Genomic DNA, 454685 nt, shown 5'->3' on the forward strand with positions numbered 1-454685 from the left:
CACGCGGGGGACATGCTCGACGAGTACCGCCGCACGGCCCGCCGGGCACGGACGGTGGTGGAGGAGCTGTTCTACGCGTGACGGCTGCCGCTTCGCCCGCGCGCCCGCGTCACCGCTGCTGGGGCTGAGGCTGGGGCTTCGGGTCGCGCGGTCCGGCGCTGGCCGGGTGCCTCCTCCAGTGCCTGAACGGCCCCGGCGCCCACCCGCGTCGCCCCGGCGGCACGACTGCCCGCAGCTGGGAGGGCAGTGCGTACGGCGACTTCCCGTACCAGACGCAGGCCACCCCGTATCCGAACGCCAGGCATGCCACGCCCCCCACCGCGTCCAGCCAGAAATGGTTCGCCGTCGCCACGATCACCACCAGCGTCAGCGCCGGGTACACCAGCCCCAGCACCCGCACCCACGGCACCGACGCCAGCGCGAAGATCGTCAGGCCGCACCACACCGACCACCCGATGTGCATCGACGGCATCGCGGCGTACTGGTTGGACATGTTCTTCAGGTCCCCGGACGCCATCGACCCCCACGTCTCGTGCACCATCACCGTGTCGATGAACTGCCCGCCGTTCATCAGCCGGGGCGGGGCGAGCGGATACAGGTAGTAGCCGACCAGGGCGACGCCCGTCGTCGCGAAGAGCACCAGACGGGTCGCCGCGTAGCGGCCCGGGTGACTGCGGTAGAGCCACACCAGGACACCCAGGGTCACCACGAAGTGCAGCGTGGCGTAGTAGTAGTTCATGCCGACGACGAGCCAAGTCACCGAGTTCACGGCGTGGTTGACGGTCTCCTCGACGGCGATGCCGAGCTGTTGCTCGACGCGCCAGATCCAGTCGGCGTTGCGCAGCGCCGCCGTCCGCTGTTCCGGCACCGCGTTGCGGACCAGGGAGTACGTCCAGTAACTGAGCGCGATCAGCAGGATCTCGAACCAGAGGCGGGGCCGGCGCGGGGCGCGGAGCCGGCGCAGGAGGCCCCTCCCCGTCGTCTCGGTGACGGGGTGCGGAACGCCGTCCTCAAGGCGTTCCCCAGTCCTCACGATCACGTCACCCATAGGCATGAAGTCTGCCAGAAAAGCCTTCCCCCACCGATCATCCCCCAGGCCGGTCCGGCCCGCATCCGGCACCCCCGGGCCGGTGGCCGGGGATCAGGGCCGGCCGCGCTCGCCCGGCGCCGACGCCGTCGAGCCGCGTACCACCAGCTCCGGCATGAACACGAACTCGCTGTGCGGCGCGGGCGTCCCGCCGATCTCCTCCAGCAGGGTGCGCACCGCCGCCTGCCCCATCGCGGGGACCGGTTTGCGGACCGTCGTCAGCGGCGGGTCGGTGAAGGCGATCAGCGGCGAGTCGTCGAAGCCGACGACCGAGACGTCCTTGGGCACGTCCAGGCCCAGCTGGCGGGCCGCCCGTATCGCACCCAGCGCCATCATGTCGCTGGCGCACACCACCGCCGTGCACTCCCGCCCGATGAGCGCGGAGGCCGCCGCCTGGCCGCCCTCCAGGGTGTACAGCGAGTGCTGGACCAGCTCCTTCTCCACCGTCTCCGCGTCCAGGCCCAACTGCTCCTGGACGGTGCGCACGAACCCCTCGATCTTGCGCTGCACCGGCACGAACCGCTTCGGCCCGAGGGCCAGTCCGATCCGGGTGTGGCCGAGCGAGACGAGATGCGTGACCGCGAGGCTCATCGCGGCCCGGTCGTCGGGGGAGATGAACGGCGCCTGCACCTGCGACGAGAAGCCGTCGACGAGGACGAACGGCACGCCCTGGGCGCGCAGCCGCTCGTAGCGCTGCATGTCGGCCGTGGTGTCGGCGTGGAGTCCGGAGACGTAGATGATGCCGGCGACCCCGCGGTCGACCAGCATCTCGGTCAGCTCGTCCTCCGTGGAACCGCCCGGCGTCTGGGTGGCGAGGACCGGGGTGTAGCCCTGGCGGGTCAGCGCCTGGCCGATGACCTGGGCCAGCGCCGGGAATATCGGGTTCTCCAACTCCGGGGTGATCAGGCCGACCAGGCCCTCGCTGCGCTGCCGCAGCCGCACGGGCCGCTCGTACCCCAGCACGTCGAGGGCGGCGAGCACGGACTGGCGGGTGGTGGCGGCGACGCCGGGCTTCCCGTTGAGGACGCGGCTGACGGTCGCTTCGCTCACTCCCGCCTGGGCGGCGATGTCGGCAAGCCGTGTGGTCACAGGGGTGGACTGTACCTGTCGGCCGCCTCCTTGCACACCGATCGGGCGCCGTGGACGGCCTGTTGGGCGGCCCGTCGGACGGCCCGGCGCGGGCTGCTGCGTCATCGCGCTCCCTCGTGAAAGTGGTGGCAAGAGCTTGCAGAGTCTTGCACAACCGGCCCGATACCGCTCGGGCCCCGTAAACAAGCGTCTCATGACGGTCGCCGAGAGGTCACGCCCGGATAACTTCGGAGATCTCTTGCACATTTTTGCTGCAAGACCTTTCGCCGGGCTTTCAACGCTGTTACGTTCACGTCGCCCGACGGCGGCAAGGACGCGGTCGGTGTCGGCAGGAGCGGCGGACGGGCCCGCACCCTGCACCACACGGGCTTTCACCCTCAAGGAGAACTCATGCGGCGTGGCATAGCGGCCACCGCTCTGGTGGCGTCCCTCGCCCTCGCGGCGACGGCGTGCGGCGGGGACGGCGACAGCGACAGCGAGTCCGGCGGACCGGTCACCATCACTTACTGGGACACGTCCAACGCGACCAACGAGGCGCCGACCTACAAGGCCCTGGTCAAGGAGTTCGAGGCCGCCAACAAGGGCATCAAGGTCAACTTCGTCAACGTCCCCTTCGACCAGGCGCAGAACAAGTTCGACACCGCCGCCGGCTCCAAGGGTGCCCCCGACGTGCTGCGCTCCGAGGTCGGCTGGACGCCCGCCTTCGCCAAGAAGGGCTTCTTCCTGCCGCTGGACGGCACCGAGGCCCTCGCCGAGCAGGACAAGTTCCAGCCCAACCTGATCGAGCAGGCCAAGTACGAGGGCAAGACCTACGGCGTCCCGCTCGTCACCGACACCCTCGCCTTCGTCTACAACAAGGAACTGTTCCAGAAGGCCGGCGTCGAGGTCCCCAAGACCTGGGACGACCTGAAGAAGGCCGCCGCCACCATCAAGGACAAGACCGGCGTCGACGGCTACTGGGCCTCCACGGCCGGTTACTACGCGCAGCCGTTCCTCTACGGCGAGGGCACCGACACGGTCGACGCCGACGCCAAGAAGGTCACGGTCAACTCGCCCGAGGCCAAGAAGGCCTACGGCACCTGGCTGAGCCTCTTCGACGGCAAGGGCCTGCACAAGGCCGACACCACCGCGGACGCCTACGCCCACATCCAGGAGGCGTTCGTCAGCGGCAAGGTCGCCTCGATCATCCAGGGCCCGTGGGAGATCACCAACTTCTACAAGGGCTCCGCCTTCAAGGACAAGAACAACCTCGGCATCGCCACCGTCCCGGCCGGCTCCACCGGCAAGGCGGGCGCCCCGACCGGCGGCCACAACCTCTCGGTCTACGCGGGCTCGGACAAGGCCCACCAGGAGGCGGCGCTGAAGCTCGTGAAGTTCATGACCTCGGCGAAGTCCCAGGAGACCGTCGCCCTGAAGAACTCCACGCTGCCGACCCGCGACGACGCCTACACCGCCAAGGTCAAGGCCGACCCGGGCATCGCCGGCTTCCAGACGGTCCTGCCCGCCGCCCAGCCGCGCCCGGCGCTGCCCGAGTACAGCTCCCTGTGGACGCCGCTCGACGACGAGCTGCCCCAGATCGCGGGTGGCAAGAAGTCCCTGGACGAGGGTCTGGGCGACGCCGAGACCGCGATCGCCAAGCTGGTGCCGGACTTCAGCAAGTGAGTCCGCGTGGCCGCCGGGCCCCCACCGTCACGGAGGGGCCCGGCGGCCACCGGCCTGCGCCGCACCCCTGATCCTCCGATCCTCCCGATGATCGCTCCCGAAGGTGTCGAACCATGACAGTCACCATCGACCGCGCGACCGGCAAGCGCCGCGGTGACCGCGCCCCGCGGCCCGGCCTCGGCCGGCGTCTGAAAGACGGCTACCAGAAGCACTGGTACGCCTACGCCATGATCGCGCCGGTGGCCGTCGTGATCGGCGTCCTCGTGCTGTATCCGCTGGGGTACGGCCTCTACCTCACCCTCACCGACGCGAACAGCCTCAACAGCGCGCGCACCATCGGCGTCAACGAGATCGAGGCCACCTACAAGTTCGTCGGCCTGGACAACTACGCCGACATCCTGTGGGGCCCGACGGCCTACGACCGCTTCTGGTCCCACTTCATCTGGACCATCGTGTGGACGGCCGTCTGCGTCGGCCTGCACTTCTTCATCGGCCTCGGGCTCGCCCTGCTGCTCAACCAGAAGCTGCGCGGCCGCACCCTCTACCGGCTGATCCTGGTCCTGCCCTGGGCCGTGCCCACCTTCGTCACCGTCTTCGGCTGGCGCTTCATGCTCGCCGACGCCGGCATCGTCAACTCCGCCCTGGACTGGCTGCACCTGCCGACCCCCGCGTGGCTGGAGGACACCTTCTGGCAGCGGTTCTCCGCGATCATGGTCAACACCTGGTGCGGTGTGCCGTTCATGATGGTCTCGCTCCTCGGCGGCCTGCAGTCCATCGACAGCAGCCTCTACGAGGCCTCGGAGATGGACGGCGCCAACGCCTGGCAGCGCTTCCGCTACGTCACCCTGCCCGGCCTCAGGTCCGTCAGCTCCACCGTCGTGCTGCTCGGCATCATCTGGACCTTCAACCAGTTCGCCGTGATCTTCCTGCTGTTCGGCAACACCGCCCCCGACGCGCAGATCCTCGTCACCTGGGCGTACCAGCTCGGCTTCGGCCAGCAGCCGCGCGACTTCGCGCAGTCCGCGGCCTACGGCATCCTGCTGCTGGCCATCCTGATCGTCTTCACCTCCTTCTACCGCCGCTGGCTGAACCGCAATGAGCAGCAGCTCGCGAACTGAGGCAGGAGCCGCCATGAGTACAAGCACCGCACCCGCCAAGGCGCCCGCCGAGCAGGTCACCGCGTCCACCGTGCCGCCGCGCAAGGTGCGCCGCCGCGGCGAACGCAGCCGCGCCGCGTCCCTCGCCTCCCACGGCGTGCTGACCCTCGCGAGCCTCATCGCGCTCTTCCCGGTCGCCTGGCTGGTCTACCTCTCCCTCGGCCCGGACAAGAACGACTACCTGCACCCCGGGCGCATCTGGTCGAAGATGACCTTCGACAACTACGCGTTCGTCCTCCAGGACACCAACTTCTTCCACTGGCTGAAGAGCTCGCTGCTCGTCTCGCTGGGCACCACCGTCATCGGTGTGCTGGTCGCCGCGACGACCGGCTACGCGGTCTCGCGCATGCGCTTCCCCGGCTACAAGAAGCTGATGTGGGTCCTGCTGGTCACCCAGATGTTCCCCATCGCGGTCCTGATCGTGCCGATGTACCAGCTCCTGTCCGAGCTCCAGCTCATCGACAGTTACCTCGGCCTGATCCTCGTCTACTGCTCCACGGCGGTGCCGTACTGCGCCTGGCTGCTCAAGGGCTACTTCGACACCATCCCGTTCGAGATCGACGAGGCCGGACGCGTGGACGGGCTGACCCCGTTCGGCACCTTCTTCCGGCTGATCCTGCCGCTGGCCCGGCCGGGCCTCGCGGTCGCCGGCTTCTACAGCTTCATCACGGCCTTCGGCGAGGTCGCCTTCGCCTCGACGTTCATGCTCAGCGACACGAAGTACACCTTCGCCGTCGGCCTGCAGAGCTTCATCAGTGAGCACGACGCGCAGCGCAACCTGATGGCGGCCACCGCCGTGCTCGTCGCGATACCCGTCTCCGCGTTCTTCTACCTCGTGCAGAAGAACCTGGTGACCGGCCTCACCGCGGGCGGCACGAAGGGCTGATCGCCGCCCGGCCCGGAAACGTCCGGCCGCGGTGCCCATCCGACCCCGCTGCACCGCGGCCGGCCGCCTCTTCCGCCACCGACGCCTCCACTCCGTTCCGCTCCGTTCCGCTACGTACCAAGGACGACATGAGCCAGCAGCACTCCGCCGCACCGGCCCCCACCTCCGCCGTCGCCACCGTCTCCGAGCGCCACGACTGGTGGCGGGACGCGGTCATCTACCAGGTGTACCCGCGCAGCTTCGCCGACAGCAACGGCGACGGCATGGGCGACCTGGAGGGTGTCCGCACCCGCCTGCCGTACCTGCGCGACCTGGGCGTGGACGCCGTGTGGCTCAGCCCCTTCTACGCCTCCCCGCAGGCCGACGCCGGCTACGACGTCGCCGACTACCGGGCCGTCGACCCCATGTTCGGCACCCTCCTGGACGCCGACGCACTGATCCGCGACGCCCACGCGCTGGGCCTGCGCATCATCGTCGACCTGGTGCCCAACCACTCCTCCGACCAGTACGACTGGTTCAAGCGCGCCCTGGCGGAGGGGCCCGGCTCCCCGCTGCGCGACCGCTACCACTTCCGCCCCGGCAAGGGGAAGAACGGCGAACTGCCGCCCAACGACTGGGAGTCCATCTTCGGCGGCCCCGCCTGGACCCGGGTCACCGAGCCCGACGGCACGCCGGGGGAGTGGTACCTGCACCTGTTCGCCCCCGAGCAGCCCGACTTCAACTGGGAGCACCCGGCCGTCGGCGACGAGTTCCGCTCCATCCTGCGGTTCTGGCTGGACATGGGCGTGGACGGCTTCCGCATCGACGTCGCCCACGGCATGGTGAAGGCCGAAGGGCTGCCCGACCTGGGATCCCACGAGCAGTTGAAGCTGCTGGGCAACGATGTCATGCCGTTCTTCGACCAGGACGGCGTGCACGCCATCTACCGGCAGTGGCGCCGCATCCTCGACGAGTACTCCGGCGAGCGCATCTTCGTCGCGGAGGCGTGGACCCCGACCGTCGAGCGCACCGCCAACTACGTCCGCCCCGACGAGCTGCACCAGGCGTTCAACTTCCAGTACCTGGGCACCCACTGGGACGCCGAGGAACTGCGCGCGGTCATCGACCGCACCCTGGACGCCATGCGCCCGGTCGGCGCCCCCGCCACCTGGGTGCTGTCCAACCACGACGTCACCCGGCACGCCACCCGCTTCGCCAACCCGGCGGGCCTCGGCACCCAGATCCGCCTGGCCGGCGACCGCGCCCTGGGCCTGCGCCGGGCCCGCGCCGCGACCCTCCTCATGCTGGCCCTGCCGGGCTCGGCCTACGTCTACCAGGGTGAGGAGCTGGGCCTCCCGGACGTCGTCGACCTGCCGGACGAGGTGCGCCAGGACCCGGCGTACTTCCGCGGTGCCGGCCAGGACGGCTTCCGCGACGGCTGCCGGGTGCCGATCCCCTGGACCCGTGAGGGGTCGTCGTACGGCTTCGGCGACGGCGGCAGCTGGCTGCCGCAGCCGGCCGGCTGGGGCGAGCTGAGCGTCGAGGCGCAGACCGGCGAGCCCGGCTCGACCCTGGAGCTGTACCGCGCGGCCCTGGCCGTCCGCCGCTCCACCGCCGACCTCGGCGCGGGCGACGCGGTGGAGTGGCTGCGCGCCCCCGAGGGCGTCGTCGCCTTCCGGCGCGGGGACTTCGTGTGCGTCGCCAACACCACCGGCGAGTCGGTGGCGATGCCCGCGTACGGCCGCGTCCTGCTGGCCAGCGGCGAGATCACCGAGGCGGCCGGCGAGGCCAAGGTGCCCGCGGACACGACCGTGTGGTGGACCCGGGCCTGACCCCCGGTGCCACGAGGCCCGCCGCCTCCCCTCCCAGGGAAGCGGCGGGCCTCGCCGTACCGCCGTCACACGTCGGTGCGGATCACCACGTCCAGGGTCCGCGGGCCGTGCACGCCCTCGACCCGTTCCAGTTCGATGTCGGAGGTGGCCGACGGACCGCTGATCAGCGTCGTCGGCCGCTCCGGCACCAGCCGGGCCACCGCCTCCGGCACGCCGACCGTCACCGAGGACAGGTCGACGACGCACACGTGCAGGTCGGGGACGAGGGACAGCGCCCGGCGGCCCTGGCCCGGCGAGCCGTCCAGGAAGATCGTGCCGGTCTCCGCGCAGCTGACGGCGGAGGCGGTCACCACCGCGTCCAGCGCGTCGAGCGCGGGCGCCGGGACGTCCGCGGAGTCCTCCCGGACCTCGCCGTCGTAGGCGCCCAGCCAGGCGGGGTCGAGTCCGGCCGGCACCCCGACCCTCCGGGCCCCGCGCTCGCGCAGCACCCCGGCGACGACCGCCGCGGTACGGTCGGCCGTGCACGGGTGCACCCGCGCCCTGTAGTCGACCAGCCGGTCCACGAACAGGGCGAGCCGCTCCTCGTCGGGCAGGGTGCGGCCGGTGCGGTAGGCGCGGGGCACGCTCACCTCGGGGGTGCCGGAGAGGGCGAGGGCGTCCCTGACCCGGCCGAGCACCGTCTCTCGTGCGTTCACCGCTGCTCCTCGGGGTCGTGGGGACCGGCGGCGCCGGTGGGACCGGGGGCGGGCACGCCCTCCTCGGCCGCCGCCCGCAGGGTGGCCGCGCCCTCGGCGGAGGCCAGCCAGGAGCGGAAGGTCTGCTTGGGCGGCGCCGGCGTGTCCCGGCTGTCGCTCCAGCTGTCGAACGGCGGCGGCAGGTGCGAGAACGTCCCGTCCCGTCCGGCCAGGACGCGGCCCGCCCCGGCCGCCTTCTGCGCGGCGGTGAACAGCTTCGGCCGCTTCATCACCGCGGCCGCCGTCCGCATCGCCAGCTTCTCCGCCGTCACCCCGGACCGCTCCGTGTGCTGGTGGCGCAGCTCGACGAGCAGCGACGGGATGTCGATCTTCACCGGGCAGGCGTCGAAGCAGGCCCCGCAGAGGCTGGAGGCGTACGGCAGCGAACTGTTGGGGTCGCCCTTGGCCTCGTGCATCCCGGCCAGCTGCGGGGTCAGTACCGCGCCGATCGGCCCCGGGTAGGTCGAACCGTAGGCGTGGCCGCCGGCCCGCTCGTAGACGGGGCAGACGTTGAGACAGGCCGAGCAGCGGATGCAGTTGAGGGCCTCGCGCCCGATCCGGTCCGCGAGCGCCGCCGTACGCCCGTTGTCGAGCAGCACGAGATGGAACTCCTGCGGCCCGTCGCCCGGCGTCACCCCGGTCCACATCGAGGTGTACGGGTTCATCCGCTCGCCGGTCGAGGAGCGCGGCAGCAACTGCAGGAAGACCTCCAGGTCCCGGTACCGGGGGAGCACCTTCTCGATGCCCATGACGGTGATCAGCGTCCGGGGCATCGTCAGGCACATGCGGCCGTTGCCCTCGGACTCGACCACCGACAGGGTGCCGGTCTCGGCGATGCCGAAGTTGGCGCCGGAGACGGCGACCGGGGTCGTCATGAACTTCTCGCGCAGATAGGCGCGGGCCGCCGCCGCCAGGTGGGCGGGGACGGAGTCGAGGTCCGGATCGACGCCCGGGATCTCCCGGCGGAAGATGTCGCGGACCTCGTCGCGGTTGCGGTGGATCGCCGGGACCAGGATGTGCGACGGCTTGTCGTGGGCGAGCTGCACGATCAGCTCGGCCAGGTCGGTCTCGTACGCGGTGACGCCCTGCGTATCGAGGTGCTCGTTGAGCCCGATCTCCTGGGTCGCCATCGACTTGACCTTGATGACCTCGTCGCTGCCGGTCTCCTTGACCAGCCGGGTGACGATCTCGTTGGCCTCGACGCCGTCGCGCGCCCAGTGGACGGTGCCGCCGTGCTCGGTGACCTTCCGCTCCAGTTGCTCCAGCAGCTCGGGCAGCCGGTTCATGGTCTCCGTCTTGATCGCCGAACCGGCGTCGCGCAGCCGCTCCCAGTCCGGCAGTTCACCGGTGACCGCGAGCCGCTTGGCGCGGATGGAGCGGGTGGCCTTGCCGAGGTTGCGGCGCAGCTGCTCGTTGCGCAGTTCGCCGCTCGCGGCCTTGGGGAACTTCCGGTCGCCGCGCAGGTTGCCGGTCCCGTAGGGGGAGCGGGGCGGGGCGGCCGGCATGCCGAGGAAGGTGCTGCTCATCGGGCGGCCTCCGTCAGGGCGTACGGCGCGGTGCGGGTCGAGGCGAGGATCTGTGCCAGGTGCAGGGTGCGGGTGCCGGCCTTGATGCGGGACAGGCCGCCGCCGATGTGCATCAGGCAGGAGGCGTCACCGGCCGTGCACACGTCGGCCCCGGTGCCGGTGACGTGGCGCATCTTGTCCTGGAGCATGGCGGAGGACGTCTCGCCGTTCTTGACCGCGAAGGTGCCGCCGAAGCCGCAGCAGGCGTCGGCCTCGGGCAGCTCCACCAGGTCGATGCCCTCGACCGCGCGCAGCAGCCGCAGCGGCTTGTCGCCGACCCGCAGCATCCGCAGCGAGTGGCAGGTGGGGTGGTACGTCACCCGGTGCGGGAAGTACGCGCCGACCCGGGTCACGTCCAGGACGTCGACGAGGAACTCCGACAACTCGTACGTCTTGGCCTTCACGGCGGCGACCCCGGACCGCAGCGCCGCGTCGCCGTACCGCTCGGCGACGATCTCGTGCTGGTGGCGGACCGAGCCGGCGCACGAGCCGGACGGCATCACCACCGCCTCGATCGACGGATCGCCGAACTGCTCGGCGAAGCCCCGCACCAGAGGGACCGGTTCACGCTGGTAGCCGGTGTTGACGTGCATCTGGCCGCAGCAGGTCTGCTCCGGCGGGAACACCACGTCGTGCCCCAGGCGGGCCAGCAGTACCGCGGTGGATTTCACCGCCTCGGGGAAGAGCGTGTCTCCCAGACAGGTGGCGAAGAGTCCGATGCGCATGGGGCCTCCTCGGTGGTTCTTATGGTCGGACCATACTAGCCTCGGTCCGCAAAAGGAAGGGAACTTCTTTGGTCGGACCTTATTGACATGCGACATCTTCAGTGACCTACTGAGAGACCGTTCGTCAGCGACAGGGCGCCCAGGCCGCTCGGGGCTCGGGGCACCCGGCGTCGGCATGGCGCGCAGACCTCAGGAGGAGCACTTCCGTGACCACCGCGCCACCGGCCGTCCTCGCGGCCTTCACCCCCGACGTGGCCGCCGTCGGGGACAGCCTCACCGCCACCGCCCTCCTGGGCCTGGTCCCCCTCGCGGCCTTCTTCCTGCTGCTGATGGCGGCCAGGCGCCCGGCCCTGGAGTCCGCGCTGGGCGCGCTGCTCGTCGCCCTGCTCGTGGCGGTGTTCGGGTACGGGATGCCGGTGAGGCTCGGCGTCCTCTCCGCCACCCAGGGCGCGGTCTTCGGCCTCTTCCCGGTGATGCTGATCGTCGTCGCCGCGATCTGGTTCTACGAACTCACCGTGATCAGCAAACGCTTCGAGGACCTGCGCCGCTCCTTCAGTGCCGTCGGCCGCGGCGACCTGCGCGTCCAGGCCATGCTCATCGCCTTCTGCTTCGGCGGCCTGCTGGAGGCCCTGGCCGGCTTCGGCGCCCCCGTCGCGATCACCGCCGCGATGCTGATGGCGCTCGGACTGCCGAAGATCAGGTCGGCCGTCACCGTCCTGCTCGCCAACACCGCGCCGGTCGCCTTCGGCGCCATGGCCATCCCCATCACCACCGCAGGCAACCTCACCGGCATCCCGGCCGAGGACGTCGCCGCGGTGATCGGCCGGCAGAGCCCGCTGCTCGCCCTCTTCGTGCCGCTGCTGCTGCTCTTCGTCGTCGACGGGCGGCGCGGTGTCCGGCAACTGTGGCCCATCGCCCTGGTCACCGGGTTCGTCTTCGCCCTCGCCCAGTTCTGGTGCGCGTCCCACTTCGCCTACGAACTCACCGACGTCGTCGCCTCACTCGCCGGCTTCGCCGCCGCGGTGCTCATGCTGCGCTTCTGGGCCCCGAAGACCCCCGACGACCAGCGCTCCCGGGTCGAGCCGGAGCCGCTGACTCCGCGCCGGGTCACCCTGGCCGTGCTGCCGTACGTCCTGGTCATCGCGATCTTCGGGCTCGCCAAGCTGAACGTCGGCGGACTGGACGTGCCCGGGCTGCTCGGCAAGGCCACCCTCGAGCTGGAATGGCCCGGCCTGTACGGCCACCTCCTCGCCCCCGACGGCTCCCCGTCCGGCAGCGCGGTCTACAGGCTGGAGGTCCTGGGCAACCCCGGCACCCTGCTGATCGTCTCCGGGCTCCTCGTGATGCTCGCGTACGGCCTGGCGGGCGACACCGACCGCTACCCGATGACCGCCCGCATGGGCCTGGCCGCCGCGGCGCGCACCCTGAGGAACATGCGCACCGCCATCGCCACGGTCGCCACCGTGCTGGCGCTCGGCTACGTCATGAACCAGTCCGGCCAGACGGTCGCGATCGGCACCTGGCTCGCCGCCGTCGGCGGACTCTTCGCCCTGCTCTCCCCGGTACTCGGCTGGCTCGGCACCGCCGTCACCGGCTCCGACACCTCGGCCAACGCCCTGTTCGCGACCCTGCAGCAGACCGCCGGGCAGGGCGCGGGGATCGACCCGACCCTGCTGGTCGCCGCCAACACCTCCGGCGGCGTCGTCGGCAAGATGGTCAGCCCGCAGAACCTGACCATCGCCGCCACCGCGGTCGAACGGCCGGGCTCCGAAGGCGTCCTGCTGGGCAGGGTCGCCGGATACAGCGTCGGGATGCTGGTGATCCTGTGCGTCCTGGTCTACCTGCAGTCCCTGCCGGTGCTGTCCTGGATGCTGCCGTAACCCGACGGGACGGGCGTCAGCCGTTGACCAGCGTGCCGTGGAAGCCGCGGATGTGCTTCTCGGCGAGGTCGGCGGCCCGCCCGCCCTCGCCCGCGCGCACCAGCCGCAGCAGTTCGGTGTGCTCGGCGTTCAGCGCCGCGGCCGTGGCGGGCCAGTCCTCGGTCGCCTCCAGGGCCCGCAGGATCAGCGGGCGCACCGACTCGCGCACGGCCGAGGTGAGGGTGGAGGTGAGCTGGTTGCCGGAGCTGCGGGCGATCTGGACGTGGAAGCGGGTGTCGAGGTCGTTGAACTCGGGCACGTCCACGCCCGGTTCGCCCATGGCCGCGACGAGCGCCGCCGCCTCGTCGAGGTCCTCCGCCGAGGCGTGCCGCGCCGCCGCCTCGAAACTGGAGCGCTCCAGCACCACCCGGGCCTCCAGCACGTCCTCCAGGCCGTAGCTGCCGAGGGCGAAGTGCAGCCGCAGCAGCCGGCCGAGTGCGTCGTCGGGGTTGCGCACGATCCGCGCGCCGGCGTCCGGGCCCCGGCCCGCCTGGGCGACCAGCACCCCGATCGTCTCCAGCACCCGCAGTGCCTCGCGCAGCGCCGACCGGCTCACCCCGAGGACGGGTGCCAGCTCGCGCTCCGGGGGCAGCCGGTCCCCGGCCTTCAGCTCCCCGGCCAGCACGCGCTCCTCGATGCTCTGGAGCACGAGTTCGTGTGTGCGCGACTGCCGCACGGGCTGCCACTCGACGGGCATCCGCCACTCCCTCGCTCGGCCGGACGTTCCTGGTCCCAACTATGTCACACAGGGCATGTGGTCGGACCAAATCGCCCGAACCTCCCGGCGGGCGACGGTCGTGAAAGTTCTTGCCGTTACTTTCATGTGTCTTGCCGCAACTCTTGCGGCAGCGCTACGGTCTCGCCGGGGTCGGACCCGAACGAGCCGCAGTCGCAAGGAGTTCACGCCTGTGATACCGAGATGGCCGGTGCCTGTCGCGCGCCGTACCGCACGAGTGAGACGGGTCGCGGCCGTCACCGTGACCGTGCTCGCCGCCGCCCTGCTCCCCCCGCTCGCCGCGCGCGCCGACGCCCCGCCCGCGCCCCCGTCCGACGCGAAGCTGGCGAAGACCGCCGCGCGCCACGACCTGACCCGCGAGCAGTTCTACTTCGTCCTGCCGGACCGCTTCGCCAACGGGGACGCCGAGAACGACCGCGGCGGCCTGACCGGCACCCGGCTCACCACCGGCTACGACCCCACCGACAAGGGCTTCTACCAGGGCGGCGACCTCAAGGGCCTGACCCGGAAGCTCGACTACATCAAGGGCCTGGGCACCACCGCCATCTGGATGGCGCCCCTCTTCAAGAACCAGCCCGTGCAGGGCACCGGCAAGGACGCCTCCGCCGGTTACCACGGTTACTGGATCACCGACTTCACCCAGGTCGACCCGCACTTCGGCACCAACCAGGACCTGAAGAACCTCGTCTCCAAGGCCCACGCCAAGGGCATGAAGGTCTTCTTCGACGTCATCACCAACCACACCGCCGACGTCGTCGACTACGAGGAGAAGTCCTACGACTACCTCTCCAAGGGCGCCTTCCCCTACCTGACCCGGGACGGAAAGCCCTTCGACGACGCCGACTACGCGGACGGCGAGCGCCGCTTCCCCCGCGTCGGCTCCGGCTCCTTCCCGCGCACCCCGACGGTCCCGGCCGCCAAGAAGAACCTCAAGGTCCCCTCCTGGCTCAACGACCCGGCGATGTACCACAACCGGGGCGACTCCACCTGGGCCGGCGAGTCCGCCACCTACGGCGACTTCAACGGCCTCGACGACCTGTGGACCGAGCGTCCCGAGGTCGTCAGCGGCATGGAGAAGATCTACCAGCGGTGGGTGAAGGACTTCGCCATCGACGGCTTCCGGATCGACACCGTGAAGCACGTCAACATGGAGTTCTGGACCCAGTGGGCGACCGCGCTGGACGCCTACGCCGCCAAGAAGGGCCGCGACGACTTCTTCATGTTCGGCGAGGTCTACTCCGCCGACACCTCCGTCACCGCCCCCTACGTCACCCGGGGCCGCCTGGACTCCACCCTGGACTTCCCCTTCCAGGACGCGGCCCGCGCCTACGCGTCCCAGGGCGGCAGCGCCAAGAAGCTCGCCTCGGTCTTCGGCGACGACTACAAGTACACGACCGACAAGGCCAACGCGTACGAGCAGGTCACCTTCCTCGGCAACCACGACATGGGCCGCATCGGGACCTTCCTCAAGCAGGACGACCCCGAGGCCACCGACGCCGAACTCCTGCAGAAGGACCGGCTCGCCAACGAGCTGATGTTCCTCAGCCGCGGCAACCCGGTGGTTTACTACGGCGACGAGCAGGGCTTCACCGGCGCCGGCGGCGACAAGGACGCCCGCCAGCCGATGTTCGCCTCCCGCACCGCCGACTACCTCGACGACGACCAGCTCGGCACCGACCGCACCCACGCCGAGGCCGCCTACGACACGAGCGCCCCGCTCTACCGGCAGATCAGCGCCCTCGCCGAGCTCCGCAAGGCCAACCCGGCCCTCGCCGACGGCGTCCAGACCGAGCGCTACGCGGCCGACGGCCCCGGCGTCTACGCCTTCTCCCGCACCGACGCGAAGACCGGCACCGAGTACGTCGTCGCCTTCAACAACGCCGAAGCCCCGAAGAGCGCCACCTTCGCCACCGGCTCGGCCGGCATGGCCTTCCGCGGCATCCACGGCACCGACGCCACCGTGAAGTCGGGCGCCGACAAGAAGGTCACCGTCACCGTCCCGGCCCGGTCGGCCGTCGTCCTCAAGGCCGCGGGACCGCTCGCCCAGCCCGCCGCCAAGCCGACGATCACCCTGCACGCCCCGGACCCCGGCGCCACCGGCACCGTCGAGCTGAACGCCGACGTCGCGGGCGGCCAGCTCAACCGCGTCGTCTTCGCCGCCCAAACCGGGAACGGCGAGTGGCGCACCCTCGGCACCGCCGACCACGCGCCCTACAAGGTCACCCAGGCCATCGACGCGGACACCCCGCCCGGCACCGCCCTGCGCTACAAGGCGGTCGTCGTGGACTCGGCGGGCCGCACCGCGAGCGCCACGGCCGCCTCCACCACCGGCACCCCGCCCGCCGAGGAGGTGCCCACCGCCGCCTCCCGCGACTACGCGGTCGTGCACTACAAGCGCGCCGACGGGAACTACGACGACTGGGGCCTGTACGCCTGGGGCGACCTCGCCGACGGTGAGGCGACCACCTGGCCCGAGACCCACCCCTTCACCGGCCGGGACGCCTACGGCGCCTTCGCCTACGTCAAGCTCAAGCCCGGCGCGTCGAACGTCGGCTTCCTCGTCATCGACAAGGACGGCAACAAGGACGTCGCCGCCGACCGCACCATCGACGTCACCGAGACCGGCGAGGTGTGGATCGAGCAGGGCAAGGAACAGGTCGCCACGGAGCGGCCCGAGTACCCGGCCCAGGACACCACCAAGGCCGTACTGCACTACCAGCGCGCCGACGGGAACTACGACGGCTGGGGCCTGCACGTCTGGGGCGACGCCGCGAACCCCACCGACTGGGCCAAGCCGCTCCAGCCGGTCCGGACCGACCCCTACGGCGCGGTCTTCGAGGTGCCCCTCACCGAGGGCGCGAGCAGCCTCAGTTACATCGTGCACAAGGGCGACGAGAAGGACCTGCCCACCGACCAGGCCCTCGACCTCAAGGCCGACGGCCACGAGGTGTGGCTGCTGAGCGGCCGGGAGGAGTACCTGCTGCCGCAGCCCGCGGGCTCGGCCGCGGCCGTCGACCTCACCACCTCCAAGGCCGTCTGGATCGACCGGAACACCGTCGCCTGGAACGGCTCCGAGGGCGCCGCCTCCACCCAGCTGCTCGCCTCCCGCACCGGATCCGTCACCGCCGAAGACGGCAGGCTCACCGGCGCCGACCAGCAGTGGCTCCGCCTGACGAAGAGCGCCCTCACCGACGCCCAGAAGGCCAAGTTCCCGCACCTGAAGGAGTACACCGCCTGGTCGGTCGACCCGCGCGACCGCGACCGGGTCCGCGAGGCCCTGCGCGGCCAGGTCGTCGCCGCCCAGCGCACCGCCACCGGCGCCCTGCTCGCCGCGACCGGCGTACAGACCGCCGGCGTCCTGGACGACCTGTACGCGGACCGGGCTGCCGGGGCCGACCTCGGTCCGGTCTTCCGGCACGGCCGCCCCACCCTCTCCGTGTGGGCGCCGACCGCGCAGGACGTGCAGCTCGAGATCGGCGACCGCACCGTGCGGATGCGCCGCGACGACGCCACCGGCGTCTGGTCCGCCACCGGCCCGAAGTCCTGGAAGGGCAAGCCCTACCGGTACGCCGTCAAGGTCTGGGCGCCCTCCGCGGGCGAGGTCGTCACCAACAAGGTCACCGACCCGTACTCCCTCGCCCTGACCACCGACTCCGAGCGCAGTCTCGTCGTCGACCTGGACGACCGCAGGCTCGCCCCGCGCGGCTGGGAGCACTACCGCAAGCCCGAGGCGGTGCCGCTCAGGGACGCCCAGATCCAGGAACTGCACATCCGCGACTTCTCCGTCGCCGACCCGACGGCGGACGCGGACAACCGGGGCACCTACCTCGCCTTCACCGACGAGAAGAGCGACGGCTCCAAGCACCTGCGCGAGCTGGCCGAGGCCGGCACGTCCTACGTGCACCTGCTGCCCGCCTTCGACATCGCCACCATCCCCGAGAGGAAGTCCGAGCAGACGGCGCCCGACTGCGACCTCGCCGCCCTCCCCGCCGACTCCGGGAAGCAGCAGGAGTGCGTGACGAAGGCCGCCGCCAAGGACGCCTTCAACTGGGGCTACGACCCGTACCACTACACGGTCCCCGAGGGCTCCTACGCCACCGACCCGGACGGCACCGAGCGCACCGTCGAGTTCCGCAAGATGGTCAAGGCCCTCAACGACGACGGCCTGCGCGTCGTCATGGACGTCGTCTACAACCACACGGCCGCGAGCGGACAGGCGAAGACCAGCGTCCTCGACCGGATCGTGCCCGGCTACTACCAGCGGCTGCTCGCCGACGGCACGGTCGCGAGCAGCACCTGCTGCGCCAACACCGCCACCGAGAACGCCATGATGGGCAAGCTCGTCGTCGACTCGGTCGTCACCTGGGCCAAGGAGTACAAGGTCGACGGCTTCCGCTTCGACCTCATGGGCCACCACCCCAAGGCCAACATCCTCGCGGTCCGCAAGGCGCTGGACGAACTGACCCTCGCCAAGGACGGCGTCGACGGCAAGAAGGTCATCCTGTACGGCGAGGGCTGGAACTTCGGCGAGGTCGCCGACGACGCCCGCTTCGTCCAGGCCACCCAGAAGAACATGGCCGGCACCGGCATCGCCACCTTCTCCGACCGGGCCCGCGACGCCGTGCGCGGCGGCGGCCCGTTCGACGAGGACCCCGGCGTGCAGGGCTTCGCCTCCGGCCTCTACACCGACCCCAACTCCTCGGAGGCCAACGGCACCGAGGCCGAGCAGAAGGCCCGCCTCCTGCACTACCAGGACCTGATCAAGGTCGGCCTGACCGGCAACCTCGCCGGCTACACCTTCACCGACACCCACGGCAAGGAGGTCAAGGGCTCCGAGGTCGACTACAACGGCGCCCCCGCCGGATACGCGGCGGCACCCGGCGACGCCCTCGCCTACGCCGACGCGCACGACAACGAGTCCCTCTTCGACGCGCTCGCCTTCAAGCTGCCGAAGGACACGTCCGCCGACGACCGGGCCCGCATGCAGGTCCTCGCCATGGCGACCGCCACCCTCTCGCAGGGCCCGGCGCTCTCCCAGGCGGGCACCGACCTGCTGCGCTCCAAGTCGCTGGACCGCAACTCCTACGACAGCGGCGACTGGTTCAACGCCCTGCACTGGAACTGCGCCGACGGCAACGGCTTCGGCCGCGGCCTGCCACCGGCCGCCGACAACCAGGACAAGTGGCCCTACGCCAAGCCCCTGCTCGGCACGGTGCGGGTCGGCTGCCCGCAGATCGACGGCGCCTCGGCGGCCTACCGGGACCTGCTGAGGATCCGCAGCGGCGAGAAGGACTTCTCCCTCGCCACGGCCGCGCGGGTGCAGTCCCGGCTCTCCTTCCCGCTCTCCGGCAAGGACGAGACACCCGGGGTGATCACCATGAGCCTCGGCGACCTCGTCGTCGTCTTCAACGCCACGCCCGAGCGCCGGGAACAGCGCGTCGGCGCGGCGGCCGGGACCGGCTACCGGCTGCACCCGGTGCAGGCGGCGGGCGCGGACGCGGTGGTGAAGGAGTCGGCATACGCGGCGAAGACCGGCACCTTCACCGTGCCGGCCCGCACCGTCGCGGTCTTCGAGCGCACCGGCTGAGGGCGGGGGACCTGCGGTTAGGGTGAGCCCTGCCGGTGTCGTGCTGAACGCAAACGGGAGGGCTCATGCCGCAGATCACCGTCGACTACTCCGGTCGGCTCGCGGACGGCTTCGACCGGCCCGCCTTCGCGCGGGCCCTGCACGAGGCCGTCGTCGAGATCGCGTCCGCCAGGCCGCCGGCGTGCATGACGCAGTTCCGCCGCGCCGAGGACACCGTGGTCGGCCCCGACACCGAGGGGCACGCCGTCGTGCACGTCACGCTCGGGCTGCTCGCGGGCCGCACCGACGAGACCAAGGTGCGGCTGACCGAGGCCGTCCTGGAACTGCTGCGGCAGTACGCCAAGCCGGGCGACGGCCTCGTCCTGCACGCCTCCGCCGAGGTCCGCGACCTGGACCCGTCGTACCGCACGTTCGAGACCGAGTAGCCGCACGGGCCCCGGGCCTCACGGCAGGCCCCGGCGGCCCAGCCAGGCCGGCCGCACCGGCACCCGTCCGCGTCCGGCTCGGGCTCCCGCGCGGCGGCGGGGGCGGGCGGTTCCGCCCCGGCCTCCGGGTCCGCCCCGGCCTCCGGTTCCGGCTCGGGTGGCTGCGGTGCCGTGGAGTCCGTCAGTAGCTCCGCCACCGTGGACCGGGTGACGAACGACTGCCGGGCCCCGTCCACGACGAGCAGGAACCCGTCGCCGACCCGCAGCAGGCGACGCCGCCGGGGGCTGAGGGGTGGGCGGAGGATCAACTCCGCGCCCGCCGCTCCAACTCGGCGAGCGCCTCCTCGCGGGACCCGGTGACGTGCGCCACGGCCTGGGCCTCCGTGTGCTTGCGCTCCCCGGTCCCCAGGGTCGTCTCCACGACCAGCCCCCACGTCGGCACGGTGCTCATCGGGCCGTCAGGGCGAGAAGCCGCTCCACCAGGTCCCCGAAGGGGCCGTCGTCCGGCTCGTCGGCGAGGACCCGGCGGACGAGCGCGCCCATCTCCTCGTCCTGGGCGGCGCTCACCGCGAGCAGTGCGGCGAAGTCGTGCACGAGCTGGACCTCCAGCTCGGCGCGCGGAATGCGGCGGCCGTCCAGCCAGATCAGCGCCGTCGACTCGGCGAGCGAGATCCAGGAGCGGACGACCAGGTCCAGTCGCGCGGGCGGCTCGGCGACGTCCAGGTGCGAAAGGATCTGGACATACGCGGCCTGCCGTACGGAGTCCACCAGCGCGTTGGTCGTCGACGAGCCCACGGCCGGGCCGCCGCGCATCAGGGCGGAGAAACCCGGGCCGTGCTCGTCCACGAAGTCGAAGTACCGGCCCATCACGCGCAGCAGCCTCGCGCCCAGCGGGCCCTGGCGCGGCTCCGCGAACCGGGCCGCCAGATCGTCCGAGGCGCGCTGCAACGCGGCCTCGTACAGGCTGAGTTTGCCGGGGAAGTAGTGGTAGACCAGCGGGCGCGAGATGCCCGCGGCCAACGCTATCTCGTCGATGGAGACCTCGTCGGGCGAGCGGCGGCTGAACAGTTCGAGCGCGACGCCGATCAACTGCCGCCGCCGCTCCTCGACGCCCATCCTGCGGCGTACCCCGGTAGTCATACGAACACCTTACCGATCGAATCCGGCCCCGAACGGGCCGGACCGGGCATCGGTGTTCACATGTCGAGCACGAGCCGCGTACCCCGGCACCGGGACACGCAGATGAGCATCGAGTCGCCGCGCTCCGAGTCGGTCAGCAGGTCGTCCCGGTGATCGATCTCGCCCTCCAGCACCGTCTGCTGGCAGGTCCCGCACCAGCCCTGCTCGCACGAGTACGGGGTGTTGGGCAGCTCGGCGCGTACGGCGGCCAGCACCGAGGAGTCGCCGGGCACGGTCAGCGTGCGCCCGCTGCGGTGCAGTTCGACCTCGAACTCCCCGTCGCCGTCGGCCGTCGTACGGGGCGCGAACCGCTCCAGGTGCAGCGCGGCGCCCTCGGGGAGGCGCTCCTCCACGGCCGCCATCAGGCCCTCCGGGCCACAGCAGTACACGGCCGTGTCCTCGGGGAGGTCCGCCAGGAAGGAGTCGAGATCGGGCCGCCCGTCCTCGTCCTCGGGGACGACGGTGACGCGACCGCCCTCCGGGTCCAGCTTCCCGACCTCCTCCAGGAACGGCATCGACGCGCGCGTCCGCCCGCCGTACAGCAGCCGCCACTCGGCGCCCTCGGGCAACGCCCGCAGCATGGGCAGCACGGGTGTGATGCCGATGCCCCCGGCGACGAACGCGTGGGCGGGGGCGTCGACGAGGGGGAAGCGGTTGCGCGGGCCGCGCACCTCCAGCTCCGTGCCCTCCTGCACCTGTTCGTGCACCTCGCGCGAACCGCCCCGTCCGTCCTCGACCAGCCGTGCGGCCACCGTGTACGACGAGGTGTCCTCCGGATCGCCGCACAGCGAGTACTGCCTCACCAGGCCCGACGGCAGGACCAGGTCCAGGTGGGCGCCAGGCTCCCAGCGGGGCAGGTCGGTCCCCTCCAGACGCAGCAGCACCACCCCGTCGGCCACCCGCTCGTGCGCGGTCACCAGCAGCGTCAGCGCGCGGGGGCGCGGCGGCCCGGAGGCCGACGGACGCGGGACGGCACTCGTCCGGGGCGGCGAGCCCGGCGCCCGGCGCCGTACCGCCGCGCCCACGACGAGCGCGGCGCCGGCCGCGAAGAGCAGGGGCGTCGGCTTCCGCAGCCGCGCCATGAACGGAACAGGCTTGTTAGACATGGCGTCAATGTACTGAGCGGTAAGTCGGCGGGGAACCCTTCTGCCGACACTTGTTGACGTCGCTGTCAGCAAGGGTGGGCCGGTGGCGATGAACGGTGGCTAGCGCAGTCCGCCGATCGTCCGCCCGTTCTCCAGCGTGCCCTTCAGCTCGGCCCGCGCACCCTGCTCGGCCTTCGCCGTCAGCAGGTTCCCCTCGGCGGAGTCGCTGACACCGCCGGTGGCCTCGATCGACGTCGTGCCGCGACCGGCCGCGGCGAGCAGGTACCAGTGCCCGCCCTGCGACTTCCACAGCACCCCGGCCAGCACGTGCGGATCGCGCTCACCACAGGCCGGCACGTCCTGCGCCCTCGCCGCCACCGCGCCCTGCGCCCCGCCCGGCGTACGGAACTGCGCCAGCACCCGGGCCCCTTCGCCCCGCCAGGTCTCGGCGCGGGTGCACACCCAGTCGCCCGCCCCGGTCCCGTCGGGCAGCGGCTGCGACGCGAACTCCCAGGCGTTCACCGACCGGACCCCCTGTCCCCGCACCGCGCCCAGCGAGCAGGCGTACGGCGCCCAGGCGTCCAGCGCCTTCGCACCCGAGGCGTCCTTCGCGGCACCGGGGCGCCCGGTGGTGAGGCGGGCCGGCACCAGCTCGCCCAGGTCGGTCACCACGCGGGTGTCCGCACTGTCGGTCAGCTCCAGCGCGTTCCACGACGTACAGGCGCCGGACCGCTGCTGCACGGGGCTGGCCAGCGGGGACGTCACACCGTCGGTGAGCGTCAGCTCCTTGGGGCCGGAGTCGGGCTCGACCAGATCACGGGCGGCCACCTCCGTCACCCAGGGGGCCGTCAGATAGCGGACGTTCCCGTCGGCCCGGCCCAGCACCACCGCGGTCGCCGTGGCCCGGCCGGCCCCGTCGGTCCGCGCGAAGTCCAGGGCGGCTCCGGCGGAACCGTTCTTCGGCTCGGCGTACCGGACCAGGCGCAGACCGTCGTGCAGGATCACCACCCGCGCGTTGTCCACGTTCCCGGCGTACAGCAGCTGCGGCGGACCGGCCGGAGCGCCGGTCTGGGTCCCCGGCGTCGCCGACACCCCCACGCTCTCGCCGGGCCGGGCCCAGACGGCCAGGGCGCGGCGCAGCAGCTCCTCGTCGCCGGTGAGGTCACCGCGCGCCGGCCACACCGAGAAGTCCGTGCGCGCGGACGTCTCCCAGGCGGCGGGCGCGACCCGGGTGAGCCTGCCGGGGTCGAGCGCGGCCTCGGCCGCCGGGTTCCTCGCGTACGGCGGGGCGGCGGCACCGTCCGGTCCCCAGCCGTCCCCGGGCAGGCCGAGCAGGGCCCCGCACACCACCAGCGCCGCCCCGGCGACCAGCGCGGCCTTCGTGTGCTGGCGCCGGCGCAGCAGATCGGTCGGGCGGGCCTGCAGCGAGCACGGGTCGAACTCGGGGGAGCCCAGCAGCCCGTACTGCCCCGGCACCCCGTCGGCCTCCCGCAGCGCGGCGTCCGCGTCGGCCACGCCGGCGGCGGTCAGCACCTGCCGTACCCCGTCGTCGGGGAGCCGCTCCAGACCGCGCAGCACGTACGCCGCCCGGCCCGCACCGGAGAGCGCGGACAGCCGCTGGTCCAGGTCGAGTTCGTCGGCGCCGCCCGAGCGCGGGAAGAGCTTGAGGCCCCGCACGTGGGGCAGCAGCGGCGGCAGCTGGGACCGCCTCGGCCACGCCCGCCGCCGCAGCGGCAGCCCCGCCTCCAGCGCCGTACGCACCACCCGCAGCCGGACCAGCGCGTACCCGGGGTCGACCTCGCGGCCGGTGGACTGGGCCGGGATCACCGCGGTCGTCGTCCGGTTCCGGGGCAGCGCGCGCTGCGTGAGGGCGTGCGCGGTCAGGACGCGGCGGCCCCGGCCGAGGCCCGGCGGCAGCACCAGATAGGCCAACCGGGCCAGGCGCGGATAGTGCTCGACGAGCGCGGCCTCGGCCTGCTCGACGTCGACGACCGGGTCGGACGAGGAGGCGGAGGACGGTGCGGGGCGCGGGGCGACATCCTGTGGCTGCACGTTCAGCAGAACGAGCGAACCGGGGGATGGTCACCGTGAGGCGGCCCGGGCGAGGCGGGCTACTCCGCTTCGGGCTCAGCCTCCACCAGCTGCCGCGCGTAGTTGGCCATCGACCTCTGGTACCGGGGGAGATGGGGTGCCAGCGCGCCGAGCACCAGGGACAGGCCCTCGCGGTCGCGGCCCATGCTCGACAGGCAGAGGGCGAGCACGGCCCGCACGGCGTCGTCCAACTCGTCGGACGGAGCGACCAGTTCCGGCGAGAGCAGCTTCACGCCCTCCTCCGGGTGCCCGGTGTTCCGCAGCGAGCTGGAGAGCTGGATCTTCGCCCGGCGCCCCTTGTACGCGCTGACCTCACCGAGCCCGCGTTCCAGCGCCTCGCGGTACAGCGGCACGGCCCGGTCGGAGTGACCCGTGGAGTCCCAGGCGCAGGCCCGCTCGAACAGGCCGAGCGGACTGTCCGCGGGCAGCTCGTCGGCGAGGGCGTCGATCACCGCCCGGAAGTCGGCGGCGTCCTCCTCGGCGTAGTCGTCGAATGCCGCCCAGGCGGCCGTCACGCGCTCTTCCCAGTCCTGGTCCACCCCGCCACTCTCGCACGGTCCCGGCACAAGAGCACGCGGGTTCCTGAGTACTTCGCGCGCCACGCCCGTATCGATGGCGAGAGCCCCACGCAGGGGCTCCGTGCGGCATGTCGCACCGGCGGACCGGAGGAACACATGAGGCTGACCCGACCGATGCTCGCGCCGGCCGCCCTGGCGGCGGTCCTGGCACTGACGGGCTGCGGCGCCGACGGGGACGGCGAGGCCGCCGTGCCCCAGACGGCGACCGGCAGCCTGGAACACCTGGCCGCCGAGGCGAAGTGCGCGCCGGACATGCAGACCGACGCCGACACCATCCGCCAGGCCCTGTGCGGCAAGGGCGACGAGAAGTACGTCCTCGCCACCTTCGCCACCGACCGGGGCCAGCGCGAATGGATCAACACCGCCAAGGACTACGGCGGTTACTACCTCGTCGGCCGCAAATGGGTCGCCGTCGGCCACGAGGACGTGGTGGCGGACCTGCGCGGCCGGCTCGGGGGAAACCTGGAACAGGGCGTCCAGCACGGCGGCGGCGGGCACGACGCCGGGCACTCGGCCGGGCACGGCGAACACGCCGCGCACGGCGGCTGACCGAAGGCACGGGAACACGCAGAGGGCCGGCGGCGGATCCCCGCCACCGGCCCTCTTCCGACCGAGGGTCCCCGCGCCGCTACTGGCAGTCCTCGCCGCGGTTGATGCAGTCGACCACCTTGTTCATCAGGTTCTCGTCCATGACGTTGATGAAGTCGTTGTGGTCGGTGATCGGCTTGTGCAGCTGCTCCGGGAAGCTGTCCACGGCGTACGGATTCCGCACCTGGCCGTTCTCGACGGTCGGGGTGGGGATGTCGTACGCGAGGCGGATCTGCAGCTGGGGGACGGCCTGGAAGCCGTTCGGGCAGCTGCCGTCCTCCTGGACGAAGGCCATGTGGTCCCGGTGGTTGGCGCTGTCGATGTTCTGACCGTCCCAGCAGCTCTGGAAGTTGGTGGTCCGCAGCACCTGGCTGCCCTCGGGGCACAGCGGGTACTTGTCCGTCACCTGCCGGTCCTCGAAGCCCGAGCAGCTCCACGAGGTGTTGGCGTTCGCGTCGCCGTTGGTGAAGGACTTGGCGTCACCGGTGATGATGCGCAGGAACTTCGGCATCGCGACCACGTCGCCCTGCCGGCTGCCGACGAACTGGATCCGGGCCTCGGCGGGCTTGAGGATCTTGCCGACGTTGCCCTCGGCGCCGCCGCCCTGGTCGTTCGCGTCGAACTCCTGGGTACCGTCCTGGAGGCGCAGCACCGGCCAGTAGTACGTGGACTTGTCGCCCTGGTTCTGGCAGGAGGTGTCCGCGTTCGCCAGGTCCTCGTCGCTGGAGAAGGCGTCGTTGTCCTGGTTGCCGACGTAGTCGTGCGTGTGGTGCGCGCCGTTGTCGACGCCGGGGGCGGCGATCAGGTTGTCGCTGTTGAACAGGTTGTTCTCGTTGACGCCGCAGTCGGTGGTGAAGGTACCGGTGGAGCCGCCGTCGCCGTTCGCGGCCAGGCCGTTGCGGCTGTCGCGGGAGTTCGGCTGTACGTCGTTGATGTCGACGAAGTCGTCGGCGACCGGGCCCGCGACACCGTTCCCGTTGTCGTCGTCGCCCCCGTTGCCGCCCTGGTTCTGGCCGTCGTCCATCTGGCCGTCGCCGTCCTGGCCGTCACCGTTCTGACCGCCGCCGTTCTGCGGCTGGTCCGCGGGGCGGCCCTGGCACTCGGCCAGCTGGTCCAGGTTGTCGTCGGCCTTGCCGCCGGCCCGGTTGATCTCCAGCTGGATCCGGTCGATGATCGCCTTCCGCCGGTCCTTGAGCGGGCCGAGGATGGCGTTCCGGACGAACTGCGCGTCACCCGCCTGTGCCCGCCGTGTGGTGGCCAGGCGCTGGTAGGCGTCGGTGATCTGGCTGTCCATCGTGGCCAGTTCGCCGTCCACCTCCCCGCGCGCCCGGTCCGGCACGTCCCGGATCTTCTGACCGACGTCGGGACAGTCGATCGTCGCCACCTGCGCGGCGGCCGACCTGGTCCGGTTGTGGCCGGAATGCTCCTCGTGCGCCGAAGCGTAGAAGTTGGCCCAGACCAGCCCGCCCCCGCCGACCGCCAGGGCCGCCGCCCCGGCAACGATCTTGGTGGCCAGCGGCGTACGGCGTTTTCTCGTGTTGCGTCCCATGGAACTCCTCAAACTTCCTTGCGGAGGCATCGCTTGCGGGGCGTCGAGGGCGCCCGACAGGGGTGAAGCGGCTCCCATCCATACGGAAGCCGCTGCGGAGGTGTTCACCCGTGGGAGGAATTGGCGGGTCCCGTGGGACGCGTGGGACGCGCGAAAGGGTCAGCGGCCGCGGTCCAGATAGGCCAGAACCGCCAGGACACGGCGGTTGTCGTCGTCCGAGACCTCCAGGCTGAGCTTCGCGAAGATGTTCGCCGTGTGTTTGGCGATCGCCCGCTCCGTGACGACGAGCTTCCCGGCGATCGCCGCGTTGGTCCGGCCCTGCGCCATCAGCTCCAGCACCTCCAGCTCGCGGGGGGTGAGCCGCTCCAGCGGCCGGTCCTCCGCCGCCCGCCGGCTGAGCAGCTGCTGGATGACCTGCGGGTCCATCGCCGTACCGCCCGCCGCCACCCGCCGCACGGCGTCCACGAACTGCTCCGCGTCGAACACCCGGTCCTTGAGCAGGTACCCCACCCCGCCGCTCCCGTCGGCCAGCAACTCGCGGGCGTACAACTGCTCCACGTGCTGGGAGAGGACCAGCACCGGCAGTCCGGGCCGGTTGCGGCGGGCCTCCAGCGCGCACTGCAGGCCCTCGTCGGTGAGCGTGGGCGGCAGCCGGACGTCGACCACGGCGACGTCCGGCTCCAGCTCGGCCAGGGCCCGGGACAGCTCGGGGCCCGTCTCGACGGCGGCGGCGATCTCGAAGTTGTGGGCTTCCAGGAGCCGGACCAGCCCGTCGCGCAGCAGGAACAGGTCTTCGGCTAGGACAACGCGCAAGGGATCTCCATGGTGACCATGGTGGGGCCGCCCGCGGGCGAGCTGACGGCCAGGACGCCGTCGAATGTACCGAGTCGCCGCTCCACCCCGGCCAGGCCCGAGCCCGCTCCGATCGCGGCGCCGCCCTTCCCGTTGTCCGTGACACAGACGCGCAGCAGGCCCTCGCCGTGGTGGACGTCGATCCAGATCCGGTCGGCGCCGGAGTGCTTCACGGCGTTGGTGAGCACCTCGCTGACCGCGAAGTACGCGGCCGACTCCACGGGGGCGTCGGCCCGGCCGGGCAGGTCCACGTCGACCTCGACGGTGACGGGCAGCCGCAGCGCCAGCGCGCGCACCGCGTCGCCCAGGCCGCGCTCGGCGAGCACCGGCGGGTGGATGCCGCGCACGAGTTCGCGCAGCTCGGTCAGGGCGTCGGCGGAGGAGCGGCGGGCCTGGGCGAGCAGCTCCCTGGCCTTCGCCGGGTCCTTTTCCAGCAGTGCCTCGATGGTGCCCAGGTCCATGCCCATGGCGACCAGCCGGGCCTGCGCCCCGTCGTGCAGGTCGCGCTCGATGCGGCGCAGCTCGGCTGCGGAGGTGTCGACGGCGTCGCGCCGCGTCTCGGTCAGGACCCGTACCCGCTCGGCGAGTTCGGTCTGGCCCGAGCCGAGGATCGCTCCGGTGAGCCGGAAATGCGCCTTCAGCAGCAGCGGGGTGAGCCAGAGGGAGGCGACGAGGAGCACGGCGCCCAGGGCGGCGGCGAAGAGGGCGGAGGTCTGGCCGGTGACCTTGACGAAGCCGTACCAGTACCCGTCGGGCAGCACCCGCCACAGCCCGGCCGCGATGACGAAGCCCTCCAGCGGGTAGAGGGCCAGCACGAAGGCGAGCAGTGCGGTGACGGCGCCCGCCGTCATGTCGACGGGCAGCCACAGGACGTCCCGCCAGGTCGCAGGGTCGCGGAGCATTCCGAAGGTGCGGGCCCACGGGTTGGCGTCCGCGGGCAGCGGCCGGTAGGCCCGCCGGATGCGCACCCCGCCCCATTCGGCGGCGAGCAGCCGCCGCCAGTCCGCGAACTTCCGGACGCCGGTCAGCACCCACGGGGTGGTGACGATGCCGATTCCGATCGGGACGAGGGCGATGGACACGAGGCTCAGGCAGAGGCAGACCACCGCGCCGGGCAGGGCGATGAACGTCAGTGCCAGTCCCCGCACGGCCGCCAGCGCGACATCCCGTGTCCGGGTTTGTGCCGGGGTCCGTGTCCGCCGTGTGCCGCTCTTCGTCTCGATGCTCATGGCATCAGTCTCGCCGAGGCGGCGGGGCGGGGCACTGGGCCGGGCACCCCGGTCAGGGGGTGGTGCCAGGTACACCTCCGCCCTCCGGGAGGCCGTCGGCGGAGGCGAGGGCCTTCGCCTCCGTTTCCGGGTCCAGGCCGACCGGGGGCCGGTCCGGTCGCCGGGGTGCGGTGCCGCCGATGTCCCGCAGCCAGGCCCAGGTGTCGGCCACCGTGTCCTCGACGGGCCGGCAGGCGAGGCCCGTCGCCCGGGCCCGGGTGACGTCCGCCGTGTGCAGGGCGTCGTACAGGTCGCTGCCCGGGGGCGTCCACACCGGCAGGTGCACCCACGGCTCGATGCCGGCGGCGAGGACGGTCGCGGGCTCGGTCCAGCGCAGGTCGGCCGCGCCGCCCGTGACCCTGGCGCAGGCGTCGAGCAGGCGGCCCATGGTGGTGTGCCCCGGCGGGGAGACCAGGTTGTACGGTCCGCTCAGCTCCCGCTCCACCGCGCCGAGCGTCCAGTCGGCGAGATCGCGGACGTCGATGTACTGCAGGGGCAGGTCGCGCGGGCCCGGCGCGAGGACGGGCCCGCCGCGGGCGACGCGGTTCAGCCACCACGGCAGCCGGCCGATGTTCTCGTACGGGCCGAGGATCAGCCCGGCCCGTACGAGCACGGAGCGGTCCGCGCCGAAGACGTCCGTGGCCGCCAGCTCCCCGCCCCGCTTGTCCCGGGCGTAGTCGCTCTGTCCGGCGTCCGCCGAGGCGCCCTCGACGAGCGGGGCGTCCTCGGCGCACCCGGCGGGCGGGGGCCACGCGTACACCGAGCGGCTCGACACGTACACGTACCGTCCGGCGCGGCCCCGCAGCAGCCGCGCCGCGTCCCCGACCGCGCGGGGCGCCGCCGACCAGGTGTCGACGACGGCGTCCCACGCGGCCCCGGCCTCCGCCAGCGCGGCGAGCCCGTCGGGTGCGGTGCGGTCTCCGTGCAGCGCCCGCGCTCCGGCCGGCGGGGCGTGCCGTCCGCGGTGCAGGACGGTCACCTCCCAGCCCCGGCCGAGCGCGGCCTCGACCACGGCCCGCCCCACGAACTCCGTACCGCCCAGCACCAGTAGTCTCATACCGGTCACTGTGCCGGGTACGGCGGCCGAAGGGTACGGGCCTCTGCCGTCAGCAGAGGGGCGCCATGCGGCCGACGCCCGCGGTTGCCCGGATCAGCGGCTCAGCGGCCGGCGGGCGGGGTGTACCTGTAGCCGACGCGTCGCACCGTCTGGATCGTCTGCCGGTGCTCCGTGCCGAGCTTGCGGCGCAGCCGGGCCACGTGCACGTCGACGGTGCGGCCGTCGCCCACGTGCCCGTAGCCCCACACCGTGGTGACCAGCTGGTCGCGGGTGTGCACCCGGTTGGGATGGCTGACGAGATGGGCGAGCAGCTCGAACTCCAGGTACGTCAGGTCGAGTTCGCGCCCGTCCACGGCGGCGGTGCGCCGCGCCTGGTCGATCCGGACGAGCGGGTTCTCCGCCCGGCCCGGACCCGGGCCCTGGGGCCGGGCCTGCCCGGGGGTCCGGAACGGCGGCTGCCGGTCGGCCGGGACGAGTACGAGGTAGCCGACCATTGGCGGGTGCCCCGGCAGCGTCGGCAGGGTGTGCTCGGGTGCGGGCAGCCAGGTGGCGCCCGGTGGCAGCAGGTCCACGACGTCCGCCACCTCGTCCGGGGCGACGGCGCGCAACCGGTGCCGGGGACCGCCGGAGTCGGGGAGGACGGTGGGGGAGTCGAGGGTGACGGTGGACAGGGAGCGGGTGGTCGCCATGAGACGTCAGCTCTTTCGCGCGAGAGGTTCGTCGGGAGGGGGCGACGGGCGCGCGTGCGTGGTCGCGGGCGCGTCGCGGGACGTACGTCGTGCGCACCGGCGGCAGGCGCTGGAGGCCTGTGAGGTACGGCTTCTAGCGGGCCGGCGCGATCGTCGCGCGGCAACACACCCGGTCGAAGTCGTCGTGCTGACGGGAAGGCCAGAAGGGCTCGAGGTCATGGCGACCCGTCGCTGCGTACTTCCGGAAGCTGGCCATGGGCCCATTGAAGCAGACGGCGGCGGGGGAGAGGAGACTCCTCTCAGTGTGTGGACGCCGACTGGCCGGAACCGGCCGCCGGACCGGTCAGCCCTCCAGCCGTTTGCGCCAGTTCAGCGGGGAGACCTCGATCGCTCTGCCCGGGTCGCCGTTCCACTCCGTGGACAGTCCGGACCCCGCGAACGCCGCCACGACCTCGTGCCCGACGGCCGTGGTCGTCTCCTCCGAGCCGTCGAAACCGCCGTAGTGCAGCATGAGCCCGTATCCCTCGGCGGCGGCCTCGGTGCTCTGCCGGTGGAAGAAGACGAAGCCGCGGGCCCCCTCGCGCTCCGCGCCTATCTCCGCGGTGCCGCAGCCGCGGCAGCAGGCGAAGTTCTCCCGGGCGGTGACGCCGGACGCGTCCAGGGTTCGGAAGACCCGGGTGAGGCGGTCCGGGTCGGTGGTCTCCTCGCCCCAGGTCTCCTGTTCGGCCAGCCGCTCCAGCCAGAGCCGGTCCACCAACTGCCAGGCCTGGGCCCGGGAGACCGGCCGCTCGTCGTCGGCGTCGGGGTCCCGGTACTCCTCCGCGATCCCGACCAGCGTCTTGCGGCTGTCGTATCCGCAGCGCAGCCGCTCCCGGATCAGCCGCTCGACCTGCTGCCGGACCCCGTCCGGCAGCTCCGGAACGTCCTTGTCGGGCCCCAGGTCGATCGGCTCCCAGGCCACGCCCGCGTCCCAGCCGGGCTCCTGGCGTGCCCAGCCGGTCAGGAGGTCGGCCACGCGGTGGGGGTCGCCCAGGTCGGTACCGAAGAACGCGTCCGCGGCGGCCCGGTACTCCAGCCGGTACTCCCCGCCCTCCTCGTGCCACACCTGCGCGAACACGTCGGGGATGTCCGGTATCCGCTGCACCACCAGGAAGCGGTCGCCGGCGCGGCCGATGCGCGCCACCAGCTCCCGCAGCTCTGCCGCCCGGATCCGGGCGTGCGTCTGCTGGTTCTCCGTCTCGACCCTGATGGCGAGGTCCCCGTCGATCTCCATGACCCCACCCTCGCACGCGCCACTGACAACTCGGGCCCGGACCGAAGCGGCCCGGGCCCGAGCCGGCCGGTCTCAGACCTGACCGGCCTTCTCCAGCGCCGTGCAGCAGGTGTCGACGAGCAGACGCGTCACGACGTACGGGTCGACGTTGGCGTTGGGACGGCGGTCCTCGATGTAGCCCTTGCCGTCCTTCTCGACCTGCCACGGGATGCGCACCGAGGCGCCGCGGTCGGAGACGCCGTAGGAGTACTCGTTCCACGGGGCGGTCTCGTGCAGGCCGGTGAGGCGGTCGTCGATGCCGGCGCCGTAGTTCTTGACGTGGTCCATCGGCTTGGAGCCCTCGCCGAGGGACTCGGCGGCGGTGATGATCGCGTCGTAGCCCTCGCGCATCGCCCTGGTGGAGAAGTTGGTGTGCGCTCCGGCGCCGTTCCAGTCGCCCTTGACCGGCTTGGGGTCGAGGGTGGCGGAGACCTCGAAGTCCTCGGCGGTGCGGTAGAGCAGCCAGCGGGCCACCCACAGCTGGTCGGAGACCTCCAGCGGGGACAGCGGGCCGACCTGGAACTCCCACTGGCCCGGCATGACCTCGGCGTTGATGCCGGAGATGCCGAGACCGGCCTTCAGGCAGTTGTCCAGGTGCGCCTCGACGACGTCGCGGCCGAAGATCTCGTCCGAGCCGACACCGCAGTAGTAGCCGCCCTGCGCGGCCGGGAAACCGCCCTCGGGGAAGCCGAGCGGACGGGAGCCCTTGAAGAAGGTGTACTCCTGCTCGATGCCGAAGACCGGCTCCTGCGCGGCGAAGCGCCCGGCCACCTCGGCCAGTTCGGCGCGGGTGTTGCTCGGGTGCGGCGTCAGGTCCGTGTCGAGGACCTCGCACAGCACCAGGACGTCGTCGCCGCCGCGGATCGGGTCGGGGCAGGAGAAGACCGGCCGGAGCACGCAGTCCGAGGAGTTGCCCTCGGCCTGGTTGGTCGAGGACCCGTCGAAACCCCACAGCGGCAGGGCGTCCAGGCCGGCGGGGGCGTCCGTGATGATCTTCGTCTTGGAACGGAGCTTGGCCGTCGGCTCGGTGCCGTCGATCCAGATGTACTCGGCCTTGAAGGTCACGGGGGCCACATCCTTCGGGGTGGGTCTCGCCGCACTCGCGGGTACCGCGGCGCTGGGGCGGCAGGGGCGCCGCGTCTACTGCCGTGCAGCGTGCCAACGGGCGATTTCCCGGCCGTTGCCCGTATGTGAACCCCGTGTTACCCGGGGCCGTTGTGGCGCGGCTCACGCCCGTCGTCCCCGGCCGCCTCCCGTACGCCGGTCAGGAAGCCCCTGATCGCCGCCAGTTCCCGCTCGTCGTACCCGCGCAGCAGCTCCACCGCCCGCCCGATCAACGGTCCGAAGTGGGCCCGGCCCAGGGCGACGGCCCGCTCGTCCACCTCCACGGTGACCCTGCGCCGGTCCCGTTCGTCGCGTACCCGCCGCACGTGTCCGGCCTGCTCCAGCCGGTCGACCAGTGCCGTCGTCCCCGCGGAGTTCAGCCCGAGCGCGGCACCCAGGCGCCCCGCGGTCATCGCCTCGTCCGCGCGTGCGGCGTCCATGAGCGCGATGAGCGCGCGGACGTCGGTGGGGTGCATGCCGTTGCGCTGCGCGAACCGCGCGCTGTGCGCGCCCAGTTCGACGGTGACCGCGCGCAGCAGATGGACGACCTCCATCTCCGGTCCCTGATCGGCCATGCCGCTCCTCTCGTATTTCCTCGCTCGACAAGTATCTCGTCAAGCGAGATACTACCGGGTGACGCACGAGAAGCGGGAACAGGGAACAAGCGAAACAGGGGGCACCACTCATGAGCGCTCGCGGCCCGTACGACGCCGGCCGATTCCACGACGCCTACGACAAGGTCATGGCCAAGTGGCCCGGGGGGACCGGGTCCGTGACCGTGCCCACCCCCTTCGGCGAGACGCACGTCAACGTGACCGGCCCGGCCGGCGCCCGCCCCCTCGTCCTGCTGCCGGGCGGCGGTGCGGCGACCTCCGCGTCCTGGTACGCCCAGGCCGCCGAGTTGTCCCGGACCCACCGGGTCCACGCCGTCGACCTGGTCGGCGCCCCAGGCCGCAGCACGCCGGCCGGTGACCGACACCCCCGTACGGTCGCCGACCTCACCGACTGGCTGGACGCCCTTCTCGACGGCCTCGGCATCGCGGAGACCGACCTCGGCGGGCACTCCTACGGCGCCTGGATCGCCCTGCACCACGCCCTGCGCGCGCCCGGGCGGGTACGCCGCCTGTTCCTCCTGGACCCGACCCAGTGCTTCGCCGGGTTCAAGGCGGCCTACCTGCTGCGCGCGCTGCCGATGCTGCTGCGGCCCACGCCCCGCCGCGTCCGCGCCTTCCTGGACTGGGAGACCGGCGCGACCCCGCTCGACGCCGACTGGCTCGCCCTCCAGGAGGCCGCCGTCGGCTTCCCGGAGCGCAGGCCGGTCACCGGACCGCGTCCGGCCCCCGAGGCGCTGCGCGCCCTGGACGTGCCGGTCCTGCTGCTCCTGGCCGGGAACAGCAGGACGCACGACCCGGCCGGGGTGGCGGCCCGGGCGCGGACCCTGCTGCCGCACGTGGAGACGGCCGTGCTGCCGGACGTCTCCCACCACGCGCTGCCGCAGTCCGCACCGCCCGGGCTGGGCCGCCGCCTCGCCGACTTCCTCGCGGCGCCGGACCGGCCCTAGCCCCGGTCGGCCCTCTCGGTCAGCCGACCTTCTCGATCAGCGCCCGCCGGATCAGGAACTTGCCCTCCTCCCGGACCTGTTCGAACGCCGCGTTGTTCAGCAGCGCGCAGCTGCCCGAGACGGAGTTGACCTCGACGGTCGTGGACTTGCCGTTGTCGAGGTTGGTCACCTTCAGCTTGGTGCCCACGGGGAACTGGTTGCTGGAGGCGGCGGGTGCCCCGCCCTCGCCGGAGAGGGTGACGGTGGAGCCGGCGCAGACCTGTTCGCCGGCCTGCGCGGCATCCCCGGCCCGGTCGCCCGCCTGGTCCCCGGCTTGGCCCCCGGCCTGTTCTCCGACGCCCTGCCCGGTGTCCTGCCCTGCGGCCTGTCCGGCCTCCTGCGCGGCCTGGGAGTCCTGAGCCGACTCCCCCACCGTGCAGCCGGACGCCGCCTGCTTGCGCTCGATCTCCGCGACGACCGCCTCGCGGTTCTCGATCCGGGCCGCGGACTGCGCGTCCGGATTGGCCCGCTGGTCCTCGATGAACCGCCGGTTGTTGCCGAGCGCGGTGGCCAGGCCCTGGCATACCCCCGAGTCCTGGGCGGCCTTCGTGCGTGCCTGCTGGGTGGGCTGCGCGGCGTTCGACGCGTTCGCCATGACGAAGGCGCCGCCGCCCGCCACGGTCGCGGCGCCCACCAGCAGCGCGATCTTCTTCTTCGTACCGAGAGTTCTCCTGCGCGACATGCGCGCCTCCTGAAGAGGTAGGGGAGCGTACGCCGCTATGTACGAGATACCGAACGGAGTTACTCAGCGGTCACGTCGACGTGTGCACGTAACCTGCGTCACACACCGGTCCCGGCTCGTCCGTCCTCAGCCCTCCTCGTACGCCACCACGTTGTCGTTGACGTACTGGAGCAGGCCCTCGGTCTGCCGGGCGAGGTCCGCCTCCCCCGTCTCCGAACCGTCGCCCCACTGGCCGTTCGCGAACACCACCGACCGTACGGTCATCAGCCGCCGGAACACGCCGGCCGACCCGGGCGGCACCGTCGGCAGCCCCGCCCCGGGCGGGGGATCGAGCGACACCGTCTGGTACGTCACCGGGTCCATGGAGGCCATGCCGAACACCGTCCCGGCGTCCTCCGCGCGCACGAAGCTCGCCACCGTCACGGACACCTGCGAGCGCCGCCCGGCGTCCGTGAACAGGGCCGTGGTGAGCCGCGAGCAGCCCTCGCCCTGATCGGCCAGGGCCGCCAGCTCCTGCGACATGCCCCGGGCGCAGTCGGTGGTCGTGGCGAGGTCGACGCGCTCGTACCGGGAACCGTCGGCCAGGCGCACGTCCGACTCCGGGAAGGCCTGCTCGGGGCGTACGACCGGCCGCGCGAGCAGTGACGCCAGGGCGGAGGGAGCGTCGGAGGGCAGGCTCCCGGTCACCGAGGGGGCGGCGGCGGGCGTCACGGTCGCCGAGGCACCCGGCGCGGCGGGCGAGGCGGCGGGGGCGTCGTCGCCACCCGTGTACATCACAGCGCCGCCGGCGACGGCCGCGACGAGCACGACGCCCGTCGCCGTCAGCACCGCCGGCCGGATGCGGCGGCCGCGTCCGCGGTGCTGCTCGGCGGGCCAGGGGGCGGGCGCGTACGGACCGTACTGCTCCGGCCGCTGCCCGTACGGCTGCGGCTGTCCGTACGGCGGCTGCGGTCCCCGCGGTATGTGCCGACCGTGGGACGGACCTTGATCATCGTGGGTCATGGCCGCGCAGGGTAACAGCGAGGGCCACCCCGAGTCGCGGCGCGCGACAAGCCCCGATCTACCGGGACAGAGCGTCCCGAACCGCCTCATCGGTGCGGCCCACCACGGCCGTTCCGTCGTCCGCCGTGATGATCGGGCGCTGGATCAGCTTGGGGTGTTCGGCGAGCGCGGTGACCCAGCGCTCGCGTGACGCCTCGTCACGTGGCCAGTCCTTCAGGCCCAGTTCCTTGGCGGCCGCCTCCTGGGTGCGGGTGATGTCCCACGGTTCGAGTCCGAGCCGGGTGAGTACCTCGCGGATCTCCTCCGCGCTCGGTACGTCCTCCAGATAGCGGCGGACGGTGTAGTCGGCCCCCTCCGCGTCGAGCAGGCTGATCGCGCTGCGGCACTTCGAGCAGGCCGGGTTGATCCAGATCTCCATGCCGCACACGGTATCCGGAGCGTGCGGAAACTCGTTCACCACGCGCGTCACAGCGGTCCCGAAAGGCCTTGTGGCCAGGGGCTTTTGTCAGTGGTGGGCAGTAAAATAGAAGCAGTGTTCGAGGGTGTCGCCGGGAAGTCCGGACGGCGCCCCGACCGCGACAGGAGGATGCCCGTGCCCGCTGCCGCACTGAAGCCGAAGCCGTTGCCCACCCAGTCCACCGCCAAGCGGCCCGTCCTGCTCGACCTGCCGTACGAACCCGTGGAGAAGCGTCCGCTGCCGGCGGGCCGCCCCCGCGAGTGGTACATCACGCACAACCGCCGGCTCAAGGCGATGCGGCTCGCCATCGCCCTGCTGGACTCCGGCGTCTACCTGCCCGACCAGGCGCGCAACGAGAGGATACGGAGCGCTGCGCTGACCATCGGGGTCCACCCGCCGTCGGACACGACGTGCCACATGGTGCGGGCGTTGATGCGGTACTCGCGATGAGCTGAGCGCCGGGTGCCGTGTCCCTTCGCGGTGCCCGGCGTCCACGTCGCCCCGGAACTGCCGACCCGGCGCTGCGACCGGGCGCCGAGTCCGCCCCCCTACGCCGACAACTCCCGTTCCAGCGGTGTCCGGAACCGAGGCGTGATCCGGGTCGTGCCCACCCAGGAAGCCAGGCGTTCCGCCTCCGTTCCGATCGCGGTCTCCGCGTCGCGGCCGACGCCCTCGGCGTCCAGGAGCCGCCAGACGATCTCGCCGTCCGGCCGCTGGGCCCAGCCGCCGATCACGCGGCCGTTCCACCACACCGTCGGGCCGACGTTGCCGCTGCGGTCGAACAGCATCGGCCGCAGCTCGGGGGCGAGGTACCAGTCCCGCTGCTGCCAGCCCATCGCCGTCGGGTCCAGGGCGGGCAGCAGCGCCGCCCACGGCTCGGCCGGCCCGGCGACGGGGCCCGCGTCCCCGGCGACCACGTACCCCGTGCCCTCGTCCAGCGAGACCGCCTCCGCGTCGATCGCGGCCAGCGCCCTGCGCACCTCCGTCACGCGCCACCCGGTCCACCACTTCAGGTCGTCCTCGGTCGCCGGTCCGCACGTCCCCAGCCAGCGCCGCAGCAGCTCCGCCTGCGCCTCGCCCGGATCCAGCTCGGGATGCTCGGGCGCCGGTGCCCAGCGGAACTGGCTCGACGTCCACGAACCCAGCGGCCGGCCCCGCACCACCTTGCCCTCCACCCCCAGCACCCTCAACAGGCGGGTGGAGACGGTGTGCACCCCCTCGTAGCTCTTCCCGGCCGCGTAGGCGAACTGCTCCTTCAGGCGGGGTTCGTCGCGGGCCAGTTCGGCCGCCGTGGCCTGGCCGCGCCGGGCCAGCGCGGCCAGTGCCGACTCCTCGACCTCAGTCAGCCAGGCGGCGTCCGGCGCGCCCGCCTCCGCCATGTTCTTCAGCAGCCTGGCCCGCTCCCGGGCGGCGACGGCGCGGCCGGTGGAGGCGTGGACGACCGCCGTCAGCTCCGTCGGGAACACGAACACGGTGTTCCGCATGCCGTGCATCCGCACCAGCGCCCCGTCGTCGTACAGCGCCCGCTCCGTCTCGCCCACGGTCTTCGCCGCGTCCGCCAGCCGCGCGCCGACGGCCAGGTGGACCGTCGCCGGGTCCGTGCCGTGCAGGGCGACCAGGGAACCGGCGACCTCCTCAGGGCTCTCCGCCCGCGAGGCCGCCGCCAGCCGGTGCCGCAGGGCCAGCCGGTCCCGTCGCTCGGTCGCGTTGATGTGCCGTCGTGCGCCGTCACCCATACAGGCCCTCCGCCCGTCCGTGCGTCCGCGGCGTCCTCGGTCCGGCCGTGCGTCCTCGGTACGCCTCCTCGGTACGGACATCGTGCCCGACACCACTGACAGACGGGGGCCCACGGCGGTCACAGGCCGGGCGCGCCCCAGACGGGGAACCAGCGGCCCAGGTCGCCCTCCACCGGCAGCTCGTCGGCGAGCGCCGCGCGTATCCGCAGCTCCAGGGCGTTGTCCCGCTGCCGCCGTTCACCGGGCAGGGGAGCGAAGGGGTAGAACGTGCCCCGCTTGTAGAGGTAGACGAGGGCGAGCCGCCGCCCGTCGTCCTGCGCGAAGCCGGCCAGGGAGCACAGCAGCCGCGGGCCGAAGCCGCCCGCCTCCAGGGTGCTGTTCACCGCGTGCAGGTCGTTCACCAGAAGCGGCAGCTCACCCGGAGAGCGGTGCGAGACGAGCCAGGAGTATCCGTAGGAGTCGTGGGTCAGATCCACCGGGGTCCGGCCGGCGTCCGCGTCCAGCAGGGCGCGGATCTCGCGGTGCGTGCGCTCGAAGGCGGCGCCCTCGACCGTCGCGAAGCACACCGCCCCCTGCCCGGTCGGCCGGAAGCCGGCCGCGGCCTCCAGGCCCACCGCCGCCGAGGGCAGTGCGAAGAGCCGGTCGAGGTCGGGTCCCACCGCCCTGGACCGGCCGAGCAGGATGTCCAGCAGTCCCATGCCCTGGTGTCCGTCCTTCCCGCGGCCGCCCGCGTCTCATGCCGTGCCGGGGGCCGTCGCCTCGCCCAGCTCGGTGGAGATCCGGCCCAGCTGGTCGAGCCGCTGCTCCAGGCTGGGGTGGGTGGCGAAGATCCGGCTCAGGCCGGGCTCGGCACCGAAGGCCGGAGTGAAGTAGAAGGCGTTGAAGGCCTGAGCCGTGCGCAGGTCCCTGGCCGGGATGCGTGCGATGTCGCCGGTGACCTTGGTGAGGGCCGCCGCCAGGGCCGAGGGACGGCCGGTGAGCAGCGCCGCGGCCCGGTCCGCCGCCAGCTCCCGGTACCGGGACAGGGCCCTGATCAGCAGGAAGCTGAGCGCGTACACGGCGGCCGAGACACCCATCACCACGGCCAGGACGGCCATCGTGTTCTGGTCCCGGCGCCCGCCGAAGAGCTGGGAGTAGAAGGCGAACCGCACGATCAGCCCGGCGATCACGCCGAGGAACGACGCCACCGTGATCACCGCGACGTCCTTGTGCGCCACGTGCGACAGCTCGTGCGCGAGCACGCCCTCCAGCTCCGCGGGCTCCAGCCGCCGCAGCAGCCCGGTGGTGACGCACACCACCGCGTTGTCCGGATTGCGGCCGGTCGCGAACGCGTTCGGCATCTCCATCTCCGACACCGCGACCACCGGCTTCGGCATGTCGGCCATCGCCGCCAGCCGGTCCACCACCCCGTGCAGCTCCGGATACTCGTCCCGTTCCACGACCCGGCCGCGCATCGCGAACAGCGCGATCCGGTCGGAGAACCAGTACTGCGCCCCGAAGACCAGCGCGACGATCACCACGACCAGCACCCAGGACTTCAGCAGGGCGATCAGCGCGGCGACGAAGCCGACGTACAGCACACCGAGCAGGAAGAGGGTGACCCCCATGCGCACGGTCAGCCGCCGGTCACTCCGGAAGCGGCTCTGCATCTGCACCACCTCGCAGTCGGGCACTCGTCCCGATGTCCAGTGTGCACCCGCGGGCCGACGCTAGTCGGTGCCGGCCGACAGCCGCCGGGTGATCCGGTCGAACAGTTCCTTCAGCGGCTCGCCCACGTCCCGGCCGAACCCGGTCAGTCCGTAGGTGACCCGGGGCGGGGTCGTCGGTTCGACCTCCCGCCAGACCAGTCCGTCCTCGACCAGCACACGCAGGGTCTGGGCGAGCATCTTCTCGCTGATGCCCCGGATGCTGTCGCGCAGCTCGAAGAACCGCAGGTCGTTGCGGCGCAGGGAGATCAGCACCCAGACACCCCACCTGCTGGTCACATGGTCGACCGTGTCGCGCGCCAGGCAGTCGGTGTGAAACACGTCATAGCGCTCACCGGACTCGACACGTCTGTGCTGCAGGCCTTCCGTCATGTCATGAGCTTACCCAGAGGTATGCCCTTACCAAAAGTGAGCCGGTGCTCCTAGCGTGCGGACGCACACAGGACGACGTCCGACAAGGAGCTGACCATGATCGTGGTGACCGGAGCGACCGGGAACATCGGCCGACCGCTGACGAGGGCGCTGGCGGAGGCGGGCGAGCAGGTGACGGCGGTGTCACGGCACCCGGCTCAGGTGCCGCACGGGGCCCGCCACGTGGTGGGCGACCTCGCCGAGCCGGCCGGCCTGCGGCCCGTGCTGGCCGGGGCGAAGTCGCTGTTCCTGCTGCTCTCCGGCGACCTGCACGCCACCGGGGCCAACCCCGCCGACCTCGTCGGCGAGGCCGTGGAGAGCGGGGTCCGCCGCATCGTCCTGCTGTCCACGCTCGGCGTGGTGACCAGGCCGTTCGGAACGACGCGGATCGCGATGCGCGCCCTGGAGGACAGGGTGCGGGAATCGGGCCTGGAGTGGACCGTCCTGCGGCCGGGCGGGTTCGCGTCCAACGCCCTGTGGTGGGCCGGGTCCGTCCGCACGCGGCGGGTCGTCGCCGCACCCTTCGGCGACGTCGGCGTGCCGGTGATCGACCCGGCGGACATCGCGGCGGTGGCGGCGGCCTGCCTGCTGGAGGACCGGCACGACGGCGCCGCGTACGAACTGACCGGGCCCGAGGTGATCACTCCGCGGGGGCAGACGGAGGCCATCGCCGCCGCACTGGGCACACCCGTGGCGTTCCGGGAGCAGACCCGGGAGGAGGCCAGGGCCGCGATGGCCCGCAGCATGCCGGCGGAGCTCGCCGACGACACCCTGGACATCCTGGGCTCCCCGAGCCCGGCCGAGCTGCGCGTCAGCCCGGACGTCGAGCGCGTCCTCGGCCGCGCCCCGCGCCCCTTCGCCCACTGGGCCGCCCGCAACGTCGCCGCGTTCCGCTGACGAGGGGGACTGGGCGGCCCTGAGGGGGCCGTGCCCGAGGCGGGTGCTAGTAGGGCGCCCGGAAGTTGACGTAACCGAGCAGCACGATCACCGCGGCCACACAGCCGAGCACCACGGCGGTGGAGACCCACGACGACCGGCGCCCGGAGCCCACGTGGTCGGGGTCGGCACGGAAGGGGACCGGTCCGGGAGGGTTGTCCTTCCAGCGCGCGGCGAGCATCCGGGCCCGCGCCGAGGGCTCCTTGTACTCGGCGCCGTCCGCCCACCTCAGGTCGTACTCGCGCTCCTCGTCGTCCCGATCCGGCATCTCCGGCACGCTCCCCGTCCCCCTGAGTCGAACAACCGTCTTAGAGACATGATCCCGGCACGCCCGCACCCTGTGAAGTGTTTTCGGCCACGCACGACGGCGCCCCCGCCCTCCGGGAAGGTCCGGAAGAAGGGGGCGGGGGCGCCGGACGGATCGGGCACGGGCCCGGTCGGTCACACGTCGAAGTACATCTCGAACTCGTGCGGGTGCGGCCGCAGCTGCAGCGGCGCGATCTCGTTGGCGCGCTTGAAGTCGATCCACGTCTCGATCAGGTCCGGCGTGAACACGTCGCCCTGGAGCAGGAACTCGTGGTCGGCCTCCAGGCGGTCGAGGACCGCGCCCAGCGAGGTCGGGACCTGCGCCACGTTCGCGTGCTCCTCGGGAGCCAGCTCGTAGAGGTCCTTGTCGATCGGCTCGGCCGGCTCGATCTTGTTCTTGATGCCGTCCAGGCCCGCCAGCAGCAGGGCGGAGAAGGCCAGGTACGGGTTTCCGGAGGCGTCCGGGGCGCGGAACTCGACGCGCTTGGCCTTCGGGTTCGAGCCCGTGATCGGGATGCGCATCGCGGCCGAGCGGTTGCGCTGCGAGTACACCAGGTTCACCGGCGCCTCGAAGCCCGGCACCAGGCGGTGGTAGGAGTTCACCGTCGGGTTGGTGAAGGCCAGCAGGGACGGGGCGTGCTTGAGGATGCCGCCGATGTAGTAGCGGGCGGTGTCCGACAGGCCGGCGTAGCCCTGCTCGTCGTAGAAGAGCGGCTCGCCGCCGGTCCACAGCGACTGGTGGACGTGCATGCCCGAGCCGTTGTCGCCGAAGATCGGCTTCGGCATGAAGGTCGCCGTCTTGCCGTTGCGCCAGGCCACGTTCTTGACGATGTACTTGAACAGCATCAGGTCGTCGGCGGCGGCGAGCAGCGTGTTGAACTTGTAGTTGATCTCGGCCTGGCCGGCGGTGCCCACCTCGTGGTGCAGGCGCTCCAGCTGGAGACCGGACCGCTGCAGCTCCAGGGACATCTCGGCGCGCAGGTCGGCGAAGTGGTCGACCGGCGGGACCGGGAAGTAGCCGCCCTTGTAGCGGACCTTGTAACCGCGGTTGTCCTCCAGCGCACCGGTGTTCCAGGCGCCGGCCTCGGAGTCGATGTGGTAGAAGGACTCGTTCTCGGCGGTCTTGAAGCGCACCGAGTCGAAGACGTAGAACTCCGCCTCCGGGCCGAAGTACGCGGTGTCGGCGATGCCCGTGGAGGCCAGGTAGGCCTCGGCCTTCTTCGCCACGTTCCGCGGGTCGCGGGAGTACTGCTCGCCCGTGATCGGGTCGTGGATGAAGAAGTTGATGTTGAGCGTCTTGTCCCGGCGGAACGGGTCGACGCGCGCGGTGGACAGGTCGGGGCGCAGGGACATGTCCGACTCGTGGATGGCCTGGAAGCCGCGGATCGAGGATCCGTCGAAGGCCTGCTCGTCGTCGGGGTCGAACGCCTCGGCGGGCAACGTGAAGTGCTGCATGACGCCCGGCAGGTCGCAGAACCGGACATCGACGAACTTGACGTCCTCGTCCGCGATGAACTTCTTGACGTCGTCGGCGTTCTGGAACATCCAGCTCCTCCTACTCCCGACCGTCCCGCCGGGTTGGTAGATCGTTCGTGCGGCCAGTGCGGGTGGCACACGCTTCCTCGACCCTAGGGACGGGTGATTTCTCGGGCGTGACCCATTTGTTTCGCAGAAGTTAACCGGCTCCCCGTCCAGCCTAGGCCGGATCGGTGGCCCTCACACCCCACCGTCCCCGGTCCGTATACGCGCGCAGTACCGTGGTCGGGTGGACAACAGGCAAGCAATCGGCTCGTGGCTCTCCGGCCCCCGCGCGGCCGTCGAAGAGGCCGGCGCCGATCTCGGATACCGCGGCGAGCAGCTCGGTCTGCCCGAGGAGGGACCGGGCTCGATCGCCCGTCCCGGCAGGCGGCTCGGCGCGCTGGCCGTCGACTGGGCCCTGTGCTCCCTGATCGCATACGGCCTGATCACGGGCAGCTACGGGCAGACGGCGAGCAACTGGGCCCTGCTGATCTTCTTCGTGCTGAGCGTGCTGACCGTCGGCACGATCGGCTCCACCCCCGGCAAGCGCCTCTTCGGCCTGCGGGTCGTGGACGTCGCCACGGGCCGACCCAGCCCGCTGCGCGCCCTGCTGCGTTCGGTCCTGCTCTGCCTCGCCCTCCCGGCGCTGATCTGGGACCGCGACGGCCGGGGCCTGCACGACCGGCTGGCGCGCACCGTGGAAATCCGCGTCTGACTCGCACGCACACGACGACGCCGGTACGGCGAGGGGGGCGGCCCGGGTGGATCGGGCCGCCCCCCTCGCCGTACCGGCGTTCCGGAGTCCTGCGGGTCAGCGCTGCCTGGGGTTGCCGCCCCGGGGCATGCGCATGCCCTTCGGCATCGGGCCCTTGGGCAGCGGCATGTTGCTCATGAGGTCGCCCAGGGCACGCAGCCGGTCGTTGGTCACGGTGACCTGCGGGCCGCTCAGGACGCGGGGCAGCTTGAGCATGGTCGTGCGCAGCTTCTTCAGCTCGACCTGGCCCTCGCCGGTGCCCACGATCAGGTCGTGCACCGGGACGTCGGCGACGATGCGGTTCATCTTCTTCTTCTCCGCCGCGAGCAGGGACTTCACCCGGTTCGGGTTGCCCTCCGCGACCAGCACGATGCCGGCCTTGCCGACCGCGCGGTGCACCACGTCCTGGTTGCGGTTCATCGCCACCGCCGGGGTCGTGGTCCAGCCCCGGCCGATGTTGTCCAGTACGGCCGCCGCCGCGCCCGGCTGTCCCTCCATCTGGCCGAAGGCCGCCCGCTCGGCCCGGCGCCCGAAGACGATCGCCGTCGCGAGGAAGGCGAGCAGCACGCCCAGGATGCCGAGATAGATGGGGTGACCGATCAAGAAGCCGATCCCGAGGAGGACACCGAAGACGACGATGCCGACACCCGCGAGCACAAGACCGATCTTCTTGTCGGCCTTGCGGGTCATCTTGTAGGTCAGAGCGATCTGCTTCAGTCGCCCGGGGTTCGCAGCGTCCGCTGCGGGTTCCTTCCTCGCCATGGCACGAAGTCTACGTGCCCCCGAAAGCGCCGACGACGGCAGTGCCCGGCGGCGGGAGGGCGGGAGGGCCCGGAGCCGGGCTCAGGGGCGGCCGGCGACGGACTGCCGCAGCGCGCGCTCCGTCTCGATGCGGTCCTTGGCGCGGCGGCGGTCCTCGAGGACGGAGTTCCACGCGTTGCGCCGGGCGGTGCGCTGGCCGCCGCTCATCAGCAGCGACTCGACGGCCCGCAGGGCGGTGGCGAACGACGGGATGGCGGTGGCGCGGACGGTGGTGGCACGGACGGCGGTGGCGCGGACGGGCGCGGCCTGCATCGTGAAGGTCCCCCCTCGGTACGGCTCCGGGTACGGAGACGGGTGTACGCGGTGGTGTAGGTGATCGTGCACGTGCTGTGATTCCAGGGTCACTGATTGGTGTTACCAGGGCGTGACCCGCCGGTCAAACGCACATGAAGCCGCGTCGCCGGGCCGTGGAACGGGCGCGCGGCCCCGACCGGTGCCCTCATCAGCGAGGACGGTCGGGGCCGCGGCATCTCGGCCATTACTGGCGAGTAGTAACTTGTGCGGGAATTCACACGGTGGCGGACCGGCGCTGCTCCATGGCCATCCCGTAGAGCCGTCCCGCCCGGTACGAGGAGCGCACCAGCGGTCCCGACATCACGCCGGAGAAGCCGATCTGCTCGGCCTCCTCCTTGAGCTCCACGAACTCCTGCGGCTTGACCCAGCGCTCCACGGGGTGGTGGCGCACGGACGGGCGCAGGTACTGCGTGATGGTGATCAGCTCGCAGCCGGCCTCGTGCAGTTCCTTCAGCGCCTCGCTGATCTCCTCACGGGTCTCGCCCATGCCGAGGATCAGGTTCGACTTGGTGACCAGGCCGTAGTCGCGGGCGTCCGTGATGACCTTCAGGGAGCGCTCGTAGCGGAAGCCGGGGCGGATGCGCTTGAAGATCCGCGGGACCGTCTCGACGTTGTGCGCGAAGACCTCGGGGCGGGAGTCGAAGACCTCCCGGAGCAGCTCCGGGACCGCGTTGAAGTCGGGGGCCAGCAGCTCGACCTTGGTGCGGCCGTCGGCGCGCTGCGCGGTCTGCTGGTGGATCTGGCGCACCGTCTCCGCGTACAGCCAGGCGCCGCCGTCGGGGAGGTCGTCGCGGGCGACGCCGGTGATGGTGGCGTAGTTCAGGTCCATCGTGACCACGGACTCGCCGACGCGGCGCGGCTCGTCGCGGTCCAGCGCCTCGGGCTTGCCCGTGTCGATCTGGCAGAAGTCGCAGCGCCGGGTGCACTGGTCGCCGCCGATGAGGAAGGTCGCCTCGCGGTCCTCCCAGCACTCGTAGATGTTGGGACAGCCGGCTTCCTGGCAGACCGTGTGCAGGCCCTCGCCCTTCACGAGGTTCTGCATCCTGGTGTACTCGGGGCCCATTTTCGCCCGGGTCTTGATCCACTCGGGCTTGCGCTCGATGGGGGTCTGGCTGTTGCGGACCTCCAGGCGCAGCATCTTGCGTCCGTCGGGTGCGACTGCGGACACGACCGGCTCCCTAGCGATTGATTCTTCGGCGTTCTTAAGCGTACGCCCGTTGATTTGAATGCCCGGCGAGGGTGCTGGCCTCTGGGGGCTGCCGCCCCCAGGCCCCCGCATCGGCCCTGAACGGGCCGCGTCATCAAACGCCGGACGGGCTGGATTTATGCCCCCGGCGCCGGATTCATGCCGCCGGGGTCTTCTCGATCTCCCTCGGCTTCAGTTCCGCGTTCTCCAGGACGTCCCGCAGGTGGCGCTCCACCACCGGGAGGACCTCCTCGACGGTGATGTCACGGCCGAGCTCGTTCGCCAGGGAGGCCACCCCCGCGTCGCGGATGCCGCAGGGGATGATCTTGTCGAACCACTTGTTGTCGGGGTTCACGTTGAACGAGAAGCCGTGCATCGTGACGCCCTTGGCGACCCGGATACCGATGGCGGCGATCTTGCGGTCCTCGCGGCGCTGGCCCGCGTTGGACGGGGCGTACTCGGGGCCGTTGAGACGGGGGTCGAACTCCTCGTCCGTCAGGCGCGGGTCGAAGTCCAGGGACAGGCCGCCGAGCTTCGGGCGCTGCTCGAGCGGGTCGCCGAGGACCCAGACGCCGCTGCGGCCCTCGACCCGGGTGGTCTCCAGGCCGAACTCGGCGCAGGTGCGGATCAGGGCCTCCTCCAGGCGCCGGACGTGGGCCACCACGTCGACGGGGCGCGGCAGCTTCTGGATCGGGTAGCCCACCAGCTGGCCCGGTCCGTGCCAGGTGATCTTGCCGCCGCGGTCCACGTCGACGACCGGGGTGCCGTCGAGCGGCCGCTCGCTGTCCTCGGTGCGCCGGCCGGCGGTGTAGACCGGCGGGTGTTCGAGGAGCAGCACGGTGTCGGGAACCTCGTCGGCGAACCGCGCGGCGTGCACCCGGCGCTGTTCGTCCCACGCCTCCTGGTAGTCGACGCGTTCGGCACCGAACCCCATCCGGACGAAGCGCAGCTCACTCACGGCACGTGCCTCCCTGCAAGGTCGTAAGGCACGAAGCGTGCCCACGCCACTGTACGACCGTCCGTGCGTCGTCAGCCGGGCGGGCAATCCTCACACGATCGGATGAATGCCGGGTGAATTGTGCGATCGGGTGCTTACTCTCCGCTACATTCACGCCTTCACGAGGCCATAAGGGCTGCTCACAGGCGCTCCGGGCACTTCGAACGCCCGGAAGGCAGGAGACCGCACCGCACCATGACGGAACGACCCGCGCAGCGCACCGCCAACCGCCAGCTCGCCGCGCTCATCGCCGAAGCGGGGTTCTCGAACGCGGGTCTCGCGCGTCGCGTCGACCAGCTCGGGCTCGAACACGGCCTGGACCTTAGATATGACAAGACGTCCGTCACCCGGTGGCTGCGCGGCCAGCAGCCCCGCGGCACCACCCCGGCCCTGATCGCCGAGGTCTTCACCCGGCGCCTGGGCCGCCGCCTGACCGCCCAGGACCTCGGCCTGGACGCCTGCGCGCCCGTCTACGCGGGCCTGGAGTTCGCCGGGAGCCCGGAAGAGGCGGTCGACATCGTCGGCGGGCTGTGGCGCAAGGACTCCGGCAGCCATGCCGAGCTGCGGAAGATCGCCTTCACCCCGGCCGGGCTCGTCGTGCCCAGCCGGGACTGGCTGATCGGCCGCGCCGACGAGAAGGTGGCCCGCACCGAGGTGCCCGTCCGCATCCCCGCGCAGGGCCGCCCCGCGCCCCCGAGGCTCGCCGTCCCGCTCGACCCGTCCAGGCGCCGGACCCCGGCCGAACGCGGCCCGGGGCAGAAGGTCAGCGGCGGCGACCTCGCCGCCCTGCGCTCGGTCGGCGAGCTGTTCCGCAGCCTCGACGACCGGTACGGCGGCGGACACGCCCGCCAGGCCCTCGTGCGCTACCTGGAGCACGAGCTGGAGCCGATGCTGCGCGGCACCTACGGCGAGCAGACCGGCCGGCGCCTCTTCGCCGCCGCCGCCGACCTGACCCGGCTCGCCGGCTGGACGTCGTACGACATCGCCGCCCACGGACTCGCCCAGCGCTACTTCGTGCAGGCCCTGCGGCTGTCACAGGCGGCGGCGGACCGGGCGTACGGCTCGTACGTGCTGGTCACTATGAGCCGGCAGGCCGTCTACCTGGGACACGGGCGGGAGGCCGTGCAGCTCACGCGGGTGGCGCAGCAGGGGGTCGGCAGCTCGGCGCCGCCGGTCGTGCAGACGCTGCTGCACGCCGCCGAGGCACGGGCGCACGCCGTCCTCGGGGAGGTGCGGGCCTGCACCGCGGCCCTGGTGCGCGCCGAGCGGGCGCTGGAGGCCGCCCGGCCGGGCGACGAGGTGCCCCACTGGGCGCGCTTCTTCGACGAGGCGCAGCTCGCCGACGAGTTCGGGCACTGCCACCGCGACCTGCAGCAGTTCCGCGCCGCCGCCCAGCACGCGGAGCGCTCGCTGCAACTGCGCGCCCCCGTCTACGCCCGCAGCCGGCTGTTCAGCCGGGTCGTCCTCGCCACCGCACGTCTCGGCCTCGGCGAACTCGACCAGGCCTGCCAGCTGGCCGCGGAGGCGGCGGGGCAGGCGGCCGAGATGCGCTCGGTGCGCGCCACGGAGTACGTCCGCGACTTCGAACGCCGTCTGGAGCCGTACCGGGACGCGGCCCCCGTCCGGGGGTACCGGGACAAGGTGGCGGCCCTCGGGTAGACGAGAGGCCGACGCGTGCCGCCCCGGCGGCGACGGCCCGGGACGGCGCCGGCCCACCGAGGCCCCACCGCCGGTTCGAGCACCGCGCACCTGCGGGCGGTGGACCCGGGCCCCGTGCCGGTCGGGATGGCGTGGCCTTCCGGGGTCCGTCCGGACCGGTGTCACGCCGCCCGGGCCGGGCCCACGGACTCCGCCGAGTGCATCGGGCGGTCCAGGCCCAGGTCCGACAGGATCGCCGCCGAGGCGCGGTGGCCCGAGTGGAGCGCGCCCTGGACGGTGCTGGTGTCGCGGTGGTCGCCGCACACGTACAGCCCGGCCAGCAGCCGTACCGGCCTGCGCGGGTCGTGCGGCGGGCGCATCGCGGGCACCGCCTCGGGCGTGTGGTGCACGGCGAGGGTCTCCCAGCGGTCGGTCGGGGTGCCGTAGAGGCGGGAGAGATGGATGCGTACGGCGGTGTCGAGGTCGGGCGGGGGAGGGCCGAGGACCGTCGACGAGACCAGGGTGCGGCCGGCGGGCGCGCGGGACGGGTCCACTCGGCTGATCTGCGCCGTGTGGGCGACCGGGCCGCCGCGGTCGGCGTCGAGCAGCAGGGACGCACCGGTCGTCGGCGGTTCGTCGGTGGTGTGGTGGACCACCGTCACCGGGTGGAAGTCCGGCACCCGCAGGCCCGGCAGCAGATCGGCCGCCGCACGGGCGTCGGTCGCCACCAGGACGGCCCGGCAGCGGATGACGCCGTGCTCCGCGGTGGTCACGGCGTTGGTCGCCACCGAGGTGACGCGCACCCCGGTGTGCACGGTGCCCGGCGGCAGCGACCGCGCCATGTGCTCCGGCAGGGCCTCCGCGCCGCCCTCCGGCAGCGCCAGCCGCCCGCCGGCGAAGGCGCGCAGCGCGAGGTCCGCGCACCGGCTGGAGGTCGTGAGGTCCGGGTCGTACAGCAGGGCGGCGAGCAGCGGACGCAGGAAACCGTCGATCGTGCGGGCCGGCAGTCCGCGGGCGGCCAGCGCCCGGGCGGCGGGCAGTTCCGGGCGGGTCAGCAGCCGCTCGGCCGGGGTGTGCGCCAGCCGGGCCAGCGCGGCACCGAGCCGGGCCTGGTCCACCGCGGTGCCGAGCGGGGCGCCGGCGCGGGTGCGGGGCGCCGTGGCGGGACTGCCGGGTGCGGCCCCGGCTGTGTGGATCGTGCGCCGGGGCACGGAGATCGAGCGGGGGGCGCTCGCGAGGGCGCGTACCGCATGGAGTGCGCCCCGCGCGCTCCGTACGCCCGCCGGGGCGCCCGCGCGGTGGTGCCGGCCCTCGCTGTGCAGCAGGACGCCGGGGGCGAAGGGCAGCAGCGCGAGGCCGTCGAGCCCGGGGGTGCGGCGCAGTTCGGGATACGCCGTGGACAGCAGCTGTCCGATTCTGTCGAGCCGGAAACCGTCGACCTTCTCGGTGCTCATCCGGCCGCCCACCGTATGGGCGGCCTCCAGGACCGTGGTCGTCACTCCTGCGCTGGTCAGCCGTTCCGCCGCGGCGAGTCCGGCGATCCCGGCCCCCACGACGACGACGTCCGCCTGGTACGCGGGCTCAAGCACGTGCCCCTCCTCGAGGTTGCGCGGCCGCTGGGAACGTCATGCCCCCAACAGGCTTGAGGAATACCCGAGTTCGAGACGAGGTTAGGGTCAGGAACGGTCAGGGGGAGTCGCACGGAGGCGGTACACGGTCGCACACCGGTCGCATGCGGGGCCGATACGGCCGCCGTTCGGTCGGCACTCGGTTGCCAATCGGTCGGCGACCGGTCGCCGTTCGGCCGTCGTCCAGGCGCCAGGGGCGGTGTACGACACGCGTACGCCTACAGCGCCGCCCGGATCGCCCCGTCGATCTCCGGGAACGCGAAGCGGAAGCCCGAGTCCAGCAGGCGCGCGGGAAGGACCCTGGCGCTGCCGAGCACGTCGCCCGCCATCTCGCCGAGCGCCGCCCGCAGTACCGGCGCCGGCACCGCGAACGGCGCCGGGCGGTGCAGCACCCGCCCCATGGCCACCGTCACCTCACGGTTCGTCACCGGCTGAGGGGCGGTCAGGTTGAACGGGCCGGACAGGTCGTCCCGGTCCATCAGGTGCCGGATCGCCGCCACCTCGTCGTGCAGCGCCACGAAGGACCAGTACTGCGACCCGTCGCCCAGCCGCCCGCCGAGCCCCGCCCGGAAGAGCGGGAACAGCCGCCCCCAGGCGCCGCCCCCGCGCGCCACGACCAGCCCGGTCCGGGTGAACACCGTCCGCACGCCCGCCTCCCGCGCCGGGGCCGCCGCGGCCTCCCACTCCACGCACAGGCCCGGCAGGAAGCCCTCCCCGGCGGGCGCGTCCTCGTCCACGGGCCGGTCGCCCGTCTCGCCGTAGAAGCCGATCGCGCTGCCGTTCACGAAGACGCGCGGCCGCCGCTCCAGCGAGGCGACGGCCTCCGCGAGCGCCGTCGTGCCGTGCACCCTGCTGCTGCGGATGCGCGTCTTGTACGCGTCGGTCCAGCGGCGGTCGCCCACCCCGGCCCCGGCCAGATTGACCACCGCGTCGCAGCCCTCCAGCCCGGCCGCGTCCACCCGCCCGTTCTCCGGGTCCCAGCGGACCTCGTCCGGGCCCCCGGGCGCGCGCCGCACCAGGCGCACCACCTCGTGCCCGTCCGCGGTCAGGGACCGCGCCAGCGCGCCGCCGATGAGACCGGAGGCGCCGGCCACCGCGATGCGGGAACGTCCCGTGCCCAGGCGTCCGTCGTTCACGCGTCCGTCGTTCATGGCCCCATCCTGCCGGGCGGCCCGGAGAAAACCACGGAACGCTCCCCCTCACCGCGTCGTACAGTGACCGTCATGCCAGCCCCGCACATACGCAACGCCAGGTCCGAGGACGAGCAGCCGCTGCGCCGGATCGACCTCGAGACCTGGTCCTACCTGCACGCCGTCTCGCCCCCGCCGGGACCGGACGACCCCTTCTTCCGCGACACCTGCGGGCCCGAGGCCCACCTGGTCGCCGAACTCGACGGCGCCGTCGTCGGCTACGTCCGCCTCGGCCTCCCCACCCCGCTGGCCTCCAACGCCCACGTCCGCCAGATCCGCGGCCTCGCCGTCGCCGACGCGGCCCGCGGCCACGGCGTGGGGCGGGCCCTGGTCCGGGCCGCCGTCGAAGAGGCCCGGCAGGGGGGCTTCCGCCGGATCACCCTGCGGGTCCTCGGCCACAACACGGCCGCCCGGAAGCTCTACGAGTCGGAGGGCTTCGTCGTCGAGGGCGTGCAGCCCGAGGAGTTCCACCTCGACGGCCGGTACGTCGACGACGTCCTGATGGGACAGATGCTCACCGGCCGGCACGGCCAGGGCGGCCCGGGCGGGGCTGCGCTCACGACGTGACCGGCTCGCCCGTGTCCACCGCCCGCGTGGCGTTCGCCGCGTCGCGCGCCTCCGGCGCCACCTCGGCCGCCGTCAGCACGTAGCCGGTCTCGGCGTCGGAGGTGGAACGGGCGAACACCACGCCGTACACCCGGCCGTCGGTGGTCAGCAGGGGGCCGCCCGAGTTGCCCGGGCGGACCGTGGAACGGACCGAGTAGATCTCCCGGGTGACGCTCTCGTCGTTGTAGATGTTCTGACCGGTGGCGCGGATCCGGTTCGCCACCGTCGCCGCCCGCAGGTCCAGCGCGCCGTCCTGCGGATAGCCCGCGACCACCGCCGCGTCGCCCCGCGCGGCGTCCTCGTCGAACCGCAGCACCGGCGCCCTCAGGCCGGGGACGTACAGCACGGCCACGTCCTTGTCCGGGTCGAACAGCACCACCCGCGCCTCGTGCGCCGGGCCCACCCCGCCGACCCGCACGGTCGGGTCGTCGATGCCGGCCACCACGTGGGCGTTGGTCATCACGTGCTCCGGCGCGTACACGAAGCCGCTGCCCTCCCGGCCCTGGGTGCCGGCCACGCCCTCCACCTTCACCGTGCTGAGCTTGGCCGCCCGGGTGGCCGCGGGCGTGACGCTGTCGCCGGACGGCTCGGCGACCTCGGCGGCCGAGTCGTTCTCGAACGGGTTGAAGACCTGTGGGAACCCGGCGTCCGACAGCGCCGACGTCGCCCGCGAGAACCAGGCCGGTGTGGTGTCCGGCATCACCCGCTGGACCCCGCCCAGCACACTCGATTCCCGGATCGCCGAGGTGAGCAGCGAGGACGAGGAGGCCGCCAGCACGCTCGCCGCCACCCACGCCACGATCAGCGCCGCCGCCGCGTTCGCCACCGCCCCGCCGATCCCGTCGGCCACCCGGAGCGGACCGGCGTCCAGCTCCCGGCGCAGCCGCAGCGCGAGACGCCCCGCCAGTTCGTGGCCCACCATCGCCGGCAGCAGCACCGTCACCACCGCGACCACCGTCGCCGCCGTCGAGCCCCGCGCCACCAGGTCCATCACCCACGGCAGGATCCACACGCCGATCACCGCACCGCCCACGAAGCCGGCCAGCGACACACAGCCGGCCACCAGCCCGCGCCGGTACCCGGACGCCGCGTAGGCCAGCACCACCAGCAGCAGCACAATGTCGAGCAGGTCCACGCGAACCGCCTTTCTGCCGGACCCGGGACCCTCAGTACGTGCCGTACCGGGCCGATGATCAGCCTGAGGCGCACGGCTGTCCGAAAACGGCTACCCCGTGCGAGCGAACGTGTGCGGTCAACCGTGGAACGCCGTGCACCGGGACGATGGTTCCACCGGGTGGCACACCACACATCGCGGACAGAGCGGATCCGCCGGACAGTAGGACCATGCGAGTCTTCCGAGGACCGCGCCGGGCCCGGGAGCGCCGTACCTCCGGCATACCCGGCGCCGCCCGCACGCCGGTCGCGGCGCGGGCGCTGCTCGGCGCACTGCCCGGCCTGGCCGCCGTCGCCGCGCTCTTCCTGTGCGCGAACGGAGTGGAACGGGCGGCCGACGAACAGACCGCCCGCGCCGCCCCGGCCGCCGCCGACCGGTATGCCGCGCCCCGGCCCGACATCGTGCCCCGGTCGGTCTGGCTGGGCGACGCCGCCCGCGCCCAGCCCGCCCCGCGCTACGACGACAAGGTCGTCGCCGTCTTCATCCACCACACGGACACGCCGAACGGCTACGACTGCGCCGACGTGCCGGCCATCCTGCGCGGGGTGTACCAGGGGCAGACGGGCGCCCGGGACTGGGACGACATCGGCTACAACTTCGTCGTCGACCGCTGCGGCACCGTCTACGAGGGGCGGGCCGGCGGGATCGACCGTCCCGTCACCGGCGCCCACACCCAGGGCTTCAACCACCGCACCACCGGCATCGCCGCCCTCGGCACCTACACCGAGGGCGTGCCCGTCCCCGATGCGCTGACCGACGCGATCGCCGCCGTGGCCGCCTGGAAACTGGGCGAGAGCGGCACCGACCCGCGGGGGAAGGTCGCCCTCGTCTCCAGCAACGGCCTCAGCCGGTTCGCCGCGGGCGCCACCGCCACGCTGCCCGCCGTCGCGGGCCACGACGACGGCTACGCGACCAGCTGCCCGGGCGCGGCCCTCACCGCACGCCTCGGCGACATCAGGGACACGGCGGCCCGTCTCCAGGGCCGCGCCTGACCGCTCCCGTCGTCTCAGCCCGGGCCGAACCTCGCCCACAGGCGGGGCAGGCGCTCGGCGAGGGCGCGGTCGTTCTCCAGGTCGATCGGCGCACCCAGCGGCTCGGCGGGCGCGGGCGCGATGCCCAGGTCGGGAGCGACGGAGCCGGTGAGCTGCTCGTAGGCCTCGTCGGCCGCGTATCCCAGCTCCTCGCCGTCGCCGTCGAGCTCGTCGTCGAAGTCGTCCAGCAGCTCGGCGAGCGAGTCGGGATCGTGCACGGCGCCCTCGTAGACCTCGCGGCCCTGGCCGATCAGCCAGCAGCGGAAGAAGTCGAACGCGTCGTCGCTCGCCCCGCCGAGGAGCACCCACGCGGCGGCCCACAGGTCCCAGGCGCAGGCGCGGTTGTAGCGGGCCTCGAAGTGGCGGGCGAAGTCGAGCACCAGGTCCGGGTCCATGCCGAGCAGCCGCTCCACGAGCAGGTCGGCCTGGTCCTCGGGATCACCGTCAGCGCGCCGGCGCGCGTCGTCGATCAGCTCCCAGAACTCCGTCTCGTCCATCACGGGTCCAGCATCTGCCTTGAGCGCGAGCGGCGCACGCGGAGTACGGCGGATCGTTATGCGCGGGTGCCTCCGGCGGTGGGGCGGGGTGCCTGCGGCGCGTTTGCTTCCGGCGGTGGCGCGGGCTGCCTGCGGCGCCTGTGCGGGTGCCTTCGGCGGTGGGGGTGCGGGGTGCCTGCGGCGCCTGTGCGGGTTCGGTGGGGGTGCGGGTAGCGCTTTGGGTGCGTTGTGGGTCGGGGTCGGGCCGGGGGGTGTCCGTCCTCGGAACGGCGCGGAATCGGTCACTTACAGAGGCGCGGGGCGTTGACGCGCCAACCGCTGCGGGCGGACACCCCCCGACCCGCCCCCTCCTCGCCGTACGCGGCTGCCGGCCGCCGTCGTCGTAGCTGCGGGCAGTCGTGCCGCTGGGGCGGCACGGGTGGGCGCAGCGGCACCCCGCAACGCCGGGCCGCGTCACCCACCCCGGCCCGCACCCACGCCGGGCACCCCGCAACGCCGGGCCGCGTCACCCACCCCCGCACCCGCGCCGGGCACCCCGCGGGCGCCGGGCCGCGCGACCGGCCCCGCGCCACACCCACGCCGGGTGACCGGGCAACCCCGGGGCCGGTGGGCCCACCCCGCACCCACGCCGGGTGCCACGCCCACGCCGGGCCGCAGCACCCCGTCGGCTCACCTCCCGTACAACTCCGCCAACCGCCCCGCATCCCGAGCGAAGCGCCCCCGCAGGGACGCCGGTGCCAGCACCTCCACCTCCGGCCCCAGCCCGCGGAGCTGCTCGTGCGCGACCTCCTCCGACTCCACCGGCAGCGTCACCGTCACCCAGCCGTCCGCGTCCGGCGCCCCCGCGGCCTCCAGCGCCACCCGCGCGGACAGCGCCTCGACGGCGTACGGCAGCCTGCGTACGCCGTCGGCGGACAGCCGCACCACGACCTCCGCCCGCAGGATCGACCGCGCGAACTGCTCGGCCCGCTCCGCCCAGAACGCGGGCAGGTCGAAGTCCCCGTCCCGGTCGAAGCGCTCCTCGCCCGCCTCCACCGCCGTGAAGCGGTCGATGCGGTACACGCGGAACGCACCGTCACCCGCCGCCCGCGCGACCCTCGCGCACAGGTACCAGACCCCGGCCTTCAGCACGAGGCCGTACGGCTCCAGCTCCCGGACGACCTCCTCCTCCCCGCGCCGGTAACGCGCCGCGACGCGCCGGTCGTCCCAGACCGCGTCCGCCACCGCGGGCAGCAGCTCGGGCGTCTCGGGCTCGCGGAACCAGTTCGGCGCGTCCAGATGGAACCGCTGCGCCGCCGTACGGGAGGCGTCCCGCAGGGAGGGGAGCAGGGCCGCCGACACCTTCAGGCGGGCCGCCGAGGCCGCGTCCTCCAGGCCCATCTCGCGCAGCGCCCCGGGGACCCCGGACAGGAACAGCGCCTCCGCCTCGCCCCGCGCCAGACCGGTCAGGCGGGTGCGGTAGCCGCCGATCAGGCGGTATCCGCCGGCCCGGCCGCGCTCCGCGTACACCGGCACGCCCGCCTCCGACAGGGCCTGCGCGTCCCGCGTGACGGTTCGCTCCGACACCTCCAGCTCCCGGGCCAGCTCGGCGGCGGTCATGGCCGGGCGGGACTGGAGGAGCAGCACCATCTTGATCAGTCGGGCAGCGCGCATCCCCACATGATGCCGGAGGGCGCGGAAGGCCCCCGCCTCGGTGGCGGGGGCCTCCTCTCACTGCCCGTGGTTTACAGGCCGTAGCGCTCGCGCGCCTCCTTCACGGCCGTCGCCTTGACCTCGCCGCGCTTGGCGAGCTGGGCCAGGGCCGCGACCACGATGGACTCGGCGTCCACCCCGAAGTGCCGGCGGGCGGCGTCGCGGGTGTCCGACAGGCCGAAGCCGTCGGCACCGAGCGACGAGTAGTCCTGCTCCACCCACTGCGCGATCTGGTCCGGGACCTGGCGCATGTAGTCGGAGACCGCGAGGACCGGGCCCTCGGCGCCCTGGAGCGCCCGGCGGACGTACGGCACCCGCTCCTCGCCGCGCAGCAGCGCCGCGTCGGCGTCCATGGCGTCCCGGCGCAGCTGGGTCCAGGAGGTCGCGGACCACACGTCGGCGGCCACGCCCCACTCCTCGGCGAGCAGCCGCTGTGCCTTGAGCGTCCAGTGGATCGCCGTGCCGGAGCCCAGCAGCTGGATGCGCGGGGCGTTCGCGGCCGGGGTCAGGCCCGCCGTCTCCGCCGTGTTGAAGCGGTACAGGCCCTTGACGATGCCCTCGTCGACGCCGGGCGCGGACGGCTTGGCCGGCTGCGGCATCGGCTCGTTATAGACCGTCAGGTAGTAGAAGACGTTCGGGTCCTCGCCCGGGGCCGCCTCGCCGTACATGCGGCGCAGACCGTCCTTGACGATCGTGGCGACCTCGTACGCGAACGCCGGGTCGTAGGAGAGGGCGGCCGGGTTGGTCGCCGCGATGGCGGGGGAGTGGCCGTCCGCGTGCTGGAGGCCCTCACCGGTGAGGGTGGTGCGGCCGGCGGTGGCACCGACCAGGAAGCCGCGGCCGAGCTGGTCGCCGAGCTGCCACATCTGGTCGGCCGTGCGCTGCCAGCCGAACATCGAGTAGAAGATGTAGAACGGGATCATCGCCTCGCCGTGCGTCGCGTACGCGGTGGACGCGGCGATGAAGTCGGCCATCGAGCCGGCCTCGGTGATGCCCTCGTTGAGGATCTGGCCGTTCTTGGCTTCCTTGTAGTACATCAGCTGGTCGCGGTCGACCGGCTCGTACGTCTGGCCCTTGGGCGAGTAGATGCCCAGGGACGGGAAGAGGCTCTCCATGCCGAAGGTGCGCGCCTCGTCGGGGACGATCGGCACCCAGCGCTTGCCGGTCTCCTTGTCCCGGACCAGGTCCTTGACCAGGCGGACGAAGGCCATGGTGGTGGCCACGCTCTGCGAGCCGGAGCCCTTGTCGAAGGCGGCGAACGCCTTGTCGGCGGGGGCGGGCAGCGGCGCGAGCGGGTGCACGCGGCGCGCCGGGGCCGGACCGCCGAGGGCGGCGCGGCGCTCCTGGAGGTAGCGCACCTCGGGGGAGTCGGCGCCCGGGTGGCCGTAGGGGACCACGCCGTCGACGAAGGCGCTGTCCGCGATGGGCAGGCCGAGCAGGTCGCGCATCTCCTTGAACTCGTCCACCGAGAGCTTCTTCATCTGGTGGTTGGCGTTCTTGGACGCGAAGCCGCGGCCGAGGGTGTGGCCCTTGACCGTCTGGGCCAGGATCACGGTCGGCGCACCCTTGTGGGCGAGCGCCGCCTTGTACGCGGCGTACACCTTGCGGGACTCGTGGCCGCCGCGCGAGTAGTGGAAGCACTCGAGGATCTTGTCGTCGGACAGGAGCTTCGCCATCTCGGCGAGCTGCGGGTCCTTGCCGAAGAAGTCCTCGCGGATGTAGGCGGCGTCGCGCGTCTGGTACGTCTGGACCTGGGCGTCCGGTACCTCGCGCAGGCGGCGCAGCAGGGCGCCGGTGGTGTCCAGCTGGAACAGCTCGTCCCACGCCGTGCCCCACAGCGACTTGATCACGTTCCAGCCGGAGCCGCGGAACAGGGCCTCGAGCTCCTGCACGATCTTGAAGTTGGCACGGACCGGACCGTCGAGGCGCTGCAGGTTGCAGTTGATGACGAAGGTCAGGTTGTCCAGGCCCTCGCGGGCGGCGAGGGTGAGCGCGGTGGTGGACTCCGGCTCGTCCATCTCGCCGTCGCCGAGGAACGCCCACACGTGGGAGTCGGTCAGGTCCTTGATGCCGCGGCTGGTCAGGTAGCGGTTGAACCGCGCCTGGTAGATCGCGGAGATCGGGCCGAGGCCCATCGAGACGGTGGGGAACTCCCACAGCCAGGGCAGGCGGCGCGGGTGCGGGTAGGACGGCAGGCCGTTGCCGCCGGCCTCGCGGCGGAAGTTGTCCAGCTGCTCCTCGCTGAGGCGGCCGTCGAGGAAGGCGCGGGCGTAGATGCCGGGGGAGGCGTGGCCCTGGACGTACAGCTGGTCGCCGGAGCCGTCACCCTCCTTGCCCTTGAAGAAGTGGTTGAAGCCGGTCTCGTAGAGCCAGGCCGCGGAGGCGAAGGTGGCGATGTGGCCGCCGACGCCGTGCTTGCTGCCGCGGGTCACCATCGCCGCCGCGTTCCAGCGGTTCCAGGCGGTGATCCGCTGCTCCATGGCCTCGTCGCCGTCCACGGCAGGCTCGGCGGAGGTGGGGATGGTGTTGACGTAGTCGGTCTCGAGGAGCTTCGGCAGCGCGAGGCCGGCGCCCTCGGCGCGCTCCAGCGTGCGGCGCATCAGGTACGCGGCACGGTGCGGCCCGGCCGCCTTGGTGACGGCGTCCAGGGAGGCCTGCCACTCGGCGGTCTCCTCGGGGTCGCGGTCCGGGAGCTGGTCGAGCTCGCTCGGCTGGATGGCTTTCGGGTCGGTCGTCATGTCGCCGCCTTCCTCAGTCGAAGGGGGTTCCCTCATCGGCAAGGGTTCGGGGGTGCCCTAGGTCTTTGGCAGGACAGGGCTGGGCTCCGGTGGGAGTCCAAGCGTGACTGTAACTCCCTGATCGATGATCGATCAAAGGGTTGAGGGGCAAAACCTCTTGATCACAAGAAAGTCGGCACGGGGTGCCTTCGGCGGTGGCACGGGGTGACCTTGAAGGTGGGAGTTTGTGCAGGTGAGAGGGGACGGGCGCGGATGAGCTCGGGGGGTTCGGCCGAGTGGCGTCCGCGGGCGGGCAGTGGCCGATCGCGCGGTTCCCCGCGCCCCTCGAAGGGGCGGCGGGGGCGGAGGAACCCGTCAGGCGCGAGGCGCGCAGCCCAGGACGTGGGACTTGACGATCTCCGGGATGCGCGGGTCCCGGCGGCGGAAGGCGGCGACCAGCTCCTCGTGCTCCTCGGCGTACGACTGCTGCACCGTCCCCAGCCACCGTATCGACAGCGCCGTGAACACCTCGATCCCCAGCCCCTCCCACGTGTGCAGCAGCACCGAGTTGCCCGCCGCCCGCACCAGCTCCCGGTGGAAACCCACCGTGTGCCGCACCTGGCCCGTGCCGTCGGAGACCCGGTCGGCCTCGTACAGCGCGGCGACGTGCGGTTCCAGGGCCGAGCAGTCCACGGCGAGCCGGTCCGCCGCCAGCTCGGCCGCGATGGCCTCCAGGCCGGCCCGGACCGGGTAGCTCTCCTCCAGGTCGGCGGCGGTCAGGTTTCGCACCCGTACGCCCTTGTTCGGCGCCGACTCGATCAGCCGCAGTGACTCCAGCTCCCGCAAGGCCTCCCGGACCGGCGTCTGGCTGACCTCCAGCTCGGTCGCGATCCGGCGCTCCACGATCCGCTCGCCCGGCTGCCAGCGTCCGCTGATGATCCCTTCCAGGATGTGCTCGCGGATCTGTTCGCGCAGCGAGTGGACGACGGGCGCGGTCATGGGAGCTCCTTCGGGAGGGTCCCCTTCGGACCCCTGGGGCGGCTGACGTTTAGACAATACGGCCGTCACGGCGGGCGGGAAGGGCGCATGGGGGCGCTTTTACGCAGGTGAGACGAGACTTACACAGCGTGCCCGGCCGGAACACGGCGATGCCCCCGCCCGGGGAGTTCCGGGCGGGGGCACCGTACGGGCCCGCTGGCGAGGGGGAGGCTACAGGCCGAGCTCGACCTCGAACTCGCCCGCCTCCAGGATCGCCTTGACCGCCGTCAGGTAACGGGCGGCGTCGGCGCCGTCCACCAGACGGTGGTCGTAGGACAGGGTCAGGTACGTCATGTCGCGGACGCCGATGACCGGCCCGTCCTCCGTCTCGATGACGGCCGGACGCTTGACCGTGGCACCGATGCCGAGGATGGCGACCTGGCCCGGCGGCACGATGATCGTGTCGAACAGCGCGCCGCGCGAACCGGTGTTGCTGATGGTGAAGGTCGCGCCCGCCAGCTCGTCCGGGCTGATCTTGCTGGCCCGCACCTTGCCCGCCAGGTCGGCGGTCGCCTTGGCGATGCCGGCCAGGTTGAGGTCACCGGCGTTCTTGATGACCGGGGTCATCAGGCCCTTCTCGGAGTCCACCGCGATACCGATGTTCTCGGTGTCGAAGTAGGTGATGGTCCCCTCGGCCTCGTTGATCTTGGCGTTGATCGGCGCGTGCGCCTTCAGCGCCTGGGCCGCCGCCTTGACGAAGAACGGCATCGGCGAGAGCTTGACGCCCTCACGCGCCGCGAACGCGTCCTTGGCACGGGCGCGCAGCTTCATCAGACGGGTGACGTCGACCTCGACGACCGACGACAGCTGGGCCTGCTCGTGCAGCGCCTTGACCATGTTGTCGCCGATGACCTTGCGGATGCGCGGCATCTTGACGGTCTGGCCACGCAGCGGGGAGGCCTCCAGGACGGGGGCCTTCTTCGCGGCCGGAGCGGCGGGAGCGGCGGCGGCCGGAGCCGGCGCGGCCTTCGCGGCCTCGGCGGCGGCGACGACGTCCTGCTTGCGGATACGGCCGCCGACGCCGGTGCCCTTGACGGTGGACAGGTCGACGCCGTTCTCGGCGGCGAGCTTGCGCACCAGCGGGGTGACGTAGGCACCGTCGTCCACCGGCTGGGCGGCGGCCGGGGCAGCCGGAGCGGCGGCCGGGGCCGGCGCGGGCGCCGGGGCGGAGGGCTGCGGGGCGGGAGCCTGCGGGGCCGGAGCCTGCGGCGCCTGCGGGGCGGGAGCCGGGGCGGCCGGAGCCGGAGCGGCCTGCGCGGGAGCCGGGGCCGGAGCCGCCGGAGCCGGGGTGGGCTCGGGCTGGGCGGGGGCTGCCGGAGCCTCCTGGGCCGGGGCCGGGGCGGCACCCGCCGCACCGATGACGGCGAGCTTGGCGCCGACCTCCGCGGTCTCGTCCTCGCCGACCACGATCTCCAGCAGGGTGCCGGAGGCGGGCGCCGGGATCTCGGTGTCGACCTTGTCGGTCGAGACCTCGAGCAGCGGCTCGTCGGCCTCGACGCTGTCACCGACCGACTTCAGCCAGCGGGTGACGGTGCCCTCGGTGACGGACTCGCCGAGCGCGGGCAGGACGACGTCCGTGCCCTCGGCGGAGCCACCGGCGGCGGCGTCGGCGGTGGGAGCGGGCGCCGGGGCGGCCTGCTCGGTGGAGGGGGCGGCCGGGGCGGGCTCGGGAGCCGGCTCGGCGACCGGCTCGGCCTGCGGGGCCGCCGCGGCGGCGGGGGCGCCGCTGCCGTCGTCGATCAGCGCCAGCTCGGCGCCGACCTCGACGGTCTCGTCCTCGGCGACCTTGATGGAGGACAGCACGCCGGAGGCGGGCGCCGGGATCTCGGTGTCGACCTTGTCGGTCGAGACCTCGAGCAACGGCTCGTCGGCCTCGACACGCTCACCCTCGGCCTTCAGCCAGCGGGTGACGGTGCCCTCGGTGACGCTCTCGCCGAGCGCCGGCAGGGTTACGGAAACCGCCATGGTTTCGGTTGCTCCTTACGAAAGTGCGGAAGTCTGTGTCGTCGCGCCCGAAGACCTGAGCGGTCAGTCGTGCATGTGGAGCGGCTTGCCGGCCAGCGCCAGGTGGGCCTCGCCGAGCGCCTCGTTCTGCGTCGGGTGGGCGTGGATGAGCTGGGCCACCTCGGCGGGCAGCGCCTCCCAGTTGTAGATCAGCTGCGCCTCTCCGACCTGCTCGCCCATGCGGTCGCCGACCATGTGGACGCCGACCACGGCACCGTCCTTGACCTGGACGAGCTTGATCTCGCCCGCGGTCTTCAGGATGCGGCTCTTGCCGTTGCCGCCCAGCGGGAACTTGATCGAGACGACCTTGTCCGCGCCGTAGACCTCCTTGGCCTTGGCCTCCGTGAGGCCGACGGAGGCGACCTCCGGGTGGCAGTACGTCACCCGCGGCACGCCGTCGTAGTCGACCGGGACGGTCTTCAGGCCTGCGAGCCGCTCCGCCACCAGGATGCCCTCGGCGAAGCCGACGTGCGCGAGCTGGAGGGTGGGAACGAGGTCACCGACGGCGGAGATGGTCGGGACGTTGGTCCGCATGTACTCGTCCACGAGGACGAAGCCGCGGTCCATGGCGACGCCGTTCTCCTCGTAGCCCAGGCCCTGCGAGACCGGGCCGCGGCCGATGGCGACGAGCAGGATCTCGGCCTCGAACTCCTTGCCGTCGGCGAGGGTGACCTTGACGCCGTCCTGGGTGTACTCGGCCTTCTGGAAGAAGGTGCCCAGGTTGAACTTGATGCCCCGCTTGCGGAAGGCGCGCTCCAGCAGCTTGGAGCTGTTCTCGTCCTCGACCGGGACCAGGTGCTTGAGGCCCTCGATGACCGTGACCTCGGAACCGAAGGACTTCCACGCGGAGGCGAACTCCACGCCGATGACGCCACCGCCCAGGACGATCGCGGACTTCGGCACGCGGTCCAGCGTCAGGGCGTGGTCCGAGGAGATGATCCGGTTGCCGTCGATCTCCAGGCCCGGCAGCGTCTTCGGCACGGAGCCGGTCGCGAGCAGGACGTGGCGGCCCTCGACGCGCTGACCGTTGACGTCGACGGAGGTGGGGGAGGAGAGCCGGCCCTCACCCTCGATGTAGGTGATCTTGCGGGAAGCGACCAGACCCTGCAGGCCCTTGTACAGGCCGGCGATCACCTCGTCCTTGTACTTGTGCACGCCCGCCATGTCGACGCCCTCGAAGGACGTCTTCACGCCGAACTGCTCGCTCTCGCGGGACTGGTCGGCGACCTCGCCCGCGTGCAGCAGGGCCTTGGTGGGAATGCAACCGTTGTGCAGGCAGGTGCCGCCGAGCTTGTTCTTCTCGATCAGGGCGACGTCCAGGCCCAGCTGCGCCCCGCGCAGGGCCGCGGCGTAACCACCGCTGCCACCGCCGAGGATCACTAGGTCGAAAACGGTGCTGGCGTCGTTCGCCACGTCACGTCCTCCATGCATGTGCGCCACGCCGGTCTCCAGTGACCGGTCGGCGGCTGGTGTCCGGCCGCTCTTTGTTCTCGGCCCTTGGGTGGGCCCTGTCCTGCCGGGCTCCATCTTCGCACTTGTGAGAGACGAACGAGACGTGGGGCCGGGGTGTGAGACACCCCACGTTCACATGAGCGGGGTTCTTCCGTGGCCGGCACCGGGACAGCCGGCCGAGGGGCGCGGGTCTGTGCCGTTCTGCGGCTCCGCCGCGTGGGCGCGACGGCTCGCGGTTCTTCCGTGGCCGACGCCGGGGACACCCGGCCGAGGGGCGCGGGGAACTGCGCCACCAGCCACGGCGGACCGCGGCCGCGCAATCACCCGCACCCCGGCTCACTGGGCGCCCTTAGCCCAGCTCACCCGCGGCCGCCAGCTCGGCGACCCGCACCAGCGTCCGCACCGCCGTCCCCGTACCGCCCTTGGGCGTGTACCCGAACGGCCCGCCCTCGTTGAAGGCCGGACCCGCGATGTCCAGGTGCGCCCAGGTGATGCCCTCGCCGACGAACTCGCGCAGGAACAGACCGGCCACCAGGCCGCCGCCCATCCGCTCGCCGATGTTCGCGATGTCCGCGGTCGGCGAGTCCATGCCCTTGCGCAGGTGCTCCGGCATCGGCATCGGCCAGGCCGGCTCGCCGGACTCCTCGGCCGCCTCGTGCACCGCGGAGCGGAACGCGTCGTCGTTCGCCATGATCCCGTACGTCCGGCTGCCCAGCGCCACCATCATCGCGCCGGTCAGGGTCGCCACGTCGATGATCGCGTCCGGCTTCTCCAGCGAGGCCGCCCACAGCGCGTCGGCGAGCACGAGCCGGCCCTCGGCGTCGGTGTTGAGCACCTCCACCGTCTTGCCGCTGTACATGCGCAGCACGTCACCCGGGCGGGTGGCGGAGCCCGACGGCATGTTCTCGGCCAGCGCCAGCCAGCCGGTCACGTTGACCTCCAGGCCCAGCCGCGCGGCGGCGACGACCGCGGCGAACACGGCGGCGGCGCCCGCCATGTCGCACTTCATCGTCTCGTTGTGCCCGGCCGGCTTCAGCGAGATGCCGCCCGAGTCGTAGGTGATGCCCTTGCCGACGAAGGCGAGGGACTTCTTCGCCCTGGGCGAGGTGTACGACAGCTTCACCAGCCGCGGACCCGACGCCGAACCGGCGCCGACGCCCAGGATGCCGCCGTAGCCGCCCTTGGTGAGCGCCTTCTCGTCGAGCACCTGCACCTTGATGCCGTGCTCCTTCGCGGCGGCCTGCGCCACCGCCGCGAACGCCTCCGGGTTGAGGTCGTTCGGCGGGGTGTTGACCAGGTCGCGGGCGCGGTTCAGCTCCTCGGCGACGGCCGCCGCACGCTCGATGGCGGCCTTGTACGCCTTGTCGCGGGGCTTGCCGCCCAGCAGCGCGGCCTCCGCCAGCGGGGCCTTGCCGTTGCCCTTGGCGGCCTTGGCCTCCTTCGCGGACTCCTTGTACGCGTCGAAGGAGTACGCACCGAGCAGCACGCCCTCGGCGACGACACCGGCGTCGGCGGCCTCCGTGAGCGGCAGGGCGAAGGCGGCCTTCTTGGCGCCGGCCAGGGCACGGGCGGCCGCTCCGGCGGCCCTGCGCAGCGTCTCCGCGTCGAAGCCGGAGTCCTTCTCGGGCTCGGCACCGAGGCCCACCGCCACGACGACGGGTGCCTTGAAGCCGGACGGCGCGGGCAGCTTCGTCACCTCGCCCTCGGCACCGGAGGCGCCGAGGGTCTCCAGGACGCCGGCGAGCCGACCGTCGTACGCCTTGTCCACGGCTTCCGCGCCCGGTGCGACGGACGGGCCGTTCGCGCCCTTGGCGACACCGATCACGATCGCGTCGGCCCGGAGGCCGGGCGCCGCGGCGGTGGAGAGAGTGAGAGCAGTCACGGTGGTGAAATCTCGCTTCCGTATGAAGTCTGGTGTGGCCGAATGCGGGTGGGTCGACCGGGCCCGACATCCGACCCTAGATCCCTCCTGCGATGCGGTCCTCGCCTGGGCAGGCGAACACTCGGCACGAGCCTACGCTCGCCCCCGGCCGCACTCCCTCCTGCGGGGCCGCGGTTTCCGCGCCGAGCCGTGGATGGGAGATCATTCCGGGAGTACGCCGCCATCCCAACCGCACTCTGGAGCAACCCCCGTGAGACGCCCGGTCCTGTCGACAGCCCTCCTCCTGCCGCTGCTCGCGGGCTGCACGTCGGCCCCCGGCGACGGCGGTGCCGGGGGCGGTGACGCCGGCCACTGGCGGCCGGCGCCGGGCACCGCCTGGCAGTGGCAGCTCAGCGGGAAACTGGACACGTCCGTGGACGTACCGGTCTACGACATCGACGGCTTCGACCACGACAGGGCCACGGTCGCGGGTCTGCACGAGGACGGACGCAAGGTCATCTGCTACGTCTCCACCGGCGCCTGGGAGGACTTCCGGCCCGACGCCGACGCGTTCCCGGCTGAGGTGCTGGGCAAGGGCAACGGCTGGGAGGGCGAGCGATGGCTGGACATCCGCGCCACGGACGTCCTGGAGCCGCTGATGGCCGAGCGCCTCGACATGTGCCGCGACAAGGGCTTCGACGCCGTGGAGCCGGACAACATGGACGGCTACAAGAACGAGACCGGCTTCCCGCTCACCGGCGACGACCAGCTCCGCTACAACCGGCTGATCGCCAAGCTCGCCCACGACCGCGGGATGGCCGTCGGCCTGAAGAACGACCTGGACCAGATCCCGGAACTCGTCGACGACTTCGACTTCGCCGTCAACGAGCAGTGCGCGCAGTACGGCGAGTGCGCCGACAACCAGCCGTTCATCGACGCGGACAAGGCGGTCTTCCACGTCGAGTACGAGCTGCCGACGGAACGCTTCTGCGCCGACTCCCGCGAGCTGCGGCTCAGTTCGATGCTGAAGAAGTACGAACTGGACGCCTGGCGCGAGGCCTGCTGACCCCCCGGGGGGGGCGCACCGGTCAGCCCAGGACCAGCACCACCAGCGCGGTCGTGGCCGCCGTCTCCGCCACCCCGCCGAAGACGTCGCCCGTGACGCCGCCGAAGCGGCGGACGCAGTGCCGCAGCAGCAGTTCGGCGAGGACGACCGCGCACACCACGGCGAGCGCCGTGCGCAGGGCGTCGTACGGGCCCAGGCACGCAGCCGCCGCCGCGGCGGCCAGGGCGGCGACCGTCGCCGCCGTGGTCAGCGCCCTGCCGGCCGGGACGACTCCGGCGACCGCCGCGCCCAGTCCCTCCGGGCGGGCGGCGGGCACCCCGGCCCGGGCCGCCGTCGTCAGCGCCAGCCGGGCGGCGGTCGCCGACACCACGGCGGCGAGCGCACCGCGCGCCCACGAGCCGTCGTAGGCCTGGGCGAGGGCGGCCACCTGGGCGAGGAGCGTGAAGAGGAGGGTGAGCACGCCGAACGGCCCGATGTCCGACTGCTTCATGATCCGCAGGGCGTCCTCGGCGGGTTTGCCGCTGCCCAGACCGTCGGCGGTGTCGGCCAGCCCGTCCAGATGCAGTCCGCGGGTGAGTACGGCGGGGACGGCGACCGTGGCGACCGCGGCGAGCAGGGTCCCCGCGCCCAGTGCGAGCAGCAGCAGCCCGGTGCCCGCGGCGAGGACGCCCACGGCCAGCCCGGCCAGCGGCGCGCACAGCATGCCGCCGCGGGCGGCGTCGCGGTCCCAGCGGGTCACCTTGACCGGGAGCACGGTGAGAGTGCCGAAGGCGAAACGGAGGCCGTCGGCGGAGGGGGTCCTGAGCACCGGCGCAGACTACCCGGCGGCCGGCGGGGCGCTTGAGGGCCCGGGGGATAAAGTGCGCATATGGGAGATTGGTGGCAGCGCAACATCATGGAACCGGGCAAGCTGCCGCTGCTCCTCGCGCTGACGGCGTTCGTGCTGACGTTCGTGGTCACGCGGGTCATCACCCGTCTGATCCGGGCGGGCAAGGGGCCCTTCGGCAACGTCAAGGCGGGCGGGGTGCACATCCACCACGTGGTCCCCGGGGTCGTCCTCACCGTCGTCGGAGGCTTCGGTGCGGTAGCGGGAGGGCGGCACGGGTTCGGGTCCGCGTTCGCCGCGGTGGTCTTCGGCATCGGGGCGGGTCTCGTGCTGGACGAGTTCGCGCTCATCCTGCACCTGGACGACGTCTACTGGACGGAGGCGGGGCGCAAGAGCGTGGAGGTCGTGGTGCTCACCGCGGCCCTGGTCGGGCTGGTCCTGGCGGGCTTCACGCCCTTCGGCGTCGACGGGGTGAGCCAGGACGAGTTGCAGGACCGCGCGAACGTCATCGCGACGGTTGCCGGGAACTTCCTCTTCTCCCTCCTCGCCCTGGCCAAGGGCAAGGCGCGACTCGCGATCTTCGGGGTCATCGTGCCCGTGATCGCGCTGGTCGGCGCGGTCCGGCTGGCCCGCCCCGGCTCCCCGTGGGCCCGCCGCTTCTACGCCCGCCGCCCGCGCGCCCGCGCGAAGGCCCGCCTCCGCGCCTACCATCACGACCGCCGCTGGTCCGGCCCCCGCCGCGCCGTCCAGGACTGGATCGGCGGCCGCCCGGACCCGCGGTGACGATGCGTTTGCCTCCGGCGGTGGCGCGGGATGCCTGCGGCGCGGGTGCCTCCGGCGGTGGCGCGGGATGCCTGCGGCGCGGGTGCCTCCGGCGGTGGCGCGGGCTGCCTGCGGCGCCTGTGCGGGTGCCTCCGGCGGTGGCGCGGGGTGCCTGCGGCGCCTGTGCGGGTTCGGTGGGGGTGCGGGTAGCGCCTTGGGGTGCGTTGTGGGTCGGGGTCGGGCCGGGGGGTGTCCGTCCTCGGAACGGCGCGGAATCGGTCACTTACAGAGGCGCGGGGCGTTGACGCGCCAACCGCTGCGGGCGGACACCCCCCGACCCGCCCCCTCCTCGCCGTACGCGGCTGCCGGCCGCCCCACGCCGGTGCCCGGTCCCCGCCGTACGCGGCTCCCCGCCGCCGTCGCCGCCCCAGCTGCGGACCGTCGCCGTGACGCCGCCCCCGCTGCGGGCAGTCGTGCCGCTGGGGCGGCACGGGTGGGCGCAGCGGCACCCCGTCGGCGCCGGGCCGCGCTCCCCACCCCGCACCCACGCCGGGCACCCCGCAACGCCGGGCCGCGTCACCCACCCCCCGCCCGCACCCACGCCGGGTGACCGGGCAACGCCGGGCCGCGTGACCCACCCCCGCACCCGCGCCGGGCACCCCGCGGGCGCCGGGCCGCGCGACCAGCCCCGCGCCACACCCACGCCGGGTGAACAGGCAACCCCCGCCCCCCCCCCGAACCGCGTTCACTCCCCGTCGTTCACGGCCTCACCGTCGGAGACCTCCGGCAGCTCCGCCGCCAAGGACGCCGCCGCCTGCACCAGGGGCAGCGCGAGCAGTCCGCCCACCCCCTCGCCCACCTTCACGCCCTGGGACAGCAGCGGCTCCAGGGCCATCCGGTCCAGCGCCTTCGCCTGCCCCGGCTCCCCGCTGTCGTGCGCGGCCAGCCACCAGTCCGGCGCCCGGAAGGCGACCCGCTGCCCCACCAGCGCGCACGCGGCCGTGACGACGCCGTCCAGGATCACCGGCATCTTCCGCACCGCGCTCTGCAGCAGGAAGCCCGTCATGGCGGCGAGGTCCGCGCCGCCGACCGTGGCGAGGAGCTGCAACTGGTCGCCGAGGACGGGCCGCGCCCGGCGCAACGCGTCGCGGATCGCGGCGCACTTGCGCATCCAGGTCAGGTCGTCGATCGGCAGCCCGCCCCGGCCGGTGACGACCGACGCGTCCGTGCCGCACAGTGCCGCGACCAGGACGCCCGCCGCCGTCGTACCGCCCACGCTCACGTCGCCGAGCACCACCAGGTCCGTGCCCGAGTCGGCCTCCTCGTCGGCCACCGCCATCCCGGCCCGGAACGCGGCCTCCGCCTCGTCCAGGGTCAGCGCGTCCTCGACGTCGATGCGTCCGCCGCCGCGCCGCACCCGGTGTCCCGCCACCTCGGCCGGCAGCGTCTCGGGGTCGCAGTCCAGGGCCATGTCGACGACGCGCACGGGCACGTCCAGACGCCGGGCGAGCACCGACACCGGCCGGGTTCCCTCCAGCACCTCGCGCACCAGCTCGCCGGCGCCGCCCGCGGGCCGCGCCGAGACGTCCAGCTCGGCGACCTTGTGGTCACCGGCGAAGAGCACCAACCGGGGCCGTACGACGGGCCGTACCGGTACGGCGGACTGCGCGGCCGCCAGCCACTCGCCCAGGTCATCGAGGCGGCCCAGGGAGCCGGGCGGGACGACCTGACGCTCCCGGCGCGCCTCCGCGTCGCGGCGGACTCCGCCGTCGGGGCGCTCGATCAGGTCGGTGAAGTCGTCGAGATTCAGCGAGCTCATTCGCCGAACAGTACCGGCCCCGGTCGAACACGGCGGAAGGCCCGTGGGCGGCAGACCCGGGCTGCGTCGTTGCGCCCCGGAGCGCGATCACCTACGTAACGTTTTGCCTGGATTGTCGTAGGTCCCTCGTGTACGTCCCCTCGTACGCGCTCGTCTCGTGTCGGGAGCCGCCCGTGTCCGGACCCTCCGCCCCCTCGGTGCCTCCCGTTCCTCCGTACGGGCCGTACCGCCAGGACTGCCCCTGGTGCGGTTCGCGGCGGCTGCGGGCCCGGCTGCGCGGCGAGGGGCCGCGGCAGGGCGCACCCCACCGGTCGCCGATCGAGCGGTGTGCCGACTGCCGGCACGTCTTCCGGAACCCGCCGCTCGCGCACGGCACCGAACACCCCCTGGTCCGGGCCGGTGTGCGGGTGCGGCACGGCCTGGCCGCGCGTGCGATGGCCCGCCACTGCCCCGAGCCCGAGAGCTGGCTGGACGTCGGCACCGGGGACGCCGACTTCCCGCTGACCGCCCGTGCGCACTTCCCGTACACCTCGTTCGACGGCCTCGATCCCACCCATCGCGTGCTGCGGGCCCGCGCGGTGGAGCGGGTGGAGGAGGCGTTCGTCGGGCGGCTGACCGATCATCACATCGCGGTCCGGCTGCGGGAGCGCTACGACGTCGTCAGCCTCTTCCAGTACCTGGAGCGCGTCGCCGACCCGCGCGCCGAACTGCGGGGCGCGCTGCGGGTGCTGCGGCCCGGCGGGCACCTGCTCGTCGACGTGGCCGACCCGCGCCGGCTGTTCCCCGTCCACGCCGTCGGGCTGAACGCCGAACTCGTGGCCCAGGGCTGCACCGTCCTCACCGGCGCCCGTGCCCACCGCGTCATCGCGCGCAAGGACGCCCCGGCCTCAGCCGCGTAGCACCAGCGCCTGGCCCGCCACCACGAGCAGCACCTGCTCGCACTCGGCGGCGAACGCCGCGTTCAGACGGCCGAGTTCGTCGCGGTAGCGGCGGCCGGAGGCGGTGGCCGGGACGATGCCCGAGCCGACCTCGTTCGACACCGCCACCAGCGTGCGACGGGTGGCGCGGACCGCCTCCGTCAGCTCCCGGACCCGGTCCCGGAGCGCCCGTTCACCGCCGTCGGCCCACTCCGCGTCGTCCCACGCGCCGACCGCGTCCATCGCGTCCGTCAGCCACAGGGACAGGCAGTCGACGAGGAGGGGCGGGCCCTCGTCCTTCAGGAGGGGGACCAGGTCGCACGTCTCGGCGGTCCGCCACGAACCGGGGCGGCGTTCCCGGTGCGCGCTCACCCGGGCCGCCCATTCGGTGTCGCCGTTCCGGGAGCCGCCGGTGGCGACGTAGAGGACGTCGGGAAAGGACTCCAGCCGGCGTTCCGCCTCCACCGACTTGCCCGACCGGGCGCCGCCCAGCACGAGGGTGCGCCGCGGTACGTCGGGCACGTCCTCGTACGAGCCCACCGCCAGCGTCGTGCCGTCCGGCACCGCCCGCGCGCCGGCCGCCGCGAGCCGTCGTCTCAGCTCCCGGCCCGGCGGCACGTCGTGGTCCAGGTGGACGGCGACGACGTCCGTCGTCGGGCCCGCCGCACCCACCGCCCGCAGTCTCGCCAGCGCGTCCGGCCGCCCCACGACGTCCGCGAGGACCAGGTCGTACGGCTCGGACGGCGCCTCGAGACCCGCCGGGGCGCCGCCGGGCGGCACGTACAGGAGCCGCCCGCCGTCCGGTCCCGTCACCGCGTACCCGGTACCCGGCGCGTCCAGCGCCACCGCCCGCACCCGGTGCCCGGTCAGCAGCGCCAGCTCCCGCCCGTCCGGCACCCGGCCCGGCTGCGGCAGCCCGGCCGGCACCTCCACGGCGGGACCGTCGTGCGGGTGGGAGAGCAGCACCTGCCGTACGCCGGCCAGGGAGCGCCCCGCCCGGGCCGCGGCGAACGCGGCGCCCGGCGTCAGGTCGAGCAGCAGCGCACCGTCCACCAGCAGCGCGGTCGCCGCACGCGCGTCCTCGCCCTGCGCCGCGGCACAGGCCGCGCAGGGACAGTCGGGGCGGGGCAGTCCCGCGGGGGCACCGGTGCCGAGCAGAGTCACGTCCACGCACCGATTTTCCCCGGTCGCCCGGCGACGTGCGCGCCCGAGTCCCCCGAGGGACGTGCGACGCCTTCTACGGTGCGCCCGCGTCAGCGCATAGGCTGCGGGCGGGGGCCGGACCATGATCCGGCTTCCGCTCTGCATGTGCTCACATCTGGGAGGCGTACATGGCGGCATGGACGTGGCGGTTCGAAACGGCCGGCGGGACGGAGGTCCAGCCCGCGGTGGAGCCGGAGGAGTTCACCACCCAAGGGGACGCCGAGTCCTGGATCGGGGAGCACTGGAAGGACCTCCAGGAGGGCGGCGCCGACCAGGTGCGGCTCTTCGAGGACTCCACGGAGATCTACGGCCCGATGAGCCTGCACGCCGAGGAGGCGGAGGCCGAGGCGGGGTCCGAGGCCTGAGGGCCGGGGTCCGGGGCTCCTGGGCGGGCGGGGGCGGGTTGCCCCCGTCACTGCTCGCCCAGCGTCACCTCGGCGGTGTGTTCGTCGCCGTCCCGGGTGTACGTCACCTTCGTCCGGTCGCCCGGCCGCATCGACGCCAGCGCCTCGGACAGCGAGGTGATGGTGGTGATGCCGGTGTTCCCGAGCTTCACGATGACGTCCCCGGGCCGCAGCCCCGCCTCGTCGGCGGCCCCGCCGTCGCTCACCTCGACGACGGCCACACCGGCCGGCCGGTAGCCGTCGTCGACGACCGTCCGGGCGGTGATGCCCAGCGCGGCCCGGCCCGAGTCGGTGACCTTGCCGTCCTTGACGATCTGACCGGCCACCGTCGTCACCATCGACGCCGGGATCGCGAACCCGATGCCGGGTGCCGCGCTGTCGCCGAGACCCGGGTCGGTCGCCGCCAGCGTCGGGATGCCGATCACCTGCCCGTCCAGGTTCACCAGGGCGCCCCCGCTGTTGCCGGGATTGATGGCCGCCGACGTCTGCACCATGTTGCCGATGGTCGCACCCGTGCCGCCCCCGCTGCTGCCCTCGGTGACCGTCCGCCCCGTCGCCGACACGATGCCCTGCGTCACGCTGGAGGACAGGCCGAGCGGCGAACCCATCGCCAGCACGATCTGCCCGACCTCGACCTTCGAGGAGTCCCCGAAACGGGCCGCCTTCATGCCGTCGGGCACCCGGTCCAGCTTGATCACGGCCAGGTCCTGCTCCGGGTAGGAGGAGACGAGCTTCGCACCCAGGGCGCCCTCGTTGCGGGCCGTCGTCACCCGGAAGGACTTGCCGTCCCCGACGACGTGCGCGTTGGTCACGACGTGCCCCTTGTCGTCGTACACGATCCCGGAACCCAGCGAGTCGCCCGCCTGGATCTGCACCACCGACGGCAGTACGTCCTTGATCACCCGTTCGTAGTCGGCCTGCAGATCGCCGGCCGCGCGCTGCGCCGCCGCCTGTGCCGTGTCGCCCTCCCGTGCGTTCCCCGAGCCCCGCCCGGTCCCCGAACCGGCGTCGGAACAGCCGCCCAACAGCAGCACGGAGCAGGCCAGGACGGCGATCGGAGCGAGCAGCCGGGACAGACGGGCGCGGGAAGTGTCCATGGCCCGAGTCTCACCGCGCCCCGGGCACCCGGCCCCCGGTGAACACCCGAACGGGCGAAGCCCGGGCGGTGGCCCTAGCCCCGCACCCCGCACAGGTGGAGCAGCGCCGCGACCGAGCGGTACGGGTCGGTCCGGCCGGCCCGCTCCTCGGCGGCCAGCAGGGCCTCGAGGTCGTCGGGCGGCGTGGCCGTGTCGGGTGCCGTGTCCGTGAAGACCCGTACGCCGTACCAGGTGTGCAGCGGGGCGCCGATGCCCGCGAGCTTCGCCGTCAGCGTCGCCAGCCGGTCCGCGCGGACGTCGAGGCCCAGGCGGTCGCGGTAGCTGACGGTGTCGAAGGCGGCCAGCGCCCCCGCCCAGTCGCCGTGCAGGCCGGGGCGCAGCGCGAGCGCGTCGCCGTTGCGCACCACCAGTGACAGCAGGCCGCCGGGCGCCAGCATCCGGGCCAGGCCCGCGAGCAGCGGATCGGGCTCCTCGACGTACATGAGCACGCCGTGGCACAGCACCACGTCGAAGCTGCCGGGCAGGAAGTGCACACCGGTGTCCCGGCCGTCGCCCTCCACGATCCGCATCCGCTCCCGGATGCCCTCCGGCTGCCCCGCCAGCGCCTCCCGCGCGGCCGCGATCATCGTCGCGTCCCGCTCCACGCCGGTCACCTGGTGCCCGGCCCGGGCCAGCCGCAGCGCCTGGGCGCCCCGGCCCATCCCGACGTCGAGCACGCGCAGCCGCCTGCCCACGGCGAAGCGCCCGGCTATCTGCTCGTCCAGCTGCCGGGCCACCAGCTCCTGCCGTACGACGCCTCGAAGCCCGGACAGCCCCGCTGTCCAGGCTTCGGCCGCGCCCCCGGCGAACGGCGTCGTGCTCAGGGCCGCTCCCCGCGCTTGACCTGCGGCTTGGGCAGCCGGAGCCGACGCATCTGGAGGGAACGCATCAGGGCGTAGGCGACCGCGCCGCGCCTGCGCTCGTCCGGGAAGCGCTCGGCGAGCCGCTTCTTGAGCCGGAAGCCGGTGACGATCGAGTCCAGCACGATCAGCACGATCACGACCAGCCAGAGCAGCAGCGCGATGTTCTGCAGCGAGGCCACCCGGATCATGCTCAGCACGAGGATGATCACGGCCATCGGCAGGAAGTACTCCGCGATGTTGAACCGCGAGTCGATGAAGTCGCGCGCGAACCTGCGGACCGGGCCCTTGTCACGGGCCGGGAGGTACCGCTCGTCGCCCTTGGCCAGCGCCTCGCGCTGCCGCGCCATCGCGGTCCGCCGCTCCTCGCGCTGCCGCTTGGCGGCGTCCTTGCGCGTCATCGGCGTGTTGGCGACGCTGCGGCGCTGGGACTGGGCCGCACTGCGCTTGGGCGTGGGCCTTCCCTTGGGGGCCTGCGGGTCACGGGGCTGCTTGGAGTCGGTCACCGGCGCACTGACGGCGCTCTGGGCCTTCTCATCCTTGGCACGGCTACGGAACACAAAACCCAAGGGTACGGGGTGCCGGGGTGTGGACCCCAGCCCGGTGGGGAACGATCCGGCAACGCCGGACGTCTGTAAGGGGACAGAGCGGAAGTACGGAGCGGATGGTGCGTACGGCCCCGGACACCCGGACTTTCCGGACAACCCTGGGAAGCACCTACTCCCTGCGCCGGACGGGGAACGTACGCAGTCGTCCTTGGGGATGAGCGCATCCGTCCCCGAACAGTGCGGTAATGGATGCAGGGCCCGTACTGTGGGTTCTGTTGCAGTCGCTGGAGCTGGAGTCGGTCAGAAGGGGGCGCGCGAAGCCCATGAGCGGTGTCATGAAGCGTATGGGGATGATCTTCCGCGCGAAGGCCAACAAGGCCCTTGACCGGGCCGAGGACCCGCGCGAGACCCTCGATTACTCGTACCAGAAACAGCTGGAGCTGCTGCAGAAGGTGCGCCGCGGCGTCGCCGACGTGGCCACCAGCCGCAAGCGCCTGGAGCTGCAGCTCAACCAGCTCCAGTCCCAGTCGGGCAAGCTGGAGGACCAGGGCCGCAAGGCGCTCGCGCTGGGCCGCGAGGACCTGGCCCGCGAGGCGCTCTCCCGCCGCGCCGCGCTCCAGCAGCAGGTCACCGACCTGGAGACGCAGCACGCCACGCTGCAGGGCGAGGAGGAGAAGCTCACCCTCGCGGCCCAACGCCTCCAGGCCAAGGTGGACGCCTTCCGTACGAAGAAGGAGACCATCAAGGCCACCTACACGGCGGCCCAGGCGCAGACCCGCATCGGCGAGGCGTTCTCCGGCATCTCCGAGGAGATGGGCGACGTCGGCCTGGCCATCCAGCGGGCCGAGGACAAGACCGCCCAGCTCCAGGCCCGGGCCGGTGCCATCGACGAGCTGCTCGCCTCCGGCGCCCTCGACGACCAGTCCGGCATGCACAAGGACGACATCCAGGCCGAGCTGGACCGGCTCTCCGGTGGTACGGATGTAGAGCTGGAACTGCAGCGCATGAAGGCCGAGCTGGCCGGGGGCTCCACCTCCGACCGCCAGGCCATCGAGGGCGGCCAGGGTCAGGGGCAGACCTCGTCGCAGTCCCAGCAGCAGCCGCAGGACACCCCGCGCTTCGACAAGCAGTAGTGCACGCCTAGGAGGGCCGACATGATCGTACGGATCATGGGGGAGGGACAGCTGAAGCTGGCCGACGGCCGGCTCACCCAGCTGAACGAGCTGGACGACGAACTCCTCGCCGAGATGGAGAACGGCGACGGCCCCGGCTTCCGCGCGACCCTCCAGGCCCTCCTGGCCAAGGTCCGCGAACTGGGCGACCCGCTCCCCGACGACGCCCTGGAGCCCTCCGACCTCATCCTCCCGTCCCCGGACGCCACCTTGGAGGAGGTCCGGGAGCTCCTGAGCGACGACGGGCTCATTCCGGGCGGGGCCTGAGGCCGGACGGTGCCTCGCTGACGCCGGTCGGAACATCCAGCCCGTCCGGCGTTCGAGGACGAGGCCCGTCCAGGGCCGAAGCGGGGGTCCGGGGGGCGCAGCCCCCGGCAGGACGCCCACTGCATGCGGGCCCCTCATGAGACACGCCCACTCCAGCTACCGTAAAAAACCGTGAGCACCCTCGCCCGCGCCCGCTGCACCATCGGCGCCCACCCCTCCGCCCTGGACGCCACCCTCGCCGCGGCCGTCCTGGTCTGCATGGTCGCCGGCTCCTTCGTGGACCCGCACGGCCCGGAAGGCGTCAGCTGGGGCCTGCGCACCCCCGACGCGCTCAGTCTCGCCCTCATGACCGTCGGCGCCGCCGCGCTCGCCTTCCGCCGCCGGGCGCCGATGGCGGTGCTCGCCGTCACCGGCTGCGTCTCCGTCGTCGAGAGCGTCACCGGCGACCCGCGCGCCCCCGTCGTCATGTCCGCCGTGGTCGCCCTCTACACCGTCGCCGCCTCCACCGACCGGCCCACCACCTGGCGGGTCGGCCTGCTCACGATGACGGTGCTCACCGGCGCCGCCATGCTGGCCGGTCCTCTGCCCTGGTACGCGCAGGAGAACCTCGCCGTCTTCGCCTGGACGGGCATCGGCGCCACCGCCGGGGACGCCGTCCGCAGTCGCCGGGCCTTCGTGCAGGCCATCCGCGACCGGGCGGAGAAGGCCGAGCGCACCCGGGAGGAGGAGGCGCGCCGCCGCGTCGCCGAGGAGCGGCTGCGCATCGCCCGCGACCTCCACGACGTCGTCGCCCACCACATCGCCCTGGTCAACGTGCAGGCCGGGGTCGCCTCGCACGTCATGGACCGGCGGCCCGACCAGGCCAAGGAGGCGCTCGCCCACGTACGGGAGGCCAGCCGCTCCGCGCTGGACGAGCTGCGCGCCACCGTCGGCCTGCTCCGCCAGTCCGGAGACCCGGAGGCACCGACCGAGCCCGCCCCGGGCCTGGCCCGCCTCGACGAACTCGTCGGCACCTTCCACCACGCCGGGCTGCGGGTCGAGGTGGCCCGCACCGACCAGGGCACCGAGCTGCCCGCCGCCGTCGACCTGGCCGCGTACCGGATCATCCAGGAGGCGCTGACCAACGTGCAGAAGCACGCGGGGCGGCAGGCGAAGGCCGAGGTCAGCGTCGTCCGGGTCGGCCCGAACATCGAGGTGACCGTGCTCGACGACGGAGCGGGCGAGGGCGAGGCCCCGGACACCCCCGTGGAGGGCGGCGGGCACGGGCTGCTCGGCATGCGCGAGCGCGTCACCGCCGTGCGCGGCACCCTCACCACCGGTCCCCGCTACGGAGGCGGTTTCCGTGTGCATGCGATCCTTCCGGTCAAGAGCCGCACCGATGCCGCCACCTAAGCCACCCAAGCCACCGAAGCCACGGGGGACCCCGTATGACGATCCGTGTCCTGCTCGCCGACGACCAGGCGCTGCTGCGCAGCGCCTTCCGGGTGCTGGTCGACTCCGAGCCCGACATGGAGGTGGTGGGGGAGGCGTCCGACGGCGCGGAGGCGGCCCGGCTGGCCGCCGAACGGCGGGCCGACGTGGTGCTGATGGACATCCGGATGCCGGGCACCGACGGCCTCGCCGCCACCCGCATGATCAGCGCCGACCCGGCCCTCGCCCATGTCCGCGTGGTCATACTGACCACCTTCGAGGTCGACGACTACGTGGTGCAGTCGCTGCGGGCCGGCGCCTCCGGGTTTCTCGGCAAGGGCTCGGAGCCCGACGAGCTGCTCAGCGCGATCCGCGTCGCGGCCGGCGGCGAGGCGCTGCTGTCGCCGGCCGCCACCAAGGGGCTGATCGCCCGCTTCCTCGCCCAGCAGGGCACGGACGACGAGGAACGCGACCCGGCCCGCGCCGAGCGCCTCGAGTCGCTGACCGTGCGCGAGCGAGAGGTGCTGGTCCAGGTGGCCGGCGGGCACTCCAACGACGAGATCGCCGAGCGTCTCGAGGTCAGCCCGCTCACCGTGAAGACCCACGTGAACCGGGCCATGGCCAAGCTGGGCGCCCGCGACCGCGCCCAACTGGTCGTCATCGCGTACGAATCCGGGCTGGTACGTCCAAGGGTGGAGTGAGTGCCGCCCGCGTGTACTGCGGAGGGAGTAGGCGCGGGATAAGGAAATGGACCTGGGGCCTAGGGATGCGGGGCCCCGCATGGCTCAGGGTGTTGGGGTGGGCGCTCACGTGTGTCGCCCGCGCCCGGCGCTGCCATGTGCCCCGTCCCCCGCTCGGCCACAGAAGAGAGACCCTGATCCATGTCCTGGCTGTCGAGATTCAGCCTCGCGCAACGGGCCCTGATAGGGCTGATGTCGATCGTCGCGCTCGTCTTCGGCGCGATCGCCATCCCCCAGCTCAAGCAGCAGCTGCTGCCCACCATCGAACTGCCCATGGTGTCGGTGCTGGCCCCGTACCAGGGTGCCTCGCCGGACGTGGTCGAGAAGCAGGTCGTCGAGCCGATCGAGGACAGCCTCGAGGCCGTCGACGGGATCTCGGGCGTCACCTCCACGGCCAGTGAGGGCAACGCCGTCATCATGGCGTCCTTCGACTACGGCCCCAACACCCAGCAGCTCGTCGCCGACGTCCAGCAGGCCGTGAACCGGGCCCGCGCCCAGCTCCCGGACGACGTGGACCCGCAGGTCATCTCCGGCTCGACCGACGACATCCCGACCGTCGTCCTCGCCGTCACCTCGGACAAGGATCAGCAGGCGCTGGCCGACCAGCTCGACAAGACGGTCGTCTCCGAGCTGAAGGACATCGACGGTGTCGCCCAGGTCGTGGTGGACGGCGTCCGCGACGTCCAGGTCACGGTCACGCCGGACCCGGCGAAGCTGGCCGCGGCCAAGGTGAGCCCGCAGGTGCTCGCCCAGTCCCTCCAGGCGGGCGGCGCGACCGTCCCCGCCGGCTCCTTCGACGAGGCGGGCGCCAACCGCACCGTCCAGGTCGGCGGCGGCTTCACCTCGGTCGAGCAGATCCGGGACCTCATGGTCACCGGCGAGGGCGTCGACGAGCCGGTCCGCCTCGGCGACGTCGCCACCGTCAAGGAGGAGGAGGCCAAGGCCGACTCCCTCACCCGCACCAACGGCAAGCCGTCCCTCGCGGTCGCCGTGACGATGGACCACGACGGCAGCGCGGTCTCCATCTCGAACGCCGTCGAGGACAAGCTCCCCGACCTGCGCGAGCAGCTCGGCTCCGGCGCGACCCTCACCGTCGTCAGCGACCAGGGCCCGGCGGTCTCCAAGGCGATCTCCGGCCTGACCACCGAGGGCGGGCTCGGCCTCCTCTTCGCCGTGCTGGTCATCCTGGTCTTCCTGGCGTCGATCCGCTCCACCCTGGTCACCGCGGTCTCCATCCCGCTGTCCGTGGTGCTGGCGCTGATCGTCCTGTGGACGCGCGACCTGTCGCTCAACATGCTGACGCTGGGCGCGCTGACCATCGCCATCGGCCGCGTCGTCGACGACTCGATCGTGGTCCTGGAGAACATCAAGCGGCACCTCGGCTACGGCGAGGAGCGCAAGGACGCCATCCTGAGCGCCGTCCGCGAGGTCGCCGGGGCGGTCACCTCGTCCACGCTCACCACGGTCGCCGTGTTCCTGCCGATCGGTCTGGTCGGCGGCATGGTCGGCGAGCTGTTCGGTTCCTTCAGCCTCACCGTCACCGCGGCGCTGCTCGCGTCCCTGCTGGTGTCCCTGACGGTCGTCCCGGTCCTCTCGTACTGGTTCCTGCGGCCCCCCAAGGGCACGCCGGAGGACGCGGCCGAGGCCCGCAGGCTGGCCGAGGAGAAGGAGGCCAAGAGCCGCCTGCAGCGCTTCTACGTCCCCGTCCTGCGCTTCGCCACCCGCCGCCGGCTGATCAGCGTGGCCATCGCGGTCGTCGTACTGCTCGGCACGTTCGGCATGGCGCCGCTGCTGAAGACCAACTTCTTCGACCAGGGCGAGCAGAAGGTCCTCAGCGTCAAGCAGGAGCTGAAGCCCGGCACCAGCCTCGGCGCGACCGACGAGCAGGCCGAGAAGGTCGAGAAGCTGCTCGGCGAGACGGAGGGCGTCAAGGACTACCAGGTCACCATCGGCTCGTCCGGCTTCATGGCCGCCTTCGGCGGCGGCACGGACACCAACCAGGCCTCGTACCAGGTCATGCTGGAGGACTCGGCGTCCTACGAGGACGTCCAGGACCACATCGAGGAAGGACTGGCGAAGCTCGGCGACGGCATCGGCACGACCACCATCGCCGCCGGTGACGGCTTCGGCAGCCAGGACCTGAGCGTCGTCGTCAAGGCGGCCGACGCGCAGGTGCTCCGCGAGGCCTCCGAGCAGGTCCGCAAGACCGTCGCCGGCCTCGACGACGTCACCGACGTCACCAGCGACCTGGCGCAGAGCGTCCCGCGCATCTCGGTCAAGGCCAACGCGAAGGCCGCCGAGGCCGGCTTCACCGACCAGACCCTCGGCGCGGCCGTCGCCCAGGCGGTGCGCGGCACCCCGGCGGCCAAGGCGACCCTGGACGACACCGAGCGCGACGTCGTCATCAAGTCGGCCCAGCCGGCCACCACGACGGCCGAGCTGAAGGCGCTGAACCTCGGCGCGGTGAAGCTCGGTGACATCGCCACCGTGCGGCTGGTGGACGGCCCGGTCTCGATGACCCGCATCGACGGTCAGCGCGCGGCCACCATCACGGCCAAGCCGACCGGCGACAACACCGGCGCGGTCAGCGCGGACCTCCAGTCCGAGATCAACGGCCTGGACCTGCCGGCCGGCGCCACCGCCGAGATCGGCGGCGTCACGGCCGACCAGGACGAGGCCTTCGTCAACCTGGGCCTCGCCATGCTCGCGGCGATCGCCATCGTCTTCATGCTGCTGGTCGGCACCTTCCGGTCGCTGGCCCAGCCGCTGATCCTGCTGGTGTCCATCCCGTTCGCGGCGACCGGCGCGATCGGCCTGCTGGTCGCCACGGGCACCCCGATGGGCGTCCCCGCGATGATCGGCATGCTGATGCTGATCGGCATCGTGGTCACCAACGCCATCGTGCTGATCGACCTGATCAACCAGTACCGCAAGCAGGGCTACGGCGTCGTCGAGGCCGTCGTCGAGGGCGGCCGTCACCGCCTGCGCCCCATCCTCATGACGGCCCTGGCGACGATCTTCGCCCTCCTGCCGATGGCGCTGGGCGTCACCGGCGAGGGCGGCTTCATCGCCCAGCCGCTGGCCGTGGTCGTCATCGGCGGCCTGATCACCTCGACCCTGCTGACCCTCCTCCTGGTCCCGACCCTCTACGCGATGCTGGAGCTCCGCAAGGAGCGCCGCGCGAAGAAGCGGGCCGCGAAGAAGGGCGGCGGCGGGGTGCCGCCGCAGGCGGCAGCGTCGGACGAGCCGGAGCCGGCTCAGGTCTAGCGAGCCGCAGAGGGCCCCATGGGTGCTCCCGCCGAGCCGCGGGAGCACCCGGCAACCGAACGGCCCGTCCCGGGAAGCACCCTGGGACGGGCCGTTCGCCGTTCACCACCGGTGGTGGACGCTTGGACGCTTCACCTTGGAAAAGGTTGTAGTGGGAGCTGGGAGAAGTCGTATGGGATTACGCACACCCTGAAGCCGTGACGGCCGCGGAGCCGCATTCGCTTGGTGGTGTGGAGGAGGGGAGGGCCTCCGCCACGGCATCGAGTGGAGGGGGTTGAACCCATGGCCGACGTGGGTGAACGCACGCCAAGTGCTCAGGAGATGCGGATGAGGGCAGCGGCCTTCGTCCGGCGCGTCGGCAAGCGCGGCAGGCTTCCGCTCGACTACTCCGTGGCCAGTCTCCGGGTCGCCGACTTCCTGCTCGACGGACTGCGCAGGAGCGGTGCGGAAGAGGCGCGGGGCGGTGAGGTGCTGCTCGATCTGGGAGCGTACGTGGGCGAGGTGCTCGTACGTCGGGCGGGCGCGACGTGGATCGACTTCGATGCGGACCAGCAGGCGTACTTCGGGCAGTCGGTCGGCGTGCGGATGCCGGACGGGCGGGTGTGGAACCCCCTGGGCAAGGTCCGCAACTGCTTCGCGGCGGGCAGCGCCCAGGAGTCGTTGCGCACCTTCTACCTGACGTTGCACGGCAGGGCGCGCGGCCGTCGGCCTGCCGCCTGACGGGGCGCCCCGCCCGGCACCGCGGTGGCGGGCCGGGCGGGGCGTACACGCGCAGGGCACGGTTACGGCAGCGCCAGCATCCGTTCCAGGGCCAGCTTCGCGAAGGCCTCCGTCTCCTTGTCGACCTCGATCCGGTTGACCAGAGTGCCCTCGGCCAGCGACTCCAGCGCCCAGACCAGGTGCGGGAGGTCGATGCGGTTCATGGTCGAGCAGAAGCAGACCGTCTTGTCGAGGAAGACGATCTCCTTGTCCTCGGCGGCGAAACGGTTCGCCAGCCGGCGGACCAGGTTCAGCTCGGTGCCGATGGCCCACTTGGAACCGGCCGGGGCCGCCTCCAGGGCCTTGATGATGTACTCGGTCGAGCCGACGTAGTCCGCCGCCGCGACGACCTCGTGCTTGCACTCGGGGTGCACCAGGACGTTCACACCCGGAATGCGCTCGCGCACGTCGTTGACCGAGTCGAGGCTGAAGCGGCCGTGCACCGAGCAGTGGCCCCGCCACAGGATCATCTTCGCGGCGCGCAGCTCCTCGGCCGTCAGCCCGCCGTTCGGCCGGTGCGGGTTGTAGACGACGCAGTCCTCCAGGGACATGCCCAGGTCCCGCACCGCGGTGTTGCGGCCGAGGTGCTGGTCGGGCAGGAAGAGAACCTTCTCGCCCTGCTCGAAGGCCCAGTTCAGGGCCCGCTCGGCGTTGGAGGAGGTGCAGATGGTGCCGCCGTGCTTGCCGGTGAACGCCTTGATGTCCGCCGACGAGTTCATGTACGACACCGGCACGACCTGCTCGGCGATCCCGGCCTCGGTCAGCACGTCCCAGCACTCGGCGACCTGCTCGGCGGTGGCCATGTCCGCCATGGAACAGCCGGCCGCCAGGTCGGGCAGGACCACCTTCTGGTCGTCCGAGGTCAGGATGTCGGCCGACTCCGCCATGAAGTGCACACCGCAGAAGACGATGTACTCCGCCTCCGGACGCGCCGCCGCGTCCCGGGCCAGCTTGAAGGAGTCGCCCGTGACGTCGGCGAACTGGATGACCTCGTCGCGCTGGTAGTGGTGACCGAGCACGAAGACCTTGTCGCCGAGCTTCTCCTTGGCCGCACGGGCCCGCGCGACCAGGTCCGGGTCGGAGGGCGAGGGCAGGTCGCCGGGGCACTCCACACCGCGCTCGCTCCTCGGGTCGGCCTCGCGGCCGAGCAGCAGGAGGGCGAGGGGCGTCGGCTGAACGTCGAGCTCCTGGGGTTGGGCGGTGGTCACGACACGCACCCTTTCTACGTTTCGGTCGACCCTTTTCGTCGATTTGACGTTATCTATCATAACCGGTTCACGTCACTTTGACGATGCCCATAGTGTCGGTGTGACGTGAATCCCGGGCGTCCGAGCCGCCGTCCCCGCGCCGTTGGCAGCCGCCGTCCACAGCCGCTGACCGTCGGCGGGGGCGTGTGCGAGCATGAAGGGGACGCCGAGGCAAAGACTCGGCCGTGCCCGGAATGAATCCGCGGCTCCGTCGGTTGACACCGTCGGCAAGCAGTCTCCGTACAACCCGGGAGAGATGTAGATGTCCGTATCGGACGAGACCACCACCGTCACCGACGGCATCATCCTGACCGACGCCGCCGCGGCCAAGGTCAAGGCCCTGCTCGACCAGGAAGGCCGTGACGACCTGGCGCTGCGCGTCGCCGTCCAGCCCGGCGGCTGCTCCGGCCTGCGTTACCAGCTCTTCTTCGACGAGCGTTCGCTCGACGGTGACGTGGTGAAGGACTTCGGCGGCGTCAAGGTCACCACCGACCGCATGAGCGCCCCCTACCTCGGCGGCGCCACCATCGACTTCGTGGACACGATCGAGAAGCAGGGCTTCACGATCGACAACCCGAACGCGACCGGCTCCTGCGCCTGCGGCGACTCCTTCAGCTGACAGCCGACGGCCGACGGCCGATTCGCGCGGCGCCGAAGTGCGAGAAGGGCGGCGGCCCGGGATTCGTCCCGGGCCGCCGCCCTTCCGTCACGCCCGTGCTCCGTGTGGGCGTCACCGGCCCCCGGACGGAGCGGGCAGTCGCGCGCCCGGCTTGTGCACCGGGACGTCCTTGCCGTCCGAGCCCACCACCGTCCGGTCACCGAGCGGCTCGTCGAGCCGCACCGTCCGCTCGTACTCCTTCGCGATCAGGATGCAGACCTTGTCCGGATGCGGGGTCTCGGTCACCGTGACGGTCACCTTCCCGTCGCTCTCCTTCGCCTTCGCGTCGTAGTCGGAGCACACCCCGCCGGTGAAGTGCACGGTCAGTTCGCCGTCGGCGGCCGTGTAGCCGCTCACCCGCACGTCCCGGGGCTCCCCGGGCTTCGAGTCCGGCCCGTCGGACGGGACGGGGGAGGCGGGCGAGGCCGGGGAGGCCGTCGTCAGGTACCGCGGGTCGACCGCCGGGTACGTGACCGTGACGGCGTCGTCCGCGCCCGGTGCCCGCACCTCGAACAGCCAGGACGGCACCAGCGTCTGCCGCCCCCGCACCGGATGCGCGGCCAGCCCGAACACCGCGTCCTCGACGGTGGCGACCTGCTTCCCGCCCGCCCCGGGCTTCTCCGGCGTGCCGGTCGGCAGCGCGCAGGGCAGGTCCGCCCCGTCCTGATGCGGTACGGGAGTCGCACAGCCGCCGATGCCCCCGGCCCCGGTGCCGGCACCCGGCGCGTTCAGCAGCGCCAGTGTCTCCTCGGCGTCCAGGACGGGATACGTGTCCCCCTTGACCGGTGCCTTCATCTGACCGCTGCCGCCGACCACCTCGCCCAGCGCGCCGACGACCACCCCGGTCGTCCAGCCGTACGTGGGCAGCCCGCCCACCTCCGGTGCCGCGTTCACGGCCCGCCGGGCGCCCATCACCTGGCTCGCGTCCAGCTTGGCGTCGTCCTGGCCCAGCGCCTTCAGCACCGGTGCCGCCGCCTTCTTCGCGGCAGCCTCGCCCACCGGGTTCCCGTCGGCCGACGGGGCCTTGCACTCGGCGCCCTTCTTGCAGTTGTCCGTGCGGGGCGTGTACCGGTGGAAGGCCCAGGTGCCCGGCGCCTGCCGGTCCACCGTGAGCAGCGGGCCCGAACCGTCCTTCGCGTTGCCGACCTTCCACGCACCGCCCTGGACCCGGGGCGCGCCCTCCAGCCCCAGCGCCTCGGCCAGCCGTGCCACCTCGGTCTCGGTGACGTCGCCCTTCGCCCGGTACACGGGCGCCGAACCGGGGCCCTCGGGGAGCGGCCCGTCGGCGCGGTAGGTGACGCCGTACGGGTCGGGTTCGCCGGGCGCGATGCCGTTCGAGCCGCCCTCGGGGGACGCCGCGTCGTAGTCGTCGAGGGGGAGCGGCGGGGGAGTGCCGTCGCCCGGAGCCGGGTCCGCGCCGGACGACGTACCGCCGTCCGTGTCGTCCCCGGCGGCGGACGTGGCCAGGTAGGCGCCGCCGCCCCCCATGATCAGCACGGCGGCGGCGACCGACGCGACCGCGACCGACCGGGGTCGCCGCCGCGCGGGACGCCCGGTGCCCGCCTCCTCGTCGGCGGCGGCGTCGTCGTTGTCGGGTCGCTCGGTGTTCACCGCATCGCTCCTTCGGCTGCTGCTGGGGACAGCGATGGGACGCGGTGGACCGGGATCCGGTTCCCGGTGACGGCACACGTCGCCCGGACGGCCCCCGCAGAGTCACTCGAACGGCCGCCGTGCCACCCGCACGGCCCCGTGCCGCGCCCGACTGGCCTCGTGCCGCCCGACCGGCCTAGTGCCACCCGGAACGCGCCGGAGCCGCCCCCCGGCGCTCAGTCGCCGTAGTCCGACATCGCCTTCAGCAGCCGGGCCGACGCCGGCGGCACCCGCACGCCGTGGATGAGGGCGAGCGGCACCGGCCGGACGGAGGCGTCGGCAGGCGCCGACCAGCGCGGAGTCATCCGGGCGCAGTCACCGCGCAGCGACGCCAGGTCGCCGTCCAGGTCGGCCGGGGCGGGGTCGGCGGTCCTCAGGTTCGTCATGACAGAACCGTAGGCACGTCCCGTCCCGCGGAGAAAGTCGTACTACCGGGTAGTTTCGCCTGCTTCAGCCTGGCCGCGCCGCCGGGTAGCGTGAACCGTCAACCCGCCTCCCCTCAGGAGAGAGTCCACGCCGTGCGCATCGCAGTCACCGGCTCCATCGCCACCGACCACCTCATGACCTTCCCCGGCCGCTTCTCCGACCAGCTCGTGGCGGACCAGTTGCACACGGTCTCGCTCTCCTTCCTGGTCGACCAGCTGGACGTACGCCGGGGCGGCGTCGCCGCGAACATCGCCTTCGGCATGGGCCAGCTCGGCACCCGGCCGATCCTGGTCGGCGCGGCCGGCGCGGACTTCGACGAGTACCGGGCCTGGCTGGACCGGCACGGCGTCGACACCGGCTCGGTCCGCATCTCCGAGACCCTGCACACCGCCCGCTTCGTCTGCACCACCGACGCCGACCACAACCAGATCGGCTCCTTCTACACGGGGGCGATGAGCGAGGCCCGCCTCATCGAGCTCAAGACCGTCGCCGACCGCGTGGGCGGCCTGGACCTGGTCTCCATCGGCGCCGACGACCCGGAGGCGATGCTCCGGCACACCGAGGAGTGCCGCACCCGGTCGATCCCCTTCGCCGCGGACTTCTCCCAGCAGATCGCCCGGATGAACGGCGACGAGATCCGGATACTGCTGGACGGGGCGACCTACCTCTTCTCCAACGAGTACGAGAAGGGGCTCATCGAGACCAAGACCGGCTGGACGGACGAGGAGATCCTCGGGCGCGTCGGCCACCGCGTCACCACCCTCGGCGCGCGGGGCGTGCGCATCGAGCGGGCGGGCGAGGAGACCATCGAGGTCGGCGTCCCCGACGAGGAGCGCAAGGCCGACCCCACCGGTGTCGGCGACGCCTTCCGGGCGGGGTTCCTGTCGGGGCTGGCCTGGGGCGTCTCCCTGGAGCGGGCGGCGCAGGTCGGCTGCATGCTGGCGACGCTCGTCATCGAGACGGTGGGGACGCAGGAGTACCAGTTGCGGCGCGGGCACTTCATGGAGCGGTTCACGAAGGCGTACGGGGACGAGGCGGCGGGGGAGGTCCAGGCGCACCTGGGCTGAAACCGAGGTTGCGCCTGCTCGACTGCCCTGCGGCGGGCGCGTTGTCGCGTGCGGGTGCGTGGGGGCTGGTCGCGCCCACGCGGCGGAGCCGCACATCGACACAGCCCCGCGCCTCCGGGTGGCCTACCTGATCCGGCGGACCAGGTAGGCCGTTCCTCTCTCGGCCTCCTCCTCGCCCGCGTACTCCTGGCCCCGCATCTCGCACCACGCCGGGATGTCCAGGCGGGCCGCCTCGTCGTCGGAGAGGACGCGGACGGTGCCGCCGACGGGGACGTCGCCGATGACCTTGGCCAGTTCGATCACCGGAACGGGGCAGCGCCGGCCCAGCGCGTCCACGACGAGGTCGGGGCCGGCCGCACGGACGGTCTCCGTCGCGGCCGGCGCCCCCAGCTTCTCGCGCACCGCGGCCACCGTGCCCGGCAGCACCTCCAGGAACCGTTCGACGTCCTCGGCCGAGGCCCCCGGCGGCAACGACACCCGGACGTTGCCCTCGCTGAGTACCCCCATCGCCTTCAGGACGTGGCTCGGCGTCAGCGTGCTGCTCGTGCAGGACGATCCGGACGAGACCGAGAAACCGGCACGGTCCAGCTCGTGCAGCAAGGTCTCTCCATCGACATAGAGACACGAGAAGGTGACGACGCCGGGCAGCCGGCGCGCCGGATCGCCGACCACCTCCACGTCCGGCACCAGGGCCGGCACCCGGGCCCGGATCCGCTCCGTCAGCTCCCGCAGCCGGGCCGCCTCCGCCGCCGCCTCGGCCCGCACCGCCCGCAGCGACGCCGCCGCGGCCACGATCGCCGGCAGGTTCTCGAAACCGGGCGCCCGCCCCGACTCCCGCTCGTCCCCGGGCCCTTGCGGTGCGAACCGGACACCCTTGCGTACGGCGAGCAGCCCCACCCCCGAGGGCCCGCCCCACTTGTGCGCGCTGCCGGTGAGCAACGACCAGTCGCCCCCGACCCGCCCCCAGCCCAGCGACTGGGCCGCGTCCACCAGCAGCGGCACGCCTGCCGCCTGGCAGGCCCCCGCCACCTCCGTCACCGGCTGTTCCGTGCCCACCTCGTGGTTGGCCGACTGGAGACAGGCCAGCGCCGTGTCCTCGCGCAGGGCCGCCGCGTACGCCGCGGGATCCACCGCGCCCGTGCGGTCCACACCCACCTGCGTGAGACTCCCGCCGCCGGCCTCGTGCGCCTCGGCCGCGTGCAATACGGAGGAGTGTTCGACCGCTGACACGATCAGGTGCCTTCCGACGCGCCGCCGCCCGGCCAGCGCACCCGCCACCCCTGAATGCACCGCCCGCGTCCCCGAAGGGGTGAACACCAACTCGTCCGCCCGGCACCCCACGCACTCGGCCGCCGCCTCCCGGGCGGCGTCCAGCAGCAACCGCGCCCGACGCCCTTCCCGGTACAGCCGAGCGGGATCGGCCCACCCCTCGTCGAGAGACGCCAACAGCGCCTGCCGGGCAACGGGATGGAGGGGAGCAGCGGAAGCAGCATCGAAGTAGGCCACACAGCAACGCTAGAACGTCCGGTGCGGGAGCGCCCCAAAGGGGCGCGGGGCTGTGACACGTGCGGCTCCGCCGCGCGGGCGCGACAAGCCGCGACGCACCGTCAGCCGCCGAACAACCCCCGCTCCCGTCCCCGTAGGCGCCCCCATCCCACCCTTAAGGAGTGACCCCCGGCGCGTATGCCACCCTCCCCGCGACCCCCCGGAGGGCGTCGGCTAGGGTTTGGTCCGCATAAACATCAAACCCCTGCCCGACGCAGGGCGGCGACCGACCAGCGAGAAGGCAGGCCGCAGCCAACCGCGCGGGCGAGACTCTCGGGAAGGCGCTACGTGAGTCCCAACGGCTCCGACCGCTCGCCGCGGCGCCCGATGCGGCGGAAGCTGCTGCAGGCACTGACCGCGGGCCTGGTCCTGGCGACCGCCACCGGTTGCACATACGAGGACTTCCCCCGCCTCGGCATGCCCACCCCAACCACGGAAGAGGCTCCGCGGATCCTCTCCCTGTGGCAGGGCTCCTGGGCTGCCGCGCTGGCCACCGGCGTGCTGGTGTGGGGCCTGATCCTGTGGAGTGTCTTCTTCCACCGGCGCAGCCGCACCAAGGTCGAGGTCCCTCCGCAGACCAGGTACAACCTGCCCATCGAGGCGCTGTACACCATGGTTCCGCTCGTCATCGTCTCGGTGTTGTTCTACTTCACCGCTCGTGACGAGTCCGATCTCATGAGCCTCAACAAGAAGCCCGACCTCACGGTCAACGTGGTCGGCTTCCAGTGGAGCTGGTGCTTCAACCACATCGAGGACGTCCCGGGCTCCACCGGCGACGCCAAGACCTCCAAGGAACTGGCCGGCATCCCGGACCGGTTCGTCGAGGACTTCCCGGCCAACGCCGGCGGTGTCTACGACTGCGGTACCCCCGGCACGCGGAACCCGCAGACCAACAACCCGGGCCCGACCCTCTGGCTCCCCAAGGGCAAGACGGTCCGCTTCGTCCTGACCTCGCGTGACGTCATCCACTCCTTCTGGGTGGTGCCGTTCCTCATGAAGCAGGACGTGATTCCGGGCCACACCAACGCCTTCGAGGTGACCCCCAACAAGGAGGGGACCTTCCTGGGCAAGTGCGCCGAGCTGTGCGGCGTGGACCACTCCCGGATGCTGTTCAACGTCAAGGTCGTCTCCCCGGAGCGCTACGAGCAGCACCTCCAGGACCTCGCGAAGAAGGGGCAGACCGGTTACGTTCCCGCGGGCATCGCTCAGACGAGCCACGAGAAGAACCGGGAGACGAACAACCTGTGAGCATCCTCAACGAACCCCAGGGTGCCTCGGCAGCGGAGGACTCGTACGAGAACGAGCTGCCGGTACGGCGCAAGCAGCCCGGCAACGTCGTGGTGAAGTGGTTGACGACCACCGACCACAAGACGATCGGCACGTTGTATCTGGTGACGTCGTTCGCGTTCTTCGTGATCGGCGGCGTGATGGCGCTGTTCATGCGTGCAGAGCTGGCCCGGCCCGGTCTGCAGATCATGTCGAACGAGCAGTTCAACCAGGCGTTCACGATGCACGGCACGATCATGCTGCTGATGTTCGCGACGCCGCTGTTCGCGGGCTTCGCGAACTGGATCATGCCGCTGCAGATCGGCGCGCCGGACGTCGCCTTCCCCCGGCTGAACATGTTCGCCTACTGGCTGTACCTGTTCGGCTCGCTCATCGCGGTGGGCGGGTTCCTGACCCCGCAGGGCGCGGCCGACTTCGGCTGGTTCGCCTACTCGCCGCTGTCGGACGCGGTGCACTCGCCGGGCATCGGGGGTGACCTGTGGATCATGGGTCTGGCCTTCTCCGGCTTCGGCACCATCCTCGGCTCGGTCAACTTCATCACCACGATCATCTGCATGCGCGCGCCGGGCATGACCATGTTCCGCATGCCGATCTTCACCTGGAACGTCCTGCTGACCGGTGTGCTGGTCCTGCTGGCCTTCCCGGTGCTGGCCGCGGCCCTGTTCGCGCTGGAGGCCGACCGCAAGTTCGGTGCCCACATCTTCGACTCGTCCAACGGCGGCGCGTTGCTGTGGCAGCACCTGTTCTGGTTCTTCGGGCATCCAGAGGTGTACATCATCGCGCTGCCGTTCTTCGGCATCGTCAGTGAGATCATCCCGGTCTTCTCCCGCAAGCCGATCTTCGGCTACATGGGTCTGATCGGCGCGACGATCGCGATCGCGGGCCTGTCGGTGACGGTGTGGGCCCACCACATGTACGTCACGGGCGGCGTGCTCTTGCCGTTCTTCTCCTTCATGACCTTCCTGATCGCGGTCCCGACCGGTGTGAAGTTCTTCAACTGGATCGGCACCATGTGGAAGGGATCACTCAGCTTCGAGACGCCGATGCTGTGGTCCACCGGCTTCCTGATCACCTTCCTCTTCGGTGGTCTGACCGGTGTCATCCTCGCTTCGCCGCCGCTGGACTTCCACGTGTCCGACTCGTACTTCGTGGTGGCGCACTTCCACTACGTGGTGTTCGGCACCGTGGTGTTCGCGATGTTCGCCGGCTTCCACTTCTGGTGGCCCAAGTTCACCGGCAAGATGCTCGACGAGCGCCTCGGCAAGATCACGTTCTGGACGCTGTTCGTCGGCTTCCACGGCACCTTCCTCGTCCAGCACTGGCTGGGCGCCGAGGGCATGCCCCGCCGCTACGCCGACTACCTGGCCGCAGACGGCTTCACCGCCCTGAACACGATCTCGACGATCAGCTCGTTCCTGCTCGGCATGTCGCTGCTGCCGTTCTTCTACAACATCTGGAAGACGGCCAAGTACGGCAAGAAGATCGAGGTGGACGACCCCTGGGGCTACGGCCGTTCGCTGGAGTGGGCGACCTCCTGCCCGCCGCCGCGGCACAACTTCCTCACGCTGCCGCGCATCCGCAGTGAATCCCCCGCTTTCGACCTGCACCACCCCGAGATCTCCGCGCTGGACCAGCTGGAGAACGTCGGTCACGGTGAGAAGGCCCTCGCCGACGGCAAGGAGGCCGGGAAGTGAAGATCCAGGGCAAGATGTTCATCTGGTTGAGCGTCTTCATCCTCGCCGTGGCGATCGTCTACGGCTACTGGTCCAAGGAGCCGGCCGGTACCACGGCCCTCTTCCTGGCCTTCGGCCTGGCCATCATGATCGGCTTCTACCTCGCCTTCACGGCGCGGCGGGTCGACGTGGGCGCGCAGGACAACACGGAGGCGGACGTCGCGGACGACGCCGGCGAGGTCGGGTTCTTCAGCCCGCACAGCTGGCAGCCGCTGGCGCTCGCCATCGGCGGTGCCTTCGCCTTCATGGGCATCGCCCTCGGCTGGTGGCTGATGTACTTCTCGGCACCGATCCTGCTGATCGGTCTGTTCGGCTGGGTCTTCGAGTACTACCGCGGTGAGAACCGCACCCAGTAGCACGCGCCGTGCCCGAAGGGGCCCGGACACTCCGTCAGGGGTGTCCGGGCCCCTTCGTCTGTCGTACCGCCGCTCACTCGTCCGGCTTATCCACCGTGCCGCCGTTGACGTCTCTCCTTAGCGTGAGCTCATGAGCAACACGGTTCACTTCCAGGCGCGGGGGCGTACGGTCGTCGGCTGCACCCTGCTGGTGATCGCCCTCGGCGCGAGCGTCACCGCCTGCAGCGGCGACGCCGACCACCCGCTGTCCGCCACCCCCTACGACGCGGCCGGCCAGATCTCCTTCAACGGCCCCACGGACGCCGGGAAGAAGGCCGATCCGGACAAACCCCTGGAGGTGGTCGCCGAGGGCGCGGACGGCCGCATCACGGACGTCACAGCCGTGGACGCGACCGGACGCTACGTCGCGGGCGAGCTGTCCGCCGACGGCGCCCGCTGGCACAGCACCTCACCCCTGGCCGCCAACGCCAGCTACACGGTGCGCGTCAGCACCGAGGACGGCGACGGGGCGCCCGGCCGCAAGGTGCTCACCTTCGAGACCGGCAAGCCCGGCGCCAAGAAGGCCCTGGACGTCGTCTTCGGGCCCAAGGCGGGCGCGTACGGCGTCGGCCAGCCCGTCACGGCGGAACTCAGCCAGCCGGTCAAGGACCCGGCCCAGCGGGCCATAGTGGAGCGCGCCCTGAAGGTGGACTCCACGCCCGCGGTGAAGGGCGCCTGGTACTGGGTGGACGACAAGAAGCTCCACTACCGGCCCGAGGACTACTGGCCCGCCCACGCCACCATCCAGGTCCACAGCACCCTCGACGGGATCAAGATCGGCGACCGGATGTGGGGCGGCAAGGCCAAACCCCTGAAGATCACCACGGACGACCGCGTCGTCGCCGTCACCGACGCCGCCGCGCACACGCTGACCGTCTACCAGGACGGCGAGGCGATCCGGGAGATCCCGGTCACCACCGGCAAACCCGGCTTCGAGACCCGCAACGGCGTCAAGGTCGTCCTCGGCAAGGAATCCTTCGTACGCATGCGCAGCAGCACCGTCGGCATCGCCGAGGGCTCCTCGGAGTCGTACGACCTGCCGGTCTACTGGGCCACCCGCGTGACCTGGAGCGGCGAGTACGTGCACGCCGCCCCCTGGTCCGTCGGCTCCCAGGGCATCGCCAACGTCAGCCACGGCTGCGTCGGCATGAGCACCGACGAGGCGGAGTGGTTCTTCAACACCGTCCAGGAGGGCGACCTCGTCGAGGTCGTCAACTCCGGCGGCGAAACGATGGAACCCTTCGGCAACGGCTTCGGCGACTGGAACATGGACTGGACCAAGTGGCGCACCGGCAGCGCCCTGACGGGCACCGGCAACGCGTCGAACAACCAGGACACGGCAAGGCTGCGGCCGACGGCGGTGTAGCGCCCCGAAAGGGGCGCGGGGCTGTGTCGACATGCGGCTCCGCCGCGTGGGCGCGATCAACCCCCACCGGCCGGCAGCCGCCGAACAACCTCGAGAACCGAGCTTTCAGGCGCTCTGCAGCCTCTTCTCCCGCAGCAGCGAAGCCAGCGCACCCGCGAACTCCACCGGCTCCACCGGCGCCGTCACCGCCGCCTCCGCCCGGCTCCAGGTCGCCAGCCACGCGTCCTGCGGCCGTGCGATGAGCAGCAGCACCGGCGGGCACTGGAAGACCTCGTCCTTGATCTGGCGGCACATGCCCATGCCGCCCATGGGCACGGCCTCGCCGTCCAGGACGCAGACGTCGATCCCGCCCTTGTCCAGCTCCTTGAGCACGGCGGCCGGGGTCGCGCACTCCACGAACTCGACCACGGGCACGTCCGGAGCCGGCCGGCGGCCGGTCGCGAGCCGCACCTGTTCGCGGGTGTTGGAGTCGTCGCTGTAGACCAGCACGGTGGCGGTCGCCTGCATGCTTCCTCCGATACGCGGTGAGACCGGTGAAGGCTGTCGTAGCCCGTTGGGGCGGATGCTACTCCCTCGAACGCCCCGTCAGCACTGCTTCGGACAGGGCTTCGACGGGCCGTTCGATGGGCCATCCGGGCCGTACAAGCAGGGGGAACACACCGAACGGCACCCCCCGGGGTGAGGGCGGGATAAGCGACCGACATAATGTCGGTCGTGGCGACAGCAACGACAGTAGAAACCGGGCACGCGCACCCGTCGGTCAACCGGCCGAACCTCACCAGCGTCGGAACCATCATCTGGTTGAGTTCCGAGCTGATGTTCTTCGCGGCCCTCTTCGCGATGTACTTCACCCTGCGATCGGTGACCGGCCCGGACTTCTGGTCCGAGAAGGCCGACGCGCTGAACATCCCGTTCTCCGCGACGAACACCACGATCCTGGTGCTCTCCTCCCTCACCTGCCAGCTCGGCGTGTTCGCGGCCGAGCGCGGGGACGTGAAGAAGCTCCGGATGTGGTTCATCGTCACCTTCGTGATGGGTGCGATCTTCATCGGCGGTCAGGTGTTCGAGTACACCGAGCTGGTCAAGCACGAGGGCATCTCGCTCTCGTCGGACCCGTACGGCTCGGCGTTCTACCTGACCACCGGCTTCCACGGACTGCACGTGACGGGCGGACTGATCGCCTTCCTGCTGGTCCTCGGCCGCACCTACGCGGCCCGGAGGTTCACCCACGAGCAGGCGACCGCCGCCATCGTCGTGTCCTACTACTGGCACTTCGTCGATGTGGTCTGGATCGGCCTGTTCGCCACGATCTACCTGATCAAGTAGTCGCGGCACGCACCCGCGCAATACCAGAAGCATCGACGCAGAAGATCCTGACACCGGGGTAATCCGTGAAAAAGCTCTCCGCACGACGACGCCATCCGCTGGCGGCACTCGTCGTCCTACTCCTCGCGCTGGCATGCACAGGGGGGCTGTACGCCGCGTTCGCACCCGCGAGCAAGGCGCAGGCCGATGAAACCGCCCAGTCCCTCGCCATCGACGAGGGCAAGAAGCTCTACGCCGTCGGCTGTGCCAGTTGCCACGGCACCGGAGGGCAGGGCACCACCGACGGTCCGAGCCTGGTCGGCGTCGGCGCCGCGGCCGTCGACTTCCAGGTGGGCACCGGCCGCATGCCGGCCCAGCAGCCGGGCGCGCAGGTCCCGAAGAAGAAGGTCATCTACTCCCAGGCGGAGATCGACCAGCTCGCGGCCTACATCGCCTCGCTGGGTGCCGGTCCGGCCATCCCCTCGGAGGAGAAGTACGGCCCCGAGGGCGCGGACATCGCCAAGGGCGGTGAGCTGTTCCGCACCAACTGCGCGCAGTGCCACAACTTCACCGGCAAGGGTGGCGCCCTGACGCACGGCAAGTACGCGCCGAGCCTCGAGGGTGTCGACCCGAAGCACATCTACGAGGCCATGCAGACCGGCCCGCAGAACATGCCCTCCTTCCCCGACACCACGCTGTCGGAGCAGAACAAGAAGGACATCATCGCCTACCTGGACGCGGTCAACAGTGACGACACCGTGGACCCGGGCGGTCTGTCGCTCGGCGGCCTCGGGCCGGTCAGCGAGGGCCTGTTCGGCTGGATCTTCGGCCTGGGAGCCTGCATCGCCGTCGCCGTGTGGGTCGCCGCTCGGACCGCAAAGGCCAAGAAGTCATGAGTAGCCAAGACATTCCAGAAGAGAACCTGCCGGCTGAGCAGGGCGGCACGCACGTGCCGAAGCCCGCGGACGACAAGAACCCGTTCGCGGACCCGGGGCTGCCGCCCCACGAGCACCGGATCCAGGACATCGACGAGCGGGCCGCCAAGCGGTCCGAGCGCACGGTCGCCCTGCTGTTCACGGTGTCCATGCTGGCCACCATCGGCTTCATCGCCTCGTTCGTCGCGATCCCGCAGGACAAGTCGATCTACGTCTTCCCGATCGGGCACATCAGCGCGATGAACTTCGCGCTGGGCCTGACGCTGGGCGTGGCGCTGTTCACCATCGGCGCGGGCGCCGTCCACTGGGCGCGCACCCTGATGTCCGACGAGGAGGTCGCCGACGAGCGCCACCCGATCGAGGCGGACCCCGAGACCCGTGCGAAGGTCCACGCGGACTTCAAGCAGGGCGCCAAGGAGTCGGTGATCGGCCGGCGCAAGCTGATCCGCAACACGATGCTGGGCGCGCTCACGCTGGTGCCGCTCTCCGGCGTCGTCCTGCTGCGCGACCTCGGCCCGCTGCCCGGGACGAAGCTCCGCCACACGCTGTGGTCCAAGGGCAAGCTGCTCGTCAACATGAACACGAACGAGCCGATGCGCCCGTCGGACATCGGGGTCGGTTCCCTCACCTTCGCCAAGCCCGAGGGTCTGGAGGAGCACGACCACGACTTCCAGAACGAGATCGCCAAGGCGGCCCTGATGATCATCCGGCTGGAGCCGGACTCCATCAAGGACAAGCGCGAGCTCGAGTGGTCGCACGAGGGCATCGTGGCGTACTCGAAGATCTGCACCCACGTCGGTTGCCCGATCTCCCTGTACGAGCAGCAGACGCACCACGCGCTCTGCCCCTGCCACCAGTCCACCTTCGACCTTTCCGACGGCGCCCGGGTCATCTTCGGTCCCGCCGGTCACCCGCTGCCGCAGCTGCGCATCGGTGTGAACGACGAGGGGTATCTCGAGGCGCTCAGCGACTTCGAGGAGCCCGTCGGTCCTGCATTCTGGGAGCGCGGATGAGTACTGCAGCCAACGACGCACCCCGCTCTCGCGGGAAGGCACCGGCCGGCGAACGCGTCGCCGACTGGGCCGACGGCCGGCTGGGGATCTACTCCCTGGCCAAGGCCAACATGCGCAAGATCTTCCCCGACCACTGGTCGTTCATGCTGGGTGAGGTCTGCCTCTACAGCTTCATCATCATCATCCTCACGGGTGTGTACCTGACGCTGTTCTTCCACCCGTCGATGAACGAGGTCACGTACCACGGCTCGTACGTCCCCATGCAGGGACAGCTGATGAGTGAGGCGTACAAGTCGACGCTCGACATCAGCTTCGACGTGCGCGGCGGTCTGCTGATCCGGCAGATCCACCACTGGGCGGCGATCATCTTCCTCGCCGGCATGTTCGTGCACATGATGCGCGTCTTCTTCACCGGCGCGTTCCGCAAGCCGCGTGAGATCAACTGGCTGTTCGGCTTCCTGCTGTTCGTCCTCGGCATGTTCACCGGTTTCACCGGCTACTCGCTCCCGGACGACCTGCTCTCCGGCACCGGTGTCCGCTTCACCCAGGGCGCGATCCTGTCGATGCCGATCGTCGGCACGTACATCTCGATGTTCCTGTTCGGCGGGGAGTTCCCCGGGACCGACTTCGTCGCCCGGTTCTACTCGATCCACATCCTGCTGCTGCCGGGCATCATGCTCGGGCTCGTGGTCGGCCACCTGATCCTGGTCTTCTACCACAAGCACACCCAGTTCGCGGGCCCCGGCAAGACCAACAAGAACGTCGTCGGCATGCCGCTGCTGCCGGTGTACATGGCGAAGGCGGGAGGCTTCTTCTTCCTGGTCTTCGGTGTCATCGCGATCGTCGCCGGCATCGCCTCGGTCAACCCGATCTGGGCCATCGGCCCCTACCGTCCGGACCAGGTGTCGACCGGCGCCCAGCCCGACTGGTACATGGGCTTCGCCGAGGGTCTGGTCCGCGCCATGCCGGGCTGGGAGATCAACTTCTGGGGTCACACGCTGGTCCTCGGCGTGTTCGTCCCGCTGGTGATCTTCGGTATCTTCCTGGCGGTCCTCGCCCTCTACCCGTTCATCGAGTCGTGGGTGACCGGGGACAAGCGCGAGCACCACATCCTGGACCGGCCGCGCAACGCCCCGACCCGTACGGCCTTCGGCGTCGCCTGGGTCACCGCGTACATGATCATGCTGATCGGTGGTGGCAACGACATCGTCGCCACGCACTTCCACCTGTCGATCAACGCGGTCACCTGGTTCGTGCGGATCGGGTTCTTCGTCGGACCGGTCATCGCGTTCGTCGTCACCAAGCGGATCTGCCTCGGCCTCCAGCGCCGGGACAAGGACAAGGTGCTGCACGGCCGCGAGTCGGGCATCATCAAGCGCCTGCCGCACGGTGAGTTCATCGAGGTCCACGAGCCGCTCAGCCAGGAGCAGCTGCACACGCTCACGGCGCACGAGCAGTACAAGCCGGCCGAGATCGGCCCCACGGTCGACGAGAACGGCGTCGAGCGCAAGGTGAAGGGCACCGAGAAGCTCCGCGCCAAGCTCAGCGAGGCCTACTACGGCGAGGAGTCGCAGATTCCGAAGCCGACCGTCGAGGAGTACAAGGAGATCACGAGCGGCCACGGCCACCACTGACCCTCCAGCGTCGCCACACCACGGTCGAAGGGCCCCGTCCGTTCCGCGGACGGGGCCCTTCGACCGTGTCCGGGCTGGATAGGGTGGAAGCGCGATCCCCCGTCCACGACTTTCCACGACACACACGATCAGGAGCGGCTCATGAGCGCTGTGACCCCCGCTGGAGGCGACATCGCGGCGGGCCGCTCCTGGCCCGCCCTGCTGAACGGACTGCTGGACGGCCGCGACCTGTCCGCGGACGACACCGCCTGGGCGCTGGACGTGATCATGCGCGGCGAGGCGACCGACGCGCAGATCGCCGCCTTCGCGGTCGGCCTGCGGTACAAGGGTGAGACCGTCGAGGAGATCTCCGGCCTGGTCCGCACCATGTACGAGCACGCCAACGTGATCGAGGTGCCGGGCGAGACCGTCGACATCGTCGGCACCGGCGGCGACGGCGCCAAGACGGTCAACATCTCCACCATGTCCGCGATCGTCGTGGCCGGCACGGGTGCGAAGGTCGTCAAGCACGGCAACCGGGCCGCCTCCTCCGCGTCCGGCGCCTCCGACGTCCTGGAGAAGCTCGGGGTCAACCTGGAGCTGACGCCGAAGCGGGTGGCCGAGGTCGCCGAGGAGGCCGGCATCACCTTCTGCTTCGCGGTGAAGTTCCACCCGGCGCTGCGCCATGTGGCGGCGGCCCGCGGCCAGCTCGGCATCCGGACGGTGTTCAACTTCCTGGGCCCGCTGACCAATCCGGCCCGGGTGAAGGCCCAGGCGATCGGCGTCGCCCACGCCCGGATGGCACCGATCATCGCCGGCGTCTTCGCCGAGCGCGGCAACTCCTCCCTGGTCTTCCGCGGCGACGACGGCCTCGACGAGCTGACCACGACCGCCACCTCCCGGGTCTGGATCGTGCGCGACGGCCAGGTGACCGAGGAAACCTTCGACCCGCGCGACGTCGGCATCGACCTGGTGCCGGTCGAGGCGCTGCGCGGGGCCGACGCCTCCTACAACGCCGACGTCGCCCGTCGGCTGCTGGCCGGGGAGACGGGCCCCGTACGGGACGCGGTGCTGCTGAACTCGGCGGCGGCCCTGGTGGCCCTGGAGCCGGGCGCGGGGCCGCTGGCCGAACAGATCCGGGCCGGGATGGACCGGGCCGCGGAGTCGATCGACTCGGGCGCGGCCCGGCGCGTCCTGGAGCGCTGGGTGGCGGCCACCCACGCGTAGCCGTCCGCTCTCCTCGTGTGACGTGCGTCCCGCGATCCGGACCCCGGGTTGCGGGACGCCGATCACTTCCCCTAGGTTTTTCGACAGGTCATGAGTGACAGTCATGAGGCCCCGGCCGACTGTCCGGCAACCCTCCGTCCGTGGCGGGGTGCCCCGGGTGAAGACCAGGTCGTGGACAGCAAGGTCCACGGCAAGCGCGGACCCCTCGCGGAACCAGGGGTCCTGGGTCGTCCGAGGGAGTCTCCCGTGAACCAGCGAATGCGATAGGGCCGCGAGCCCCGCCTCCGCTCACTCTTCTCCTCTTCTCTTTCACGGCGCACATCTCCGCGCCGGTCCTCACGGGAGTCCGTCATGTCCGCACCCGCCCCCGCCTCCGTCACCGCTGCCCCCGCCGTCGCCGCCCCGCTGCCCGTCCTCGGCCGGGACGTCACCGTCCCGCTCGTCACCGGCGGGGAGGTCACGTACGCCGCGCTCGACTACGCCGCCAGCGCGCCCGCGCTCCAGCGGGTCTGGGACGACGTCGCCGCCTACGCCCCGTACTACGGCAGCGTCCACCGGGGCGCCGGGTACCTGTCGCAGCTGTCGACCGACCTGTTCGAGAACGCCCGCCGGACCGTGGCCGAGTTCCTCGGCTGCCGGGACGACGACCAGGTGGTGTTCACCCGGTCCACCACCGACTCCCTCAACCTGCTGGCCGCCGCGCTGCCCGCCGGGAGCCGGGTCTTCGTCTTCGAGACCGAGCACCACGCCTCGCTGCTGCCCTGGCGCGCGGCCGACGTGACCTACCTGGACGCCCCGCGCACCCCCGCGCAGGCCGTCGAGACCCTGGAGCGGGCCCTGGCCGCCCGCGAGCCGTACGGGCCGGCCCTGGTCTGCGTGACGGGTGCCTCCAACGTCACCGGCGAGCTGTGGCCGGTGCGCGAACTGGCCGCCGCCGCGCACGCGCACGGCGCCCGGATCGTGCTGGACGCCGCCCAGCTCGCCCCGCACCACCCGGTCTCGGTGACCGACCTGGACGTCGACTGGGTCGCCTTCTCCGGGCACAAGCTGTACGCCCCCTTCGGCTCCGGTGTGCTGGCCGGGCGGGCCGACTGGCTGCGCGAGGCCGAGCCGTACCTCGCCGGCGGCGGCGCCAGCCGCAGGGTGAGCCGGCGTGCCGACGGCGGTGTGGACGTCCAGTGGCACGAGAGCGCCGCCCGGCACGAGGCCGGGTCGCCCAACGTCATCGGCGCGTACGCCGTCGCCTCCGCCTGCAAGGCGCTCACGGAGGCCGGCTTCGACTCGCTGGTGGCCCGCGAGGAGTACCTGATCCGCAAGGTGCGCGAGGGCCTCGCCGACGTCCCGGAGGTGCGGATCCTCTCGCTCTTCGGCGACGACGCGCCGCGCGTCGGGGTGCTCTCCTTCGTCGTCGAGGGCTGGAACAGCTCGCACTTCGCCGCGGCCCTCTCCGCCGAGTACGGCATCGGCGTGCGCGACGGTCTCTTCTGCGCCCACCCGCTGCTGCGCACCCTGCTCGGCAGCGACCCGCAGGCGCAGGGCGAGTGCGGCGCCCCCGAGGCGGCACCCGGGGAGAAGTCCCTCAACGCCGTCCGCGTGAGCTTCGGCGCAGGCACTCCGGACGAGCACGTCGAGCGGTTCGTGCACGCCGTCAGGGAACTGGTGAGCGACGGTGCCCGGTGGAACTACCGCACCGAGGACGGCCGTTGCGTGCCCGACACCGCCTCGGCCGCCGACACCGCCTCGGCCACCGACGCCACTTCGGCCGCCGGCGCCTGAGCGGGCGGACCCGCCAGGACCGCTCGGTCCGTCCGGCCGGGCAGCCGCGATCCCAGCAGGATCATCCGCAACGCCCGTTCCGTGGCGTCCGTCAGGAGCTCCGAGGCCCGCAGCAGCGCGTCCGCGAGGGCCATCGGCGCCGGCAGGATGCCGTGGCAGGCGTCCACTCCCGGCACGTCGTGCGCACCCTCGCCGAGGGTGCCGGCCAGGGCGAGGACGGGCCGGCCGTGGAGCTTGGCGCGGCGGGCCACCTCGGCCGGGACCTTGCCGCGCGGCGTCTGGCGGTCCAGGGCGCCCTCCGCGGTGAGGACCAGGTCGGCGCGGGCGAGCCGGGCGTCCAGGCCGAGGTGGTCGAGCAGCACGTCGAAGCGGGGCAGCAGCCGGGCCCCGACCGCGGCGAGCCCCGCGCCGAGACCGCCGGAGGCGCCGGTGCCGGGGCCGGTGCGCAGGTCGGTGCCGACGACGCCGAGGTCGCGGACGAGGACGCGCGCCCAGTTCTCCAGGCCGGCCGACAACTCCTCGACCTGCGCGGGCGTCGCCCCCTTCTGCGGGCCGAACACCCGGGCCACGCCGCGCTCTCCGCACAGCACGTTGAACGGGTTGCAGGCGACGAGCAGTTCGGTGTCCTTCAGCCGGGCGTCCAGGCCGGACGGGTCGATGCGGGCGAGACGGGCCAGCTCCCCGCCGCCGTGGGGGAGTTCGAGGCCGTCCGCGTCGAGGAGCCGGGCCCCGAGCGCCTGGAGCGCGCCGGCGCCCCCGTCCGACGTACCGGAGTCGCCGCAGCCGACGAGGACGCGCCGGACCCCGGTGTCGAGGGCGGCGCGGATCAGTTCGCCGACGCCCCACGTGGTCGTGGCCCCCGGGTCGCGCAGGGCGCGCGGGACCAGGGAGAGCCCGGCCACGGCCGCCATCTCCACCACCGCCGTGTCCCCGGCGCCGAGCAGCGCGAAGTGGGTGCCGACCGGTTCGCCGACCGGGCCGGTGGCGGGCAGCGCGACCAGTCGCCCGCCGGTCGCCGAGGCCAGCGCGACGGCCGTGCCCTCGCCGCCGTCCACCAGCGGGATCCGGTCGATCTCGGCATCGGGCAGGACCCGGCGGACGCCCGCCGCGATGGCGTCGGCGGCGGCCTGCGCGGACAGGGACTCCTTGAAGCCGCTGGGGGCCACGACGACACGGTTCAGCACGGAGTACGCAGAGGGCACGGAGGGCATGGAGGGCTCCTTCAGCGGGTCACTTCAGCGGGTCACGGGTACGCCGAGCAGCGGCCAGACGGCGGCGGCGAAGAACAGCACGAGCGCGGCGGTCAGCGGTGCCAGGACGGCGGACAGCCGGAGCAGGTCGCGCGGGGTGTAGGTGGGGACGCCGGGGACGTCGGCGAAGAGCGTGACCGGCTTGGCGGAGGCCGGCAGCGTGTGGCAGAAACCGGCCGCCGCCGTGGACGCGAGCGCGGCGGCGACCGGATTGACCCCGGCGCCCACGGCCGCGGCGACGACCAGCGGCACCAGGACCGAGGAGCGGGCCGAGCGGGACTGGAGCACCAGGTGGGCCGCCGTGCTCACCGCCACCACGACGCCGAGGAAGACGCCCGGTCCGACGTGCGCGGGCAGCCCCGACACCAGCCACTTGGCCGCGCCGGAGTCGGCGAGCGCGACCCCCATCGCCATGGTCGCCGCCATGAACAACAGCAGCGACCAGGGCACGGTCTTCAGGGCGTCCTTGAGCCCCACGGTGCCGAGTGCGGGGGAGGAGGCGACGACCGCGCCGATCAGCGCCACGACGGCGGGGGAGACCTGGTGCAGGGGCTCGCTGCACCACAGGGCCACCACCGTGGCCAGGAGCAGCGCGCAGCGCTTCTCGGCCTGCGTCCAGGGGCCGGTGACCGGGCCGGCGCTGTGCCGCTGTATCTCCTCGGCGGTGATGCGGACGGGGCCCTGGCGGTCCGCCCGCCGGGTGGTCGTCAGCAGGACCGTCTCGGCGGCGAGATGGGAGGAGGCGACGGCCAGCGGCAGGCCGAGCAGCAGCCACTGGGTGAAGCCGATCCGGTCCCCGGTGGCCTCCCACAGCACCGACACCGTGATCAGATGCGCGCCGGCGCCGATCAGGGTCGCCACCGCCGACAGCAGGATCACGGTCGGGAAGAGCAGCGCCAGCATCACGACCAGGCGCCTGCGGTCCGCCAGGGCCTTGGCGAGGGCGAGGAACACGGGCAGCGCGAGCGCCGCCCGGCCCGAGGTGGCCGGCACCGCGAAGGCCGTGACGACCAGGGCGGCCGTCGTCAGGTGCGTCAACTGCCGTACGGTGCGCGCCCCGCCGACCAGGAAGGCCGCCGCCCGCCCCGCGAGCCCGGTCCGGGCCACCGCCGCCGCGAGCACGAAGGCGCAGATCAGCAGCCACACCGTGGCGTCACCGAGGGTGCCGAAGAGGGTGTCGCTGCTGATCACGCCGGTCGCGGTCAGCGCCAGTCCGGCACCCAGCGCGATGTACGTGTCGTCGACCGGCGTACCGACCCAGGCGCAGGTGGCCAGCGCGAACACGGCGAGGGTGAGGCGCGCGTCGCCGCCGAGGGCGGGGAAGTTGGCGGGGACCGCCAGCAGAGCGCACAGGGACAGCGCCACGCACAAGGCCGCCGCCAGACGGAGGTTCAACGTCACGCCCTCGAGGGTTCTCCCGGGCGGTGAGTCCTCAATGAGCCCGGCATGAAGGAAACTTCACCGGAAAGCCGGTCATCCCGGCAGCCGGTACCCCATGCCCCGCACCGTCTCCACCCGCTGTGCCCCCAGCTTCTTGCGCAGCGCCCGCACGTAGACGTCCACGATGTTGGAGCCGGGGTCGAAGTCGTAGCCCCACACGTGGGACAGGATCTGCTCCCGCGACAGGACCTGCCCCGGATGCCGCAGGAACAGTTCCAGCAACACGAACTCACGGGCCGTCAGGTCCACCGTCCGCTCCCCGGTACGGGCCCGGCGGGTGCGCAGGTCCAGGGAGAGGTCGCCGGACCGCAGCACCGTCACCTCGGGCGCCCTGGCCGCCGTACGCAGCCGCAGCCGTACCCGGGCGAGCAGCTCCTCGAAGCGGAACGGTTTGGTCATCCAGTCGTCGGCGCCGCCCTCCAGGCCGGCCACCGTGTCCCGTACGGAGTCCCGCGCGGTGAGCACGATCACCGGGGTCGTCACCCGGGACTCGCGCAGCTCGCGCAGGACCGTGAAGCCGTCCCGGCCGGGCAGCCCGATGTCCAGGACGACCAGGTCGAAACCGCCGGTGAGGGCGTACTCGCGGGCGGCGTCGCCGTCGGCGACCGCGGTGGTGGTGAAGCCGTTGGCGCGCAGGCCCTTCTCGACGAAGGAGGCGATGCGCTCCTCGTCCTCGACGATGAGGATGCGGTTCATGGTCGTGCCTCTTCCAGAGTGAGTACGAAGGTGGCGCCGCCGCCCTCGGTGGCGCGCAGCTCGGCCCGGCCGCCGTGGCCCTCGGCGATGGCCCGCACGATCGACAGCCCGAGCCCGGCGCCCGTGCCGCGCACCCCGCGCCGGGCCGTGCCGCGCCGGAACCGCTCGAAGATCACCTCGGCGTCCTGCGGCTGGACGCCGGGTCCCGAGTCGGCGACGTACAGCTCGATGCGCGGGCCGTCGGCGCGGGAGCCTATGCGGACCCGCTGGCCCGCCGTGGTGTGCTGCACGGCGTTCTGCGCGAGCTGCACCATTGCCTGGGTGATGCGCTGGGGGTCGAGCTGGACCTCCCGGTCGGCGACCTGGTCCAGCACCCACTCCCGGTCGCCGAGGGTGCGGGCCTTGACGAAGACGTCGGCGGTGAGTTCGGCGAGCTGCACCGGCTCGGGGGTGACGAAGTCGGGGCGTTCGGCCTTGGCCAGCAGCAGCAGGTCCTCGACGATGCGGCTCATCCGGTCCAGCTCGTCGGTGACGAGGCGGACCGTCTCCTCCCGCTCGGCCGGATCGTCGCCCATCAGTTCCAGGTGACCGCGGACGATGGTGATCGGGGTGCGCAGCTCGTGCCCGGCGTCGTCGACGAACCGGCGCTGGGTGGCGAAGGCGCGCTCCAGGCGGTCCAGCATCGCGTTGAACGTCTCCGCGAGGGCCGCCACGTCGTCGTGGCCGTGCACCGGGATGCGCCGGGTCAGGTCCTGCTCGGTGAGCTGTGCGGCGGTCGTGCGCACCAGCCGCACCGGTTTCAGGATGCGGCCCGCGACCACCCAGGCGATGCCCGTCGTCATCAGCAGGGCGACACCGGAGATGGCGAGCAGGACGCGGAACACCTCGTCCGCGCGCGCCTGTTCGCGTCCCGGGTGGAAGGCGACCACGAACGCGGCCGCCGGTTCGCCGCCGTAGCGGGCCACGGTGACCTTGGCCCAGCGGATCTCGCCCTCGGGCCGGTCCAGGGTGCCGCTGGAGTCGGGGGAGGCGTAGATGCGGCGCCGGGCGTCGGCGTCCTCGTGCAGGGGCCGGTCGACCGGGATCTCCCGCTGCTGGATGATCTGCGTGGGCCTGCTGCCGCCGGCCTCGCCGACCAGGCCGACCAGTTCCTCGTCGAGGTCGGCGTACTGCCGCTCCAGGAAGACCCGCAGCAGCCGCCCCGGGTCGGTGAACGGGCGGCCGGTCTCCGGGTCGAAGCCCTGCTCCTCGAAGTTGGCGAACTCGCCTGCTTCCTGGGCGAGCAGGCCGCTGATCCGCTGGTCGGTGTCGCGCAGCAGGATCGAACGGGTGGTCGCCGCGACCGAGGCCAGCGCGACGGCCATCACGAGCAGCAGCCACAGCAGGATGCGGACCCGGGCCGAGACCCGGCGGCGCTCGCGCTCACCCGTCGCCGGATCCGTCGCCGGATCCGTCGCCGGGTCCGTCGCCGGGTCCGTCGTCGGCGTCGCCGCCCCGGTCGTCGTCATCGTCGTCATCCGAAGGGCCGTCGGTGACCGGCGGCCGCGTCACCACCTGGTCGCTGGGCGTCGGCTCGGGCGAGGAGGCCGGTTTCGGGCCGGGGGAGCCGCTCTCCAGCTCCACCTTGGCCGGGACCCTGGGCTCCTGAGGGCTGTCGGTCAGGGCGAAACTGGTCGCGGCGATGCCGAGGGGGATCAGGACGACGGCCGCGAGGGCCGCCATGCGGCGGGAGAAGACCATGCGGTGGATTCTGCGCGAGGTGTCCGGCGGGCCGGATGAATCCCGGATGAAGGACCCTTCATGTCCGGCTGCGGATTGCTGCGGGTTCGCTGTGGCTGGTCGCGCAGTTCCCCGCGCCCCTTGGGGCGCGCCCCCTTCCGGGGCGCTTCCCACTCGCCGGCGTCTCAGTTGTCCAGGCCGATGGCGAACGCCGCTTCCAGGTCGTGCTGGGAGTAGGTGCGGAAGGCCACGTGGGTGTCCGTGCCCTCCACGCCCGGGATCTTGCTGATGCGGCCGGGGATGACCTCGGCCAGGTCCTCGTGCCGGCTGACCCGCACCATGGCGATCAGGTCGTAGGTGCCGGTGACGGAGAAGACCTCGCTGACGCTCTCCAGCGCGGCGATCTGCTCCGCGATCTCGGGAATGCGGTCCACGCTGGTCTTGATGAGGACGATCGCGCTGATCACGGCTGGTTCTCTCCCTCGGGCGCCGCCACTGGAACGCTCTTCACTCTAGCCGCAGGCCCGAACCGCACCCAGGCGAAGGCGAAGCCGAGACCGAAGCCCACCAGGTGCGCGAGGTAGGCCACCCCCGGACCGTCACCGGCCCGCCCCGCCGCCATCCACTGCAGGGTCACCCAGAACGGCAGCACGACCCAGGCCGGGAAGCGCAGCGGCAGGAAGAAGAGGAAGGGCAGGAGGCTGGTCACGCGGGCCCGCGGAAAGAGGAAGAGGAACGCGCCGAGGACCGCGGAGATCGCCCCCGAGGCGCCGACCAGGGACTCCTGGGAGTGTGCGTTGGCGCCCGCGTAGCCCAGCAGGGCCAGGTAGCCGCAGCCGAGGTAGAACAGGGCGAACTGGAGCCGTCCCATCCGTTCCTCGGTCATCGCGCCGAAGACGTAGAGGAAGAGCATGTTGCCCAGCAGGTGCACCCAGCTGCCGTGGACGAACAGCGCCGTGGCCGGGGTGAGCGCCGACCCGGGGGAGTCCTCGAACAGTTCTGCGGGGATCACGCCCCAGCGCCGGAAGTAGGCGCGTTGCGCCGCCAGCAGCTCCTCCCCGGTGCCGTACACCGGATTGAGGCCGGCCGCCGGGCTGATCATGAACAGCAGGCAGCACAGGGTGATCAGCGTGTACGTCACCGGCGCCGCCCGGCGCCGCGACGAGCGGCCCCCGACGAGGGCTCCGGCCGCGGTGACCGTTCTGCGGGCCGCCGTGCTCCAGTTGCGGATCATGAACACAGAGCATGACGTAACGGGCGCAACGGGTCATAGCGCCTCGCCGCCGTGGACACGCGGGCGTCCGGTACCCGCCAGGCCGTAGGGTTACGAGCCACACGCACCGGGGGAGTCCGGCGCGTCACCGACACTGGAAGAGAGCGAACAGCCACGATGACGGTTCCCCTGCCGACCGACACGACGCGATGGCGCTGCACCCTCTGCGGCAACCTCACCCGCTTCGACGTGACCCGGGCCTCGAAGGTCGTGGAGTACGTGCACCTCGATCTGGCCGGCGAGCCGACGGTGGAGGAGCGCGAGGTGCTCAGTGAGACCATCGAGTCGGTGCGGTGCCGCTGGTGCAACGCCGTGGACCAGGTGGAACTCGTGGACAGGCCGGATGCCGCCTCCTGAGCGGAGCGGCCCCGCACAAGGCGATTCCGGCCCGGGATCGCCCTGAGACATTGGGGTGACGGATGGTGGAGACACACGGCGGGGGGCCGGGCGACGGCGCCGCTGAGGTGCTCGACCGCCCGCTGCCCGACGGCGTGCGCCGCCGGGTCGTGCAGATCGTGTCCGACGGCTTCGGCTCGCTCACCCTCGGCGAGCTGCCCGCACAGCTGAGGCAGTACGCCAGGTTCGCGCCGAACCGCCGGGCCAAGTTCGCCGGCAACGCCATGGCCGCCGCCGTGGAGACCGACGCGCTCTTCCGGCAGCGCATCGGCGAGAAGCTCCGCGACGCCCAGCCCGAGCTGGCCGGCGCCCTGGACGCCGGATCCGCGCTCCCGGCCGCCGACCCCCTCGACGTGGCCGCCGCCGCCTACGTACTGCGCCCGCACGGCTGGGTGAAGCTGGTGACCGCGGCCGGCGAGGAGGCGCAGCGCGCGGACGCCGAGCGCGCCGACGAGGAGAGCCGCGCGGAGCTGGAACGGCTGCGCGAGGAGCTGTCCCGGGCCCGGGAGCACACCAAGGGCGAGACCGAGCGGCTGCGGGCCGAGCTGGACGCGGCGAAACGGGAGACCGAGTCGCTGCACCGCAAGCTGCGCTCCGCCCTCAGCGACGTCAAGCGCGGCGAGGCGGCCCTGCGCAAGCTCCGGGCCGAGACGGACGCCGTGCGCGCCGAGGCGCACACCCAGGTCTCCGCCGCCGAGAGCGAGACCCGGCGGCTCAAGGCCCGCCTCGCGGAGGCGGAGGCCGCCCTGGAGGCCACCCGCAAGGCCGCCCGTGAGGGGCGCAGCGTCGAGGACATGCGCGTACGGCTGCTGCTCGACACCCTCCTCGACGCCACCCAGGGGCTGCGCCGCGAGCTGGCGCTGCCCCCGGTGTCCGTGCGGCCCGCCGAGACCGTGGACGCGGTCGAGCCCGGCCGGATGACGCCGAAGGACATCGCCAACCGCGCCCTGTCCGAGAACGACCCGGCGATCCTGAACCAGTTGCTGGCGCTGCCCCAGGCCCATCTGGTCGTCGACGGCTACAACGTCACCAAGACCGGCTATCCGCAGATGCCGTTGGAGAAGCAGCGGCTGCGGCTGCTCGGCCAGCTCTCCCAGCTCGCCGCGCAGACCGGCGCCGAGATGACCTGTGTCTTCGACGGGGCCGAACTGGTGGCGCCCGTGCTGCTCGCGCCGCCGCGCGGGGTGCGGGTGCTGTTCTCCAAGCCCGGTGTCACCGCCGACGAGCTGATCCGCCAGCTGGTGCGGGCCGAACCGCCGGGCCGGCCGGTCATCGTCGTCTCCACCGACCGCGAGGTCGCCGACGGTGTCGCGCGCGCGGGCGCACGTCCGGTGGCGTCCGCGGTGCTCCTCAAGCGGCTTTCCTGACGGCTCGTTCGTTTCCCGTCGGCTTCCGGCCACTTCTCTTCACTTCCGCATCAACCGTAACGTAGGCACCCTATGCCCGAATTGACGGAACCGTCACGCAACGTAGCGTCAGATGAGCGTTACTGCAGGTGAGTTGCGGCAAATAACGCGGTGCGTAACCGTGATTTTTCGGCGGAGGATTTGAACTGATCACGAGTGGGTCACTAGGGTCACCCTTCGAACCCTCGAACGGGTGATCCCTCTCAAGAAGGAGCTCGTCTCCGTGGCGTCCCACCGTCGTCCCAAGCAGCCGAGCCGCACGCGTGTGACCGTGCTCACCACCGCTGCCGCCGCCGCTGTCGCTCTCAGCTCCCAGGCCGCCAACGCCGCCCCGAGCGAGAAGCCGAGCAAGGACGAGGTCAAGGCCAAGGTCGACAAGCTCTACGAGGAGGCCGAGCAGGCCACCGAGAAGTACAACGGCGCCAAGGAGAAGCAGGAGAAGCTCCAGAAGGAGATCTCCACCCTCCAGGACAACGTCGCCCGCGGCCAGGAGGAGCTCAACGAGCTGCGCGACGGCCTCGGTTCGATGGCCAGCGCCCAGTACCGCTCCGGCGGCATCGACCCCTCCCTCCAGCTCTTCCTGTCCGCCGACCCGGACAACTACCTGGACAAGGCCTCCACCCTCGACCAGCTGAGCGGTCAGCAGGTCGAGGCGCTGAAGAAGATCCAGGAGAAGCAGCGCGACCTCGCCCAGCAGCGTTCCGAGGCCTCCGAGAAGCTCAAGGACCTCTCCGCCACCCGCACCGAACTGGGCAACAAGAAGAAGGAAGTCCAGGGCAAGCTCTCCTCCGCGCAGAAGCTGCTCAACACGCTCACCGCGCAGGAGAAGGCCGCCCTCCAGCAGGAGGAGCAGCGCGCCAACCGCACCAGCGAGCGCCAGGTGCTCTCCGGCAAGTCCACCCCCGCCTCCGGCCGCGCGGGCGCCGCCTTCGCCGCCGCGCAGAGCAAGATAGGCACGCCGTACGTCTACGGCGCCACCGGCCCGTCCTCGTTCGACTGCTCGGGCCTGACCTCCTGGGCGTACGCGCAGGCCGGCGTCGGCATCCCGCGGACCTCCCAGGCGCAGGCCAACTACGGCACGCGGATCTCCTCGATGAGCCAGCTGCAGGTCGGCGACCTGGTCTTCTTCTTCAACGACCTGCACCACGTCGGCCTCTACGCCGGCAACGGCCAGGTCCTGCACGCGCCGCGCACCGGCACGAACGTCCGCTACGAGTCGATGAGCACCATCGGCGGCCCGTTCATGTTCGGCGTACGCGTCTGACCGAAGGCCCGAGGCCCGAGACACCCGAGGGCCCTCGCCACCCGAAGTCACCCCCGCCGTACCGCCCGTTCGGGCGAATCGCGTCCGGGCCCTGTGACCCCCCGCCCCGCCGGTGACCTGCGTCAGCGGCGGGGCGTCGCGCTGCGCGGCCCCGGAGGTCGTTGGCCGGTGCCCCGTCGCGGGGTTACTGTCTGCCGCGTTTCCCCGTCCGCCAGCGGAAGGAGTGCGGCTTCCCGTGGGGTCCCATCGCCGCCTTGCACCATCCGGGTTCGACCGCGGCTCCACCGCCGCCGTCGGCCTCCTCTCCGTCGCCGCCGCACTCCTGGGCGCCGTGCCGGCCACGGCCGCCCCCCACGACGACCGGCGGGCGGAGGTGGACCGGCTCCACGCCGAGGCGGAGCGGGCGACCGAGGCCTACAACAAGGCCGACGCGCGCACCGACAGGCTGCGCGAGGAGGTCACGACGGCCCAGGACTCCATCGCCCGGCAGCAGCAGCACGTCAACACCCTGCGGGACGACCTCGGATCGCTGGCCGGTGCCCAGTACCGCTCCGGCGGCGTCGACCCGTCGCTGGCACTGCTGCTCTCGGCCGAGCCGGACGACTACCTCGACCGGGCCTCGGTGCTGGACCGGATCACCACCCGCCAGGCCGGCGAACTCAGAGAACTCCAGCAGGCGATGCGCGACCTCGCCCAGGACCGTGCGGAGGCGGCCGCCAAACTGACCGAGCTGGAGAAGGGCCGCAAGGCCGTCGCCGCCCACAAGAGGACCGTCGAGCGCAAGCTCGCCAAGGCCCGCGCCCTGCTCGCCGCCCTGCCGGACGACGAGCGCGCCGACCACCTGCGCGGCTCCCGCTCCGGCCGCGAGGACCTGACCGCCCTCGCCGGTGCCGCCGCACCCGCCTCCGGGCGGGCCGCCGCGGCCTTCGCCGCCGCCCGCTCCGCCCTCGGCAAGCCGTACGTCTGGGGAGCCAACGGCCCCTCCGGCTTCGACTGCTCGGGCCTGACCCAGTGGGCGTACGCGCAGGCCGGCGTCGGCATCCCGCGCACCTCGCAGGCGCAGACCGGCGCCGGGCGGCACGTGTCCCTGGCCGAGGCACGCCCCGGCGACCTGGTCGCCTACCGCGACGACGCCAGCCACATCGCCATGTACGCCGGCAACGGCCAGGTGATCCACGCCCCCTACCCCGGCGCACCGGTGCGCTACGACCCGGTCGGCATGATGCCGGTCTCCTCGGTCACCCGGGTGTGACCGGCGCGGGCCCGCGGGCCGCCCGCTGAGGCCTCCCGCAAGCCCGTGCCGCCCCTCCGGGCCTCCGGCGACGGGCGGGGCCTCTCGCGGCGTCTTCGCCTCCGCCGCCGGTGCGGTTCCACCGCGGCCCGGGCGGCGGCCCCCGGCGGCCCGCACGGACCGCCCGGGTGCCTGCTCCGCACGCCCGCCACATCCCGCGGCCCCCACGCACCCTCGCCCGCTGCCTTCCGCCGCCCCCGCCCGTACGATCGGGAAGGTGGCTGGTCGCAGACGGGTGTCGGGGTCCTCGGTGGTGGTGCTGTGCCTGCTGCTGGCCGGGCTCGTGGGCTGCGGCGGCCGGAGCGCGACCGACTCCGACCGGGCCGACGTCCAGCGGGTGCTGGACCGGCGCGCGGCGGCCGTCCTCGCCCACGACGCGACCGCCTACGCGCGCACCGGCACCGGTACCGGCTTCGGCAACCTGAGCGCGATCCCGCTGGCCGCCTGGTCCTACCGGGTGCGGGACGTGGACCGCACCGGCGACCGCGCCACCGCCGACGTCGAGCTGCGCTACCGCGTCGAGGGCTACGACCGGGGCGCCGTCGCCACCGGCCGCACGGTCCGGCTGAGCCGGGACGGCGGCGGCGGGCGGTGGTCCGTCGACTCCGACCGGCCCGCGAAGAAGTCCGGCCAGCAGCCCTGGGACCAGGGCGCGGTCCGGGTCGTGCGCGGGACGCACAGCCTCGTCCTCGGCGTCGGGCAGCCCACCGGCACCCTGCGCCGCTTCGCGGGCCTGGCCGACCGGGCGGTGCCCGCCGTCTCGGACGCCTGGGACGGCGACTGGGCCCGCCGGGTCGTCGTGGTCGTCCCCCGTTCCCTGGAGGGAATGGCGGGCCTGCTCGGCTCCCCCGCCTCCTCCTACCGGGGCATCGCCGCCGTCACCACCGGGGAGACGGGCGGCCGGGAGCGTGCCCCCGCGGACCGGATCATCGTCAACCCCGACGCGTACGGGCTCCTCGGCGACCTCGGCAAGCAGGTGGTGCTCACCCACGAGACCACCCACGTCGCCACCCGCGCCGACACCACCTCCGCCACCCCGCTGTGGCTCTCCGAGGGCTACGCCGACTGGGTCGGTTACCGCGACAGTGGACGCACCCCCGCCCAGGCCGCCCCCGAACTGGCCGGCGCGGTCGCCGGGGGCGAGCTGCCCGCGCGGCTGCCGACCGACGAGGACTTCGGGTTCACCGCCGACGCCGAGGAACTGGCCCGGGCGTACGAGGGCGGCTGGCTGGCCTGCCGGATGATCGCCGAACAGTGGGGCGAGGACCGGCTCGACGCCTTCTACCGCTCCGTGGGCGCCCACGACGAGCGCGCCGGCGCCGTGGAGGACGCGATGCGGAAGGTGCTCGGGACGACCCCGGACGACTTCACGGCGCGCTGGCGGGAGTATCTGCGGACGCGGCTCGCCTGAGGGGCCCGGGCTCCCCGGCCCCGCCCGAGGTTCCGCGCCGACGCACCGTGTCCCGCCACAGGACACGGGCGCCGATCACGGAGGCGGCCACCAGCAGGCCGTTGCGGACGGCCAGCAGCGCGATGCCGAGCGGGGTGCTCGTCACGACGTCGCCGAACAGGAGCGGGAACTCCAGCACCGTCACCAGGCTCGCCACCAGCACCAGGGTGACCGGCACCCGCATCCGGCTCGCCCGGAAGCACCAGCAGACCGCACCGAGGCCGATCAGCCACACCAGGTACTGCGGGCTGATCACCCGGCTGGTCACCGTGAACATCAGCACCGCCACGAAGGCCGCGTCCGCCGCCGTGTGCGCCGCGAACCGCGGGGCCGCCGGCCGCCGGGCGGCCGCCAGCCGCCACAGCAGCAGCCAGCCGAACGCCACCGCGCTCAGCCCCAGCGAGAACGTGCCCACCGTGTCCACGTGCGGTCCCAGGAACTCCATCGAGCCGTAGTTCAGCAGCACCCCGCCCTCCCAGCCGAAGTGCCGGACGACGTGGAAGACCAGCGAGCCCAGCGACTCCACCTCGATGCCGCGCTCACGCTGGAACGTCAGGAACGCGAACCCGCCGGGCATCGACACGGCGAACAGCGCGGCGAGCCCCACGCCGCCCAGCACGGCGGCGACCCACGGCGCCCGCCCCCGCATCCCGAGCAGCACCAGCGCCGGCCACACCTTCAGCAGCGCCCCCAACGCCGCCAGGCCGCCCGCCACGCGCGGATGCCGGGCGGCGGCGAGCAGCGCGGCCACCGCGACGGCGGTGACCATCACGTCGTAGCGGGCGTACACCGTCGGACCGAGCAGGGGCACGCCCACCACCCACACCCACGCACCGCGCCGCGAGCGCCCCGTCCCGCGCCCCGCGTGCCACAGCAGCGCGAGGACGGCGGCGTCCGTGACGCAGACGAGGACGAAGAACGCCGTCGCGTACGACAGGAAGGGCAGCAGGGCGGGGGAGAGGATCGCCAGGGCCGCGGCCGGCGGGTACTGCCAGGTGACGTCGTCCAGCGGAAACGTTCCGGTGCGCAGGACGTCGTACCAGCCGCGGTAGATGACGGACACGTCGCTCGTGACGTCCGGGCCGGGAAAGACCAGCACCTTCAGCACGAACAGCAGCAGCACCAGCCGCGAGGCGCCCCAGGTCGACAGCAGCCACACCGGTGACCGCCTCGCGTCCTTCGTCTCCACGTGCTCCCTGCCCGTCCGTGCCCGCCGGTCCATGCCGCCTTCTGGTGCGGACATGATGACCCGGACACCTGTGCGTGTGCCACAGGAGACGGCCCCGCCCGGCACCCGGCACCCGGCGGCCGGTTCGGTAGGGTCGGCGGCGTGCGCAAGACCTTGATCGTAACGAACGACTTTCCGCCCCGCCCGGGCGGCATCCAGGCCTTCCTGCACAACATGGCGCTGCGCCTGGACCCCGAGCGGCTCGTCGTCTACGCCTCCACCTGGAAGCGGAGCCGCGAGGGCGTCGAGGCCACCGCCGCCTTCGACGCCGAGCAGCCCTTCACCGTCGTACGGGACCGTACGACCATGCTGCTGCCGACGCCGGGCGCCACCCGGCGGGCGGTGGGCCTGCTGCGCGAGCACGGCTGCACCTCGGTGTGGTTCGGGGCGGCCGCGCCCCTCGGCCTCATGGCCCCGGCCCTGCGCAGAGCGGGCGCCGAGCGCCTGGTCGCCACCACCCACGGCCACGAGGCGGGCTGGGCCCAGCTGCCCGCGGCCCGCCGGCTGCTGCGCCGGATCGGGGAGTCGACGGACACGATCACCTACCTCGGCGAGTACACCCGCTCCCGCATCGCGGGCGCGCTCACGCCCGAGGCCGCCGCCCGGATGGTGCAACTGCCGCCCGGCGTCGACGAGAAGACCTTCCATCCGGCCAGCGGCGGCGACGAAGTACGCGCCCGCCTGGGCCTGACCGACCGCCCCGTCGTGGTCTGCGTCTCCCGCCTGGTCCCGCGCAAGGGCCAGGACACCCTGATCCGCGCCATGCCCCGCATCCTCGCCGCCGAGCCGGACGCCGTCCTGCTGATCGTCGGCGGCGGCCCCTACGAGAAGGACCTGCGCCGCCTCGCCGCCGAGACCGGCGTGGCCGCCTCCGTCCACTTCACCGGCCCCGTGCCCTGGTCGGAGCTGCCCGCCCACTACGGCGCCGGCGACGTCTTCGCCATGCCCTGCCGCACCCGCCGCGGCGGCCTCGACGTGGAGGGCCTCGGCATCGTCTACCTGGAGGCCTCGGCGACCGGCCTCCCCGTCGTCGCCGGCGACTCGGGCGGTGCCCCCGACGCGGTACTCGACGGCGAGACCGGCTGGGTGGTCGGCGGCAACGACCCGAACGCGTCGGCCGACCGCATCACCACTCTCCTCGCCGACCCGGAACTCCGCCGCAGGATGGGCGAGCGGGGCAGGGCGTGGGTGGAGGAGAAATGGCGCTGGGACCTGCTGGCGGAGCACTTGAAGGCGTTGCTGTAGCGCGGGTGCCCGGCCGGCGAGGGGGACCGGACCCACCCGGGGGCGCGGGGGACTGCCCGCCCAGCCACAATGAACGAACCCGCGCCCGCCCACGGCGCCCCCGAGGCACCCCCGTGGGCGCCCCTACTTGGAATAGATCGCTTCGATCTCGTCCGCGTAGTCCTTGGCGACGACATTCCGCTTCAGCTTCAGCGACGGCGTCAGATGCCCCGAGTCCTCGGTGAACTGCGCCCCCAGCACACGGAACTTCCGCACCGACTCCGCCTTCGACACCGCGGCGTTCCCGTCGTCGATCGCGTCCTGGATCGCCGCGAGCAGTTCCGGGTCATCCCGCAACGACACCGCACTCGAGCCGGCCGGCTTCCCGTGCTCCGCGCACCAGCGGCCCAGGAACTCCTCGTCGAGGGTGACCAGCGCGCCCACGAAGGGCCGCCCGTCGCCGACCACCATGCACTCCGCGACCAGCGCGTGCGCGCGGATGCGGTCCTCTATGACGGCCGGGGCGACGTTCTTGCCGCCGGCGGTGACGATGATCTCCTTCTTGCGGCCGGTGATCCGCAGGTAGCCGTCCTCGTCGAGGGTGCCGATGTCGCCGGTGTGGAACCAGCCGTCGGCGAGCGCCTCGGCGGTCGCGCCCGGGTTGTTCCAGTACTCCTTGAACAGGTGCTCGCCGTGCAGCAGCACCTCGCCGTCGTCCGCGATGCGCACCACGGAGCCGGGCAGCGGCTGGCCGACCGTGCCGATCTTCTGCCGGTCCCACGGATTGAAGGCGGTGGCCGCGCAGGACTCGGTCAGGCCGTAGCCCTCCAGGACCGTGAAGCCGATGCCGCGGAAGAAGTGGCCGAGCCGCTCGCCGAGCGGCGCGCCGCCGGAGATGGCGTACTCGCCGCGACCGCCGAGGACCGTACGGAGCTTGCTGTAGACCAGCTTGTCGAAGACCTTGTGCTTGATCTTCAGGCCGACGGACGGACCCGACGGGGTGTCCAGGGCCTTGCTGTACGCGATCGCGGTGTCCGCGGCCCTGTCGAAGATCTTGCCCTTGCCGTCCGCCTGCGCCTTGGCACGCGCCGAGTTGTACACCTTCTCGAAGACGCGCGGCACCCCGAGGATCAGCGTGGGCCGGAAGGCGGCCAGCTCGTCGGTGAGGTTCTTGATGTCGGGGACGTTGCCCAGCTTGATCGGCGCGATCATCGGCGCGACCTGCACCAGGCGTCCGAAGACGTGCGCGAGCGGCAGGAAGAGGAGGACCGAGCACTCACCGGTGCGGAACAGCGGACGCAGCCGTTCCACCACGTTCCCGCACTCGGCGAAGAAGCTGCGGTGGGTGAGGACACAGCCCTTGGGGCGGCCCGTGGTGCCGGAGGTGTAGACGATGGTCGCGGGGTCGTCGGCCTTCGCGATCGAGCCCCGCTCCTCGACGGTCCGGTCCGTGACGTCCTGGCCCAGGCGCCCCAGCTCCTCCACCCCGCCCGCGTCGATCTGCCAGACGTTCTTGAGGGCGGGCAGCTGCTCGCGCACCGACTCGACGGCGGCGGCGTGCCCGGCCGACTCGACGACGCACGCGGTGGCGCCCGAGTCGCCGAGGATCCACTGCACCTGCTCCGGCGAGCTGGTCTCGTACACCGGCACGGTGATCGCACCCGCGCTCCAGATCGCGAAGTCCAGCAGGGTCCACTCGTACCGCGTGCGGGACATCAGGCCCACCCGGTCGCCCGGCTGGACACCGGAGGCGATCAGGCCCTTGGCGGCGGAGTGCACCTCGGCGAGGAAGGCGCGCGCGGTCACGTCCTGCCAGGCGCCGCCCGCCTTCCGGGCGATGACGGCGACGTCGGGATGCTGCGCGGCGTTTCTGCGGACGATGTCGGTCAGGTTTCCGTCCGCGGGGACCTCGTACAAGGCCGGAAGGCTGAACTCGCGCAAGACTGCTGCTCCTCATAGGGCGCCGGCGCCACGACACTGTGTGATGCGACGGTGCGGTCCAAGGCTCGGGCAAGTGCTCGGGAAACTCATGCGGGATTCACATGTTGAAACCCAGAGCACGACTGGACTGCCCGGACGTTACCCGCCGGTATGCGTTCTCCGACAGGGGGTCCCCGCGAGATGTTCGCTGCGTCACACGGATGGGGTTTGCTTTGCGCACAGTAGTCGACGGATCAACCGACCAGCCAGTAACCGCAGGTCCGACCGCCACTGTTCACATCAGGCACGCGCTGCTTACGCTTGATCGCCATGGCACCCACACCGCCCCGTAACACGAGTACGCGCGTCCACGTGGTCAGCGACGTCCATGGCAACGCCCGCGACCTGGCCAGGGCCGGCGAGGGCGCCGACGCCCTGATCTGCCTCGGGGACCTGGTCCTCTTCCTCGACTACGCCGACCACTCGCGCGGCATCTTCCCCGACCTGTTCGGCGTCGCCAACGCCGACCGCCTCGTCGCGCTGCGCACCGCCCGCCGATTCGACGAGGCCCGGGACTTCGGGCGGCGGCTGTGGGCGCAGACGGACGGAGAGCCGCGCGAGCTGATCGAGCGGGCGGTGCGCAAGCAGTACGCCGAGCTGTTCGCCGCCTTCCCCACCCCGACGTACGCCACCTACGGCAACGTGGACGTGCCGCCGCTGTGGTCCGAGTACGCGGGTCCCGGCACCACCGTGCTCGACGGGCAGCGGGTGGAGATCGGCGGCCGCGTCTTCGGCTTCGTCGGCGGCGGGCTGCGCACCGCGATGAACACGCCGTACGAGATCAGCGACGAGGCCTACGCCGCGAAGATCGAGGCCGTCGGCGAGGTGGACGTGCTGTGCACGCACATCCCGCCCCAGGTGCCGGAACTGGTCTACGACACGGTGGCCCGGCGCTTCGAGCGGGGCAGTGTGGCGCTCCTCGACGCGATCCGCCGCACCCGCCCCCGGTACGCCCTGTTCGGGCACGTCCACCAGCCGCTGGCCCGGCGCATGCGCATCGGAGCGACCGAGTGCGTGAACGTCGGCCACTTCGCGTCGACGGGACGGCCGTGGGCGCTGGAGTGGTGAACGTGCGCGGCGAACCCGCGCAGGTGGGTGGTGGCATCCGCCGTCCCCGTGCGCGATAGCCTTCACGCGGCACACACGTGCGCGTCATGGGCGCACGACGACCTCAGTAGCGGCCCGCATCCGGAGGAGCCACGGCGATGGCGGAACACACCAGCTCGAGCATCACCATCGAGGCGGCACCGGCCGACGTCATGGCGGTGATCGCCGACTTCGCGCGATACCCGGACTGGACGGGCGAGGTGAAGGAGGCCGAGGTCCTCGCGACCGACGCGCAGGGGCGTGCCGAGCAGGTCCGGCTCGTCATGGACGCCGGTGCGATCAAGGACGACCAGACGCTGGGCTACACCTGGACCGGTGAGCACGAGGTCTCCTGGACGCTGGTGAAGTCCCAGATGCTGCGCTCCCTCGACGGTTCCTACCTCCTCCGCCCCGCGGGCACCGGCACGGAGGTCACCTACCGCCTCACGGTGGACGTCAAGATCCCCATGCTCGGCATGATCAAGCGCAAGGCGGAAAAGGTCATCATCGACCGAGCCCTGGCAGGCCTGAAGAAGCGCGTGGAGTCGGGAAAGTAGCGTAGCCGCGGGCAGTCGTGCCTCCCCCGGCCCGAACCGCCTGGGGGGGGCGCCCCCGGGGCGGCACGGGCGGGCGGTGGGCACCTCCCGCCCGAGCGAAGCCGAGAGCGGGGGAGGCACCCCGCGACGCGGGCCTGCGAACTCCCCGGCGGGCCGCCGCCCGCCGGTCACCAGCCCAACCGGCGGAGCCCCGGGTACCGTTCACCCCCATGCGCACCCTCCTGCTCACGGGCCCCGGCGGCACCGGCCGTACCACCGTCGCCGCCGCCACCGCGCTCAAGGCCGCCCGCCGGGGCACCCGCACCCTCCTCCTCGGCGCCGACCGCGACGACACCCTCGGCGCCGCCCTCGGCGTGCCCACCGGCCCCGCGCCCACCCCCGTCGAACCCGGCCTCACCGCATGGCGTCCCGACGCCGCCCAGGGCTTCCGGGAGGCCCTCGCCGCCCTCCAGGACCGCGCCGCCTCCGCGCTCGACCTGCTGGGCGCCTCCCGCCTGGACCCCGAAGAGCTGACCCCGCTCCCCGGCGCCGACGACCTCGCCCTGCTGCGCGCCCTGCGCGAGGCCGCCCTCGCCGAGGCGCACGACCTCCTCGTCGTGGACCTCCCGCCCGCGCTCCGCGCCCTCGCCCTGCTCGCCGCGCCCGAGGAACTGCGCCGGAGCCTGCGCCGCCTGCTCCCGCCCGAGCGGCAGGCCGCCCGGGCCCTGCGCCCCGTCCTCGGCCGGCTCGCGGGCGTCCCCATGCCCGCCGAGGCGCTGTACGAGGCGACCGCCCGCTGGGACCTGGAACTGGCCGCCGCGGAGGCCGTCCTGGCCGACCGGAACACCACCGTCCGGCTGGTCGCCGAACCGGGGCCGGCCGGAGCCGACGCCGTCCGCGCCACGGCCCTCGGTCTCGCCCTGCGCGGCCTGCGCACCGACCTGCTGGTCGCCAACCGCGTCCTGCCCGAGGACGTCCCGGCGGACAGCTGGCTCGGCGGCCCGCTCGCCCAGCAGCGCAAGACGCTGGAGGAGTGGCGCGGGACGTACGACGTCCACGCCGTCGCCCACCTCGGCCGCGACCCGCGCGGCACGGACGACCTCGCCGCCCTCGACGTGCCCGGCGTCAACCCGGCCGCCTCCCCGGTCGAGTGGCCCGTCACCGACCGGCTGGCCGAGGACGGCGTCCTGGTCTGGCACATCCCGCTGCCCGGCGCCGTACGCGAGGAGCTCGACCTGGTCCGCCGCGGGGACGAACTGGTCGTCGCGGCGGGTCCGTTCCGCCGCATCGTTCCGCTGCCCTCCGCGCTGCGCCGCTGCACCGTGGAGGGGGCCGGGCTGCGGGAGGACACCCTCGCCGTCCGGTTCACGCCGGACCCGGGGCTGTGGCCGCGGGGACGATGACCCGACGGGGGCCGGGGCCGTTCGGGTAACGTCGTAAGGACGAACCGTAGTCAGGAGTCCGTCATGAGCGAAGAGCTCCCCCCGTCCGAGGCCCCCCGCCCCGACGAGGCCGACACGGTCGACGAGACGCGTGCGACCGACGAGACGCGTGCGACCGGTGGGAAAGCGACCGCCGAGGCGCATGCCACCGACGCCGACGCCTGGGCCACGGCGTGCGCCGAGGACCTGGAGGCGGAGAAGGCCCGCCGCCGTGCCGCGTACGGGCCGCCGCCCGGCTCCGCCGCCGAGGAACTGCGCCGGCTCGTCGACACCGTCGCCGACAAGCTGGCCGGCCTCCAGTCCCCGCTGCTCGGCCAGGTCGCCGGGCCCGCCGCCCAGCAGGTGGTCCGGCAGGTCGTCCAGCAGGCGAAGGCCGCCGTCGAACCGGTCATCGAGCGCAACCCGGACGTGTTCGACCACCTCGCCGCCGCCGGTGGCGAACTCCTCGCCGCCTACCGCTCCGCCGTCCAGAACCAGGAACGCCGCTGGACCACCGGCGACACCGCCGCCAAGGACCCGAGCGACCCCCGCGACCAGGGCGAACGCGGCACCGACGGCCGGGACGAGGACGACGGTGGCACCGGTCCGGGCCAGCGCATCGACCTGGACTGAGCCCCGCCTCGGGTACGGTTGCCCTTAGCGGGGCTCGACCGAACTGAGGGATTCATGGGACTCACCATCGGCGTCGACATCGGCGGCACGAAGATCGCGGCCGGCGTGGTCGACGAGGAAGGCAACATCCTCTCGACCCACAAGGTGCCGACCCCCACCACACCCGAGGCCATCGTGGACGCCATCGCCTCCGCGGTGGAGGGCGCGCGCGTGGGGCACGAGATCGTCGGCGTCGGCATCGGTGCCGCCGGATACGTCAACCGCCAGCGCTCCACGGTCTACTTCGCGCCCAACATCGACTGGCGCCAGGAGCCGCTCAAGGAGAAGGTCGAGGCGCGCGTCGGCCTCCCCGTCGTCGTGGAGAACGACGCCAACGCCGCGGCCTGGGGCGAGTACAAGTTCGGCGGCGGCAAGGGCCACCGCAACGTCATCTGCATCACCCTGGGCACCGGCCTCGGCGGCGGCATCATCATCGGCAACAAGCTGCGCCGCGGTCACTTCGGCGTGGCCGCCGAGTTCGGCCACATCCGCATGGTGCCCGACGGCCTGCTGTGCGGCTGCGGCTCGCAGGGCTGCTGGGAGCAGTACGCGTCGGGGCGGGCGCTGGTCAGGTACGCCAAGCAGCGCGCCAACGCCACCCCCGAGCGCGCCGAGGTGCTGCTCGCGCTCGGCGACGGCACCCCCGACGGCATCGAGGGCAAGCACATCTCGGTCGCCGCCCGCCAGGGCTGCCCGGTCGCCGTCGACTCCTACCGGGAACTGGCCCGCTGGGCCGGCGCCGGTCTCGCCGACCTGGCCTCGCTCTTCGACCCGTCCGCCTTCATCGTCGGCGGCGGCCTCTCGGACGAGGGCGACCTGGTCCTCGACCCGATCCGCAAGTCGTACAAGCGCTGGCTGGTCGGCGGCAACTGGCGCCCGGTCGCCGACGTGATCGCCGCCCAACTCGGCAACAAGGCCGGCCTCGTCGGCGCAGCCGACCTGGCCCGGGAGCCCGACCCGATCATGTGACGATCGCTGTTTGATCGACGGGACCCGTCCCACCCCGAGGGGCGCGGGGAACTGCGCGACCAGCCACGACGAACCGGCAGTCGCCCACGATCCCCGCGCCCGCCCCATAAGGCGCCCGATCACGCGGTCCCGTAAATTGACCGCATGGCAACGTCCCTCCCCGCGCTCCCCAACTCCCGGACAGAACCCGACGGTTCCGCAGTCATCCGCGTCCTGAGCTACAACATCCGCTCGATGCGCGACGACACCGACGCCCTCGCCCGCGTCATCACGGCCTGCGCACCCGACCTCGTCCTCCTCCAGGAGGCCCCCCGCTTCTTCCGCTGGCGCAAGAAGATCACCCGGCTCGCCGCCGCCAGCGACCTGGTCCTGCTCTCCGGCGGCGCAACCGCCGCCGGCCCCGCGCTGCTCTGCTCCCTGCGGGCCACCGTGGAGCGCACCGAGGACGTGCTGCTTCCGCTCACGCCCGGTCAGCACCGCAGGGGCCTGGCCAGCGCCGTGGTCCGGATCGGCGGGGCCCGTCTCGGCGTCCTCAGCACCCACCTGTCGCTGCGGCCGGACGAGCGCCACGAGCAGGCCGGCCTGCTCCTCGACCACCTGGCCGGTCTCGGCGTGACGCACGCCGTGGCGGGCGGCGACCTGAACGAGCGCCCCGGCGGCCGCACCTTCCGGCGGCTCGGCGACGGACTGCGCGACTGCTGGACCGCCGCGCCCTGGGGCGGGGAGTACACCTTCCCCGCCACCGCCCCGGACCGCCGTATCGACGCGGTCTTCGTCACCGAGGGCGTCGAGGTGCTGGGCTGCGGGGTGCCGTCGGGACTGCCCGGGGTGGCGGAGGACGACCTGAGGGCGGCCACGGACCACCTCCCGGTCCTGACCGCCCTCCGCGTACCCGCGACGCCCGCCTGACGCCCGGCCGACTACACCACCGCGCCCCGCCCCGGGTCGTCGTCGTCCTCGTCGCCCGTCCGCATCCGCACGACCAGGGTGGCGAAGCCGCCGAGGAAGCCGCCGATGCTCAGGGTCGTCAGCCACCAGGTCATGTCCCAGCCGAGCAGCACCGCCAGCAGGAGCAGCACCGGGCCGCCGATCACGCCCAGCCAGGCGAACTTCGCGGTGGGGTCGGCATCGGGCAGGGGCGGCGGCTCGGGCGGCACGAAGTGGCCCTCGTCGTCCGCGTCGAAGTCGTCGTCGGACGGCTCGGCGGGGGTGTGGTCGCGGGGACCGACACCGGGCGCGAACGCGACGGAGCCGCCCAGCGGCCGGTCCGAGGAAGGCCGGTCCGCCGACGGCTTCTCGTCGTTCACCTCCGGCTCCAGCAGCGCCAGGTCCTCGACCGACTTGAACGGCTTCGCGCCCGCCGGATCCGGGGGCTCCTCCCCGTATCCGGCGACGATCGCGTCCCAGGCGGCGTCCTCGTCGAAGGGCATGCCCTGCGCCCCGGGACCGCCGTCCGCGGCTCGCTCCCGCCCCTCGCGGTGCTCCCGCTCCAGGTCCCGCTCCTCGCGGTCCTCGCGGTCGGAGTCGTGCTCAGCCACCTGCGGCCGTCCCTTCCTTGCCGAGACCGGGCTCCGGTTCCCCGACGGAACCGGGCGCGAGCCGGCCGATGAACGCGACGCTCTCCGCGAAGATCCGGTCCGCATCGTGGTCCAACGTCGCCACGTGGTAGCTCTGTTCCAGCAGGATCTCCGTCACGTCCGTCGACGACACCCGGCCCAGGATCCGCGCCGAGTCGGCGGGCGGCACCACGTGGTCCTGCGGGCTGCGCAGCAACAGCAGCGGCTGGGTCACCTGGGGCAGGTCGCCGTCGGCCAGCCGGAAGAAGGCGCGCAGCGAGTGCGCCGCGTGCAGCGGCACCCTGTCGTACCCCAGCTCCGCGCCGAGCGGCTTGGCGATGTCGCTGGCGATGCCCTTCGTGGCCGGTACCAGGTGGCGCAGGACCGGCAGGGCGTGCTGGGCGACGCCGTGCATGCGGTTCGCCGGGTTCACGACGATGACGCCCTCCACCGCGTCCCCGTGCTTCGCGGCCAGCCGCAGCGCCAGCGCGCCGCCCATGGACAGGCCGGCCACGAAGACCCGGGCGCAGCGCTCGCGCAGGGCGCGCAGCTCGCGGTCCACCTCCGCGTACCAGTCCTGCCAGCCCGTGACCTGCATGTCCTGCCAGCGGGTGCCGTGCCCGGGCAGCAGCGGCAGCGTCACCGTCAGGCCGCGCTCGGCCAGATACCGGGCCCAGGGACGCAGCGACTGCGGGGAACCCGTGAAACCGTGGCAGAGGAGGACGCCGACCTCCCCGCCCTCGTGGCGGAACGGCTCGGCTCCGGGCAGCACCGGCACGTCTCGGTCTCCTGTCGTCAGGGGGGACTCGCGGGTCTTTCACCGTACGCGACCGTACTGACACCGACCAGGGCCGTCGGGGCCATTGACGGCGTCCCGGGATAAGGTCTGACCCACGGACACGGGAGGCACTGGGTTGTTGTACGGCACGATGAAGCTCACCATCGGAGGGTCGCTGAAGCTTGCCTTCCGGCCCTGGGTGGAGGGCCTGGAGCACATCCCGGCCGACGGCCCCGCCATTCTGGCGAGCAACCACCTGTCGTTCTCCGACTCGTTCTTCCTGCCCGCCGTCCTCGACCGCAAGGTGACCTTCATCGCCAAGGCCGAGTACTTCAACACGCCCGGGGTCAAGGGCAGGCTGACCGCCGCCTTCTTCAAGGGCGTGGGCCAGCTCCCGGTGGACCGCTCCGGCGCGCGCGGCGCGGGGGAGGCCGCCATCAAGAGCGGCATAGAGGTCCTGGAGCGCGGCGAGCTGTTCGGCATCTACCCCGAGGGCACCCGCTCCCCGGACGGCCGCCTCTACCGCGGCAAGCCGGGCGGCCTCGCGCGCGTGGCCCTCGCCACCGGTGCGCCCGTGATCCCGGTCGCCATGATCGACACCGAGAAGATCCAGCCGCCCGGTCAGGTGATGCCGAAGCTGATGCGCCCCGGCATCCGCATCGGCAAGCCGCTGGACTTCTCCCGCTACCAGGGCATGGAGCACGACCGCTTCGTGCTCCGCGCGGTGACCGACGAGGTCATGTACGAGATCATGAAGCTCTCCGGCCAGGAGTACGTCGACATGTACGCGACCGCCATGAAGCGGCAGATCGCGGAGGCGGCGAAGGCCGAGAAGGAAGCGGGCAAGGCGGCGAAGGCCGGGAAGGACCGGGCCGCGACGTAGCCCGGAAAGGCCCGGGAGGGGGGACATGGCCAGGCGCGAGAGAGTCATGAGGATGTCGGTCGAGCTGCCGCTGTGGCGCGCGCTCGCCGGCTACCGCGTGCTCACCATGCTGTACGCGATCGGTTTCTTCGCCACCGCCCACTCCGGCTTCGCCCGCCCCTGGCTCGCCGTCGCCTACTACGCCGTCCTCTTCGTCTGGACCCTGGCCACCCTCCCCAGGGTCACGAACGCCGCCAACTGCACCAAGCGGTTCCTCGCCGCCGACCTCACCGTCGCGCTCACCGGCATCCTGCTCACGCCCTTCGCCGACGCCCACGAGCGCGTCATGGACGGCGGTCCGACCCTGCCGTCGATATGGACCGCCGGTTCCGTGCTGGCCTTCGCCATCAAGGGCGGCTGGCGCTGGGCCGCCGTCGCCTCCACCCTCGTCGCCGTGGCCAACCTGGTCGAACGCGGCACCCCGGCCCGCGACACCGTCCACAACGTCGTCCTCGTCTGGGTCGCCTCCATCGCCATCGGCTACGTCGTCGAGGTCGCCCGCGCCTCCGAGCGCACTCTCGCGCGCGCCCTGGAGATCGAGGCGGCGACCAGGGAGCGCGAGCGGCTCGCCCGGGACATCCACGACAGCGTCCTCCAGGTGCTGGCGATGGTGCAGCGCCGGGGCGCCGTCATCGGCGGCGAGGCGGCCGAACTGGGCCGGCTGGCCGGTGAGCAGGAGGTGGCTCTGCGCACCCTGGTCTCCGGCGGCCTGGTGCCCGTCTCCAGGGTGTCGGAGGACGCCGCCGAGGGCGCCGTCGTACGGATGGTCGAGGAACCGGAGGGAACTGCCCCGGACGGCCCCGTCGACCTGCGCGCCCTGCTCGCCCCGTACGCCGGCTCGCTGGTGAACCTCGCCGAGCCGGGCGCGCCGGTTCTCCTCGCCCCGCGTGCCGCACGGGAGCTGGCGGCCGCCGTGGGCGCCGCCCTGGACAATGTCCGCGAGCACGTCGGCGAGCAGGCGCGCGCGTGGATCCTGGTCGAGGACGAACCGGACGAGGTGATCGTCACCGTCCGCGACGAGGGGCCCGGCATCCCGGACGGACGGCTGGCCGAGGCCGAGGGCGAGGGCCGGCTCGGCGTGGCCCTGTCGATCCGCGGCCGGCTGCGCGACCTCGGCGGCACGGCCGAACTGATCTCGGTGCCCGGCCAGGGCACCGAAGTCGAACTGAAGGCACCGAAGAAGACCACCGGTACCCGCGGTACCGGCGCACGGGGGAAGGCAGCGGACCATGAGTGAACGGCAGGACCCGGTACGGCGCGACCCGGAACGGCAGGACCCGGGGCGGCAGGATCCCGAACGGCGGGGCCCGATCAGGGTCATGGTGGTCGACGACCACCCGATGTGGCGCGACGCCGTGGCCCGGGACCTGGCCGAGTCCGGCTTCGACGTGGTCGCCACCGCCGGCGACGGCGACCAGGCGGTGCGCCGGGCCGCCGCGGCCGCGCCCGACGTCCTCGTGCTCGACCTCAACCTGCCCGGCAAGCCCGGCGTCCAGGTCTGCAAGGAGGTCGTCGGCACCGACCCGAAGCTGCGCGTCCTCGTGCTCTCGGCGAGCGGGGAGCACGCCGACGTGCTGGAGGCGGTCAAGTCCGGCGCGACCGGATACCTGCTGAAGTCGGCCTCCACCGAGGAGCTGCGGGACGCGGTGCGCCGTACGGCCGCCGGCGACCCGGTCTTCACCCCGGGACTCGCCGGACTCGTCCTCGGCGAGTACCGCCGCCTCGCCTCCGAGCCCGCGCCCGCCGCGGGCACCGACGACCCCGGCGCGCCCCGGCTCACCGACCGGGAGACCGAGGTGCTGCGCCTGGTCGCCAAGGGGCTGAGCTACAAGCAGATCGCCGAACGCCTCGTCATCTCCCACCGCACCGTGCAGAACCACGTCCAGAACACCCTCGGCAAGCTCCAGTTGCACAACCGCGTGGAGCTGGTGCGGTACGCGATAGAACGGGGTCTGGACGACGCGTGACCCGCGCGGGACAGTGGACTGGCCTCAACCACCCACTGTGGCAAGGGGATCACGCGATGAAGGTCGGAGTACTGACCGGCGGCGGCGACTGCCCCGGGCTCAACGCCGTCATCCGGGCCGTCGTCCGCAAGGGCGTCCAGGAGTACGGCTACGACTTCACCGGCTTCCGGGACGGCTGGCGCGGCCCCCTGGAGGGCGACACCGTCCCGCTCGACATCCCGGCCGTCCGCGGCATCCTGCCCCGCGGCGGCACCGTCCTCGGCTCCTCGCGCACCAACCCGCTCAAGCAGCGGGACGGCATCCGGCGCATCAAGGAGAACCTCTCCGCACTCGGCGTCGACGCGCTCATCACCATCGGCGGCGAGGACACCCTCGGCGTCGCCACCCGCCTCGCGGACGAGTACGGCGTGCCCTGCGTCGGCGTCCCCAAGACCATCGACAACGACCTGTCCGCCACCGACTACACCTTCGGCTTCGACACCGCCGTCGGCATCGCCACCGAGGCCATCGACCGGCTGCACACCACCGCCGAGTCCCACATGCGCGTCCTGGTCGTCGAGGTCATGGGCCGGCACGCCGGCTGGATCGCCCTCCACTCCGGCCTGGCCGGCGGCGCCAACGTCATCCTCATCCCCGAGCAGCGCTTCGACGTCGAGCAGGTGTGCGCCTGGGTGACCTCCCGCTTCCGGGCCTCCTACGCCCCGATCGTGGTCGTCGCCGAGGGCGCGATGCCGCGCGACGGCGACATGGTGCTCAAGGACGAGTCGCTGGACTCCTACGGGCACGTCCGGCTGTCCGGGGTCGGCGAATGGCTGGCCAAGCAGATCGAGAAACGCACCGGCAACGAGGCCCGCACCACCGTCCTCGGCCACGTTCAGCGCGGCGGCACGCCCAGCGCCTTCGACCGCTGGCTCGCCACCCGCTTCGGCCTGCACGCCATCGACTGCGTGCACGACGGGGACTTCGGCAAGATGGTCGCCCTGCGCGGCACGGACATCGTCCGCGTCCCGATCGCCGAGGCCACCGCGCGGCTGAAGACGGTCGACCCGGCGCTGTACGAGGAGGTCGGCGTCTTCTTCGGCTGACCGCCGGGGGACCTGCCGCTGACCGGCGAGGGTGGGCCGGGGGCCGTATATTCGGCCCGGAGCCCACCACCACGGGAGCGGTCATGGAGATCCTTGCCTTCGGCGTCCAGGCCGACGAGAAGCCCCTGATCGAACGGGCCTTCCGCGACCACGAGGACGTCCGCTGCCTGGACGTCTTCCTCAACGAGGACACCGCCCCCATCGCGGCCGGTCACGAGATCGTCTCCACGTCCGTCAACGCCGACCTCGGCGCGGACGTCCTGGAGATCCTCGCGGCCGGCGGCACCCGGATGGTGGCCCAGCGCTCCACCGGCTTCAACAACGTCGACCTGGCCACCGCCGAGCGGCTCGGCATCACCGTGGCCCGGGTGTCGTACTACTCGCCGTACTCGGTCGCCGAGTTCGCCTGGGCCCTCGCCACGGCCGTCAACCGGCGGATCGTGCGCGCCTCCATCCGCACCCGCGACTTCGACTTCCGCCTCGACGGCCTGATGGGCCGCGACCTGCACGGCCGCACCGCCGGCGTCCTCGGCACCGGCAAGATCGGCGAGGCCTTCGCCCGGATCGCCCACGGCTTCGGCATGCGGCTGCTCGGCTGGGACGTCGCCGAGAACCCGGCCTGCGTGGAGCTGGGCATGCGCTACGTCCCCAAGGACGAGCTGCTCGCCCGCTCCGACCTGATCACCCTGCACGTCCCGCTGATGGCCGAGACCCGGCACCTGATCGACGCCGCCGCCCTGAAGGCGATGCGCGACGACGCCATCCTCGTCAACTCCAGCCGCGGCGGACTGATCGACACCGCGGCCCTCGTAGGCGAGCTGCGCGCGGGCCGGTTCTCGGGCGTGGGCCTGGACGTGTACGAGGCGGAGGCGGGCCTGTTCTTCCTCGACAAGTCCCTGGAGGCCGTCGAGGACGACACCCTGGCCCGCCTCGTCACCTTCCCGAACGTGCTGGTCACCTCGCACCAGGCCTACTACACCGAGGACGCCGTCGGCCAGATCGTCGACACGACCGTGCGCAACGTCCTCGACTACCGTCAGGGCCGCCGCTCGGAGAACGTGCTGGTCCCGCGCAGCTGACCGGCCAGCTCCCGCACGATCGCGGTGCCGTTCAGCGTCAGCACCGACTCCGGGTGGAACTGCACCCCGGCGAAGCCGTCGCCCCGCAGCGCGTGCACCTCGCCGCCCGCCGAGCGGCTCACCTCGACGCCGTGGGCGGCCAGCTCCAGAGCGGCCTCGTCGTCGCAGCGCGCCGTGAAGCTGTTGTAGAAGCCGACCGTCTCCCGCCGCCCGAACAGGTCGATCTCCGTCTGCGCCCCCTGGTACGGCACCTCCTTGCGGACGATGCCGAGGCCCAGCTCGGCCGCGATCAGCTCGTGCCCGAGGCAGACGCCGAGGACGCCGTGCCGGTGCGTCCCGAGCACCTCGGCGGTCAGGGAGCGCAGGAAACGCATCTTCGGGTCGGCCGGATCCGAGGGATCACCGGGCCCCGGCCCCAGCACCACCGGGCCACCCTCGTGCCCCAGCACCGCCTCGCGCAGCCCCGGCTCGTCGTACCGCCGTACGCTCACCGTGAGCCCCGAGGAGCGCAGCACGTGCGCGAGCATCGCCGTGAAGGTGTCCTCCGCGTCGACGACGAGCGCGTGCCCGCTCAGGGCGGCCGACGGCTCCTGCATCCGCAGCCAGAACGGCGCCAGCGAGGCCCGGCGCCCGTCCAGCGCGGCCCGCACCCGGGGATCGTCGGCCAGCTTCGGACGCTCGGCCTCCGCCCGCGGCCGGGACGGACGTACGCCCAGCGCCGCCAGTACGCCGGCCGCCTTGGCGTGGGTCTCCGCCACCTCGCCCGCCGGGTCCGAGCCGCGCACCAGGGTGGCGCCGACCGGCACCCGCAGCCGCCCGTCGGCGTCGATGTCGGCGGTGCGGATCAGGATGGGCGAGTCGAGCGTCTGGGGGCCGGCCGCCCCGCCGGGGCCGTCCCCCGGGCCCCGCCCGAGCAGGGCCAGCGCGCCCGCGTAGTAGCCCCGCCCGCCGCTCTCGTGCCGCTCGATCACCCGGCAGGCGTTCTGCACCGGCGAGCCGGTGACCGTGGCCGCGAACATCGTCTCCCGCAGCACCTCCCGGGCGTCCAGGGAGGACTTGCCGCGCAGCTCGTACTCGGTGTGCGCGAGGTGCGCCATCTCCTTCAGCCGCGGGCCGACGACCACGCCGCCCATGTCGCCGACGGTGCACATCATCTTCAGTTCCTCGTCGACGACCATCGACAGCTCCTCGATCTCCTTGCCGTCGGCGAGGAAGCCGAGCAGGTGCTCGGGGGTCGGGCCCTCGGCGGGGTAGCGGTACGTGCCGCTGATCGGGTTCATGACGACCGTGCCCCCGGACATCCGCACGTGCACCTCCGGGCTGGCCCCGACCAGCGTGCGGTCCCCGGTGTGCACGACGAACGTCCAGTACGCGCCCCGCTCGCCCTCCAGGAGCCGCCGGAACAGGGCCAGCGCGTCGGCCCGCCCGAACCCGGGGATCCGCCCCTCGTACGTCCGCCGGATCACGAAGTTGGCGCCCTCGCCGCGCCCGATCTCCTCGTCCAGGACCCGGCCGACGGTCCGCGCGTACTCCTCGTCGCCGACGTCGAAGCCCCCGCCCTCCACCCGCACCTCGTGCGCGGGCAACTGCGCCAGCGCCTCGGCGAGCGGGATGCCGTACCGCTCCTCGGGGGTGAGCATCAGCAGCGGTGTGCCGTCGTCGCGGACGTCGAAGCCGCGCTCGCGGATCTGCCGGAAGGGGACGAGCGCCAGGCCTTCGTCGGGCAGGTCGGCGAGCGCGCCGTGCTCCGTGACCGGGCCGAGCAGCAGTTCCACGAGATCGTGGTCGTGGCCCGGGGCGCGGCGGCGCAGCAGGGCGAAGGGGCGGGGGTCGGTCAGGAGGCTGTCGAGCGGTGTCATGGATCCGTGTCCTTCTCGGTTCGGCGGAGAGTTCGTCGGAGAGGAGGAACGGACCCGGGCTCGAAAACGCCGAAGGCCGCCCCTCGGGCGGCCTTCGCGGAGTCTTGCTGTCGCGCGCAGTCAGTGGGCCGCCGGATGAGCGGTCCACCACCAGTTCTGGGTCGAGTGCGCGAACATGCCGTCGACCCTAGCGCATCCGCGCGCGGCGCCGCGGCACGTCCCGCGATACGGGACGGCCGCGGCGCACCGCATCAGATGATCATGCCGTACGTGTTCCAGCCGCCGCCGATGCTGGTGCGGCCCTTGAACGGCGCCGAGGCGCTGCCGGTGCCCTGGTAGAACCAGAGCACGCCGTCCTTGTCGCGGGCGATCAGGTCCGGCACTCCGTCGCGGTTCAGGTCGCTCGGCCCGTTCAGCACGTCGTACACGTTCCAGCCGCCGCCGACCCGGGTGCGGGCCTCGAACACGGCCGACGCGTCGCCCGTGCCCTTGTACAGCCACAGGACGCCGCTCTTGTCGCGGGCGACGAGGTCCGGCCTGCCGTCGCCGGTGAGGTCGCCGGTGTCGGTCAGCATGTTGTAGACGGACCAGCCGCCGCCGATCCTGGACTTGGTCTCGAAGGGAGCGGCGGTGTTGCCGGTGCCCTTGTAGAGCCAGAGCACGCCGCTCTTGTCGCGGGCGATCAGGTCCGGCCTGCCGTCACCCGTGAGGTCGCGGGCGCCGGTGATCGTGTCGTAGACGGACCAGCCGCCGCCGACCCGGGTGCGGGCCTCGAACGGCTCCGTCATGTCGCCGCTGCCCTTGTAGTACCAGAGCACACCGCTCTTGTCGCGGGCCACCGCGTCGCCGGTGCCGTCGGCGCGCAGCGCCGTCAGCGTCGTCACCGTGTTGTAGGTGTTCCAGCCGCCGCCGATGCGGAAGCGGCCGAAGAACGGCGAGGAGGCGCTGCCGGTGCCCTGGTACTGCCACAGCACGCCCGAGGAGTCCCGGCCGAGGATGTCGTACCGGTCGGTGCCCGGGTCGGGCGCGGTGCCCTTGGCCAGCTGGACGTCGGCCGTGCGGACGTAACCGATGCGGTGGTTGAAGCGGATCGGGTAGTACGTGGTGTCGCCCACGACCACCGTGCGCGAGCCCTCGCCCGAGCCGTCGATGTTGCCGCTGTTGTAGTACGAGCCCTTCATGGCGCCGCCGGCCAGGGCGTACTTCTGTCCGGAGAGGACGCCGTACTTGCTCAGCGACTCGTTGTTCTTGCTCTGGACCGGCACTCCGGTGCCCGTGTACGCGCTGTCCTCGGGGTAGGCGCGCCCGTACACCGGTATGGAGCTCGCCCCGGCCTTGGCCGTGACCACGTCCGGCGTGCCGACGGCGGCGGCGAACTGGCCGCCCCGGTTGTAGAACCAGGCCTTCTTGCCGCCGTACCAGATGGCCGTCCAGTCCTGCCGGGCCTCGGCGACCACGAACTCGCCGCCGGCCAGGACCTTGTTGCCCCAGTTCCAGCCCTCGGACCAGGACTGGCTGCCCAGGTACGGGTCGGTGAGCATGGCCGAGGAGGTGGACGGCGAGGAGTAGAGGTAGACGAAGTTCGCCGGCTGCTTGGGGACCGAGGAGCCGCCGTTGGTGATCTTCGGCTGGTTCGCCGTGGTGAACGGCGGGACCACGCGGATCACCTGGCCGGGCTTGTACGGGCCGCCCGGGCCCTCGGCGCCGGTCGGGGCGCCCAGCAGGTCCATGTAGTGGTTCCAGTCCCAGAACGGACCCGGGTCCCAGTGCTGGGACTTCACGTTGCCGTCCAGGACGCCCGGGACCTCGTCGTGGCCGAGGACGTGCTCACGGTCCAGCGGGATGTCGTACTTGCCGGCCAGGTACTTCACCAGCGCGGCCGAGGACTCGTACTGCGGCTCGGTGTACCAGCTGCCGTCCTTGATCGCGTAACCCTCGTGCTCGATGCCGATCGAGTGCATGTTGAGGGTCTTGTTGGCCGCGTGCCAGGCCTCGTTCTTCGTCTCGACCATCTGGGTGACCAGACCGTCGGAGGCGCGGATCAGGTAGTGGGCGCTGGCGTACGAGTACGAGTTCTGGAAGACGCCCAGGGCGCTGCTGTAGCTGCCCTCGGTGTCGTGGATCACGATCGAGGTGATCTCGTGGCCGGCCGTGGGGCGGCTCGCGACGTTGTAGTTGCCCCAGTCGTCGATGCCGCCGTTCTGCTTGTAGGCGGCGGGACGGAAGTCGCAGTTCAGACCGGACGGGCACTCGGGGGCGGGGGCGGCGGACGCCGCGGCCAGCTCCAGGTCCGTCGTCTTCTTCGGCTCGACCGCCGGGTCGGCCGGCAGCGTCAGGGACTGGCCGTCGGCGGTGACGCGCTTCTCACCGGTCCTGATCGACTCGAACACGCGCTGCGCGAAGAGCTGCGCGCCCTTGTGGTCCGGGGCCTGGCTGGCCCGGGCCACGGCCGGGTACCAGGCGCCGGGGTCCTCGGGCAGCGAACCGGTGGCGTCCTTCTGGTACTTGGCCAGCAGCGCGGCGCCCGCGCGGATGCTCTCGCCGGTGTCGCTCTGCACCTCCTCGGCCGACGCGTCGATGAGGCCGGCCGCCTCGTCCAGGGTGTGCAGCCGCGGGTCCTCGGTGTCGACGGGCTTCTCGTCGAGGCTCTCGAGGGCCTTGTCGGCGTCGAAGTGCTTCTCGACGACGGGGTCGCCGCTGCGGTTCATGTGCTCGAGCCGGTGCTCGCGCTCCTCGGCGGCGCCGCCGTTCTCGAGGCTGTCCGCGTCGACGTCCGTGAGGCCCATGACGTTGTACGCGCCGGTGGTGCTCGGCAGGCCGTCGTGGTCCTCCCAGCGCGTCTGCCGGTACGAGACCGCCATCAGCACGCTCTGCGGAACGTCGAACTCCGCGGCGGCCTGCTCGAACTCGCTCTGCAGCCGGGCCCCCGGGGCCACGGCGGCCTGCGCCGGGTCCGAGCCGAGCAGGCCGGGCGAGGCCAGGGCCAGTCCGCCGGCGGTGGCGGCGACGGCCACCGCCGAGGCGACGCCGTAGACGAGCATTCTCTTCTTCTTGCGGTCTCTTCGATGGTCCGCGCTCAAAACCCCACCCCGGTATGCCCTCGATATGAATATGTGTGCGAGTCCGCTGTGATCCGAACTTCAGAGGCGCGTGAGGCTACCAACCCGTGCGCGGGGGCCCGCAGGGGGGTCCCGTCTCACCTGTCGGGCCAGGGGAAGACCGCGTCGCGTGACCCCGTAGTGTTAAGGGGTGACCGTGAACGCTAAGACCAGCCCGAGCGCTGGCAACACCTGGCGAGACCTGCCCGCGGCGCAGCAGCCCGAGTACCCCGACACCGAGGCTCTGCGCGCAGTGATCGCGGACCTCGAGTCGTATCCGCCGCTCGTCTTCGCGGGCGAGTGCGACCAGCTGCGCGCCCGGATGGCGGCCGTCGCCAAGGGAGAGGCGTTCCTCCTCCAGGGCGGCGACTGCGCCGAGGCCTTCGACGCGGTGTCCGCGGACCACATCCGCAACAAGCTCAAGACCCTCCTCCAGATGGGCGCCGTCCTCACCTACGCCGCGTCCGTGCCCGTGGTGAAGGTCGGGCGGATCGCCGGCCAGTACTCCAAGCCGCGCTCCAAGCCGACCGAGACCCGCGACGGCGTGACGCTGCCGACCTACCGCGGCGACTCCGTCAACGGCTTCGACTTCACCGAGGCGGCCCGGGTCCCCGACCCCGAGCGGCTCAAGCGCATGTACCACGCCTCGGCGTCCACGCTGAACCTGGTGCGCGCCTTCACCACCGGCGGCTACGCCGACCTCAGGCAGGTGCACGCCTGGAACCAGGACTTCGTGAAGTCCTCCCCCTCCGGCCAGCGCTACGAGCAGCTCGCCCGGGAGATCGACAACGCGCTGAACTTCATGCGGGCCTGCGGCACGGACCCGGCCGAGTTCCAGACCGTCGAGTTCTTCTCCTCGCACGAGGCGCTGCTGCTCGACTACGAGTCGGCCCTCACCCGCGTCGACTCGCGCACCGGCCAGCTGTACGACGTCTCCGCGCACATGGTGTGGATCGGTGAGCGCACCCGGCAGCTCGACCACGCGCACATCGAGTTCGCCTCGCGGATCCGCAACCCGATCGGCATCAAGCTCGGCCCGACGACCACGGCCGAGGAGGCGCTGCAGTACATCGAGCGGCTGGACCCGGAGCGCGAGCCCGGGCGGCTGACCTTCATCGTCCGGATGGGCGCGGACAAGATCCGCGACAAGCTCCCGGAGCTGGTGGAGAAGGTCACCGCGTCCGGGGCGACCGTCGCCTGGATCACCGACCCGATGCACGGCAACACCTACGAGGCGGCCTCCGGTCACAAGACCCGCCGCTTCGACGACGTGCTCGACGAGGTCAAGGGCTTCTTCGAGGTGCACAAGTCGCTCGGCACCCACCCGGGCGGCATCCACGTCGAGCTGACCGGTGACGACGTCACCGAGTGCGTGGGCGGCGGCGACGAGATCTTCGTCGACGACCTGCACCAGCGCTACGAGACGGCCTGCGACCCGCGGCTCAACCGCAGCCAGTCGCTCGACCTGGCGTTCCTGGTGGCGGAGATGTACCGGGACCAGTGACGGTCCGCCCGCGGCGGGCGGGTGAAATGGGGCGCGGGTCACACGGGATCCGCGCCCCTCGCACTTTTGCGGGCCTGGCGCGATGGGTAAGGTTAGGTTTGCCTCACCGATCAGTCGGGCCCTCCGGTCGTCGGTACGGCACGACCTTGTACCCCGCCCGGGAGGTGAACCGCGTGTTCGTCTGCAGCTGCTTCGGTGTCACCGAGGAACAGGTGAGGAGTCACGCGGAGGCCGGCGCGTGCACGCCCCGGCAGATCGCCTCCGCCTGCAAGGCGGGCACCGACTGCGGCGGCTGCGTACGGCGCATCCAGGCCCTGCTCGGGCGCGGCGCCTGCCCCCGCCGGCAGCTGGCCGACCAGGGTGCCCCGGTCCTGGCGGAGCTTCCCGAGGCGGCCTAGCCCCGTACTTCCGGCTCTAGAGGGAGCCGGGTCCCGACGGGTCCGGCTGGGTCTGCTCGATGACCGTCGACAGGTACAGCGACTCGCCCAGCTTCTCGACCAGGTCGAGCTGGGTCTCCAGGTAGTCGATGTGGTGCTCCTCGTCGGCGAGGATCGCCTCGAAGACGTTGGCCGACGTGATGTCGTGCTTGGCCCGCATCACCTCGATGCCCCGGCGCAGCCGGTCGATCGCCTCCAGCTCGATCTCCCGGTCGGCCTGGAGCATCTCCGTCACGCTCTGGCCGACCCGCACGTGGAAGAGGCGCTGGTAGTTCGGCAGGCCGTCCAGGAGCAGGATGCGGTCGGTGAGCACCTCGGCGTGGCGCATCTCGTCGAAGGACTCCGCGCGCGTGTACTTCGCGAGCTTGTGCCAGCCCTTGTGGTCCTGCAGCTTCGCGTGCAGGAAGTACTGGTTGATGGCCGTGAGCTCGGCGGTCAGCTGCTCATTGAGGAACTCGATGACTTCCGGGTCGCCCTGCATCGCTTGACGCTCCTTCGAACGGGAACAGGCGTGTTGCGCGGCATGATTGCACCGGCGTCGAAGATCGTCCAGTAAGTGTTGACTTAGTAAGTAAGTACGTGCTTAGTCGTCTTGGTGGTGATTAAGGATGGTTTGCCCGAATGTAAGTGGGGCGGGTCGGGGGCATCGGTCCGGGTCTGTCAGGATGGAGGCATGGGTCAGCCGGTGGAACACGGATCGGGAGAAGACGGTTCGCAAGGAGCGTCGCGGTTCGAGCTCCCGCCCGGGCAGCGACTGCAGCGCGGCTGGCCCGTCACCCACTACGGACCGGTCCCGAAGTTCCGGCCGGAGCGCTGGGAGTTCCGGGTCTTCGGCGCCACCACCGACGACGAGAAGCGCGGCTGGACCCACGACGAGTTCACCGCCCTGCCGTACACCACGGTCGTCGCCGACCTGCACTGCGTCACGAAGTTCAGCATGCTCGGCTCCGAGTGGGGCGGCGTCCCGGCCACCACGATCCTGGAGCTCGTCCCGCCCGCGCCCGCCGTCACCCACGTGATGGTCTGGGCCGAGTACGGCTTCAGCTCCAACCTCAGGCTGTCCGACTTCGCCGCCGAGCGCACCCTCTTCGCCACCCACAAGGACGGCGAGCTGCTCACCGCCGAGCACGGCTTCCCGCTGCGGCTGATCGTCCCGCACCTGTACGCCTGGAAGGGCCCGAAGTGGGTCCGCGGCATCGAGTACATGACCGCCGACCGGCGCGGCTTCTGGGAGGAGCGCGGCTACCACAACATCGGCGACCCGTGGCGCGAGCAGCGTTACTCCTACCAGGAGGAGCCCGGGGACGGCCCCGAGCTGTGACCCGGCGCGGCCCCCTCGGGGCCCCGGGGGTCAGCCGTCGCGCAGCTTCTTCAGCCGTTCCACGTCCGCCGCGTGCCCCTCCTTGCCGCCGGGTGTCTCGATGACCAGCGGCACCCCCTCGGTCGCGGGGTGGGTCATCAGCGCGCGGAAGGGGTCCTCGCCGATGTGACCGGCACCGATGTTCTCGTGCCGGTCCTTGTGCGCTCCCGCCACGTCCTTGGAGTCGTTGGCGTGGATCAGCTTCAGCCGGCCCTCGCCGACCGTGTCCACCAGCAGGTCGAGGGTCTGGTGCATGCCGGAAGGGCCGGTCAGGTCGTGGCCCGCCGCGAAGATGTGGCACGTGTCCAGGCACACCCCGAGCTTCGGATGGGCGTCCAGCGCCTCGAAGTACGGCCCGAAGTCCCAGGTCCGCGAACACAGGGACGCGCCCTGCCCGGCGGTCGACTCGAGGAGCAGGTACGGGTCGTCGTCGTGGGTCAGCTCGTCGAGCAGCGGAAGCATGTGCTCCCGCACCTGCTTCAGCGCCACCGCCCGGTCCCGTCCGCCGGTCGCGCTCCCGGTGTGCACGACGACGCCGAGCGCCCCGATGGCCCGCCCGCGCCGCAGCGAGTGCCGCAGGGACTCCACCGACCGCTCCACCGTCGCCTCGGTGTGCGAACCGAAGTTGATCAGGTACGGCGCGTGCACGTACGCCGGGACCGACTCGGCCGCACAGGCCTGGCGGAAGGCCTCGTCCTGCTTCGGGTTGCCGGCCGGGGTGGCCCAGCCGCGCGGGTTGGCTACGAAGACCTGCACGGTCTCCGCCTTCAGCTCACGGGCGTAGGACAGCCCCACGGAGTGCAGCCCGCCGGCCACCGGGACGTGGCCGCCGACGGGGTTGCGGGGGAGGGCGGCGGGTGAGGGGGCCGTGGAGGAGGGGGCGGACTGTTGACTCTTCACCCGTCCAGGGTGTCATGCGTCCGGCGCTGCCCCGTCACCTGATGGTGATCTTGATGGTGGACCCCTCGGGAGCCGTGTCCCCGCCGTCCACCGACTGCTTCTCGACGGTGTCGCCGAACAGTCCGAGCAGGCCGCGGTCCTCGTCCACGTCGAAGCCCGCGTCCTGGAGCTCGCGCTTGGCGTCGTCCACGCTGTCGCCGACCACGTCCGGGACCTCGATCATCCGGGGGCCCTTGGACAGCGTGAGCGTCACCGTGTCGCCCTCGGCCGCACGGCCGCCCGCGTCCGGCGTCTGCCGGGCCACCTGGCCGCTGTCGTACTCCGAGTTCACCCGCTCGTCGGCGACCTTCACCTTCAGACCGGCCTCCGCCAGCTCGGCCTTCGCGTCCTCCAGGTCGTCGCCGGTGACGTCCGGGACGTCGATCGGGCTGCCCTTGCTGACCACCAGGGCGACGGCGGAGCCCGCGCGCACCGTGGTGCCCGGCCGGGGCTTGGAGGAGATCACGAAGCCCTTGGCCACCTCGCCGCTGAACGCCTCGGTCACCATGCCGGGCTCCAGGCCATCGTCCTCCAGCAGCTTGCGCGCCCGGTCCAGCCTGTAGCCGGACACGTCCGGCAGCTTCACGGTGTCGGGGCCGTCGGAGACGGTGAGCGACACGGAGTCGTTCTTCCGGATGCGGTCGCCCACCCCGGGATCGGTGCTGATGACCTTGCCGCGCTCCACGGTGTCGCTGTAGGCGTGCTTCACCTTGCCGACGTCGAGACCGGCCTCGTCCAGCCGGTCCCGGGCCTGCGCCTCGGTCTTGGACAGCAGCGGCGGCACCTTGGTGAACTGGCCGGAGTTGATGTACCAGACGCCGGTGCCGACCCCGAGCACCAGCAGGACGGCCACGACGACCGCCAGCGGACCGCGTCGCGGCCGGGGCAGGCGGGCCCGGGGCGGGGCCGGCGGGGGAGCGGACAGCCTGCTGGTGCGGTCGACCCCGTCCGCGCCGGACGCGCCGTCGCCCTCGTCCTCGTTGACGGGCAGCGGGCGGGGCATCGTCAGCGCGCGCGGGATGACGCTCGTACGGTCCTCGGCGTTGTCGTGCTCCGCGGCGAGGGCCTGCGGCGGCACCGCGTCCAGCTGGTCCGCGCTCAGCGCCGCACGTGCCTCGCGGGTCCGCGCGAGCAGCGCCACCGCGTCGTGGGGCCGGATCTCCGGGTTGCGCGCCGTCGCCGCGGCGACCAGCTCGTCCAGCTCGAACGCCATCTCCGGTACGGCGGCCGACGGCGGCGGCACGTCCTCGTGGAGGTGCTTGTAGAGCACCGCCGCGGGGGAGTCCCCGTCGTGCGGCTTGGCGCCGGTCAGCATTTCGTACAGCACGACACCGCACGCGTACACGTCGACCCTGGGATCGGCCGTGCCGTGCTCGATCTGCTCGGGCGCCAGGTAGGAGACGGTGCCGAGGACGGCGCCGGTGGTGCTGGTGACGGTGTTCACGGCGCGGACCAGGCCGAAGTCGGCGACCTTGACCCGGCCGTCGTCCCCTATGAGCACGTTCTCCGGCTTCATGTCCCGGTGCACGAAGCCCGCCCGGTGCGCGGCACCGAGCGCGGCGAGGACCGGCTCCAGGATGTCCAGTGCGGCCCGCGGCCTGAGCGCTCCGCGTTCGCGCAGCACGTCCCGCAGGGTGCAGCCCGCGATGTACTCCATCGCGAGGTAGACGTACGCCCCCTCGGCCCCCTGGTCGAAGACCTGGACGACGTTGGGGTGGTCGAGCCGTGCCACCGACTTGGCCTCGCGGATGAACCGCTCGACGAAGGTGGCGTCGGTCGCGAGCGTCGGGTGCATCACCTTCAGCGCGAGCACGCGGTCCAGGCGGGTGTCCACGGCCCGGTAGACCGTGGCCATTCCGCCGACCGCGATCCGCGCCTCGACGCGGTACCGGCCGTCGAGCACCTGCCCGACGAGAGGGTCCTGAAGGGTCGTGTCCACGCAGGTGAGTCTACGAGCCGACACCGACACCCCGTGTCGTCGAGCGGAATCGGGCCGGTACTGCAGCGCATCTGTGACGCTTCCCACGCACCGTGCGCCGCCGACGGCGGCGCGCCACCCGTTTCCGGTCGGGCCACCTCTTGCCCGCCTGGAAACGGGTGGTGCGCGGGTGGGAGAACAGACCCCGGGGACAGCGCGGGCTCACTGAAAAGCGGGCCGCTCCGGGTCCAGCACCGCCAAGCCCTCCGCGGGAGACGACGCCTCGGCGAAATGCCGCCGCGGAATCCGCCCCGCCCGCCGGGCCAGCCGCCCCGCCTCCACGGCGTACCGCATCCCCTCCGCCATGAGGACCGGCTCCTGCGCCCGCGTCACGGCCGAGGCCAGCATCACGCCCGCACACCCCAGCTCCATCGCCAGCGCCACGTCCGACGCCGTACCGGCCCCCGCGTCCAGAATCACCGGCACGCGCGCTTGCTCCACGATCAGCTGGAAGTTGTGCGGGTTGCGGATCCCGAGCCCGGAGCCGATCGGCGAGCCCAGCGGCATGATCGCCGCGCACCCCACGTCCTCCAGCTTCCGCGCGAGCACCGGGTCGTCGTTCGTGTACGGCAGCACCGTGAACCCGTCGTCGACCAGCGTCTCCGCCGCGTCCAGGAGTTCGACCGGGTCCGGCAGCAGGGTGCGCTCGTCGGCGATGACCTCCAGCTTGACCAGGTCCGTGCCGAGCGCCTCGCGCGCCAGCCGCGCGGTCAGCACCGCCTCCCCGGCCGTGAAGCAGCCGGCCGTGTTCGGCAGCACCCGGATGCCGAGCCGCTCCAGTACGGACAGCACCGACCCGTGCACCGAGGCGTTCACCCGCCGCATCGCGACCGTGGTCAGCTCCGTCCCGGAGGCGACCAGCGCGCGCTCCAGCACGTCCAGGCTGGGCGCCCCGCCCGTGCCCATGATCAGGCGGGACCCGTACGACGTGCCGCCGAGGACAAAGGGATCGTCAGCCATGGTCAGCCTCCTTGGACGGCGGTGAGGACCTCGACGCGGTCGCCGTCGGCCAGGGCGGTGGCGGACCACTGCGCGCGCGGGACGACGGTTTCGTTCAGGGCGGCGGCCACTCCGGACGGTGCCGCGGTGAGCGTGCCCACCAGCGCGTCCAGGGCCGTGCCGGGAGCCACCTCGCGCGGCTCGCCGTTGACGGAGATGTTCATGCGGACTGCTCCGAGAGATGCGGGAGTGGGGGAAGCGCGGGGACGGCGTCGAAGCGGCGGGGCGTGAAGGGGCGCCCCTCCTCCGGCAGCCTCCCGGTGGTCAGGACGTGCGCCATGACGTCGCCGGTGACGGGGGTGAGCAGAACACCGTTGCGGTAGTGGCCGGTGGCCAGCAGCAGGCCGTCCAGGGCGGTCGGGCCGAGCAGCGGGGCGTTGTCCGGGGAACCGGGGCGCAACCCCGCGCGGGTCTCCGTCAGGGGCAGCTCCGTGATGCCGGGGACCAGCTCGTGGGCGTCGCGCAGCAACTCGTAGACGCCGCCCGCGGTGACCGTCGTGTCCCAGCCCAGCTCCTCACTGGTGGCGCCGACGACCAGCTCGCCGCTCTCCCGGGGCACCAGGTAGACGTGGTTGCCGCGCACCACGGCGCGCACGGTCCGGTTCAGCAATGGTCCGTGCGTCTTCGGCATCGTCAGCCGCAGCACCTGCCCCTTCACGGGCCGCACCGGCGGCACAACGGCCTCCGGCACGCCCGCGAGACGCCCGCTGAGGCTGCCCCCGGCCAGCACCACCTGCCCCGCCTCCAGTGCCGTGCCGTCGGCGGTGACGACACCCGTGGCCCGGTCCCCGCGCCCGACGGTGAGCCGCTCGGCCCACACCCGGTGGAAGACCACGCCCGCCCGTTCGCAGGCGGTCACCAGCGCGTGGGCGAGGCGGCGGGGGTCGATCTGGTGGTCGCCGTCCACCCGGAGCCCCCCGCGCACGCCCGGCGCGAGCATCGGCTCCAGGCGCCGGCACTCGCGCCCCGACAGCCACTCCGACTCCAGGCCGGACCGCTGCTGGAGCGCGTGCAGCTCACGCAGGTGGGCGCGGTCGTCGGCGTCCAGCGCGACGGCGAGCGTGCCGCAGCGGCGGTACCCGAGGTCCTGTCCGGTCGCCTCGGACAGCTCGGCCGCGAACTCCGGATAGCGGCGGGCCGAGGCGAGGTTCAGCGCGAGCAGCCTCTCCTCGCCGTAGTGCAGCTCCGTGACGGCGGCCAGCATCCCGGCCGCCACCTGGGCCGCGCCGCCGCCCGGCTCGGGGTCCACCAGGGCCGTGACCAGCCCGCGCTGCGCGGCCCGCCAGGCCGTGACCAGCCCGACGATCCCGCCGCCGACGACGAGCACGTCGGGTGTACGGGGCGTACGAGGTGTGTGTGGAGGCGTGTGTGGTGGAGACGACATGGGCGTCCAGCCCCTCCCTTCGCCGGCATGACCCGGATCAGGTTCGTACGGTCGGAGGCCGCCAGCCTCCCTCTCAGCCCGGTGCGTCCGGGCTCCCGCGAGTGCCTTGCGTCCGCCACCCTAGCCCGCGGCGCGTCGCCCCGGTAAGGGAGCCTCCCCGGCGGAGCAGGTCCCCGCGGGCCGCTGGGCCGCACGGCTTCCGGCTCATCCGGCACGCGCACTGACCGGCGAAACGCCGGGTGTCTATGGTGATCAGGTGAGTGAGCAGACGCGGGAACGGGGACAGGGACCGGCGGCGGACGCGGAGCGCCGGGTGGTCGTGGTGGGCGCCGGGATGGCGGGTGTGCAGACCGCGGTCGCCCTGCGGGAACAGGGCTTCACCGGCCCGGTGACCCTCGTCGGCGCCGAGCCGCACCAACCGTACGACCGGCCCCCGCTGTCCAAGGCCGTCCTGCTGGGCACCGCCGAGGGCTCCGCCTTCGACGTCGACTTCGAGGCGCTCGGCATCACCCTGCGGCTGGGGTGCGAGGCCCTGGGCGTCCGCCCCGGCGAACACGTCCTGGACACCTCCGAGGGGCCCGTGCCCTATGACTCCCTCGTCCTCGCGACCGGCGCCGAACCGGTCCGGCTCCCCGGCGCCGAGGGCGTGCCCGGCGTGCACCTGCTGCGCACCCTGGACGACGCCGAACGGCTGCGCCCGGTGCTCGCGCGCCGGCACGACGTCGTGGTCGTCGGCGCGGGCTGGATCGGCGCCGAGTTCGCCACCGCCGCGCGCGAGGCGGGCTGCGCGGTGACCGTCGTGGAGGCCGCGGACCGGCCGCTGGCCGACGCGCTGCCCGCCGAGGTCGCCGCGCCGATGACCGCCTGGTACGCCGAGGCGGGCGCCGACCTGCGCACCCGCGCGCGCGTGGAGCGCGTCGAGCCCGGCGGCCCCGGCGAGCCCGCCCGCGTCGTCCTCGACGACGGCACCCGGCTGCCGGCCGGCGCGGTCGTCGTCGGCATCGGTGCGCGCCCGGCCACCGGCTGGCTGGCGGGCTCCGGCATCGCGCTCGGCGCGCACGGCGAGGTCCTGGCCGACGACCGCCTGCGCACGTCCGCGCCGGACGTCCACGCGGTCGGCGACTGCGCCTCCTTCCCCTCGGCCCGCTACGGTGATCGGCTCCTGGTGCACCACTGGGACAACGCCCTCCAGGGCCCGCGCACGGTGGCCGCCGACATCGTCGGCGCCCCGGCGGGCGAGGCCGCGGCGGTCTACGACCCGGTGCCGTACTTCTGGTCCGAGCAGTTCGGCCGCTTCGTCCAGTACGCCGGTCACCACACGGGCGCCGACACCACCGTGTGGCGCGGCGACCCGGCGAGCCCGGCGTGGACGGTCTGCTGGCTGCGCGAGGGCCGTCTGGTCGCCCTGCTGGCGGTGGGGCGCCCCCGCGACCTGGCGCAGGGCAGACGACTGATCCAGGCGGGCACGACGATGGACCCGGACCTGCTGGCCGACCCGGCCAAGCCGCTGAAGGCGACGACGGCCGCGCCGGCGTAGCGCGGCGCAGTCCGGTTTCCGACTGTCAGTGCCAGGTGGCAGGCTGGGGGCGTGACCGAGATTGACGCAAAGACCGATGCTCTCGTGCCTGCCTGGCTCACCGTCCCCGACATCGCCGAGAAGCTCGGCGTCGAGGTGACCCGGGTACGCCAGCTGATCAAGGAAGGCCAGCTCATCGCCGTCCGCCGCGGTGAGAACCGCGCGCTGCACGTCCCGGCGGCCTTCATCGACGAGGACAAGGTCGTCAAGGGCCTGGTCGGGACCCTGACGCTGCTGCGGGACGACGGCTTCACGGCCGAGGAGATGCTGGAGTGGCTCTTCACGCCCGATCCGAGCCTGCCCGGCACCCCCGCCCAGGCCCTGGCCGAGAACCGCGGTACGGAGGTGAAGCGCCGCGCCCAGGCGCTCGCCGTCTGACGGCCACGTCGTCGGCCTGTCACGTACGCAATCGCGGCTGATCCGCGACGTCGCCGATCCGCCGCACGGCTGATCCGCCACACGCCCGGCGTACGAGCCGCGGACCGCGGCCCGGGAGAGGCCCGGCCCGCGGCCGTATGCCAGAATCGCGCGGCCCGGTCCCGGGCCCGCGCCACCGAACCGGGGGGACACCCGCATGCCCGACACCGCCCCGACCGCCACCCGCGCCCGGCTCGCCGACGCCCGGCTCTACCTGTGCACGGACGCCCGCCGGAGCCAGGGCGACCTGCCCGAGTTCCTGGACGCCGTGCTCGCCGCCGGGGTCGACATCGTCCAGTTGCGGGACAAGGGGATGGAGGCGGCCGAGGAACTGGAGCACCTGAAGGTGTTCGCCGACGCCTGCGCCCGCCACGGCAGACTCCTCGCGGTCAACGACCGCGCGGACGTCGCGCACGCCGCCCGCGCCGACGTGCTGCACCTCGGCCAGGGCGACCTTCCGGTGCCCGCCGCCCGCGCGATCCTGGGCGACGACGTCCTGATCGGCCGCTCCACGCACGCCGAGTCCGAGGCCGCCGCTGCCGCCGTCCAGGACGGCGTGGACTACTTCTGCACCGGTCCGTGCTGGCCGACGCCCACCAAGCCCGGCCGCCACGCACCCGGCCTCGACCTGGTCAGGTACACGGCGGCGCTGGGCACCGACCGCCCCTGGTTCGCGATCGGCGGCATCGACCTCGGCAACCTCGACGAGGTGCTGGAGGCGGGCGCCCGGCGCGTGGTCGTCGTCCGCGCGATCACCGCCGCCGACGACCCGGGCGCGGCGGCGGCCGAGTTCGCGAAGCGGCTGCGGCAGGCCCCGGCAGGGGAGTAGCCCCGCGGAGCCGTGAGCGGGCCGGGTGTCCAAAAGATGGACAACAACTCGACAATATGGACAAATATCCCCCATCCGGTTGGGGGACCGCCCCGCCCTGGCTAACCTGCCGGTATGGCCCTCGGAACCGCAAGCACGAGGACTGATCGCGCCCGCACGGTGCGTGACATCCTCGCCACCGGCAAGACGACGTACTCGTTCGAGTTCTCGGCGCCGAAGACGCCCAAGGGCGAGAAGAACCTGTGGAGCGCGCTGCGGCGGGTCGAGGCCGTGGCCCCGGACTTCGTCTCCGTGACCTACGGCGCCGGCGGCTCCACGCGCGCCGGCACGGTCCGGGAGACCGAGCAGATCGTCGCCGACACCACCCTGACCCCGGTCGCCCACCTCACCGCCGTCGACCACTCCGTCGCCGAACTGCGCAACATCATCGGCCAGTACGCCGACGCCGGGATCCGCAACATGCTCGCCGTGCGCGGCGACCCGCCCGGCGACCCGACCGCCGACTGGATCGCGCACCCCGAGGGCCTGACGTACGCCGCCGAACTGGTCCGGCTCATCAAGGAGTCGGGCGACTTCTGCGTCGGGGTCGCCGCCTTCCCCGAGATGCACCCGCGCTCCGCCGACTGGGACACGGACGTGGCGCACTTCGTCGACAAGTGCCGGGCCGGCGCCGACTACGCGATCACCCAGATGTTCTTCCAGCCCGAGTCCTACCTCCGGCTGCGCGACCGGGTCGCCGCGGCCGGCTGCCGGACCCCGGTCATCCCCGAGGTCATGCCGGTGACCAGTGTGAAGATGCTGGAGAGGTTGCCGAAGCTCAGCAACGCCTCGTTCCCCGCGGAGCTGAAAGAGCGGATCCTCGCGGTCAAGGACGATCCCGCGGCGGTACGCTCGATCGGGATCGAGTTCGCCACGGAGTTCTGCGCGCGGCTGCTGGCCGAGGGTGTGCCCGGACTGCACTTCATCACGCTCAACAACTCCACGGCTACGCTGGAAATCTACGAGAATCTGGGCCTGCACCACCCACCGCGGGCCTAGACCGGCCGCACGTATTTGCGACACACTGCGTAACGGCCACTGGGAGAGGGGCGTACATGGGCTGGACGGTCCTCTACATCGCGTTCGGCGTCGTCGCGCTGTGGCTGCTCGGCGAGGTGCTGCTGCAGTACAAGGCGCGGCTGCGCTGGCGGCTGCTCGCCTTCGGCGGCTTCGTCGGCGTCGTGGCCGGTGTGCTGATGTCGAACGTGCTCGTCATCGGTGTCGGCGCGGCCGCCTTCGCGGTCGGCCAGACCTACGTCACCCTGTCGTTCCGCCGCGGCTTCGAGGCGGGCTGGGCGGTCAACGCCCCGGCGAGCCTCGTCGGCAAGCGCGCACGTCCCGAACGGGGCCGCCGCGACCCGGCGTTCGAGACCTCGGGACCCGAACCCGCCGAGCGCGACCGGGACCACCACGACGGCTACGACGAGCGCGCCCAGGGACCCGCCGCGGGCCAGGACGGTTCGCCCTACGGGCCTGACGACTACGACCGCGACGACGTCTTCACCCCCGCCCGCCCCGCCGCCGATCCCACGGCCGCGGAGACCACCGCCGTCTACGAACCGCAGCCCATGCCGGACGACACCGGCTCGTACGGCGTGTACGCCGACTCCGGCTACGGCACCGGCCAGCAGCAGCAGGCGGCGGCCGCGCCGGGCGCCGACCAGGCCTACGCCTACGACTACTCCGGCTACGGGCAGCAGCAGGGCTACGGCTACGACACCGGCGCGCAGCAGCAGTACGCCGCCTACTCCGACCCGTACATCGGCACCCACTCCTACGGCGGCGGGGCGTACGACACCGGCGGCTACGACACGACCGGTGGGCAGCAGCAGTACGGCCAGCAGGGTTACGGGCAGGACCCGTACGCCACCGGCGGCACCGGTGCTCCGGGCGGCTACGGCGGCGAGACCCCGGCCGGCGGGGTGTGGGTGCCGCAGCAGCGCAGCACCGACGACCCCTACGGCGGCGAACTCCCGGCCGAGCAGCCGTATCCCTACCAGGGCAACGACCAGACGCAGGGCTCGAGCCAGGGCTACGACGAGCAGTACCGCTTCTGAGCCCCCCGGCCGGCTTCCGCAGGCCGGCCCGGCGGCGGCTCACTGGGAGCCGCGGAACTCCGGTCCCTCCACCACGAGTCCGGCGACCAGCGCGCCCGACATGCCCGCGTGCGGGAGGCCCCCGCCGGGGTGCGACCAGCCGCCGACCGTGAACAGGCCGTCCGTGCGCGTCGAGTTCGCCGCGTGCAGCAGGCGTCCGGCGGCCGCCGCCAGCGCCGGCACCGGAATCGCGCCGTCCGGCACACCGGTGTCCGCCGCGACCTCGGCCGGCGTGCGCACCTCGTGCCACAGGACGCGATCGCGCAGGCCGGGAACCGCCCGCTCGGCGGCATCGATCAACTGCTCGGCCCAGCGGGCGTACACCTCGGTCGTGGGCTTGTCGGACGCGTCGCCCAGGGCGGGTACCACCGCCGAGAGGGTGACCGCCTCATGCTCAGCGTCCGGGACCAGCGCGGGGTCGTCGGGCCGCAGGACCGTGACGGTGGGCCGCGCCGCCATCCCGGGAGCGGCGCCGAACAGGCGGTCCAACTCGGCCGCACGGTCCGCCGCGTGCACCACCGTCCGGTGCGCCGTGCCCCCGGGACGCCCGCCCCGCAGCGCCAGCAGCACCGTCAGCCGGCTCGTCCCGCCGCGCTGTGCCGGCACCTCGTCGTCGGTCCGCACCGGCGATCCGCCGCGGAGGCGGTCCAGCACCCCCGGCGCCACGCCGGAGACCACGAACTCGGCTTCCTCCAGGGCACCTTCTGCCAGCTCCACGCCCGCCACCCGGCCGTCCTTCTCGACGATCCCGGTGACCTCCGCCTCGAAGCGGAACTCCACCCGGCGGGCCAGGCACCGCTCGTACACCGCCCGCGCCAGCTCCCGCAGCCCGCCGCCGCGCACGTACCACACGCCGAACGCGTACTCCATGTACGGCAGTACGGCCGCGTTCGCCGGGGCGGTGCGGGGGTCCAGGCCGTACGCGAGGGCGTGGCTCTCCAGCAGGGCCGCGAGCCGGGGGTCGCGCAGCTCCCAGGCGGCGACCTCGGCGAGCGTGCCGGCCCGGCGGGTGCGCAGCAGCCGTTTGCGCGGGACCGCCGGATAGGGCTCGCGCTCGGCCAGCACCCGCCAGTTCGGCCAGAGCGGCTCCTCCAGGAGGGGGCGGCGGGTCCGGTCCCAGGTCTCCCGGGCCCGCACCAGGAAGTCGCCCCATCGCTCCCCGGCGCCCGCACCGAGCGCGGAGTCCAGGGCGGCGACGACACCCGCCCGCGAGGCGTTCGGCAGCGAGACCTCCGTGCCGTCCGCGAAGACGTGCCGGGACGACGGGTCGACCTGGACCAGCTCGACGCACGACTCCAGCGGCTCCTTGCCGGTCTTCACGAACAGATCGCGCCAGACGGCGGGCAGAGGGAGCAGACCGGGGCCCGTGTCGAAGGAGAACCCGTCCCGCTCGAAGCGGCCCAGGGCTCCGCCGTAGGTCCTGGTCCGCTCGTACACCACCACCCGGTGGCCCGCGACGGCCAGCCGGGCGGCCGCCGCCATGGCGCCCGTCCCGGCGCCGATCACCGCAATCCGTGCCATGCCAGGGACTTTATCCGCCCTCGCCGGCACTCCCGTGCGAGGGCTGAGCACCGCGACGGACGTCCGGGTGACCGGTCGGCGGGGCCGCGCCGTGGGGCGGGGTGCGCACAGCTGAGTAGGTGTACTCAGTCCGGCAGATGAGTACGTGCGCGGATGGGCTGCGACCTGCGTGAACGAGAGAGTGGAGACACGGAGAGGGGCACGGCTCCGGCACCGGCGGCACGGGGCGCCGGAACGGAGCCGGGCCCGCGATCCGCTCCTTCCGCCGGCCGCGGTCGGCGGGAGCGAGACGGGGGAGCCCGGAGGGACGATCGGCGACGGGAGTTCCGACGGGGGGACGTACGGGGGAGCAGGAGAAGGCGCCGGTCCGACGGCGGCCCGCGGGGGACGCGGCCACCACGGACCGGCGCTCTTCGTGCGCGGCCGACCGGTCGACGGTCCGCCGCGGTCGCCCAGCCCGTACGGTCACCCGGTCCGCTCAGCCCCGTCCGCTCACACGGCCCTGGAGCAACCGCGACAGCGCGGCGTGCACGTCGTCCAGGGAACGCTCCGGCTGGAACGCCTTCCAGTCCAGCGCGGCCACCAGGACCATGCCGACGAGCGCGGCGGCGGTCAGCGGCACGTCGATCTCCGCACTGAACTCACCACCGGCCACGCCCTCGCGCAGCACGCCCTCCACCACCGCGACGGCCTCCTGCCTGACCACCAGCAGCGTGGACTGCCAGGCCCGGTTGGTGCGCCACAGCTCGGCCACGTACAGCTGGGTGAAGGCCGGGTACCGGTCGATGAAGACCAGCCCCGCGCGGATCATCGCGTCCAGGGCGTCGACGCGGCCGAGGCCCTCCCGGGCCGTTCGTTCCGCGGCCTGGCGCAGCGAGGCGGTCAGGAGGCCGACACCGTGCCGCAGCAGCTCCTCGAAGAGGACGGACTTGCTGGCGAAGTTGTAGTAGACCGTGCCCTTCGCTACCCCGGCCCGCTCGGCGATCTCGTCCACGGTGGTGGCGGAGAACCCCTGCTCGGCGATGAGGGTGACCGCCGCCTCGTACAGCTTCTGCCGGGTGGCCTCGCGACGACTGCCGCTCTGCGAGGCGGTGCTGCTGCTTTCCATGGTCCCGATTCTCACAGCACCCCGCCCGCGACCGTCACCGCAGCCCGGGCCAGCGCCGCACCGACTGCTTCACCGAACGGTTGATCGAAACAAAAGTCCAGGTCAGAACGGATTGTCAGTGGCATACCTCACGATGGGCACATACGGCACCTCCTGCCAGGAGCGTGCCGTCACGGAGACGACAGGAGGATCGTCATGGCCCACTCGTCCGCAGCCGCCGCCCGGCGGCGCCGCGCAGCCGGCCCTGCACCCTCACTGACCGGACCGGCGAGCGACGTGCATCCCGTGCTCCGCCGGACAACGGCCCCGCCCGCCGCCCTCGACCTGCTCGCCCAGGCCCGGGCCGGACTGGAGGAGGCCGCCGTCCTCGAAACGCCGAACGAGCGGTACGCGACGGCCCATCTCGCCGCCCTGCGCACCGCCGCCGCGGTGCTCGCCGCGCGTGGCCGCCCGGAGACCAGCCCACGGGCCAGGGCCCGCATCCGCAGCGCCTGGGAGGTGCTGCCCGAGATCGCGCCCGAGCTGTCCGACTGGAGCGCGCTGTTCGCCTCCGGCGCGAGCCGCCGCGCGCGGGCCGAGGCGGGCATCCAGGGCGCCGCGGGCACCCGGGACGCCGACGACCTGATACGCGACGTGGCGATGTTCCTGCGCCTGGTGGAGCGGATGCTGGTCCTCCAGCCGGTGCTGCCCCAGCCGCGCCCCGACACGGACCCGCCGGGCCCGGAGCACCCAGACCGCCCCGACGCGGGTCACCCGGGCCGGGACCTGCCGGACGCGGGCTGACCGGGGCGGGCACGGGTGACCGGGTCGTGAACGGGTGACCGGCGGGCGCGGCGGAGGCAATAGGGTGGGAGACGCCTGAAGCCTCCCCCTCCCCGAGCCGGGAGGGGGCGGCAGCCCGTTTCGCTCCGCCCGTGTCCGAGGCGGTGCCGCGCCGAGGAGTCAACAGCCGTGCCGGACCCGATGCGCCCGCCCGCCTCCCACCCCGGACCGCAGACGGCGGCGTCGCCGCGCTCCGAGCCCTCCCGTTCCCGGTCGGCCCTTCGTACCGCCGTGGTCTGGGACGTCCTGCAGGACGCCCTGGACCGCCGGGTCAAGGCCACGGGCCGGCAGACGCTGGACGTCCTCGACACCGGCGGCGGCAGCGGCAACTTCGCGGTGCCCGTGGCCGGCCTCGGCCACCGTGTCACCGTCGTGGACCCGAGCCCCAACGCCCTGTTCGCCCTGGAGCGCCGCGCCGCCGAGGCCGGCGTCGCCGAGCGCGTGCGGGGCGTCCAGGGAGACGCCCGCGGCCTCTTCGACGTGGTCGAGCGGGGCGGCTACGACGCGGTGCTGTGCCACGGCGTCCTGGAGTACGTGGACGATCCCGCGGAGGGCGTCCGCAACGCGGTGGCGGCCCTGCGTGCCGACGGCGTCCTCAGCCTGCTCGCCGCCGGTCTGGGCGGTGCCGTGCTCGCGCGTGCCCTCGCCGGCCACTTCACGGAGGCCCGGCAGGCCCTGGCCGACCCGGACGGCCGCTGGGGCACGGGTGACCCGGTGCCGCGCCGGTTCACCGCCGAACAGCTCACCGGTCTGGTCGAGGCCGCCGGGCTCCGGATCGGCGCCGTGCACGGGGTCCGGGTCTTCGCCGACCTCGTCCCCGGCGTGCTGGTGGACACCGAGCCGGGCGCCGTGGACGCGCTGCTGAAGCTGGAGGCCGCGGCGGCCGAACTCGCCGCGTTCCACTCCGTGGCCACTCAGCTCCATGTGCTCGGTGAGACACGAGGTGCCGACGAGTCCTGAGCGTCCGCCGGGGTAAGCCGCTGATCAGGGACGCGACTGCAGATGGAGTACGCCACAGGCCCCCCGAACGGGGGGCAGTCGCCGTATGATCGAGGGAGACGGCCCGGCATGACGGGTCGGCCGCCGGGGAATGGGAACCTCAGCGAGCCGGCACGGCCATGACGGAGTCCGGTTGGTCAATTGGCGCAGAGGGGCGGGTTTCACGGGGGCGATTCCCTGCCTATCCTGAAGGGACCCCCCGGGTCGCCCCGGCGACTGCACGATGAGGAGGACTCCGTGCCGCTCTCGGAGCACGAGCAGCGCATGCTCGAGCAGATGGAGCGAGCGCTGTACGCCGAAGATCCCAAGTTCGCGACAGCGCTCGAGGGAAGCGGGCTGCGTACGTACACCCGGCGACGGGTCTACCAGGCGGTCGCGGGCTTCCTCGTAGGTATTGCGCTCCTCATGGCCGGAATGGTCGCCCAGCAGGTGTGGCTCAGTGTGGTGGGCTTCCTGGTCATGCTGGGCTGCGCGGTTCTCGCCGTGACCGGCTGGCGCAAGGCCCCCAAACCGGGCGAGCAGCAGGCGGCCGGTGCCGGTCCGCAGGCAGCACGCCGCCAGGGACGACAGAAACGCTCGATGATGGACCGCATCGACGAGCGCTGGCAGCGTCGCAGAGACGAGCAGCAGGGCGGCCAGTAGCGCCGCGCCGACCGCTCACCAGGACATCCGCGTGAGGGGGTGACCACCGTTCGGGTGGTCACCCCCTCACGCGTACCGGCGAGCGCCCGCGGGCGGCCAGAAGGCCCCGGCTCCGGCGGCCGCCGAACCGCGGACCTGAGAGCGGCCCGCGGGCGGGCGCCGGGGATCCTGAAAGCGGCCCGCGGGCGGGCGTCAGGGATCCCATGAGTGCCCAGGCGGCCCAGGGTGACCCGGGTTGTCCGAGTCGCCCGAGGGGGACTGTGGGCGCCGCCCCGGCGGGGCGGCGCCCCATTCGGCTCAGCCCCGCTGGTCCGACGTCCTACGCCACACCGGGCGGGCCGTCGCGGCCCGCCGTTTCAAGGCCGTCCACCGGGCCGACAGCGCCCAGGCCACCCGTACGGCCGAACGCGGGGCGAGCCGTGCGCGCCACCGCTTGGCGCGGCCTGCCGTGGCCCGCAGGCCGGCGGTGGCCAGCCGGACGTCCTCCGTCAGCCCCGCCGTCAGACGCGGGCGGGGCGCGTAGAGAACCTGCTCCACGGCGTCCGCCACCCGGTGCACCGCCGCCGCGGCCGCCGCGTCGAGCCGGCCCAGCCGGACGACGCGGGCCGCCGCCTTGCGGGTGGTCTGCGACTCCTCCGGCAGGATCCCGAGGTCCCACGCCGTGTCCATGAGCTCCTGCCAGACCGCGAGCGTGTGCGGACCGGCGTCCGCCTCACCGCGGCCGTGCGCCCCGAGCCGCACCGCCCTGACGCGCAGCCGCCACAGCATCGGCGCGAGCGGGATCAGCAGCACGACGAGCCCGGCCAGGGCCCAGCCCAGCAGCGCGTACCACTTCGGTCCGTCGCCGCCGGTGACGGGCGCGGCCGCCGCCGACTCGGTGGCGCAGGCGTCCAGCTTCTTGTCCTGCGGGGAGCAGGTGTCGCTCTCCGAGGGCGCCGCCGACGGCTCCGTCCGGGCGTCCCGCGAGGGCAGCGCGGGGTCCGGCACTGTACTGCCGGGCCGGTCCGTGATGGTGTACGCCGGGGTCGAGCCACGCGTCGGCGTCGGCTCGAAACGGGTCCAGCCCACGCCCTCGAAGTACACCTCGGGCCACGCGTGCGCGTCCCGCAGCCCCACCGAGACCGAGCCGTTCGCCTGCGGGGAGCCCGGCGCGAAGCCCACCGCGACCCTGGCCGGGATGCCCAGGGAGCGGGCCATCGCCGCCATGGCGAAGGAGAAGTGGACGCAGAAGCCCTCCTTCTCCTTCAGGAACCGGGCGATCGCCTCCGAGCCGCTGCCGATGTCGACCTGCGTGTCGTACTCGAAGCCGCCGTTGACCGCGAAGTACTCCTGGAGCTTGACGGCCTGCTCGTACGGGTTCGCGGCGCCCGCGGTGACCTCGCGGGCGGTCCGGGCGACCACCTCGGGCAGCGAGTCCGGCAGCTCCGTGTACTCGCGCCTGAGCGCCGCCGACGCCTGCGGAGCCGCGGCGAGCTGCTGCGCCGTCGGCTGCAGGCTCAGGCTCCGCACCTCGTACGTCAGCCCGCGGGTGTTCTGACCGTGGTCGCCGACCAGGGTCATGCCGACGGGCTCGTAGCGCCAGTTGCCCGCGACGCGCACGCCGCTGGGCGGATAGGGCATCGGCAGCCAGTCCTGGGCGAAGTCGTCCGCGGCCGAGATCAGGGTCCGGATCTCCGTGCGCCGGATGTCGGGGCCGAGGCCGGCCGGGGTGGGGAACGTGCCGTCCGGCACGGCGGTGATGTGCCGCTTGGACGGCTTCCAGGTCGTGCCGTCGAAGTCGTCCAGGGAGACGATGCGCAGATACAGGTCGGACAGGCTCTCGGAGTCGGTCCGCAGGGTGAGGACCTCGCGGTCCTCGTTCACGTTGAGACTGTCCCGCAGGGAGACCAGCGGGTTCACCGCGGAGATCGTGCCACCGCCTCCGGTCCCCGAACCCACGCCGCCGCGGGCGCCGTCCAGCAGCCCGCCGTCCATCGCGGGCAGGGCGAGCGGCACCACCAGGGCGATGCCCAGCGCGAACGCGCCGATGCGGCGTCCGGCGCGGACCGGGGCGAGTGCGCGCCCCTGGTCCGCGCCCGGAGAACGCGGGGAGCCGCCGAAGACCCGGCCCCACTGCGAGAGCCGGTCTCGCCCCTCGGCCAGAAGCAGCATCAGATAGCCGGCCGCCGCGACCAGGAACCACAGCCAGTCGGCGCCGCCCTCCGACAGCCCGGCGGCCACCGAGTAGAGCGCGAGCAGCGGCAGGCCGGCCGGGGCGGCGCTGCGGAAGGAGACCGCGAGGGTGTCCACCAGCAGCCCGATCACCAGGACGCCGCCGACCAGCATCAGCCGGATGCCGTCCGACTCCAGCGGCGCCGGGATCGCGTACCGGGCTATGTCGTCGCCGCCCTGCTGCAGCAGATCGGCGAAGTGCTGGAAGGCCCGCGGGCCGGGGACCAGACCGGCGATCGCCTGCTCCCGGGCGAAGACCAGGGTCAGCAGCAACAGCGTGACCAGGGCCTGGGCGGCGATGGTCAGCGGTCGCGCCAACGGCACCCGCCGCGCCACGGCGCCCACCCCGGACTGCACCGCCAGCAGCACCGCCGCCTGCAGAATCCACGTGGCCGGGTCGACCAACGGCAACAACGCGCACGCCGCCATCAAGGTGGCCGCCCACGCACACAACGCCAACCGCGCCCGCCCGCTCATCGCGCCGCCTTTCCGCCGGTCGGGGTCGTGAGGGTGGTGCGTTCGTGATCGGCCGTGCGCCACAGCTCCTCCACCGTTGCGCCCCGGGGGACGGACACGGCGGTCCAGCCGGACTCGCGGAGCATGCGCAGCCGTTCCACGCTCCTGTCCAACGGGCCGGCGACGTCGGCCGGTTCCCGGGACCAGGTCTCACTGTCCAGGAGGAAGGCGAGGGCGCCGCCGCTGCGCTGCCGCATCTTCGCGGCCACCGCGGCCTGCTCCTCGTCCAGGTCGCCGAAGAAGGCGACCAGCAGCCCCTCGTTCCCGCCGCGCAGCGTGTCGTACGCCGGGGACAGGTCCGTGCCGTCGGAGTGGTCGATCACCGCGAGGGTGTCCAGCATCAGGCCCGCCGCGTCGGCCGTGCCCTGGCTCGCGCCCGCGAAGCCGTCGGCGCCTTCGCCCGGCACCGAGTCGCCGGTGTCGGTGAGCAGCCGGACCGAGAAACCCCGCTCCAGCATGTGCACCAGCACGGACGCCGCGCCCGACACCGCCCACTCGAAGGCCGAGTCGGGGCCCGCGCCCTCGTAGGCCACGACCCGGGTGTCCAGGAGCACCGTGCAGCGGGCCCGCTGAGGCTGTTCCTCGCGGCGCACCATCAGCTCGCCGTACCGTGCGGTGGAGCGCCAGTGCACGCGGCGCAGATCGTCGCCGTACCGGTACCCGCGCGGGATCACGTCGTCGTCGCCGGCCAGGGCGAGCGAGCGCTGCCGGCCCTCGCCGTACCCCTTCGCCTCCCCGCTCAGCCGCACCGGCGGCAGTGCCTCCACCCGCGGGATCACGGTCAGCGTGTCGTACGTCGAGAAGGAGCGGGTCAGCTCGCACAGGCCGAACGGGTCGGTCAGGCGCAACTGCAGCGGCCCCAGCGGATAGCGGCCGCGCAGGTCCGAGCGGACCCGGTAGGACACCTCGCGGCGGCCGCCCGGCTCGACCCGGTCGAGGACGAAGCGGGGCCGCGGGCCGAGCACGTAGGGCACCCGGTCCTGGAGCATCAGCAGGCCGGTGGGCAGCCGGGAGACGTTGTCGACGCGCAGATGGACCCGCGCCTCGCTGCCGGCGGGCACCCGCCCGGGGGAGAGCCGGCGACTGCCCGCGACCCGGTAGCGCGTGCGGTAGAGCACGGCCGCGCAGAGCAGGGGCAGCACGCCCAGGAGCAGCCCGACGCGCAGCAGATCGCTCTGTCCGAGGACGTAGGCGCAGACCGCGGCCGCGATGCCGGCGGCCAGGAAGGAGCGCCCGCGGGTGGTCAGCCCGGACAGCGCGGTGCGGATGCCGCCGCCCTCGCCCCGGTCCTCCCCGGCCCCGGCCGTCCCCCCGGCGTCCATCACAGCCTCCGCGGCGGCTGCTGACCGTACCCCGGCGCACCGCGGCCCACACCGAGGCCCGTCTGCTGCCGGGGTTCCGCCGGCACCGGGGTGTGCTGCAGGATCTCCTGGACCACCTGCTCGGAGGTGCGGCGGTTGAGCTGGGCCTGAGCGGTCGGCAGCAGCCGGTGGGCCAGGACGGCGACCGCGAGGGCCTGCACGTCGTCCGGCAGCGCGTAGTCCCGGCCGCTCAGGGCGGCGGACGCCTTCGCCGCGCGCAGCAGATGCAGCGTGGCACGCGGTGAGGCGCCGAGTCTGAGGTCCGGGTGGGTGCGGGTCGCCGCGACCAGGTCCACCGCGTACCGCCGGATCGGATCCGCCACGTGGACGCCGCGGACCGCCTCGATCAGCTTCAGGATCTCGTGCGCGTGCGCCACCGGCTGCAGATCGTCCAGCGGGCTGACCCCGCCGTGCACGTCGAGCATCTGCAACTCGGCCTCCGGACTCGGATAGCCGATGGAGACCCGGGCCATGAAACGGTCCCGCTGGGCCTCCGGCAGCGGGTAGGTGCCCTCCATCTCGACCGGGTTCTGCGTCGCCACCACCATGAAGGGGCTGGGCAGTTCGTAGGTCTGGCCGTCGATGGTGACCTGGCGCTCCTCCATCGACTCGAGCAGCGCCGACTGCGTCTTCGGCGACGCGCGGTTGATCTCGTCCCCGATCACCACCTGCGCGAAGATCGCGCCCGGTTTGAACTCGAAGTCCCGGCGCTGCTGGTCCCAGATGGACACGCCGGTGATGTCCGAGGGCAGCAGGTCCGGCGTGAACTGGATCCGGCGGACCGAACAGTCGATGGACCGCGCCAGCGCCTTGGCCAGCATGGTCTTGCCGACCCCGGGGACGTCCTCGATCAGCAGGTGTCCCTCGGCCAGCAGCACGGTCAGCGAGAGCCGTACGACCTCGGGCTTGCCCTCGATCACGTCCTCCACCGAACCGCGGACCCGATCGACCACGGCGGTCAGATCTTCCCCCACGCTCCCGTACGCTCGCGCGGCGGCGCCCCCACGGCTCGCCTGATCGTCATAGGTCGTCACCCGGCCCTCCTCGGCCTTGCCCCGCACTCCTGAGAAATGGGGGTACCCCAACTTGCCGGGCCGGCCCGTCTCCACGGACCGGCCCACCCCGAATCACGGACGCCGCCCGGAAAAAGTTCCGGTGCGACACCACTTCCCGCATTCTTGCCGCCGTTACCGATTCGTGTCACTGCCTGTGGACAACTGGCCGCGACATGTCGGCGCTCGGGGGCCGCACAACCCCTGCAGGCCGCACGGCTCCACGGCTCAACGGCCCCTACGGCTCGTGCTGCCCGAGCGGCACGTGCCCGGCGGGAGCGTCGGGGCGGGCCGGCACCGGATCAGGCGGGGTCGACCTCGCGCAGCCGGCCCGTCTTCACGTCGAAGACGAAACCGCGCACGTCGTCGGTGTGCAGCAGGAACGGTGAGGTGCGCACCCGCTCGATCGACTGCCGCACGTCCTGGTCGGCGTCCCGGAAGGCCTCCACCGCCCACGCGGGACGCTGGCCGACCTCCAGCTCCAGGTCGTGCCGGAAGTCCTCGGTGATGGACTCCATGCCGCAGTTGGTGTGGTGGATGAGGGCCACGCTGCGGGTGCCGAGCGCCCGCTGGCTGATGGTCAGGGAACGGATCACGTCGTCGGTGACGACGCCGCCCGCGTTGCGGATCGTGTGACAGTCGCCGAGCTTCAGACCGAGCGCGGCGTGCAGGTCGATGCGTGCGTCCATGCACGCCACGACCGCGACGCGCTGGACGGGACGGGCGTCCATTCCGGGGTCGCTGAACGCCGCGGCGTAGCGTTCGTTCGCTTCGACGAGCCGGTCGGTGACGGTGTGGTCGGCCGTGGCGGAGTCGGAGCCTGCGGGTACCGATGCAGAAGTCGTCATATCCATGACGTTACTGGCCGTCCCGGCCGGTGGTCCGCTGCGAAGCGGGACAAAGAATGGCATCGAGCCCCGTTGTGAGCCAATCCACAGGGTGGTGCGAAGGCGGCCGTACGGGTGAAAAGCCCCTCGGTGCCGGTTTGCGGGCGCCGTCGGCCGCGACGCGCAGGCCGGTTGATTGACCGGGCGACACGGTGGACTAAAGTGACGCGAAGCGGGAGACGAGGATCTCCCTGCTGGACTGAATTCCCCGGAGACCTGGGCGACGCCCCGCCAGATCTCCCCACGTGCGCGGCGCGTACGTACGGCTCGGCCTCCTCCCGCTCCCGGCCGGCCGACGCTTTTGGCGCCGGCAGGCCTCCCCTTCAGATGCGAGCGGGAGGGGACCCGGCGGTGCGTGACGCCGTGCCGGACCTGAGAGGCCGCCCCACTTGAGCCAGAGTCGACACGTCCCGGTGATGCTCCAGCGGTGTCTGGACCTGCTGGCGCCCGCCCTCCAGGAGCCGGGAGCCGTGGTCGTCGACTGCACGCTGGGACTCGGCGGGCACAGCGAGGCGCTCCTCGAACGCTTCCCCGGGGCCCGGCTCGTGGCGCTCGACCGCGACAAGGAGGCCCTGCGCCTGTCCGGCGAGCGGCTCGCCCCCTACGGTGAGCGCGCCACCCTCGTGCACGCGGTCTACGACGAGCTGCCCGACGTACTCGCCCGGCTCGGCGTCCCGCGCGTCCAGGGCGTGCTGTTCGACCTCGGCGTCTCCTCCATGCAGCTCGACGAGGCCGGCCGCGGCTTCGCCTACGCCCAGGACGCCCCGCTCGACATGCGGATGGACCAGAGCACCGGCATGAGCGCGGCGGAGGTCCTCAACACCTATCCGCCCGGCGAACTCGTCCGCATCCTGCGGGCGTACGGCGAGGAGAAGCAGGCCAAGCGGATCGTGTCCGCGATCGTGCGCGAGCGCGAGAAGGAGCCGTTCAGCAACAGCGCCCGCCTCGTCGAGCTGATCCGCGCCGCGCTGCCGCAGGCCGCCAAGCGCACCGGCGGCAACCCCGCCAAGCGCACCTTCCAGGCCCTGCGCATCGAGGTCAACGGCGAGCTGTCCGTGCTCGAGCGGGCGATCCCGGCGGCCGTCGAGTCGATCGCGGTCGGTGGGCGGATCGCCGTACTGTCGTACCACTCGCTGGAGGACCGGCTGGTCAAGCAGGTGTTCGCGGCCGGCGCCGCCAACACCGCGCCGCCCGGTCTGCCCGTCGTCCCCGAACGCTACGCACCGCGCCTCAAGCTGCTGACGCGCGGTGCCGAACTTCCCACCGAGGAGGAGATCGCCGAGAACCGGCGGGCGGCACCGGCACGGCTGCGCGGCGCCGAGCGCATCAGGGAGTCCCTCGGGTGATGGGAGTCCCTCGGATGGACCGAGCGAGGCAGGCCGGGAACGGGCGGGTGCGGACGGCCCCACCGGGCCGAGGGGAGGGCGAGTGAGCAGGAAACCCGAACTGAGGGGCAGGGCGGCCCGCCTCGCGCGGCTGCTCCCGACGGGCGGCACCCGCGGCCAGGCGGCGCGGGCACCCTTCGTCCTCCTGGTCGTCGTCCTCCTCGGCGGCGGCCTCATCGGACTCCTGGTGCTCAACTCCGCCCTGAGCGAGGGCTCCTTCCAGCTGGACGACCTCAAGCAGCGGACCAAGGAACTCACCGACGAGGAACAGGCGCTCCAGCGGGACATCGACGCCTACTCCGCCCCCCGGGCCCTCCAGCGCCGCGCCAGCGAACTGGGCATGGTCCCCGGGGGCGACCCCGCCTTCCTCGACCCCGACGGAAGCGTCAAGGGCTCGCCCAGCCCCGCGCCCGCCGCGGCCACCCCCCTCGTGCTCGCCCCCGAGGCGCTGACCGCGACCTCCGGCAGCCCGTCCGCGCCCACCCCCTCCGCCTACGCGGAACCGTCCGCGCCGGCCCCCACGTCCCCCACCGCGGGCACGTCCGCCACCCCCGCCCCGGCGGCGACGCCCACCCCGACCCCGACTCCCGGCAGGTGACGGAAGTGTCCGACAGGGAACCGCCGCGCCGCCGCGTGCCCGGACCCGCCAGGCCCGTCCGCCCCGGCGGCGGGCGCCGCCCGGGACCCGGCGCCCGGCCGGCCCGCAGGCCCGCACCGCCCCGGCCGGCGCCCCGCGCCTTCCGGCTCGGCAGCCCGCGCCCCCGCCTGCGCATGATCGGCCTCGCGCTGACCCTGGTGCTGGCCGCCTTCGTCGTACGGCTCCTGCAGGTACAGGCCGTCGACGCCGGCACGTACTCGGCGAAGGCCGAACAGAACCGCTACGTCGTGCACACCCTGCCCGCCGAGCGCGGCGGGATCACCGACCGCAACGGCGTCGCCCTCGCGACCACCGTGGACTCCTACGACATCACCGCCGACCCCACGATGTTCACCCGCGAACAGCTCAAGGTCGACGACGGGCCCGAACAGGCGGCGGCGCTGCTCGCGCCCATCCTCGGCCAGGACCAGGAACACCTGGCCGACGTGCTCCGCCCGAAGAACAAGAAGCTGCGCTACGTCCGCCTCGCGCGTCGGCAGACGCCCCAGGTCTGGAACCAGATCAAGGACCTGAAGACCGCGCTCACCACCAAGGCGGAGACCGACGAGTCCGCCGTCAACGTGCTCGCCGGCGTCTTCGCCGACCCCAGCAGCAAGCGCGTGTACCCGGGCGGCGACCTAGCCGCCGGCATCCTCGGCTGGGTCGGCGCCGACGGCAAGGGCGGCGGCGGCCTGGAACGGAAGCTGGACAAGAAGCTGGCCGGCGAGGACGGCAAGATCCGCTACGCCCAGTCCGGCGGGCGCCAGGTGCCCACCGCCGGCTCCACCGAGACGCCCGCCGTGCCCGGCAGCGACGTCGAGCTGACCATCGACCGCGACATTCAGTGGGCCGCGCAGCACGCCATCAGCGAGCAGGTGAAGAAGTCCAAGGCCGACGGCGGCTACGTCATCGTCCAGGACACGCAGACCGGCGAGATCCTCGCCATGGCCAACGCGCCGAGCTTCGATCCCGGCGACCTCGCCCACGCCGACCCGGACGCGCTCGGCAACGCCGCCCTCCAGGACGCCTTCGAACCCGGCTCCACCGCCAAGGTGCTGTCGATGGCGGCCGTGCTCGAGGAGAACGTCGCCACCCCCGGCACCCACATCACCGTCCCCAACCGCCTCAAGCGCGGCGACCGGCTCTTCAAGGACGACATCGACCACCCGACCTGGTACCTCACGCTCAACGGCGTGCTCGCCAAGTCCAGCAACATCGGCACCATCATGGCCACCGGCGAACTGGGCAAGACCCAGGCCGAGGCCAACAAGGTGCTCTACTCCTACCTGCGCAAGTTCGGCCTCGGCGACTACAGCGGGCTCGGCTTCCCCGGCGAGACCAAGGGCATCCTCGCGCCGCCCGACCAGTGGTCGACCTCCCAGCAGTACACGATTCCTTTCGGCCAGGGCGTCTCCGTGAACGCGCTCCAGGCGGCCTCCATCTACTCGACCATCGCCAACGGCGGCGTCCGGATCGAACCCACGCTCGTGCGCGGCACCAAGGGCGCCGACGGCCGCTTCACCCCCGCCCCCGAGCCCAAGAAGACCCGCGTGACCAGCGAGAAGACCGCGAAGACCCTCGCGCGGATGCTGGAGTCCGTCGTCGACGACGAGGAGGGCACCGGCACCAAGGCCCGCATCCCCGGCTACCGGGTGGCGGGCAAGACGGGCACGGCCAACCGCGTGGATCCGGCCACCGGCAAGTACCACGGCTACACCTCGTCCTTCGCCGGCTTCGCCCCCGCCGACAAGCCTCGCGTCACCGTCTACTGCGCCATCCAGAACGCCACCGAGGGCAGCTACTTCGGCGGCCAGATCTGCGGCCCCATCTACAAGCAGGTCATGGAGTTCGCCCTGAAGACCCTCCAGGTGCCGCCGACCGGCGCCGACCCCGCGAACCTCCCGGTCACCTTCAAGCCCTGAGCCGCACCGCCCCCGCAACCACCGAGCCCGTACCGAGCCAGCGCCGTTTCAGTACCGAGCCACCAGGAACCACCCGTGACAACGATCACCCCCGATCCCGGGAACCAGAACGCCTCCCGCACCTCGCTTCGCCCGCAGGCGGGTACTCCCGGTACGCTCACCGCCGTGCCACACCCTGATCAGTCCCAAACCACCCAGAAGGGCCACCCCGTGACCTACCCGGGACCGCCCCGGCCGGTGCGGATCTCCGCCACACCCCTCGCGGAACTCGCCGATCAGCTGGGTGTCACCGCTCCGGACGGCTCCGCCGAGGTCACGGGCATCACCCACGACTCGCGCGCGGTCCGCCCCGGTGACCTGTACGCCGCCCTGCCCGGAGCCCGCGCCCACGGCGCCGACTTCGTCACCCAGGCCGCCGGCCTCGGCGCCGCCGCCGTGCTGACCGACCCGGCCGGCGCGGAGCGCGTCGCCGCCGCCGGACTGCCGGCGCTCGTGGTCGACGACCCGCGCGCGCGGATGGGCGAACTGGCCGCGACGATCTACGGCCACCCCGGCCGCGACCTCCTCCAGATCGGCATCACCGGCACCTCCGGCAAGACCACCACCGCCTACCTGGTCGAGGGCGGCCTGCGCACGGCGAAGTCCACCGGGCTGATCGGCACCGTCGAGATGCGCATCGGCGACGAGCGCATCAAGTCCGAGCGGACCACCCCCGAGGCCACCGACCTCCAGGCCCTGTTCGCGGTGATGCGCGAGCGCGGCACCGAGGCGGTCGCCATGGAGGTCTCCAGCCACGCCCTGGTGCTCGGCCGCGTCGACGCCTGCGTCTTCGACATCGCGGTCTTCACCAACCTCAGCCCGGAGCACATGGAGTTCCACTCCGGCATGGAGGACTACTTCCAGGCCAAGGCGCAGCTCTTCACGCCGAAACGCAGCAAACTCGGCGTGGTCAACGTCGACGACGAGTACGGGCGGCGCCTGGCCAACGAGGCCACCGTCCCGGTCGTCACCTACTCCGCCGAGGGCCACCCGGACGCCGACTGGCGCGCCGACGGGGTCGAGGTCGGCCCGCTGGACTCCACGTTCACCGTGCTCGGGCCGAAGGGCGAGCGGATCGCCGCCAAGTCGCCCCTGGCCGGACCCTTCAACGTGGCGAACACCCTCGCCGCGATCGTGTCCCTCGCCGCCGCCGGGCTCGACCCGCAGGCCGCCGCCGACGGCGTCGCCGCCGTACCGGGCGTGCCGGGCCGCCTGGAGCGCGTGGACGAGGGCCAGCCCTTCTTCGCGGTGGTCGACTACGCCCACAAGACCGACGCCGTCGAGTCCGTCCTGCGGGCGCTGCGCAAGGTCACCGAGGGCAAACTGCACGCCGTGCTCGGCTGCGGCGGCGACCGGGACACCACCAAGCGGGAGCCGATGGGCGCCGCCGTGGCCCGGTTCGCCGACACCGCCGTACTCACCTCCGACAACCCCCGCTCCGAGGACCCCCTCGCCATTCTCGCCACCATGCTCCAGGGCGCGGCGTCCGTGCCCGCGCACGAGCGCGGCGAGGTGCAGGTCTTCGAGGACCGGGCCGCCGCCATCGCCGCCGCCGTCGCCCGGGCCGAGCCCGGCGACACCGTGCTGGTGGCCGGCAAGGGACACGAGCAGGGCCAGGACATCGCCGGGGTCGTCCGCCCCTTCGACGACCGCCAGGTGCTGCGCGAAGCCATCAAGAAGACCCAGGGATGAGATCCCGAATGGTCCAGCCGATCCTGATCCTGATCCAGGGGACGAACTTGTGATCACCCTCTCACTCGCCGAGATCGCGGAAGTCGTCGGCGGGCGGATGCACGACATACCGGACGCGTCCGCCGAGGTCACCGGGCCGGTCGTCCGGGACTCCCGGGAAGCCGGACCCGGCAGCCTCTTCGTCGCCTTCGTCGGCGAACGGGTGGACGGCCACGACTTCGCCGCGCAGGTCGTCGAAGCGGGAGCGGTGGCCGTCCTCGGCTCCCGCCCCGTCGGCGTGCCCGCGATCGTCGTGGACGACGTCCAGGCCGCCCTCGGCGCCCTCGCCCGGCACGTCGTACACCGCCTCGGCACCACCCTCGTGGCCCTCACCGGGTCGGCCGGCAAGACCAGCACCAAGGACCTGATCGCCCAGGTCTTGCGCCGCAAGGCGCCCACGGTCTTCACGCCCGGTTCCATGAACAACGAGGTCGGGCTGCCGCTCACCGCGCTCACCGCCACCGGCGAGACGAAGTTCCTCGTCCTGGAGATGGGCGCCCGCGGCATCGGCCACATCCGGTACCTGTGCGAGCTGACCCCGCCGCGGATCGGCCTCGTCCTCAACGTCGGCTCCGCGCACATCGGCGAGTTCGGCGGCCGGGAGCAGATCGCCCAGGCCAAGGGCGAACTCGTCGAGGCGCTGCCGCCGGCCGAGGAGGGCGGCACCGCGGTCCTCAACGCGGACGACCCCCTCGTAAGGGCCATGGCTTCCCGAACGAAGGCGAAGGTGCTCCTTTTCGGAGAGTCCGACGAAGCGGACGTTCGCGCCGAGAACGTGCGACTCACGGACACCGGACAGCCTTCCTTCAGCCTTCACACACCCTCCGGTGCAAGCGATGTGACCATGCGCCTGTACGGTGAGCACCACGTGTCGAACGCGCTCGCCGCGGCCGCCGTCGCCCACGAGTTGGGCATGTCCGCAGACGAGATCGCCACCGCGCTCTCCGAGGCGGGCTCCCTCTCCCGCTGGCGGATGGAGGTCACCGAGCGCCCGGACGGCGTGACGGTCGTCAACGACGCCTACAACGCGAACCCCGAGTCCATGAAGGCCGCGCTGCGTGCGCTGGTTGCCATCGGCGAAGCCTCACGGGCAAGGGGGGGCCGCACGTGGGCGGTGCTCGGCAAGATGGCCGAGCTCGGGGACGAGGCGCTCGCCGAGCACGACGCGGTCGGACGGCTCGCCGTCCGGCTCAACGTCAGCAAGCTCGTCGCGGTCGGGGGCAGGGAAGCCCGATGGCTGCAACTGGGCGCATATAACGAGGGTTCGTGGGGTGAGGAGTCGGTGCACGTGTCCGACGCACAGGCGGCGGTCGACCTGTTGCGCAGCGAGTTGCGCCCGGGGGACGTCGTGCTCGTGAAGGCGTCCCGTTCGGTGGGTCTGGAGAGCGTCGCCTCGGCGCTGCTCGAGAATGGCGCCGAGGGTGAGGTTGCCGCCCGATGATGAAGCAGATCCTGTTCGCAGGAGTCATTGGCCTCTTCCTGACGCTGGTCGGCACCCCGCTGCTGATCAAGCTCCTGGCCCGCAAGGGCTACGGCCAGTACATCCGTGACGACGGACCGCGCGAGCACGCCAGCAAGCGCGGTACGCCGACCATGGGTGGTATCGCCTTCATCCTGGCGACGGTCGCCGCGTACTTCCTCGCCAAGGGCATCACCAGCTATCTGGACCCGGACATCGACGCCGGGCCGACGTTCTCCGGTCTGCTGGTGCTCGGCCTGATGGTCGGCATGGGCCTGGTCGGCTTCCTGGACGACTACATCAAGATCGTCAAGCGTCGTTCGCTGGGCCTGCGGGCCAAGGCGAAGATGGCCGGCCAGCTCATCGTCGGCATCGGCTTCGCCGTGCTCTCGCTGCAGTTCGCGGACAACCGGGGCAACACTCCGGCCTCCACCAAGCTGTCGTTCATCACCGACTTCGGGTGGACCATCGGCCCGGTGCTGTTCGTCGTCTGGGCGCTGTTCATGATCCTCGCGATGTCGAACGGCGTGAACCTCACCGACGGTCTGGACGGCCTGGCCACCGGCGCCTCCGTCCTGGTCTTCGGCGCCTACACCTTCATCGGCGTGTGGCAGTTCCAGGAGTCCTGCGCCAACGCGCTGACCCTGACCAACCCGGGCGCCTGCTACGAGGTGAGGGACCCGCTCGACCTCGCGGTGGTCGCGTCCGCGCTGATGGGCGCCTGCCTCGGCTTCCTGTGGTGGAACACCTCGCCGGCCAAGATCTTCATGGGCGACACCGGTTCGCTCGCGCTCGGCGGTGTGCTCGCGGGTCTGGCGATCTGCTCGCGCACCGAACTGCTGATGGCCATCCTCGGCGGCCTGTTCGTCCTGATCACCATGTCGGTGGTCATCCAGGTCGGCTCCTTCCGCCTCACCGGCAAGCGGGTCTTCCGGATGGCGCCACTCCAGCACCACTTCGAACTCAAAGGCTGGTCCGAGGTCCTCGTCGTGGTCCGTTTCTGGATCATTCAAGGCATCTGTGTGATCGTCGGACTCGGCCTCTTCTACGCGGGATGGGCAGCGGACAAGTGACCTCCTCGGTGCCTTCGGAATTCACCGGCAAGCACGTCACCGTCGCCGGGCTCGGCGTCTCGGGCGTCCCGGCGGCCAGGGTCCTGCACGGACTCGGCGCGCACGTCACCGTCGTCAACGACGGCGCCGACGAGCGGGCCCGGACGCAGGCGGCGGAGCTGGAGGCGCTCGGCGTCACCGTCCGCCTGGGCGACGGCGACACGCTCCCCGAGGGCACCGAGCTGATCGTCACCGCCCCCGGCTGGAAGCCCACCAAGCCCCTGTTCACGGCGGCCGCCGAGGCCGGCGTCCCGGTATGGGGCGACGTCGAACTGGCCTGGCGGATGCGCGGCCTGGACGGCAGGGAGCCCGCTCCCTGGCTGGCGGTCACCGGCACCAACGGCAAGACCACCACCGTCCAGATGCTCGCGTCGATCCTGAAGGCGGCCGGTCTGCGCACCGCCGCCGTCGGCAACATCGGCGTCTCCCTGCTGGACGCGGTCACCGGCGAGGTGGAGTACGACGTCCTCGCCGTGGAGCTGTCCAGCTACCAGCTCCACTGGGCGCCCTCCCTGCGCGCCCACTCCGCCGCCGTGCTCAACCTCGCCCCGGACCACCTCGACTGGCACGGCTCGATGGAGGCCTACGCCGCCGACAAGGGCCGTATCTACGAGGGCAATCGGGTCGCCTGCGTCTACAACGTCGCCGACAAGGCGACCGAGGACCTGGTCCGCGCCGCCGACGTCGAGGAGGGCTGCCGGGCGGTCGGCTTCACGCTCGGCACCCCCGGCCCGTCCCAACTCGGCGTCGTGGAGGGCCTCCTGGTCGACCGCGCCTTCGTCGAGGACCGGCAGAAGAACGCCCAGGAACTGGCCGAGGTCTCGGACGTCAACCCGCCGGCCCCGCACAACATCGCCAACGCCCTCGCCGCCGCCGGGCTCGCCCGCGCCTTCGGCGTCTCCGCCGCCGCCGTACGGGACGGGCTGCGCGCCTTCACGCCGGACGCCCACCGCATCGCGCACGTCGCCGACGTGGACGGGGTGGCGTACGTGGACGACTCCAAGGCCACCAACACCCACGCCACCGAAGCCTCCTTGGCGGCCTACGAGTCGATCGTGTGGATCGCCGGCGGACTGGCCAAGGGCGCGACCTTCGACGAGCTGGTCGCGGGCGCGGCGAAGCGGCTGCGCGGCGCGGTCCTCATCGGCGCCGACCGCGCCCTGATCCGCGAAGCCCTGGCGCGACACGCCCCGGAAGTACCCGTGGTCGACCTCGACCGGACCGACACTGGTGCGATGCTCCAGGCCGTCCAGGAGGCACGGCGGCTCGCCCGGCCGGGCGACACGGTGCTGCTGGCCCCGGCCTGTGCCTCCATGGACATGTTCACCAACTACAACCAGCGCGGTGACGCGTTCGCGCAGGCCGTTCGCGAACTCGGCGCCTGACCCGGCCGCGCTCCCGCGCCGGGTGAACTCGGGAGGACGCGTGGGACGGTCCATGCCGACGTACAGCGGAGGCAGCGATGCCCGGTAGTCCCCAGAGCCGCACCGGGCGTCCGCCCGTCCAGCGGGCCGTCAAGCGGCCCGCCGCGCCGCGGCCGCCGCGCGAGAACCCGGTGCTGGGCCTGTACCTGCGCCTGCGCCGCGCCTGGGACCGGCCGCTGACCGCCTACTATCTGATCTGCGGCGGCAGCGCGCTGATCACCGTGCTCGGCCTGGTGATGGTCTACTCGGCCTCCCAGATCACCGCGCTCCAGCTGTCGCTGCCCGGCTCGTACTTCTTCCGCAAGCAGGCCCTCGCGGCGCTGATCGGCGCCGGGCTCCTGGCCGCCGCGATGAGGATGCCGGTCAAGCTGCACCGCGCCCTCGCCTACCCCATCCTCGCCGGGGCCGTCTTCCTGATGATCCTGGTCCAGGTGCCGGGGATAGGAGTCGCGGTCAACGGCAACCAGAACTGGATCGCGCTCGGCGGCTCCTTCCAGATCCAGCCCAGCGAGTTCGGCAAGCTGGCCCTGGTGCTGTGGGGCGCCGACCTGCTCGCCCGCAAGCACGACAAGAAGCTGCTGACCCAGTGGAAGCACATGCTGGTGCCGCTGGTGCCGGCCGCGTTCATGCTGCTCGGGCTCATCATGATCGGCGGCGACATGGGGACCGCGATCATCCTGACGGCGATCCTTTTCGGCCTGCTGTGGCTGGCCGGTGCGCCCACCCGGCTGTTCGCCGGCGTGCTGTCCATCGCGGTGCTGCTCGGCTTCATCCTCATCAAGAGCAGCCCCAACCGCATGGCCCGCCTCAACTGCCTGGGCGCCACCGACCCCGGCCCGGGCGACGCCTGCTGGCAGGCCGTGCACGGCATCTACGCCCTCGCCTCGGGCGGACTGTTCGGTTCCGGGCTCGGCGCCAGCGTGGAGAAATGGGGTCAACTCCCCGAAGCGCACACCGACTTCATCTTCGCCGTCACCGGTGAGGAACTGGGCCTGGCGGGGACGCTGTCGGTACTCGCCCTGTTCGCGGCTCTAGGCTATGCGGGTATCCGCGTGGCCGGACGCACGGAGGACCCCTTCGTGAGGTATGCCGCGGGAGGCGTGACCACCTGGATCACGGCCCAGGCCGTGATCAACATCGGTGCGGTCCTCGGGCTGCTGCCGATCGCAGGCGTCCCGCTCCCGCTGTTCTCCTACGGGGGTTCCGCCCTGCTGCCGACCATGTTCGCCGTCGGTCTGCTGATCGCCTTCGCGCGTGACGAACCCGGTGCGCGGGCGGCGCTTGCGCTGCGGCAACCTCGCTTTGGTAGAAAGCGGGGAGCCAGGGGACCCGCGGCCAAGCGGAGCCCTGGGAGTTGGAACACGATGCGACGGCGCGCCTCGGCGGCGCGCTCGTCCGGAGAGCGGTGAATTTCGGTGCATGTCGTACTCGCCGGCGGAGGAACCGCGGGCCACATCGAGCCCGCGCTCGCCCTCGCGGACGCCCTGCGCAGGCAGGATCCGACCGTGGGGATCACGGCCCTGGGCACGGAACGCGGCCTGGAGACCCGCCTGGTGCCCGAGCGCGGATACGAGCTGGCGCTGATCCCGGCCGTACCGCTGCCCCGCAAGCCCACCCCCGAGCTGATCACCGTCCCGGGCCGGCTGCGCGGCACCATCAAGGCCACCGAGCAGATCCTGGAGCGCACCAAGGCGGACGCGGTCGTCGGCTTCGGCGGCTACGTCGCGCTGCCCGGCTACCTCGCGGCCAAGCGGCTCGGCGTGCCGATCATCGTTCACGAGGCCAACGCCCGCCCCGGACTGGCCAACAAGATCGGCTCGCGCTACGCCGCGCAGGTCGCCGTCTCCACTCCCGACAGCAAGCTGCGCAACTCCCGCTACATCGGCATCCCGCTGCGCCGCTCCATCGCCACCCTCGACCGGGCCGCCGCCCGGCCCGAGGCCCGCGCCATGTTCGGGCTCGACCCCAACCTGCCGACGCTGCTGGTCACCGGCGGCTCGCAGGGCGCCCGCCGCCTCAACGAGGTGATCCAGCAGGTCGCGCCGTGGCTCCAGCAGGCCGGGATCCAGATCCTGCACGCGGTCGGTCCCAAGAACGAACTGCCGCAGGTCCACCAGATGCCGGGGATGCCCCCGTACATCCCGGTAAGTTATCTGGACCGGATGGACCTCGCGTACGCCGCCGCCGACATGATGCTCTGCCGCGCGGGCGCGATGACCGTCGCCGAACTCTCCGCCGTCGGGCTCCCGGCCGCCTACGTCCCGCTGCCCATCGGCAACGGCGAACAGCGGCTCAACGCCCAGCCGGTGGTCAAGGCCGGCGGCGGACTGCTGGTCGACGACGCGGACCTCACGCCCGAGTGGCTCCAGCAGAACGTCCTGCCCGTGCTGGCCGACCCGCACCGGCTGTACGAGATGTCCCGCGCCGCCGCCGAGTTCGGCCGCCGGGACGCCGACGACCTCCTCGTCGGCATGGTGTACGAGGCGATCGCCGCCCGTGCGCACCGCTAGACACTGACGGAAGGCAGGGGAGCGTGGCCGGACCGACCACCGCCGAGCGGGGTGCACGCCAGCAGGAGTCGTCCGGCCCGCCCCGCGCGCGCCGCTTCCGCCCGCCCCGCCTTCGTACGATCATCATCCTCGCCGTGGCGCTCGTGCTCGTCGCCGGCGGCACCGTCTGGGTGCTCTACGGCTCCAACTGGACGCGCCTGGAAGACGTGTCGGTCGAGGGGACCCGGGTCCTGACCCCCGCGCAGGTCCGGGAGGCGGCCGACGTCCCGGTCGGGGACCCGCTGGTCTCGGTCGACACGGAAGCGGTCGAGGCCCGACTGCGCCGGAAATTGCCGCGCATTGACGAGGTCGAGGTGGAGCGTTCCTGGCCGCACGGAATCGGGCTGAAAGTGACGGAGCGTACTCCGGTCCTGATTGTGCAAAAGGGCGAAAAGTTCGTGGAAGTGGACGATGAAGGCGTCCGTTTCGCCACGGTTTCCCGTGCTCCGAAAGGCGTGCCCGAGCTGGAATTGGAGCCCGTCCGCTCCGGTTCCGCAGCGGCGAGCCTGCGCCGCTTCGGCGACGACCGCCTGGTGCGCGAGGCGGTACGGGTGGCCGGCCGGCTCCCGGACCGGGTCGCCCGGGACACACGGGTCGTCAAGGTCCGTTCCTACGACGACATCTCGCTGGAGCTGAGCGGGGAGCGGACCGTGTCGTGGGGGAGTGGTGAGCAGGGTGTGCGCAAGGCGCGCGCGCTCACCGCGCTCATGAAAGCGACGCCCGACGCGCGGCACTTCGACGTCAGTGTTCCCACCGCCCCGGCGTCATCCGGGAGTTGACGGGTATACGCGCAGGCCAGCACCCTGGTTGGGCGGCGCTACGGCTGATCACATAGGGTGAAAAGAAAAACGGGAGGTTCGGCGTGTTCGTTGAACGTGCGCCACTTGTCGACTTAGTGTCCTGTTCGGAAGAGTCCAAGGAACAGACACACTGGTAACCCTAAACTTCAGCGTTAGGGTTCGGGTCGGCGCTACGGACCGTCCCAATCGGCATCAGTCGTCGGGTCGCGGGGGCATCAGTGCTTCGGCGGTCGGGCGACACGTAACTCGAGGCGAGAGGCCTTCGACGTGGCAGCACCGCAGAACTACCTCGCAGTCATCAAAGTCATCGGTGTCGGCGGCGGTGGTGTCAATGCCATCAACCGGATGATCGAGGTCGGTCTCAAGGGCGTCGAGTTCATCGCCATCAACACGGACGCGCAGGCGCTGTTGATGAGCGACGCCGACGTCAAGCTCGACGTCGGCCGCGAACTCACCCGCGGACTCGGCGCCGGAGCCAACCCGGCCGTCGGCCGCAAGGCCGCCGAGGACCACCGCGAGGAGATCGAGGAGGTCCTCAAGGGGGCCGACATGGTCTTCGTGACAGCCGGTGAAGGCGGCGGCACCGGCACCGGCGGCGCGCCCGTCGTGGCCAACATCGCCCGCTCGCTGGGCGCCCTCACCATCGGCGTGGTCACCCGCCCGTTCACCTTCGAGGGACGGCGCCGGGCCAACCAGGCCGAGGACGGCATCGCGGAACTCCGCGAAGAGGTCGACACCCTCATCGTCATTCCCAACGACCGGCTGCTGTCCATCTCGGACCGCCAGGTCAGCGTGCTCGACGCGTTCAAGTCCGCCGACCAGGTGCTGCTCTCCGGTGTGCAGGGCATCACCGACCTCATCACCACCCCCGGCCTGATCAACCTGGACTTCGCCGACGTGAAGTCGGTCATGTCCGAGGCCGGTTCGGCCCTCATGGGCATCGGCTCGGCCCGCGGCGACGACCGCGCGGTGGCCGCGGCCGAGATGGCGATCTCCTCCCCGCTGCTCGAGGCGTCCATCGACGGCGCCCGGGGCGTCCTGCTCTCCATCTCCGGCGGCTCCGACCTCGGCCTGTTCGAGATCAACGAGGCCGCCCAGCTGGTCAGCGAGGCCGCCCACCCCGAGGCCAACATCATCTTCGGCGCGGTCATCGACGACGCCCTCGGCGACGAGGTGCGGGTCACCGTGATCGCGGCGGGCTTCGACGGGGGCCAGCCGCCCTCCAAGCAGCGGGACAACGTCCTCGGCGCCTCCTCCCAGGCCAAGCGCGAGGAGCCCGCCCCGGCCCGGCAGCCCGAGAGCCGCCCGTCCTTCGGCTCGCTCGGCAGCGTTAAGCCGAAGGAGGAGCCCGAGCCGGCACCCGCGCCGGAGCCGGTGAGTGACCTGCCGCCGGTCTCCCCGCCGCCGGTCCCGCCGTCCCGCACCTACTCGGACAGCGCGGCCGAGGAACTGGACGTGCCGGACTTCCTGAAGTGATAGGACAGCGCGACACCGTGAACGGCGCGCACTTCGGCTTCACCGACCGGTGGGGCGGAGTGAGCGCCGTTCCGTACGAGGAGCTCAACCTCGGCGGCGCGGTCGGCGACGACCCCGCCGCCGTCACGGCCAACCGGGAGCTGGCGGCCAAGGCGCTGGGCGCCGACCCGGCCCGGGTGGTCTGGATGAACCAGGTGCACGGCGCCGACGTCGCCGTGGTCGACGCACCCTGGGGGGACCGGCCGGTGCCACGGGTCGACGCCGTCGTCACCGCCGAGCGCGGTCTCGCCCTCGCCGTCCTCACCGCCGACTGCGTGCCCGTCCTGCTCGCCGACCCGGTCGCCGGCATCGCCGCCGCGGCCCACGCGGGCCGGCCCGGACTGGTCGCCGGGGTGGTCCCCGCCGCCGTACGGGCCATGACCGAACTCGGCGCGGACCCCGCCCGGATCGTCGCCCGCACCGGACCCGCGGTGTGCGGCCGGTGCTACGAGGTGCCCGAGCAGATGCGCGCCGAGGTGGCCGCCGTCGAGCCGGCCGCGCACGCCGACACGAGTTGGGGCACACCGGCCGTCGACGTGAGCGCCGGAGTGCACGCGCAGCTCGAGCGCCTGGGGGTGCGCGACCGGGCGCAGTCGCCGGTGTGCACCCGGGAGTCGAAGGACCACTTCTCGTACCGACGCGACCGCACCACCGGGCGGCTCGCGGGCTACGTCTGGCTGGACTGATGGGGCATGACGGACCGTAAGCAGGAACTCGCCGCGAACCTGGCGAAAGTGGAAGAGCGCATCGCCGCCGCATGTGAGGCTGCGAACCGCCCGCGCGAAGACGTGACCCTCATCGTGGTCACCAAGACCTACCCGGCGGACGATGTGCGCATTCTCTCCGAACTGGGGGTGCGTCACGTCGCGGAGAACCGCGACCAGGACGCCGCTCCCAAGGCCGCAGCTTGCTCGGATCTGCCGCTTTCATGGCATTTCGTCGGCCAGTTGCAGACCAACAAGGTGCGTTCCGTGGTCGGTTACGCGGACGTCGTGCAGTCCGTGGACCGGGCCAGGCTCGTCACGGCCCTGTCCAAGGAGGCCGTACGGGCCGGCCGCGAGGTGGGCTGCCTCCTCCAGGTCGCGCTCGACGCGGGGGAGAGCGGACGCGGGGAGCGCGGCGGCGTCTCGCCCGAAGGAATCGAAGAGTTGGCCGACCTGGTCGCCGGATCGGACGGGCTGAGGTTCGACGGGCTGATGACCGTGGCCCCGCTCACCGGCGAGTACGCCGGACGCCAACAGGCGGCGTTCGAGCACCTCATGGATTTGTCGACCCGCGTGCGCCGAACCCATCCGGCTGCGAACATGGTCTCCGCAGGAATGAGTGCGGACCTCGAACAGGCCGTGGCCGCCGGAGCGACACATGTACGCGTCGGCACTGCGGTACTCGGAGTCCGACCCGTGCTCGGGTAACGTCGCCAAGAAGTCGGACCACAGCAGAAAATATGGTCATTACCGCCGAAAGGCGGAGGCAACGACCTCGTGGATCGCAGGCACTTGGAGTCGTCGGCAGATCCACCACAGAGCGGAGGACTCAGAGAATGGCCGGCGCGATGCGCAAGATGGCGGTCTACCTCGGCCTCGTGGAGGACGATGGGTACGACGGCCGGGGCTTCGACCCCGACGACGACTTCGAACCCGAGCTGGACCCGGAACCCGAGCGGGATCACCGGCGCCATGAACCGGCGCACCAGTCACATGGTTCACATCAGCCCCAAAGGGACGAAGAGGTACGAGTCGTCCAACCGCCCGCGCAGCGCGAGCCCATGCCCCGTTCCGCTTCGCTCGCGGCGGAATCGAGTCGTCCGGCGCGCATCGCGCCCGTGGCGTCCATCACACAAGAACGCGCAAGCCTGGAAAAGAGCGCACCGGTCATCATGCCCAAGGTCGTGTCCGAACGAGAGCCCTACCGGATCACCACGCTTCACCCCCGGACCTACAACGAGGCCCGTACCATCGGGGAACACTTCCGTGAGGGCACTCCGGTGATCATGAATCTCACTGAGATGGATGACACAGATGCGAAGCGACTTGTCGACTTTGCGGCCGGTTTGGTGTTTGGTCTTCACGGCAGTATCGAGCGGGTGACGCAGAAGGTGTTCCTGCTGTCTCCTGCTAACGTCGATGTCACGGCGGAGGACAAGGCCCGCATCGCAGAGGGCGGGTTCTTCAACCAGAGCTGAGACGCACCACCGGCAGTGAGCAAGACACACGGATCCGACAACGGGTCCGAGAGATGGTTCAGGGGAGAGGGAAGCAAGGGTCATGAGCGTGGTCCTGGATGTCGTCTACATCGCGCTGATGTGCTTCCTCATCGTGCTCATCTTCCGGTTGGTCATGGACTACGTCTTCCAGTTCGCCCGCTCGTGGCAACCCGGCAAGGCGATGGTGGTCGTTCTGGAGGCCACCTACACTGTCACCGATCCACCGCTGAAGCTTCTGCGGCGGTTCATCCCGCCGCTGCGTCTCGGGGGCGTGGCGCTCGACCTGTCCTTCTTCGTACTGATGATCATCGTCTACATCCTGATCTCGATCGTGAGCCGGCTGTGATCGATGAGAGAGATACGGGCTTGCCGAATGCCGACGACAACGTTGAGGTGAAGAGATGCCGTTGACCCCCGAGGACGTGCGGAACAAGCAGTTCACGACCGTCCGCCTCCGAGAAGGCTATGACGAGGACGAGGTCGATGCCTTCCTCGACGAGGTCGAAGCCGAACTGACCCGACTGCTCCGCGAGAACGAGGACCTGCGCGCCAAGCTGGCCGCGGCGACGCGCGCGGCCGCGCAGAACCAGCAGAACATGCGCAAGCCTCCGGAACCGCCGCAGGATCAGCAGCAGCACCAGCAGCAGGGGCCGCCGCAGCAGGGCGGTATGCCGCAGCAGGGCATGCGAGGTCCCGGCGCTCCGGTGCCCGCCGGCATATCGGGCCCGCCGCAGCAGCAGATGGGTGGCCCCATGGGTGGCCCGCCCCAGCTGCCGAGCGGTGCCCCGCAGCTGCCCGCCGGCCCCGGCGGACAGGGTGGCCCGCAGGGCCCCGGCCCGATGGGTCAGGGTCCGGGGCCGATGGGCCAGGGCCCGGGTCCGATGCAGGGCCAGATGGGTCCCGGTCCGATGGGCGGCCCCATGGGCGGCCCGCAGGGTCCCGGTGGTCCCGGCATGCCCGGCCAGGGCGGTCCGGGTGGCGACAGCGCCGCCCGCGTGCTCTCGCTGGCCCAGCAGACCGCCGACCAGGCGATCGCCGAGGCCCGTTCCGAGGCCAACAAGATCGTCGGCGAGGCGCGTTCGCGTGCCGAGGGTCTGGAGCGGGACGCCCGCGCCAAGGCCGACGCCCTGGAGCGGGACGCGCAGGAGAAGCACCGCGTCGCGATGGGCTCCCTGGAGTCCGCCCGCGCCACGCTGGAGCGCAAGGTCGAGGACCTGCGCGGCTTCGAGCGCGAGTACCGCACGCGGCTGAAGTCCTACCTGGAGTCGCAGCTGCGCCAGCTGGAGACGCAGGCGGACGACTCGCTCGCCCCGCCGCGTACGCCCGCGACGGCGTCTCTGCCGCCGTCCCCGGCGCCCTCGATGGCACCGGCCGGTGCGAGCGCCCCGTCCTACGGCGGCAACCAGTCGATGGGCAGCGGCCCGAGCCAGTCGGGTCCGTCCTACGGCGGTCAGCAGCAGATGTCGCCGGCGATGACCCAGCCGATGGCGCCGGTGCGGCCGCAGGGGCCGTCGCCGATGGGGCAGGCGCCTTCGCCGATGCGCGGGTTCCTGATCGACGAGGACGACAACTGAGCTGTGTCGGACTGACGTCCGGTAGGTAGTACGGCGTCGCCGTCGGCAGCGTTCAGGGCGGGCCCCGGGTTTTCCGACCCGGGGCCCGCCCTTTGGCGTGCGAGGTTCCAGGTGCGGGGCGTTGCTGTGGGGACGGGTGCGCTGCCCGGCGGTGCGGGGTGCCTCCCCCAGTGCCTGAACGGCCTGGGAGGTGTCCTGCCGCCCACCCGTGCCGTCCCGCGGCACGACTGCCCGCAGCTACGCGGAGGGCCCGCATGCCGTAGATGCGGGCCCTCGTTGCCTTCCCTCGGCTACTGCTTGCGCAGGCGGAACACCAGGGACAGGCCCTCGTCCGTGAACGGGGCGCCGTAGGTGTCGTCCGCCTCGCCCTGCGCGAAGTCCGTCGCCAGGACCTCGTCGGCGATCAGGCCCGCGTGGTCGGTCAGGGCCGCGATCGTCGCCGGGTCCGTGGCCGTCCAGCGCAGGGCGATCCGGTCCGCCACGTCGAGGCCGCTGTTCTTGCGGGCCTCCTGGATCAGGCGGATCGCGTCCCGGGCGAGGCCCGCCCGGCGCAGCTCCTCCGTCAGCTCCAGGTCGAGCGCCACCGTCGCGCCCGAGTCGGAGGCGACGGACCAGCCCTCGCGCGGCGTCTCCGTGATGATCACCTCGTCCGGAGCGAGGGTGATCGTCTCGCCGTCGACCTCCACGGAGGCCGTGCCCTCGCGCAGGGCGAGGGACAGCGCGGCGGCGTCCGCGGCCGCGACGGCCTTCGCGACGTCCTGCACCCGCTTGCCGAACCGCTTGCCCAGCGCCCGGAAGTTGGCCTTCGCCGTCGTGTCGACCAGGGAACCGCCGACCTCGCTGAGCGAGGCGAGGGACTCGACGTTCAGCTCCTCCGTGATCTGCGCGTGCAGCTCGGGGGAGAGTGCGTCGAAGCCCGCCACCGCGATCAGGGCGCGGCTGAGCGGCTGCCGGGTCTTGACACCCGACTCCGCTCGCGTGGCACGGCCGAGCTCGACCAGGCGGCGGACCAGAACCATCTGCTTCGACAGCTCCGGGTCGATCGCCGTGAGGTCGGCCTCCGGCCACGAGGACAGGTGGACCGACTCCGGCGCGCCCGGGGTGACCGGCACCACCAGGTCCTGCCAGACCCGCTCGGTGATGAACGGGGTGAGCGGCGCCATCAGCTTGGTGACCGTCTCGACGACCTCGTGCAGGGTGCGCAGCGCGGCCTTGTCGCCCTGCCAGAAGCGGCGGCGGGAGCGGCGCACGTACCAGTTGGACAGGTCGTCCACGAACGCGGACAGCAGCTTGCCGGCCCGCTGGGTGTCGTAGGCGTCCAGTGCCTGGGTGACCTGGTCGGTGAGCGCGTGCAGCTCGGAGAGCAGCCAGCGGTCCAGCACCGGGCGGTCGGCCGGGGCCGGGTCCGCCTCGCTCGGCGCCCAGCCCGAGGTGCGGGCGTACAGGGCCTGGAAGGCGACCGTGTTCCAGTACGTGAGGAGCGTCTTGCGGACGACCTCCTGGATGGTGCCGTGGCCCACCCGGCGGGCCGCCCAGGGCGAGCCGCCGGCCGCCATGAACCAGCGCACCGCGTCGGCGCCGTGCTGGTCCATGAGCGGGATGGGCTGCAGGATGTTGCCCAGGTGCTTGGACATCTTGCGGCCGTCCTCGGCGAGGATGTGGCCGAGGCAGACCACGTTCTCGTAGGACGACTTGTCGAAGACCAGGGTGCCGACCGCCATCAGCGTGTAGAACCAGCCGCGGGTCTGGTCGATGGCCTCGGAGATGAACTGCGCCGGGTAGCGGCTCTCGAACAGCTCCTTGTTCTTGTACGGGTAGCCCCACTGCGCGAACGGCATCGAACCCGAGTCGTACCAGGCGTCGATGACCTCCGGCACGCGCGTGGCCGTCTTCCCGCAGCCGTCCTGCGGGCAGGCGAAGGTGACCTCGTCGATGAACGGCCGGTGCGGGTCCAGGGCCGACTGGTCGGTGCCGGACAGCTCGGTCAGCTCCGCGCGGGAGCCGACGACCGTGAGGTGGTCCTCCTCGCAGCGCCAGATCGGCAGCGGGGTGCCCCAGTAGCGGTTGCGGGACAGGGCCCAGTCGATGTTGTTGTTCAGCCAGTCGCCGTACCGGCCGTGCTTGACCGCCTCCGGGAACCAGTTGGTCTTCTCGTTCTCCTGGAGGAGCCGGTCCTTGATCGCGGTGGTGCGGATGTACCAGGACGGCTGCGCGTAGTAGAGCAGGGCCGTGTGGCAGCGCCAGCAGTGCGGGTAGCTGTGCTCGTACGGGATGTGCTTGAAGAGCAGGCCCCGGGCGTCCAGGTCCTCGGTCAGCTTCTCGTCGGCCTTCTTGAAGAAGACGCCGCCGACCAGCGGGACGTCCTCCTCGAAGGTGCCGTCCGGGCGGACCGGGTTGACCACCGGCAGGCCGTACGCGCGGCAGACCTTGAGGTCGTCCTCACCGAAGGCGGGGGACTGGTGGACGAGGCCGGTGCCGTCCTCGGTGGTGACGTAGTCGGCGTTCACCACGTAGTGCGCGGGTTCCGGGAACTCGACCAGCTCGAAGGGGCGCCGGTACGTCCAGCGCTCCATCTCGGCGCCGGTGAAGGACTGCCCGGTGGTCTCCCAGCCCTCGCCGAGGGCCTTCTCCAGCAGCGGCTCGGCGACGACGAGCTTCTCCTCGCCGTCGGTCGCGACGACGTAGGTGACCTCGGGGTGCGCGGCGACCGCGGTGTTGGACACCAGGGTCCACGGGGTCGTGGTCCAGACGACCAGCGCGGCCTCGCCGGCCAGCGGGCCCGAGGTCAGCGGGAAGCGGACGTAGACGGACGGGTCGACGACCGTCTCGTAGCCCTGGGCCAGCTCGTGGTCGGACAGGCCGGTGCCGCAGCGGGGGCACCAGGGGGCGACCCGGTGGTCCTGGACCAGCAGGCCCTTGTTGAAGATCTCCTTCAGCGACCACCAGACGGACTCGATGTACTCCGGGTCCATCGTGCGGTACGGGTCCTGGAGGTCGGCCCAGTAGCCCATGCGGGTCGTGAGCTCCTCGAAGGCGTCGGTGTGACGGGTCACCGACTCGCGGCACTTCGCGTTGAACTCGGCGATGCCGTACGCCTCGATGTCCTGCTTGCCGGAGAAGCCCAGCTCCTTCTCCACCGCCAGCTCCACGGGCAGGCCGTGGCAGTCCCAGCCGGCCTTGCGGCCCACGTGGTAGCCGCGCATCGTGCGGAAGCGGGGGAAGACGTCCTTGAAGACGCGCGCCTCGATGTGGTGGGCGCCGGGCATGCCGTTGGCGGTGGGCGGGCCCTCGTAGAACACCCACTCGGGGCGGCCCTCGGACTGCTCCAGGCTCTTGGCGAAGATCTTCTGCTCGCGCCAGAAGTCGAGCACCGCGTGTTCGAGCGCGGGCAGGTCGACCTGGGCGGGCACCTGGCGGTACTGCGGCTGCGTATTCAACGAGCTTCCTCCGGCGGACGTGCTGCCTTCCGTCGGAGGGACGAGAGCCGTGCTCCCGCGGTACCACCCTCCTTGGCCCGGCCGGTGCGTCGTGTGCTCCGGTGAGCCCCCTCATTGGGGTCGCGAGCCGGTTCTACTCGCCGCGACTGTCCTGCCACGGCTTTCTTCCGGCGGCTCCGGGGTGATCTTCACGTCGCGCTCGCCCCCGGGCTCACACCGTCCCCGGGTCGCTCTGGGCTGCTGACGCCGCTACTCGTCCCCATCCACGCTTTTCGCTGCGCCCAGTGTACGGCGCCGCGCGGACAGCGGCCGACCGGTTTCGGGGTGACCCGAATGCCGCCGTCCGGGGGCCGTCCCCCGGCCGGGCCGGCCGGGGGAGGTTCCGGCGGATTACCGGGCGGGGAGCTGGGCACAACGCATGCATGCTCGCCGCGCGGCGCACGGTGGGCGGGCGAGTCGGGCGGCGTGCCCCGTTGCCGCGGGACCGGAGTCGATTTATCGTCCCAGCACGATTCGCGCGCAAGATCACAATATGTGAAGGGGCCGCGGCCATGGTGGCGAAGAAGAAGACGACGGCCGCGAAGCAGGGCGCCGGCGAGGAGAGCGCCGCGGAGCAGGACCCGGAGAAGAAGGCGGCGAAGAAGACCGCGGCGAAGAAGACCGCGGCGAGGAAGAGCCCGGCGAAGGAGACCGCGGCGAAGACGGCCCCGGCGAAGAAGTCCGCGGCGAGCGGGAGCACGGCCGGGAAGAGCACGGCGAAGAAGAGCACGGCGAAGAAGAGCACGGCCAAGAAAGTGGGCGCGGCCGAGGCCGCGGAGCAGACGGGAGCCACGACGGTGGTTGCGAAGAAGACTCCTGGCACGGCCACGGCGGCCAAGACCGCTGTCCCCAAGGCCCGCGGCACCGCCGCGGACCCCGGCGAACTCGCGGTACGCCCCGGCGAGGAACCCTGGACCCCGGAAGAGGTCGAGGAAGCGCGAGGCGAGCTGCAGTCCGAGGCCGACCGGCTGCGCACCGAGATCGACTCCTCCGAACGGTCGCTGCAGGGCATGATGCGGGACTCCGGCGACGGCGCGGGCGACGACGAGGCCGACACCGGCAGCAAGAACATCACGCGCGAGCACGAGCTGGCGCTGGCCGCCACCGCGCGCGAGGTGCTCACCCAGACCGAGCGCGCCCTGGAACGCCTGGACGCGGGCACCTACGGCCTGTGCGAGAACTGCGGCAACCCGATCGGCAAGGCGCGGATGCAGGCCTTCCCCAGGGCCACCCTGTGCGTCGAGTGCAAGCAGAAGCAGGAGCGGCGGTACTGAGCCGGTACTGGCCAGCAGCCGGGACGGGTGGCGTGCCGTACCCTCGTCCTCAGTCAAGGACCTAGGCTGAGGGACTCACGTGGCAGAGGCGGAGCGCATCATCGGTACTCCGGACACCCCGGACGCGGCGGGGGACGGGCAGGAGCGGCCCGACGCCGAGCAGGAGCAGACGCGGGAGCCGGCTCCGGAAAGCCCTCGGGGCAAGCGCCGGGTCGCCGTGCTGTTCGCGGTCGCGGTGTTCGCGTACCTGCTCGACCTGGTCAGCAAGATGATCGTGGTCGCGAAGCTGGAGCACCACGAGCCGATCGAGATCATCGGTGACTGGCTGCGGCTCGCGGCGATCCGCAACGCGGGCGCCGCCTTCGGCTTCGGCGAGGCCTTCACGATCATCTTCACGGTGATCGCGGCGGCCGTGATCGTCGTGATCGCCCGCCTCGCGCGCAAGCTGCGCAGCCTGCCCTGGGCGATCGCGCTCGGCCTGCTGCTCGGCGGTGCCCTGGGCAACCTCACCGACCGGATCTTCCGCGCGCCCGGCGTCTTCGAGGGCGCGGTCGTGGACTTCATCGCGCCCAAGCACTTCGCCGTGTTCAACCTCGCCGACTCGGCGATCGTCTGCGGCGGCATCCTGATCGTGATCCTCTCCTTCCGGGGCCTGGACCCGGACGGGACCGTCCACAAGGACTGACCGAGGACTGACCCGCACGGGGAGCCGGGTTGTCCACAGGGGTGCGATCGTCCACAGGGACTGAGCGCGCGTTCGGGCGGGTCCGGGCCGTCCGGCATACTCGACGGGTGAGCACGATTCCCGAGATCCGTACCCTGCCCGTGCCCGACGGCCTGGAGGGCGAGCGCGTCGACGCCGCCATCTCCCGCATGTTCGGCTTCTCCCGCACCAAGGCCGCCGAGCTGGCGGCGGCGGGGAAGGTGCAGGTCGACGGATCGGTGGTCGGCAAGTCCGAGCGGGTCCACGGCGGCGCCTGGCTCGAGGTCGAGATGCCGCAGGCGGCCGCGCCGGTGCAGGTGGTCGCCGAGCCCGTCGAGGGCATGGAGATCGTGCACGACGACGAGGACGTCGTCGTGATCGTCAAGCCGGTCGGCGTCGCCGCCCACCCGTCCCCGGGCTGGAACGGCCCGACCGTCATCGGCGGACTGGCCGCCGCCGGGTTCCGCGTCTCCACCTCCGGCGCCGCCGAGCGCCAGGGCATCGTGCACCGCCTCGACGTCGGCACCTCCGGCCTGATGGCGGTGGCCAAGTCCGAGCGCGCCTACACCTCGCTCAAGCGCCAGTTCAAGGAGCGCACGGTCGACAAGCGCTACCACACGCTGGTGCAGGGCCACCCCGACCCGACCAGCGGCACCATCGACGCCCCCATCGGCCGCCACCCCCAGCACGACTACAAGTGGGCCGTCACCGCCGAGGGCAAGCCCTCCGTCACGCACTACGACCTCATCGAGGCCTTCCGCGCCGCCTCCCTGCTCGACGTGAAGCTGGAGACCGGCCGCACCCACCAGATCCGCGTCCACATGGCCGCCCACCGCCATCCCTGCGTCGGCGACCTGACCTACGGCGCGGACCCCACCCTCGCCAAGCGGCTGCGGCTGACCCGCCAGTGGCTGCACGCCGTACGCCTCGGCTTCGAGCACCCCGGCACCGGCGACTGGGTCGAGTACGCCAGCGACTACCCCGAGGACCTCCAGCAGGCCCTCGACCAGGTCCGCGAGGAGACCTACGGATGAGCGCCCCGAGTCCGGCCCCGGCCTACGAGATACGCGTCGCCGAGGACCCCGCCGACCGCGAGGCCTGCTTCGCGGTGCGCAAGGAGGTCTTCGTCGCCGAGCAGAAGGTCCCCGAGGACATCGAGTACGACGCCTACGACGCCGGAGCCGTGCACGTCCTGGCCGTCCGCGCGGACGGCGTTCCGCTCGGCACCGGCCGCCTGCTGCACGGCGCGGCAGCCGCCGCGAAGAACGGCGACGGCGACCCGGCCGTCGGCTCCCTGGGCCGGCTCGCGGTGACCGCGGCGGCCCGCGGTCTCGGCGTCGGGGCCGCGCTGGTGCGGGCCGTGGAGGACGCCGCACGCGCGCGCGGACTCACGGCGGTGGACCTGCACGCGCAGACCCACGCCCTGGGATTTTACGAACGGTTGGGGTACCAGGCGTACGGGCCCGAGTTCCCCGACGCCGGGATCCCCCACCGCGCGATGCGCCGCTTTCTGTAGCCAGGGCGCCGAACCGGCTGGTGGGGCCGGTGACGTGGCAGGCTTGGGGCCGCCGGGTGAACGCCCAGACCACAGCCCCTAGACCCCACCGGAGCGGTGACCGTGGATCAGCTGGCCCTGTTGTTCATGCTGTTGCTCGGGGCCCTGCTGAGCGTCCCGATCGGTGCCCGGCTCGGACTGCCGGCGCCGGTGCTGATGACCGTCCTCGGGATCGTCCTGGCCCTGCTCGACTTCGTGCCCAACGTCGACATCCCGCCCGAACTGATCCTGCCCGGGCTGCTGCCGCCGCTGCTGTACGCCGCCGTGCGGCGCACGTCCTGGCGGCAGTTCGCGGCCAACAAGCGCCCGATCTTCCTGCTGGCCGTCGCGCTGGTCTTCGTCACCATGGTCTGCGTGGCCTCCGTGGTTCACGCGATCGTGCCGGGCCTGCCGCTCGCCGCCGCCTTCGCGCTGGGCGCTCTGGTGGCGCCGCCCGACCCGGTCGCCGCGACCGCCGTCGCCGGGCAGCTGGGGCTGCCGCGCCGCCTGGTCTCCATCCTGGAGGGCGAGGGGCTCTTCAACGACGTGACGGCCATCGTGCTGTACCACGTGGCCATCGCCGCCGCGGTCGGCGGTTCCTTCTCGCCGTGGGAGGCCGGGCTCGACCTGGTGCTGTCCGCCGTCGTCGCCGTCGCGGTCGGGCTGGCCCTGGGCTGGGGCTCCAACAAGCTCATGGGCGTGCTGGGCGACCCGACCCTCCAGATCGGGCTGACGCTGCTGGTGCCGTTCGTGAGCTACGTCGCCGCCGACGAACTGCACGGCTCGGGCGTCCTCGCCGTGCTGACCACCGCCATGTTCCTCGCCGAGTACGCCTCGGACGCCGACGACGTGATGACCCGGCTCGGCGGCCACACCGTCTGGGACGTGGTCGACACCCTGGTCACCGGGGTGGCCTTCGGGCTGATCGGGCTCGAACTGCACAACGCCGTCCGCACCGCCTCCGGCCGCTGGACCCAGATGCTGGGCTGGGCGGCGGCGATCCTGGCCGTCGTCGTCCTGGTCCGGCTGCTGTGGCTGCTGCCGGCCACCTGGCTGACCCAGCGGCTGCACGCCCGGCGCGACCAGGACGAGGACATCCCGACCAGCTGGCGGGAGACGGTGGTCATGTGGTGGGCGGGGATGCGAGGCGTGGCCTCCGTCGCGCTCGCCCTGGCGATCCCCCTGGAGACCGACGACGGGGCGCCCTTCCCGCACCGGGACGAGATCGTCTTCATCGCGTTCGGGGTGATCATGGGCACGCTGCTGCTGCAGGGCCTCACGCTGCCCTGGCTGGTGGGCCGGCTCGGGGTGCGGGCCGACACCGAGCGGGAGCAGGAGTTCGAGCGGGGCCTGGCCCTGCGGGCGGCCAAGGCGGCCAAGCAGCGGCTCAAGGAGATCGAAGCGGTCGAGGACCTGCCGGAGGAGCTGTCCGAGCAGATGCTGCGGCGCGCCTTCGACATCGGCATACGGATCAGCCCGGACCTCGGGGACGAGGAGCGCCGGGAGGCGCAGGAACAGCGGGCCCGGCGGATCAAACGGGTGCGGCGCATCCAGGGCGAGATGCTGAGCGCCGCCCGGCACGAGGTGCTGGCCGCCCGCAGCGAGCCCGGCGCCGACCCGGAGATCGTCGACCGGGTCCTGCGCCACCTCGACGTGCGCAGCCTGCGCTGACCCCCGGGCGCGGACCCGCGCCGGTCACCGGCTCCCGCGGCGCCGGCCCGCGCCGGTCACCGGCTCCTGCTCTTCGTCGGCCGCTGCGTGAGGTGGCGGGAGCCCGTGTCCGAGGGGCGGTGGTGGTCCGCGTCCGGGGAGCGGTGGGAGTCCGCGTCCGGGGCGGTCGGGCGGGAGTCGGCGTCGGGGGAGCGGCGGGCGTGCGGGAAGCCGTCGTGGAGCGGGCGCGGCGCCGCCTGAGCCGTGTTGATCCGCGGCAGCGCGTACGGGTGCTCGTCGGCCAGCCAGCGGATCATCCCCTCGCGGACCGTGACCCGTACCGTCCAGATGTCGTCCGCGTCCTTCGCCGTCACCAGGGCCCGCACCTCCATGGTGTTCGGGGTGGTGTCCGTGACCGTCAGGTTGTAGCTGCGCCCGTCCCAGGCCGGGCACTGGCGCAGCAGGTCGCGCAGCCGCTCCCGCATCGCCTCCAGCGGCGCCGTGTGGTCGAGGTGCCAGTAGACGGTCCCGGTCATCTGCGGGGTGCCGCGCGACCAGTTCTCGAACGGCTTCGAGGTGAAGTACGACACCGGCATCGTGATCCGGCGCTCGTCCCAGGTGCGCACCGTCAGGTACGTCAGCGTGATCTCCTCGACGGTGCCCCACTCGCCGTCCACCACGACCGTGTCGCCCATGCGCACCATGTCGCCGAAGGCGATCTGGAACCCGGCGAACAGGTTGCCCAGCGTGGACTGGGCCGCCACACCGGCGACGATGCCGATGATCCCGGCCGAGGCCAGCAGCGAGGCGCCGGCCGCGCGCATCGCCGGGAACGTCAGCAGCATCGACGCCACGGCGACCACGCCGACGATCGCCGTCACCACCCGCATGATCAGCGACACCTGGGTCCGCACGCGCCGCACCCGGGCCGGGTCCCGCTCGGCGTGGGCGTGCGCGTACCGGGAGTAGGACGTCTCGACGACCGCCGAGGCCATCCGGACCACCAGCCAGGCCGCCGAACCGATCAGCGCCAGCGTCAGCGTCCGGCCGACCGCGGTCCCGTGCTCGGGGAACACCCCGGCCTCGACGTACGACCCTCTCAGCAGCGCCGAGCAGAGCACGATCTGGTACGGGACGCGGGCACGGCGCAGCAGCCCCCACAGCGGTGTCTCGGGGTGGCGTCCGTCGGCCTTGCGCAGCAACAGGTCGGTGGCCCAGCCGATGACCAGGGTCAGCAGAACCGAGCCGCCGACCACGATCAGCGGGCGGAGTATCGTCTCCATCCCTCGAACGTAACCGGCCGCGCGGGCTGTGAACCTGTGACTTGTCTCCCGGCGGGGGCACCGCCGCGCGCCGCGTCGTCACACCCGGCTGGCACCATGGCCTCATGAACATCGTGCTCTTTCACTCGACCCTCGGCCCGAGGCCCGCGGTGCGGCAGGCCGCCGACCGGCTGCGCGAGGCCGGGCACCAGGTGTGGACCCCGGACCTCTTCGAGGGCCGTACCTTCGAGTCGGTCGAGGAGGGCATGGCCCACCAGGACGGGATCGGCCGGGAGGAGCTGCTGAAGCGGGCGGTGCTGGCCGCCGCGCCCTACTCGGAGCGCGGGCTGGTGTACGCCGGGTTCTCGCTCGGCGCCTCCATCGCCCAGACCCTCGCCCTCGGCGACCACCGGGCGCGCGGGCTGCTGCTCCTGCACGGCACCTCGGACCTCGCGCCCAACGCCTCGGTCGACGAGCTGCCGGTCCAGCTGCACGTGGCCGAGCCGGACCCCTTCGAGACGGACGACTGGCTCAGCGCCTGGTATCTGCAGATGGGCCGGATCGGCGCCGACGTAGAGGTGCACAGGTACCCGGGGGCCGGTCACCTCTACACGGACCCGGAGCTGCCCGACTACGACGCGGAGGCGGCCGAGGCCACCTGGCGGGTGGCGCTCGGCTTCCTCGAAAGCCTCCAGGAGGCTCAGACCGGGGCGTAGACGCGCTCGACGCGCTGCGTGCCGCTGCGGGTGCGGTAGGACCGGGCCCAGGCGGCGGTGGCGTCCGCGTCGGCGCGGTCGGAGACGACGTAGTAGTCCATCTGCGCCCGGTCCGCGGTGACGTCCAGCACGCCGTAGCCGTGCCGGTCGGTGTCGACCCAGTGCACGTGCCGGTTCGCGGCCCGGATCACCGGCGCGGCGATCGCCGAGACCGTGCCCTCGTGGACCTTCACGATGTCGTCGAGGTTGTCGGAGGTCACCGACGTGACGACGAACTCCGTGGCCGCCGAGGCGGACAGCGGATAGGTCCCGGCGTTGTGCGGCACGTCGTTGGCCCACGCCATGTGGATGTCGCCGGTGAGGAACACGGTGTTGCGGATCGCGTGCGTGCGCAGGTGGGCCAGCAGCTCGCGGCGGTCGTCGGTGTAGCCGTCCCACTGGTCGGTGTTGAGGGCGATGCCCTCCTTCGGCAGCCCGAGCAGCTCGGCGAGCGGCCCGAGCAGCGAGGCGGGCAGCGAGCCGATGGCGAACGGCGAGATCATCACCGGGTTGCCGACCAGCCGCCAGGTGGCGTCGGAGGACGCCAGCCCCGCCTTGAGCCAGTCGAGCTGGGCGCGGCCGGTGAGGGTGCGGTCCGGGTCGTCGACCTCTCCGTTGCCGAGCGCCGCCTGCTGCGAGCGGAAGGAACGCAGATCGAGCAGCGACAGGTCGACGAGCTTGCCGAAGCGCAGCCGCCGGTAGGTGGTGCCGGCGATCGCCGGACGCACCGGCATCCACTCGAAGTAGGCCCGCTTGGCGGCGCTCTGCCGCGCCGCCCAGGTCCCCTCGGCGCCCTCCGTGTGGTTCTCGGCGCCGCCCGACCAGGTGTCGTTGGCGATCTCGTGGTCGTCCCAGATGGCCACCACCGGTGCGGCGGCGTGCAGGGCCTGGAGGTCGGGGTCGGTCTTGTAACGGCCGTGCCGCATCCGGTAGTCGGCGAGGGTGAGGATCTCGTGGGCCGGGGCGTGCGGGCGCACGACGGTGTCACGGTTGGCGTACTCGCCGGTGCCGTACTCGTAGATGTAGTCGCCCAGGTGCAGCCAGGCGTCCAGGTCGCCGCGCGCCGCGAGATGGCGGTACGGGGAGAAGTACCCGGCCTCCCAGTTGGCGCAGGAGACCACGCCGAAGCGCAGACCGGCGACGGCCGCGTCGTGCGCGGGGGCGGTGCGGGTGCGGGCGACGGGGGAGTCGGTGGGGCCCGCGGAGAAGCGGAACCAGTAGTCCGTGGCGGGCGCGAGGCCGCGGACGTCCGCCTTGACGGTGTGGTCGGAGGCGGCCGTCGCGGTGACGGAGCCCTTGGCGACGACGTTCGTGAGGGCCTTGTCCGTCGCGACGACCCAGCTCACGTCGGTGTCCGGGCCGGTACCGGACCCGGGTATGGCCTCGGGCACCGGGGTCACCCGGGTCCACAGCAGCACGCCGTCGGGCAGCGGATCGCCGGAGGCGACGCCGTGCAGGAAGGCGGGGGCCGCGTCGGCGGCGCCGGCGGGAAGGGCCGCGGCGAGCGGGGCGGCCAGAACGGCACCGGCCGCCGCGGCCTTGACGACCGTACGGCGGCTCGGGGTCCGGGAGTTCGCGGATGTCTCGGTGTCTTGGGGGGCTCTGTGTCGACTGGTCACGGCCGATCAGGTTACTGATCGGTACGCCCGCGAGTGGGCGAACTCGCGAAAGTTCGCCCACTCGTCAGCCGACGATCACCGGAATCACCGGAATCACCGGAATCACCGGGTCACTTGGTGACGCCCGCGTCCTTCAGCGCCTTCTGCCACGCGTCGGGCGTGCTCGGGGTCTCGATCACCTTGTCGTTGATCTTGATGGTCGGGGTCGACTGGACGCCGTCGGACTCGTCGAAGGACTTGCTCATCCGCATCGCCCAGGCGTCGTAGGTGCCCTTCTCGACGGCGTCCTGGAACTTCTTGTTGTTCTTCAGGGCGTCGACCGAGTTCGCCACCTTGATCAGGTAGTCGTCCTTCGCGAACTCGTCGGTCGACTCCTCGGGGTGGTACTCCGTGGAGTAGAGCGCCGTCTTGTAGTCGACGAACGCCTCCGGGCTGACGTTCAGCGCCGCACCGAGGGCGCTCAGCGCGTTCTTCGAGCCTTCGCCGCCCAGGTTGCCGTCGAGGAAGGTGCCGACGGTGAAGGAGAGCTTGTAGTCGCCGTCCTCCATGCCCTTGTTGACGGTCTCGCCGATGCTCTGCTCCATGGCGGCGCAGCCCGGGCAGCGCGGGTCCTCGTAGAGGTGGACGACGTTGTCGGACTTGGACTCGCCGATGACGATCGTGGTGCCGTCCTTGCCGGAGGTGTTGGCCGGCGCCACGACCTTCGCCTCGGCGGCCTTCTCCCAGCCGGTGGGCTTGTTGCCCTGCACGACGGCGTAGCTGATGCCGCCGGCCGCCGCCAGTACACCGACGATGGAGGCGGCCACGACGACCTGCCGCTTGACCTTGTCGCGCTTGGCCTGGCGCTCGCGCTCCTGGCGCAGGCGCTCACGGGCCGCCGTCTTCGCCGCCTGGCTGTTCCGCTTGCTCATGATGATGATCTCTCCGGGGACGCGCACACGAGGGTGTGCGGAAGTACGTATGGGGGACTGCCGTGCTCGGTGGTGCTCGTGCGACTGCCGCGGCTCGGGTGCCGGGTCACACGAGGGCGGTCACCGGGCGCGGCGGTCCGCGACGTCCCAGGGAGTGCGTGAGGATCCGCTCACGGGCGCCGGCGGTGCGGCGGACCGGGGGCACCGGGCGCCGCGCCGCCGGGGTCCGGCGTACGCTCACGGCCGCGACGGCGAGCAGCAGCGGCCGGAAGGTGGTCGCGGCCACCGCGCCGAGCAGCTGGGCCAGGGCCCGCTCACCGCGCCGCAGCCAGGCCGCCGCCAGCAGCCCCACGCCGACGTGCGCGCCCAGCAGCAGCCAGGCGGTGCCGGGGTCGGCCTGGGCCAGCACGGACGCCATCCGGTCGGTCTCGGCCCCGGTGACCCGGGTCAGCGGGGCCGTCACCCCGGCGTGCACGCCGGTCCCGTCGCCGCAGAGCACGTCGAAGCCGACCGAGCGCAGGGGGCCCGCGACGGGGCCGCCCGCCCTGCCGTAACAGACGTGCTGGCCGGTGGTGAAGACGGTGTCGGCGGCCAGCTCCAGCGGGATCAGCAGGGCGGCGATCCGCCCGAAGCCGCGCTCGCGCCGCCCGGCCAGGGCGTAGGCGATCAGGAACACGGCGGCGGCGACCGCGGCCACCGTGGGCAGCGGCAGCGGAACCCCGGACAGCAGCACGTGCGACGCGGTGCTGAGCGTCACGGCGAGGGCCGTGAACAGCGCCGCGCGTACGGCTCTGAGCGGGGTTCCGGATATGTCCATAGCAGTAGAAGAGTGTGTCACGGGGTCCGGTAAGGGACCCCTAAAAGGTTCCTGTGAGACGGCCGACGGTTACCGAACCGGAATGGTCACAGGCCCGGGATCCGGCCGTTGCGGAACAGGTCGACGAAGGTCTGGTGGTCGGCACGCGCGCGTGCCCCGTACCGGTGTGCGAAGTCGACCAGCAGGGGCGCGAAGCCCTCCTCGTCGGCCGCGATCGCCGCGTCGATGGCGCGCTCCGTGGAGAACGGCACCAGGGACTCCCCGGACTGGTCGTCGGCCGCCGCGTGCATGGTCGCGGTCGCCCGGCCCAGGTCCGCGACGACCTCGGCGATCTCCTCCGGGTCGTCGATGTCGCCCCAGTCCAGGTCGACGGCGTACGGCGAGACCTCCGCGACCAGCTGCCCGGCGCCGTCCAGCTCGGTCCAGCCCAGCCACGGGTCGGCGTGCGCCTGCAGGGCGCGCTGGGAGATCACCGTGCGGTGGCCCTCGTGCTGGAAGTAGTCCCGGATGGCCTGGTCGGTGATGTGCCGGGAGACGGCCGGGGTCTGGGCCTGCTTGATGTAGATCACGACGTCGTTCTCCAGGGCGTCGCTGTTGCCCTCCAGCAGGATGTTGTAGGAGGGCAGGCCGGCCGAGCCGATGCCGATGCCCCGGCGGCCGACGACGTCCTTCACGCGGTAGGAGTCCGGGCGGGCCAGGGAGGACTCGGGGAGCGTCTCCAGGTAGCCGTCGAAGGCCGCGAGCACCTTGTAGCGCGTGGCGGCGTCCAGCTCGATGGAGCCGCCGCCGGGGGCGAAGCGGCGCTCGAAGTCGCGGATCTCCGTCATCGAGTCCAGCAGCCCGAAGCGGGTCAGCGAGCGGGCCATCCGCAGCGCTCCCAGCAGTGGCCCCTCCGCGGTGTCCAGCGTGAAGGGCGGCACCTCGTCGCTCTTGGCGCCGGTGGCCAGGGCGTGGATCCGCTCGCGGTACGCGACGGCGTACACCCGCACCAGCTCGCTGATCTGCTCGTCGCTGAGGGCCTTCGCGTACCCGATCAGGGCGACGGAGGCGGCGAAGCGCTTGAGGTCCCAGGTGAAGGGGCCGACGTAGGCCTCGTCGAAGTCGTTGACGTTGAAGATCAGCCGGCCCGTGGAGTCCATGTACGTGCCGAAGTTCTCGGCGTGGAGGTCGCCGTGGATCCACACCCGGGAGGTCCGCTCGTCCAGGTAGGCACCGCCGGGCTGGTCACCGAACTCCGGGTCCTCGGTCAAATCGTGGTAAAAGAGGCCGGCGGTGCCGCGGTAGAACGCGAAGGCCGAGGCCGCCATCTTCCGGAACTTCACCCGGAACGCCGCGGGATCCGCGGCCAGCAGCCGGCCGAAGGCGGTGTCGAAGACGGCGAGGATCTCCTCGCCGCGCCTCTCCTCGTTGAGCTGCGGGACCGACATGCCTGGTGCCTCCTGGTGCGGGTGGTGCCTGACGAGTGGAGCGGATCTCCACTCGGGCCAACGTTCGAACGGGTGCGGGAGTGCCCGTCCCCGAAGGTACGCGTGGGGATCCCCGGAGTGTCAGTCCCGAGGCATAGACTTCGACGCTGACCCCCCGGAGCGACCGCTGCCCGTCGCCCGTCCGTCGCCCGTAGTTCCCTGAGGAGGCCGAACGTGTCCAAGCCGCCGTTCACGCACCTGCACGTCCACACCCAGTACTCGCTGCTGGACGGTGCCGCGCGGCTCAAGGACATGTTCAACGCGTGCAACGAGATGGGCATGACGCACATCGCCATGTCCGACCACGGCAACCTGCACGGGGCGTACGACTTCTTCCACTCGGCGCAGAAGGCGGGGGTCACCCCGATCATCGGGATCGAGGCCTACGTCGCCCCCGAGTCCCGGCGCAACAAGCGCAAGATCCAGTGGGGCCAGCCGCACCAGAAGCGGGACGACGTGTCCGGTTCGGGCGGTTACACCCACAAGACGATGTGGGCGACCAACAAGACGGGGCTGCACAACCTCTTCCGCCTCTCCTCCGACGCGTACGCCGAGGGCTGGCTGCAGAAGTGGCCCCGGATGGACAAGGAGACCATCAGCCAGTGGTCCGAGGGCATCGTGGCCTCCACCGGCTGCCCCTCCGGCGAGGTGCAGACCCGGCTGCGCCTCGGCCACTTCGACGAGGCGCTGAAGGCGGCCGCCGACTACCAGGACATCTTCGGCAAGGACCGCTACTTCCTGGAGCTGATGGACCACGGCATCGAGATCGAGCACCGGGTCCGCGACGGGCTGCTCGAGATCGGCAAGAAGCTCGGCATCCCGCCGCTGGTCACCAACGACTCGCACTACACCTACGCGCACGAGGCGACCGCCCACGACGCGCTGCTGTGCATCCAGACCGGCAAGAACCTCTCCGACCCGGACCGCTTCCGCTTCGACGGCACCGGCTACTACCTGAAGTCCACGGACGAGATGTACGCCATCGACTCCTCGGACGCCTGGCAGGAAGGCTGCGCCAACACGCGTCTGGTCGCCGAGATGATCGACACGACCGGCATGTTCGAGAAGCGCGACCTGATGCCGAAGTTCGACATCCCCGAGGGCTTCACCGAGGTCACCTGGTTCCAGGAGGAGGTCCGCCGCGGCATGGCGCGCCGCTTCCCGGGCGGCGTCCCCGAGGACCGCCAGAAGCAGGCCGAGTACGAGATGGACGTCATCATCCAGATGGGGTTCCCGGGCTACTTCCTCGTGGTCGCCGACTTCATCATGTGGGCCAAGAAGCAGGGCATCGCGGTCGGCCCCGGCCGAGGCTCCGCGGCCGGCTCGATCGTGGCGTACGCGATGGGCATCACCGACCTCGACCCCATCCCGCACGGCCTGATCTTCGAGCGGTTCCTCAACCCCGAGCGCGTCTCCATGCCCGACGTCGACATCGACTTCGACGAGCGCAGGCGCGTCGAGGTGATCAGGTACGTGACCGAGAAGTACGGCGCCGACAAGGTCGCCATGATCGGCACCTACGGCAAGATCAAGGCGAAGAACGCCATCAAGGACTCCGCGCGCGTGCTGGGCTACCCGTACGCGATGGGCGACCGGCTCACCAAGGCCATGCCCGCCGACGTCCTCGGCAAGGGCATCGACCTCAACGGCATCACGGACCCGACCCACCCGCGCTACAGCGAGGCCGGCGAGATCCGCTCGATGTACGAGAACGAGCCGGACGTGAAGAAGGTCATCGACACCGCCAAGGGTGTCGAGGGCCTGGTCCGGCAGATGGGCGTGCACGCCGCCGGCGTGATCATGTCCAGCGAGCCCATCGTCGACCACGCCCCGATCTGGGTGCGGCACACGGACGGCGTCACCATCACGCAGTGGGACTACCCGCAGTGCGAGTCGCTCGGCCTGCTGAAGATGGACTTCCTCGGCCTGCGCAACCTCACGATCATGGACGACGCCGTCAAGATGGTGAAGTCCAACAAGGGCATCGACCTGGACCTGCTGTCGCTGCCGCTGGACGACCCGAAGACCTTCGAACTGCTGCAGCGCGGCGACACGCTCGGCGTCTTCCAGTTCGACGGCGGCCCGATGCGCTCCCTGCTGCGGCTGATGAAGCCCGACAACTTCGAAGACATCTCCGCCGTGTCGGCCCTGTACCGCCCCGGCCCGATGGGCATGGACTCGCACACCAACTACGCGTTGCGCAAGAACGGCCTCCAGGAGATCACCCCGATCCACAAGGAGCTGGAGGAGCCCCTCCAGGAGGTCCTCGCGGTCACCTACGGCCTGATCGTCTACCAGGAGCAGGTGCAGAAGGCCGCCCAGATCATCGCGGGCTACTCGCTCGGCGAGGCCGACATCCTGCGCCGCGTGATGGGCAAGAAGAAGCCCGACGAACTGGCGAAGAACTTCGTTCTCTTCCAGGCCGGAGCCCGGAAGAACGGCTACAGCGACGAGGCCATCCAGGCCCTGTGGGACGTCCTGGTCCCCTTCGCCGGCTACGCCTTCAACAAGGCGCACTCGGCCGCGTACGGCCTGGTCTCGTACTGGACCGGCTACCTGAAGGCCAACTACCCGGCCGAGTACATGGCCGCCCTGCTCACCTCGGTCAAGGACGACAAGGACAAGTCGGCCGTCTACCTCAACGAGTGCCGGCGCATGGGCATCAAGGTGCTGCCGCCCAACGTCAACGAGTCCATGTCGAACTTCGCCGCCCAGGGCGACGACGTGATCCTCTTCGGCCTCTCCGCCGTGCGCAACGTCGGCACCAACGTGGTCGAGTCGATCATCCGGTGCCGCAAGGCCAAGGGGAAGTACACGTCGTTCCCCGACTACCTGGACAAGGTCGAGGCGGTCGTCTGCAACAAGCGGACGACGGAGTCGCTGATCAAGGCCGGCGCCTTCGACGAGATGGGCCACACCCGCAAGGGCCTCACCGCGCAGTACGAACCGATGATCGACAACGTGGTCGCGGTCAAGCGCAAGGAGGCCGAGGGCCAGTTCGACCTCTTCGGCGGCATGGGCGACGAGCAGAACGACGAGCCGGGCTTCGGACTCGACGTCGTCTTCAGCGAGGAGGAGTGGGACAAGACCTACCTCCTCGCCCAGGAGCGGGAGATGCTCGGTCTCTACGTCTCCGACCACCCGCTCTTCGGCCTGGAGCACGTGCTGTCCGACAAGGCCGACGCGGGCATCTCCCAGCTCACCGGCGGTGACTTCGGCGACGGCGCGGTCGTCACCATCGGCGGCATCATCTCGGGCCTCCAGCGCAAGATGACCAAACAGGGCAACGCCTGGGCCATCGCCACCGTCGAGGACCTCGCCGGCTCACTGGAGTGCATGTTCTTCCCGGCGACCTACCAACTGGTGTCCACGCAACTCGTCGAGGACGCCGTGGTGTTCGTCAAGGGACGCCTCGACAAGCGGGAGGACGTGCCCCGGCTGGTCGCGATGGAGCTGATGATCCCCGACCTGTCCAACGCCGGTGCCAACGCGCCCGTCGTGCTCACCATCCCCGCCACCCGCGTCACCCCGCCGATGGTCAGCAGGCTCGGTGAGATCCTCACCCACCACCGGGGCGACAGCGAGGTGCGGATCAAGCTCCAGGGGCCCACGAAGACGACGGTGCTGCGCCTGGACCGGCACCGGGTGAAGCCCGATCCGGCGCTGTTCGGCGACCTGAAGGTGCTGCTCGGGCCGTCCTGTCTGGCGGGCTGAGCGGAGAAACGAGCAAGGGGCGCCCCCGGTTGCCGGGTGCGCCCCTCGTCGTGGACGTCAGTTGTGGCCGAAGCGCTTGCTCCGCTTGCGGGAGGCCGCGTCGCCGGGCGTCGTCAGCTGCGGGGAGTGCTGCTCCTCGCGGTCCAGCACGGCCGACTCGGCCGCCTGCGGGGAGCGCTCGGACCGGGGCTGCTTACGATCACGGTTGTTCTTGTTCTTGGCCATGGTGATCTACCTCCTGAGGGGGATCTAGGGGCCAGGGCCGGAACCAGATTCACACAGCCCAACAAAGAACGCATATCGGGCAATTACCGTCCGTGACGCGGTCCGTCGGGGTGCGGGGTGCCGAAACGCCACGCCGAAGATCGAGTTCGGGCCGTTAACCTCCGCGTGGTCGGGCAGACTCGAAGGAAGCCCGAAGCAAACCTCCCGGAAAGAGGGTGGATCGCGTGGACCGCTGCATCGTCCTGGTGGACGCCGGGTATCTGCTGGGGGCCGCCGCGAGTCTCCTGGCAGGAGAGCCCTCGCGCTCGCGGATCACCGTCGATCACGCCGCCCTCATCCAGGGCTTGCGCGACCGTGCCGAGTCCGACACGCAGCAGCCCCTGCTGCGCATCTACTGGTTCGACGGCGCCCCCGACCGCGTCCCGCAGCCGGAACACCGGCGGTTGCGGGTGATGCCCCGGGTCACCGTTCGGCTCGGCGCCCTCACGCGCAGTGACGGACGCTGGGCGCAGAAGGGCGTGGACGCCGCCATGCACGCCGAACTGACCGAACTGGCCCGCAACCGCGCCTGCTCCGACGTCGTCCTGGTCACCGGCGACGGCGACCTGTTGCCGGGCATGATGGCCGCCAAGGAGCACGGAGTCGCCGTCCACCTGTGGGCCGTACAGGCCGCCGACGGCGACTACAACCAGTCCGAGGACCTGGTCGCCGAGGCCGACGAACGCCGCGTCCTCGACCGTACGTGGATCACCAGAGCCGTCCGCGCCAAGGAGGTCGGCGGCATCTGCGCGCCGCCGCCCGTGCCCCGCCCCGAGATCGCCGCCATCCTCTCCGCGCCGCTGCCCGAGTCCGCCCTCTCCGCCGCCGGCCGACGGCCCGCCGAGGCGCCCGAGCACCCCACCGCGGCGACCGCCGCGCCGGGCGGCACCGACGAGCGGGCGGCGCCCGCCAAGGGCGTCCCCACCCCCAAGGACCTGGCCGCCCTGCGCGCCCCCGGCGCCCACCCCGCTCCCCAGCCGGCCAACGCCACCCTGCGCTGGTCCTCCGACAAGGGCTGGGTCGACCGGCCCGCCGCCGAGCCGTCCGAGGCCGCCTCGCTGCCGACGCTGGCCCAGCTCACCACGGCCGAGCAGCGCTGGGCCGACCGCGAGGAGGACATCACCACGGTCGGCGGCGACCCGTACGAGGTCGGCCAGGTCTTCGCCCGCCGCTGGCTCGAACGCCTCGGCGACCACGCCCACCTGCAGAAACTCTCCGGAATGTACCCGCGCATCCCGCACCGCGTCGACGGCGAGCTGCTGCGCTACGCGGCCCGCTTCGGGCTGCTCGCGCACAAGGACGACCAGATCGACGAACACGACCGGTACGCGATCCGGGCGGGCTTCTGGCGGGAGGTCGACGTGCGGACGGCGACCGAACGCACCCCCGCGGCGGAGTGAGGCGGTCCCGCCCGGCCCCGGCACCACCGTGGCGCAACCTCCGGCACACCTCCGCCGCACCCGGCTGAATCGACACTTATGGGCGGACCCGGGGGCGGGCCGGAGGGACCGACCCCGTAGTCTCGTCCCTTGTGAGTACGCGCGCGGCACAGGCACCTCGACCCGGTGGCGATGCCGTGTGCGTGGTGCGCGAACTGACCAAGACCTACCCGGCCGTGCGCGGCAGGCGCGGCGCCCCGGCCACCCCCGAGGTACGGGCCACCGACGACGTCACCCTGGACATCCGCCGCGGTGAGATCTTCGGACTGCTCGGACCCAACGGCGCCGGCAAGTCCACCCTCGTACGCCAGCTCACCGGCCTGATGCGGCCCGACGGCGGCAGCGTGGAGATCCTCGGGCACGACATCGTGCGCCACCCGGAGCGGGCCGCGCGGATCCTCGCCTACCTGGGACAGGAGTCCAGCGCCCTGGACGAGCTGACCGTGTCGCTCGCCGCCGAGACCACCGGACGGCTGCGTGGCCTCGAGGTGCGCCGGGCCCGCGCCGAGCGGGACGCCGTGCTCGAGGAGCTGGGCCTGACCGGGCTGGCCGCCCGCCCGATCAAGAAGCTCTCCGGCGGCCAGCGCCGCCTGGCCTGTTTCGCCGCCGCCCTGGTCGGGGAGCGCCCGCTGCTCGTGCTGGACGAGCCGACGACCGGCATGGACCCGGTGGCCCGGCGCGCGGTGTGGTCGGCGGTCGACCGGCGGCGCGCCGAACACGGCGCCACCGTGCTGCTCGTCACCCACAACGTCATCGAGGCCGAGACAGTCCTCGACCGGGTCGCCGTCCTCGACCGGGGCCGGGTGATCGCCTGCGACACGCCGTCCGGGCTCAAGGAGAAGGTCGCCGGAGAGGTCCGTGTCGACCTGGTGTGGCGCGAGAGCGCGCCGCTCAACGTCCCGGAGGTCGCCGCCCTGCGCGACCGCGTCGTCGAGTCGGGGCGCCGCTGGACGCTCCGGCTCGCCCCCGAGGAGGCCCGTGCGGTCGTCGCCACCGTCACCGGCGGCGCCGCCTTCGCCGCCCTGGACGACTTCACCCTGGCCACGCCCAGCCTGGAGGACGTGTACCTGGCGCTGGGCGGCGCCGCGCGGCAGGGGCTGGTGAGGGCGTGAGCACGCGAGCGGTGAGCACACCGGCCGCAGCATCCGTACCCGTCGGGGCGAGCACACCCGTTCGGGTGACCGCTGCGGACGGCCTTGGGAACGCCCCGAGAAACGACCCGAAGAACGACCCGGATCACGACCCGAGCGAAGGGGAGCAGCGCGACGTGAGTGTCGTACCCGCCGATGCCCTGCAGGGCGCTGCCCCGGCAGCCGAGGGGCGGCACACGGCCGGCCCGGCCGAGCTGGGGCCCAGGGCGCGGCTGTGGCCGTCCCTGGTGGCCGTGTACCGGGCGCAGCTCTCCCGGGCGCGGGTCGCGCGCATCCCGCTGCTGTTCGTGGCGACCTTCCAGTCGATCGGCATCATGATCCTGATGCGGGGCGTCGTGGACGGCGGGGGCGAGGCGCGGGCCGTGGTCGCCGGGTCGGCGGTGCTCGTCGTGGCCTTCGTCGCGCTGAACCTCCTCGCCCAGTACTTCGGCCAGCTGCGCTCCAGCGGCGGCCTCGACCACTACGCGACGCTGCCGGTGCCGCCCGCCGCGGTGGTGCTGGGCGCGGCGGGCGCGTACGCGTCCTTCACCGTGCCCGGGACCGTGGTCACGGCGGTCTTCGGATGCCTGCTGTTCGGGCTGCCGATGACCCACCTGTGGGTGCTGGCGGCCGTGATCCCGCTGGCGGGTGCCGCACTCGCCGGGCTGGGCGCCGCGCTGGGGCTGCTCGCCCCCCGGCCGGAGTTCGCCACGCTGCTGGGCCAGCTCGGCATGTCGGCGGCTCTGCTGCTCGGCGTGCTGCCGCCCGAACGGATGCCGCAGGTGGTGCGCCTCGCCCGGGACCTGCTGCCCTCCACGTACGGTGTGGAGGCCTTCGCCCGCACCTTCGGCGAACGGCCCGACTGGGGCTTCGTCCTCGGCGACCTCGCCGTGTGCGCCGCGGTCGGGGTGATCTCGCTGGCCGTGGCCACCTGGGCGTACCGCCGGGCCGCCGTCCGGTGACGCGCCGCACAGGCGGGTTTGGCACGATGGCACGGTGACCGCACCCTTGACTCCGCCACCGCCGCCGAACGAACGCCCGTCGTACCAGGGCGGGCCGGTGCCACCGCCCGTCGGCGCGCACGCGCTGGGCGCCGACGCGGTGGGTGCCGCGTCCGGCGGCTCGTACGACCCCCACGGTGATCCTCATGGCGAACAGGACGGCCCCGGGATGTTGAAGGAAGTGCGGCAGGCCGCCGTGACCGTGGTGGCGGTCGCGCTCTTCGGTGCGCTGCTGGGCGTGCTGTGGTGGAAGCTGGCGCCGAGCGTGCCGCTGGTGGGCGACGTGGTCGGCGACAGCTGGGTGGTCTACCTCAAGGACTCCGAGGGCGAGCAGGCGATCGGCGTCGACGGAACGTTCACGCTGCTCGCGCTGGCGTTCGGGGCGCTCAGCGCGGTGGTGGTCTTCCTGCTGAAGCGGCGCGGTGGTGTGCCGCTGGTGGTGGCGCTCGGCGTCGGCGGGCTGCTCGGGTCGCTGCTGGCGTGGCGGCTCGGGGTGTGGCTCGGGCCGGCCCAGGACGTGATCGCCCACGCGAAGGAGGCGGGCAAGGGGGTCACGTTCTCCGCGCCGCTGAAGCTGGGGGCGAAGGGGGTGCTGCTGGCGTGGTCCTTCGCGGCGCTCGTGGTGCATCTGGGGCTGACGGGGCTGTTCGGGCCCAGGGATCCGGAGCCGGACCCCTGGCCGGGGGCTGGGCGGTATGCGGCGGGGCCGTACGGGGACGGGGGCAAGTAGGACTGCGTCCGGCTCGCCCGGGGCGGGGTGCGCGACCCGGCGTCGCGGAGTGCCGCTGTGCCCGCCCGTGCCGCCCTGGGCGTACCTCCCGGGCCCTTTCAGGCACTGGGGGAGGGGCGATCGCCCACAGCCGGGCGCGGTGGGTCAGGGGCGGGCGATCGGGGCCAGGGTCGCGTCGGTGAGGGCGGCCAGGTCGGCGGGGGAGAGTTCGACCTCCAGGCCGCGGCGGCCCGCCGAGACGCAGATCGTGGCATGGGCCGAGGCCGAGTCGTCCAGAACGGTCGTGAGGTGCTTGCGCTGGCCCAGGGGGGAAATGCCGCCCCGCACATAGCCCGTGGTGCGCTCGGCCAGGGCCGGGTCGGCCATCGCCGCGCGCTTGCCGCCCACCGCGGCCGCCAGCGCCTTGAGGTCGAGCCGGCCCGCCACCGGCACGACCGCGACCGTCAGCGCCCCGTCGACGTCCGCCACCAGCGTCTTGAACACCCGGTCCGGGGAGACGCCCATCGCCTCGGCCGCCTCCTCGCCGTAGGACGGGTGGGCCGGGTCGTGCTCGTAGGCGTGGACCGTGTACGTCACTCCGGCCGCCGTGAGCGCCACCGTCGCGGGCGTGCCGCCGGACTGCTGCTTCTTGTTCGCCTTGCTCGGCTTCTTCCCCATGCGGGCCATTACCTCAGTTGAGACTCGTCGGGCCGCGCGTCAGATCCGACGCCGGCAGGGACGGCAGCGTACGGATGATGGACGTCTCGGAGCGAAGGAGTTTCAGCTCGTCCCGCAGCCGTGAGGCGGTGTCCGGAGCCTGGAGCAGACGCTGCTTCGTCGGCGTGTCCAGCATCATCGCGGCGGCGACCAGGTAGGAGACCACGCCCGGTTCGTCCGGCAGGTCGGAGCCGGTCGCCAGCGAGCGTTCCCGGGCCCCCGCCAGCCGCTTCTGGTACTGCCGGAAGGACCGCAGCACGCCCTCGGCCAGCGCACCCGCCTCGTCGCCCGGCTCCTCGGGCAGGGGCTCCAGCTCGGCGGTCAGGAACGGGCCCGAGGCGTCCACGGAGGCCAGACGCACCCGGGTGGTGCCGGTGGCGAGCACCTCGAAGGTGCCGTCGGCCCGCTCGCGGATGGTCGCCGCGTCCGCGATGCAGCCCACCTTGTGGAACGCCTTGAGCGGGTCGGCCCCGAACCCGGCCGTCGGCCCGTGCTCCACGGTGGCCGTCGGGTCGGGCAGGCCGGGGGCGCTGCGGGCCACCTCGTGCCCGTCGCGGATCGCCACGACGGCGAACCGGCGTGGTTCGTCCTCCGGGGTCTTCAGCAACTCGCGCATCATGGCGCGATAGCGCTCCTCGAACACGTTGAGCGGAAGCACCAGCCCCGGGAACAGGACGGAGTTCAGGGGGAAGAGGGGGAGCCGGACGGTGGTCACGTCGCAGAAGCCTAATGGGCGCCCGTCTCCAGGTGCGCGCGGACGTCCGCGCGCACCTGGAGGAAGCGGCCCAGCGGGTCGGGGTCGTCGGTGTCCCGGTCCCACGGGAAGGACGTGACGTACGGGCCGGTCAGCCGCAACTGCTCCGCGGCGTCCCGGTGGCGTCCCAGGCGTACCAGGACGTAGACGAGCAGGTTCCGCAGCTCCGCCGCCCACGGGTCGGCCGCCGGGTGGGCCGCCGAGAGGGCGGCGGCCCGGTCGGCGGCGGCGTCGAGGCGGGGGCGGTGCGTGCGGAGGGTGGCGGCGGTGGCGCCCGGCGCGGAGGTACCGGTGCCCGTGCCCGTCGCCGTGAGGCAGGTGAAGGCCGCGCGCAGGGGCAGGGCCCGTACGAGCGCGTCCTCGGGGGCGTCCTGGGCGGCCGTCTCCGCGAAGTCCAGGCACTCGCCGTGGGCGCCGGGTGATGCGTCGGCCAGGTACTCCAGGGCGGCGACGTGACTGCCGTAGTGGTGCGGGGAGCGGCGGACCGCCTGTTCCCACAGCCGCTCGAACTCGGTGTGCGGGGCGCGGGCGCCCCGTGCCGCGTCCAGCGCCGTCCGCCACGGCACCGGGTCGACGGGACCGGCGGCCTCGGCGGCCGCGACGACCGAGGGGATCACCTCGCGCAGGAGTTCGGCACGGGCCGGTGAGTCCCAGTGACGGTGGACCGTCAGCCGGGCCGCCACCAGGAGGGCGTCGGGGTCGTCCGGAGCCGTGGCCCGCCAGGCGTCGAGCCACTCGGCACGGGAGCGGGCGAAGGCGGCGAGCCGGGTCGCGTAGCGGTCGCGGTGGTCCCATTCGGCGTTCGCACGGGTACCGGCGAGGAGAGCGGCCGCGGCGCCGTGCTCGCCACGGGCCGCGGCGACGAGGGCGGGGGCGAGGCGTTCGTCGGGGGCGTCGAGGAGCACGTCGTCGTCCGGGGCGGGCCGTGACGGCCGGGAACGCGCCCGGGCAGCGGCGGTCCGCAGAAACGCGCGCAACATGGCCAGTACGACGGTCGAGGGTTCGGGATGGTTGTGCGCCCCCGGCTCCTCCTTCCTCCAGCCGGGTTCTCCTGCCCGCGCCACTCGGTTCCCGCGCCCGCGCCGGAGGCGGTCCCGCCCGAGTCGGCCGGAGTCTGCCGTCTGCGTCGGGGGTGGTCCGGCCCGAGTCGGCCGGAGCCTGCCGCCTGCGTCGGAGGTGGTCCGGCCCGAGTCGGCCGGAGCCTGCCGCCTGCGTCGGAGGTGGTCCGGCCCGAGTCGGCCGGAGCCTGCCGCCTGCGTCGGGGGTGGTCCGGCCCGAGTCGGCCGGAGCCTGCCGCCTGCGTCGGGGGTGGTCCGGCCCGAGTCGGCCGGAGCCTGCCGCCTGCGTCGGGGGTGGTCCGGCCCGAGTCGGCCGGAGCCTGCCGCCTGCGTCGGGGGTGGTCCGGCCCGAGTCGGCCGGAGCCTGCCGCCTGCGTCGGGGGTGGTCCGGCCCGAGTCGGCCGGAGCCTGCCGCCCGCGCCGGAGGTGGTCCGGCCCGAGTCGGCCGGCCCCCTCCACCCGCGTCGGAGGTGGTCCGGCCCGAGTCGGCCGGCCCCCTCCACCCGCGCCGGAGGTGGTCCCGCCCGAGTCGGCCGGACCCTCCCACTCGCCGCCGACCGTCGCCACACCGCATCGCACGCGCGGCCCGCGCCGCCGGGTGGGGGCGGCCACGCAGGGGTACGGGCGGCGGCCCGTGGGCCGCGGGCGGCCCGGTGGGGCGGGGGGCCGGGGGGCGGGGCGCTCGGGCGACGGTCAGTTTCTGCGGAGCAGGCGGGTCGCGCCCGCTGCCACCGTCGTCGCCAGGACCCAGCCCAGCAATACCAGGGCCGTCGACAGCCACTGCCAGCCGTCGTGCAGCTGCCAGAAGCCCACCTGGCCCAGGTCGATCACCGGGAGGAGGAGGTCGAGGGCGTAGAGGGCGGGATTCCAGTCCGGGTGTTCGCCGCTCTTCAGCGGGGGCGGTTCCGCGCGGGCGAAGGCGAGCGAGCCGGCCGCCCACAGCACCGCCATCCACACCGCCGCCCGGCCCGGCCGGTAGCCGTAGGCGACCGTCCAGTCCTGTGCGTAGCCCACCAGCTTCGCGGCGAGCGGCAGGCTCTCGCGGCGCCTGCGGTGCTTGGCGAGCAGCACCTCGCGGGCGTCCTCGTCCTCGCCCCCGGCCCGCAGCACGGCGGCGAGCCGCTCGTACGGCTCCGGGTGGTACTCGGCGGTCGCGGCGCCCACCCAGCGCAACCGCTTCGCCAGCGGGAACGGCCCGCGCGGCACCAGGTTCTCGTAGGCGAAGCCGCCCATGTGCAGCCGCCCGGGGCCCGGCCAGCTGTCCGCCCGGTCCATCAGGTTGACCACTCGCGCCCCCGACAGCACCACCCGCCCGCGCGCCGGACGCTCGCCCAGGAAGCGCAGCTCGGGCGTCTGCACCCGGCGCAGGGACAGCTCCTGGTCGTCGGTGAAGGTGAACCGCGCGTGCTCCAGGTCCAGCGCGTCGCCGAACCGCCCGTCGTCGAGCCGCACCCCGCCCTCGCACTCGAAGCGCTGGATGCGGGTGCCCTGCGCGGGCGTGGTGCCGCGCAGCAGAGGGCTGCCCAGGCCCGCCGGGGTCAGGTACAGCGTGCGCTCCACCGTCAGCTGCGGGGCGTTCAGGGCGTGCCGTGTGTACGGGTTGAGGAGCCGGGCGCCGCGCAGGCTCAGCGACACGCCGACCTGGGCGCTGCGCAGGCTCACCTCGCCGTGCGACTCCAGCATCTCGGCCTGGAGGTCCTGCCCGACCGTCATGCCGTCCGCCGCTATCGAGCGCCCGCTGCGGTCCCGGTGCACGATCGCCTGGTTGAGCAGCAGGTCGGTGCCTATCTGCGCGTCCGTGAGCCGGATGCCGCCCGGGAAGCGGGAGCGCGGCAGGTGCAGGTCGCCCTCGGTGTGCAGCCGGGCCGCCTCCAGGCGCGGCACCGCGCAGTCCACCAGCCGCACCGTCGTGAACCGGGTCTCCGGCAGCAGCACCTCCCGGTCGAAGCGGCAGCGCCGCAGCTCCACGTACGGCACCACCGTGCCGCCCGCCAGATCCATCGTGTCGCTGATCCGCACGCCCACCAGTTGCAGCGAGGACACCCGGCCCGCGAGCGCCGGCGGACCGTCCAGAAGCAGCCAGCACACGATGCGGGCCCGCACCGTCCGCTCCGGCCCCCACGGACGCCCGCCGTGCGGGTCGTCGACGAGCGCGTCGCCGCTGCTCAGGTCGTACACACTGCCGTTGCGGAAGGCCTGCCACATGCCTGCCTCGGCGGTGGTCAGGTCGTCCGGCAGCTCTCCGTCACGATGGCCGGCCCCCTGCGTCACAGTGCTTCACTCCCTCCCCGCCTACTCGTCGGTCGCTCACCCTTCGTACAACCGTTCATGCCCACTGAGTGACCTGCCGAACACTCAAAGTGAGCATGGATCGCGTGAGTTCACCGTGGGGCGTGAGGTCCGTCGCGTTCCGTATCAGCCACTGATACGCGCGGACCGTGCCGGACGCGGGTCTGAGAGAATTGGTTCCGTGATCTCCCGAATCGATCTGCGCGGCGACGCCCTCCCCGAGGGCCCCGCCCTGCGCGACCTGCTGCCCCGAGCCGACTTCGACGTCTCGGTCGCCCTGGAGAAGGTGCGTCCGATCTGCGAGGCCGTGCATCATCGCGGGGACGCGGCGCTGATCGACTTCACCGAGCAGTTCGACGGCGTCCGGCTGGAACGGGTGCGCGTCCCGGCCGAGGAGCTGACCCGCGCGCTGGACGGCCTCGACCCGGACGTGCGCGCCGCGCTCGAGGAGTCCATCCGCCGCGCCCGTCTCGTCCACCGCGAGCAGCGCCGCACCACGCACACCACGCAGGTGGTGCCCGGCGGGTCGGTCACCGAGAAGTGGGTGCCGGTCGAGCGGGTCGGGCTCTACGTGCCCGGCGGCCGGTCGGTCTACCCCTCGTCGGTGGTCATGAACGTGGTGCCCGCGCAGGAGGCCGGCGTCGGCTCGATCGCGCTCGCCTCCCCCGCCCAGGCCGAGTTCGGCGGCATCCCGCACCCCACCATCCTGGCCGCCTGCGCCCTGCTCGGCGTCGACGAGGTGTACGCGGCCGGCGGCGCCACCGCCGTCGCCATGTTCGCGTACGGCACCGAGTCCTGCCCGCCCGCCAACATGGTCACCGGCCCCGGCAACATCTGGGTCGCCGCCGCCAAGCGCTTCTTCACCGGGAAGATCGGCATCGACGCCGAGGCCGGACCGACCGAGATCGCCGTCCTGGCGGACTCCACCGCCGACCCGGTGCACGTCGCCTCCGACCTGATCAGCCAGGCCGAGCACGACCCGCTGGCCGCCGCCGTCCTCGTCACCGACTCCGTGGAGCTCGCGGACGCGGTGGAGAAGGAACTGCAGCCGCAGGTCGAGGCCACCAAGCACGTAGAGGACCGGATCCGCCCCGCCCTCGCGGGCCGCCAGTCCGCGATCGTCCTGGTCGACGGCCTGGACGAGGGGCTGCGGGTCGTGGACGCCTACGGCGCCGAGCACCTGGAGATCCAGACCGCCGACGCCGCCGCCGTCGCCGACCGGGTCAGGAACGCCGGCGCGATCTTCGTCGGCCCCTGGGCGCCGGTCTCCCTCGGCGACTACGCGGCCGGGTCCAACCACGTCCTGCCCACCGGCGGCTGCGCCTGCCACTCCTCCGGCCTGTCCGTGCAGTCCTTCCTGCGCGGCATCCACATCGTCGACTACACGCGCGACGCGCTCGCCGAGGTCGCACGGCACGTGGTGACGCTGGCGGAGGCGGAGGACCTGCCCGCGCACGGCGCTGCCATCAAGGCGAGGTTCGAGTGGAAGGTCCCCGAGAGCAAGTGACGTTCGGCATCGACGATCTCCCCGTACGGGACGAGCTGCGCGGCAAGTCCCCATACGGCGCACCCCAACTGGACGTGCCGGTACGGCTGAACACCAACGAGAACCCCTACCCGCTGCCCGAGGCGCTGGTCGAACGGATCGCCGAGCGCGTCCGCGAGGCCGCCCGCGACCTCAACCGCTACCCCGACCGGGACGCGGTCGAGCTGCGCACGAGGCTCGCCGAGTACCTGACGAACACCTCCGGGCACCCCCTCGACGTGAGCAACGTCTGGGCGGCCAACGGCTCCAACGAGGTCATCCAGCAGCTGCTGCAGACCTTCGGCGGACCCGGCCGCACCGCGATCGGCTTCGAGCCCTCGTACTCGATGCACGGCCTCATCGCGCGCGGCACCAACACCGGCTGGATCTCCGGGCCGCGTCGCGAGGACTTCACCATCGACGTGTCCGCCGCCGAGCGGGCCATCGCCGAGCACCGCCCGGACGTCGTCTTCGTCACCACCCCCAACAACCCGACCGGCAACGCGGTCCCCGCCGAGACGGTCCTCGCACTCCACGACGCGGCCCAGGCGGCGAAGCCGTCCATGGTCGTGGTCGACGAGGCGTACATCGAGTTCAGCCACGGAGCCTCCCTGCTGCCGCTGCTGGACGGCCGGCCGAACCTCGTCATCTCCCGCACCATGTCGAAGGCGTTCGGCGCGGCGGGCCTGCGCCTCGGCTATCTCGCCGCGCACCCGGCCGTCGTCGACGCCGTCCAGCTCGTACGGCTGCCGTACCACCTCTCGGCCGTGACCCAGGCGACGGCGCTGGCCGCCCTGGAACACACGGACACGCTGCTGAAGTACGTCGACCAGCTGAAGACCGAGCGGGACCGGCTGGTCGCCGAACTGCGGGCCATCGGCTTCGAGGTGACCGAGTCCGACGCCAACTTCGTCCAGTTCGGACGGTTCGCGGACTCCCACGCCGCCTGGCAAAAGATCCTCGACCGGGGCGTCCTGGTCCGGGACAACGGCGTGCCGGGCCGGCTGCGGGTCAGCGCCGGCACCCCGGAGGAGAACGACGCGTTCCTCGACGCGGTACGTGAAGTCAAGAAGGAGCAGAACACATGAGCCGCGTGGGACGCGTGGAGCGCACGACCAAGGAGACCTCGGTCCTCGTCGAGATCGATCTCGACGGCACCGGCAAGACCGACATCGCGACCGGCGTCGGCTTCTACGACCACATGCTCGACCAGCTCGGCCGGCACGGTCTGTTCGACCTGACCGTGAAGACCGACGGCGACCTGCACATCGACTCCCACCACACCATCGAGGACACCGCCCTCGCGCTGGGCGCCGCCTTCAGGCAGGCCCTCGGCGACAAGGTGGGCATCTACCGCTTCGGCAACTGCACGGTCCCGCTGGACGAGTCCCTCGCCCAGGTCACCGTCGACCTCTCCGGCCGCCCCTACCTCGTGCACACCGAGCCCGAGAACATGGCGCCGATGATCGGCGAGTACGACGTGACGATGACCCGGCACATCCTGGAGTCCTTCGTCGCCCAGGCCCAGGTGGCCCTGCACGTGCACGTGCCCTACGGGCGCAACGCGCACCACATCGTGGAGTGCCAGTTCAAGGCGCTGGCCCGGGCCCTGCGCTACGCCTCCGAGCGCGACCCGCGCGCCGCCGGCATCCTGCCTTCCACGAAGGGCGCGCTGTAACCCATGAACGGTACGTCCACCGCACTGATCGTCGTCGGCCTCTTCCTGGCCGGCGGCATCTACTCCTTCGCCAAGCAGCAGATGCCCAAGGGCCTGATCGTGCTGCTCTCCATCGGCGCCGGCATGTGTCTGCTCGCGGGCGTCCTGAGGCTGGAGGTGTGGAGTTGACCGCCGCCCCGGCCAAGAAGGTCGTCGTCTTCGACTACGGCTTCGGCAACGTGCGCTCCGCCGAGCGCGCCCTCGCGCGCGCGGGCGCCGACGTCGAGATCACCCGCGACTACGACAAGGCCATGAACGCCGACGGGCTGCTCGTCCCCGGCGTCGGCGCCTTCGCCGCCTGCATGGACGGCCTCAAGGCCGCCCGCGGCGACTGGATCGTCGACCGCCGGCTGTCGGGCGGACGCCCCGTCATGGGCATCTGCGTCGGCATGCAGATCCTCTTCTCGCGCGGCATCGAGCACGACGTGGAGGCCGAGGGCCTGGACGAGTGGCCCGGCACGGTCGGACCGCTGCAGGCCGACGTCGTGCCCCACATGGGCTGGAACACGGTCGAGGCACCGGCCGACTCACAGCTCTTCGCCGGCCTGGACGCCGACGCCCGCTTCTACTTCGTGCACTCCTACGCCGTCCACGAGTGGACCCAGGAGACGCACAACCCGCTGATCGCCGCGCCCAGGGTCACCTGGTCCACGCACGGCAAGCCCTTCGTGGCCGCCGTGGAGAACGGCGCGCTGTGGGCCACTCAGTTCCACCCCGAGAAGTCCGGCGACGCCGGAGCGCAGCTCCTGACCAACTGGATCGAGACCCTGTAGAGATGAGCCCGGTAGAGATGAGCAAGCTCGAACTCCTCCCCGCCGTCGACGTCCGCGACGGCCAGGCCGTCCGCCTCGTGCACGGCGAGTCGGGCACCGAGACCTCCTACGGCTCCCCGCTGGAGGCCGCCCTCGCCTGGCAGCGCTCCGGCGCCGAGTGGCTGCACCTGGTCGACCTGGACGCGGCCTTCGGCACCGGGGACAACCGCGCGCTGATCGCCGAGGTCGCGAAGGCCATGGACATCAAGGTCGAGCTGTCCGGCGGCATCCGCGACGACGACACCCTCGCCGCCGCCCTCGCCACCGGCTGCACCCGCGTGAACCTGGGCACCGCAGCCCTGGAGACCCCCGAGTGGGTCGCCAAGGTCATCGCCGAGCACGGCGACAAGATCGCGGTCGGCCTGGACGTACGGGGCACCACGCTCAGGGGCCGCGGCTGGACCCGCGACGGCGGAGACCTCTACGAGACGCTGGACCGCCTGAACAAGGAGGGCTGCGCCCGGTACGTCGTCACCGACATCGCCAAGGACGGCACCCTCCAGGGCCCCAACCTGGAGCTCCTGAAGAACGTCTGCGCGGCCACCGACCGCCCGGTCGTCGCCTCGGGCGGCGTGTCGTCCCTGGACGACCTGCGCGCCATCTCCGGACTCGTCCCGGCCGGTGTCGAGGGGGCCATCGTCGGGAAGGCCCTCTACGCGAAGGCGTTCACGCTGGAAGAGGCCCTGGAGGCTGTGTCGACATGACGTCCGAAACCGTACGGCGCGTGCAGAGCGGCAGTCCCTGGGAAGAGTCCTTCGGTTTCGCACGCGCCGTGGCGGCGGGCGACCGGGTCGTCGTTGCGGGCACCACCGCCTTCAAGGGCGACGTGCTGTACGGCGAGGGCGACCCGTACGAGCAGACCAAGGTGGCCTTCGCCACCGCCCTCGAGGCGATCGGCGAGTTCGGTCTCGGCATCGAGGCCGTGATCCGGACCCGTGTGTACCTGGCACATTCGCGCGACGTCGACGAGGTGGGCCGCGCCCACAAGGAGCTGTTCGACTCCGTACGCCCGGCCACGACCCTGCTGGTCGTGGAGGGCTTCATCGACTCGCGGGTCCTGGTGTCAGTCGAAGTGGAAGCGTATAGAGGAGCCGTGGATTCATGACCCTGGCGGTCCGAGTCATCCCCTGCCTGGACGTGGACAACGGCCGGGTCGTCAAGGGCGTCAACTTCCAGAACCTGCGCGACGCGGGCGACCCCGTCGAGATGGCCAAGGTGTACGACGCCGAGGGCGCCGACGAGCTGACGTTCCTGGACATCACCGCCTCGTCGGGCAACCGCGAGACGACCTACGACGTGGTGCGCCGCACCGCCGAGCAGGTGTTCATCCCGCTGACCGTCGGCGGCGGGGTGCGCACCGCCGAGGACGTCGACAAGCTGCTGCGGGCCGGCGCGGACAAGGTGGGCGTGAACACGGCCGCCATCGCCCGCCCGGACCTGATCCGCGAGATCGCCGAGCGGTTCGGCCGCCAGGTCCTCGTGCTGTCGGTCGACGCCCGCCGCACCGAGGCGGGCACCTTCGAGGTGACCACCCACGGCGGCCGCCGCGGCACCGGCATCGACGCGGTGGAGTGGGCGCACCGTGCCGCAGAGCTGGGCGCGGGGGAGATCCTGCTCAACTCGATGGACGCGGACGGCACCAAGGACGGCTACGACCTGGAGATGCTGGCGGCGGTACGCAAGCACGTGAGCGTCCCCGTGATCGCCTCGGGCGGCGCGGGCAGCCTCGCCCACTTCGCCCCGGCGGTCGAGGCGGGCGCGGACGCGGTCCTGGCGGCCTCCGTCTTCCACTTCGGCGACCTGCGGATCGGCGAGGTGAAGAACAGCCTGCGCGAGGCGGGCCACCCCGTCCGGTAGGCAGTCCGGAGCACCGTCCGTCGGCGCCGGCCCGCTGCCACCGCGGGCGGGGCCCGAGGTGCGCAGACCGGGGTGGCGCAGACGGCCCGAGCGGGATCACGAGTGGGGAAGGGGAGGTCGGTGGGCGTGTCCGAGGCGACGTCCGTGACGGACGTACCGATACCCGCCGCCTCCCTTCCCGCCCACCGCGACCCCAACGTCCTGCGCTGGGTCGGTGCCTACACCGCGTCCATGGTCGGCGACACGGTGTTCTTCCTCGCGCTGTCCTGGGCCGCCGTGCAGAACGGCACCCCCGCGCAGGCCGGCCTCGTCACCGCCGTCAGCGCGGTGCCCCGGGCGCTGCTCATGCTCGGCGGGGGAGTGGTCGCCGACCGGCTGGGGCCGCGCCGGGTCGTCATCGGCAGCGACACCGTACGGTGCCTCACCGTCCTCGCGGTCGCCGCCGTGCTCTTCGCGGCCGACCCCGGGCTGTGGCTCCTGGCGCTGCTCGCCGTCGTCTTCGGCACCGTCGACGCCGTGTTCATGCCCGCGGTCGGAGCGCTTCCGGCGCGGATCACCGGCAAGGACCAGCTCGCCCGCGTCCAGGGCATGCGCGGCCTCGCCATCCGCTTCGCCGCCGTCGTGGGCGCACCGCTCGGCGGGCTCGGCGTGGCGGTCGGCGGCGCGGCGGCGGCCTTCGCCTTCGCCGGGCTGCTGATCGCCGTGTCGGTGCCGCTGCTGGTCTCCGTGCGGATGCGCGACCTGCCCGCCGACGACGCGAGCGACGTACGGCAGACCACCGCCTGGCGGGACCTGGTGGGCGGGCTGCGCTACGTCCGCCGGCACCGTGTGCTCGGCCCGCTGATGATCGCCATCGCCCTCGGCGACCTCGGCTTCGTCGGCCCCCTCAACGTGGGCCTCACCCTGCTCGCGGACGAACGGGGCTGGGGAGCGTCCGGGATGGGCTGGGTGCTCGCGGGCTTCGGCACGGGCGCCGGAGTCGCCGCCCTGCTGCTCACCGTACGCGGGCGCCTGCCGCGCGCCGGGTGTGTCGCCGCCGGTGCCATCATCCCCGGCGCGGGCGCGATCGCCGCCCTGGCCCAGGCGCCCGGCCTCCCCGTGGCCGTCGGCACGGCGGTGCTCGTCGGCCTGCTCACGGGGCTCAGCGGCGCCATGTGCGGCGCCCTGCTGCAGACCCAGTCCGACCCCGCCTACCTGGGGCGCGTCACCGCCGTCGGCGGCATCGTCAGCCTCGGGATCGCGCCGCTGAGCATGCCCCTGTCCGCGGCCGCCATCGGTGTCTGGGGCACCGGCCCGGTCTTCGCCGTCAGCGCCGCCGTCTGCGGCCTCGGTGGGGTCGTCGCCCTGTGCGCGCCCGGCGTGCGGCGGGCCGAGCTGCCGAAGTGAGCGAACCGGCGATCAGATCCCGAGCTGCTTCGTCTCCCGCAGCCTGGCGATCGCCGCCTTCTCGCCCTCCAGCTCCACCTTCGCGGCGTCCTGCCGGCCGTACGCGAACAGCAGCAGCTCGGACGGCTCGCCGGTGGCCGTCACCACCGGCGTGCCCCGGTGGGCGACCGTCGTCTGGCCGTTCGGGCGGCGCAGCACCAGGCCGGTCGGGATGCCCCGGCCCATCAGCCGGGCGGCGCGCTCCAGGCGGGACCACAGGGCGTCCTGGAAGACCGGGTCCAGCTCGCGCGGCGACCAGTCGGGCTGGGCCCGGCGGACGTCCTCGGTGTGGACGTAGAACTCGACCGTGTTCGCCGCCTCGTCGACCTGCTTGAGCTGGAAGGGGGAGAAGCGCGGCGGGCCCGTGCGGATCAGCTGGAGCAGCTCCTCGTACGGCTTCGCGCCGTACTCCTCCATCACCCGGTCGAGGCGGGACGCCAGCTGCTTGATCATGCTGCCCCCGGCGGCGTCCGGCCGGCGCTCGCGCACCACCACGTGCGCGGCCAGGTCACGGGTCCGCCAGCCCTCGCACAGAGTCGGCGCGTCCGGACCCGCCGTCTCCAACAGGTCCGCGAGCAGAAGCCGTTCACGCTTGGCGAAAGTCGACATGCGGTCAGCCTACGGCGCCCGGCCGGGTCCGCCCAATGGACATCTCCCGGGCGTGTCCGTCCCGCGCGGCACAATGGGCGCATGACCAGCAGCTCCCCCACCGGCGGCGGCCCCGGGCGGCCCAGCCCCCTCGCCCCGGAGATCGCCGACCGCCTCAAGCGCAGCGCCGACGGCCTCGTGCCCGCCATCGCCCAGCAGTACGACACCGGGGAGGTGCTGATGCTCGGCTGGATGGACGACGAGGCGCTGCACCGCACGCTGACGACCGGACGCTGCACCTACTGGTCCCGCAGCCGCCGCGAGTACTGGGTCAAGGGCGACACCTCCGGCCACTTCCAGTGGGTGAAGTCCGTGGCGCTGGACTGCGACGCCGACACCGTGCTCGTCAAGGTCGACCAGGTGGGCGCCGCCTGCCACACCGGCGCCCGCACCTGCTTCGACGCCGACGTGCTGCTCGCCGAGGACGCCGCGGGCACGGACGCGCCCGGCGCGGATCAGTAGGGTCTGCCGCCATGGACGTCACGCATGACATGGACCTCGACACCTTCCGCAAGCTGGCCGCCGACCGCCGGGTGATCCCGGTGAGCCGCAAGCTCCTCGCCGACGGCGACACCCCCGTGGCGCTGTACCGGAAGCTCGCCGCCAAGCGCCCCGGAACCTTCCTGCTGGAGTCCGCGGAGAACGGACGCTCCTGGTCCAGGTACTCCTTCGTCGGCGTCCGCAGCGCCGCCACCCTCACCGAGAAGGACGGGCAGGCCCACTGGCAGGGCACCCCGCCCGTCGGCGTCCCCACCGACGGCGACCCGCTCGCCGCCCTGCGCGCCACCGTGGAGGCCCTGCACACCCCGCGCGACCTCGCCCACGACCTGGGCCTGCCGCCCTTCACCGGCGGCATGGTCGGCTACCTCGGCTACGACATCGTGCGCCGCCTGGAGAAGGTCGGCCCCGGCGAGCGCGACGACCTCGAGCTCCCCGAGCTGACCATGCTGCTCACCAGCGACCTCGCCGTCATGGACCACTGGGAGGGCTCGGTCCTGCTGATCGCCAACGCGATCAACCACAACGACCTGGAGACCGGCGTCGACGAGGCGTACGCCGACGCGATCGCCCGCCTGGACGCCATGGAATCCGACCTCACCCTCGCGGTCGCCCAGCCACCGGCCGCGCTGCCGCCCTCCGAGCTGCCCGAGTACACCGCGCGGTGGGGCGGCCCCGACTTCCAGGACGCCGTCGAGGACATCAAGGAGCGCATCCGCGCGGGCGAGGCCTTCCAGGTCGTCCCCTCCCAGCGCTTCGAGACGCCCTGCACGGCGAGCGCCCTCGACGTGTACCGGGTGCTGCGGGCCACCAACCCCTCCCCGTACATGTACCTGCTCCGCCTCGACGGCTTCGACGTCGTCGGCTCGTCCCCCGAGGCGCTGGTCAAGGTCGAGGACGGGCGCGCCCTGGTGCACCCCATCGCCGGCACCCGCCCGCGCGGCGCCACCCCGCAGGAGGACCAGGCCCTCGCCGACGAACTGCTCGCCGACCCCAAGGAGCGCGCCGAGCACCTGATGCTCGTCGACCTCGGCCGCAACGACCTCGGCCGCGTCTGCGAACCCGGCTCCGTCGAGGTCGTCGACTTCATGTCCGTCGAGCGGTACTCGCACGTCATGCACATCGTCTCGACGGTCACCGGCCGGGTCGCCCCGGACCGCACCGCCTTCGACGTCCTCACCGCCTGCTTCCCGGCCGGCACCCTCTCCGGCGCGCCCAAGCCGCGCGCCCTGCAGATCATCGACGAACTCGAACCCTCCCGGCGCGGTCTGTACGGCGGCTGCGTCGGCTACCTCGACTTCGCGGGCGACTCCGACACCGCCATCGCCATCCGCACGGCGCTGCTGCGCGACGGCACGGCGTACGTCCAGGCGGGCGCCGGCGTGGTCGCCGACTCCGACCCGGTCGCCGAGGACACCGAGTGCCGCAACAAGGCGGCGGCGGTGCTGCGGGCCGTGCACACGGCCAACCGGCTGACGCGACAGGCCCGAGCGGCGGCAGCGGTGGGGTGATTCTCACGTCGGAGATTCGGAACCCCGGGTGACGGTTCGCCCGGGGTTCGGGTGATAGTGGAGTACGTGACAGCCGTTCCTCACCCCCGCACCCCAGCCGCAGGACCCGCCCGGGCCGGCCGCCGGAGCCTCGCCGTCGCCCTGCTGTGCGGCGCGCTCGGCGCCGCCGTCGCCCTGCTCGCCACCCGGCAGGAGTGGGCGGAGGGCACCGCGACCGTGGCCGGCGGCGCCTTCCCGCTGACCGCCAAGGGCAGCGACGTCACGGGCGTGCCCGCGGCGCTCGCCATAGTCGGCCTCGCCGCGCTCGTCGCCGTCTTCGCCGTCCGCCGCGCCGGCCGCTTCGCAGTCGCCGCCGTCCTCGCGCTCAGTGGCGCGGGCACCGTGGCCGCCGCCCTGGTCGGTGCCTCCGACGGCTCCGCCCTGGACGACCAGGCGGCCAAGGCGGCCGGCGACACCTCGGCCACCGTCGAGGCGCTCTCCCACACGGCCTGGCCGTACGTGGCGGCCGTGGGCGGAGCCCTGCTCCTGCTGGCCGGTCTGCTCGCGCTGCGCTACGGCCGGCTGTGGCCCGCGATGTCCGGCCGCTACGAGCGCGACGGCACCCCGCGCCCGCGCCGCAGGCCGCAGACCGTCGACCCGGACCGCCCCGAGGACCTGTGGAAGGCCATCGACCGCGGCGAGGACCCCACCAGCGCCTGACCCGTGCCGGCACCCGGGTTCACCCGCTGGCGCACCCCCGCTCACGGCCCGTGCGCCCGTGCGGGACAATGGGTGCGAGCGTCCTGCTCAGACATGGCACACAGCAACGAGGAGCAAGCAATGGCGGGCAGCAGCCACGGTCACACCCCGGCCGCCTGGACCGGTGTCATCATCGCCTTCATCGGTTTCTGCATCGCGGGCATGTTCATGGTGGCGGCCCAGCCGTGGGGCTTCTGGGCCGGCATGGCGGTCGTGCTCCTCGGTGGTGTCGTCGGCTACATCATGAAGATGATGGGCCTCGGCCAGCCGAAGCAGAACCACTCCGTGCACCAGGTCTCCGGCGAGCACGCGCAGGCCGGCGCCAAGGGCTGACCACACGGCGGTCACGGACCTCCCTGAGGGGCGGATCGGCACCCGGGTGCCGGGACCGCCCCTCACGTGCGCGCGGAGGCCGCCGGGGGCAGAATGCGGGGCGTGGACGTCGAGAGCGGGAAACCCGGCCGGACCAGCACCCCCCAGTTCCGCGGCACGGCCCTCCGCCTGGCCGTTCCCGCCGGGGTGCTCGCGGCCGTCGCCGGGGCCTTCGCCTACGTCGGCAGCGTGGACCCGTACGAGCCCGGCCACTACCCCGTCTGCCCCCTGCTGCGCTTCACGGGCGTCTACTGCCCCGGCTGCGGCGGCCTGCGCAGCGCCCACGCCTTCGTCCACGGGGACCTGACGGCCGCGCTGCACGCCAACGCGCCCGCCGTCCTCGCCTACCTGGGGTTCGCCGTCCTGTGGACCGTCTGGGTGGTCCGCGTGGCCCGGGGCCGTCCGGTGCGGGTAGACCTCGGACCGGTCCACTTGTGGACGCTGGGGACGGTGCTGGTGGTTTTCACCGTTGTCCGGAACCTGCCGTTCGGTGGCTGGCTGATCCCTTGATCATCCATGGAGTGTCCAGGTAGTGGGATCGCGATCAGGCGGATGCGAGACCGGTGCCCGGCTCCGGATACCATCACAGTGACCACACGTTTTGCCGTCTGAAAGGGGGCCGCTCGCGTGAGTGTGCTCGACGAGATCATCGACGGAGTCCGTGCCGACCTCGCGGAGCGGCAGGCGCGCGTCAGCCTCGACGAGCTCAAGGAGCGCGCGGCCAAGGCACGCCCCGCCCAGGACGGCGTGTCCGCGTTGCGCGGCGACGGCGTCAAGGTGATCTGCGAGGTCAAGCGGTCCAGCCCCTCCAAGGGCGCGCTCGCGGCCATCGCCGACCCGGCCGGACTCGCCGCCGACTACGAGGCGGGCGGCGCCGCCGTCATCTCCGTCCTCACCGAGCAGCGCCGCTTCGGCGGCTCGCTCGCCGACCTGGACTCGGTCCGCGCGCGCGTGGACATCCCCGTGCTGCGCAAGGACTTCATCGTCACCTCGTACCAGCTGTGGGAGGCCCGTGCGCACGGCGCCGACCTCGCGCTGCTGATCGTCGCGGCCCTCGAGCAGCCGGCCCTGGAGTCGCTGATCGAGCGCGCCGAGTCCATCGGACTCACCCCGCTCGTCGAGGTGCACGACGAGGACGAGGTCGAGCGCGCGGTGGACGCGGGAGCCAAGGTCATCGGCGTCAACGCGCGCAACCTGAAGACGCTCGAGGTCGACCGCGGCACCTTCGAACGGGTCGCCCCGGAGATCCCCGCGCACATCGTCAAGGTCGCCGAGTCCGGCGTCCGCGGCCCGCACGACCTCATCGCCTACGCCAACGAGGGCGCCGACGCCGTCCTGGTCGGCGAGTCCCTGGTCACCGGCCGCGACCCCAAGACGGCGGTCTCCGACCTGGTGGCGGCCGGCGAGCACCCGGCACTCCGCCACGGCCGGGGCTGACACGCCGGTAGGCTGACCCCGATGACCCCCGTACTCACTCCGGCCCCCCGGGACCCGTACGCCCGCCTCGCGCGCGGCTGCCGGCCCCGAGGCTGCCGCGCGCCCGCACGCAGGGTGCACGGCCGCCGGGTGCGGTACGTCATCGGCGACGAGCCGGGGCAGGTAAACGGCATGCGATGGCTCAAGCGCCCCACAAGGGGCGCGGGGCCTCGTTGAATCTGTGACTCCGGCGCGTGGACGCGACCAGCCACGGCCGGTCCGCAGCCGGCACACAGTCCCCGCCCCCACGGCGAACAGTCACCACCAGACACTCACCGTGAGGTTCACGCATGCCCAGTAACTTCTTCATCCCCGACCCGGAGGGCCAAGTCCCCTCCGCCGACGGCTACTTCGGCGCCTACGGAGGCAAGTTCATCCCCGAGGCCCTCGTCGCCGCCGTCGACGAGGTCGCCGTCGAGTACGACAAGGCGAAGTCCGACCCGGAGTTCGCCCGCGAACTGGACGACCTGCTCGTCCACTACACGGGCCGCCCGTCCTCCCTCACCGAGGTGCCCCGCTTCGCGGAGCACGCGGGCGGAGCCAGGATCTTCCTCAAGCGCGAGGACCTGAACCACACCGGCTCGCACAAGATCAACAACGTGCTCGGCCAGGCCCTGCTCACCAAGCGCATGGGCAAGACCCGCGTCATCGCCGAGACCGGCGCCGGCCAGCACGGCGTGGCGACGGCGACGGCCTGCGCCCTGTTCGGCCTCGACTGCACCATCTACATGGGCGAGATCGACACCCGTCGCCAGGCCCTCAACGTGGCCCGGATGCGGATGCTCGGCGCCGAGGTCATCGCCGTGAAGTCCGGCAGCCGCACGCTGAAGGACGCGATCAACGAGGCGTTCCGCGACTGGGTCGCCAACGTCGACCGCACCCACTACCTGTTCGGCACCGTCGCAGGTCCCCACCCCTTCCCGGCGATGGTCCGCGACTTCCACCGCGTCATCGGCGTCGAGGCCCGCCGCCAGCTGCTGGAGCAGGCCGGACGCCTGCCCGACGCCGCGATCGCCTGCGTGGGCGGCGGCTCCAACGCCATCGGCCTCTTCCACGCCTTCATCCCGGACGCCGGCGTCCGCCTCATCGGCTGCGAGCCCGCCGGGCACGGCGTCGAGACCGGCGAGCACGCGGCCACCCTGACCGCGGGCGAGCCCGGCATCCTGCACGGCTCCCGGTCCTACGTCCTCCAGGACGACGAGGGCCAGATCACCGAGCCGTACTCGATCTCGGCCGGCCTGGACTACCCGGGCATCGGCCCGGAGCACGCCCACCTCAAGGACTCCGGCCGCGGCGAGTACCGGGCGGTCACCGACGACGCCGCCATGCAGGCCCTGCGCCTGCTGTCGCGCACCGAGGGCATCATCCCGGCCATCGAGAGCGCCCACGCGCTGGCCGGCGCCCTGGAGGTCGGCAAGGAGCTGGGCAAGGACGGGCTGATCGTGGTCAACCTGTCCGGCCGCGGCGACAAGGACATGGACACCGCCGCCCGCTACTTCGGGCTGTACGACACCGACGCCGAGGTCGCCGCCGACGAGACCGGCGCCGCGGAGATCGAGGGGGACGCCAAGTGAGCGGGAACGTACAACTGCTGAACGACACCCTCGCGGCCGCCAAGTCCGAGGGCCGCGCCGCCCTGATCGCCTACCTCCCGGCCGGCTTCCCGACCGTGGACGGCGGCATCGAGGCGGTCAAGGCCGCCCTCGACGGCGGCGCCGACGTCGTCGAGGTGGGCCTGCCGCACAGCGACCCGGTGCTCGACGGCCCGGTGATCCAGACCGCCGACGACATCGCCCTGCGCGGCGGCGTGAAGATCGCCGACGTGATGCGCACGGTCCGCGAGGCGCACGAGGCCACCGGCAGGCCGATCCTCGTCATGACGTACTGGAACCCGATCGACCGCTACGGCGTGGAGCGCTTCACCGCCGAGCTGGCCGAGGCGGGCGGCGCCGGGTGCATCCTGCCCGACCTGCCGGTCCAGGAGTCGGCGCTGTGGCGGGAGCACGCGGACAAGCACGGGCTCGCCACGGTCTTCGTGGTGGCGCCCAGCAGCAAGGACGCGCGACTCGCCGAGATCACCGCGGCCGGCAGCGGCTTCGTCTACGCCGCCTCCCTGATGGGCGTCACCGGCACCCGCGAGTCGGTCGGGGCGCAGGCCGAGGACCTGGTGCGGCGCACCCGCGCCACCACCGACACCCCCGTCTGCGTCGGCCTCGGCGTCTCCAACGCCGCCCAGGCCGCCGAGGTCGCCCGGTTCGCCGACGGCGTGATCGTCGGCTCGGCCTTCGTCAAGCGCATGCTGGACGCGCCCGACGACGCGGCCGGTGTCGAGGGCGTCCGGGCGCTCGCCGCCGACCTGGCGAAGGGCGTGCGCGGACAGGCGTGAGAGCCCGCATCTGCCGGACGGGCACATGACAGGGGTCCCTCGTACGAGTGGACCTGGGGCCGGGGAGGCGCGCTGCGCCTCCCCGGTTCGTTCTGCGGGGTGTGAGCGAGAAGAACCGACAGGGAAAGCGCAGCGCCCGCGAGAAGCTGGCGGCCGAGCGCGCGAAGCAGAAGTCCAGGGACAAGCGCCGCCGTGCGCTGATCGTCGGCGCGAGCGTGGTCTGCGTCCTGGGACTCGCGGCGGTGATCGGCGTGATCGCGGCGAACGCGGGCAAGGACGACGGCACCGAGTCGACCGGCCCGGTCGTGGTGCCCTCGGGCGCGCAGGGCAAGGACGGCCTCGCGATCCCCGTCGGCGAGGAGAGCGCCAAGTCGAAGCTCACCGTCTGGGAGGACTTCCGCTGCCCGGCCTGCAAGGCCTTCGAGCTGGCGTACCGCGACACCGTCCACGAGCTGACCGACGCGGGGAAGCTCAAGGTGGAATACCACCTGGCCACGATCATCGACGGCAACATGGGCGGCACCGGCTCCCGCAAGGCGGCCAACGCCGCGGCCTGCGCCCAGGACGCCGGGAAGTTCCCCGCGTACCACGACGTGCTGTACGACAACCAGCCGCCGGAGACCGACGACGCGTTCGCCGACGAGGACAAGCTGCTCGACCTGGCCGGCAAGGTCGACGGCCTCGACACCACCCTCTTCCAGGAGTGCGTGAGGAACGGCAGGCACAACAGCTGGGTGGAGAAGTCCAACAAGGCCTTCCAGGACGGCGGCTTCAGCGGCACCCCCACGGTGCTCCTGGACGGCAAGAACATCTATCAGGACCGCTCCATGACCCCGGCCAAGCTGAAGCAGATGGTGGAGGAGGCCAACAAGTAGCGCGCTTGCTCGTTACGGACCCGTAGCCGGGCTGCCCGCCGCGCTCCCCGTCCGACACGGTAGCGTCGACCCTGCCATGGAACTTGCCTTCATTCCCAGCCCGTCGCGCGGGGTGCTGTACCTCGGTCCCATCCCGCTGCGCGGCTACGCGTTCTGCATCATCATCGGCGTCTTCGTTGCCGTCTGGCTCGGCAACAAGCGCTGGATCGCCCGGGGCGGGCGGCCGGGCACGGTGGCCGACATCGCGGTCTGGGCCGTTCCCTTCGGCCTGGTCGGCGGACGCCTCTACCACGTGATCACGGACTACCAGCTGTACTTCAGCGAGGGCCGTGACTGGGTCGACGCCTTCAAGGTCTGGGAGGGCGGACTCGGCATCTGGGGCGCGATCGCGTTCGGCGCGGTGGGCGCCTGGATCGGAGCCCGGCGCCGGGGCGTCCCGATGCCCGCGTACGCCGACGCCGTCGCCCCCGGCATCGTCCTCGCGCAGGCCATCGGCCGCTGGGGCAACTGGTTCAACCAGGAGCTGTACGGCAAGGCGACCGACCTGCCGTGGGCCGTGGAGATCACCTCGACGGCCGACGGGCGGGTGCCGGGCACCTACCACCCGACCTTCCTGTACGAGTCGCTGTGGTGCATCGGCGTCGCGCTGCTCGTCATCTGGGCCGACCGCCGCTTCCGGCTGGGCCACGGGCGGGCCTTCGCCCTGTACGTCGCGGCGTACTGCGCGGGCCGGTTCTGGATCGAGTACATGCGCGTCGACGACGCCCACCACATCCTCGGCCTGCGTCTGAACAACTGGACCGCGCTCCTCGTGTTCCTGCTCGCCGTGCTGTACATCGTGCTCTCGGCGCGGATGCGGCCGGGCCGGGAGGCCGTGGTGGAGCCGGGCGCGGAGACCGCCGACGGGAAGGCCGGGCCCGACGGGGAGAAGGACGCGGGGGCGGCGGCCTCCGCGGACGCCGGTGGCGACGCCCCGGACACCGCGGAGAAGGACACGGACCCCGCACGCGGGACCGAGGCCGCGAAGGCCCCCGAGGACCCGGACGACACGGCGGACGCCGAGGAGGCGAAGGACGCCGAGGGTGTGACGAACGGCGCCGACTCCGCCAAGAAGGGCTGACCCCGCCCGACGTACGTGCCGCCGAGGGCGCCCGGGACTTCCCGGGCGCCCTCGGCGTGTGTGCGGGCGGGAGCTCAGGACAGCGTGGGCCGCCGGGCCAGCGACAGGGTGCGCCGGGCCGTCGCCACCACCGCCGCGTCGATGAACCGGCCGTCCGGCAGCGCCTGGGCGCCCGGCTGCGCCGTGGCCGCCTTCACGATCGTCTCCGCCTCCTCCAGCTCCCGCTCGGTCGGCAGATACGCCCGCTCGATGATCGGCAGCTGGCGGGGGTGGATCGCGGCCCGCCCCAGGAAACCCAGGGCACGCCCGTGGGCGCAGGACGCCGCCAGGCCCTCCAGGTCCCGGGTGTCCGGATGCACCGTCTGGGAGGGCGGCGCCAGGCCCGCCGCCCGCGCGGCCACGACCACCCGCGAGCGCGACCAGTCCAGGCCGGCGTCCCCGCGCACGCCCAGGTCGGCCCGCAGGTCCGCCTCACCGAGGGCGATGCCGCGCAGCGCCGGGTGGGCGGCGGCGATACGGTACGCCCGCTCCACCCCCAGGGCCGTCTCCAGCAGGGCGTACAGCGGCGGCCCGCCGGTGCCCTCGGCGACCGCGGTGACCTGCTCCGGCGCCGTCACCTTGGGCAGCCGCAGCCCGGACAGCCCCGGCAGCGCGGCCAGTGCCGCCAGGTCCGCGGCGGCGAGCGGACCGTCCAGGGCGTTGACGCGGACGTGCACCGGCACCGGCTGCGGCTCGGCGAGCAGCTCGGCCGTGGCGTCGCGGGCGTACTCCTTGCGGTCGGCGGCGACCGCGTCCTCCAGGTCGACCACCACCACGTCGGCGCCGGCGGCCAGCGCCTTGGCCACCACCCGGGGCCGGTCCCCGGGGGCGTACAACCAGGTCAGCGGGGGTGCGGCCGGGGATGCGGCCGGGGGTGCGGTCATACGACGCCCTCCTCGCGCAGCTCCTTCACGTCCGCCGGGGTGAGCCCCAGCCCGGCCAGCACCTCCTCGGTGTCGGCGCCGTGCGGGCGGCCCGCCCAGCGGATCGCGCCCGGGGTGGCGGAGAGCCGGAAGAGGACGTTCTGCATCCGCAGCGGGCCCAGCTCGGGATCGTCGACGGTGGTGACGGTGTCCAGGGCCCCGTACTGCGGGTCGGCCATCACGTCCCGCACGTCCTGGACCGGCGCCACGGCCGCCTCGGCCTTCTCGAACGCGGCGAGCACGTCGGCGCGGGAGTGCCGGGCGATCCAGTCGCCCACCGCCGCGTCCAGCACGTCCGCGTGCCGGGCCCGCTCGGCACCCGTCGCGAACCAGGGTTCGTCGATCAGCTCCGGGCGGCCCACCAGCCGCATCACCCGCTCGGCGACCGACTGGGCCGAGGTGGACACGGCGACCCAGGTGCCGTCGGCGGTGCGGTAGGTGTTGCGCGGGGCGTTGTTCTGCGAGCGGTTGCCGGTGCGCGGCTGGACGTGGCCGAGCTGGTCGTACCAGAGGGGCTGCGGGCCCAGCACGGTCAGGATCGGCTCGATGATCGCCATGTCGACGACCTGGCCCTCGCCGGTGCGCTCCCGGGCGGCCAGCGCGGTCATCACCGCGTACGCCGTCGCCAGCGCCGCGATGGAGTCGGCGAGGCCGAACGGCGGCAGCACCGGCGGCGCGTCCGGCTCGCCGGTCATCGCGGCGAACCCGCTCATGGCCTCGGCGAGGGTGCCGAAGCCGGGGCGGCGCGCGTAGGGGCCGAACTGGCCGAAGCCGGTGACCCGGGTCAGGACCAGGCGCGGATTGACGGCGGACAGCTCGTCCCAGCCCAGGTCCCACCTCTCCAGGGTGCCCGGCCGGAAGTTCTCGACGACGACGTCGGCGGTGGCGGCGAGCCGGAGGAAGGTGGCGCGCCCGGCGGGTTTCGACAGGTCCAGGGTGATCGTGTGCTTGTTGCGGCCCAGCAGCTTCCACCACAGCCCGACCCCGTCCTTCGACGGGCCGTGCCCCCGGGAGGGATCGGGCCGGGTGGGGTGCTCGACCTTGATCACCTCGGCGCCGAAGTCACCGAGCATGGTGGCGGCGAGCGGCCCCGCGAAGAGGGTGGCGAGGTCGAGGACGCGCAGTCCGGTCAGCGGGGCCGGGGAAGCGGCGGGGGCGGCGGTCGCGGAGGTCACGTCGGGCTCGGGCATGGGCGGGTGGCCTCCCGGTGGGTGAGGTGGGCGAGGGTGTCGAAGCCGGTGCCGTCGAAGTCGCCGACGGAGGTGGCCAGGCGGTTCTTCAGCGGGGCCGTCCAGTGCTCGGGCAGCGCGGCGGGGGAACCGGCGAGCAGCCCGGCGACGCCGCCGACGGTGGCGCCGTTGGAGTCGGTGTCCCAGCCGCCGGAGACCACGCGGGAGACCGAGCCGGTGAAGTCGCCGTCCGCGTGCGTGAGCGCGGCGGCGATCAGGGCGGTGTTGGGAACGGCGTGCACCCAGTGGTGCGCGGGGGAGTGCACGGCGTGCAGCTCGTCCACGACCGTGTCGAAGTCGTCGTGCGCGCCCGCGAGCCGTACGGCGTGCCGGACGGCCCCGGCAAGACGTGAGCCGGGCGGTACGACCGCGAGGCCCGCGCGCAGACAGGCGTGGACGTCGGGCGCGTCGTCGGGGGCGGCGGTGGCGATGACGGCCGCCGCGAACATCGCCGCGTAGACCCCGTTGGCCGTGTGGCTGAGGATCGCGTCGCGGTGCGCCTGTCCGGCCGCGGCGGCCGGGTCGCCGGGGTTGGTCCAGCCGTGCACGTCGGCGCGGATCAGGGCGCCGATCCACTCGCGGAAGGGGTTGCGGTGCCGGGCGGTGTCCGGGGGTTCGAGGCCGGTGAGGAGGTTGCGGTGGGCGATGCGCTCGGCGGTGAAGGTGCGGCCGGGCGGGAGTTCGTCGAGCCAGAGGCGGGCCACGTCGTCGGTGGTGAAGGCCCTGCCGTGGCGCTGGAGGAGCAGCAGGTTCAGGAGCGGGTAGTTGAGGTCGTCGTCCTCCGGCATGCCGTCGATGTTCTCGGCGAGGGAGGTGGGCGCGGACCGGCGGTTCCAGGGGTAGGCGGCGAGCAGGTCGCGGGGGACGCCGCGGGCCGTGAAGTACGAGGTGGGGGGCCAGTTGCCGGCGGCCCGCCCGAGGCGGCGGATGCCGGTCAGGGGCAGCTTCTCGACGGGCTTGCCCAGCAGGCAGCCGGCGGCGCGGCCGAGCCAGGCGGCCTCCAGCCGGGCGCGGGACACGGCGCCGGCGGGGCGCGGGGACGGCCAGTCGGGGCACAGCGCCCCGATCCGGCCGATGTCCGTCGGCTCGTCGTCCGCCGACGGGCACGGCAGGCGGGCCAGTTCGTCCAGGAGGTCTTCCGCGAGACGGCGCAGGCGGGGGGAGACCGGACGGGCCGAGGCACCCGCCCGGGGTGGCGCCTCGCCGCCGCCCGCCGCCCGCCAGCGGGCCGCGACCGCCCCCGCGTCGCGGCCGTCCAGCCGCGCCTGGCGCAGCTCGTGTCCGACCAGGTCCTCGGGCTGCACCCAGGTCAGCCGGAGCATCCCGCACCCCCGATCGCGGCGAACGCCTCCTCGTGCGCGCGCCGTCCGCGCACGTCCCGCTCGAAGACCTCCCGTGCGACCTCGGTGAGCGTCACCGCCGGTGCCCACAGGTCCAGGCGGCTCGCCTCCGCGACGGTCTTGGCCCAGTCCTCGGGCACCGGCGATCCCAGGGCTCCGGCGAGCGCGCCCGCCATCGTGGCGATGGAGTCGCAGTCGCGGCCGTAGTTGACCGCGCCGAGCACCGCGTGCCGGAAGTCGCCGCCGGAGACGAGCAGCATGCCGAGGGCGACGGGAAGTTCCTCGATCGCGTGCAGGCGCGAGGGGCGGCGGGCGCCGAGCGAGGGGGCGCGGTAGTCGGGGCCCACGGTGTCGTACGGGGCCACCGCCGCCCGCAGCGGTGCCAGCGCCGACTCGAAGTCCGAGTGGCGGGCGGCCACGTCGCACACGGCACCGATCGCCGCCCGGGTGCCGTCCTTGGCCAGGGCCAGGCAGGCGGCCACCACGGAGTCCGGAGTCGCCTCCGGCTCGCACGCCGCGGCCACCGCGGCCGCGAAGACGCCGGCCGCCTCACGGCCGTACGACGACTGGTGGGCGCCCGCGACGTCCAGGGCCTCGGCGTAGGCCGCCGCGGGGTTCGCCGCGTTGACCAGGCCGACCGGGGCCATGTACATCGCGGCACCGCAGTTGACGATGTTGCCGGTGCCGGCCTCGCGCGGGTCCACGTGGCCGTAGTGGATGCGCGCGACCAGCCATTTCTCGGCGAGGAAGATCCGCTGGAGCGGGAGCGCCTCGGCCTCCAGTTCCGGGATCCAGCGCGGGTTCGTGATCAGGTCGGGGACCAGGTGCTCGGCGACCGCGTACGCGTCGAGGTGGTCGCGGACCGTGCCGTAGACGCGGACCAGCGCGTGGGTCATCAGGGTGTCGTCGGTGACGTGGCCGTCGCCCTTGTGGTACGGCGCGAGGGGGCGGGCGGTGCGCCAGGCGTCGCCGCTCCAGGGGCCGACGACGCCGTGGACGCGGCCGCCGTGGCGTTCGAGGATCTGCTCGGGGGAGTAGCCCTCGACGGGGCCGCCGAGCGCGTCGCCGACGGCGGCGCCGACGAGGGCGCCGGTGACACGCTCGTCGAGGGGCGTGGGGGTGCCGTGCTCGGGCGGCGTGGAGGTCGTGGAGGTCATGGCGCGGTGCCTCGTCCTTCCGGTCGGGACGCTTGAGTGGCGTGCAGGAGAGCGGCGAGTTCGGCCAGGTCGGTCCCGGTGAGCCGGGGCAGCACGCAGCCGGGCAGGGTGCGGCAGGCGTCCCGCCAGGACGCGGGGAGCGACGTGCCGCCGCCGAGCGCGCCGGTGAGGGCGCCGGCCAGCGCGGGGGCGGAGTCCGCGACCCGGGACAGACAGGCCGCCGCCGGCACCGCCTCCGCGATGCGGCCCCGGGCGGCGTGGGCCAGGGCGAGGGCGACCGGGACGGTCTCGGCGGCGGCGATGCCGTAGCTGTAGACGTGGTCGACGATGCGGTGCTCGAGGAGCGGGACCAGGGCGAAGGTGCTCTCGGCGTCCGCCGCGAGGGCCAGGGCCTGGCGGGCGTTGCGGCCGATCTCCGTCGCCTCGGGCAGCTCGGCGACCGCGGCCGCGGTGCAGACGTCCACACCGGCGCCGTCGAGGGCGCACGCCAGCGCCGCCGCCATGGCCCGGGCGCCGTGCACGCCGTCGCCGTCCTGGGTGTAGCGGGCGTCGAACTCGGCGAGGTCGGCGGCGGGGCGCGGGGCGCCCGGGTGGGCGACGGCGAGGACGCAGGCCCGTACGCAGGCGGCGTCGTCGAAGTAGTGCGGGTTGTCGTGGCCGGTGGCGGGCGGGCGCAGACCGGTGGCGAGGTTGCCGAGCCCGGCGCGCACCGAGATGCGGGCGCGCAGGGGCAGGACCGCCGACTCGACCTCGGGGGCGCGGTCGGCCGCCGCGGAGACCTCGCTGGCGACGGCGTTCCAGGTCAGGTCGATCGCGGCGCGCATCCGGCGGTCGCGGCTCAGGTCCCCGAGCAGGCTGTCGTCACCCGCCCGCAGTACCGCCTCCGCCGCGAACGCCGCCCACTCGGCGTCGTCCGAGGGGCCGAGGCGCAGCGGTTCCGGCGGCTGGTTCAGGGCGATGGGGACGGGGAGGGTGGTGGTCGCGTTCTGCTCGGCGAAGGTGTCCAGCTCGCGGGTGAGCCGGCGCGTCCACTCCGGCATCCGGGCGGCCCGGTGCCGGGCGGCGGGCCAGCCGGCGGCGTCTCCGGCGGCGAGGCCGAGCAGCAGCCCCTCGATGCGGTCGGCGAGCGACACCGCCGCGCCGGACGCCACGGCCGAGTCCGGCTCCGCTCCCGGCCGGTGCCCGCTCCCCGCGAACCCGCTGGCCTCCGGCGCACCGGGTCCTTCGACGTACGCCGTGACGCCCGTGGCCCGGACCTCACCGCGTGCCCTGCTCACGTCCTCACCTCCGTCGCCTCGTCGGCGCCCCGGACGGGCGGACCCGCGGCGGAGGCGGTGCCCACGGGGCCCGCGTCCGCGGTGCCGGGGGCCCGCCGAGTGAGGCCGGGTGCGTGCCCCGCGCCCGGCGGCGCCTCCCGCGTCAGCAGGTCCGCCACCTCCAGGACGTGGTGGCCGGCCATCGTCGGCAGGCAGCTGCCGCGGGCCGGGCCGATGGCGGCGGCCCAGTCGGGCGGGATGGCGTGGACGCCCCGGGTCGCGCCCGCCAGGGCGCCGGCCACCGCGGCCGTGGTGTCGGCGTCGCGGCCCATGTTGACGGCCGTCAGCACCGCGTCCGTGAAGTCGCCGTCCGCCGCCGCGTACGCGCCGAAGGCGAGGGCGACGGCCTCGGGGGCCAGGTCGGTCCACGGGTAGCCGCCGATGACGACCGCGGAGCGCACCGCGCGTTCGCCACGGTGGGCCGCCGTCATCGCGCGCCGCAGACAGCGCGCCGTCCAGGAGTCGTCCGGGACGACGGCCAGCGCGGAGGCCACCACCGCGACGGTCGACGCCCCGGCCATCGCCGCCGCGACGCCCGCCGCCACCGCCTGGCCGCCGTAGATGCCCTCGCCCTCGTGGCTGACCGAGCCGTCGACGGCCGCCAGCCGGGCCGCCTCCGCCGGGCGCCCGGCGGCGAACACACCGTGCGGCGCGGCCCGCATCGCCAGCCCGTCGCTCCAGGCGTGCCGGTGCTGGGCGGAGATCGGGGCGGCCAGGCCCCGGCGCAGGTTCTCCAGGGTGCCGCGTTCGCTGAAGCCCGCGCCCCGGAACGGTCCCTCCTCCCGGTCCGCGATCCACTCGTGCCAGGCCGTCTCCACATGGGCCTGGGTGAGCGCGGCGCCGTGCCGGGCCAGCAGCAGGCCCGAGAAGATCGCGTACTCCGTGTCGTCGGTGCCGGCGGGCCGGTCGGCCACGTATCCCGTGATGCGGCCCCAGCGGGCGCGGATCTCCGAGGGCTTCATGTTCTCGGCCGGCGCCCCGAGGGCGTCCCCGACGGCCAGCCCGAGCAGCGCGCCCCGGGCCCGGTCGCGGAGCCCGACGGCGCCCTGGGGCGCGGGGACCGGGGGAATGCAGGCGGTGGATGCCATGCGGCCTCTCCTCTCCCTCGGCACATCTGTCCCCGGTGCGGTGCGCACCGCAGCCGAACCGGGCGCAGCGTCACCCGGTCGACATGTGAGCAAGCATGATCACGAATGAGTGTAGAGAGGTAAAGCCGCAGGTAAGCCCAGCCTTTCCTTGCTGGCGAGGCGGAAATGATCGGCGTAGATTGGGTGTTGTTAAAAAGTGGAATGAGTCCAAACTAGCTTCCGGGGGATCCCTCATGGCCATCATCGAGACCGAGGCGGCGCTGCACGAGGCGCACCGCGACAACCACACCCACCGCGACGTGAACGGCGGCTGGCTGCGCCCCGCCGTCTTCGGCGCCATGGACGGACTGGTCTCCAACCTCGCCCTGATGACCGGTGTCGCGGGCGGTACGGCGAGCCAGCAGACCGTGGTCATCAGCGGGCTCGCCGGTCTGGCCGCCGGCGCCTTCTCCATGGCCGCCGGCGAGTACACCTCCGTCGCCTCCCAGCGTGAGCTGGTCGAGGCCGAGCTGGACGTGGAGCGCCGCGAGCTGCGCAAGCACCCGGCGGACGAGGAGGCCGAGCTGGCCGCGCTCTACGAGGCGCGCGGCGTCGAGCCGGAGCTGGCCCGCGAGGTCGCCCGCCAGCTGTCCAGCGACCCCGAGCAGGCGCTGGAGATACACGCCCGCGAGGAGCTGGGCATCGACCCCTCCGACCTGCCCTCGCCCACCGTCGCGGCCGTCTCCTCCTTCGGCTCCTTCGCGCTGGGCGCCCTGCTCCCCGTCCTGCCGTTCCTGCTCGGCGCCAGTGCGCTGTGGCCCGCCGTACTGCTCGCGCTGGCCGGACTGTTCCTGTGCGGTGCGGTGGTCGCCAAGGTCACGGCCCGCAGCTGGTGGTACAGCGGCCTGCGGCAGCTCGCGCTGGGCGGCGCGGCGGCCGGTGTGACGTATCTCCTGGGCAGCCTGTTCGGAACGGCCGTAGGATAGCCCGGCTCGAACCTATGCGGCTCTCCGCATAAGTAGTCGCCACTCGCAGCCGTTACTCGCTGGTTTCGAGTGCGTAATCTCCGGGCATGAGCCGTAAGCGCTGTGGGCAATGAGGCCTGCCGCGCATCCGCGGAGTGGGCGACGACGCTCCCTCCGCCCCCTCGGGCCGACGGACATCGATCTGTTCGCCTCGGTCCCCACAGCCTCCACCACGGGTACGGAACCCCTGCCGCACCCCGTCGGTGTCCGCATGTTGGAACGGATTGTCCCGTTTACCGAGAACCAATCCATCATGTAGCCTGCACCAAATTTTTCAGCGACTGCTGCACCACCGCAGAGGGCCAACGTCGTCCCTCGGCACTTGCCACATGCCAGATGACGACGACGGGAGAGCCGATGCGTACGCCGCGCCAGCCGTCCCAGCACTCCGCGAATGGCCAGAACTGGTCCTTCATGGATGCTCGCCCTGCCGCGCAGGGTATGTACGACCCCCGCAACGAACACGACGCGTGCGGCGTCGGTTTCGTCGCCACCCTCACCGGCGAGGCGTCCCACACCCTGGTCGACCAGGCACTCACCGTGCTGCGCAACCTGGAGCACCGCGGCGCCACCGGCTCCGAGCCCGACTCGGGCGACGGCGCGGGCATCCTCTCCCAGGTGCCGGACGCCTTCTTCCGTGAGGTGGCCGGATTCGAACTGCCCGAGGCCGGGTCGTACGCCGTCGGTATCGCCTTCCTGCCGGTCGACGGCACCGACGACGCCGTCTCCCGCATCGAGACCATCGCCGCCGAGGAGGGCCTCACCGTCCTCGGCTGGCGCGAGGTACCGGTCGCCCCGCAGATGCTCGGCGCCACCGCCCGCTCGACCATGCCGGTCTTCCGCCAGATCTTCGTGACCGACGGCACCTCGCAGGGCATCGCCCTGGACCGCCACGCCTTCGCGCTGCGCAAGCGCGCCGAGCGCGAGGTCGGCGTCTACTTCCCGTCGCTGTCCGCGCGGACCATCGTCTACAAGGGCATGCTCACCACGGGCCAGCTCGAGCCGTTCTTCCCGGACCTGTCCGACCGCCGCTTCGCCTCCGCGATCGCGCTGGTGCACTCCCGGTTCTCCACCAACACCTTCCCGAGCTGGCCGCTCGCCCACCCGTACCGCTTCGTCGCCCACAACGGCGAGATCAACACGGTCAAGGGCAACCGCAACTGGATGCGCGCCCGCGAGTCCCAGCTCGCCTCGGACCTGTTCGGCTCGTCCGCGGACCTGGAGCGGATCTTCCCGATCTGCACGCCGGACGCCTCGGACTCCGCGTCCTTCGACGAAGTCCTGGAACTGCTCCACCTGGGCGGGCGTTCGCTGCCGCACTCCGTGCTGATGATGATCCCGGAGGCGTGGGAGAACCATGACTCCATGGACCCGGCCCGGCGCGCCTTCTACCAGTTCCACTCCACGATGATGGAGCCCTGGGACGGCCCCGCCTGCGTCACCTTCACCGACGGCACCCAGGTCGGCGCCGTCCTCGACCGCAACGGTCTGCGCCCCGGCCGCTACTGGGTCACCGACGACGGTCTCGTCGTCCTCGGCTCCGAGGTCGGCGTCCTCGACATCGACCCCGCCAAGGTCGTCCGCAAGGGCCGCCTGCAGCCCGGCCGCATGTTCCTCGTGGACACCGCGGAGCACCGCATCATCGAGGACGACGAGATCAAGGCCCAGCTCGCCGCCGAGCAGCCGTACGCCGAATGGATGGAAGCCGGCGAGATCGAGCTGTCCGACCTGCCCGAGCGCGAGCACATCGTCCACACCCACGCCTCGGTCACCCGCCGCCAGCAGACCTTCGGGTACACCGAGGAGGAGCTGCGGGTCATCGTCGCGCCGATGGCCAAGGCCGGCGCCGAGCCCATCGGCTCCATGGGCACCGACTCGCCGATCGCCGCGCTCTCCGAGCGCCCCCGGCTGCTCTTCGACTACTTCACCCAGCTCTTCGCCCAGGTCACCAACCCGCCGCTGGACGCCATCCGCGAGGAACTGGTCACCTCCCTGCGCTCCTCGCTGGGCCCCCAGGGCAACCTGCTGGACCCGACGGCCGCCTCGTGCCGCAGCGTCCTGCTGCCCTTCCCGGTGATCGACAACGACGAGCTGGCCAAGCTCATCCACATCAACGCCGACGGCGACATGCCCGGCTTCAAGGCCGCGACCCTCTCCGGCCTCTACCGGGTGCACGGCGGCGGTGACGCGCTGGCCGCGCGCATCGAGGAGATCTGCGCCGAGGCCGACGCCGCCATCGAGAACGGCGCCCGGCTGATCGTCCTGTCCGACCGCCACTCGGACGCCGAGCACGCGCCGATCCCCTCGCTGCTGCTCACCTCCGCCGTCCACCACCACCTCATCCGCACCAAGCAGCGCACCCAGGTGGGCCTGCTGGTCGAGGCCGGCGACGTCCGCGAGGTCCACCACGTCGCCCTGCTCATCGGCTTCGGCGCCGCCGCGGTCAACCCGTACCTCGCGATGGAGTCCGTCGAGGACCTGGTCCGCGCGGGCACCTTCCTGCCCGGCATCGAGACCGAGCAGGCCATCCGCAACCTGATCTACGCCCTCGGCAAGGGCGTCCTCAAGGTCATGTCCAAGATGGGCATCTCCACCGTCGCCTCCTACCGGGGCGCCCAGGTCTTCGAGGCCGTCGGCCTGGACGAGGCCTTCGTCGCCAAGTACTTCAACGGCACCGCCACCAAGATCGGCGGCGTCGGCATCGACGTCGTCGCCAAGGAGGTCGCCGCCCGCCACGCCAAGGCGTACCCGGCCAGCGGCATCGCGCCGGCCCACCGCGCGCTGGAGATCGGCGGCGAGTACCAGTGGCGCCGCGAGGGCGAGCCGCACCTGTTCGACCCGGAGACGGTCTTCCGCCTCCAGCACTCCACGCGCTCCGGCACGTACGACATCTTCAAGAAGTACACCGAGCGGGTGAACGAGCAGTCCGAGCGGCTGATGACGCTGCGCGGCCTGTTCGGCTTCAAGTCGGACCGGCAGCCGATCCCCCTGGACGAGGTCGAGCCCGTCTCCGAGATCGTCAAGCGCTTCTCCACCGGCGCCATGTCGTACGGCTCCATCTCCCAGGAGGCGCACGAGACCCTCGCCATCGCCATGAACCAGCTGGGCGGCAAGTCCAACACCGGTGAGGGCGGCGAGGACCCGGAGCGCCTGTACGACCCGGCGCGCCGGTCCAGCATCAAGCAGGTCGCCTCCGGCCGCTTCGGCGTCACCAGCGAGTACCTGGTCAACGCCGACGACATCCAGATCAAGATGGCCCAGGGCGCCAAGCCCGGCGAGGGCGGCCAGCTCCCCGGCCACAAGGTGTACCCCTGGGTCGCCAAGACCCGGCACAGCACCCCCGGTGTCGGCCTGATCTCCCCGCCGCCGCACCACGACATCTACTCCATCGAGGACCTGGCCCAGCTGATCCACGACCTGAAGAACGCGAATCCGCAGGCGCGGATCCACGTCAAGCTGGTCTCCGAGGTCGGCGTCGGCACGGTCGCGGCGGGCGTGTCCAAGGCGCACGCGGACGTCGTGCTCATCTCCGGCCACGACGGCGGCACCGGCGCCTCCCCGCTCACCTCGCTCAAGCACGCGGGCGGTCCCTGGGAGCTGGGCCTCGCCGAGACCCAGCAGACCCTGCTGCTCAACGGCCTGCGCGACCGGATCGTCGTCCAGACCGACGGCCAGCTCAAGACCGGCCGCGACGTCGTCATCGCCGCGCTGCTCGGCGCCGAGGAGTTCGGTTTCGCGACCGCGCCGCTCGTCGTATCCGGCTGCGTCATGATGCGCGTCTGCCACCTGGACACCTGCCCGGTCGGCATCGCCACCCAGAACCCGGTTCTCAGGGAGCGGTTCTCCGGCAAGGCCGAGTACATCGTGAACTTCTTCAAGTTCATCGCCGAAGAGGTCCGCGAGATCCTCGCCGAACTGGGCTTCCGTTCCATCGAGGAGGCCGTCGGGCACGCCGAGACCCTCGACGTGACCCGGGCCGTCGACCACTGGAAGGCGCAGGGCCTCGACCTGGCCCCGCTGTTCCACGTGCCCGCACTGGCCGAGGGCGCGGTGCGCCACCAGGCCGTCGCCCAGGACCACGGCTTGGAGAAGGCGCTCGACAACCAGCTGATCAAGCTGGCCGCCGACGCGCTGGCCGCCCCGGATGCCACCCAGGCCGCCCCGGTGCGCGCCCAGGTCGCCATCCGCAACATCAACCGCACGGTCGGCACCATGCTCGGCCACGAGGTGACGAAGAAGTTCGGCGGCGCCGGTCTGCCCGACGACACCGTCGACATCACCTTCACCGGCTCCGCCGGCCAGTCCTTCGGCGCCTTCGTCCCGCGCGGCATCACCCTGCGCCTGGAGGGCGACGCCAACGACTACGTCGGCAAGGGCCTGTCCGGCGGCCGGATCGTGGTCCGCCCCGACCGGGGCGCCGACCACCTCGCCGAGTACTCCACCATCGCCGGCAACACCATCGGCTACGGCGCCACCGGCGGCGAGATGTTCCTGCGCGGCAAGGTCGGCGAGCGCTTCTGCGTCCGCAACTCCGGCGCGCTGGTCGTCTCCGAGGGCGTCGGCGACCACGGCTGCGAATACATGACCGGCGGCCACGCGGTCGTCCTCGGCGAGACGGGGCGCAACTTCGCGGCCGGCATGTCCGGCGGCATCGCCTACGTCGTCGACCTCGACCGCGACAACGTCAACGCCGGCAACGTCGACGCGATCCACGCCCTGGACGACGCCGACAAGGACTGGCTGCACGACGTGGTGCGCCGCCACGCCGAGGAGACCGGGTCCACCGTCGCCGAGAAGCTGCTCGCCGACTGGCCCGCCGCCGTGGAGCGCTTCAGCAAGCTCATCCCCAGCACGTACCAGGCAGTGCTCGCCGCCAAGGACGCCGCCGAGCGAGCCGGTCTCTCCGAGACCGAGACCACCGAGAAGATGATGGAGGCGGCGACCAATGGCTGATCCCAAGGGCTTTCTGAACCACGGACGCGAGGTCGCCAGGACCCGCCCCGTCGAGGAGCGCGTCAAGGACTGGAACGAGGTCTACGTCCCCGGCTCCCTGCTGCCGATCATCAGCAAGCAGGCCAGCCGCTGCATGGACTGCGGCATCCCGTTCTGCCACAACGGCTGCCCCCTCGGGAACCTGATCCCCGAGTGGAACGACTACGCCTACCGCGAGGACTGGTCGGCCGCGTCCGAGCGCCTGCACGCCACCAACAACTTCCCGGAGTTCACCGGCCGGCTGTGCCCGGCCCCGTGCGAGTCGGCGTGCGTGCTCGGCATCAACCAGCCGCCGGTCACCATCAAGAACGTCGAGGTCTCGATCATCGACAAGGCGTGGGAGACCGGGGACGTCGCCCCGCGCATCCCCGAGCGCCTGTCCGGCAAGACCGTCGCCGTGATCGGCTCGGGTCCGGCCGGTCTGGCCGCCGCCCAGCAGCTCACCCGGGCCGGCCACACCGTCGCCGTCTACGAGCGCGCGGACCGCATCGGAGGCCTCCTCCGCTACGGCATCCCCGAGTTCAAGATGGAGAAGCGGCACATCAACCGCCGCATAGAGCAGATGCGCGCGGAGGGCACCCGCTTCCGCACCGGCGTCGAGATCGGCCGCGACCTCAAGGCGACCGACCTGAAGAAGCGCTACGACGCCGTCGTCATCGCCGCCGGCTCCACCACCGCCCGCGACCTGCCGGTCCCCGGCCGCGAGCTGAACGGCATCCACCAGGCGATGGAGTACCTGCCGCTGGCCAACAAGGTCCAGGAGGGCGACTACGTGGCGCCCCCGATCACGGCCGAGGGCAAGCACGTCGTCGTCATCGGCGGCGGCGACACCGGCGCCGACTGCGTGGGCACCGCCCACCGCCAGGGCGCCGCCTCCGTCACCCAGCTGGAGATCATGCCCCGCCCCGGCGAGGAGCGGAACCCGGTCACCCAGCCCTGGCCGACCTTCCCGATGCTGTACAAGGTCACCAGCGCCCACGAGGAGGGCGGCGAGCGCGTCTACGCCGTCTCCACCACCCACTTCGAGGGCGACGAGGACGGCAACGTCCAGTGGCTGCACATGAGCGAGGTCGAGTTCATCGACGGCAAGCTCACCCCGAAGCCGGGCACCGAGCGCAAGATCCCGGCCCAGCTGGTCACCCTCGCCATGGGCTTCACCGGCACCGACAAGGAGAACGGTCTCGTCGACCAGTTCGGCCTGGAGCTCGACGAACGGGGTAACATCGCCCGGGACGCCGACTTCCAGACCAATGTGCCGGGTGTGTTCGTCGCCGGTGACGCCGGCCGCGGCCAGTCGCTCATCGTGTGGGCCATCGCCGAGGGCCGCTCGGCCGCGCGCGGCGCCGACCGCTTCCTGACCGGGGCCAGCGACCTGCCGGCCCCGATCCGCCCGACCGACCGCGCCCTCGCGGTCTGACGGACGGAACAACCGAAGAACGTCCCGCACAAAGGCGTGCGGAACACTGATGGCGCCTGCCCCGTCCCCGACCGGACCAAGGGCAGGCGCCGTCGCATGCTCAGGGCACCCGGTAGGTGTCCCCGTACATCTCCCACACCAGCGGCGTCTCCAGCTCCATGTTCCCGGCCGCGAGGAACCGGCGCTGGGCCGTGTCGACGCGGGAGGTGTCGATGCCCGGGCGCTTGGCCTGCATGGCCTGCTTCCGGACGTCCAGGAAGGTCTCCAGGTAGGCCTTCTCGGAGCCCCCCTGGCCCGGCGTCTTCGCCTCGGCCATGGCCCGCTCGCGCAGCCCGTAGAAGCCCTCGGCGTCCGTGTCGGGGCCGTGGAAGACCATCGCGTCGTAGTAGACGAACTGGCCCAGCGTGCCCAGGCCGTCCAGCTTGGCCAGCCGCACCGCCGGTTCGAAGTAGACCCGGTCGCGCTCCGCCTCCTGCGCCTCCCGGAACGCCGGGACCTCGGCCTCCGCCCGCCAGGCCGCCGTGAAGCCCGGGTCCAGGCCCTCGTGGGAGTCGCTGCCGTCCACCTTGCGCAGGGCGGGCAGGTACTTCGCGAGGCCGTTGTCCGGGTGGGCCTCGGAGTAGCGCTCGACCAGCATGAGCAGGTCGTGGGTGCCGGTGCAGAAGCCGATGATGCCCGCCGTGTACCCGTCGCCGTCGCCGACGTCCTCGATGCTGCCGTAGGCGGTGCGCCACTTCGTGGTCGAGTTCTCTGCGCTGGACACGAGCTGCTGGGCCAGCTCCTTCTTCGCCGGCGCGGCCAGCCCCGGCGGCAGGTCGGCGATGAGCGCGTCGTCCGCCTCGCGTTCCTCCTCGGCCCGGTCCTTGGCGTCGTCGCGGGCCGACCTGGCGGTGGCCGGGGACGACGAGGACGCGGAGGACGCGGTGTCCGCCGAGCCGGCCGAATCGTCCGGCACGGCGAGGTACACGCCCGCGGCGATCACGGGAAGGGCCCCGAGGAACAGCACTCCGACACGTTTCACAGGGGGACACCTCTCATAGGGGAACACTTCCGCCGGTCAGTTCCGACACCTTCACCGCCGCCGTCACCACCAGCAGCACCACCAGCCCGGCCCCCGTCCCGGCCTGCACCGCCACCCGGCGTCCGTCCCGGGGCGCGTAAGCGTAGGCCAGGGCCAGCGCACCGCCCACCAGCAGGCCCCCGAGATGACCCTGCCACGAGGTGAACCAGGCGGACACCACCAGCCACAGCAGCAGCCCGGCCGCGAAACGGCCGGCCCGCCCCCTTACGGCGCCCAGCCTGCGGTGCAGCACGTAGTACGCGGCCCCCACCCCGAAGACCGCACCGGACGCGCCGACCGAGACCTGTCCGGGATCGGCGAGGACCAGCTCCAGGACGGAACCGCCGAGCGCCGACAGCAGATACAGGACGGCGAACCGCACCCGGCCGAGCATCAGCTCCACCACCCGCCCCAACTGCCACAGCACGACCATGTTCAGCGTGATGTGCACCAGCCCGAACGTGTCCTCGAAGGGCGACCGGTGCAGGAAAGCGCCGGTCAGCAGCCGCTCCCACTCGCCCCCGGCGACACCTTCCCACCGCAGCGGCCCGGGGCTCAGGAAGACGCCGCCGCCGGCCAGAGGGGTGCCGTCGGGACCGATCAGCCGCGAACCCACCATGGCGAACCGGTCGACGAGCCCCGGCCGCACCAGCACCGCCAGGTACGCCAGCACGTTCAGCGCGAACAGCACGTACGTCACCACGGGCGTCGTCGAGATCCGGCCCCCGACGAGGGTCCGGGCCTGCCGCACCGGCCGCGTCCCCTCCCTCACGCACTCCGGACACCGGTGGCCGACGGGCGCCTCGCGCATGCAGTCGGGGCAGACGTACCGCTCGCAGCGGGTGCAGCGGACGTGACATTCCACCGCGGGATGGCGGTAGCAGGTGGTGGCGGTGGACTCGGAATCCACGGAGGCCGGCTCCTCGGGACGAGCGGACGGTGAGCCGGTGGGGACGGCGGCGAACAAAATAGCGAATGCCGGTGGACCGGCCGGGAGGCGGGGTGCGCCGTGCCGTACCCTCGGCACCCGGATGCCGCAGAGCAACAGTGACGGGGGAGTCCGCATGGCCGCGATCAGTCTCACCAAGGTGCGGGAGAGCGCGCCCGCGCTGGTCGATCTGTACAAGACCGCCGGGGTGTCGCTCACCAAACACGGCATGGACGGGACCCGGGCGGCCGTCTACCTCGTCGTCGACTACCCCGGCTCGATGAAGCCCTACTACAAGGACGGCAGCGTACAGGCGCTCGCCGACCGCGTGCTGAGCCTGTCCGCCCACCTCGACGACGACGGCACCGTGCCCGTGGTGTTCTTCTCCACCGACGTCGACGCCGTCACCGAGATCGCGCTCACCGACCACCAGGGGCGGATCGAGCAGATCGTGTCCGGCCTCGGCCACATGGGCAAGACCAGCTACCACCTGGCCATGGACGCCGTCATCGACCACTACCTCGACAGCGGCTCCCGCCACCCGGCCCTGGTCGTCTTCCAGACCGACGGCGGCCCGATCAACCGGCTCGCCGCCGAGCGGTACCTGTGCAAGGCGGCGCCACTGCCGCTGTTCTGGCAGTTCGTCGGCTTCGGCGACCCGGACAGCCGCCAGTTCGACTACCTGCGCAAGCTCGACGAACTCGCGGTGCCCGGCAAGCGCGTCGTCGACAACGCCGGCTTCTTCCACGCCGGCCGCGACCCCCGCGAGGTCACCGACGCCGACCTCTACGACCGGCTGGTGGGCGAGTTCCCCCAGTGGCTGGCGGCCGCACGCGCCCAGGGCATCGTGCGGCCCGCCTGAGAACGTCCGGACGCGGAGGTCAGTGCGTCAGGGAGAAACCCAGCACCACACCCGCCGACACCTGCACGGCCCCCGGCGCCAGGTCACCGGCCGCACCGGCGTCCGCCCGGCCGTGACCCCGGTACTGGACGAAGTTCTCCGCGTCCACGTCCTGGATGTGCACCACCGGGCCCAGCCGCACGCCCGCCGCCTCCGTGTACACCTCGGCCTTGCGCCGGGCGGCGGCCACCGCCCTGCGACGGGCCTCGTCCCGCAGCTCCGACTTGTCCCGCACGTCGAACTCGACGTGGTCGATCCGGTGCGCCCCCGCGTCGACCGCGTCCACGATCAGCTGCTGGAGGTCGTCCAGCGCCTCCGTCTCCACGGAGTACGAGGCCGAGCAGCGATACCCGAGGAACTTCTGCTCGGGTCCATAACCGTCGTACTGGGAAGTGAGCCTGAGCCGGGAGCCCGAGACCGAGGTGTCCGGTATCCCGTGCCGCCGCAGCGCCTCACGCAGCCGTGACACCGCCGCCCCCGCCTGCTGGAAGGCCCGGTCCGGCGACGGCTCCAGCATGTCCACGCCCAGCTTCACCCGTACCAACTGCGGCGCCATCCGCACGCTGCCCGCACCGAACACACTGAGCCCCCAGGGCTCGCTGATCGTCTCCGTCATGTGCGGTATTGAAGCAGCACCCCCGTGCCGCGGCCCCGATCACGTGTCGCACTCCAGCACCGTCCGGCACAGCCCGCACCGCGCCCGCACCCGACCCCGCACCGGCACCCTGATCCGCTGGTGACACGTCGGACACGGGAACGACACCCGCAGCTGCCCCGGAGCCTGAGCCGTGAACGCGTACGCGTCGCCGTCCGCCGCCGGACCGGCCGCGTGCGGGTCCTGCGCGTGGCGGCGGTCCCGGGCGTAGCGGCGGCGGCCCGCCCAGCCGGCCGCCGTCAGCGGCGGCTGCCGCTCGTCCCGCCGCGCCCGCTCCAGCCCCCTGCCGTACGCCGTGTACGCCTGCGGACTGGTGAACCACACCGACGGATCCTCCCCGAACACCAGCGCCCGCTTGGCCAGCACGTAGCCGAACTCCTCCGGCGTCAGATACCCCAGCTTCTGCGAGGACGCCCCGTCCTCCCGGTAGGCGTCCAGGAGCAGCCAGCCCGCGCCCAGGTACGTCGCCGCCGTGTCGGTCAGGATCTCGTTGGCCCGGGTGCCCGGGAAGGACAGGTCCAGACGGTGCAGGTAGACGTGCATCACCTCGTGCGCGAGCGCCGCCCCGATGTCCCGGCGATGCGTGCGGAAGCGGTCGTTCAGCTCGATGAAGTACTCCGGTCCCGCCGTCAGTTCCACGTTCGCCGCGTGCGTCATCTCGCGGAAGGAGACGATCATGCGGGCGTCCGGCAGCCGGTAGTGCCGCACCAGCTCACGGGCCACCCGCTGCGCACCCAGATACAGGTCGTCCGTGTCGCAGAACGCCACGTCCACCGGGGCCACACTGGCCGAGAACGTCCGCACGGTGTCGTACGACAGCCGCCGGTACAGCGCCGTGACCGCCTCCCGCACCGTCTCCAGGTGCGGGAACCCGTGCTCGACCGGTCCGCCGTTCGCCACGCCCTACCCCCAAGACGCCTGAACCCTGCTCCCTGAGTCCTGCTCGTCCCACTGTAGGACCGCACGGGAGCCGCGCGGCGTTCAGCGCCTGAGACGGTCTGCGACAGCCCGGCCGGCGCCCGTAGGGTGTGCGCCCATGACCACCAGCAACACCGGTACCGGTGCCGTCGAACCCGCCGTCCGCGAGGAGCTGGCCCGGCTGCGGGACAGCATCGACAACATCGACGCGGCCGTCGTCCACATGCTCGCCGAGCGCTTCAAGTGCACCCAGCAGGTCGGCCACCTCAAGGCCCGCCACCGGCTGCCGCCCGCCGACCCGGCCCGCGAGGCCCGGCAGATCGCCCGGCTGCGCGCCCTCGCCGAGAGCGCCAAACTCGACCCCGCGTTCGCCGAGAAGTTCCTGAACTTCATCGTCGCCGAGGTGATCCACCACCACGAGCGCATCGCCGAGAGCGACGGCACCGCCGCCGCACCGGCCACCGACTGAGACGGCCGCGCCCCCGCCCGCGGGGGCGCACGCCGGCAGAGCACGACGGCCGGCGCGGCGGAGCGGACATACCGCGCGTACCGAACCGCCTCTGTGCCCTGCCCACCGCATCAGGCAGCATGTCGTGCATGTCCGTACTGACGCGCGACGAAGCGCAGACCCGTTCCCGGCTCCTCGACGTCCACCACTACGCGATCGACCTCGATCTCACCCGTGGGGACGAGACCTTCGACTCCCGCACCGTCATCCGGTTCACCGTCCGCGGCGACACCGACAGCACGGACACCTTCGTCGAGGTCAAGCCCGCGGAGCTGCGCACCGTCACCCTGGACGGACACCCCCTCGACCCGGCCGCGCTCGACGAGAACCGGCTGGCCCTGAAGAACCTCGCCCCCGGCGAGCACGAACTGCGCGTCGACGCCGCCATGCGCTACTCCCGCACCGGCGAGGGCATGCACCGCTTCACCGACCCCACCGACGGCGAGACCTACGTCTACACCCAGCTCTTCCTCGACGACGTCCAGCGCGTCTACGCCGCCTTCGACCAGCCCGACCTCAAGGCCGTCTTCGACCTCACCGTCACCGCCCCCGAGGGCTGGACCGTCCTTGCCAACGGCATCACCGAGCACACCGGTGACGGCCGCTGGAAGGCCGCCACCACCCCGCTGATCTCCACCTACCTCGTCGCCGTCGCCGCCGGCCCCTGGCACTCGGTACGCACCGAGCACCGCGGCCTGCCCTTCGGCATCCACTGCCGCCGCTCCCTCGCCCCGCACCTGGACGCCGACGCCGACGAACTCCTCGACGTCACCCGCGCCTGCTTCGACCGCTACCACGAGAAGTTCACCGAGCCCTACCCGTTCGACTCCTACGACCAGGCGTTCGTCCCCGAGTTCAACGCCGGCGCCATGGAGAACCCCGGCCTCGTCACCTTCCGCGACGAGTTCGTCTTCCGCTCCGCCGTCACCGAGACCCAGCGCCAGACCCGCGCCATGGTCATCGCCCACGAGATGGCCCACATGTGGTTCGGCGACCTCGTCACCCTGCGCTGGTGGGACGACATCTGGCTGAACGAGTCCTTCGCCGAGTACATGGGCTACCAGACCACCGCCGAGGCCACCCGCTTCACGGACACCTGGACCGACTTCGGCGTCACCCGCAAGGCCTGGGGCTACGACGCCGACCAGCGCCCCTCCACCCACCCCGTCGCCCCCGAGGACGTCCAGGACACCGCCTCCGCCCTCCTCAACTTCGACGGCATCTCCTACGCCAAGGGTGCCTCCGCCCTGCGCCAGCTCGTCGCCTGGCTCGGCGAGAAGGACTTCCTGGCCGGCATCAACACCCACTTCGAACGGCACAAGTTCGCCAACGCCTCCCTCGCCGACTTCATCGACTCCCTCGCCGCCGCCACCGACCGCGACGTCCACGCCTGGGCCGACGCCTGGCTGCGCACCACCGGCGTCGACACCCTCACCCCGAGCATCACCGGCGACAACGGCAGCCGCGCCCTCACCGTCCACCGCACCGGCGAACGCCCCCACCGCATCGCCGTCGGCCTCTACGACCAGGACCCGGGCGAGGAGGGCCGCCTCACCCCGCGCGAACGCCTCGACATCGACGTCCCCCAGGACGGACCCCGGCCCATCGGCAAGCTCCCGGCCCTCGTCGTCCTCAACGACGGCGACCTGAGCTACGCCAAGATCCGCTTCGACGCCGGCTCCTTCCACGCCGTCCGCGAGAGCCTGTCCGGCCTGCCCGACCCGCTCACCCGGGCCGTCGTCTGGAACGCCCTCAGGGACGCCGTCCGCGACGGCGAACTCCCCGCCGCCACCTACCTCGACATCGCCCGCACCCACCTCCCGCACGAGACCGACCTCGCCCTCGTCGACGGCGTCCTCGCCTTCGCCGCCGGCCAGGTCGCCGACCGCTACGTCACCCCCCGGCAGCGGCCCGCCGCCCTCAACACCCTCGCCGAGCTGTGCCGCGACCTCATCCGCCGCACCGAGGACGGCGACCACCCCGGCCTGCGCCTGATCGCCGTACGCCACCGCATCTCCACCGCCGCCCACCCCGACACCATCGCCGCCTGGCTCGCCGACGGCACCGTCCCCGGCGGACCCGAACTCGACCCCGAGCTGCGCTGGCGCATCCTCACCCGGCTCGCCGTCCTCGGCGCCACCGACGAGGCCGCCATCGCCGCCGAGCTGGCGAACGACCCGAGCGCCACCGGCCAGGAAGGCGCCGCCCGCTGCCGCGCCGCGCTGCCCGACGCCGAGGCCAAGGCCCGCGCCTGGGACGCCATGTTCGCCTCCGACGACCTCTCCAACTACCTGTTCACCGCCACCGCGCAGGGCTTCTGGCAGCCCGAACAGGCCGACCTCGTGGCCGGCTACGTACCGCGCTACTACACCGAGGCCGTCGCCCTCGCCGCCCGCCGCGGGCCCGCCATCGCCGACGCCGCCGGGCGCTGGGCCTTCCCGGCCCACGCCGTCGACGCCGACACCCTCCGCCTCGGCCAGGAGTGCCTCGCCGGCGCCGACCCCATCCCCGCCCTGCGCCGCAAGCTCACCGACCAACTCGACGACCTGGCCCGCGCCCTGCGGGTACGGGAGGCGAACACCGACTGAGCGCGGACGCGGCCGGCCCCCTCTCCGGCGGGGCGGGGGAGCGGACCGGCCGCGAGGCCCGGTGACGGGCCGCCGGGATACCCCTTTCGGGTTGGATCACTGAGCTGTCCGGGCGCACACGCATCCATGCGTACAAGCTGGAACCCCAGTCCCCGTGCCCCAAGGACCGCTCATGGGCCTGCCGCCCCTCGCCTCGGGCCCGCACGGCACCGACGCCCTGCGACCCCTGCTCGACACCGTGCTCGACGCCCTGCGCACCGGCACGGCCGCACGCGGCGGCCCGCTCCCCGCGGGCGGCCCCGACGCCGTCGCCGCCCGGGTGGCCGACGCGGCCGGCGACATCCTGCCCGACCGCGGCGACCCCGACGCGCTCCGCACCCTGGTCACCGCGCTCGCCGAAGGCGCCGCCGACCCCGCCCACCCCCTGTGCGCCGCCCACCTGCACGCCCCGCCACTCGCCGTCGCGGCCGCCGCCGACCTCGCCGCGAGCGTCCTCAACCCCTCCCTCGACTCCTGGGACCAGGCACCCGCCGCCTCCGCCCTGGAAGCCCTCGTCACCCGCGCCCTCGCCCGCGAGGCCGGCGCCGCCGACGCCCTCGTCACCACCGGCGGCACCGAGTCCAACCAACTCGCCGTCCTGCTCGCCCGCGAGAGGCGCGGCGCCCACCTGCGGCTGGTCCACGGCGAGAACGCCCACCACTCCCTGCCCCGCGCCGCCCGGCTCCTCGGCCTGCCCGACCCCGTCGTCGTCCCCGCCCCCGCCGGCACCCTCGACCCCGCCGCCCTCGACGAGGCACTCACCCAGGTCCCCGGACCCCACCTCGTCGCCGCCACCGCCGGCACCACCGACACCGGGCTCATCGACCCGCTCCCCGACATCGCCGACCGCTGCGCCGCCCACGCCGCCCGCCTCCACGTCGACGCCGCCTACGGCGCGGGCCTCCTCTTCAGCGAACGGCACCGCCCACGACTCGCGGGACTGGAGGCCGCCGACACCGTCGCCCTCGACCTGCACAAACTCGGCTGGCAGCCGATCCCCGCCGGCCTCCTCACCCTCACCGACACCGACGACCTCGCCGCCCTCCACCACCGCGCCGACTACCTCAACGCCGACGACGACACCGACGCCGGACTCCCCGACCTCCTCGCACGCTCCCCGCGCACCAGCCGCCGCCCCGACATCCTCAAAGCCGCCGTCACCCTCAAAACCCTGGGCCGCACCGGACTCGGCGCCCTCGTCGACACCGTCTGCGCCCTCGCCCACGACTTCGCCGGCCTGGTCGAAGAACACCCCGGGTTCCTGCTGCACACCCCACCCGCCATCAGCACGGTCCTGTTCCGGCCCGCGGGCGCCACCGACGACACCGTCGCCGCCGTACGCCGCACCCTGCTCACCACCGGCCGCGCCGTCCTCGGCCGCGCCCGCGCCGACGGCCGGCTCTGGCTCAAGGCGACCCTCCTCAACCCCCACACCCGACCGGAGGACCTCGCCGCCCTCCTGACCCTCGTGGAAGGACACACCCCCCGATGAACACCACCCCGCACCCCGCCCACGACACCCCCCGCGACCTCGTCGGCATCGGCATCGGCCCCTTCAACCTCTCCCTCGCCGCCCTCGCCGATCCCCTCACCGGCCTCGACACCGTCTTCTACGAACAGCGACCCGACTTCCGCTGGCACCCCGGTCTGCTCATCGACGGCGCACGCGTCCAAGTGCCCTTCCTCGCCGACCTCGTCACCCTCGTCGACCCCACCAGCCCCTGGAGCTTCCTCAACCACCTCCGCGCCAGAGAACGCCTCTTCCCCTTCTACTTCGCCGAACGCTTCCACATCGAACGCGCCGAATACGACGCCTACTGCCGCTGGGTCGCCGACAACCTGCCCGCCCTCCGCTTCCACCACCAGGTCGACGCCGTCCGCTGGAACCCCGAACGCGACCTCTTCGAGGTCGACTACACTCAACTCGACGCCGACGGAGAGGCCGAGGCCCTCGGCCGCACCCACACCCGCAACGTCGTCCTCGGCGTCGGCACCGAACCCCACGTCCCCGACCCGCTCAGACCCCTCGTCGACGACCCGGCCGTCCCCGTCGTCCACGCCGCCGACTACCTCCGCCACCGCGACACCCTCCAGGCCGCCGGACACGTCACCGTCATCGGCACCGGCCAGTCCGGCGCCGAGATCTTCCTCGACCTGCTCCGCCGGCGCCCCACCGGCCGCGAACGCCTGCACTGGCTCGGCCGCACCGAAGCACTCGCCCCCATGGAGTACTCCAAGCTCGGCCTGGAACACTTCACCCCCGACTACACCCGCTACTTCCACAACCTGGCCGAACCCGTCCGCGACCGCCTCGTCGCCGCCCAGTGGCAGCTCCACAAGGGCATCGACGCCGACACCACCGCCGCCATCCACGACGAGCTCTACCACCGCACCCTCGACGGCGGCTGGCCCGACACCACCCTCACCCCCGGCGTCCACGTCCGCACCGCCGGCCGCATCGGCGCCACCCAGATCGAACTCCACCTCGAACACGAACAGCAGAAAACCCGCTCCCGCCTCACCACCGACGCCGTCGTCCTCGCCACCGGCCACCGCGAACGCCCCCTCGGCCGCCTCCTCGCCGGCCTCGACCCCTACATGCGGCGCGACAACCGCGAACGCCCCCGCGTCGACGACCGCCACCGCCTCGTCCTCGACCCCTGCGTCACCGGTCACGTCTACGTCCAGAACGCCGAGACGCACACCCACGGCGTCGGCACCCCCGACCTCGGCCTCGCCGCCTGGCGCAGCGCCACCATCCTCAACGACCTCACCGGACAAGAGCCCTATCCGCTGCCCGGCCGCACCGCCTTCACCACCTTCGGCCTGGAAGACGGCCGGCCCCAGATCCCGTCCGCACGCCACCACCGGGAACTCACCCCACTGGCGGACGGAATCTGAGGCCGCCTCACATGCTCCGCACACCGCAGGTCAGAACACGGGCACGCCGTCCCGCGTCAGCACCCAGTCCACGGACGCGAAGTCCTTCGGGTCCAGCACACCCTTCTCCGTGGCCCACTCCGCGATCCGCGTACGGATCTCCGTCGACTCCGACCACAGCTCCTTCGCCGACGCCACGTGCGGAAACGCGCCGCCCCCATTGGCCCGGTAGTTGTTCACCGCCAGCACGAACTGCTGCGCGTCGTCCAGCGGAGCACCGCCGTACGTGAGGTTCTTGATCCGCGAACCGGCCGCCTGCGCCACGTCGATCTCGTACTTCAGCCCCGACACGTAGTCGTAGTTGTAATCCGGGCGGCCGTTGGCGTTGGTCAGCTTCTCCACGTCCACCGGCGCACCGGCCGCCGTCCGCACGTAGTACTCCGCCGAGTACTCCAGGTACGCCCGCACCTGCGCACCCGTCAGCAGCTTCGCGACCAGCGTGTTGTCGTACACGTACAGACTCGACAGATCCCGGATCGTCACGTCGCCCGCCGGGATCTGCGAGGTCCGCGAGAACGGCGACGCCTGCGCCAGGACCGGCAGCGCGGCGTACTCCGTGCCCGCCAGCGCCGCCTTGACCACGTCCTCCTGCACCTTCGTGATCAGGTCGATGATCGGGGCGTCCTTGTACCGCGCCTCCACCGTCGTCAGCGTCTCGGTGGCGGTGCCGACGACCTGGTTGACGTACGCCACGACCTTCGCGTGCTCGTCCGCCAGCAGCTTCGTGATCCGCGGATCGTCCTCGACCGTGTTGGAGTCGCGCAGCGACGCCTTCACCGACTCCACGTGCCAGCGGCCCCGCTCGAAGACCAGCTCGAAGTCGAACAGGGTCAGCCGCTCGGCGTAACACAGCGGCTCCGACAGCACGACCGTCTTCCCGGTCTCCTCGTTGACGACCTTCAGCTCCGCGATCTCCTCGTGCGCGTGCCCCACCAGGATCGCGTCGATGCCCGGCACCTGCCGCGCCACGTTGGCCGCCGCGTTCTCGACGTACGGCACCTGGTCGCCGTAGGAGGACGTGCCCGACGAGCCCGAGTGCGCCGAGACGACCACCACGTCCGCGCCCATCGAACGCAGCTTCGGCACCCACTTGGCCGCCTGCTCCTCCAGACCCGGGAAGGCCAGCTTCCCCTGCACGTACGCCTTGTCCCAGATCGCGATCCCCGGGTTGGTCAGCCCCAGCACCGCCACCTTCACCGGCGGCGCGCCCTTCACCCGGAACGTCTTCATGAAGTACGGCGGGAAAGCCGGCTTCAGCGTCTTCGCGTCCACCGCGTTCGCGCCGAGCAGGGGGAAGTCGCACTGCTCCTCGAACCGGCGCAGCGTCTCGATCCCGTAGTTGAACTCGTGGTTGCCGAGGGCCACGGCGTCGTAGCCGATGGCATTCATCGCCTGCGCCATCGGATGCACCGGGCCGCCCTCGGCGGTGATCGGGTCCACCTTCGCGTAGTAGTACGTCAGCGGGGTGCCCTGGATGGTGTCGCCCGCGTCCACCAGCATCGTGTTGTGGCGGCCCCTCTCCTCACGCACCCGGTTCACCAGGGTGGAGATCCGGCCGAGGCCCTGCGCGTTGCCCGCCGCGTCCGTGTACTCGGCGTCCTTGAAGTAGTCCCAGTTGAAGACGTGCCCGTGCAGGTCGGTGGTGCCGAGCACGGTCAGCGCATACCGCTTGGGCTTCCCGCCCTTGCGCCCCTGGTACGCGGGGGCCGCCGCCTCGGCCGCCGGAGCCGCCGCCGCGCCGGCCAGCGCGACACCCGCCCCCGTCACAGCGGACCTGCTCAGGAATGTACGGCGGTTCAACGGCATGACTGACTCTCCTCGGAGACCCGTGCAAACAGTGGCAACGCGCGTAGATTCTGTCCTGAACATGTCTCCTGTCAAGAGGTGCGGCCCCACCCGAATGCTCATCAGAGCACCCCGCCGCACAATTCAACACTTGTCAATACCCCTTCACTCAAAGGATGTTGAGTGGTCACGCGCAACCAATTCGCTACCCGGCAGTAAGTCATAGGCTCGACCCATGCGCCGAGCAAAGATCGTCTGCACCCTTGGGCCCGCCACCGACTCGTACGACCAGATCAAAGACCTGGTCGACGCCGGAATGGACATCGCCCGCTTCAACTTCAGCCACGGCACCCACGCCGAACACGAAGAGCGCTACCACCGGGTCCGCAAGGCGTCCGACGAAACCGGACGCAGCGTCGGCGCCCTCGCCGACCTTCAGGGTCCGAAGATCCGCCTCGGCCATTTCGGTGAAGGACCCGTACTCCTCGAACGCGGCGACACCTTCACCATCACCGTCGAAGAAGGCGTCGAAGGCGACCGCCACACCTGCGGCACCACCTACGCCGGCCTCGCCGAAGACGTCACCCCCGGCGAACGCGTCCTCGTCGACGACGGCAAAGTCTGCCTCGAGGTCACCGACGTCGACGGACCCCGCGTACGCACCAAGGTGATCGAAGGCGGCATGGTCTCCGACCACAAGGGCCTCAACCTCCCCGGCGTCGCGGTGTCCGTGCCCGCCCTGTCGAAGAAGGACGAGGACGACCTCCGCTGGGCGCTGCGGACCGGCTTCGACGTCATCGCCCTCTCCTTCGTCCGCAGCGGACGCGACATCCTCGACGTCCACCGCATCATGGACGAAGAGGGCCGCCGCCTCCCCGTCATCGCCAAGGTCGAGAAACCGCAGGCCGTCGAGAACATCGAGGACATCGTCGCCGCCTTCGACGGCATCATGGTCGCCCGCGGCGACCTCGGCGTCGAAATGCCCCTCGAACAGGTCCCGATCGTCCAGAAGCGCGCCGTCAAACTCGCCAAGCGCAACGCCAAGCCGGTCATCGTCGCCACCCAGATGCTCGACTCGATGATCGACAACGCCCGCCCCACCCGCGCCGAGGCCTCCGACGTCGCCAACGCCGTCATCGACGGCACCGACGCCGTCATGCTCTCCGGCGAGACCAGCGTCGGCAAGCACCCCACCGACACGGTCCGCACCATGGCCCGCATCGTCGAAGCGGCCGAAGAGGACATCCTCGCCAAGGGGCTCCCCCCGCTGACCGAACGCAACAAGCCCCGCACCCAGGGCGGCGCCGTCGCCCGCGCCGCCGCCGAGATCGGCGACTTCCTCGGCGCCAGGTTCCTGGTCGCCTTCACCCAGTCGGGCGACACCGTCCGCCGCCTCTCCCGCTACCGCTCGCCCATCCCCCTGCTCGCCTTCACCCCCGAACCGGCGACCCGCTCCCAGCTCAGCCTGACCTGGGGCGTGGAGACCTTCCTCGGCCCGCACGTGGACTCCACGGACGCGATGGTCGACCAGGTGGACGAGCTGCTCACCCGCTACGGACGCTGCGAGAAGGGCGACGTCGTGGTCATCACGGCGGGCTCGCCGCCGGGGGTGTCGGGCACGACCAACCTGGTGCGGGTGCACCACATCGGGGAGGACGACGGGCCCAGGTAGTCAGTACTCGGGGCCGACGTGCGCGTCCATGAGGGCTACGGAGGCTTTGCGGGCTACGGAGAAAGATCGACAGGTGGTGCTGACTGGTCTTCGAGACGATGTGGCCGTCGCCGAGGTGCAGGCCCGGCAGGTAGGCATACGCCACTTTGCCGAACTGGCGCCCCGTACACCGTGGGCAATCGGTTGGGTGCCGGTACATCTCGCCGCGCGCTTTGCGGTCCTCACATCGCCACCAGCCCACGGTCCCGCGCGGGACATTGGGCTGGGCGGCAACTACACGGTGGGGACCCCCTGATTCATGAGAGCGACAGCGTGTGCGCCGACCGAAGGACTGTGCTATTCCATGGCAACACACTGAGTTAATCGCGGTCACTCAGGGAATGAAAAAGCGGAAGATCACGCGAGTGTGATCCTCCGCTTTTGGTGTCTGTGCCGGGTACGGGACTCGAACCCGTATGTCCTTTCGAACAGATGTGTTTGAGACATCCGCGTATGCCAGTTCCGCCAACCCGGCCGGTCAGCCTTGAGGAGTGTACCGGTTCACCGCAGCCAGCCGCAGCTAGGTAGGCTCTCAGAAGCAGTACCGCCTGCCCCGGAACAAGGAGCGCCCACGTGACCGCCCCCGAGTCGCCCCAGCCCGCCGACGTGACCGACGACGACCAGTCGCACGTTCCTCCGCTGACGACCCGTGTCGTCATCGCCGAGGACGAGGCGCTCATCCGGCTGGATCTCAAAGAGATGCTGGAGGAGGAGGGGTACTCCGTCGTCGGCGAGGCCGGTGACGGTGAGCAGGCCGTCGAGCTGGCCCGGGAGCACAAGCCCGACCTGGTCATCCTGGACGTGAAGATGCCCAAGCTGGACGGCATCTCCGCGGCCGAGAAGATCGCCGAGGAGAGCATCGCGCCGGTGTTGATGCTGACCGCGTTCTCGCAGCGCGACCTGGTGGAGCGGGCCCGGGACGCCGGGGCGATGGCGTATCTGGTGAAGCCGTTCAGCAAGAGCGACGTCGTGCCGGCGATCGAGATGGCCGTCTCGCGGTTCACCGAGCTGAAGGCGCTGGAGAAGGAGGTCGCCGACCTCAGCCAGCGGCTGGAGACCCGCAAGCTGGTGGACCGTGCCAAGTCGGTGCTGCAGACGGAGTACGGTCTGACCGAGCCGGCCGCCTTCCGGTGGATCCAGAAGACCTCGATGGACCGGCGGATGTCGATGCAGCAGGTGGCCGAGGCGGTCATCCAGGACGCCGAGGAGAAGAAGGCGTCCAAGGGCTGAGACCTTGAAATGCGCGTGAGGCCCGCGTCCCCGTAGGGGGCGCGGGCCTCAGTCGTGGGGCGGTCCCGTCGGAGGCGTCAGTCCTCGCCGAGGTAGGCCTTGCGGACCGACTCGTCGTGGAGGAGGTCCTGGCCGCTGCCGGACAGGACGATGTTGCCGACCTCCATGACGTGGCCGTGGTCGGCCAGGGAGAGGGCGGCCTGGGCGTTCTGCTCGACGAGCAGGATGGTGGTGCCCTGGGACTTCAGCTCGGCGATGGTCGCCATGATCTTCTGCATCATGATCGGCGAGAGGCCCATGGAGGGTTCGTCGAGCATGAGCAGTTTGGGCTGGGACATCAGGGCGCGGCCCATGGCGAGCATCTGCTGCTCGCCGCCTGAGAGGGTGCCGGCGGCCTGCTTGCGGCGTTCCCCGAGGATGGGGAAGAGGTCGTAGGCGCGCTGGATGTCCTTCTCGATGCCGGCCCGGTCGCTGCGCAGGAAGGCGCCGAGGCGGAGGTTGTCCTCGATGGTCATGCGCGGGAAGATGTGCCGGCCTTCGGGCGAGTGGGCGAGCCCGAGGGAGACGATCTGGTGGGCGGGGACCTTCTTGAGGGACTTGCCGCCGAACCTGATCTGGCCGCCGACCGGCTTGAGCAGGCCGGACAGGGTGCGCAGGGTGGTGGTCTTGCCGGCGCCGTTGGTGCCGATGAGGGTGACGACCTCGCCGGCGTCGACCTTGAAGGAGATGCCTTTGACGGCTTCGATCTTGCCGTAGGCGACGCGGAGGTCCTCGACCTCGAGGAGTGCGGTCATCGGTCGTTCTCCTTGCCGGCCGCGGTGTCCGTGGTGGTGTCGGCCTCGGAGCTCTCGGGGGTGTCCGGGGCACTGGAGGCCTGGGCGGCTTCGGCGGCTTCCACCTCGGCGGCTTCGGCGGCGCCGGGGTCGTCGGCGAGGGGTTCGCCGAGGTAGGCGGCGACGACGCGTTCGTCGCCCTGCACGGTGGCGCTGTCGCCCTCGACGAGTTTCTCGCCCTGGACGAGGACGGCGACGCGGTCGCAGAGGTTGAAGATGAACCGCATGTCGTGCTCGATGACGAGGACGGCGATGCCCTTGTCGCGGATGGCGAAGACCAGTTCTTCGGTGGCCCGGGTCTCCTGCGGGTTCATGCCGGCGGTCGGTTCGTCCAGGAGCAGCAGTCCCGGTTCGCTGGCGAGTGCGCGGGCGATCTCGAGTTTGCGCTGTTCGCCGTAGGGGAGGTTGCGGGCGAGGTGGTCGGCTTTGGCGGACAGGCCGACGAACTCCAGGAGCTCGGTGGCGCGTTCGCGGGAGGCGGCCTCGGCGCGGTGGAAGCCGGGGCCGCGCAGGACGGCTGACCAGAAGCCTTCCTTGGTCCGGGTGTGCCGGCCGACGAGGACGTTTTCCAGGACGGTCATGTTGCCGAAGAGGCGGATGTTCTGGAAGGTGCGGGCGATGCCGGCGGCGGTCACCTTGAAGGACTTGGCGGGCAGGACCCGGCCCTTGTAGCGGACTTCGCCCTCGGTGGGGATGTAGAGGCCGGTGAGGCAGTTGAAGAAGGTGGTCTTGCCGGCGCCGTTGGGGCCGATGAGTCCGACGATCTCGCCGCTGTTGACGGTGAGGTCGACGCCGTTGACGGCGGTCAGTCCGCCGAAGCGCATGGTGACACCGCGGGCGTCGAGGATGGTGGTGCCGGGGGCCGGGGCGCCCGGTGCGGTGTCCTTGGTGGTGGTGTCGGTGGTCATGGTGGTCAGGCCCCTGTCTTGCTCAGGACTGCGGGCGCGTCGGCCTCTTCGTGGAACTCCAGCTTGCGGCGCCGGTTGGCGACGAGGCCCTCCGGGCGGAAGCGCATCAGCAGGACGAGTGCGAGTCCGAAGGCGAAGAGCTGGTAGTCGTCGAGGAATTGGAGCTTGTTGGGGATGAGGAACAGCAGTGCCGCGCCGATGAGCGGGCCGGCGATGGTGCCCATGCCGCCGAGGACGACGGCCGCGAGCAGGAAGGCCGAGTTGGGCGGTGTGGTGCCGGCGAAGAGGTACTGCTCGGGGGTGACGGTGTAGGTGACGTGGGCCTGGACGGTGCCGGCGAGTCCGGCGAGCGAGGCGCCGACGGCGAAGGCGATGAGTTTCACGCGGAAGCCGTTGATGCCCATGGCGAGCGCGGCGGTCTCGTCCTCGCGGATGGCGACCCAGGCGCGGCCGATGCGGGAGTCGCCGCTGCGTCGGAAGACGAGGACGACGACGGCTGTGATGATGAGCATCAGCAGGAAGTAGTTGGCGAATCGGCCGAGGGTGAAGCCGCCGATGTCGTGGGAGATCCCGAGGTCGAAGCCGAGGATTTTGAGGTCGGGGATGGACGAGATGCCGTTGGAGCCGTTGGTGACGTCGGGTCCCGAGGTGCCGTCCAGGTTGTTGGCGGTGATTCGGAAGATCTCACCGAAGCCGAGCGTCACGATGGCGAGGTAGTCGCCGCGCAGTCGCAGTGTGGGTGCGCCGATGAGGACGCCGAAGATCAGCGAGGCGGCGGCGCCGACGAGGACGGCGGCCCAGAAGGGCAGGTGCAGGTCGAAGGGCGAGCTGGGGGAGCCGGAGACCATGGAGGCGGCGTAGGCGCCGACGCCGAGGAAGGCGACGTAGCCGAGGTCGAGCAGGCCGGCGAGGCCGACGACGATGTTGAGTCCGAGGGCGACGGTGGCGAAGATCAGGATGTAGACGCCGAGGGTGGCGTACTGGTCGTCGGACTGGGTGAAGGGGAAGCAGGCCGCTGCGATGAAGGCGCCGCAGATGGTGATGTTCTGGTGCCGTGCGGTGATCTCGGTGGCGTGGCTGATCAGTCCGGAGCGGTGGAGTGCGGTGAAGCCGAAGCCGGAGACGATGAGGAAGCCGACGAAGAGTTCGTCGTACTCGGTGCCGATGCCGTAGGTGAAGACGAGCAGGGCCAGTGCGAGGACGGCGACGATGATGAGGATTTCGATGGAGGAGGGCAGGGCGCGTACGGGCCGGGGCTCTTTGGAGGCGAAGGCCGCGCGGATGGTCTGCCAGTTGTGCGAGCTGGTGTGCTTGAACTGGTCCCAGCCGGTGTCGTCGGGGTCGAACGGGTCGGGTTCGGGGCGTTCGAAGGGGAGGGCGAGTGCGCCGAGGAACGCGATGAGGGTGACGGCTGCGGCGATGTAGCCGCCGGGTTCGAGGTTGACGACGCCGCCGAGTTGGGCGCTGATCGCGATGATCGTGTACCAGGTGGTGGCGAAGGCGGCGAGTGCGGCGAACTTGAGTGCCGCGTCGGCGCCGGCGGGTGCGAGCCAGCCCAGTCCCTTGATGCCGTAGGAGGCGAGGCCGAAGAGGGTGGTGACGGCGCCGGCGATGAGTACCAGGACCTGGAGGCCGCCCGGGTAGCCGTAGACGGTGAGGTCGCCGGGGAACTCGGCGGTCCAGGTCCAGGCGAGGAAGGTGGAGACGACGGTGAGGATGCCGCCGCCGGTGGCGAGGGCGCGGCCGAGGTTCGCGGGTATGCCGATGAGGCCGGAGGTGTCGCCCTGGGCGGGGGCGCCGGTGTTCTTGGGTGCGGTGGTCTGTGTGGTCATCGGTGTCACGCCCTGTCCGCAACGCGTTCGCCGAGCAGGCCCTGTGGCCTGAACAACAGCACGAGGATGAGGAGGATGAAGGCCCAGACGTCGGACCAGGACTGGCTGCCGAACTTGTCGAGGCCGGGGATGTCGGCGATGTAGGCGGTGGCCAGGGTTTCGGCGACGCCGAGGACGACGCCGCCGATCATGGCTCCGTAGATGTTGCCGATGCCGCCGAGGACGGCTGCGGTGAAGGCCTTGAGGCCGAGGATGAAGCCCATCTTGAAGTCGATCTGGCCGTACTTGAGTCCGTTGGCCACGGCTCCGACGGCGGCGAAGACGGCGCCGAGGGCGAAGGCGACGACGATGATGCGGTCGGTGTTGACGCCCATCAGCTTGGCGGTGTCGGGGTCCTGTGCGGTGGCCTGCATGCCTCGTCCGGTGCGGGTGCGCATCACGAAGAAGCCGAGGATGGCCATGCTCACCGGGGCGGCGACGAACAGGAAGATGTCGCCGGTCTGGAGGGTGACGCTGCCGATGTGGAAGGGGCCGCCGTCGATCTGGGGGAAGGTCCTGGCCGATTTGGCTTCGGGGTACCAGGCCCATACCGCCTGCTGGAGGGCGAGGGAGAGGCCGATGGCGGTGATGAGGGGGGCGAGGCGGGGGGCGCCGCGCAGGGGGCGGTAGGCGAACCGTTCCGCCCCGACGGCGACGGCGACGGAGACGACCATGGCGCCGAGGAGCATCAGGGGCAGGGCGATCAGCATGGAGGTGCCGTCGGGCAGGATGTAGACGTAGACCGTGAGCGCGCCGAAGGCGCCGGTCATGAAGATCTCGCCGTGGGCGAAGTTGATGAGCTGGACAATGCCGTAGACCATTGTGTAGCCGATGGCGATCAGCCCGTACATGGATCCCAGTAGCAGGCCGTTGACCAGCTGCTGCGGCAGTTCGTTCACCGCATGTCCTCCGAGACTTTCGGATAATCGACGGATGTGGCCGGATGCGAGTCCGCGCGGGGCGCCTGTGGAACAGCGCCCCGCGCGGCTCGTGGGCTGTGGTGCGGGTGTCCGGGGTCAGCCGGTGAAGGTGCCGGACTTCACGGAGCCCCACGCACCGTTCTCGACGGCGTACACGGTGAGCTGCTTGTTGGTGGCGTCACCGAATTCGTCGAAGGAGACCTTGCCGGTCACACCGTCGAAGGAGACGTTCTGCATGGCGTCGACGACCTTGGCCCGTGCGTCGCTGGGGAGCTTCCCGTCGTTGGCCTCGACGACCTTCTTGACGGCCTCGATGATCGCCCAGGCGGAGTCGTAGGAGTAGCCGCCGTACGCCTCGTAGGCCTCCTTGTATCCCGCGGCCTTGTAGTTGGCGACGAATTCCTTGGCGGAGGGGAGTTCCTCGACCGGGGCGCCGACGGAGGTCGCGAGGTCGCCGTTGCCGCTGGCACCGGCGAGCTTGATGAAGTCGGCGCTGTAGATGCCGTCGCCGCCGACCAGCGGAATCTTGGCGCCGGCGGCCTTGATCTGCTTGCTGAGCGGTCCGGCCTGCGGGTATTCGCCGCCGTAGTAGACGACGTCGGCGCCGGAGTTCTTGACCTTGGTGGCGACCGCGTTGAAGTCCTTGGTGTCGGGGTTGATGTGCTCGGTGCCGACCACCTTGCCGCCGAGCTTCTTGAACTCTTCGGTGAAGGTGGCGGCGAGGCCGGCGCCGTAGGTCTTCTTGTCGTCGATGACGAAGACCTTGCGCTTCTTGGAGTCGTTGTAGACGTACTGTGCGGCGAACGGTCCCTGGATGGCGTCCGTGGTCGCGGTACGGAAGTACGACTTGTACGGCCGGACCTTCTTGGTCTGCCAGTCCACGCCCTGGGTGAGGGCGGGGTTGGTGTTGGCCGGGGAGACCTCGACGAGTTTGGCCGTGTCGAAGACCTTCTGCATGGACTCGCCGACGGAGGAGTTCAGCGGGCCGACGACGCCGAGGACCTTGTCGTTGGCGACGAACTTAGTGGCGTTCTGCTGGCCGACGGAGGGCTGGCCCTGGTCGTCGAGGGCTTCGACCTTGAAGGTGATGCCTTCGACGGTCTTCTCCTTGTTGGCGGTCTTGGCCGCGAGGTCCGCCGAGTTCTTGATGCCGAGGCCGAGCGCGGACAGGTCGCCGGTCAGCGGGGCGTCGACGCCGATGACGACGGTGGTGCCACCGCCGCCGTTGCCGGAGTCCGAGCCGCCGCCGTCGTCGTCGCGCGAGCCGCAGGCGGTGAGGGTGAGCGCTCCCGCCGCCAGAGCGGCGGTGATGGCGATGAGCGAACGTTGACGCACGATCAGTCCTTTCCCTGGCACGGCCGCTTCCCCGTGGAGGCGGTCGAGTCGAGCGCGGGGCCGAAATGACAATCCGACGGCGCGGTGACTGGCCGTGACTCTAAGCGTGTGTAGGGAAGGTGGAGGAGGGTCTGACTCAGGCTGTGACTCTCTTGTTATGACACCGGGTATTGCAGAGCGGTACTGGCTGGGAAGAAGGGCTGAATTCAGGCCGATTCGCCCTGTCCGCATGGTGAGAACCCGCAGGACCGACGGGGCGCGTTCAGGTGTCTGGGGCGTTTTGGTGATTACCCGGAATCGTTGCTGCAGGCGACCTCGAGGGTCCGGGAGAGGTCCTGCGCATAGCGCGTCCCCAGGATGAAACTGTGGGACTCTATTGCGCGCGCATTACGCAGCGTTACATCCAGGAAGGGAGTCCGGGATTCCGGGGTGCTTTTTCACATTCCGTCACCCGGAGCGTGACAATGATCTTGCGGGCCGAATGCGATTTTGTCTGGAAAGGTGCCGCGGGGGAGGAGGCCACCGACAGGCCGTCGTAGGGCTGGGTCAGCCGCGTCACGGTCACGGGCGGTCCCGACCGCACGCTGAGCAGCACCGTGAAGCTGAAGCCGCCGGCCGCGGTTGCCGGGGAGCCGGTCACGGGGGCCACGTATACGAGATCGATCGCCTGGGACGGGTACGGCGGCGGGGGAGCGGGGCGCGGCTGCGGCCGGCTCGCGCAGAGGTAGCCGCCGCCCGCCAGGACGGCGAGGGCGGCGGCGGAGGCGAGGACGGCCCGGCGGTGGCGCGCGTAGATCAGCGCGAGCCGTCCCCGCGGCCGGGGCGGCGGCGCCTCCTGGACGTGGGTGTCCTCGCCCGGTTCGACGGGGCCGATGCCGCTCATGACCGCCACGGGCCGCGGCTCGGGCCGCCGTCGCGGTATCCGTCGGTGCACGCCTGCCGTACCCGGCGCTCGGTCAACTCCCCAACTGCCCGGGCGCCTTGGTCCCGCTTCGCGGTCCGCGCCGCGTCCACGACCTCCCGCAGGATGTCGTACTGCCGGTTGGACAGTCCCATCGACTGATAGTCGCCGTAGGGCTCGCCGCCGTCCAGCATCTCGCGCGCCCAGTACCCGACGGCGCTCACGCACAACTCCGCGCCGGACATGGGCGGAGGGGTTCGCGGGAGCCCGGGCGAGGCGGAGGTGCCGGGCGTGCCACGGGCGGAACCGTCGCCTGAGTCACCGCAGTTGCCGCAGCCGGCGACCGCGACGGCCATGAGCAGCGTCAGTGCCGCCCGTCCCGGCCGGAGTGGTCCTCCCCGTCCCATGTTCCGACGCTATGGCGCGGGACGAGCGGGGGCAACGGCCCGGGCGCGGGTGCCCCGGGGCCCGGGCACCCGGGCGCCGACGTCTGTGCGGGTGCCTGCCGGTGGGCGGACGGCCGCCTCCGGATGTCCGGCCACGACCGGCACCGGTGCGCCGCCCGGCGCACCACACGCCGCCCGGCGCCACCGCCGCCGCACCGCAGGTGCGGCGCACACCACGGCCTGGGCGCCCGGCGTGGCGTTCAGCCCGCGGTGCCCGCCCCGGCCCCGCCGCCGGGGTTCGCGTCCCGCAGCAGACAGGTGAGCCGGGCGGTGCACACCCGGCGGTCCTGCTCGTCGCTGATCACGACCTCGTACGTCGCCGTCGAACGGCCCCGGTGCACCGGCGTGGCCACCCCGGTGACCAGGCCGGAGCGGACCCCGCGGTGGTGGGTGCAGTTCAGGTCGACCCCGACGGCGATCTTGGAGGCACCGCCGTGCAGCATCGAGCCGACCGAACCGAGCGTCTCGGCCAGCACGGCCGAGGCGCCGCCGTGCAGCAGTCCGTACGGCTGGGTGTTGCCCTCCACCGGCATGGTGCCGACGACCCGGTCCGCCGACGCCTCGACGATCTGGACGCCCATGCGTGTCCCCAGGTGCCCGGCGGAGAACAGCGCGGGCAGGTCGACGCCGAGCGCGGCGTACTCGTCGATGACCTCCTGCGGGAACTGCACCTGCTGCCGCTCGCCCATGGCCGGCTCCGTTTCGTCGATCCGTCTGTGTGCCGGCCGGCCGGTCGCGGTGACCGGCCGGCCGCTTGGTCAGGCTTGGCCTCGCTGAGCGAACGCTCAGTCGGTCGCCGATTGTTCCAGACGGACGACCACGGACTTGCTGGCCGGGGTGTTGCTGGTGTCCGCGGTGGCGTCCAGCGGCACCAGGACGTTGGTCTCCGGGTAGTACGCCGCCGCGCAGCCCCGGGCCGTGGGATAGTGCACGACGCGGAAGCCGGGCGCCCGCCGCTCCACCCCGTCCCGCCACTCGCTCACCAGGTCGACGTACGAGCCGTCCGCGACGTCCAGCTTCCGGGCGTCCTCCGGACTGACCAGCACGACGCGGCGGCCGTTCCTGATGCCCCGGTAGCGGTCGTCCAGGCCGTAGATCGTGGTGTTGTACTGGTCGTGCGAGCGCAGCGTCTGCAGCAGCAGCCGCCCCTCGGGCAGCTCGGGGAACTCGACCGGCGCGGCGGTGAAGTTGGCCTTCCCCGTGGCCGTCGGGAAGCGGCGCTCGTCGCGCGGGGCGTGCGGCAGGGCGAACCCGCCGGGACGCGCCACGCGCGCGTTGAAGTCCTCGAAGCCCGGCACGACCCGCCCGATGCGGTCGCGGATCGTCGCGTAGTCCTTCTCGAACTCCTCCCACGGCGTGCGGCTCTTCTCGCCCAGCACCCGGCGCGCCAGCCGGCACACGATCGCGGGCTCGGACAGCAACTGCGCGCTCGCGGGCTCCAGCCGCCCGCGCGAGGCGTGCACCATGCCCATGGAGTCCTCGACCGTCACGAACTGCTCGCCGCCCCCCTGGACGTCGCGCTCGGTGCGGCCCAGCGTCGGCAGGATCAGCGCCCGCGCACCCGTGACCGCGTGCGAGCGGTTGAGCTTCGTCGACACGTGCACGGTGAGCCGCGCGCGGCGCATGGCCGCCTCGGTGACCTCCGTGTCGGGGGAGGCGGAGACGAAGTTGCCGCCCATGGCGAAGAACACCTTCGCCTCGCCGTCGCGCAGCGCACGGATGGCCCGTACGACGTCGTAACCGTGCTCGCGCGGCGGTGCGAAGCCGAACTCCTTCTCGAGGGCGTCCAGGAACGCGGGCGCGGGCCGCTCGAAGATGCCCATCGTGCGGTCGCCCTGCACGTTCGAGTGGCCGCGCACCGGGCACACGCCCGCGCCGGGCCGGCCGATGTTGCCGCGCAGCAGCAGGAAGTTGACGACTTCGCGGATGGTGGGCACCGAGTGCTTGTGCTGCGTCAGGCCCATCGCCCAGCACACGATGGTGCGCTCGGAGGCGAGCACCATGCGCAGCGCTTCCTCGATCTCCGCGCGCGTGAGACCGGTCGCCGCGAGCGTCTCGTCCCAGTCGGCGGCGCGGGCGGCCGCGGCGAACTCCTCGTAGCCGTGCGTGTGTTCCGCGACGAACGCCTCGTCGACCGCGCCCTCGGTCTGGAGGATCAGCTTGTTGAGGAGCCGGAACAGGGCCTGGTCGCCGCCGAGGCGGATCTGCAGGAACAGGTCGGTGAGGGAGGCGCCCGCGGTGAGCCCCTTGGGGGTCTGCGGGTTCTTGAAGCGCTCGAGTCCGGCCTCGGGCAGCGGATTGACGCTGATGATCTTCGCGCCGTTCGCCTTGGCCTTCTCCAGGGCGGAGAGCATCCGCGGGTGGTTGGTGCCCGGGTTCTGGCCCGCCACGATGATCAGGTCGGACTTGTAGAGGTCCTCCAGCAGGACGCTGCCCTTGCCGACGCCGATGGTCTCGGACAGGGCCGAGCCGGACGACTCGTGGCACATGTTGGAGCAGTCCGGCAGGTTGTTGGTGCCCAGCTCGCGCGCGAAGAGCTGGTAGAGGAACGCCGCCTCGTTGCTGGTGCGTCCCGAGGTGTAGAAGACGGCCTCGTCCGGCGAGTCCAGCGCGGCGATCTCCTCCGCGACGATGCCGAAGGCACGCTCCCAGGTGACCGGCTCGTAGTGCTCGCCGCCCTCCGGCAGGTACACCGGGTGCGTGAGCCGGCCCTGCTGGCCCAGCCAGTAGCCGCTGCGGGTGGCGAGGTCGGCGACGGGGTGCGCGGCGAAGAACTCCGGGGTGACCCGGCGCAGGGTGGCCTCCTCGGCCACGGCCTTCGCGCCGTTCTCGCAGAACTCCGCCTTGTGCCGGTGGTCGCCCTCCGGCCAGGCACAGCCCGGGCAGTCGAAGCCGTCCTTCTGATTGACGCGCAGGAGCGTCAGCGCCGTCCGCTTCACACCCATCTGCCGCTGCGCCACCCGCAAGGTGTGGCCGATCGCCGGGATGCCCGCCGCCGCGTGCTGGGGCTCCGTAACCTGCGGCGCGTCCTGAACCGGATCACCCTTGGGCGGCTTGGTCGCCATCGCGCGCTCCTTCGCTTACGCGTTGTGAACTAGGTCTCCGATCCTCGCACGCGCCGACGGCAGCGAGGTCGTTCGGGTCGGTGCGGGGCCGGCACGCAGTGGTCGCCGACGGAACGATGGCGGGCTACTGCCGCCGGGCGGAGGAGGCCCCGAAGGGGCGCGGGGCTCCGTTCGGTGTGCGGCTCCGCCGCGTGGGCGCGACCAGGCGCAACGCACCCGCAGACGGACCGCCGCGCCAGGCCGCAGGCGATCCCGGCGCCGACTGTCAGTGGCGCATGGCAGGATCGGAGGCGTGGCGAAGACAGCATCGAAGAAGACCGACAGCACCTCCGGTGGCCGACCGCGGCTCATGCTCATGGACGGGCACTCGCTGGCGTACCGCGCGTTCTTCGCGCTGCCCGCGGAGAACTTCACGACCGCGACGGGCCAGCCGACCAACGCGATCTACGGCTTCGCGTCGATGCTGGCCAACACCCTGCGTGACGAGGCGCCCACCCACTTCGCGGTGGCGTTCGACGTCTCCCGCAAGACCTGGCGGTCCGAGGAGTTCACCGAGTACAAGGCGAACCGCTCCAAGACCCCGGACGAGTTCAAGGGGCAGGTGGAGCTGATCGGCGAGCTGCTCGACTCCATGCACGTCCCCCGCTTCGCCGTCGAGGGCTTCGAGGCGGACGACGTCATCGCCACCCTCGCCACCCAGGCCGAGGCCGAGGGCTTCGACGTGCTGATCGTCACCGGCGACCGGGACTCCTTCCAGCTGGTCAGCGAGCACACCACGGTCCTGTACCCGACCAAGGGCGTCTCCGAGCTGACCCGCTTCACGCCGGAGAAGGTCTTCGAGAAGTACGGACTGACCCCCGCCCAGTACCCCGACTTCGCGGCGCTGCGCGGCGACCCGTCCGACAACCTGCCCGGCATCCCGGGCGTCGGCGAGAAGACGGCCGCGAAGTGGATCAACCAGTTCGGGTCCTTCGCGGAGCTGGTCGAGCGCGTCGACGAGGTCAAGGGCAAGGCCGGGCAGAATCTGCGCGACCACCTGGAGTCCGTCAAGCTCAACCGCCGGCTCACCGAGCTGGAGCGGCGCGTCGAGCTGCCGAAGACCGTCGCCGACCTGGAGCGGACGGCGTACGACCGCAAGGGCGTCGCGGTGATCCTGGACACCCTGGAGATCCGCAACCCCTCCCTGCGCGAGCGGCTCTACGCAGTCGACCCGGGCGCCGAGGAGGCCGAGGCCGCCCCGGTGGTCGCGGACGGCGTGGAGCTGGACGGCACCGTCCTGGGCACCGGCGAGCTGGCCGGCTGGCTCGCCGAGCACGGAGACCAGCCGCTCGGCGTCGCCACGGTCGACACCTGGGCCCTGGGGACCGGCTCGGTCACCGAGGTGGCACTGGCCGCGGCCGACGGGAAGGCCGCCTGGTTCGACCCGACCGAGACCGACGAGGCCGACGAGACGGCGTTCCGGACCTGGCTCGCCGACCCGGACCGGCCGAAGGTCCTGCACAACGCCAAGGGCGCGATGCGCGTCTTCGCCGAGCACGGCTGGAGCGTCGCCGGCGTGGGCATGGACACCGCGCTGGCCGCCTACCTGGTCAAGCCGGGCCGCCGCTCCTTCGACCTGGACGCGCTGTCCCTGGAGTACCTGCACCGCGAGCTGGCCCCCGCCGCCGCGGCCGACGGGCAGCTCGCCTTCGGCGCGGACGAGGGCGCCGAGGCCGAGGCGCTGATGGTGCAGGCCCGCGCCGTCCTCGACCTCGGCGAGGCCTTCGAGGGCCGCCTGGCGGACGTCGGCGCCGCCGACCTGCTGCGCGACATGGAGCTGCCCACGTCCGCGCTGCTCGCCCGCATGGAGCGGCATGGCATCGCGGCCGACCGGGAGCACCTCCGGGCCATGGAGCAGATGTTCGCGGGCGCGGTCCAGCAGGCGGTGAAGGAGGCGCACGCGGCGGCCGGACGAGAATTCAACCTGGGCTCGCCCAAGCAGCTCCAGGAGGTTCTCTTCGGCGAGCTGAACCTGCCGAAGACCAAGAAGACCAAGACCGGCTACACCACCGACGCCGACGCCCTGGCCTGGCTCGCCGCCCAGACGGACAACGAGCTGCCGGTGATCATGCTCCGCCACCGCGAGCAGGCCAAGCTGCGCGTCACGGTGGAGGGCCTGATCAAGACGATCGCCGCGGACGGCCGCATCCACACCACGTTCAACCAGACGGTCGCCGCGACCGGCCGCCTCTCCTCCACGGACCCGAACCTGCAGAACATCCCCGTCCGCACCGACGAGGGCCGCGCGATTCGCCGCGGGTTCGTGGTCGGCGAGGGCTTCGAGTCCCTGATGACGGCCGACTACAGCCAGATCGAGCTGCGGGTGATGGCCCACCTGTCCGAGGACGCGGGCCTGATCGAGGCGTTCACCTCCGGCGAGGACCTGCACACCACCGCGGCGGCCCAGGTCTTCTCCGTCGAGCAGTCGGCCGTGGACGCGGAGATGCGCCGCAAGATCAAGGCCATGTCCTACGGGCTGGCGTACGGCCTGTCCGCCTTCGGCCTGTCCCAGCAGCTCAACATCGAGGCGGCCGAGGCCCGCGGCCTGATGGACGCCTACTTCGAACGCTTCGGCGGCGTACGCGACTACCTGCGCCGGGTCGTCGACGAGGCACGGGCCACCGGCTACACGGCCACCCTCTTCGGCCGTCGCCGCTATCTGCCCGACCTCAACAGCGACAACCGCCAGCGCCGCGAGGCGGCCGAGCGCATGGCTCTGAACGCGCCGATCCAGGGCACGGCGGCCGACATCGTCAAGATCGCCATGCTGAACGTGGACAAGGCTCTGACCGAGGCCGGCCTCGCCTCTCGCATGCTCCTCCAGGTCCACGACGAAATCGTCCTGGAGATCGCCCCCGGCGAGCGCGCGCAGGCGGAGGAACTGGTCCGCCGCGAAATGGCCAACGCGGTGCGGCTCAGGGTCCCCCTGGGCGTCTCGGTGGGCGCGGGCGGCGACTGGGAATCGGCAGCGCACTGACCCCGGCCTGCCGCCGCAGCCCCGGCTGCGGGCAGTCGCTGTGCCGCCCCAGCTGCGAGCAGTCGTGCCGCTGGGGCGGCCGGGTGGGCGGTGGGAGGTACCGCCCAGGCCGTTCAGGCACGGGGGAAGACACCCCGCAACGCCGGGCTGCGCACCCACCCCGCCCCATGCCGGCCACTCCATAGCACCGGGTTGGGCTCCGGCCCCGCCCGGGCCGGCCACGCAGGCGCCCCGGAGCGCGCGCACCCCGTCTCCGCACCCCGCAGCCCGCGCCGGGCGGGGGCGGGGAACACCCCCGTTCCACCCGCCCGCCCGCCCCCGTCACTCCGGTGGCCCCCGAGGAAACGCCGCGACCCCGCTCTCCCCCCAGGATGCGGGCATGGGTATACGCATGCTCCACCACCGGACGACACCGGCACGGGCACGCACCGACGGACCCGCCCGCGTGCCACTTCTCCCGGTCCCGGTCTTCGCGCCGGGCGCAAGTACCGGCCGCACCCCCGCCACCCTCAGGACGGTCCTGCACCGCACCTCGAAGGACCTCCGCCGCAGACTCACCCCCCGGGCCCCGGGGGCCGCAGTCCCGCACCGGACACCTGCCTGGCGCCTGTGGGCCGACCTGGCCCGCGGATACCTGGCGCTGGCCCTCACCCTGCTGCCCCGGCCCCGCCCCGCCCGCACCGTCACCGTGTTCGTCGCGAGCACCGACCCCCTGGGCGCGCGCCCCGGAGGCCCGGCTCCGTACTGACACCCCCGGCACCGCGGCGGCCGTGTGGCGGAGGGCGGGCGCCACCACAATTCCTCATATGGGCAAGTGGTGAATATCGGGCACGAACGGGTGCCCGCGCAAAGCAAGTTGTCGTAGTGTCGCCTGCGGCCCCGTACGGGTCGGACGGACAAGGACGCGTGGGCGTTCAGGGGAGGGGTTCACTCTATGGCGGCGCATTTCGACAGGAGGCTCCGCAAGGCGGCGGTCACCACCACCGTCGCGGCGGTCGCGGTCGCGGCCCTGTCCGCGTCCCAGGCTCCCGACGTGACGGCCGACGGCAACGGCAGACAGACCACCTCCGACAACGTGCCGACGTCCGACACGCCCGCCGCGGACAGCGCCACCGGCAACTCGCCCTACTACACCGACCTGCCGCCGCTCAACAGCCCCAGCCCGGCCCCGACCACGGGCACTCCCACGTCCCCGGGCTCGTCCGAGGCAGGCATTCCCGCGACCGTCCTCGACGCCTACAAGAAGGCCGAGTCGGAGCTGCGCCGTGCCAAGCCCGGCTGCAACCTGCCCTGGCAACTGCTCGCCGCCATCGGCAAGGTGGAGTCCGGTCAGGCCCGCGGTGGCCGCGTCGACGCCAACGGCACCACGATCGGCAGGATCATCGGCCCGCAGCTCGACGGCAACGGCTTCGCGCTCATCAAGGACACCGACGACGGCGTCTACGACGGCAACAGCCAGTACGACAACGCCGTCGGCCCGATGCAGTTCATCCCGTCCACCTGGGCGTGGGCGGGCCGCGACGGCAACGGCGACGGCAAGGAAGACCCCAACAACGTCTACGACGCCGCGCTCGCCGCCGGCCACTACCTGTGCCGCTACGACTGGGACCTGTCGGACCAGGCCGACCTCAACCGCGCCATCCTCAGCTACAACAACTCGCAGGACTACCTGAACACGGTCCTGTCGTGGCTGGAGCACTACCGCAAGGGCACCCACGAGATCCCGGACGGCACCGGCAGCCTTCCGGTCGGCCGCAGCGACGACACCGACGCGGGCGCCAGTCCCTCGCCGGGCCGCACGGGCGCGAACACCGGATCCCCGGCTCCGAGCACCCCGAGCCCGGGCAAGCCGCCGGCCTCGGAGAAGCCCGCCAAGCCGGGAAGCCCGAGCACCAAGCCCCCGACGGAGCCGGCGCCGCCGACCGAGACCCCCGCCCCCACACCCACGCCGACGCCCACCGACACCGTTCACCATCTGGAGAACGCCGGCACCACGGGCCTCACCGCGACCGCGGGCGACACCTTCGCCAAGAAGATCAGCACCCGCGCCGAGACCAAGGCCGGAGACGCCGTCGCCAAGGTGCGCATCCGCTTCACCGTCCTGGGCGACACGGATGCCACCTTCGCCGGGGGCGAGAAGGTCGCCGCGGTCACCACCACCGCCTCCGGCGTGGCCGTCGCGCCCGCGCTGGTGGCGGGCGAGCAGACCGGCGCGTTCACCGTCCGCGCCACCGTGGTCGGCCGTACGGTCCCGGGCCTCGACTACAGGGCCACCGTCACCGAGCGCGTCGCCGACACCCTCACCAGCACCGGCCCGAAGGAGCTGACGTGCACGCCGGGCGGCGAGTTCGCCGACCAGGTCGAGGTGAAGGCCACGCTCAAGGGCGCCGTCGCGGACAAGGTGGCCGTCACCGCCACCCTCATCAAGTCGGACGCCGACCCGGCCGAGAACGACAAGGGCCCCTACTTCAAGGACGCCGACGGCAAGGCCGTCCGCACCCTGACCGGCCGGCAGACCGACGCCGAGGGTCTGCTGCGGCTGCCGAAGCTGTACGCCGACGACACCGAGGGCACCTACATCCTCCGGCTCACCACGCCGGGCGGCGCCACCCTCGACATCACCCTGAAGGTGGCCGAGCCGGCCGAACCGACGCCGGACCCGTCGACCGGCCCGTCGGCCTCCCCCTCCGCCCAGCCGTCGACCGCACCGACGGCGTAGGAGCCGTCCCGCCCGCATCCGGCGGGGCGCTCGCCGCCCCGCCGGACGGCGGTCACTTCCCGAGCCGGGCCTTCGTGTACCGCGTCGGCTCCGCCGTGGCCGGGTCCTCGGGCCACGGATGCTTCGGGTACCGGCCGCGCAACTCCGCCCGTACGCTCCGGTATCCGTCCTTCCAGAAGGAGGCCAGGTCCGCGGTGACCGCGGCGGGGCGGCCGGCGGGGGAGAGGAGATGCACCAGGAGCGGCACCCCGGCGACCTCCGGTGACCGCTGCAGCCCGAACATCTCCTGCAACTTCACCGCGAGGACCGGCTGTTCGGGGTTGGTGTAGTCGATCCGGATTCTGGACCCACTGGGGACGACGATCCGTTCGGGGGCCAGCTCGTCGAGCCGCGCCGCCTCCCCGGAGGCCCAGGGCAGCAGCCGTGCCAGCGCCTGCCCGGCATCGATCCGCCCCAGGTCGGCCCGCCGCCGGGCCCGGCCCAGCTCGGGCTCCAGCCACTCGTCCACGCGCGCGAGGAGCGCGTCGTCGGACACGTCCGGCCAGGGCTCGCCGAGATGCCGCCGCAGGAACGCGAGCCGCTCGCGCAGCAGGTCGCCGTCGGCCGACCGGCGCAGCAGCCCGAACCCTTCCTTCCGCAGCCCCTCCAGCAGGGCGCCCCGTACGAGACCGGGGTCGGCCCGGGCGAGGGGCCGTACCGCGAGCTCCACCGCCCCGAGCCGCTCGACACGCCGGGCCACCACGTCCCCGTCGGCCCAGTGCACCTCGTCCCGTCGCGTCAGCAGCGCCCCTGCCGCCAGCCGCGCGGTGTCCTCGTCGACGACCGCGCCGAGCTGCACGCGCGCGTGCCCCTTGCCCACGGGCCGGTCGGCCACGGCGACGGCGATCCACGGCGCCCCACGCAGCGCGGACGTCTCGGACAGCTCCGCCCGCGTCCCGGACACCATCAGGTACGAACCGCCGTCCTTCCGGGCCACCCGCTCCGGAAACGCCAGAGCGGCCACCAGCCCGGCCAGCACGTCCTCCCGGACCCGCTGCCCGCGCTCACCGCCCGCGCCCTCGACAGCGCCCCGCAGCCGCCGCACCTCGGCCCGCCACCGCGCCCCGTACGCGTCGCCGCCCCGGCGAGCGGCCCGCAGCACGGCCGCCAGGTCGTCCCCGTACTCGCGCGGCGGCTCCTCGCTCAGCAGCCCCACCACCTCGGCGACCACCTCGCCCCCACGGCCCCCGTCCCCGCCGGTGCGGTCCCCGCCCGCCGCAGGATCGCCCGCCCCGGAGGCAGCCGCTCCGGATCTGCCGGTCCCGGCACCACCCGACCCGGCGGAGCCCGTCCCGGAACCGCCGGCACCACCGGGCCTCGCCCCGGCTGTCCCGGAGCCCGCGGTCCCCGGGCTCCCGGCCCGGGAGGCGGCCGGTCGTGCGCCGTCGCCGCCGGCGTGTCGTGGCTCCGGCGCTTTCGCCGGCGAGGACACCGGGCCCGGGGACCGCGCGCCGGAGCGGCCGGGAGACGCCGCCGCTTCGGAGGCGGGCCGGCGGGAAACGTCCGCGCTCAGCTCCTCCGCGTCCAGGAGGGCCCGGCCCAGCCGGGGGTGCAGTCCGAGGCGGGCCAGTCGTGTGCCCCGTGTCGTCGCCCGCCCGGCCGCGTCCACCGCGCCGACCGCCTCCAGCACCGACCGGGCGGCCGTCATCGCCCCGCCCGGCGGCGGATCGAGCAGCGCCAGCCCGGACGCGTCCGGATCGCCCCAGCATGCTGCCTGCAACGCGAACGCCGTCAGGTCGGCCACCTTGATCTCCGGCGCCGGGAACCGCGGCAGCCGGGCGTCCTCCGCCTCCGCCCAGCAGCGGTACACCACCCCCGGTGCCTCACGGCCGGCCCGGCCCGCCCGCTGCCGCGCCGCCGCCCGCGAGGCCCGTACCGTCGTCAGCGCGCTCAGCCCGCGCGCGTGGTCCACCCGCGGCTCCCGCGCGAGGCCCGCGTCCACGACCGCCCGCACGCCCGGAACCGTCAGCGACGACTCGGCCACCGCGGTCGCCAGCACCACCCTGCGCCGCGCCCCCGGCGCCAGCACCGCGTCCTGCACTGCGGCGGGCGCCCGGCCGTGCACCTGGAGCACGTCGACGTCCCCGAGCGACCCCAGCCGCCCGGCGACACGGGAGATCTCGCCGACCCCCGGCAGGAAACACAGCACGTCCCCGTCCCGCTCGGCCAGCGCCCGCCGCACCACCGACGCCACGTGCGTGAGCAGTGCCGGGTCCACCCGCATCCCGTGCGGCGGCCGTACCGGTCGCGCCGGTGGCGCCCAGACGACCTCGACGGGGTAGGACACGCCCGGCGCCTCGACGACCGGCGCGTCGCCCAGCAGGCGGGACCAGCCCTCCGCGTCGGTCGTGGCGGACGCGGCCACCAGCCGCAACTCAGGACGCAGGGTCTGCCGCACGTCCCACAGGAACGCCGCCGTCGTGTCCGCGTCCAGATGCCGCTCGTGGCACTCGTCCAGCACCACGACGTCGACGCCCGTCAGCTCCTGGTCCCGCTGGAGCCGCTGCAGCAGCACACCGGTCGTGACGACCTCCACGCGCGCGTGGCGCCCGACCACCCGTTCACCGCGCACCGTGTACCCGACGCGCTCGCCCGGCTTCTCGCCCAGCAGCCACGCCATCCGCCGCGCCGCCGCCCGCGCCGCGATCCGCCGCGGCTCGGCCACGACCACGCGCCGCGCGGGAGCGTCCTCCCCGCCCAGCAGCCCGGCCAGCGCCAGCGGCACCAGCGTGGTCTTCCCGGTGCCGGGCGGCGCGACCAGCACCGCCGTGCCGTGCCCCTCCAGGGCGTCGTGCAGCGCGGGCAGGGCACCGCGCACGGGCAGCGCGTCCAGGGCGTCGTAACGGATCACGCCCCCAGTGTCGTACGTCCGCGAAACCGTCCTCCGCGCGCGTGGCGGCGACGCTCCCGTACGGCTCAGTCGCGCTCGCAGACGAAGATCGCCGTCCCCGGGATCAGATGCCCGCGCAGCGGGGACCAGCCGCCCCACTCCGAGGTGTTCCAGTCGGGCCACTCCGGCTCCACGAGGTCCACCAGGCGGAACCCGGACGTCACCACGTCCCGCACCCGGTCCCCGAGCGTCCTGTGGTGCTCGACGTACACCGCGAGGCCCTGGTCGTCCTGCTCCACGTAGGGGGTGCGGTCGAAGTACGACGCGGACACCGACAGGCCCTCGGGACCCGGCTCGTCCGGGAACGCCCAGCGCAGCGGATGCGTGACCGAGAAGACGAAGCGGCCGCCGGGCCGCAGCACCCGGCGCACCTCCCGCAGCACCAGCCGCGGGTCGGCGACGAACGGCAGCGCCCCGTACGCCGAGCACGCCAGGTCGAACGAGCCGTCCGCGAAGGGCAGCACCGCCGCGTCGGCGCACACCAGGGGGAACGAACCGCCGATGCGCAGGGCGTGCTGGAGCTGGCGGTGGGAGAGGTCCAGGGCCACCGGACGCGCGCCCTGGGCGGTCAGCCAGCGCGAGCACTGGGCGGCGCCGGCGCCGATCTCCAGGACGTCCTTGCCCTTCAGCTCCTCCGGCGGGCCGAGCAGCTCGGCCTCCACCTCGTCCAGGCCCTCGGGACACCACACGAAACGGCCGTCGCCGAGGAAGGTGCCGTGCTCGGCCTGGTACTCGTCCGCGTTCCGGTCCCACCAGCCGCGGTTGGCCCGGGAACTCTCCGTGACACCGGCGGCACGCCGGGTCGCCTCGGGCTCGTGTTCTTCGGCTCCGTCGGCCCCGAATGCGGCCTCGGACGTTACGGGCTCTTGGATGACCGGCTCCCTCGTACTAGTCTGCGGGCTCTTCCGTGCCGCCCGCCCCGTGTGTCACGCAAGGGGCATCCAGGGGTCCGTGTGGCCTCGGGAGACGGCTTTTGTGCCGGGTATGCGAGGATCCGCCCCGGGTGTGCGGCTTCGTGCATTGACCCTGCCCGGCTGCCCCCGTATGCTACAAGTTGCGCTGCGGGCCTGCGCACCTCAGACGTAGCAGGTCGCGCTCGCATCTGTTGTATGTCCCCTCGGTTCTCGAGGCGTCACCAGTGGGTTTCGGTGAGGCTTCCTTGGCTGTCCGGCTTCTGCAGAGCGAAACGGGCTCCCGGCGTAAGCAGTACCTACGACTTCAATGTCCGTACCGGAGCCCTTTCCCACATGACGAGCAGCACCGAGACCACCGCCACCACCCCGCAGGTTGCGGTCAACGACATCGGTAACGAGGAAGCCTTCCTCGCCGCGATCGACGAGACGATCAAGTACTTCAACGACGGCGACATCGTCGACGGCGTCATCGTGAAGGTCGACCGGGACGAGGTCCTGCTCGACATCGGTTACAAGACCGAAGGTGTCATCCCGAGCCGCGAGCTCTCGATCAAGCACGACGTCGACCCCAACGAGGTCGTCGCCGTCGGTGACGAGATCGAGGCCCTGGTCCTCCAGAAGGAGGACAAGGAAGGCCGCCTGATCCTCTCGAAGAAGCGCGCCCAGTACGAGCGTGCCTGGGGCACCATCGAGAAGATCAAGGAAGAGGACGGCATCGTCACCGGTACCGTCATCGAGGTCGTCAAGGGTGGTCTCATCCTCGACATCGGCCTCCGCGGCTTCCTCCCGGCCTCCCTGGTCGAGATGCGCCGTGTCCGCGACCTCCAGCCCTACGTGGGCAAGGAGCTCGAGGCGAAGATCATCGAGCTGGACAAGAACCGCAACAACGTGGTCCTGTCCCGCCGTGCCTGGCTGGAGCAGACCCAGTCCGAGGTCCGCCAGACGTTCCTCACCACCCTCCAGAAGGGTCAGGTCCGTTCCGGCGTCGTCTCCTCGATCGTCAACTTCGGTGCCTTCGTGGACCTGGGTGGCGTCGACGGTCTGGTCCACGTCTCCGAGCTGTCCTGGAAGCACATCGACCACCCGTCCGAGGTCGTCGAGGTCGGCCAGGAGGTCACCGTCGAGGTCCTCGACGTCGACATGGACCGCGAGCGTGTCTCCCTGTCGCTGAAGGCGACCCAGGAAGACCCGTGGCAGCAGTTCGCCCGCACCCACCAGATCGGCCAGGTCGTGCCCGGCAAGGTCACGAAGCTGGTGCCGTTCGGTGCGTTCGTCCGCGTGGACGAGGGCATCGAGGGTCTGGTCCACATCTCCGAGCTGGCCGAGCGCCACGTGGAGATCCCGGAGCAGGTCGTCCAGGTCAACGACGAGATCTTCGTCAAGGTCATCGACATCGACCTCGAGCGCCGCCGCATCAGCCTCTCGCTGAAGCAGGCCAACGAGGCCTTCGGTGCCGACCCGTCCGCGGTCGAGTTCGACCCGACCCTGTACGGCATGGCCGCGTCCTACGACGACCAGGGCAACTACATCTACCCCGAGGGCTTCGACCCCGAGACCAACGACTGGCTCGAGGGCTACGAGACCCAGCGCGAGGCCTGGGAGACGCAGTACGCCGAGGCCCAGCAGCGCTTCGAGCAGCACCAGGCGCAGGTCATCAAGTCCCGCGAGGCGGACGAGAAGGCCGCTGCCGAGGGTGTCGACACCGCGGGTGCGGCCCAGGCCGCGTCCGGCAGCGGTGGCGGCGGCTCGTACTCCTCCGAGGGCGGCGACAACTCCGGCGCCCTCGCGTCGGACGAGGCGCTGGCCGCGCTGCGCGAGAAGCTGGCCGGCGGCCAGAGCTGAAGCTCTGAACACCGGCCGCTGACACACAGCGGTTTGCAGCACAGCGGTTGACCGAGGGGCCGCACCTTCCGAGGTGCGGCCCCTTCGGTGTGCCTCCCGCGGGAATGCCCCACCCCGCAACGGCGTTGTCACTTGTGAACACGAGGAGGGGAGCGGTCACCGTGCTTGATCCGCAGGATTTGTACGCCTGGGAGCCGAAGGGCCTTGCCGTCGTCGACATGGCACTCGCCCAGGAGTCTGCCGGACTGGTCATGCTGTACCACTTCGACGGATACATCGACGCCGGCGAGACCGGCGACCAGATCGTCGACCAGGTGCTCGACTCGCTGCCCCACCAGGTCGTCGCCCGCTTCGACCACGACCGGCTGGTGGACTACCGGGCCCGCCGGCCGCTGCTGACGTTCAAGCGCGACACCTGGTCGGACTACGAGGAGCCGGCCATCGAGGTGCGGCTCGTCCAGGACGCCACCGGGGCGCCGTTCCTGATCCTGTCGGGCCCCGAGCCGGACGTCGAGTGGGAGCGGTTCGCCGCCGCAGTACGGCAGATCGTGGAGCGGCTGGGCGTGCGCCTGTCGGTGAGCTTCCACGGCATCCCCATGGGCGTCCCGCACACCCGGCCCGTGGGCATCACCCCGCACGGCACCCGCACCGACCTCGTGCCGGGCCACCGCAGCCCCTTCGAGGAGGCACAGGTCCCCGGCAGCGCGGAGGCGGTCGTCGAGTACCGGCTCGCGCAGGCCGGCCACGACGTGCTCGGCGTCGCCGCCCACGTCCCGCACTACATCGCCCGCTCCCCGTACCCGGACGCGGCGCTGACCGTCCTGGAGGCGATCACCGCGGCGACCGGTCTGGTGCTGCCGGGCATCGCGCACTCCCTGCGCACCGACGCCCACCGCACCCAGACGGAGATCGACCGGCAGATCCAGGAGGGCGACGAGGAGCTCACCGCCCTCGTCCAGGGCCTGGAGCACCAGTACGACGCGGCCGCGGGCGCCGAGACCCGGGGCAACATGCTCGCCGAGCCCGTCGAGATCCCCTCCGCGGACGAGATCGGCCGTGAGTTCGAGCGCTTCCTGGCGGAGCGGGAGGGCGACAACTGACGCCGTGACCGGCACCCCCTAAGCTTCCGCTCATGCTGAAGGTTGGCCTGACCGGCGGGATCGGCGCCGGCAAGAGCGAGGTGTCCCGGCTCCTCGTCGAGCACGGCGCGGTACTGATCGACGCCGACCGGATCGCGCGCGAGGTCGTCGCCCCCGGGACGCCCGGACTCGCCGCGGTCGTGGCGGCGTTCGGCGAGGACGTCCTCGCCGGGGACGGCGGCCTGGACCGGCCCAGACTGGGCTCGATCGTCTTCTCCGACCCGGAGAAGCTGGCCGTCCTGAACGGCATCGTGCACCCCTTGGTCGGGGCACGCTCCCGCGCGCTGGAGGAGGCCGCCGCCGAGGACGCCGTCGTCGTCCACGACGTCCCCCTGCTCACGGAGAACGGCCTGGCACCGCTGTACGACCTCGTGGTCGTCGTGGACGCCGACCCCGCCACCCAGCTCGACCGGCTGGTACGGCTGCGCGGCATGACCGAGCAGGACGCGCGGGCGCGCATGGCCGCGCAGGCGACGCGCGAGCAGCGCCGGGAGATCGCGGACGTCGTCGTGGAGAACGACGTACCGCTGGAGGAGCTGCGGCGGCGCGTGGACGAGGTGTGGGCCGACCTGGTGCGCAGGGCGCACACGGAAGCGCCCACGCAACCGCACTCGGAACGGCGCACGGAATAGCGAACCTTCCGCGCGCGTTGATGCCTTCCAGCGAGGGAAGGACTCAGCCGTGCCCGAGACAAGCGGTCCGATCGGACGTACTCCGGAGACTGACGTCATCGACTTCCGCGCCGCCGAGCAACTGCTCGCCGCGCGGGACCCGCGTGGCGCGGTGAAGCTGCTCGACGGGGTCATCGGCGCCCACCCCGAGAACACCGCCGCGCGGATGCTGCGTGCGCGCGCCTTCTTCGCGGCGGCGCAACTGCGACCGGCCGAGCTGGAGTTCACCATCGTCCTGGAGCGGGAGCCGGACAACGCGTTCGCACACTTCGCGCTCGCCCGCACCTACGAGCGCCGCGGCTGCCCCGACCAGGCCCGCCGCCATTTCCGGCTGGCCGCGGCGCTGGACCCGAACCCGGAGTACCTGCAGCAGGCGCGGTTCGACTCCTGACGGTCCCCGCCCCGGCGGGGCGGACCGGCCGTCCTGGCCGTCAGCGCTTCGGCGGGAGGTAGGGCGGAATGTTCCGGCCCGGCTGGTAGTGCGGGCCCTGGCGGATGTGCCGCAGGATCACGGTCAGGTCGACCGTGACGACGAGCCACAGCACCCCGCAGGCGAGCGCCCACCCGAACCGTCCCGTGAGGGCGAAGGCGGCCGTGCCGAAGATCGCCCAGACCAGCCCCCACAGGCTCAGCCAGAAACGCGCCCGCAGCGCACTGCGCGCGGTGGCCGGTTCACTGCCCGTACGCATCGCTTAACCACTCCTGTAATGAACGTACTCCGGCAGGCCGCGCCGGGGAAACGAGGCGCCCGGTGCGGCCTGCCGCACCACGAGACGGGACGCGTTCACTCGGTCGGGTGAACCGGCTGCGGAGGGGAACGGGTGTGCGGGGACGGGCCGTTGGACGGGCATGGAGCTGAACATGCGAGAGGGACACCAGGGCACGGGCCCCGGGGCCATCACCCCGGACGGCTGCGCGGTCGAGCTCTATGCGCGGCTGCCCGCCGGAGCCGAGCCGGACATCGTCGCCGCCGCCGTGCCCGAGGGCGCGCGGATACTGGAGCTGGGCAGCGGGGTGGGACGCATGACCCATCCCCTGCTGGAGCGGGGCTTCACCGTCACCGCGGTGGACGAGTCCGCCGAGATGCTGGAGCGCGTGCGCGGTGCGCGCACCGTGTGCGGCCCGATCGAGGATCTCGACCTCGACGAGCGCTTCGACGTGGTGATGCTGGCGTCGTTCCTCGTGCACGCAGGGGACGTCGAGGTCAGACGGGGGCTGCTGCGCACCTGTGCCCGGCACGTCACGGACGACGGCTGTGTACTGATCCAGCGCGAGGGGGCGGACTACCACTCGAACCTGCCACGTGAGCGGGTGGACCCCGCCGGCTTCACCGTCCGGATCCTGTCGGCGGACCCGGTGGGGGACGGCGTGAATGCGGTCCGGGCGGAGTACGAGTTCCCGGACGCGGTCTGGACGCAGACCTTCCGGGCCCGGCCCCTGACCAGGGAGCAGTTCGAGGAGGCGCTGGGGGAGGCGGGGCTCGCGGTGGACCGGTATCTCACCGACGACGGGACGTGGGTGAGGGCGGTGCCGGTGGGGCGGGCCTGACGGAGGGCGGACACAACGGAGAAGCGGCGGCACGGCAGCGAACAGTGGTCGGTCCGGCGATGAGTTCCGGTGCGGCGGGCGGTCTGTATCCCCGACACCAGCAGGGACCGCTCACCCCAGGAGACCCCCATGTCCGACACCACCGCACCCCCCGCTCGCACCGTTACGGCCCGGAGCCGCGGGCTCCGCATCGCCCTGCGCGCGGTGCAGGTGCTCCTCGCGGTGTTCTTCGCCGTCGCGAGCGCCCTGCCCAAGCTGATCGCGCACTCCTCGGCGGCCGACACCTTCGCCGAGATGGGCTGGGGCGCCGCGGGCATGTACGCGATCGGCGTCCTCGAGCTGGCGGGAGCGGTCGCCCTGATGGTTCCGGTGCTGCAGTCGGTGGCGGCGACGGCCCTGAGCGCGCTGATGGTGGGCGCCTTCGCCGTCCAGCTCACCTACTTCGACGGTGAGAACGCGGCGACACCGCTCATCCTGATGGTGCCGCTCCTGATCGTCGCCCGGGTCCGCCGCGGGCACAACGACGAGCTGCGCCGCCTGGTGCGGGCCCGGGTCCGACGCGGCTGATCCGGTCCGGCGCCGGGCATGCCACGGTCGTGCTCAGGGCCTGCTCCCGGCATCCCTCCGGGAGCTGCTCAGGCCCTCCAGCCCGCGCAGCCGGTCCATCTCGCGGCGGTCGCGCTTGGTCGGGCGGCCGGCGCCCCGGTCGCGGATGCCGGCGGGGGCGACGGCCTCGCGGGGCGGGGGCGGCGGGGAGTTGTCGACGTAGCACTGGACGGCGACCGGCGCACCGACGCGCTTGCGGATCAGCCGCTTCACGACGACGACGCGTTCCCGGCCCTCGTGGCGCAGGCGCACCTCGTCGCCGACGCGGAGCGCGTACGCGGGCTTCACCCGCTCGCCGTTCACCCGGACATGGCCGCCGCGGCAGGCGGTGGCGCCCAGGGAGCGGGTCTTGATCAGCCGGACGGCCCAGATCCAGCTGTCCACGCGGACGGTCTCGCCGCTCTGCGGCCCGGCGGCCTCGGCGGCGGCGATCGCCGCGGCGGTCTTCGGGTCCGGTGTCGCGGCGGTGGCGGTGGCACCGTCCTGCGGGGCGGCCACCGGGCCGCTCCCACCTTCGTCATGCTCGGAAGCCATGCCTCGACCTTAACCGCCCGGCACGGTGGGACGGGCCGTGATTTCCGGGGCCCGGCGGTGGTGGACTTACGGTGGACACATGGACACCGGCGGCCTCTCCGTACTCGACCAGCGCATCGCGGGCTGCCGGGCCTGCCCCAGACTGGTCGAGTGGCGCGAGGAGGTGGCCCGCACCAAGCGGGCGGCGTTCGCCGACTGGACGTACTGGGGCAGGCCGGTGCCCGGATTCGGCCCGCCGGACGCGCGACTGCTGATCCTCGGGCTGGCCCCCGCCGCCCACGGCGGCAACCGCACCGGCCGGATGTTCACCGGGGACCGTTCCGGGGACGTCCTGTACCGGGCGCTGTACGACGTCGGCCTCGCCTCGCAGCCCACCGCGGTCCGCGTGGACGACGGGCTCGAACTGTACGGCGTACGCATCACCTCCCCGGTGCACTGCGCCCCGCCCGCCAACAAGCCCACCCCCGCCGAACGGGACACCTGCCGGGCCTGGCTCGTCCAGGAGCTCGACCTGCTGAGGCCGACGCTGCGGGCGGTGGTCGTCCTCGGCGCCTTCGGCTGGCAGGCGGCGCTGCCCGCGCTCGCCGGGGCGGGCTGGACCGTGCCCCGCCCCCGCCCGGCCTTCACCCACGGCCAACACGTGACGCTCGACGCTCCCGACGGGCCGGACCTGCACCTCTACGGCTGCTTCCACGTCAGCCAGCGCAACACCTTCACCGGCAAACTCACCCCCGAGATGCTGCGCGACGTGCTGCGCACGGCGGCGCGGACGGCGGGGCTGCCCACCCGCTGAGGCCGCACCGTAAAGAGGATGAGCACCCGGGGGCGCTGCGGCTACGGTGCTCCGATGGGCCTGTATCCGGAGATCGAACCGTACGACCACGGCATGCTCGACGTCGGTGACGGCAACCTCGTCTACTGGGAGACCTGCGGAAACCCGCAGGGCAGGCCCGCGCTGGTGCTGCACGGGGGGCCGGGCAGCGGCGCGAGCCCCGGTCTGAGGCGGTACTTCGATCCCGCCGCCTACCGGATCGTCCTCCTCGACCAGCGCGGCGCCGGGCGTTCGCTGCCCCGCGCCGGCGCCCACGACACCGACATGAGCGTCAACACGACCGCCCACCTCATGGCCGACCTGGAGCGGCTGCGGACCCACCTGGGCATCGAGCGGTGGCTGGTGTGGGGTGTGTCGTGGGGCTCGGTCCTGGGCCTGCGGTACGCGCAGACGCACCCCGGGGTGGTGACCGAGCTGGTGCTGACCGGGGTCGCCACCGGCTCCAACGCCGAAGTGGCCCTCCTGACCCGCGGCCTGGGACACATCTTCCCCGAGGCCCACGAGCGGTTCCTCGCCGAGCTGCCCCCGGAGGAACGCGACGGCAACCTCGCGGCCGCCTACAACCGCCTGCTGGAGTCCCCGGACCCGACGGTCCGCGAGCGTGCCGCGCGGGCCTGGACCGACTGGGAGACGGCGACGATCCCGGCACCACCCGGCTCGGTCGCCCGGTTCCGGGACCCGGAGTTCCGCCTGGGCTTCGCCCGTACCGTCACGCACTACTGGGGCAACGACCACTTCCTCGGCGACGGCAACGACGAGGGCGTGGTCCTCAGGGACGCACACCGGCTGAACGGCATCCCCGGCACCCTGGTCCAGGGCAGCCTCGACTTCGGCAACCTCCTCGGCATCGTCTGGCGGCTCCACCACGCCTGGCCGGACAGCGAGCTGGTGGTCGTGGACGAGGCAGGACACGACGCCGGCACGGCCGGCGACGAGGCCCTGATCACGGCGACGGACCAGTACGCACGCGGCGAAACCGGAGGGTGAGGGCCTAAGGGCGCCACACGTAGCGCACGTCCGGCTCGCGCTCCTCGTTCCGATCGCCGTCCGTCCACTCCACGGGCGTGAAACCGTGCCGTGCGTAGAAGCGCCGGGCGGGGGTGTTGATCCGGAAGGTCCACAGCGAGAGCCCGGCCGCCCGGCGCTCCTTGGCCAGCGCGACGAAACGGTCCCCGATCCCGCGCCCGCGCCGCTCCGGGGCGAGGTACAGCTGTGACAGCTCCTCGCCCTCCAGCGCCATCACACCGGCCACCGCGCCGTCGGCCCCCTCCGCCACCCAGGTCTCGTACCGCTCCACCACCACGTCCCGGAACCACGCACGCACCTCGGCGTCCGAGTGGGGCCGGACCACGGTGGGCAGCGCGGCGGAGAAGGACCGCAGCCAGACGTCGGCCGCCGCACGGGCGTCGGCGGCCGCGGCGCGCCGCAGCACGACCGCGTCGGCGCTCCCGCCCGGGCTCACGGACGGCCGTCCTCCGGCACGACCGCGGCCGCGGTGATCTCCACCAGCTGTCCCGGATAGCCGAGGCAGGCCACCCCGAGCAGCGTCGAGGAGTGCGGACCGGCACTCAGCCCGGACGCCTCGACGACGTCCCAGACGGCGGACAGCGCCGCGGTCTCGGTGCTCACGACGTACACGTCGGTCGACACCACGTGCTCCAGGCCGCTCCCGACGGCACGCAACTGCTCGGTGAGGTTCGCGATCACCTGCTCGGCCTGCCGGACCGGATCGCCCTCGCCGACCAGCTTGCCCTCCGCGTCGAGCGGTACGGAACCGGCGAGGAACGCGAGCCTGGTCCCGGCCTCGACGACGGAGGCGTGGGAGTAGGCGGGCGGCGGAAAGAGACCGGGCACGGTCACGCGCTGGATCACGGGGACTCCTGGAAGACGGACGGACGGCCTCCCGATCGTCCGTCCTCCGCCCGCGCCACGCACCCGAATTACCCGTCACCCACGGTCGCGGCCCCCGTCCGGTCGAGCGCGGGATCGTCACACGCGTGCAACACGCGCGTTCCCGCGCCGACCAAGAGCTCCCTTATCGTTGAGACCACGCACCCCGGCCCGGCCACCGTCGCCCGAAGGCTCACCACCGCCTCGACCGGACGACAGGAGCCCCGCACCCCGTGTTCCGCACCGCAGCCCACGCGCTTCCGCCCTGGCTCGGCCACGCCCTGAACACCCAGCGCGGCCCCGTGCCCTGGAACGCGGTGCTCCGGGGTGCGCTGGCCGGCGGCCCGCTGCTGATCGCGGCACTGGCCGCCGGGCGGGCCTCCCTCGGGGTCGTCGCGGCGATCGCCGCCATGCTGGCCGGCATCAACGACCGGCCGGGCAGTCGCCGTACCTCCGTGCGACGGATCGGCGTACCCGCGCTCGCCGGGGCGGCCGGGCTGCTCGTCGGGACGTACGCCGGGCTGCACCTGGGGACTGTGGCGCTCACCGCGCTGCTGACCGGGCTCGGGCTGGCCGCCGGAGCCGTCAGCGCGGTCGGGCCGGTGGCGTCGGCGACCGGGACGCAACTGCTGGTCGGCAGCGCCGTGGGCGCGGGGATGCCGCTGCCCGACCCCGCCTGGCAGACCGTGCCGGCCTTCCTCGCCGGGGCCGGATGGCTGCTCCTGCTGCGGCTGGTGCTGCCCACGCCCGCCTCCCTCGCCGGCGACCTCCGACTCGGCTACCGCTTCGACGGGGAGCGGGCGGCCGTCGCCGACGTCTACGAGGCCGTCGCCGCGCTGCTCGACGCCATCGGCACCGGAGACGCCGTCGCCCGGCGGGCCGCGCTCACCGCCGCTCTCGACCACGCGCAGGACGCGCTCGCCGGGCCCCGGCTGCGGCGCCGTGCCCCGACCGCGGCCGAACGGCGGCTGCACGCCCAGTACGCCGCCGCGCTGCCCCTCGGCGAGGCCGCGACCGCCCTCGCGTGGGCGGAGCGAGCCGTGCCCGCGCGGGCCGCCGAAGGGCCCCGGCGGCTCGCGGCGGCCGTCCGCGGCAACCGCCACGCCGGGCCGCTTCCCGCGCCCAGCCGGTCCGACCCCGCCCTGCGGGCCCTGGACGACGCGCTGCTGCACGCGGCGGAGGCCTTCGACCGGGGCAGGGGACCGGACCTGCACGCCCGGAGGAGGTCGCCCCGCTCCGTGGCGCGGGCGGTGCTCGGCGCGGGCGGGCGGGAGTACGGGCTGCGGGCCGGGCTGTGCTTCGGCGTCAGCGCCGCCGTCGCCCAGGGGCTGCACCACGGTCACTGGTACGGCTCCCACCAGCACTGGTACTGGCTGCCCGCCACCGCCGTCTTCCTCGTCAAGCCCGACCTCGGCCCGCTCGTGTCCCGGGTGCTGTGCCGGGTGGCCGGGACCGTGCTGGGGGCGCTGCTGTTCGCCGGGTTCGCGGCCGTGCTGCCCCGGCCCGAGGGACTGGTCGTCCTCGTCGCGGTCTGCGGTGCCCTGGTGCCGGTCGCCGCGCGGCACTTCGCCGCCCAGACCACCGTCGTCACCGTCCTCGTCCTCTCCCTGGTCATGGTCGGCGGCGAACCGCCGGCCTCCGCGGGCCGTATCGGGGAGACGCTGCTGGCCTGCGCGATCGTGCTCGTGGTCGGGCACCTGCCGATGCCGGGGCAGCAGGGCGCCGGCATCCGGGCGGGCGTCGAGGCCGCCGACGCCGCCGCGCACGCCTACCTCGCGCACGTACTGAGCGAGTCCGACGACCGCACCACCCGGTGGACGCTGCGCCGCGAGGCCTACCGCGCCCTCGCCGAGGTCCGCGCCGCCATCGCCCGGGCCGCCGCCGAACTGCCCGCCCTCGCCCGGCACTCCGAGGGCACCGACGAGGTCGCCGCGGTCCTCGAACGGCTCGTCGACACCACCACCGCGTGCGCGGTGCACCTCGACGACACCGGGCGGCTCACTCCCCGTCACGCCGAACGGCTCGCCGCCCTGCGGGACGAACTCGCCGAACGGCGCGGACGGGTGGGGCGGCGGCGCCGTACGTTGGCGGCATGACGCCTCCCTCTCCCGAGCCCGCCGACCTCGTCATCACCGGCTGCACCGTCCTGGTGCACGACGAACGGGAACGGATCGGCTTCCAGCAGGACGCGGCCGTCGTCGTGCGCGACGGGACCGTCGACTCCGTGACCACCGCCGCCGCCGGGGCCTCGGTGCCCGCCGCCGACCGCATCGACGCACGCGGTCAGGTCGCCCTGCCCGGGCTGATCAACTGCCACACGCACGCGCCGATGGCCGCCCTGCGCGGCCTTGCCGAGGACCTGCCCACCGAGGAGTGGTTCAACGACGTCGTCTGGCCCGTCGAGTCCAACCTCACGGCGCGGGACGTGATCCTGGGCGCCCGGCTGGCCTGCGCCGAGATGATCCGCGCGGGGGTCACCACCTTCGCGGACAGCTACTTCCACATGGACGCCGTGGCCGCGGTCGTCGACCGGTGCGGGATGAGGGCGCAGCTGGGACAGGCGTACTTCTCCTCGCAGGGGCCCGAAGGCAGGGAGGCGTCGCTCGAGTTCGCCCTGCGGTGCCGCGGCCGGGCCGGCGGCCGGATCACCACCGCCCTCGCCCCGCACGCCCCGTACACGGTGACCGACGCCGACCTCACCGCGACCGCGGAACTCGCGCGCGACCACGGCCTGCCCGTGCACCTGCACGCCGCCGAGAACCGCGACCAGACCGACACCAGTCTCGCCCGGCACGGCGCCACCCCGATCGAGGTCCTGGAACGCACCGGCATCCTCGACACCGACGTGCTCATCGCCCACGGCACCGGCATCACCGAGCGCGACCTGCCGCTCCTCGCGCGCGCGGGCGGCCGTACGGCGGTGGCGACCGCGCCCCGCGGCTACCTCAAGTTCGCCTGGCCCGGCACCACACCGGTGCGCGCGCTGCGCGGCATCGGCGTCCCCGTGGGGCTCGCGACCGACGGCGCGGCCTCCAACAACTCCCTCGACGTGTGGGAGTCGATGGCGCTCACCTCCCTGATCCAGAAGTCCACCGAGGGCGACCCCCGCTGGCTGACCTCCCGCCAGGCGCTCCACCACGCCACCGTGCAGAGTGCCGAGGCGGTCGGGCTGGGGGACGCCGTCGGCCGTATCGCCCCGGGGCGGCGGGCCGACCTGATCCTCGTCGACCTCACCGGCCCGCACACCCAGCCCGTGCACGACCTCGCCGCCACGCTGGTGCACAGCGCACGCTCCGCCGACGTGCGCACGACGATCGTCGACGGGCGGGTCCTCATGCGGGACCGAGAGCTGCTCACCGTGGACGTTCCCGAGGTGGTCCGGGAGCTGGCGGAGCGGCTGCCGGACCTGACCGACCGGCGGCACGGGCGGCGCGTCCAGGAGTACGACACCTGAGAAGGCCTGATCCGGCGCGTCTTCGACGGCCTCCGGAAAAGAATCTTGCCGGGCAGCGATGAGTTCCGCTCCGCCCTTCGGTCACCACCCGGACGGCCCGTCCGCTTCGGGCCGTCGGCCGTCGGACCGAAGCACGTCGCACAGGAGGCTGGAGCCATGTCGCTGCCCGAGATCGTCACCCGCGCGGACTGGCGCGCGGCGCGCGAGGCCTTACTGGTCAAGGAGAAGGCGGCCACCCGCGCGCGTGACGCCCTCAACGCCGAGCGGCGCGGGCTGCCCATGGTGGAGGTCGACAAGGAGTACGTGTTCGAGGGCGGCGACGGCAAGGCCACCCTGCTCGACCTCTTCGAGGACCGCGAGCAGCTCGTCGTCTACCACTTCATGTTCGCGCCCGAGTGGGAGGCCGGCTGCCGCAGCTGCTCGGCGTTCCTGGACCAGATCGGTCACCTCGCGCACCTCAGGGCCCGCGGCACCTCGTTCGCGGCCGTCTCCCGGGCGCCCTATCCGAGGATCCTGCCGTTCAAGGCGCGGATGGGCTGGACGCTGCCCTGGTACTCGTCGTACGTCAGCGACTTCAACACCGACTTCGAGGTGACCCTCGAGCACGAGGGCGAGCTGGTGGAGCGGCCGGGACTCAGCTGCTTCCTGCGGGACCGGGACCGGGTCTTCCACACCTACTCGACGTACGAGCGCGGCCTCGACGGGCTCGGCTCGACCACCAGCCTGCTCGACCTGACCGCGCTCGGCCGGCGCGAGCCCTGGGAGAAACCCGAGGGGCGGGCGTCGGCTCTCGGTGCCCCTGCGGGCAGTGGGAGAGTCCGCTATCACGACGAGTACGAGGACTGAGACGCTCGGTGGCGAAAACGGCCGAACGGACGAGGTGTGGATCACCCTTTGCGGTGAACGGGTGTCAACTACGTCTCAGTACCATCACCCCACGAGGCATTCGCTCCATGGTTGGCGTTTAACTCTACGAGTACAGCGCTACATGGAGGTGCGGAGTGAACGGGCGAACGGTGCTCGAACGCTTTCCCGCCGGCGGACCGCGGGGATCCTGGCCGGCGGAGGAGTTCGCACAGGCGCGGCGTCTGGAAGGCCTGCCCGCCGAGGTCGTCATGGACCTCGCCTCGGACATGTTCCTGGTCGTCGTGCGCCGCGGCGACGCCGTGGGTGACGCGGCGGCCTGACCGCCGGCGCCCGGTGCCTATGCGCTGACCGTCCGCGACCAGGTGGGCGTCGTGTTCGTCAGCCGGCACAGAGCCAGGTACAGCGGGATGGGCGGCGTATAGGGAACCGTGCCGTCCGAGCGGTGCAGGAGCCCGGGGAGGTCCGCAGCCCCCGGCACCACCGCACCGGTGGCGTAACGCGCGGGCGCCGGCCACTCCAGGGCGTAGTCGGAGTCGGACGGGACGATCCACCACCAGTGCGTCTCATCGGCGTAGACGCACCCCACGCGCGGCAGCCGGGGCAGCACCTGCTGGGCGAGGAGGGCGGGCACCGCCACCGCGTCGCAGCCCAGCGGTGCGGTCATGCCTTCCGGCACCGGCAGTCTCACGGGCGTCCGGGCGGTGTGCCGTCCGCGCTGCATGCGGACCATCGTGTCCAGGCCGAGCGGTCGGATGCCGGACGCAGCCCTCATAGCCATTCGGTCCCCGTTCCGCGGCGTGTCTCCCGGCTCTCCCGGCGGCGGGACTCCGCCTCGCCGTCGTCCCCCGGTGCGTCCGCGGGTCCGGGTTTCGGTCGGGCGCCCCAGCCCAGGTCGTCGCGGGGCGCCGTGGGGGCGAGAGGTTCGTCGGCCCGGCGCGGCAGCTCGGCCCAGACCAGCAGTCCGGGGCCCTGCTCGTGCGCCCCCCAGGCGTCGCACAGGGCGTCGACGAGGATCAGACCCCTGCCGTGTTCGTCCTCGGGCTGCTGATCGGCCGAGGGGTGGGGCTGGCCGGGGGCGCAGCCCTCGTCGCGCACGGCTATGCGGACCAGGTCGTCGGCGTCGTGCAGCTCGCACACTATGTGTCTGCTCGCCGTGTGCACGATCGCGTTGGTCACCAGTTCGGAGACCACCAGGGCCGCGGTGTCACAGGTGTCCTCGCACACCGCCCAGCCGCTCAGCCGGGCCCGTGTCAGGCGTCTGGCCTGCGAGGGAGAGCCCGGATGAGCGGCCAGCTCGAAGCGGAACCGGCGCTCGGCGGCGGTGGCTCCCGAGGAGCCGGCTCCCATGGCGGCACCGAGGCCCAGGGAGCCCACGGCGGCGTCTGTTCCTAAGGGCGCGGACGGAATCACGCTTGCCACTATCGCCCCGCCGTGAACACTTGGCAAGTGTCACTCTGAAAAATGCAGAGTGCTGTGTGACGTTCTGGACGGCCGTGGCACACTGCTCGCAACAGCACGTCGAGCGGCGCCACTTCAGGCCGTCCGAAAGGCCCTCGCGGTCATTCGAACAGGTCTTCGAATGGCGCCGCCGGGCTGTCCGGTACCGGGACACGCCGGGGCTCGCCGCGGCTGCCCGTACAACGGAACAGGGACGCAAGGACTCTTTCAGGACTCTTCAGGAGGTGGGCGGTGAGCGAGCCGCGGTCCGCGCCGACGGTCGGCCAGGTCGTACTCGGCCGGCGCCTGCTGGACCTGCGGGAACGCGCCGGTCTGAAACGCGAGGAAGCCGCCCGCATCCTGCGCGTCGCCCCGGCCACGGTGCGCCGCATGGAGATGGCCGAGGTCGCCCTCAAGATCCCGTACCTCCAGCTCCTGCTGAAGGCCTACGGCGTGAGTGACGAGGAGGCCGACGCGTTCGTCCGGCTGGCCGAGGACGCCAACAAGCCGGGGTGGTGGCAGCGCTTCCACGACATCCTGCCCGGCTGGTTCTCGCTGTACGTCAGCCTCGAGGGCGCGGCCTCCCTGATCCGCTCCTACGAGCCCCACTTCGTCCCCGGGGTGCTGCAGACCGAGGACTACGCGCGCGGGGTGCTGCGCTCGGGCGCCGTCGGCCAGACCCGGCCGGACGACATCGAGCGCCACGTCGACCTGCGCATGCAACGCCAGGAACTGCTCACCCGTAAGGACGCACCCCGGCTGTGGGTCGTGATGGACGAAACCGCGCTGCGCCGCCCCGTCGGGGGGCCGGAGGTGATGCGTGCCCAGATCGACCGGCTGCTCGAGGCCGCGAAGCTGCCCAACGTGACGCTGCAGATCGCCCCGTTCGCGAACGGGCCGCACCCCGGCACGTACGGGCCCTTCGTGCTGTTCCGATTCGCCATGCCGGAACTCCCGGACATGGTCTACAGCGAGTACCTGACCGGCGCCGTCTACCTGGACGCGCGCGCCGAGGTGGCGACCCACCTCGAGGTCATGGACCGCATGGCGGCGCAGGCCGCCACGGCACATCGCACGAAGGAGATCCTCCGGGATCTCCGCAAGGAGCTGTGAATGAACCGCATCAAACGCCAGCGTCCGCCACTGACCCGCGGTGAGCGGATCTACAACGGCATGCCGGCCCGTGAACTGGGCAGCGAGGGCTGGCACAAGCCGTGGAGCGGCGGCAACGGAGGCAACTGCCTGGAGGCGATGAAGCTCGCCGACGGCCGGATCGCGGTACGGCAGTCCACCGACCCGGACGGGCCGGCGCTGATCTACACCTCGGCCGAGATGACGGCGTTCATCGAGGGGGCCAAGGCGGGAGAGGCGGACTTCCTGCTGTCCTGAACCCTGTGCTCCGTTGATTGTTGTTTTTAAGCTGTTTGGCACTGAGTCGGTCACCCATCGCGACGAGAACTCAACACCTGGGAGTGCGTCATGACCGGGCATCGTCCCACCGCCGGGATCGACACGAGCAAGCCGCACCCCGCGCGGATGTACGACTGGTATCTCGGCGGAAAGGACAACTACCCGGTCGACGAGGCGATGGGCCGGCAGATGCTCACCCTCGACCCGAGGGTGCCGGTGATGGCGCGGGTCAACCGCGCCTTCATGCACCGTGCCACCCGATGGCTGGCGGCCCACGGCACACGGCAGTTCCTGGACGTCGGCACCGGTATACCGACCGAGCCCAACCTGCATCGGGTCGCCCAGGAGACCGCGCCCGACGCCCGCGTCGTCTACTGCGACAACGATCCCATCGTGCTGGCCCACGCGGCGGCCCTGCTGCGCGGTACGCCCGAGGGGAAGACCGAGTACCTCCAGGCCGACGTCCGGGACCCGGACGCCGTCCTGGAGGGCGCCGGGAAGGTCCTGGACTTCGACCGGCCGATCGCGCTGTCCCTGGTCGCGCTGCTGCACTTCGTCTCCGACGAGGAGGGCGCCCACGACCTGGTCCGCCGGCTGCTGGACGCGCTGCCCTCCGGCAGTCACCTGGTGATGACCCATGCGACGGCCGACTTCACCCCCGAGCAGTCGCGGGCGGCCACCGAGAAGCTGCGGGCCGCCGGAGTCACCCTGGCCCTGCGCTCGCGCGAGGAGTTCACCCGCTTCTTCACCGGCCTCGACCTGGTCGAACCCGGCGTCGAGGTGCCGCATCGGTGGCACCCCGAGCTGGGCGACCCGGTCGCCGGCCAGGAGGACGGCGTCATCCCGGGCTACGGGGCGGTGGCCCGCAAGCCCTGACCTGTCGCGGCGGCTCAGGCCGGCCGGCGGCTCAGGCGAGGGCCAGTACGTAGGCGACTGCCGCGGCGGCCGAGGCAACCGCACGGACGTGGTTCCACGCCGTCCACTCCCGGACGTAGCCGGGCCAGCGGCCGGCCGCCTCCGCGGAGCCCGGCTCCAGCCGGAGCAGCGCCGCGTTGCGCGGCACGTTGGCGCCGGCCGTGACCCCGAACGCCCCCACCAGGTACAGCGCACTGCCGAGCAGCAGCTCCACCGCCGCCTCCCCGGGCCACACCACGAACGTCACCACGGCGATCGCAGCGGCCAGCACCGCCGTCCCGAGGAACACCGACATGAAGGCCGGCCGCACCGCGGCCGTGTTGATCGCGTTCATCGCGGCGACCCCCTGCGCGGGCGGCAGCGCCGCGAGCCCCCGCATGACGAAGGCCGAGAAGGCGCAGAAGACTCCGGCCGTCACACCGGTCCCCAGCACGCCCAGCACCGTCAGCACGAAGTACGGTCCCTCGGTCATGTCCCGCCCACTCCCACCCGTCGAGTGCCGGCCGGCCCGGTGGCCGCCCGTCGTCGTCCCCCAAGTCAACCCCCGCACCGGCACGGTGACCATGGCCGAGCGCATCGCGCCCATGCGCGAGCGTCCAGGCGGCCGGCACGACGGGCGACGGGGCGAGTGACGCATCATGGGCGGGTGCGACTGGAAGCGATCACCTGGGACCGGCTCGGCGACCGGCTCGCCGAGCGCCTGCTCGGCCTGGAGCCCGCCGACGGCAGCGCCTGGACGCGCGTCGCCCTCGACGGCGCCCCGGCCGCCCGCCCCGGCGACCTCGCCGACCGCATCGGCGAGGCGCTGCGCGTCCGCGGCCGCCCCTCACTCGTCGTGGGAACGGAGGGCTTCCTGCGGCCCGCCTCGCTCCGTCTGGAGTACGGGCACCAGGACGTCGAGTCCTACTACAACGGCTGGTACGACACCGGCGCCCTGTGGCGCGAGGTCTTCGACCCCGTCGGGCCCGGCGGCGACGGGCGGGTCCTGCCCGACCTGTGGGACCCGGTCACCGACCGCGCCACCCGCAGCCCCCGCGCCCCGCTGCCCGCCGGCGGCGTGCTGCTGCTCCACGGCCCCTTCCTGCTGCGCCACTGGTTCCCGCTGGATTTGAGCGTCCATCTCGTCCTCACCCCCGGCGCGCTGCGCCGCCGCACCCCCGAGTCCGAGCACTGGACCCTGCCCGCCTTCGAGCGCTACGACGAGGAGACCGACCCCTCCGGCACCGCCGACGTCGTGGTGCGCGCCGACGATCCACGCCGTCCCGCCTGGAACGGCTGACCGGAGGGCCGTTGCCGCCGGAGCGTCGCCCCCTTCGGGCAAGGCGGACAACTGGGATGATCCCAGCATGACGCGAACCGACGGATACCTCCTCGACAACGCTCAGGCCGAGGCTGCGGAGCGCTTCGACGCCTTCGCCGCCCTCTTCGACCCCACCACGTTCCGGCACCTCCAGGCGCTCGGCGTCGGGCCCGGGTGGCGCTGCTGGGAGGTCGGAGCCGGAGGCACCTCCGTGGTGTCGTGGCTGGCCAAGCGGGTGGGACCGACCGGCAAGGTCCTCGCGACGGACATCGACACCTCACGGGTCGCCCCGGCCGGCCGGCCGCCCGTCGAGGTCCGGGTGCACGACGTCGGCGCGGAGGAACCGCCGGGGGACGGCTTCGACCTCGTGCACGCCCGGCTCGTACTCGTCCACGTCCCCGACCGGGATCGGGCGTTGCGGTCCATGATCCAGTCCTTGCGGCCGGGCGGCCGCCTCCTGGTCGAGGACGCCGACCCGGCACTGCAGCCGCTGCTCTGTCCCGACGAGTACGGCCCCGAGCAGGAGTTGGCGAACAGGCTCCGGCACGGCTTCCGCCAGCTGCTGTCCCGGCGTGGCGCCGACCTGTCCTACGGCCGCCGCCTGCCCCGGCTGCTCAGGGAGGCGGGCCTGCGCCGGGTGGAGGCCGACGCCTACTTCCCGGTCACCTCGCCCGCGTGCGCCGCCCTGGAGTCCGCGACCGTACGGCAGATCCGCGACCAGCTGGTCTCCGCGGGGGTGGCCTCCCACGACGACATCGACCGCCACCTCGCGAACGTCGCGGCCGGGGGCATGGACCTCGCGACGGCACCGATGATCTCGGCGTGGGGGCGCAAGGGGTGACCGACGGCCGCCCGTCACGTGAGGGGAGCGTCGCCACCCGTCGCGAGGGACGACCGGCGCCACCCGTCGCGAGAGGGTGACCGCCGCTGTTCGTCGGCCGCTCGCGGGCCGGCCGCTCGCGGAGGTCTCCCGCCCACCCCTTCGACCGCCCGCGCGCCCGCCCGGCATCCGGCGGCCGCCGCAGCCTCGGGCTCCGCGCCCCCGAGCAGCGCGGCGAGGAACGCGCCGGTGAAGGCGTCACCGGCGCCCGTGCTGTCCCGCGGCGACGCCGCCACGGCGGCGACCCGTGCGCCCACGGCGCCGGACCGGGCCACCAGCGCCCCTTCCGCCCCCAGCTTGGCGACCACCAGCGGAACGTGCCGGCTGAGCTTCGCGGCCGCGTCCGCCGCGTCGGGCAGGCCGGTGAGCAGACACGCCTCGTCACGGCTGGGCAGCAGCACGTCCACGCCCTCGACCAGGCCGAGGAACCGGCCGACGCCCAGCCCGGCGAGGAACCCGGCCGACGCGGGGTCCAGACTGACGGGCACCCCACGCGCGCGTGCCGCCGCCAGGACGACCGACACCAGGGCGCGGCCCGGCGCCGAGAAGAGGAGATACCCCGACAGGTGCAGCCGGCCCACGCCGTCGAGCAGCGCGTCCGACCAGTCGTCCGGCCCGATCAGCAACGACGCCCCGCTGTCCGTCAGGAACGTCCGCTCGGCCGCGTCACCGGTGTCGACGAGGCAGATCACCGTGCCCGTGGGCGCCGTCGCGTCGACCACGAGCAGCGGACGCACCCCGCACGCCGCCAGCTCCCGCTCGTGCCACGCGGACGCGTCGGCGCCCACCCGGCCCAGCAGCCGCACGTCCGCGCAGCCCGCGTACGCGGCCCAGCAGGCCACGTTGGCCCCCGCCCCGCCGGGCAGCCGCCGGATCGAGGCGGCGGTGTCCGTGCCGGCGGCCAGCGGCCCCCGGTGCCTGGCCACGACGTCCGTGACCACGTCCCCGACGACCAGCAGCGCACCGTCCGGGGCGGTGCTCATGCCCCGGTCCAGGCCGCCGCGATCCGGGCCGCGAGCCGCACGTTGCCCCGCACCGCCGCCAGGTTGGCGCTCAGCGAGGCACCGTCGGTGAGCCGTACCAGGCGTTCGAGCAGGAACGGCGTGACCGCCTGGCCGGTGACACCCTCCGCCTCGCACGCGTGCAGCGCGTCGGCGAGCACGCGCGCGTGGAGCGCGGGATCGAGCTGCTCCTCCTCGGGAACGGGGTTGGCGACCACGAGCGCGGACGGCGGTCCGCCCAGGGCGTCCTGCGCTCGCATGACCGCCGCCACCTGCTCCGGATCGTCCAGCGTCCAGTCCACGGGGTGTCCCGAGTCGGACAGGTAGAAGCCGGGGAAGCGGTCCGTCCCGTAACCCGCCACCGCCACCCCCAGCGTCTCCAGCCGCTGCAGGGTCGCCGGGACGTCCAGGATCGACTTCACGCCGGCGCAGACCACCGTGATCCGGGTGCGGGCCAGCAGTCCCAGGTCGGCCGACTCGTCCTGGGTCACCGTCCACTCCCGGTGCACGCCGCCCAGCCCGCCGGTCGCGAACACCCGGACGCCCGCGAGGGCCGCCAGCAGGGCGGTCGCCGACACGGTGGTCGCCCCGCTCGCGCCACGGGCCACCGCGAGCGGCAGGTCCCGGTGCCCCAGCTTGCGGATGCCGTCCTCGTTGGCCACCCGCTCCAGCTGCTCCTTGTCGAGTCCGACATGCGGCCGTCCGTCCAGCACGGCGATCGTCGCCGGTACGGCGCCCTCCCGCCGCACCGCCTCCTCCAGCTCCCGCGCCACCAGCAGGTTGCGCGGGCGCGGCAGGCCGTGCGCGATGATCGTGGACTCCAGGGCCACCACGGGGCGACGCGCGTCGAGCGCCTCCCGCACCTCTTCCGACACCACCAGCTTCACGCGCCTGCCTCCTGTCCGACGGTCTCCCTCGGCTCCGCTCTCCCTCATCCCTGGCGGGCGGAAGACGCGGCCAAACCCCGCCGGCACCGGAACAAAACCGTTGCGGCCCCCGGGACGGGACACCAGCCTGGGGCCATGACGGACAACACGACACGTCTCGACCACGTGGTCCTGTGGGTACGCGACCCGGTCGCCGCGGCCGGCTTCTACGAGAGGAACCTCGGCTGCGAGCCCCTGCGGCTCGCCGAGTACGCCGCGGGGACGGTGAGCTTCCCTTCCGTGCGGATCAACGACGAGACCATCCTCGACCTCGCACCGCACTCCATGGCGGCCCGCATGCGCATGCTCCCGGGAGCCGACGCCAGTGCCGGGCATCCCGTCAACCACATCTGCGTGTCCCTGCCCGCCGACGACTTCGACGCACTGCGCGCCCGGCTGCAGGAGCGGTCCATACCGGTCTCGGACCTCTCGCACGACTCCTACGGCGCCCGCGGCCCGGCCAGGCGGAGCTTCTACTTCGGCGACCCGGACGGCAACATCATCGAGGCACGGCACTACGACTGAGGCCCGTCCGGCAATTCCCGTCTGATGCGCGACGTCGTGCGCGCACTCTCGGGCACCCGGTCCCGCCCGTCCCGACCCGCCCGTCAGAACAACGGCTCGGGCAGGACGCCCTCCAGCGCGAGCAGCCGCCGCTTGGTGTCCACGCCGCCGCCGAATCCGCCGATGCCCCCGTCGCTCTCCACGACCCGGTGACACGGCACGACGACCGGCAGTGGATTGGCCCCCATGGCCAGGCCCACCGCCTGCGCGGCGCCCGGCTGACCCACCCGGCCGGCCAGGTCGCCGTAGCCGACGACCGAGCCGTAGGGGACGCCGGACGCCAGCTCGCGCAGCACCTGCCGGTTGAACCCCGAGATCAGCGACCAGTCCAACGGCAGGTCGAAGTCGCGCAGCCGGCCCGCGAAGTACGCCCGCACCTGGCCTGTCGCCTCGGTCAGCAGCGGGGAGCCGGGCGCCTCGACGGGCTCCGTGCCCAGCCGGGCCGCGAGCCTGTCGAGCGCCCGGTCGCGCGCCGCGCCGGTGGCGTGGAACACGACGTTGACCAGACCGTCGCGGGTGGCGGCCAGCAGCAGCGGGCCGATGTCGGTGCCGACGACGGTCCACACGGCCCGCTGCTCGTTGTCCCCAGGGCTGTCCATGCGCCCACCGTACGGCCCGCCACTGACAACGCCCCGCCACCGGCGACGCCCCGTCGGTTCCACGGCGCCGGGGTCAGTCCACGGCGTCCCGCACCACGTCGGGCTTGTTGGTGATGATGCCGTCGACGTCGTACCCGGCGACCCGGCGCGCGGTGTCCGCGTCGTTCACCGTCCAGGTGAGCACCTCCAGCGGCCTGCCGTGCGGGCCCGTGAACGCGTGCACCGCGGACACGTAGCTCATGGACAGGGAGCCGTGCGACGGGTTGATCTGGTCGGCGAACTCCGCGTACTCCGGCAGGTCCGACACGGCCGGAGTGCCGAGGAACCCGGTCTTGACGGCCGGCTTGAGGTCGTGGACCGTCCGGACGCTGTCGGCGTCGAAGCTCTGCACGACCAGCCGTCCCGCCACGTGCCGCCGGTCGAGCCAGCCCTCGTTGGCGAGGACCTTGAGGGTCTGCCGCTCGATGCCCGGGTACAGACCGGGGCTCTTCAGCTCCAGCAGCAGCTTCTGGTGGTTGTGGTCCACGCGGTTCACGTACTGCTCCAGCGTCGGCACGCGCGCGCCCGCGTACTCGGGGCCGAACCAGCTTCCCGCGTCCAGCCGCGCGATCTCCGCGGCCGTGAAGTCCTTCACCTTCCAGGGCGACCGGTCCGGGAAGACCTCTTCCACGTCGGTCGTGCGGGCCAGGCTCTCGTCGTGGAGGACGACGAGTTCGCCGTCCCGGGTGCGCTGGACGTCGTTCTCCACCCAGCGGATGCCCAGCTCGGCGGCCCGGTCGACGGCGGCCAGCGTGTTCTCCGGCGCGTACCCGGAAGCACCCCGGTGGGCGACGACCGTGGGCCCTTCGCCGCCCGCCCCGTCGGCCCGGGCGTGCGAGAGGGGAGCCGTGAGGGCGACCCCCAGAAGAGCGGTGGTCGTGACGGCTACTGCGCGTACGTGCATGCGTACTCCTCGCCTCGAACGATCACGGACAGCACCACTGTGACATCAGAGAGTCAACAAGAGAGGGGTGCGGAGTGGCCACAGGCTGAATGGAGTTGCTCAACTACGCTCACGCAGGCGGCACAACTGGGGCGAGACCGTGATTCTTTGCCGGAGAATCGTTCGACCATTCCGGTGGAAGTCATACTCTCTGCCTCGACCCTGATCGTTCGCGCGGTTCTGGGAGGGGGCGCACATCGGAAGGAACCGGCACACCACCGGGGCGTAAGTAGGCGGAAAGGCAGCCGCACATGCACAACACGGTCGACGGCTTCAGCTACGGACTCGTCACCCCGCTGGTGGCCTACCTCATGGCCTGCCTCGGCGGCGCCCTCGGCCTGCGCTGCACCGCCAGGGCCATGCTGGTCAGCCGTTCCTGGCGCCCCGGATGGCTCGCCCTCGGCTCGGCGGCGATCGGCTCCGGCATCTGGACCATGCACTTCGTCGCGATGATGGGGTTCACGATCGAACACACCCCGATCCGCTACGACTGGCTGATGACCTTCGCCAGCCTGGCGGTCGCCATCGTCATGGTCGGCGTCGGGATCTTCATCGTCGGCTACCGGGGCGCGCGCGGCACGGCCCTGTTCACCGGCGGCACCCTCACCGGCCTGGGCATCGCCTCGATGCACTACCTCGGAATGGCCGGGATGCACCTGGACGGACAGCTCACGTACAACACGCTCACCGTCGCCGCGTCCGTCGTCATAGCCATGGCCGCCGCCACCGCCGCGCTGTGGGCGGCCGGACAGGTCCGGGGCTTCCTGTGGAGCGTCGGCGCGGCCCTGATCATGGGACTTGCCGTCACCGGCATGCACTACACCGGGATGGCCGCCGTCCAGGTCCACCTCACCGGCACGGCCGAGCCCTCCGTCGGCGGATCGTCCGCCGAACTGCTCGCCCCCATGCTGATCGGTCCCCTCGCCTTCCTCCTCCTCGCCGCCGTCGTCGTCCTGTTCGACCCGCTGATCGTCATGGGGAGGCCCGCCGTGGTCCCCGTCGAGCGGAAACCCGGCGTCCCCGCCCACTCCGAGGCCCCGCGCACCGTCCGGCACCCGGCACACCACCCCGCCCGCCGCACCCGCCGCCCCCTCGCCCACCGGCGCACCCGCACCCCGCAGAACCGCTGACCGGGACCGGTTGTCAGTGCGGGGTCGTACGGTGGAACCCATGCGGCCCGTTTCCCAGATCGAACGCACGGTGGCGCCCTTCGAGGTCGTCAGCCCCTACCAGCCCAGCGGCGACCAGCCGGCGGCCATCGCCGAGCTGGCCCGGCGCGTCCAGGCAGGCGAGAAGGACGTCGTCCTGCTCGGCGCCACCGGCACCGGCAAGTCCGCCACCACCGCGTGGATGATCGAGAAGCTACAGCGCCCCACCCTGGTCATGGCGCCGAACAAGACCCTGGCCGCCCAGCTGGCGAACGAATTCCGCGAGCTCCTGCCGAACAACGCCGTCGAGTACTTCGTCTCGTACTACGACTACTACCAGCCCGAGGCCTACGTCCCCCAGTCGGACACCTACATCGAGAAGGACTCCTCGATCAACGAGGAGGTGGAGCGCCTGCGCCACTCCGCCACCAACTCGCTGCTCACCCGCCGCGACGTCGTCGTGGTCGCCTCCGTCTCCTGCATCTACGGCCTCGGCACCCCCCAGGAGTACGTGGACCGCATGGTCCCCCTGCGGGTCGGCGAGGAGCACGACCGGGACGAGCTGCTGCGCCGCTTCGTCGACATCCAGTACACGCGCAACGACATGGCCTTCACCCGCGGCACCTTCCGGGTGCGCGGCGACACCATCGAGATCTTCCCGGTCTACGAGGAGCTGGCCGTCCGCATCGAGATGTTCGGCGACGAGATCGAGGCCCTGTCCACGCTTCACCCGGTCACCGGCGAGATCATCAGCGACGACCAGCAGCTCTACGTCTTCCCCGCCTCCCACTACGTCGCCGGTCCCGAGCGCCTGGAGCGGGCGGTCAACGACATTGAGAAGGAACTGGCCGAGCGCCTGACCGAGCTGGAGAAGCAGGGCAAGCTCCTGGAGGCCCAGCGGCTGCGGATGCGCACCACCTACGACATCGAGATGCTCCGCCAGATCGGCTCCTGCTCCGGCGTGGAGAACTACTCGATGCACTTCGACGGCCGCTCGCCCGGCTCCCCGCCGAACACCCTGCTCGACTACTTCCCGGACGACTTCCTGCTCGTCGTCGACGAGTCGCACGTCACCGTGCCGCAGATCGGCGCGATGTACGAGGGCGACGCCTCCCGCAAGCGGACCCTGGTCGACCACGGCTTCCGGCTGCCCTCCGCGCTCGACAACCGCCCGCTGAAGTGGGAGGAGTTCCAGGAGCGCATCGGTCAGACCGTGTACCTGTCGGCGACCCCGGGCGCCTACGAGCTGTCCCGTGCGGACGGCGCCGTCGAGCAGATCATCCGCCCCACCGGCCTCGTCGACCCCGAAGTCGTCGTCAAGCCCACCGAGGGCCAGATCGACGACCTGGTGCACGAGATCCGCACGCGCACCGAGAAGGACGAGCGGGTTCTGGTCACCACCCTCACCAAGAAGATGGCCGAGGACCTCACCGACTACTTCGTGGAGCTCGGCATCCAGGTCCGCTACCTCCACAGCGACGTCGACACCCTCCGCCGCGTCGAGCTGCTGCGCGAACTGCGCGCCGGCGAGTACGACGTCCTGGTCGGCATCAACCTGCTGCGCGAGGGCCTCGACCTGCCCGAGGTGTCCCTGGTGGCGATCCTCGACGCCGACAAGGAGGGCTTCCTGCGCTCCGGCACCTCCCTCATCCAGACCATCGGCCGCGCGGCGCGCAACGTCTCCGGCCAGGTCCACATGTACGCGGACAAGATCACGCCGGCGATGGAGAAGGCCATCGACGAGACCAACCGCCGCCGCGAGAAGCAGATCGCGTTCAACAAGGCGAACGGCATCGATCCCCAGCCGCTCCGCAAGAAGATCAACGACATCGTCGCCCAGATCGCCCGCGAGGACGTCGACACCGAGCAGCTCCTCGGCTCGGGCTACCGCCAGGCGAAGGAGGGCAAGGGCGCCAAGGCCCCCGTGCCCGCACTGGGCGGCCAGACGGCCGGCGGGACCAAGGCGGCCAAGGCCCGGGCCACGGAGACGGCGGTGACCGACCGCCCGGCGGCGGAGCTGGCCGGACAGATCGAGGACCTGACCACCCGCATGCGGGCCGCCGCGGCCGACCTCCAGTTCGAGATCGCGGCCCGACTGCGCGACGAGGTCTCCGAGATGAAGAAGGAACTGCGCCAGATGAAGGAGGCGGGCCTGGCCTGACGGCCCGTCCGGGCAGCCCACTGTGTTGCAAGACCGACACAAAGCGCGGACCGGGGTGGGGCACTGTCAGTGCCCCTGCGTAGGGTTCTGGTCAACCGCGGGTACCGCGGCAACAGGGGACAGTTCGAGAGGGGATCAGCGCGTGACCGTCAACATGACCAAGGGTCAGGCCATCAGTCTGCAGAAGAGCGACGGCGGCAGCCTGACGTCGGTGCGCATGGGTCTCGGCTGGCAGGCGGCTCCCCGGCGCGGCCTGTTCGGTTCGCGCACCCGGGAGATCGACCTGGACGCCTCCGCCGTCCTCTTCGCGGACAAGCAGCCGGTCGACGTCGTCTTCTTCCGCCACCTGGTGAGCGACGACGGCTCGGTGCGCCACACCGGGGACAACCTCGTCGGCGGTGTCGGCCAGGGCGGCGACGACGAGGCGATCCTCGTCGACCTGCAGCGCGTCCCGGTCCACATCGACCAGATCGTCTTCACGGTCAACTCCTTCACCGGCCAGACCTTCCAGGAAGTGCAGAACGCCTTCTGCCGCCTGGTCGACGAGACCAACGGCCAGGAGCTCGCCCGCTACACCCTGGCCGGCGGCGGTGCCTTCACGGCCCAGATCATGGCCAAGGTGAACCGCGCGGGCCAGGGCTGGGCGATGACCGCCATCGGCACCCCGGCCAACGGCCGTACCTTCCAGGACCTGATGCCGGCGATCCTGCCGGTCCTGTAGCGGGCGGCCCGCAGCAGTCCGAGACGAACCGGCCGGTCCCGCTCGCGGGACCGGCCCGACCCGCATGACGCCTCGCGGGTGACGCACGATCGACACAGGGGGAAGGCGATGACGGCCGAGCTGACGCGGGGGCAGAACCACCCGCTTCCCGGGGCGCGTCTCGAGATCCGGGTCTCGGCCGGTACGCCGGTCGTGGCCGGGGCCACGCTCGGTGACGAGAACGGCACCGTCCACGGTGTAGAAGGGGTGGCCCACCCGGGCGCGCCCACCCTGCCGGGCCTGGAGGTCTCCCGGCAGGCCGCCGCCGACCACCGCCTCGCGGTGGACCTGGACGCCATGCCGGACACCGTGCACCGCGTCAGTGTCCTGCTCGCCCTGCCCGCCGGCGGGAGCGGTCCGGCCCGGTTCGGGGCCGTCGCCGCGCCCTTCGTCGCCGTCACGGGCCTGGACGGCGACGAGGTCGCCAGCTACACCCTCACCGGTCTGGAGGCCGAGTCCGCCGTCGTCGCGCTGGAGCTCTACCGGCGTCAGGGCGCCTGGAAGGTGCGCGCCGTCGGCCAGGGCTACGCGGGCGGCCTCGCCGAACTCTTCGCCGACCAGAAGCTGTCCCAGGCCCACCAGCTCGCGGGAAGCATCCACGAGGCGGTGGCGAGCGGACTCGCCCGTTCGATACCGGCTCCTCCGGCCGCCGCTCCGGCGCACCGACCGGACCACGGCGCCACGCCCCGGACCGGCCCGGGCGGCACCGGTGGTCCCGTGGCGCCGACGTCTCCGTACGACTCCCAGGGCGCTCCCGGTCCCGGCCCGCAGACGCCCGGGGCGCCGGGACAGCACGGAGCGCAGCAGCCGTACGCGGGCGGCCCGGACGGCCCGATCGGCCCCGGGGAAGAGCCCGCCACCGCCGGCCAGCCGTCCGCGCCCGCCGGAGGCCGCCCCATCGACTACAGCCACCCGCGCCGGCAGACCGCGGCACCGCCCCCGCCCCCGCCGGCCGCGCCCCCGGCCGCACCGGGGCAGCCCGCCCGGCCCGTCGCCGGTGACGCCACCGGCTGGTCCATGGAGGAACGCCTCTACAACCAGGTGTGGGGCATGTTCGAGGACCTGGCCCGCACCACGGCCGCCTACCGCAGCGCCGTCGACTTCGCCGACTCCCGGATGGAGAAGGAACTCGACCAGGCGCTGTCCGACCCGCGCAACCGGATCGGCGGGCAGGGCGACGCCGCCCGGGAGGCGGCGCGCGGCCGGCACGCTCAGTTGGTTTCCCAGGCCAGGGAGGTCCTGGACCGGGACGTCGCCCAGCTCGTCGCGGAGGCCGAGGTCGTCGAACCCGCCCTGCCGGCGGCCTTCGCGCGCTGGGACAACCCCGTCTGGCACGCCTACCGCGTCCCCATGGAGATCCCGATGGCCGTGCGGCTCGGCGATCTGCATCTGCCCGAGGCCGACCGCGTACGCGTCCCCATGCTGATCCGGCTGCCGCTCGAGCGCGGCCTGTGGATCGACAGCGGACGCTCGGCCTCGCTCGACGGCTCGTTCGCCGACTCCCACGAGATGCGGCGCCTGGGCCTGGAGACGGCCGTGGCCCACGCGGCCCGGCTGCTCGCCGTCTACCCGGCGGGCGAGTTCACCGTGCACGTCATCGATCCGGCCGGATCGGGGGCGCAGGCGCTGGCGCCGCTGGTGCAGAGCGGGGTGCTCGCCGCGCCGCCCGCCCAGGGCGCCGCCGGGGCGGCGGACGTGCTGGCCCGTCTCACCCAGCGCGTGGACCTGGTGCAGATGGCGTTGCGCGGGGGAGCACCCGACGCGCTCCCGCCCGGCCTCGACACCTCGCAGCAGCTGCTGATCGTCAACGACTTCCCCCACGGTTTCGACGACCGGGCCGTCAACCAGCTGCGCTACCTCGCCGACGAGGGGCCGGCCGTCGGAGTCCACCTGATGATGGTCGCCGACCGCGAGGAGTCCGCCGGCTTCGGACCGCTGCTCGACCCGCTGTGGCGCTCGCTGCTGCGGCTGACGCCGGTGGCCGACGACCACCTCGCCGACCCGTGGGTCGGACACGCCTGGACCTACGAGCCGCCGCTCGTGCCGCCCGGCAGCCAGGTGCTTCAGCAGGTTCTCGCGCAGGTCGCCGCCGCCCGCCGCTCATGGGGCCGATGACCACGCCTGAACTGGTCTTTTGAGCTTTATTTGCAAATCTCTTTACCTTCCCTTGGTGATTGGGGTACTGTCGTCCGTACGGAGGGGAGTACTCCCTGTCTGCTGCGGCGTACCCGTCAATACGGATCAGGCCAGATCCCGGGGCGTCGGCCCGTGGTCCGGGCGCATCACGCGTCCCGGGCCGGGGTGGAAGAGACCTCCGGCAGCGACGACGCTGACATCTGCCGTGTGACGTACTGCCGGAGGCGTAGTGGAAGTCTCGACGACCCTGTGGGTCCTGACCATCGTGGGCCTCGCGGCCCTCATCGCGGTCGATTTCTTCATCGGCCGCAAGCCGCACGACGTATCGATCAAGGAAGCCGGCATCTGGACCGGCGTCTGGATCGCCCTGGCGGGCCTCTTCGGGCTCGGCCTGTTCTTCTTCGGCGGCGGTGAACCCGCCGGCGAGTTCTTCGCGGGCTTCATCACCGAGAAGTCCCTGAGCGTGGACAACCTCTTCGTCTTCGTCCTGATCATGGCGAAGTTCGCGGTGCCCTCGCAGTACCAGCAGCGGGTCCTGCTGATCGGCGTCCTCATCGCCCTGGTCCTCAGGGCGATCTTCATCGCCGCGGGTGCCGCGATCCTCGCCAGCTTCGCCTGGGTCTTCTACATCTTCGGTGCCTTCCTCATCTACACCGCCTGGAAGCTCATCCAGGAGGCACGGGCCGACGAGGAGGACGAGGAGTTCGAGGAGAACAAGCTGCTCAAGGCCGCCGAGCGCCGCTTCGGCGTCGCCGACCGGTACCACGGCACCAAGCTGTGGATCGAGGAGAACGGCAAGCGGGTCATGACCCCGATGCTGGTCGTGATGCTCGCCATCGGCACCACCGACGTGCTCTTCGCGCTCGACTCCATCCCGGCGATCTTCGGCCTGACGCAGGACCCGTACATCGTGTTCACGGCCAACGCGTTCGCCCTGATGGGTCTCAGGCAGTTGTACTTCCTCATCGGCGGCCTGCTGAAGAAGCTGGTGCACCTCTCGTACGGCCTGTCCGTGATCCTGGGCTTCATCGGCGTCAAGCTGGTGCTGCACGCCCTGCACGAGTCCGGCGTGCACGTGCCCGAGATCAGCATTCCGGTCTCGCTCGGCGTGATCTGCTCCGTCCTGATCGTCACCACGATCACCAGCCTCCGCGCCTCCAGGAAGCAGGCCGAGGCGGAAGCGGCGGCGGCCGAGAGCGGCGACGCCCCGAAGGACAGCGTCGAGGCCTGATCCACCCGGGCCGGGGAGCGGGGAGCGGCGCGGAGCCGTTCGCCGCTCCCCGGCCCGGCGGCCTCGGCCCGCCCGGCCACTCGGTGGCCGAAAGGCCCGCAGATCCGGCGTGCGGGCCCCGTTCCCCTCTGCGACGATCACCGCATGGTCACCGGTCCCAGGGCGCTCCTCGCACAGTGGACGACCGTCACGCCCGTGATCGCGGTCGTGCTGCTCGTTCTCACCTGGGGCCGCTCGCTGCCCGGCGTGGTCGTCGCGCTGCTCACGATCGTCCTGGCGGGATCCGTCCTGGCCGCCGTGCACCACGCCGAGGTGGTCGCCCACCGGGTCGGCGAGCCCTTCGGCTCCCTCGTCCTCGCCATCGCCGTCACGGTCATCGAGGTCGCGCTCATCGTGACCCTGATGGCGGACGGCGGCGACAAGAGCGCGAGCCTGGCCAGGGACACCGTCTTCGCGGCCGTCATGATCACCTGCAACGGTGTCGTCGGCCTCAGTCTCCTGGTCGCCTCCCTGCGCCACGGCATCGCGGTGTTCAACCCGGAGGGCACCGGCGCAGCCCTCGCGACGGTGGCGACCCTGGCCACCCTCAGCCTGGTCCTGCCGACGTTCACCACCAGCGCGCCCGGCCCGGAGTTCTCCACCGTGCAGCTGACCTTCGCGGCGCTGTCCTCCCTGGTCCTCTACGGCCTGTTCATCGCGACCCTGACCGTGCGGCACCGCGACTACTTCCTGCCGATCACCCGGCAGGGCGAAGTGATCACTGCCGAGGAACACGCCCACGCACCGTCTCTGCGCACGGCCCTGTTCAGCCTCGGGATGCTGGGCCTGGCGCTGATCGGCGTCGTCGGCCTCGCGAAGGGCGTGTCGCCGACCATCGAGAGCGGGGTGCAGGCCGCCGGACTCCACCACGCCGTCGTCGGCGTCGTCATCGCGCTGCTGGTCCTGCTCCCCGAGACCATCGCCGCCGTGCGCTCCGCACGCCGCGACCGGGTGCAGACCAGCCTCAACCTCGCGCTCGGCTCGGCCATGGCCAGCATCGGCCTGACCATCCCCGCGGTCGCCCTGGCCTCCGTGTGGCTCTCCGGGCCGCTGGTGCTGGGCCTCAGCTCCATCCACATGGTGCTGCTCGCCCTGACCGTGGTCGTGGCCTCCCTGACGGTCGTACCGGGCCGGGCCACACCCTTGCAGGGCGGCGTCCACCTGGTGCTCTTCGCGGCCTATCTTGAGCTGGCCGTCAACCCGTAGACCGGGCGGGAGGGTCAGTAGGTCACGGTGATGCGCCGGGCGGGTCCGTCGACCCGCACGGTGCCCCCGTACGGGACGACGACCTGCGGATCGGTGTGGCCGAGGTCGACGTCGAAGACGATCATGGTGTCGGGGGCGTAGGCGCGCATCGCGCGCAGGACCGCCGTACGCTGCTCCGCCGCGTACCGCGCGGCCTCCACGGGGCTGTTGGGGCGCTGGAAGGACCACGTCTTCGGGCGGCCCATCAGCAGTGCCGAGAAGCGGCCGAGCAGCCCGCGCTCGCCCATGTTGCGCAGGATGCGGAAGACCTCCTCCGCGGCCGGCAGTTCCTCGGACGTCTCCAGGAACAGCACGTCGCCGTCGTACTCCGCCGGATCGCGCGCGATCTCGCGGTCGGCCATCAGCAGCCAGGCGAGGATCTCCAGGCAGCCGCCCCAGGTACGTCCCTCGACCACCCGGCCGGCGTTCTCCCAGGACCAGCCGGTCCCGGGGCGCGCGCCGGGCTCGGTCTCGAAGGTCGCGGGGTCGGCCCAGTCGCGGTCGACGTCGTTCCAGCGCTCGGCGGGCCGCAGCTCGTACGGCCCCGGGGTGAACAGCGCGGCACGCAGCGAGTCGGCGGTCTGCGGATGCATCGCGCCGGGACGCCCCAGCTCCACCATCACGCTCGCCCCGTGGTAGCCGACGATCCCCGTGTTGCGCAGGTAGGCGAGCAGGTTGGTGTTGTCGCTCATCCCGAAGAACGGCTTCGGGTTGGCCCGGATCAGCTCCCGGTCGAGCAGCGGAAGCACGGTGATCTGGTCGTCGCCGCCGATCGACGCGAACACCGCCTTGATGCCGGGGTCGGCGAAGGCCGCGTGGAGGTCGGCGGCACGCTCGGCGGGCGACGAACCCCTCTTCCGGGTGGCCGGGTACTCGACGGGCTCCAGGCCGTACTCCTTGCGCAGGCGCTCCAGGCCCAACTCGTAGGGGAGCGGGAAGAGTCCGGGCAGTCCGGACGCGGGGGACACCACCGCGACGCGGTCACCCGGCGAGGGCTTGGGCGGATACGCGATCACCGTCATGCGCGGAGAGTACGGCCCGCCGGGGCATCGGCGCACCGTGATAAACCGGGGACCGAGCAGCGGCCGCGCAAGGGCCGTCGCACCCCTCACGGACCGGAGGAACCGTGCCCCGCACCCTGGCGAACGCCCCGATCATGATCCTCAACGGGCCCAACCTGAACCTGCTCGGCCAGCGTCAGCCGGAGATCTACGGCTCCGACACCCTCGCGGACGTCGAGGCGCTGTGCGTCAAGGCGGCGGCCGCGCACGGCGGCACGGTGGACTTCCGGCAGTCCAACCACGAGGGCGAACTGGTCGACTGGATCCACGAGGCCCGGCTGAACCACTGCGGCATCGTGATCAACCCCGCCGCGTACTCGCACACGTCCGTCGCCATCCTGGACGCGCTCAACACCTGCGACGGGCTGCCGGTGGTCGAGGTCCACATCTCCAACATCCACCAACGCGAGGCGTTCCGGCACCACTCCTACGTCTCGCAGCGCGCCGACGGCGTCGTCGCGGGCTGCGGGGTGCAGGGGTACGTGTTCGGCGTGGAGCGTGTCGCGGCACTGGCCGGGGCGGGCGCGGCCAGGACCTGAGGCGCCGGGGCCGCCGGCCGAGGGCGGGGATCGGGAGGCCGGCGGCCCGTGCCGCCCAGGAGCCGTCGATCCTGCGCGGGGCTGCCACCAGTCGACCGCGCCGTACCACCGCCGCGGGAGCGCGCGCGGACCGCGGGTGTGTGCGAACGCTTCACACGGGGCGCGCACGGAGGCGCGAGGGCGCGGGCTCGCCCGTCCGTACGCGCCCGTCCGCCCGTCACCGGCGCGCGACCATCCGCCGCCGGCCGGCGCGCCCGGCCGTCACCAGCCGCGCGCCCGCCACTCCGGCAGGTGCGGCCGCTCCGCGCCGAGCGTCGTGTCGTCGCCGTGCCCGGGGTAGACCCACGTCTCGTCCGGGAGCGCGTCGAAGACCTTGGTCTCCACGTCGTGGATCAGGCTCGCGAACGCCTTCGGATCCTTGAAGGTGTTGCCCACACCGCCCGGGAAGAGACAGTCCCCGGTGAACACGTGCGGATGCCCGTGCGGGTCGTCGTAGACCAGGACGATGGAGCCCGGCGTGTGTCCGACCAGGTGGCGTGCGGTGAGCTCGACCTGCCCGACCCGGATCGTGTCGCCGTCGTCCACCAGGACGTCGGTCGGCACCGGGATGCCCTCGGCGTCGTGCCGGCCGGCGTGGGTGCGGGCGCCGGTGGCCGCGACGACCTCGGCGAGTGCCTGCCAGTGGTCGCCGTGCCGGTGGGTGGTGACGACGGAGGCGATGCCGTCGTCACCGATCGTGCCGAGCAGGGTGTGCGCGTCGTTGGCGGCGTCGATCAGCAGTTGCTCGTCGGTGGCCCGGCAACGCAGCAGGTAGGCGTTGTTGTCCATCGGGCCGACCGCGACCTTGGTGATCATCAGGTCCTTGAGCTCGTGCACGTCGGCGGGTCCGCCGACCGTCACCTCTCCGCTGTACGTCATGACCGCCAGCCTAGCGCCGGGGGCGGCCCGCAGACCGCCTCCCGGCCGCCCGCCTACAGGGGAGGCAGGGCCGGCAGCGGCCCGCCCTGCACCGTGAGCGCGGAGCCCTCGCGGCGACCGGCGAGCCAGCCGAGCAGATCGGCCGGGGGACCGGTGACGGTCACCTCGGGGGCGTCGGTCTCCCGTCCCGTGCGCCACGCGTGCGTGCCGTCCGTGAGCCGGGTGGGCGGCACGTCCGGGTGCCCGGCGAACCGGGCGGCGAGGAAGTCGGTCTCCCGCGCGGTGAACTCCGCCGGCAGATCCTCCAGCTCGTACCCGACCCCCAGGTCGACGTGGTGCAGCTCAACCTCTGCCCAGCGCCGGAACGGCACCCTGGAGGCGGAGTCCGTGACGCCGTTGCGCAGCTCCACGGTGCGGGACCAGTCCGCCGGCGCAGCTCCCGTCTCCTGGAAGCGGGCCGCGCTCTCGCGCAGGTCCGCGAGCTGGGCGTCGAGGGGGCGCGGGGCGTCCCGCTCGATGTCGGCGTCCCTGGCCTCGCCGGAGACGTACATGGGGCGCCCCTCGAGGACGTTCACCAGAGCGTCGGCGTTGCGGGCGAGGTGGGCGAGGACGTGACCGCGACTCCAGCCGGGAAGCCGTGACGACTCCGTCACGGACGCGTTGTCCAGTTTCCCGACCGCGGTGAGCAGCCGCTCGGTAGCGTCACGTACAGACTCCAGGTCATGAGCGTGATCAATCATGGTGCTGACCTTAGACCGGGCCACACCTTCGGGTGAAGGTTGTGGACGACCCCCGTAATTCGAATGCACGTGCTATATGGTCGGAGGCGGCGTCGGGCATGCTGGGAAGTCGGGGTTTGTTGACAACCGGTGAATCCGACCGGCGTTGTCAGTGGCTCCCCCTAGTCTGAGGAAGACGTGGGGCCCCGCCCCTGTCACTTCTCTCAAGAAAGGTGCGGACCGGCGTGGCCGACCGTCTCATCGTCCGTGGCGCGCGCGAGCACAACCTGAAGAACGTCTCGCTCGACCTGCCTCGTGACTCGCTCATCGTCTTCACGGGCCTGTCCGGGTCGGGCAAGTCCTCCCTGGCCTTCGACACCATCTTCGCCGAGGGCCAGCGGCGCTACGTGGAGTCGCTCTCCTCCTACGCCCGGCAGTTCCTCGGCCAGATGGACAAGCCGGACGTCGACTTCATCGAGGGCCTCTCCCCGGCGGTCTCCATCGACCAGAAGTCGACCTCGCGCAACCCGCGCTCCACGGTCGGCACCATCACCGAGGTCTACGACTACCTGCGCCTGCTCTTCGCCCGCATCGGCAAGCCGCACTGTCCCGAGTGCCGCCGGCCCATCTCGCGCCAGTCGCCGCAGGCCATCGTCGACAAGGTCCTGGAGCTGCCGGAGGGCAGCCGCTTCCAGGTGCTGTCGCCGCTGGTGCGCGAGCGCAAGGGCGAGTTCGTCGACCTCTTCGCCGACCTCCAGACCAAGGGCTACTCCCGCGCGCGGGTGGACGGCGAGACCGTCCAGCTCTCCAACCCGCCCACGCTGAAGAAGCAGGAGAAGCACACCATCGAGGTGGTCGTCGACCGCCTCACGGTGAAGGACTCCGCCAAGCGGCGCCTCACCGACTCCGTGGAGACCGCGCTGGGCCTGTCCGGCGGCATGGTCGTGCTCGACTTCGTCGACCTCCCCGAGGACGACCCCGAGCGCGAGCGCATGTACTCCGAGCACCTGTACTGCCCGTACGACGACCTGTCCTTCGAGGAGCTGGAGCCCCGCTCCTTCTCCTTCAACTCGCCCTTCGGCGCCTGCCCCGACTGCTCCGGCATCGGCACCCGCATGGAGGTCGACCCGGAGCTGATCGTCCCCGACGAGGACAAGTCCCTCGACGAGGGCGCCATCCACCCCTGGTCGCACGGGCACACCAAGGACTACTTCGGCCGCCTGATCGGCGCCCTCGCCGACGCGCTCGGCTTCCGTACGGACATCCCCTTCGCGGGCCTGCCGCTGCGCGCCCGCAAGGCCCTGCTGAACGGCCACAAGACCCAGGTCGAGGTCCGCTACCGCAACCGGTACGGCCGCGAGCGCCGGTACACCACGGCCTTCGAGGGCGCCATCCCCTTCGTCAAGCGCCGGCACAGCGAGGCCGAGAGCGACTCCAGCCGCGAGCGCTTCGAGGGCTACATGCGCGAGGTGCCCTGCCCCACCTGTGAGGGCACCCGCCTCAAGCCGCTCGTCCTCGCGGTCACCGTCATGGGCAAGTCGATCGCCGAGGTCTCGGCGATGTCCATCAGCGACTGCGCGGACTTCCTGGGCGAGCTGACGCTCAACGCCCGCGACAAGAAGATCGCCGAGCGCGTCCTGAAGGAGGTCAACGAGCGGCTGCGCTTCCTGGTCGACGTCGGCCTGGACTACCTCTCGCTGAACCGTGCGGCCGGCACCCTCTCCGGCGGCGAGGCCCAGCGCATCCGGCTGGCCACCCAGATCGGCTCCGGACTCGTCGGCGTGCTCTACGTCCTGGACGAGCCGTCCATCGGCCTGCACCAGCGCGACAACCACCGGCTGATCGAGACCCTCGTCCGGCTCCGGGACATGGGCAACACCCTCATCGTCGTCGAGCACGACGAGGACACCATCAAGGTCGCCGACTGGATCGTCGACATCGGCCCCGGCGCCGGCGAGCACGGCGGCAAGGTGGTGCACAGCGGTTCCGTCAAGGAGCTGCTCGACAACGCCGAGTCGCAGACCGGCCTGTACCTGTCCGGGCGCAAGGCCATCCCGCTGCCCGACGTCCGGCGCCCGCAGGACCCCTCCCGGCGGCTCACCGTGCACGGCGCCCGGGAGAACAACCTCCAGGACATCGACGTGTCCTTCCCGCTGGGCGTCTTCACCGCCGTCACCGGCGTCTCGGGCTCCGGCAAGTCGACCCTGGTCAACGACATCCTCTACACCCACCTGGCCCGCGAGCTGAACGGCGCGCGGAACGTCCCGGGCAGGCACACGCGCGTGGACGGCGACGACCTCGTCGACAAGGTCGTCCACGTCGACCAGTCGCCCATCGGCCGCACCCCGCGCTCGAACCCGGCGACGTACACCGGCGTCTTCGACCACATCCGCAAGCTGTTCGCCGAGACGACGGAGGCGAAGGTCCGCGGCTACCTGCCCGGACGCTTCTCCTTCAATGTCAAGGGCGGCCGCTGCGAGAACTGCGCGGGCGACGGCACCATCAAGATCGAGATGAACTTCCTCCCGGACGTGTACGTCCCGTGCGAGGTCTGCCACGGCGCCCGGTACAACCGGGAGACCCTGGAGGTCCACTACAAGGGCAAGTCCATCGCCGACGTGCTGAACATGCCGATCGAGGAGGCGACCGACTTCTTCGAGGCGGTCCCCGCCATCTCCCGGCACATGAAGACCCTCAAGGACGTCGGTCTCGGGTACGTCCGGCTCGGCCAGTCCGCGACCACCCTGTCCGGCGGTGAGGCCCAGCGCGTCAAGCTCGCCAGCGAGCTGCAGCGCCGCTCCACCGGGCGCACGGTCTACGTGCTGGACGAGCCGACCACCGGTCTGCACTTCGAGGACATCAGCAAGCTGCTGACGGTCCTCGGCGGCCTGGTCGACAAGGGCAACACGGTGATCGTCATCGAGCACAACCTCGACGTGATCAAGACCGCCGACTGGGTCGTCGACATGGGCCCCGAGGGCGGCGCCGGCGGTGGCCTGGTGGTCGCCGAGGGCACGCCCGAGCAGGTCGCGGGGGTCCCCGCCAGCCACACCGGCAAGTTCCTCCGGGACGTCCTCGGCGCCGACCGGGTCAGCGACGCGGCCCCGGTGACCAGGCCGCGCAAGGCGGCGAAGACGGTCGCGACCAAGGCCACCGCCAAGAAGACCGCCACGAAGACGGTCACGGGCACGGCGGCCAAGAAGGCGACCGCCACCAAGACGGCCAAGACGGCGGCCAAGAAGGCCGCCAAGCCCGCCGCGAAGAAGACCACGCGGACGAGCAAGGCCTGAGCGCGGACGGCGGCGCCGGGCCCACGGGTGAATCCCTGGGCCCGGCGCCGCCGCCGTCCGTCAGACGGTGACCTCGTGGGCGTACGGCGGCTCCGCGCCCGCCCGGGAGCAGGTGACCGCGGCCGCGCGGGCGGCGAAGCCCAGCAGCCCGGCCCAGCCGTCCGGCCCCAGCGCGGCCAGGGCCGCGTCGCCGAGGGCGTCCCGTGCCGCGAGGCCGTGCAGCAGGGCCGCGTTCACCGTGTCGCCCGCGCCGATCGTGTCCACCACCTCGACGCGTTCGCCCGGCACCGTGTACTCGCCCCCGTCGCGGGTGAACGCGGTCAGGCCGTCGCCGCCCCGGGTGACCACGACCGCGGCCGGTCCCGCCGCGAGCCATTCCCCGGGGGTGCCGCCGAGCCATTCGGCGTCCTCGGCGGACAGCTTCAGCAGCGACACCGACGGCAGCCAGCTCTTGAACCGGGCCCGGTAGGCGTCCGGGTCCGGGATCAGCCCGGCCCGGATGTTGGGGTCCAGCGCCGTGAACACGCCCCGCGCGGCCGTCTCGCGCAGCAGTTCCTCGTACGCGCTCGCGCCCGGCTCCAGCACCAGCGAACAGGTCCCGAAGGAGACGGCCCGGGTGCCGGACGGCAGACCGGCGGGCAGCGAGAACAGCCGGTCGGCCGTCCCGTCCACGTAGAACGAGTACGCGGCCGAGCCGTCCGCGTCGAGCGAGGCCACGGCGAGGGTCGTCGGCTCGGCCCCGCGCTGCACCGGCGAGACGTCCACGCCGGTCTCGCGCAGCCGGTCGAGGAGCGCCTCGCCGAAGGCGTCGTGCGACACCCGTGAGCAGAACGCCACGGGCGAGCCGAGGCGGCCCAGGGCGACGGCGGTGTTGTACGGACCGCCGCCGAGCGCGGGCCGCAGCGCGGCGAGGGCGCCCGTGCCCTGCGGTACCAGGTCGATCAGTGCCTCACCGGCGACGACGATCACGGGAGGGTCCTTTCGTTGGCCTTGGCATGGGCTCGGCATGGGTTTCTCCAGCCGGTCGGGAGAGCCGCCCGGACCGCTCCGGGAGCAGCCGGGGCTGCTCGGCACAGCCGCAGGAGGTGCGGTGGACGAAGGAGCAGGGCAGCCGCACGGTCCGCGCGGGCCGGTCCGGCGCGGCGAGGCGGTCGAGGAGCAGCCGCACGGCCCGCGCGCCGATCTCCCTGCCGGGCTGGGCGACGGCGGTGAGCCGGGGCGAGAAGAGGTCCGCCCAGGCGAAGTCGTCGAAGCAGCACAGCGCGATGTCGCCGGGTACGGACAGGTCCCGCTCCCGGAGGGCGCGCAGGGCACCGATGGTCATCGCGTTGTTGGCGGTGACCAGCGCGGTGGGCGGCACGGCCAGGGACAGCAGTTGCGCCGCGGCCCGTTCGCCGCCGGCCGCCTCGGAGTCGCCGTGGACCAGCAGCCGCTCGTCGTAGGGCAGACCCGCGGCGGCGAGGCCGTGCCGGTACCCGGTGATCCGCTCACGGGTCGTGCTGAGCCCCGGCCGGCCCGCGACCAGGCCGATGCGGCGGTGGCCGAGCCCGGCGAGATGACCCACCAGCCCGGTGGTCGGCTCGGCGCCCTCGGCGCAGATCTGGTCGAAGCGCGGAGCGTCCTCGGCCTCCGGCACGTCGACGACCCGGTCGAGGAACACGGCCGGCACCCGGTGGCGCGTGAGGTAGGCGACCAGCCCCCGGGGCTCGGCGGAGGGCGCGACGATCATGCCGTCCACGCGCCGCTCGTGCAGCAGCTGGACCGCCCTGCGCTCGTGCTCCGGGTCGTCGTGCGGGTCGGCGATGAGCAGGCCGTAACCGTGCTCCAGGGCACTGGCCTCGACGCCCTGGAGGATCTCCGTGAAGTACGGGTTGCTGATCGCCGACACCGCGAGCCCGATCGAACGGGTGCGGGAGGTGACCAGGGAGCGGGCGAGGGTGTTCGGCGTGTAGCCCAGCTCCTCCACGGCGTCGAGCACCGCCTGGCGGGTGTGGGGCAGCACCGGACGGGTGCCGTTGAGCACGTGGGAGACGGTCGCCACGGAGACACCGGCGCTCCGTGCGACATCGGCCATGGTCGCCACCGGTGCACCCCCTCTCGCTCACGGCCCCGAACCGGACCAGTCGCCCTGGGCCCCGGACTTGCCCCTTCGCCCAGAGCCTCGCTCTGGCCGGACCGTACCCCATGGGCCAGGGGCGCGTAAACGCTTGCGCAAGCGTTTACGCGACCGCCGGACGGCGACCCGCCTCCGGGCCACCCGGCCCCCGGGGCCGTTCGCCCGGCCGGATATCGTCGCCCTGCAGCGCACCCCGCTCACGCCCCGCCCGGCCCCGAACCGACCAGTGGAGACCCCATGCCCGGCCGCCCCGCCCCGAGTCGCCGTACCGTCCTGCGTTCGGCGGCCGCCACGCCCGTCGCCGGACTCGGCCTGGCCGCCTGCTCCCCGGGCGACGACGGCGCGGCCCCGGCCAGGCCGACCGCGCCCGTGGACCTCGGCGCGGACGGAGAGGTGGCCAAGGGCGCGACCAAGCTCTTCCCGGACGGGAACGTGGTGGTCAGCCGGGCCGAGGACGGCTCCCTGAAGGCGTTCAGCACGGTGTGCACGCACGCGGGGTGTCCCATCAAGAAGCTGGAGGGCACCAAGCTCGTCTGCAACTGCCACGGCAGCGAGTTCGACGCCCGCACCGGCGAGGTGCTGCACGCCCCGGCGACCGTGCCGCTCATCGAGCTGCCGGTCGAGGTGAAGCAGGGCCGGATCGTCGCGAGCCCGGGAACCTGACCGGCGGGAGACTGACCGGCGGGAGCCGACGCCCTCCCCGGCGCCCCGGCGCCCTACTCCCAGTCCCAGCCGATCCCCAGCATCCCCGACCTGACCCGCGGCTCGACGAGGTGCACCGAGCGGTGCAGTCCGCTGAGCGCCAGCTCCTGCCGGCCGCCGCGCGGCGCCGCTGCGGAGTGCTGTGTGAACCGGTGGCAGCGCACCGGAAGGGCCGCGACGTCGAACCGCACCTGGAGCGCGTACTGCCCGCCCGCCGCACCGAACCCGCGGACGTACTCGCGCGACACACCGGCCGTGCCGTCCTCGACTGCGTAGCGGAAGAGGTGGGTGTCGCCGGCCCCCAGACACGTGTCGAAGAGCAGCTCGGTCACCAGCAGACCGGTCTCGTGGTGGGTGCGCACCCGTCCGGTACGGCAGTTCTCCAGGGCGTGGACGGTCATCCGGGCGGGGACGCACCCCGGGTCGCCGTAGTGGACGGCGACGAAGCGGTCGACGCCGTCCCGGTGGGCGCGGACGATGAGATGCGACTCGCGGCCCGCCAGCTCACGGCGGGGCCCGACGCGGATCCGTTCGTGGTGCCCGAGGGTGTGCACCCCGCCGTCCGGCGACGGGTGTCCCAGTTCGTTCAGCAGCCCGTCCAGGACGCCCGAGGCCGCCAGGTGGGCGCGGTAGGAGCGGCCCGCGGGCCGCCGGTCCCCGTCCGGCGCCTCGGCGCCGGACTCGGCGAGCAGACGTATCAGCGACTCCTCGGGCAGCTGGAGTATCTCCTCCAGGGCCCGCACGGCCCGCAGGGACTCCGGACGCTGCGGGCGCCGGGCCCCCTGCTGCCAGTAGCTCAGGCTCGTGACGCCCACCTTCACCCCGTGGCGCGACAGATGGTGCTGCACGCGCTGCAGCGGCAGCCCGCGCGCGGCGATCGCCGCGCGCAGCGCGACGTGGAAGGGGCCACCGCGCAGGGCCGAGTCGAGTTGCGCCGTGGCGACGTCCGCGTGCTGTGTGGCGTGCGGCATGCAGGGGCCCTTCTGTGAAGTTCACGACGGCTGGTCAGACCGCCGACACGGATCGGCCGGGGCCGCCCCCGGTCACGGCGCAGAGGTCTTCACATCCGTACGCCGCGCTTCAGGCCCCGAGTCCCCCCGCATTGAAGCGTGTTGACCTAGTCCGGACAACACCTGACGCCCGGCCGTCCCGCGCTCCTGGCCGAGAACGCACGGGCCCGTCCCTTCCGGTGGCCACCCGCCGTGACCGGCCGGCCCCGCACCGTCCTCCCCGGCCTCGCCCTCCGACGGTCGCGGGTCTCCTCGCCGACGGCCGGGGGTCTCCCTCTCCCACGGGTGCGGGTCATCCACTGCGGCGGTCGCCGGTCGTCCCCGCCGGCTGTCCACAGGGGCCCGGCCCGTCGTCCACAGCCCCGCCGCGGTGTCGGTCCGCGCCAGTAGGGTGTGAGTCATGGCCGACCCCTCCAGCTACCGCCCCAGGCCGGGATCGATCCCGGACTCCCCGGGGGTGTACAGGTTCCGTGACGAGCACCGCCGGGTGATCTACGTCGGAAAGGCGAAGAGCCTGCGCCAGCGCCTGGCGAACTACTTCCAGGACCTGGCGCACCTGCACCCGCGCACCCGCACCATGGTCACCACGGCCGCGTCCGTGGAGTGGACGGTGGTGTCCACGGAGGTCGAGGCCCTCCAGCTGGAGTACTCCTGGATCAAGGAGTACGACCCCCGGTTCAACGTCAAGTACCGCGACGACAAGAGTTACCCGTACCTCGCGGTGACGATGAACGAGGAGTTCCCGCGCGTCCAGGTGATGCGCGGCCACAAGAAGAAGGGCGTGCGCTACTTCGGGCCGTACGGGCACGCCTGGGCGATCCGCGACACGGTCGACCTCCTGCTGCGCGTCTTCCCGGTGCGCACCTGTTCCACGGGCGTCTTCAAGAACGCCGCCCGCACCGGCCGCCCCTGTCTGCTCGGCTACATCGGCAAGTGCTCCGCGCCCTGCGTCGGCCGGATCACGCCCGACGACCACTGGGACCTGGCCGACGAGTTCTGCGACTTCATGGCCGGCCGCACCGGCACCTACCTGCGCCGCCTGGAGCGGCAGATGGCCGATGCCGCGGAGGAGATGGAGTACGAGCGGGCGGCGCGCCTGCGAGACGACATCGGGGCCCTCAAGAAGGCCATGGAGAAGAGCGCGGTCGTGCTCGCCGACGCCACCGACGCCGACCTGATCGCGGTCGCCGAGGACGAGCTGGAGGCGGCCGTCCAGATCTTCCACGTGCGCGGCGGACGCGTGCGCGGTCAGCGCGGCTGGGTCACCGACAAGGTGGAGGAGATCACCACCGGCGCCCTGGTCGAGCACGCCCTCCAGCAGCTGTACGGCGAGGAGAGCGGGGACGCCGTGCCCAAGGAGGTCCTGGTCCCCGCCCTGCCCGACCCGGTCGAGCCCGTCCAGCAGTGGCTGACCGAGCGCCGGGGGTCCGGCGTTTCGTTGCGCATCCCGCAGCGCGGCGACAAGAAGGCGCTGATGGAGACCGTCCAGCGCAACGCCCAGCAGGCACTCGTCCTGCACAAGACCAAGCGCGCCTCCGACCTGACGACGCGCTCGCGCGCGCTCGAGGAGATCGCCGAGGCCCTCGACCTCGACAGCGCCCCGCTGCGCATCGAGTGCTACGACATCTCGCACCTCCAGGGCGACGACGTCGTGGCCTCCATGGTCGTCTTCGAGGACGGGCTGGCCCGGAAGAGCGAATACCGGCGGTTCCAGATCAAGGGCTTCGAGGGACAGGACGACGTCCGTTCCATGCACGAGGTCATCACCCGCCGCTTCCGCCGCTATCTCGCCGAGAAGGAGAAGACCGGCGAGTGGGCGGACGGCGAGTCGCTCACCGACGGCGAGCGGCACACCGGCGACGGGCCGCACACCGGCCCCGGGCCGCACCCCGGCGGCGAAGCCGGCCCGGCCGGCCGGACCGCCCCGGACGACGGCGAGGCGCTCACCCACGGCCCGGCGCTCAAGGACGACGACGGCCGGCCCAAGAGGTTCGCCTACCCGCCGCAGCTCGTCGTCGTCGACGGCGGACAGCCGCAGGTCGCCGCCGCCCAGCGGGCGCTGGACGAGCTGGGCATCGACGACATCGCCGTGTGCGGTCTCGCCAAGCGCCTGGAGGAGGTCTGGGTGCCCCGCGAGGACGACCCGGTCGTCCTGCCCCGCACCAGCGAAGGCCTCTACCTGCTGCAGCGGGTCCGCGACGAGGCCCACCGCTTCGCGATCACCTATCAGCGCACCAAGCGCGCCAAACGCTTCCGCGCCGGGCCGCTGGACGACGTGCCCGGCCTGGGTGAGACCCGCAAACAGGCGCTGATCAAGCACTTCGGTTCGGTGAAGCGGCTGCGGGCGGCGACGATCGACCAGATCTGCGAGGTGCCCGGCATAGGCCGCAAGACCGCCGAGACCGTGGCCGTGGCCCTGGCCGGCGCCACCCCGGCCGGGCCCGCCGTGAACACGGCGACCGGAGAGATCATGGATGACGACGACGGGGCACCCGAGACGACGGCGGATGCCCCGGGGGAGCCCGTGTCCGCGGGCACCCCGGACGAACGACGGGGGCAGGAGAGATGACCGAGCACGAGGCGCAGCCCGCAGCCGGACGAGAACAGACGCAGTCCGCGGCGGAACGGGAACAGACCCGGCGCACAGCGGAACGAGAACAGACCCGCAACGACGGAGCACAGGTGAGTACGGGCAAGGAAACAGCCGGGACGCACGAAGCGGCCATCCCCGAGCTGGTGATCATCTCCGGCATGTCCGGGGCCGGCCGCTCGACGGCCGCCAAGTGTCTGGAGGACCTGGGCTGGTTCGTCGTCGACAACCTCCCGCCCGCGCTGATCCCCACCATGGTGGAGCTCGGCGCCCGCTCCCAGGGCAACGTGGCCCGCATCGCGGTGGTCGTCGACGTCCGCGGCCGGCGCTTCTTCGACAACCTGCGCGAGTCCCTCGCGGACCTCGACGCCCGCGGCGTCACCCGCCGGATCGTCTTCCTGGAGTCCTCCGACGACGCCCTGGTACGCCGCTTCGAGTCGGTGCGGCGCCCGCACCCCCTCCAGGGCGACGGCCGCATCGTCGACGGCATCGCCGCCGAGCGCGAGCTGCTGCGGGAGCTGCGCGGCGACGCCGACCTGGTGATCGACACCTCCAGCCTCAACGTGCACGAGCTGCGCGCCAAGATGGACGCCCAGTTCGCCGGCGAGGAGGAGCCCGAGCTGCGGGCCACGGTGATGTCCTTCGGCTTCAAGTACGGCCTCCCGGTCGACGCCGACCTCGTCGTCGACATGCGCTTCCTGCCCAACCCGCACTGGGTCCCGGAGCTGCGCCCCTTCACCGGCCTGAACGAGGAGGTGTCGAGCTACGTCCTCAACCAGCCCGGGGCCAAGGAGTTCCTCGACCGCTACGCCGAGCTGCTCCAGCTGATCGCCGCGGGCTACCGTCGGGAGGGCAAGCGCTATGTGACCGTCGCCGTCGGCTGCACCGGCGGCAAGCACCGGTCCGTGGCCATGTCGGAGAAGCTCGCCGCCCGGCTCGCCGCCGAGGGTGTGGAGACTGTGGTCGTCCACCGGGACATGGGACGGGAATGACAGGGGAATGACAGGACGCACTCCGCGGCTGAGCCGGCTGCGCCGGGTGGTGCCCGAGGGACGCGGCGGCAGACCCGCCGACGCCCGCGCGGCCCGGTCCGAACAGGCGCGCGGCGGCAAGCCGCGCCGCCGGGGCGCCCAGCCCAAGGTCGTCGCCCTCGGCGGCGGCATGGGCCTGTCCGCCTCGCTCGCCGCACTGCGCCGGATCACCGGCGACCTCACCGCCGTCGTCACCGTGGCCGACGACGGCGGCTCCAGCGGGCGGCTCCGCGACGAGCTGGGCGTGCTGCCGCCCGGCGACCTGCGCAAGGCGCTGGCCGCGCTGTGCGGGGACGACGACTGGGGCCAGACCTGGGCCCGCGTCATCCAGCACCGCTTCCAGTCCCAGGGCGACCTGCACGAACACGCGGTCGGCAATCTGCTGATCGTCGCCCTGTGGGAGCAGCTCGGCGACCACGTCCAGGCGCTGGATCTGGTGGGCAAGCTGCTCGGCGCGCACGGGCGGGTGCTGCCCATGTCCGCCGTCCCGCTGGAGCTCCAGGCCCTGGTCAGGGGCCACGACCCGGAGCGGCCCGACGAGGTGGACACCGTACGGGGGCAGGCGACCGTGGCGCTCACGCCGGGCGAGGTGCAGTCCGTGCACCTGGTGCCCAGCGACCCGCCGGCCGTCCCCGACGCGGTCGACGCCGTCCTGGACGCCGACTGGGTGGTGCTCGGCCCCGGCTCCTGGTTCTCCTCGGTCATCCCGCACCTGCTCGTGCCCGAACTGCTGGACGCGCTGGTCGAGACGAAGGCGCGCCGGGTGCTCTCGTTGAACCTCGCCCCGCAGCCCGGAGAAACTGAGGGCTTCTCCCCGCAGCGTCATTTGGAGGTTTTGGGACGACACGCCCCTAAACTCGCCCTGGACGTGGTGCTGGCCGACGAGGCCGCCGTGCCCGACCGTGACTCGCTGACCGACGCCGCGAAACGGTTCGGCGCCGCGGTCGAGCTGGCTCCGGTCGCCCGGACCGACGGGACCCCGAGGCACGACCCGGAGCTGCTGGCCGCCGCGTACGACCGTATTTTTCGGATGCATGGAAGGATCGGCCCATGGCGATGACGGCAGCGGTGAAGGACGAGATCTCCCGGCTCCCCGTCACCCGGACCTGCTGCAGAAAGGCGGAGGTCTCCGCCGTTCTGCGGTTCGCCGGCGGCCTTCACCTGGTGAGCGGGCGCATCGTGATCGAGGCGGAGCTGGACACCGCGCGGGCCGCCCGCCGGCTCAAGCAGGACATCCTGGAGATCTTCGGGCACGGTTCGGAGCTGATCGTGATGGCGCCCGGCGGACTGCGCCGCGGTTCGCGCTTCGTCGTGCGGGTGGTCGCCGGCGGTGACCAGCTGGCCCGGCAGACCGGCCTGGTGGACGGCCGGGGCCGGCCCATCCGGGGGCTGCCGCCGCAGGTGGTCTCGGGGGCCACCTGCGACGCCGAGGCCGCCTGGCGCGGGGCCTTCCTGGCGCACGGCTCGCTCACCGAGCCCGGCCGTTCCTCCTCCCTGGAGGTGACCTGCCCGGGCCCCGAGGCGGCGCTCGCCCTGGTCGGCGCCGCCCGCCGGCTGTCGATCCCCGCCAAGGCCCGCGAGGTGCGCGGCGTCGACCGGGTCGTGGTCCGCGACGGCGACGCGATCGGCGCGCTGCTCACCCGGCTCGGCGCCCACGACTCGGTGCTGGCCTGGGAGGAGCGCAGGCTGCGGCGCGAGGTCCGCGCCACCGCCAACCGGCTCGCCAACTTCGACGACGCCAACCTGCGCCGTTCCGCCCGCGCGGCCGTCGCCGCCGGTGCCCGGGTCCAGCGCGCGCTGGAGATCCTCGCCGACGACGTGCCCGAGCACCTCGCCGCCGCGGGCCGGCTGCGCATGGAGCACAAGCAGGCCTCCCTGGAGGAGCTGGGCGCCCTCGCCGACCCGCCGCTGACCAAGGACGCCGTGGCCGGCCGTATCCGCCGCCTGCTGGCCATGGCCGACAAGCGGGCCTCGGACCTCGGCATCGCCGGCACGGACGCCAACCTCGGCGAGGAGCTGGCCGACAACCTCGTCGGCTGACCCCACGGATCCCGGCCGCCAACGAGCCGGTGCCGGCGCCCACTTGGGTGACCGGTACCGGCTTCGGCGTGTCCTTGCCGCACTCTTGACTCGATCATGAGCTGTCATGAGCCTGGCACCTGTTCGCCACTGTGGCGGACCCAGGCCTGTCGGACAGGCCCCACCTAGGGGGGTACATGAGACGAAGAGCGAGATCGATCCTCGCCCTCGGCGCGCTCCTGATCGGCGGAGCGGGCTTCGCACCCATCGCCCAGGCACAACCCGCGGACCCGGCGACCCCGGACGCGGACGAAGTGAAGGTCTTCCGCGCCGACGTCACCAAGGAGCAGGTACCCCTGCTGCTGGCCGCCGGCCAGGACGGCCACGAGCTCGGCGAGCAGGTACCCGACCGCGGCACGGCCGCCGTGGAGCTCTACCTCACCGAGAAGCAGGCCGGCACGCTGGAGAAACAGGGCGTCGACCTCACCGAGCACACCCTGTCCGCCCAGGCCGAGCAGCGGGTCGAGAGCGCCGCCGACGGAGTCTTCCGCCCGTACAGCGGCAGCGGCGGCCTGCGCGAGGAGATCCTGCGGACCGCCCGGGAGAACCCCGGTCTGACCAAGGTCGTCTCCATCGGGAAGACCGTGCGGGGCCAGGACATCCTGGCGCTCAAGCTCACCAAGCACGCGAAGAAGTCGAGGGACGGCTCCAAGCCGTCCGTCCTCTACATGTCCAACCAGCACGCGCGCGAGTGGATCACCCCGGAGATGACCCGGCGGCTGATGCACCACTACCTGGACAACTACAAGAACGACCGGCGGATCAGGAAGATCGTCGACTCCACCGAACTGTGGTTCGTCCTGTCGGCCAACCCCGACGGCTACGACTACACCTTCGAGAGCGACGACAACCGCCTCTGGCGCAAGAACCTGCGCGACGTCAACGGCGACGGCGCGATCAGCACCGGCGACGGCGTCGACCTCAACCGCAACTTCGCCTACAAGTGGGGCTACGACGACGAGGGCTCGTCCCCCAACCCCACCAGCGAGACCTACCGCGGCGCGAGCCCCGGCTCCGAGCCCGAGACCAAGGCGCTCGACGCCTTCCAGAAGCGGATCGGCTTCACGTACGGCATCAACTACCACTCCGCCGCCGAGCTCCTCCTCTACGGCGTCGGCTGGCAGGTGGCCACCAACACCCCGGACGACGTCCTCTACAAGGCGCTCGCCGGCACGCCCGACAACTCCGCGATCCCCGGCTACCACCCGCAGGTCTCCTCCGAGCTGTACACCACCAACGGCGAGGCCGACGGGCACGCGGCCAACGTCAACGGCATGGCGATGTTCACCCCGGAGATGTCGACCTGCCAGACGGCCTCCGACGTGGACCCCGACGACCAGTGGAACGCGCGCGACTGCCAGTCGGGCTTCAACTTCCCCGACGACGAGAAACTGATCCAGCAGGAGTTCGCCAAGAACATCCCCTTCGCGCTCTCCGTCGCCGAGAGCGCCGCCCACCCCGACCGGCCGTCCTCCTCGGTCGGCCTGGACGCCGCCGCCTTCACCCCGGCCCCCTTCACCACCTCCTACGCGCGCGGCGCCGACCAGGAGGTCTCCGTCGTCGTCCGCAAGTCCGTGCGCGACAAGGAGCTGCAGTACCGCGTCAACGGCGGACGCACCCACGACACGGAACTGCGGCCCTGGCGGGGCGGCGAGACGTACGGCGGGGAGGACAACCTCTACTTCGACGAATACCGGGCCAGCGTCCGGGGCGCCGACCCCGGCGACCGCGTCGAGGTCTGGTTCACCGGCGAGACACCGCGCGGCACCCACGACAGCCACGACCGGCACGGCAAGCACGACCGGCACGGCAAACGCACCGAGAGCGCGCACTTCACGTACACGGTCGCCGAGCGGCCCCGCGCCGACGTCCTCGTCGTCGCGGAGGAGGGCGCGAAGGCCACACAGACGCAGACGTACGTGGACGCCCTCAAGGCCAGCGGCCACCGCGCCGCCGTCTGGGACGTCGCCACGCAGGGCGCTCCCGACGCGCTCGGCGTCCTCGGCCACTTCGACACCGTCGTCCATTACACGGGCGCCGCGGTGCCCGGCAACGCCACCCAGCTCCAGCTGCGCGCCTTCCTCAACGAGGGCGGCAAGCTGATCGAGGCCGGCGAGCAGGCCGGCGGCGACGTCGACCTCGGCGGCGGCACCCTCTCCGACGACTTCAGCCAGTACTACCTGGGCGCCTACACCCGCACCGCCACCTCGGGCGCCACGGGCTTCACCGGCTCCGGCAAGCTCGGCGGAACCGGCGGGACCCTCGGCGACGCCCCCGGCAACCCGCTGGACGCCGCCGGAACCTACAGCGTGACCTCCGACGAGCTGGACCCCGACGCCTACCCGCAGTTCGCGAGCGCGGGCGCCGGCGAGTTCGCCGGGACGGTCAACCCGTACGGGCCCTACGCGGGGGAGTGGATGGCCGCCGCCGTCCACACCGACGACGCCTACAAGCGCCTCACCCGCACCGTCGACCTCACCGGTGTCACCGCCGCCGACCGCCCCACGCTCCGCACCCGGCTGCTGTGGGACACCGAGCGCGGTTACGACCACGCCCTGGTCGAGGCGCACACCACCGGCGCCGACGACTGGACCACGCTGCCCGAGGCGAACGGCGCCACCGGCACCGCCGTACCCGCGGAGTGCGCCGCCGGCTTCTACATGGGCGAGCACCCCTGGCTCGGGCACTACCTGACCCTGTCCGACGAGGGCTGCACCGCGACCGGCACCACCGGTCAGTGGAACAGCCTCACCGGCTCCTCCGGGGGCTGGAAGCAGGTCGAGTTCGACCTGAGCGCCTACGCCGGGAAGTCCGTCGAGCTGTCGATCGCCTACGTCACCGACCCGGGCAGCGGCGGCCGCGGCGTCCTCGCCGACGAGGCATCCCTGGTCGTCGGCGGCACGGCGACGCAGACCGAGGGCTTCGAGTCCTCGCTGGGCGCCTGGCAGGTCTCGGGACCGCCCGAGGGCAGCCCCGCCGTCCTGAAGGACTGGACCCGCACCGGGACCCTGTTCCAGACCTACGGCGCCGTCACCACGGACGACACCGTGCTGCTCGGCTTCGGCCTGGAGCACCTCGCCGAGCCGGCCGCCCGCGCGGCACTGGTCCAGCAGGCGCTGCGTGCCCTGGACGAGTGAAGACCGGCCTGCGGGGGACTGGTCCGGTGTAGCGAAATCGGGTGATCGGTCCCCGGCGCCCGGGGCGGTCCGTACCCCTACTGGCGGGTACGGACCGCCCTGCCGGGTATGGGCCGTCTCGATGTCACCCCCGACGCCGTGGAGAGGTAGGGTCGGAGGTGGTCGGGGACATCCCAAATACAGCTCGCCGGCACATCGGGCCGGCGTACCAACGAGGAGATCGGTTCGTGACGATCCGCGTAGGCATCAACGGCTTTGGCCGCATCGGTCGTAACTACTTCCGCGCGCTGCTGGAGCAGGGTGCGGACATCGAGATCGTGGCTGTCAACGACCTGGGTGACACCGCGACCACCGCCCACCTGCTGAAGTACGACACCATCCTCGGCCGCCTCAAGGCGGAGGTCTCGCACACCGAGGACACCATCACCGTCGACGGCAAGACCATCAAGGTCCTGTCCGAGCGCAACCCGGCCGACATCCCGTGGGGCGAGCTGGGCGTCGACATCGTGATCGAGTCGACCGGCATCTTCACGAAGAAGGCGGACGCGGAGAAGCACATCGCCGGTGGTGCGAAGAAGGTCCTCATCTCGGCCCCGGCCAAGGACGAGGACATCACCATCGTGATGGGCGTCAACCAGGACAAGTACGACCCGGCGAACCACCACGTCATCTCCAACGCCTCCTGCACCACCAACTGTGTGGCGCCGATGGCGAAGGTCCTCGACGAGAACTTCGGCATCGTCAAGGGCCTGATGACGACGGTGCACGCGTACACGAACGACCAGCGCATCCTGGACTTCCCGCACAAGGACCTGCGCCGCGCCCGTGCCGCCGCGGAGAACATCATCCCGACCACCACGGGTGCCGCCAAGGCCACCGCGCTGGTCCTGCCGCAGCTCAAGGGCAAGCTCGACGGCATCGCGATGCGCGTCCCGGTCCCGACCGGCTCGGCCACCGACCTGGTCGTGGAGCTCCAGCGCGAGGTCACCAAGGACGAGGTCAACGCCGCGTTCAAGAAGGCCGCCGACGGCGGCGACCTCAAGGGCTTCCTGTTCTACACCGAGGACCCGATCGTCTCCTCGGACATCGTCGGCGACGCGGCCTCCTGCACCTTCGACTCGTCCATGACGATGGTCCAGGACGGCAAGTCGGTGAAGATCCTCGGCTGGTACGACAACGAGTGGGGCTACTCGAACCGCCTCGTCGACCTCACGGTCTTCGTCGGCAACCAGCTCTGATCGACTTCAGCAAGGCACCTCGATGCGGTAGCAGGGCTCGGGCAGCGCAAGGTCGCGCCGTCCGGGCCCTGCGTCGCGTCCGCCGCCACCAGCCCTCGTAGGATCACGAGCGATCCGAGAACCCAGGAGCCCTCTTGAAGACGATCGACGAACTGCTCTCCGAAGGCGTCGCGGGCAAGCGCGTCTTCGTCCGCGCCGACCTGAACGTCCCGCTGGACGGCACCACCATCACCGACGACGGCCGCATCCGCGCCGTGGTGCCCACCGTCAAGGCGCTGGCCGACGCGGGCGCCCGCGTGATCGTGGCCTCGCACCTGGGCCGCCCCAAGGGCGCCCCGGACCCCGCCTTCTCCCTCGCCCCGGCCGCCGCCCGCCTCGGTGAACTGCTCGGCACCGACGTCGCCTTCGCCGAGGACACGGTCGGCACCTCCGCCGAGGCCGTCGTCTCCGGCCTCGCCGACGGCCAGGTCGCCGTCATCGAGAACCTGCGCTTCAACGCGGGCGAGACCAGCAAGGACGACGCCGAGCGCGCCGCCTTCGCCGACAAGCTGGCCGGCCTCGCGGACGTCTACGTCGGTGACGGCTTCGGCGCGGTGCACCGCAAGCACGCGTCGGTCTTCGACCTGCCGAAGCGGCTGCCGCACTACGCCGGGTACCTCATCGCGACCGAGGTCGGCGTCCTCAAGAAGCTCACCGACGAGGTGAAGCGCCCGTACGTCGTCGCCCTCGGCGGGGCCAAGGTCTCCGACAAGCTCGCCGTCATCGACCAGCTGCTCGGCAAGGCCGACCGGCTCCTCATCGGCGGCGGCATGGCCTACACCTTCCTCAAGGCCAAGGGGTACGAGGTCGGCATCTCCCTGCTCCAGGAGGACCAGATCCCGGCGGTCACGGAGTACATCGAGCGCGCCGAGAAGAACGGCGTCGAGCTCGTCCTGCCGGTCGACGTCCTGGTCGCGTCCGAGTTCCCGGACCTCAAGACCAAGGCCCCGGCCAACCCCGCCACCGTCGCCGCGGACGCCATCCCGGCCGACCAGGAGGGTCTGGACATCGGTCCCGAGACCCGCAAGCTGTACGCATCGAAGCTCGCCGACGCCGCCACCGTCTTCTGGAACGGCCCCATGGGCGTCTTCGAGCACCCCGACTACGCCGAGGGCACCAAAGCGGTCGCCCAGGCCCTCGTCGACGCCCCGGGCTTCACGGTGGTCGGCGGCGGCGACTCCGCCGCCGCCGTGCGCACGCTCGGTTTCGACGAGAACGCATTCGGCCACATCTCGACCGGCGGCGGCGCCTCCCTCGAATACCTCGAGGGCAAGACGCTCCCCGGCCTCGCCGCACTGGAGGACTGACCCCGATGACCACCCGCACGCCGCTGATGGCGGGCAACTGGAAGATGAACCTCAACCACCTGGAGGCCATCGCCCACGTCCAGAAGCTCGCCTTCGCCCTCGCGGACAAGGACTACGACGCCGTCGAGGTCGCCGTCCTCGCCCCCTTCACCGACCTGCGCTCCGTGCAGACCCTGGTCGACGGGGACAAGCTCAAGATCAAGTACGGTGCCCAGGACATCTCCGCCCACGACGGCGGCGCCTACACCGGTGAGATCTCGGGCCCGATGCTGGCCAAGCTGAAGTGCACGTACGTGGCCGTCGGCCACTCCGAGCGCCGCCAGTACCACGCCGAGACCGACGAGATCGTCAACGCCAAGGTCAAGGCCGCCTACAAGCACGGCCTGACCCCGATCCTGTGCGTCGGCGAGGAGCTGGACGTCCGTGAGGCGGGCAACCACGTCGCGCACACCCTCGCCCAGGTCGAGGGCGGCCTCAAGGACCTCCCGGCCGAGCAGGCCGAGACCGTCGTGATCGCCTACGAGCCCGTGTGGGCCATCGGCACCGGCAAGGTCTGCGGCGCCGACGACGCCCAGGAGGTCTGCGCGGCGATCCGCGGCAAGCTCGCCGAGCTGTACTCCCAGGAGCTGGCCGACAAGGTCCGCATCCAGTACGGCGGCTCCGTCAAGTCCGGCAACGTCGCCGAGATCATGGCGAAGCCCGACATCGACGGTGCCCTGGTCGGCGGCGCCTCGCTGGACTCGGACGAGTTCGTCAAGATCGTCCGCTTCCGCGACCAGTAGCCGGCGCCCGGTCGAGAGGCAGATCGACCAGTGAGTATGCGCTAGCGGCGATACGTCGTACCCTTGCGGGGGCATGGTGGCCTGCTGTCACCGTGCCCCCGTCGTTCACCGTCGTTCATCCGAATCCGAGGAAGTTGGTCCAGCCGTGGTTTTGGGGTTCTCGATCGCCCTGATCGTCTTCAGCCTGCTGCTGATGCTGCTGGTGCTGATGCACAAGGGCAAGGGCGGCGGTCTCTCCGACATGTTCGGTGGCGGCATGCAGTCGTCCGTCGGCGGCTCCTCGGTCGCCGAGCGCAACCTCGACCGGATCACCGTCGTGGTCGGTCTGCTCTGGTTCGCGTGCATCGTGGTGCTCGGCCTGCTCATGAAGGCCAACAACTGACCCCTCACGACGAACCGTCACGCTGACCCGTCAGCACATGTGCACGTAAAGCCCCATGTCCGGTACGCGCTCCACCGCGCGGCCTATCATGGGGCTTGCGTCTGCGCATCGGAGCTTGTAACTCCAATCACTGGACGCGCGTTGGGCCTTACGTAGACTGAGGCGCTCGCAGCGAAGCGAAACGCCGACTCGCTTTGCGGCACCATCACGCAGGGAGTTACGACCGTGGCAAGTGGCAACGCGATCCGGGGAAGCCGGGTCGGGGCGGGGCCGATGGGCGAGGCCGAGCGCGGCGAGTCCGCGCCGCGTCTGCGCATCTCCTTCTGGTGCTCCAACGGACACGAGACACAGCCGAGCTTCGCGAGCGACGCCCAGGTCCCGGAGACCTGGGACTGCCCGCGCTGCGGCTTCCCCGCCGGACAGGACCGGGACAACCCACCGGACCCCCCGCGCACCGAGCCCTACAAGACCCACCTGGCGTACGTGCGCGAGCGGCGCAGCGACGCGGACGGCGAGGCGATCCTCGCCGAGGCACTCGCGAAACTGCGCGGCGAGATCTAGAGGGCCGAGTCCGACGTGAACGCAGACGGCGGTACCAGGCTGCACCAGAGGCCCGAATGGGCCGCGCTGACCAAGCACCGCGAGCAGCTGGGCGAGGTGCGGCTGCGTGAGCTGTTCGCCGCGGACCCGGGGCGCGGCACCGGCTGGACGCTCCGCGTGGGAGATCTCCACGTCGACTACTCGAAGCATCTCGTCACCGACGAGACGCTGGCCCTGCTCCAGGAACTGGCTGCCGCGACCGATGTGTTCGGGCTGCGCGACGCCATGTTCCGCGGTGAGCGGATCAACATCACCGAGGACCGGGCGGTCCTGCACACCGCGCTGCGCGCCCCGAGGGACGCGGTGATCGAGGTGGACGGCGAGAACGTCGTTCCCCAGGTCCACGCGGTGCTCGACAAGATGGCCGGCTTCGCCGACCGGGTCCGCTCCGGCGAGTGGACCGGCCACACGGGCAAGCGCATCAAGAACGTCGTCAACATCGGCATCGGCGGCTCCGACCTGGGCCCCGCGATGGCCTACGAGGCGCTGCGCGCCTTCACCGACCGCTCCCTCACGCTGCGGTTCGTCTCCAACGTGGACGGCGCCGACCTGCACGAGGCGGTCCGGGACCTGGACCCGGCCGAGACGCTGTTCATCATCGCCTCCAAGACCTTCACCACCATCGAGACGATCACCAACGCCACCTCGGCGCGCTCCTGGCTGCTGGCCGGCCTCGGCGGCGACGAGAAGGCGGTCGCGAAGCACTTCGTGGCCCTGTCGACGAATGCCGGGAAGGTCGCGGACTTCGGCATCGACACGGCCAACATGTTCGAGTTCTGGGACTGGGTCGGCGGCCGGTACTCCTACGACTCGGCCATCGGCCTGTCCCTGATGATCGCCATCGGCCCGGACCGCTTCCGCGAGATGCTCGACGGCTTCCGCATCGTCGACGAGCACTTCCGCACCGCCCCGGCCGAGTCCAACGTGCCGTTGCTCCTGGGCCTGTTGGGCGTCTGGTACGGCGACTTCCTGGACGCGCAGTCGCACGCGGTGCTGCCGTACAGCCACTACCTGTCGAAGTTCACCGCGTATCTCCAGCAGCTCGACATGGAGTCCAACGGCAAGTCCGTCGACCGCGAGGGCAATCCCGTGGAGTGGCAGACCGGGCCGGTGGTCTGGGGCACGCCGGGCACCAACGGGCAGCACGCGTACTACCAGTTGATCCACCAGGGCACGAAGCTGATCCCGGCGGACTTCATCGGCTTCGCCCGCCCGGTGGCCGAGCTGAGCGACGGACTGAAGGCCCAGCACGACCTGCTGATGGCCAACTTCTTCGCCCAGACCCAGGCCCTCGCCTTCGGCAAGACCCCCGACGAGGTACGCGCCGAGGGGGTGCCCGAGGAGCTGGTCCCGCACAAGACCTTCCGCGGCAACCACCCCACCACGACGATCCTGGCCGCCGAACTGACCCCGTCCGTCCTCGGCCAGCTGATCGCCCTCTACGAGCACAAGGTGTTCGTCCAGGGCGCGGTCTGGAACATCGACTCCTTCGACCAGTGGGGCGTCGAACTCGGCAAGGTGCTCGCCAAGCGGATCGAGCCCGCCCTCACCGAGGGGACGGAAGTCCCGGGCCTGGACGCCTCCACCAAGGCACTGGTCGCCGCCTACCGGGAGCTGCGCGGCCGGCAGTGAACCGAACGGGGGGCGCGGTGGCCCGGCGTCCGTACCGGTCAGGCCACCGCGCTCAGCGTGTCCGCGAGCCGCCGCCGGGCCGCCCGCGCCGACGGCACCGCGGCCAGCGCCGCCGCACCGAGCACGGCCCCCGTGCCGACGACCACCAGGAGGACGGGGGAGGGGGACCGGGCGATGCCCGCGCCGATGCCGCTGGAGGCGCCCTGGGCGTCGATCAGCCAGTGGGCGAGCGGCAGCCCGAGGGCGGCGGCGAGGAGCACGGCCGCCAGGGCGGTGCAGGCCGTGGCCGTGACGGTGACGCCGGTGATCTGGCGCGGGGAGAGTCCGATTGCCTTGAGCGCGAGCAGGTCCCGTTCGCCCTCCCGGACGGTGCCGCCGATCGCCGTGAGCAGTTCGATCAGACCGACGAGCGCGAGGACGGCGACCAGTCCGAGGACCACCCCGCGCAGCGGGGAGAGCCCGTCGGCCGGGTTCGCCACCGCATGCACGTCGAGCCTGCCGTGCCCGGCTTCGGTGAGCCGCCCGGCGACCTCGTCCGGATCGGCACCGGCGTGCAGACGTAGCTGGTAGAGGGCCGGTTCGAGCCGTGGATCGTTCTCCCGGAGGGTGTCCAGGGAGGTCGAGATCACCCGGCCGGCGTTCTCCGGCTCGATGCTGCGGCCCACGATGTGCAGGATCTGCGGCCGGTCGCCGACGGTCATCCGCACCCAGTCGCCGACCTCCACCTCCAGCAGGTCCAGCAGCCCCTGCCCGGCCACCGCCTCGTCCGGTCCCTGCGCGCGGCGGCCCTCGGCCAGGGCGTACGGGTAGGGGTCCGCCCGGGTGCCGAGCCCGCGCAGCGCGATCGTCGCGGTCTGCCCCGGCACGAGGGCGGCCACCTCGACGCCCGGGTAGGCGGCGGCGACCCCGGGGTCGCGCTCCAGCAGGGCGCGGATGCCGCGCTCGTCGTCATCGGCGTCCACGCGGGCGGTCAGCGCGGTCGGCAGGCCGATCTGCTCGGGGCTGCTGTGGAAGCGGTCGATGGTGGTCCACGCGCTCATCGCCACCACGATCAGCAGCAGCGGCAGCGTGAGCCGCGCCACCGTGGCGAACGAGCGCGGGCGGCGGGCGAACGCCTTGTGCCAGCCGAGCACGAGCGCGGGCGGCACCCGCACCTCCAGTGCGCGCACCACGGGCGACGCATCGGCACCCGGGGCACCGGCACCGGCCTCGCCGGAACCCCGGCCACCAGGTCCCCGGGCACCACGCCCCCGCGCCCCGGCTCCCACTGGCACCCGCAACACCCGCAGCCCCAGTACCCGCCGAGCCGCCCCGGACAGCCCGCCGCCCTGGGCCCCCGCCGGGCGCGGCAGCGGAACCGGCGGCACCCGGCCCGCCCGCCACGCCGCGAGTCCGGTGGTGGCACCGATGAACAGCACCGCGCACGCCGGTACGACGAACAGCGCGATCGTGTGCCCGGGCAGCCCCTGCCACACCCCGACCGCGTCTCCGAGCCGCCCCGGCACCCGGCTGCCGAGGGCCTGGGTGAGCGCGGCGGCGGCCACCGCGCCGAGCAGCGCGTAGGCGAGGTGCTGGAGCAGGAAGACCCGTACGACCTGGCCCGGCGTGAAGCCGATCGCCTTCAGCACCGAGATGTCCCGCAGATGCCCTCTGATCCGGGTGCCGATCGCCCCGTGCACCGCCAGCCCCGCGGCGAGCAGCGCGCCCAGTCCGAACAGGCCGAGGACCTGACCGAGCAGCCGGTTGTCGCCCTGGGCCTCCGCGCGGGCCTGCTCCCAGGTGGAGACCTGCCCGATCGCCCCGGCACCCAGCACGGTCACCGCCCGCTGCACGGCGTAGTCCGTCTCCCCGGGATCGGTCAGCCGCAACCCGATCACCTGACCGCCGGGGTCGGGCACCGCGTCCGGCGGTGCCCACACCAGTCCCGGCTGCTCGCCCGGCCGGTAGCGGCGCTCGGGACTGTCGGCGATGCCGAGCACCGTGAGGGTCCGCGGGGTGCCGGGCAGGGTGAGGGTGTCACCGGGCTGGGCCAGCAGCGCGCGGGCGAGGCGGGTCTCCAGGACCACCCCGTCGGGGTCGCCGGCGTCGAGCCAGTGCCCGGCGGTGAGCAGCGGACGCCCCACGTCGGGCCGCTCGGCGGTGCCGCGCAGTTCGACGGAGGCCCGGGTGCCGCGTACGGCGACGGTGGCGGAGGCGGTGGGGTAGGGGCCGGCGACGGACTGGACGCCGTCCAGCGCGGCCAGCTCGCCGGTGTCGGCGGCGCGGTCGGTGTGCAGCCAGACGTGGGCGCCGCGCGCCTGCGTGAAGACCCGCTGCCAGGGGTTGGTCGCATACCCGAACAGAGCCGTGGCGAGCAGCAGCGACGCGACGATCCCGGCGGTGGCGAGCACGAGGAACAGCGCCTCGCCCCGGTGGGTGCGCAGATCGGAGTGGGCCCAGCGCAGGGTGGCTCGCACGGCCTCAGCCCTCCGGTGCGCGGTGCGCGCGGTGGTCGTACGCCCGCATGTCAGTCCTTGAGTTCCAGGACGGCGGACGCACCGGGGCGGCGGCGCGGTGGCGCGGCGGCGTCCAGCTCGGCGTCGTCGGCTATCCGCCCGTCGAAGAAGCTGATCACCCGGGCGGCGGCGCTGGCGAGCCGCGCGTCATGGGTGACCAGCACGATGGTCTGGCCCCGCTGGTGGAAGCGGGACAGCAGCCGCATCACCTCGCGGGTGCCCTTGCTGTCCAGGCTGCCCGCGGGCTCGTCCGCCAGCAGCAGCGGCGGATGGTTGACCAGCGCCCGGGCCAGCGCCACCCGCTGCTGCTCGCCGCCGGACAGCTCGCCGGGCATGCTGCGCTCCTTGCCCGTCAGGCCCAGCTCGGCCAGCAGCTCCTCGCGCTCGGCGCGCGCCCGCTTCGGCGGCAGCCCGGCGAGCAGGGCGGGCAGCTCCACGTTGTCGGCGACGGACAGGTCGGAGACCAGGTTGAAGAACTGGAAGACGATCCCGATCCGCTTCCTGCGCTCCACGGCCCAGCGCGCCTCGCCGTAGGCGTCGGTGCACGCGCCGTCCAGCCAGATGCTGCCCGCGTCCGGCCGCTGGAGCCCGCCGAGCAGGTGCAGCAGCGTCGACTTCCCGGCCCCGGACGGCCCGGTGACCGCCACGAACTCCCCGCGCCGCACCGTCAGGTCCACGCCGCGCACGGCGTGCGCCGGGGCGCCCTCGCCGTGGTGCGTCTTGACCAGGCCCTCGGCGCGCAGCACGGGAGCGGGGTCGGCACTCGCCGCAGCGCTCACTCCAGCTCCTCCAGCTCTTCCTGGCACCGCTCCAGCCAGTCGAGGTCGGCCTGCAGGTGCAGCATCGCGCCCTCGATGAGGAGGTGGGCGATGCGGTTGTCCCGGTCTTCGGCGGCGGCCAGCTTCGACAGCTGCCGCATCGTGTTCAGGTACTGCCGCCGCTGCTTGTTGATCAGGGCGATCTGGTCGGCGAGCCCGGTCTGCGGAGCCAGGGCGAGCTTCATGAAGAACTCGTCCCGCACCCGCGGCTCGTCCGCCGTCTCCTCGTACCAGGCCCGCAGCTCGTCGCGCCCGGCGTCGGTGAGGTGGTAGACCTTCTTGTTGGGCCGGCTCGACTGCTCGACGTCCTCGCCCTCGATCAGTCCCGTCTTCTCGAGACGGCCGAGGGTGACGTAGATCTGGCCGACGTTCGGCTGAGGGTACGCGGAGCCCAGCAGTTGCTCAAGGTCCTGCTTCAGCTCGTAGCCGTGGGCCGGACCGCGGGCCAGGAGAGCCAGGAGGTGCAGGCGCACTCAGCCGTCCTCCCGCTTCTGGTCGAGTCCCCGGATGTGCTCCACGCCCTAGTATCGCGCATACCTAACAGGTATACATGGCCTCTGACCGGGACGAGGGCGCCCGGTGCCGGTGCGAGCCGGCGAGACCGGTGTACGAGGGCGTACAGGGAGGAACCTATGCGGTGGATCCACGCCGCCGGTAGGGGCCTCCTCGTCCTCCTCGTCGTCCTGACCGGGTACGCCGCCTCCGGCGCCCGCGCGCAGGAGGGCGCCGCGAGCGGCCGGGGCCCGCTCACCCTGGCCACCGCCGGCGACCTCACCGGCTACCTCGGCCCGCTCCTCGAGGGCTGGAACCGCGCCCACCCCGGCGAACGGGTCACCCTCGTCGAACTGCCCGACTCCGCCGACGAGACCCGCGCGCAGATGGCCACCGACCTGCGCGACGGCGGCCGGCACCGCTTCGACGTCCTCAACATCGACGTCAACTGGACCTCCGAGTTCGCCGCCGCCGACTGGATACGCCCGCTGCCCCGCGACCGCTTCCCGCTCGGTACCTTCCTGCCGCCGGTCGTCGGCACCGCGACCTACGACGGCCGGCTCTACGCCGTCCCGTACGTCACCAACGCCGGTCTGCTCCTGTACCGCAAGGACGTCCTCGCCGCCGAGGGCGTCCCGCCGCCGCGTACCTGGGCGGAGCTGGAGCGGTACGCCGAGACCATCGCCCCGAAGCACGGACTGGACGGTTACGCGGGCCAGTTCCTGCCCTACGAGGGCCTGACCGTGAACGCCGCCGAGTCCGTCTACTCGGCCGGGGGCAGCATCCTCGGCGACGAGGGCGAACGCGTCACCGTGAACTCGGCGGCGGCCCGCGAGGGCATCGGTTTCCTGGCGCGCGGGGTGCGCGAGGGCTGGATACCGAAGGCGGCGCTGACCTACAAGGAGGAGGAGTCCAAGCAGGCCTTCCAGGACGGCCGCCTGCTCTTCCTGCGCAACTGGCCCTACGCCTACGTCAGCGCCTCCGCCCCGGACTCCGCGGTCGCCGGGAAGGTCGGCGCCGTACCGCTGCCCGGCCCCGGCGGCCCCGGCACCAGCGTCCTCGGCGGCTCCAACCTGGCCGTCGGCACCCACGCCGAGCACCCCGACTCGGCCGCGCGCCTCATCGCGTACCTCACCAGCGAGCGCGTCCAGCGCCAGGTCCTCACCCGTGGCGCGCTGCCGCCCGTGCGGGCCGACCTGTACGAGGACCCCGCGCTCGTCGAGGCGTTCCCCTACCTGCCGACCCTGCGCGAGAGCGTGCTCGCCGCCGCCCCGCGCCCCAAGAGCCCGCGCTACGACCAGGTCAGCCTGGCCGTCCAGGCGGTCGTGCACGACGCGATGACCGGCCGGCAGACGCCCGAGGCGGCGGTGCGGCGGCTGGCGCGCGAGCTGGCCGCCATCTCGCGGCACTGAATCCCTCTAGATGCGTGTTAGGTAACGCCGAAGTCTCATCTGCGTTCTCAGTGCGGTGAAAAATCCGCCTATGCTGCCCCAACCACTGAGTAGCTTTCGTTCTTTTCGTTGACACCCTCGCGACATCGCTACCTAACATGCATGCACAACAGCGACGGCTCTCAACAGACAGGTCCTCGGGGTGAACAGGCACCACTGGTGGCGTGACGCGGTGATCTACCAGGTCTACGTCCGCAGCTTCCTCGACAGCACCGGCGACGGCGTCGGCGATCTCGCCGGTGTCCGGGCCGGACTGCCCTACCTGCGCAAACTCGGCGTGGACGGGATCTGGCTGAGCCCCTTCTACCCCTCGCCCCAGCACGACCACGGCTACGACGTCGCCGACTACCGGGGCGTCGACCCGCTCTTCGGCGACCTCGACGAGTTCGACGCACTGGTCGCCGCGGCCCGCCGCCTCGGCATCCGGGTCCTGCTCGACATCGTCCCCAACCACTGCTCCAGCGAGCACCCGTGGTTCCGCGAGGCGCTGGCGTCCCGGCCCGGCAGCCCGGCCCGTGCCCGCTTCCACTTCGCCGACGGCCGCGGACCGGACGGGGACGAGCCGCCCAACAACTGGCACGCCATGTTCGGCGGCCCCGCCTGGACCCGCGTGACGGAGCCCGACGGCCGCCCCGGCCAGTGGTACCTGCACATGTTCACGCCCGAACAGCCGGACTGGAACTGGCGCACCCCCGAGGTCGCCGCCGAGTTCGACCGGATACTCCGCTTCTGGCTGGACCGGGGCGTCGACGGATTCCGCATCGACGTCGCCGCCGGCCTCTACAAGCACCCCGAGCTGCCCGACTCCCCGGACCCGGAGGCCGACGCCCGCACCCGCGACTCGGTCAACCCGCTGGCCTGGAACCAGCCCGAGGTGCACGACGTGTGGCGGCACTGGCGCGCGGTCTGCGAGGAGTACACCGCCCGCGACGGCCGCGAACGCCTCCTCGTCGGCGAGGTCTCGGTCCCCAGCGCCCGCGAACACGCCCGCTACGTCCGGCCCGACGAACTCCACCAGGCCTTCTTCTTCGACCTGCTCGGCGCGCCCTGGGACCCCGACGCCTTCCGCAAGGTCATCTCCGAGGCCATGCAGGACATCGCCGGCACCGGCTCCACGGTCACCTGGGTCCTCAACAACCACGACCAGGTCCGCACCGTCACCCGTTACGGCGAACCCGCCACCGACGGCAGCGGACTCGGCCCCGCCCGCGCCCGCGCCGCCGCCCTGCTGATGCTGGCGCTGCCCGGCGCCGCGTACATCTACCAGGGCGAGGAACTGGGTCTGCCCGAGGTCGTCGACCTGCCCGACGACGTGCTCACCGACCCGATCTTCCACCGCACGGGCAGCCGCGCCAGGGTCCGCGACGGCTGCCGGGTGCCGCTGCCCTGGTCGGGACAGGCGTCCCCGTTCGGCTTCACCTCCGGTGAAGGGAGCGCCAAGCCGTGGCTGCCGCAGCCCGAGTACTTCGCCGCGTACGCCACCGACCGCGCCCTCGCCGACACCCGCTCCTTCTGGCACCTCTACCGCGACGGCCTGCAACTCCGTTCCGAACTGCCGCAACTGGGCGAGGGCACCCTGCGCTGGCTGGACACCCCGCCCGGCGTGCTGGCCTTCGTCCGCGGCGACGGCCTGGTCTGCGCCGTCAACTTCGGCACCGCCCCCACGCCCGCCCCCGTCCCCGGCGCCCCGCTGCTCACCAGCGACGGCCCCTGCCCGCCCGGCGTGCTGCCCGGCTCCACCGCCGCCTGGTGGATCGCCGGCCTCTGACCTCGCTCCACCCGACCCTTCGAAGGGACATCAACGATGATGCGACGACGCACCACCCTGCTCACCGGATGCACCGCCCTCGTCCTCGCCCTCGGCGCCACCGCCTGCGGCGGCTCGGGACCCGTCACCGCCGGCGGCGGCGACAAGGCGCTCAGCGGACAGTCGGTCACCGTGGCCGGAGTCTGGTCCGGCACCGAGCAGGAGAACTTCCAGAAGGTGCTGGACGCCTTCACCGAGAAGACCGGCGCCAAGACCTCCTTCGTCTCCACCGGCGACAACGTCTCCACCGTCGTCGGCAGCAAGATCGAGGGCGGCAACGCCCCCGACGTCGTGATGGTCCCGCAGGTCGGCGTGCTGGGGCAGTTCGCCGGCAACGGCTGGCTGAAGCCGCTGTCCAAGACGGCCCAGAAGTCCGTGGACACCAACTTCGCGGACGTCTGGCAGACGTACGGGACCGTCGACGGCACGCTCTACGGCCTGTACTTCAAGGCCGCCCACAAGTCGACCGTCTGGTACAGCCCCGACGCCCTCACCCAGGCCGGGGTCGAGCCGCCGAAGACGTACGACGAGATGCTGGAGGCCGGGCAGACCGTCTCCGACTCCGGGCTCGCCGCCTTCTCGGTCGCCGGGCAGGACGGCTGGACGCTGACCGACTGGTTCGAGAACATCTACCTCTCCCAGGCAGGCCCCGAGAAGTACGACGCCCTCGCCGCCCACGAACTGAAGTGGACCGACGCGAGCGTGGTCGAGGCGCTCACCACCCTCGGCAAGCTCTTCAAGGACAAGCAGCTCATAGAGGGCGGCCAGAAGGGCGCCCTGAACACCGACTTCCCGGGCTCGGTGGAGAAGGTCTTCGGCCCGAAGCCCGAGGCCGGCATGGTCTACGAGGGCGACTTCGTCGCCGGGGTCGCCAAGGACCAGTTCGGCAAGGAGATCGGCAAGGACGCGAACTTCTTCCCGTTCCCCGCGGTCGACGGCGGCAAGGCGCCCGTGGTCAGCGGCGGCGACGCGGCCGTCGTCCTCAAGGACGGCAAGAACTCCGAGGCCGGCATGGCGCTCGTGGAGTACCTCGCGACGCCGGAGGCCGCGGCCGTGTGGGCCGAGGCGGGCGGCTTCCTCTCCCCGAACAAGAACCTCGACCCCGCCTCCTACGGCGACGACGTCACCCGGGCCACCGCCGAGTCCCTCGTCGGCGCCGGGAACTCGGTCCGCTTCGACATGTCCGACCAGGCACCGGCGGCCTTCGGCGGCACCAAGGGCACCGGCGAGTGGAAGATCCTCCAGGACTTCCTGCGCGACCCCTCCGACCCGAAGGCGACCGCCGCCGAACTCGAGGCCGCGGCGGCCAAGGCCTACAAGGGCTGACGGCCGTGACCACCTCCGCCCCGGTGAAAGAGGCGAGCCCGCCCGCCGCTCCCGGCCCGGCGCCCCTGCGGCGTCCCCGGCGGCGGCGCCGGGCGGCCGTCGCCCTGCTCTTCGTCCTGCCCGCACTGCTCCTGCTGGGCGCCCTCGTCGTCTACCCCGTGCTGTTCTCCGTCGGCCGCAGCTTCTTCGACGCCTCCGGCACGCGCTTCGTGGGCGGCGAGAACTACACCGAGATGTTCCGCGACCCGGCCACTCTCAAGGCCATCCGCAACACGGCGATCTGGGTCGTCGTCGCGCCCAGCCTGCTCACCGGCCTCGGCCTGATCCTCGCCGTCCTGGTGGAGAAGGTCCGCTGGGCCACCGCCTTCAAGCTGCTCCTCTTCATGCCGATGGCGGTCTCCTTCCTCGCCGCCGGCATCGTCTTCCGGCTCGCCTACGACCACGACCCGGACAAGGGCGTCCTCAACGCCGCCGTGACCGGCGTGCACGACGCCTTCGCCGGCACGGCGAGCTACCCGGGCGCCCGGGCGCGCGAGGGCCGGGACGGCGGCCTGGTCAAGGGGGCCGACGGCTCCTACCGGACCGGCGCGGGCGTGTCACCCGGCGACACGGTCGCCCTCGGTCTGGTCGGCGTGGGGCCCGACGACCTGCCGTCCGGTGCGAAGTCCGCGTACGGGGCGGCGGGACGGGACGCCGCCGCCGACGAGGTGCGCGGGGTCGTCTACCTGGACTTCACACCCGGCGGAGGAGGGGAGCGGGGCCGGGTGGACCGGCGCGAGAGCGGCCTGCCCGAGATGACGGTCGAGGCGGTGCGCGACGGCCGTACGGTCGCCACCACGACCACCGGCGACGACGGCGCCTTCTCCTTCGACGGGCTGGACCAGGGCTCCTACACGGTGAGGCTCCCCGCCTCCAACTTCGCCCCGCCCTACGAGGGCGTCTCCTGGCTCGGACCCGCTCTCGTGACGCCCGCCATCATCGGGGCGTACCTGTGGATCTGGACCGGGTTCGCGATGGTGCTGATCGGCGCCGGGCTGTCTTCGCTGCCGCGCGACGCGCTGGAAGCGGCGCGGATGGACGGCGCCAACGAGTGGCAGATCTTCCGGCGGATCACCGTGCCGCTGCTGGCACCCGTTCTCACGGTCGTCTTCGTCACCCTCGTGATCAACGTGATGAAGGTCTTCGACCTCGTCTACATCATCGCGCCCGGACCCGTGCAGGAGGACGCGACGGTGCTCGCGACGCAGATGTGGCTGGTGTCGTTCGGCGGCGGCAACAACCAGGGACTCGGCAGCGCGCTCGGCGTCCTGCTCCTGCTGCTCGTCGTCCCGGCCATGGTCTTCAACGTCCGCCGCTTCAAGAGGAGTCAGCGATGAGGAGTCAGCGATGAACGCCGTCCGGCGGTATCTGGGCAACGGGATCGTCCAGGCCTTCCTCGTGCTCATCGGGCTGGTGTGGATGACGCCGCTGGCCGGGCTGTTCCTGTCCTCCCTGCGGTCGTCGGAGGACACGGCGAAGGGCGGCTGGTGGACGGCCCTGGCGAGCCCCGGGCAGCTCTCCCTCGACAACTACTCGGCGCTCCTCGGCAACTCCGGCATCACCCAGGCCTTCTGGAACACGGTGCTGATCTCCGTACCGACGACCGTGCTCGTCGTGGTCGTCGGGGCGCTCGCCGGGTACGCCTTCGCCTGGCTGGACTTCCCGGGGCGCGAGACGGTCTTCCTGGTCGTCGTCGCGCTGCTGGTGGTGCCCGTGCAGATCGGGCTGCTGCCGGTCGCCAAACTCTTCGGACAGCTGGGCCTGTTCGGCACCATCCCGGGCGTCGTGCTCTTCCACGTCGCCTACGGGCTGCCGTTCGCGGTGTTCCTGCTGCGGAACTACTTCGCCGAGATGCCCAAGGAGATGCTGGAGGCCGCGCGCATGGACGGCGGCAACGAGTGGCGGATCTTCACGCGGCTGGTGCTGCCGGTCGGCAAGCCGGCCATCGCCAGCCTCGCCATCTTCCAGTTCCTGTGGGTCTGGAACGACATGCTGGTCGCGCTGCTCTTCGCGGACAGCTCGTCGCAGCCGCTGACGGTGGAACTCCAGTCGCAGATCCGCCAGTTCGGCAGCAACATCGACGTGCTGGCGCCGGGGGCGTTCCTGTCCCTGGTGGTGCCGGTGGTGGTGTTCTTCGCGTTCCAGCGGCACTTCGTGCAGGGGGTCATGGCGGGGTCCGTGAAGTGACCGGAGGTGGGCGGCGGGGAGGGTTTTCGCCCCCGCCGCCCCTTCCCGTTCCCGTCCCCGGGGGCTGCGCCCCCAGACTTCCCTTTCGGCCTGGACGGCCTCGTCCTCAAACGCCGGACGGGCCGGATCAGGCCGACGCCGGTGGGTAGAGCGACCTCGGCAGTTGTGATGCCGCCGCCGAGTCGAGCAGCCACAGGGTGCGGGTGCGGCCCCGGGCGCCCGCTGCCGGGGCCTGGATCTCGCCCGCGCCCGACAGGGCCATCGCCACCGCGTTCGCCTTGTCCTCGCCCGCCGCCAGCAGCCACACCTCACGGGCGGCGCGGATCGCGGGGAGGGTCAGGGAGATGCGGACGGGCGGCGGCTTGGGGGAGCCGTGGACGCCGATCACCGTGCGCTCGGTCTCCCGGACGCCCGGGTGCTCCGGGAAGAGCGACGCCACGTGGGTGTCCGGGCCGACGCCCAGGAGGAGGACGTCGAAGGACGGGACCGCGGCGTGGTTCTCGGGGACGGAGGCCGTGGCCAGCTCCTGCGCGTAGGCGGCCGCCGCCGCCTCCACGTCCGAGCCGTGGGGGCCGTCGGACGGCGCCATCGGGTGCACCCGCTTCGGGTCCAGCGGCACCGCGTCCAGCAGGGCCTCGCGCGCCTGGGTGACGTTGCGCTCCGGGTCGCCCTCCGGCAGGAAGCGCTCGTCGCCCCACCACAGGTCGAGCCGGCCCCAGTCGATCGCGTCCCGGGCCGGGGAGCCGGCCAGCGCCGCGAGCAGACCGTTGCCGTTGCGGCCGCCGGTGAGGACCACGGACGCGCTGCCCCGGGAGGCCTGCGCGTCCACGATCTTCGTGATCAGGCGGGCCGCCGCGGCCTCGGCCATCAGCTCCTTGTCGCGGTGCACGACCAGCTGCGGGGTGTCGCTCATTTCGCCGCCGCCTTCCTCACCGGTGTCTTCTCCTGCGCCGCGTCCTTCGCGGGAGCCTTCGCGACCGTCCCGACGGGAGCGGCGACCGCGAGGGCGCCCTCGTCGCCCGGGCCTCCTTCGGCCGGCGCGTTCAGCCGGTCCACGCCGTACCGCAGCGCCGAGGCGTACGTGTCGTCCGGGTCCAGACGCCGCAGCTCCTCCGCGATCAGCTCGGCCGTCTCACGGCGCTTGAGCGCGACCGCGCGGGCCGGCTGACCCTGGATGGAGAGGTTGGCCAGCGTGCCGTCGGCCCGGTCCAGGACGACCGGACCGCAGTCGGTGTCCATCCGGACCGCCGTCAGACCCGGCCCGTCCGACACCGTGCGCTTCACCGGCACGTCCAGCCGGTCCGCGAGCCACATCGCCAGCAGCTCGCAGCTCGGGTTGAACTCCTCGCCCTCCACCTCGACCGACCGCACCTCGCAGTCGACCTGGTCGAGGGCCGCCGCCAGCATCGAACGCCACGGCGTGATGCGGGTCCACGACAGGTCCGTGTCGCCGGGTGCGTAGGCCTCCGCTCGGGCCACCAGCTCCCGTATCGGCTCCTCGCAGGCGTAGGTGTCGGTGACCCGGCGCTGGGCGAGCGCGCCCAGCGGGTCCTTGGCCGGGTCCAGCGGCGCGTTCACCGGCCACCAGACCACGACCGGCGCGTCCGGCAGCAGCAGCGGCAGGACCACCGACTGGGCGTGGTCGACGACGTCGCCGTACAGCCGCAGCACGATCGTCTCGCCGGTGCCCGCGTCGGCGCCGAGGCGGACCTCGGCGTCCAGCCGGGACTTGGTGCGGTCCCGGGGGGAGCGCGAGACGCGTTTGATGACGACGAGCGTGCGCGAGGGGTGCTCGTGCGCGGCGTCGCTCGCGGCCTTCAGCGCGTCGTAGGCGTTCTCCTCGTCGGTGACGATGACCAGCGTGAGCACCATGCCGACGGCCGGGGTGCCGATGGCCCGGCGGCCCAGCACCAGCGCCTTGTTGATCTTGCTGGCCGTGGTGTCCGTGAGGTCTGTCTTCATGGCCGGCGCCAGCTCCGTCCGTCTCGCTCCAGCATGTCGTCCGCCTCGGCGGGCCCCCAGGTGCCGGCCGGGTACTGGGCGGGAGTGCCGTGCGTGTCCCAGTACTCCTCGATCGGGTCGAGGATCTTCCAGGACAGCTCGACCTCCTCGGTGCGCGGGAAGAGGTTGGCGTCGCCGAGCAGCACGTCGAGGATCAGGCGCTCGTACGCCTCGGGGCTGGACTCCGTGAAGGACTCGCCGTAGGCGAAGTCCATCGACACGTCCCGGATCTCCATCGACGTGCCCGGCACCTTGGAACCGAAGCGGACGGTGACGCCCTCGTCGGGCTGCACGCGGATGACGATCGCGTTCGAGCCGAGTTCCTCGGTGGCCGTCGTGTCGAAGGGGGAGTGCGGCGCCCGCTGGAAGACCACCGCGATCTCCGTGACCCTGCGGCCCAGGCGCTTGCCGGTGCGCAGGTAGAAGGGGACGCCCGCCCAGCGGCGGTTGTCGATGCCGACCTTGATCGCCGCGTAGGTGTCGGTCTTCGACTTGGGGTCGATGCCGTCCTCTTCGAGGTAGCCGACGGCCTTGGCGCCGCCCTGCCAGCCGGAGGCGTACTGCGCGCGCACGGTGTCGCGGCCCAGGTCCTTGGGGAGCCGGACCGCGCCCAGCACCTTCGTCTTCTCCGCCGCCAGCGCGTCCGCGTCGAAGGAGGCGGGCTCCTCCATCGCGGTCAGCGCGAGCAGCTGGAGCAGGTGGTTCTGGATGACGTCACGCGCCGCGCCGATGCCGTCGTAGTAGCCGGCCCGGCCGCCGATGCCGATGTCCTCGGCCATGGTGATCTGCACGTGGTCCACGTAGGACCGGTTCCAGATCGGTTCGAACATGGTGTTGGCGAAGCGCAGCGCCAGGATGTTCTGGACGGTCTCCTTGCCCAGGTAGTGGTCGATGCGGAAGACCTGGTCCGGGGCGAAGACCTCGTGGACGATCGCGTTCAGTTCCTCGGCCGACCTCAGGTCGTGGCCGAACGGCTTCTCGATCACCGCGCGGCGCCAGGAGCCGCCCGTCTGGTCGGCGAGCCCGTGCTTCTTGAGCTGCTGGATGACCACCGGGAAGGACTTGGGCGGCACCGACAGGTAGAAGGCGAAGTTGCCGCCCGTGCCCTGCGCCTTGTCCAGCTCCTCGATGGTGCCGCGCAGCCGCTCGAACGCGTCGTCGTCGTCGAAGGTGCCCTGGACGAAGCGCATCCCCTGGATGAGCTGCTGCCAGACCTCCTCGCGGAACGGGGTGCGGGAGTGCTCCTTGACGGCGTCATGCACGACCTGGGCGAAGTCCTCGTGCTCCCAGTCGCGGCGGGCGAACCCGACGAGCGAGAAGCCCGGCGGCAGCAGGCCCCGGTTGGCGAGGTCGTACACGGCGGGCATGAGCTTCTTGCGGGACAGATCGCCGGTGACGCCGAAAATGACCAGACCCGACGGCCCCGCGATGCGCGGGAGCCGTCGGTCTGCGGGGTCACGCAGCGGATTGCTGCTCGACAATTGTCAGCCCTTCGAGGGAGCGAGGCGCTTGAGCTCCGCCTCCGTGGACTTCAGCAGGTCGTTCCAGGACGCCTCGAACTTCTCGACGCCCTCGTCCTCCAGGAGCTGGACCACCTCGTCGTAGGAGATCCCGAGCTTCTCGACCGCGTCGAGGTCGGCGCGGGCCTGCTCGTACGTCCCCGAGACGGCGTTGCCACCGATCTCGCCGTGGTCCTCGGTGGCGAACAGGGTCGCCTCCGGCATGGTGTTCACCGTGTTCGGCGCGACCAGGTCGGTGACGTACATGGTGTCGCTGTACGCCTTGTCCTTCACGCCGGTCGACGCCCACAGCGGGCGCTGCTTGTTGGCGCCGGCCTTCTCCAGGGCGGCCCAGCGGTCGGAGGCGAAGACCTCCTCGTACGCCTGGTAGGCCAGACGGGCGTTGGCGACGGCGGCCTTGCCGCGCAGGGCCTTGGCCTCGTCGGTGCCGATCGCGTCGATCCGCTTGTCGATCTCGGTGTCCACGCGGGACACGAAGAAGGACGCCACCGAGTGGATCTGCGAGAGGTCCAGGCCGCGCTCCTTGGCCTTCTCCAGACCGGTCAGGAACGCGTCCATGACCTTGCGGTAGCGCTCCAGCGAGAAGATCAGCGTGACGTTGACGCTGATGCCCAGACCGATGGTCTCGGCGATCGCCGGGATGCCGGCCTCGGTGGCCGGGATCTTGATCAGCGTGTTGGGCCGGTCCACCAGCCAGGCCAGCTGCTTGGCCTCGGCGACCGTGGCCCGGGTGTTGTGGGCGAGGCGCGGGTCGACCTCGATGGAGACCCGGCCGTCCTTGCCGCCGGTGTTGTCGAACACCGGGCGCAGGATGTCGGCGGCGTCACGGACGTCCGCCGTGGTGATCATGCGGATGGCCTCTTCGACCGTGACCTCGCGGGCGGCGAGGTCGGTGAGCTGCGTGTCGTAGCCGTCGCCCTGCGAGATCGCCTTCTGGAAGATCGACGGGTTGGTGGTGACGCCCACGACGTGCTGCTGGTCGATCAGCTCGGCGAGGTTGCCGGACGTGATCCGCTTGCGCGACAGGTCGTCCAGCCAGATCGCCACGCCTTCGTCGGAGAGGCGCTTGAGTGCGTCTGTCATGGAAAATGCATCTCCTACTACGTGTCGTATACGAGCGTCAGCGCTGGGCGGCGGCGAGGGATTCCCGCGCCGCGGAAGCCACGTTCTCGGCGGTGAAGCCGTACTCCTTGAAGAGCACCTTGGCGTCCGCGGAGGCGCCGAAGTGTTCCAGGGAGACGATGCGGCCGGTGTCTCCCACGTACTTGTGCCAGGTCAGTGCGACTCCGGCCTCGACGGCGACCCGGGCCTTCACGGACGGGGGCAGGACGCTGTCCCGGTACCCCTGGTCCTGCTGCTCGAACCACTCCACGCACGGCATGGACACCACACGGGTCGGTACGCCCTCGGCCTGGAGTGCCTCACGCGCCCCGACGGCCACGTGGACCTCGGAACCGGTCGCGATCAGCACCACCCGGGGTGCGCCGCCCTCGGCCTCGAACAGCACGTAGCCGCCCCTGGCCGCGTCCTCGTTCGGCTCGTAGGTCGGCACGCCCTGACGGGTCAGCGCCAGACCGTGCGGCTGGCCCTTGCCGAACTCCTTGGTCCAGCGGCGCTGGATCTCGCGCCAGGCGATCGCCGTCTCGTTGGCGTCGGCCGGACGGACCACGTTCAGGCCCGGGATGGCGCGCAGTGAGGCCAGGTGCTCGACCGGCTGGTGGGTCGGGCCGTCCTCGCCCAGGCCGATGGAGTCGTGCGTCCACACGTAGGTGACCGGCAGGTGCATCAGCGCGGACAGGCGCACGGCGTTGCGCATGTAGTCGGAGAAGACCAGGAACGTTCCGCCGTAGACGCGGGTGTTGCCGTGGAGCGTGATGCCGTTCATCTGCGCGGCCATCGCGTGTTCGCGGATGCCGAAGTGGATGGTGCGGCCGTACGGGTCCGCCTCCGGCAGCGGGTTGCCCGCCGGGAGGAAGGACGACGTCTTGTCGATCGTCGTGTTGTTCGAGCCGGCGAGGTCGGCCGAGCCGCCCCACAGCTCCGGGACGACCGCGCCGAGGGCCTGGAGGACCTTGCCGGACGCGGCGCGGGTCGCCAGGCCCTTGCCCGCCTCGAAGACCGGGATCTTCTCCTCCCAGCCCTTGGGCAGCTCGCCCTTGGCGACGCGGTCGTACTCGGCGGCGCGCTCGGGGTTGTTGTCCCGCCACTGCTGGAAGGACTTCTCCCACACCGCGCGGGCCGCCTGGCCCTTCTCCAGCGCCTTGCGGGTGTGCGCGATGACCTCGTCGGAGACCTCGAAGGACTTCTCCGGGTCGAAGCCCAGGACCCGCTTGGTCGCGGCGACCTCGTCGTCGCCGAGGGCGGAGCCGTGGGCGGCCTCGGTGTTCTGGGCGTGCGGGGCGGGCCAGGCGATGATCGAGCGCATCGCGATGAAGGAGGGGCGGTCGGTGACCTTCTTCGCCGCCTGGATCGCGTCGTAGATCGCGTGCGGGTCCAGGTCGCCGTCCGGCTTCGGCGCGACACGCTGCACGTGCCAGCCGTAGGCCTCGTACCGCTTGCAGGTGTCCTCGGAGACGGCCGTCTCGGTGTCGCCCTCGATGGAGATGTGGTTGTCGTCCCACAGCAGCACCAGGTTGCCCAGCTTCTGGTGACCGGCCATCGAGGACGCCTCGGCGGAGATACCCTCCTGCAGACAGCCGTCACCGGCGATGCAGTAGACGAAGTGGTCGAACGGGGAAGCGCCCTCCGGGGCCCCGGGGTCGAACAGGCCGCGCTCGTAGCGGGCGGCCATCGCCATGCCCACCGCGTTGGCCACACCCTGGCCCAGCGGACCGGTCGTGGTCTCCACACCGGTGGTGTGGCCGTACTCCGGGTGGCCGGGGGTCTTCGACCCCCACGTCCGGAAGGACTCCAGGTCGTCCAGTTCCAGGCCGAAGCCGGCCAGGTACAGCTGGGTGTAGAGGGTCAGGGACGAGTGACCCGCGGACAGCACGAAACGGTCGCGTCCGACCCAGTTCGCGTCGGCGGGGTCGTGCCGCATCACCTTCTGGAAGAGGGTGTAGGCGGCGGGCGCCAGGCTCATCGCCGTACCCGGATGGCCGTTGCCAACCTTCTGTACGGCATCGGCGGCCAGGACGCGGGCGGTGTCCACGGCCCGCTGGTCCAACTCGGTCCACTCGAGGTCTGCGGTGGTCGGCTTGGTGCTCACCCTGAGTCAGGGCTCCTCTCCACATGTCGGTTGCCGGTGCACGGGTGCACCGGCTGCCGGCGCGTCCGTGAGTCGGCCGGCCATGGCCGAGCCTACCCCCGTAAGTACGTGCGTTTTTCCGCTGGAAACCAGACTGCCGGGACTCTTCTCGATCCGCCTGTCGGCCGGGTGAAACCGCATTCGGCAAGTGAATACGGAGCCGCTCATCTGACTGCTCAATCGACTCTCCGCACGCACGTCGGAGCGCTCGCGCCAACACGAGCCCACCCCCGCGAAGGCCGAGGTATGGGCAACGTCTAAAGTGGCGTGGTACGCGCGAGCCTTTACCGCCACTTCACACGGCGGGGCTTGCTGGGATGTCTCTGTCAGGGGTGTGCGTGACGGCCGTTGAATCCCGTCCTGCGGGTGGGGGTACCTCCCATGCCCTTAAGGCAATGGGGGATATCGGGACGAGCCAGAGCCCGAGTCACCGGCCGTTCGGGGCCCGTGTCAAGGCGTTCGTGGCGCTGACCAAGCCACGGATCATCGAGCTTCTGCTCATCACCACCGTTCCGGTGATGTTCCTCGCCGAGCAGGGTGTTCCGAATCTGAAACTGGTCCTGCTGACCTGCGTCGGCGGTTATCTGTCGGCCGGCGGCGCCAACGCGCTGAACATGTACATCGACCGCGACATCGACGCGCTGATGGACCGGACCTCGCAGCGCCCGCTGGTGACCGGCATGGTCAGTCCGGTCGAATGCCTCGTCTTCGGCATCACCCTCGCGATCGTCTCGACGCTGCTGTTCGGGTTCACCGTCAACTGGCTGTCGGCCTGGCTCTCGCTCGGCGCGCTCCTCTTCTACGTCGTCGTCTACACGATGATCCTCAAGCGGCGCACCTCGCAGAACATCGTCTGGGGCGGCATCGCCGGCTGTCTGCCGGTGCTCATCGGCTGGTCCGCCGTGACCAACTCGATGTCCTGGGCACCGATCATCCTCTTCGGGGTGATGTTCTTCTGGACGCCGCCGCACTACTGGCCGCTGTCCATGAAGGTCAAGGAGGACTACGCGCGCGTCGGCGTGCCGATGCTCCCGGTGATCGCGTCCAACAAGGTCGTCGCCCGCCAGATCGTCATCTACAGCTGGGTGATGGTCGCCGTGTCGCTGCTGCTGACGCCGCTCGGCTACACCGGCTGGTTCTACACGGCGGTCGCCGTGGCGGCCGGCGGCATGTGGCTGTGGGAGGCGCACGGGCTGCAGAACCGCGCCAAGGCCGAGGTCACGGGCGCCAAGCTCAAGGAGATGCGGCTCTTCCACTGGTCCATCACCTACGTGTCGGTGCTGTTCCTCGCGATCGCGGTGGACCCCTTCCTGCGCTGAGATCCTGCCGCGACGGGCGGGGTGCGTGGTCAAGGCCACGCACCCCGCCCGTCGCCGTTCGATCTACCCGTCGGTAGCATCCTGGTCATGGCAGACACGCAGCAGGTGGAGACGGAGCAGGCCGGCGCGAAGGGCGGCTGGGCCGACCGGTGGGACGCGTACGAGGTGACCCGGATGGCCGGGCGGATCGAAGCCTTCGCCAAGGCCCACGGCGGTGCCGAGGCCCAGGTGGCCCATCTCGGCGAGCGCGGCGCCCGGATCGTCCTCGTCGGTGAGGACGGAGCCTGGGGCGACCTGGTCGCCCGTACCCACGAGCGGGCGCGCAAGGCGGTGGAGAAGTCCGGGATCACCGTCCACGAGGACTTCGACGGCGAGTTCGCGGCCAAGGTCACCACGGGCCGCTACGAGTGGTCGCGCATGGCGGGCATCCAGGTCGGAGGCCCGAGCAACACCTGAGACCGGGTTCACCCGTTAGGACCGTAGGAAGCCGCAAAGGCGAACGGTCCCAGCACGGGGAGCCCGGATGATCGAAACGCCGTCCCTGGTGGACCAGTACTGCCACGGCGTCCTGAGAACGGAGCTGGGCCTCGGCACCTTCGAGGCCCAGCTGGCCCGCACCGAGGGCCCGCCCGCCCCGGGCACCACCCTCTTCGACACCCAGACCGGCTTCGCGGTACGCCGCTGGTGCCCGCCCCTGCTCGGCCTGGAACCGCACTGCCCGCCCGCCCGCTACCTGGCCCGGCGCCGCGAACTGGGCGTCATGGAGGCCGACCGCCGGCTGCTGCGCGGCAGCGGCATCACCACCTACCTGGTCGACGCCGGACTGCCCGGCGACCTCACCGGACCCACCGAGATGGCCTCCGCCGCGGACGCCGACACCCACGAGATCGTGCGTCTGGAACTGCTCGCCGAGCAGGTCGCCGACACCTCCGGCACCGTCGAGTCCTTCCTCGCCAACCTCGCCGAGGCCGTGCACGGCGCCGCCGCGAACGCCGTCGCCTTCACCTCCGTCGCGGGGGTACGCCACGGCCTCGCCCTCGCCCCGGAGCCGCCCGGCGCGGGCGAGGTGCGCGGGGCCGCCGCCCGCTGGCTCACCGGGCGCGAGGTCGGCGGGGAACTGAGCGACCCGGTGCTGCTGCGCCACCTGCTGTGGATCGCCGTCGCCTCGGGGCTGCCGCTCCAGCTGCACGCGGGCCTCGGCGAGCCGGGCCTGCGCATCGACCGCACCGACCCGGTCCTGCTCACCGACTTCGTGCGGGCCACCGCGGGTCTCGGCACCGACCTGGTCCTGCTGCACGGCTACCCGTACCACCGCCACGCCGCCCACCTGGCCGGCGTCTTCCCGCACGTCTACGCCGACTCCGGCGCCGCCCTGGTGCGCACCGGCGCCCGCGCGGCGACGGTCCTCGCCGAGATCCTGGAGCTGGCCCCCTTCGGCAAGATCCTTTTCTCCAGCGGCGCCCAGGGCCTGCCCGAACTCCACGTGGTCGCCGCCCGGCTGTTCCGCGAGGCCCTGGGCCGGGTGCTGGGCGCGTGGGTGGCCGAGGGGGCGTGGTCCCTCGGGGACGCGCAGCGGGTGGCGGCGATGATCGCTTCGGGGAACGCGGGCCGGGTGTACGGACTGGAGTGACGGCTGTACACCCCGGAGTGACGGGTCGAAACTGGGGCGCATGCCCACCGACGCCTTGCTCGACCGCTTCCTCGCCGGCCTCGCGCCCCTCGACCCCGTCGCCGTCTGGGCGCACGGCTCGCTGGGCGCGGGCGACTACCAGGAGGGCCGCAGCGACCTCGACCTGATCGCGGTCCTGCCCCGCCCGGCCACGGCCCGCACGGCCTGGCGCCTCGGGCTGCTCCACGCCCGGCTGCGCGACGAGCCCCTGGCCGGACTGCTGCACTGCACCTACATGTCGCCGGACACGGTCGCGGATCCGGCCCGGCGGCACCTGACCTGGGCCCACGAACAGCTGTTCAAGCGGCCGGTCACCCCCGTCACCCGGCGCGAACTCCACAGCTTCGGCCGCATCCTGCACGGCGAGTCGCCGAAGCGGCTGCTGCCGCCGGTGACGGACCCGGAACTGGACGCCTTCGTCGTCCGCGACCAGCGGGACTTCTGGAGGCCGAACGTGCGCAGGGCGGAACTGTGGCGGCAGGACGTCTGGGTCGACCTGGGCCTGATCACCTTCGCCCGCGCCACCGTCACGCTGCGGGAGGGCCGCCTGATCACCAAGCGGGAGGCCCTGGCGGAGCTGCCCGCCCTGGGCGCTCCCGGCGAGGTCGTCGAGGACGTCACCGAGCGGCGGTACGGGAACGGCGCGCGCCCCGGGGCCACGGCGGAGTGGACCGGGCGCCGCGCCGAACTGACCCGGAGCTACCTGGGACCGGCCATCGACACGCTGGTGGCGTCGTACTCCTGAGCGGGCAGCCCGGCCACCGTCTCCCCGGGCCGCTCGCGCAGCGACAGCAGCACCCGCAGCACCGCGATCCACACCAGGCACGAGCCGAACATGTGCAGGCCGACCAGCACCTCGGGCAGGTCGGTGAAGTACTGGACGTACCCGATGACCCCCTGGGCGAGCAGCACCAGGAACAGGTCGCGGGTGCGGGCCAGCGGGCCCTTGGGGGCGTCCACGGCCTTCAGCACGAACCACAGGGCGAACGTCAGCGTCACCACGATCCACGCCAGGACGGCGTGCGCCTTGCTGATCGTCTCCCAGTCGACCGGCATCCGCGGCACGTCGCTGGAGTCGCCCGCGTGCGGTCCCGCGCCGGTGACCACGGTGCCGGCCACGACCAGCAGGGCGGAGACGACGACCATCACCCACACCAGCTGCTGCACGGACTTGCCGACCAGCGGGCGCGGTGCCGTGTCGCCCTCCCGGGTGCGCTGCCACATCACCGTGGCCAGGGTCAGCAGCGCCGTCGTCGCCACGAAATGCGCCGCGACGGTGTACGGGTTGAGGCCGACGAGCACGACGATGCCACCGAGCACGGCGTTGCTCATCACGACCCAGAACTGGGCCCACCCCAGCAGGGTGAGACTGCGCCGGTACGGCTTCTGCGAGCGGGCGGCGATGATCGCCCAGCCGACCGCGGCGCACAGCACGTAGGTCAGCATGCGGTTGCCGAACTCGATGACGCCGTGGAAGCCCATCTCGCTCGTGGTGGTGAGCGAGTCGTCGGTGCACTTGGGCCAGGTCGGGCAGCCGAGCCCGGAGCCGGTGAGCCGGACGGCGCCGCCGGTGACGACGATGATCACGGACATCACGAGGGGCGCGAGGGCCGCCCGCCGGACCGTCCGGGGGTGCGGGGTCCAGCGCGCGGCGATGAAGGCGAGCGGGTTGCGCACGGCGGCTGCGGCATCGGCGCGGGTCACGTTTGGCACGCCGTCCATCGTAGGCGCCCGCTTGTGCACGCTTTCACGAGGGTCGTCCTGCGGCATGTGCTCCTACTCCCAGCGGAAGAACTTCCCCGCGGCCGCGAGCCCCGCGACCGCCCACACGGCGAGGATCCCCAGGTCGCCCCAGGGCAGCGAGGCCCCGTGCTGGAGCACGTCCCGCAGTCCGTCCGACAGGGCGGAGATGGGCAGCAGCCCCAGCACGTCCTGTGCCGCGTCCGGGAACTCGTCCAGCGGCACGATCACCCCACCGCCCACCAGGAGCAGCAGGAAGACCAGGTTCGCGGCGGCCAGCGTGGCCTCCGCCTTCAGCGTGCCCGCCATCAGCAGCCCGAGCCCGGAGAAGGCGGCGGTGCCGAGGACCAGGAGCAGCAGCACGGCCCCCGGGTTGCCCTGCGGCGACCAGCCCAGGGCGAAGGCGATCACCGTCAGCAGCACGATCTGGAGCACCTCGGTGACCAGGACCGACGCCGTCTTCGCGGTCATCAGGGCCCAGCGCGGCAGCGGGGAGGCGGCCAGCCGCTTCAGCACCCCGTACCGCCGCTCGAAGCCGGTGGCGATGGCCTGGCCCGTGAACGCCGTCGACATCACCGCGAGCGCGAGGATGCCGGGGGCGAGGAAGTCGACCGCCTCGCCGGCCCCGGTGTCGATGATGTCCACGGAGCTGAACAGGACGAGCAGGAGCGTCGGGATGATCACCGTCAGCAGCAGCTGCTCGCCGTTGCGCAGCAGCATCTTCGTCTCGAGCACGGCCTGCGCCGCGATCATCCGCCCGAGCGGCGCGGCACCGGGCCGGGGCGCGTACGTGCCGGTGGCGCCGGTGGCGCCCGTGGTCGAGGTCGTGGTCATGAGCGCAGCTCCCTGCCCGTCAGCTCCAGAAAGACGTCCTCCAGCGTGTGCCGCTCCACCGAGATGCGGTCCGGCATCACCCCGTGCTGGGCGCACCAGGAGGTCACCGTCGCCAGCAGCTGCGGGCCGACCTCGCCGTTCACCCGGTAGGAGCCGGGGGTCAGCTCGGCGGCGGAGGAGTCCGGGGGCAGCGCCTTGAGCAGGGACGCGACGTCCAGTCCCGGCCGGCCGGTGAACCGCAGGGTGTTCTCGGCGCCGCCGCGGCACAGCTCCTCGGGGGAGCCCTGGGCGACGACCCGGCCGGTGTCGACGATGGCGACGTCGTCGGCCAGCTGCTCGGCCTCGTCCATGTGGTGCGTGGTGAGGATCACCGAGACGCCGTCGGCGCGCAGGTCCCGTACGAGGTCCCAGGTGGCGCGGCGGGCCTGCGGGTCGAGTCCGGCGGTCGGCTCGTCCAGGAACACCAGCTCCGGGCGGCCGACCACGGCCATCGCGAGGGCGAGCCGCTGCTGCTGCCCGCCCGAGAGCCTGCGGTACGTGGTGCGGCCGCACGAGCCGAGACCCAGCCGTTCGATCAGCGCGTCGACGTCCAGCGGGTGGGCGTGCAGCTTCGCCACGTGGCGCAGCATCTCGTCCGCGCGGGCGCCGGAGTAGACGCCGCCGGACTGGAGCATCACGCCGATCCGAGGGCGCAGCTCGGCGCCCTGTCCCACCGGGTCCAGGCCGAGGACGCGCACCGTGCCGGAGTCCGGTCTGCGGTATCCCTCACAGGTCTCGACGGTGGTCGTCTTGCCCGCCCCGTTGGGACCGAGCACGGCGGTGACGCCCGTGCGGGCCACCAGGTCGAGGCCGTTCACCGCGGTCTTCGTGCCGTACCGCTTCACCAGGGCCTGGACCTGGACCACGGGCTCACTTCGCATGGGTCACGAGTCTAGGGAGACGGACGACCGGCCGGGCGCGGGGGTGTGGACAACCTCGTCACACCGGGGAGGGTGCTCACTCGCGGGGGCGGTGCAGGGGCAGCCACCGCTCGGCGTAGGCGACCGCGTCGGCCAGCGGGAACAGGCGTGCGTCGGCCGCGCCGACCCGGCCGCGCACGACGGGGCGGTCCCGTTCGAAGTCGTGGCCCAGTTCGTCGAAGCGATCCGAGGTGATCGACACCTCGGTCACCCGCTCCCAGCCCACCGGTCCCGGGCGCCCCACCTCCACCAGCGGGGCGGGGATCCGGTACTCGGCGAGGTGGAAGGCCGTGCACGAGTCGTAGCCCGCGCCGAGCAGCAGGACCCGGGCGTCCAGCCGTTCCAGCGTGGCCAGCGGGCTCCGCTCGCCCAGCCGGCAGTCGGTCGCGTGCCCCGCGACCACCTCGGCGGCGCGGGCGCCGAGGGCCGCGAAGGAGGTCTGCGGATGGGCGCTGCGCCGGGCGCCGGGCCAGGTGCGCACCGTCTCCGGGACCACCCCGACCCCGCGCGAGGGCGTGATCAGCGGGTCGTACGGGGGGGTGGCCGCGCGCACGGTCTCCCACCACTCCTCGGGCACGGGCGGGCTGGTCCACAGGGCCGGGTCGGAGAGGTCGGCGGTCTGGGCCGGAACCACCAGGGTGCCGCCCGGGCCCAGGACGTCGAGGAGCGCCTGGACGACCGCGACGGGGCCTCCGCAGACCCAGCCGAGGGAGCTGAGGGAGGAGTGCACGAGGAGCGTGTCGCCGGTGCGCACCCCCAGTTCGCGCAGCCCGCCGGCGAGCGTGCCGCGGGTGACGAGTGGGCCGGTCGGAGGGGGTGTGGGCATGCGGGGGAGTGTTCCGGAAGGCGGGTGCGGATGCCAGTGAATTGGCCCACGGATGATCGATCAGAGATCGTTTCCGCAGGTCACCTTAGGTATGCCTAAGTGACGCAGGGCACCGTCGGATGATCCGGACGCGGCTTGCCCGGCCCCGAGGAATTACGCAACAATGGCGTTGTGAAAAACGTCGGTGAGGCTCCGCAGGAGGAACTCGCGACCGGTGAGCGGTCCACCCGCAACCGGGTCGCGCGCTCCATCCTGGACCACGGACCGTCGACCGTCGCCGAGCTCGCCGGACGCCTGGGCCTGACCCAGGCCGCCGTCCGGCGCCACCTCGACGCCCTGGTCGCCGACGACGTGGTCGAGGCCCGACAGCAGCGGGTCTACGGCGCGCGCACGCGCGGACGGCCCGCCAAGGTCTTCGCGCTCACCGACTGCGGCCGGGACGCCTTCGACCAGTCGTACGACAAGCTGGCCGCCGACGCCCTGCGCTGGATCGCCGAGCAGCAGGGCGGGGAGCAGGCGATCGCCGCCTTCGCCCGCGCCCGGATCGCGGCCCAGTCGGGCGCGTACCGCAAGGCCGTGGAGTCCGTCCCCGCCGAGAAGCGGGCGGAAGCACTGGCCAAGGCCCTGACCAAGGACGGGTACGCTGCTACCGCGCGGAGCGCGCCCCACCCCCAGCAGGGCGAGCAGCTGTGCCAGCACCACTGCCCGGTCGCCCACGTCGCGGAGCAGTTCCCGCAGCTGTGCGAGGCGGAGACGGAATTTTTCGCCGAGCTGCTCGGTACGCATGTACAGCGGCTCGCGACCATCGCGCACGGCGACGGGGTCTGCACCACGTTCATTCCGAAGACTTCGCACGCGCCACCGACGGCGCGCGCGTCCGAGAACACCGCTCACGCATCTGCAAGCACGGCCGGGAGGAACCCCGCATGACTCTCCCCACGGAGACTGCTCACCCTGAGCTCGAGGGCCTGGGCAAGTACGAATACGGCTGGGCCGACTCCGACACGGCCGGCGCCTCTGCCAAGCGCGGCATCGACGAGGACGTCGTCCGGGACATCTCCGCGAAGAAGAACGAGCCGGAGTGGATGACCAAGCTCCGTCTCAAGGGCCTGCGCCTCTTCGAGAAGAAGCCCATGCCGAACTGGGGCTCGGACCTGTCGGGGATCGACTTCGACAACATCAAGTACTTCGTGCGCTCCACGGAGAAGCAGGCGGAGTCCTGGGAGGACCTGCCCGAGGACATCAAGAACACGTACGACAAGCTCGGCATCCCCGAGGCGGAGAAGCAGCGCCTGGTCGCCGGTGTCGCCGCGCAGTACGAGTCCGAGGTCGTCTACCACCAGATCCGCGAGGACCTGGAGGAGCAGGGCGTCATCTTCCTCGACACCGACACGGCCCTGAAGGAGCACCCGGAGCTCTTCAAGGAGTACTTCGGCACCGTCATCCCCGTCGGTGACAACAAGTTCGCCTCGCTGAACAGCGCCGTGTGGTCCGGCGGCTCCTTCATCTACGTGCCGCCGGGCGTGCACGTCGAGATCCCGCTCCAGGCCTACTTCCGCATCAACACGGAGAACATGGGCCAGTTCGAGCGGACCCTGATCATCGTCGACGAGGGTGCCTACGTGCACTACGTCGAGGGCTGCACCGCGCCGATCTACAAGTCGGACTCGCTGCACTCCGCGGTCGTCGAGATCATCGTCAAGAAGAACGCCCGCTGCCGTTACACGACCATCCAGAACTGGTCGAACAACGTCTACAACCTGGTCACCAAGCGCGCCGTGGCGTACGAGGGCGCGACCATGGAGTGGATCGACGGCAACATCGGCTCCAAGGTGACGATGAAGTACCCGGCCGTCTACCTGATGGGCGAGCACGCCAAGGGCGAGACCCTGTCCATCGCCTTCGCGGGCGAGGGCCAGCACCAGGACGCCGGCTCCAAGATGGTCCACATGGCGCCGAACACCTCCTCCAACATCGTCTCGAAGTCCGTGGCGCGCGGCGGCGGCCGCACCTCCTACCGCGGTCTCGTCGAGATCGGCGAGGGCGCCCACGGCTCCAAGTCGAACGTGCTGTGCGACGCGCTGCTCGTCGACACGATCTCCCGCTCCGACACGTACCCCTACGTGGACGTCCGCGAGGACGACGTGTCCATGGGCCACGAGGCGACCGTGTCCAAGGTCTCCGAGGACCAGCTCTTCTACCTGATGAGCCGTGGTCTGAGCGAGTTCGAGGCGATGGCGATGATCGTGCGCGGCTTCGTCGAGCCGATCGCCAAGGAGCTGCCCATGGAGTACGCCCTCGAGCTCAACCGGCTGATCGAGCTGCAGATGGAGGGCGCGGTCGGCTGACCTCGTCCGCCCCACCGCAGTCGCCAGATTCAGGAACGTAGGAAGAGAGCAGACCGACAGCCATGGCTGAGGCTCAGAACATCCCCGTGGGGTCCACCACCGCGGGCCAGATCGCGGTGGCCGCCGAGTCGACCGTCGCCACGCGCATGAGCGCACCCGCGTCCTTCGACGTGGCGGACTTCCCGGTCCCCCACGGCCGTGAGGAGGAGTGGCGGTTCACCCCGCTGGAGCGGCTGCGCGGGCTGCACGACGGCACCGCCGTCGCCACCGGTGACGGCGTGAAGGTCGACGTCGACGCGCCCGAGGGCGTCGTCGTCGAGACCGTCGGCCGTGACGACGCGCGCATCGGCAAGGCGGGCACTCCCGTGGACCGGGTCGCCGCCCAGGCCTACTCGGCGTTCGAGAAGGCCGGCGTGATCACCGTCCCCAAGGAGACGGTCCTCACCGAGCCGATCCGCATCGCCGTGCACGGCGAGGGCGGCACCGCCTACGCCCACCAGGTCGTCGAACTGGGCGCCTTCGCCGAGGCCGTCGTCGTCATCGACCACACCGGTGACGCGGTGCTCGCCGCCAACGTCGACTACGTCCTGGGCGACGGTGCCAAGCTGACCGTCGTCTCCGTCCAGGACTGGGACGACAAGGCCGTCCACGTCGGCCAGCACAACGCGCTGGTCGGCCGCGACGCCACCTTCAAGTCCTTCGTCGTCACCTTCGGCGGCGACCTGGTCCGCCTCCACCCGCGGGTCGCCTACGCCGGCCCCGGCGGCGAGGCCGAGCTGTTCGGCCTGTACTTCACCGACGCCGGCCAGCACCAGGAGCACCGCCTCCTGGTCGACCACAACGTCCCGCACTGCAAGTCCAACGTCGTCTACAAGGGCGCGCTGCAGGGCGACGACGCACACGCGGTCTGGATCGGCGACGTGCTCATCGAGGCCGCCGCCGAGGGCACCGACACCTACGAGATGAACCGCAACCTCGTCCTCACCGACGGCGCGCGGGTCGACTCCGTGCCGAACCTGGAGATCGAGACCGGCGAGATCGTCGGCGCCGGTCACGCCTCCGCCACCGGCCGCTTCGACGACGAGCAGCTCTTCTACCTGATGGCGCGCGGCATCCCGGAGCTGGACGCCCGCCGCCTGGTGGTCCACGGCTTCTTCGCCGAGCTGGTCCAGCAGATCGGCGTCGCGGACATCGAGGAGCGCCTGCTCAGCAAGATCGCGGAGGAGCTGGAGGCGTCGGTCGCATGACCTTCGTACGCGTCTGTGGAGCGGACGAGCTGGAGGAGGACACCCCGAAGCGGGTGGAACTCGACGGCACGCCGATCTCCGTCGTGCGGACCGACGGCGAGGTCTTCGCGATCCACGACATCTGCTCGCACGCGAACGTCTCGCTGGCCGAGGGCGAGGTCGACGACTGCCACATCGAGTGCTGGCTGCACGGCTCGCGCTTCGACCTCCGCTCGGGCAAGCCCGACAGCCTTCCGGCGACGCGCCCCGTCCCCGTATACCCCGTAAAGATCGAAGGGGACGACGTGCTCGTCTCCCTCACCCAGGAGTCCTGAGGCACCCATGGCAACGCTTGAAATCCGAGACCTGCACGTCACCGTCGAGGCCGACAACGCCACGAAGGAGATCCTCAAGGGCGTCGACCTCACCGTGAAGCAGGGCGAGACGCACGCCATCATGGGCCCCAACGGCTCCGGCAAGTCGACCCTCGCCTATTCCCTCGCGGGTCACCCCAAGTACACGATCACCGGCGGCTCCGTCACCCTCGACGGCGAGGACGTCCTGGAGATGTCCGTCGACGAGCGCGCCCGCGCCGGCCTCTTCCTCGCCATGCAGTACCCGGTCGAGGTCCCCGGCGTCTCCGTCTCCAACTTCCTGCGCACCTCCGCCACCGCCGTCCGCGGCGAGGCCCCCAAGCTGCGGCACTGGGTCAAGGAGGTCAAGGAGGCCATGGAGCGCCTCAACATGGACCCCGCCTTCGCCGAGCGCAACGTCAACGAGGGCTTCTCCGGCGGTGAGAAGAAGCGCCACGAGATCCTCCAGCTCGAGCTGCTCAAGCCGAAGGTCGCCATCCTCGACGAGACCGACTCCGGCCTCGACGTCGACGCCCTGCGCGTCGTCTCCGAGGGCGTCAACCGCGTCCGCGAGACCGGCGAGGTCGGCACCCTGCTGATCACGCACTACACGCGCATCCTGCGCTACATCAAGCCCGACCACGTCCACGTCTTCGCCAACGGCCGCATCGCCGAGTCCGGCGGCGCCGAGCTGGCCGACAAGCTGGAGGCCGAGGGCTACGAGGCATACACGAAGGGCGGCGCATCCGAGTGACACAGCTGCCGGGCCTCCTCGACACCGAGGCGATCCGCAAGGACTTCCCCATCCTGGACCGTCAGGTCCACGACGGGCGGAAACTCGTCTACCTCGACAACGCCGCGACCTCGCAGACCCCCCGCCAGGTCATCGACGTGCTCGACGAGTACTACGAGCAGCACAACGCCAACGTCCACCGTGGCGTGCACGTCCTCGCCGAGGAGGCCACGGCGCTGTACGAGGGCGCGCGTGACAAGGTCGCGGAGTTCATCAACGCGCCCTCGCGCGACGAGGTGGTCTTCACCAAGAACGCCTCGGAGTCCCTCAACCTCGTCGCGAACATGCTGGGCTGGGCCGACGAGCCCTACCGTGTGGACCACGACACCGAGATCGTCATCACGGAGATGGAGCACCACTCCAACATCGTGCCGTGGCAGCTGCTGGCGCAGCGCACCGGCGCGAAGCTCCGCTGGTTCGGTCTCACCGACGACGGCCGCCTGGACCTGTCCAACATCGACGAGGTCATCACCGAGAAGACGAAGATCGTCTCCTTCGTGCTGGTCTCCAACATCCTGGGCACCCAGAACCCGGTCGAGGCGATCGTGCGCCGCGCCCAGGAGGTCGGCGCCCTCGTGTGCGTCGACGCGTCCCAGGCCGCGCCGCACATGCCGCTGGACGTGCAGGCCCTCCAGGCCGACTTCGTGGCCTTCACCGGCCACAAGATGTGCGGCCCGACCGGCATCGGAGTGCTGTGGGGGCGCCAGGAGCTCCTGGAGGACCTCCCGCCGTTCCTCGGCGGCGGCGAGATGATCGAGACCGTCTCGATGCACTCCTCCACGTACGCCCCGGCGCCGCACAAGTTCGAGGCGGGCACGCCGCCGATCGCCCAGGCGGTCGGGCTCGGCGCGGCGATCGACTACCTCAACTCGATCGGCATGGACAAGATCCTCGCCCACGAGCACGCGCTGACCGAGTACGCCGTCAAGCGCCTGCTGGAGGTCCCGGACCTGCGCATCATCGGCCCCACCACGGCCGAGGAGCGCGGCGCGGCGATCTCCTTCACGCTGGGGGACATCCACCCCCACGACGTGGGCCAGGTCCTGGACGAACAGGGCATCGCGGTCCGGGTCGGCCACCACTGCGCCCGCCCCGTCTGCCTGCGCTACGGAATTCCTGCGACCACGCGAGCGTCGTTCTATCTGTACTCCACGCCGGCCGAGATCGACGCACTGGTCGACGGCCTGGAGCACGTACGGAACTTCTTCGGCTGACGGGACGAGCGAAGAGCATGAAGCTGGACTCCATGTACCAGGAAGTCATCCTGGACCACTACAAGAACCCGCACGGGCGGGGCTTGCGGGATGGCGACGCCGAGGTCCACCACGTCAACCCCACCTGCGGGGACGAGATCACGCTCCGCGTGAAGTACGACGGCACGACGATCAGCGACGTCAGCTACGAGGGCCAGGGCTGTTCCATCAGCCAGGCCAGCGCCTCCGTGCTGAACGACCTGCTGGTCGGCAAGGACCTGGCCCAGGCGCAGCGGATCCAGGAGACCTTCCTGGAGCTGATGCAGTCCAAGGGCAGGATCGAGCCCGACGACGCGATGGAGGAGGTCCTGGAGGACGCGGTCGCGTTCGCCGGGGTCTCGAAGTACCCGGCCCGGGTCAAGTGCGCCCTGCTGAGCTGGATGGCCTGGAAGGACGCGACGGCCCAGGCGCTGGAAGGCGCCGACGCCGAGAAGGAGACGACGGCATGAGCGAGACCGTGGAAATGAAGCCGGCCTCGGAGGAGGAGCTCCGCGAGGCCCTGATGGACGTCGTGGACCCCGAGCTGGGCATCGACGTCGTCAACCTCGGCCTGATCTACGGCATCCACGTCGACGACGCGAACATCGCCACCGTCGACATGACCCTGACGTCGGCGGCCTGTCCGCTGACCGACGTGATCGAGGACCAGGCCAAGTCCGCCACGGACGGCCTCGTCAACGAGCTGCGCATCAACTGGGTCTGGATGCCGCCGTGGGGCCCGGACAAGATCACGGACGACGGCCGCGAGCAGCTGCGCGCGCTGGGGTTCAACGTCTGAGCCACACCGGCAGCACTGTTCAGGGAAACGGCGGCACCTTCGGGTGCCGCCGTTTCCCGTGTTCGCGCCCGTCCGCGTCCGTCGTTATGTACGCTCGTACACATGGGATATCTGCTCCTGGCCGGAGCCATCGCCGCCGAGGTCGCCGGCACCACCGCCATGAAGTACAGCGAGGGCTTCAGCAGGCTCGTGCCGTCCCTCCTGACCGCCCTCGCCTACGTCCTCTCCTTCGCGCTCCTCGCCCAGACCCTGAAGATCCTCGCCGTCGGCACGGCATACGCCATCTGGGCCGGAGTGGGCACGGCCGCCATCGCCACCATCGGTGTGGCCTTCATGGGCGAGGGGATGACGCTCACCAAGGCCGCCGGCATCGCGCTGATCATCGTCGGCGTCGTCGTCCTCAATCTGGGCGGGGCGCACTGATGCCCCGCCGCCACGACCCGGAGCGCCGCCAGCGCCTCATCGACGCGGCGATCAGGGTCGTCGGACGCAAGGGCATCGCCGGGCTCAGCCACCGCACCGTCGCCGCCGAGGCGGACGTGCCGCTCGGCTCCACGACCTACCACTTCGCCACCCTGGACGACCTCATGGTCGCCGCCCTGCGCCAGGCCAACGAGGGCTTCGCCAAGGTGGTCGCCGCCCACCCCGCCCTGTCCGACCCGGAGGCCGACCTGCCCGCCGAACTCGCCCGCGTCCTCGGCGAATGGCTCGGCGGCGACCGCACCGGCGTGGAACTGGAGTACGAGCTGTACCTCGCCGCCCTGCGCCGCCCCGCCCTGCGCCCCGTCGCCGCCGAGTGGGCCGAGGGTGTGGGCGCCCTCCTCGCCGCCCGCACGGACCCGGTGACCGCCCGCGCCCTGGTCGCCGTCCTCGACGGCATCTGCCTCCAGGTCCTGCTGACGGACACGCCGTACGACGAGGAGTACGCGCGCGAGGTGCTGGCCAGGCTGGTCCCCGCGCCCGGTACCCGAGACGGCCGGGGTCCCGGCTCGCTTCCACCGGCGGCGGCCGGTTAGGTTGCCCTCATGACCGACACGACTGCTCCCCGCACCACCGGCGCCGTGGCCGCCGGCCTCGCCACGATCGCCGCCGACGGCACCGTCCTCGACACCTGGTTCCCGGCCCCCGAGCTGACCGACGAGCCCGGTCCTTCCGGCACCGAGCGCCTGAGCGCCGAACGGGCCGCCGAGCTCCTCGGCGGCGGCGCCACCGCCGCGGTCGGCCCGGACGCCCGCCGCGGTGTCGAGGTGGTCGCGGTCCGCACGGTCATCTCCTCGCTGGACGAGAAGCCGCTCGACACGCACGACGTCTACCTGCGCCTGCACCTGCTCTCCCACCGCCTGGTCAAGCCGCACGGCCTCAGCCTGGAGGGCCAGTTCGCCTTCCTCGCCAACGTCGCCTGGACCTCGCTCGGCCCGGTCGCCGTGGACGACATCGAGAAGGTCCGCCTCAACGCCCGCGCCGAGGGCCTGCACCTCCAGGTCACGTCGATCGACAAGTTCCCCCGCATGACGGACTACGTCGTCCCCAAGGGCGTCCGCATCGCCGACGCCGACCGGGTCCGCCTCGGCGCGCACCTCTCCGCGGGCACCACGGTCATGCACGAGGGCTTCGTCAACTTCAACGCCGGCACGCTGGGCACCTCGATGGTCGAGGGCCGCATCTCCGCGGGCGTCGTCGTCGGCGACGGCTCCGACATCGGCGGCGGCGCCTCCACCATGGGCACCCTCTCCGGCGGCGGCAACGTCCGCATCACCATCGGCGAGCGCTGCCTGGTCGGCGCCGAGGCGGGCGTCGGCATCGCGCTGGGCGACGAGTGCGTGGTCGAGGCCGGCCTCTACGTCACCGCGGGCACCCGCGTCACGATGCCCGACGGCCAGGTCGTCAAGGCCCGCGAACTCTCCGGCGCCTCCAACATCCTCTTCCGCCGCAACTCGGTCACGGGCACGGTGGAAGCCCGCCCGAACAACGCCGTGTGGGGCGGCCTGAACGAGGTCCTGCACAGCCACAACTGAGCCGACGCCGGTTCCCGAGCGCCCTGTCCGCCCGTCGTGGGGAGGGCGCTCAGGCGTATCCGGGTCCGCGGCCGCGGGGCCGGGCCCACGGCGCTCACCGTTTCAGGGCGCGGTACCTCTTCAGCAGCGCGCCGATGCGGGCCTGGTCGGCGGATCCGTTCAGCTCGGTCAGGAGGTCGTCGGGGCACAGCTCGTAGTGGTCGCCCCACCAGCGGCGGCCCTTGGTGTCCCAGATGCGGTATCCGCCCGGCACGCCCCGGGCCACGTAGCGTCTTCTGCTCATCGGGGGCAACCGTATCCGCACGTACGGATGACTGCCCGTGACCTACCGGTGGGCTCGGCTGATGAACGGGTGGACGCAGAGTCCGATCACACGCCGATCAGACGGGACGAGGGGCCGGGATGACGACGAACGAACGGGTGGGGGCCGTGGGGCGCCTGCTGGCCGGGGCCGGAGCCGCGGTGCTGGTGTGCTGGGCGGCGGCGGGGACCGCGCACGCGGACGAGACCACCACCGGGTCGCACAACGGCCCCAGGGTCGGCCTGCTCAACGTCCACGTCGGGCAGATCGACGACCCGGCGGAGGACGTCCTGGAGCACACCCTGCTGTTCGGCGACGGCTACGCCTGGAGCTGAGCGGTGCCGGCGGCCAGTTCCTCGTAGGCCGCCAGCAGGCCGGCCGTGGTCTCCGGGTCCGCGGGCCGCAGCGGCGCCCGGACCGGCCCCGCCGGCAGGCCCAGCGCGCCGAGCAGGGCCTTCGCGGTGACCGTGCCGGGCAGGCCGGCCGCCATCATCGACTCGACGAGCGGGACCGCCCGCCGCTGGAGCAGGGCGGCCCGCCCGGTGTCGCCCGCGTCGAAGGCGTCGAGGACGGACCGGAACAGGTCCGGCACGACGTTGGCGACGGTGCTGACGTATCCCGTCGCACCGATCGCGTAGAGGGCGAGCACCTGTTCGTCGCAGCCCGCGTAGTACGCCAGATCCGTGCGGGCGAGCACCTTCTGGGTGCCGAGGAGGTCGTACGAGCAGTCCTTGACGGCGACGATCCGGGGGTGCCCGGCCAGGCGGACGACGGTGTCGGGCTCGATGCGGGTGCCGGTGCGGCCCGGGATGTCGTACAGCATCAGGGGCAGACCGCTCGCGTCGGCGACCTCGCGGAAGTGCGCCTCCAGCGCGTCCTGCGGCGGCCTGCTGTAGTACGGGGCGACCACCAGCAGTCCGTCCGCGCCGGCCTTCTCGGCGGCCAGCGCCAGTTCCACGGTGTGCCGGGTGTCCGCGGTGCCGACCCCCGCGACGAGTGCCGTGCGGCCGCCGACCGCCTCCCGGACCGCCGCCACCAGGGCCGCCTTCTCGGCGTCCGTCGTGGTCGGCGACTCGCCGGTGGTGCCGGACAGCACCAGACCGTCGCAGCCCCGCGAAACCAGGTGCTCCGCGAGGCGCCGGGCACCGTCGAGATCGAGCGCGCCGGACTCGGTGAAGGGCGTGACCATGGCGCACAGGGTGCGGCCGAAGGGGGCGGGGCGGCGGGCGTCTGTCGTCATGGGAGTAGTGTCGGCGGCCCGACGGTGTAGCTCCACTTAATTCTCCTACGAGGTACCTGTAAGGGATGCTTCGCATCGGAGTGGGGGCGGTACGGGCGCGGGTAGTGCCGCTCGGGCCGGGGTACCCGGGGTGCTCCGAACCGAGAGGAGGCGGGAACCCGTGACCGGAACCATGCACACCAGGCCGGTGCGCGACGAGCAGCACTCCGTGGGCGAACTCGTCGGACAGGCCACCGAACAGCTCTCGCGCCTCGTGCGCCAGGAAGTGGCCCTCGCCAAGATGGAACTGGCCGAGAAGGGCAAGCGCGCCGGGGTCGGCGGCGGAATGCTCGGTGCCGCGGGCGCCATCGCCTACGTGGGCCTGTTCGCCCTGGCCGGCACGGCCGCCGCCGCGCTCTCGCTGGTGCTGCCCGTCTGGGCCGCGGCGCTGATCGTGACGGGGGCGCTCTTCGTGATCGCCGGCATCCTGGCCGTGACCGGTCGCGCCCAACTCCGCCGGGCCGTACCCCCCAAGCCCGAGGAGACCCTCGGCAGCGTCAGGGCCGACGTCGACCAGATCAGGGAAAGGGCACATCGATGACCGACGCGACGAGCCGGGACGGTACGAGGAGCGGCTCCACCGCGCAGCCGGTCGGCGGGGCCAAGGGCCCCGACGAACTGCGGCAGCAGATCGAACAGACCCGCGGCGAACTGGGCGACACCGTGGAGGAACTGGCGGGCAAGGCCGACGTGAAGGGCCGCGCCAAGGCCCGGGCAGCCGACCTGAAGGACAAGGCCGGTGCCATGACCGTGCAACTGCGCAGTTCCGCCGCACACGCCGGACACGCCGTGCAGGACAAGGCGGGCCGGGCCGGCCGCACCGCGCACCACACAGCAGGGCGGGCCCAGGACGCCGCGGAGCGGCACGCGCCGCCGGGCCGGGCGCGGGGCGCGGTGCGCGCGGGGCTCGGACATCCGCGCGCCGTGCTGGTCGCCGGGGCGGCGGCGGGCGTGGTGGTCGCGGCGGGCCTCGTGCGGCGCCGTCACCACGGGCCGTGCTGAGAACACGCCGCCCGGCAGGGATTTGACCTCAACCTTGGTCGAGGTCGGAGGGTGGTGCGTGCACCCACCGTGCGCGCACCACCCTCGGTGTGCGCCCGACGACCACCGACCACCGGAGGCCGGCATGACCCGCCGCACCGACGCCCACCCCCGGCTCACCCGCCCCGACGCCCTGGCGCCCTTCTTCAGTACCTGGCGAGTGGGCACCCCCGAACGGCAGCGGCGGACCGTCGAAGCCATCGCCCGCGCCTGGGAGAGCCGGACCTGGCCCGCCGAGGACCTGCGCGGCTACCACGTCTACACCGGCCATGACGGCAGCACCCTGCTCCACCACTCCCAGTGGGCGAGCGAGCAGGCGTACGAAGCCTTCGCGCTGGCTCCGGCAGCCGCTTCGCCGCGGACGCGCCGGCAGGAACGCGTTGACGAGATCGACACCGCCGTGCCGGGCATCGAGCGACTGCGTCTCGGCCGGTACCGGCGGTACCGCAGCCTCACCCGCGAGGACGGCGCGGCGCCCGTCCCGGGGTGTGTCGTTATCGTCGACGTCGAGTTCGAGGGGCCGGACCCCGAACGGCAGCGCGCCTGGGTGGACGCCGTCTGCGAAGCCCTGGCGAGCGAGCCGAACCCGCACCCCGGGGGCATCTCCGCCCACTTCCACCTGAGCACCGACGGGACCCGTGTCCTCAACTACGCCGAGTGGGAGAGCGCCCAGGCCCACATCGACGCCCTCGCCGCACCCGGCGTCGGCGTCGGCTCGGCGACGTCCGCGTGGGAGCGGGTCCGGAACTGGCCGGGCCTGAAGAGCAGCACGGTCGGCCGCTACGACCACGCGCTGGGCCTCGTGCCCGGCTGAACCCGCCCCCCGGGGTGCGCCGGTTACGGACGGAACCGCAGCACCTGCGGGTCGTGGTCGCTGATCTGGTCGTGGAACTCGGCGTTGACGTGCACGCTGTCGTAGGACAGCCGGCCGCCGCGGCGGACCGACGGGCTGACCAGGATCTGGTCCAGGACCTGGCTGTTGCCCTGGTAGACGTACGAGTAACGCTCGCTCCGCGGCAGCGACTTCACGGCGGACCACAGGGCGCCGCCGTCCTCCAGCAGGCGCGCGGTCTCGGAGAACTCGAAGTCGTTGATGTCGCCGAGGGCGACGACGTCCGCGTTCTTCTGGGTGGCCAGGATCTCCTTGACGAAGGTGTTCACCACCTTCGCCTGGGCGTGGCGCTGGGTCTCCGAACCGCGCGACGGCGGCTGGTACTGCGCCGTCAGACCCTGGTCGCCGCCCTTGGAGTTGAAGTGGTTGGCGATGACGAACACCGTCCGGCCGCGGAAGACGAACTCGCCCGCCAGCGGCTTGCGGCTGTCCTCCCAGGCCGGGTCCGCCGGGTCGACCCGGCCGGGGGAGAGGGTCAGCGCCGCCTTGCCGCGCACTTCGCGCACCCCGGTCGCCGTGGTGGCGTCGCCGCCTGCACGGTCGGTGAACGAGACCCGCTCCGGGTTGAACAGGAACGCCTGGCGGATGTTGCCGCCGGGCTGGCCGCCGTCCGCCTTGTCGACCGGGTCGATGCCCCGCCAGTCGTAGCGCGGGCCGCCGGCCGCGACGATGGCGTCGATCAGCTTGCCGACCGTCTCGTCGGCCGCGACGGTGCCGTCGTCCGTGGCGCCGTTGTTGTCCTGGATCTCCTCCAGGGACACGATGTCGGGCGACTTCAGACGGTGCACGATCGTTTCGGCGTGCGCGGTGAAGGTGTCGTCCGAGGGGTCGAGGTTCTCCACGTTGTACGTCGCCACCGCCAGCTCCCGCGCGCTCTGCCGGCGCGTCGACTCGCGCTCCGTACCGCCGCTCTCCAGGGTGCCGATCTCGCTCGCGACCAGGGTGTAGCCGCCGTACTGGTTGTAGTCCAGCGGACCGGCGGTGGTGCCGGCCAGCCTGTCGCCCACGGTGGCCTCGGGGAAGTCGGCCGGCTTGCCCAGCGACTGGATCTGCAGCCGGCCGGAGTTCTGGTCGTCGTAGGAGCCGTAGACCGTGCCGCCGCGGCGGTTGGCGTTCTCCCACGGCTTCACCGTGACCCACAGTTCGGTGTACGGGTCCGAGGCGCCGACCACCCGGGCGTCGGAGACCCGGACGTTCATGCCCTCCAGGGACTCGTAGTAGTCCAGGGCGTACTGCGCGGGCCTCAGCGGCAGGGCGTTGACCGACCCGTTCGCGCTCGCGTCGCCCTCGGGGGCGTACGCGCGGGGCACGGAACGGGCGGAGACGGTCGTCGCGGCCGGGAGCGGGTTGCCGCCCGAGACGACGGTCACCGTCGGGCGGGTGATCTCGGTCAGCGACTGGTTCCCCGAGGAGGTGCCGCCGGGCACGTACTCCGAGACCGTGCCGGAGACGGTGACCGCGTCACCGACGGCGACCTCCGGGGCCTTGCCGGTGAAGACGAAGACGCCCTCACTGGTGGCCGGGTCGGCGTCCGGCCGCGGGTCCTGGATCCAGAAGCCCTTGGAGGAGCCGTAGCCGCGGACGCCGGTGACGATTCCGGCCACGTCCGTGACCTGCCGGCCGGCGTACGGGGACAGCCGGGTGCTGCCCTGGATGTCGTGGACGCGCACGGGGTCCGCCGGGGCGGAACCGGCGTGCGCGGGCACGGTGAGGACGACGGTGGACGCGGCCGAGCAGACGGCGGCGACGGTGAGCGCGGCAAGGCGCGCGGAGGACTTGCTGGCCAACGGATCCCTCCGGGGATGTGACGTGGCGCGGGGACTCTACGCGCGTCAATCTCCTGCCTGGTCCGGCCAGTTGTCAAGGTTTCGGCCATGTACACCACCCGACGGGGAGATGAACCGGGCGGCATGGGGCGAAACCCGTCTAGGCTGAGCCGTTGAGCCGTACGCGGTCCCCACGCGGCCGTACGGCGGTCAAGAGGCGCGCGAGGAGAAACTTCCGATGTCAGACAGCTCCACCCTGCCGCCCGCACGGCTGCGCCCCGAAGCGGAGCTGGCCCGCGACGCGCTGTCCGCGCCGGTGCTCGCCCGGGCCGCGCGACTGGCCCGCTGGGCCGGTCCCGACACCCGCGTCGACGCCGGGGGCGGACTCGTCGAGGAACAGCTGCCCGCGGCGGCCGAACGGCTCGGGCTGAGCGGGGACGACGCCGCCGCGTACGCGAGCGAGGCCTGGCGGATCGCCGTGGACACCGGGCTCGTCGAGATCACCGACGAGGAGGCGGGCACCGTGACCGCAGGCGAGGACCTCGCCCTGCTCACCGGCTCTCCCCAGGACGTGCTCGGCGTCTGGCAGACCGCCCTGGAGGCGGTCCTCGCCGACGCGAGCGTGCCCGACCTCGACGACCTGGTCGACGCGATGTCCGAGGGCGGCGAGGTCGACCTGTCCTCCCTCGACTGGGACCCCGACGCCGAGTCCGAGTTCCTCGACGGTGTGCTCGGCAACCTCTACCTGCTCACCGTCGGCGAGGACGGCCCCGGCGACGCCCCGGTGCCGCTGCCCGCCCTGGCCGCCTCCATGATCGTTCCCAGCGACATGGGCGAGCCCAGCAACGAGGTCCTGGAGCAGGTGTCGGACGCGATGATGCGCCTGGACGACCAGTTCCGGCTCCTCGAACCGGTCGGCCTCGTCGAGTACCAGCCGGTCGACGAGGCGCTCATGGCCGACGCCGACGAGGAGCCCGCCGCCCCCGTCGACGAGGCCGACATCGCCCGCTACGGCATGGTGCGGCTCACCCCGCTCGGCCTGTACGGACTGCGCGCCCGGCTCCTGGACGCCGGCTTCGACGCCCCGGCCGTCGGCGACCTCGCCGACAAGGGCGCCGACGCGCTGCTCGACGGCACCGCCCCCTTCCCGCCCGCCGCCGCCCACGCCGAGACCGAGCTGTGGCTGGCCGGACGCGGCCCGCTCGACGCCGCCCGCGAACTGCTCGCGGCGGCCCGCGGCTCCGACACCGGCGCGCCCCTGCGCCGGCTCCGCTGCCAGCAGGCGCTCTCCCTCGTCGGCACCGAGGCAGAGCCCGCGCTGCGGGAGGTCCTCGACGACTCCGAACTGGGCGGTCTGGCCCGTGTCTGGCTCACCGAGCACGGCGCGCGGGACGTGCCCGCCCCGCCGCAGGAGATGGTCTTCTGGCTGACCATCGACACCGTCGCCGCTCAGCTCGCCGCCGAGGGCAACTCCGAGGAACTGCGCGCCCTGGTGGAGGGCCTCGCACAGCAGCACAGCGGGTTCTTCGACACGGCCTGGAGGGTCGAGCACCCTGCCACGCCGGACGTCCTGGAGGCGATGGGACGGCTGCACCCCGACAAGAAGATCGCCAAGGAGGCCCGCAAGGCGGCGTTCAAGGCCCGCTCCCAGCAGGGCGGCTGACGGACGGCGCGGGACGCGGGAGCCCTGCCTGGCCGGCCGCGGACGGGCGGGGGAGAGGCGGTCGGTCCGCGTGCGTGGCGTCCGCGTGCGGTGGCCTTCGCGGGCGCTGGCAGGCCCGTGGCCGCGAGCGCCGCCGGACGCGGCGACCGACTCGCGGTCCGGCGCAGCGGTCCGCTCCCGCCCGTTGTGCCCTCGGGACCGGCGGCCCGGAACGGCAGAGGGCCGGGCGGCAGACGGCCGTGGGGCAGCAGGGGCATGGGGGCCGGGGACCGTGGGAGGACCCGCCCGGGCGGTGTCGGCCTCCGCGTGGGCGCGCGGGCGACCGTGTGAGGCGGGCGCGTCCGGCTGGTTCACGGCGGGAATGGGCGGTTGGCCGGCGGCTCACCCGGCGGGAGGCGTCTTCGCCCGTTCAACTGCCGTTCAGGAACCGCCGGGACTCCCGTTCAGGCGCGGGCGGAACCGTGACGCCCGACCGAGGTCCGCCACCCTCCACGGCTTCGCCCCACCGTCACAGGAGACACCATGTCGCTCACCCGCAGGGATTTCGCCGGCCGATCCGCGCTCACCGGCGCCGGGGTCGTGCTGGCGGGCAGCGTCGGCGCCCTCGCCACCGCCCCCAACGCCCTCGCGTCCACGGACACCGACAGCGTGGAGGCGGAGCACGGCCACGGTCACGGACACGACCACCACCACGGCCACGACGGAGTCGGCTACGGACCCCTGATCCCGGACCCGGACGGCATCCTCGCCCTGCCCGCGGGCTTCCGGTACGAGATCATCACCTACTCCGGCCGGACCAGGCTGGAGTCCGGCGAGCACACCCCGTCCAACCACGACGGCACCGCCGCCTTCGACGGCCCGCGCGGCACCACCCTCCTCGTCAACAACCACGAACTCGGCGGCCACCGCGACGGCTGGCCCCACCCCGTCCCGCTCACCGAGGGCCTCGTCTACGACCCGGCCGCCGCCGGAGGCTGCACCGTCGTCGAGGTACGCCGCGGCGGCCACGTCGCCGAGTGGGTCGGCATCGCCGGCACCGCCACCAACTGCGCCGGCGGCAGCACCCCCTGGGGCACCTGGCTGACCTGCGAGGAGACCGAGGACAAGGCCGGCAAGAACGGCATGACCAAGGACCACGGCTACGTCTTCGAGGTCGACCCCGAGGACCGCCGCGCCAACCGCGACCCCCAGCCCGTCAAGGCGCTCGGCCGCTACGCCCACGAGGCCGTCGTCATCGACCCCAAGCGCGGCCACGCCTACCTCACCGAGGACGCCTCCGGCCCCAACGGCCTGCTCTACCGCTGGACCCCGCCGGAGCACTTCCGGCACGGCCGCGGCCGGCTGCGCACCCTGGCCGCCGACGCGGGGGTCCTCCAGGCCTTCAAGTGCTTCGACTCCGGCGGCAGGTTCGTCGACGACCTCTCCCGCGCCACCAGGACCGGCACCGTCTACGGCGTCGACTGGGTGGACGTCCCCGACCGGGACGCGCGGACCACCTCCGTGCGCAAGCAGTTCGCCGCCGGTGAGGTCACCCGCGCGCGCAAGCTGGAGGGCATGTGGTGGGCCGACGGCGGCGCCTACATCGTCTCCTCCTTCGCCCGTGACGAGAGCCCCGGCCGCCCGCACGACGGCCAGGTCTGGTTCTACGACCCCAAGCGCCGCACCCTCACGCTGAAGGTCCTGCTCGGCGTCAACGCCGACCCGTCCGCCGACGGCGCCTTCGACGGCCCCGACAACATCACCGTCTCCCCGTACGGCGGCCTGGTCATCGCCGAGGACGGCGACGGCGTCCAGCACCTGTTCGGCGCCACCGACAGCGGCCGCACCTACCCCATCGCCCGCAACGAACTGAACCTGGGCACCGAGGACGACCCCGAGTACAGCGAGTTCACCGGCGTCACCTTCTCGCCCGACGGCCGCACCCTCTACGCCAACATCCAGACGCCGGGCATCATGCTGGCCATCACCGGACCCTGGAAGCGCCAGAAGCGCCGGTAATTAATTCGGTCGCCCGAACGACGGCCGCCCTTTTAGAGTGATGAACGTCCAGGTGCGAAGGCAGGACCTACTTCCACTCATAATGGGGCGGCCACGGGTTCGAGTCCCGTCACCGGCACAACGCGCCGGTGTAGCTCAGGGGTTAGAGCACCTTGTCGGTTCCGCCGACCTGAACTCTGGACACCTACAACTTCACGCACCTCCCGGTGCGCGGGCCGCGGCTACTTCTTCTGCAAAAAGAATCCCATGCCGCTGCCCAGTTGATCTCGGGAGGCCCAGCAGTCGAAGGGTGCCCGGTGCGCAGGCAGCGGCTACTTCCTTTGATCGGACGGTTGCGGGTTCGAATCCCGTCATCGACCTCGGGTCGGTGTAGCTCAATTCGGCAGAGCATCCGCACAGTTCCGTCGCCGATTCCGACCTCGGGCACCCTTCTGCTGCCGTGTCTCCCTCCGGAAAGTCTCAAGATTTCGAGAATTCGGGGGAATTCACCATGGCGCGATTCAACACCAAGGCCGCGAAGGCGCAGCCCACCTCGCGCGTGACCTCGACGGGCCGCGTGCTGCGCACCTACGAGGGCGGCCGGGGCACCGAGCGCGACGCGCGCTCCGAGCTCTTCCTGCTGTCGGTGGCCAACTTCGTGTCCCAGCAGACCTTCTACGAGTCCGGCGCCGCCCGCGACGACCGCTTCGCCACGCTCGTGCGCGAACTCGCCCTCAGCGACCCGTCCTGGACCGCCGGCCTGCTCGGCTGGCTGCGCGGCGAGGGCAACCTGCGCACCGCCTCGATCGTCGGCGCCGCCGAGTACGTCAAGGCCCGCCTCGACTCCGGCGTCACCGACGGACCGTCGAACCGGCAGGTGATCGCCTCCGTCCTGCGGCGGCCCGACGAGCCCGGCGAGCTGCTCGCCTACTGGACCGCGACCTACGGCCGCGCCGTGCCCAAGCCGGTCAAGCGGGGGATCGCCGACGCCGTGCGGCGGCTCTACCACGGCAAGTCGCTGCTGACGTACGACACCGCGTCCAAGGGCTACCGTTTCGGCGACATCCTCAACCTGGTGCACGCGGCGCCCGACCCGGACAAGCCCTGGCAGGGCGAGCTGTTCCAGTACGCCCTCGACCGCCGGCACAACCCGGACACCGCGGTGCCGCCCGCCTCGAACCGCGTCCTGACCGCGCACCGCGAACTGATGGCGCTGCCCGTCGACCAGCGGCGAGCGGTGGTCACGGCGCCCGACGGCGCCGAGCGGCTCGCGGCGGCGGGCATCACGTGGGAGGTGCTGGCCGGCTGGCTCCAGGGGCCGATGGACAAGGCCGCCTGGGAAGCGGTGATCCCGTCCATGGGCGCCATGGCGCTCGTCCGCAACCTGCGGAACTTCGACGAGGCCGGTGTCTCGGACGAGGCCGCCGCCCGGGTCGCGGCGCGGATCAGCGACCCGGGCGAGGTGGCACGCTCGCGGCAGTTCCCCTTCCGCTACCTCGCCGCCTACCAGCACGCGCCGTCGCTGCGCTGGTCGTACCCGCTGGAGCAGGCGCTCGGCCACTCGCTGGCCAACGTGCCCGCGCTGGGCGGCCGGACGCTGATCCTCGTGGACCGCTCGGGTTCGATGTTCTACTCCCGGCTGTCGGACCGCTCCGAGCTCACCCGGGCCGACGCGGCGGCGGTCTTCGGCACGGCGCTGGCGCTGCGGGCGGCCGACGCGGACCTGGTGGAGTTCGGTTCGTCGAGCAACCGCGTGACTTTCCGCAAGGGCGAGTCGGTGCTGAAGATGCTGGACCGGTTCGGCAACCTCGGCGGCACCGACACCGCCGAGGCGGTACGGCGCCACTACAAGAAGCACGACCGGGTGCTGATCGTCACCGACGAGCAGTACGCGTACAGCCGGCACGGCGACCCGACCGAGCAGGTCCCGGCGCACGTGCCGGTCTACACCTGGAACCTCGCCGGGTACCGGGCGGGCCACGGCCCGTCGGGACGGGCGAACCGGCACACGTTCGGGGGCCTTTCGGACGCGGCGTTCCGGATGGTTCCGCTGCTCGAGGCGGGCCGGGACGCCGACTGGCCCTGGGCAGCGGCCTGAGTCCGGACCGCCGTCCGTCCGCGGCCCGGCCCCGCACCTGATCGCGGGGCCGGGCCGGGCTCTTGTCGGGCCACCGTCTGACATCTAACATTTCAGTCGTGTCCATCCGACCCGTGTCCCGGACCCTGCTGAGGGACCGCGCCTACGAAGCCATCCGGGACGCCATCGTCGCCGGGGAGATCGAGCCGGGCGCGGTCGTGCGCGACGCCGACCTGGCCGAGCGGCTCGGCCTGTCCCGCGCCCCCGTGCGCGAGGCGTTCTCCCGGCTGGTGGACGAAGGGCTGCTGGAGAGCAAGCCGCAGAGCTACACCAGGGTCACCCCGGTCGTCGCGGCCGACGTGCGGGACGCCGCCGCGGTCGTCGCGGCCATGCACGAACTGGTCACCCGGGTCGCCGTCCCCCGGCTCCGGGAATCGGACCTCGACGCCATGCGCGAAGCAAACGCCCGGTTCGCCGCGGCCGTCCGCGCGGGCGACGTGGACGGCGCGCTGCGCGCCGACGACGACCTGCACCACGTCCTCGTCCGCACCGCCGCCAACCGGGCCGCCGCCGCCACCGTCGCCCGCTACACCCCGCTCATCCGCCGGCTGGAGCGCCGCCGCTTCGGCGAGGCCGGCACCTGCCGTTCGGCCGGGCTGCACGAACAGCTCATCGAGGCCTGCGCGGCCCGGGACACCGGGACGGCGCTGCGGGTGACGGCGGACATCTGGCGCGGCCTCGAAGAACTCGCCGACACCGACTGAACCGGGAGTACCCATGTCCCTCTCCGCGTACGAGCGTTACCCGCTGCTCCTCGGCCCGTCGCCCGTTCACCCCTTGGAACGCCTCACCGAGCACCTCGGCGGGGCCTCGCTCTGGGCCAAGCGGGAGGACCTCAACTCGGGCATCGCCTACGGCGGCAACAAGACCCGCAAGCTGGAGTACCTGGTCGCCGACGCGCTCGCCCAGGGCTGCGACACCCTCGTCTCCATCGGCGGCGTGCAGTCCAACCACACCCGCCAGGTCGCGGCCGTCGCCGCCCGCGCGGGCCTGCGCTGCGTGCTGGTGCAGGAGAGCTGGGTGGACTGGCCCGACGCCGTGTACGACAAGGTCGGCAACATCCTGGTCTCCCGGCTCGCCGGGGCCGACGTGCGGCTGGTGAAGGCCGGGTTCGGGATCGGCTTCAAGGAGAGCTGGGAGCAGGCCCTCAAGGAGGTCGAGGACGCCGGAGGCAAGCCGTACGCCATCCCCGCCGGTGCCTCCGACCACCCCCTCGGCGGGCTCGGCTTCGCCGGCTGGGCGTACGAGGTCGCCGAACAGGAGAGGGAGTTGGGCGTCTTCTTCGACACCGTCGTGGTCTGCTCGGTGACCGGGTCCACCCAGGCCGGCATGGTCGCCGGGTTCCGCGCCCTGGAGGAGGCGGGCGGGCGGCCCCGGCGCGTCGTCGGCATCGACGCGTCCGCGGAACCCGCCCGCACCCGCGAGCAGATCGCCCGGATCGCCGACCGCACGGGCCGGCTCATCGGCTTGAGCGGCGCGCTCACGGAGGCGGACGTCGAACTCGACGAGCGGTACCACGCGGGCACGTACGGCATTCCCGACGACACCACCCTCGCGGCGATGCGGCTCGCCGCCCGGACCGAGGGCATGGTCACCGACCCCGTCTACGAGGGAAAGTCGATGGCCGGACTGGTCGACCTGGTCACCCGGCGCGAGATCGGCGCCGACGCCACCGTGCTCTACGCCCACCTCGGCGGACAGCCCGCGCTGAACGCCTACAGCGCGCTGTTCTGACCGCGGCGGTCACGCTCGGCCGGTCTCGAAGGGGGGCACCCTCGCGCGGTAGGGTGCGGCGACGGACCCCTGTGTGCAGAAAGGCCCGGGATGGCGCAGGTCAGGCCCATGCGGGCGGATGCGCGGCGTAATCGTGAGCGGTTGCTGGCGGTCGCGGCGGAGGCGTTCGCCGAGCACGGCGAGGGTGCCTCCCTGGACGACATCGCCCGGCGCGCGGGGGTGGGGGTCGGCACGCTGTACCGGCACTTCCCGACGCGGCAGGCGCTGCTGGAGGCCGCCTACCTGGAGCGCCTCGAAGCGATCGCGGTCCGCGCCGACGTGATAGCGGCCGCACGGCCGCCGGGTGCGGCGCTGGTGGCGTGGCTCGACGAGCTGGCCGTCGGCATGCTCCAGGTGCGCGGGCTGAAGGCGCTGCTCGGTACGGCCGTCACCGGTGGCGGACCCGCGTGCGGCGACTGCGTGCGGGGCGCGGCGACCCGGCTGGTGCGGGCCGCGCAGGAGGCGCGGGAACTGCGGCCGGACGTCGAGCCGGTCGAGGTGCTGCGGCTGCTGCACGGGGTGGTGACGGCGGCCGAGGCGGCCGACGAGGTGGACGGCACGGCCGTGCGGCGGTACCTCTCGCTGGTGATGGAGGGGCTGGTGCGGGGATAGGTCCGAGGGGCGCCCGGCACCGGGCGCCCCTCCACGTCCCCGGGGCGGCTACAGCGCCTGTGCGGCCGGCTTCACCATCCCGCGGACCGTGCGGGACTTGACGAAGTCGCCCATGGCGGTCATCTCCCACTCGCCCGAGTACTGGCGGATCAGCTTCGCCATCATCACGCCGGTCTGCGGCTCGGCGCTGGTGAGGTCGAACCGGACCAGCTCCTCGCCGGTGGCGGCGTCCAGGAGGCGGCAGTAGGCCTTGGCGACCTCCGTGAACTTCTGGCCGGAGAAGGAGTTCACCGTGAAGACCAGGCCGCTGACCTCCTGCGGGAGCCGGCCGAGGTCCACGACGATCACCTCGTCGTCGCCGCCGCCCTCGCCGGTCAGGTTGTCGCCGGAGTGCTTGATCGCGCCGTTCACGATGGAGAGCTTGCCGAAGTAGCAGCTGTCGATGTGGTTGCGCTGCGGGCCGTAGGCGATGACGGACGCGTCCAGGTCGATGTCCTTGCCGCGGTACGCCGGCTCCCAGCCGAGGCCCATCTTGACCTGGGAGAGCACCGGTCGGCCGCCCTTGACCAGGGACACCGTCTGGTTCTTCTGGAGGCTGACCCGGCCCTTGTCGAGGTTGATCTTGCCGGTGCCCGGTGCGGGGGCCGGCGGAGCGGCGGGCGGGGCGGGCGGCGCGGCGGGCATCGTGGGCGCGGCGGCGGGCGGGGGCGGGGGCGTGGCCGCGTGGGACCGCTGCGGGGCCGGGGGTGCGGCCGGCGCGGGCTCCTCCACCGTGACGCCGAAGTCCGTCGCGATGCCGGCCAGGCCGTTGGCGTAGCCCTGGCCGACCGCGCGGGCCTTCCAGGCGCCGCCTCGCAGATAGACCTCGACGATGACCAGGGCGGTCTCGGTGCCGAGCTGCGGGGGCGTGAAGGTGGCGAGGACGGAGTCGTCGTCGGCGTTGCGGATGGTGGCGGTCGGCTCGATGCCCTGGAAGGTCTGGCCGGCGGCGTCCGGGCTGGCGGTGACGACGATCTTCTCGATGCCCGGCGGGACGGCGGTGGTGTCGACCGTGATCGCGTCCGGGGCGGTGCCGCCGCCGGAGCGGTAGGTCACGCCCTGGCCGGTGGGCTGGTTGTAGAAGATGAAGTCGTCGTCGGAGCGCACCTTGCCGTCGGCGGTGAGCAGCAGGCCCGATACGTCGAGCCGCACGGGCGCGGCGACGTCCACCGTCACGCGGGCGGCGGAGAGGGGGATGTTCGAGCCGGGGGTCATAGCTGTCATGCCGGGTGAACGAGCGGGGGCGTTTTACCGTTCCCTTACCCGGGGGCCAATCGGGTCGGGGTCGTGTCCCGCCAGGTCAGCGGCGGTTTCGGGGGTGGTTGCGGGCCGTGCGTTCGTTGCCGTGCTTGTAGTTGCCGGTCCAGCGGGCCATGACCAGCTGGGGGTCGCCCGCGGTGGCCTCTTGCAGGAAGCGGGCGGCCCGGGAGCCGTTGAGGGTGGTGGCGGCGTGGTTGTGGTGGGTGATGTGGACGGTGCCGGATGCGGTGGCTGTGTAGGCGAAGCCGTGGGGTTTGGGCATGCGGGGGATCGTACGGGGGGTGGGGGCGGCGGGCTCGGGGTTTTCGCCCCCGCCGCCCCTTTCCGTTCCCGTCCCTGGGGGCTGCCGCCCCCCAGACCTCCGCCTTTCGGCCTGAACGGCCTCGTCCTCGAACGCCGGGCGGGCTAAAGGCTCACGGCACGACCACGATCTTGCGGCCCACACCCGCCGCGAACTGCTCCAGGGCCTGCGGGTAGCGGTCCAGTTCGATGCGGTCGCTGATGAAGACGTCCGGGTCCAGGACACCGTTCGCGAACAGTTCCGCCGCGCGCTCGTAGCTGTGGAGGACGGCCATCGAGCCGGTGATGGTGATCTCCTGGTTGTAGATGCGGTACGGGTCGATCTGCACGCGCGTCGCGTAGTCGGCGACGCCGAACTGGAGGAACGTGCCGGCCTTGGCGACCCGGTCCAGGCCGTCCTGGATCGCCGCCGCGTTGCCCGTGGCGTCGATGACCAGGTCCCAGCCCTGGGGGCGGTCCAGCTCGTCCGGGGTCGCCGCCGACGCCGAGACGCCGAGGTTGCGGGCCGTTTCCAGGCGGGCCGGGTTGAGGTCGACCATGTCGACGCTGGCCGCGCCGGTCCGCTTGGCCAGCTCCAGCATCATCAGGCCCATCGTGCCGGAGCCGTAGATCAGGACGTGGGCGCCGAGGCGGGACTGGAGGACGTCGTAGCCGCGGACGGCGCAGGACAGCGGCTCGATCAGGGCCGCGTCCTGGGTGCGGACGTGCTCGGGGAGCTTCACGCAGTTCGCGACCGGCGCCACCGCGTACTGGGCCGCGCCGCCCGCCGTCGTCACGCCGATGGCCGCCCAGCGTTCGCAGAGGTTGTTGTGGCCGGTGCGGCAGTAGCGGCACTCGTAGCAGTAGAGGGAGGGGTCGACGGCCACCTGGTCGCCGACCGCCACCTCCGTGACCTGGGCGCCGACGCCGACCACGGAGCCCGCGAACTCGTGGCCCGGCACGATCGGGAGCTTGGGCGCGAACTCGCCCTGGAGGATGTGCAGGTCGGTGCCGCACAGGCCGCAGGCGGCGACCTCGACGACGACCTCGCGCGGCCCTGGCGTCGGGTCGGGGACCTCGGTGACGACGGCGCGGCCCACGGACTCGATGACGGCGGCCTTCATTTCACGGCTCCCAACGACAGGCCCTGGACCAGTTTGTCCTGGGCGGCGAACCCCGCGGCGAGCACCGGCAGGGAGATGACGAGCGACGCGGCGCACACCTTGGCCAGGAAGAGGCCCTGGCTGGTGATGAAGCCGGTCAGGAAGACGGGGGCGGTCTCGGCGACCACGCCCGTCAGCACCCGGGCGAAGAGCAGTTCGTTCCAGCTGAAGATGAAGCAGATCAGGGACGTCGCCGCGATGCCCGGGAGGGCGATGGGGGCCACGACCCGGACCAGGATCGTGGGCAGCTTGGCGCCGTCCACCCGGGCCGCCTCGATGATCGCGACCGGGACCTCGGCCAGGAAGGACTGCATCATCCAGACCGCGATCGGCAGGTTCATCGACGTGTAGAGGATGACCAGCAGCCAGATGTTGTCCAGCATGTCGGTGTTCTTGGCGAACAGGTAGATCGGCAGCAGGCCCGCCACCACCGGCAGCATCTTGGTGGAGAGGAAGAAGAACAGGACGTCCGTCCACTTCTTCACCGGGCGGATGGACAGGGCGTAGGCGGCGGGCAGGGCCAGCACCAGGACGAAGAGCGTCGAGGCGATCGACGCCACCGCCGAGTTGATCAGCGCCGGCCAGGGGCTGGCCCCGCCGCCCGCGCCGAAGAACTCGCGGTAGCCGTCCAGCGTCAGCGAGGCCGCGAAGGAGGGCGGGTTGGTGGCGGCGTCCGCCTCCGAGTGGAAGGAGGTCAGCGCCATCCACGCGATGGGCAGGAAGAAGACGATGCCGACCAGCCAGGCCACCAGGCCGAGGCCGGCACCGGCCCTGCGGCGGGTGCGTACGGGCGGCTTGGCGTCGGTGACGACGGGGCGTACGGCGGTGGCGGTCATGCGCGGCCGACCTCCTCGCGGAACAGGGACGACACCACGCGCAGCGCGAAGGTGGCGATGATGATCGAGCCGATGACGACCAGGACGCCCGCGGCCGAGGCGAGGCCGTTCTCGTGGGCCTGGTAGAAGCTCTGGTAGACGGTGTAGGGCAGGTTGGCCGTGCCCAGGCCGCCGGACGTGATGGTGAAGACGGCGTCGAAGTTCTGGACGATGTAGATCGAGCCGAGCAGGGCGCCGAGTTCGAGGTAGCGGCGCAGGTGGGGCAGGGTGAGGTGGACGAAGATCTGCCAGTCGCCCGCGCCGTCCACCCGGGCGGCCTCGATCTGCTGCTGGTCCCGGCTCTGCAGTCCGGCCAGCAGGATGAGCATCATGAACGGCGTCCACTGCCACACCAGGGAGGCCTCGACCGCGAGCAGCGGGGTGCTGGAGATCCAGTCCGGCTGCGGTCCGCCGACGTAGTGCAACAGGCCGTTGAGCAGGCCGTACTCGGGGTTGTAGAGAACGTGTTTCCAGAGCAGGGCCGCCGCGACCGGGACCACCAGGAACGGCGCGATCATGAGGGTGCGGACCACGCCGCGGCCCTTGAACTTCCGGTCCAGGAGCAGGGCGAGGGCCAGGCCGAGGACCAGGCTGGCCAGGACGACCGCCACGGTGAGCAGGATCGTCGTCCACACCGACTTGCGCAGGGCGGGGTCGCCGAGGACGTCGCCGTAGTTGGCGAAGCCGGCGAAGCTGCGGGCGTCCGGGTAGAGGGCGTTCCAGTCGAAGAAGGAGATCACCAGGGTCGCCACGAAGGGCAGCTGGGTGACCGCGATCATGAAGATCAGGGCGGGGAGGAGCGGGGCGCGGGTGGCCCAGGCGCGCAGCCGGCCGGCCGGCGGGCGGACGGTGGGGCGCGTGTGGTCGGGTGCGGCCGAGGGGGCCGTGGTCGTGGCGGTCATCGTCCCTCGTACTCCTCGGAGATCTGCTCGGCGAGCTGCTGGGACTTCTTCAGGGCCTCCTCGACGGACTGGCGTCCGGCGATGGCCGCGCTGATCTCCTGCGAGACCTTGGTACCGAGGTCGGTGAACTCGGGGATGCCGACGAACTGGATGCCGGGCGCGGGCCGCGGCTGCACGCCGGGGTCCTTGGGCTTGGCCCCCTCGATGGCCTTCCTGGTCATCTCCTGGAAGGCCGCGGCCTCCTTGACGTAGGCCGGGTTCTCGTACGTCGAGGCGCGCTTGCCGGCCGGGACGTTGGACCAGCCGATCTCGTCGCCGACCAGCTGCTCGTACTCCTTGCTGGAGGCCCAGGAGACGAACTTCCAGGCCTTGTCGGCGTTGCGGGAGGCCTTCTGGATGCCCCAGGCCCAGGTGTAGAGCCAGCCGGCGGAGTCCGTCTTCTCCACCGGGGCGGGCGCGTAGCCGATCTTGCCCTTGACCGGGGAGTCGGCGGCGTCCAGGGAGCCGGCCGCGGAGGTGGCGTCGTACCACATGGCGACCTTGCCCTGGGTCATGTTGTTCAGGCACTCGGCGAAGCCGGACTGGGCGGCGCCGGACTCGCCGTGCTCGCGGACCAGGCCGACATAGAACTTCGTCGCCTTCTCCCACTCGGGGGAGTCGAGCCGGGCCTGCCAGTCCTGGTCGAACCAGGTGCCGCCGAAGGTGTTCACGACCGTCGTCAGGGGCGCCATCAGCTCGCCCCAGCCGGGCAGTCCGCGCAGGCAGATGCCCTTCATGCCGGGCTCGGCCCCGTCGAGCTTCTCGGCGAAGTCCGCCACCTGGGTCCAGGTGGGATGCTCGGGCATGGTCAGGCCCGCCTCGGCGAACAGGTCCTTGCGGTACATCAGGAAGGACGACTCGCCGTAGAAGGGCTGCCCGTAGAGCTTGCCGTCGTCGCCGGTGAGGGACTCGCGCATCGGGCCGAGGATGTCCTCCTCGTCGTAGCCGGCGTCCTCGGCGACGTAGGAGTTCATCTCGTGCAGCCAGTCGTTGCGGGCGTAGATCGGTATCTCGTAGTTGGAGAGGGTCGCCACGTCGTACTGGCCGGCCTGGTTGGCGAAGTCCTGGCTGATCTTGTCGCGGACGTCGTTCTCGGGCAGGACGGTGAAGTTCACCTTGATGCCGGTGTCCTTGGTGAAGTGGTCCGCGGTGAGCTTCTGCAGCTCGACCATCTGCGGGTTGTTCACCATCAGGACGTTGATGGCGTTGCCGCCGGATCCGGCGCCGCCCGCCCCGACCCAGCAGCCGGTGAGCAGCGGGGCGAGCAGCGTCCCTGCGGCGGCCATGGCGAGCGTGGCTCGCGGCCTCCGTCGGCTCTGGGTTCGCATGGATCGCTCCTGAACGTTTGGGGAGGTAAAGGGAGGTAAGGGGCAGTGGGAGGGGTGGGTGTGCCGTGCGGGGAGGAAACGGGCTGTGCGGGACGGGCAGTGGCGGCGGCTCAGACGCGGATGACCTGGGGGCCGAGCAGCGAATAGCGGTGGGCCTCGGCCGTGGGGAGCAGCGTGCTGGTGACGATGGCCTCCAGGGCGCCGACCTCCGCGAACCGGCAGAAGCTGGCCGCGCCGAACTTGGTGTGCGCGCCGACGAACACCGTGCGGCGGGCGGCCCGGACGGCCTGCGCCTTGACCTCGCTGACCGCCGGGTCGGGGGTGGTGAGACCGTGCTCGCGGGAGATGCCGTTGGCACCGATGTACGCCAGGTCGATGACGAAGCCGGCCAGCATCTTCGTCGTCCAGTGGTCGACGGTCGCCAGGGTGCCCGAGCGGACCCGGCCGCCGAGCAGCAGGACGGAGGCGTCGCCGGCCTCGGCCAGTGCGCCGGCCACCGGCAGGGACGCGGTGACCACGGTCAGCGGCCGGTCGCGGGGCAGGGCCTCGGCGATGAGCTGGGGGGTGAAGCCCTCGTCGATGAAGACCGTCTCCGCGTCGCCGAGCAGTTCGGCCGCCGCGGACGCGATCCGGCGCTTCTCGGGCACGTGGCTGGTGGCGCGGAAGGCGAGCGTGGTCTCGAACCCGGCGCTCTCCACCGGGTAGGCGCCGCCGTGGGTGCGGCGGACCAGGCCGTGGTCCTCCAGGGCGCGCAGGTCCCGTCGTACGGTCTCCTTCGCCACGCCGAGTTCGGCGGCGAGCGCGGTGACGTCGACCGAGCCGGTGGCGCGGGCGACCCGCACGATCTCGTGCCGTCGCTCTTCCGTCGTCCTCGTGTTCATGCCGAACACCTGCCTCACCGCCTCGTCGCCGTGTGGTTGCCCGTTCGGGCCCGCGTGGCCCTTGGGGGAAGTTCTACAGGCGTCCTGCGGCGCTGACCAGGCCTGTTGCGGATCCGATACTGCCCGGGTGTGCCCGTTTGCCGTGCCGGGTGCCCGTCTCGGACCTGGGGCGCAGCGCGGAGCGGGGTGAGAACGGGCAGTGCGGATGCCCGTATGCCGAAGCGGACGGGCCCGTTCGGTGCCCGTCCGCTTCTTCGGGGGTGCTGCGGGGTCGTCTTCCGGTCAGTACGGCCAGATCGGGGGGTCGGTCACGAAGTGGCCGCCCAGGCACGCGTGCGCGGGGTCGTCCGGGTCGAGGTCGCCGTGCTCGGCGAGGAGCTTGGCGGCGTACGGCTCGGAGTCGTCCTGCGGCTCGTAACCGAGCGCCCGCGCGGAGGTGAGGTCCCACCACAGGCGGGTGTTGGCGGAGGAGCCGTGGACGACGGTGTGCCCGACGTTCTCGGCGGTGAGCGCCGCGTGGAAGAGACGGGCGCCGTCGGCGGGGCTCATCCACACCGAGAGCATGCGCACGCTGGTCGGCTCCGGGAAGCAGGAGCCGATGCGGACCGAGACGGTCTCGATGCCGTGCTTGTCCCAGTAGAGCTGGGCGAGGTCCTCGCCGAAGCACTTGGACAGGCCGTAGAAGGTGTCCGGGCGGCGCGGCGTCTCGACGGGGATGAGGGGGTCGTCGCCCTGCGGGCGCGGGGTGTAGCCGACGGCGTGGTTGGAGGAGGCGAAGACGACGCGGCCGACGCCCTCCTCGCGGGCGGCCTCGTACAGGTTGTAGGTGCCCTCGATGTTCGCCGCGAGGATCTTCTCGAAAGAGGCTTCCAGGGAGATGCCCGCGAGGTGGATGATCGCGTCGACGCCCCGGACCGCCTCACGCAGGGCGTCCCGGTCGGCGAGGTCGGCGACGATCGCGTCCGGCTCTCCCTCGACCGGGCGCAGATCGAGCAGGCGCAGCCGGTAGCCGTGGCCGGGGAGCAGTTCCCGCATCAGGGTGCCGAGGCCGCCGGCGGCGCCGGTGAGCAGGACGGTGCGGGGAGCGGGCATCCTCGGGACTCCTAGGTCTCCTGAAGCGGCAGCCCTCGCACGCCGGGCGGTGCACCGTGGCCGGTCGTACGAGTGCGTGCCTCGTGTTCATATGCGTGGACACGCTAAGGAACCGGTGGTCACGCGTCAAGAGGGCGCCTGCTTGACGGTGTTCGCCGGGCGGCTTAGCGTGGTCGCGTTCAGAAATATAGACGCAGATCATAAGTGTGACGATGATGGTCGTGATGCGACCACGCACATGGAATGGGGAGCGCCCGTGACCTCAGCCCCTCTCGCCGCCCGGCTCACCGTGCCCAGCGGACCGCTGTTCTTCCCCGTCACGGCGTACGGCCCCGACGGCGGACTCGCCCTCGACGTCTTCCGCGCCCATGTGCGCCGAGGGGTCGAGGCCGGTGCCGCCGCCGTGTTCGCCTGCTGCGGCACCGGCGAGTTCCACGCCCTCACACCCGAGGAGTTCGCGGCCTGTGTCCGCGCGGCCGTCGAGGAGAGCGCGGGCCGGGTGCCCGTCCTCGCCGGCGCGGGCTACGGCACCGCCCTCGCCGTGCGCTACGCCCGCCTCGCCGAGGAGGCCGGGGCCGACGGGCTCCTCGCCATGCCGCCCTACCTGGTGCACGCCGGGCAGGAGGGACTGGTGCGGCACTACCGGGAGGTGGCGGCCGCGACCTCGCTGCCCGTGATCGTCTACCAGCGCGACAACGCCGTGTTCACCCCTGCGAGCGTCGTGGAACTGGCCCGCACGGACGGTGTCGTCGGCCTCAAGGACGGGCTCGGCGACCTCGACCTGATGCAGCGGATCGTCAGCGCGGTGCGCACGGAGCTGCCCCGTGAGGAGTTCCTCTACTTCAACGGGCTCCCGACCGCCGAACAGACCCAGCTCTCCTACCGCGCGCTGGGCGTCCCCCTCTACTCCTCCGCCGTGTTCTGCTTCGCCCCCGAGATCGCCGTCGCCTTCCACCGGGCGCTGCGCGAGGGCGACGACACCACCGTGCACCGCCTGCTGGACGGCTTCTACCGGCCGTTCGTCGAACTGCGCGCCCAGGGCCGCGGATACGCCGTCGCCCTGGTCAAGGCGGGCGTACGGCTGCGCGGCCTGGACGTGGGGGAGGTGCGCACGCCGTTGCAGGAGCCGGCCGAGGACCACCTCAAGCAGCTCGCGCAGATCATCGAGCGGGGCCAGGCGCTGCTCGCGGAAGGAGCCGCCCGGTGAAGGCGTCGGCGTTCGTCTACCCCTGGGACGTCAACGGCGACCCGCAAGCCCCGGCGCGCATCGCGGACCTCGGCGTGGCGCAGGTGACCCTCGCCGCCGCCTACCACTCCACCCGCGCCCTCACCCCCCGCCACCCCCGCCACCGCGTCGTCACCGCCGAGCACGCGGCCGCCCTCTACCCGCCGGATCCCGCCCGCTGGAAGGACCGCGCACTCCGCCCCTACGAGTCCGGCGACTGGGCCCCCGGCGACGCGTACGGCGAGGCCGCCGCCGCCCTCGCGGACGCGGGCCTCGACGTGCACACCTGGGTCGTCCTCGCCCACAACTCCCGCCTGGGCGCGGAGCACCCGCACATCTGCGTCGTCAACGCCTACGGCGACCGCTACCCCTGGGCGCCCTGCATCGCGCAGCCCGCCACGCGCGCGTACCTCACCGACCTGGCCGCCGAGGCGGCGGTACGGCCCGGCGCCCGCGGCACGGAACTGGAGTCCCTCGGCTGGTACGGCCTCGCCCACCTGCACGCCCACGACAAGACCGGCGGAGTGGGGCTCGGCGACGCCGGGCAGTACCTGATGTCGCTGTGCTTCTGCCCCGACTGCCGCGCGGGATACGGCACCCAGGGCCTCGACGCCGACGGACTGGCCGCCGCCGTGCGCACCGCGCTGGAGCCGGTGTGGCGGGGGACGGAGCCGTCGGACGGGGGCTGGGCGGGTGTCGAGAAGCTCCTCGGCGAGGCGACGGCGAACGCCACGCGCGCGTGGCGGGACGACCGGGCCCGCACCCTCCAGGAGGCGGCGGTCTCGGCGGTCCGCGCCGCCGCCCCCGACGGCTTCCAGGTCCTCCTCCACGCCGACCCGGTCTCCCACCACTGCGGCGCCAACGCCGGCGTCGACCCCGCGCACGTCCTCTCCGTCGCGGACGGCGTCGTCGTCCCCTGCACGGGCGGCCCGGGCCTGCTGACACCGTTCGCCGAACAGGCCGTCGACGGCGCCGTCCTCGCCGCCAACCTCACGGTGGTCTCCGGCATGGGCGGCAGCCCCGGCACCCTCACGGCCGACGCGGCCCGCGCGCGGGACCTGGGGGCGACGGAACTGCGGCTGTATCACGCGGGGCTGGCGTCGGACGGGGATCTGGAGGCGGTGCGGGCGGGGCTCGGGGCCGCCACCTAAGGTGTGGACGAGGGCTTCCGGGTCGGCCGGTCGTCACCGGCCGACCCGGAAGCCCTCGTCGCGCTCTGCGAAGGGATGCCCATGGAACTCGCCCAGGTCCGCCTTCTGGTCACGGACTTCGCCGGCTGCTACCGCTACTACCGGGACGTGCTGGGGCTGAAGCCGCAGTTCGAGGCCGAGGACGGCCCGTACGCGAAGTTCACCCCCGACGGCGGCACCGCGGGCATCGCCCTGCAGGACCGCGCACAGATGGCCCGGGTGCTGGGCGAACTCGCCGCCGAGCCGGCCGGTCACCGGTCCCTCGTCGTCCTGCGGGTCGACGACCTGGACCGCTACTGCGCGGAGGTCACCGCGCGGGGAGCCGCGCTCCTCCACGGCCCGGCCCCCATGACGGACCGCATGCGGGTGGCCCACCTCGTGGACCCGGAGGGGAACATCGTCGAACTCCAGGAGTGGCTGGCCCTACGCGGGTGACGGCGTGCGCCGGTCGGTCGGCCTCCGCGCCGGCGCCAGTGCCGCCGCCGTCCCCAGCAGCACCGCGCCCAGGGCCGGCAGCAGCAGCCACAGGTCCACCGTCTCCACCAGGGCCGCGCCCGCGGCCAGCCCGAGTACGTTCGGGGCGAAGACCAGGGAGTTGGCCGTGGCCGAGACCCGGCCCAGCAGCGGCCCCGGCGTCTCGCGCTGCACGGCGGTCGACGCGGCGATCAGGACCGTCGGCAGGCCCAGGCCGACCGCCGCGCTCGACGCCCAGACAACCGCGTCGGACGGGACCGCCCGCACCGCCACCGCCACCGCGAACAGCGCGATCCCGGCCGCCCCGAACCGGCGCGGGCCGAGGCGGCGCAGGGCGGTGCCGGACAGGATCCCGACCGTCACCGAGCCGGCGCCCTGGACGGCGTACAGGACACCGGCGTAGGCGGGGGAGCGGCCCAGGTTGTCGACGACGGCGTACAGCGTGGCGCCGCCGACGCCCGCGCACAGCATCGTCACCCCGCCCGCGAGCACCAGCGGGCGCAGCACGGGGTGCCCCCAGAGGCAACGGGCGCCCTCCGCCGTCCGGCGCCGCCAGTTCACCGTCGGTCGCTCCGGTGGCGCCTCCCGGACCCGCAGGGCCGCGTACAACCCCGCGGCCAGCACGAACGTCGCCGCGTCCAGTGCCGCCACGCTCGGGCCGCCGTACGCCGCGTAGAGTCCCGCACCGGCGAGGGGCGCGACCAGCTTCATGCCCTCGTTGGCGGTCATGCGCAGTCCGTTGAAGTCGCCGAGCAGGCCGGGATCGACGGCGGTCGCCACGAGTGCCGACTCGGCCGCGTCCTGGACGACACCGGCCACGCCGTACAGGACCAGCACCGTGAGGAGCAGCCACAGGGCGCCCGGCGAGTCGACCGCGAAGAGGGTGAGCAGGAGGCCGGCCGGCAGCAGGTTCGCGGCGATCAGCAGCGGCTTGCGGCGGACCCGGTCGGCGACCGTGCCGAGCGCGGGTCCGGCCAGGGTCGGCGCCCAGAGCGCGAGCAGGCACAGCGCCGCCAGGCCGTCCGAGCCGGTGAGGTCCTTCACCCACACGCCCGCCGCCAGGCCGAGCGCCGAGCTGCCGAAACCGGACACCACCACCCCGGCGAGATACGGGCCGGCGTTGCGGTCGCGCAGGACGCGGGTCAGGGGCCAGCGGGTCCGCCCCGCCTTCCCGGCGCCTGTTGTTCTCGTCGTCATGCCTGGTCATCGTGGGGCTAAGGAGCGACGACCGGCATCGGGCAGGTGACCTATGCGCGGGCCCCTGAGACCGATGAGTTTCGCGGTCGTGATCGGTCTACCTACCGACAGCGCGAGCACACCTTCCCGGGAGTCACCGATGACCCAAGAGACCACCGCCGCCACCCTCGACCTCGGACCGCAGACCCGGATCCTCGCCCGCCTCGCCGACGGCGTGCGCGAGGACCGGCTCGCGGACCCGACGCCCTGCCCCGACCTCGCGGTGCGCAACCTGCTCGGGCACCTGACCGGCCTCGCCGTGGCCTTCCGCGACGCCGCGCGCAAGGACCTGGGACCCACCACGGACACCAGCCCCGAGGCGTCCGTGCCGGACGTCGGACCCGGCTGGCGCGAGGAGCTCGCGAAGGTCCTCGGAGAACTCGCCGACGCCTGGCGCGAACCCGACGCCTGGACCGGCATGACCCGGGCCGGCGGCATCGACCTGCCCGGCGCCGTCGCCGGCGCCGTCGTCGCCGACGAACTGGTCATCCACGGCTGGGACCTGGCCCGCGCGACCGGCCAGGAGTACGCCCCCGACCCGGCCGCGCTGCAGGCGGCGTACGGGCTGCTCGCCGCTGCCGCGGACGAATCCGACCGGGACCAGGGCATGTTCGGGCCGGTCGTCGCGGTGCCCGCCGACGCGCCGCTGCTGGAGCGCGCGGTGGGGCTGAGCGGGCGCGACCCGGGCTGGACCCGCACCGCCTGAGCAAGGCGGCACCCGCACGACTTCCTCCGCGCGTCTCCCTCCGCACAACTCCCTGCCAAACAACTCCGCCGAACAACTTCCTCTGTCAGAAGCATTGACGTCGCCGCACGCCCCTCTTACCTTCAACGCGTCGTACTCCGTACGTCATATATGAGACGCGATACGCGAGATCTGATGTCCGAGATCGGTCCGCGCATCCGACGCGAGATTCCGAGAGGCGCGCATGACCTCTGTGCCCACGCCGATCCCCTCCCGCACGCAGTACGTGCTGGAGGAGATCAAACGCCGCATCCTCACCGGCCGGCTCACCCCCGGCCAGGCCCTGGTCGAGACCGACCTCGCCGCACAGTTCGGGGTGTCCAAGACACCGGTGCGCGAGGCGCTCAAGACGCTGGCCGGGACCGGGCTGGTGGTGATGAGCCAGTACAAGGGCGTCACCGTGCGCATGGTGGACGCGGACATGGCGCGCGAGGTCTACGACGTCCGTCTGCTGCTGGAGCCCGAGGCGCTCAGGCGCGCGGTGCGCCGCGGTGCCTCCCTGGACGCCGCCCGGGACGCGCTGACCCGCGCCGACCAGGCCACGGACACGGCCGAACGGTCGCTGGCCAACCGGGAGTTCCACCGCGCCCTGTACGTGCCGTGCGGCAACCCGCTGCTCGGCCGGATGCTCGACGAGGTCCGCGACCAGGCGGCCCTCGTCTCCGCGGTCGCCTGGGCCGCCGACCCCTCCTGGGAACGGGAGGCCGGCGAGCACCAGGAGATCCTGCGCCTCGCCCTCGCCGGTGACGCGGACGGCGCGGCCCGCGCCCTCCACGCGCACATCGCGTCCTTCGTCGAGCGGGCCTTCCCCGAAGCGGGGACCGCGGCCCAGGAAGAGGACGGTCAGGCATGACAGCGACGTTCGAGACCCAGCGGGCGGCCCTGGCCGACGTGGTGGCGATCCCGGTGACCCCGTTCGCCGAGGACGGCACCGTCGACCCCGCCACCTACCGGGCCCTGCTGCGTCGTCTCCTCGACGGTGGCATCACGACCCTCACCCCCAACGGCAACACCGGCGAGTTCTACGCCCTCGACCCGGCCGAGCGCCGCCTCGTCACCGAGCTGACCTTCGAGGAGGCCGGCGAGCGCGCCGAGATCCTCGTCGGCGTCGGCCACGACGTGCCGACGGCCGTCGCCTCCGCCCGGCACGCCCGGGACCTGGGCGCCTCGATGGTGATGGTCCATCAGCCCGTCCACCCCTACGTCTCCCAGGGCGGCTGGGTCGACTACCACCGCGCCATCGCCGAGGCCGTGCCCGAGCTGGGTGTCGTGCCCTACATCCGCAACGCCCAGCTGACCGGCGCCCGTCTCGCCGACCTGGCCGACGCCTGCCCCAACGTGATCGGTGTGAAGTACGCCGTTCCGGACGCCTCCAAGTTCGCCGCCTTCGCCCGCGACGCGGGCCTCGACCGCTTCGTCTGGGTCGCCGGGCTCGCCGAGCCGTACGCACCCTCGTACTTCAGCGCGGGCGCCACCGGCTTCACCTCGGGCCTGGTGAACGTCGCCCCGGCCGTCTCGCTGAACATGATCGAAGCGCTGCGCTCCGGCGACTACCCGGCCGCCATGAAGGTCTGGGAGCAGATCCGCCGCTTCGAGGAACTGCGCGCCGCCAACGGCTCCGCCAACAACGTCACCGTGGTCAAGGAGGCCCTCGCCTCGCTGGGCCTGTGCCGCCGCGAGGTCCGCCCGCCGAGCAAGCCGCTGCCGGAGAGCGAGCGCGCCGAGGTCGCCGCCATCGTCGCGGGGTGGTCCATATGACCCCGAGGAAGTCCCCGGAAGAGCTCCGCAGCCACCAGTGGTACGGCACCGACGGACTGCGTTCCTTCAGCCACCGCGCCCGCACCCGCCAGCTCGGCTACCTGCCCGAGGAGCACCTCGGCAAGCCCGTCATCGCCATCCTCAACACCTGGTCCGACATCAACCCCTGCCACGTCCACCTGCGCGACCGCGCCCAGGCGGTCAAGCGGGGCGTGTGGCAGGCGGGCGGCTTCCCCCTCGAGTTCCCGGTCTCCACGCTCAGCGAGACCTTCCAGAAGCCGACCCCCATGCTCTACCGCAACCTCCTCGCCATGGAGACCGAGGAGCTGCTGCGCTCCTACCCGGTCGACGGCGCCGTGCTGATGGGCGGCTGCGACAAGTCCACGCCCGCCCTGCTCATGGGCGCCGCCAGCGTCGACCTGCCCGCGGTCTTCGTGCCCGCCGGGCCCATGCTCCCCGGGCACTGGCGGGGCCGGACCCTCGGTTCGGGCACCGACATGTGGAAGTACTGGGACGACAAGCGGGCCGGCCTCATCGGCGACTGCGAGATGCAGGAGCTGGAGAGCGGCCTGGCCCGCTCGCCCGGCCACTGCATGACGATGGGCACCGCCTCCACGCTGACCGCCGCCGCCGAGGCCCTCGGCGTCACCGTTCCCGGGGCGTCCAGCATCCCGGCCGTCGACTCCGGGCACGACCGGATGGCCGCCGCCGCCGGACTGCGCATCGTCGAACTGGTCCACCGGGACCGGAAACTGAGCGACATCCTCACCGCCGACGCCTTCGAGGACGCGGTCACCACCGTGCTCGGCCTCGGCGGCTCCACCAACGCCGTGATCCACCTGATCGCCATGGCGGGCCGCGCCGGAGTCACCCTGACCCTGGACGACTTCGACCGGATCGCCCGCACCGTCCCGGTGCTCGCCAACGTCCGCCCCGGCGGACAGACCTACCTGATGGAGGACTTCCACTTCGCCGGCGGCCTGCCCGGCTTCCTCTCCCGCATCACCGACCTGCTCCACCTCGACCGGCCCACCGTCTCCCACGACACCCTGCGGGAGCAGCTGGACGGCGCCCTCGTCCACCACGACGACGTCATCAGGACCCGCGACAACCCGGTCGCGAGCGAGGGCGGGGTCGCCGTGCTCCGCGGCAACCTCTGCCCGGACGGCGCCGTCATCAAGCACATCGCCGCCGAGCCGCACCTGCTCAAGCACACCGGTCCCGCCGTCGTCTTCGACGACTACCGGACCATGCAGCGCACCATCAACGACCCGGAGCTCGGCATCACCGCCGACAGCGTGCTGGTGCTCCGCAACGCCGGCCCCAAGGGCGGCCCGGGCATGCCCGAGTACGGCATGCTGCCCATCCCCGACCGCCTGCTCAAGCAGGGCGTGCGGGACATGGTCCGGATCTCCGACGCCCGGATGAGCGGCACCAGTTACGGCGCGTGCGTGCTGCACGTGGCCCCCGAGTCGTACGTCGGCGGACCGCTCGCCCTGGTGCGCACCGGCGATCCGATCACCCTCGACGTCGAGGCCCGCACCCTGCACCTGGGCGTGGACGACGAGGAACTGGAGCGCCGCCGGGCCGCCTGGACGCCACCGCCCGCCCGCTGCGAACGGGGCTACGGCGCGCTCTACAACGAACAGATCACCCAGGCCGACACCGGCTGCGACTTCGAGTTCCTGGCCCGCCCGGGCAAGGTGCAGGACCCGTACGCCGGCTGAGCCCCTACGCCGGCTGAACCCCGTACGACACGAACCGCCTCCGCACGGCCCTGCCCGCCGAGAAAGCGCTTCCTGTACGACCCCGTACGACGTAGACGTAACTGAACGGAGAACTGTCATGGCCCAAGCCGCAGCCGTGGCGAAACCGCCCGCGCCACCCCGGCGGCGCCGTGCCTCGGCCACGCCGCGCAGGCTCCCGTACCTGCTGATCGGACCGGCCGCCCTGCTGATGCTGGGCTTCATCGCCTACCCGGTCATCAGCGTCTTCTACTACAGCCTGCAGGAGTACAACCCCACCAAGCCGTGGCGGAACGGCTTCGCGGGCTTCGACAACTTCGTCAGGATCTTCACCGACGACGCCGTCTTCTGGGACACCCTCACCTTCAGCGCCAAATGGGTCTTCGTCGAGGTCGGACTGCAGCTGCTCTTCGGGCTGGCGCTGGCGCTCATCGTCAACCAGACCTTCGTGGGCCGGGGCATCGGGCGGGCGCTGGTCTTCTCCCCGTGGGCCGTCTCCGGCGTGCTGACCTCGGCGATCTGGGTGCTGCTCTACAACTCCCAGACCGGTGTCACCCGTTACCTCGCCGACATGGGCATCGGCTCGTACGGCACCAGCTGGCTCTCCGACACCTCGACCGTGTTCTCCGCGGCGGTGGTCGCCGACCTCTGGCGCGGCGTGCCCTTCTTCGCGATCCTCATCCTCGCCGACCTCCAGTCCGTCTCCAAGGACCTGTACGAGGCCGCCGAGGTCGACGGCGCCAGCCGGCTCAAGCAGTTCTGGCACATCACGCTGCCGCACCTGAAGGACGCCATCATCCTCTCCACGCTGCTGCGCGCGGTGTGGGAGTTCAACAACGTCGACCTGCTCTACACCCTGACCGGCGGCGGACCCGCCGGCGAGACCACGACGTTGCCCCTGTACATCGCCAACACCAGCGTCGACGCCCACGACTTCGGCTACGCGTCGGCCCTCACCACGGTCGCGTTCGTGATCCTGCTCTTCTGCTCGATCGTCTACCTGCGGCTGAGCAAGTTCGGAGGCGAGAACAAGTGATCACCAAGGAGGCCACCGCGCCCGCCCCCGCCCCCGCGCGGACCGACCACGCACCGCCGCGGCCGGCGAAGAAGCGCCGCCCCGCCTGGGACGAGGTGCCCCGCTGGCAGATCTACCTGCCGCTCGGGATCTACCTGGTCTTCACCCTGATCCCGTTCTACTGGATCCTGCTCTTCGCGGTGCGCCCGGCCGGCTCGACCTCGCTCGTGCCCTGGCCGATGACCACCGACCACTTCGAGAAGGTGTGGACCGACCGCGGCTTCGGCACCTACTTCACCAACAGCGTGTACGTGGGGCTCGCGACCCTGGTGATGACCACCCTCGTCGCCCTGGCGGGCGGCTACGCCCTCGCCCGGTTCGACTTCAAGGTCAAGCGGGGCTTCATGCTCGCGCTGCTCTGCTCCCAGTTCGTGCCCGGCGCGCTGCTGCTCGTGCCGCTCTTCGAGATCTTCGCCGGCCTCCAGATGATCAACTCGCTGGGCAGCGTCAGCATCGCCGAGACGGTCTTCCAGCTGCCGCTGTCGATCATCCTGATCAGCAACTTCATCAAGAACGTGCCGTACTCCCTGGAGGAGGCCGCCTGGGTCGACGGCTGCGGGCGCTTCCGGGCCTTCCGGATCGTCGTCCTGCCCCTGCTGCGCCCGGGCCTGATCGCGGTCGGTTCCTTCGCCTTCGTGCACTCCTGGAACCACTTCCTGTTCGCCCTGATGTTCCTCAACAACCAGCACAAGCAGACCATCCCGGTCGGCCTCAACTCCCTGATGAGCGCGGACAGCGTCGACCTCGGCGCGCTCGCCGCCGGCGGCATCGTCGCCGCGGTGCCCGTGGTGATCGTCTTCGCCTTCATCCAGAAGTGGCTGATCACCGGCTTCAGCGCGGGGGCGGTGAAGGGATGAGCACGCCGCTGCCCGTCGTCCTCGCCGGCGCCCGCGGCCACGGCCGCTGGCACGTCGCCAACATCCGCCGCCTGGAGCGGGCGGGGCTGGTCCGGCTGGCCGGCGTCTGCGAGCTGACCCCGCTGACCGAGGAGGAGGCCGGGGGAGAACTCCCCGAGCAGTCCGCCGACTTCGGCGCGCTGCTGGACTCCACCGGCGCCCGGATCGCCGTCGTCTGCACGCCGATCCCCACCCACACCGACCTCGCCCTGACCGCCGCGCGGCGGGGTGTGCACCTGCTCCTGGAGAAGCCCCCGGCACCCTCGTACGCCGAGTTCCGGCGGATGGCCGACGGGGTCGCCGAGGCCGGGGTCGCCTGCCAGATCGGCTTCCAGTCACTGGGCTCGCACGCCGTGCCCGCCATCCGGGACCTGGTCGCCCAGGGTGTGATCGGGGAGGTCGTGGGCATCGGCGCGGCCGGTGCGTGGGTCCGCGACGAGGCCTACTTCCGCCGGGCGCCCTGGTCCGGCAAGCGGCGGCTGAACGGCGTCGACGTGATCGACGGCGCGCTGACCAACCCGCTCGCGCACGCCGTCGCCACCGCCCTCGCGCTCGGCGGCACCGCCCGCGCCGAGGACGTCACCGGCATCGAGACCGAGCTGAGCCACGCCAACGACATCGAGGCCGACGACACCTCCTGCGTGCGGATCGGCACCGAGCCCGGGCACCGCGTCACCGTCGCCGCCACCCTGTGCGCGGAGCGGGCCGACGAGCCGTACGTCCTGGTGCACGGCTTCCGCGGCCGCGTCACCTTCTGGTACAAGCAGGACCGCGTCCTGCTCCAGCGCGCCGGCCACGGCCCCGAAGAGTTCCAGCACGGCCGCACCGACCTGCTGGAGAACCTGGTCGACCACCTCACCACCGGCGCTCCCCTGCTGGTGACACCGGACGGGACGGGCGCCTTCATGCGGGTCGTCGAGGCGATCCGCCGGGCCCCCGACCCGGAGCCGCTGCCCGCCGCCGCCTGGCACCGTGTGCCCGAGGAGAACCGCCGCGTGGTCCCCGGCATCGACGCCCTCGTGGCCGCCGCCGCCGACACCCTCTCCCTGTACTCCGAACTGGGCGCGCCCTGGGCGCCGCGCACCGAGCACCCGCGATACGAAGTGAGCACCCGATGACCGGCAACGACTCCCCGGTGCTGCGCGTGGCGGGCCGCCCCGTCGCCCGGTACGTCACCCGTCCCGAGCTGCCCCGCCGGCTCTCCCCGCGCCCGTACCTGCACCCCGTCACCACCCTGGCCGGCACGTCCGTCACCGAGTTCGGCCCCGCCGACCACCTCCATCACCTCGGCGTCGGTGTCGCCGTTCCCGACGTCGAGGGGCACAACTTCTGGGGCGGGCGCACCTTCGTCCAGGACCGGGGGCCGACCGAGCTGGACAACCACGGCACCCAGCGGCACACCGCCTTCCAGCTCCGCGACCCCGACGGCTTCGTCGAGGAACTGCGCTGGGTCGCCGCCGGCACCGAACTGCTGCGCGAGCGCCGCACGGTCGCGGCCACCGGACTCACCGCCACCGCCTGGGCGCTGGACTTCACCTTCTCCCTCACCAACGTCACCCCGGAAGCGCTCACGATCGGCAGCCCGGCCACCAACGGGCGCCCCGGCGCGGCCTACGGCGGCTTCTTCTGGCGCGCCCGCAAGGAGAGCGCCGCGCCCAGGGTCTTCACCGCCGACCGGGAGGGCGAGCGGGACGTGCACGGCGGCAGCGCGGACTGGCTCGCGCTGAGCGGGGAGACCTGGTCGCTGGTGTTCGCCGGTGCCACCGAACGCACCCGGCGCGACCCGTGGTTCGTGCGCACCGAGGAGTACCCGGGGGTCGGTTCCTCGCTGGCCCACGAGGAGCGGGTGGCCGTCGCCCCCGGCGACACCCTGGTCCGCCGGATCGTCACCGTCGTCGCCGACGGCCGCCTGGACGCCGACGGCGCCGCCGCCCTCGTCCGCAAGGCGGTGAGCCCGTGACCGCCCCCGGCATCCCGGGGACCGCCGCCGAGACCGCCCCCGGCACCCCGGTGACGTACACCAACCCCGTCCTGAACGCCGACTGGTCCGACCCGGACGTGATCCGCGTCGGCGACGACTTCTACCTGACCGCCTCCAGTTTCGGCCGCGTTCCGGGCCTGCCCCTCCTGCACTCCCGCAACCTGGTCGACTGGACCCTGGTGGGGCACGCCCTGGAACGCCTGGAGCCCGAGCGGGAGTTCGCCAAACCCCGCCACGACTGCGGCGTCTGGGCACCCGCGCTGCGCCACCACGCGGGCCGCTTCTGGATCTTCTGGGGCGACCCGGACCAGGGCGTCTTCCAGGTCAACGCCCCCGACATCCGGGGCCCGTGGACCGCGCCCCACCTGGTCAAGGCGGGCAAGGGCCTGATCGACCCCTGCCCCCTGTGGGACGAGGAGACGGGCGAGGCGTACCTCGTGCACGCCTGGGCCCGCTCCCGCTCCGGGATCAAGAACCGCCTCACCGGCCACCGCATGCATCCCGACGGCACCGGAATCCTCGACGAGGGCGAGGTGATCGTCGACGCCGACCGGATCCCCGGCTGGTTCACCCTGGAAGGCCCCAAGCTCTACCGGCACGACGGCTGGTACTGGATCCTCGCCCCCGCCGGCTCGGTGGAGACCGGCTGGCAGGGCGCCTTCCGCTCCCGCGAGTTCTTCGGACCGTACGAGGAGAAGGCCGTCCTGGAGCAGAAGGACACCGACGTCAACGGACCCCACCAGGGCGGCTGGGTACGCACGCAGGCCGGCGAGGACTGGTTCCTGCACTTCCAGCAGCGGGGCGCGTACGGCAGGGTGGTCCACCTCCAGCCGATGACGTGGTCACCGGACGGCTGGCCGGTCCTGGGCGACGACGGCGCCCCGGTCACCGAGCACCCGCGTCCCGCCCTGCCACCGCAGCCGCCCGCCGCACCCGCGACCGACGACGAGTTCCCCGGCGGACGGTTCGGCCGCCAGTGGTCGTGGACGGCCAACCCCCGCGCCGGCTGGGCCACCCAGCACGCCGGGGACGGGCTGCGCCTCGCCTGCGTCCGCTCGGCCGACGCGCACGACCTGCGCCTGCTGCCGAGCGTCCTCACCCAGCGCTTCCCCGGCGAGCCCTCGGTGATCGAGGCCGACCTGTGCCTGGACAGCGAGGAACCCGGGGCGCGGGCCGGGCTCGCGGTGCTCGGCGACGCCTACCGCTGGATCGGGCTCCAGCGGGACGCCGACGGGACCGTGCACCTGGTGCACCGGTTCGCCGAGTCGGTGGCCGAGGCCGAGCGGGACGCCGACCGGCCCCGCCCCGCACCCGGAGGACGGGCCCGGCTGCGGATCGAGACGGTGCCGGGGGCGCGCTGCCGTTTCTCCTACGACCTCGGTGACGGTCCGCGTCCCGTCGGCCGGGAGTTCGCCGCCGCCCCCTGGCGCTGGGTCGGCGCACTGATCGGCCTGTTCGCCCTCGCACCCGCGGGCCAGGGACAGGCCGGCACCGCCACCTTCACGCGGTTCCGCGTCGGGCCCCACCGACCCCACTGAACCCCCACGTTGTCGTTCCACCGCCTCGTTCGATCCAGAAGACCCGGAAGAAGAGAGCCGACCATGAGGATCAGCATGCTCAGCAGCAGAGACAAAGGCACAGTCAGGCGCCGCACGTCCGCCGCCGTCGCCCTGGGGGCCGTGCTCGCGCTGACCGCCACCGCCTGCGGTGACGACGGCAGCGGCGCGGGCGGCGGCGAGGGGGCCGAGGGCAGCGGCAAGGGGAAGATCACTTTCTGGGACAACAACGGCGGTATCCGTACGGCCGTCTGGAAGACGATCATCGCCGACTTCGAGAAGGCGAACCCCGACATCGACGTGGAGTACGTCGGCATCGCCGCCACCGAGTACCAGTCCAAGGTCGACACCGCCATCCAGGGCGGCGGCCTGCCGGACGTCGGCGGCGTGACGGCGTCGATGCTCGCGGGCTTCTCCGCGCAGGGCGCCCTGGAACCGCTGGACGACCGGCTCGCCGAGTCGCCCCTGAGCGACAAGCTCAACAAGGACATGGTCGAGTCCCTGAAGGCCGCCGGCGGCGGCGACGGCACCCTGTACTCGATGCCGACCTCGGCCAACAACGGCGTCCTCTACTACCGCACCGACCTGTTCGAGAAGGCCGGTCTGGACGCGCCGACGACGTGGGACAAGTTCTACGCCGCCGCCGAGAAGCTGACCGACGCGGGCAAGAACGAGTTCGGCTACACCATCCGCGGCGGCTCCGGCTCCGTCGCCCAGGCCCTCGACGCGATGTACGGGCAGTCCGGCATCACCTCGTTCTGGGACGCCGACAAGAAGAAGACCACGGTCAACGACCCGAAGAACGTCGAGGCGCTGGAGAAGTACGCGGCCCTCTACAAGAAGGTCACGCCGGCCGCCGACGTCAACAACGACTTCGCCAAGATGGTCGCCCAGTGGGACACCGGCACCATCGGCATGCTCAACCACAACCTGGGCTCCTACCAGGACCACGTGAAGGCGCTCGGCGTCGAGAAGTTCCGCGGCATCCCGCAGCCGGTCGGCCCCTCCGGCAAGCGGGTGCAGGTGTCCAACCCGGTCGACGGGCTCGGCATGTTCAAGAGCTCGAAGAACAAGGAGGCCGCCTGGAAGTTCATCGAGTTCGCGACCTCCAAGGAGCAGAACTCGAAGTTCAACGAGTCGGCCGGGCAGGTGCCGTCCAACACCGAGGCCGCGAACGACGCGTGGATCCAGAAGGCCGAGCCGACGAAGCTGGCGGCGCAGGCGCTGAACGACGGGTCCACGACCATCGTGCAGCTTCCGTACTACCTGCCGGACTGGAACACGCTGTCCAAGTCGGAGAGCGAGCCGGGGTTCCAGAAGGTGCTGCTGGGTGACATGAGCGCGAAGGACTTCCTGGACGGGCTGGCCGAGAAGCTGAACGAGGCGCAGGCCGAGTGGACGGAACAGATGGGTTAGCCCGCGGTTTCGGTTCCGGGTTCCGCCGTGGGTGGTCCGTGGTTCGTCGCGGGCTGCGGGCCGCCCGTGGTCGATCGCGCCCGCGCGGCGGAGCCGCACATCGATGCAGCCCCGCGCCCCTGGGCTTCTGTCCCAGCCCCTCGTCGAAAGGTAGCCCGCGTGTCGCTCAGCCGAAGGCAGGTCACTGCCGCTGCCGTCTCCTCCATTCCTCTGGCGTTCGCCGCCGCCCAGCCCGCCCACGCCGGCGGACGCCCCCACCACCCCCGCACCCTCTACATCGCCGGGGACTCCACCGCCGCGCAGAAGTACTCCGACGCCGCGCCCGAGACCGGGTGGGGCATGGCGTTGCCCTTCTTTCTCCGTCACGACCTTCGCGTCGCCAATCACGCCGTGAACGGGCGGAGTTCCAAGAGCTTCGTCGACGAGGGGCGGCTCGACGTCGTCCTCGGCGCGATCCGGCCCGGTGACTTCCTGCTGATCCAGTTCGCCCACAACGACGAGAAGGACGAGGACCCCACCCGCTACACCGAGCCCTGGACGACGTACCAGGACTGCCTGCGGATGTACGTCGACGGGGCGCGGGCGCGCGGGGCGCGGCCGGTGCTGGCCACGCCCGTCGAGCGGCGGCGGTTCGACGCGGAGGGGAACGCCGTGCCGAGCCACGGGGAGTACCCGGCGGCGATGCGGGCGCTCGCGCGTCAGGAGGGCGTGGCGCTGCTCGACGTGCAGGCGCTGTCGCTCGCGCTGTGGCAGCGGCTCGGGGCCGAAGGGACCAAGGCGTACTTCAACTGGACCGCCACCGAGCAGGACAACACCCACTTCAACCCGCCGGGCGCGATCGCGGTCGCCCGGCTCGTCGCCCGGGAGCTGCTGCACGGGCGCGTACTGGCGCACCGGGACGTGCGCCGGCTGGACGATGAGATCCCCGAGTCCTGGATCGGCTGGCCGGAACCGGCCACCGCGTAACACCCCGCACCCCATCACCCCGACACCCCGACACCCCGAGAACAAGGGAGAGCCGCACCATGAGCACTCAGGGATGGCATGGGCATGCCATAAAGAGATCCGCCGCGCTCGTCGGCTGCACCGCCCTCGTGCTGGGCCTGACCGCCGCCACGGCCGAGGCCCGCCCCGGGCACCACCACCCCCGGGACGCCGCCCGCCAGACGCTGCCCGCGGGCGACGGCTGGGCCTCCCACGGCAGCGGCACCACCGGCGGGGCCGCCGCCGACGCGGAGCACGTGTACACCGTGTCCACCTGGGCCGAATTCAAGGCCGCCCTCGCCGCCGACGGCACCGGGCCGCGGATCATCAAGGTCAAGGGCACCGTCGACGCCGTCTCCGAGGGCTGCGAGGCCTTCGCCGCGCCCGGTTACGACTTCGGCGCCTACCTGGAGAAGTACTCCCCGGAGAACTGGGGCAGGGAGACCGATCTGAGCGCCGAGCCCGACGACAGCCCCGAGGGTCTGCGCCGCGCCTCCGCCGCACAGCAGGACCGGTCGATCAAGGCGAACGTGCCCTCCGACACCACCATCATCGGCGTCGGCCGGGGCGCCGCGCTCAAGGGCGCCAGCCTGCAGATCAAGGGCGTGGACAACGTCATCGTCCGCAACCTGACCTTCGAGAGCCCCGTCGACTGCTTCCCGCAGTGGGACCCCACCGACGGGGACGAGGGCAACTGGAACTCCGAGTACGACAGCGCGGTCGTGCACGGGTCGACGCACGTGTGGCTGGACCACAACACCTTCACCGACGGCGAGCACCCCGACAGCGCGGCGCCCGCCTACTTCGGCATGCTCTACCAGCAGCACGACGGCCAGCTCGACATCGTCAAGGGCGCCGACTACGTCACCGCGTCCTGGAACGTCTTCACCGAGCACGACAAGACCATCCTGATCGGCAACAGCGACGGCGAGTCCACCGCCGCCGTCGACCGGGGGCACCTGAAGGCGACCTTCCACCACAACCTGTTCAAGAACCTCGTCGAGCGCGCGCCCCGCGTCCGCTTCGGCCAGGTCGACGTCTACAACAACCACTTCGTCGCCTCCGACGACTACGCCTACAGCTTCGGCGTCGGCAAGGAGTCCCAGCTCGTCGCCGAGCACAACGCGTTCACGCTGCCGGCCGGCGTCAGCCCCGCGAAGGTGCTCAAGCGCTGGAACGACTCGCCGCTCAGCGCCGCCCACAACCGCGTCAACGGCCGCACCGTCGACCTGATCGCGGCCCACAACGCCGAGAACCCGGACGCCGCCCTCCGCTCCGGCGCGGGCTGGACTCCCACGCTGCGCACCAAGGTCCTGCCGTCCCGGGCGGTCCCCTTCGTCGTCGACCACGGCGCGGGCGCCGGCCGGCTGCGCTGACGGGCGCCGGCACCCGACCCACGAACCGGGCCGGGGCGCCCGCACCGCCCCGGCCCACCCCTCCAAGGAGCACCCGCATGCACCGACCCGCCTCCCGCAGAGGCTTCCTCCTGACGACCGCCGGCGCGGGCGCCGCCCTCGGCCTCGGCCTGGCGACCGCCGGTACCGCCCTCGCCGGCACCCGGCCCCGCCCGCGTCCCTTCGGCCGCTACGGCTCACCCGCCGCCCGCCGCACCGCCAAGACCCTGTACGTCGACCCGCACGGCCGCGGCGACTTCACCTCCGTCCAGGCGGCCGTCGACGCCGCGGGCGACGGCTGGACGCTGGTCCTCGCGCCAGGCACCTACCGCGAGACGGTCTCCGTCGACACCGGACGCACCGGGGCGACCTGGATCGGTGCCTCCGGGGACCCCCGCGACGTCGTCATCGTCTACGACAACGCGGCCGGCACCCCCAAGCCGGACGGCTCCGGCACCTACGGCACCAGCGGGTCGGCCACCACCACCGTGCGCGCCGACGGCTTCACCGCCCGCGCGATCACCTTCGCCAACGACTGGCTGCGCGCCGACCGGCCCGACTGGACCGGCACCCAGGCCGTCGCGGTCAAGGTCATGGGCGACCGGTCCGCCTTCCACGACTGCCGCTTCCTCGGCCACCAGGACACCCTCTACGCCGACACCCGCGACCTCTCCCTCTTCGCCCGCCAGTACTACGAGCGCTGCTACGTCGAGGGCGACGTCGACTTCGTCTTCGGCCGGGCGACCGCGGTGTACGAGCACTGCCACTTCCGCACCCTGGGCCGCCCCGACCTCGACGCCGCCCCGTACGGCTTCGTGTTCGCGCCGTCCACGGCGGGCGCCAACCCGCGCGGCTATCTGGTGACGCGCGGCCGCGTCAGCAGCGAGGCCCCCGACGGCTACTACAAGCTGGCCCGCCCCTGGGTGCCCAGCTCCGACACCACCGCCCGCCCGATGCTCACCGTGCGCGAGACCCACCTCGGCGCGGGCATCGACGCGGTGGCGCCGTACGCGAACATGCGGGACGCGTACCCCTGGCAGGACCAGCGGTTTAGCGAGTACCGCAACACCGGGCCCGGCGCAGCGGCCACCGTCCCCGGGAACCGGCCGCAGCTCACCCGCGCCGAGGCCGCCGCGCACACCCGGGAGGCCTACCTCGGCGACTGGCGGCCGTACGACCGGCAGCCGCACGGCGGGCGGCACTGAACCCGCGCGGCCGGACCCGCGCGGCCGGTACTTGACCTGCTTGACGCGATCTTTGCCAGATGCGGGGGCGCGAATCCGGCCACGGGTCTCGCGCTCACCCGGGTGACGCGCGTAGAAACATGTGCCATGCATAAACCACTGCGCATCGCGACCGTCACCGCCGCCTGTGCCGTCGCCGGTGCCGTCCTGTACGGCACCGGCGCCGCCACCGCCGGCCAGTCGACCGCCAACTCCACGCACGAGCCGTACAACATCGGCGTGCTCGCCAAGGACATCGACGCCTATTACGGCACCACGCTCGACGACGACGGCGTCTACCAGGCCTCTCCGGACAGCCCCTACGCCGCCGACCTGGCCCGCATCGACGCCGCCGCGAAGAAGCAGATCGACCGGGCGGCCCGCGCCGCGCACCACGAGCACACCAGGCCCGCGGTCGTCTTCGACATCGACGACACGCTGCTCCTCAGCCTCGACTACGAGAAGAAGAACGACTACGGCTACGACAGCGCCACCTGGGCCGCCTACGTCGACCGGGCCGACCGCCCGGCCGTTCCCGGCAGCCCCGAGCTGGCCCGGTACGCCGACGAGAAGGGCGTCGAGGTCTTCTACAACTCCGGTCTGAGCGAGGCGCAGCGCACCGCCGCCGTCGAGAACCTGAAGAAGGTCGGCGCCGAGGTGAACCTCGACGCCGGCCACATGTTCCTCAAGGACAAGGCGGACCCGCCGTCCTACCTGGCCCACTGCGCCACCCCCGGCACCTGGAAGTGCACCACCGTGCAGTACAAGGCGGGCACCCGCCGGCACATCGAGCGAGACCTCGGGTACGACATCGTCGCCAACTTCGGCGACCAGTACTCCGACCTCCAGGGCGGCTACGCGGACCGCACGTACAAGCTTCCCAACCCGACCTACTTCGTGGAGTAACGCGCCGCCCGGCGGGGCCCCTCAACGACCCCTCACCGGGCCGACGGACCCCAGGGCCGGCACGACCGGTTCGGCAGACGACGTACCGGTCGTCGGAGCCGGGCGTGTTGACCACCGAGTGGTGGCCGGTGCCGAGGGTGCCGTACTCCGGGCGCTTGGACAGGACCGTGCCGCGCTCGGTCCACGGGCCGGGCGGGGACGGGCCGGTCGCGTGCGTCCGGCGATCGCCGGGGCCCAGGCGTTCTCGTCGGCCCGGGACACGTCCGGCCCCAGGCCCTGCCGCCCGGACCGTCGAGGCGGTGCCCACCGGCAGCCCGGTTGCTTCCGGCCGGTCGAGTGACGGCCGGCGGGTCGAACAAACCGGTGGGTCGTCACCGGTGCGGAACGGGGCTCGGGGTTCCGCGGAGAGATTTCACGAGGCGTCGTCGCGGGGCGCGAAGTCGCCCCGCACCGACAGCCGTTCGGACGCGGCGGTGGCCGTCGCCGCGTAGCGGTCGCCGCGGGCGTCCCGGCCGCCGCGCTCGTGGTCGTACTGGCCGGCGAACACCCACTCGCCCGCCGGGACCGTACGGCCCCGTTCGAGCGTCCACCGGTAGACGAGGAAACCGTCCCGCTCGGCGACCGTGAACGCGAAGTCGTCCTCCGGGAGCGACCGCCAGGCCCCGGTGGAGGTGACCGACCCGGTCTGCGCCACCCTCAGTTCGACGGTGAGCGCGGTCAGGGGAGTGCGCGTCCTGAGGGTGATGTCGCTCTGCGCCCAGTAGTCGTTGCTGTGCGGGTCCACCGAGCCGTCGGACCACAGCGGGCCGTCCTCGGCCCCGGAGGCGGGCGGCCGGCTCGTGGTGGGGTCCTCGGGTGACGGCGCGGGGGTCGGCGAGGCGGCGACCGAGCGCCGGACGGGAGCGTCGGCCCGCACCGCCGACGTGACCGCGTAGCCGCCCGCCGCCAGGACACCCGCCACCGCCGCCGCGGCACCGGCCACCCGTACCCAGCCCGGCAGCGCGGGGCGGGCCGGCGTGTGCTCCCCCGCGGCCATACCGCGTTCGACCCGGGCCAGCATCCGGGCCCGGTCGGGCACGTGCGCTCCGGCCGCCTCGCGCAGCCGGGCCCGCAGCGCGTCGTCCGCGTCCCGCCGCGGTCCGGTCACCGGGCGCCTCCCGCGGCCCCGCCGCTGCGCGCGATCGCCGCGTGCACCTGCCGGGGAGCACGGGGAGCCGCCCGGGTGCCGAGCAGCCGCTGGAGTTCGGCCACCGCCTTCGACGTCTGGCTCTTGACCGTGCCCACCGAGACACCCAGGGCGAGCGCCGTGTCCCGCTCCGAGAGGTCGAACGCGTGCCGCAGGACCACGCACGCCCGCTTGCGGAACGGCAGCCGGCGCAGCGCCTCCTGCACGTCCACCACGCCCGCGACGTCGGGATTCTCCGTCCGCTCCTCACGCTGCGACCAGAACAGGGCGACCCGTCTGCGCTCGCGCACGGCGGTCCGGACGCGAGTGCGGGCGAGGTTGGCGACCACCCCGCGCGCGTACGCGACCGGGTGGTCGGCCGTGCGGACCCGGTCCCAGCGGTGCCACAGGGCCAGCAGGGCATCCGCCGCGAGGTCGTCGGCCGCGTCCGGCTCGCCGGTCAGCAGACGGGCGAGCCGGGCCAGTTCGGCGTAGTGGCGCTCGAAGAAGGCGTGGAACTCCGCGGAGGCGGCGTCGTCGACGACTGTCCCCACGGCGGACTCTCCTCGCGGCGGCTTCCCGGATGCCGGACACCGTACGGCAGACCGAAGCCGAACGACCCCGGAAAGTCAGCCCCTGAGCGCCGCCTCCATCATCGCCTTGGCCACCGGGGCCGCCAGACCGTTGCCGCTGACCTCGCTGCGGGCCGCGTCGGACTGCTCGATGATGACGGCCACGGCGACCTCCTTGTCCGAGGTGTCTGACTTGGCGTACGAGGTGAACCAGGCGTACGGCGTCTTGCTGTTGTTCTCGCCGTGCTGGGCCGTGCCCGTCTTGCCGCCCACCGTCGCTCCGGAGATCTGCGCGTTGGACCCGGTGCCGTCCTCGACGACGGTCTCCATGGCCGACTGCAACTGGTCGGCGGTGGAGGAGCTGACGATCCGCTTCGAGTCCGGGTCGGTGTGGTCCTCCAGGACGTCGCCGCCGCTGTCGGTGACCTGCGACACCATGTGCGGGGAGACCAGCTCGCCGCCGTTGGCCAGGGCCGCCGAGACCATCGCCATCTGCAGCGGGGTCGCCGTCACGTCGAACTGGCCGATGCCCGTCAGGGCCGTCGACGGCCGGTTCATGTCCTTCGGGTAGACGCTGGTGTACGCCCGCACCGGCACGTCCTGCGACTCGTCGTTGAAGCCGAACTTCTCCGCCGTCGCGCGCAGCTCGTCCTGGCCGAGGTCGACGGCCATCTTCGCGAAGACGTTGTTGCACGAGTACTGCAGCGCGGTGCGGATCGTGGCGTTCTCGCAGGGGGCGTTCGGGTTCTCGTTGGTGAGGTCCGTCGTGGTGTCCGGCAGGGTGTACGGGTCCGGGCTCTCGGTCTTCACGTCCACCGAGTCGTACAGCCCGTTCTCCAGCGCGGCGGCCGCCACCACCAGCTTGAAGGTCGAGCCCGGCGGCAGCGGCTGGCGCAGCGCGCGGTTGGTCAGCGGTTTGTCGGGATCACTGGTCAGCTTCTCCCAGGCCGCACCGGCGGTGTTGGCGTCGGTCAGCGACGTCGGGTCGTAGGAGGGGGTAGACACGACCGACAGGATCCGGCCCGTCTTCGGGTCGATCGCCACGGCGGCGCCCTTCTTGTCGCCCAGCGCCTCGAACCCGGCCTTCTGCACGTCCGGATCGATCGTCGTCACCACGTTGCCCGGTTCGGCCCGGGTGCCGGTGACGGTGTCCATCACGGTCTTCAGCCGGGGGTCCGTGCCGTTGAGCACGTCCTGGTAAATGCCCTCCAGCTGGGTCGGTGCGTACGCCTGCGAGGCGTAGCCCGTCACCGCCGCGTACAGCTTCCCGTCCTTGTACGTCCGCTTGTACGCGAGGTCACCCCCCTCCGTCGGCGCCGAACCGGTGATCGACCGGCCGGCCACGATGATGTTCCCCAGCGGCTCCGCGTACGTCTCGATCGCGCCCCGCCGGTTGTTCTTGTCGTCCGCGAGCGCCTGGCCCTCGTAGAACTGCACCCAGGTGGCCCTGATCAGCAGAGCGAACACCAGGAGCAGCGTGAAGACGGAGGCGCGCCTGATCGTCTTGTTCATCCCGTTCATCCCGACGGCAGGACGAACGGGCAGGAGGCGATCGTTCCCATGTGCCCCGTTTTCTCATCTTTCTCATTCTTCTCATCGCCCGTTCATGAAGCCCGCCTCGTAGGCCAGGATCACCGCCTGGGTGCGGTCCCGGGCGCCGGTCTTCGCCAGTACCGCCGCCACATGGGTCTTCGCCGTGGCCGGTCCCACTCCCAGCCGCCCGGCGATCTCCGCGTTGGTCAGCCCGGTCGCCATCAGGCGCAGCACCTCGCCCTCGCGTTCGGTGAGCCGCGCCACCCAGGCCGGCGCGGCGGGGTTCGCGCGCGCGTGCTCGGCCGCCAGCGTCCGCACCGCCGACGGGAACAGCAGCGTGTCGCTGTGCGCCACCAGCCGCACGGCTCCGACCAGGGTGTCGGCGTCGGCACGCTTGAGCAGGAAGCCGGCGGCACCGGCGCGCAGGGCGTCGTACACGTAGGAGTCGTTCTCGAACGTGGTCACGACGACGATGCGGGGCGGCTCGGCGAGCGTGGCGAGGATCTGCTCGGTGGCGCGGATGCCGTCGGCCTCCGGCATGCGGACGTCCATCAGCACCACGTCCGGCCGGACCTCGCGCACCACGGAGACGGCCTCGGCACCGGTGGCGGCCTCACCGGCGACCTCCAGGTCCGGTTCGGCGGAGAGGATGGCGCGCAGGGCGGTACGGACCATGCGCTCGTCGTCGGCGAGAACGATCCGGATCGGCGGGTGGGTCACGCGATTCCCTTCAGCGGCAGTCGGACGTCGAGTCGCCAGACCGGCCCCTCGGGGCCCGCCTCGGCCGCGCCGCCCAGCAGCCGGGCCCGGTCGGCGATGCCCCGCAGGCCGTGCCCGCCGCCGGGGCGCGGGGCGGTGGCCGCCGCGCGGAGCGGGTTCTCGACGGTGATCCGCAGGTGACCGTCCAGCACCTCGACGCGCAGCGCCACGGTGGCCTTCTCACCCGCGTGCCGGAGCGCGTTGCTCAGTCCCTCCTGCACGATGCGGTACGCCTCGCGGGAGACCGGCGCCGGCAGCGCCCGCGGGTCGGCGGCGACGGCGGCGTCCACGCGCAGTCCGCCCGCGCGGGTGCGGCGCAGCAGGTCGTCGAGGTCGCCGGCGAGCGTCGGCGCGGGCGTCGCGCCCCAGGCGTCACCGGTCGCGTCGCCCTCGCGCAGCACGCCCAGTACGGCGTCGAGTTCACCGACCGTACGACGCGTGGTGTCCTCGATCGCGGCGAGCGCCTCGCGGACGAACTCCGGGTCGGTGCCGAGCAGTCGGCGGGCGGCGCTCGCCTGGAGGGTGACGGCGCTCAGCGCGTGGCCGACGGAGTCGTGCAGCTCACGCGCGAGCCGGTTGCGGACGGCGAGGTCGGCGGCGCGCGCCTCGGCCGCCGCGACCCGGTCCTCGGCGGACGGGCCGAGCAGGGCCGGCGCCCAGCGCGCCAGCAGCGCGCCGACGGCCGCCGCGCACCCGGCCAGGGCGACCAGCATGGCGGCGCCCGCGAGCGGCGACAGGACGAGCGCCCAGGTGTGCCCGAAGAGGCCGGGCAGCCTCAGCCCCCCGTCGCGCAGCACCGGCACGAAGGGCAGCACGATCAGCGTGACCGCGAACGGCGGCACCGCCAGCGACATCCCGGCCACGATCCCGCCGGCACCCAGATGCAGGGTGAACCAGGCCGCCGTGCGGCCCTTCTCGCCCTTGGTCCGGGCGGGCCCGTACGCGAGCCGCTCCGCCCCGGCACCGCACAGCGACCGCGCCACCCCGGACTCCAGGGGACGGGTGAGGGGAAACAGCGAGGTGACGGCGGCGAGCGGCAACCCGAGGGCGAAGGAGGCCAGTTGAAGGGAGAGCGAACCGAAGACGTTCTCACCCCCCGCGAGGGGACCGACGACGACCGAGCCGACGAGGACGTACGGCATGGCGAGCGCGCCGCCGAGGATCAGATGGATCCACCTCAGGCGCGCCCGCCGCCCGAACAGCGACCGGCCGAGCGCGGTCACGGCCGGGTACGGGTGGCGGCCGACCGCCGGGTGAGGAAGTGGGCGCCCACGGAGGCGAGGAGAAGGCCGACGGTCATCTGCCCAGCGTAGGTGAGCACCATCGGCGTGGTCGGGCGATCGGCGTCGTCGGCGGGCATCAACGTGGCCAGCAGCACCCAGCCGCCCCAGCAGGCCGCGGCACCGGAGCAGACCCAGGCCGAGGCGAGGGGCACCGTGACCGGAAGACGCGGGGCGCGGCGCAGGGCGAGCACCAGGGTCCCGGCGACGGCCGCCGCGAGGAACGCGACGTGCATCCCCTCCAGCACCCGGAAGCCGTCGATCCGCTCCCCGGCCCCGAGCCCCGCGGTGCCGCCGCAGGCCCAGTACAGCCGGACCGCGAGCGGGAAGGTCGCGAGGACCGCACCGACGACGGCGACGGCCCGGTACGGCGCCGCGACGGCGCGCCCCGGCAGGTCCCGCATCCGCCCGCGCCACAGGTGCCCCCAACGGGCCCGTGCGTAGAGGGCGAACAGCGCCCCCAGGGCGAGTCCCTGCACGATGAAACCGGTGTAGACGACCGCGAACACCCATGGGTGGAGGAAGGATGCGCTTCCCCCGCCCGGTGCCGCCGCGGTGTCCGAACCGAACGCCCGGGTCAGGAGCTGCAAGGGATACCCGGCCATGATGGGCGCGAGCAGGCCCGTGGCGACCCAGACCGGGAAGGCCAGCGCCCACGCGGGCACCCGCAGGCCCCACGGGCGGGTGAGCACCAGGGCCAGCACGATCACACAGCTGTCCAGCAGCACCGTGAGCCCGTTGGCCACGGCCATGGTGCCCCGGTGCTCGAGCAGGACGCTGCCCGCCGGGATGCCGACGTGACTCCCGGCGATCCAGGCGGCCTTGAGCCCGAGGTACGGCAGGCAGGCGACGACGGCGACCGCGCGCAGCAGCCGACGGGCGCGGCCGGGCCCCGCGGGAGGGCCGGCCGGAGAGGCGGCCGGAGAGGCGGAGGAGGTGAGCGTCTGCGTCATGGCTGCACGCTGTCGCGCCCGCAGGCGCGGGCGCGTCCTGCGCCGCGACGATCCGTCTCCGCCGCGCGACGGAGACGGATCGTCGCGAGGGGGCATCCGGCTCACCGGTCCTCCGCTCAGCGGGGCATTCCGCTCAGCGGGTCATCCCGCCAGGTGCAGGACGACCTCGTCGATCTCCTCGCCCCGGGCGGGCGCGAAGCCCCGCGCCCGCGCGCTGGTCACGAATCCGCACTTCTCCAGTACGCGCCGAGACCCGGCGTTGTCGGCCGCCGCACGCGCGTACAGCGGGCGGTCCCGCACCTCGGCGAGCAGGGCCCGCAGTGCGGCCGTGGCCACGCCCTGCCCCCAGTACGCCCGGTCCACCCAGTACGTCACCTCGCGCTCGCCCGGCTCCCCGTACACCGCCGTGCTGCCGATGACGTCACCGTCGCCGAGGATCGTCCGCACGACGTCCCGGGAGGCGCGGATCTTCCGCCAGTGGGCCGTGAACGCCTCCCAGTCGGCCGGGTCCTTCGGGGTGAAGGCCGCCATGCGCAGGGCCTCCGGATCGTTCATCTGCCGGAAGAAGACGGGCAGATCGCTGTCGTGAACCTCGCGCAGTGCGATGTGCATGGATCAGAGCCTACGCGTGGCCAGCGTCAGGCGGTCCCGCGCGTCGAACAGCGCGTCCTTCACCATCTGTTCGTGCGCGGGCGTCAGCCGTGCCACCGGCACCGAGCAGCTGATCGCGTCCCGCGCCGGGTTGCGGTAGGGGACCGCGACCCCGAAGCAGCGCAGCCCCAGCGTGTTCTCCTCGCGGTCCACGGCGAAGCCCTGCTCCCGCACCTGGTGCAGCTCCTCGATGAGCTGCTCCCGGTCGGTGATGGTGTGCTCGGTGAGCGCGGGCAGCGTCTCGGGCAGCATCTTGCGCACCTGCTCGTCGCTGTACGTGCTCAACAGCGCCTTGCCCAGCGAGGTCGAGTGCGCGGGCAGCCGGCGGCCGACCCGGGTGAACGGCCGCAGGTAGTGCTGGGACTGGCGGGTGGCCAGGTAGACGACGTTCGTGCCGTCCAGCCGGGCGAGGTGGATGGTCTCCGTCGTGTCGTCGGAGAGCCGGTCCAGCGTCGGCCGGGCCGCCGCCACCACCTCGTCGCCGTCGATGTACGAGGTGCCGACCAGCAGCGCCCGTACGCCGATGCCGTACCGCGTGCCCGTGGCGTCCGTCTCCACCCAGCCCAGCTCCACCAGCGTGCGCAGCAGCATGTACAGGCTGGACTTGGGATAGCCGACGGCCTCCTGGACCGACGCGAGGGAGTGCATACCGGGGCGCCCGGCGAAGTATTCGAGCAGCTCAACCGTCCGCACCGCGGACTTGACCTGCGCTCCGCCCCCCGTCTCGACAGCCGACATCGCCCTTGACCCCTTCGTTCGACGAGAAGCTGAAGTTATAGTCTCGAACAGCATATTCATCAGCAGAGACAGCGTTCAGTATATCGAACGAGTTCAGTGCAGAGCACGTGGAGGGACCCGCGGTGGCAGCAGCACCAGTCTGGAGTGTCGACCCCCGTACCGGGAAGCAGCGTGAACAGGTCGCCGTGGAAGCCACGGCCCAGGAGGTGGACGCCGCCGTCCGCGCCGCGCACGCCGCCCGTCAGGCCCTCGCCGACCGCACCGTCCGAGCGGCCTTCCTGCGGAGCGCCGCCGACGAGCTGAAGGCGGCCGAGAGCACCCTCGTCGAGGTCGCCGACGCGGAGACCGCGCTCGGCCCGGTCCGGCTCACCGGCGAACTCGCCCGCACCTGCTACCAGCTGCGGGCCTTCGCCGACATCGTCGACGAGGGCGAGTACCTCGGTGTCGTCGTCAACCACCCCGACGACACCGCCACCCCGCCCATCCCCGACCTGCGCCGCTACAAGGTGCCGCTCGGCGTCGTCGCCGTCTACTCGGCCTCCAACTTCCCCTTCGCCTTCTCCGTCCCCGGCGGCGACACCGCGAGCGCCCTCGCGGCCGGCTGCCCGGTCGTCGTCAAGGCGCACCCCGACCACCCGGCCCTGTCCGAGCTGGTCGCCAAGGTGCTGCGCCGGGCCGCGGCCACGCACGGCATCCCCGACGGCGTCCTCGGTCTGGTCCACGGCTTCGAGGCGGGCGTCGAGCTGATCAAGCACCCGCTGGTCGCCGCGGCCGGCTTCACGGGCTCCGTCCGCGGCGGCCGCGCGCTGTTCGACGCGGCGGCCGCCCGTCCCGTGCCGATCCCCTTCCACGGCGAGCTGGGCTCGCTGAACCCGGTCGTCGTCACGGAGGCGGCGGCCGTCGAGCGGGCGGAGGCTATCGGCGCGGGGCTGGCCGGTTCCATGACGCTGGGCGTCGGGCAGTTCTGCGTCAAGCCCGGCCTGGTGCTGGTCCCGGCGGGCGACGCCGGTGACGGCCTGGTCAAGTCCCTCACCGACACGGTCAGCGCCACCGACGCCGGTGTGCTCCTCGACCACCGCATGCGGGACAACTTCGTCGCGGGCGTCGCCGAGCGCGCCGCGCTGCCCGACGTGGACTCCCCGGTCACCCCGGGCGCGGGCGGCGAGCACACCGTCAGCCCCGGGTTCCTCACGGTGCCGGCGGCGCGGCTGGCGGCCGAGGGCGAGCACGACCTGCTCCTGGAGGAGTGCTTCGGGCCGGTCACCGTGGTGGCCCGCTACCAGGACGAGGGCGAGGTGCGGGGGGTGCTGTCGCGGCTGCCGGGGAACCTCACGGCCACCGTGCAACTCTCCGCCGAGGAGGCGGCGGGGGAGAGCGCCGGGGCGGCCGCCCTGCTCGCCGAGGTGACGCCGTTGGCGGGGCGGGTGCTCGTCAACGGCTGGCCGACGGGGGTTGCCGTGGCGGCGGCTCAGCAGCACGGGGGGCCTTACCCGGCGACCACCTCGACGTCCACGTCGGTGGGGGGTACGGCCATCGAGCGGTGGTTGCGGCCGGTGGCCTATCAGGGGGTGCCGGAGGCGCTGCTGCCGGTGGAGCTTCGGGACGACAATCCGCTGGGGCTGCCTCGGCGGTTCAACGGGGTGCTCGAGCGGTAGGGCGCCGTAGGGGTGCGGTGGTGTCGCGGGTGCCGCGCCGTAACGGCTTGTCGCGCAGTTCCCCGCGCACCTCGAAAAGCGTTCACCGGGCCTGCGATGATCAGGCCATGGATCTCGAACTCGCCGAACTGCCGTTTCCCCTCCGCTCTTACGGGCCCGACGGAAACTGGTCCTACGCCGATGGTGTGCTCACCGGGGTAGCCGGGCGTCGGCAGGACCGGTTCGTGCCGCCGACCGGGGAATCGCTCGAGTCCGTGTCCGACGCGCCGCGGTTGCTGGGGGCGCCCGACGGGGACTTCCAGCTGATCGCCCGGGTCTCCGTCGGGTTCCGCGGGGCCTTCGACGCCGGCGTGCTCTACGTGCACGTGGGGGAGCGGGCCTGGGCCAAGCTGTGTCTGGAGTACTCCCCGGACGTGCCCACCGTCTGCACGGTGGTCACCCGGGGGCACTCCGACGACTGCAACTCCTTCACCGTCGACGGGGACTCCGTCTGGTTCCGGGTCAGCCGGAGCGGGCGGGCCTTCGCCTTCCACGCCTCCCTCGACGGCGAGCGCTGGACCTTCGTCAGGCTCTTCACGCTGGGGGACGAGAGGGAGACGGGCGCGGCCCTGGTCGGGTTCCTGGCGCAGGCACCGACGGGGGAGGGGTGCACGGTGACGTACGACCACCTGGAGTTCCGGCCCGGCTGGCCCGCGGATCTCCGGGACGGCAGCTGAGCGCCGGGGCGGGAATGGGCACGGCTGCTTGAACGTTCACGTACGGGGCGGAGAGGGCCTTCGCCGCCGTACGACCTGGAGAAGAGCCGAGACATGCGCGTCGAGATCTGGAGCGACATCGCCTGCCCCTGGTGCTACGTGGGCAAGGCCCGCTTCGAGAAGGCGCTCGCGGCCTTCCCGCACCGGGACGGGGTCGAGGTGGTCCACCGTTCCTTCGAGCTGGACCCCGGCCGGGCCAAGGACGACGTCCAGCCGGTGCTGGCGATGCTCACCGCCAAGTACGGCATGAGCGAGGCCCAGGCGCAGGCCGGCGAGGACAACCTCGGCGCGCAGGCCGCCGCCGAGGGCCTGGACTACCGCACCCGGGACCGCGACCACGGCAGCACCTTCGACATGCACCGGCTGCTGCACCTGGCCAAGGCGCGAGGCCGGCACGAGGCGCTGCTCGACGCCTTCTACCGGGGCAACTTCGCCGACGAGCGCTCCGTGTTCAACGACGACGAGCGGCTCGTGGACCTGGCCGTCGGTGCCGGGCTCGACGCGGACGAGGTCCGTTCGGTGCTCGCCGACCCCGACGCCTACGCCGACGACGTGCGCGCCGACGAGCGGGAGGCCGCCCAGCTCGGCGCCACCGGGGTGCCGTTCTTCGTGCTCGACCGCGCCTACGGCGTCTCGGGCGCCCAGCCCGCCGAGGTCTTCACCCGGGCGCTGACCCAGGCGTGGGGCGAGCGCGCGCCGCTGAAGCTGGTCGACGACGGGGGTGGCGAGGCCTGCGGTCCGGACGGGTGCGCGGTGCCGCGGAACTGAGGGGCCGGGCAAAACGCCAGGTGAGAAGCGGTGCATAAGCGCTGCTTGGAGGAACCGCGTAGAAATACGCAATGGACGAGGAGGTCACGGGACCGCACAGTGGTGCCATGGAGAGCTTCGAGAATCTCGTCCGTACCGAGTTCGCCCCGAAGACCACGTACCTGAATACCGCGAGCACCGGACTGCTGCCGGCCCGGACCCTTGTCGCGATGCGTGACGCGGCCGCCTCCGCGGCGGCGGGGCAGCCGCTCGACATGTTCGCCGACGTCGAGGCGGCCCGGGCCGCCTACGCCCGCCTCGTGGGGGTTCCCGCCACCCGGGTCGCGATCGGCGCGTCGGTCGCCACGTTCAGCGGGCTCGTCGCCGCGTCGCTGCCGCCGGGTGCCGAAGTCCTCACCGCGGAGGCCGACTTCAGCTCCCTGGTGAATCCGCTGTACGCGCGCGGTGACCTCAAGGTGCGCAGCGTGCCGCTGGAACGGATCGCCGAGTCCGTGGGCCCGGACACCGCGCTCGTGGCGGTCAGCTCCGTGCAGTCCGCCGACGGGCGGATCGCCGACCTCGCCGGGCTGCGGACCGCGGCCCGGGCGCACGGGGCACGGACGCTGATCGACGCCTCCCAGGCGAACGGCTGGCTGCCGACGGCCGCGGACGACTTCGACTTCGTGACCGCCGTCGGCTACAAGTGGGTGCTCTGCCCGCGCGGCGTCGCCTTCCTCGTCGTACCGGAGGACCTGGGCGCGGCGGCCGGGCTGACCCCGCTGTTCGCCGGGTGGGCGACCGGCGAGCGCCCCTGGGACAGCTGCTACGGACCCGTCGAGGAATACGCGCACTCCGCTCGGCGGTTCGACGAGTCTCCCGCCCTGTTCTCGTACACCGGCGCCCGGCACTCCCTGGCCCTGATCGAGGAACTGGGCGTCGACGCCGTGCACGCCCACGACACCGCGCTCGCCGACCGGTTCCGCGCGGGGGTGCGTTCGCTGGGCCATGAGCCGGTGGACGCACCGGGCTCGGCGATCGTCTCGGTGCCGGGTCTCGGCCACCGGCAGGGCGAACTGGGCGGGGCCGGCGTCCAGGTGTCCGACCGGGCGGGCAACCTGCGGGCCGCCTTCCACGTGTACAACACCGAGGCCGACGCGGACCGGCTGCTCGACGTGCTGGCCGGCTGACCCGAGCCCCGGGACGGCATCGGGCAGGGGCCTCCCGTCCCACACGAAAAGGCCCCTGCCCGGGTCTCAGAAGCGGGTCACTTCACCGGGGTGAAGTCCCGTGCTCCGATGAACTCCGGCCGCCGGATCGGAGCCGCGAACGGCTCCACGGCCGTGTTCTCCACGCTGTTGAACACGATGAACACGTTGCTGCGCGGGAACGGCGTGATGTTGTCGCCCGACCCGTGCATGCAGTTGCAGTCGAACCAGGTCGCCGAGCCGGCCTTGCCGGTGAACAGCTTGATGCCGTACTCGGAGGCCATCTTCGTCAGCGCCTCGTCGGACGGGGTCCCCGCGTCCTGCATCTGCAGGGACTTCTTGTAGTTGTCCTTCGGCGTGGCCCCCGCGCACCCGAGGAACGTCTTGTGCGACCCCGGCATGATCATCAGACCGCCGTTGGTGTCGTAGTTCTCCGTGAGCGCGATCGAGACCGAGATCGTGCGCATGTTGGGCAGGCCGTCCTCGGCGTGCCAGGTCTCGAAGTCCGAGTGCCAGTAGAAGCCGCTGGCCCCGAAGCCGGGCTTGACGTTGATCCGCGACTGGTGGACGTAGACGTCCGAGCCCAGGATCTGCCGGGCCCGCCCGACCACGCGCTCGTCGCGCACCAGCTTGGCGAAGACCTCGCTGATCTTGTGCACCTCGAAGACCGAGCGGATCTCCTTGGACTGCGGCTCGACGATCGAGCGCTCGTCCGCGCGGATGGCCGGGTCGGTGGTGAGCCGCTCCAGCTCGCGCCGGTACTCGGCGACCTCGTCCGGCGTGATCAGCTGGTCGATGGCGAGGAAGCCGTCGCGGTCCAGCGACTGCAGGTCACCCGCCGAGACCGGGCCGGGCGTGTCCGGGGAGCCCCAGACCACCGGGTCCTGCCGGGGGGTTGCCACCTCGGTGGCACCGCGGGTGGGATAGAGATCAGTGACGTTCGTGGTCGTGGTCACGGTGACTCACACCTCCTCGGTGAGCAGCGGGTAGACGCCGTTCTCGTCGTGATCCTCCCGTCCGGTCACGGGCGGGTTGAAGACACAGATGCAGTGGAAGTCCTCCTTGACCTTGAGCGTGTGCCGCTCGTGGCCGTCGAGGAGGTACATCGTGCCCGGCGTGATGTGGTACGTCTTCCCCGTCTCGCGGTCGGTCAACTCGGCGTCGCCCTTGGTGCAGACGACGGCCTCGATGTGGTTGGCGTACCACATCGACGTCTCCGTACCCGCGTACAGGATCGTCTCGTGCAGGGAGAAGCCGACCTTCTCCTTGGCGAGGACGATCCGGGTGCTTTCCCAGGTGCCGGACGCGCTCTTCACGTGCCGGTCGGTGCCTTCGAACTCCTTGAACGAACGGACGATCACGGTGTTGCGATGCCTCCTAGGTGAAGGATGTGCAAGGGGCCCCGGCGCCTTCGGCCGCGCGGACGGAAGGCGCCGGGAGTCATGGGGTGGTGCCCGGGCGGCGGGGCCGCCGGACGGTCACGCGGACGGTCAGGCCGTCTCGCGCACGGCGCGGGCGAGGGTCTTCATGCCCTCGTCCAGCTCGTCGGGGGTGATGGTGAGCGCCGGCAGCAGCTTGACGACCTCGCTCTCGGGGCCGGACGTCTCGATGAGCAGCCCGAGTTCGAAGGCGCGCTTGGCGACCCGGCCCGCGCGGCCCTTGTCGTGGAACTCCAGGCCCCAGACCAGGCCGCGGCCCCGGTACTCCTTGACGTCGGCGAGGTTCTCCTCGGTGATGGCGATCATGTGCTGCTCGACCTGCTCGCCGCGCTTGCGGGTCTGCTTCTCCATCGCCGACCCGTCGGCCCAGTACGCCTCCAGCGTGGCGGTCGCCGTGACGAAGGCCGGGTTGTTGCCGCGGAAGGTGCCGTTGTGCTCGCCCGGCTCCCAGACGTCCAGCTCCGGCTTGAACAGGGTCAGCGCCATGGGCAGGCCGTAGCCGCTGATCGACTTGGAGACGGTGACGATGTCCGGCGTGATGCCCGCCTCCTCGAAGGAGAAGAACGCGCCGGTACGGCCGCAGCCCATCTGGATGTCGTCGACGATGAGCAGCATGTCCTGGCGCTCGCACAGGTCGGCCAGGGCACGCAGCCACTCGGCCCGGGCGACGTTGATGCCGCCCTCGCCCTGCACGGTCTCGACGATCACGGCGGCCGGCTTGTTCAGGCCGGAGCCCTGGTCCTCCAGCAGCCGCTCGAACCAGATGAAGTCCTCGACGGTGCCGTCGAAGTAGTTGTCGAACGGCATGGGCGTGCCGTGCACCAGCGGGATGCCCGCGCCGGCCCGCTTGAAGGCGTTGCCGGTCACCGCGAGGGAGCCCAGCGACATGCCGTGGAAGGCGTTGGTGAAGGACACGATCGACTCGCGCCCCTTCACCTTGCGCGCCAGCTTGAGCGCGGACTCGACGGCGTTGGTGCCCGTCGGGCCCGGGAACATGACCTTGTACGGCAGGTCCCGCGGACGCAGGATCGTGTTCTGGAACGTCTCCAGGAAGCGGCGCTTGGCGGTGGTCGACATGTCGAGCCCGTGCGTGACGCCGTCCCGCTCCAGGTAGTCGATCAGCGCGCGTTTCAGGACGGCGTTGTTGTGCCCGTAGTTGAGCGAGCCCGCTCCGGCGAAGAAGTCGAGGTACTCGTGGCCGTCCTCGTCGTACATGCGGCTGCCGACCGCACGGTCGAAGACGGTGGGCCAGCCGCGGCAGTAGCTGCGCACCTCGGACTCGACGGTCTCGAAGACGCTGAGGTCGGGCTGGGTGATGGTCACGACGAATCGCTCCTCGTGGGGTGAGGGTGGGAGAGGAAGGTCGTACGGGTCCGGGGACCGGTGCGGTCCGCCGGGAAGTCTGGGGGCCGGACTGGCACGGAGTGCCGGGCCGTCCGGACGGCCGGTCAGCCGGTGGCGGACAGGGGGCCTATGCGGTACAGCACCTCGGGCTCGTGCGGTCCGTCGGGGAACACGCCGGTGTCGAAGAGCACCTCGCGCTCCACCCGGGCGCCGCGACGCTCGGCGAACGAGGTGAACAGCCGCTGGGAGGCGGTGTTGTCGGGGGAGATGGTGGTCTCCAGGGTGGTCAGCCCACGTTCCGCGACGGTCCGCTCGGCCAGCCCGTCGAGCAGGGAGGCGGCGAGCCGGCGCCCGCGGTACGCCTCGTCCACCGCCACCTGCCACACGAGCAGGGTGTCCGGCCGGTCCGGACGTACGTATCCGGTGACGAAGCCGACCGGCTCACCGCTCTCGTCGCGGGCGACGGCCGACGTGGCGGCGAAGTCACGGCACCAGAGCAGATAGCTGTAGGAGGAGTTGAGGTCGAGGACCTTGGAATCCCTCGCTATCCGCCACAGGGCGGCCCCGTCGGCCACTCTCGGACGATCGATTTGCAGGTCTGCTTGCGCGGCAGTCATGCAAATTGAATTTACCCAGGGAAAATTGAAATTGCATCGCCGGATGGGGTTACGAATGAGCGCCCCGTGTGTTATCACGCGGGCGCGTGCTTCCGCGCGAGGGGGCGGCGTTATGAGGCGATTTGTAGGGGATGCAAGCCGCAAAACGGGCAGCATGTGGATCGGGTCACAATCGCGTAACCCGCGCGAGACGTGTCCGAAATGTGAAGATCGGCGCTCGTGAAATTGTTGTGTTTAGGTCCAGGGAAAGCGGGCAGAAGAATACGGGAAGCTGCGCTGAGTGGAATTCTTCAATTGTGCTTGTGTGAGCATCGGGAATTCCCTCGAATTCATCCGCCCGAAGCGTCGGTCGAAGAGCCGGCCGAAGTGCCGGTTCCGCCCGGCGCCTCCCACGCCTCCTCGACGGCCCGCCGGGCGGCCTCCAGGTCGGCCTTGCGACCCCGCTCGGCCAGCGCGGCACCCAGTGCCGCCAGACAGCCCTGTACGGCCCCGCGCGTCGCGTCCGGGCCGTAGTGGTTGACCCGGACCATCTCGCCCGCCAGCGCGCCCCCTCCCGCCGCCAGCGGCAGTGCCGGGTCGGACTCCAGGGCGCGGGCCACCAGCGCGGACGCGTCGACGTCCGCCGGCGTCCGCAGCGTCGTCGCGACCGGCGCCGCGTCCTTCGCCTCGTACACGTACGGCTCCAGACCGCCCAGCGCGAGCGCGCCGGCCCGGGTCGCCGCCGCGGCGGACGCGTGCCGGGCCATCACCGTCCCGGCGCCCTCCGCCTCGATGCGCTCGACGCACGCCTCCAGCGCGAGCATCTCCAACTGCGCCGGCGCGTGCAGCAGCGCCTTGCGCCCGCCGTCGATCCAGCGCTCCTTCCAGTCCAGGAGCGACAGGTACGAGCGCCGCGGCGCGTTCGGGTTCGCCGCCATCCGGGCCCAGGCCCGCTCGCTCACCGACACCGCCGACACCCCGGCGGGGCCGCCCATCGCCTTCTGCGCGCCGATCACGCACAGGTCCACGCCCCACGCGTCCGGCAGCACCGGCTCGGCGCCCACGGAGGCCACGGCGTCCAGGTAGAACAGCGCGCCGTGCGCCCGCACCACCTCGCCGATCTCCGCGACCGGGTTGGTGTTGCCGGTCGCCGCCTCGGCGTGCACCAGGGACACGAAGTCGATCTCCGGGTGCCCGGCGAGGGCCTGGCCGACCTGATCGGCGGAGACGGCCGTGTGGAAGGGCACCGCGAGGTCGTGCACGGTCGCGCCGCAGTCCCGCAGCCAGTTCCCGAAGGTCTGCCCGTACGGCCCCGTGATCACGTTCAGCGCGACCGTGCCGGGCCCCGCGGCGGCGCGGATCGCGCCCTCCAGCGGCAGCAGCGCCTCGCCCTGCATGACCACCACGTCCTGCGCGGTGCCGAGCAGACGCGCGACCCGGTCCTCGATCGCGGCGAAACGGCCGGCGCTCAGCGGGGCGAGGTCCAGGAAGGGATGGGTCACGGCGGTGCTCTTTTCAGTAACGGCAGGTGTCCGGCGCGGGTACGCGGCGTACGGAGTCGAGAGTAACCATGGCGTCCGCCGGCACTCGCGCCGGAGTACTTCCGTTGCGACACCCCCACGCCCGGAATCATGGCTTCCGTCACAGCCGGCCGGTCGCCGGACTGATGGACTGGCCCCGTGCTCGCGCTTCTGCTGCTGGTCCTCGTCGCGGTGGTGACGGCCGTCGTCCTGCGCCGGGGCGCGGGCGCGTACCCCCGTGCACGGCCGTCCCCGGCGGCTCTCGCTCCCGCGCCGCGCAAGCCGGGCGCGCCCTTCCGCGTCGTCGCCGCGGTCACGGGCTGGGCGGCCGGCCTGCTCTATGTCTGGGGCCTGGTGTGCGTGGGGTTCGCGGCCATGGACGCGGAGGACGGCGGCACGGACTCCCTGCCGCCGCGGCCCTGCCGAACCGGCGTACCGCCGGAACTGGCCGGGCGGGTGGCCGACTACTCCGTCTCCTACCTGCCCCTGCGCTTCAGCTGCGAGACCGTCGACGGCGAGGCCTACGACTCCGCAGACGTTCCCGGCTACGTCAACCCCGGCGTCGCCGTCCTCGCCCCGACCGCGGTCGCGGGCGCCGTGGCGGCCGGGTACGCCGGTGAGCGGCGCGCCCGCGCGGCGGCGAGGAGCGGCGGCCCGTCCCCGGCCTCGAACCGCCGTACGGGCAGCCTTTAGGGTGCGGGGCATGAGCGAACGCGCGGTGCTGCACGTGAAGGGTCGGGTGCTCGTCGGACCGGAGGAGGTCCGGGACGAGGTGTGGGTGATCGACGGCCGGATCTCGTACGACCGGCCCGCCGGCGCCGCCGACGTCCGCACCGTCGAGGGGTGGGCGCTGCCCGGCCTGGTCGACGCCCACTGCCACGTCGGCCTGGACCAGCACGGCGCCGTCCCCGCGGACGTCGCCGAGAAGCAGGCGCTGACCGACCGCGAGGCGGGCACGCTCCTCATCCGCGACGCGGGCTCGCCCTCCGACACCCGCTGGATCGACGACCGCGAGGACCTCCCGAAGATCATCCGGGCCGGCCGCCACATCGCCCGCACCCGCCGCTACATCCGCAACTACGCCTGGGAGGTCGAGCCCGAGGACCTCGTCGCGTACGTCGCCCAGGAGGCCCGGCGCGGTGACGGCTGGGTGAAGCTGGTCGGCGACTGGATCGACCGCGACCTCGGCGACCTGTCGGCCTGCTGGCCGCGCGGCGCCGTCGAGGCGGCCATCGCGGAGGCCCACCGGCTGGGCGCCCGCGTCACCGCGCACTGCTTCGCCGAGGACTCCCTGCGCGACCTGGTCGAGGCCGGCATCGACTGCGTCGAGCACGCGACGGGGCTGACCGACGACACGATCCCCCTCTTCGCCGAGCGCGGGGTCGCCATCGTGCCCACCCTCGTCAACATCGCCACCTTCCCCGCGCTGGCCGACGGCGGCGAGGCGCGCTTCCCGCGCTGGTCGGCCCACATGCGCCGGCTCCACGAACGCCGCTACGACACCGTGCGCAACGCCTACGACGCCGGCGTCCCGGTCTTCGTCGGCACCGACGCGGGCGGTGCCCTGGCCCACGGGCTGGCCGGCGCGGAGGTCGCGGAACTGGTCACCGCCGGCATCCCGCCCGTCGAGGCCCTCGCCGCGACGACCTGGGCCGCCCGGCGCTGGCTCGGCCGCCCGGGCCTGGAGGAGGGCGCACCGGCGGACCTGGTGGTGTACGAGCAGGACCCGCGCGCGGACGTGCGTGTGCTCACCGCTCCGCGCCGGGTGGTGCTGAACGGGCGGGTCGTCGGTTAGCCGACGGGAGTGACGCCGGGGAACACCCGTGCGGCATGATGCGAAAAGGGTTCGAAGCGGCACGCCAAAACCCCACGAAGGGGTGAAGTGCCCCGAGTTCGCTGACCGTTCGGCGGACGCGGGGACATTCTGTCCGGGTCCCAAGCACGTCGCTCATGCGTGCCCCGCACGCATGTCTCACTGGGGGTCCCACCACCTTGAACGGCAACACCTTCCGCATGCCCGCACGCCGTCTCGCCACCGTCGCGGCGGCCACGGCCCTGGCCGCGGGTCCCGCGACCCTGGCCGGCGCGGGATCCGCCCACGCGACCGGCGACCACGGCCGCGCGAGCGCCACCGTGCTGCGCACCGGGCTCGACGTCTCCCTGCTCGACAAGACCGTGAACGTCCCGCTCGCGGTCACCCTCAACGAGGTGCAGGCACCCGAGAGCGCCGAGAAGACCGCGCTCACCGCCCGGCTGGACGGCGTCGACGGCGGAAAGCCCTTCAGCGTCCTGCGCGCCGACGTCGCCGAGGCCAAGGCGACGGCCGGCGCCGGGAAGAGCGAGGGCACCACGACGCTGGCCCGCGCCAGGCTCCACGTCCCGGGCCTGCCGCTGCTGTCGGTGATCGAGGTCCAGGAGGTCACCTCCACGGCGACCTGCGAGGCCGGGAAGAAGCCGGTCGCCGACGCCGATCTGCTGGGACCGGTGACCGTCCTCGGCAAGAAGGTCACGCTCACCGCCGGCGGGACCACGGACGTGAAGGTGCCCGGCGTCGGCGAGGTGCGGCTCGACCTCTCGAAGACGGAGACCACCTCCCGTACGGCCGCCGCCACCGCCCTCGAACTCAGCGTCCACGTCAACCCCCTCGACCTGAACGTCGCCGAGGTCGACGGCACCGTCACCCTGGCGAAGGCGACCTGCGAGTCCCCGACCGCTCCTGCGGACGAGGTCGAGCAGCCCCCGGCCGAGCAGCCCCCGGCCCAGCAGGACGAGGACGCCGACCCGGCCGCCGAGCCCGCGGCCGACGTCGAGGCCCAGGGCGCCCGCACCGAGGCCGACCTGGCCGAGACGGGCGGCAGTTCCGCGACGCCGTACGTCGCGGCCGGTGCCGCGGCCCTGGTCCTGGCGGGTGGCGGCGCCCTGGTGCTGGCCCGGCGCAGGCGGGGCTGACGGGCGGGCGGGGCTGGTTGGGTCGGCGCCGTCGGACAGTTGAGGCCGGGGCGTTCGGCCGGGGGTGTCCGGCCGGAGGTGGTCGTGGCCGGGGCGGGCGGCAGCTCGTCGGCGCCGTGCGTCGCGGCCGGTGCCGCGGCCCTGGTCCTGGCGGGTGGCGGCGCCCTGGTGCTGGCCCGGCGCAGGCGGGGCTGACGGGCGGGCGGGGCTGGTTGGGTCGGCGCCGTCGGGCAGTTGAGGCCGGGGCGTTCGGCCGGGGTGTCCGGCCGGAGGTGGTCGTGGCCGGGGCGGGCGGCAGCTCGTCGGCGCCGTGCGTCGCGGCCGGTAGCCGTGGTCCCGGGTTCTGGCGGGCGGCGGGCCCCGGTGTCGCGCGGCCTGCCGCGACAGGACCGGTCGGGGGCGTCGGACAACCCGCCTCGGTCGGGGGCCGGGGCCCGCAGCCAGGCGGGGGCGACGGCCCCGGCCCGGCGCAGGCGGGACCGGCCTGAGGGGACCGGCCGGGGCGTACGGCGTGCGCCTCAGGCCGGGTCCGCCTGCGCCAGCGCCCGTCGCAGCGCCCGCAGGAAGCCCTCGGTCGTCGCCCGGTCCCGTACCGCCAGGCGCAGCCACTCCTCGCCCAGCCCCGGGAACGTGTCCCCGCGCCGCACCGCGTACCCCAGGCCGCGCAACCGGTGCCGTACGGCGGCCCCGTCCGGGACGCGGACCAGGACGAAGGGGCCCTCGGCCGGACCGGCGGCCCGCACCCCGGCGTCCGCGAACTCCGCGAGCCCGGCGACCAGACGCTCCCGGTCGGCGGCGATGCGGTGGGCGGCGTGGGCGGCCTCCGCCAGCGCCCGGGGCGCCACGCACGCCTCGGCGGCCGCCAGCGCGGGCGTGGACACCGGCCACAGCGGCTGGGCACGCTCCAGTGCGCCGACCGTCTCCGGGTCCGCCAGGACGTACCCGATGCGCAGCCCCGCGAGGCCCCACGTCTTGGTGAGGCTGCGCAGAACGACGAGACCGGGTACGTCCGTCCGCCCGGCCAGCGCCTCCCGCTCACCCGGCACCGCGTCCATGAACGCCTCGTCCACGACCAGCGTCCGCCCGGGCCGGGCCAGCGACGCCAGCACGCCCGCAGGGTGCAGCACCGAGGTCGGGTTCGTCGGGTTGCCGACCACCACCAGGTCGGCGTCCTCCGGTACGGCCGCCGGGTCGAGCCGGAAGCCGTCCGCCGCCCGCAGCAGCACCCGGCCGACCGTGTGCCCCGCGTCCCGCAGCGCCGCCTCGGGCTCGGTGAACTGCGGGTGCACCACGACCGGCCGGCGCACCTTCAGCGCCCGCGCCAGCAGCACGAACGCCTCCGCCGCGCCCGCCGTCAGCAGCACCCGCTCCACCGGCAGCCCGTGCCGTGCCGCCACCGCCGCCCGCGCCGCCCGCCCGTCCGGGTAGGCGGCGAGCGAGCCGAGCGAGGCGGCGACGTGCTTCCGCAGCCAGGCCGGGGGAGTGCCGGTCCGGACGTTCACCGCGAGGTCCACCAGCGCCGAACCGTCGTCGCGCACCTCGGCGTCCCCGTGGTGCCGCAGGTCCGGGCCGCCGGGATCAGTGGGCGTGGGAGTGTGCGTGTCCATGACCGTGATGGTGCCCGTGGTGGTGGTCGCCGTCGTCGTCGGGGTGGAAGTGCGGCTGCTGCGGCAACCCCACCTTGTCCTCGAACCCCGGCAGCGCGATCCGGTACACGCAGCTGTCGCAGTTCATCCGGAGATCGCCCTTCACCGCCTCCTCGTACCGCTCCCACACCAGGTCGAGCAGCTCCGGCTCCGGACCGATGACGTCCGCAGACCGCACCTCCGTCTCCGGGTGCGCGGCGGCCCACTCCTCGGTCTGGTGCCTGACCCGGTCCGGGAGGATGCCGGTGAACAGGAAGTACGGCAGCACCACGACCCGCCGCGCCCCCAGCCGCGCACACCGGTCCAGGCCGCCCGGCACGTCCGGCTCCGCCAGCGACACGAACGCCGTCTCCACCGCCGCGTAACCGCGCCCCTCCCACAGCAGCCGCGCCGCCTTGAACACCTCGGCGTTGGCGTCCGGGTCCGTCGACCCGCGCCCCACCAGCAGCACGGTCACCTCGGACGGGTCCCACGCCGGGTCGACCGCCTCCGCCAGGCGCCGCTCCAGCACCCGCAGCAGCGCGGGGTGCGGGCCCAGCGGACGCCCGTAGGTGTAGGAGATGCCGGGGTGGCGCTCCCGTTCGCGGGACAGCGCCGCCGGGATGTCGCCCTTCGCGTGCCCGGCGGACACCAGCATCAGCGGCACCGCGGCGAAGCGGCGCACACCGCGCTCCACCAGCTCGGCGACCGCCTCGCCCAGCGGCGGCGGGGACAGCTCGATGAAGCCGCCCGCGACGGGCAGCTCGGGGTGGCGTCGGCCCAGCTCGCGCACGAAGTCGCGGAACGCCTCGGCTCCGGCCTCGTCCCGGGTGCCGTGGCCGGCGATGAGCAGGGCGGGCGGGGTCGTCACAGGTTCTCCTCAGGTGTCGCGGATACGTCGAACGCGTCGGATACGTCGGACGGGTCTTTTACGCCGGACGGCTCTGATCCGTCGGGCGGGGCGGTCTTCCGCGGGGACGCCGGGGTGTCGTGCGCCTGCCAGCGGTAGCCGCGCGGCGTCACCATGCGCCCCGCGATCTCCCGGGTCGCGGTGTTGCCCACCGTGACGACGGTCATCATGTCCACCGTCGCCGGGTCGAGCGCGGCCAGCGTGGACAGGCGGCTCGACTCGTCGGCGCGCGACGCGTTGCGCACGACGCCCACCGGAGTCGACGGCTCCCGGTGCTCGGCGAGGATCGCCAGCGCCTTCGGCAACTGCCAGTCGCGGCCCCGGCTGCGCGGGTTGTAGAACGTCACGACGAGGTCCGCCTCCGCCGCCGCCCGCACCCGGCGCTCGATGACCTCCCACGGCGTGTGCAGGTCGGACAGGCTGATCGACACGTGGTCGTGGCCCAGCGGCGCGCCCAGGATCGCCCCGGCCGCCAGCGCCGCCGTCACGCCCGGCACCCCGACCACGTCGATGTCGTCGGACGCCTCGGCCAGCGCGGGCGAGGCCATCGCGTACACCCCGGCGTCACCGCTGCCGATCAGCGCGACGGCGTGTCCGCGCCGCGCCTCCTCGACCGCGGTCCGGGCCCGCTCCTCCTCCGCGCCGAGCCCCGACTCCAGCACCCGGGTGCCGGGCCGCAGCAGATCGCGGATCTGGTCGACGTACTGGTCGAGCCCCACCAGCACCGACGCCCGCCGCAGCTCCGCCCGCGCCCGCGGCGTCACCAGGTCCCGGGCGCCCGGCCCGAGCCCGACCACCGCGAGCCGCCCGCGCCCCGGCCGCCGTACCACCGCACAGGTCGCCATCGCGGGCACCGCCGCCGACTTCCGCTTGGGCACGAGGAGTTCGCCCCCGCGCACCAGCGCCGCCGCCTCCGCGACCGACGGGGTGCCCACGGCCGCCAGCGGAGCGTCGGAGGGGTTCGGCACCTCGACGCCCGCCAACGCGTCGGCCGGGTACGTCACCAGGGGCACGCCCAGCCGCTCGGCTGCCCCGACGATCCCCGGCTCCTCCGCCTTGGCGTCCACGGTGGCCAACTCGGCGACCGACGCGGCGGACAGCCCCGCCTCGCGCAGGGCGTCCTCCACCAGCCCGAGCACCTCGTCGACCGGTGCGCCCCGGGAGGCGCCGACCCCGACGACCAGGGACGGCGGACGCAGGACGACCTCGCCCCCGGCCGGTTCCAGGGCACGGTCCGTCACCCGGATGCCGCAGGCCCCTTCGGTACCGACCGGCAGCGGCGGCAGCGGCCACGCCACCTCCGCGCGCAGCGCCACCGGCTCGCCGTCCAGCAGCGCCCGCGACACCCCGGCGACGTCGCCCTCGACGGGCAGTCCCAGCGTGTCCAGGCCGGCCAGCCCCACCGCGTCGGTCGCCGTCGTCACCACCGGCTCCGCGCCCAGCACCTCGCCGACCGCGCGGGCCAGTTCGTTGGCGCCGCCGCCGTGCCCGCCGACCAGCGACACGGCGAACCGCCCGCCCTCGTCGACGCACACCACACCCGGGTCGGTCCGCTTGTCGTCCAGCAGCGGCGCCACGAGCCGGACCACCGCGCCGGTGGCCAGGAAGCACACCAGCCGGTCGCACTCGGCGAACGCGGTCCGTACGGCGTCGGCGACGGGACCGTCGTACACGCGCGTGCGCTCCGGCCACGCGGCGGCCAGCCGGTCCCGCGCCGCCGCTCCCGCCGCCGTGGCGGAGATGAGGCCGATCAAGGGGCAACTCCTTCGATACGGCTGTGAGGCCGGACGCCCCACAGCAGGAAGACGGGATTGGTGGCCGCGAGCCGGGTCACGTCGCCCGGCAGCGGCGCGAGCCGCGAGGACTGCAGCAGCACCCCGTCGCACTCGAGACCGGCGCCGAGCAGCGCCTCGCGGGCCGCCGGCACCCGGTCCAGCGCGGCCACGGCGACGACCACGACGCGCCGGGCCCGCCGCGCGCACTCGGCGACGATCGCGGGCAGTCCGCGCCCGCCGCCGCCCACGAACACCGCGTCCGGGTCCTCGCCCAGTCCGGACAGCACCGCGGGCGCCGCCCCGTGCACCACCCGCACGTCCACACCGTGCGCGGCGGCGTTGGCACGCACCCGCCCGACCCCGTCCGGCGTCTTCTCGACGGCGGTGACGGCGGCGCCCAGCCGCGCGCACTCCACGGCCACCGAGCCGGAGCCCGCGCCGACGTCCCACACCAGGTCCCCGGGGCGCGGCCCGAGGCGGGCCAGTGCCAGCGCCCGCACCTCGAACTTGGTGATCATCGAGTCCCGGTGCGCGAACGCGTCCTCGTCCAGCGCCCATCCGGCCGGCCCGGGACGCGGTCCCGCCAGAGCCCGTACCGGCCCCAGCGCCCGCGCCTCGTCCAGGCACAGCACCACGCTCACCGCCGTCCCCCAGTCGCGTCCGGCAGCCTCGGCGGGCGTCACCCGCGCCACGCGCTCCTCGGCCGAGCCCAGAGCGGAGGCGACGACGAGCACCCGCCCGTCGTCCCGCAACGCGGCCCCCAGCTCCGCCGGACCGGCCCCCGGACCGGTCAGCACGGCGACCTTGGGGTGCGCCCGGCACAGGTGCACCGCCGTCCTGAGGTCCCGTCCGTGCGCGCTCGCCACCACGGCGTCGTCCCACGGCAGCCCGACCCGCGCGAAGGCCGCCGCGACCGAGGACACCCCCGGCCGCACGTCCAGCCGCTCGGACCCGAACCGCTCGACCAGCGCCCGCACGATCCCGAAGAACCCCGGATCACCGGAGGCCAGCACGGTCACCGGCCGTCCCTCGGCGACGTACCGCGCGACCGTGTCCAGGGCGGGCGCCAGCGCCCCGAGGACGACCGTCCGGGCCCCCTCCGGCAGCCGTACGGCGTCCAGGTGCCGCCGCCCGCCGACGACCAGCTCCGCACCGTCGGCCACGTCCTCGGGCAGCGGGGAACCGGTCCCCGCCCCGACCACTCTGATCACGTGCTCGCACCCCGCGCTCGCAGCTCCCGGCGCGCCTCGGGGTCCGCCTTGCGATAGCCGTGGAAGTGTCCCGGGTGGTAGAGGTGCGAGCGGGTGCCGTGCGCGTCGAGGGCCGGGCCGACCAGGAACAGGGTGTGCTTCCAGAGCTTGTGCTCCTTGACCGTCTCCTCCAGCGTCCCGATCGTGCACCGCACGACCAGCTCCTCCGGCCAGGTGGCCTGGTAGGCGACGACGACGGGCGTGTCCGTCGGGTAGCCGCCCTCCAGCAGCTCCCGTACCAGCTGGCCGCTGCGGGCCGCCGACAGGAAGACGGCCATGGTCGTCCCGTGCCGGGCGAACTCACGCACCTCCTCCCCGGGCGGCATCGGCGTCTTGCCCCCGCCGAGCCGGGTGAGGACCACGGACTGCGCGACCTCCGGAATGGTCAGCTCACGCTGCGCGAGCGCGGCCACGGCCGAGAACGCCGAGACCCCGGGCACCACCTCGGTCGCGACACCGAGCTCCGCGCACCGGTCGAGCTGCTCCTGCGTGCCGCCCCACAGCGCCGGGTCGCCCGAGTGGATGCGGGCCACCCGGAGCCCCTCCTCGCGGGCCCGCCGGTACACGGCGACGACGTCCTCCAGCGACATCGTGGCCGAGTCCAGCACCTCGGCGTCCTCGCGCGCGTGCTGGAGCACCTCCGCCTGGACGAGGCTCGCCGCCCAGATCACCACGTCCGCCTCGGCGATGGCACGCGCCGCCCGGAACGTCAGCAGATCGGCGGCGCCGGGACCGGCACCGACGAAGGTCACCCTGGCCTCGGAATCCATCGTTTTCGGTCCTCTCCTGTGCATCCTGTTCCTGTGCGCCCTGCGCATATTTACTGCGGTTGCTGCTGTCGTACGCGCGTGAACGCGGCGTGATCGGATACCAAGGGCCCATGGCGGTCTTCGTCGCGCTCGGCGCGTTCCTGATGACGCTGGCCGGCGGCTGGACGGCACAGCGCGTGACCGACCGGCGCCACCTGGTCCTGGGCCTGGCCGGCGGCCTCATGCTGGGCGTGGTCGGCCTCGACCTGCTGCCGGAGGCCCTGGAGGCGGCGGGCGACGAGGTGTTCGGCGTGCCCGCGGCCCTGCTGCTCTTCGTCGCCGGATTCCTGCTCGCGCACCTGGTGGAACGCCTGCTGGCGGCCCGCCGCGCCGCACACGGAGCCGACGAACACGGCCACCGCTCGCCCGAGGTGGGCCTGACGGCCGCGGCCGCGATGGTCGGGCACAGCGCGATGGACGGCGTGGCGATCGGCGCCGCCTTCCAGGTCGGCGGCGGCATGGGCGTGGCGGTCGCGATGGCGGTGATCGCCCACGACTTCGCGGACGGCTTCAACACCTACACACTGACCAGCCTGTACGGCAACGCGCGCCGCCGCGCCATCGCCATGCTGGTCGCCGACGCGATCGCACCCGTCCTCGGCGCGTCCTCCACCCTGCTCTTCACGATTCCGGAGGAAGCGCTCGGCGCCTATCTCGGCCTCTTCGGCGGCGTGCTCCTGTACCTCGCGGCGGCCGAGATCCTCCCCGAGGCCCACCACGAGCACCCCGCCCGCTCGACCCTCCTGTGCACGGTCGCGGGCGCGGCGTTCATCTGGCTGGTGGTGGGCATCGCCGAGTGAGCGCCGGTGACCGCTCACAGCTTTCCGCCCCGCCCGCCCTCGCGCCGGGCGGGCGCGATGAGCGTCGACAGATACGGAAGCGGCGCCCCGTCCAGCTCGCCGGCCCGCCGTACGGACTCCTCGGGCAGCCCCAGTGCCGACCCCCACACGGCGTCGTCGAGACGCCCGCTCTCCCGCAGCGCCTCGGCCACCTCGGCGGCCTGCCGGCCGAACTTGTAGGCGACCACGGTGCCGGGCCCGTGCAGGGCCTCCTTGAGCACGGCGGCCCCCGCCGTGACCGGCACCAGCGTCAGCGGCTCGGTCCCCTCGGTCAGCACGGCCCCCGACCGCGCGGCGAGGTCCTGCATGGCGGTGATCCCGGGCACGGTCTCCACGACCGTCCCCGGCACCAGCGCGCCCACGGTCTGCGCGAGATAGGTGAAGGTGGAATACACGTTGGGATCCCCGATGGTCGCGAAGGCGACGGCGGCGTGCTCGCGCAGCAGCCCGGCCACCCGCTCCCCGGCCGCGTCCCAGGCCGCCTCGCGCCGCGCCCGGTCGGTGCGCTCGTTCAGCGCGAACACGACCCGCACGACCTTCTCGGCGCCCACGTAGTGCAGCACGGTCGCCTCGGCGCGGCCGCGCTCGCCGGTGTCCATGACGGGCACGACCACGACATCGGCGCGCCGCAGCGCGTTGACCCCCTTCACGGTCACCAGTTCGGGGTCCCCGGGCCCGACCCCCACACCGATCAGCCTGCTGCTCATGACGTCCGGCACCTCTCCACGAACCGACGGGCGACACCGGGCTCGGCCGCCCAGTGCGTGTGCAGATAGCTCGCGTGCACACCGCGCTCCACGAATCCCTCGACGCGCCGCTCGGGCGCCCGCATCCCCCACGCCGGGGCCGCCCCGGCCCCCGGCTCCACGACCGTCCGGTGGAACTCGTGGCCCCGCATCCGCGTCCCCGCCCCGGTCAGCGCGCTGTCGGACACGGCCACGGCGTCCCGGTAGCCCAGCGTCAGCCGCTCCGACATCCGCGCGGAGGCGTCCAGCACCCCGCACATCGGCAACCCGTCCAGCTCCCGGCACAGATACAGCAGCCCCGCACACTCGGCGGCCACGGGAGCACCGCTCAGCGCCAGCTCGGCGACGGACTTGCGCAGCCCCTCGTTCGCGGACAGCTCGGAGGCGTACACCTCGGGGAACCCGCCCCCGATCACCAGCCCGGCGGTCCCCTCCGGCAGTTCCTCGTCCCGCAACGGATCGAACGTGACGACCTCGGCCCCGGCGGCGGCGAGCAACTCGGCGTGCTCGGCGTAGGAGAACGTGAAGGCGGCACCCCCGGCGACGGCGACGCGCGCTTTCAGCCCGTCCGGCGCTTGAGGACGAGGCCCGTTCATGGCCGAAAGCGGGGGCCCGGGGGCGGCAGCCCCCGGGGACGGGACGGGAAGGGGCGGCGGGGGCGAAGAAGCGAGAACCTCACCGGCCTCCCATCCCGCACACGACAACGCACCGGCACTGCGCGCCAGTCCCACCAGCGCCTCGAGATCACATCCGTCGGCCACCATCGCCGCCATCGCCGTCACGGCATCCACCGCATCCGAGCCCCGCTCGGCGACAGGGACCAACCCCAGATGCCGAGAAGGCGTCTCCACGGGCGCGGCCCGCCGCAACACCCCCAGCACCGGCAACCCGACGGAGTCCACCGCCTCCCGCAGCAACGCCTCGTGCCGGTCCGAGGCGACCTTGTTCAGGATCACGCCCCCGATCCGCACCTCCGGGTCCCAGGACACGAACCCGTGCACCAGCGCCGCCACCGACCGCGACTGCGACGACGCGTCCACGACCAGCACGACGGGCGCCCGCAACAGCTTGGCGACCTGCGCGGTGGACGCCAGCTCGCCCTCCCCGGCGGCACCGTCGTACAGCCCCATCACCCCCTCGACCACCGCGATGTCACACCCGCGCGACCCGTGCAGGAACAGCGGCCCGATCAGCTCGGGTCCGCACAGGTACGCGTCGAGGTTGCGTCCCACCCGTCCCGTGGCGAGCGCGTGGTAGCCGGGGTCGATGTAGTCGGGCCCGACCTTGTGCGGCGACACGGCGAGCCCGCGCCCGGCGAGCGCGGCCATCAGCCCCGTGGCGACGGTGGTCTTGCCGCTCCCGGACGAGGGCGCGGCGACGACCAGCCGGGGAACGGCGGAGCCGGAGCGGGAATCGGGGGAGGTCACCACTCGATGCCCCTCTGCCCCTTCTGCCCCGCGTCCATCGGATGCTTGACCTTGGACATGTCGGTGACGAGATCGGCGCACTCCACCAGCGCGGCGGGCGCGTTCCGACCCGTGATCACGACGTGCTGGGTCCCGGGCCGCTCCCGCAGCACGGACACCACCTCGTCGGTGTCGACCCACCCCCAGTGCATCGGGTAGGCGAACTCGTCCAGCACGTACAGCTTGTACGTCTCGGCGGCCAGGTCCCGCTTGACCTGCTCCCAGCCCTCCCGGGCCTTCTCCTCGTTGTCCATCTGGGCATCGCGCTGGACCCAGGACCAGCCCTCGCCCATCTTGTGCCAGTCGACCGACCCGCCCTCACCGCTGGCGCCCAGCACCCGCAGGGCGTTCTCCTCGCCGACCTTCCACTTCGCCGACTTGACGAACTGGAACACCCCGATGGGCCACCCCTGGTTCCAGGCCCGCAGCGCCAGCCCGAAGGCGGCAGTGGACTTGCCCTTCCCGACGCCCGTGTGCACGACGACCAACGGACGATTGCGCCGCTGACGAGTCGTCAGACCGTCGTCCGGCACGACACTCGGCTTCCCCTGCGGCATTACGCGGCCCTCCTGGTCGCCTGTACGTCCTTCACCAGCCCGGCGATCGAGTCGGCCCGCAGCTCGTCCAGCGTCACCGCCGTACCGCCCAGCTCACCCGCGAGCCGCCCGGCCAGCCCGAGCCGCACGGGCCCCGACTCGCAGTCCACGACGACCGAGGCGGTGCCCTCGGCGGCGAACAGCCGCGCGGCACGCCCCGCCAGCGCGACGGGCTCGGGACCGCCCGTGGCCCGCCCGTCCGTCACGACGACCACCAGCGGCCGCCGCGCCGGATCCCGCAGCCGCTCCACCCGCAGCACCTCGTGGGCGCGCAGCAGCCCGGCGGCCAGCGGCGTACGCCCGCCCGTCGGCAGCGACTCCAGCCGCACCGCCGCCGCGTCCACCGACGAGGTCGGCGGCAGCGCCACGTCGGCAGCCGAACCCCGGAAGGTCACCAGCCCCACCTTGTCCCGCCGCTGATAGGCGTCCAGCAGCAGCGACAGCACGGCACCCTTGACGGCGCTCATCCGCTGCCGCGCCGCCATCGACCCGGAGGCGTCCACGACGAACAGCACGAGGTTGCCCTCACGCCCCTCACGGCTCGCCTGCCGCAGATCGTCCCGGCGTACCACGAGACCCGGCCCGCTGCGGCCCCGCGCCCGCTGGTGCGGTGCGGCGGCCTGCACGGTGGCGGCCAGATGCAGCTTGGTCAGCGCCCCCCGGGGACGCCGGGCACCGATGGTCCGGCCGTGCTCGGTCCGCGCCCGCGAGCGGCGTCCCGCGGCACCCTCCCCGAGCCCCGGCACGCTGAGCACCTTGGTCCGGAACGGCTCGGCGGCACGCGCGGGGGACTGGTCGCCGGTACCACCGGACGGCTGTGGCTCCCCGCCCTCCCCGGCCTCGGGGCGCGCGGCGGCGTCCCCGTCGCCCTGCGGCGCGTCGTCGGGCTCGGGCTGCCCGCCGGGACCGCCGCCCGGCCCCGGGTCGGGATCGTCGTCCCCGCCCCCGTCGTGACCGTCCCCGTCCGGCCCGCCGAACTCCTCCAGCGTCTCGTCGAGCTTGTCCTCGTCCAGCCCCGGCGCGTCGAACGGATTGCGCCGCCGCCGGTGGGGGAGCGCCAGCAGCGCCGCCTGCCGTACGTCCTCCGCGAGCACCTCCGTCCGCCCGGCCCACGCCGCCAGCGCGGTCGCCGTCCGGGCCATCACGATGTCGGCCCGCATGCCGTCCACCTCGAAGGCCGCGCAGGTCGCCGCGATCTGCCGCAGCGCCCCGTCGCCCAGGCGCACCGACGGCAGCAGCTCCCGCGCGGCCACGATCCGCGCCCGGACGGCGGCCTCCTCGTCGGCCCAGCGCGCGGCGAACCCGGCCGGGTCGTCGTCGTACGCCAGCCGACGCCGTACGACCTCCACCCGCTGGTCGGGCTCGCGCGAGGCGGCGACCTCGACGGTGAGGCCGAACCGGTCCAGCAACTGCGGGCGCAGCTCGCCCTCTTCGGGGTTCATCGTCCCGACGAGCAGGAACCGCGCCGCGTGCCGCACCGACACGCCCTCGCGCTCGACGTAGGAGGCGCCCATCGCGGCGGCGTCCAGCAGCAGGTCCACGAGGTGGTCGTGGAGCAGGTTGACCTCGTCGACGTACAGGATCCCGCGGTGTGCGTCCGCCAGCAGCCCCGGCTCGAAGGCCTTCACGCCTTCCGCCAGCGCCCGCTCGATGTCCAGCGCGCCCACCAGCCGGTCCTCGGAGGCGCCGACGGGCAGCTCGACCATGCGGGCCGGGCGCGAGGCGAAGGCACCCGGCGCGTGCGGGCCGTCCGGGCAGCCCGGGTCGGGGGAGTCGGGGTCGCAGGAGAAACGGCACCCGGAGACGACGTCCACCTCCGGCATCAGCGCCGACAGCGCCCGCACGGCAGTGGACTTGGCGGTGCCCTTCTCACCGCGCACCAGCACACCGCCGACGGCCGGGGAAACGGCGTTCAGCAGCAGGGCCAGCCGCAGGTCGTCCTGGCCCACGACGGCCGTGAACGGGAACGGGGTACTCACTTGTCGTCGCCCTCCAAGTCGCCTTCGAGCTCCAGATAGGTGGCGCGCAGCCGCTCCAGCGTCTCCGCGTCGGGTTCGGCCCACAGCCCCCGGTCGGCGGCCTCCAACAGCCTTTCCGTGATGCCGCGCAGGGCCCAGGGGTTGGACTTCCGCATGAAGTCCTGGTTCTCCGGGGAGAACACGTACTCGGCGGACAACTTCTCGTACATCCAGTCGTCCACGACCCCGGCCGTGGCGTCGTAGCCGAAGAGGTAGTCCACGGTGGCCGCCATCTCGAAGGCGCCCTTGTAGCCGTGCCGCCGCATCGCCGCCATCCAGCGCGGGTTGACGACGCGGGCCCGGAAGACCCGGTGCGTCTCCTCGCCCAGCGTCCGGGTCTTCACCTGGTCCGGAGTGGCGGAGTCGCCGACGTACGCCTCCGGGCTCTCGCCCGTCAGGTGCCGCACCATGGCGACCATGCCGCCGTGGTACTGGAAGTAGTCGTCGGCGTCGACGAGGTCGTGCTCACGCGTGTCCACGTTCTTCGCCGCCACCGCGATCCGCCGGAACGCCGTCTCCATGTCCCCGCGCGCCGCACGCCCGTCCAGCCCGCGCCCGTAGGCGTAGCCGCCCCACACCGCGTACACCTCGGCGAGGTCCGCGTCGCTGCGCCAGTTCCGCGCGTCGATCAGCGGCAGCAGACCCGCGCCGTACGCGCCCGGCTTGGAGCCGAAGATGCGGGAGGTCGCCCGGCGCCGGTCGCCGTGCGCGGCGGTGTCCTCGTCGGCGTGCGCGCGGACGAAGTTCTGCGAGGCGGGTTCGTCCAGCTCCGCCACCGCGCGCACCGCGTCGTCGATCAACCCGACGACGTGCGGGAACGCGTCCCGGAAGAACCCCGAGATGCGCACCGTGACGTCCACGCGCGGCCGGCCCAGCTCCGCGAGCGGCACCACCTCGAAGCCCGTCACCCGGCGCGAGGCGTCGTCCCAGACCGGGCGGCAGCCCAGCAGCGCCAGGATCTCGGCGATGTCGTCGCCCTGGGTGCGCATCGCGGACGTGCCCCACACCGTGAGGCCGACCGACTTCGGGTACTCACCCGTGTCGTTCAGATACCGCTGGATCAGCGAGTCGGCCAGCGACTGGCCCACCTCCCAGCTCAGCCGGGACGGAATCGCCTTCGGGTCGACGGAGTAGAAGTTGCGGCCGGTCGGCAGGACGTTGACCAGCCCGCGGGTCGGGGAGCCCGACGGCCCCGCCGGGACGTAACCGCCGTCCAGGGCCCGCAGGATGTGCCCGATCTCGTCCGTGGTCCGGGCGAGGCGCGGCACGACCTCCGTGCAGGCGAACTCCAGCACCGCCACCGCGTCGGGGAGTCCGGTGCCGAGCACGTCGCGGACCAGACCCGGGACGGCCGCCGTGTCCCACGCCCGCAGCTCCATGCCCTCCGCGATCCGCCGGCACAGCTGCTCCAGCAGGTCGATCGCGTCGGCCGCCGAACGGGCCGGACCGTCCACCAGGTCCGTCAGCTCCACCGGCACCTTCACCGGGGCGCCCGGCTCGGCCAGCAGCTCCTTCTCCACCAGTCCGAAGTGCTCGGCCAGGGACGCCCGGAGACCCGGCAGCGCGTTCGCCCGCCCGCCCCACACCTGTGAGGCGCGCAGCACCGCGAGGACGAGGTTGACGCGCGGTTCGCCGACCGGGCCGCCGCCCAGGATGTGCAGGCCGTCGCGGATCTGCACGTCCTTGATCTCGCACAGGTAGCCGTCGATGTGCATGACGAACTCGTCGAAGTCGTCGTCGTCCGGCTGGTCGTCCACGTGCAGGTCGTGGTGGAGCTCGGCGGCCTTGACCAGCGTCCAGATCTGCGCGCGGACCGCCGGCGCCTTCGCCGGGTCCAGGTCGGAGACGAGCGCGTACTCGTCGAGGAGCTGCTCCAGCTTGGCCAGGTCGCCGTAGGTGTCGGCGCGCGCCATCGGCGGGACCAGGTGGTCGACGACCGTGGCGTGGCCGCGGCGCTTGGCCTGGGTGCCCTCGCCGGGGTCGTTGACGATGAAGGGGTAGATCAGCGGCAGGTCGCCGAGGACCGCGTCCGGCGCGCAACCGGCGCTCAGCCCCAGCCCCTTGCCCGGCAGCCACTCCATCGTGCCGTGCTTGCCCATGTGCACGATCGCGTCGGCGCCGAAGCTGTGCTCCAGCCAGCGGTAGGCCGCCATGTAGTGGTGCGACGGCGGCATGTCCGGGTCGTGGTAGATCGCGATCGGGTTCTCCCCGAAGCCGCGCGGCGGCTGGATCATCACCACGACGTTCCCGAACCGCAGGGAGGCCAGCACGATGTCGTCGCCGTCCACGTACAGCGAACCCGGCGGTTCGCCCCACGCCTCCCGCATGCCGTCCCGCAGCTCCGGGTCCAGCTTCTCGAACCAGGCCCGGTAGTCGGCCAGCGGCACCCGCGCGGGCGCCGCCGCCAGCTGGTCCTCCGTCAGCCACTCCACGTCGTGACCGCCGGCCTCGATCAGCCGGTGGATCAGCTCGTCGCCCTCGGACGGGTACTCGGTGACCCCGTACCCCGCGTCCCTGAGCGCGTCCAGCACCCGCACCGCCGACGCCGGGGTGTCGAGACCGACCGCGTTGCCGACCCGTGAATGCTTGGTCGGGTACGCCGTGAAGACCAGCGCGAGCTTCTTCTCGGCGTTCGGCTTGTGCCCGAGCGCCGCGTGCCGCACGGCGATCCCGGCGACGCGCGCGGCCCGCTCGGGGTCGGCGACGTAGACCGGCACGTCGTCCGGACCCTGCTCCTTGAAGGAGAACGGCACCGTGACCAGCCGCCCGTCGAACTCCGGGATCGCGACCTGCATCGCCGCGTCCATCGGGGAGAGCGCGGCGTCCGAGGCCTCCCAGGCGGCCCGGGAGGAGGTGAGGCAGAGCCCTTGCAGCACCGGGACGTTCAGGTCGGCCAGCGCCCCGATGTCCCACGCCTCCTCGTCGCCGCCCGCCGACGCCTGCGAGGCGTGCGTGCCGCCGGCCGCGAGGACCGTGGCGACCAGGGGGTCGGCCCGGCCCAGCAGCTCGTACAGCCCGGGGTCCGCGCCGCGCAGCGAACCGCAGTACACCGGCAGGGCGTTGGCGCCGCGCGCCTCGATCGCGTCGCACAGCGTGTCGACGAACGCGGTGTTGCCGCTGAGCTGATGGGCGCGGTAGAAGAGCACGCCGACCGTCGGGCGGCCCGCCACGAGGCCCCGGGAGCCGTGGACGCCGTACTCCGGCATCTTCCGCGGCTCGTCGAAGCCCTCGCCGGTCAGCAGCACCGTGTCGGACAGGAACCGGGCGAGCTGGGTGAGGTTGTCGGGTCCGCCCTCGACCAGGTAGCGCAGCGCCTCCGCCACCACCCCGGCCGGCACCGACGACTCGGCCATCAGCTCCGCGTCCGGCACGCTCTCGCCGCCGAGCAGGACGGTCGGGATGCCGGCGGCCTTCAGCGCGGCCAGCCCGTCCTCCCAGGCGCGCTTGCCGCCGAGCAGGCGGACGACGGCGAGGTCCGCGCCCTCGACCAGGCCCGGCAGCTCCTCGCGGACGTCGACCCGGGTCGGGTTGCCGATCCGGTAGGCGGCGTCCGACGCGCGGGCCGCCAGCAGGTCCGTGTCGGCGGTCGACAACAACAGCACAGTGCTCATGCGGGCGCTCCCGGTGGAATGAAGGGCAGTCCTTGCGGCGCGCCGGACTCGATGAGCCGCCACAGCGCGTCGGTGTCCGCGTGGTGTTCGATCAGGTCGCCGAGCCGGTCGAGCTGCTCCTCGCGCAGCGCGGCGAACGACGTGTCGGGGGCCGGTACGAAGCGGCGGCCCGCGGCGGCGGCCACCTCGCGCAGGAACGCCCGCCGGAAGCCGTCCGACTCCAGCGAGCCGTGCCAGTGCGTCCCCCAGGTCTGGCCGACCCGGCAGCCGTCCAGGAAGGGCTCGCCTGCTACGACTTCGACGACCCCGTGGTGGATCTCGTACCCCTCGACGCGCTCCCCGAGGGCCTCGCCCGCCGGCCGGGTGAGGGTCTTCTCGCGGGCGAACCGCACCCGCACGGGCAGCAGGCCCAGCCCGTCCACGTGACCGGCGCGCGACTCGACGTCGTCCTCGATGTGCTCGCCGAGGAGCTGGAAGCCGCCGCAGATCCCGAGCACCGGGCGGCCCTCGGCGGCCCTGCGGGTGATCGCGTCCGCGAGCCCCCGCTCCCGCAGCCACTCCAGCGCGCGCACCGTCCCGCGCGTCCCCGGCACGATCACCAGGTCGGCGTCGGCCAGTTCCTCCGGCCGGTCCGCGAACCGCACGACCACGCCCGGTTCGGCGGCCAGCGCGTCCACGTCCGTGAAGTTGGACATCAGGGGGACCGCGCAGACGGCGACGCGCAGCACGTCCTCGCCGACCGGCGGCGCGACGACCGACTCCCGCACGGTCCCGCGCAGGGAGACGCGCAGCCCGTCCTCCTCGTCGATGCCGAGCCCGTGCCGGAACGGCAGCACGCCGTACGTCCGCCGCCCGGTGAGGCCGTGCAGCATCTCCAGCCCGGGCTCCAGGAGCGACACGTCGCCCCGGAACTTGTTCACCAGGAACCCGGCGACCAGCGCCTGGTCCCCGGGCGCCAGCAGCGCCACCGTGCCGAAGAAGGAGGCGAAGACGCCTCCGCGGTCGATGTCGCCGACGACCAGGACGGGGAGTCCGGCGCCGCGGGCGATGCCCATGTTGACGATGTCGGTGCGGCGCAGGTTGATCTCGGCCGGGCTGCCCGCCCCCTCGCAGATCACCGCGTCGTACGTGGCGCGCAGTTCGGCGAGCGAGTCCAGCACCGTGTCGAGCAGCCGCTCCTGACGTCCGCCGTGGTAGCCGCGGGCGCTCATCTCGCCGACCGGTTTGCCGAGCAGCACCACCTGGCTGCTGCGCTCCCCGCCGGGCTTGAGCAGCACCGGGTTCATGTGCGCGGTCGGCTCCACCCGGCAGGCCTGGGCCTGCATGGCCTGGGCCCGCCCGATCTCGGCGCCCTCGCGGGTCACGAAGGAGTTGAGCGACATGTTCTGCGCCTTGAAGGGAGCCACCTTCACGCCCTGGCGCACCAGCCAGCGGCAGATCCCGGCGGTGACGACGCTCTTGCCGGCGTCGGAGGTGGTGCCGGCGACGAGCAGGCCACCGTTCATGACGTACGCCCCTTCGTGACGTGCCGGTTCTTCGGGGAGACGGCCCCGCGCACGAGCAGCCGCGCGCCCGCGCACACGCCCAGCGCCAGCCAGCCCACGCGCCGGGACAGGCGTACGGCACGGTCGATGTCGCCGGAGCCGGACGCCCGGACGGCGCGTCCCGCCGCCCCGTTGAGGACGGGCCGGTGCTCGACCCGCCCGCCGTAGGAGAGCGTCCCGCCGAGCCGCACGCCGAGGGCGCCCGCGAACGAGGCCTCCACGGGCCCGGCGTTGGGGCTCGGGTGCCGTGCGGCGTCCGCACGCCAGGCCCGTACGGCGCCGCGCGGGTCGCCACCGGCGACGGTGGTCAGTACGGCGGTGAGGCGGGCGCCGGGCCAGCCCGCGAGGTCGTCGAGGCGGGCCGAGGCCCAGCCGTAGCGGAGGTAGCGGGGCGACTTGTGGCCGACCATCGCGTCCAGGGTGTTCACGGCGCGGAAGCCGAGCAGCCCGGGCACACCCGCCACGGCGCCCCACACCAGGGCGCCCACCACCGCGTCCGAGGTGTTCTCGGCGACGGACTCCACGACGGCCCGGGCGATGCCGTCGGCGTCCAGCGCCTGCGGGTCCCGTCCGCACAGGTGCGGCAGCCGGGCCCGTGCCGCCTCGACGTCCCCGGCCTCCAGGGCACGGCCGACGTCGCTCGCCTCGCGGGCGAGCGACGTGCCGCCGACCACGGCCCAGGTGGCCGCCGCGGTCAGGGCGACGGAGGCGGCGGGGGAGCGGCGTACGGCACGGGAGGCGGCCAGCCCGAGGGCGGCGGCGCCACCGGCGCACACGGCGGTGTGCAGGGCGCCCCAGCCCCGGTGGTCCCGCCACAGCACCCGTTCCACGGCGCCCGCGGCACGGCCGAACGCGGCGACCGGGTGTCCGCGGCGCGGGTCGCCGAGGAGGAGGTCGCCGAGGAGGCCGGCGGCGGCGCCGTACGCGAAGACGCGTCCGGCACGCACGGGCTCAGCCGGTCACAAGGGCAGGGAGGCACCTGGTACGGGGCGTCGAGCGGTGGCGGCAGCCGGGCATCGCGTCATGTCCTCACTCAGGGTGTCCACGCCCTGGTTCGAAGAGTCCGGCGGTGAGAGTTCCTGGCTCCCGGGGGTTCCTGTTCCCCGGTCACAGTGGCGGGACCGCGCCGGATTCGCACCGGGCTTCCTCTCCTGCCGCCGTAGATGGCCCAGGAAGTCCACCACGGTCCGCGAACACCCGTCAACCTGGCGTTGACCTGCGACGGGGGAGTGTGCGAAGGCCCACACGCGAACGGTGTGCGCCGGCACGCGAAAAGGCGGGGCGCGGAACGGTTCGAGTCCGTTCCGCGCCCCGCCCCCGCAGCGTGCGCCCGCGGGCCGGGCGACGCTCAGGCGACGATCAGATAGATCCCGTACGCCACCGCCGCCGTGCAGGCCGCGAAGCAGGCGTACGCGCCGGCGACCGCGAGGGTCGCGGTGCCGCCCTGGGCGACGGCCCGCTCCTGGCGGGAGAGGCCGACGATGCCGAGGGTGAACAGGCCCACCAGGGCCACCGTGACCACGAGGCTGACGCCGAAGACGGAGCCGAGGGCTGCCCAGTCGATGCTCATGGAGGTTCGCTTCCTTCGTGCCCGGGTCGCGGGCTCAGACGGTGGTGGCCGAGGGGGTCTTGGGGTCGGCGGTGGCGGCCGGGGCGGCGACGGTGGCCGCCAGGTCCTCGGTGGCGCCCGCCGGGGGCGGCGACACGGCGGCCATCGCCGTGGTGACCACACCGGCCGGCTCGGCGGGCCCGGGCTCCTCGGCGTCGACGACGTTGGTGTGGTCGACGACCTCGCGGCGGGAGATCCGCCAGATCGCGAAGCTGGAGGCGACCAGGAAGACCGCGACCAGGGCCGTGCCCCAGTCACCGGCGCGGCAGACCCACTCGGCGAGCGCGGCGACCAGGGCCGCGGCCGGCAGTGTCAGGCCCCAGGCGACGAACATCCGGGTGGCCGTGGACCAGCGGACCACGCCGCCCTTGCGGCCGAGACCCGCGCCCATGACCGCACCGGAGACCGAGTGCGTCGTGGAGAGGGAGAAGCCGAGGTGGGAGGAGGCCAGGATGACCGTCGCGGCGCTGGTCTGGGCGGCGAAGCCCTGCTGCGGCTGGAGGTCGGTCAGGCCCCTGCCCATGGTGCGGATGATGCGCCAGCCGCCCAGGTAGGTGCCGAGCGCGATGGCCAGGCCCGCGGACAGGATGACCCACACCGGCGGGTCGGAGTCGGGGGCGAGCGAGCCGCCGGCGATCAGGGCGAGGGTGATGATGCCCATCGTCTTCTGGGCGTCGTTGGTGCCGTGCGCCAGCGAGACCAGGCCGGCGGAGGCGATCTGGCCGGCGCGGTAGCCCTTCGCGGCGGCCCTGCCGTCGGCCTTGCGGCCCAGCGAGTACGTCATCCGGGTCGCGAGCAACGCCGCGAGGCCGGCCACGATCGGGGCGGCGATCGCGGGGAGGAGCACCTTGGTGACGAGCACGTCGCCGTTGACCGCGCCGATGCCGGCGGAGGCGACGGCGGCACCGATCAGGCCGCCCATCAGGGCGTGCGAGGAGCTGGAGGGGAGTCCGACCAGCCAGGTCAGCAGGTTCCAGAGGATCGCGCCGACCAGGGCGGCGAAGATGACCTCGGGACGGATGCCGGTCTCGTCGACGAGACCCTTGGAGATCGTGTTGGCGACCTCCACGGAGAGGAAGGCGCCTACAAGGTTGAGGACGGCGGACATCGCCACCGCCACCTTGGGCTTGAGCGCACCGGTCGAAATGGTCGTCGCCATCGCGTTCGCGGTGTCGTGGAAACCGTTCGTGAAATCAAACGCGAGTGCGGTTACCACCACAATCGCGAGGATCAGCGAGAAGCTTTCCATTTACCCAGGCAATCGTTCGAGGTCGTTGGCGCGTCGAACGTAGGTAACCAGGGTGAACGGAAGATGAACTGGGCAGGGCGTCACGGTGACCGGAAGCGGTGTCCGGGCCTCCCTCTGCGTGCCCGCTCCGGTGCTCTCCGGAGACGTCCCTGGCAGGATCACCGGGAGGCCGTCCGGCGAGGGCGCGCGAGGGGCCCGCGGGCGGCCCGGGAGGAGGCGGTGACTGTGACGTATTCGCGGGCCGGAGGGGCGGACGGGCCTGGGGAGCCGGACCGGGAGGCGGCGGAACCGACCGCGGAGCCGGCCCGGGAAGCGGCCTGGGCGGAACTCGTCGCGACGGCCCGGCGGACGGTCGCCGACGGACTGGTGGTGGGCACCTCCGGGAACGTCTCGGTGCGCGTCGGCGACACGGTCCTGGTCACCCCGTCGGGTGTGTCCTACGACCGTCTGGCCCCACGCGACATGACCGGCGTCGACCTGGACGGACGGCAGGTTCTCGGCACCCTGGTCCCCACCAGCGAACTGCCCATGCACCTGGCCGTGTACCGCGCCGACCCCGGCGCCCGCGCCGTCGTCCACACCCACGCCGTGCACGCCACGGCGGTCTCCCTGCTCGTGCCCGAACTCCCGCCGGTGCACTACATGACCGCAGCGCTCGGCGGCCCCGTCCGGGTCGCCCCGTACGCGGCCTACGGCACCGACGAACTCGCCCGCGGCATGCTCGACGCCCTCGCCGGCCGCACCGGCTGCCTGCTCCGCAACCACGGCACGATCACCTACGGCACCTCGCTCGACCAGGCATACGACCGCACCGCCCAGCTCGAGTGGATGTGCCGCCTGTGGCTGACGGCCTCCTCGGTGCCGGGCCACTCGCCCTCCCTGCTGACACCGGACCAACTGGCGGAGGTCGCGGAGCGCCTGCGGGGGTACGGGCAGCGAGGCTGACGTCCGGGCCGGTCCGCGGTCGCCTGTCCGTCCTGAGACGCTCGGCGGCCGCGCCGCATGCCGCAGGGCCGGTCCGCGGTCGCCTGTCCGTCCTGAGACGCTCGGCGGCCGCGCCGCATGCCGCAGGGCCGGTCCGCGGTCGCCCGTCCGCCCTGCGAGGCCCGGCGACCCCGCCACACGCACCAAGCCCACCCGGCACCAGACCCCTCCGGCCGCACGCCGGGGCACTGCGTCGGCCTCTGGGGCACCGCGTCGCCCCCTGGGACACCGCGCCGCCCCCTGGGACTCCGCACGTCGGGGCACCGCGTCGCCCCCTGGGACACCGCGCCGCCCCCTGGGACTCCGCACGTCGGGGCACCGCGTCGCCCCCTGGGACACCGCGCCGCCCCCTGGGACTCCGCACGTCGGGGCACCGCGTCGCCCTCTGGGACACCGCGCCATCCCCTGGGACTCCGCACGCCGGAGCACCGCGTCGGCTCCTGGGACACCGCGCCGCACGCCCGGGGTGTCGGGCCGGACGCCGGGCATCGCACGGCGCGTCGAGGCACCGTGCCGCGCAGGGCCCGAAGGCGCCGTGCGCGGGCCGGAAGTGCCGCACCGACCCCCGAGGCGTCGCACCCGCACCGCCGAGGCACCGCGTCGGCGCGGCGGGGCCGCCCTCCAGGTGGCGGCGGGCAACGGCGACGGGTGAACCGGGGCGGGACCCGGGGTGCGTGGCGGGCGGCTCAGGGGGTACCGGCTACGGGACACGAGCACTGTCGTCACCCACTGTCACGCGTCCACTGGCCGCCCGAGGACTCCCCCAGGAGACTGGCCCCATGCGCACTGTCACCGCAACGGCAGCCGCCGTCACCGCCGCCCTGGCGACCGGGGCGGCGAGCGTCGCCGCCGGCCGGCTCGCCAGCGACGCCGCGCTCAAGGCGCCCCCCGGCCGGCCCCTGCCCACCGAGCCCCGGCTCACCGTGCACGGCACCGCCGCCGGGCAGATCACCCTCACCCGGGACCTGGCCGCGCTGCGCCCCGGCCGGTACGGGCTCGCCGGCGATGGGTCGCACGCGGTCGTCGGCCCGGTCCTCGGCACCGCCGAACACGGCGCCGACACCGTCGTACGCCGCCTCGAACGCGTCACGCACGGCACCCTCGAGGCCGGTGACCGGGCGTGGTTCACCCCGAACCTGTACGTCGGGAACCCGGGCACGGCCCTCGGCATCGACTACACCGACGTCGAGGTACCGGGCGAACTCGGTCCGCTCCCGGCCTGGTTCGTGCCCGGGGCCCGCCCGACCTGGATCATCGCCGTGCACGGCCTGGCCGCCACCCGCGAACACGCCCTGAACCTGATCGCCCCCCTGCACCGCAAGAACGTCGCGGTCCTCGCCCTCGCCCACCGCGGCGACGTCGGCGCGCCGCCCTCGCCCGACGGGCTGCACCACTTCGGCGAGACCGAGTGGCGCGACGTGGACGCGGCCGTGCGCTACGCCCTCGACCACGGTGCCCGTCAGGTCGTCCTGCTCGGCTGGTCCACCGGCGCGACCATGGCCCTGCGCACCGCCGCGCTCTCCGGCGTGCGCGAGCGCATCGCGGGCCTCGTGCTGGACTCCCCGGTCCTCAGCTGGGAGACCACCCTGCGCGCCCTGGCCGCCGCCCGCCGCGTCCCCGGCGCTCTCCTGCCGCTCGCCGTCCGGGCCGCGCAGGGCCGCGCCGGTCTGCACGCCGACCGGGACGCCGGTATGGCGGGCCTGTACCGCCCGGCGGTCCCGACCCTGATCTTCCACGGCCCGGGCGACGCGGTGGCCCCCTGGCGCCTCTCCCGCCGCCTCGCCGACACCCACTCGCGCCTGGTCGCCCTCCACACCGTCCGCGACGCCCCGCACGGTGCCATGTGGAACGCGGACCCCGAGGACTACGAGGAGACCCTCCGCCGCTTCATGACCCCCCTGGTGTGACCCCGCGACACCCCTGTCACGCCCCCGTCCGCCGTTGTCGCCGCGCGCGTCGCTCCGGTTCCGGTTGACGCCGCACCAGTGGCCTGATCCGGTGCCCGGGCAGCGCGCCCGGGCCCCACGTCCGCCGTCCCAGGAGGCCGCCGGGGCATTCCGTTTGGGTTTTCGGACCGTCAACCGGAAGACTGCACCCGTGACGTCCCGTATCCCGCGCGACTCCAGGCTTCGACTCGTCCGCCCGCGACCCCTGGCCGCCGCCCCCCAAGCGATCAATCAGCGGCGTCCGCGCCGCCCCGCGCCGCGCCCGCCGGAAGGCACACCGGCCCGGTCGGAGCTGGCCCGAATGGCGCGCTCCGGTCTTGCCGACGCGGCCCGCGTCGCCCGCTGGGCCGACTCCGCCCTCGGCCCCGGCCGCGGCAGCGCGACCGCCGACGGCAAGGCCACCCTGTCCGACGCCACCGCCGAGCACGCGGCCCGCGAACTGGGCCTCACCGTGGCCAAGGTGCGCGCGGACTGGGACACGGCCCGCCTCGCCGGACTGATCGAGGTGCACGGCGACACCGCACGTCCCGGCTGGCGGCTGCGCGCCTGGAACCGCGACGACGGCGCCGTGCTGCGCGGCTGGGTCGCCCTCTTCGACGCCTGGTCGCTCGCCCACCCCGAGCCCGCGGAGGAGCCCGCCGTCGTCGCCGAGGTCGTCTCCGCGATGCCCCAGGTGCTCTCCTTCCTCCAGCTGTCCGCCGGACCCGTCCCCGTGGCGCAGCTCCTGGACCTGCTGGAGCAGCGCGTCACCGAACTGCGCACCGAACGCTGCGAGGTGCCCTACGGCCCCCGGCTGGAGCCCGGCACCCCGGGCGCCGAACCGGAGCCGGACCCCGCCACCGACACCCCGCTCGCGCCACTCCTCGACTGGGCCCTGCACGCCCTCGCCTCCGTCGGCGCCCTCACCTGCGGCGACGGACACGCCACACTCACCCCGCTGGGCAGCTGGGCGGTCTGGGTCAAGCTGGAGCAGATCTGCGTCGCCGCGCAGAGCCCGGCCGGCCACATCGAGCAGTCGGCCGAGGGCATGCTCCGCGGCTGCGCCCGGCTCCGCCCCAACGCCGCCCGCGACGAGTACCGCGCCTGGCTCGCCGCCCGCCCCGTCGGCAGCGCCGTCGCCGAACTGCTCGGCGCCGCCCGCGGCGAGGACGCCCTGCTGCGCGGCCTGGCCTTCGACGCGCTGCGGGTCGTCGGCGCCCCCGCCGAGCCCGACGTGCGCGGCGTCCTCGACGAGCCGACGCTGCGCCCGTACGCCCTGCTGTGGCTGGCCGAGCACGACGGCGCCGACCCCGAGGACGCCCACGAGGTCCTCACCCGCCCGGAGGCCACCTGGCTGTGGGTCGACACCGCGGCGGCCGTCGCCGACCACGGGGAGGCGCCGCTGCTCGTGCGCCACCTGGAGTCGGCGGTGCAGGCCACCGTCCCGGCGCTGCTCGACGAGGTCCGGGCCGTCGGCCACCCTCGCACCGTGCAGGTCCTGGTCGCCCTCGCCGCCGCGCATCCCGACCCCGCGCTGGCCAAGGCCGTCCGCCGGGCGGCCTTCCAGGTCCACACCGGGGGCGGCTGAGTCCGGAAGGGCCGCGGGCGCCGCGCCGGAGGCTACCCGCCCGCCTCCGGCGCGTAGGTCCCGAAGCTCCAGACGTTGCCCTCCAGATCGCGGGCCATGTAGTCCCGGGAGCCGTAGTCCTGGTCGGTCGGGGGCATCAGGATCTCCGCGCCGTGCTCCGCGGCCCGCCGGTGGTGGGCGTCGACGTCCGCCACCACGACGTACACCCCCGCGGGGCCGGCGTTCTTCATCGCCTCGTCGAAGCGGCCGCCCCTGCCCTTCGAGCCGAGCATGACCACGCCGTCGCCCTGGCCCAGCTCGGCGTGGGCCACCGAGCCGTCCCGGTCCTCGTAGACCGCGATCTCGGTGAAGCCGAAGGCCTCGGTGAGCTGTCGGATCGCCGCCCTGGCGTCCGCGTACCGGAGCGTCGGGCAGATGCCCGGGCGCCCGCCGTCGTTGCCTGCCATGCCGATCACTTCCCTGTGAGCCGGTGGTCCGTCGTGACCTGACCGAGCCCGCGGCCCGACGCCGCTTTCGACCCGTTCGCCCAGTCTCGCACCGGCCACTGACACCGCACGGGCATCGCCCGGGCACCGCTGGGACGGCCTCGGGCGGCGCGCGCGGGAAAAGCGGTTGCACCGCCCCGTTAGACTGGCCCTCATGGCCATTCTCCTCGTGCATTAGACGGCGGGATCCTCCACAGCCGCCCACCCCGCCAATCCACCCGCCCAGGAGTCTGACCGTGATCTCCGCCTCCGGCATCGAGCTGCGCGCCGGTGCCCGTGTCCTCATCGAGAGCGCCACCTTCCGCGTCGCCAAGGGCGACCGCATCGGCCTGGTCGGCCGCAACGGCGCCGGCAAGACCACCCTCACCAAGGTCCTGGCCGGCGAGGGCCAGCCCGCCGCCGGCACCGTCACCCGCTCCGGCGAGGTCGGCTACCTCCCCCAGGACCCGCGCACCGGCGACCTCGACGTGCTCGCCCGCGACCGCATCCTGTCCGCCCGAGGCCTGGACGTCCTGATCCGCAAGATGCGGGAGAACGAGCAGCGCATCGCCAACGGCCAGGGCGCCACCCGCGACAAGGCCCTGCGGCAGTACGAGCGCCAGGAGACCGAGTTCCTCACCAAGGGCGGGTACGCCGCCGAGGCCGAGGCCGCCACCATCGCGGCCGCGCTCAATCTGCCCGACCGGGTGCTCGGCCAGCCCCTGCACACGCTCTCCGGCGGTCAGCGCCGCCGTATCGAGCTGGCCCGGATCCTGTTCTCGGACGCCGACACCCTGCTCCTCGACGAGCCCACCAACCACCTCGACGCCGACTCGATCGTCTGGCTGCGGGACTACCTGAAGACCTACCGCGGCGGCTTCATCGTGATCTCCCACGACGTCGACCTGGTCGAGACGGTCGTCAACAAGGTGTTCTACCTGGACGCCAACCGCTCCCAGATCGACGTCTACAACATGGGCTGGAAGCTCTACCAGCAGCAGCGCGAGGCCGACGAGAAGCGCCGCAAGCGCGAGCGCGCCAACGCCGAGAAGAAGGCCGCCGCCCTGCACTCGCAGGCCGACAAGATGCGCGCCAAGGCCACCAAGACGGTCGCCGCGCAGAACATGGCCCGCCGCGCCGACAAGCTGCTCTCCGGCCTGGAGGCGGTCCGGCAGTCCGACAAGGTCGCCAAGCTCCGCTTCCCGGAGCCCGCCCCCTGCGGCAAGACCCCGCTCACCGCCGAGGGCCTGTCCAAGTCGTACGGCTCCCTGGAGATCTTCACCGACGTCGGCCTGGCCATCGACAAGGGTTCCCGGGTCGTCATCCTCGGTCTCAACGGCGCGGGCAAGACGACGCTGCTGCGCCTCCTCGGCGGCGTCGAGAAGCCGGACACCGGCCAGGTGATCGAGGGCCACGGCCTCAAGCTCGGCTACTACGCGCAGGAGCACGAGACCCTCGATCCCGAGCGCACCGTCCTGGAGAACATGCGCTCGGCCAACCCCGACCTGGACCTCGTGGACGTCCGCAAGACGCTGGGTTCGTTCCTGTTCTCCGGCGACGACGTCGACAAGCCCGCCGGCGTCCTCTCCGGCGGCGAGAAGACCAGGCTGGCGCTGGCCACCCTCGTGGTGTCCTCGGCGAACGTGCTGCTCCTGGACGAGCCCACCAACAACCTCGACCCGGCCAGCCGCGAGGAGATCCTCGGCGCGCTGCGCACCTACAAGGGCGCGGTCGTCCTCGTCACCCACGACGAGGGCGCCGTCGAGGCGCTCCAGCCGGAGCGGATCATCCTGCTTCCGGACGGCGTCGAGGACCTGTGGGGCGCCGACTACGCGGACCTCGTCGCCCTCGCCTGACCGTCGCTCGCGCCCGAGCGTCGCCTTCGCTTGATCGAATGGATGATCCACTGGTGATGGATCATTCGGCCGATCCGTGATCCACCATCTGCGTGAGATCTCCTCATCAAGAGGTGTGTCCTACATCGATTTCGCGGCCGGGTTCCCCTTTGCCGGGGCCCCGGCCGTGACGCCTTTCTGACCTGGAATTTCGCGGAGAAACCCGTTCGGCGGAACGCGCCCAATTCTCTGGAATCGCAGATTCCGTATGTGGGGACCCGCTCCTGTCGTCACCACCTTGTCTCATCGACCTTGCCGAATGGGTGGCCATGAGCGCCTGGAGGGGTGATCATGAGAAGACCAGAGCGCACTTCCCATGAGGAGGCACGGGTGGCCGAGACTCTGAAGAAGGGCAGCCGGGTGACCGGCGCCGCGCGCGACAAGCTCGCGGCAGACCTGAAGAAGAAGTACGACGCCGGTGCGAGCATCCGGGCGTTGGCCGAGGAAACCGGCCGCTCGTATGGCTTTGTGCACCGCATGCTCAGCGAGTCGGGCGTCACGCTGCGAGGGCGTGGCGGGGCTACCCGGGGCAAAAAGGCCACATCGGCCTGACGTCCCGGGCGGCCCCCGGCTTCGAACGCGTTCCGAAAGTGATGGTGGCCACCCGGTCGGTCGTCCGACCGCCCGGGTGGTTACTGTGCAGTCACTTAGCCCTGCCGTGGTACGGCGCACCGTCCGGCGCGCGGCGGGGACGACGACCGCACCTTTCGGAGGCGCCCCATGGCTTCGCCCGCCCACGACCCCGGTCCCGCACTCGACCAGGACGGCGTGCGGCTCACCGTCGACGACGCGATCGCCACGGTGACGCTGACCAACCCGGCCAAGCGCAACGCGCAGAGTCCCGCTCTGTGGCGGGCGCTCACCGAGGCCGGCCGGCTGCTGCCGGGCTCCGTCCGGGCGGTGGTGCTGCGGGCCGAGGGCAAGTCCTTCTCGGCCGGGCTCGACCGGCAGGCGTTCACGCCCGAGGGCTTCGACGGCGAACCGTCGTTCATCGACCTCGCCCGGGGCGCCGACGCCGAGCTGGACGCGACCATCGCCGAGTACCAGGAGGCGTTCACCTGGTGGCGGCGCAGCGACCTCGTGTCGGTCGCCGCCGTGCAGGGGCACGCCATCGGGGCGGGCTTCCAGCTGGCCCTCGCCTGCGACCTGCGGGTCGTCGCGGACGACGTGCAGTTCGCCATGCGCGAGACCAGCCTCGGCCTGGTGCCGGACCTGACGGGCACGCACCCCCTGGTGTCCCTGGTCGGATACGCCCGCGCGCTGGAGATCTGCGCGACCGGGCGCTTCGTCGCGGCCGAGGAGGCCGTGAGCACCGGCCTGGCCAACCTCGCCGTGCCCGCGGACCAGCTCGACCCCGCGGTGCACGACCTGGTGTCGGCGATCCTGGCCGCACCGCGCGACGCGGTCGTCGAGACCAAGGCGCTGCTCCAGGGTGCCCAGACGCGGGACTACGAGACCCAGCGCACCGCCGAACGGGCCGCCCAGGGACGCCGGCTGCGCGACCTGGCGGGGCTCGGGGAGTAAGGACGCTCCCGGGGTGCGGCCCCCGGCGCCGGGCGGCGGCCTCGCGTGCCTCGTCCGGATCCACGAGCCCGATCCGCAGCTCGCCGGCCGCACCCCGTCCTCCAACCTGCCGCGTCCGTGGCGCGAGCTCGTCCAACCCCGCCTAACGTGGTCACAGGACTACGACCGGAAGGGACGTACGGCGATGAGCGACATGGAGAGCCACCGAAGCGGACCGGACACCATCGAGACCTCCGGAACGTTCAAGGGCCAGACGCTCCGGCGCGGCGGCGGCGACCCCGGCACCCGGGGACGGACCACCATCGCCGACGGCGTCGTGGAGAAGATCACCGGAATGGCGGCCCGCGACGTCGCCGGTGTGCATGCGATGGGCAGCGGCATGTCGCGCACCTTCGGCGCCGTGCGCGACCGGGTCCCCGGCGGGACCAGGTCCGGGGTGACCCGCGGGGTGAAGGCCGAGGTCGGCGAGAAGCAGACCGCCCTCGACCTGGAGATCGTCGTCGAGTACGGCGTGTCGATCGCGGACGTGGCCCGGGACGTGCGGGAGAACGTGGTCGCGGCCGTGGAGCGGATGACCGGTCTCGAGGTCGTCGAGGTCAACATCGCGGTGAGCGACGTCAAGCTGCCCGACGAGGAGGACG

The 454685-nt window shown here is 72.4% G+C and carries 410 protein-coding genes, 1 tRNA gene, 2 pseudogenes and 3 riboswitches (2 of these 416 cut by a window edge); of the genes and pseudogenes, 228 read left to right on the forward strand and 185 right to left on the reverse strand.

What is annotated here, in order from left to right:
- Nucleotides 1-81 carry the 3' portion of a bifunctional [glutamine synthetase] adenylyltransferase/[glutamine synthetase]-adenylyl-L-tyrosine phosphorylase gene (locus NI25_RS28100; RefSeq protein WP_061445119.1) on the forward strand. The gene continues 2931 nt to the left of window position 1, outside the view, so 81 of the gene's 3012 nt are visible here — the last part of the coding sequence; the start codon falls outside the window, past its left edge; it ends in the stop codon at nt 79-81.
- Between the two features lie 28 nt (nt 82-109).
- Here the strand turns inward: NI25_RS28100 and NI25_RS28105 are convergent, their stop codons facing one another.
- Nucleotides 110-1048, reverse strand: coding sequence for a phosphatase PAP2 family protein (locus tag NI25_RS28105; RefSeq protein WP_078884758.1), 939 nt, complete (start codon nt 1046-1048; stop codon nt 110-112).
- A gap of 93 nt (nt 1049-1141) precedes the next feature.
- Nucleotides 1142-2176 (reverse strand): LacI family DNA-binding transcriptional regulator, encoded by a 1035-nt coding sequence (locus NI25_RS28110; RefSeq protein WP_061445120.1) that lies wholly within the window; start codon nt 2174-2176, stop codon nt 1142-1144.
- A gap of 390 nt (nt 2177-2566) precedes the next feature.
- Between NI25_RS28110 and NI25_RS28115 the strand changes: the two genes are divergently transcribed.
- The 4 genes from NI25_RS28115 (at nt 2567) to NI25_RS28130 (ending at nt 7692) form a co-directional block, all read left to right on the forward strand.
- Entirely contained in the window at nt 2567-3838 is a 1272-nt protein-coding gene (locus NI25_RS28115; RefSeq protein ID WP_061445121.1) for an extracellular solute-binding protein, read from the forward strand.
- Nucleotides 3839-3951: 113 nt separating this feature from the next.
- Nucleotides 3952-4956, forward strand: a complete 1005-nt coding sequence (locus NI25_RS28120) for a carbohydrate ABC transporter permease (RefSeq protein WP_061445122.1) — start codon at nt 3952-3954, stop codon at nt 4954-4956.
- Nucleotides 4957-4969: 13 nt separating this feature from the next.
- Nucleotides 4970-5881, forward strand: coding sequence for a sugar ABC transporter permease (locus NI25_RS28125; RefSeq protein WP_061445123.1), 912 nt, complete (start codon nt 4970-4972; stop codon nt 5879-5881).
- Nucleotides 5882-6009: 128 nt separating this feature from the next.
- Nucleotides 6010-7692, forward strand: coding sequence for a glycoside hydrolase family 13 protein (locus NI25_RS28130; RefSeq protein ID WP_061445124.1), 1683 nt, complete (start codon nt 6010-6012; stop codon nt 7690-7692).
- A gap of 65 nt (nt 7693-7757) precedes the next feature.
- Here NI25_RS28130 and NI25_RS28135 read toward each other — a convergent pair whose 3' ends face one another.
- Genes NI25_RS28135 through NI25_RS28145 form a run of 3 tightly spaced genes read right to left on the reverse strand, consistent with a single transcriptional unit; the run spans nt 7758 to nt 10716 of the window.
- The gene (locus NI25_RS28135) at nt 7758-8387 is read right to left on the reverse strand and encodes a LutC/YkgG family protein (protein ID WP_061445125.1); all 630 of its coding nucleotides are present in this window, start codon (nt 8385-8387) and stop codon (nt 7758-7760) included.
- A complete protein-coding gene (locus tag NI25_RS28140) occupies nt 8384-9952 on the reverse strand; it encodes a lactate utilization protein B (protein WP_061445126.1) in 1569 nt (522 codons plus the stop codon). The genes NI25_RS28135 and NI25_RS28140 overlap by 4 nt, the downstream gene beginning before the upstream one ends.
- Nucleotides 9949-10716, reverse strand: a complete 768-nt coding sequence (locus NI25_RS28145; RefSeq protein WP_061445127.1) for a (Fe-S)-binding protein — start codon at nt 10714-10716, stop codon at nt 9949-9951. The genes NI25_RS28140 and NI25_RS28145 overlap by 4 nt, the downstream gene beginning before the upstream one ends.
- Before the next feature lie 206 nt (nt 10717-10922).
- Between NI25_RS28145 and NI25_RS28150 the strand changes: the two genes are divergently transcribed.
- Nucleotides 10923-12596 carry an L-lactate permease gene (locus NI25_RS28150; RefSeq protein WP_061445128.1) on the forward strand — a complete coding sequence of 558 codons (1674 nt, stop codon included), beginning with the start codon at nt 10923-10925 and terminating at the stop codon, nt 12594-12596.
- Nucleotides 12597-12612: 16 nt separating this feature from the next.
- Here the strand turns inward: NI25_RS28150 and NI25_RS28155 are convergent, their stop codons facing one another.
- A complete protein-coding gene (locus tag NI25_RS28155) occupies nt 12613-13332 on the reverse strand; it encodes a FadR/GntR family transcriptional regulator (protein WP_061445129.1) in 720 nt (239 codons plus the stop codon).
- Nucleotides 13333-13543: 211 nt separating this feature from the next.
- On the opposite strand from NI25_RS28155, the gene pulA reads away from it, so the two are divergent.
- The gene (gene pulA, locus NI25_RS28160; RefSeq protein ID WP_061445130.1) at nt 13544-18958 is read left to right on the forward strand and encodes a pullulanase-type alpha-1,6-glucosidase; all 5415 of its coding nucleotides are present in this window, start codon (nt 13544-13546) and stop codon (nt 18956-18958) included.
- Between the two features lie 65 nt (nt 18959-19023).
- Nucleotides 19024-19383, forward strand: a complete 360-nt coding sequence (locus NI25_RS28165; protein ID WP_061445131.1) for a 5-carboxymethyl-2-hydroxymuconate Delta-isomerase — start codon at nt 19024-19026, stop codon at nt 19381-19383.
- A gap of 304 nt (nt 19384-19687) precedes the next feature.
- On the opposite strand, the gene NI25_RS40825 is transcribed toward NI25_RS28165, so the two are convergent.
- The 5 genes from NI25_RS40825 to NI25_RS28190 form a co-directional block, all read right to left on the reverse strand.
- On the reverse strand, nt 19688-19834 hold the full coding sequence (locus tag NI25_RS40825) for a hypothetical protein (protein ID WP_420710780.1): 147 nt from the start codon (nt 19832-19834) through the stop codon (nt 19688-19690).
- Entirely contained in the window at nt 19831-20523 is a 693-nt protein-coding gene (locus NI25_RS28175; protein ID WP_078884759.1) for a TetR/AcrR family transcriptional regulator, read from the reverse strand. Before NI25_RS28175 ends, NI25_RS40825 begins: the two co-directional genes overlap by 4 nt.
- Before the next feature lie 56 nt (nt 20524-20579).
- The gene (locus tag NI25_RS28180; protein ID WP_061445133.1) at nt 20580-21668 is read right to left on the reverse strand and encodes a PDR/VanB family oxidoreductase; all 1089 of its coding nucleotides are present in this window, start codon (nt 21666-21668) and stop codon (nt 20580-20582) included.
- A 99-nt stretch (nt 21669-21767) separates the two neighbouring features.
- Entirely contained in the window at nt 21768-23699 is a 1932-nt protein-coding gene (locus NI25_RS28185; protein ID WP_061445134.1) for a hypothetical protein, read from the reverse strand.
- 59 nt (nt 23700-23758) lie between these two features.
- Entirely contained in the window at nt 23759-24277 is a 519-nt protein-coding gene (locus NI25_RS28190) for a tetratricopeptide repeat protein (RefSeq protein ID WP_061445135.1), read from the reverse strand.
- A 135-nt stretch (nt 24278-24412) separates the two neighbouring features.
- On the opposite strand from NI25_RS28190, the gene NI25_RS28195 reads away from it, so the two are divergent.
- Nucleotides 24413-24865, forward strand: a complete 453-nt coding sequence (locus NI25_RS28195) for a hypothetical protein (protein ID WP_061445136.1) — start codon at nt 24413-24415, stop codon at nt 24863-24865.
- A gap of 79 nt (nt 24866-24944) precedes the next feature.
- Here NI25_RS28195 and NI25_RS28200 read toward each other — a convergent pair whose 3' ends face one another.
- From NI25_RS28200 to NI25_RS28240, 8 genes are all read right to left on the reverse strand, one after another.
- Nucleotides 24945-26453: a DUF1996 domain-containing protein gene (locus tag NI25_RS28200; protein WP_061445137.1), complete on the reverse strand. Its 1509-nt coding sequence runs from the start codon at nt 26451-26453 to the stop codon at nt 24945-24947.
- Between the two features lie 159 nt (nt 26454-26612).
- The gene (locus tag NI25_RS28205; RefSeq protein ID WP_061445138.1) at nt 26613-27266 is read right to left on the reverse strand and encodes a LuxR C-terminal-related transcriptional regulator; all 654 of its coding nucleotides are present in this window, start codon (nt 27264-27266) and stop codon (nt 26613-26615) included.
- Complete coding sequence (locus NI25_RS28210; protein ID WP_061445139.1) at nt 27251-28534, reverse strand: sensor histidine kinase; 1284 nt, start codon at nt 28532-28534, stop codon at nt 27251-27253. Before NI25_RS28210 ends, NI25_RS28205 begins: the two co-directional genes overlap by 16 nt.
- Before the next feature lie 52 nt (nt 28535-28586).
- Nucleotides 28587-29630, reverse strand: coding sequence for an NAD-dependent epimerase/dehydratase family protein (locus tag NI25_RS28215; protein ID WP_199561039.1), 1044 nt, complete (start codon nt 29628-29630; stop codon nt 28587-28589).
- A 101-nt stretch (nt 29631-29731) separates the two neighbouring features.
- Nucleotides 29732-30319: a winged helix-turn-helix domain-containing protein gene (locus NI25_RS28220; protein WP_061445141.1), complete on the reverse strand. Its 588-nt coding sequence runs from the start codon at nt 30317-30319 to the stop codon at nt 29732-29734.
- 343 nt (nt 30320-30662) lie between these two features.
- On the reverse strand, nt 30663-31592 hold the full coding sequence (locus NI25_RS28230; protein WP_061445142.1) for a DUF6891 domain-containing protein: 930 nt from the start codon (nt 31590-31592) through the stop codon (nt 30663-30665).
- A 72-nt stretch (nt 31593-31664) separates the two neighbouring features.
- A complete protein-coding gene (gene glnII, locus NI25_RS28235) occupies nt 31665-32696 on the reverse strand; it encodes a glutamine synthetase (protein ID WP_061445143.1) in 1032 nt (343 codons plus the stop codon).
- A gap of 137 nt (nt 32697-32833) precedes the next feature.
- Nucleotides 32834-33310, reverse strand: coding sequence for a MarR family transcriptional regulator (locus tag NI25_RS28240; RefSeq protein WP_061445144.1), 477 nt, complete (start codon nt 33308-33310; stop codon nt 32834-32836).
- Nucleotides 33311-33420: 110 nt separating this feature from the next.
- On the opposite strand from NI25_RS28240, the gene NI25_RS28245 reads away from it, so the two are divergent.
- The gene (locus tag NI25_RS28245) at nt 33421-34296 is read left to right on the forward strand and encodes an alpha/beta fold hydrolase (protein ID WP_061445145.1); all 876 of its coding nucleotides are present in this window, start codon (nt 33421-33423) and stop codon (nt 34294-34296) included.
- A gap of 19 nt (nt 34297-34315) precedes the next feature.
- On the opposite strand, the gene NI25_RS28250 is transcribed toward NI25_RS28245, so the two are convergent.
- The 3 genes from NI25_RS28250 to NI25_RS28260 form a co-directional block, all read right to left on the reverse strand.
- Nucleotides 34316-35017 (reverse strand): hypothetical protein, encoded by a 702-nt coding sequence (locus NI25_RS28250; RefSeq protein ID WP_061445146.1) that lies wholly within the window; start codon nt 35015-35017, stop codon nt 34316-34318.
- Nucleotides 35018-35143: 126 nt separating this feature from the next.
- Nucleotides 35144-36019 (reverse strand): hypothetical protein, encoded by an 876-nt coding sequence (locus NI25_RS28255; protein ID WP_061445147.1) that lies wholly within the window; start codon nt 36017-36019, stop codon nt 35144-35146.
- A 58-nt stretch (nt 36020-36077) separates the two neighbouring features.
- Complete coding sequence (locus NI25_RS28260; protein WP_061445148.1) at nt 36078-36437, reverse strand: arsenate reductase family protein; 360 nt, start codon at nt 36435-36437, stop codon at nt 36078-36080.
- Between the two features lie 174 nt (nt 36438-36611).
- On the opposite strand from NI25_RS28260, the gene NI25_RS28265 reads away from it, so the two are divergent.
- Nucleotides 36612-36926 (forward strand): hypothetical protein, encoded by a 315-nt coding sequence (locus NI25_RS28265; RefSeq protein ID WP_061445149.1) that lies wholly within the window; start codon nt 36612-36614, stop codon nt 36924-36926.
- A 98-nt stretch (nt 36927-37024) separates the two neighbouring features.
- Here the strand turns inward: NI25_RS28265 and NI25_RS28270 are convergent, their stop codons facing one another.
- From NI25_RS28270 to NI25_RS28285, 4 genes are all read right to left on the reverse strand, one after another.
- The gene (locus NI25_RS28270; RefSeq protein ID WP_061445150.1) at nt 37025-38212 is read right to left on the reverse strand and encodes a winged helix DNA-binding domain-containing protein; all 1188 of its coding nucleotides are present in this window, start codon (nt 38210-38212) and stop codon (nt 37025-37027) included.
- Between the two features lie 119 nt (nt 38213-38331).
- Nucleotides 38332-38910: a PspA-associated protein PspAB gene (gene pspAB, locus NI25_RS28275; protein WP_061445151.1), complete on the reverse strand. Its 579-nt coding sequence runs from the start codon at nt 38908-38910 to the stop codon at nt 38332-38334.
- 36 nt (nt 38911-38946) lie between these two features.
- Complete coding sequence (gene htpX / locus NI25_RS28280) at nt 38947-39861, reverse strand: zinc metalloprotease HtpX (protein ID WP_061447132.1); 915 nt, start codon at nt 39859-39861, stop codon at nt 38947-38949.
- Nucleotides 39862-39921: 60 nt separating this feature from the next.
- Nucleotides 39922-40290 (reverse strand): winged helix-turn-helix transcriptional regulator, encoded by a 369-nt coding sequence (locus NI25_RS28285; RefSeq protein WP_061445152.1) that lies wholly within the window; start codon nt 40288-40290, stop codon nt 39922-39924.
- A 96-nt stretch (nt 40291-40386) separates the two neighbouring features.
- Between NI25_RS28285 and NI25_RS28290 the strand changes: the two genes are divergently transcribed.
- Complete coding sequence (locus NI25_RS28290; protein WP_061445153.1) at nt 40387-41226, forward strand: SDR family oxidoreductase; 840 nt, start codon at nt 40387-40389, stop codon at nt 41224-41226.
- 46 nt (nt 41227-41272) lie between these two features.
- Here the strand turns inward: NI25_RS28290 and NI25_RS28295 are convergent, their stop codons facing one another.
- Together NI25_RS28295 and glnA are read right to left on the reverse strand one after the other, a co-directional pair.
- A complete protein-coding gene (locus NI25_RS28295; protein ID WP_199561040.1) occupies nt 41273-41533 on the reverse strand; it encodes a hypothetical protein in 261 nt (86 codons plus the stop codon).
- A 173-nt stretch (nt 41534-41706) separates the two neighbouring features.
- Nucleotides 41707-43116, reverse strand: a complete 1410-nt coding sequence (gene glnA / locus NI25_RS28300) for a type I glutamate--ammonia ligase (protein ID WP_007388370.1) — start codon at nt 43114-43116, stop codon at nt 41707-41709.
- A gap of 220 nt (nt 43117-43336) precedes the next feature.
- On the opposite strand from glnA, the gene NI25_RS28305 reads away from it, so the two are divergent.
- On the forward strand, nt 43337-43804 hold the full coding sequence (locus NI25_RS28305) for an RDD family protein (protein ID WP_061445155.1): 468 nt from the start codon (nt 43337-43339) through the stop codon (nt 43802-43804).
- 96 nt (nt 43805-43900) lie between these two features.
- On the opposite strand, the gene NI25_RS28310 is transcribed toward NI25_RS28305, so the two are convergent.
- The 4 genes from NI25_RS28310 to lipB form a co-directional block, all read right to left on the reverse strand.
- A complete protein-coding gene (locus NI25_RS28310) occupies nt 43901-44605 on the reverse strand; it encodes a DUF4191 domain-containing protein (protein WP_061445156.1) in 705 nt (234 codons plus the stop codon).
- A gap of 81 nt (nt 44606-44686) precedes the next feature.
- Nucleotides 44687-44917, reverse strand: a complete 231-nt coding sequence (locus NI25_RS28315; RefSeq protein WP_061445157.1) for a hypothetical protein — start codon at nt 44915-44917, stop codon at nt 44687-44689.
- A 256-nt stretch (nt 44918-45173) separates the two neighbouring features.
- Nucleotides 45174-46127, reverse strand: a complete 954-nt coding sequence (gene lipA, locus NI25_RS28320) for a lipoyl synthase (protein ID WP_061445158.1) — start codon at nt 46125-46127, stop codon at nt 45174-45176.
- 175 nt (nt 46128-46302) lie between these two features.
- Complete coding sequence (lipB, locus tag NI25_RS28325; RefSeq protein WP_061445159.1) at nt 46303-47103, reverse strand: lipoyl(octanoyl) transferase LipB; 801 nt, start codon at nt 47101-47103, stop codon at nt 46303-46305.
- Between the two features lie 234 nt (nt 47104-47337).
- Here lipB and NI25_RS28330 point away from each other — a divergent pair, with 234 nt between their 5' ends.
- Nucleotides 47338-48801: a hypothetical protein gene (locus tag NI25_RS28330; RefSeq protein WP_061445160.1), complete on the forward strand. Its 1464-nt coding sequence runs from the start codon at nt 47338-47340 to the stop codon at nt 48799-48801.
- Between the two features lie 161 nt (nt 48802-48962).
- Here NI25_RS28330 and NI25_RS28335 read toward each other — a convergent pair whose 3' ends face one another.
- A complete protein-coding gene (locus NI25_RS28335; RefSeq protein WP_061445161.1) occupies nt 48963-50369 on the reverse strand; it encodes an NAD(P)/FAD-dependent oxidoreductase in 1407 nt (468 codons plus the stop codon).
- Nucleotides 50370-50626: 257 nt separating this feature from the next.
- The gene (locus tag NI25_RS28340; RefSeq protein WP_061445162.1) at nt 50627-51559 is read right to left on the reverse strand and encodes a TIGR01777 family oxidoreductase; all 933 of its coding nucleotides are present in this window, start codon (nt 51557-51559) and stop codon (nt 50627-50629) included.
- Nucleotides 51560-51631: 72 nt separating this feature from the next.
- Here NI25_RS28340 and NI25_RS28345 point away from each other — a divergent pair, with 72 nt between their 5' ends.
- Nucleotides 51632-52165, forward strand: coding sequence for a GNAT family N-acetyltransferase (locus NI25_RS28345; protein ID WP_061447133.1), 534 nt, complete (start codon nt 51632-51634; stop codon nt 52163-52165).
- Here the strand turns inward: NI25_RS28345 and NI25_RS28350 are convergent.
- Complete coding sequence (locus tag NI25_RS28350; protein WP_061445163.1) at nt 52155-53339, reverse strand: MarP family serine protease; 1185 nt, start codon at nt 53337-53339, stop codon at nt 52155-52157. The two genes, NI25_RS28345 and NI25_RS28350, sit on opposite strands and share 11 nt — an antisense overlap.
- Nucleotides 53340-53485: 146 nt before the next feature.
- On the opposite strand from NI25_RS28350, the gene NI25_RS28355 reads away from it, so the two are divergent.
- On the forward strand, nt 53486-54370 hold the full coding sequence (locus NI25_RS28355; RefSeq protein WP_061445164.1) for a peptidoglycan recognition protein: 885 nt from the start codon (nt 53486-53488) through the stop codon (nt 54368-54370).
- A 14-nt stretch (nt 54371-54384) separates the two neighbouring features.
- Here the strand turns inward: NI25_RS28355 and NI25_RS39810 are convergent, their stop codons facing one another.
- The 7 genes from NI25_RS39810 to NI25_RS28390 all read right to left on the reverse strand — a co-directional run bounded on the left by NI25_RS39810 (nt 54385) and on the right by NI25_RS28390 (nt 65691).
- Nucleotides 54385-54906 (reverse strand): DUF4240 domain-containing protein, encoded by a 522-nt coding sequence (locus NI25_RS39810; RefSeq protein ID WP_061445165.1) that lies wholly within the window; start codon nt 54904-54906, stop codon nt 54385-54387.
- Between the two features lie 669 nt (nt 54907-55575).
- A complete protein-coding gene (locus NI25_RS28365; protein WP_061445166.1) occupies nt 55576-56559 on the reverse strand; it encodes a helix-turn-helix transcriptional regulator in 984 nt (327 codons plus the stop codon).
- A 71-nt stretch (nt 56560-56630) separates the two neighbouring features.
- Nucleotides 56631-59336: a pyruvate dehydrogenase (acetyl-transferring), homodimeric type gene (gene aceE / locus NI25_RS28370; protein ID WP_061445167.1), complete on the reverse strand. Its 2706-nt coding sequence runs from the start codon at nt 59334-59336 to the stop codon at nt 56631-56633.
- A 354-nt stretch (nt 59337-59690) separates the two neighbouring features.
- The gene (locus tag NI25_RS28375) at nt 59691-60314 is read right to left on the reverse strand and encodes a GntR family transcriptional regulator (protein WP_061445168.1); all 624 of its coding nucleotides are present in this window, start codon (nt 60312-60314) and stop codon (nt 59691-59693) included.
- 210 nt (nt 60315-60524) lie between these two features.
- Nucleotides 60525-62318: a 2-oxoglutarate dehydrogenase, E2 component, dihydrolipoamide succinyltransferase gene (gene sucB, locus NI25_RS28380; protein ID WP_061445169.1), complete on the reverse strand. Its 1794-nt coding sequence runs from the start codon at nt 62316-62318 to the stop codon at nt 60525-60527.
- Between the two features lie 63 nt (nt 62319-62381).
- Nucleotides 62382-63770, reverse strand: a complete 1389-nt coding sequence (gene lpdA / locus NI25_RS28385) for a dihydrolipoyl dehydrogenase (RefSeq protein WP_061445170.1) — start codon at nt 63768-63770, stop codon at nt 62382-62384.
- Nucleotides 63771-64158: 388 nt separating this feature from the next.
- The gene (locus NI25_RS28390; protein ID WP_061445171.1) at nt 64159-65691 is read right to left on the reverse strand and encodes a leucyl aminopeptidase; all 1533 of its coding nucleotides are present in this window, start codon (nt 65689-65691) and stop codon (nt 64159-64161) included.
- A 250-nt stretch (nt 65692-65941) separates the two neighbouring features.
- On the opposite strand from NI25_RS28390, the gene NI25_RS28395 reads away from it, so the two are divergent.
- The gene (locus tag NI25_RS28395; protein WP_061445172.1) at nt 65942-66736 is read left to right on the forward strand and encodes an endo alpha-1,4 polygalactosaminidase; all 795 of its coding nucleotides are present in this window, start codon (nt 65942-65944) and stop codon (nt 66734-66736) included.
- A gap of 22 nt (nt 66737-66758) precedes the next feature.
- Here NI25_RS28395 and NI25_RS28400 read toward each other — a convergent pair whose 3' ends face one another.
- Nucleotides 66759-67544 carry an adenosylcobinamide-GDP ribazoletransferase gene (locus tag NI25_RS28400; RefSeq protein WP_061445173.1) on the reverse strand — a complete coding sequence of 262 codons (786 nt, stop codon included), beginning with the start codon at nt 67542-67544 and terminating at the stop codon, nt 66759-66761.
- Nucleotides 67545-67604: 60 nt separating this feature from the next.
- Between NI25_RS28400 and NI25_RS28405 the strand changes: the two genes are divergently transcribed.
- On the forward strand, nt 67605-68345 hold the full coding sequence (locus tag NI25_RS28405) for a hypothetical protein (RefSeq protein ID WP_061445174.1): 741 nt from the start codon (nt 67605-67607) through the stop codon (nt 68343-68345).
- Nucleotides 68346-69069: 724 nt separating this feature from the next.
- Here the strand turns inward: NI25_RS28405 and cobT are convergent.
- Nucleotides 69070-70143, reverse strand: coding sequence for a nicotinate-nucleotide--dimethylbenzimidazole phosphoribosyltransferase (gene cobT / locus NI25_RS28410; protein ID WP_061445175.1), 1074 nt, complete (start codon nt 70141-70143; stop codon nt 69070-69072).
- 173 nt (nt 70144-70316) lie between these two features.
- Between cobT and NI25_RS28415 the strand changes: the two genes are divergently transcribed.
- Nucleotides 70317-71042 (forward strand): class I SAM-dependent methyltransferase, encoded by a 726-nt coding sequence (locus NI25_RS28415; RefSeq protein ID WP_061445176.1) that lies wholly within the window; start codon nt 70317-70319, stop codon nt 71040-71042.
- Here NI25_RS28415 and NI25_RS28420 read toward each other — a convergent pair.
- Nucleotides 71031-72230: a bifunctional adenosylcobinamide kinase/adenosylcobinamide-phosphate guanylyltransferase gene (locus NI25_RS28420; protein ID WP_061445177.1), complete on the reverse strand. Its 1200-nt coding sequence runs from the start codon at nt 72228-72230 to the stop codon at nt 71031-71033. The two genes, NI25_RS28415 and NI25_RS28420, sit on opposite strands and share 12 nt — an antisense overlap.
- 161 nt (nt 72231-72391) lie before the next feature.
- Here NI25_RS28420 and NI25_RS28425 point away from each other — a divergent pair, with 161 nt between their 5' ends.
- Nucleotides 72392-72628: a hypothetical protein gene (locus NI25_RS28425; RefSeq protein ID WP_061445178.1), complete on the forward strand. Its 237-nt coding sequence runs from the start codon at nt 72392-72394 to the stop codon at nt 72626-72628.
- A 47-nt stretch (nt 72629-72675) separates the two neighbouring features.
- Here the strand turns inward: NI25_RS28425 and NI25_RS28430 are convergent, their stop codons facing one another.
- The 3 genes from NI25_RS28430 to NI25_RS28440 form a co-directional block, all read right to left on the reverse strand.
- The gene (locus NI25_RS28430) at nt 72676-73764 is read right to left on the reverse strand and encodes a S1C family serine protease (RefSeq protein ID WP_061445179.1); all 1089 of its coding nucleotides are present in this window, start codon (nt 73762-73764) and stop codon (nt 72676-72678) included.
- 74 nt (nt 73765-73838) lie between these two features.
- Nucleotides 73839-74540, reverse strand: coding sequence for a class I SAM-dependent methyltransferase (locus NI25_RS28435; protein ID WP_061445180.1), 702 nt, complete (start codon nt 74538-74540; stop codon nt 73839-73841).
- A gap of 83 nt (nt 74541-74623) precedes the next feature.
- A complete protein-coding gene (locus NI25_RS28440) occupies nt 74624-75262 on the reverse strand; it encodes a DUF3043 domain-containing protein (protein WP_061447134.1) in 639 nt (212 codons plus the stop codon).
- A 284-nt stretch (nt 75263-75546) separates the two neighbouring features.
- Here NI25_RS28440 and NI25_RS28445 point away from each other — a divergent pair, with 284 nt between their 5' ends.
- The 6 genes from NI25_RS28445 to NI25_RS28470 all read left to right on the forward strand — a co-directional run bounded on the left by NI25_RS28445 (nt 75547) and on the right by NI25_RS28470 (nt 82787).
- Nucleotides 75547-76344, forward strand: a complete 798-nt coding sequence (locus NI25_RS28445) for a PspA/IM30 family protein (RefSeq protein ID WP_267484629.1) — start codon at nt 75547-75549, stop codon at nt 76342-76344.
- Nucleotides 76345-76365: 21 nt separating this feature from the next.
- Nucleotides 76366-76650, forward strand: a complete 285-nt coding sequence (pspAA, locus tag NI25_RS28450; RefSeq protein ID WP_061445182.1) for a PspA-associated protein PspAA — start codon at nt 76366-76368, stop codon at nt 76648-76650.
- Between the two features lie 171 nt (nt 76651-76821).
- Nucleotides 76822-78042: a sensor histidine kinase gene (locus tag NI25_RS28455; protein WP_061445183.1), complete on the forward strand. Its 1221-nt coding sequence runs from the start codon at nt 76822-76824 to the stop codon at nt 78040-78042.
- A gap of 35 nt (nt 78043-78077) precedes the next feature.
- Nucleotides 78078-78761 (forward strand): response regulator, encoded by a 684-nt coding sequence (locus NI25_RS28460; RefSeq protein WP_061445184.1) that lies wholly within the window; start codon nt 78078-78080, stop codon nt 78759-78761.
- Nucleotides 78762-78941: 180 nt separating this feature from the next.
- Nucleotides 78942-82067 (forward strand): efflux RND transporter permease subunit, encoded by a 3126-nt coding sequence (locus NI25_RS28465; protein WP_061445185.1) that lies wholly within the window; start codon nt 78942-78944, stop codon nt 82065-82067.
- Between the two features lie 321 nt (nt 82068-82388).
- Nucleotides 82389-82787, forward strand: coding sequence for a hypothetical protein (locus tag NI25_RS28470; RefSeq protein WP_233520860.1), 399 nt, complete (start codon nt 82389-82391; stop codon nt 82785-82787).
- Between the two features lie 62 nt (nt 82788-82849).
- On the opposite strand, the gene nadA is transcribed toward NI25_RS28470, so the two are convergent.
- Nucleotides 82850-84034, reverse strand: coding sequence for a quinolinate synthase NadA (nadA, locus tag NI25_RS28475; RefSeq protein ID WP_061447136.1), 1185 nt, complete (start codon nt 84032-84034; stop codon nt 82850-82852).
- A gap of 301 nt (nt 84035-84335) precedes the next feature.
- Between nadA and NI25_RS28480 the strand changes: the two genes are divergently transcribed.
- Nucleotides 84336-84692, forward strand: coding sequence for an iron-sulfur cluster assembly accessory protein (locus tag NI25_RS28480; protein WP_030405042.1), 357 nt, complete (start codon nt 84336-84338; stop codon nt 84690-84692).
- 111 nt (nt 84693-84803) lie between these two features.
- Here the strand turns inward: NI25_RS28480 and NI25_RS28485 are convergent, their stop codons facing one another.
- Together NI25_RS28485 and NI25_RS28490 are read right to left on the reverse strand one after the other, a co-directional pair.
- Nucleotides 84804-86342, reverse strand: a complete 1539-nt coding sequence (locus tag NI25_RS28485; protein WP_061445186.1) for a hypothetical protein — start codon at nt 86340-86342, stop codon at nt 84804-84806.
- 215 nt (nt 86343-86557) lie between these two features.
- Nucleotides 86558-86767 carry a hypothetical protein gene (locus NI25_RS28490; protein ID WP_061445187.1) on the reverse strand — a complete coding sequence of 70 codons (210 nt, stop codon included), beginning with the start codon at nt 86765-86767 and terminating at the stop codon, nt 86558-86560.
- Nucleotides 86768-86899: 132 nt separating this feature from the next.
- On the opposite strand from NI25_RS28490, the gene NI25_RS28495 reads away from it, so the two are divergent.
- Entirely contained in the window at nt 86900-87874 is a 975-nt protein-coding gene (locus NI25_RS28495) for a carbohydrate kinase family protein (protein ID WP_061445188.1), read from the forward strand.
- A gap of 123 nt (nt 87875-87997) precedes the next feature.
- Here NI25_RS28495 and NI25_RS28500 read toward each other — a convergent pair whose 3' ends face one another.
- A complete protein-coding gene (locus NI25_RS28500; protein ID WP_061445189.1) occupies nt 87998-89380 on the reverse strand; it encodes a cysteine desulfurase/sulfurtransferase TusA family protein in 1383 nt (460 codons plus the stop codon).
- A gap of 327 nt (nt 89381-89707) precedes the next feature.
- On the opposite strand from NI25_RS28500, the gene coxB reads away from it, so the two are divergent.
- The 4 genes from coxB to NI25_RS28520 all read left to right on the forward strand — a co-directional run bounded on the left by coxB (nt 89708) and on the right by NI25_RS28520 (nt 94200).
- Nucleotides 89708-90667 carry a cytochrome c oxidase subunit II gene (gene coxB / locus NI25_RS28505; RefSeq protein WP_061445190.1) on the forward strand — a complete coding sequence of 320 codons (960 nt, stop codon included), beginning with the start codon at nt 89708-89710 and terminating at the stop codon, nt 90665-90667.
- Nucleotides 90664-92400: a cytochrome c oxidase subunit I gene (gene ctaD / locus NI25_RS28510; RefSeq protein ID WP_061445191.1), complete on the forward strand. Its 1737-nt coding sequence runs from the start codon at nt 90664-90666 to the stop codon at nt 92398-92400. The genes coxB and ctaD overlap by 4 nt, the downstream gene beginning before the upstream one ends.
- Nucleotides 92397-92795, forward strand: coding sequence for a cytochrome c oxidase subunit 4 (locus NI25_RS28515; protein ID WP_061445192.1), 399 nt, complete (start codon nt 92397-92399; stop codon nt 92793-92795). The genes ctaD and NI25_RS28515 overlap by 4 nt, the downstream gene beginning before the upstream one ends.
- 130 nt (nt 92796-92925) lie before the next feature.
- A complete protein-coding gene (locus NI25_RS28520; RefSeq protein ID WP_061445193.1) occupies nt 92926-94200 on the forward strand; it encodes a L,D-transpeptidase in 1275 nt (424 codons plus the stop codon).
- A gap of 105 nt (nt 94201-94305) precedes the next feature.
- On the opposite strand, the gene NI25_RS28525 is transcribed toward NI25_RS28520, so the two are convergent.
- Complete coding sequence (locus NI25_RS28525; protein ID WP_061445194.1) at nt 94306-94707, reverse strand: hypothetical protein; 402 nt, start codon at nt 94705-94707, stop codon at nt 94306-94308.
- Between the two features lie 198 nt (nt 94708-94905).
- On the opposite strand from NI25_RS28525, the gene NI25_RS28530 reads away from it, so the two are divergent.
- From NI25_RS28530 to NI25_RS28555, 6 genes are all read left to right on the forward strand, one after another.
- A complete protein-coding gene (locus tag NI25_RS28530) occupies nt 94906-95526 on the forward strand; it encodes a cytochrome c oxidase subunit 3 (protein WP_003976664.1) in 621 nt (206 codons plus the stop codon).
- 65 nt (nt 95527-95591) lie between these two features.
- Nucleotides 95592-96401, forward strand: coding sequence for a c-type cytochrome (locus NI25_RS28535; protein ID WP_061445195.1), 810 nt, complete (start codon nt 95592-95594; stop codon nt 96399-96401).
- A complete protein-coding gene (locus NI25_RS28540) occupies nt 96398-97453 on the forward strand; it encodes a ubiquinol-cytochrome c reductase iron-sulfur subunit (protein ID WP_061445196.1) in 1056 nt (351 codons plus the stop codon). Before NI25_RS28535 ends, NI25_RS28540 begins: the two co-directional genes overlap by 4 nt.
- Nucleotides 97450-99087, forward strand: a complete 1638-nt coding sequence (locus NI25_RS28545) for a cytochrome b (protein WP_061445197.1) — start codon at nt 97450-97452, stop codon at nt 99085-99087. The genes NI25_RS28540 and NI25_RS28545 overlap by 4 nt, the downstream gene beginning before the upstream one ends.
- 141 nt (nt 99088-99228) lie before the next feature.
- Nucleotides 99229-100293 (forward strand): anthranilate phosphoribosyltransferase, encoded by a 1065-nt coding sequence (trpD, locus tag NI25_RS28550; RefSeq protein WP_061445198.1) that lies wholly within the window; start codon nt 99229-99231, stop codon nt 100291-100293.
- Between the two features lie 86 nt (nt 100294-100379).
- A riboswitch (SAM riboswitch) is annotated at nt 100380-100496 on the forward strand.
- 148 nt (nt 100497-100644) lie between these two features.
- A complete protein-coding gene (locus tag NI25_RS28555) occupies nt 100645-102069 on the forward strand; it encodes an aminotransferase class V-fold PLP-dependent enzyme (protein WP_061445199.1) in 1425 nt (474 codons plus the stop codon).
- Here the strand turns inward: NI25_RS28555 and NI25_RS28560 are convergent.
- From NI25_RS28560 to NI25_RS28590, 7 genes are all read right to left on the reverse strand, one after another.
- Entirely contained in the window at nt 101976-103280 is a 1305-nt protein-coding gene (locus NI25_RS28560) for a glycerate kinase (RefSeq protein WP_107071876.1), read from the reverse strand. The genes NI25_RS28555 and NI25_RS28560 overlap by 94 nt on opposite strands.
- A 24-nt stretch (nt 103281-103304) precedes the next feature.
- A complete protein-coding gene (locus NI25_RS28565; RefSeq protein WP_061445200.1) occupies nt 103305-104720 on the reverse strand; it encodes an SLC13 family permease in 1416 nt (471 codons plus the stop codon).
- Between the two features lie 72 nt (nt 104721-104792).
- Nucleotides 104793-105455 (reverse strand): response regulator transcription factor, encoded by a 663-nt coding sequence (locus NI25_RS28570; RefSeq protein ID WP_061445201.1) that lies wholly within the window; start codon nt 105453-105455, stop codon nt 104793-104795.
- Nucleotides 105452-106819, reverse strand: coding sequence for a sensor histidine kinase (locus NI25_RS28575; RefSeq protein WP_061447138.1), 1368 nt, complete (start codon nt 106817-106819; stop codon nt 105452-105454). The genes NI25_RS28570 and NI25_RS28575 overlap by 4 nt, the downstream gene beginning before the upstream one ends.
- Before the next feature lie 58 nt (nt 106820-106877).
- Nucleotides 106878-107195 (reverse strand): hypothetical protein, encoded by a 318-nt coding sequence (locus NI25_RS28580; RefSeq protein ID WP_061445202.1) that lies wholly within the window; start codon nt 107193-107195, stop codon nt 106878-106880.
- Between the two features lie 164 nt (nt 107196-107359).
- The gene (locus NI25_RS28585; RefSeq protein ID WP_031035777.1) at nt 107360-107641 is read right to left on the reverse strand and encodes an Lrp/AsnC family transcriptional regulator; all 282 of its coding nucleotides are present in this window, start codon (nt 107639-107641) and stop codon (nt 107360-107362) included.
- Nucleotides 107638-108408 carry a rhomboid family intramembrane serine protease gene (locus tag NI25_RS28590; RefSeq protein WP_061447139.1) on the reverse strand — a complete coding sequence of 257 codons (771 nt, stop codon included), beginning with the start codon at nt 108406-108408 and terminating at the stop codon, nt 107638-107640. The genes NI25_RS28585 and NI25_RS28590 overlap by 4 nt, the downstream gene beginning before the upstream one ends.
- Before the next feature lie 156 nt (nt 108409-108564).
- On the opposite strand from NI25_RS28590, the gene NI25_RS28595 reads away from it, so the two are divergent.
- The 5 genes from NI25_RS28595 (at nt 108565) to NI25_RS28615 (ending at nt 114215) form a co-directional block, all read left to right on the forward strand.
- Entirely contained in the window at nt 108565-108804 is a 240-nt protein-coding gene (locus NI25_RS28595; RefSeq protein ID WP_030402115.1) for a hypothetical protein, read from the forward strand.
- A 62-nt stretch (nt 108805-108866) separates the two neighbouring features.
- Complete coding sequence (locus NI25_RS28600) at nt 108867-110210, forward strand: NYN domain-containing protein (protein WP_061445203.1); 1344 nt, start codon at nt 108867-108869, stop codon at nt 110208-110210.
- A gap of 262 nt (nt 110211-110472) precedes the next feature.
- Nucleotides 110473-111513, forward strand: a complete 1041-nt coding sequence (locus tag NI25_RS28605) for an NlpC/P60 family protein (protein WP_061447140.1) — start codon at nt 110473-110475, stop codon at nt 111511-111513.
- Between the two features lie 235 nt (nt 111514-111748).
- Complete coding sequence (locus NI25_RS28610; RefSeq protein WP_061445204.1) at nt 111749-112765, forward strand: NlpC/P60 family protein; 1017 nt, start codon at nt 111749-111751, stop codon at nt 112763-112765.
- A 256-nt stretch (nt 112766-113021) separates the two neighbouring features.
- Nucleotides 113022-114215, forward strand: a complete 1194-nt coding sequence (locus NI25_RS28615) for a hypothetical protein (protein ID WP_061445205.1) — start codon at nt 113022-113024, stop codon at nt 114213-114215.
- Here the strand turns inward: NI25_RS28615 and NI25_RS28620 are convergent.
- Nucleotides 114172-115443 (reverse strand): glycosyltransferase 87 family protein, encoded by a 1272-nt coding sequence (locus NI25_RS28620; RefSeq protein WP_061447141.1) that lies wholly within the window; start codon nt 115441-115443, stop codon nt 114172-114174. The two genes, NI25_RS28615 and NI25_RS28620, sit on opposite strands and share 44 nt — an antisense overlap.
- Before the next feature lie 141 nt (nt 115444-115584).
- Between NI25_RS28620 and NI25_RS28625 the strand changes: the two genes are divergently transcribed.
- Nucleotides 115585-116727: a glycosyltransferase family 4 protein gene (locus NI25_RS28625; protein WP_061445206.1), complete on the forward strand. Its 1143-nt coding sequence runs from the start codon at nt 115585-115587 to the stop codon at nt 116725-116727.
- A gap of 123 nt (nt 116728-116850) precedes the next feature.
- On the opposite strand, the gene NI25_RS28630 is transcribed toward NI25_RS28625, so the two are convergent.
- Nucleotides 116851-118647 (reverse strand): AMP-dependent synthetase/ligase, encoded by a 1797-nt coding sequence (locus NI25_RS28630; RefSeq protein ID WP_061445207.1) that lies wholly within the window; start codon nt 118645-118647, stop codon nt 116851-116853.
- A gap of 309 nt (nt 118648-118956) precedes the next feature.
- Here NI25_RS28630 and NI25_RS28635 point away from each other — a divergent pair, with 309 nt between their 5' ends.
- From NI25_RS28635 to NI25_RS28660, 6 genes are all read left to right on the forward strand, one after another.
- Nucleotides 118957-119754, forward strand: a complete 798-nt coding sequence (locus NI25_RS28635; RefSeq protein WP_061445208.1) for a metallophosphoesterase family protein — start codon at nt 118957-118959, stop codon at nt 119752-119754.
- A 137-nt stretch (nt 119755-119891) separates the two neighbouring features.
- Nucleotides 119892-120329, forward strand: a complete 438-nt coding sequence (locus tag NI25_RS28640; RefSeq protein ID WP_061445209.1) for an SRPBCC family protein — start codon at nt 119892-119894, stop codon at nt 120327-120329.
- A 209-nt stretch (nt 120330-120538) separates the two neighbouring features.
- On the forward strand, nt 120539-121711 hold the full coding sequence (locus tag NI25_RS28645) for an ArsA-related P-loop ATPase (protein WP_061445210.1): 1173 nt from the start codon (nt 120539-120541) through the stop codon (nt 121709-121711).
- A 63-nt stretch (nt 121712-121774) separates the two neighbouring features.
- A complete protein-coding gene (locus tag NI25_RS28650) occupies nt 121775-122362 on the forward strand; it encodes a DUF5304 domain-containing protein (protein ID WP_061445211.1) in 588 nt (195 codons plus the stop codon).
- A 54-nt stretch (nt 122363-122416) separates the two neighbouring features.
- Entirely contained in the window at nt 122417-123370 is a 954-nt protein-coding gene (locus tag NI25_RS28655; RefSeq protein WP_007448618.1) for an ROK family glucokinase, read from the forward strand.
- A 144-nt stretch (nt 123371-123514) separates the two neighbouring features.
- On the forward strand, nt 123515-124279 hold the full coding sequence (locus NI25_RS28660) for an endonuclease/exonuclease/phosphatase family protein (protein ID WP_061445212.1): 765 nt from the start codon (nt 123515-123517) through the stop codon (nt 124277-124279).
- 11 nt (nt 124280-124290) lie between these two features.
- On the opposite strand, the gene NI25_RS28665 is transcribed toward NI25_RS28660, so the two are convergent.
- Nucleotides 124291-124908: a hypothetical protein gene (locus NI25_RS28665; protein ID WP_061445213.1), complete on the reverse strand. Its 618-nt coding sequence runs from the start codon at nt 124906-124908 to the stop codon at nt 124291-124293.
- Entirely contained in the window at nt 124901-125704 is an 804-nt protein-coding gene (locus NI25_RS28670; RefSeq protein WP_061445214.1) for an alpha/beta hydrolase, read from the reverse strand. The genes NI25_RS28665 and NI25_RS28670 overlap by 8 nt, the downstream gene beginning before the upstream one ends.
- A gap of 151 nt (nt 125705-125855) precedes the next feature.
- On the opposite strand from NI25_RS28670, the gene NI25_RS28675 reads away from it, so the two are divergent.
- The 5 genes from NI25_RS28675 (at nt 125856) to NI25_RS28695 (ending at nt 130757) form a co-directional block, all read left to right on the forward strand.
- On the forward strand, nt 125856-126587 hold the full coding sequence (locus NI25_RS28675; protein WP_199561041.1) for a lysophospholipid acyltransferase family protein: 732 nt from the start codon (nt 125856-125858) through the stop codon (nt 126585-126587).
- A gap of 25 nt (nt 126588-126612) precedes the next feature.
- Entirely contained in the window at nt 126613-127863 is a 1251-nt protein-coding gene (macS, locus tag NI25_RS28680) for a MacS family sensor histidine kinase (protein WP_061445216.1), read from the forward strand.
- Nucleotides 127856-128593, forward strand: a complete 738-nt coding sequence (locus NI25_RS28685; RefSeq protein WP_078884761.1) for a response regulator — start codon at nt 127856-127858, stop codon at nt 128591-128593. Before macS ends, NI25_RS28685 begins: the two co-directional genes overlap by 8 nt.
- Before the next feature lie 56 nt (nt 128594-128649).
- On the forward strand, nt 128650-129678 hold the full coding sequence (locus tag NI25_RS28690) for a 6-phosphofructokinase (protein ID WP_061445217.1): 1029 nt from the start codon (nt 128650-128652) through the stop codon (nt 129676-129678).
- Between the two features lie 83 nt (nt 129679-129761).
- Nucleotides 129762-130757: a 2-hydroxyacid dehydrogenase gene (locus NI25_RS28695; protein ID WP_061445218.1), complete on the forward strand. Its 996-nt coding sequence runs from the start codon at nt 129762-129764 to the stop codon at nt 130755-130757.
- Here the strand turns inward: NI25_RS28695 and NI25_RS28700 are convergent.
- The 3 genes from NI25_RS28700 to NI25_RS28705 all read right to left on the reverse strand — a co-directional run bounded on the left by NI25_RS28700 (nt 130715) and on the right by NI25_RS28705 (nt 135657).
- The gene (locus NI25_RS28700; protein ID WP_061445219.1) at nt 130715-132616 is read right to left on the reverse strand and encodes an anthranilate synthase family protein; all 1902 of its coding nucleotides are present in this window, start codon (nt 132614-132616) and stop codon (nt 130715-130717) included. The two genes, NI25_RS28695 and NI25_RS28700, sit on opposite strands and share 43 nt — an antisense overlap.
- A gap of 120 nt (nt 132617-132736) precedes the next feature.
- Complete coding sequence (locus NI25_RS40830; protein WP_078884762.1) at nt 132737-132868, reverse strand: trp operon leader peptide; 132 nt, start codon at nt 132866-132868, stop codon at nt 132737-132739.
- On the reverse strand, nt 132868-135657 hold the full coding sequence (locus NI25_RS28705; protein ID WP_404048435.1) for an N-acetylmuramoyl-L-alanine amidase: 2790 nt from the start codon (nt 135655-135657) through the stop codon (nt 132868-132870). The genes NI25_RS40830 and NI25_RS28705 overlap by 1 nt, the downstream gene beginning before the upstream one ends.
- A gap of 208 nt (nt 135658-135865) precedes the next feature.
- Here NI25_RS28705 and NI25_RS28710 point away from each other — a divergent pair, with 208 nt between their 5' ends.
- Nucleotides 135866-137218, forward strand: coding sequence for a class II 3-deoxy-7-phosphoheptulonate synthase (locus NI25_RS28710; RefSeq protein WP_061445221.1), 1353 nt, complete (start codon nt 135866-135868; stop codon nt 137216-137218).
- A 164-nt stretch (nt 137219-137382) separates the two neighbouring features.
- On the forward strand, nt 137383-137616 hold the full coding sequence (locus tag NI25_RS28715; protein WP_061445222.1) for a (2Fe-2S)-binding protein: 234 nt from the start codon (nt 137383-137385) through the stop codon (nt 137614-137616).
- A 16-nt stretch (nt 137617-137632) separates the two neighbouring features.
- Here the strand turns inward: NI25_RS28715 and bfr are convergent, their stop codons facing one another.
- Nucleotides 137633-138136 carry a bacterioferritin gene (gene bfr, locus NI25_RS28720; protein WP_061445223.1) on the reverse strand — a complete coding sequence of 168 codons (504 nt, stop codon included), beginning with the start codon at nt 138134-138136 and terminating at the stop codon, nt 137633-137635.
- A 192-nt stretch (nt 138137-138328) separates the two neighbouring features.
- On the opposite strand from bfr, the gene NI25_RS28725 reads away from it, so the two are divergent.
- Nucleotides 138329-138976, forward strand: a complete 648-nt coding sequence (locus NI25_RS28725; RefSeq protein WP_061445224.1) for a sulfite oxidase-like oxidoreductase — start codon at nt 138329-138331, stop codon at nt 138974-138976.
- Nucleotides 138977-139006: 30 nt separating this feature from the next.
- Here NI25_RS28725 and NI25_RS28730 read toward each other — a convergent pair whose 3' ends face one another.
- The 5 genes from NI25_RS28730 to thiO all read right to left on the reverse strand — a co-directional run bounded on the left by NI25_RS28730 (nt 139007) and on the right by thiO (nt 144315).
- Nucleotides 139007-139915 carry a deoxyribonuclease IV gene (locus NI25_RS28730; protein WP_061445225.1) on the reverse strand — a complete coding sequence of 303 codons (909 nt, stop codon included), beginning with the start codon at nt 139913-139915 and terminating at the stop codon, nt 139007-139009.
- Between the two features lie 34 nt (nt 139916-139949).
- The gene (pknB, locus tag NI25_RS28735; protein WP_061445226.1) at nt 139950-141893 is read right to left on the reverse strand and encodes a Stk1 family PASTA domain-containing Ser/Thr kinase; all 1944 of its coding nucleotides are present in this window, start codon (nt 141891-141893) and stop codon (nt 139950-139952) included.
- A gap of 201 nt (nt 141894-142094) precedes the next feature.
- Nucleotides 142095-142892, reverse strand: a complete 798-nt coding sequence (locus tag NI25_RS28740) for a thiazole synthase (protein ID WP_061445227.1) — start codon at nt 142890-142892, stop codon at nt 142095-142097.
- Between the two features lie 2 nt (nt 142893-142894).
- Entirely contained in the window at nt 142895-143095 is a 201-nt protein-coding gene (thiS, locus tag NI25_RS28745) for a sulfur carrier protein ThiS (protein ID WP_030402143.1), read from the reverse strand.
- The gene (thiO, locus tag NI25_RS28750) at nt 143092-144315 is read right to left on the reverse strand and encodes a glycine oxidase ThiO (protein ID WP_061445228.1); all 1224 of its coding nucleotides are present in this window, start codon (nt 144313-144315) and stop codon (nt 143092-143094) included. The genes thiS and thiO overlap by 4 nt, the downstream gene beginning before the upstream one ends.
- Nucleotides 144313-144424: riboswitch (TPP riboswitch) on the reverse strand. It overlaps the preceding gene by 3 nt.
- 147 nt (nt 144425-144571) lie before the next feature.
- Here thiO and NI25_RS28755 point away from each other — a divergent pair.
- From NI25_RS28755 to NI25_RS28775, 5 genes are all read left to right on the forward strand, one after another.
- Nucleotides 144572-145852 carry an NAD(P)/FAD-dependent oxidoreductase gene (locus NI25_RS28755; RefSeq protein WP_233520784.1) on the forward strand — a complete coding sequence of 427 codons (1281 nt, stop codon included), beginning with the start codon at nt 144572-144574 and terminating at the stop codon, nt 145850-145852.
- A gap of 51 nt (nt 145853-145903) precedes the next feature.
- Nucleotides 145904-146269 (forward strand): Rv2175c family DNA-binding protein, encoded by a 366-nt coding sequence (locus NI25_RS28760; RefSeq protein WP_030402146.1) that lies wholly within the window; start codon nt 145904-145906, stop codon nt 146267-146269.
- A gap of 196 nt (nt 146270-146465) precedes the next feature.
- Complete coding sequence (gene thiE / locus NI25_RS28765) at nt 146466-147137, forward strand: thiamine phosphate synthase (protein ID WP_061445230.1); 672 nt, start codon at nt 146466-146468, stop codon at nt 147135-147137.
- A 114-nt stretch (nt 147138-147251) separates the two neighbouring features.
- Nucleotides 147252-148175 carry a methylenetetrahydrofolate reductase [NAD(P)H] gene (metF, locus tag NI25_RS28770; protein WP_061445231.1) on the forward strand — a complete coding sequence of 308 codons (924 nt, stop codon included), beginning with the start codon at nt 147252-147254 and terminating at the stop codon, nt 148173-148175.
- Between the two features lie 56 nt (nt 148176-148231).
- Nucleotides 148232-149233, forward strand: coding sequence for a hypothetical protein (locus NI25_RS28775; protein WP_061445232.1), 1002 nt, complete (start codon nt 148232-148234; stop codon nt 149231-149233).
- A 39-nt stretch (nt 149234-149272) separates the two neighbouring features.
- Here the strand turns inward: NI25_RS28775 and NI25_RS28780 are convergent, their stop codons facing one another.
- Together NI25_RS28780 and NI25_RS28785 are read right to left on the reverse strand one after the other, a co-directional pair.
- Nucleotides 149273-150793, reverse strand: a complete 1521-nt coding sequence (locus NI25_RS28780) for a phytoene desaturase family protein (RefSeq protein ID WP_061445233.1) — start codon at nt 150791-150793, stop codon at nt 149273-149275.
- Between the two features lie 478 nt (nt 150794-151271).
- Nucleotides 151272-151901: a TetR/AcrR family transcriptional regulator gene (locus NI25_RS28785; protein WP_061445234.1), complete on the reverse strand. Its 630-nt coding sequence runs from the start codon at nt 151899-151901 to the stop codon at nt 151272-151274.
- 195 nt (nt 151902-152096) lie between these two features.
- Here NI25_RS28785 and NI25_RS39540 point away from each other — a divergent pair, with 195 nt between their 5' ends.
- The 3 genes from NI25_RS39540 (at nt 152097) to NI25_RS28800 (ending at nt 154364) form a co-directional block, all read left to right on the forward strand.
- Nucleotides 152097-152684: an SAV_6107 family HEPN domain-containing protein gene (locus NI25_RS39540; protein WP_061445235.1), complete on the forward strand. Its 588-nt coding sequence runs from the start codon at nt 152097-152099 to the stop codon at nt 152682-152684.
- Between the two features lie 168 nt (nt 152685-152852).
- Nucleotides 152853-153683, forward strand: coding sequence for a methyltransferase (locus NI25_RS28795; protein WP_061445236.1), 831 nt, complete (start codon nt 152853-152855; stop codon nt 153681-153683).
- Nucleotides 153684-153959: 276 nt separating this feature from the next.
- A complete protein-coding gene (locus tag NI25_RS28800; RefSeq protein ID WP_007448475.1) occupies nt 153960-154364 on the forward strand; it encodes a spore wall synthesis complex protein in 405 nt (134 codons plus the stop codon).
- Between the two features lie 297 nt (nt 154365-154661).
- Here NI25_RS28800 and NI25_RS28805 read toward each other — a convergent pair whose 3' ends face one another.
- From NI25_RS28805 to NI25_RS28820, 4 genes are all read right to left on the reverse strand, one after another.
- Complete coding sequence (locus NI25_RS28805; protein WP_061445237.1) at nt 154662-157052, reverse strand: transglutaminaseTgpA domain-containing protein; 2391 nt, start codon at nt 157050-157052, stop codon at nt 154662-154664.
- Nucleotides 157049-158413, reverse strand: a complete 1365-nt coding sequence (locus NI25_RS28810; protein ID WP_061445238.1) for a DUF58 domain-containing protein — start codon at nt 158411-158413, stop codon at nt 157049-157051. Before NI25_RS28810 ends, NI25_RS28805 begins: the two co-directional genes overlap by 4 nt.
- The gene (locus tag NI25_RS28815) at nt 158413-159486 is read right to left on the reverse strand and encodes an AAA family ATPase (RefSeq protein WP_420710782.1); all 1074 of its coding nucleotides are present in this window, start codon (nt 159484-159486) and stop codon (nt 158413-158415) included. The genes NI25_RS28810 and NI25_RS28815 overlap by 1 nt, the downstream gene beginning before the upstream one ends.
- A 320-nt stretch (nt 159487-159806) precedes the next feature.
- Complete coding sequence (locus NI25_RS28820) at nt 159807-160358, reverse strand: beta-class carbonic anhydrase (protein ID WP_078884764.1); 552 nt, start codon at nt 160356-160358, stop codon at nt 159807-159809.
- Nucleotides 160359-160780: 422 nt separating this feature from the next.
- Here NI25_RS28820 and rsmH point away from each other — a divergent pair, with 422 nt between their 5' ends.
- The 16 genes from rsmH to divIVA all read left to right on the forward strand — a co-directional run bounded on the left by rsmH (nt 160781) and on the right by divIVA (nt 178741).
- Nucleotides 160781-161737 (forward strand): 16S rRNA (cytosine(1402)-N(4))-methyltransferase RsmH, encoded by a 957-nt coding sequence (gene rsmH, locus NI25_RS28825; RefSeq protein WP_078884765.1) that lies wholly within the window; start codon nt 160781-160783, stop codon nt 161735-161737.
- A gap of 82 nt (nt 161738-161819) precedes the next feature.
- Nucleotides 161820-162374: a hypothetical protein gene (locus NI25_RS28830; protein ID WP_061445242.1), complete on the forward strand. Its 555-nt coding sequence runs from the start codon at nt 161820-161822 to the stop codon at nt 162372-162374.
- Nucleotides 162371-164335: a cell division protein FtsI gene (gene ftsI, locus NI25_RS28835; protein WP_061445243.1), complete on the forward strand. Its 1965-nt coding sequence runs from the start codon at nt 162371-162373 to the stop codon at nt 164333-164335. The genes NI25_RS28830 and ftsI overlap by 4 nt, the downstream gene beginning before the upstream one ends.
- 210 nt (nt 164336-164545) lie before the next feature.
- Nucleotides 164546-166066, forward strand: a complete 1521-nt coding sequence (locus NI25_RS28840) for a UDP-N-acetylmuramoyl-L-alanyl-D-glutamate--2,6-diaminopimelate ligase (protein WP_061445244.1) — start codon at nt 164546-164548, stop codon at nt 166064-166066.
- 49 nt (nt 166067-166115) lie between these two features.
- Nucleotides 166116-167546: a UDP-N-acetylmuramoyl-tripeptide--D-alanyl-D-alanine ligase gene (locus NI25_RS28845; protein WP_061445245.1), complete on the forward strand. Its 1431-nt coding sequence runs from the start codon at nt 166116-166118 to the stop codon at nt 167544-167546.
- The gene (gene mraY, locus NI25_RS28850) at nt 167546-168637 is read left to right on the forward strand and encodes a phospho-N-acetylmuramoyl-pentapeptide-transferase (RefSeq protein WP_061447143.1); all 1092 of its coding nucleotides are present in this window, start codon (nt 167546-167548) and stop codon (nt 168635-168637) included. The genes NI25_RS28845 and mraY overlap by 1 nt, the downstream gene beginning before the upstream one ends.
- Before the next feature lie 8 nt (nt 168638-168645).
- Nucleotides 168646-170061, forward strand: coding sequence for a UDP-N-acetylmuramoyl-L-alanine--D-glutamate ligase (gene murD / locus NI25_RS28855; protein WP_107072126.1), 1416 nt, complete (start codon nt 168646-168648; stop codon nt 170059-170061).
- A gap of 77 nt (nt 170062-170138) precedes the next feature.
- Nucleotides 170139-171509 carry a putative lipid II flippase FtsW gene (gene ftsW / locus NI25_RS28860; protein WP_061445247.1) on the forward strand — a complete coding sequence of 457 codons (1371 nt, stop codon included), beginning with the start codon at nt 170139-170141 and terminating at the stop codon, nt 171507-171509.
- A gap of 6 nt (nt 171510-171515) precedes the next feature.
- Complete coding sequence (murG, locus tag NI25_RS28865; RefSeq protein WP_061445248.1) at nt 171516-172610, forward strand: undecaprenyldiphospho-muramoylpentapeptide beta-N-acetylglucosaminyltransferase; 1095 nt, start codon at nt 171516-171518, stop codon at nt 172608-172610.
- 23 nt (nt 172611-172633) lie between these two features.
- Nucleotides 172634-173428 (forward strand): cell division protein FtsQ, encoded by a 795-nt coding sequence (ftsQ, locus tag NI25_RS28870; RefSeq protein WP_061445249.1) that lies wholly within the window; start codon nt 172634-172636, stop codon nt 173426-173428.
- A 288-nt stretch (nt 173429-173716) separates the two neighbouring features.
- Nucleotides 173717-174925, forward strand: a complete 1209-nt coding sequence (ftsZ, locus tag NI25_RS28875; protein ID WP_061445250.1) for a cell division protein FtsZ — start codon at nt 173717-173719, stop codon at nt 174923-174925.
- Nucleotides 174922-175650 (forward strand): peptidoglycan editing factor PgeF, encoded by a 729-nt coding sequence (gene pgeF / locus NI25_RS28880; RefSeq protein WP_061445251.1) that lies wholly within the window; start codon nt 174922-174924, stop codon nt 175648-175650. Before ftsZ ends, pgeF begins: the two co-directional genes overlap by 4 nt.
- A gap of 6 nt (nt 175651-175656) precedes the next feature.
- Nucleotides 175657-176376, forward strand: a complete 720-nt coding sequence (locus NI25_RS28885) for a YggS family pyridoxal phosphate-dependent enzyme (protein ID WP_061445252.1) — start codon at nt 175657-175659, stop codon at nt 176374-176376.
- Between the two features lie 128 nt (nt 176377-176504).
- Entirely contained in the window at nt 176505-177146 is a 642-nt protein-coding gene (locus NI25_RS28890; RefSeq protein WP_007448662.1) for a cell division protein SepF, read from the forward strand.
- An 82-nt stretch (nt 177147-177228) separates the two neighbouring features.
- Nucleotides 177229-177513: a YggT family protein gene (locus tag NI25_RS28895; RefSeq protein WP_007448661.1), complete on the forward strand. Its 285-nt coding sequence runs from the start codon at nt 177229-177231 to the stop codon at nt 177511-177513.
- Between the two features lie 55 nt (nt 177514-177568).
- Nucleotides 177569-178741, forward strand: a complete 1173-nt coding sequence (divIVA, locus tag NI25_RS28900) for an apical growth/hyphal branching protein DivIVA (protein ID WP_061445253.1) — start codon at nt 177569-177571, stop codon at nt 178739-178741.
- A gap of 290 nt (nt 178742-179031) precedes the next feature.
- Here the strand turns inward: divIVA and ileS are convergent, their stop codons facing one another.
- Nucleotides 179032-182178 carry an isoleucine--tRNA ligase gene (ileS, locus tag NI25_RS28905; RefSeq protein WP_061445254.1) on the reverse strand — a complete coding sequence of 1049 codons (3147 nt, stop codon included), beginning with the start codon at nt 182176-182178 and terminating at the stop codon, nt 179032-179034.
- A 551-nt stretch (nt 182179-182729) separates the two neighbouring features.
- Here ileS and NI25_RS28910 point away from each other — a divergent pair.
- The 5 genes from NI25_RS28910 to NI25_RS28930 all read left to right on the forward strand — a co-directional run bounded on the left by NI25_RS28910 (nt 182730) and on the right by NI25_RS28930 (nt 187399).
- Complete coding sequence (locus NI25_RS28910) at nt 182730-183491, forward strand: TraR/DksA family transcriptional regulator (protein ID WP_061445255.1); 762 nt, start codon at nt 182730-182732, stop codon at nt 183489-183491.
- Nucleotides 183492-183570: 79 nt separating this feature from the next.
- The gene (lspA, locus tag NI25_RS28915) at nt 183571-184176 is read left to right on the forward strand and encodes a signal peptidase II (protein ID WP_061445256.1); all 606 of its coding nucleotides are present in this window, start codon (nt 183571-183573) and stop codon (nt 184174-184176) included.
- 107 nt (nt 184177-184283) lie between these two features.
- On the forward strand, nt 184284-185228 hold the full coding sequence (locus tag NI25_RS28920) for an RluA family pseudouridine synthase (protein ID WP_061445257.1): 945 nt from the start codon (nt 184284-184286) through the stop codon (nt 185226-185228).
- Nucleotides 185225-185710, forward strand: coding sequence for a GNAT family N-acetyltransferase (locus tag NI25_RS28925; RefSeq protein ID WP_061445258.1), 486 nt, complete (start codon nt 185225-185227; stop codon nt 185708-185710). The genes NI25_RS28920 and NI25_RS28925 overlap by 4 nt, the downstream gene beginning before the upstream one ends.
- 102 nt (nt 185711-185812) lie before the next feature.
- The gene (locus NI25_RS28930; RefSeq protein WP_061447144.1) at nt 185813-187399 is read left to right on the forward strand and encodes a Na+/H+ antiporter; all 1587 of its coding nucleotides are present in this window, start codon (nt 185813-185815) and stop codon (nt 187397-187399) included.
- Between the two features lie 56 nt (nt 187400-187455).
- On the opposite strand, the gene NI25_RS28935 is transcribed toward NI25_RS28930, so the two are convergent.
- Nucleotides 187456-188661 (reverse strand): mechanosensitive ion channel family protein, encoded by a 1206-nt coding sequence (locus NI25_RS28935; protein WP_061445259.1) that lies wholly within the window; start codon nt 188659-188661, stop codon nt 187456-187458.
- Nucleotides 188662-188702: 41 nt separating this feature from the next.
- On the opposite strand from NI25_RS28935, the gene NI25_RS28940 reads away from it, so the two are divergent.
- Nucleotides 188703-189356 carry a dienelactone hydrolase family protein gene (locus NI25_RS28940; protein WP_078884766.1) on the forward strand — a complete coding sequence of 218 codons (654 nt, stop codon included), beginning with the start codon at nt 188703-188705 and terminating at the stop codon, nt 189354-189356.
- Here the strand turns inward: NI25_RS28940 and NI25_RS28945 are convergent.
- The 4 genes from NI25_RS28945 to NI25_RS28960 all read right to left on the reverse strand — a co-directional run bounded on the left by NI25_RS28945 (nt 189341) and on the right by NI25_RS28960 (nt 194169).
- On the reverse strand, nt 189341-191014 hold the full coding sequence (locus NI25_RS28945; protein WP_061445260.1) for an alkaline phosphatase D family protein: 1674 nt from the start codon (nt 191012-191014) through the stop codon (nt 189341-189343). The two genes, NI25_RS28940 and NI25_RS28945, sit on opposite strands and share 16 nt — an antisense overlap.
- Nucleotides 191015-191124: 110 nt before the next feature.
- On the reverse strand, nt 191125-191925 hold the full coding sequence (locus NI25_RS28950) for a DsbA family protein (RefSeq protein WP_061445261.1): 801 nt from the start codon (nt 191923-191925) through the stop codon (nt 191125-191127).
- Nucleotides 191926-192031: 106 nt separating this feature from the next.
- On the reverse strand, nt 192032-192742 hold the full coding sequence (locus NI25_RS28955) for a hypothetical protein (protein WP_061445262.1): 711 nt from the start codon (nt 192740-192742) through the stop codon (nt 192032-192034).
- Nucleotides 192743-192828: 86 nt separating this feature from the next.
- Nucleotides 192829-194169 carry a DUF2252 domain-containing protein gene (locus NI25_RS28960; RefSeq protein WP_061445263.1) on the reverse strand — a complete coding sequence of 447 codons (1341 nt, stop codon included), beginning with the start codon at nt 194167-194169 and terminating at the stop codon, nt 192829-192831.
- 213 nt (nt 194170-194382) lie between these two features.
- Here NI25_RS28960 and dnaE point away from each other — a divergent pair, with 213 nt between their 5' ends.
- Nucleotides 194383-197922 carry a DNA polymerase III subunit alpha gene (gene dnaE / locus NI25_RS28965; RefSeq protein ID WP_061445264.1) on the forward strand — a complete coding sequence of 1180 codons (3540 nt, stop codon included), beginning with the start codon at nt 194383-194385 and terminating at the stop codon, nt 197920-197922.
- A 57-nt stretch (nt 197923-197979) separates the two neighbouring features.
- On the opposite strand, the gene NI25_RS38880 is transcribed toward dnaE, so the two are convergent.
- Nucleotides 197980-198147 carry a hypothetical protein gene (locus NI25_RS38880; protein ID WP_061445265.1) on the reverse strand — a complete coding sequence of 56 codons (168 nt, stop codon included), beginning with the start codon at nt 198145-198147 and terminating at the stop codon, nt 197980-197982.
- 224 nt (nt 198148-198371) lie between these two features.
- On the opposite strand from NI25_RS38880, the gene NI25_RS28975 reads away from it, so the two are divergent.
- The 4 genes from NI25_RS28975 to NI25_RS28990 all read left to right on the forward strand — a co-directional run bounded on the left by NI25_RS28975 (nt 198372) and on the right by NI25_RS28990 (nt 202486).
- On the forward strand, nt 198372-199586 hold the full coding sequence (locus NI25_RS28975; RefSeq protein WP_061445266.1) for an NYN domain-containing protein: 1215 nt from the start codon (nt 198372-198374) through the stop codon (nt 199584-199586).
- A gap of 176 nt (nt 199587-199762) precedes the next feature.
- Entirely contained in the window at nt 199763-200737 is a 975-nt protein-coding gene (locus NI25_RS28980; RefSeq protein ID WP_061445267.1) for an ABC transporter ATP-binding protein, read from the forward strand.
- Nucleotides 200738-200892: 155 nt separating this feature from the next.
- Nucleotides 200893-201717, forward strand: coding sequence for an ABC transporter permease (locus NI25_RS28985; protein WP_061445268.1), 825 nt, complete (start codon nt 200893-200895; stop codon nt 201715-201717).
- Between the two features lie 34 nt (nt 201718-201751).
- Entirely contained in the window at nt 201752-202486 is a 735-nt protein-coding gene (locus tag NI25_RS28990; RefSeq protein ID WP_061445269.1) for a hypothetical protein, read from the forward strand.
- 144 nt (nt 202487-202630) lie between these two features.
- Here NI25_RS28990 and ybaK read toward each other — a convergent pair whose 3' ends face one another.
- From ybaK to NI25_RS29010, 4 genes are all read right to left on the reverse strand, one after another.
- Entirely contained in the window at nt 202631-203143 is a 513-nt protein-coding gene (ybaK, locus tag NI25_RS28995; RefSeq protein WP_061447146.1) for a Cys-tRNA(Pro) deacylase, read from the reverse strand.
- Nucleotides 203144-203156: 13 nt separating this feature from the next.
- Complete coding sequence (locus tag NI25_RS29000; protein ID WP_061445270.1) at nt 203157-203897, reverse strand: LON peptidase substrate-binding domain-containing protein; 741 nt, start codon at nt 203895-203897, stop codon at nt 203157-203159.
- An 11-nt stretch (nt 203898-203908) separates the two neighbouring features.
- A complete protein-coding gene (locus NI25_RS29005) occupies nt 203909-204916 on the reverse strand; it encodes a hypothetical protein (protein WP_061447147.1) in 1008 nt (335 codons plus the stop codon).
- A 771-nt stretch (nt 204917-205687) separates the two neighbouring features.
- Nucleotides 205688-207265 carry a hypothetical protein gene (locus NI25_RS29010; RefSeq protein ID WP_061445271.1) on the reverse strand — a complete coding sequence of 526 codons (1578 nt, stop codon included), beginning with the start codon at nt 207263-207265 and terminating at the stop codon, nt 205688-205690.
- Between the two features lie 199 nt (nt 207266-207464).
- On the opposite strand from NI25_RS29010, the gene hisD reads away from it, so the two are divergent.
- The 9 genes from hisD (at nt 207465) to NI25_RS29050 (ending at nt 214580) form a co-directional block, all read left to right on the forward strand.
- The gene (hisD, locus tag NI25_RS29015) at nt 207465-208790 is read left to right on the forward strand and encodes a histidinol dehydrogenase (RefSeq protein WP_061445272.1); all 1326 of its coding nucleotides are present in this window, start codon (nt 207465-207467) and stop codon (nt 208788-208790) included.
- Nucleotides 208787-209896, forward strand: coding sequence for a histidinol-phosphate transaminase (locus NI25_RS29020; protein WP_061445273.1), 1110 nt, complete (start codon nt 208787-208789; stop codon nt 209894-209896). Before hisD ends, NI25_RS29020 begins: the two co-directional genes overlap by 4 nt.
- On the forward strand, nt 209893-210486 hold the full coding sequence (hisB, locus tag NI25_RS29025; RefSeq protein ID WP_003976763.1) for an imidazoleglycerol-phosphate dehydratase HisB: 594 nt from the start codon (nt 209893-209895) through the stop codon (nt 210484-210486). Before NI25_RS29020 ends, hisB begins: the two co-directional genes overlap by 4 nt.
- 3 nt (nt 210487-210489) lie before the next feature.
- A complete protein-coding gene (locus NI25_RS39815; RefSeq protein ID WP_199561042.1) occupies nt 210490-210654 on the forward strand; it encodes a hypothetical protein in 165 nt (54 codons plus the stop codon).
- On the forward strand, nt 210645-211298 hold the full coding sequence (gene hisH / locus NI25_RS29030) for an imidazole glycerol phosphate synthase subunit HisH (RefSeq protein ID WP_061445274.1): 654 nt from the start codon (nt 210645-210647) through the stop codon (nt 211296-211298). Before NI25_RS39815 ends, hisH begins: the two co-directional genes overlap by 10 nt.
- Before the next feature lie 17 nt (nt 211299-211315).
- Nucleotides 211316-212041: a bifunctional 1-(5-phosphoribosyl)-5-((5-phosphoribosylamino)methylideneamino)imidazole-4-carboxamide isomerase/phosphoribosylanthranilate isomerase PriA gene (gene priA / locus NI25_RS29035; protein ID WP_061445275.1), complete on the forward strand. Its 726-nt coding sequence runs from the start codon at nt 211316-211318 to the stop codon at nt 212039-212041.
- Nucleotides 212038-212442 (forward strand): RidA family protein, encoded by a 405-nt coding sequence (locus NI25_RS29040; protein ID WP_061445276.1) that lies wholly within the window; start codon nt 212038-212040, stop codon nt 212440-212442. The genes priA and NI25_RS29040 overlap by 4 nt, the downstream gene beginning before the upstream one ends.
- The gene (hisF, locus tag NI25_RS29045; protein ID WP_061445277.1) at nt 212439-213194 is read left to right on the forward strand and encodes an imidazole glycerol phosphate synthase subunit HisF; all 756 of its coding nucleotides are present in this window, start codon (nt 212439-212441) and stop codon (nt 213192-213194) included. Before NI25_RS29040 ends, hisF begins: the two co-directional genes overlap by 4 nt.
- Before the next feature lie 126 nt (nt 213195-213320).
- The gene (locus NI25_RS29050; protein ID WP_199561043.1) at nt 213321-214580 is read left to right on the forward strand and encodes an MFS transporter; all 1260 of its coding nucleotides are present in this window, start codon (nt 213321-213323) and stop codon (nt 214578-214580) included.
- A gap of 12 nt (nt 214581-214592) precedes the next feature.
- Here the strand turns inward: NI25_RS29050 and NI25_RS29055 are convergent, their stop codons facing one another.
- Complete coding sequence (locus NI25_RS29055; protein WP_061445278.1) at nt 214593-215228, reverse strand: TIGR03085 family metal-binding protein; 636 nt, start codon at nt 215226-215228, stop codon at nt 214593-214595.
- 81 nt (nt 215229-215309) lie between these two features.
- Between NI25_RS29055 and hisI the strand changes: the two genes are divergently transcribed.
- From hisI to lgt, 11 genes are all read left to right on the forward strand, one after another.
- The gene (hisI, locus tag NI25_RS29060; RefSeq protein WP_061445279.1) at nt 215310-215729 is read left to right on the forward strand and encodes a phosphoribosyl-AMP cyclohydrolase; all 420 of its coding nucleotides are present in this window, start codon (nt 215310-215312) and stop codon (nt 215727-215729) included.
- Nucleotides 215730-215740: 11 nt separating this feature from the next.
- Nucleotides 215741-217276, forward strand: coding sequence for an anthranilate synthase component I (locus NI25_RS29065; RefSeq protein ID WP_107071883.1), 1536 nt, complete (start codon nt 215741-215743; stop codon nt 217274-217276).
- A 57-nt stretch (nt 217277-217333) separates the two neighbouring features.
- Entirely contained in the window at nt 217334-217975 is a 642-nt protein-coding gene (locus NI25_RS29070; protein WP_061445280.1) for a TIGR02234 family membrane protein, read from the forward strand.
- A gap of 120 nt (nt 217976-218095) precedes the next feature.
- Complete coding sequence (locus tag NI25_RS29075) at nt 218096-218347, forward strand: HGxxPAAW family protein (RefSeq protein WP_061445281.1); 252 nt, start codon at nt 218096-218098, stop codon at nt 218345-218347.
- A 93-nt stretch (nt 218348-218440) separates the two neighbouring features.
- Nucleotides 218441-218896, forward strand: coding sequence for a DUF2752 domain-containing protein (locus NI25_RS29080; protein WP_061445282.1), 456 nt, complete (start codon nt 218441-218443; stop codon nt 218894-218896).
- A gap of 117 nt (nt 218897-219013) precedes the next feature.
- Nucleotides 219014-219823, forward strand: a complete 810-nt coding sequence (trpC, locus tag NI25_RS29085) for an indole-3-glycerol phosphate synthase TrpC (RefSeq protein WP_061445283.1) — start codon at nt 219014-219016, stop codon at nt 219821-219823.
- A 21-nt stretch (nt 219824-219844) separates the two neighbouring features.
- Complete coding sequence (trpM, locus tag NI25_RS40835) at nt 219845-220039, forward strand: tryptophan biosynthesis modulator TrpM (RefSeq protein WP_061445284.1); 195 nt, start codon at nt 219845-219847, stop codon at nt 220037-220039.
- A gap of 113 nt (nt 220040-220152) precedes the next feature.
- Entirely contained in the window at nt 220153-221436 is a 1284-nt protein-coding gene (gene trpB / locus NI25_RS29095; protein ID WP_061445285.1) for a tryptophan synthase subunit beta, read from the forward strand.
- Nucleotides 221433-222248, forward strand: coding sequence for a tryptophan synthase subunit alpha (gene trpA / locus NI25_RS29100; protein ID WP_061445286.1), 816 nt, complete (start codon nt 221433-221435; stop codon nt 222246-222248). Before trpB ends, trpA begins: the two co-directional genes overlap by 4 nt.
- Nucleotides 222249-222349: 101 nt before the next feature.
- Complete coding sequence (locus NI25_RS29105) at nt 222350-223123, forward strand: DsbA family protein (RefSeq protein ID WP_061445287.1); 774 nt, start codon at nt 222350-222352, stop codon at nt 223121-223123.
- 76 nt (nt 223124-223199) lie between these two features.
- On the forward strand, nt 223200-224243 hold the full coding sequence (gene lgt / locus NI25_RS29110) for a prolipoprotein diacylglyceryl transferase (RefSeq protein WP_061445288.1): 1044 nt from the start codon (nt 223200-223202) through the stop codon (nt 224241-224243).
- A gap of 74 nt (nt 224244-224317) precedes the next feature.
- On the opposite strand, the gene NI25_RS29115 is transcribed toward lgt, so the two are convergent.
- The 6 genes from NI25_RS29115 to NI25_RS29140 are packed head-to-tail and all read right to left on the reverse strand — an operon-like array spanning nt 224318 to nt 231335.
- Complete coding sequence (locus tag NI25_RS29115; protein WP_061445289.1) at nt 224318-225166, reverse strand: HpcH/HpaI aldolase/citrate lyase family protein; 849 nt, start codon at nt 225164-225166, stop codon at nt 224318-224320.
- Complete coding sequence (locus tag NI25_RS29120; protein WP_061445290.1) at nt 225163-226395, reverse strand: CaiB/BaiF CoA transferase family protein; 1233 nt, start codon at nt 226393-226395, stop codon at nt 225163-225165. The genes NI25_RS29115 and NI25_RS29120 overlap by 4 nt, the downstream gene beginning before the upstream one ends.
- The gene (locus NI25_RS29125) at nt 226377-227756 is read right to left on the reverse strand and encodes an ADP-ribosylglycohydrolase family protein (protein WP_061445291.1); all 1380 of its coding nucleotides are present in this window, start codon (nt 227754-227756) and stop codon (nt 226377-226379) included. Before NI25_RS29125 ends, NI25_RS29120 begins: the two co-directional genes overlap by 19 nt.
- The gene (locus NI25_RS29130; protein WP_061445292.1) at nt 227744-228931 is read right to left on the reverse strand and encodes an ADP-ribosylglycohydrolase family protein; all 1188 of its coding nucleotides are present in this window, start codon (nt 228929-228931) and stop codon (nt 227744-227746) included. The genes NI25_RS29125 and NI25_RS29130 overlap by 13 nt, the downstream gene beginning before the upstream one ends.
- Complete coding sequence (locus tag NI25_RS29135; RefSeq protein WP_061445293.1) at nt 228928-230208, reverse strand: ADP-ribosylglycohydrolase family protein; 1281 nt, start codon at nt 230206-230208, stop codon at nt 228928-228930. Before NI25_RS29135 ends, NI25_RS29130 begins: the two co-directional genes overlap by 4 nt.
- Complete coding sequence (locus NI25_RS29140) at nt 230205-231335, reverse strand: ADP-ribosylglycohydrolase family protein (RefSeq protein ID WP_078884768.1); 1131 nt, start codon at nt 231333-231335, stop codon at nt 230205-230207. Before NI25_RS29140 ends, NI25_RS29135 begins: the two co-directional genes overlap by 4 nt.
- A gap of 233 nt (nt 231336-231568) precedes the next feature.
- Here NI25_RS29140 and NI25_RS29145 point away from each other — a divergent pair, with 233 nt between their 5' ends.
- A complete protein-coding gene (locus NI25_RS29145; RefSeq protein WP_061445294.1) occupies nt 231569-232300 on the forward strand; it encodes a VIT1/CCC1 transporter family protein in 732 nt (243 codons plus the stop codon).
- Between the two features lie 290 nt (nt 232301-232590).
- Here the strand turns inward: NI25_RS29145 and NI25_RS39820 are convergent, their stop codons facing one another.
- Nucleotides 232591-232755 carry a hypothetical protein gene (locus NI25_RS39820; protein WP_167751764.1) on the reverse strand — a complete coding sequence of 55 codons (165 nt, stop codon included), beginning with the start codon at nt 232753-232755 and terminating at the stop codon, nt 232591-232593.
- On the opposite strand from NI25_RS39820, the gene gltB reads away from it, so the two are divergent.
- Both gltB and NI25_RS29155 read left to right on the forward strand, forming a co-directional pair.
- On the forward strand, nt 232754-237292 hold the full coding sequence (gene gltB / locus NI25_RS29150) for a glutamate synthase large subunit (RefSeq protein WP_061447150.1): 4539 nt from the start codon (nt 232754-232756) through the stop codon (nt 237290-237292). The two genes, NI25_RS39820 and gltB, sit on opposite strands and share 2 nt — an antisense overlap.
- Nucleotides 237285-238748: a glutamate synthase subunit beta gene (locus NI25_RS29155; protein WP_061445295.1), complete on the forward strand. Its 1464-nt coding sequence runs from the start codon at nt 237285-237287 to the stop codon at nt 238746-238748. Before gltB ends, NI25_RS29155 begins: the two co-directional genes overlap by 8 nt.
- 100 nt (nt 238749-238848) lie before the next feature.
- Here NI25_RS29155 and NI25_RS29160 read toward each other — a convergent pair whose 3' ends face one another.
- Together NI25_RS29160 and NI25_RS29165 are read right to left on the reverse strand one after the other, a co-directional pair.
- Nucleotides 238849-239769 (reverse strand): chitosanase, encoded by a 921-nt coding sequence (locus tag NI25_RS29160; RefSeq protein ID WP_061445296.1) that lies wholly within the window; start codon nt 239767-239769, stop codon nt 238849-238851.
- Between the two features lie 13 nt (nt 239770-239782).
- Nucleotides 239783-240718, reverse strand: coding sequence for a rhomboid family intramembrane serine protease (locus NI25_RS29165; RefSeq protein ID WP_061445297.1), 936 nt, complete (start codon nt 240716-240718; stop codon nt 239783-239785).
- 154 nt (nt 240719-240872) lie between these two features.
- On the opposite strand from NI25_RS29165, the gene NI25_RS29170 reads away from it, so the two are divergent.
- Nucleotides 240873-241598 carry a vWA domain-containing protein gene (locus NI25_RS29170; protein ID WP_199561044.1) on the forward strand — a complete coding sequence of 242 codons (726 nt, stop codon included), beginning with the start codon at nt 240873-240875 and terminating at the stop codon, nt 241596-241598.
- A gap of 19 nt (nt 241599-241617) precedes the next feature.
- Here the strand turns inward: NI25_RS29170 and NI25_RS29175 are convergent, their stop codons facing one another.
- Both NI25_RS29175 and NI25_RS29180 read right to left on the reverse strand, forming a co-directional pair.
- Nucleotides 241618-242253, reverse strand: a complete 636-nt coding sequence (locus NI25_RS29175) for an SIMPL domain-containing protein (RefSeq protein WP_061445299.1) — start codon at nt 242251-242253, stop codon at nt 241618-241620.
- 39 nt (nt 242254-242292) lie between these two features.
- A complete protein-coding gene (locus tag NI25_RS29180) occupies nt 242293-243192 on the reverse strand; it encodes a hypothetical protein (RefSeq protein WP_061445300.1) in 900 nt (299 codons plus the stop codon).
- A gap of 136 nt (nt 243193-243328) precedes the next feature.
- Here NI25_RS29180 and NI25_RS29185 point away from each other — a divergent pair, with 136 nt between their 5' ends.
- The 4 genes from NI25_RS29185 (at nt 243329) to NI25_RS29200 (ending at nt 249246) form a co-directional block, all read left to right on the forward strand.
- Nucleotides 243329-243679, forward strand: coding sequence for a chorismate mutase (locus tag NI25_RS29185; RefSeq protein ID WP_061445301.1), 351 nt, complete (start codon nt 243329-243331; stop codon nt 243677-243679).
- A gap of 128 nt (nt 243680-243807) precedes the next feature.
- Entirely contained in the window at nt 243808-246306 is a 2499-nt protein-coding gene (pepN, locus tag NI25_RS29190) for an aminopeptidase N (protein WP_061447151.1), read from the forward strand.
- Nucleotides 246307-246478: 172 nt separating this feature from the next.
- Nucleotides 246479-247837 carry a pyridoxal phosphate-dependent decarboxylase family protein gene (locus NI25_RS29195; protein ID WP_061445302.1) on the forward strand — a complete coding sequence of 453 codons (1359 nt, stop codon included), beginning with the start codon at nt 246479-246481 and terminating at the stop codon, nt 247835-247837.
- Nucleotides 247834-249246, forward strand: coding sequence for a lysine N(6)-hydroxylase/L-ornithine N(5)-oxygenase family protein (locus NI25_RS29200; protein WP_061445303.1), 1413 nt, complete (start codon nt 247834-247836; stop codon nt 249244-249246). The genes NI25_RS29195 and NI25_RS29200 overlap by 4 nt, the downstream gene beginning before the upstream one ends.
- Nucleotides 249247-249276: 30 nt before the next feature.
- Here the strand turns inward: NI25_RS29200 and NI25_RS29205 are convergent, their stop codons facing one another.
- Nucleotides 249277-251091: a bifunctional metallophosphatase/5'-nucleotidase gene (locus NI25_RS29205; protein ID WP_061445304.1), complete on the reverse strand. Its 1815-nt coding sequence runs from the start codon at nt 251089-251091 to the stop codon at nt 249277-249279.
- A gap of 214 nt (nt 251092-251305) precedes the next feature.
- Here NI25_RS29205 and pyk point away from each other — a divergent pair, with 214 nt between their 5' ends.
- Nucleotides 251306-252742: a pyruvate kinase gene (gene pyk, locus NI25_RS29210; RefSeq protein ID WP_061445305.1), complete on the forward strand. Its 1437-nt coding sequence runs from the start codon at nt 251306-251308 to the stop codon at nt 252740-252742.
- Between the two features lie 430 nt (nt 252743-253172).
- Here the strand turns inward: pyk and NI25_RS29215 are convergent.
- A tRNA-Leu gene (locus NI25_RS29215) sits at nt 253173-253256 on the reverse strand.
- 98 nt (nt 253257-253354) lie between these two features.
- Between NI25_RS29215 and NI25_RS29220 the strand changes: the two genes are divergently transcribed.
- The gene (locus tag NI25_RS29220) at nt 253355-254011 is read left to right on the forward strand and encodes an ANTAR domain-containing response regulator (RefSeq protein WP_061445306.1); all 657 of its coding nucleotides are present in this window, start codon (nt 253355-253357) and stop codon (nt 254009-254011) included.
- Nucleotides 254012-254088: 77 nt separating this feature from the next.
- Here the strand turns inward: NI25_RS29220 and NI25_RS29225 are convergent, their stop codons facing one another.
- From NI25_RS29225 to NI25_RS29265, 9 genes and pseudogenes are all read right to left on the reverse strand, one after another.
- Complete coding sequence (locus NI25_RS29225) at nt 254089-254805, reverse strand: ABC transporter ATP-binding protein (RefSeq protein WP_061445307.1); 717 nt, start codon at nt 254803-254805, stop codon at nt 254089-254091.
- Nucleotides 254802-255752, reverse strand: coding sequence for an ABC transporter ATP-binding protein (locus NI25_RS29230; RefSeq protein ID WP_061445308.1), 951 nt, complete (start codon nt 255750-255752; stop codon nt 254802-254804). Before NI25_RS29230 ends, NI25_RS29225 begins: the two co-directional genes overlap by 4 nt.
- Nucleotides 255753-255757: 5 nt before the next feature.
- Nucleotides 255758-257584: a branched-chain amino acid ABC transporter permease gene (locus tag NI25_RS29235; protein ID WP_061445309.1), complete on the reverse strand. Its 1827-nt coding sequence runs from the start codon at nt 257582-257584 to the stop codon at nt 255758-255760.
- A 5-nt stretch (nt 257585-257589) separates the two neighbouring features.
- Complete coding sequence (locus NI25_RS29240) at nt 257590-258522, reverse strand: branched-chain amino acid ABC transporter permease (RefSeq protein ID WP_061445310.1); 933 nt, start codon at nt 258520-258522, stop codon at nt 257590-257592.
- Between the two features lie 117 nt (nt 258523-258639).
- Nucleotides 258640-259878 (reverse strand): branched-chain amino acid ABC transporter substrate-binding protein, encoded by a 1239-nt coding sequence (locus NI25_RS29245; protein ID WP_061445311.1) that lies wholly within the window; start codon nt 259876-259878, stop codon nt 258640-258642.
- A gap of 287 nt (nt 259879-260165) precedes the next feature.
- A pseudogene (locus NI25_RS29250) lies at nt 260166-260761 on the reverse strand (Tat pathway signal sequence domain protein).
- A complete protein-coding gene (locus tag NI25_RS40375; RefSeq protein WP_233520785.1) occupies nt 260758-261003 on the reverse strand; it encodes a hypothetical protein in 246 nt (81 codons plus the stop codon). Before NI25_RS40375 ends, NI25_RS29250 begins: the two are co-directional and overlap by 4 nt.
- 422 nt (nt 261004-261425) lie before the next feature.
- The gene (locus NI25_RS29260) at nt 261426-261914 is read right to left on the reverse strand and encodes a PaaI family thioesterase (protein ID WP_061445313.1); all 489 of its coding nucleotides are present in this window, start codon (nt 261912-261914) and stop codon (nt 261426-261428) included.
- A gap of 96 nt (nt 261915-262010) precedes the next feature.
- Entirely contained in the window at nt 262011-264290 is a 2280-nt protein-coding gene (locus NI25_RS29265) for an FdhF/YdeP family oxidoreductase (RefSeq protein WP_061445314.1), read from the reverse strand.
- Between the two features lie 292 nt (nt 264291-264582).
- Here NI25_RS29265 and polA point away from each other — a divergent pair, with 292 nt between their 5' ends.
- From polA to NI25_RS29280, 3 genes are all read left to right on the forward strand, one after another.
- Nucleotides 264583-267306, forward strand: coding sequence for a DNA polymerase I (gene polA / locus NI25_RS29270; protein WP_061445315.1), 2724 nt, complete (start codon nt 264583-264585; stop codon nt 267304-267306).
- Between the two features lie 445 nt (nt 267307-267751).
- Complete coding sequence (locus NI25_RS29275; RefSeq protein ID WP_233520786.1) at nt 267752-268054, forward strand: hypothetical protein; 303 nt, start codon at nt 267752-267754, stop codon at nt 268052-268054.
- A gap of 186 nt (nt 268055-268240) precedes the next feature.
- Nucleotides 268241-270025, forward strand: coding sequence for a lytic transglycosylase domain-containing protein (locus NI25_RS29280; protein WP_061445317.1), 1785 nt, complete (start codon nt 268241-268243; stop codon nt 270023-270025).
- A gap of 52 nt (nt 270026-270077) precedes the next feature.
- Here the strand turns inward: NI25_RS29280 and NI25_RS29285 are convergent, their stop codons facing one another.
- Together NI25_RS29285 and NI25_RS29290 are read right to left on the reverse strand one after the other, a co-directional pair.
- On the reverse strand, nt 270078-272915 hold the full coding sequence (locus NI25_RS29285) for an ATP-dependent RNA helicase (RefSeq protein WP_061445318.1): 2838 nt from the start codon (nt 272913-272915) through the stop codon (nt 270078-270080).
- A 65-nt stretch (nt 272916-272980) separates the two neighbouring features.
- Nucleotides 272981-273643: a class I SAM-dependent methyltransferase gene (locus NI25_RS29290; RefSeq protein WP_123060239.1), complete on the reverse strand. Its 663-nt coding sequence runs from the start codon at nt 273641-273643 to the stop codon at nt 272981-272983.
- 558 nt (nt 273644-274201) lie between these two features.
- On the opposite strand from NI25_RS29290, the gene rpsA reads away from it, so the two are divergent.
- The 4 genes from rpsA to NI25_RS29310 all read left to right on the forward strand — a co-directional run bounded on the left by rpsA (nt 274202) and on the right by NI25_RS29310 (nt 277911).
- Nucleotides 274202-275710, forward strand: a complete 1509-nt coding sequence (rpsA, locus tag NI25_RS29295) for a 30S ribosomal protein S1 (RefSeq protein ID WP_061445320.1) — start codon at nt 274202-274204, stop codon at nt 275708-275710.
- Between the two features lie 161 nt (nt 275711-275871).
- Nucleotides 275872-276810 (forward strand): PAC2 family protein, encoded by a 939-nt coding sequence (locus tag NI25_RS29300; RefSeq protein WP_061445321.1) that lies wholly within the window; start codon nt 275872-275874, stop codon nt 276808-276810.
- A 32-nt stretch (nt 276811-276842) separates the two neighbouring features.
- Complete coding sequence (gene coaE / locus NI25_RS29305; RefSeq protein WP_061445322.1) at nt 276843-277481, forward strand: dephospho-CoA kinase; 639 nt, start codon at nt 276843-276845, stop codon at nt 277479-277481.
- 49 nt (nt 277482-277530) lie between these two features.
- Nucleotides 277531-277911, forward strand: a complete 381-nt coding sequence (locus NI25_RS29310; protein ID WP_061445323.1) for a tetratricopeptide repeat protein — start codon at nt 277531-277533, stop codon at nt 277909-277911.
- A gap of 40 nt (nt 277912-277951) precedes the next feature.
- Here NI25_RS29310 and NI25_RS29315 read toward each other — a convergent pair whose 3' ends face one another.
- Nucleotides 277952-278209, reverse strand: a complete 258-nt coding sequence (locus NI25_RS29315) for a DUF6343 family protein (protein ID WP_061445324.1) — start codon at nt 278207-278209, stop codon at nt 277952-277954.
- 172 nt (nt 278210-278381) lie between these two features.
- On the opposite strand from NI25_RS29315, the gene NI25_RS29320 reads away from it, so the two are divergent.
- Together NI25_RS29320 and NI25_RS29325 are read left to right on the forward strand one after the other, a co-directional pair.
- The gene (locus tag NI25_RS29320; RefSeq protein ID WP_107072128.1) at nt 278382-279068 is read left to right on the forward strand and encodes a class I SAM-dependent methyltransferase; all 687 of its coding nucleotides are present in this window, start codon (nt 278382-278384) and stop codon (nt 279066-279068) included.
- Nucleotides 279069-279197: 129 nt separating this feature from the next.
- Nucleotides 279198-279635 (forward strand): DoxX family protein, encoded by a 438-nt coding sequence (locus tag NI25_RS29325; RefSeq protein ID WP_061445326.1) that lies wholly within the window; start codon nt 279198-279200, stop codon nt 279633-279635.
- 33 nt (nt 279636-279668) lie between these two features.
- On the opposite strand, the gene NI25_RS29330 is transcribed toward NI25_RS29325, so the two are convergent.
- On the reverse strand, nt 279669-280208 hold the full coding sequence (locus NI25_RS29330) for an RNA-binding S4 domain-containing protein (RefSeq protein WP_061445327.1): 540 nt from the start codon (nt 280206-280208) through the stop codon (nt 279669-279671).
- Nucleotides 280209-280287: 79 nt separating this feature from the next.
- On the opposite strand from NI25_RS29330, the gene NI25_RS29335 reads away from it, so the two are divergent.
- Both NI25_RS29335 and pip read left to right on the forward strand, forming a co-directional pair.
- Nucleotides 280288-281001 carry a uracil-DNA glycosylase gene (locus tag NI25_RS29335; RefSeq protein WP_061445328.1) on the forward strand — a complete coding sequence of 238 codons (714 nt, stop codon included), beginning with the start codon at nt 280288-280290 and terminating at the stop codon, nt 280999-281001.
- 54 nt (nt 281002-281055) lie between these two features.
- Entirely contained in the window at nt 281056-282027 is a 972-nt protein-coding gene (pip, locus tag NI25_RS29340) for a prolyl aminopeptidase (protein WP_061445329.1), read from the forward strand.
- Nucleotides 282028-282031: 4 nt separating this feature from the next.
- On the opposite strand, the gene NI25_RS29345 is transcribed toward pip, so the two are convergent.
- Together NI25_RS29345 and NI25_RS29350 are read right to left on the reverse strand one after the other, a co-directional pair.
- Nucleotides 282032-282502, reverse strand: coding sequence for a GNAT family N-acetyltransferase (locus NI25_RS29345; protein WP_061445330.1), 471 nt, complete (start codon nt 282500-282502; stop codon nt 282032-282034).
- A complete protein-coding gene (locus tag NI25_RS29350; protein WP_061445331.1) occupies nt 282499-282912 on the reverse strand; it encodes a RidA family protein in 414 nt (137 codons plus the stop codon). Before NI25_RS29350 ends, NI25_RS29345 begins: the two co-directional genes overlap by 4 nt.
- Before the next feature lie 251 nt (nt 282913-283163).
- Here NI25_RS29350 and NI25_RS29360 point away from each other — a divergent pair, with 251 nt between their 5' ends.
- The 4 genes from NI25_RS29360 to NI25_RS29375 all read left to right on the forward strand — a co-directional run bounded on the left by NI25_RS29360 (nt 283164) and on the right by NI25_RS29375 (nt 287571).
- Nucleotides 283164-285026 (forward strand): FUSC family protein, encoded by a 1863-nt coding sequence (locus NI25_RS29360; protein WP_061445333.1) that lies wholly within the window; start codon nt 283164-283166, stop codon nt 285024-285026.
- Nucleotides 285023-286384, forward strand: coding sequence for an amidohydrolase (locus NI25_RS29365; protein WP_061445334.1), 1362 nt, complete (start codon nt 285023-285025; stop codon nt 286382-286384). The genes NI25_RS29360 and NI25_RS29365 overlap by 4 nt, the downstream gene beginning before the upstream one ends.
- A 156-nt stretch (nt 286385-286540) precedes the next feature.
- Nucleotides 286541-287230, forward strand: a complete 690-nt coding sequence (locus NI25_RS29370; protein WP_061445335.1) for a DUF899 domain-containing protein — start codon at nt 286541-286543, stop codon at nt 287228-287230.
- Nucleotides 287231-287385: 155 nt separating this feature from the next.
- Entirely contained in the window at nt 287386-287571 is a 186-nt protein-coding gene (locus tag NI25_RS29375; RefSeq protein WP_061445336.1) for a hypothetical protein, read from the forward strand.
- 17 nt (nt 287572-287588) lie between these two features.
- Here NI25_RS29375 and NI25_RS29380 read toward each other — a convergent pair whose 3' ends face one another.
- Together NI25_RS29380 and NI25_RS29385 are read right to left on the reverse strand one after the other, a co-directional pair.
- Entirely contained in the window at nt 287589-288023 is a 435-nt protein-coding gene (locus NI25_RS29380) for a hypothetical protein (protein WP_061445337.1), read from the reverse strand.
- Nucleotides 288020-288670, reverse strand: coding sequence for an ATP-binding protein (locus NI25_RS29385; RefSeq protein WP_061445338.1), 651 nt, complete (start codon nt 288668-288670; stop codon nt 288020-288022). The genes NI25_RS29380 and NI25_RS29385 overlap by 4 nt, the downstream gene beginning before the upstream one ends.
- Nucleotides 288671-288940: 270 nt before the next feature.
- Between NI25_RS29385 and NI25_RS29390 the strand changes: the two genes are divergently transcribed.
- The 3 genes from NI25_RS29390 (at nt 288941) to NI25_RS29400 (ending at nt 290974) form a co-directional block, all read left to right on the forward strand.
- A complete protein-coding gene (locus NI25_RS29390) occupies nt 288941-289801 on the forward strand; it encodes a helix-turn-helix domain-containing protein (RefSeq protein ID WP_061445339.1) in 861 nt (286 codons plus the stop codon).
- A complete protein-coding gene (locus tag NI25_RS29395; RefSeq protein ID WP_061445340.1) occupies nt 289802-290077 on the forward strand; it encodes a DUF397 domain-containing protein in 276 nt (91 codons plus the stop codon).
- 90 nt (nt 290078-290167) lie between these two features.
- On the forward strand, nt 290168-290974 hold the full coding sequence (locus NI25_RS29400; protein ID WP_061445341.1) for an SAM-dependent methyltransferase: 807 nt from the start codon (nt 290168-290170) through the stop codon (nt 290972-290974).
- A 31-nt stretch (nt 290975-291005) separates the two neighbouring features.
- Here the strand turns inward: NI25_RS29400 and NI25_RS29405 are convergent, their stop codons facing one another.
- Nucleotides 291006-291485, reverse strand: coding sequence for a DUF1772 domain-containing protein (locus tag NI25_RS29405; protein WP_061445342.1), 480 nt, complete (start codon nt 291483-291485; stop codon nt 291006-291008).
- On the opposite strand from NI25_RS29405, the gene NI25_RS39545 reads away from it, so the two are divergent.
- The 3 genes from NI25_RS39545 to NI25_RS29415 all read left to right on the forward strand — a co-directional run bounded on the left by NI25_RS39545 (nt 291484) and on the right by NI25_RS29415 (nt 293154).
- Nucleotides 291484-291645, forward strand: a complete 162-nt coding sequence (locus NI25_RS39545) for a hypothetical protein (protein WP_158508472.1) — start codon at nt 291484-291486, stop codon at nt 291643-291645. The two genes, NI25_RS29405 and NI25_RS39545, sit on opposite strands and share 2 nt — an antisense overlap.
- A 14-nt stretch (nt 291646-291659) precedes the next feature.
- Nucleotides 291660-292292, forward strand: a complete 633-nt coding sequence (locus tag NI25_RS29410; protein ID WP_061445343.1) for a hypothetical protein — start codon at nt 291660-291662, stop codon at nt 292290-292292.
- A 67-nt stretch (nt 292293-292359) separates the two neighbouring features.
- A complete protein-coding gene (locus NI25_RS29415; protein WP_061445344.1) occupies nt 292360-293154 on the forward strand; it encodes a methyltransferase domain-containing protein in 795 nt (264 codons plus the stop codon).
- Nucleotides 293155-293168: 14 nt separating this feature from the next.
- Here NI25_RS29415 and NI25_RS29420 read toward each other — a convergent pair whose 3' ends face one another.
- Together NI25_RS29420 and NI25_RS29425 are read right to left on the reverse strand one after the other, a co-directional pair.
- Nucleotides 293169-294176, reverse strand: coding sequence for a carbohydrate kinase family protein (locus NI25_RS29420; protein ID WP_233520787.1), 1008 nt, complete (start codon nt 294174-294176; stop codon nt 293169-293171).
- Nucleotides 294173-295129, reverse strand: coding sequence for a pseudouridine-5'-phosphate glycosidase (locus NI25_RS29425; RefSeq protein ID WP_107071886.1), 957 nt, complete (start codon nt 295127-295129; stop codon nt 294173-294175). Before NI25_RS29425 ends, NI25_RS29420 begins: the two co-directional genes overlap by 4 nt.
- Before the next feature lie 87 nt (nt 295130-295216).
- On the opposite strand from NI25_RS29425, the gene NI25_RS29430 reads away from it, so the two are divergent.
- Complete coding sequence (locus NI25_RS29430) at nt 295217-295645, forward strand: VOC family protein (RefSeq protein WP_061445346.1); 429 nt, start codon at nt 295217-295219, stop codon at nt 295643-295645.
- A gap of 83 nt (nt 295646-295728) precedes the next feature.
- Here NI25_RS29430 and NI25_RS29435 read toward each other — a convergent pair whose 3' ends face one another.
- Complete coding sequence (locus tag NI25_RS29435; RefSeq protein ID WP_061445347.1) at nt 295729-296283, reverse strand: methylated-DNA--[protein]-cysteine S-methyltransferase; 555 nt, start codon at nt 296281-296283, stop codon at nt 295729-295731.
- Between the two features lie 73 nt (nt 296284-296356).
- Complete coding sequence (locus NI25_RS29440; RefSeq protein WP_061445348.1) at nt 296357-297226, reverse strand: glycerophosphodiester phosphodiesterase; 870 nt, start codon at nt 297224-297226, stop codon at nt 296357-296359.
- 290 nt (nt 297227-297516) lie between these two features.
- Here NI25_RS29440 and NI25_RS29445 point away from each other — a divergent pair, with 290 nt between their 5' ends.
- From NI25_RS29445 to NI25_RS29470, 6 genes are all read left to right on the forward strand, one after another.
- Nucleotides 297517-298395: an MHYT domain-containing protein gene (locus NI25_RS29445; RefSeq protein ID WP_061445349.1), complete on the forward strand. Its 879-nt coding sequence runs from the start codon at nt 297517-297519 to the stop codon at nt 298393-298395.
- A 40-nt stretch (nt 298396-298435) separates the two neighbouring features.
- Nucleotides 298436-300574, forward strand: coding sequence for an excinuclease ABC subunit UvrB (gene uvrB, locus NI25_RS29450; RefSeq protein ID WP_061445350.1), 2139 nt, complete (start codon nt 298436-298438; stop codon nt 300572-300574).
- 142 nt (nt 300575-300716) lie between these two features.
- Nucleotides 300717-301295 carry a TerD family protein gene (locus NI25_RS29455; RefSeq protein ID WP_030185838.1) on the forward strand — a complete coding sequence of 193 codons (579 nt, stop codon included), beginning with the start codon at nt 300717-300719 and terminating at the stop codon, nt 301293-301295.
- 108 nt (nt 301296-301403) lie between these two features.
- Nucleotides 301404-303449: a TerD family protein gene (locus NI25_RS29460; RefSeq protein WP_061445351.1), complete on the forward strand. Its 2046-nt coding sequence runs from the start codon at nt 301404-301406 to the stop codon at nt 303447-303449.
- Between the two features lie 250 nt (nt 303450-303699).
- Nucleotides 303700-304701, forward strand: coding sequence for a TerC/Alx family metal homeostasis membrane protein (locus tag NI25_RS29465; RefSeq protein WP_061445352.1), 1002 nt, complete (start codon nt 303700-303702; stop codon nt 304699-304701).
- 144 nt (nt 304702-304845) lie between these two features.
- Entirely contained in the window at nt 304846-305946 is a 1101-nt protein-coding gene (locus NI25_RS29470; RefSeq protein WP_061445353.1) for a calcium:proton antiporter, read from the forward strand.
- A 14-nt stretch (nt 305947-305960) separates the two neighbouring features.
- On the opposite strand, the gene NI25_RS29475 is transcribed toward NI25_RS29470, so the two are convergent.
- On the reverse strand, nt 305961-307007 hold the full coding sequence (locus NI25_RS29475) for a S66 family peptidase (protein ID WP_061445354.1): 1047 nt from the start codon (nt 307005-307007) through the stop codon (nt 305961-305963).
- A gap of 104 nt (nt 307008-307111) precedes the next feature.
- Between NI25_RS29475 and aroQ the strand changes: the two genes are divergently transcribed.
- Complete coding sequence (gene aroQ / locus NI25_RS29480) at nt 307112-307585, forward strand: type II 3-dehydroquinate dehydratase (protein WP_061445355.1); 474 nt, start codon at nt 307112-307114, stop codon at nt 307583-307585.
- Nucleotides 307586-307846: 261 nt separating this feature from the next.
- Here the strand turns inward: aroQ and NI25_RS29485 are convergent, their stop codons facing one another.
- Together NI25_RS29485 and NI25_RS29490 are read right to left on the reverse strand one after the other, a co-directional pair.
- Complete coding sequence (locus tag NI25_RS29485; RefSeq protein WP_061445356.1) at nt 307847-308503, reverse strand: MBL fold metallo-hydrolase; 657 nt, start codon at nt 308501-308503, stop codon at nt 307847-307849.
- A gap of 53 nt (nt 308504-308556) precedes the next feature.
- Nucleotides 308557-309243: a maleylpyruvate isomerase family mycothiol-dependent enzyme gene (locus tag NI25_RS29490; protein WP_061445357.1), complete on the reverse strand. Its 687-nt coding sequence runs from the start codon at nt 309241-309243 to the stop codon at nt 308557-308559.
- Nucleotides 309244-309467: 224 nt separating this feature from the next.
- On the opposite strand from NI25_RS29490, the gene uvrA reads away from it, so the two are divergent.
- A complete protein-coding gene (gene uvrA / locus NI25_RS29495) occupies nt 309468-312512 on the forward strand; it encodes an excinuclease ABC subunit UvrA (RefSeq protein WP_061445358.1) in 3045 nt (1014 codons plus the stop codon).
- A gap of 60 nt (nt 312513-312572) precedes the next feature.
- Here uvrA and NI25_RS29500 read toward each other — a convergent pair whose 3' ends face one another.
- Together NI25_RS29500 and NI25_RS29505 are read right to left on the reverse strand one after the other, a co-directional pair.
- Nucleotides 312573-313481 (reverse strand): carbohydrate kinase family protein, encoded by a 909-nt coding sequence (locus NI25_RS29500; RefSeq protein WP_061445359.1) that lies wholly within the window; start codon nt 313479-313481, stop codon nt 312573-312575.
- Nucleotides 313462-314595: a LacI family DNA-binding transcriptional regulator gene (locus tag NI25_RS29505; protein WP_107071887.1), complete on the reverse strand. Its 1134-nt coding sequence runs from the start codon at nt 314593-314595 to the stop codon at nt 313462-313464. Before NI25_RS29505 ends, NI25_RS29500 begins: the two co-directional genes overlap by 20 nt.
- 270 nt (nt 314596-314865) lie before the next feature.
- On the opposite strand from NI25_RS29505, the gene NI25_RS29510 reads away from it, so the two are divergent.
- A complete protein-coding gene (locus tag NI25_RS29510) occupies nt 314866-315291 on the forward strand; it encodes a Rieske (2Fe-2S) protein (RefSeq protein WP_061445360.1) in 426 nt (141 codons plus the stop codon).
- 53 nt (nt 315292-315344) lie between these two features.
- Here the strand turns inward: NI25_RS29510 and NI25_RS29515 are convergent, their stop codons facing one another.
- Nucleotides 315345-316301: a hypothetical protein gene (locus NI25_RS29515; protein ID WP_061445361.1), complete on the reverse strand. Its 957-nt coding sequence runs from the start codon at nt 316299-316301 to the stop codon at nt 315345-315347.
- A gap of 439 nt (nt 316302-316740) precedes the next feature.
- On the opposite strand from NI25_RS29515, the gene uvrC reads away from it, so the two are divergent.
- The 11 genes from uvrC (at nt 316741) to pgi (ending at nt 331157) form a co-directional block, all read left to right on the forward strand.
- Nucleotides 316741-318909 (forward strand): excinuclease ABC subunit UvrC, encoded by a 2169-nt coding sequence (gene uvrC / locus NI25_RS29520; protein ID WP_061445362.1) that lies wholly within the window; start codon nt 316741-316743, stop codon nt 318907-318909.
- Nucleotides 318906-319922, forward strand: a complete 1017-nt coding sequence (gene rapZ, locus NI25_RS29525) for an RNase adapter RapZ (protein ID WP_061445363.1) — start codon at nt 318906-318908, stop codon at nt 319920-319922. The genes uvrC and rapZ overlap by 4 nt, the downstream gene beginning before the upstream one ends.
- Nucleotides 319923-319929: 7 nt before the next feature.
- Nucleotides 319930-321021 (forward strand): gluconeogenesis factor YvcK family protein, encoded by a 1092-nt coding sequence (locus tag NI25_RS29530; RefSeq protein WP_061445364.1) that lies wholly within the window; start codon nt 319930-319932, stop codon nt 321019-321021.
- On the forward strand, nt 321012-322001 hold the full coding sequence (whiA, locus tag NI25_RS29535) for a DNA-binding protein WhiA (protein ID WP_061445365.1): 990 nt from the start codon (nt 321012-321014) through the stop codon (nt 321999-322001). The genes NI25_RS29530 and whiA overlap by 10 nt, the downstream gene beginning before the upstream one ends.
- A 176-nt stretch (nt 322002-322177) precedes the next feature.
- Nucleotides 322178-325177 (forward strand): M14 family metallopeptidase, encoded by a 3000-nt coding sequence (locus tag NI25_RS29540; RefSeq protein WP_061445366.1) that lies wholly within the window; start codon nt 322178-322180, stop codon nt 325175-325177.
- Between the two features lie 227 nt (nt 325178-325404).
- Nucleotides 325405-326415: a type I glyceraldehyde-3-phosphate dehydrogenase gene (gene gap, locus NI25_RS29545; protein ID WP_061445367.1), complete on the forward strand. Its 1011-nt coding sequence runs from the start codon at nt 325405-325407 to the stop codon at nt 326413-326415.
- A 134-nt stretch (nt 326416-326549) separates the two neighbouring features.
- Complete coding sequence (locus NI25_RS29550; RefSeq protein ID WP_061445368.1) at nt 326550-327761, forward strand: phosphoglycerate kinase; 1212 nt, start codon at nt 326550-326552, stop codon at nt 327759-327761.
- Nucleotides 327762-327766: 5 nt separating this feature from the next.
- Nucleotides 327767-328543, forward strand: a complete 777-nt coding sequence (gene tpiA / locus NI25_RS29555) for a triose-phosphate isomerase (protein ID WP_061445369.1) — start codon at nt 327767-327769, stop codon at nt 328541-328543.
- Nucleotides 328544-328688: 145 nt separating this feature from the next.
- Nucleotides 328689-328925 carry a preprotein translocase subunit SecG gene (secG, locus tag NI25_RS29560; protein WP_078884770.1) on the forward strand — a complete coding sequence of 79 codons (237 nt, stop codon included), beginning with the start codon at nt 328689-328691 and terminating at the stop codon, nt 328923-328925.
- Nucleotides 328926-329150: 225 nt separating this feature from the next.
- Nucleotides 329151-329486: an RNA polymerase-binding protein RbpA gene (locus NI25_RS29565; protein ID WP_003976875.1), complete on the forward strand. Its 336-nt coding sequence runs from the start codon at nt 329151-329153 to the stop codon at nt 329484-329486.
- 15 nt (nt 329487-329501) lie between these two features.
- Entirely contained in the window at nt 329502-331157 is a 1656-nt protein-coding gene (gene pgi, locus NI25_RS29570) for a glucose-6-phosphate isomerase (protein ID WP_061445371.1), read from the forward strand.
- Nucleotides 331158-331195: 38 nt separating this feature from the next.
- Here pgi and NI25_RS29575 read toward each other — a convergent pair whose 3' ends face one another.
- Genes NI25_RS29575 through NI25_RS29585 form a run of 3 tightly spaced genes read right to left on the reverse strand, consistent with a single transcriptional unit; the run spans nt 331196 to nt 334943 of the window.
- Entirely contained in the window at nt 331196-333613 is a 2418-nt protein-coding gene (locus NI25_RS29575) for an FtsX-like permease family protein (RefSeq protein WP_061445372.1), read from the reverse strand.
- Between the two features lie 50 nt (nt 333614-333663).
- Complete coding sequence (locus tag NI25_RS29580; RefSeq protein ID WP_061445373.1) at nt 333664-334431, reverse strand: ABC transporter ATP-binding protein; 768 nt, start codon at nt 334429-334431, stop codon at nt 333664-333666.
- Nucleotides 334428-334943 (reverse strand): PadR family transcriptional regulator, encoded by a 516-nt coding sequence (locus tag NI25_RS29585; RefSeq protein WP_061445374.1) that lies wholly within the window; start codon nt 334941-334943, stop codon nt 334428-334430. The genes NI25_RS29580 and NI25_RS29585 overlap by 4 nt, the downstream gene beginning before the upstream one ends.
- A 159-nt stretch (nt 334944-335102) precedes the next feature.
- On the opposite strand from NI25_RS29585, the gene NI25_RS29590 reads away from it, so the two are divergent.
- The 5 genes from NI25_RS29590 (at nt 335103) to NI25_RS29610 (ending at nt 341772) form a co-directional block, all read left to right on the forward strand.
- Nucleotides 335103-336374: an ABC transporter substrate-binding protein gene (locus NI25_RS29590; RefSeq protein WP_061445375.1), complete on the forward strand. Its 1272-nt coding sequence runs from the start codon at nt 335103-335105 to the stop codon at nt 336372-336374.
- Nucleotides 336375-336555: 181 nt separating this feature from the next.
- On the forward strand, nt 336556-338181 hold the full coding sequence (locus tag NI25_RS29595; RefSeq protein ID WP_061445376.1) for a glycoside hydrolase family 13 protein: 1626 nt from the start codon (nt 336556-336558) through the stop codon (nt 338179-338181).
- Between the two features lie 36 nt (nt 338182-338217).
- Nucleotides 338218-339546 (forward strand): ABC transporter substrate-binding protein, encoded by a 1329-nt coding sequence (locus NI25_RS29600; protein WP_061445377.1) that lies wholly within the window; start codon nt 338218-338220, stop codon nt 339544-339546.
- Nucleotides 339543-340922, forward strand: coding sequence for an ABC transporter permease subunit (locus tag NI25_RS29605; RefSeq protein ID WP_420710815.1), 1380 nt, complete (start codon nt 339543-339545; stop codon nt 340920-340922). The genes NI25_RS29600 and NI25_RS29605 overlap by 4 nt, the downstream gene beginning before the upstream one ends.
- A 10-nt stretch (nt 340923-340932) precedes the next feature.
- Complete coding sequence (locus NI25_RS29610; protein WP_061445379.1) at nt 340933-341772, forward strand: carbohydrate ABC transporter permease; 840 nt, start codon at nt 340933-340935, stop codon at nt 341770-341772.
- 127 nt (nt 341773-341899) lie between these two features.
- On the opposite strand, the gene pgl is transcribed toward NI25_RS29610, so the two are convergent.
- Genes pgl through tkt form a run of 5 tightly spaced genes read right to left on the reverse strand, consistent with a single transcriptional unit; the run spans nt 341900 to nt 348501 of the window.
- A complete protein-coding gene (pgl, locus tag NI25_RS29615; RefSeq protein WP_061445380.1) occupies nt 341900-342685 on the reverse strand; it encodes a 6-phosphogluconolactonase in 786 nt (261 codons plus the stop codon).
- Nucleotides 342682-343734 carry a glucose-6-phosphate dehydrogenase assembly protein OpcA gene (gene opcA, locus NI25_RS29620; RefSeq protein WP_061445381.1) on the reverse strand — a complete coding sequence of 351 codons (1053 nt, stop codon included), beginning with the start codon at nt 343732-343734 and terminating at the stop codon, nt 342682-342684. The genes pgl and opcA overlap by 4 nt, the downstream gene beginning before the upstream one ends.
- Nucleotides 343731-345254, reverse strand: a complete 1524-nt coding sequence (gene zwf / locus NI25_RS38885; protein ID WP_061445382.1) for a glucose-6-phosphate dehydrogenase — start codon at nt 345252-345254, stop codon at nt 343731-343733. Before zwf ends, opcA begins: the two co-directional genes overlap by 4 nt.
- Before the next feature lie 3 nt (nt 345255-345257).
- Nucleotides 345258-346376: a transaldolase gene (tal, locus tag NI25_RS38890; RefSeq protein ID WP_061445383.1), complete on the reverse strand. Its 1119-nt coding sequence runs from the start codon at nt 346374-346376 to the stop codon at nt 345258-345260.
- A gap of 37 nt (nt 346377-346413) precedes the next feature.
- Entirely contained in the window at nt 346414-348501 is a 2088-nt protein-coding gene (gene tkt / locus NI25_RS29635; protein WP_061445384.1) for a transketolase, read from the reverse strand.
- A gap of 371 nt (nt 348502-348872) precedes the next feature.
- Between tkt and NI25_RS29640 the strand changes: the two genes are divergently transcribed.
- The 4 genes from NI25_RS29640 to NI25_RS29655 all read left to right on the forward strand — a co-directional run bounded on the left by NI25_RS29640 (nt 348873) and on the right by NI25_RS29655 (nt 352273).
- Entirely contained in the window at nt 348873-349859 is a 987-nt protein-coding gene (locus NI25_RS29640) for a heme o synthase (protein WP_078884772.1), read from the forward strand.
- 87 nt (nt 349860-349946) lie between these two features.
- Nucleotides 349947-350315, forward strand: coding sequence for a hypothetical protein (locus NI25_RS29645; RefSeq protein WP_061445386.1), 369 nt, complete (start codon nt 349947-349949; stop codon nt 350313-350315).
- A 67-nt stretch (nt 350316-350382) separates the two neighbouring features.
- Nucleotides 350383-351489: an amidohydrolase family protein gene (locus tag NI25_RS29650; RefSeq protein WP_061445387.1), complete on the forward strand. Its 1107-nt coding sequence runs from the start codon at nt 350383-350385 to the stop codon at nt 351487-351489.
- A gap of 40 nt (nt 351490-351529) precedes the next feature.
- The gene (locus tag NI25_RS29655; RefSeq protein WP_061445388.1) at nt 351530-352273 is read left to right on the forward strand and encodes a nucleotidyltransferase domain-containing protein; all 744 of its coding nucleotides are present in this window, start codon (nt 351530-351532) and stop codon (nt 352271-352273) included.
- On the opposite strand, the gene NI25_RS29660 is transcribed toward NI25_RS29655, so the two are convergent.
- From NI25_RS29660 to NI25_RS29675, 4 genes are all read right to left on the reverse strand, one after another.
- Nucleotides 352228-353250 (reverse strand): COX15/CtaA family protein, encoded by a 1023-nt coding sequence (locus NI25_RS29660; protein WP_228951032.1) that lies wholly within the window; start codon nt 353248-353250, stop codon nt 352228-352230. The two genes, NI25_RS29655 and NI25_RS29660, sit on opposite strands and share 46 nt — an antisense overlap.
- Before the next feature lie 54 nt (nt 353251-353304).
- Complete coding sequence (locus NI25_RS29665) at nt 353305-354102, reverse strand: ABC transporter permease (RefSeq protein ID WP_061445390.1); 798 nt, start codon at nt 354100-354102, stop codon at nt 353305-353307.
- Nucleotides 354099-355022, reverse strand: a complete 924-nt coding sequence (locus tag NI25_RS29670; RefSeq protein ID WP_061445391.1) for an ABC transporter ATP-binding protein — start codon at nt 355020-355022, stop codon at nt 354099-354101. Before NI25_RS29670 ends, NI25_RS29665 begins: the two co-directional genes overlap by 4 nt.
- Before the next feature lie 76 nt (nt 355023-355098).
- On the reverse strand, nt 355099-355887 hold the full coding sequence (locus tag NI25_RS29675; RefSeq protein WP_061445392.1) for an aminoglycoside N(3)-acetyltransferase: 789 nt from the start codon (nt 355885-355887) through the stop codon (nt 355099-355101).
- 171 nt (nt 355888-356058) lie between these two features.
- On the opposite strand from NI25_RS29675, the gene NI25_RS29680 reads away from it, so the two are divergent.
- The 11 genes from NI25_RS29680 (at nt 356059) to dapD (ending at nt 364653) form a co-directional block, all read left to right on the forward strand.
- On the forward strand, nt 356059-356817 hold the full coding sequence (locus NI25_RS29680; RefSeq protein WP_061445393.1) for a helix-turn-helix transcriptional regulator: 759 nt from the start codon (nt 356059-356061) through the stop codon (nt 356815-356817).
- Entirely contained in the window at nt 356814-358235 is a 1422-nt protein-coding gene (gene sufB / locus NI25_RS29685; protein WP_061445394.1) for a Fe-S cluster assembly protein SufB, read from the forward strand. Before NI25_RS29680 ends, sufB begins: the two co-directional genes overlap by 4 nt.
- Nucleotides 358236-358297: 62 nt before the next feature.
- Nucleotides 358298-359482 carry a Fe-S cluster assembly protein SufD gene (sufD, locus tag NI25_RS29690; protein ID WP_061445395.1) on the forward strand — a complete coding sequence of 395 codons (1185 nt, stop codon included), beginning with the start codon at nt 358298-358300 and terminating at the stop codon, nt 359480-359482.
- A complete protein-coding gene (locus NI25_RS29695) occupies nt 359479-359796 on the forward strand; it encodes a non-heme iron oxygenase ferredoxin subunit (protein WP_061445396.1) in 318 nt (105 codons plus the stop codon). The genes sufD and NI25_RS29695 overlap by 4 nt, the downstream gene beginning before the upstream one ends.
- A gap of 7 nt (nt 359797-359803) precedes the next feature.
- Nucleotides 359804-360568 carry a Fe-S cluster assembly ATPase SufC gene (gene sufC, locus NI25_RS29700; protein WP_061445397.1) on the forward strand — a complete coding sequence of 255 codons (765 nt, stop codon included), beginning with the start codon at nt 359804-359806 and terminating at the stop codon, nt 360566-360568.
- A complete protein-coding gene (locus NI25_RS29705; RefSeq protein WP_061445398.1) occupies nt 360565-361821 on the forward strand; it encodes a cysteine desulfurase in 1257 nt (418 codons plus the stop codon). The genes sufC and NI25_RS29705 overlap by 4 nt, the downstream gene beginning before the upstream one ends.
- Before the next feature lie 17 nt (nt 361822-361838).
- Nucleotides 361839-362309 (forward strand): Fe-S cluster assembly sulfur transfer protein SufU, encoded by a 471-nt coding sequence (gene sufU, locus NI25_RS29710; protein ID WP_061445399.1) that lies wholly within the window; start codon nt 361839-361841, stop codon nt 362307-362309.
- Entirely contained in the window at nt 362306-362638 is a 333-nt protein-coding gene (locus tag NI25_RS29715) for a metal-sulfur cluster assembly factor (protein ID WP_009187969.1), read from the forward strand. The genes sufU and NI25_RS29715 overlap by 4 nt, the downstream gene beginning before the upstream one ends.
- A gap of 102 nt (nt 362639-362740) precedes the next feature.
- Entirely contained in the window at nt 362741-363061 is a 321-nt protein-coding gene (locus NI25_RS29720) for a DMT family transporter (RefSeq protein ID WP_030403777.1), read from the forward strand.
- On the forward strand, nt 363061-363654 hold the full coding sequence (locus tag NI25_RS29725; RefSeq protein WP_061445400.1) for a TetR/AcrR family transcriptional regulator: 594 nt from the start codon (nt 363061-363063) through the stop codon (nt 363652-363654). The genes NI25_RS29720 and NI25_RS29725 overlap by 1 nt, the downstream gene beginning before the upstream one ends.
- Before the next feature lie 9 nt (nt 363655-363663).
- Nucleotides 363664-364653 carry a 2,3,4,5-tetrahydropyridine-2,6-dicarboxylate N-succinyltransferase gene (gene dapD, locus NI25_RS29730; protein ID WP_061445401.1) on the forward strand — a complete coding sequence of 330 codons (990 nt, stop codon included), beginning with the start codon at nt 363664-363666 and terminating at the stop codon, nt 364651-364653.
- Nucleotides 364654-364747: 94 nt separating this feature from the next.
- On the opposite strand, the gene NI25_RS29735 is transcribed toward dapD, so the two are convergent.
- Entirely contained in the window at nt 364748-364936 is a 189-nt protein-coding gene (locus NI25_RS29735) for a hypothetical protein (RefSeq protein WP_061445402.1), read from the reverse strand.
- Nucleotides 364937-365055: 119 nt separating this feature from the next.
- Between NI25_RS29735 and NI25_RS29740 the strand changes: the two genes are divergently transcribed.
- A complete protein-coding gene (locus tag NI25_RS29740; RefSeq protein WP_061445403.1) occupies nt 365056-365289 on the forward strand; it encodes a hypothetical protein in 234 nt (77 codons plus the stop codon).
- On the opposite strand, the gene dapA is transcribed toward NI25_RS29740, so the two are convergent.
- On the reverse strand, nt 365274-366194 hold the full coding sequence (gene dapA / locus NI25_RS29745) for a 4-hydroxy-tetrahydrodipicolinate synthase (RefSeq protein ID WP_061445404.1): 921 nt from the start codon (nt 366192-366194) through the stop codon (nt 365274-365276). The genes NI25_RS29740 and dapA overlap by 16 nt on opposite strands.
- A 160-nt stretch (nt 366195-366354) precedes the next feature.
- On the opposite strand from dapA, the gene NI25_RS29750 reads away from it, so the two are divergent.
- The 3 genes from NI25_RS29750 (at nt 366355) to NI25_RS29760 (ending at nt 368088) form a co-directional block, all read left to right on the forward strand.
- Entirely contained in the window at nt 366355-366774 is a 420-nt protein-coding gene (locus NI25_RS29750) for a phage holin family protein (protein ID WP_061445405.1), read from the forward strand.
- Complete coding sequence (locus tag NI25_RS29755; protein ID WP_061445406.1) at nt 366771-367235, forward strand: DUF3618 domain-containing protein; 465 nt, start codon at nt 366771-366773, stop codon at nt 367233-367235. Before NI25_RS29750 ends, NI25_RS29755 begins: the two co-directional genes overlap by 4 nt.
- 124 nt (nt 367236-367359) lie before the next feature.
- Entirely contained in the window at nt 367360-368088 is a 729-nt protein-coding gene (locus NI25_RS29760; protein ID WP_061445407.1) for an antibiotic biosynthesis monooxygenase, read from the forward strand.
- A gap of 23 nt (nt 368089-368111) precedes the next feature.
- Here NI25_RS29760 and NI25_RS29765 read toward each other — a convergent pair whose 3' ends face one another.
- Entirely contained in the window at nt 368112-369953 is a 1842-nt protein-coding gene (locus NI25_RS29765; protein ID WP_061445408.1) for an endonuclease/exonuclease/phosphatase family protein, read from the reverse strand.
- A gap of 217 nt (nt 369954-370170) precedes the next feature.
- Between NI25_RS29765 and NI25_RS29770 the strand changes: the two genes are divergently transcribed.
- From NI25_RS29770 to NI25_RS29795, 6 genes are all read left to right on the forward strand, one after another.
- On the forward strand, nt 370171-371595 hold the full coding sequence (locus tag NI25_RS29770) for a hypothetical protein (protein ID WP_061445409.1): 1425 nt from the start codon (nt 370171-370173) through the stop codon (nt 371593-371595).
- A gap of 522 nt (nt 371596-372117) precedes the next feature.
- Nucleotides 372118-373593: a PhoX family protein gene (locus tag NI25_RS29775; protein WP_061445410.1), complete on the forward strand. Its 1476-nt coding sequence runs from the start codon at nt 372118-372120 to the stop codon at nt 373591-373593.
- Between the two features lie 490 nt (nt 373594-374083).
- Entirely contained in the window at nt 374084-375670 is a 1587-nt protein-coding gene (locus tag NI25_RS29780; protein WP_061445411.1) for a TROVE domain-containing protein, read from the forward strand.
- A 98-nt stretch (nt 375671-375768) separates the two neighbouring features.
- Complete coding sequence (locus NI25_RS29785; RefSeq protein WP_228951014.1) at nt 375769-376413, forward strand: GntR family transcriptional regulator; 645 nt, start codon at nt 375769-375771, stop codon at nt 376411-376413.
- A 13-nt stretch (nt 376414-376426) separates the two neighbouring features.
- Nucleotides 376427-377443, forward strand: coding sequence for a 1-aminocyclopropane-1-carboxylate deaminase (locus tag NI25_RS29790; RefSeq protein ID WP_061445412.1), 1017 nt, complete (start codon nt 376427-376429; stop codon nt 377441-377443).
- Between the two features lie 90 nt (nt 377444-377533).
- A complete protein-coding gene (locus tag NI25_RS29795; RefSeq protein ID WP_061445413.1) occupies nt 377534-378094 on the forward strand; it encodes a TetR/AcrR family transcriptional regulator in 561 nt (186 codons plus the stop codon).
- A 48-nt stretch (nt 378095-378142) separates the two neighbouring features.
- Here NI25_RS29795 and NI25_RS29800 read toward each other — a convergent pair whose 3' ends face one another.
- From NI25_RS29800 to NI25_RS29835, 8 genes are all read right to left on the reverse strand, one after another.
- Nucleotides 378143-379348 (reverse strand): TerD family protein, encoded by a 1206-nt coding sequence (locus NI25_RS29800; protein WP_107071891.1) that lies wholly within the window; start codon nt 379346-379348, stop codon nt 378143-378145.
- A gap of 85 nt (nt 379349-379433) precedes the next feature.
- Nucleotides 379434-379655: a hypothetical protein gene (locus tag NI25_RS39825; RefSeq protein WP_061445415.1), complete on the reverse strand. Its 222-nt coding sequence runs from the start codon at nt 379653-379655 to the stop codon at nt 379434-379436.
- 151 nt (nt 379656-379806) lie between these two features.
- A complete protein-coding gene (locus tag NI25_RS29810) occupies nt 379807-380796 on the reverse strand; it encodes a zinc-dependent alcohol dehydrogenase family protein (RefSeq protein WP_061445416.1) in 990 nt (329 codons plus the stop codon).
- Nucleotides 380793-381671, reverse strand: a complete 879-nt coding sequence (locus NI25_RS29815; RefSeq protein ID WP_061445417.1) for a carbohydrate ABC transporter permease — start codon at nt 381669-381671, stop codon at nt 380793-380795. The genes NI25_RS29810 and NI25_RS29815 overlap by 4 nt, the downstream gene beginning before the upstream one ends.
- Nucleotides 381668-382612, reverse strand: a complete 945-nt coding sequence (locus tag NI25_RS29820; RefSeq protein WP_061445418.1) for a carbohydrate ABC transporter permease — start codon at nt 382610-382612, stop codon at nt 381668-381670. Before NI25_RS29820 ends, NI25_RS29815 begins: the two co-directional genes overlap by 4 nt.
- Nucleotides 382609-383979 (reverse strand): ABC transporter substrate-binding protein, encoded by a 1371-nt coding sequence (locus tag NI25_RS29825; RefSeq protein ID WP_061445419.1) that lies wholly within the window; start codon nt 383977-383979, stop codon nt 382609-382611. Before NI25_RS29825 ends, NI25_RS29820 begins: the two co-directional genes overlap by 4 nt.
- A gap of 110 nt (nt 383980-384089) precedes the next feature.
- Nucleotides 384090-384860, reverse strand: a complete 771-nt coding sequence (locus tag NI25_RS29830; protein ID WP_061447153.1) for a DeoR/GlpR family DNA-binding transcription regulator — start codon at nt 384858-384860, stop codon at nt 384090-384092.
- A gap of 282 nt (nt 384861-385142) precedes the next feature.
- The gene (locus NI25_RS29835; protein ID WP_061445420.1) at nt 385143-385952 is read right to left on the reverse strand and encodes an NAD-dependent epimerase/dehydratase family protein; all 810 of its coding nucleotides are present in this window, start codon (nt 385950-385952) and stop codon (nt 385143-385145) included.
- 256 nt (nt 385953-386208) lie between these two features.
- Here NI25_RS29835 and NI25_RS29840 point away from each other — a divergent pair, with 256 nt between their 5' ends.
- From NI25_RS29840 to NI25_RS29850, 3 genes are all read left to right on the forward strand, one after another.
- Nucleotides 386209-387159 carry a 5-dehydro-4-deoxyglucarate dehydratase gene (locus NI25_RS29840; RefSeq protein ID WP_061445421.1) on the forward strand — a complete coding sequence of 317 codons (951 nt, stop codon included), beginning with the start codon at nt 386209-386211 and terminating at the stop codon, nt 387157-387159.
- Complete coding sequence (locus NI25_RS29845) at nt 387156-388328, forward strand: hypothetical protein (protein ID WP_061445422.1); 1173 nt, start codon at nt 387156-387158, stop codon at nt 388326-388328. Before NI25_RS29840 ends, NI25_RS29845 begins: the two co-directional genes overlap by 4 nt.
- 81 nt (nt 388329-388409) lie before the next feature.
- Nucleotides 388410-388802 (forward strand): VOC family protein, encoded by a 393-nt coding sequence (locus NI25_RS29850; RefSeq protein WP_061447154.1) that lies wholly within the window; start codon nt 388410-388412, stop codon nt 388800-388802.
- Here NI25_RS29850 and NI25_RS29855 read toward each other — a convergent pair.
- Complete coding sequence (locus NI25_RS29855; protein WP_061445423.1) at nt 388791-390038, reverse strand: MFS transporter; 1248 nt, start codon at nt 390036-390038, stop codon at nt 388791-388793. The two genes, NI25_RS29850 and NI25_RS29855, sit on opposite strands and share 12 nt — an antisense overlap.
- A 139-nt stretch (nt 390039-390177) precedes the next feature.
- On the opposite strand from NI25_RS29855, the gene NI25_RS29860 reads away from it, so the two are divergent.
- The 14 genes from NI25_RS29860 (at nt 390178) to NI25_RS29925 (ending at nt 405756) form a co-directional block, all read left to right on the forward strand.
- Nucleotides 390178-390783: a TIGR03086 family metal-binding protein gene (locus NI25_RS29860; protein WP_061445424.1), complete on the forward strand. Its 606-nt coding sequence runs from the start codon at nt 390178-390180 to the stop codon at nt 390781-390783.
- Between the two features lie 223 nt (nt 390784-391006).
- Entirely contained in the window at nt 391007-391675 is a 669-nt protein-coding gene (locus tag NI25_RS29865) for a GntR family transcriptional regulator (RefSeq protein WP_061445425.1), read from the forward strand.
- Nucleotides 391672-392580 carry a dihydrodipicolinate synthase family protein gene (locus tag NI25_RS29870; protein ID WP_061445426.1) on the forward strand — a complete coding sequence of 303 codons (909 nt, stop codon included), beginning with the start codon at nt 391672-391674 and terminating at the stop codon, nt 392578-392580. The genes NI25_RS29865 and NI25_RS29870 overlap by 4 nt, the downstream gene beginning before the upstream one ends.
- On the forward strand, nt 392577-394307 hold the full coding sequence (gene araD, locus NI25_RS29875) for an L-arabinonate dehydratase (protein WP_061445427.1): 1731 nt from the start codon (nt 392577-392579) through the stop codon (nt 394305-394307). Before NI25_RS29870 ends, araD begins: the two co-directional genes overlap by 4 nt.
- A gap of 118 nt (nt 394308-394425) precedes the next feature.
- Entirely contained in the window at nt 394426-395361 is a 936-nt protein-coding gene (locus NI25_RS29880; protein WP_061445428.1) for a carbohydrate ABC transporter permease, read from the forward strand.
- Nucleotides 395358-396257 (forward strand): carbohydrate ABC transporter permease, encoded by a 900-nt coding sequence (locus NI25_RS29885; protein ID WP_061445429.1) that lies wholly within the window; start codon nt 395358-395360, stop codon nt 396255-396257. Before NI25_RS29880 ends, NI25_RS29885 begins: the two co-directional genes overlap by 4 nt.
- A complete protein-coding gene (locus NI25_RS29890) occupies nt 396254-397414 on the forward strand; it encodes a Gfo/Idh/MocA family protein (protein WP_061445430.1) in 1161 nt (386 codons plus the stop codon). The genes NI25_RS29885 and NI25_RS29890 overlap by 4 nt, the downstream gene beginning before the upstream one ends.
- A complete protein-coding gene (locus NI25_RS29895; protein WP_061445431.1) occupies nt 397411-398256 on the forward strand; it encodes a PmoA family protein in 846 nt (281 codons plus the stop codon). The genes NI25_RS29890 and NI25_RS29895 overlap by 4 nt, the downstream gene beginning before the upstream one ends.
- Nucleotides 398253-399815 (forward strand): glycoside hydrolase 43 family protein, encoded by a 1563-nt coding sequence (locus NI25_RS29900; RefSeq protein ID WP_233520788.1) that lies wholly within the window; start codon nt 398253-398255, stop codon nt 399813-399815. The genes NI25_RS29895 and NI25_RS29900 overlap by 4 nt, the downstream gene beginning before the upstream one ends.
- A gap of 63 nt (nt 399816-399878) precedes the next feature.
- A complete protein-coding gene (locus tag NI25_RS29905; protein WP_061445432.1) occupies nt 399879-401249 on the forward strand; it encodes an ABC transporter substrate-binding protein in 1371 nt (456 codons plus the stop codon).
- A 159-nt stretch (nt 401250-401408) separates the two neighbouring features.
- Nucleotides 401409-402215, forward strand: a complete 807-nt coding sequence (locus NI25_RS29910) for a rhamnogalacturonan acetylesterase (protein WP_061445433.1) — start codon at nt 401409-401411, stop codon at nt 402213-402215.
- A gap of 59 nt (nt 402216-402274) precedes the next feature.
- Nucleotides 402275-403609 (forward strand): pectate lyase family protein, encoded by a 1335-nt coding sequence (locus NI25_RS29915; protein ID WP_061445434.1) that lies wholly within the window; start codon nt 402275-402277, stop codon nt 403607-403609.
- Between the two features lie 77 nt (nt 403610-403686).
- Nucleotides 403687-404832: a pectinesterase family protein gene (locus tag NI25_RS29920; RefSeq protein ID WP_061445435.1), complete on the forward strand. Its 1146-nt coding sequence runs from the start codon at nt 403687-403689 to the stop codon at nt 404830-404832.
- A gap of 126 nt (nt 404833-404958) precedes the next feature.
- A complete protein-coding gene (locus tag NI25_RS29925; RefSeq protein WP_061445436.1) occupies nt 404959-405756 on the forward strand; it encodes an HAD family acid phosphatase in 798 nt (265 codons plus the stop codon).
- Nucleotides 405757-405775: 19 nt separating this feature from the next.
- Here NI25_RS29925 and NI25_RS40840 read toward each other — a convergent pair.
- The 9 genes and pseudogenes from NI25_RS40840 to NI25_RS29965 form a co-directional block, all read right to left on the reverse strand.
- Nucleotides 405776-405970: pseudogene (locus NI25_RS40840) on the reverse strand (hypothetical protein); the annotation flags it as partial.
- 198 nt (nt 405971-406168) lie between these two features.
- On the reverse strand, nt 406169-406903 hold the full coding sequence (locus NI25_RS29930) for a hypothetical protein (protein WP_061445437.1): 735 nt from the start codon (nt 406901-406903) through the stop codon (nt 406169-406171).
- Complete coding sequence (locus tag NI25_RS29935) at nt 406900-407475, reverse strand: SigE family RNA polymerase sigma factor (RefSeq protein ID WP_061445438.1); 576 nt, start codon at nt 407473-407475, stop codon at nt 406900-406902. Before NI25_RS29935 ends, NI25_RS29930 begins: the two co-directional genes overlap by 4 nt.
- A gap of 75 nt (nt 407476-407550) precedes the next feature.
- Nucleotides 407551-409005 carry a peptidoglycan D,D-transpeptidase FtsI family protein gene (locus tag NI25_RS29940; RefSeq protein WP_061445439.1) on the reverse strand — a complete coding sequence of 485 codons (1455 nt, stop codon included), beginning with the start codon at nt 409003-409005 and terminating at the stop codon, nt 407551-407553.
- An 81-nt stretch (nt 409006-409086) separates the two neighbouring features.
- Entirely contained in the window at nt 409087-409746 is a 660-nt protein-coding gene (locus NI25_RS29945) for a response regulator transcription factor (protein WP_061445440.1), read from the reverse strand.
- A complete protein-coding gene (locus NI25_RS29950) occupies nt 409743-411008 on the reverse strand; it encodes a sensor histidine kinase (protein ID WP_061445441.1) in 1266 nt (421 codons plus the stop codon). Before NI25_RS29950 ends, NI25_RS29945 begins: the two co-directional genes overlap by 4 nt.
- Nucleotides 411005-412018, reverse strand: a complete 1014-nt coding sequence (locus NI25_RS29955) for a hypothetical protein (RefSeq protein ID WP_061445442.1) — start codon at nt 412016-412018, stop codon at nt 411005-411007. Before NI25_RS29955 ends, NI25_RS29950 begins: the two co-directional genes overlap by 4 nt.
- A 141-nt stretch (nt 412019-412159) precedes the next feature.
- Nucleotides 412160-412630, reverse strand: a complete 471-nt coding sequence (locus tag NI25_RS29960; RefSeq protein WP_061445443.1) for a GNAT family N-acetyltransferase — start codon at nt 412628-412630, stop codon at nt 412160-412162.
- 3 nt (nt 412631-412633) lie between these two features.
- Nucleotides 412634-413407 carry an IclR family transcriptional regulator gene (locus NI25_RS29965; RefSeq protein WP_061445444.1) on the reverse strand — a complete coding sequence of 258 codons (774 nt, stop codon included), beginning with the start codon at nt 413405-413407 and terminating at the stop codon, nt 412634-412636.
- A 122-nt stretch (nt 413408-413529) separates the two neighbouring features.
- Between NI25_RS29965 and NI25_RS29970 the strand changes: the two genes are divergently transcribed.
- The 4 genes from NI25_RS29970 (at nt 413530) to NI25_RS29985 (ending at nt 417751) form a co-directional block, all read left to right on the forward strand.
- A complete protein-coding gene (locus tag NI25_RS29970; RefSeq protein ID WP_061447156.1) occupies nt 413530-415062 on the forward strand; it encodes an aldehyde dehydrogenase (NADP(+)) in 1533 nt (510 codons plus the stop codon).
- Nucleotides 415063-415169: 107 nt separating this feature from the next.
- Entirely contained in the window at nt 415170-415778 is a 609-nt protein-coding gene (locus NI25_RS29975; RefSeq protein WP_061445445.1) for a DUF1349 domain-containing protein, read from the forward strand.
- Nucleotides 415779-415871: 93 nt separating this feature from the next.
- Nucleotides 415872-416585, forward strand: coding sequence for a DsbA family oxidoreductase (locus NI25_RS29980; RefSeq protein WP_061445446.1), 714 nt, complete (start codon nt 415872-415874; stop codon nt 416583-416585).
- A 71-nt stretch (nt 416586-416656) separates the two neighbouring features.
- A complete protein-coding gene (locus NI25_RS29985) occupies nt 416657-417751 on the forward strand; it encodes an aminotransferase class V-fold PLP-dependent enzyme (RefSeq protein WP_107071894.1) in 1095 nt (364 codons plus the stop codon).
- A 77-nt stretch (nt 417752-417828) separates the two neighbouring features.
- On the opposite strand, the gene thpD is transcribed toward NI25_RS29985, so the two are convergent.
- The 5 genes from thpD to NI25_RS30010 form a co-directional block, all read right to left on the reverse strand.
- On the reverse strand, nt 417829-418725 hold the full coding sequence (gene thpD, locus NI25_RS29990) for an ectoine hydroxylase (RefSeq protein ID WP_061445447.1): 897 nt from the start codon (nt 418723-418725) through the stop codon (nt 417829-417831).
- Nucleotides 418726-418731: 6 nt separating this feature from the next.
- Nucleotides 418732-419130 (reverse strand): ectoine synthase, encoded by a 399-nt coding sequence (locus tag NI25_RS29995; protein WP_031047567.1) that lies wholly within the window; start codon nt 419128-419130, stop codon nt 418732-418734.
- Nucleotides 419131-419259: 129 nt separating this feature from the next.
- Nucleotides 419260-420531 (reverse strand): diaminobutyrate--2-oxoglutarate transaminase, encoded by a 1272-nt coding sequence (gene ectB, locus NI25_RS30000; RefSeq protein ID WP_061445448.1) that lies wholly within the window; start codon nt 420529-420531, stop codon nt 419260-419262.
- 125 nt (nt 420532-420656) lie between these two features.
- Entirely contained in the window at nt 420657-421169 is a 513-nt protein-coding gene (gene ectA, locus NI25_RS30005; RefSeq protein WP_061445449.1) for a diaminobutyrate acetyltransferase, read from the reverse strand.
- Nucleotides 421170-421498: 329 nt separating this feature from the next.
- Nucleotides 421499-422650, reverse strand: a complete 1152-nt coding sequence (locus NI25_RS30010; RefSeq protein WP_061445450.1) for a pyridoxal-phosphate-dependent aminotransferase family protein — start codon at nt 422648-422650, stop codon at nt 421499-421501.
- 177 nt (nt 422651-422827) lie between these two features.
- Here NI25_RS30010 and NI25_RS30015 point away from each other — a divergent pair, with 177 nt between their 5' ends.
- The 4 genes from NI25_RS30015 (at nt 422828) to NI25_RS40660 (ending at nt 425812) form a co-directional block, all read left to right on the forward strand.
- Nucleotides 422828-423361, forward strand: a complete 534-nt coding sequence (locus tag NI25_RS30015; protein WP_061445451.1) for a hypothetical protein — start codon at nt 422828-422830, stop codon at nt 423359-423361.
- Nucleotides 423362-423371: 10 nt separating this feature from the next.
- Nucleotides 423372-424463: an amidohydrolase family protein gene (locus NI25_RS30020; RefSeq protein ID WP_061445452.1), complete on the forward strand. Its 1092-nt coding sequence runs from the start codon at nt 423372-423374 to the stop codon at nt 424461-424463.
- 197 nt (nt 424464-424660) lie between these two features.
- Nucleotides 424661-425617 (forward strand): SCO1860 family LAETG-anchored protein, encoded by a 957-nt coding sequence (locus NI25_RS30025; RefSeq protein WP_061445453.1) that lies wholly within the window; start codon nt 424661-424663, stop codon nt 425615-425617.
- Between the two features lie 84 nt (nt 425618-425701).
- Nucleotides 425702-425812 carry an LAETG motif-containing sortase-dependent surface protein gene (locus NI25_RS40660; RefSeq protein WP_324610076.1) on the forward strand — a complete coding sequence of 37 codons (111 nt, stop codon included), beginning with the start codon at nt 425702-425704 and terminating at the stop codon, nt 425810-425812.
- A gap of 323 nt (nt 425813-426135) precedes the next feature.
- On the opposite strand, the gene cobC is transcribed toward NI25_RS40660, so the two are convergent.
- From cobC to cobM, 5 genes are read right to left on the reverse strand one after another with little or no spacing between them, the layout of a single operon-like run.
- Nucleotides 426136-427224, reverse strand: a complete 1089-nt coding sequence (cobC, locus tag NI25_RS30030; RefSeq protein WP_061445454.1) for an Rv2231c family pyridoxal phosphate-dependent protein CobC — start codon at nt 427222-427224, stop codon at nt 426136-426138.
- The gene (locus tag NI25_RS30035) at nt 427196-428113 is read right to left on the reverse strand and encodes a sirohydrochlorin chelatase (protein ID WP_061445455.1); all 918 of its coding nucleotides are present in this window, start codon (nt 428111-428113) and stop codon (nt 427196-427198) included. The genes cobC and NI25_RS30035 overlap by 29 nt, the downstream gene beginning before the upstream one ends.
- A complete protein-coding gene (cobJ, locus tag NI25_RS30040; RefSeq protein ID WP_061445456.1) occupies nt 428110-429906 on the reverse strand; it encodes a precorrin-3B C(17)-methyltransferase in 1797 nt (598 codons plus the stop codon). The genes NI25_RS30035 and cobJ overlap by 4 nt, the downstream gene beginning before the upstream one ends.
- Complete coding sequence (locus NI25_RS30045; protein ID WP_061445457.1) at nt 429903-431138, reverse strand: bifunctional cobalt-precorrin-7 (C(5))-methyltransferase/cobalt-precorrin-6B (C(15))-methyltransferase; 1236 nt, start codon at nt 431136-431138, stop codon at nt 429903-429905. The genes cobJ and NI25_RS30045 overlap by 4 nt, the downstream gene beginning before the upstream one ends.
- Entirely contained in the window at nt 431135-431947 is an 813-nt protein-coding gene (gene cobM / locus NI25_RS30050) for a precorrin-4 C(11)-methyltransferase (protein WP_061445458.1), read from the reverse strand. The genes NI25_RS30045 and cobM overlap by 4 nt, the downstream gene beginning before the upstream one ends.
- Nucleotides 431948-432057: 110 nt before the next feature.
- Between cobM and NI25_RS30055 the strand changes: the two genes are divergently transcribed.
- The gene (locus NI25_RS30055) at nt 432058-432786 is read left to right on the forward strand and encodes a ZIP family metal transporter (RefSeq protein WP_061445459.1); all 729 of its coding nucleotides are present in this window, start codon (nt 432058-432060) and stop codon (nt 432784-432786) included.
- Nucleotides 432787-432800: 14 nt separating this feature from the next.
- Here NI25_RS30055 and cobI read toward each other — a convergent pair whose 3' ends face one another.
- The 9 genes from cobI to pitH all read right to left on the reverse strand — a co-directional run bounded on the left by cobI (nt 432801) and on the right by pitH (nt 445664).
- Complete coding sequence (gene cobI / locus NI25_RS30060; protein ID WP_061447158.1) at nt 432801-433532, reverse strand: precorrin-2 C(20)-methyltransferase; 732 nt, start codon at nt 433530-433532, stop codon at nt 432801-432803.
- Nucleotides 433529-434998, reverse strand: a complete 1470-nt coding sequence (locus NI25_RS30065; RefSeq protein WP_061447159.1) for a cobyrinate a,c-diamide synthase — start codon at nt 434996-434998, stop codon at nt 433529-433531. The genes cobI and NI25_RS30065 overlap by 4 nt, the downstream gene beginning before the upstream one ends.
- Nucleotides 434995-435594, reverse strand: coding sequence for a cob(I)yrinic acid a,c-diamide adenosyltransferase (gene cobO / locus NI25_RS30070; protein ID WP_061445460.1), 600 nt, complete (start codon nt 435592-435594; stop codon nt 434995-434997). Before cobO ends, NI25_RS30065 begins: the two co-directional genes overlap by 4 nt.
- Nucleotides 435594-437612 (reverse strand): putative cobaltochelatase, encoded by a 2019-nt coding sequence (locus NI25_RS30075; RefSeq protein ID WP_061445461.1) that lies wholly within the window; start codon nt 437610-437612, stop codon nt 435594-435596. The genes cobO and NI25_RS30075 overlap by 1 nt, the downstream gene beginning before the upstream one ends.
- Nucleotides 437609-441262 carry a cobaltochelatase subunit CobN gene (gene cobN / locus NI25_RS30080; protein ID WP_061445462.1) on the reverse strand — a complete coding sequence of 1218 codons (3654 nt, stop codon included), beginning with the start codon at nt 441260-441262 and terminating at the stop codon, nt 437609-437611. Before cobN ends, NI25_RS30075 begins: the two co-directional genes overlap by 4 nt.
- Nucleotides 441259-442767, reverse strand: a complete 1509-nt coding sequence (locus tag NI25_RS30085) for a cobyric acid synthase (RefSeq protein WP_061445463.1) — start codon at nt 442765-442767, stop codon at nt 441259-441261. The genes cobN and NI25_RS30085 overlap by 4 nt, the downstream gene beginning before the upstream one ends.
- Nucleotides 442764-443753, reverse strand: coding sequence for a cobalamin biosynthesis protein (locus NI25_RS30090; RefSeq protein ID WP_061445464.1), 990 nt, complete (start codon nt 443751-443753; stop codon nt 442764-442766). Before NI25_RS30090 ends, NI25_RS30085 begins: the two co-directional genes overlap by 4 nt.
- 105 nt (nt 443754-443858) lie before the next feature.
- Nucleotides 443859-444004: riboswitch (cobalamin riboswitch) on the reverse strand.
- A 150-nt stretch (nt 444005-444154) separates the two neighbouring features.
- The gene (locus tag NI25_RS30095) at nt 444155-444376 is read right to left on the reverse strand and encodes a hypothetical protein (protein ID WP_061445465.1); all 222 of its coding nucleotides are present in this window, start codon (nt 444374-444376) and stop codon (nt 444155-444157) included.
- Between the two features lie 34 nt (nt 444377-444410).
- The gene (gene pitH, locus NI25_RS30100; RefSeq protein ID WP_061445466.1) at nt 444411-445664 is read right to left on the reverse strand and encodes a low-affinity phosphate transporter PitH; all 1254 of its coding nucleotides are present in this window, start codon (nt 445662-445664) and stop codon (nt 444411-444413) included.
- A gap of 225 nt (nt 445665-445889) precedes the next feature.
- On the opposite strand from pitH, the gene NI25_RS30105 reads away from it, so the two are divergent.
- From NI25_RS30105 to NI25_RS30115, 3 genes are all read left to right on the forward strand, one after another.
- Entirely contained in the window at nt 445890-446609 is a 720-nt protein-coding gene (locus NI25_RS30105) for a class II aldolase/adducin family protein (protein ID WP_061445467.1), read from the forward strand.
- An 818-nt stretch (nt 446610-447427) separates the two neighbouring features.
- Nucleotides 447428-448555 (forward strand): alpha/beta hydrolase family protein, encoded by a 1128-nt coding sequence (locus tag NI25_RS30110; RefSeq protein ID WP_061445468.1) that lies wholly within the window; start codon nt 447428-447430, stop codon nt 448553-448555.
- 190 nt (nt 448556-448745) lie between these two features.
- Nucleotides 448746-450161 carry a hypothetical protein gene (locus NI25_RS30115; RefSeq protein ID WP_061445469.1) on the forward strand — a complete coding sequence of 472 codons (1416 nt, stop codon included), beginning with the start codon at nt 448746-448748 and terminating at the stop codon, nt 450159-450161.
- A 32-nt stretch (nt 450162-450193) separates the two neighbouring features.
- Here the strand turns inward: NI25_RS30115 and NI25_RS30120 are convergent, their stop codons facing one another.
- Nucleotides 450194-450607 carry a VOC family protein gene (locus NI25_RS30120; RefSeq protein ID WP_061445470.1) on the reverse strand — a complete coding sequence of 138 codons (414 nt, stop codon included), beginning with the start codon at nt 450605-450607 and terminating at the stop codon, nt 450194-450196.
- 275 nt (nt 450608-450882) lie between these two features.
- Here NI25_RS30120 and NI25_RS30125 point away from each other — a divergent pair, with 275 nt between their 5' ends.
- The 4 genes from NI25_RS30125 to NI25_RS30140 all read left to right on the forward strand — a co-directional run.
- The gene (locus NI25_RS30125) at nt 450883-452481 is read left to right on the forward strand and encodes an ABC-F family ATP-binding cassette domain-containing protein (RefSeq protein WP_061445471.1); all 1599 of its coding nucleotides are present in this window, start codon (nt 450883-450885) and stop codon (nt 452479-452481) included.
- A gap of 369 nt (nt 452482-452850) precedes the next feature.
- Nucleotides 452851-453072, forward strand: coding sequence for a helix-turn-helix domain-containing protein (locus NI25_RS30130; protein WP_003976983.1), 222 nt, complete (start codon nt 452851-452853; stop codon nt 453070-453072).
- A 168-nt stretch (nt 453073-453240) separates the two neighbouring features.
- Nucleotides 453241-454044 (forward strand): enoyl-CoA hydratase/isomerase family protein, encoded by an 804-nt coding sequence (locus NI25_RS30135; RefSeq protein ID WP_061445472.1) that lies wholly within the window; start codon nt 453241-453243, stop codon nt 454042-454044.
- A gap of 184 nt (nt 454045-454228) precedes the next feature.
- Nucleotides 454229-454685, forward strand: the 5' portion of a protein-coding gene (locus NI25_RS30140) for an Asp23/Gls24 family envelope stress response protein (RefSeq protein ID WP_061447160.1). 26 nt of this gene lie beyond the right edge of the window; 457 of the gene's 483 nt are visible here — the first part of the coding sequence; it begins with the start codon at nt 454229-454231; the stop codon falls past the right edge of the window.

Origin of the sequence: Streptomyces sp. CCM_MD2014, from assembly GCF_000772045.1 — a bacterium.
Lineage (GTDB): Bacteria > Actinomycetota > Actinomycetes > Streptomycetales > Streptomycetaceae > Streptomyces > Streptomyces salinarius.

What these genes read in the sequence shown, in the direction of transcription:
- cobM (WP_061445458.1), bottom strand. Translation starts at nt 431,947, where the DNA reads ATGGATTCCGAGGCCAGGGTGACCTTCGTCGGTGCCGGTCCCGGCGCC.
- NI25_RS28130 (WP_061445124.1), top strand. Translation starts at nt 6,010, where the DNA reads ATGAGCCAGCAGCACTCCGCCGCACCGGCCCCCACCTCCGCCGTCGCC.
- NI25_RS28250 (WP_061445146.1), bottom strand. Translation starts at nt 35,017, where the DNA reads ATGTCGCGCAGGAGAACTCTCGGTACGAAGAAGAAGATCGCGCTGCTG.
- hisF (WP_061445277.1), top strand. Translation starts at nt 212,439, where the DNA reads ATGACCCTGGCGGTCCGAGTCATCCCCTGCCTGGACGTGGACAACGGC.
- NI25_RS29510 (WP_061445360.1), top strand. Translation starts at nt 314,866, where the DNA reads ATGCCCGGCCGCCCCGCCCCGAGTCGCCGTACCGTCCTGCGTTCGGCG.
- NI25_RS39540 (WP_061445235.1), top strand. Translation starts at nt 152,097, where the DNA reads ATGGCCCACTCGTCCGCAGCCGCCGCCCGGCGGCGCCGCGCAGCCGGC.
- NI25_RS28580 (WP_061445202.1), bottom strand. Translation starts at nt 107,195, where the DNA reads ATGGTCTTCTCCCGCCGCATGGCGGCCCTCGCGGCCGTCGTCCTGATC.
- NI25_RS29460 (WP_061445351.1), top strand. Translation starts at nt 301,404, where the DNA reads ATGACGGCCGAGCTGACGCGGGGGCAGAACCACCCGCTTCCCGGGGCG.
- hisI (WP_061445279.1), top strand. Translation starts at nt 215,310, where the DNA reads ATGACCAGCAGCTCCCCCACCGGCGGCGGCCCCGGGCGGCCCAGCCCC.
- pitH (WP_061445466.1), bottom strand. Translation starts at nt 445,664, where the DNA reads ATGGAAAGCTTCTCGCTGATCCTCGCGATTGTGGTGGTAACCGCACTC.
- NI25_RS29435 (WP_061445347.1), bottom strand. Translation starts at nt 296,283, where the DNA reads ATGGACAGCCCTGGGGACAACGAGCAGCGGGCCGTGTGGACCGTCGTC.
- cobI (WP_061447158.1), bottom strand. Translation starts at nt 433,532, where the DNA reads ATGAGCAGCAGGCTGATCGGTGTGGGGGTCGGGCCCGGGGACCCCGAA.
- NI25_RS28635 (WP_061445208.1), top strand. Translation starts at nt 118,957, where the DNA reads ATGGCACCCACACCGCCCCGTAACACGAGTACGCGCGTCCACGTGGTC.
- NI25_RS29540 (WP_061445366.1), top strand. Translation starts at nt 322,178, where the DNA reads ATGAGACGAAGAGCGAGATCGATCCTCGCCCTCGGCGCGCTCCTGATC.
- NI25_RS28245 (WP_061445145.1), top strand. Translation starts at nt 33,421, where the DNA reads ATGAGCGCTCGCGGCCCGTACGACGCCGGCCGATTCCACGACGCCTAC.
- NI25_RS29755 (WP_061445406.1), top strand. Translation starts at nt 366,771, where the DNA reads ATGACCGACGCGACGAGCCGGGACGGTACGAGGAGCGGCTCCACCGCG.
- NI25_RS29205 (WP_061445304.1), bottom strand. Translation starts at nt 251,091, where the DNA reads ATGCCGTTGAACCGCCGTACATTCCTGAGCAGGTCCGCTGTGACGGGG.
- uvrC (WP_061445362.1), top strand. Translation starts at nt 316,741, where the DNA reads ATGGCCGACCCCTCCAGCTACCGCCCCAGGCCGGGATCGATCCCGGAC.
- NI25_RS29775 (WP_061445410.1), top strand. Translation starts at nt 372,118, where the DNA reads ATGTCGCTCACCCGCAGGGATTTCGCCGGCCGATCCGCGCTCACCGGC.
- cobN (WP_061445462.1), bottom strand. Translation starts at nt 441,262, where the DNA reads ATGAGCACTGTGCTGTTGTTGTCGACCGCCGACACGGACCTGCTGGCG.
- cobC (WP_061445454.1), bottom strand. Translation starts at nt 427,224, where the DNA reads ATGGACACGCACACTCCCACGCCCACTGATCCCGGCGGCCCGGACCTG.
- NI25_RS28430 (WP_061445179.1), bottom strand. Translation starts at nt 73,764, where the DNA reads ATGGACACTTCCCGCGCCCGTCTGTCCCGGCTGCTCGCTCCGATCGCC.
- NI25_RS29665 (WP_061445390.1), bottom strand. Translation starts at nt 354,102, where the DNA reads ATGACCACGACCTCGACCACGGGCGCCACCGGCGCCACCGGCACGTAC.
- NI25_RS28155 (WP_061445129.1), bottom strand. Translation starts at nt 13,332, where the DNA reads ATGCCCGTCGAGTGGCAGCCCGTGCGGCAGTCGCGCACACACGAACTC.
- NI25_RS28650 (WP_061445211.1), top strand. Translation starts at nt 121,775, where the DNA reads ATGAGCGAAGAGCTCCCCCCGTCCGAGGCCCCCCGCCCCGACGAGGCC.
- NI25_RS29425 (WP_107071886.1), bottom strand. Translation starts at nt 295,129, where the DNA reads ATGAGGGAGAGCGGAGCCGAGGGAGACCGTCGGACAGGAGGCAGGCGC.
- NI25_RS29365 (WP_061445334.1), top strand. Translation starts at nt 285,023, where the DNA reads ATGACGCCTCCCTCTCCCGAGCCCGCCGACCTCGTCATCACCGGCTGC.
- ftsW (WP_061445247.1), top strand. Translation starts at nt 170,139, where the DNA reads ATGCCCGGTAGTCCCCAGAGCCGCACCGGGCGTCCGCCCGTCCAGCGG.
- NI25_RS28955 (WP_061445262.1), bottom strand. Translation starts at nt 192,742, where the DNA reads ATGGACATATCCGGAACCCCGCTCAGAGCCGTACGCGCGGCGCTGTTC.
- NI25_RS28230 (WP_061445142.1), bottom strand. Translation starts at nt 31,592, where the DNA reads ATGGAGATCGACGGGGACCTCGCCATCAGGGTCGAGACGGAGAACCAG.
- NI25_RS29170 (WP_199561044.1), top strand. Translation starts at nt 240,873, where the DNA reads ATGGCCGCGATCAGTCTCACCAAGGTGCGGGAGAGCGCGCCCGCGCTG.
- NI25_RS28545 (WP_061445197.1), top strand. Translation starts at nt 97,450, where the DNA reads ATGAGTACTGCAGCCAACGACGCACCCCGCTCTCGCGGGAAGGCACCG.
- NI25_RS28255 (WP_061445147.1), bottom strand. Translation starts at nt 36,019, where the DNA reads ATGACCCACGATGATCAAGGTCCGTCCCACGGTCGGCACATACCGCGG.
- NI25_RS28345 (WP_061447133.1), top strand. Translation starts at nt 51,632, where the DNA reads ATGCCAGCCCCGCACATACGCAACGCCAGGTCCGAGGACGAGCAGCCG.
- tpiA (WP_061445369.1), top strand. Translation starts at nt 327,767, where the DNA reads ATGACCACCCGCACGCCGCTGATGGCGGGCAACTGGAAGATGAACCTC.
- NI25_RS29860 (WP_061445424.1), top strand. Translation starts at nt 390,178, where the DNA reads ATGACCCAAGAGACCACCGCCGCCACCCTCGACCTCGGACCGCAGACC.
- mraY (WP_061447143.1), top strand. Translation starts at nt 167,546, where the DNA reads ATGAAGCAGATCCTGTTCGCAGGAGTCATTGGCCTCTTCCTGACGCTG.
- NI25_RS28560 (WP_107071876.1), bottom strand. Translation starts at nt 103,280, where the DNA reads ATGCCCTCCGTGCCCTCTGCGTACTCCGTGCTGAACCGTGTCGTCGTG.
- NI25_RS29400 (WP_061445341.1), top strand. Translation starts at nt 290,168, where the DNA reads ATGACCGGGCATCGTCCCACCGCCGGGATCGACACGAGCAAGCCGCAC.
- NI25_RS28120 (WP_061445122.1), top strand. Translation starts at nt 3,952, where the DNA reads ATGACAGTCACCATCGACCGCGCGACCGGCAAGCGCCGCGGTGACCGC.
- lgt (WP_061445288.1), top strand. Translation starts at nt 223,200, where the DNA reads ATGGAACTTGCCTTCATTCCCAGCCCGTCGCGCGGGGTGCTGTACCTC.
- NI25_RS28690 (WP_061445217.1), top strand. Translation starts at nt 128,650, where the DNA reads ATGAAGGTCGGAGTACTGACCGGCGGCGGCGACTGCCCCGGGCTCAAC.
- NI25_RS29830 (WP_061447153.1), bottom strand. Translation starts at nt 384,860, where the DNA reads ATGAACACGAGGACGACGGAAGAGCGACGGCACGAGATCGTGCGGGTC.
- NI25_RS29065 (WP_107071883.1), top strand. Translation starts at nt 215,741, where the DNA reads ATGGACGTCACGCATGACATGGACCTCGACACCTTCCGCAAGCTGGCC.
- NI25_RS29590 (WP_061445375.1), top strand. Translation starts at nt 335,103, where the DNA reads ATGCGGTGGATCCACGCCGCCGGTAGGGGCCTCCTCGTCCTCCTCGTC.
- NI25_RS28460 (WP_061445184.1), top strand. Translation starts at nt 78,078, where the DNA reads ATGACGATCCGTGTCCTGCTCGCCGACGACCAGGCGCTGCTGCGCAGC.
- NI25_RS29440 (WP_061445348.1), bottom strand. Translation starts at nt 297,226, where the DNA reads ATGCACGTACGCGCAGTAGCCGTCACGACCACCGCTCTTCTGGGGGTC.
- NI25_RS29975 (WP_061445445.1), top strand. Translation starts at nt 415,170, where the DNA reads ATGGATCTCGAACTCGCCGAACTGCCGTTTCCCCTCCGCTCTTACGGG.
- NI25_RS29800 (WP_107071891.1), bottom strand. Translation starts at nt 379,348, where the DNA reads ATGACCCCCGGCTCGAACATCCCCCTCTCCGCCGCCCGCGTGACGGTG.
- NI25_RS29115 (WP_061445289.1), bottom strand. Translation starts at nt 225,166, where the DNA reads ATGACCGCACCCCCGGCCGCATCCCCGGCCGCACCCCCGCTGACCTGG.
- NI25_RS29865 (WP_061445425.1), top strand. Translation starts at nt 391,007, where the DNA reads ATGACCTCTGTGCCCACGCCGATCCCCTCCCGCACGCAGTACGTGCTG.
- NI25_RS29965 (WP_061445444.1), bottom strand. Translation starts at nt 413,407, where the DNA reads ATGTCGGCTGTCGAGACGGGGGGCGGAGCGCAGGTCAAGTCCGCGGTG.
- NI25_RS29815 (WP_061445417.1), bottom strand. Translation starts at nt 381,671, where the DNA reads ATGACCGCCACCGCCGTACGCCCCGTCGTCACCGACGCCAAGCCGCCC.
- NI25_RS29695 (WP_061445396.1), top strand. Translation starts at nt 359,479, where the DNA reads ATGACCTTCGTACGCGTCTGTGGAGCGGACGAGCTGGAGGAGGACACC.
- NI25_RS29225 (WP_061445307.1), bottom strand. Translation starts at nt 254,805, where the DNA reads ATGACCGCACTCCTCGAGGTCGAGGACCTCCGCGTCGCCTACGGCAAG.
- NI25_RS28285 (WP_061445152.1), bottom strand. Translation starts at nt 40,290, where the DNA reads ATGACGGAAGGCCTGCAGCACAGACGTGTCGAGTCCGGTGAGCGCTAT.
- NI25_RS29405 (WP_061445342.1), bottom strand. Translation starts at nt 291,485, where the DNA reads ATGACCGAGGGACCGTACTTCGTGCTGACGGTGCTGGGCGTGCTGGGG.
- NI25_RS28405 (WP_061445174.1), top strand. Translation starts at nt 67,605, where the DNA reads ATGGGAGATTGGTGGCAGCGCAACATCATGGAACCGGGCAAGCTGCCG.
- hisB (WP_003976763.1), top strand. Translation starts at nt 209,893, where the DNA reads ATGAGCCGCGTGGGACGCGTGGAGCGCACGACCAAGGAGACCTCGGTC.
- NI25_RS28195 (WP_061445136.1), top strand. Translation starts at nt 24,413, where the DNA reads ATGAGGCTGACCCGACCGATGCTCGCGCCGGCCGCCCTGGCGGCGGTC.
- dapA (WP_061445404.1), bottom strand. Translation starts at nt 366,194, where the DNA reads ATGACGACAGACGCCCGCCGCCCCGCCCCCTTCGGCCGCACCCTGTGC.
- NI25_RS39815 (WP_199561042.1), top strand. Translation starts at nt 210,490, where the DNA reads ATGAACGGTACGTCCACCGCACTGATCGTCGTCGGCCTCTTCCTGGCC.
- NI25_RS28270 (WP_061445150.1), bottom strand. Translation starts at nt 38,212, where the DNA reads ATGGGTGACGGCGCACGACGGCACATCAACGCGACCGAGCGACGGGAC.
- NI25_RS29650 (WP_061445387.1), top strand. Translation starts at nt 350,383, where the DNA reads ATGATCGAAACGCCGTCCCTGGTGGACCAGTACTGCCACGGCGTCCTG.
- NI25_RS29260 (WP_061445313.1), bottom strand. Translation starts at nt 261,914, where the DNA reads ATGGGCGAGCGGCAGCAGGTGCAGTTCCCGCAGGAGGTCATCGACGAG.
- bfr (WP_061445223.1), bottom strand. Translation starts at nt 138,136, where the DNA reads ATGCAGGGCGACCCGGAAGTCATCGAGTTCCTCAATGAGCAGCTGACC.
- NI25_RS29675 (WP_061445392.1), bottom strand. Translation starts at nt 355,887, where the DNA reads ATGCCCACACCCCCTCCGACCGGCCCACTCGTCACCCGCGGCACGCTC.
- NI25_RS28425 (WP_061445178.1), top strand. Translation starts at nt 72,392, where the DNA reads ATGGCGGCATGGACGTGGCGGTTCGAAACGGCCGGCGGGACGGAGGTC.
- dapD (WP_061445401.1), top strand. Translation starts at nt 363,664, where the DNA reads ATGACCGACACGACTGCTCCCCGCACCACCGGCGCCGTGGCCGCCGGC.
- pepN (WP_061447151.1), top strand. Translation starts at nt 243,808, where the DNA reads ATGTCCGTACTGACGCGCGACGAAGCGCAGACCCGTTCCCGGCTCCTC.
- NI25_RS29530 (WP_061445364.1), top strand. Translation starts at nt 319,930, where the DNA reads ATGACAGGACGCACTCCGCGGCTGAGCCGGCTGCGCCGGGTGGTGCCC.
- NI25_RS28700 (WP_061445219.1), bottom strand. Translation starts at nt 132,616, where the DNA reads ATGACACCGCTCGACAGCCTCCTGACCGACCCCCGCCCCTTCGCCCTG.
- NI25_RS40825 (WP_420710780.1), bottom strand. Translation starts at nt 19,834, where the DNA reads ATGAGCACCGTGCCGACGTGGGGGCTGGTCGTGGAGACGACCCTGGGG.
- pgl (WP_061445380.1), bottom strand. Translation starts at nt 342,685, where the DNA reads ATGAGCGACACCCCGCAGCTGGTCGTGCACCGCGACAAGGAGCTGATG.
- NI25_RS28600 (WP_061445203.1), top strand. Translation starts at nt 108,867, where the DNA reads ATGGTGGAGACACACGGCGGGGGGCCGGGCGACGGCGCCGCTGAGGTG.
- NI25_RS29920 (WP_061445435.1), top strand. Translation starts at nt 403,687, where the DNA reads ATGCACCGACCCGCCTCCCGCAGAGGCTTCCTCCTGACGACCGCCGGC.
- sucB (WP_061445169.1), bottom strand. Translation starts at nt 62,318, where the DNA reads ATGGCGGTTTCCGTAACCCTGCCGGCGCTCGGCGAGAGCGTCACCGAG.
- NI25_RS29195 (WP_061445302.1), top strand. Translation starts at nt 246,479, where the DNA reads ATGGGCCTGCCGCCCCTCGCCTCGGGCCCGCACGGCACCGACGCCCTG.
- NI25_RS28295 (WP_199561040.1), bottom strand. Translation starts at nt 41,533, where the DNA reads ATGCCGGATCGGGACGACGAGGAGCGCGAGTACGACCTGAGGTGGGCG.
- NI25_RS29330 (WP_061445327.1), bottom strand. Translation starts at nt 280,208, where the DNA reads ATGGCTTCCGAGCATGACGAAGGTGGGAGCGGCCCGGTGGCCGCCCCG.
- NI25_RS29395 (WP_061445340.1), top strand. Translation starts at nt 289,802, where the DNA reads ATGAACCGCATCAAACGCCAGCGTCCGCCACTGACCCGCGGTGAGCGG.
- NI25_RS29735 (WP_061445402.1), bottom strand. Translation starts at nt 364,936, where the DNA reads ATGAGCAGAAGACGCTACGTGGCCCGGGGCGTGCCGGGCGGATACCGC.
- NI25_RS28555 (WP_061445199.1), top strand. Translation starts at nt 100,645, where the DNA reads ATGTCCGCACCCGCCCCCGCCTCCGTCACCGCTGCCCCCGCCGTCGCC.
- htpX (WP_061447132.1), bottom strand. Translation starts at nt 39,861, where the DNA reads ATGCAGAGCCGCTTCCGGAGTGACCGGCGGCTGACCGTGCGCATGGGG.
- NI25_RS29655 (WP_061445388.1), top strand. Translation starts at nt 351,530, where the DNA reads ATGCCCACCGACGCCTTGCTCGACCGCTTCCTCGCCGGCCTCGCGCCC.
- NI25_RS28675 (WP_199561041.1), top strand. Translation starts at nt 125,856, where the DNA reads ATGAAGCTCACCATCGGAGGGTCGCTGAAGCTTGCCTTCCGGCCCTGG.
- whiA (WP_061445365.1), top strand. Translation starts at nt 321,012, where the DNA reads ATGGCGATGACGGCAGCGGTGAAGGACGAGATCTCCCGGCTCCCCGTC.
- NI25_RS28200 (WP_061445137.1), bottom strand. Translation starts at nt 26,453, where the DNA reads ATGGGACGCAACACGAGAAAACGCCGTACGCCGCTGGCCACCAAGATC.
- NI25_RS28820 (WP_078884764.1), bottom strand. Translation starts at nt 160,358, where the DNA reads ATGGATATGACGACTTCTGCATCGGTACCCGCAGGCTCCGACTCCGCC.
- opcA (WP_061445381.1), bottom strand. Translation starts at nt 343,734, where the DNA reads ATGAAGACAGACCTCACGGACACCACGGCCAGCAAGATCAACAAGGCG.
- NI25_RS29715 (WP_009187969.1), top strand. Translation starts at nt 362,306, where the DNA reads ATGAGCGAGACCGTGGAAATGAAGCCGGCCTCGGAGGAGGAGCTCCGC.
- NI25_RS29925 (WP_061445436.1), top strand. Translation starts at nt 404,959, where the DNA reads ATGCATAAACCACTGCGCATCGCGACCGTCACCGCCGCCTGTGCCGTC.
- NI25_RS30085 (WP_061445463.1), bottom strand. Translation starts at nt 442,767, where the DNA reads ATGAACGGTGGCCTGCTCGTCGCCGGCACCACCTCCGACGCCGGCAAG.
- NI25_RS29880 (WP_061445428.1), top strand. Translation starts at nt 394,426, where the DNA reads ATGGCCCAAGCCGCAGCCGTGGCGAAACCGCCCGCGCCACCCCGGCGG.
- NI25_RS28525 (WP_061445194.1), bottom strand. Translation starts at nt 94,707, where the DNA reads ATGCAGGCGACCGCCACCGTGCTGGTCTACAGCGACGACTCCAACACC.
- NI25_RS29485 (WP_061445356.1), bottom strand. Translation starts at nt 308,503, where the DNA reads ATGACGTACAGCGGAGAGGTGACGGTCGGCGGACCCGCCGACGTGCAC.
- NI25_RS28740 (WP_061445227.1), bottom strand. Translation starts at nt 142,892, where the DNA reads ATGGCTGACGATCCCTTTGTCCTCGGCGGCACGTCGTACGGGTCCCGC.
- glnA (WP_007388370.1), bottom strand. Translation starts at nt 43,116, where the DNA reads ATGTTCCAGAACGCCGACGACGTCAAGAAGTTCATCGCGGACGAGGAC.
- NI25_RS29940 (WP_061445439.1), bottom strand. Translation starts at nt 409,005, where the DNA reads ATGAACAAGACGATCAGGCGCGCCTCCGTCTTCACGCTGCTCCTGGTG.
- NI25_RS28660 (WP_061445212.1), top strand. Translation starts at nt 123,515, where the DNA reads ATGGCAACGTCCCTCCCCGCGCTCCCCAACTCCCGGACAGAACCCGAC.
- NI25_RS28520 (WP_061445193.1), top strand. Translation starts at nt 92,926, where the DNA reads ATGAGCAACACGGTTCACTTCCAGGCGCGGGGGCGTACGGTCGTCGGC.
- NI25_RS29155 (WP_061445295.1), top strand. Translation starts at nt 237,285, where the DNA reads ATGGCTGATCCCAAGGGCTTTCTGAACCACGGACGCGAGGTCGCCAGG.
- NI25_RS29795 (WP_061445413.1), top strand. Translation starts at nt 377,534, where the DNA reads ATGGCGCAGGTCAGGCCCATGCGGGCGGATGCGCGGCGTAATCGTGAG.
- NI25_RS28885 (WP_061445252.1), top strand. Translation starts at nt 175,657, where the DNA reads ATGACGGACCGTAAGCAGGAACTCGCCGCGAACCTGGCGAAAGTGGAA.
- NI25_RS28595 (WP_030402115.1), top strand. Translation starts at nt 108,565, where the DNA reads ATGACGGTTCCCCTGCCGACCGACACGACGCGATGGCGCTGCACCCTC.
- NI25_RS28480 (WP_030405042.1), top strand. Translation starts at nt 84,336, where the DNA reads ATGTCCGTATCGGACGAGACCACCACCGTCACCGACGGCATCATCCTG.
- NI25_RS28260 (WP_061445148.1), bottom strand. Translation starts at nt 36,437, where the DNA reads ATGGAGATCTGGATCAACCCGGCCTGCTCGAAGTGCCGCAGCGCGATC.
- NI25_RS30120 (WP_061445470.1), bottom strand. Translation starts at nt 450,607, where the DNA reads ATGGCAGGCAACGACGGCGGGCGCCCGGGCATCTGCCCGACGCTCCGG.
- NI25_RS29770 (WP_061445409.1), top strand. Translation starts at nt 370,171, where the DNA reads ATGTCAGACAGCTCCACCCTGCCGCCCGCACGGCTGCGCCCCGAAGCG.
- NI25_RS28140 (WP_061445126.1), bottom strand. Translation starts at nt 9,952, where the DNA reads ATGAGCAGCACCTTCCTCGGCATGCCGGCCGCCCCGCCCCGCTCCCCC.
- NI25_RS29040 (WP_061445276.1), top strand. Translation starts at nt 212,038, where the DNA reads ATGACGTCCGAAACCGTACGGCGCGTGCAGAGCGGCAGTCCCTGGGAA.
- NI25_RS28330 (WP_061445160.1), top strand. Translation starts at nt 47,338, where the DNA reads ATGACGGAACGACCCGCGCAGCGCACCGCCAACCGCCAGCTCGCCGCG.
- rpsA (WP_061445320.1), top strand. Translation starts at nt 274,202, where the DNA reads ATGACGAGCAGCACCGAGACCACCGCCACCACCCCGCAGGTTGCGGTC.
- tal (WP_061445383.1), bottom strand. Translation starts at nt 346,376, where the DNA reads ATGACAGACGCACTCAAGCGCCTCTCCGACGAAGGCGTGGCGATCTGG.
- sufB (WP_061445394.1), top strand. Translation starts at nt 356,814, where the DNA reads ATGACTCTCCCCACGGAGACTGCTCACCCTGAGCTCGAGGGCCTGGGC.
- trpD (WP_061445198.1), top strand. Translation starts at nt 99,229, where the DNA reads ATGAGCGCTGTGACCCCCGCTGGAGGCGACATCGCGGCGGGCCGCTCC.
- NI25_RS39825 (WP_061445415.1), bottom strand. Translation starts at nt 379,655, where the DNA reads ATGCCCAAACCCCACGGCTTCGCCTACACAGCCACCGCATCCGGCACC.
- NI25_RS29415 (WP_061445344.1), top strand. Translation starts at nt 292,360, where the DNA reads ATGACGCGAACCGACGGATACCTCCTCGACAACGCTCAGGCCGAGGCT.
- NI25_RS29515 (WP_061445361.1), bottom strand. Translation starts at nt 316,301, where the DNA reads ATGCCGCACGCCACACAGCACGCGGACGTCGCCACGGCGCAACTCGAC.
- NI25_RS28705 (WP_404048435.1), bottom strand. Translation starts at nt 135,657, where the DNA reads ATGCTCGTCTACGGCGTCGCCTCGGCGGTGGCCGTCGCCGCCACCGCC.
- NI25_RS29855 (WP_061445423.1), bottom strand. Translation starts at nt 390,038, where the DNA reads ATGACGACGAGAACAACAGGCGCCGGGAAGGCGGGGCGGACCCGCTGG.
- NI25_RS28105 (WP_078884758.1), bottom strand. Translation starts at nt 1,048, where the DNA reads ATGGGTGACGTGATCGTGAGGACTGGGGAACGCCTTGAGGACGGCGTT.
- thiE (WP_061445230.1), top strand. Translation starts at nt 146,466, where the DNA reads ATGCCCGACACCGCCCCGACCGCCACCCGCGCCCGGCTCGCCGACGCC.
- pyk (WP_061445305.1), top strand. Translation starts at nt 251,306, where the DNA reads ATGCGCCGAGCAAAGATCGTCTGCACCCTTGGGCCCGCCACCGACTCG.
- NI25_RS29320 (WP_107072128.1), top strand. Translation starts at nt 278,382, where the DNA reads ATGCGAGAGGGACACCAGGGCACGGGCCCCGGGGCCATCACCCCGGAC.
- sufU (WP_061445399.1), top strand. Translation starts at nt 361,839, where the DNA reads ATGAAGCTGGACTCCATGTACCAGGAAGTCATCCTGGACCACTACAAG.
- NI25_RS39545 (WP_158508472.1), top strand. Translation starts at nt 291,484, where the DNA reads ATGTCCCGCCCACTCCCACCCGTCGAGTGCCGGCCGGCCCGGTGGCCG.
- NI25_RS28685 (WP_078884761.1), top strand. Translation starts at nt 127,856, where the DNA reads ATGAGTGAACGGCAGGACCCGGTACGGCGCGACCCGGAACGGCAGGAC.
- ybaK (WP_061447146.1), bottom strand. Translation starts at nt 203,143, where the DNA reads ATGGGGAAGAAGCCGAGCAAGGCGAACAAGAAGCAGCAGTCCGGCGGC.
- NI25_RS30135 (WP_061445472.1), top strand. Translation starts at nt 453,241, where the DNA reads ATGGCTTCGCCCGCCCACGACCCCGGTCCCGCACTCGACCAGGACGGC.
- NI25_RS28950 (WP_061445261.1), bottom strand. Translation starts at nt 191,925, where the DNA reads ATGAGCAAGCGGAACAGCCAGGCGGCGAAGACGGCGGCCCGTGAGCGC.
- NI25_RS28175 (WP_078884759.1), bottom strand. Translation starts at nt 20,523, where the DNA reads ATGACTACCGGGGTACGCCGCAGGATGGGCGTCGAGGAGCGGCGGCGG.
- cobO (WP_061445460.1), bottom strand. Translation starts at nt 435,594, where the DNA reads ATGCCGCAGGGGAAGCCGAGTGTCGTGCCGGACGACGGTCTGACGACT.
- pspAA (WP_061445182.1), top strand. Translation starts at nt 76,366, where the DNA reads ATGATCGTACGGATCATGGGGGAGGGACAGCTGAAGCTGGCCGACGGC.
- NI25_RS29370 (WP_061445335.1), top strand. Translation starts at nt 286,541, where the DNA reads ATGTCGCTGCCCGAGATCGTCACCCGCGCGGACTGGCGCGCGGCGCGC.
- NI25_RS29470 (WP_061445353.1), top strand. Translation starts at nt 304,846, where the DNA reads ATGGTCACCGGTCCCAGGGCGCTCCTCGCACAGTGGACGACCGTCACG.
- NI25_RS28810 (WP_061445238.1), bottom strand. Translation starts at nt 158,413, where the DNA reads ATGGACGCCGGGGGGACGGCCGGGGCCGGGGAGGACCGGGGCGAGGGC.
- NI25_RS28805 (WP_061445237.1), bottom strand. Translation starts at nt 157,052, where the DNA reads ATGAGCGGGCGGGCGCGGTTGGCGTTGTGTGCGTGGGCGGCCACCTTG.
- NI25_RS29985 (WP_107071894.1), top strand. Translation starts at nt 416,657, where the DNA reads ATGGACGAGGAGGTCACGGGACCGCACAGTGGTGCCATGGAGAGCTTC.
- NI25_RS28960 (WP_061445263.1), bottom strand. Translation starts at nt 194,169, where the DNA reads ATGTCGGTCCCGCAGCTCAACGAGGAGAGGCGCGGCGAGGAGATCCTC.
- NI25_RS28180 (WP_061445133.1), bottom strand. Translation starts at nt 21,668, where the DNA reads ATGTCTAACAAGCCTGTTCCGTTCATGGCGCGGCTGCGGAAGCCGACG.
- NI25_RS28310 (WP_061445156.1), bottom strand. Translation starts at nt 44,605, where the DNA reads ATGGCGAGGAAGGAACCCGCAGCGGACGCTGCGAACCCCGGGCGACTG.
- NI25_RS29955 (WP_061445442.1), bottom strand. Translation starts at nt 412,018, where the DNA reads ATGACGCAGACGCTCACCTCCTCCGCCTCTCCGGCCGCCTCTCCGGCC.
- NI25_RS28490 (WP_061445187.1), bottom strand. Translation starts at nt 86,767, where the DNA reads ATGACGAACCTGAGGACCGCCGACCCCGCCCCGGCCGACCTGGACGGC.
- NI25_RS29960 (WP_061445443.1), bottom strand. Translation starts at nt 412,630, where the DNA reads ATGCACATCGCACTGCGCGAGGTTCACGACAGCGATCTGCCCGTCTTC.
- NI25_RS29720 (WP_030403777.1), top strand. Translation starts at nt 362,741, where the DNA reads ATGGGATATCTGCTCCTGGCCGGAGCCATCGCCGCCGAGGTCGCCGGC.
- trpM (WP_061445284.1), top strand. Translation starts at nt 219,845, where the DNA reads ATGACCCCCGTACTCACTCCGGCCCCCCGGGACCCGTACGCCCGCCTC.
- NI25_RS29185 (WP_061445301.1), top strand. Translation starts at nt 243,329, where the DNA reads ATGACCACCAGCAACACCGGTACCGGTGCCGTCGAACCCGCCGTCCGC.
- coaE (WP_061445322.1), top strand. Translation starts at nt 276,843, where the DNA reads ATGCTGAAGGTTGGCCTGACCGGCGGGATCGGCGCCGGCAAGAGCGAG.
- NI25_RS28210 (WP_061445139.1), bottom strand. Translation starts at nt 28,534, where the DNA reads ATGAGCATCGAGACGAAGAGCGGCACACGGCGGACACGGACCCCGGCA.
- NI25_RS29325 (WP_061445326.1), top strand. Translation starts at nt 279,198, where the DNA reads ATGTCCGACACCACCGCACCCCCCGCTCGCACCGTTACGGCCCGGAGC.
- NI25_RS29265 (WP_061445314.1), bottom strand. Translation starts at nt 264,290, where the DNA reads ATGGCGACCAAGCCGCCCAAGGGTGATCCGGTTCAGGACGCGCCGCAG.
- NI25_RS28780 (WP_061445233.1), bottom strand. Translation starts at nt 150,793, where the DNA reads ATGGCACGGATTGCGGTGATCGGCGCCGGGACGGGCGCCATGGCGGCG.
- gltB (WP_061447150.1), top strand. Translation starts at nt 232,754, where the DNA reads ATGGATGCTCGCCCTGCCGCGCAGGGTATGTACGACCCCCGCAACGAA.
- NI25_RS29055 (WP_061445278.1), bottom strand. Translation starts at nt 215,228, where the DNA reads ATGTCGACTTTCGCCAAGCGTGAACGGCTTCTGCTCGCGGACCTGTTG.
- thiO (WP_061445228.1), bottom strand. Translation starts at nt 144,315, where the DNA reads ATGTCGTCTCCACCACACACGCCTCCACACACACCTCGTACGCCCCGT.
- NI25_RS29670 (WP_061445391.1), bottom strand. Translation starts at nt 355,022, where the DNA reads ATGCGAAGTGAGCCCGTGGTCCAGGTCCAGGCCCTGGTGAAGCGGTAC.
- NI25_RS28570 (WP_061445201.1), bottom strand. Translation starts at nt 105,455, where the DNA reads ATGAACCGCATCCTCATCGTCGAGGACGAGGAGCGCATCGCCTCCTTC.
- NI25_RS29420 (WP_233520787.1), bottom strand. Translation starts at nt 294,176, where the DNA reads ATGAGCACCGCCCCGGACGGTGCGCTGCTGGTCGTCGGGGACGTGGTC.
- thiS (WP_030402143.1), bottom strand. Translation starts at nt 143,095, where the DNA reads ATGAACATCTCCGTCAACGGCGAGCCGCGCGAGGTGGCTCCCGGCACG.
- NI25_RS29810 (WP_061445416.1), bottom strand. Translation starts at nt 380,796, where the DNA reads ATGAAGGCCGCCGTCATCGAGTCCGTGGGCCGCGCCGTCGTCACCGAG.
- NI25_RS29820 (WP_061445418.1), bottom strand. Translation starts at nt 382,612, where the DNA reads ATGACCGCCACGACCACGGCCCCCTCGGCCGCACCCGACCACACGCGC.
- NI25_RS29490 (WP_061445357.1), bottom strand. Translation starts at nt 309,243, where the DNA reads ATGATTGATCACGCTCATGACCTGGAGTCTGTACGTGACGCTACCGAG.
- NI25_RS30020 (WP_061445452.1), top strand. Translation starts at nt 423,372, where the DNA reads ATGAGCGAACGCGCGGTGCTGCACGTGAAGGGTCGGGTGCTCGTCGGA.
- NI25_RS28895 (WP_007448661.1), top strand. Translation starts at nt 177,229, where the DNA reads ATGAGCGTGGTCCTGGATGTCGTCTACATCGCGCTGATGTGCTTCCTC.
- NI25_RS29915 (WP_061445434.1), top strand. Translation starts at nt 402,275, where the DNA reads ATGAGCACTCAGGGATGGCATGGGCATGCCATAAAGAGATCCGCCGCG.
- NI25_RS29725 (WP_061445400.1), top strand. Translation starts at nt 363,061, where the DNA reads ATGCCCCGCCGCCACGACCCGGAGCGCCGCCAGCGCCTCATCGACGCG.
- ectA (WP_061445449.1), bottom strand. Translation starts at nt 421,169, where the DNA reads ATGACTGCCGCGCAAGCAGACCTGCAAATCGATCGTCCGAGAGTGGCC.
- NI25_RS30110 (WP_061445468.1), top strand. Translation starts at nt 447,428, where the DNA reads ATGCGCACTGTCACCGCAACGGCAGCCGCCGTCACCGCCGCCCTGGCG.
- NI25_RS29430 (WP_061445346.1), top strand. Translation starts at nt 295,217, where the DNA reads ATGACGGACAACACGACACGTCTCGACCACGTGGTCCTGTGGGTACGC.
- NI25_RS28590 (WP_061447139.1), bottom strand. Translation starts at nt 108,408, where the DNA reads ATGATCCGCAACTGGAGCACGGCGGCCCGCAGAACGGTCACCGCGGCC.
- NI25_RS28725 (WP_061445224.1), top strand. Translation starts at nt 138,329, where the DNA reads ATGGGTCAGCCGGTGGAACACGGATCGGGAGAAGACGGTTCGCAAGGA.
- NI25_RS29005 (WP_061447147.1), bottom strand. Translation starts at nt 204,916, where the DNA reads ATGTTGCGCGCGTTTCTGCGGACCGCCGCTGCCCGGGCGCGTTCCCGG.
- NI25_RS29760 (WP_061445407.1), top strand. Translation starts at nt 367,360, where the DNA reads ATGACCCGCCGCACCGACGCCCACCCCCGGCTCACCCGCCCCGACGCC.
- NI25_RS28465 (WP_061445185.1), top strand. Translation starts at nt 78,942, where the DNA reads ATGTCCTGGCTGTCGAGATTCAGCCTCGCGCAACGGGCCCTGATAGGG.
- NI25_RS29740 (WP_061445403.1), top strand. Translation starts at nt 365,056, where the DNA reads ATGACGACGAACGAACGGGTGGGGGCCGTGGGGCGCCTGCTGGCCGGG.
- divIVA (WP_061445253.1), top strand. Translation starts at nt 177,569, where the DNA reads ATGCCGTTGACCCCCGAGGACGTGCGGAACAAGCAGTTCACGACCGTC.
- NI25_RS29870 (WP_061445426.1), top strand. Translation starts at nt 391,672, where the DNA reads ATGACAGCGACGTTCGAGACCCAGCGGGCGGCCCTGGCCGACGTGGTG.
- NI25_RS28315 (WP_061445157.1), bottom strand. Translation starts at nt 44,917, where the DNA reads ATGCAGGCCGCGCCCGTCCGCGCCACCGCCGTCCGTGCCACCACCGTC.
- NI25_RS28165 (WP_061445131.1), top strand. Translation starts at nt 19,024, where the DNA reads ATGCCGCAGATCACCGTCGACTACTCCGGTCGGCTCGCGGACGGCTTC.
- NI25_RS28935 (WP_061445259.1), bottom strand. Translation starts at nt 188,661, where the DNA reads ATGGAGACGATACTCCGCCCGCTGATCGTGGTCGGCGGCTCGGTTCTG.
- NI25_RS29445 (WP_061445349.1), top strand. Translation starts at nt 297,517, where the DNA reads ATGCACAACACGGTCGACGGCTTCAGCTACGGACTCGTCACCCCGCTG.
- NI25_RS29825 (WP_061445419.1), bottom strand. Translation starts at nt 383,979, where the DNA reads ATGCGAACCCAGAGCCGACGGAGGCCGCGAGCCACGCTCGCCATGGCC.
- NI25_RS29380 (WP_061445337.1), bottom strand. Translation starts at nt 288,023, where the DNA reads ATGAGGGCTGCGTCCGGCATCCGACCGCTCGGCCTGGACACGATGGTC.
- sufD (WP_061445395.1), top strand. Translation starts at nt 358,298, where the DNA reads ATGGCTGAGGCTCAGAACATCCCCGTGGGGTCCACCACCGCGGGCCAG.
- NI25_RS28145 (WP_061445127.1), bottom strand. Translation starts at nt 10,716, where the DNA reads ATGCGCATCGGACTCTTCGCCACCTGTCTGGGAGACACGCTCTTCCCC.
- NI25_RS29175 (WP_061445299.1), bottom strand. Translation starts at nt 242,253, where the DNA reads ATGACGGAGACGATCAGCGAGCCCTGGGGGCTCAGTGTGTTCGGTGCG.
- NI25_RS29235 (WP_061445309.1), bottom strand. Translation starts at nt 257,584, where the DNA reads ATGACCACACAGACCACCGCACCCAAGAACACCGGCGCCCCCGCCCAG.
- NI25_RS28540 (WP_061445196.1), top strand. Translation starts at nt 96,398, where the DNA reads ATGAGTAGCCAAGACATTCCAGAAGAGAACCTGCCGGCTGAGCAGGGC.
- NI25_RS28640 (WP_061445209.1), top strand. Translation starts at nt 119,892, where the DNA reads ATGGCGGAACACACCAGCTCGAGCATCACCATCGAGGCGGCACCGGCC.
- NI25_RS28220 (WP_061445141.1), bottom strand. Translation starts at nt 30,319, where the DNA reads ATGGCGACCACCCGCTCCCTGTCCACCGTCACCCTCGACTCCCCCACC.
- NI25_RS28655 (WP_007448618.1), top strand. Translation starts at nt 122,417, where the DNA reads ATGGGACTCACCATCGGCGTCGACATCGGCGGCACGAAGATCGCGGCC.
- NI25_RS28470 (WP_233520860.1), top strand. Translation starts at nt 82,389, where the DNA reads ATGCGGATGAGGGCAGCGGCCTTCGTCCGGCGCGTCGGCAAGCGCGGC.
- priA (WP_061445275.1), top strand. Translation starts at nt 211,316, where the DNA reads ATGAGCAAGCTCGAACTCCTCCCCGCCGTCGACGTCCGCGACGGCCAG.
- NI25_RS28340 (WP_061445162.1), bottom strand. Translation starts at nt 51,559, where the DNA reads ATGAACGACGGACGCGTGAACGACGGACGCCTGGGCACGGGACGTTCC.
- metF (WP_061445231.1), top strand. Translation starts at nt 147,252, where the DNA reads ATGGCCCTCGGAACCGCAAGCACGAGGACTGATCGCGCCCGCACGGTG.
- NI25_RS28355 (WP_061445164.1), top strand. Translation starts at nt 53,486, where the DNA reads ATGGTTCCACCGGGTGGCACACCACACATCGCGGACAGAGCGGATCCG.
- NI25_RS29230 (WP_061445308.1), bottom strand. Translation starts at nt 255,752, where the DNA reads ATGACCACCGACACCACCACCAAGGACACCGCACCGGGCGCCCCGGCC.
- pip (WP_061445329.1), top strand. Translation starts at nt 281,056, where the DNA reads ATGGGCCTGTATCCGGAGATCGAACCGTACGACCACGGCATGCTCGAC.
- aceE (WP_061445167.1), bottom strand. Translation starts at nt 59,336, where the DNA reads ATGACGACCGACCCGAAAGCCATCCAGCCGAGCGAGCTCGACCAGCTC.
- NI25_RS29660 (WP_228951032.1), bottom strand. Translation starts at nt 353,250, where the DNA reads ATGGACGGCGTGCCAAACGTGACCCGCGCCGATGCCGCAGCCGCCGTG.
- NI25_RS28115 (WP_061445121.1), top strand. Translation starts at nt 2,567, where the DNA reads ATGCGGCGTGGCATAGCGGCCACCGCTCTGGTGGCGTCCCTCGCCCTC.
- araD (WP_061445427.1), top strand. Translation starts at nt 392,577, where the DNA reads ATGACCCCGAGGAAGTCCCCGGAAGAGCTCCGCAGCCACCAGTGGTAC.
- NI25_RS29280 (WP_061445317.1), top strand. Translation starts at nt 268,241, where the DNA reads ATGGCGGCGCATTTCGACAGGAGGCTCCGCAAGGCGGCGGTCACCACC.
- uvrB (WP_061445350.1), top strand. Translation starts at nt 298,436, where the DNA reads ATGCGGCCCGTTTCCCAGATCGAACGCACGGTGGCGCCCTTCGAGGTC.
- NI25_RS29895 (WP_061445431.1), top strand. Translation starts at nt 397,411, where the DNA reads ATGACCGGCAACGACTCCCCGGTGCTGCGCGTGGCGGGCCGCCCCGTC.
- macS (WP_061445216.1), top strand. Translation starts at nt 126,613, where the DNA reads ATGGCCAGGCGCGAGAGAGTCATGAGGATGTCGGTCGAGCTGCCGCTG.
- NI25_RS29905 (WP_061445432.1), top strand. Translation starts at nt 399,879, where the DNA reads ATGAGGATCAGCATGCTCAGCAGCAGAGACAAAGGCACAGTCAGGCGC.
- NI25_RS28695 (WP_061445218.1), top strand. Translation starts at nt 129,762, where the DNA reads ATGGAGATCCTTGCCTTCGGCGTCCAGGCCGACGAGAAGCCCCTGATC.
- rapZ (WP_061445363.1), top strand. Translation starts at nt 318,906, where the DNA reads ATGACCGAGCACGAGGCGCAGCCCGCAGCCGGACGAGAACAGACGCAG.
- NI25_RS29315 (WP_061445324.1), bottom strand. Translation starts at nt 278,209, where the DNA reads ATGCGTACGGGCAGTGAACCGGCCACCGCGCGCAGTGCGCTGCGGGCG.
- NI25_RS28890 (WP_007448662.1), top strand. Translation starts at nt 176,505, where the DNA reads ATGGCCGGCGCGATGCGCAAGATGGCGGTCTACCTCGGCCTCGTGGAG.
- NI25_RS28910 (WP_061445255.1), top strand. Translation starts at nt 182,730, where the DNA reads ATGGTGGCGAAGAAGAAGACGACGGCCGCGAAGCAGGGCGCCGGCGAG.
- NI25_RS30055 (WP_061445459.1), top strand. Translation starts at nt 432,058, where the DNA reads ATGGCGGTCTTCGTCGCGCTCGGCGCGTTCCTGATGACGCTGGCCGGC.
- NI25_RS29600 (WP_061445377.1), top strand. Translation starts at nt 338,218, where the DNA reads ATGATGCGACGACGCACCACCCTGCTCACCGGATGCACCGCCCTCGTC.
- NI25_RS28530 (WP_003976664.1), top strand. Translation starts at nt 94,906, where the DNA reads ATGTCGGTCGTGGCGACAGCAACGACAGTAGAAACCGGGCACGCGCAC.
- NI25_RS29080 (WP_061445282.1), top strand. Translation starts at nt 218,441, where the DNA reads ATGCGGGGCGTGGACGTCGAGAGCGGGAAACCCGGCCGGACCAGCACC.
- NI25_RS28445 (WP_267484629.1), top strand. Translation starts at nt 75,547, where the DNA reads ATGAAGCGTATGGGGATGATCTTCCGCGCGAAGGCCAACAAGGCCCTT.
- NI25_RS28240 (WP_061445144.1), bottom strand. Translation starts at nt 33,310, where the DNA reads ATGGCCGATCAGGGACCGGAGATGGAGGTCGTCCATCTGCTGCGCGCG.
- NI25_RS29835 (WP_061445420.1), bottom strand. Translation starts at nt 385,952, where the DNA reads ATGCCCGCTCCCCGCACCGTCCTGCTCACCGGCGCCGCCGGCGGCCTC.
- NI25_RS28365 (WP_061445166.1), bottom strand. Translation starts at nt 56,559, where the DNA reads ATGCGCGCTGCCCGACTGATCAAGATGGTGCTGCTCCTCCAGTCCCGC.
- NI25_RS28925 (WP_061445258.1), top strand. Translation starts at nt 185,225, where the DNA reads ATGAGCGCCCCGAGTCCGGCCCCGGCCTACGAGATACGCGTCGCCGAG.
- pspAB (WP_061445151.1), bottom strand. Translation starts at nt 38,910, where the DNA reads ATGGGACTGCTGGACATCCTGCTCGGCCGGTCCAGGGCGGTGGGACCC.
- NI25_RS29120 (WP_061445290.1), bottom strand. Translation starts at nt 226,395, where the DNA reads ATGCCCGAGCCCGACGTGACCTCCGCGACCGCCGCCCCCGCCGCTTCC.
- NI25_RS29335 (WP_061445328.1), top strand. Translation starts at nt 280,288, where the DNA reads ATGGACACCGGCGGCCTCTCCGTACTCGACCAGCGCATCGCGGGCTGC.
- NI25_RS29890 (WP_061445430.1), top strand. Translation starts at nt 396,254, where the DNA reads ATGAGCACGCCGCTGCCCGTCGTCCTCGCCGGCGCCCGCGGCCACGGC.
- NI25_RS29475 (WP_061445354.1), bottom strand. Translation starts at nt 307,007, where the DNA reads ATGACGGTGATCGCGTATCCGCCCAAGCCCTCGCCGGGTGACCGCGTC.
- NI25_RS29790 (WP_061445412.1), top strand. Translation starts at nt 376,427, where the DNA reads ATGTCCCTCTCCGCGTACGAGCGTTACCCGCTGCTCCTCGGCCCGTCG.
- NI25_RS28785 (WP_061445234.1), bottom strand. Translation starts at nt 151,901, where the DNA reads ATGGAAAGCAGCAGCACCGCCTCGCAGAGCGGCAGTCGTCGCGAGGCC.
- NI25_RS39820 (WP_167751764.1), bottom strand. Translation starts at nt 232,755, where the DNA reads ATGAAGGACCAGTTCTGGCCATTCGCGGAGTGCTGGGACGGCTGGCGC.
- NI25_RS29645 (WP_061445386.1), top strand. Translation starts at nt 349,947, where the DNA reads ATGGCAGACACGCAGCAGGTGGAGACGGAGCAGGCCGGCGCGAAGGGC.
- NI25_RS40830 (WP_078884762.1), bottom strand. Translation starts at nt 132,868, where the DNA reads ATGCGGTGCGCCGCGGCCGTCCCGTATCGCGGGACGTGCCGCGGCGCC.
- NI25_RS29850 (WP_061447154.1), top strand. Translation starts at nt 388,410, where the DNA reads ATGGAACTCGCCCAGGTCCGCCTTCTGGTCACGGACTTCGCCGGCTGC.
- cobT (WP_061445175.1), bottom strand. Translation starts at nt 70,143, where the DNA reads ATGAGCTCGCTGAATCTCGACGACTTCACCGACCTGATCGAGCGCCCC.
- NI25_RS29075 (WP_061445281.1), top strand. Translation starts at nt 218,096, where the DNA reads ATGGCGGGCAGCAGCCACGGTCACACCCCGGCCGCCTGGACCGGTGTC.
- NI25_RS28290 (WP_061445153.1), top strand. Translation starts at nt 40,387, where the DNA reads ATGATCGTGGTGACCGGAGCGACCGGGAACATCGGCCGACCGCTGACG.
- NI25_RS28775 (WP_061445232.1), top strand. Translation starts at nt 148,232, where the DNA reads ATGGGCTGGACGGTCCTCTACATCGCGTTCGGCGTCGTCGCGCTGTGG.
- NI25_RS28575 (WP_061447138.1), bottom strand. Translation starts at nt 106,819, where the DNA reads ATGGCCGTCGCGCTGGCCTCGGTCGCGGCGACCACCCGTTCGATCCTG.
- NI25_RS29780 (WP_061445411.1), top strand. Translation starts at nt 374,084, where the DNA reads ATGGCGCGATTCAACACCAAGGCCGCGAAGGCGCAGCCCACCTCGCGC.
- NI25_RS39810 (WP_061445165.1), bottom strand. Translation starts at nt 54,906, where the DNA reads ATGGACGAGACGGAGTTCTGGGAGCTGATCGACGACGCGCGCCGGCGC.
- NI25_RS28215 (WP_199561039.1), bottom strand. Translation starts at nt 29,630, where the DNA reads ATGAGACTACTGGTGCTGGGCGGTACGGAGTTCGTGGGGCGGGCCGTG.
- NI25_RS29140 (WP_078884768.1), bottom strand. Translation starts at nt 231,335, where the DNA reads ATGGCATCCACCGCCTGCATTCCCCCGGTCCCCGCGCCCCAGGGCGCC.
- NI25_RS29980 (WP_061445446.1), top strand. Translation starts at nt 415,872, where the DNA reads ATGCGCGTCGAGATCTGGAGCGACATCGCCTGCCCCTGGTGCTACGTG.
- trpB (WP_061445285.1), top strand. Translation starts at nt 220,153, where the DNA reads ATGCCCAGTAACTTCTTCATCCCCGACCCGGAGGGCCAAGTCCCCTCC.
- NI25_RS30095 (WP_061445465.1), bottom strand. Translation starts at nt 444,376, where the DNA reads ATGAGCATCGACTGGGCAGCCCTCGGCTCCGTCTTCGGCGTCAGCCTC.
- NI25_RS29145 (WP_061445294.1), top strand. Translation starts at nt 231,569, where the DNA reads ATGGCCATCATCGAGACCGAGGCGGCGCTGCACGAGGCGCACCGCGAC.
- NI25_RS29610 (WP_061445379.1), top strand. Translation starts at nt 340,933, where the DNA reads ATGAACGCCGTCCGGCGGTATCTGGGCAACGGGATCGTCCAGGCCTTC.
- NI25_RS28375 (WP_061445168.1), bottom strand. Translation starts at nt 60,314, where the DNA reads ATGACCGCGCCCGTCGTCCACTCGCTGCGCGAACAGATCCGCGAGCAC.
- sufC (WP_061445397.1), top strand. Translation starts at nt 359,804, where the DNA reads ATGGCAACGCTTGAAATCCGAGACCTGCACGTCACCGTCGAGGCCGAC.
- NI25_RS28645 (WP_061445210.1), top strand. Translation starts at nt 120,539, where the DNA reads ATGCGCACCCTCCTGCTCACGGGCCCCGGCGGCACCGGCCGTACCACC.
- NI25_RS38880 (WP_061445265.1), bottom strand. Translation starts at nt 198,147, where the DNA reads ATGGCCAAGAACAAGAACAACCGTGATCGTAAGCAGCCCCGGTCCGAG.
- NI25_RS29200 (WP_061445303.1), top strand. Translation starts at nt 247,834, where the DNA reads ATGAACACCACCCCGCACCCCGCCCACGACACCCCCCGCGACCTCGTC.
- NI25_RS29130 (WP_061445292.1), bottom strand. Translation starts at nt 228,931, where the DNA reads ATGACCTCCACGACCTCCACGCCGCCCGAGCACGGCACCCCCACGCCC.
- NI25_RS28125 (WP_061445123.1), top strand. Translation starts at nt 4,970, where the DNA reads ATGAGTACAAGCACCGCACCCGCCAAGGCGCCCGCCGAGCAGGTCACC.
- NI25_RS29125 (WP_061445291.1), bottom strand. Translation starts at nt 227,756, where the DNA reads ATGCTCCGGCTGACCTGGGTGCAGCCCGAGGACCTGGTCGGACACGAG.